This window comes from Cryobacterium sp. Hb1 (assembly GCF_004403585.1).
Classification (GTDB): domain Bacteria; phylum Actinomycetota; class Actinomycetes; order Actinomycetales; family Microbacteriaceae; genus Cryobacterium; species Cryobacterium lyxosi.
Map to the genome: position 1 here is coordinate 1 of NZ_SOHI01000028.1, position 395,716 is coordinate 395,716.

The window sequence follows — 395,716 nt, forward strand, 5'->3', positions numbered from 1 at the left end:
GCGAGGCGATCACGAGGGAGAACACGTTGTAGATGGTGTCGTACTGGGTCTGGGTTAGGGAGTCAGGTATCAAGATGTCCTCTACTGTCCACGAGCATTCGTTGAAATTACGGGGAACGAAACGAAAAAATGACTATCCAGGTTGCGCAGCATAACTTACTCCGCCTACGCCAGTTTCCCGGCCAACGCCGCACGGACAATTCGGAGCTTGTCCTTCCGACCGTGTCAGGCCTCGACGTTTCCGCGCCACCCGCCTGGGTCGGTTCCCTTCGCCTCGATGAATTCCTTAAAGTTGGCGAGGTCCTTCTTGATGGCGTGATTGTCCACACCAAGAATGGCTCCGGCCTTCTCAAGCAGCCCGGTGGCCTCCCAGTCGAGCTGAACCGTCACGCGAGTCTCGTTCACGGCCAACTTGTGGAACGTGACAACCCCCGCATGGTCGACCTCGCCGCCGGTGCTGTTCCAGGCAACGCGCTCGTCGGGGTGCTGCTCGGTTATCCGAGCCTCAAATGTGCGCTCCACGCCACCGATTTTCACCTTCCACTCGGTGAGCGTGTCGGTCACCTGCGTGATGGATTCCACGAAAGTCAGGAACTTTGGAAATTCCTCGAATTTCGTCCACTGGTTGTAAGCGACACTAACGGGAACATTGACGTCGACGGTCTCGATGGCGTTCGGCACGATAACCTCCTGAAAAGAATGGAACTGAAGAAGTATTTTCTGCAAGTTCCGTTCACAGTACTCAAGGCTGGCGGGAGGTCAACCCGGTGAGAGCATGAAAGTGCCAGTACGCGAAAGCTCAGCAGTGCGCACCTGCGGTCGTTGGCGATCAAAACAGGGAGGGGCGATGCGACGACGAGCGACATCCGCGAAACCGTCTAAGGCCGATCACAACCAAGGATGCTGCAGCCGTTGAGCACCAGTGCTCTGTACCCCGCTAAGAAACCAGGTCTTGGGCGCACGCCCGAAGCCGACACCTCTCATTTGCGAGGTGTCGGCATCGAGTTGCGGGTGCTGCTGTATTACTTCTTTTGCGGTGGACGCGTCATGCTCAGTACGTCGAGCGCGGTGTCGAGCTCGGCGAGCGTCAGGTCGCCGCGTTCGACGTGGCCGAGGGCGATAACGGACTCACGCACGGTGAGGCCCTCAGCGACGGCCTTCTTGGCAACCTTCGCGGCGGCTTCATAGCCGATGACGCGGTTGAGCGGGGTGACGATCGACGGCGATTTCTCGGCCAGGGCGCGAGCGTGCTCAAGGTTGGCGACGAGGCCGTCGACGGTCTTGTCGGCGAGTACGCGGGTTGCGTTGGTCAGCAGCCGGATGGACTCGAGCAGGGCGGTGCCCATGACCGGGATACCGACGTTGAGCTCGAACGAGCCCGAGGCACCCGACCAGGCGATGGTGGCATCGTTACCGATGACGCGGGAGCAGACCATGAGAACGGCCTCCGGAATGACCGGGTTGACTTTGCCGGGCATGATCGATGAGCCAGGCTGCAGGTCGGGGATGCTGATCTCGCCGAACCCGGTGTTGGGGCCGGATCCCATCCAGCGCAGGTCGTTGCAGATCTTGGTCAGCGAGACGGCGATGGTGCGCAGGGCGCCGGAAGCGTCGACCAGCCCGTCGCGGTTGGCTTGGGCTTCGAAATGATCACGCGCTTCGGTGATCGGCAGCTCGGTTTCCTGCACGAGCAATTCGATGACGAGCTGCGGGAAGCCGTACGGAGTATTGATGCCGGTGCCGACCGCGGTGCCGCCGAGGGGAACTTCGGCGACGCGGGGGAGTGCCGTGCGGATGCGCTCGATGCCGAGGCGCATTTGGCGGGCGTAGCCGCCGAACTCCTGGCCGAGGGTGACCGGGGTGGCATCCATCAGGTGGGTGCGGCCGGCCTTGACGGCCTCTTTCCACAGTTCCGCTTTGGCCTCGAAAGAGACAGCGAGGTGGTCGAGCGAGGGGATGAGTTCGTCGATCAGGGCGCTCGTCACAGCGATGTGCACCGAAGTGGGGAACACGTCGTTCGAGGACTGGCTCGCGTTGACATGGTCGTTCGGATGCACCGAGCGGCCGAGGGCGCGGGTCGCGAGGGTTGCGAGGACCTCGTTCATGTTCATGTTCGAGGAGGTGCCGCTGCCGGTCTGGTACACATCGATCGGAAATTCGGTGTCGAACTGCCCGGTGATGACCTCGTCAGCGGCCGAGGCGATCGCGTCGGCGATGTCCGCATCGAGCACGCCGAGCTGGGCATTGGCGAGAGCCGCTGACTTCTTGATCCGGGCGAGAGCGGCGATCTGCGCGGACTCGAGTGTGGAGCCGGAGATTGGAAAGTTCTCGACGGCTCGCTGGGTTTGGGCACCGTAGAGAGCATCCGTTGGAACGCGGACCTCACCCATCGTGTCATGTTCGATCCGGTAGCCGGTTTGTGCGGAGGTGTCCACCACTGTGTGCATTCCCTTTCGGTGCTGTATGAGAGTCGTGCTGTGCGTAACGGGTACGCGGGTGGTCTGGTCTAAATGACGCCAACCACGATGTTGGGGTCGGCGTGTCCCTCGCGAAGAACGTAGTTCGCACCGACGATAGCCAATGTACCTTCTGCGATGGCCGCGCTGATCACCTCGGACTGTTCGAGCAGCTCGGTGACGGTGTCTTTGAGATGTTCCCGGCCCACGTTGCCGGCATCGATTTGGGTGGGGTCTATGAAAGCGGATATTGGCTGCCCGCTCACCCGACGCACTGCCGGCACGATCTTTTCGATAACGTGCGTGATGTGTGCGGGAAGGGCCGGGGCATCCTCTGCCTGAGAGTCGATGGCGGCGCGCACCGCACCGCACTCGTCGTGGCCGAGCACGAGGATCAGCGGAACGTGCAGCACGGCCACGGCATATTCCAGGGAGCCGAGTACTGACTCTGAGATGATCTGGCCGGCATTGCGTACGACGAAGAGGTCACCGAGGCCCTGGTCGAAGATGATTTCGGCGGCGAGGCGGGAGTCGCTGCAGCCGAACAGGGCGGCATGCGGGGTCTGCTGGCCAACCAGTTCGGCCCGCCGGTCGACGTCCTGGCGGTGCCGTGGGGAGCCAGCGACGAAGCGCACGTTGCCTTCGCGCATTTCGTTCCAGGCCTCAGCCGGAGATGGGGTAGCCATAGATGCGGGGTTCATGGGGCTCCATTCTTTGCCACATTGGCAGCTAACGCGGTGGCGAGGGTTTCGAAGTCGCCGGTGGGTGCCGTACCGATGAGTAGATAGGTGCTCGTGCCAGCGGTCGTCACAAGCGCGTAATCGAAATTGCCCCGATCGGCGGCGGGGGCACTGTTGCGGTAGACGTCCCAGGTGACGCCCGCGATACTGGCGGTGTCAACGACGGGGGAGTCGGGCAGTTTCTGGGCCAGCCAGGTGGGGTTCGCGTCGAAGGCCTGGTTGAAACCGATGAACTGGTTGTCAGGCGTGAGTAATCCGATATACCAGGACGGTACCTGGCCGTTGGTGCCGGCCTGCCACTCAGCGTCGTTGGCGCTCCAGCCATCCGGCAGGTCGGGGCTGGCGAGGGGATGATCAACGACCGGCTGTACCTGGGCGGCGATGCTCGCGTAGTCGACGTCGCGAGTGATCGGGTTGTCGTTGCGCGGCACCAGAAGTACGAGTACGAGCACAGCGCCCACCGTCACGAGCAGCGAGAGCACGAGATTGTTCACGGTCTTGTGCGAGCGATACTTGCGTGAATTCTCGGCGAGCCGGTCGGTGGTCTCCTGCGGAGTCTCCGGCCGACCGAGCTCGGCGACGATGCGCGGCGGTTTGGGAGCGCGGCTCATCTGGTGGGCGCGGCGTCTTCGGTCGTGGGCGCTGTGGCCGCGAGGCGGGCCGCGTCGAGTCTGGCTTTGGCGCCGATCAGCCATTCTTCGCAGCGGCGGGCGAGGGCTTCTCCGCGTTCCCACAGCGCCAGCGACTGCTCCAGGGTGCTCGAGCCTTGCTCGAGCTCGTTCACCACACGAATGAGCTCATCGCGGGCCTGTTCGTAGCTGAGATCACTGATGGCGGGGGCAGGCGAGGTCATGACATCTAGTCTAATTATTTCGACGCAGCGCTGGGGACGCCCGCAATGGCGGCGACGGTTCCGTGGGCCAGGGTGAGCAACAGCTCGGTTCCGGCCGGGGAATCATCGGCGCGGCGCAGTACTCGGCCGTCAGGCAGTTGGGCGATCGCGTAACCACGGTCAAGGGTGCCCTGGGGCGACAGGGCGCGCAGCTGGGAGCGCAGTTCCACCACGGCGGCCTCGGCGCGCTCGAGAATGCGCCCGGTCAGTTCGGCGCCGCGCGCAACGTAGCGGGTGAGGTCTTCGCTGCGGGAGTCGATGATCCAGCGCGGGTCGACGAGCACCGGCCGACTGCGCAACTGCGAGATTCGGTCGATTTCCGACGAGAGGATGCCGGTGAGCCGGCTGCTGAGACGTGCCCGGGCCTGCTGTACCCGGTTCAGCTCGTCGCTAACGTCGGGAACGACGCGCTTGGCGGCATCCGTCGGGGTGGATGCTCGCAGGTCGGCCACGTCGTCGAGCAGCGGACGGTCGGCCTCGTGCCCGATCGCGCTGACCAGCGGCGTCACACAAGCGGCCGCGGCGCGCACCAGGCTCTCATCGCTGAAGGTGAGCAGGTTCTGAAAGTCGCCGCCGCCGCGCGCGACGATGATCACGTCGACCTCGGGATCAGCATCGAGACGCGCGATGGCACTGGTGACCTCGCCAACGGCACGATCACCCTGCACTGCTGCGTGAGCAACCCGAAAGTTGACGGCCGGCCAGCGCAGCTGGGCGTTGCGAATGACGTCTTTCTCGGCGTCGGAATCTTTTCCGGTCACGAGGCCGATGCAGTGCGGCAGAAACGGCAGGCGCTTTTTGCGGGAGGCATCGAACAGGCCCTCGCCGGCGAGCTGTTTGCGCAGCCGTTCCAGCCGCTCGAGCAGGTCACCGAGCCCGACGTGGCGCATTTCGAAGGCCTGCATGGTGAGTGTGCCACCCTTGACCCAGAAGTTGGGCTTGACCAGCGCGACGACGCGGTCACCCGCTTTGAAGTCGGCGGTGAGTTTGGCACGCACCGACGACCAGATGGTGAAACTCACGGTGGCGTCTTCGGAGAGGTCCTTGAGCTTGCCGTAGACGTTGCCGCCGCTCGCGCCCCACTGGGTGATCTCACCCTCGACCCAGACCATCCCGAGACGTTCGATGTAACCGCGAATCTTGCCCGAAAGCAGGGCGACCGGCCACGGTGCTTCCACGGTGGCGGGGGCGTCCGTCATGCGGTGGTCCTGGGTGTTGTGGTGGCTGTGGGCACAGTCGGATCCTCCCAGATTTCTTCGGTCGTGCGTGCGTAGACTGAGGCGGTGAACACCAGCGCGCACACTACAAGCAAGCCTCCCGTTATCGGCCTGGGTATGCCGCGCATTCCCAGTGCTCGCAACAGACTCAAGGATACCCCGGTGGTCGGACAGAAGCGCGTGCTTCTCGCCGCCCCGCGCGGATACTGTGCCGGGGTCGACCGTGCGGTCATTGCGGTCGAGAAGGCGCTCGAGCACTACGGCGCCCCGGTTTACGTGCGCAAGCAGATCGTGCACAACATCCACGTGGTCTCCGAGCTCGAAAATCTGGGTGCGATCTTCGTCGACGAGGTCGATGAAGTGCCGCACGGCGCGCACATCGTCTTCAGCGCCCACGGCGTCTCACCGGCCGTCGTCAACGCGGCCGCCGCGCGCGGCCTGCAGGCCATCGACGCCACGTGCCCGCTCGTGACCAAGGTGCACCGCGAAGCCGTGCGCTTCGCCCGCGACGATTTTCAGATTTTGCTGATCGGCCACGAAGGCCACGAAGAGGTCGAGGGCACCGCCGGAGAGGCCCCCGAGCACACCACGCTGGTCGGCAGCCCGGAGGAAGCCGACACGGTCGTTGTGCGCGACCCGGACCGCGTCGTCTGGCTGTCGCAGACCACGCTGAGCGTCGACGAGACCATGGAGACCGTACGCCGGTTGCGGGCGCGTTTTCCCAACCTGCAGGATCCGCCGAGCGACGACATCTGCTACGCCACCCAGAACCGTCAGGTCGCCATCAAGAAGGTCGCCCGCGACTCCGACCTGGTGATCGTGGTCGGTTCCGCGAACTCGTCCAACTCGGTGCGCCTGGTCGAGGTGGCCCTGGAATACGGTGCCAAGGCGGCGTATCGCGTCGACTTCGCAAGCGAGGTCAAACAGGAGTGGCTCGATAATGCGGCGACCGTGGGGGTGACGAGTGGGGCATCCGTTCCCGAAGAACTAGTTGACGAACTGCTCGAAGCGCTCGCCGATGCCGGTTACCGCGACGTCGAGCAGGTCAAGACCGCCCAGGAAGACCTCATCTTCTCGCTGCCCAAAGAACTGCGTAAAGACCTCTCCGGCGAGATGGATACCCGTGCCTTCGGCGGTCGCGCCGCCCCGGCCGAGTAGGCGACCGAGGCGCGCGAGCTACTGCTGGCTCAGGAAGTCGATGAGCGTCTGGTCGCCGAGCATAGCGGCGAGCATGAAGGAGAACAGCACAACGGTCGAGACGGCGCCCCCGATGATCGGCACGTAGAACGCTCGGCGGTGTCTGAGGAGCAGGCCAATCGACACCGCCGTGGTTGCCAGCCAGACGAAGACTACGGTGATGGCCCCGACCGTGGTCAACGGGCCGATGTTGGCGGTGGGCGTGTAGGTGCCGAGCCCCTGCTGGGTGTAGATCAACTGCATGGCTTCGGGGAGCGCGCCGAGTGAAAACGCGCCGTACAGGGTGGCCAGCAGTCCGAACGCCAGCAGCCCGATAGTCAACGGCCGGTCCCAGCGTGGCGCGGTGCGCTTGGCCGGCCAGGATGGCTGGCCTCGCTGGTACTGCTGTTCCGGTTCTGGCGGAGCCGTCGGAATGACCGGCTGGTTCGCGCGTGGCGGCCCGCCTGCTCCCGCCCCGACAATGGGGGCGGGAGCAGGTTCAACCCCGACTTCTTCTTGCGGCGGCTGCCAGGACCAGCCCTCAGGGGCGAGTTCGCCGTACTGGGGCCGTGGGCGTGGGTCTTTCGCGGGGGGTGGAACGAAGTCCGGGTTCTCTGACATTGCTCTAACTGCGTGCTCTAACTGTTTGAGTGCCCGGCTGAGCCGAGCTGGCGGGTGGCATCGACAACGCGAGCGGCCATGGCCGACTCGGCCACCTTGCCCCACGCGCGCGGGTCGTAAACTTTCTTGTTGCCGACTTCGCCGTCGACCTTGATCACGCTGTCGTAGTTCTTGAGCATGTAGTCGGCGATCGAGCGGGTGAAGGCGTACTGGGTGTCGGTGTCGATGTTCATCTTCACGACACCATTGGCGACGGCTTCGGCGATTTCCGCATCGGTCGAGCCGGAGCCGCCGTGAAAGACGAGGTCGAGCGGCAGGGCGGCGAGCCCGAACTTGGCGGAGAGACCGGTCTGGATCTCCTTGAGCAGTTCCGGGCGCAGCTTCACGTTGCCAGTCTTGTAGACACCATGCACGTTGCCGAAGGTAAGGGCGGCCATGTAGCGGCCCTGCTCGCCGAGGCCGAGAGCCTCGACCATTTTGATTGCGTCGTCGAGGGTCGTGTACAGGTTCTCGTTCACGTCGGCCTGAACGCCGTCTTCTTCGCCGCCGACGGCGCCGATCTCAACTTCGAGGATGGCGTTGATCGCGCGGGTGCGCTTCAGAATGTCCGTGGCGATGTCAAGGTTCTTGTCGAGGGCGATGGCGGAACCGTCCCACATGTGCGACTGGAAGATGGGTTTGCCGCCATCGGCGACCGCAGACTCCGAAGCTTCGATGAGCGGGATGACGAAGTCGCCGAGAGCGCTCTCTGGACAGTGATCGGTGTGCAGCGCGACGGTGATCGGGTAGTTGTCAGCGACCGAGTGCGCAAAGCGGGCGAACGCGAGTGCGCCAGAGGCCCGGTTCTTCACGGTGTGCCCGGCGAAGTAATCGGCTCCACCAGTGGTGACCTGAATGATGCCGTCGGATCCGGCCTCGGTCAGGCCCTGGAGAACGGCGTTGATGCTCTGAGATGAGGACACGTTGAACGCCGGGTAGGCGAACCCGCCGGTCTTCGCTGTGTCGAGCATTGCGGCGTACTGGTCGGGGGTTGCGATAGGCATTGCTTCTCCTCGAAAATGTGCGGGGGTGTGAACCGAGTCTAGCGATGCCCGGTTCGGCGTGGTCCCTCGCGATAGGGTGACTCGGGCGGACAATCAGCGCGACCCGCCGCGCATCCGTCGTAATCGAAGTCGAACTTACGTCCGGGAGGACCTTTTGAACAGCACCGAGACCGCCACTCTGTTTCAACACCCCGACCGTAACCTCGCTATGGAGCTCGTGCGCGCTACCGAGGCCGCAGCAATCCGTGCCGTACCCTTCATCGGCCGCGGCGACAAGAACGCCGCCGACAAGGCTGCCGTCGACGCTATGCGCGTCTTCTTGGGCACCGTCAACTTCGACGGCCTCATTGTTATCGGTGAGGGTGAAAAAGACGAAGCCCCCATGCTCTTCAACGGGGAGCACGTCGGGAACGGCCGTGGCCCCGCCTGCGATATCGCGGTGGACCCGATTGACGGCACGAGCCTCACGGCCGCCGGCCGCCAGAACGCGGTCTCCGTCATCGCAGTGTCGGACCGTGGCACCATGCTCGACGCCTCATCGATCTTTTACATGGACAAGATCGTCACCGGTGCGGCCGGTCGCGGCGTCGTCAGCCTGGACCAGCCGATCGCCGATAACATTCGCGATCTGGCGCAGGCTATGAAAAAGCCAGTCGGTGAAATGACGATCGCCGTGCTCGACCGTCCGCGCCACGCTGGCTTGATCGAAGCCATTCGCAGTGCCGGTGCTGGCACACGTCTCATGCTCGACGGCGATGTCGCAGGCGGAATCAATGCCGCCCGCTACGAGACCCGCATCGACATGTGCGTCGGTATCGGCGGAAGCCCGGAAGGCATCACCACGGCCTGCGCACTGAAGGCGCTCGGCGGTTATATGCAGGGTCGTCTCGCCCCGAAGGACGACGCTGAGCGTGCCCGTGGCGTCGCGGCCGGGCTCGACATCGACAAGTTGCTGGAGATCGAGGACATGGTCAGCGGTGACAATACGTTCTTCGTGGCGACCGGTGTGACCGACGGCGGACTGGTCGACGGCGTGCGTCGTAAAGGCCCGATGATTCGCACCGAAAGCATCGTGCTGCGCTCGCGTTCCGGTACGGCTCGTCGCGTCATCGCCGAGCACCTCGCCGAGAAGTGGCTGTAAGCACTTCAACCGGCTTCTCGGGCCCAACCGAAACTGCACGCCTCGGATCTGTTCTTTCAGATGCGAGGCGTGCAGTTTCGTGAGTCGCCTGCACGGCGCATGGCAGTGCGGAAACCGACCTACGCGGGTACCTCGGAATCAGATTCGTCGACACCAGCGAGACGGCGGTCGATCACGCTGTGTTTTGCCTCGTTCAAGTCAGCGCCGTTCAAGTCAGCGCCGTCCAATCGCGATGGAAGGTCCAGCGTGTCGCGTTCGGATGCTGGCGCCTCTAACTCGGGCGCGGTCAGTTTGCGCGGGGAATCGTGGATGACGGTGGGTTCGGTGAGCAGCCCGATCTTGGTCTGGTCGATCCCGGGAAACTGCCGGGCGGTCACGAGCACCCGGGATTCGAGCGAGTTGGCGAACTTGTTGTAGCTGTCCACCGTGCGCTCGAGCGCTTTGCGCAGCGACTCGGCATGGCCTGACAACGCACCGAGCCGCTGGTACAGGGCATTGCCAAGGTCGAAGAGTTTCTGCGCCTCGTCGGTCACCGCCTGTTGCTGCCAGGTGAAAGCCACCGTCTTCAGCACCGCCCACAGATTCACCGGCGACGCCAGGGCCACTCGTTTACTGAACGAGTAATCCAGAATTGACGGGTCGGCCTCGAGCGCCGCCGACAGCAGGGACTCGCTGGGTATAAATGCGATCACGAACTCTGGGCTGGCATCGAAACCTTCCCAGTAGGTCTTCTTGGCAAGCGCGTCGATGTGCATGCGCACAGCTTTCACATGCTTGTCGATCAGCAACTTGCGGCGGGCGCCTTCCTCGCCGGTGGCCGTGTAGGGAATGGTGCTCGCCTCGATGTAGTGCTCGAGGGGAACCTTGGCGTCGATGGCGATCGACTTGTTGCCGGGCAGGCGCACGACCATGTCGGGCCGGCCCAGCCCGGCATCTGTCGAGATGTTGGTCTGCGTGTTGAAATCCACATACTGGGCGAGGCCGGCGGCTTCGACCACGCGCCGCAGCTGGGTCTCTCCCCACACACCGCGGGTGCTGTTGGAACGCAGTGCGCTCGCGAGCGATTCGGTGGTCACCCGCAACTGTTGGTCAGAAATCTGGGCTTGCTTGAGTTGCTCCGAGAGCGATCCGTACTGTTCACTGCGCTGGGTTTCGAGCTCGGTGACCTTTTCCTGCATGGTGCGCAGGGTCTCGCGCACGGGGCTCAGGGCTTCGAGTACAAGGTGTTCGCGCTTCTCCCGCTCGGACTGCAACTGCTGGTCAGAGCGTTGCCGTTCGACGGTCTCGCGCGCCCGCGCACGGTCATGGTCGATCTGCGCGGTGAGACCGTCGACCGTCGCGAGCGCGGCCGATAACTCACTCTGCAGGGCGGCGCGAACGGTGGCCTCACTCGCCCGAGCCTCGGCGAGGGCCACCTGATGGCGTGCCTCAAGCACAGCGGGGTCGTCAACGAGCGAGTCGTGGCCGGGAGCGCCCGCGCCGCGACGTTGTACGAGCACCAGCGTGAGCAGGGCGCCTAACGCGGCGCCGATGACGAGACCGACAATCAAACTCAGCATTGGTTCCATGCTTTAAGTCTGCCAGTGTCCACCGACATCGCCGAAATGACACTCGGATCAGGCGAATTGCTGGCTTGCTCTGACTAGCTGAGCGCCATCGGACCGTGCGTTGACGCGTGCTCCCGGGTGGCCACCGGCCCAATAACGCCGACCTTGACCCGGGTCACGTGGGCGAGCTGCTCAAGTGTGTCAACTTCGTGGCGCCCAGCCGCGTGAATCATGATGGCCGCACATGCCTCGGCGTCGGCGAGCGCATTGTGGTGCGAGAAGTCCTCAAAACCGGCCGCCATGGCCGCCACCGGTAGCCGATACGACTCCAGATGATAGGTGCGGCGGGCCACCTGCAGGCTGCAGACATAGCGAAAGTCGGGCACCGGCTGGCCTGTCACGATCGACGCCGTCTTGATCACGCCGAGGTCGAACCCGGCGTTGTGGGCCACGAGGTCGTCGCCGTCGACGAAGGCGACCAGCTGCGGAAGCTGCTCGGCCCAGGTGGCTGCACCCACGACATCCGCTGCGGTGATGCCGTGAATACGAGTGTTCCACTCGGAGAATTCATCGTGACCGGGAGGTGGGGCAATGAGCCAGTAAGCCGAATCGACGACCACGCCGTGACGAACTTTCACCATCCCGACGGAGCACGCCGAGGCGCCAGAGGAGTTGGCGGTTTCGAAATCGATCGCGGTAAAATTCAGCACCCCTTATGTTCTCACGGGCCACCGACAGAGCCCGCGTCCCGAGCTGCCGGTAGAATAATCTCTCGTGGCTCTTACTATTGCAATCGTCGGACTCCCCAATGTGGGCAAGTCCACCCTCTTCAACGCCCTGACCAAGAACAACGTGCTCGCTGCGAACTACCCGTTCGCAACCATTGAGCCCAACGTTGGAATCGTGAACCTGCCCGATTCGCGCCTGGCCGACCTGGCAACCATTTATGGCAGCAAGGCCCTGTTGCCGGCACCGGTGTCGTTCGTTGACATCGCCGGCATCGTTCGTGGCGCGAGCGAGGGGGAGGGCCTCGGCAACAAGTTCCTCGCCAACATTCGCGAAGCGGATGCCATCGCCCAGGTTATCCGCGGATTCGCCGACCCCGACGTGGTGCACGTCGACGGCAAAGTCAACCCGGCCGGCGATATGGAAACCATCAACACCGAGCTGATCCTCGCCGACCTGCAGACCCTCGAGAAGGCCGTGCTGCGCTTCGAGAAAGAGGTCAAGGGCCGCAAGATGGTGCCGCTCGTTCTGGAAACCGCGCTCAAGGCGCAGGCAATCCTCGACGGTGGCCAGCCGCTGTCCTCGGCGACGCTCGATATCGAGCCGATTCGCGAGCTTGGCCTGCTGACCGCGAAGCCGTTCATCTACGTCTTCAACGTCGATGAGGCCGTGCTGCAGGACCAGGCCAGGCTCGACACCCTCGCCGCGCTCGTCGCTCCCGCGAACGCCGTCTTCCTCGACGCCAAGCTCGAGAGTGAGCTGAGCGAACTTGATGCTGAAGACGCCGCCGAGATGCTTGCCTCGACCGGTCAGGCCGAGAGCGGCCTCGACCAGCTCGCCCGCATCGGCTTCGACACACTCGGCCTGCAGACCTACCTCACGGCCGGCCCCAAAGAGTGCCGCGCCTGGACCATCCACAAGGGCTGGACCGCGCCGCAGGCCGCTGGCGTCATCCACACCGACTTCCAGAAGGGTTTCATCAAGGCGGAGATCTTCTCCTTCGAAGACCTCATGGCGGCCGGTTCGATTGCCGAAGCCCGTTCCAAGGGCAAGGCACGCATTGAGGGCAAGGAATACGTCATGCAGGACGGCGACGTAGTGGAGTTCCGCTTTTCAAACTAACCTCTGCAGCGCCGCGCGCGTACACGCCGGGCTACTCGCTGCACTCGGAATTAAACCGGCGATGTGATGGACAAGTGATTTGGCTGGGCACCGATGTTCCGCGCCAGGACTGGGCAAATGAATTTCGTGAACTACCCGCACTCCTGATGTTCTTGGAACTGGATGAATCTGTTCCAAGAACCCCGCCCAAAACGGATGGCCTCCGAGATTTTGGAGGCCATTCGTTGTTTTCGTGCTGTTTTCGATGTGCGGACGGGCGGTTTCCCTTGGATGTGCTCGGGACTATGGGGTGAATGGAAATTCGCGACCCTGATCCCTAGTTGACCCGTTTGCGGCGCGACGGATGGTCCGGGCTTGCACTGGTTTGACGGGTGAGACGGAGCCTTGCGGCTAGGTTTGCAAGGGTTTTGAGAGGCTTGCGCCGTCGGGGGATCGGGGAATATCTTGAGCGGCGAATTCGCTGCGTGGTCGGAATGGCCTTCGCGGTCCCTGCGGCGCGTAACTGGGCGGTTTATACCGAATGTCGCCTCGTCTCCGAAGGTCATCGTCCCGAGAGCCTACGTCGAAATGACGGCTCCACTGTTTCCAAGACTGCGATAACGCATGTGGTTTCCTCCTCGCATATTTGGAACACCGTGCGGCCGGAATTTCCACACTCGGTCTACTTCACAATGCTCTATTCGCCGGTTCTGCGCGATGACATCGTCGAGGGTGGACGAAAGCTGAAACGGCTTCTGCTGAGGCACGCTCGGTCCGATCCCCAACACCACCCACTGCGAGGGTCTTGTACGACTCCATGGGTCCGTTGACGGCGGATTCTTTCACGCGTACCCTGAGCAGCAGAATTTTCAAATAGAAGGGGTCGTCACTATGCCGCAGTTCATGGATGTTCACCACAACATGGCGGGGTTGACTGAGGAAGGTTTGAAGGCGGCGCACGACGCTGACCTGGCGATACAGGGTGATGAGAATGTGATCTTCAAACATGCGTGGGCTGACCCGGAAGCTGGAGTTGTCTACTGTTTATCGGAGGCGCCGTCTCAAGAGGCGGTTCAGCGCATTCATGAGCGCGCGGGTCACCCCGCCGATGAGATCCACGCGGTGCCGTTCGTCGTCTAAGCCCCTGTCCCCTGGTCAGCGTGGCTGAGCGGGGTCACCGGCGTGTGATCTGCGGTATCTGGTGGTGGCCATGGCGGTGCGGTCGGCCTTGCTGCCGGTGGTGTTCCCCGTGTGGTTGCGCTGTTGGGCTGGGTGGTCGAATGGTGGCCGTTTTTGGCGGGCCGCAGGGCGCCGCCAACAGGGCTGTTCAGCCGGTTTCCGAGGGCCAGCTGGCCGGGAGGTGCAGGAAGTGTTTCCGGGCCGAGATCGAGATGCGGGCCGGAATCTGAATCAGTGTGCGGCGGATCGTGTCGAAGCGCGCCTTACCGAGGGTGCTGCCGGTGAGGGTGCCGGCAGCGCGGGCGAGGTTGAATGCGCTTTCAACGGTTCCTCACCCGAGCTTCGGCTTCAAGAGCGGCCTCTGACAGACCCAATTGTGCTTCAGGATCATCTCACGCGGATTCGAGACGGGCTTGTTGCTGATCCCGCTGCCACGATCTCTTCGTGCAAGAGCCTGTGGAGAGCCTGTTCAAGATCGTCTTGGACCAGAGTTTTGTCGACTCCCCAAGGACGGATGACGTACCCCAGCTGCATCGAATGGTCGCTGACCTTCTCGCATTGAGCGCGGAGTCGGTTCCAGCTTCCGCCCGCGGGAGCGAGGCATCACAGAGGTCTCGCGCACTCTTGTGGTTACGGTTGGAACGCTTGCCGAGCTGCGCAATGAGCTCGGCATTGATCACGGCAAGTCTGAGCGGAGCGCTGCCCTGGCTCGCCATGCCAGGTTGGCACTCAATGTCAATGTCACAGTCACCGTCGCCGAATTCATTCTTGGAACCTGGCAGGATCGACTCGACTCAGGCCAGTTGAACGATCACGCTCGATAGAACTAAGGGCAGGGATCGCCAGGGGCGACATGGAATCAACCGAAGTTGTGCGTCGACTGGACCGATGAGAAAGACGCTGATGAGCTAGCCAGTTGACCATCGACGAACACGACACAGCCACGACTTAGGCCCGACTCGCTTGGGAACTGAAACTGGATGGGCTTGGTGTGAGCGGTCAGGCGTTCGAGAACGGGCATGCTCGACTGAAAGTCGATCAGGTCAGTGCAGATGTGCGCTAGCGAGGCTCATCACGGTCTGACTTGGGCAGCGATGGCTCTAAGTATCGTTCGCTGGCGTATTGTCGTTTTGATATTAGTGATCGTTGATGTCGCCGTACTTGACGTTAATCGGCTACGGAACGCGGTGGAGTTCCGCTTCAACGTGTGAGCTCGTACTGGGCCGGCGTATACAGTTTGACTCCCTGCGAGGAGTGACATGCGCAGATAGCTGATCGTCGTCCCGTTCCTGCGTGACCGCGACGCGAACGTCGGTCGCGAGAGGAGAACAAGGCCATGGTTTCTGGATCGGGACAGTCCATCTCGCGTGATGCGCAGAGGGAATGGATGCAGTCGCTGCGAGCCAGAATTGCCCATATAGAACTGGTCTTCAACAACGGTGACGACGGTCACCCGCTGGTCGCGCAACTGGCGCACCTGGAATCGACGAGAACTGTCGGTGTTAAGCCTGGGAACGGCTACGCGCGACAGCGCCTCACCGCGGTGAAGCGTAGGTTCGCCTACGACCGCGAAATCATTCAGGCGCTCGACGGTCTGGGAGGCTTCTTCCCTGATGTTGCGAGCACGGAGCCCTGGACCGAGCTGGGTGATGTTGATGTGGTGTTCCTCGATAAGCACGGCGAGGTGCTCGGAGCGACAGTGACGCATGAAGGAATGGTCATCACACCGGACGATGACGAGCGCCTCGATCGCCAGGCGTGAGGTTGCTTTGTCACGGAATCCGGTCGAATTTAGGTTTAACGTCTAATCAGGCCGGCCAAGGCCGCTTCTTGCAGGTCGAGGAAGTCCGCCAGAGCCTTTTCTGATGGTCGAGGAGGCCCGCGAGGGCCGTCTCGAGCGCGGTGTCCGTCGGTGTGCCGCCTCGCCGCATCAACGAGGTCGTGCACGGCCAGCGTCGAATCACCGCGAACACGGCTCTCCGCCTGGCCAGGTACTTCGGCACCTCGGCGCAATTCTGGTTGACGTTGCAGGACCGGCATGACCGCGATGTTGCCGAGGATCGCATGGCTGAGCAGATTGCGGCAATCACTCCGCGCCGCCCGCGGGACAAAGACCCTTCTTTCGAGGCACGGCGAACCTGGTGGGCGGAGAGCGGACTAGCATTCGGTTATGCTGACGGTCGACTCGCTCAGGAACCTCCTCGCAACGGGCCGTTCGGGTGACCTTGCGGCCCGACTCGCTTCCGTTGAGCCGTACGAGCGCCGCGCGGCGTGCAAGCCCCTGGTTGGTCAGGCCAAGGCCATCCTGTGCGCGAGTTCAGCATCGACGGTGACTTCGTGGCTTCGCGATCTGCGAGCAGACTATCCCGGGGGGTACGCGCAATTCGTTGACGCCTGGACAGGGCCATTGGAACTAGGGCACTGGGATGCGGCGACCACCGTCCTGCTGGCCTCCAAAGTGCCCGCTCAGGCCGCTAAAGTCTGGCCGATACCAGAGGACCGTTCGTTTGCGCAGTGGGTGTACCCGGCCTTGTTCCCCAACGACCTCATCGCGTTCGTCGATCAATGGTCTTCGGATTTCGCAGCGAATCCCAAGAACTGGGACCGTAACCGGGGTCGGGCCGTGATGTATGAGTGGATTGAAGAAGGTCTCGTCGAGGCACCACATCATGATGGAGCTGTCTTGATGCTGATCAGCGGTTGGGCTGACAGGCCGGGGAAGCCGCTTTTGTACTGGCTGCTTGCGAGACCGAAAGTCACCAGGGTGCTCTTCGCTCGTCTCTTCACGACGCGTGGCATCAAAGGTGCTTCTTTGAGGCAGAGCGACCGGAGTGATGTCAACGATCCACTTCGAACAGTGGTCGTGCCCGGGCTCGTGGAGGCTGGAGTGTGGAGTCGGAGCTTCGTCGTTCAAGGCGTCGAGTCAGCCTTGAGAAGTGATCTGCCCGCCTACCAGCGCCGCTGGTTCGTTCAGCTCGGTGCAGACCTGGGTCTGCCGGCGGCGGGGACGACCGCACTCGCTCGCTCACCCGGTTCAGGGGTTGTTCTGTAACGTAACGTGGTGGAGTTCCGCTTCAACGTGTAGAGGGCACGCCTGTCGCGGCAAGAAAGATACGGTCGGGGTACCGATTCTGATTGTGGTGCCGCATCCCCTCCAAACGACGTGGTAGGTGTCAGAGTGAAGACGGGTCCGCGTGGTCGGGCCGGGATCGAGTCGATTCTGACGCAGAGCGGAGTTCCCGTCGGGGTAGCGGCGTTCATCGGCCGTGACCGCGCCAAGGTGGCGGGACTGCCACCTTTGGGTTCGTGACCTAAACGCTGGGGATGTGCGTCTGCAGGCGGTGGTCACCGATCGATGCGCACCACCGAATAGGGAGTGTCGGGCGTCGGGGGAGTGCCGAAGCGGGCGTTCGGGAGGTAGAGCCCGTTGCCAAACCTCGCGATCGTCGTGGGCACCTGGAAGTCGGGGTCCGTGTACCGGTCGATGAGTTCGCCGCTGGTCCCGGCTGCATTGAGGCGGATCACGGCGACGGTGTTCAACTGGTTCTGCACGACGTACAGGGTGCGCCCGACGACGAGCAGCCCGTCTCCGTTGGGGAGCAGGCCCCCACCCAGATCAACGACCGCGGCGGCGCCGGTCTCGGGGTCGACGCGGAACAGAATGCCCGTGGACGACTGGATGACCAGAAGCGCTTGATGGTTGGGGGTCTCCGCGATACCGTTCGCGTTGAAGCCCGGCTGCTGCATCCAGCTGCCCGACAGAGGGACGACTTCGATCGCATCCGCCCTAGGGAGCGCGCCGCCCGGTCCGAGGGGGAGCTTGTAGAGCTGCGCCTGCTGGCTGTCGGTGAACCATGCGGCGTCGCGAGTCAGAACGACGTCGTTCACGAACGTTGGCGCATTGGTGAGGGCATAGCTCTGCAGGAGGTCGCCCGTGGCGGCATCCACGACCCGCGCCTGGCCGGTGGGTCCGCCCGCGATGAAAAGCCGACCGCGGTTGTCGATCTTCAGGCCGACCGACGGAGTGCCCGGGCCCTCGAGGGTTCTGATCTTCTCGCCGGTGCGCACGTCGAAGACGTAGACGTCGCCGTCGGCGAGTGAGCCGACGTAGGCAGTGCCGCGCGGACCGATCGCGATTCCTTCGGGCTGGAATCCGTTGGGAAGCGCGATAACCTGCTCGAAATGACCGTGCTGTGGCTGCGCTGCGGCGTGGACTGCTGGTATCCCTGAAACGAGGAAGAGAGCACCCAATGCGGCGGCGGACAGTGTGCGTGCGACGATGCGACTGATCATGGCGATAACAATAGACCGGCTCGGGCGCTGCCAATAGCCCTGATCGGCCTCGGACGGAAAATTACCGGGCCGGTCGTTCTCTCTTCAATTGTCGAATCGTGCTGTCACAGGAGACCACCGTCGCGCCTGATCGTTCGTATCGATGAGAGGATGGAACAATCGCAGCATAGGAAGAGTGGTTTATCGATCCGGAACCAGATCGCGTTCCAGAGTGATGTCGCTCATTCTCGTTCCGCCTCCGTTTGGGCCCAAAATCGACGCAATTTCACCGGCCGTGGCTGAAGGCTACCGTGCCGCTGAGGCCATGGCTGTGCCTCGGCAAGCGATTTCTGTCGCCACGTTGCCTGGTGACGCAATGCGGTGGAGTTCCGCTTTAACGTCTAGCGTTATTGACGCGATGCGTTATACACTGATTATGTGATCAAGTCGTTCGGCAACGCTGCGACTGAGCGGTTGTGGCGTCGTGAGCGTGTGCCGTCGCTGGATCCACGGATTGAACGGGTGGCGCTCAGAAAGCTGAGGCAGTTGGGTGCGGCAGAAGTGCTCGACGACTTGCGCGTACCACCGGGCAACCGGCTTGAGCGGCTCAAGGGTGACCGAGCCGGCCAACACAGCATCAGGATCAACGACCAGTGGCGGATCTGCTTCGTGTGGACCGACGCTGGCCCAGAGGAGGTAGAGATCATTGACTATCACTGACAAGAATGACAAGCTCGCGCCGATTCACCCAGGCGAGGTTCTCATGGAGGACTTCATTGAGGCGCTCGGCATCACCCAGAACAAGCTTTCCGTATCGATTTGTGTTCCGCCGCGACGGATCAACGAGATCGTCCACGGAAAGCGCGGTATCTCGGCCGATACTGCCCTGCGCTTGGCCAAGTACTTCGGGACATCAGCGCAGTTCTGGCTCAACCTGCAGTCGCAGTTCGACCTCGATGTCGCTGAAGACCGTGGGGCAGAAGAAATCAACGCCATCACCCCGCTCCGCGTCGCATAACCTGTCGCATTACGCTGCAGCGGCGCAATCGCTCGCGCACGCCATAAATTTGAGGGTCACATGCTCCAGGCACCGGCGATGTTTAGATGTCTGTAGACGAGTGAATCCCGTGGACTATAGATTCAACGTTTAGACTGGATCCTTTCGCGTTAATCATCACAGCAGCATCAATCGAAGGAGACCATCGTGCCTGTCATCGCCATCATCGGAGCCGGACCGGGACTCGGAGCAGCAGTTGCGCGCAGGTTCGGGAACGAAGGCTATTCAATTGCGCTGATCGCCAGAAACCAGTCGAAACTAGACGCTATGGCTGCCGAGCTCACCACTGCCGGCTTCACCGCGAGTGCTTACGCTGCGGATGTCCGCACGCCGGCGTCGCTCGAAGCGGCTCTTGGGAACGCCGCGGCAGAGCTCGGGCCCATCACCGCGCTGCAATATAGCCCGCTTCCGTCACGCGATTACCTGAAGCCGGTGCTTGAGATGACGCCCGAGCTGGCCTTAGAGGCACTGCAGTTCTCGGCTCTCGGGCTCATCCACGCGGCGCGAGCAGTGCTTCCAGCGATGCGGCAGGCAGGCAGCGGCAGCATCATCATGATCAACGGCGGAACCTCGGTCAAGGCACGCGCCGGCTACGCCGGCACATCGGTCGCTTTCCCGGCTGAGAGCGCCTACGGCGAGATGCTCCACGAAGCCCTCGAGGATGAGGGTATCCGGGTCAACCAACTGGTGATTCCCGGCGGCATCCCACAGCTTCAGCTTGCCAACGGCATCGACGGGGTCGCCGATCGCATCTGGGACCTCCACACCGTGGCCGGTCCGTTCCGCACCATGCTCATCCCGCTTGAGGACGGTCGGGAGTAGGGCGGAGGCTGCCCTCGTTCTCAACTGGACTGTAGGGCGAGAGCACAGTCAGTTATCTGACGTTGATCGGTGACGAAACGTGGTGGAGCGACGCTTCGACGTCTGGCTTTATTGACGCTGAACGTTATGTAGTACTTTCGTGGCCAGGTCCTTCGGTAGCAAGGACGCTGAAGGGACCTGGCACGAGCAGTACGTCACGGGTGTCGACCGCGCAGTCCCGCGCATGATCCTGCGGTAACTCGAGCTGGTTAACGCGGCCACGGATGTTGATGATCTGTGGATTCCTCCGGGAAATCGTTTGGAGCGGCTGGTCGGTGACCGTCGAGGTCAGTACAGCATCCGTTGGAACGCCCAGTGGCGCATCTGCTCCGTCTGGAGAGAAGGAGGAGCGGACAATGTCGAACTTGTCGACGACCGCTGGGAATGACCTGGTCCATTCGGGAGAGATCCTGTTGGAAGACTTCATCGATGGAGTCGGCATCACGCAGAACAAGCTCGCGGTCAGCATTAGGGTGCCGCCGCACCGGATCAATAAGATCGTGCACGGCAAGCGGGGCATCACGGCCGACACGGCGATCTGCCTGGCGCGGTACTTCGGAACATCGGAAGGGTTCTGGATGAAGCTGCAGTGCAATTATGAGCTGCATCGTGAGCGCCGGGCGCTGCGGGACAAGGTTGCATCGATCACACCGCTGAAGGCCGCGTGAAAGATCCCTCGATCGAAGTAATTGCGCACAATGCGTTGGGAGCGCGAGACCTCGATCAGCTGGGGCGGCTGTTCGACCGCGGGTATTTCTATGATTAAGGCGAGCACTGCGCCCGTTATCGCCATCAGCGGAGCCGGACCGAAACTCGGCGCAGCAGTTGCGTAGCGGCGTTCCGGACAATGACTCGGCGACGTAGACGACCGGCATGGTGTGGCGTCCTGAAGAACAGATCGATTCGGGTCGGCTAGAGGTGTCGAGCGGCGATTGGAATCAACACCTGTAATCTTGGTGTCTTCTGATGAGGCTCCGGATCCAGATCCGGCTCCGGGGCGGTGAAAGGTGAAGAACAGATGGCGGTAAATGGCATGTATGTCGTGATTCAGGTCGTGCTCAAGGAGAAGTTTATGGGCACTGGCTCCGGCAATCTCACGGAGCTGGAGAACGCGATTAATTCGCAGGCCGCGCTCGGCTACCGACTGCACACCATTACAACTGCAGCGTCGGGCAGTAAGGGCTTCGGAGGCGGCGATCGTGTCCAAGCGACGATGGTGTTCGAGCGAATCGTGTGAGTCGGGCGCGAGCGATCATCTAGACCACGTCCCGTAAATTGACTGCATTTTGCGCTCCGCGGCATGGTCGGCATTCTGCACAGCTCTCGGCGAAGCTGGGGACGGCGACGTGGTGGAATGACGCTTGGACGTTTAGTCCAACGGCAATGCTGATGTCGGCGTGCCGCCGAAAAGCAGGGCGGTGCGCAGCACCCCGATACGCATCCGCTTTGCCGCGGTTGGACCGAACTGAAGCTACAACCTCAACTGCTCGACCGCATCGAGATTGAAAACACTGATTCCGGCCGATACGCCAGCCGTGGCTGCACCTCGATTTTCGTTCATAATCAAGATTCCCCCTTCACATTTGCCCGGTATCGGGCCCCACGCATTCCCGTCCCCCAGTATTGCGTGCGACGCAGACGACACCCCCAGGCCGACCGCGGTGGAGTGCTGACCTCACGGCGGAGCGGTGGCACAATGGGCGAATGACCACCCTGCACCTCACCGGCGACGCCGCCGCCGACGCCCTCCTCAGTGAGAATTCGTTCGCCCTGCTCGTGGGCATGCTGCTCGACCAGCAGATCGCCATGGAAACCGCCTTCGCCGGCCCGGCCAAAATTCGTGACCGCATCGGCGCGCTCGACCCCGCCGCGATCGCTGGCTACGACGCGGACGCCTTCGTCCTGGTGTTTCGCCAGTCGCCGGCCGTGCACCGTTTTCCGGGCTCGATGGCCAAACGCGTACAGGAAGTCGCCGCGGTCATTGTGAGGGATTGGAACGGCGACACGGCGTCGATCTGGACCGCTGAGCACCCGACCGGCCCCGAGGTCCTGCGCCGGCTCAAGGCGCTGCCCGGGTTTGGCGAGCAGAAAGCGAAGATCTTCCTCGCACTCCTCGGCAAACGACTCGGGATCGACGCGGACGGCTGGCGTGACGCATCCGCTCCCTACGGCGAAGACGGCGCGTACCGGTCGGTGGCAGACATCGTCGATCCCGAGTCAGTGACCCGGGTGCGCGCGACCAAGCGGGCCGCGAAAGCCGCAGCGAAAGCGTAGCCTCGCGTGGTGAGCCCTCATCCCAGTGGATAGACATTCGACAGTCTCGATGAACTCGAGCATCGCAACGAACGCGAATGGTTTCAGGAACACCAACCGATCTACGAGGTCGAGTTGACAGAGCGGATGCTTGCCGTCATCGCAGCGCTCAACGTGGCCATCGCTGCCCCGCTCGAGCAGAAAGCAGCCACTGGCCGGCGGCGCTCGGCCTGAGTCACCAGTACCGCATTCGTGCCGGTCGCGTTCTTCGCGACCGCCATCATCTGGTTTAGACCAGTTTCGAAATGCGACTCAGCACCCGCTCCGGAACTGCCTGGCGCGGCACCTCGCCCACCAGAAAATCACCGACCGGCAGGGTGTCGGTGTCGTTCGACCAGAAATCCGTGCCGATCACCGCTCCGTGGAGCGCACTTTTGTGCAGCTCGACCCGATCGTCGTGCCGCTGGCCGAGCGCCCACTGGTAGTGGTCGGTCACGTTGGTGATCGGAGAGTACGTCGACAGCGGTATCGGTTCGCTGCCGAGAGAGGGTTCGCGGTCATCGAGCAACACCGCGATCAACGGCAGCGCGGCGAATCCGCGCAGCCAGTCGGCGACATACATGGATGCGTTTTCGGCAGTGTCGGCGTCGAGCCCCGACACGTCGGCCGACCCCGAAAACGGATGCGTTCGCGCCAGCCACTGCATAGGTGACGGAATCTGCAGCACGACCGGCACCCGCTGAGTCTGGCTCAGCACGGTGACCAGTTCGATCACGGATGCCGTCGTTTCGGCATCACCCAGCAGGGTGCGGAGGGCGTAACCGGTGCGGGACTTGGCGCCCATGGCGGCTTGCAGAGCGGGATCAGATGCGACCCGGTGTGCATAGAACCGGTCGAGACTGACCAGCGCCAGATCGGACTTGAGAACGCCCTGAACCTGGCCGAAGAAATTCGCGTACGCCATGGGTTCCTGCCACGGCACGGGTTTACCCTGCAAAAAAACGGATTGGGCATAATCGTGACTGTCCAACACCACAGCCCGACTGCGGCCCGAGGGTGGCTCGGCCAGAAGCTCATGTAGCGAAAGTGTCATGGTGTCTCCCTGTGATCGATTAAAAGGGTGACCCGTGGCTGCGAGGCCGCCAGGAGACGACCCCGCAGCCACGGGTCAGAAAGGACAGGTCAGGATTTGTGCACGGTCTCTTCGCCGTATTTCTGCTCGAGTTCACGTACCCGCGCCTCGAGCTTGCTGATTTTCAGTACTCGGCGGTCAGGAACCATGATGAGTGGCAGATCTTTGATCTTGCCCTTGACTCGCTCGGGCTCGATTTTGCCCCAGTGCGTCGCCAGCAGTTCCTCGTTGTTGTCCTGTCCCCACGAACCGTAATAGAGCAGGTCCTTGGGCGGCTCTTCTTGAACGAATTCCGCAACGAACTCCTTGTACGGCTTTCCGCGGCTGATCCGATCCTGGCGCATCTGTGCCCGCAGCAGGGTCGTTTTTTCTTCGTGCACCACGAAGGTGTCTGCTTCCCAGACCACGCCGTAGATGTTCGTGGCGACGTGGGCCGAGATCCGGTCCAGTTCCAGGTCAGTCACGACGAGTTCGGGGTCGCGCTCCAGCACGTCGCCGTAGCCGCCGCCGGCGCCCTGGGCGATCATGTACAGCTCGCCCTCCTTCGCCACGTCGAACTGCAGTCCCATGTGACCGGACTGGTAGTCGCCGCCCGCAAAAGGCTGCTCGTTCATGACACGTTCCATCGACAGGTTGAACTGCGAGGGGTCTTTCTTGATGATGTCGTAGATGTTGATGTTTTTGACCATGGCCAGGGGGTACGTCGGGCATCCGTACCCTCCGAACATGCCCGGAACCGAGGAGAACTTCGATCCAGAGGTGACGGTCATGAAACCCCAGCTCGGTGTGCCGCGTGAGGCCACCATCATCTCGTAGCCCATACCGCCGCGAAACTTTCCGAAGCCCTGGTTGTCGCGCACCAGCCGTTTGCTGACCAACTGCAGAAACGGAACCTCCTCTTCCATGACTTCCTGCTCGCCGAGGTCGGCCATGGCGCAGAATAACGGCGCTACGGCATTTTCACCGTCGCGGAATGCTTTCGCGCCGCCGCCCATGCCGTTGAGGTCAGCGCACAGGTTGCCCACTTGTTCACCGTTCTGCGTGGTGCCGCCCCAGAGAAAATCGTTGATCTGGTTGAACCACGGCGCGACGACGTTCGAGTATTTCTGCGGCGATGAGAACTGCATCTTGGCGAAGGCCGACTGCAGGGCGGAGAAGCCGCGGAAGGATGCCTGCAGCGACTGGCCGACGGGCGCGTCGTACCCGGCATCCGCCCAGGTATGTTCCTCCGTGATGATTTCAATCGGCGACAACGCTCCGGTGCTGCGAGGCAGGTCGGGCCACCAGTACGAGAGAACTGCCTGGGACATGAACGATTTCGTTGACGCGAGCGGTGAGTTGAGGGCGCGATTGAGAATCTCGGGGCCGGTACCGGTGAGGTCGATGATCATTCGTTCGCCCTCAACGGTGATCTTGCAGGCGAACTTGATCAGAATGTTCTCCTTGAGCGTGGAGTCCACGAACTGATTGAAGGTGACGGTGCCGTCGGGCAACTCGGCGATGCGGCGGCGCACCTCAGTCTCGACGTCCTCGACGGTGACGCGAAGGGACGCGACGAAGGTCTCCTGTCCCACCTCGTCGATGAGCCGGTCGACGGTGTCCATGATGCGCCGGGTAGCGCCCATCTTTACCTTGATGTCGGCGAGCATGAGCTTCGGGTCGCGCGTGGAGTGCTGCAAGAACGTGAGCAGGTCACGACGCAGATGGCCCTTCTCCACGATCTTGATCGGCGAGGCCCGCAGACCGTCATCGAATGGTGACTCCGAACCCGACGGCATGCCACCCGGTTCACACGCTCCGTTCTCGCCTTCGTGGATGGTCGCACCCACCCAGGCGATGATGATTCCGTCGCGCATGACCGGCACAAGCATCGACTGGTCGGTGTTGTGCACCATGCCGAAGCGGGAGTCGTTGTGGAAGAAACCGTCACCCGGGTTGATGCCGACTGTGGGCTCATCCTTCCAGTTCTTCATGATGTAGCGGATGGGGTGGTGCAGCACCGCGGAGAAGGCGATCACGCCGCGGTTGGAGAGATACGTGACATCGCCCTCGGCGGTGTAGACCGCGCAGGAGAGGTCGGCCCACTTCGCTCCGGGCGCTGCGCCCATGCTCTCGCACATCTCGAAGGCCTCATCAAGTGCACCGGCCAGGCGCTTGCGAATCCGGTCGACCTCGAGCGGGTCGATGCCCTGCGCGATGCACTCCTCCTCATAAGCGGTGCGCGGCATGATCTCATGAGTACGCATGATGGCTGGATCTGGTCCGAGAAAAAGAGTGGTCTCGTCCATGAACTTGTCGACCCACTGCTGTTCCTGGTCGGTGAGTAGCTGGGACGCGTCGTCGTTTCCGCTGGTGGGCACGAACTTGTCAGTTGTCAATGTCATGGTTCAAGCTCCTTTGCTTATTTGAGGTGTTGCGAGGATGAGAAAAACAGTCAGTCGCTCAGTAGCCATACCGCACCCTGACTGGTCGGTTCCAGCCGCCAGCCGGGCTCGACCAGGTAGGTGGTGTTCTCGGTCGTGACGATCGCCGGTCCGTGGATCACGTATTCGTGTTTGAGCGCCTCGGCGTCGTAGACGGGGGTGTCGACCGCGCCGGCGATACTCGTGAAATGCACCGACCGATGCGAGACCGGTTCCGGCTTGATCTTCTCCCCGCCGGTGTGAATCGACTCGAATGCAATGACTTCGCCCTCGATATAGGACGCTACGCGAATGGTCTGCGCACGGACGCCCGCCTCCGGCGCCTGGGTGCCCTCGCCGTAGCGTTCGCCAAAGAGATCGGAGAACGTCTTGATCAGGTGCAGCACGTCGGCGACTCCATTGACCCGGTTGATGGTGAAGGCGACGGCCGTGGTGACGAGCTGGTTGCCGTAGCGCATGTCCATTTCGAGGCGGTAGCGCACGTCGGCGCGGTCGTAGCCCTGGCGTACGAGGTCTTCGGCGCCCTTCGCTTCGAGCTCCTCGATGTACCCGTTGAGCGCCTCGTACTGGGCGTAGAGGTTGCGCTTGATCGGTTCGTAGAGCACGACGTAGGCGCTGCGTTCGTGAATGTGCAGCGGACGCATGTTGCCGGCTCCGAGCGCGGAGAACACCGAGGCGAACGGCGGAAACAAGATACGGCTGATGCCGGCGCTCGCCGCGATACCGCAGGCATGCAGCGGGCCGTTACCGCCGTAGGCGAGCATCGTGTAGTCCTCGATCAGCCCGCCGCGCGAGCGCAGCTCCTTTTCGATGCCGATCGCCATCTGTTCGTCGACAGTCTTCTTGATCACCTTGGCAACCTCGACCGCGTCCAGGTCGAGCTCGTCGCTGAGCGTCTCATCGATGACATAGATCGAACGCTTCTTGTTGAGAGTGATGTGCCCGTTGGCGTAGTTGTCCGGGTCGAGATAGCCGAGTACCAGGTCGGCGTCGGTAACCGTTGGGCGCAGGCCACCGCGGTCGTAGCAGGCCGGGCCTGGGTCGCTTCCGGCTGACTCCGGCCCGATCTGGAGGGCATGGTGAATGCGGTTGTAGGCGGCGATAGATCCGCCGCCGGCGCCGAGCGTGTTGAGGTGGATCATCGGCGCGGAAACCATCCAGCGACCAATGGTGGGCTGGAAGTCGTAGTGCCGTACCCCGCCCTCTGGCACCAGACCGATGTCGAACGAGGTGCCACCCATATCCATTGACACTACGTCGCCGAGGCCGGTCGACTCCGCGAGGTGCTGGGCCGCCCCGACACCGGCGATCGGTCCGGAGTGGATCGTCTGCAGGGCATCCGTTGAATTGGGCTGCGCCATACCGCCCGAGTTATGGATGACCAGCATCGGCTTCTCATAGCCGGAGTCGCGCAGGTTGTTGGAGAGCTGGTTGAGCGCATGGAACATGGTCTGGTGCAGAAAAGCGTCGACGATGGTGGCCATGGCCCGCACATATTCACCCTTGCGCCCCGATACCTGGCTGCTGAGTAGCACCGGAATGGACCCGAGCTCGTGCGCGGGGTACTCATCGAGAATGATTTCCAGAATGCGATCCTCGTGCACCGAGTTCTCGGTGGCGTTGGTCAGGGCAATGACGATGGCCTCGGCGCCGTTGTCGACGAGTTCGCGCACCTGCGTGCGCACGTCGTCGTACATGATCGGCACGAGCACCTCCCCAACCGAATCAATGCGTTCCTTCACCGAGCGGATGAGCTGGCGTGGCACGAGCGGTTCGGGACGTTGGGCGTCGGGCATGTCGCCCTGCTTGGCCCCGTCGAGTCCTTCGCCATAGCCGCGGCCGCGGGAGAGTGGGATGGTGTCTTCGAAGCCGTGGGTGACGATTGCCGCGACCCGTGGGCCCTTGCCCTCGATCAGGGCGTTGGTGCCCAGCGTCGTGGCGTAGCGCACCGAGTCGACCTCTTTGAGTGCTGTCTCGCGGCTGATACCAGCCCGCTCGCAGGCCCGAACCAGGGCTTCGTTGAAACCGAGTGCCAGGTTGTGGTGCGTGGTGAGCGCCTTGGATTCGATGTAAACGTCATCCCAGACGAAGAAACAATCGCTGAACGTGCCGCCGATGTCTACCGAGATTCGTTTCACGGTCAGTGTCCTTCGTTTTGGCGCGAGTGGGCGTGGGGTGCCACGGAGTCGAACCGCGCGCTGAGGTCGGCCTCGGCGTTTTCGCCAGGACCATAGTTGACGACCTCTTCGGGGTTGCCCCCGTGCACATTCCACTTTTCGCGCAGCGAGTCAATGTCCCACAGCATGTCTACGGTCGGTGGATGCCCCGGCGGCAGATATTCGGCTTCGATCTGGGTTCCGCAGGTGGGGCAGTAATACTCCAGGATGCGGCAGAAGGTGGGATCGGGAGAGAATGTGAATTCGTATTTCTCCGGGTCGATCACGGGAGGATGAATCTCTTGGGGGTCTCGGTCGTAGACCAGGGTGCCCTCTTTATAATTGCCACGAGCATCGCCGAAGTCGTGGGCGCAGACGCGGCAGATCCATCGTTCCGTGTCGAGGTCGATGAGCAGGTATTCGGTCATGGGAACGCGCATTTTGTTTGTACCTTCCTTGGGAAACAAAGTGGGTTGAGGTATCGGGTCAGAGCGTGTCGGCAAGTTGCAGGTCGCCGGCGGTCGAAACCGTGAGAGTCCAGCCGAGCGGCACCCGCGCGGTGAAGAACGGGCCCTCGACGATGGCCGGTCCGGCTGCCGTCGCACCGGCCCTCTGCTCGTCGAGGTGGTAGACGGGCACGGTGTCAATCTGGGTGGGAGTAGAGCGCACCTGTCGGGTTCCGGCGGCGACGGCGACGCTCGCTGAAGCGGGCGCTCCGCTGGCAATTTCCGGGTGCGGCAGCCGGAAGGTGGCCTTGAGGGCGAGGATCTCTTCGCCATCTTCGACCCGGGTCGACCAGTCGAGTTGGCACTCGCTCAGGTCGTGTCCTTCCTGGAACATGTCCTTGCCGGCATCCGCTTGCAGTGCGGTGCGTACCGCACCGATCTCGGCCGGTGAGAAGCTGGTGACGTTGGCTTCGTAGGACTGCGCGATGTCGGAGAAGCTGATGCCGTAGGCGGAGAACACTGCTGCGAGTCGCGGTACGAGTACCTGGTGCACGCGGGCTATGCGCGCGGCACTGCAGGCGTTCATCGGTCCGCCGCCGCCGAACGCGGCGACCGTGGTGTCACCGGTTGCACTCACGAGGTCGGCGAAGGAGCGCGCCAGGTGGCTGGAGTAGCTCGCTTCCATGAGAATCAGAGCCTCCTCGAGACTGATCCCGAGCGGGTCGGCGACGGTCTTGATAATGACCGCGCGCGACCGCTCGGCATCCAGTGCCATCTCGCCGTTCAGGTAAGTGGCAGGGTCGAGCACACCGAGCAGCAGGTTGACGTCGGTGATCGTGGCCGAGGTGCCGCCGAAACCGAAGCAGGCCGGTCCGGGCGCTGCGCCCACGCTTTCCGGGCCGACGGTGATCTCGCCGTCGTGGACGGCGATGATCGAACTGCCGCCGACTCCGGTGGAACGCACGTTGCTCATCTCATAGGAGATGTCGACGCCCTGGATCGATCCGCGCCGGTCGACGGCGATCGTGGAGTTGGCGACGGCGCCGACATCCGTTGTCGTGCCGCCGACATCGATCATGAGCACGTTGTCGAGACCGTAGGCCTCGGCGAGGGCACGCGTACCCTCGAGCCCGCCGCGCGGTCCGGAGGAGTAGGTCTTGAGTGCGACCGACTTGGCGACGCGGGAGGAGGCGCCGTCGTTACGGTAGATCAACAGCGGGTTCTTGACCTTGTAGGCGCGCAGCCGGTGTTCGGCACTGTAGAGAAAACGCTCGACCGTTGGATGCAGGAAAGAGTTCAGAATGCCCGACCAGACCTGGCGCTGCCTGGAGGTGTCTGTGGCGAACTCGCGGGAGAACAGGATCGGGACCGATCCGAGCAGGTGCCGCGGAAAATTCTTCAGCATTGTTCGTTTGAACAGGTGCTCGCGTTCGGCGCTCTGGCCGGCGACGACGAGACGTTCGGCCCCGGCGGTGGTCAGCCGGTTGATCTCGGCGACGAGCTGCTGAGCCAGGTTCTCCGGGGTCCCGGCGGCGGCGATGATGCCGACGCGGGCGCCGATCAGATCGTTGAAGAGCCCGGCCGTCTCTTCCGAGGTACCGAGCGAGTCTGGCAGAGTGGGATCGTCGGTGATCAGGCCGATCAGCGGGCCCTTGCGCTGCACAAGCGCGTTGGTGCCCTGCGTCGATGAATAGCGGATGTGCTGGGTCGAGTGCAGCAGACCGGCAAGGTTGGCGTCACCATAGATCTGCGCCGACGCTTTCGTCATGGCGTCGAAGAGACACTGGGACAGGTCGACCGGGGTGGTGAGGGTTTTGGTGAACGTGAAATCCGTGCCGCTGGCGACGACAATGTCGGTGAGGGTTCCACCATTGTCAATGTTGATCAAACGTTCCATGAGCGCTCCTTTGCGTTGCAGTTGTGAGTGACCGAGGCTCCCGAGGAAACCGCTCCCGTAAGAATGACCCCGCGTTCCCGCGGTGGCGTGTCCCACATTGGGACACCGTGCGGCTGGCGTTCGCCGGTCGCAGGGGGCATGCTTGCAGAGTCCACAAGGGAGTAGATATGCACAGAGTCGCCGAACGGCGAAGCAGGATTGCCGCCGCGCGCGCCGATTTTCTTCGCTTCGGCCACGCCGAAACCCAGTCGGTTCCCGGATTGGTAGCGGCTTCCTGGCAGCGATCCTTTTTAGCCGGCGTCGATGCCGTGGCGTCGCAGGCGGTGTTTCATAGCGACCTGGATCTCACCGGTCGGCTGATGCGGTGCTCCGAACCGGTCATCGCCCGACTGAGCGACGAGATGGCCCAGATGCCGCTGTCGATCGTTCTGACCGACTACAAGGCGCGAATTCTCAGTCGCTCCGAAACCGACACGACGATCGGAACCCTGCTCGACGAGGTGTCGCTCGCGCCGGGCTTCAACTATGCCGAAACAAACGTGGGAACCAACGGCATCGGCACCGTACTCGAGTCGGGCCAGTCGCTGTATATCGTGGGACCCGAACATTTTTTGGAGCACCTGCAGCCCTTCGCGTGCGCCGGGAGCCCCATTCGTGACCCGCTCACCGGCCGGGTGGAGGGGGTGCTCGACATTAGCTGCCTGAGCGAGGATGCCAGCCCCCTCATGCATTCCCTGGTGCAGTCGGCCGCCCATGAAATAGAGCGCAACCTGCTCATCGACCGCAGCCAGCGGCAACAGGCTCTGTTTGACGCGTATGTGCGGGTGGATTCTCGCACCCGCGGCGCGGTCATGGCGATCGGCGGTACCGTCGTGATGGGCAACACCGTTGCGCAGAGCCAGTTCTCTCCCGATGAACAGTGGACCATCCACCAACACGCCCGCTACCTGATGATCTCACCGGGGCAGCCGGTCGATGAGATCGAACTGTCGTCGGGCAAGATCGTGCAGATTCGGGGCAAGCGCGTCGTCGTCGGCTCCGACATCGTTGGTATCGTCGTGGTCGTCGAGATCAAGTCCGAACGGGCACGCCTCCCGGTCCGGGAGTCAGGTCTGACCCTGTCACAAGGGCGCGGGCGGCGGGTGCGTGAACCCGAGCGAAGCTCGGCAGCGGCAGCGGCCATCGTCCACGATGTGTCATCCCTGCTCGGCAAACGCGCCTCGAGCAGCCTGGTCACCGCGCTGACTGCGGGGGCGGCCCTGCTCGTGTGGGGGGAGGCCGGCGGCGGTAAGGTTTCGCTCCTCGCCGAACTCTATCGCCAGATCGTCCCGCTGGGGCGCAGTGTCGTGTTCGGCGCTGAAGCGCTCAACGAGAACGGTCTGCAATCCCTGTTGGAGAACGACCTGGTCAGCGTCGGGGTTCCGCCCACGCTGTACATTTTTCGCAATTTCGATCGGTTGAGTACGGCGGTCACCGAAGAAGTAGAGGCATTTTTCGTCGCCCGGGAGACTCGCGCCGACTCTGCCGGCATCGCCGTGACCGTGTCTCAACCCGATCTCCAGGCCGATCTCGCCGTCAATCGCGCGTATACGAGCCTGCTGCACCATTTTGAAACCTCCGTCACCGTGGCGCCCCTGCGGCATCGCATCGACGACCTGCCCGACATCGTCACCCAGGTCCTCGCCCGACGAGCCGGATTGCGCCCCGCCACCGTCAGCGCCGGCGCTATGCGGGTGATTTCCCGCTACCCCTGGCCGGGCAACATTCGGCAGCTCGAAGAAGCGCTCGATATCGCCCTGCTCACGCGCCCGGTTGGTGCCATCCAGGCGGAAGACCTGCCCGCCTATTGCCACGGCGTTGCGCCCCGGCTGCTGACGGCGCTGGAAGCAGGGGAGCGCGACCTCATTGTCGGCGCGCTACACAAAGCCGAAGGCAACCGGATGCGCGCGGCGGAGTCCCTGGGAATCGCTCGGTCGTCGCTCTATCGCAAACTGAAAAGCTTCGGCATCACGGTCACCGACTCGTAGTCGCTATGCGCAGCCGACCGATGGACCAGAACACCACAATCGCAACCAGGGGCATGGCAGCGATGCCGAGCCCGGAGTAGCCGGCCAGCGCCAAAATCGGACCGGCGAGCGCGCCGCCGAGCGCGCCGGCCGCGTTCATGGCGAGGTCAGAGAAACCCTGCAACGACGCGCGCTCCTCGATCTGCACGGCTTCGGACACGAGCGCCGAACCGGCCACAACGGATGCCGACCAGCCCAGTCCCAGAAAGATCAGGCTGAGCGTCATCGTGCTTTGTGATCCGTCGCTGAGCGAGGCGACGGTGAGGGCGACGAGCATCAGGGTCTGTCCTCCGAGAATGACCGGGACACGACCCACTCGGTCGGCGAGTGCGCCGAAGACAGGGGAGAGGGCGTACATTCCGGCCACGTGCAGGCTGATAGTCAGCCCAACGACGGCGAGGGTGGCGCCGTGGTCACGCAGGTGCACCGGAGCCATCGACATCAAGGCCACCATGGTGGCGTGGCTGAGCGCGATGACCATGACGGCGTACCGGGCCGCCACGTTGCCGCGCAGAATTGACAGACCGCCATTGGCCCGGCGGATGCCCGCGCTCGCCGGACGCGCGGCCAGCGCGGTCAATAGGGGGTCGGGGAGCAGCCCGAGCGCGTAGACGAAGGCGGCGGCGACCGTGGCAGCGAGGGAAAACGCGAAAGCGCCCGTCATCGCCGGCAGGCCGAGCGCTGCGCCGAGCACTTCGCCCGGTCCGAACAGGTTCGGGCCGAGTACGGCGCCAATCGTGGTCGACCAGACCACGATTGAGAGGTCGCGGGCCCGAAAGCGGGGGATGGCGAGGTCAGTGGCCGCGAAGCGAGCCTGAAGATTGGTGGCCGAGCCGGCACCGAGCAGCATGAGGGAGAAAAGCAGCAGGGCAAAGCTGTCGACCGACACCGAGGTGATGGCGAGTATCGCACCCGTGCCTGCGGCGAGCGAGCCGGTCGCGAGCGATACCCGACGTCCGTGGGCCTGCGCCAGCCGAGCGAGGGGTATGGCCACGATCGCGGCGCCCAGGGTGCTCATAGTCGCAGCCATGCCCGACCAGGCACTCGACCCCGACAACTGCGCAGCCAGCAGCGCGCCGAGGGACAGGGTCGCGCCCATGCCGATTCCTCCGAGGATCTGCCCGGCGATGAGTACCCGCACCACGCGCTTCTGCAGCGCTGTGTGCATCAGCGGCGTCTGCGGCAAAGTCATCGGGTCGAAGCTGTGATTGTTGTCGTTCATCGTCTCGATTCCCCCGGTTACAGCCTCAGCAGACCCCTGCTGCACGGCCGAGGCTCACTCTACCGAGTAGCAGGCACAGGGACGGTGCAGTCAATGAGATTATGGAGTAATGACCGGAACACTCGTGGCCAGGGGCCTGGCCGGTGGCTACGCGCACCGCACCCTTTTTGAATCGCTCGATCTCACGGTCGCCCCCGGCGACGTCATCGGCGTGGTCGGTGCCAACGGGGCCGGTAAATCCACCCTCTTGAATCTGCTGTCCGGGCGTGGCGAGCCGCAGGCCGGCACTATTACCCTCAGCCCGGCGGATGCCTTCGTCGGCGCGCTCCCGCAGGAACACGAACGAGTTATCGGCGAGACCATCACCGCATACATCGCCCGGCGCACGGGCTGTGCTGCGGCGACGCGTGAACTGGATGCCGCGGCATCCGCTCTCGGGGATACCCAGCCGCGTACCGACGGAACCGATGCGGCCGACACCTATTCGACCGCGCTCGAACGCTGGCTGGCCAGCGGAGCCGCCGACCTCGACGAACGGCTGCCCATCGTTCTCGCCGACCTCGGCCTCGCGCTCGGCACCACACTCACCGCCGACAGCATGATGACGGCGCTCTCCGGAGGCCAGGCAGCGCGCGTCGGGCTTGCCGCCCTGCTGCTGTCCCGCTTTGACATCGTGCTGCTCGATGAGCCCACCAACGATCTCGATCTCGACGGGCTGGAACGCCTCGAAGCTTTCGTCAAGGGCCTCCGCGGCGCAGTCGTGCTGGTCAGCCATGACCGCGAATTTCTGGCCCGCTGCGTCACCCGCGTGCTCGAACTCGATCTCGCCCAGGGCGCGAACCGGGTGTTCGGCGGCGGCTACGATTCGTACCTTGAGGAACGCGAAACAGCGCGTAGGCACAACCGCGAGAATTACGACGAGTTCGCCGCCAAGAAGGCCGACCTCGTCGGCCGGGCCAGGACTCAGCGGGAATGGTCGAGCCAGGGCGTGCGCAACGCCATCAAGAAGGCGCCGGACAACGACAAGATCCGCCGTAAGGCCTCGGTCGAGTCGAGCGAGAAGCAGGGCCAAAAAGTGCGCCAGATGGAGAGCCGCATTGCGCGCCTCGACGAGGTCGAGGAGCCCCGCAAGGAGTGGCAGCTCGAGTTCACCATCGGTTCGGCCCCGCGCTCGAGCGCCGTCGTGGCTACCCTGAACAACGCCGAGTTCCACCAGGGAGATTTCGTGCTCGGCCCCGTGACGTTGCAGGTCAACGGCGGTGAACGCATCGGCATCACCGGCCCGAACGGTGCCGGCAAGTCCACGCTGCTGCGCGCCCTGCTCGGCCGTCAGAAAGCGGATGCCGGCAGCGCCCACCTCGGACCCAGCGTCTCGATTGGTGAAATCGACCAGGCTCGGGCCCATCTAGCCGGTGCCCGGCCTCTCGCGGTGAGCTTCGAGTCGCTCGTGCCCGAACTCTCGCCCGCCGAAGTGCGCACGTTGCTGGCCAAGTTCGGGCTCAAAGCCGACCACGTGAACCGGCCCGTTGACGAGTTATCACCGGGAGAGCGCACCCGCGCCGGCCTCGCACTGCTGCAGGCGCGCGGCGTCAACCTGCTCGTTCTCGACGAGCCGACCAACCACCTCGACCTCGCCGCGATCGAACAGCTCGAACAGGCGCTTGACAGCTATGAAGGAACACTGCTGCTCGTCACGCACGACCGCCGAATGCTCGACAACGTGCACACCGACCGGCACTGGCACGTCGAGGCTGGGCAGGTCACCGAGCTCTGATTTCGACCGATTCTCGCGTTTCACAGGCCACCGCGCGCTTGGCGTGGGGGCACCCTTCGCAGTCGTGTGCCAGGAACGCAGGGACTACCGCGACTGGCGTTTCTTGCCGAGCTTGGGTTGGCCCTTCACCGCGGGCGCGCGACCCCTGCCCTTACTGGCCTTGGCCTTGCCGCCGCCCGATCCGCCACCTGAACCACCGGCTGCGCCGGGCTGGGAGCCGCGACCGGCGGCGTGTGCGAGCTCGAGGCGCGCGTCGGCAAGAAAAGCGATCCCGATCTCGGTGAGCATCGTGCTCTCGGCGGAACGATCGAACAGTGCGTAGCCCAGTTCGGCCTCAACCTGCTTCACTGAGGCGCTGAGGGTGTCGCGCGAGACGCCGAGTGCCTGGGCGGCACGGGCGAAATCGGGAGCCTCGGCGGCGGCCACGAAGTGCCCAAGCAGGGTGATGTCCACGAACAGCCTTTCGTCGTTTGCGCGGGTGCGCGGTAGACCCTCTAGGCTACGCGTCGAATGCAGCCCATTCCAATCCGTCGCGCATAGGGCTTGGCGCAAGGCCGATGACGTGGTTCGCTGGGGGCATGACGACCCTGCCGATGTTTCCCCTGGGATCCGTGCTGTTTCCCTACATGCCGCTGCAACTGCGCGTGTTCGAGGAGCGCTACCTCGTCATGCTGGCCCGGGTGCTTGATTCCGAGCCGGCCGAGTTCGGCATCGTGCTGATCGAACGCGGGCAGGAAGTCGGCGGCGGCGAACGTCGCTTCAGCATCGGCACCGTCGCCCGGGTCACCCAGCTCGAAGCGCCAGAGGGCTACCTGGGGCTGGTCGTTCAGGGTGAGCGCAGAATCGAGGTGACCGAGTGGATGCCGGAGGACCCGCATCCGCTCGCCACCGTTCGCGCGGTGCCCGACTTGACATGGGACGATGCGCTGCAGCCGCGCCGGGAACAAGCCGAACAGATCGTGCGCCGCACCCTGTCGCTCGCGAGCGAGTTCTCCGACCAGGAGTGGTCGCCCGATGTGGCGCTCTCGCACGATCCGACCGCCGCTGCCTGGCAGCTCGCCGCGATCGCCCCGGTTGGACCACTCGACCAGATCGCGCTCCTGCGCTCCGACACGATGTCAGCACTGCTGGACAACATCATCGAGCTGACCGAGGCTGCAGCCGAGTCTTTGTCCTGGTGAATGGCCCCACACTCGCGGCTTGGCGACGGCCGTCTGCGGGGCCGGTGTCTAATGGTTCGTATGGAACAATTACCAGCCCCCGGGGTGATCGTCGGCCCCGATGGGCTCGCCCGCCCCGCCTGGGCCTCGGTCGACCCGATGTTACGCGATTACTACGACACGGAGTGGGGCGTGCCCGTGCGCGACGAGCACGGGCTGTACGAACGTATCAGCCTCGAGGCGTTCCAATCCGGGTTGTCCTGGGCGATCATTCTGCGCAAGCGCCCCGGGTTCCGAGCAGCATTCGCCGACTTTGACCCCGAGCGGGTCGCCGCCTTCGACGAAAATGACGTTATGCGGCTGCTGAACGATGAGAAAATCGTACGCAACCGCCTCAAGATCCACGCCACTATTACGAACGCGCGGGCCACGGTCGCCCTTCGCGACAGCGGTGGCCTGGTGGATTTTGTCTGGTCGTTCCAACCCGATGCCACGCCAGCGCCGCTGACGCAGTCCGACGTGCCCACCCGCTCCGATGCATCCGTCGCACTCTCGAAAGCACTCAAGAAAATCGGCTTCGTCTTCGTTGGACCGACCACGATGTTCGCCCTCATGGAAGCGATCGGCATCATCGATACCCACCTCGTCGACAGTCATCGGCGTGGCAGCAGCGGGGTGTGGGGCTAGGCTGGCTCCAAGTCACATCACAACTAAACATCGGGTCATATGGACGATGCGGGAGAGTTCGGCGCGAAGGCGTGCGAACACCGAAGGAGCAATCCTCCCCGACAATCTCTCAGGTACTCGTACCGCATCGAACTGGCCACTCTGAAAAGTAGATTGAACGCGCTCTGCGTGTTTCACAATCTCGCCCACGGTGAAAGTCAGCGCGTCCGCGCTGGTGAAGCTCTCAGGCACGAGCGACAGAGGGGGAGTTCCCACGAGGCTCAACCGAGCCTCGCACACATGCGGCCGCGCCAATTCGGCCCTGTCACCCGGAGAACTCATGACCTCGGCTGATTCCAGCACCCCCGCCAGCACCGAGCGGTTCTCGCCGCTGCACCAGGCGCACGTCGACGCCGGTGCGAGCTTCACCGACTTCGCCGGCTGGCAGATGCCGGTGCGCTACTCGAGCGATCTCGCTGAGCACCACGCCGTGCGCACCGAAGCCGGCCTGTTCGACCTGTCGCATATGGCCGAAATTCTGGTCGAGGGCCCAGATGCCGCCGCCTACCTCGACTATGCGCTCGCCGGCAAACTCTCGGTCATCGAGCTGTGGCAGGCCAAGTACAGCCTGCTCCTCGCGAAGAACGGCGGCATCATCGACGACCTCGTCGTCTACCGCCTGGGCGACACCAGGTTTCTCATCGTTGCCAACGCCGGCAATCGTTTCGCCGCTTTCGATGCGCTGCGCGCCCGTGCCGACGGCTTCACCGTGAGCGTCGTCGACCAGAGCGACGACTACGCCCTCATCGCTGTGCAGGGCCCCAACGCCCTCGCCATTCTTAATGCCACCGAGGGCGTCACCGACCTCGGCACCGACCTGCACTTCATGAAGTATTACCGCATCACGGATGCTTCCTTCCGCGGCCAGCCACTTCTGGTGGCTCGCACCGGCTACACCGGTGAAGACGGCTTCGAGCTCTACCTCGCGGCCGCGCGAGCCCGAGAGCTGTGGGATGCACTCATGAGCGCCGGCGCCGAGAAAGGGCTCGTTCCGGCCGGGCTCGCCAGTCGTGACACCCTTCGGCTCGAAGCCGGCATGCCGCTCTACGGTCACGAGCTCACCCGGAACACCTTCCCAGCGCAGGCGGGCCTTGGCCGGGTGGTCAACCTGGGCAAGGAGAACGACTTCGTCGGCCGCGCCGCGATCGAAAGAGGGCCGGAGGTGGGGGTATCCGTTTTGGTGGGTCTGATTGCCGCCGGCAAGCGTGCCGGGCGCGCTGACTACGAGATTTTCCGCAGCCTCGACGCCGAGACTTGCGACGGCGTCATCACGAGCGGCGCGCTCTCACCAACCCTCGGCTACCCGATCGCCATGGCCTACGTCACACCCGACCTCGCCCGCCTCGGTACCGAGGTGTACGTCGACGTGCGTGGCACCCGCCTTCCCGCCACTGTTACCTCGCTTCCGTTCTATAAGCGCGTCAAATAGCTCCGCCCTGTTGAAATAGCCCTGAATCCGTGCACCCTGCGAAAGGCAACACCATGACAGACACATCCCAACTGCAGTACACCGCTGAGCATGAGTGGGTTTTGATCGACGGCAGCATTGCGACCGTCGGCATCACCGCCTATGCCGCCGAGAAGCTCGGCGACGTGGTTTTCGTCGAACTGCCCGAGGTGGGCAGCACGGTCGCCGGCGGCACGGTCATCGGCGAAATCGAGTCGACCAAGTCGGTCGGGGAATTGTTCGCACCGGTCAACGGCACCGTCACCGCCACCAACGATGCCGTGGTCGAGAGCCCCGAGCTGGTCAATAGCGATCCGTTCGGCGCAGGTTGGCTGATCAAGGTTGAGTTCGACACGCTGCCCACCCTGCTCAGCCCGGCCGAATATTCGGCCCTCATCGGCGAGTAGCTCATGGAAACGCAGGTTCGGCAGCAGATGCCCACGGCCTTCACCCAGCGCCACATCGGAACGACTGCAGGCGCCCAGTCCCACATGCTCGCCACACTCGGCTATACCTCGGTGGACGACCTCGTTTCCGCCGCCATGCCCGCGTCGATTCACGCAGATCTGTTTCGGCAGGATGCAGGTAGCGCCCTCCCGCCCGCCGCGACCGAGAACGAGGCCGTCGCCGAACTGCGCGCCCTGGCCGATCGCAATACGGTCAAACGCTCCCTGATCGGTCTCGGCTATTACGACACGTTCACGCCCGCTGTGATCAAGCGCAACGTGTTCGAGAACCCCAGCTGGTACACGGCCTACACGCCCTACCAGCCCGAGATCTCGCAGGGCCGGCTCGAAGCCCTCATCAACTTTCAGACCATGATTGCCGATCTCACCGGTCTGACCACCGCCAACGCGTCGATGCTCGACGAGTCGACGGCGGTCGTCGAGGGCATGCTGCTCGCCCTGCGCGCCTCCAAATCCACCTCACGCCGATTCATCGTTGACACGGATGCTTTTCCCCAGACCCACGCGCTGCTCGCCAACCGCGCCGCAGCCCTCGGCATCGAACTCGCCCAGGTCCCGCTCAGCGAGCAGACCACGGCCGAGGACCTCGGCGACTATTTCGGCGTCTTCGTGCAGTACCCGTCGGCATCTGGTCGCATCTGGAACCCGCAAGCGGTCATCGATCTTGCGCATGAAAGCAAAGCGCTCGCCGTGGTAGCCGCCGACCTGCTGGCTCTCACCCTGCTCAAGTCGCCCGGCGACCTCGGCGCCGATGTCGCCGTCGGCACGAGCCAGCGCTTCGGCGTGCCGATGGGCTTCGGCGGACCGCACGCCGGCTACATGGCCGTGCGCAAGGGTCTCGAACGCCAGCTGCCCGGCCGCCTCGTCGGCGTCAGCGTCGATGCCACCGGACACCCCGCCTACCGCCTCGCCCTGCAGGTGCGCGAACAGCACATCCGCCGCGACAAGGCCACCTCGAACATCTGCACCGCCCAGGTGCTGCTCGCTGTCATGGCCGGAATGTACGCGGTCTACCACGGGCCACAGGGTCTCACCGCGATCGCCGAGCAGGTGCACGAGCGAGCTGGCGCCCTCGTCGCCGCCTTGCGCGCCATCGACGTCGACGTGCAAAGCGACACGTTCTTTGATACCGTCCGGGTCCTCGTGCCGAGCGCGGCCGAGGTCGTTGCAAAGGCGGCGGCGAGTGGCTACAACCTGTATCAGGTCGACGAGACCACCATCAGTGTGTCGGTCGACGAGACCACCACGCTCGCCGATCTGTCTTATGTCGTCGGCGCGTTCGGCGGCCGCGATGCGTTCGGCCACGTCGACTTCGACGCCGTGGCGCATGGGCTGCCGAGCGAGTTGGGTCGCGAGAGCGAATTCCTCACCCACCCGGTGTTCAACACGCACGCTTCCGAGACCAGCATGATGCGCTACCTCAAGCGCCTCGCCGACTACGACTATGCGCTTGACCGGGGCATGATCCCGCTCGGCTCCTGCACCATGAAGCTCAACGCGGCGAGCGAAATGGAGGCCGTCAGCTGGCCCGAATTCGCCGGGATCCACCCCTTCGCCCCGAGAGCGGATGTCGAGGGTTACCTGCACCTCGTGCGGCAACTCGAAACGTGGCTCGCCGATGTCACCGGGTACGACTCCGTGTCGTTGCAGCCGAACGCCGGCAGCCAGGGCGAACTCGCCGGCCTGCTGGCCATCCGCGGGTACCACCAGTCCAACGGGCAGATCGATCGCACGGTCTGCCTGATCCCGTCGAGCGCGCACGGCACCAACGCGGCATCCGCTGTGCTGGCGGGCATGCGCGTTGTCGTCGTGGCCTGCGACGAGCTCGGTAACGTCGACCTTGCCGACCTGCACGCCAAGATCGCCGAGCATGCCGATAGCCTCGCCGCCCTCATGATCACCTACCCCTCGACGCACGGCGTCTACGAGCACGAGGTCGCCACCATTTGTTCGGCGGTGCACGCGGCCGGCGGCCAGGTCTACGTCGACGGCGCCAACCTCAACGCGCTGCTCGGTTTCGCCCGCTACGGCGATTTCGGCGGCGACGTCTCCCACCTGAACCTGCACAAGACCTTCTGCATCCCGCACGGGGGCGGCGGACCGGGCGTCGGCCCGGTTGCGGCCAAGGCGCACCTCGCGTCGTTCCTCCCGGGGCATCCGCTTGCCCAGAGCGACGAGCACTACCTGCTGGGAAGCGGGGGAGCCAGCACCACCGTCGTGCATGCCGGTGGGCCGGTCTCGGCGGCGCCCTATGGCAGCCCGAGCATCCTGCCCATCTCGTGGGCGTACGTGCGCATGATGGGCATCGACGGCCTCAAGCAGGCCACCGGCGCAGCCGTGCTCGCCGCCAATTACGTCGCGAAACGCCTCGAAAATAGCTACCCGTTGCTCTACTCGGGCGAGAGCGGCTTGGTCGCGCACGAGTGCATCCTCGACCTGCGACCGCTCACTGCGGCCACCGGTGTGACCGTCGATGACGTGGCTAAACGCCTCGTCGACTACGGCTTCCACTCGCCGACGATGAGCTTTCCGGTAGCCGGAACGCTCATGGTCGAACCCACCGAGAGCGAAGACCTCGGCGAAATCGACCGTTTCATCGACGCCATGATCGCGATCAAGGTCGAAGCGGATGCCGTAGCCGCCGGCCGCTGGCCCGCCGACGACAACCCGTTGCACAACGCGCCGCACACTGCGCAGTCGGTGATCGAGGGGGAGTGGGAGCATCCGTACGACCGGGGCACCGCGGTGTATCCACTCGCGAGCCTGGTGCGGGGCAAGTACTGGCCGCCGGTGCGGCGCATCGACAACGCCTATGGTGACCGCAACCTGGTCTGCGCCTGCCCGCCGCCCGAGGCGTTCGAGTAGAAGTTAGCTGGCCGGGGCGAGCAGCCCCGGCCACCAGGCCAGCGCGAGCGGGTAGCCGACGAACGAGAGAATGTCGAGCAGCCAGTGGGTCACCACGAGCGGCATGGTGCGCCCCCAGCGGGTGTAGCACCAACCGAACACGACGCCCATGGCGACGTTGCCGAAGAACGGCCCAACGCCCTGGTACAGGTGATAGCTGCCGCGCAGTGTGGCCGAGCTCAAAATGATGGTCCAGGGTGACCAACCGAGTTCACGCAGCCGGGTGAACAGGTAGCCGACCACGATGATTTCCTCGACCAGCGCAGCCTTCAGGGCCGCGAAGACCAGTATGGGTATGGTCCACCAGAAAGTGTCGAGCGGCGAGGGCACCACGGCCACGGTGAACCCCAACGCGCGCCCGGCCAGGTACAGCGCGAGGCCCGGGATTCCGATGACCAGCAGCAGTCCAAACCCGCCCAGCACATCCCTGCCCGGACGGGTCAGGTCGAAGCCGAGCCGGGTGAACGGATTCTGCCCGGGACGCCAGAGCAGAAACATCACCAGGGCTACCGCTCCGAGCCCGAACGCGATACCCAGAAACTGGTACGTGAAGTCGAGCCACTCACGCGGCGACTGCGAGCCGTTCAGCGTCGCCGACTGGTCGGCGAGGGGGGTCGTGTCGCTCAACCGGGCCACGATCGACACGATCGAGTACACCGCCGATGCCCCGAGCGACAGCGCGAGAACAATGCCGATCTCCCAATAGTTCCGGGAACGGTCGAGCCGGGAACTCGGCAACAGGGATGCTTGCGGCATGGCCCTATCCTGCCACCCCGCCATCCCAGGTACCCGCTTCACGATCACAGGAGCTGTACCTCCCCTTTGGGGCTACCTCGCAACATATGTGCAAAAGCGCACTGTTTTACGCTCAATAGTTGCCGAAAGGGTTGCGCGTCGATAACATTCTTCGCCCTATTACTCATTCTGGGCGAATAACAAACTAGGCTCGAAACAACCCCCCAATCTTGAGTTCGCTCTTCTGCGACCAAAATTGGGTTGACTCTACTGGCGCTCGACACGATCAAGAGCCGTGTCGGGCCCCCATTTGTGCATTGGAGCAAAAATTGAAAATCAAGAGAATGGGCATTGTCGCCATTGCTCTCGCGTCGACCGGAGCGCTCATGCTCGCTGGCTGCGCTGGTGGCGGAGCGACCACCGGTGACGACAGCGCAATCATCACGACGAACGGCAGCGAGCCGCAGATGTCGCTGATCCCGACCAACACCACCGAGGCGGGCGGCGGCAAGATCGTCACGTCGATTTTTGCCGGCCTGGTCTCCTACTCGGAGGCCGGGGGGATTGAGAACGAGGTCGCCGAATCGATCGAGTCTGACGACGCCACGACGTGGACTGTCTCGCTCAAGGATGGTTGGACCTTCAGCAACGACGAGCCGGTCACGGCTTCGTCCTTTGTCGACGCCTGGAACTACGGCGCCCTCGTTACCAACGCGCAGGGGTCCTCCTACTTCTTCGACAACATCGTCGGCTACTCCGATGTCTCCAACACCAAGGATGATCCCACCGGGGCCACTGACGATGCCGGTCAAGTTCTTCAGGTTCCCGACCCGCTCGCCGAGACCATGTCCGGCCTGAAGGTTGTCGATGACACGACGTTCACCGTAGAGCTCGCCGGCACCGAGGCCGACTGGCCGCTGCGCCTCGGCTACTCGGCCTTCTCGCCGCTGCCTGCCGTGGCCTTCGAAGACATGGACGCCTTCGGCCAAAACCCGGTTGGCAACGGCCCGTATATGCTTGCCGGCGAGGACGCCTGGCAGCACGACGTGCAGATCGAGCTCGTCACGAACCCGGACTACTCGGGGGTTCGCACCCCGAAGAACGACGGGTTGACCATCGTCTTTTTTGCCTCCTTCGACGCTGGCTACGCGGCCGTACAGGGCGGCGACCTCGACGTGCTCGACCAGATCCCCGAAGCTGCCCTCGCGACCTACGAATCCGACTTTCCGGACTCTTTCGTGAATGAGCCCGCCGCAGTGTTCCAGGCCTTCAACATGCCGTACTACCTCGAGCACTGGTCCGGTGAGGAGGGTAAGCTGCGCCGCGCCGCTCTCTCTATGGCCATCGACCGTGCCGAGATCACCGACGTCGTCTTCCAGGGCACCCGTACCCCGGCCACCGACTTCACTTCTCCAGTCATCGACGGCTATTCTGACTCGCTCGAGGGTTCCGAAGTGCTTGATTTCAACCCCGAAGAGGCTGTCGCGCTCTGGGCCCAGGCCGATGCCATCTCCCCGTACACGGGTACGTTCGACATCGCGTACAACGCCGACGGACCGCACCAGGTCTGGGTCGACGCCGTCGTCAACAGTGTCAAGAACACTCTCGGCATCAACGCGGTCGGCAAACCGTACCCGACCTTTGCTGCCTCCATCGATGACCGTGAAGCCCAGACGTTGACCGGCGGTACCCGCTCTGGCTGGCTGGCCGATTACCCCTCGCTCTACAACTTCCTCGCGCCGTTGTACCAGACCGGTGCCGGCTCGAACTACGAGGGTTACAGCAGCGAAGAGTTCGACACGCTTCTTAAAGGCGGCGCCGCGGCGTCGAGTGTTGAGGATGCCACTGCCAAGTACGTCGAGGCTCAGGAAGTTCTGCTGCAGGACCTCCCGACCATCCCGCTCTGGTACCAGAACACCTCCGGTGTCTGGTCCGACAGCGTGAGCAACGTCGAGTTCGGCTGGGATTCCGTGCCGCTCTACTACGCAATCACCAGGAACTAACAGTTCGCTCCTAGTACGTCGTTGCGAGAGGCCCGGGGGTCATTCCCCGGGCCTCTCGAGTTTCACTTAATGATTGCGATTTTCCATGCACCTGATTTCCGCCGTGTCGTCCAGCACCGTGTCGACCAGCACCGTGTCGTCAAGAACCGTATCGACCAGCACCGTGTCGACCAAGCCCCTGGGTACCTGATGCTCTGGTACACCGGCAAGCGCCTGCTCCAGATGATTCCCGTGTTCTTCGGCGCCACGTTTTTGATCTACTTCATGGTGTTCTCCCTTCCGGGAGACCCCGTCGCTGCCCTCTACGGCGACCGGCCGCCGTCGGCCGCCGTTCTCTCGCAGATCCGGGCCGAGTACAACCTCGACAAGCCGTTCATCGTGCAGTATCTGCTCTACATCGGTAACTTTTTCCAAGGCGACCTCGGTACCACTTACTCCGGTCGTTCTGTGTCCGACGTCATGGCCTCGGCCTTTCCGATCACGGCACGGCTCGCCATGCTCGCCCTCGCCTTCGAGGCGTTTTTCGGAATTTTCGTCGGTCTCATTGCCGGTCTCCGCAAGGGCAAACTGTTCGATGCGAGCGCCCTCGTCGTGAGCCTGTTGCTGATCAGCGTGCCCACGTTCGTCATCGGTTTCGTGCTGCAATTCGTGTTCGGTGTGCAACTCGGCTGGGCCCGCACCACGGTCAGTGGTGCAGCACCGCTCGACGAACTGATTCTGCCAGCGCTGGTCCTGGCATCCGTTTCATTTGCCTACATTGTGCGCCTGACCCGGGCTAGTGTGTCCGACAATCTCAACGCCGACTTCGTGCGCACCGCGACGGCCAAGGGCCTATCCCGCCCCCGTGTCGTGACCGTGCACGTGCTGCGCAATTCCCTCGTTCCCGTGATCACCTTTCTCGGTGTCGACATTGGCTCGCTTATGGTCGGTGCCATCGTCACCGAGGGCATCTTCAATATCAACGGGGTCGGTGGCACCGTTTTCAAGGCCATTCGCCTGGGCGAAGGACCAACCGTTGTCTCGTTCATTGCCGTGATGGTCGTGATCTTCGTACTCGCCAACCTGCTCGTCGATCTGCTGTACGCAGCTCTGGACCCAAGGATCCGTTATGCCAAATAAGAATCCGGGCGTGCAGCCGCACTTCGTTGCCGCGCTCGAAGACACCCCGCTCGTCGCCATCGATCGCCTCGACGAGACCGCGAAAGCTCGCAGCACCTGGGCGGATGCCTGGGAGGCGATGCGACGTCGCCCCACGTTCTGGATCTCCTCGGGACTCATCCTGCTGATCGTGCTGGTGGCGCTGTTCCCCACCTGGTTCGCTTCGGTATCGCCGACCCAGTGCCAGCTGTCGGACAGCAACGGGGTTCCGCAGTCAGGGCACCCGCTGGGATTCACCTTCCAGGGCTGCGACGTCTATGCCCGAATCATCTTCGGCACGAGTGCCTCGGTGACCGTGGGAATACTGGCTGCGGTAATCGTGACCTTGTTCGGTCTCATCGTCGGCGCCCTCGCCGGCTACTACGGCGGATTCCTCGACGGCGTCGTCTCACGGATCGGCGACATCTTCTTCGCTGTTCCCACCGTGCTCGGCGCCATCGTGTTGCTCTCGGTGCTGCCGGACCGCACTCCGGTGGTGATCGCCCTGGTCATCTCGATCTTCGCCTGGCCGCAAGTCGCCCGCATTATGCGCGGCGCAGTACTCACCGCCCGCAACTCGGACTATGTCGTGGCTTCGGTCGCGCTCGGTGTGTCGAAGTTCAAAATTTTGGTGCGGCACGTGATGCCTAATGCCATCGCCCCCGTGATCGTTATCGCGACGGTGTCACTTGGAACGTTCATCGTTGCCGAAGCGACGCTGTCGTTCTTGGGCATCGGCCTCGGTCCCGGCACGATGTCGTGGGGACGCGATATCGGTGAAGCGCAGACATCCATTCGCACGAGCCCGCAGGTGCTGTTGTACCCCTCGATCGCGCTTTCCTTGACCGTGCTGGCGTTCCTCATGCTCGGGGACGTTCTGCGCGATGCGCTCGACCCCCAGACGAGGGCACGCCGATGACCCAGTTAGCGACCGAAACCGTGAAGCAGATCCCGTCCACCGACTCCGCACCGCTGCTTGAAATTCGTAACCTCGAGGTCGGCTTCCGTACCCAGCGTGGTCTCGTGCCCGCCGTTCGCGGTGTGAACCTCATGCTCTACCCTGGCCAGACCCTTGCGATCGTGGGGGAGTCCGGTTCGGGTAAGACCACGACCGCCCAGGCGATCATCAAGCTGCTGGCCGGTACCGGCCACGTGACCGGCGGGCAGATCCTGTTCGAGGGCCGCGACCTGACCGCCCTGACCGCCGCCGAAATGCAGGCCGTGCGCGGCCGTGAGATCGGCTACGTTCCGCAGGACCCGATGAGCAACCTCAACCCGGTGTGGAACATCGGTTTTCAGGTGTCCGAAGCGATCAGGGTCAATAGTGGTCTCCGGGGCAAGGCATTGAAACAGCGCACCATCGAAGTGCTGCAGGACGCGGGGCTGGCGGATGCCGCCGACCGGCTCAAGCAGTACCCGCACCAGTTCTCCGGTGGAATGCGCCAGCGCGTGCTCATCGGCATCGGGCTGTCTGCCCGGCCGAAGTTGCTTATCGCCGATGAGCCCACGAGCGCGCTCGATGTCACCGTGCAGCGTCAGATTCTCGATCACCTCGCCACCCTCACTCGGGACTACGGCACGAGCGTTCTGTTCATCACGCACGACCTCGGCCTCGCTGCCGAACGGGCCGAACAGCTTGTGGTGATGTATAAAGGCAAGGTTGTCGAGTCCGGGCCGTCGCAGGAAATCCTGGCCAACCCGCAGCATCCATACACGCAGCGCCTCGTAGCGGCCGCTCCGAGCCTCGCGTCGCGGCGCATCCAGGCCAAAAAGAATCAGGAGCCCGCCGCCACCGAGATCTTCTCGATGGGCGGCATCGACACCGCGTTGATCACGCGCGCCACCGAACGCGAACTGGCGGCGTCGGGCAAGGACCTCATCTCGGTCGAGGGCATCAGCAAGATGTACCGCATTCGCAAATCCGGCCTGAAGTACGACGAACTCCTCGCCGTAAACGACGTGTCGTTTGGCGTGAAGAAGGGCACGACCACGGCGATCGTGGGGGAGTCCGGTTCCGGCAAATCGACGGTGGCCAAGCTTATTTTGCAGTTGGAGAGCCTCACCAGCGGGCGGATTGACTTCGAGGGGCGCGACGTCGCTGGGTTGAAGGGCCGGGAACTGCTGAACTTTCGTCGGCGCGTGCAGCCCGTGTTCCAAGACCCGTATGGCTCACTCGACCCGCAGTACAACGTGGGCAACACCATCGCTGAACCCCTGCTCGCGCACAAAGTGGGAACCCGAAAGGAACGGCAGAAGCGGGTATTGGAGCTGCTCGATCAGGTGTCGCTGCCGGCTGCGACGCAGTTTCGTTATCCGAGCGAGCTGTCCGGCGGCCAACGGCAGCGCATCGCGATTGCACGCGCCCTGGCGCTGAAGCCCGATGTCCTCGTGCTCGACGAGGCTGTGTCTGCGCTCGATGTGCTCGTGCAGGGTCAAATTTTGAACCTGCTCACCGAGTTGCAGACGGAACTGGGTCTGACGTACCTGTTCATCACCCATGATCTTGCGGTGGTGCGATTGGTCGCCGACAACGTCTGTGTCATGCAGAAGGGGCGTATCGTCGAGGCGGCATCCACCGACGACGTGTTCGACAACCCTCGGGAGCTCTACACGCAGGAGCTCCTCGGCGCCATCCCCGGTGGCGATTTCGAGTTCGGTCGCTAACCGCTCGATTCGTCCCAGACAGGCCTGACCGGCATTGCCGGTCAGGCCTGTCTGGCGTTCACTGCCGCTGAGGACCGCGGACCAGCTGTGCGGCCCTGCGGCCCTGTGGCGCTTTCCGCGGTTTGGTCGGTAAAAACGGGACAAATTCCGCGCACGGGCAGACCAGACGCAATTTTTGTGCAGAATGCCCGACTTGAACGAAAAAGAATGGACCTATTTGATAACAGTTCGACAATTTGATTGGCAAGCTGGGGATTTCTCTCTATGGTCGTAGCTAACCACGATCGACTCGCGGCCCCTCGCCGGTGTCGACGATCACTTCGCCCAGGAGGAATCTTGTCCATCAGAGGAAAACTGTTCAGGAAGAGCCTCAGCGGGGTCGCCGTTCTCGGCGTCGCTGCCCTTGCCTTGACCGCATGCACCACAGCCGGCAGCACCGCCCCGAATACAGATGCCGCGGCCAGCGGCGGCACGGTCACGGTCGCGGTGGTCAACGACTTCACGTCGTTCAATAACCAGACGCCGCAGTCCAATCTCGACACCAACGGCCAGGTCGGTTACCTCATGGGTAGCTACGGTTCGGCCTTCTCCTACATTGATAAAGACTTCAAGATCGTGCATGAAAAAAAGTTCGGCACCTTCGAGAAAACCAGTGACGACCCGCAGACCGTCACATACACGCTGAATCCCGAGAACAAGTGGTCAGACGGAGAGCCTGTGACCGCCGATGACATGGTGCTTTCCTGGGCAACCCAGGCCGGCTATTACAACAGTTCCACTACCGATGAGGCCACCGGTGAGGTGACCACCGGTACGACCTACTTCGAGATTGCGGCGAGCACTGCCGGCCTCGACACGACAGCTTTTCCCACGGTCAGCGACGACAACCTGTCGATGACGTTGGTCTACGGCACCCCCTATGTGGATTGGGAGCTGGTCAACCCGATCGGCCAGCCCGCACACATCGTTGCCAAGAAGGCCGGGCTGAGCTCTGCCGCTGATCTGACCGCCTTGCTCAAGGGGCTGCCAAAAGGCGACCCGGCCAACCCGGCGGCTCCCGACCCCACGCTCAAAGCTGCTGCGGACTTCGTAAACACCGGCTACGACGTGACCGCCTTCCCAACCGACCCCGACCTACTGGTTTCCAGTGGTCCGATGGTGCCGACCGGCTGGACCCCCGGCCAGTCGTTCACGATGGAGCGCAACAAGTACTACGTCGGCGGCATGATTCCCAAAATCGACAAGATTGTGCTGCGCGTCATCCCCGACGCGAACGCGCAGGTCACCGCGCTGCAAAACGGTGAAGTGGACATCATCAACCCGCAGGCATCCGCTGACACACTGACCGCACTGGAGAACACCGGCGCTGACGTGCTCACCGGCGACCAGGTCTCGTACGACCACCTCGACCTCAACTTCGGAGCCCCGGTCTTCGCCGACCTGAGTGTTCGCCAAGCGTTCCTAAAGACTATTCCGCGGCAGCAGATCCTTGACTCCATCGTGACCCCGGTCAACCCGGACGCCAAGGTTCTGAACTCGCAAATCTGGGTTCCGGCCAACGAACCGTACGCGGACTCGGTTGCGAACAACGGATCCAGCGACTACGCAGAGGTCGACATCGAAGGCGCCAAGAAACTCCTCGCCGGAGCAACACCAACGATCAGCATCCTCTACAACACCAAGAACCCAAACCGCGTCGATGAGTTCCAGGCCATTCAGGAATCGGCTACCAAAGCCGGGTTCAACATTGTGGACAAGGGCTCACCCGACTGGGCCTCCCTTTTGGCCGGTGGCGACTATGACGCGTCGATCTTTGGTTGGATCAGCCCGGGTGTCGGCTCTGCCGGCATTTCGCAGATCTTCTCAACCGACGGCGGTGGAAACTACAGCCGTTACACGGGAACCAATGCTGATGCCATCGCGACCCAGACCACTCTGGATCCCGATGAACTCGTCAAGATCGAGAAGCGCATGGACAAGCAGATGTTCACGGATGCCTACGGCCTTCCGATGTTCCAACTGCCCGGTGTGTTCGGTGTCGCCAAGCGCGTAAGCGGTGTGGAGTACATGGGCAACCAAACCGGCCCGTTCTGGAACTTCTGGGAGTGGTCCGTCAGTAAATAGCACGACCGAGATATACAGCTCGATCGCGCCGTTGGGCTCCTGGGCACGCCCGGGAGCCCAACTCGTGAGTCTGGCGGCATCCGTTTTTTCGCCTATTTCAGAAGTGCGAACCAACCCCTACAGCGAGGTAGCCCACACATGGTGACCTTCATCCTGAGACGTGTTCTCGTTTCCGTGCTCATCCTGGTCGCTGCATCATTTCTGATGTACGTCATGGTGGGTTATTCGGCCGACCCGCTTCAAGACCTCCGAAGCAGCAATTCGCCCAATAAGCAGCAACTGATCAACGCCCGCGTCTCGCTCCTCGACCTTGACGTTCCGCCGCCGTTGCGCTGGGTGCTCTGGATCGGAGGTGTGGCGAAATGTGCGATTCCGTTCGCCAACGCTTGCGACCTGGGCTCGACTATCTCGAATGCTCGAGTGGTCGACATCCTGCCCAACGCCCTTGCCGCGACGGTGCAGCTCGTCACCTTCGCGCTTGTGCTGGCCATTCTGCTCGGCGTGACGATCGGCATCATTACCGCCCTCCGCCAGTACAGCGGCCTGGACAATACGGTCACCTTCGTCAGTTTCTTTCTGTACTCGCTGCCCGCCTTCCTCGTTGCCGTGCTGCTGAAAGAATTCATCGCCATCGGTTTCAACGACTTTCTGCGCGACCCCGTGATCGGAGGCATAGCCTTGCTGGTCATCGGCCTCATCGTCGGGGCCATCTGGCAGTCGCTCCTCGGTGGTGACAGGCGGCGCAGACTGGTCGTCTTCCTCGTGTCGGGGCTGGCGACATCGGGTGTTCTGCTGCTGGTGAGTGCGACGGGCTGGTTCATGCGCCCGGGCCTCGGCGCGATCCCGATCATTCTGCTGGTCGCTGGGATCGCCCTCGGCTCGGCCACCCTGCTGGCCGGCCTGCGCAACCGTCGGGCACTCATCACGGCGACAATCAACGCGGTGATTGCCATTGCGGCGTACTTCACCCTGCAACCACTGTTCGACGTGTCGAGCGCGGGCACCCTGTTCATTCTCGCCCTCGCCACCATCGCCGTTGGGCTGGTCAGCGGCTTTCTGGCCGGGGGCTACGACCGGGGCCAGAACATGCGGGTCGGTCTCGTCACTGCCCTGTTTTCCGGCGGTGTCGTTCTGCTGGACCGTTTCATGCAGTCCTGGGGCGATTTGCTGTCCGCTACGAACGGACGACCGATCGCGACGGTGGGCTCGCAGACACCGGGGCTGTCCGGCGATGTGTGGCTTTCGGGCCTCGACGCCTTCGTACACCTGACCCTGCCGACAATCACGCTGCTGCTCATCTCCTTCGCCGGGTACACCCGATACTCCCGCGCCGGCATGCTCGAAGTTCTCAGTCTGGACTTCATCAGGACGGCTCGCGCCAAGGGACTACCCGAACGCACCGTGATCATGCGCCACGCCTTTCGCAACATGCTCATTCCCCTGACAACCCTCGTCGCTTTCGACGTAGGCGCCTTGCTCGGTGGCGCGATCATCACAGAATATGTCTTCGCTATCCCCGGCATGGGCAGCCTGTTCAATGCGGGCCTCGAGCGCGGTGACGTCAATCCGGTCATGGGATACTTCCTGATCGTGGCCGCGATGGCCATCACCTTCAACTTTCTGGCCGATATGGCCTATGCCGGGCTCGACCCGAGAGTGAGGATTCGCTAAATGTCCACACCGATTGGTTCGGGGCAGACCCCGCCCACCGAAATTCCGGCCGACGAACTCGCCGCCGCCAGCGCTACCCCCGAGAGCCAGGGACGTTTGATTTGGCGACGGTTCATCGGCAATAAGGTCGCCGTTGCTTCGATCATCGTCATCGCCTTAATCGTCATTTTTTCCTTCTCCGCCATCGGCGTCGGCGCCATTCCCGGCTGGTGGAAATACGACTTCAAATCACTCAATCCACAGGTGAATCAGGGTGACCCGACCCTGTCGCTCCTGCCCCAATTCCTCGGCGGCAACGGAATCTCGCTGGGCGAACATCCGTTTGGCCAGGACCGTATCGGCAAGGACTACTTCGCCATGACCATGCGCGGAATTCAAAATTCCGCGCTCGTCATGGTGGTTCTCGGCCTGATTGCCACCGTTGTCGGAGTGGTGATCGGGGCGGTCGCCGGCTACTACCGCGGCATGGTCGATGCCGTATTGATGCGAATCACGGACGTCTTCATCGTGATTCCCGCGCTCGTCATCGGCTCGGTCGTCGGCCACTGGTTCGGCAGCCTCGGCGCCCCGGTGTTGGCGGTCATGCTGGGGTTCTTCTCCTGGATGGGCATCGCCCGGCTGGTGCGCAGCGAGTTCCTGTCGCTACGCGAACGCGAGTTCGTCGAGGCCGCCCGGGTCGCCGGGGCCTCGGACGCGCGCATCATCTTCAAACACATCCTGCCCAACGCCATGGGAGTAGTCATCGTGTCGGCCACGCTCATCATGGCGTCTGCCATTTTGCTCGAGACAGCGTTGAGCTTTCTCGGCTACGGCATCCGCTCTCCCGACGTGTCGCTGGGCCTGCTGATCAGCTCCAACCAGTCGGCGTTCCAGACCCGACCGTGGCTGTTCTGGTGGCCCGGCGCCTTCATCGTGTCACTGGCGCTGCTGGTCAACTTTGTCGGCGACGGCCTCCGCGATGCCTTCGACCCGCGCCACCGCCGGTTCAACCTCAGCAAAATGCGCGAAACCCGGCCGGAGCCGGAGCTGGAGACCCAGCCGTGACGTCGCGCAGCGCCGTAGAGCTACGCCAGCAGAATGGCCACAACGGATGCCGCAGCACCCGCCGCCAGCACGCCAGCGCGACCCCAGGCCCAGACCACCGCAACGGGCGTCTGTGCCGCGAGGCCGCCATCAACCCGACCGGTCTTCTGGAGCAGGTCCCAGCGTGCGCGCACCAGTTGCGCCGCCTCCCCGGACTCACTTCCCGGCAAATCGCCGGGCCGCGGGAAGCCGCTGACGTAGGGCACCGGGTCGGTGCTCTTGCGGCGTCCGGAGCTGGTCAGGCTGCGGCCAGGCGCTGGGGCGCAAAATACCGCGAACTTACGACCCGGCGTGTAGAGGGTGAGGGCGAACTTGGTGTCCACGTGCACGAGCGCCGCCCACGGCACGACTATGGTGCGCAGCGGATTGCGAATGGTGACGGCATCATCGCTCACTCGCAGGTCGGGCCGCCAGAGCATTTCCCAGACGAACAGCATCACGAACAGGGCCGGGATGACCAGCCAACGGTTCGACGCTGTCGGGAGCAGAAACAGACTCAGCGCGCTGAGTGCGGCGACCGCGCAGAAGACCGCGGCGATGATGCGATTGAACCGCGAGTAGAAAACATTCGGAACGGCAGCGACGGGCATGCAGCCATGCTGCCAGATTTTGGCGGCAACCGCCGAAGCAGCAGCATTGACGAAAGCAGGACTTCATGACCGACCAGGTGACGACCACATTCTCCGGCCCGGTGCTGCAGGTCACTGATCTCACGGTGCATTTCGGCGTCGACAACGTCTGGGTGCCGGCCGCGCTCAACCTGAATTATTCGATCGAGCGGGGCAAAGTGCTCGCGATCGTCGGCGAGTCCGGCTCGGGTAAGAGCGCCAGCTCGATGGCCATTCTCGACCTGCTCCCCGAGAACAGCCGCATCTCCGGCAGCGTCAAGCTCAACGGCCGGGAGCTCATGGGGCTGAAGCCCGCCCAGATGCATAAGGTGCGCGGTGGCCAGATCGCCATGATCTTTCAGGAGCCGATGACGGCACTCAACCCGGTCTACACGATCGGGTTCCAGATCATCGAGACTCTGCGCGCCCATTTCGGCATGTCACCCTCACAGGCCAAGGCGCGCGCCCTGGAGCTGCTCGACCTGGTCGAGCTGCCCGATCCGCTCAAAGCCTTCGACTCCTACCCGCACCAGCTGAGCGGCGGACAACGCCAGCGCGCCATGATCGCCCAGTCCATCTCCTGCGACCCGCAGCTCCTCATCGCCGACGAACCGACGACAGCCCTTGACGTGACGGTGCAGGCCGAGATCCTCGACCTGCTGCGTAGCCTGCGCGACCGACTCGACAGCGCCATCCTGCTGATCACGCACGACATGGGTGTCGTTGCCGACCTTGCCGATGACATCGCCGTGATGCGACGGGGGGTCATCGTCGAACGCGGCACGGTCGATCAGATCTTCAACGAACCCACCCACCCGTACACCATCGCCCTGCTCCAAGCCGTTCCGCACCTCGGCCAGCGCGGTGACCAGGCGATCGACATGACGGCCGCGCTCGCCATCGGCACCGACATCGTGGTGGACGCCGTGCTCGCCGCTCGCATCGAGGTCAACGAGCGTCTGGCGAATGAGGCCGCCGCTGCAGCCCAGCGCGATAGCCGCGAAGTGGTCGTGAAGTTTGACGACGTCGTCATCGAATACCCCAAGCATGGTCGCGTCGCGGCGTTCCGCGCCGTCGACAAGGTCAACCTGTTCGTGCGCCAGGGAGAGGTTCTCGGACTCGTGGGGGAGTCGGGTTCCGGTAAAACCACCCTCGGACGTGCGGCCATCGGTCTACTCCCGATAACAGAGGGAACGCTGCACGTTGCCGGTCAGGATATCTCGAAGGCCAGCCGTGACGAGATCCATCGATTGCATAAAAGCGTCGGCATCGTTTTTCAAGACCCCTCCTCCTCGCTCAATCCGCGGATGCCCATTGGCGACAGTATCGGGGAACCCCTCAAGCTCGGCAAGGGTTTGAAGGGCGCGGCCCTGAGCGCCGAGGTGGAACGGCTGCTCGATAGCGTTGAGCTGCCTCGGTCCTATCGCAGCCGCTTTCCGCACGAACTCTCCGGTGGGCAGAAGCAGCGTGTCGGCATTGCCCGTGCGCTCTCGCTTGAACCGAAGGTGCTCATCGCCGATGAGCCGACCAGCGCGCTGGACGTATCGGTGCAGGCCCGCGTGCTGCAGCTGATCCAGGCGTTGCAGCAGCAGATGAATTTCGCCTGCCTGTTCATCACCCACGACCTCGCCGTCATCGACGTGCTGGCCGATCGCATCGCGGTCATGCACCACGGCCGCATCGTGGAAACCGGCACGCGGGATGAGATTCTGCGCTACCCGAAAGACCCTTATACCCAGCGTCTGCTGGCCGCCGTTCCGATCCCCGATCCGACCGAACAGCGTGCCCGCCGCGAACTGCGCCGCGAGCTGCTGGCCGGCGGCTCCGACAACTAGGGCCAGCACTCACCGCCTTCGTATTGGGGCCCTTCATCGTGCCTGCCGTAGCACGCTACCAACTTCGCAAAGGTCACAGACCCACAACGATTAATGGTGAATAATTCGATTTAATCAAGGTTAGACGCGGATTTGTGCGATTTCGTCGCTTTTTGTACGTAGAAGCTCTCGAGAACCCTAGGCTCTGATCAAAGCACTACAAAGCAAGGATGCTTTGCACCTGTACACATGCATTTCCTGCAAGGAGATGCAAAGGAGGATCACCGTGGTTTCGACACGTTTAAAGTTGGCTGTTGTTCGCCTAACGGATCACGAGTGTGGGTACTAGAGGCAGCGAAAAAGCTCCCACGTGGTTTTCTACATCGTTCGTCGATTCCTCAACTACTTTGTTCTCTCTGCAATTGCAACCTGTCTGGCCTACGTAGTCGCCAGTGTCGCGCTCGACCCCGCGGCGAAGTATCTCGGCCGTAACCCTCGGCCGAGCGACAGCACCATCACGAGCATTCTCGACGGGCTCGGCGTGAATCCCGACGTACCGGTACTCTCGCGGCTGTGGGAGTGGATCGTCAACCTCGTTGCGCACGGGTCGCTGGGAAATACGGTCGGCGGAACGCCGGTCGTGCAGGAAATCATCGCGCGATCGGGGGTGAGCCTGCGTCTGCTGCTGATTGGGTCGGTCATCGGAGCCATCCTCGGTGTGGTTTTCGGAGTGTGGGGTGCCGTGCGGCAATACCGTGCGAGCGACCAAATCGTCACGTACAGCTCCTACCTCATCTTCGCCACCCCAACCTTTGTCGTGGGCGTGCTGCTCATGATCGGCGCGACGGCCATGAACGGTGCGGTCGGCAAACAACTCATCAACTTCACCGGGGAATACTCCGCGGGTCTTTCCGGCCCATGGTGGGTGCTCGCGGCTGACCGGGCGGTGCACCTGCTGCTGCCCACCCTCGCCCTGGTGCTCATGGGAGCGGCCAGCTATTCGCGGTACCAGCGCAGCGTCATGCTCGATGTGCTCGCCGCCGACTATATTCGCACGGCCCGTTCAAAGGGCCGCTCGCGAAATTCCGCCCTGGTGCGCCACGGCGTGCGGGTCGCCCTCATTCCCATGTCGACATTTTTCGCCTACAGCTTCGGCACGCTCATCTCGGGCTCGATCATGCTCGAGATTGTCTTCTCATTCCATGGCATGGGCGAGTTTGCGCTGCAATCGATCACCCAGAGCGATATCAACGGTGTCGCCGGTACGACCTTGTTTCTTGCGATTCTCGTGTTGTTCTCGTCCACGCTTTCCGAGGTACTGTACGCAGCCCTCGACCCACGAGTGAGGTACTGATATGGCTGATATCGACATTAGGCCGATACCGGACACTGCGACCGCGCTGCAGAGCGAGGGGGCAGCCGACCTGGCCGGCGGCATCCGCTCTTCTAAGGCACGATCCCGCGGACGGCTCATCTGGCACCGTCTCGTCCACACACCGCGGTTCTGGGTGGGCGCGATCGCGATAACACTCATCGCTCTCTGGGCGATTCTTGGTCCGGTCTTCTACCCCTATAACGCCACGGGACGCGATTCGCTCAATATGGGTATCGGTCCCACCCAGCTTCATTGGTTCGGTACAAACGGCATCGGGCAGGATCTTTACGCACAGACACTTGTGGGGCTGCAGAAGTCCCTGGTGATCGGGCTTATCGCAGGACCGCTTGGAACCGCCATCGCAGCAATTGCCGGTTCGGTGGCCGGTTATATGGGCGGCATCGTCGACAAAGTGATCGTGTGGTGTATCAATCTTCTGCTCGTTCTGCCATCGTTCATCCTTCTTGTCATCCTGAGCCCGCTTTTCAAGGGACTCTCGTGGGTATTCCTGACCATTTTCTTAGCGGCATTTAGCTGGATGATCATGGCGCAAGTGATCCGGTCGCAAACCCGTTCGCTGCGAAATCAGGACTTCGTGAAAGCGGCGCGATACATGGGAGTGCCGATGCCGAAAATTCTCGGCCGTCACATCATTCCCAACGTCGCCTCGCTGCTCATCATCGACGCGACGCTCGGTGTCGTCGGGGCGATCATGGCTGAGACGAGCCTGAGCTATTTCGGCTTTGGTGTACGGGCGCCGGACGTGTCGCTCGGAACGCTCTTGTCCGAGGGCACCAGCGCGGCAATCACCCGGCCCTGGTTGTTCGTTTTCCCGGCCGGCGTTCTCGTGGCAACCCTTTTCGCCGTCAGCCTCGTGGGTGATGCCCTGCGGGATGCTGTCGATCCAACCTCGGGAGTAAACCGTGAGTAATTCAGTAACAGAAATCGTTGCGGCCTCGCGGCAGGTCAGCGCGCGATCGATCGCCCGCCCGCCCCTGCTCGAGGTGAAAAACTTGTCGGTGACTTTCCCGCAACGAGGTGGCCCGAGTGTGCAGGCCGTTCGGGGGATCAGCTATCAGGTGCACGAGGGAGAATTCCTCGGTATCGTCGGCGAATCCGGCTCGGGAAAATCAGTCTCATCGCTGGCCCTCATGGGACTCCTTCCGAGCGCGGCCGTGGTGCAGGGCAGCATCACGTTCGACGGCCGACCGCTCCTCGACCTCAATGACCGGGAGTTGTCGAAGATACGTGGCAAGGACATCGCCATGATCTTCCAGGACCCACTCTCGGCCATGACGCCGGTGTACACGGTGGGTGACCAGATTGCCGAGGCGCTCCTGCTGCACGATGCGGCGCTCAGCAAGAAGGCCGCGCGTGCGCGAGCGGTGGAATTGCTCACCGTCGTCGGTATCCCCGACCCACGACGACGTGCGAAGGCCTTCCCCCACGAGTACTCGGGTGGCATGCGTCAGCGTGCCATGATCGCGATGTCCATCGCGAACGACCCTCGGCTGATCGTCGCGGACGAACCGACCACGGCCCTCGATGTGACCATTCAGGCGCAGATCCTGGACGTGCTCGAAACAGCCAAGGAACTTACCGGGGCAGCCGTGGTTCTCATCACCCACGACCTGGGTGTCGTGGCCGGCCATGCAGATCGCATTGCGGTGATGTATGCCGGAAAGCTCATAGAGAACGGCTTGACGGCTGATGTTTTCGCCGACCCCCACATGCCGTACACGGTGGGGCTGCTGCGGTCCGTTCCCAACATGCAGACAGCAGGAACGCAACGGCTCGTTCCCCTCGAGGGCCGACCGCCGTCGTTGACGGCTTTGCCGAATGGATGCCCGTTCGCTGCGCGCTGCCCGATTGCGATCGATACCTGCCGTGACACGGAGCCGGAGTTGCTTCGACACCGCGCTGCGGCATCCAAGATCGTCCTGACCGGCGAGCACGACGTGACCCATGTGGCGGCCTGCCATCGCTCTGATGAGATCGCATCGGGTTCGTTGGCCAAGGGCGATATTTTTCCTCGGCCGGAACCGCTCGTCGTCAGTCAGCCCTCACAACGGCCGGGGGAGGCGCCTGTTCTCACGGTGTCGAACCTAGTGCGCCACTTTCCCCTGACTAAGGGCGGAGTGTTTTCTCGGCGTATCGGAACCGTGCGGGCGGTCGACGGAGTCTCATTCTCAGTCTTACCTGGGCAAACCCTCGGTCTGGTCGGGGAGTCGGGGTGCGGTAAATCAACCACGATTCTCGAAGTTCTCGAGATGACCAAGCCCCAGGGCGGCCAGATTCTGATCGACGGAACTGACGTGGCGAAGCTTAATCGCGTCGACAAGCTGCGCCTGCGTCGTGACGTGCAGATCGTCTTTCAAGACCCCATGGCGGCTATTGATCCCCGGCTTCCGATCGGCGACATCATTGGCGAACCGCTGACCGTGCACGGTGTGAAGACCGAAGCCCGGCGGGAGCGAGTGCGCGAGCTACTGGACCTCGTGGGCCTAGACCCGCTCATGGCCGACCGTTACCCGCACGAATTCTCGGGGGGGCAACGCCAACGCATTGGTATCGCCCGTGCCTTGGCGACCAATCCTCGCCTGGTCGTGCTCGATGAGCCGGTATCAGCACTGGACGTGTCGATCCAGGCCGGTGTGATCAACCTGCTCGAAGATCTCAAGGAGCAGCTCGGTCTCTCCTACCTGTTCGTGGCTCACGACCTGGCCATTGTGCGACAGATCGCTGACACCGTGGCCGTCATGTACCTGGGCCGCATCGTGGAATACGGGCCGGTGGCCGATGTATTTGCGCATCCGCGGCATCCGTACACTCAGGCACTGATTTCCGCAGCCCCGATTCCTGACCCGGTCATCGAGCGTAGCCGCCAGCGTGTGCTGCTCGCGGGTGACCTGCCGAGCCCCACCGAGCAGATCGACGGGTGCAATTTTCGCAGCCGCTGCCCGCTGTTCACGACCCTCGGCCCTGCGGCGCAGTCGCTTTGCGCCGAATCCGACCCACAACTGACCCCTGACGGCACGGTTGAAGCAGCTTGCCATCACATGGGCGTTACCAAAACTTATCTGACCGCACAGTCCAGCAATGTACAGAAATAGTCCCACCAAGAATCAAAGGAGAATCCCTATGAGACGGAAAAGTACTGCGTTCGCAGCAGTTGCCGTTCTGAGTGCGTCTGCCCTGTTCCTCACGGCATGCGCGCCCGGCAATACCGCAGAAAATGGTGCCGCCGACACCCCGAGTGGTGCGGTGCCGTCTACGGCCTGGGACAGCGCCACGGCCGACCAGATCACCGATGGGGGAACGCTCAACCTGGCCATCAACGCTATGCCGGCAAACTGGAACCTCGCCCACGTCGATGGCAACGAGGTCGATACGAAGACCACCATCTCGCCCACTGCTGGCAGCATTTACTCCATCGGCGAAGACGGAACACCGGAGCTCAACCCCGACTATGCAACGTCGGTCGAGCTCATCAGCGAAGATCCCCAGGTCGTCGAGATCAAGCTCAACCCGGACGCCGTCTGGCAAGACGGCACTCCCATCACCTACAAGGACTACGAGTCCACCTGGGGTGCCATGAGCGGTGCCGATGAGGCCTACCAGCCGGCCTCGAGCGCGATCTGGGAAGAGATCGAATCGATAGAGCCGATCGAGGGGGACTTCGACTTCACGGTGACGTTCAGCAGTGTCAACGCGGACTGGCAGTCCGTCTTTGCGGACCTGCCTGCTATTCTTCCGGTTGCTGCCACCTCCACGTCGGAGGCCTTCAACACCGGCTACATCACGTCGCCGATACCGTCCAGCGGACCGTTCATGATTTCGGACATTGACACGACCGGCCAGGTCGTCACGCTCACCCGCAACCCGGTGTGGTGGGGTCAGACTCCCAAGCTGGAGACCATTTACGTAAAGGTCGTCAGCGGCGACGCGCAGGCGGCAGCATTCGGCAACTCCGAAACGGACGTGCTCTACATTTCGTCCAACGCCGACGCCTACCAGACCGCCCAGGGACGAACGGATGCCCAGATCCAGTCTTCCGGTGGCCTCACCTGGACGCACGTGACCTTCAACGGTTCCAAGGGGCCGCTCGCCGATGTGAAGATGCGTACAGCGCTTGGTCACGCCATCAACCGGTCCGTTATTTCCGAATCAGCCAACACCCCGGTGGGCGTTCCTGCCACCGAGCAGGGAAGCTACATCTTCATGCCCGGTCAGAAGGGGTTCGTAGACAACGTCGGTGACGCGATCGGCTTCGACGTCGACAAGTCCAAGGCACTTCTCGATGAACTCGGTTACACGGAAGGTGACAACGGCGTGCGTGAGAAGGATGGCACCCCTCTCGTTCTCACCATGACGATCCCAGCCGAGACGGCCACGAACAAGCAGCGTGCCGTTCAGGTGCAGGCTGACCTCAAGGATGTCGGCGTGACTGTTGAACTGAACGAGGTTCCCGCGGCTGGATTCTTCTCCGACTACGTCATCACGGGCGACTTTGAAATGACGGGCTTCTCCTGGGCCGGTACCGCCTTCCCGATTTCGTCGTCGGAGGCGTTGTTCTCCCCGGTCGGTTCCGAGTCGAACTTCACCGGGATCACCGATGACTCGCTCACCGGTCTCTTCGACGAAGCAAACACCGAGCTCGATCCCGAGAAGCGCCTGGTGATCGCCGACAAGATCGACAAGGTGCTGGCCGCCTACGTGCCCATCATTCCGATCGCACCGCTCCCCAACGTGTACGCGGTCAAGGACGGTCTCGTGAATTACGGAGCCACCCAGTTCGAAACCGTCGACTGGACCCTCGTCGGTTGGAAGAGCTAACCGACTCGCAGTACTGATACGCGGGGTGAGGCCATCCGGTCTCGCCCCGCTTGTGAGTTCCTCCGGGCTCGCCGTCCGCCGGAGCGTAAAAATCATACGGTAGGATACTACTTTGGGTCACACTATGACCCTTGGTATCCATTCTTCGTCGCGCGCGAGACTCTGCGGCACTCATTCTTCGTAAGGATTTATTTTTATGGCGATTGCTACACGCAATAACCTCCGAAATGTTGCAATCGTTGCTCACGTTGACCACGGTAAAACGACGCTGGTCGACGCGATGCTCAAGCAGACCGACTCTTTCGCGGACCACTCTCACGTTGAAGAGCGCGCGATGGACTCGAACGAGCTCGAGCGCGAAAAGGGCATCACGATTCTCGCCAAGAACACGGCGGTTTCGTACAAGGGCATCCACGCCACTGAGGGTCCCATCACGATCAACGTGATCGACACCCCGGGCCACGCCGACTTCGGTGGCGAGGTCGAGCGCGGACTGTCCATGGTCGACGGCGTTGTGCTCCTCGTCGATGCTTCAGAGGGCCCGCTGCCGCAGACCCGTTTCGTACTCCGCAAGGCGCTCGAAGCCAAGCTTCCCGTTATCCTGCTGGTCAACAAGACCGACCGTCCCGACGCCCGCATCGACGAGGTCGTGGCCGAGAGCCAGGACCTCCTCATCGGCCTCGCGAGCGATATGGCCGACGACTTTCCCGACCTCGACCTTGACGCCGTCCTCGACGTACCCGTCGTCTACGCGTCGGGCCGTAACGGTGCCGCCAGCTGGAACAAGCCCGAAGACGGCACCCTGCCGGACAACGACGACCTCGAGCCCTTGTTCGATGCGATCCTCAAGCACATCCCGGCACCGACCTACGACGACACGCACCCGCTACAGGCGCACGTCACCAACCTCGACGCATCGCCGTTCCTTGGCCGTCTCGCACTGCTGCGCATCTTCCAGGGCACGATCAAGAAGGGCCAGACCGTGGCCTGGGTGCAGCAGGACGGCACCGTCAGCAATGTGAAGATCACCGAGCTGCTCATCACCAAGGCGCTCGACCGCTACCCGACCGAGAGCGCCGGCCCCGGCGACATCGTCGCCGTAGCCGGTATCGAGAACATCACCATTGGTGAGACCCTCGCCGACCCCGACGACGTGCGCCCCCTGCCGACCATCACGGTCGACGACCCGGCCATCTCGATGACCATCGGCACCAACACGTCGCCGCTCATGGGCAAGGTCAAGGGCCACAAACTCACCGCCCGCATGGTCAAGGACCGCCTTGACCGCGAACTCGTCGGTAACGTCTCGCTCAAGGTCGTTGACATTGGACGCCCGGACGCGTGGGAGGTTCAGGGCCGTGGTGAACTGGCCCTCGCCATCCTGGTCGAGCAGATGCGTCGCGAAGGCTTCGAACTCACCGTTGGCAAGCCGCAGGTGGTTGTCCGGCGCGTTGACGGCAAGATCCACGAGCCTTACGAGCACCTCACCATTGATGCGCCCGAAGAATACCTCGGTGCCATCACGCAGCTGCTCGCAGCCCGCAAGGGTCGCATGGAGAACATGGCCAACCACGGCACTGGCTGGGTTCGCATGGAATTCATCGTTCCGTCACGTGGATTGATCGGCTTCCGCACCCAGTTCCTCACGGACACGCGTGGTACCGGTATCGCCAACGCGATTCTGCACGGCTACGAGCCTTGGGCCGGCACCATCAACACCCGCACAAACGGTTCCATCGTGGCCGACCGCTCCGGTGCTGTCACGCCGTTCGCGATCATCAACCTGCAGGAGCGCATGTCGTTCTTCGTGCAGCCGACCAGTGAGGTTTATGAAGGCATGGTCATCGGCGAGAACTCGCGCGCCGACGACATGGACGTGAACATCACCAAGGAAAAGAAACTGACCAACATGCGTCAGTCCAGTTCCGACACGTTCGAGTCGATGACGCCGCCCAAGGTGCTTTCGCTCGAGCAGTGCCTCGAATTCGCTCGCGAAGACGAGTGCGTCGAGGTCACCCCTGCTGCCGTGCGTATTCGCAAGGTGGAGCTGACAGCATCCGCTCGCTCACGCCAGGTTTCACGCGTCAAGAAGATGGACGCGAACTAGCCAGTTTCGCTCCCGAGATCGTAAAGAGTGCCGCTTTGACCAGGTCAAAGCGGCACTTTGTGCATCCTCGCGGTATACACATTCGCATAACGTGAAAGGTTTTTTCATGACAACCAGCAGACCAATACGGCGAGTTGTTCTCGCTCTTGTAGTCGCTGCAGCCGGGTTACCGCTCCTGGCGGGCTGCTCCGTGGGCGAGTCCGTGCGCGATAGCGTCAATGGCGCCGTCAACGGGGCTGTTCAGGACGCGACGGGCGGTGACGTCAGCCTCGGTGGGCAGCTTCCCGCCGACTGGCCGACCGAAATTCCTGTGCTCGACGGAGAGGTTCTCTTCGCGACCGGTGGCCTGGGCGAGAGTGGGGTCGGTGTCTGGGTCGTGACCGTCAGTACCACGTCGACGGCTCCCCTGGACGACGCGCGGGCCCAGCTGTTGGCGGCGGGCTTCACCGAAGTTGTGGCCGGAGTCGACGCTGAGGTGGTCACAATGGCGAACGCGGCTTACGGCGTCGTCGTCGCTGGCAATTCCGATGGTGTTCTCTACACCGTCACTCCGGTGCCGGCGCTCGGTTAGGCGACCAGGGCTGCGCCGACGTAACTCTGGTCGGAGATGCCTCCGGGAACGGCGAAAAGGGCGCTGCTGACGTGCCGAATGTACTCGTTGAGCGCATCGTGCTTGGCCAGGTTCAGCTGCGACGCAGTAATTTGGCACCGTTGTTCTGGGCTGGATGCGCCAGCCGCACGTGTGCAGCAGCACCGATGAGTGGATGGTCTGCCCGGCCGGCCAGGGCGGAGTTGGGCTCGGTGAACTCGGTGCTGCCGAAGAGCGGAGACCCTGACCCCATGGTGATCCCGAACACAGCCTCTTGCTCGCTGTGAATCGAGAGGTCCCAGGTCTCGATGGTCACGCGGATGCGCCGCGCCACCAGGTAGAAGCCGCCCACCAGCCAGGCCGGGCCGTCGGACGCCGACACCCAGACCTGATCGGTGACGACCTCGTCGAGCAGGCCGATGGCACCATTGGACTGCTGCGACAGGGTGAAACTCACACCCTGCACCTTTGTGTGCAGGGTGTCGGTGTCGGTGTCGGTGTCGGTGATGAGTTGCTGCGTGAAGGCTGCGCGCTTCTCGGCGCTGTAGGGCTCGAAACTGGTTTCAGCCTCGGCTGGCCAGAGATCCTTCTCGATCGCGTGCCAGGCGGTCCGGTCCTGGCCCTCTTCGAGGTCGGCCTCGCGCAGGTCGAGCTTGGGGTCAAGGTCGCCGAACGAGTCGGTGCCCGTGACGAACTGGTCGATCTAATTAGAGACGTATGAGGCGTAGTCGGAGTTGGCGGTGTCGATCTGGGCGGCGCGGTCGACGTTGACGGTGGCGGCGGCATCCGTTTTGGTGGCGGTGAATTCGGCCTTGCCGACGCTGTCGCCGGCCATCCCCGGCTTACAAGCGGTGAAGTAGCTGCCGGCGTCGAGTTGCACGACGAGGTCGCGACTGAGACCGGGGCCGATGTTCTCGGCCTCGCTGACGATGCGCAGGCCGTCGGCGGCTAGCAGGTAGAACTCGGTCACCTGATCACCGGAATTGGTGACCGAGAAGCGAATGCTGCCAGCCGGCGCCTCGTTGGCTGATACTGCGCAATTCGTCGCGCTGCTGTCTACGGCGAGGGCAGTGTGCGAGGCGGCCGGGTTGTTTGCGACGCAGCCGCTGAGCAGAGTGACACCGAGAACACCGACGCCGAGTAGGCGGGCATAACGTAAGACACGAGGCATGAAGATCCTTTGGCAGAGAGATGAGAAGTCAGTGCGCGGCAACCGGAACGGGCGCCGGCGTCTGGGGTGCGGTCTGAACCGGGTGGGTGTTCGTGCGGCCATGGCGGCTTTTTTTGATGAAGAGGCTCAGTGTCGGCACGGCGTAGGCCAGCCAGGCGAACATCTCCAGCCAGGTAGTGGCGGGAGAGAAGTTCAGGGTGCCCTTGAGTAGCGTGCCATACCAGCTGTCCGGCGGCACGGCGGCGCTCACGTTGAAGGCCAGGGCATGCAGGCCGGGCAGGAATCCGGCTTCCTGCAGGTCGTGCACGCCGTAGGAGAGTACGCCCGCAGCGACGATGATAAGAATCGCGCCGGTATAGGTGAAGAACTTGGACAGGTTGATCTTGAGCATGCCGGCGTAGATCAATGCGCCGAGGCCGATCGCCGTCGCGATGCCGAGCGCCGCGCCGAGCAGCGGCATGGTCGTCGCCCCGGTGGCCTGCACGGCGGCCCAGAGGAACAGGGCGGTCTCGATACCCTCACGACCGACCGCGAGAAAGGCGACGAGAACGAGGCCGAGACCGGTGCCGACAAGGTGCTTGTCGATGTTGCCCTGCAGGTGCCCCTTGAGGTCGCGTGCGGTGCGCAGCATCCAGAACACCATCCAGGTCACCAGGCCGGTCGCGACGATCGACAACACGCCCCCGATGGTCTCCTGTGCGGTGAACGAGAGACCATAGGTGCCATAGGTGAGCAAGGCGCCGATGCCGAGGGCGAGGAGCACGGCCAGGCTCACGCCGATCCAGATGCGCGGCAGCACGTCACGACGGTTGATTTTCACGATGTAGGCGATGAGAATCGTCACGATCAGCGCGGCCTCAAGGCCTTCGCGCAGGCCGATCAGGTAGTTTGCGAGCACAGGGTCCCTCGAATAGTTCGGGCAAGTTTCGGGTGAAAGCTTTGGTAAGGCTATCCTTACCGAATCCGACTCTAGTCGGAACGCCGCGAACGTGTCTAGTTATAATTTGACTCGGGCACGGGTATTACCCAGCAAGATGAATAGCCAGCAGAACAGAAACGGTGCGTACGCCCATGGTCATGTCCGGCAGCGGCGAGCGAATCCTGTTCGTGCATGCCCGGCCCGGCGACGAATCCGCACTTACCGGCGGCACGATTGCCCGGCTGCGCGCCGATGGGTCACGGGTGGTTGTGCTCTACGCCGGTGCTCTCATCGAAGCGGACGCCGCGATCTTTGCGGCGTTGGCCGAGCTGGGGGCGCGCAGCTGGCACCGCTTGCCCCAGGTCTCCGCGCTCGAATTGGTCTCGACTTTTCGAGAGGCCATTGACGCACTCGGGGCAACCGCAGTGGTCGTTGGCGCCGTCGATGACGGTCTGCGTGTGGTCGCGACGACCGCCGCGCACGACGCCGGCCTGCCGGTGTTCCTGGCCTGCACGGTGCGGCAGGCAGCCGGCCAGCGTCTCATCGCCATCGACGTCGGCGCTCACCTCGACCAGAAACTGCGCGCACTCTCGCACTTCCCTGCGCGCTGGATGCTGACCGAGCACACCCGCGTCCTGGTGGACGGGGCCATCGATGTCATCACCGACACCGAAACGTTCCTGAGAGCGGATGCCCCGCGCACAGCGCTGCCCGCGCCCACCCGACGGCCCGCGCGCCCGACCCTGGCGAACCGTTCGTTGGGCGGTCTCGGCGGACTGGTTCTGGGCATCCTCTTCGGTGTGCTGGGAACCATCGCTCACCAGGCCACCCTGACCCTGTTCGGGGTGGCGCTGCCGATTGGCCTGACAATCGCGTTCGTCGGCATCGGAGCGCTGCTGATCGGGCTGCGCCTTGTCGTGGGGGACAGGTTCGTGGTCGGCCTCGCCGCGACGGGATTGCTCCTGACCATTTTTGTGCTGTCACTGCGCGGTTCCGGGGGGTCGGTGCTTGTGCCGGCGGGCCTGCCCGGGACCCTGTGGACTGTTGTTCCGGCGCTGATCGCGGCTTTCGTGCTGGCTTGGCCGAAACTGCCGCCGCGCCGACGTTAGCCGGCTGCGCGTAATACGGAAAGAGGCCTGACCGAGGGGGCGTACAATCAGGTGTCCGCTCTCGAAGGGAACCCCCAGCCTGTGACGTATGTGATCGCTCTTCCGTGCGTTGATGTCAAAGATCGTGCCTGCATCGATGAATGCCCGGTGGACTGCATTTATGAGGGCGAACGCTCCCTCTATATCCATCCGGACGAGTGCGTCGACTGCGGCGCCTGCGAACCGGTCTGCCCGGTTGAGGCCATCTACTACGAAGATGACCTGCCCGAACAGTGGTCCGACTACTACAAAGCCAACGTCGAATTCTTCGACGACATCGGCTCCCCCGGCGGAGCCGCCAAAATCGGCGTCCTCGCCAAGGACCACCCCGTCATCTCCGCACTGCCACCACAGGTTCAGCACTAAGCGATTTTCGTGCTGAAGCCGCTTCCGGACTACCCCTGGGACCAGATGGTTCCGTTCGCCGAACAGGCTCGGCAGCATCCAGGCGGGATCGTCGACCTGTCGATCGGTTCACCGGTCGATGCCACGCCCGACGTCGTGCAGCAAGCGCTGCGCACCGCAACGGATGCCCACGCTTATCCGCAAACGGTCGGCACGCCCGCCCTGCAGCAGGCGATCAGCGCCTGGTATGCCCGGCGCCGCGGTGTCACTGGGCTGGAGCCCAAGAACGTGTTGCCCACGATTGGTTCCAAGGAGCTCGTGGCGCTCATGCCGTTCATGCTCGGCCTCGGCGATGGCGACACGATCGTGCACCCGCGGGCGGCCTATCCGACCTACGCGATCGGCGCCGCTATTGCCGGTGCTAAGGCCGTGGCCTCTGATGATCCGGCCGAGTGGCCCGAATCGACCAAGCTGATCTGGCTGAACAGCCCCGGAAACCCGGACGGCCGAGTCTTGTCGGTCGACGACCTGCGCGCTGCCGTTGCGCGCGCCCGCGAACTCGACGCCGTGATCGTGAGCGACGAGTGTTACGCCGAGCTTGGCTGGGACGCGCCGTGGAATGCCGAGGCCATCCCGAGCATCCTTGACCACCGAGTTATTGACGGCGACCGACGCAAAATCGTCGCTATCTACTCGCTCAGCAAGCAGTCCAATATGGCCGGCTATCGGGCGGCCTTCGCGGCCGGCTGTAGCGGCGTACTCGAGCGCCTGCTGACCGTGCGTAAACACGCCGGCCTCATGCTTCCGGCGCCGCTGCAGGCGGCAATGATCGCCGCTCTCGGCGACGACGAGCACGTGAGCGTTCAGAAAGAGCGCTATCGCGCACGCCGCGCTGTGCTGCTTCCCGCGCTGGAGCAGGCCGGCTTTCGCATCGATCGCAGCGAGGCGGGGCTCTACCTGTGGGCGACCGAGGGACGACCCGCATGGCAATCCATCGAACGGATGGCCGCCCTCGGCATTCTGGCCGGTCCCGGTCCGTTCTATGGCGATGTCTACCCTGAGCACGTGCGATTTTCGCTCACCGCGACCGACGAGCGTATTGCCGCAGCAGCAGCACGCCTGGTGGTCTGAAGCAGCGTTTGTCTGGGCTTGGGGCTTGTGGACTTCTGCCAACGAATCGACCGAAGTCTTAGCTGATGCAACAGCGGGTGGTCAGGCCGATTAGGCTGTAGTCGCGACGGAGTCGACCACAGCATCTTGATCACTGGCCGATTCAGTGACGCGTCGTCACATTTCATCCGGCAGTGATACCCGAGGAGGCTCCGTGACCGACGTCGCGCAGCACACAACATCCGGCGAACCGATCAGCGCTGACCCGAATAAGGTCACCATCACTTTTCCTGGGGGGAGTGCAGAGTTCCCGATCCTGACCAGTGTGGACGGCGTGTCGAGCATCGACATCTCCACCCTGACCAAGAAGACCGGCCTCACCACGCTGGACTACGGTTTCGTGAATACTGCGGCAACTCGCTCCGCGATCACCTATATCGACGGTGACGCCGGTATCCTGCGCTATCGCGGGTATCCGATCGAACAGATCGCTCAGAACTCGAACTTTCTCGAGACGGCTTGGCTGTTGATCTACGGTGATCTGCCCAGCGCGAGTGAACTGGCTAACTTTGACGATCGCATCCGCCATCACACGCTGTTGCACGAAGACATGCGTCGGTTCTTTGATTCCCTGCCGCACAAGGCGCACCCGATGAGTGTGCTCGCCTCGGGCGTCTCGGCCCTGTCTACGTTCTACCAGGACTCGCTCGACCCGAGGGACCCGGAACAGGTCGAGATTTCGACCATTCGCCTTCTGGCCAAGCTGCCGGTAATGGCCGCCTACGCGCACAAGAAGAGCGTCGGTCAAGCCTTTCTCTACCCCGACAACTCCCTGAGCTTCGTCGACAACTTCCTCAAGCTCAACTTCGGCAACATGGCCGAGCCCTACGAGATCAACCCGGTCGTCAGTAAGGCCCTTGAACGCCTACTCATGCTTCACGAAGATCACGAGCAGAACGCGTCGACCTCGACGGTTCGCCTGGTCGGCTCGACGGAGGCCAACCTATTCGCGTCGGTCTCCTCCGGCATCAACGCGCTGTTCGGGCCGCTGCACGGCGGCGCCAATGAAGCCGTATTATCGATGCTCGGTGAGATCCAGGCATCTGGCCAGGGCGTCGAAAAGTACGTCGAACGCGTCAAGAATAAGGAGCAGGGCGTTAAGCTCATGGGCTTCGGGCACCGGGTCTACAAGAACTACGACCCGCGCGCCACTCTGGTCAAGGAGAGCGCCCATGAGGTATTGGCCGCCCTCGGCGTGCAGGACGACCTGCTCGACATTGCGCAGGAACTTGAGCACATTGCGCTCAATGACGATTACTTCAAGGAACGTCGCCTGTACCCCAATGTCGACTTCTACACCGGCGTCATCTACAAGGCGATGGGCTTTCCGACGCGCATGTTCACCGTGCTCTTCGCGATCGGTCGTCTGCCCGGCTGGGTTGCGCACTGGCGTGAGATGAACGAGGATCCGGCCACCAAGATCGGCCGCCCGCAGCAGCTCTACGTGGGCTCCCCGGCCCGCGACTACCCGCGCAAATAGCATCGCTGCAGCACTCTTCCTGCGCTAATGACTCAGTACTGAAGACCCCGCTCGCTGGGAACAGGGCGCAATCATGGGTCGATAGCGCGGTCGCGCGAGCTACTGGTGGGTGCCTGAAGAGCAATAGCTTTGATGTGCTCTGGTGACTGGTGACTGGTGACTGGTGACTGGTTACTGGTTACTGGTGACTGGTGTGACGCGCGCTGACGCGGTGGCCTGCGTCGGCCGACGGCGCAGTAATTATTTGTGGGTACTTCCGCACGGTCGAGCGTGCGGACCGACGCCCCGAATCACTCGGACGACGGCTGTCCCGCGTTGAGCGCGCCTTCCGCCGTCTGCCCTCCGCTTCTAGCTTTTCGCTTTTGGCCGGAGCTGGCATGGACCTCCGGAACGTATTCGTGGGGCGGAATATGCACGGGAATAGTCTGTGAAAGGGCGCCCAGCCGTGGTGTCCGTCACTGAAAGGTTCGCCCATGACTCTGCTCCAGATGACTGCGTCCGTGATACTTGAGACGGCCACATCCACGACTCCGCGCCCAACGCAGGCGCTGCCGACCATCATTCAGGGCGGCATGGGCGTTGCCGTGTCATCGTGGCAACTCGCCCGCGCGGTGTCCAAGGCGGGGCAGCTCGGTGTCGTCAGCGGTACCGCTCTCGACACGGTCATCGCAAGGCGCTTGCAGGACGGCGACGCGGGTGGCCACGTGCGCCGCGCGTTGGCTCACTTCCCGGTGCCGGCCCTGGCCGACCGCGTACTGCGGAAATACTTTCGGGCCGGTGGCCGTCGCTCTGGAATTCCGTACCTTCCCATCGCGAAGGTCAGCCAGCATCCGCTCGTGAAATCGCTAGAGCTGAGTGTCGTCGCGAACTTCGTTGAAGTCTGGCTGGCCAAGGAGGGCCACGATGGTTTGGTCGGCATCAATTTTCTTGAGAAGGTGCAATTGGCCACCCCGAGCGCGGCCTACGGAGCAATGTTGGCTGGCGTCGACTATGTGCTGATGGGAGCTGGAATCCCGGCCGAGATACCTGCGTTGCTCACCGGACTGGCCCGGCACGAGACCCGGGCGCTCGACCTGCACGTCGAGAACTCCACCACCAGATACTCCGTCGAGTTCGATCCGGAAGCCCTTACCGGTGGAGGACTGCCGCCGTTACACCGCCCCCGTTTTCTGGCAATCGTCGCTGCCCATGTGCTCGCTGTGTACCTGACCCGGGAGGAGTCGACGCGTCCCGACGGCTTCATCATCGAAGGGCCGCGAGCCGGCGGGCATAATGCGCCGCCGCGCGGACGCGGTTCCCTCGATAACGACGGCCAACCCGTCTACGGCCCCCGGGATGATGCCGATCTGGCGAAGGTCGCAGCGGTCGGCCTACCGTTTTGGGTCGCCGGCGGTTACGGTACCCCCGAGCGGGTCAGCGAAGCGCTCGCGATTGGTGCTGCTGGCGTTCAGGTGGGGACTCTGTTCGCCCTCTCGGTCGAATCCGGCCTCGACGATACCCTGCGGGAGCAGCTGCTCCGCCAAATCGACGGCCAGGGGCTGGAGATTCGTACCGATCCGCTGGCCTCTTCGACAGGATTCCCGTTCAAAGTCGCGACGCTGCCGGGAACCCTGTCGGACGCCACCCTGTATGAAGAGCGCCCACGCCTATGCGATCTCGGTTATCTCCGGGTGCCGTACGAACGTTCCCCCGGAGTGCTCGGCTACCGGTGCCCAGCCGAACCGGTCGCGACGTTTGTGCGCAAGGGCGGTTCCAGCGCGGAGTCCGCCGGCCGCAAATGCCTGTGCAACGCCCTCACGGCCAACGTCGGACTCAGCCAGACCCGACGAGACGGATACGAGGAGTTGCCGCTGGTCACTCTCGGTACTGACCTCGACGGGGTCACCGCCTTGCGTGCCGCGCACCCCCAGGGCTGGTCCGCCACCGAAGCCGTAGCCTATCTCGAGTCTAAATCTCGATGGCAGCCCACGGACTGAACCGGCGCAGTGCGGGTTTCAGGCGTGCGGGTACACCCGGAAAACTGAGCAGGGGAGAGTCTTATCGGTCGGGTTATGGCCGAGGTAGCGGTATCGGTGATTTGAGGCCGGGACGTTGTCGCCACGACGAGCGCGCACATGGAGTTGCGGTGAATCTCTCGATGTCGAGCGTGTGGTGGTTGTGTCGTTCAGCAGCCGGGTCCGCGGGGGTTGGTGTTGCAGTCTTGGGCGACGAGCACGGTGGATTCGTTGGCGGCGATAACGGTGAAGGGGGCTGACGGCACGGTGACGATGCCTTCGACGGGTCGCCAGCCTTGGTCGCCGAAGCTGTAGTCGGCACGGTAGTCGACGGTGAGGACGACCGTGTGGGTGCCTTTTGTTGTGTAGGTGTGGCTGGTGGTGGTGTTGGAGAATTCGGCGAGGTTGAGGTTTTTCCAGTTTGAGCCGTTTGTTGGGGTTGAGGTGGTGTTGCTGTCTCCGTAGTTCCAGTGGTAGCCGATTGGGGTGAACATGACTTGGGCGGGTTGGCCGAGGAGTAGTCCTTCTTGGATTTGAGCGGATGCGTCGGCCCAGAAATTTGTGGGCAGTCCGACGATGGTCCAGCCGTTGGGTTCCATGTTTGTGGGGGCGGCGTAGGCGGGGAAGTTTTGCAAGTCGGAGACGTGCACGATGGTGGAGGGGGAGCATGCGGTGCAGGGAGTTGTGGGGGTGTTGGGGCGGGCGAGGGGTAGGAAGGAGCCATTGCCGCAGGGGATGGTCTTGATGCCCGGCTTCGCAGGGTCGCCGTTTGCGCAGACCGTCGGTGCCGCTGGCGTGCCCGACCCGCCGCGTCCTCGTCGTGGGTGACTTCCGTTTCCGGTTCCGGTTCCGGTGCCGCTGGAGCCCGTCGTCGTATCTGCCGTCAGGTCAATGCCCGGACCAACCACGATTGCTTGAGCACGCGGCTCCGATGATGGGCAATCGTCGGCAGACTGTCCCAGTTGCGTGCAGCCGAAGGCACTAGACGCACCGATCGAGCAGAATGCGATCGACACGATTGTCAGCGTCACCCACAAAAATTTTGACCGGTCCATGTGTCTTCCTTATCGACTAGAAGTTTCGATGCGTCCGTATCACTTGAAATTAATGCAACCTGGGTTGGTGTGCGTTCGGAGCGGTTTGCCGGGGTGACATCTGCCCCTGCTTTGTCAACGATTCGGAGGCCGGAAACGTCCGCGCACAAATAGAGGCTGACTTCAACATGTCCTGGTGAGGGTTCGGAGAAGCTCATGAGTGAAACAGTGTCAAACGAAATTGCGCCTCGCCCGACGTGACCCGACTCGGCAAAGCTGTCCACTGATGCCGTTACCTCGGGAAGATATCGTTTGCTGACCAACCCGCTGAAGGTATCGAAACCATTCCCAGCTTGGGGTGATGCTGCGAATTCGTTGGAGCCCAGCGTGTATGCGGCATATGCGGCCCGCGCGGCCGCCAACGCCTCGTCGTTCGAGGCGAAGACCGGTGGAGTTTTGGTGGGCGCGGCGGTCGCATCGGCGCCAGCCACCGCAGACTCGCTGGGTGCTGGCTCGAGGGCAGCCGTGCACCCGCTGAGCGTGGCGCTAGCGATCGACAAAATAAAGGCAGCGAGCACAACTTTGTGCGCGCGATAACAACGCGGCGAATTTCGCATGCGGTCACCCTAGACCGGATTGCCGCAATCCCATTTAAGTTATGCACAACCTGGTGAAACGGTGCGAATCGGTCTAGGAGTGTGACCCATCCTCACGCGACCAATCGTCTGTCGCAGCGTGCCGACTGGTCGCGCGTCGAGTTACGGGCCTTACGTGGCATTGTTGTGGTCGTTCTGGCTTTCTGTTCGCTGACTGGCACGTGAGAAGTGGGCCTCACGTGACGCTGCTTGACCGGGTGTGACGGGACCGAGTTAAGTGGGACTGAGTAGCCGGCGCGGATCGAAGTCGCCTTAAATCGGTCGACGTACGAGCAGAAACATTTTTTTGGGTATTCTTTGTCGGATTTGACCGATTTAGTGTTTATATAAGTGATTTTTCCTCGGGAATGTCGGTGGTCGGGTGTTGGGTTGAATCATGACCAACATGGCGATGGAGCTCACCCGGGTGGCGGCCGATGTCGCCGCGCTCGGCGGCTCCAGTGCCGAATTCGCCACTTTGAGTGATGCGGAGGTGCTCGCAGCGCGTGGTCCCATTGCGGATCTGCTGCGGCTGAGCAACACGGTGGCAGCGTTGCTGGCGGGCACCATCGCGGAGCGGTCCCGGCCGCAGCTGGGCCAGTCGGGTTTGGCGGCGCGGCACGGGTTTGGCAATCCGACACTGATGGTGCAGCACGCCACCGGCCTCAGCCGCATCGAATCTGGTCGGCTGCTCGCCGTCGGCATGCTGATGAGCGAGACCGAGAAGGCTGAACGCAGCGCAGCCGAGGTGCGGGAGGCCGAGCGGGCGGCAGCTTCCGCGACGGAAGCGGCGGAGGCCGCCGCAAGGGAAGCTGCCGCTGACACGGCGGCCGACGCGCAACGGGAGATGGAGTGGCAAGCGGCCCAGTGGGAGGCGCGGGAGGCAGATCGGGCCGCCGCTTGGGCTGAGTTGAACCCCGATCTGCCGCTCCTTGACGCCCCACCCCGCCCGTTTGCCCTGGTTGACGCAGCGGTCCCGATCGTGCCGATCGTGCTGGTCCCACCACCACCGGCGGTGGTGCTGCTGCCGGTGGTGATTCCCTGGCAGGCGCCGATCATGCACGCCGTCGCTGCCGGTACCTTCTCACCCGGCGTCGGCGACGCCCTGCTTCGTGGCCTAGGCACCCTCGACCAGGCCGTGACCGCCGACAGACTTGCCGCCGCCCTGCGCGTGCTGCTCGTCGATGCACCCGGAATGAATACCGAGCAGGCCTATAAACGAGCCCGGCGCTTGCGTGACGAGCTGGATGCGGCGGGTATTCTGGCTCGGGAGAAGCAGGCCCGCGACGACACGACGTGGTCGCTCTGGCGCCGCGCCGACGGTATGGTGACTCTGCACGCGCTGCTGCCGGCGGAGCAAGGCGAAATGTGGATCGCAACCTATGACGCCCTGACCAGTCCGCGGCGTGGCGGGGTGCGGTTCGTCGATCCGAAACGGGCAGCGTGGGCGCAGAGCGTGAAAGACGACCCGCGCACCGTCGATCAGATCGCTGCGGATTCCTTCACCCAACTTCTCAAACTCGGCGCCGATGCCGACCCGAACACTCTCTTTGGAGGCCGTCGCCCGGTGGTGCGCGTCATTGTCACCGAACACGATCGCCCCACCACCATCCAAGCTCCGACTGCCGCGGCGAGTGCAGCAACCCAGAGTGGCGCGAGCAATGAGGCGGGTCAGACCAGCGAGACAACCGAGAACGCCCCGCTCATCGGGGCCGCGAGGAGCGGTGAAAACGCGAAGCCCTCACGAACCGCCGAGACGGATGACGCCAGCGGGAGAACACCAAGGGTCACGCTCAAGGGAAGCGAAAAGAGCAGCGAAACGGGCGTTGTGACGGTCATCGAAACGGGCATCGAAACGAGCAGTGAAACGGGCAAAGAAACGAACAACGAGCCGGGGCCGGCGACGGACGGGATGTCTCGTGGTGAATCTGGTGGACGGGTCGGTGGAAACGCCGGGGCGGCCCAGACCCGGAAGACGTTCGGATATTTCGAAGGCAACCCGGCGGCGGTCTCGGGTGAGACGATTTCCCGCCACCTGTGCGATACGGGCTACCTCGGTATCCTGTTCAGTCAGACTGGGCAGCCCCTCAATGTTGGACGAGAGCAACGTCTTTTCAACCGTGAGCAACGTCGGGCCCTCGCCGTGCGCGACGGTGGATGCCGCTGGCCCGGCTGTGAGCAACCGCCGTCGTGGACCGAGGCGCACCACATCGAAAACTGGGTTGATCTAGGACTTTCCAATATTGATCAGGCCATACTGCTTTGCGCTCACCATCATCTGTTGCTGCACAATCGGCACTGGAAGGTGCTTGTTCTCAACGGCCAATATTGGCTGCAACCGCCGGTCGAGATCGACCCAAAGCAAACGCTGATTGCCCTGCCGAGCAAGAACCCGCTCATGGACGTACCGATCCAGCTCGACGTGCCGAGGTCGACGAGATGAGCGGCCGACACCGCAGGCGTTGGCGAGGCACAAGTTGGCAGTCTCGTCCGACTTGACCACCCTGTCGGGGGCTTTTCCCCGCGACCGGGTCACTCGCTCGACGACGACCAGCACTAGACGACCCACCGGTGCTTCCATGGCTGGCACGGCGGATTGCGGCGGGTTTCGGGATGGCGGTCTCGAGCAGCGTGACCAACGAAAATTGAGCTCGGGGCTCGGGGCTCGGGGCTCGGTGCGAGGTGCGAGCTTGGCACCAGCCAGGGTCTTGACCAGCCACAGCGTTGACCAGCTCGATCGACGCATATGGAATGGCCACAGGCATGTGGCGGTCCCGAGAGTCCGATGTCACCACATATGACCTCCGAATTGGCAGCGTCCCGGCCGATTGTCGTGCCCGAATTGATTTATGGGCGCGCGGGGAGGTTTGGCTGGGCCGTCGCCGACCGGTCAGCAGCCGGGTCCGCGGGGGTTGGTGTTGCAGTCTTGGGCGACGAGCACGGTGGATTCGTTGGCGGCGATAACGGTGAAGGGGGCTGACGGCACGGTGACGATGCCTTCGACGGGGCGCCAGCCTTGGTCGCCGAAGCTGTAGTCGGCGCGGTAGTCGATGGTGAGGGCGACGGTGTCGGTGCCTTTCGCGGTGTACTTGTGGCTGGTGGTGGTGTTGGAGAATTCGGTGAGGTTGAGGGTTGTCCAGTTTGAGCCGCTTGTTGGGGTTGAGGTGGTGTTGTTGTCTCCGTAGTTCCAGTGGTAGCCGATTGGGGTGAACATGACGTGGGCGGGTTGGCCGAGGAGTAGTCCTTCTTGAATTTGTGCGGATGCGTCGGCCCAGAAATTTGTGGGCAGTCCGACGATGGTCCAGCCGTTTGGTTCCATGTTTGTGGGGGCGGCGTAGGCGGGGAAGTTTTGCAGGTCGGAGACGCTCACGATGGTGGAGGGGGAGCATGCGGTGCAGGGAGTTGTGGGTGTGTTGGGGCGGGCGAGGGGTAGGAAGGAGCCATTGCCGCAGGGGATGGTCTTGATGCCCGGCTTCGCCGGGTCGCCGTTTGCGCAGACCGTCGGTGCCGCTGGCGTGTCCGATGCGCTGCGTCCTCGCCGTGGGTGACTTCCGGTTCCGGTGCCGCTGGAGCCCGTGGTGGTATCTGCTGTCACGTCAACACTGCCGCCCTTAGCTTTCCCGCCCGTTTCCGGACCATCCGGGCAGAGTCCCATTTTTCGATTTTCAGCCGTGCAGGCTGAAATGTCGGCGCGAGAAGGTGATGAGGGGACGACGCTAAACGTCATCGCGGCAACCACGCCGATTACGAGCAGAAGTTTGAACCGGACCATATTGGAGACTCCGAAATCAGCAGTTGTCGGGAATTCTTATCGGGGGCAACAAGAACGACCACCATCGGTGATCGCACTTGACGATCTGATTTGACGACAGACTCACCCGCCTTGTTGACCGTGTCGGTGGAGCTGAGATCTAGGCAGAGATAGGCTCGAATCTCCCAAGTGGAATCTGGCAGGGCTCGAGACGATTGGATGGTCATCGAATCAAACCGGGTGACCCCGGTAAACGCCCAACCATTTTCTTCCATCAGCTCTCTTCCGCGTATGAGCCCCTCTCGTTCAACCCCAGTCGTCAGGTCTAGGTACCCATCCCAGGATTCGGAGCGCATGGAAGGGACAGAATCGCCCAGCGAAAGATAGTTTCCATACGCTGCCTTCGCGGCAGCCAGAGCTTCGACGTTCGAGGCGAAGACCGGGGGAGTCTCGGTTGGCGCGCTCGTCGCCTCGGCGATGCGCGCGGCCGTGTCGCTGGGAACAGCAACCGGAGCGCTCATGCATCCGCTGAGCGTGCCTAGGGCGAACGGCAACACAATAGCAGCGAGCACAACTCTGTGCACGCGGCGGCGACGTGGTGGATTTCGCATGCGGTTACCATAGACCGGATTACTGCGATCCCATTTAACTTATGCACAGGCTGGTGTCCCGCCCCAAATGAGGCTAGAGGAGCTCCTACCTAAGACGCGGGCCCGAGAGTTAGGGTGTTGGCCGCGTTGCCGTTGATGGCAGCGGGGGTGAACAGCCAGGGGCGGGTTTCGTGGTCGCGCCAGAGCGGCGCCTGGTCGGTGTAGTTGGGGTGGAAAGCGTGTCCGGATGCCCCGGTGAGGTTGATCCAGCTGGAGTCGTCGAAGTTCTCCAGGCTGACGACCTGTCGCATCGACGGTACCCAGTCCACTTGGTAGCCCAAGGTGGCATCCCAGCCGACCGCGTTGACGACGGCTGACCCTCCGGCGAGCTTGTACGGGCCTCGGTTGAACAACCATTCCAGCGGGGCAATCCCGGACTTGCCGAAGCTCTGGTTGGTGAGCTCAAGGGTGTGGATGTTGCCCCACTGCCAGTCCGTCGGGTTCGATCCCATGAGGTCGGCAGCCTCCACTGCGGCATTCGTCATTACTCGGCGCAGCATGCTGTCTTGCCCGATGGTTCCGTAGGCGGCGTTGGACCACCACGGGGAGTTCGGCTCAGCGAGCAGGCTTGTGACCACGGAGAAGGCACGATCACCGCCGGTGAGGGCAGCGCCGGCGTCGATCTTGCCGGTAAATATGTCGTGCACAAGCGTGCGCCAGATCACGTTGAAGTACGCGGCGGCGGCACTGTCGGCGTCCATTTGGTAGTCCCAGCCGTCGAGCAACTTCTGTGCTTCGGTGGCGTCACCGGTGAGTCGCACCTGCTGCAGGGCCGGCACCAGTGCCGCCGCGATGGCGCTGTAGTTGTCACCCTGAATCTCGCTCATCAGCTCTGCGGTCAGCGGGGTTTTCGCGGCAATGAGTTGCTGCAGCCGGGCCGTGATCTGGTTTGCCCGATAGCCCAGGTCCCAATCGGCGGTGAGTAGGTAGGGGTAGCTCTGGTCGGTGGCCGCGTTATTGGCCGTGACGATGTATCCGCTCGGCGGATTGAACGTGCTGGGCAGGGCGTCAAAGGGGATGTATCCGGTCCAGCCATACTGACTGGTATAGCCCGGCACCGGCAGGGTACCGTTGCCGCTGGCCCGAATGGGGATAAGCCCGGGCGCTTGATAGCCGATATTTCCGTCGACGTCGGCATAGGTCAGGTTCTGCGCCGGCACCTCGAACAGGGCGGCCGCGGCGCGAAAACTGGTCCAGTCGGCCGCTTGGTTCAGGGCGAATATAGCGGATGCTGTATGCCCCGGCGTGAGCGCCGTCCACTGTAACGACAGCTCATACGTGGTTGGGTCAGCGCCGGTCTGGTCAGCACCCGCCTCGGCGGTCGGAGTTGGAGGCAGACCTGCCGCCTCCGGAAAATCACTGGCGATCTGGGGGTAGGCCGTGCCCTCGAAACCGCTCAGCAGCGGACCGTGTCCGGTCGAGCGGATCTCGATCTTGACGTCGTCACCGCCGGCGACGGAGATCTTTTCGTCGCGTAGCAGCAGGGGCCTGAGAACGCCGTCCACCTCGTAGCTGTCGCCGGTGACCTTCTCGATATAGAGATCAGCGACGTCAGGGCCGAGGTTCGTGAAGCCCCAGGCGATGCGCTCGTTGTGCCCGATGATCACGCCGGGCATTCCCGAAAAGCTGTACCCGGCAACGTCGAACGGGCAGTCGACCGTGATCGACTGGCAGCGTAACCCCACTTGGTACCAGACCGAGGGCAGCGCCGGGCCGAGGTGCGGATCGTTGGCGAGCAGAGGGTTGCCGGTGTCGGTGAGGGCCCCGGCGACGACCCAGGAATTGGAACCGATCTCCCCGCCGGCCGGTCCGAGTAATTCAGGCACCGTTCCGAGGTGCGAGCGCAACTCGGCGAGAGCCCGCGCGTACGAACCGACGGAACTGGAACCGGCACCAGAACCGGCACCGGGTGCGTCGGGCTCGGTGCCCGGGGTGGCGCCGCGGTCGGCGGCGGGGATATCCGTTGAATCAACGTTCGGCCGAGCGGCCAGCGCCCCGGGTGACGGCTTGGTGACGGCCTGGCTGCCGGTGATGGTGGGGTGCCGGTCGGACGGAAAGTCCGGGTGCAGTCGGCTCACCTCGGTGGGGGTGAGCGTCGTTGACAGCAGGGCGCGGTCGATCTCGTCGTCGAGGTTGGAACGCAGGTCCCAGGCCATGGCTTTCAGCCACGCGACGGAGTCGGCCGGGGTCCACGGTTCCACCTCGTATCCGGGGTTCTGGAGGCCCAAGACGGCATACTCGAGCGACAGGTCGGCTCCGTCATGGGTACCCAGGTAGGCATTCACGCCATCGGCGTAGGCCTGGTAGTAGCCGAGGTTGACCGGGTCGAGAAGGGCAACCTCCTGCTCGGCGACGGCTCGCCAGCCGAGCGTGCGCACGAATGTGTCGGTGCCGACCTGGCTTTCTCCGAACAGTTCCGACAGCCGCCCGCTCGTGATGTGCCGGCGAAAATCCATCTCCCAGAACCGGTCCTGCGCATGCACGTAGCCCTCGGCGAGAAACAGGTCGGCAGCGGTCTTCGCGGTGATCTGGGGAATTCCGGCGTCATCGCGGGTGACCGTGACCGTGTCGGTGAGCCCCGGAACGTCGATGGTGCCAGCCAGCGTCGGAAACGACCGCGTGACCGTCCAGACCCCGAGACCCGCGGTGACCACAACCAGGCTGACCACGATACCGAGCGCGATCAACGCACGCCGAACGCGACGGTGCCCCCTGCTGCGCGGTGCGTCGGTGCCCACATCACTCCCTCGTGAATCGAGCGATCCCCACCCGAGCGGATGCCGCTACCCGGATGCTAGCGGAACCCGCCGACATCCGCTTGGCGGCCGCCGTCTAGGCGTGCAACGCGGCGTTCAGCGTGATGCCGCTGCCACTGCGAGCGAGCACCTCGACGGCGCCGGAGATGGAGTTGCGGCGAAACAACAGGTTCGGCATGCCGGAAAGCTCGACCGCTTTCACCGTGGACGGGGTGCCCTTTGCTGTTACCGCTTCGCCGACCAGGACAACCTTGGTGCCGGCTGTGACGTAGAGCCCGGCCTCCACAACGGTGTCGTCTCCGATGGCGATACCGACGCCGGAGTTAGCGCCGAGCAGGGCGCGGGCGCCGATCGAGATGCGCTGCGTTCCACCGCCGGACAGGGTTCCCATGATGGATGCCCCGCCACCGATGTCGGCGCCGTCACCGACCACGACACCCTGCGAGATACGGCCCTCGACCATGGAGGAGCCGAGGGTTCCGGCATTGAAATTCACGAAGCCCTCGTGCATCACGGTCGTGCCGGGGGCGAGGTGGGCGCCGAGCCGCACGCGGGAGGCATCCGCTATTCTCACGCCGACCGGCACGACGTAGTCGAGCAGCGGCGGAAATTTGTCGACGCCGCTGGCCTGGATGCCGGCGCGTTGCAGGGTAGGGCGAAGCCGGGCGAAGTCGACCGGCAGCATCGGGCCGGCATTGGTCCAGACCACCGTGGGCAGGTGCGCGAAGATGCCGTCGAGGTTGATGGTGTTGGGCCGAACGAGCAGGTGCGAGAGTAGGTGCAGCCGGAGATAGGCATCCGAGGTGCTTGCCGGCGGCGCATCGAGAGTGATTTCCACCGTGATGGCCTCGAGACGCACCGCGCGGCGCGCGTCGTCACCGGCGGCTTCGCACAGTTCGGCCGGAACGATCCAGCGGTCGCGGCCGGTCGGTAATGCTCCCAGTGTCGGGGACGGAAACCAGGTGTCGAGCACGGTGCCATCCGAGGCGACGGTGGCGAGACCATACCCCCAGGCCTGAGTCGGTGCGGATGTGGCGTTTTCGGTGACAACAGAGGGCATACCTCTAGATTAGTAGGGTGACTTCTTTGACTCCGGCCCCGGCCGCTCCCGCCAGCGCCGCCGCACGGCCGGCACAGCTCACCGTGCTCGACCTAACGGCGACCTCGATTGCCCTGACCCGGCAAATCTGCGACATGGACTCGGTGTCGGGCAACGAGACCGCCCTCGCTGACGCGATCGTGGCTGCCCTCGCCGGTTTCGATCACCTCGAGATCATTCGCGACGGCGACACCGTCGTCGCCCGCACCAACCTCGGCCGCGCGCAGCGCGTCGTCATCGCCGGCCACATCGATACGGTTCCGCTCAACGATAACCTGCCCACCCGTTACGAGACCATCGACGGCACCGAGTATCTTTGGGGTCGGGGCACCGTCGACATGAAGGCCGGCGTGGCCGTGCAGCTCAAGCTCGCCGCCGAACTGACCGACCCCGCAGTGGACGTGACCTGGATGTGGTACGACCACGAAGAGGTCTCCGATGAGCTCAACGGCCTCGGACGCCTCGCCCGCAACCGTCCCGACCTCTTCGCCGGTGACTTCGCCATCCTTGGCGAGCCGACCCGGAGTCAGGTCGAGGGTGGCTGCAACGGCAACCTGCGCGTGGAGATTCGCACCTTCGGGCTGCGCTCGCACTCAGCGCGCAGCTGGGTCGGCGAGAACGCCATTCACAAAGCCGCTCCTATTCTCAACATCCTGGCCGGGTACGAGGCCCGCGAGGTCGAGGTCGAGGGCCTCGTCTACCGCGAAGGCCTCAACGCGGTCGGCATCACCGGCGGCGTCGCCGGCAATATCATCCCCGACGAGTGCATGGTGCATGTCAACTATCGCTTTGCGCCGAGCCGCAGCGGCGACGAAGCCGTCGCCCATCTGCGCGAGCTCTTCGCTGGCTACGATCTCACCGTCGTCGACCGGGCCGAGGGTGCCCGCCCCGGTCTCGACGCCCCGCTCGCCCGCGAATTCCTCGCCGCTGTCGGTGGCGTGGCCACCCCGAAATATGGCTGGACCGATGTCGCGCGCTTCTCGGCCCTCGGAGTTCCGGCCGTCAACTACGGGCCCGGTGACCCGCTCAAGGCTCATGCCGACGACGAACGCGTCGCCGTGGCCGAGATCACGGCCTGCGAGAAGGGTCTGCGCGACTGGCTGAGCGCATCCGTTCGGTAGCGCAGCGACAGCACAATGACTGAACGGATGCTCGGCCCCCGCAACCCGGCCGCCCGCAGTCAGCGCGCCCATAGTCAGCGCGCCCGCCGGCTGCCAACGGTCTGGTACGTCCGCTACCGGCTGACCCCGTGGTGGGGCAAAGTGTTCGTGGTTTGGGCGCTATCGCGACTGGTCACAACGAGCCTCATCCTCGTGCTGGCGAGCGTTCAGGGCCCCAACGCCTGGACCGGTGCCAGCCCGAAATACACCGACTTCGCGACTATGTGGGACGGGCGCTGGTACAACATCGTCGCGATGCTCGGCTACCCGAGCGTGCTGCCGATCACCGACACCGGCGAGGTGGGCGAAAATGCCTGGGCATTCATGCCTGGCTATCCGGTCGTTGCCCGGCTGCTCATGGAGCTGACTAACTTTCCGTGGGCGCCCGTGGCCGTGTTCGTGTCGGTGGTGTTCAGCCTGGGTACCGCCCTGCTGTTCTACCGCCTGATGGCAAGGGTGCAGCCGCCGAACACGGCACTGTTCGCGGTCGTGCTGTTCTGCGCCGCCCCGCTATCGCCGATTCTGCAGTTTGCCTACGCCGAGTCGATGTACCTGTTTTTTCTGACCCTCGCCCTCTACCTGCTGCTGGAGCGCCGCTACTGGTTGCTCTACCCCGTCATCGCGGTCATGGCCCTGACCCGGCCGAGCGGGCTCGCCTTCGCCCTCGCCCTCGGCCTGCATGTCATCTACCGCTTCGTCACCCGTGTCCGCGACCCGTTTCCCCGTCACGAGTGGATGTTGGCGGCATCCGTGGCCCTGTTCAGCGCGCTGATGGGATTGGCCTGGCCGATCACGGCCTGGGCAGCCACCGGCGACCTGATGGCCTACACCGACACCGAACTGGCCTGGCGAGCGCCGTACATCGGCTATGTGGAGCTGGTCCCGTTCACTGCGTGGTTCCAGGGCGGGATCTGGTGGCTCGGCAACCCGTGGGGCACTGTCGTGGTGACCGCCCTTATTCTGACCTTCGCCGTGCTGCTGTTCACTCCCGCCGTCCGGCGTCTTGGTGTGGATTTGAGGCTCTGGCTGGCCAGTTACGGCCTCTACCTGCTCGCGGTGTTCTTTCCGCAGTCGAGCACGTTTCGGCTGCTCATGCCGATGCTTCCCCTACTCGGGGCGGCCGCGTTGCCGCGCAGCCGGGCCTACCGCGTGGCCGTGGTTGTACTGTTCGTGGCCGGCCAGTGGGGGTGGCTGCTGATCTGCTGGGGCGTCGACGGGTACGATTGGACACCGCCCTGACGGGCGGGTGCAACCCTCGAATCTGATACTGCGTCCGACCCGAATTTACGTCTCAGGCTGAGATAGTCGATAATGGTGGTACACAGACGAATGGAAGGGGAGTTCATGGCGGCCATGAAGCCACGGACCGGAGACGGGCCAATGGAGGCTGTAAAAGAGGGACGCCTGATCATCGTGCGTGTGCCGCTCGAAGGTGGGGGGCGGCTCGTCGTATCAGTCAACGACGCCGAGGCCAAGGAACTTCACGATGCACTCGCCGGGGTTGTCGCAGCGGCGAAGTAGCCTCGTGTTCCTGTAGGTGACACACCAGAACGGCCGCGCAGTAACTGCGCGGCCGTTCTGGTGTTTTCGGGCGCGTCAGGCGCGCAGCTTGGTGATCTGCAGCAGGCCGTCGCCGACGGGGGAGAGCGCACTGATGACAGCGCTCGACGCGGCAATCTCGGTCAGCAATGTGCGAAAGCCGGTCGCGACATCGTCGCGCTGGGCTGGGTCGGCCACCCGGCCGCGCCAGAGAGCGTGCGCGACGAGCACGGTGCCACCCGGACGAGCCAGACGCAGTCCGTGTTCGACGTATTCGATGACCGATTGCGGGTCGGCGTCAATGAACACAATGTCGTAAGAATTCTCGTTCATGCGCGGCAAAACTTCGCTGGCCTTGCCCGTGATCAGGCGCACCCGGTTGGCGGGAACCTTCGCCTCGGCGAAATTCGCCTTGGCGTGCTGCAGATGGTCGACCTCGGTGTCGATCGACGTGAGAGTGGCGCCAGGAGCCCCAGTCAGCAGCCAGATTCCCGAAACTCCGGCCCCCGTACCGACCTCGAGGATACTGCGCGCCCCGGTCGCAGCGGCCAGAACGGCCGATTGCGCCCCGACCGCAGGCGTTATCGCGTCGATTCCCAGCTCGAGGGATTGCTGGCGCGCTCGGATGATGGCTTCGGATTCCACGACACAGTCGTCGGAGAATTTCCAGTTCAGTTCAATGTCAGACACAAATAACTCCAGTAGATGATTAGGTCAAGACTAGGGCCGTGGCGCGTGTGGTCTGTGGATGCCTCGCCGGGCGCTACTCTAAGGACATGTTTGGGCTGACGTTCGAGAAGATTCTGCTGATCGGGATCATCGCTGTTTTCTTGCTTGGCCCCGATAAATTACCGCACTATGCCGCCCAGCTGGGTCGTCTCGTGCGGCAGCTCCGCGACATGGCCAACGGTGCCAAAGATCGTATGCGCGATGAAATGGGCCCGGAGTTCGACGATCTGGACTGGAAAAAACTGGACCCGCGCCAGTATGACCCGCGCCGGATCATCCGGGAAGCCCTCGCCGACGAAGACCCGTTCAAAGGACAGTCTGCAACGATTTCTCGCGCCGAGCCCAACCCTGAAGGCGCCTACCTGAAACGTAAGCGTGCCAGAGATGCTGCCCAAACCGCGCTCGGGCCGGCCCCGTTCGATTCCGAATCCACGTAGATAGCATGCGTTTGCGAGTAGTGCAGAGCGGAAAGAGAGGTTGATGTCTGCTGTCAAGAAACCCAAACGCGTAACAAAGACCGTCTATGAGGCCGAGCTCGCCCGCCTGCAGGCCGAATTGGTCACGATGCAGCAATGGGTGAAGTCATCCGGCGCCCGGGTCGTAGTGATCTTCGAGGGCCGCGACGCCGCTGGCAAAGGGTCGGCGATCAAGCGCATCACCCAGTATCTCAATCCGCGTGTTGCGCGCGTTGTGGCCCTGCCGATGCCCACCGAACGCCAGCGCGGCCAGTGGTATTTTCAGCGCTACATCGAGCACCTGCCGTCGACCGGTGAGATCGTGCTGATGGACCGCTCGTGGTACAACCGGGCCGGTGTTGAGCGGGTCATGGGCTATTGCACCAGTGATGAATACCGTCGGTTTCTGCATCAGGCCCCCCTGTTCGAACGGATGCTGGTCGAAGATGGAATTTTGCTGGTCAAGTATTGGTTTTCGGTGTCTGACCTGGAGCAGGAACGACGTTTTCGTTCGCGTCTGAAAGATCCCATGCGTCGGTGGAAGCTGTCCGAGACCGATGTGCTGTCGATTACCAAGTGGGTGGATTACTCCAAGGCGAAAGATGAGATGTTCGTGCACACCGACATTGCCGAAGCGCCCTGGTGGGTGGTGGAGAGTGAAGACAAGCGAGCTAGCCGGCTGAACGCGATCAGCCATCTGCTCTCGCTCGTGCCCTACGAGAAGACCGACCCACCCAAGGTGCACATTCCGCCGCGCCCGCCGGCTTCCGACTATGAGCGGCCGCCGCGTGAGAGTAACCACCAGGTTCCCGACCACGCGGCGACGCTGGTCAAGCCCGAGGAGTAGGCGTCAGCGGGGCGTGAGCCTCAGGCTGAGCCCAGCCAGGCTTCGAGTACGCGTCTTCATAGTGTGGGCGAGCGCGAGAATAGCGCGGGCTGAGGGGTCATCCGGTGCGCCGAGTACGACCGGCAGTCCGGCATCCCCGCCGGTGCGAAGCGCCAGGCTCAGCGGAACCTGCGCCAGCACCGGCACCGGTGCCGTCTGGCCGGCGGAGAGTCGCCTGGCCACTTCGGCGCCCCCGCCCGAACCGAACAGTTCGAGCAGGCTACCGTCGGGCTGCACCATCGCCGACATGTTCTCGATCACGCCGTAGACGCTTTGTCCGGTCTGCCGGGCCACGATTCCGCTGCGCTCGGCCACATCGGCCGCGGCGGCCTGAGGTGTGGTCACGACGATGACCTCGGCGTGTGGCAAAAGCTGGCCCACCGTGATGGCAACGTCTCCGGTACCGGGCGGCAGGTCGAGCAGCAGAACATCGAGGTCGCCGAAATACACGTCGGTGAGAAACTGTTTGATCGTGCGGTGCAGCATCGGGCCGCGCCAGGCGACCGCCGCCGACGCATCGTCGATGAACATGCCGATCGAGATGACCTTCACGTTGTGCGCGATCGGCGGCAGGATCATGTCGCCCACCTGGGTCGGTTTGACCGCGAGACCGTCGTGCACGAGGCCGAGCAGGCCGGGAATGCTGAAGCCGTGTACATCGGCGTCGACGATACCCACCCGCAGTCCTTCTCCGGCCAGGGCCACGGCCAGGTTGGCAGTGACGGTGGATTTGCCGACGCCGCCCTTGCCACTCGTGATCGCGTAGACCCGGGTGAGTGACTCCGGGCCGAACTGCACGCTGCGCTCCGCCTGGCCGCCGCGCAGTTTCTCGGTGAGCGCGGTGCGTTGTTCGCGAGTCATGACGGCGACCTCGACGCTCGCCCGGCCCTTCCCTGACACCGACTCGGCGGCCGCGAGAACGTCGCTCTCGATGCGTGCAGCGGCCGGACAACCGGCAATGGTCAAGCGGATGCCGACGCTCACCCGCCCGGTGTCGCTCACCGTCACCCCCGATACCATGTCGAGATCGGTGATGGGCTTGCGAATCTCCGGGTCGGTCACCCCGGCCAGGGCGGTGAGAACACGGGAGCGGATGGTGTCGGGGGCAGAATTCATGCGGTAGGGCGGCTTTCCGTGGTGCTGTTTGGGGCAGGAGGTTCATCTACGGGATTGCGCTCGTCCGCGCGACTGCGCTCATCCAGGTGCTCGAGCAACGTGCGCAGTTCCGCGCGAATGAAATCCTTCGAGGCCATGTCCTTGATCGCGATGCGCAGGGCCACGACCTCCCGAGCCAGGTATTCGGTATCGGCGAGGGTGCGTTCTGCGCGCTGCCGGTCTTGTTCGAACTGCACCCGGTCGCGATCGTCCTGCCGGTTCTGGGCGAGCAGGATCATCGGAGCGGCATACGATGCCTGCATCGACAAGACGAGGGTCAGCGCGATGAACCCGAGCGCAACCGAGTCGAACCGCCACGCCTCCGGGGCGAGGGTGTTCCAGGAGATCCAGGCGACGGCGAACAGGGTGAGCCCGAGCAAAAACCAGGGGGTCCCCATGCCGCGGGCGATGGCCTCGGTGAAGCGGCCGAAGCTGTCCCGGCTGTGACCAGTGCGGCCAAGACCTACGAGGTTGCCGGTGCGCAGGCCCTTGGGCGCATCCAGGCGCAGGTCAGCGCGGTTATTGCGGGCCACGAGGTGTCCTCTGCGCTCCGGGCAGCGGAATGCTGCCGGTTCTCAATTCGCTGCGGGCAGCGGCCCGGCGGCCCACATCGTCGTTGCCGTCGTGGCTGCGCCAGTCGTCGGGCAGTAGATAGTCGAGCACGTCATCAATCGTCACCACCCCGACCAGTCGGTAATTCTCATCGACCACCGGCACCGAAACCAGGTCATAGCTCGCCAGAATTCGGCTGACTTCAGCGGCCGAAGTGTCGGCGGTCACCGGGTCGAGGCCGGCGTCGAGCAGCGTGCCGAGACGTTCGTGGGGCGGGTAGCGCAGCATCCGCTGAAAATGCACCATGCCCAGAAAACGACCGGTAGGAGCTTCGTAGGGGGGCAGGGTCACGCAGATCGCCGCGCCGAGTGCTGGGGCCAGGTCGTGACGACGGATGCGGGCGAGCCCCTCGGCGACGGTGGCGTCCGCCGAGACGATGATCGGCTCGGTCGTCATGAGCCCACCGGCGGTGTCGGGGGCGTAGGAGAGCAGAAAACGTACATCTTCGGCTTCTTCGGGTTCCATCAGGTCGAGCAGTTGCTCGCCGCGCTCTTCTGGCAGTTGGGCGATGAGGTCGGCCGCGTCGTCTGGCTGCATCTGGTCGAGCACATCGGCGGCGCGCGCATCGCCGAGGCTGGTCAGAATACCGACCTGGTCGGTTTCGGGCATCTCCTCGAGTACATCGGCGAGGCGATCGTCTGGCAGTTCGCCCGCCACCTCGAACATGCGCTCCCGCGGCAGGTCCAGCAGGGTATTGGCGAGGTCGGCGGGCTTGAGATCGGAGTAGGTCGCGATGAGGTGCTCGGCGGATTGCGCCTGGCCCTTGGTCTCTTTTTCGCGCACTTCGGCCCAGGTCGCGAATGACGTGACGCCCTTGACGAAAGGCGAGGCGCTGGTCTTGGGGCGGCGCACGAACAGTTGGCTGATGGCCCAGTCGGCCTCCGTGCCTTCTTTGATCGCGACGTCTTCAATGGTCGCTTCGCCGGAACCGTCGGTAAAGAGCACTTTGCGCCCGAGCAATTCGGCGATAACGCGCACTTCGCCGCCACGCTGCTCGTAGCGGCGCACGTTGATCAGGCCGGTCGTGATGATCTGGCCGCTGCCGATGCTGGTGACCCGATTGATCGACACGAACACGCGCCGTTTGCCGGGGATCTCCACGATCAGGCCGACGACGCTGGGCGGGTCGTTTTTTCGATACACCACGAGAACATCGCGCACCTTGCCCACGCGGTCGCCCGCGGGGTCGAAAACGGTGCACCCGGCCAGTCGGGCAACAAAAACTCTGGTGGCACTCACATGACAAATCTAGGCCACCCGCGCGGTAATACGGCCACTCTCAGTGGCCCAGCGAAAATGTCAGAGTGCGATCCGACATCGAACATCGCTGATCAGGCACATTTCACGATCAGCACGGCGTGGAAGAATGGCGTGATGAGTAACCAGAGCCTTTTCTCCCGACGCCGCCCGGTGCTTCCTCCCGTGTTGCCCCGCGGGGAGGTGCTATCCACCTACGGCACCTATGCCGATGCGCAAGCCGCGGTCGATACGCTCGCAAAGGCCGACTTTCCGGTGAAACAGCTTTCGATCGTGGGCAACGACCTCAAGAGTGTCGAGCGGGTGACCGGCAAACTCACCTACGGCCGGGTCGCACTCGCGGGGGCGGCATCCGGTGCCTGGCTCGGAATCTTCTTCGGCATTCTGTTCTTTCTGTTCTCGCCCACCGGGTCGAGCCTGCCGTTCGTTTTCGCCGCACTCATCATGGGTGCCGGTTTTGGCATGCTGCTGGGCATCGCGAGCTATGCCATCAACCGGCGTCGACGCGACTTCACCTCGACCATGCAGGTCATTGCGACCAGCTATCAGATTATTGTCGACGTCGAATTGGTCAACCGGGCGCGAAACTTACTTGGTGGCAGTTCGACTGAACCGGCAGCTGCTGCACGCTCGGAAGACCCTGTTGACCCGGCAGCCCCCGTGGAGCACGAGTAAAAATTCGCGATAAAGCGAAAGAGCACCGGGCCAGCTGCGCTGAACGGGTGCTCTTGTCGCTTTCGCGATGAAGTTAGCGCTGTGCGGCGGCGATCCAGGCTTCGACCTCTGTCGCGGTGCGGGGGATGGCAGCTGAGAGGTTCTCGGCACCGGTGGGAGTCACCAGGATATCGTCCTCGATCCGCACGCCGATACCTCTGAACTCCGCCGGAACGGTGAGGTCGTCTGCCTGAAAGTACAGTCCGGGTTCGATGGTGAAGACCATGCCCGGTTCGAGCACGCCATCCAGGTACATGTCGCGGCGCGCCTGCGCGCAGTCGTGCACGTCGATGCCGAGGTGGTGGCTGGTGCCGTGCACCATGTAACGGCGGTGGTGGCCGTTCTCCGGCTGCAGGGCTTCGTCGGCGGTGACCGGCAGCATGCCCCACTCGGCGGTGCGCCGGGCGATCACGGCCATCGCTGCGCCGTGTATGTCACGAAACACAGCGCCGGGGCGAACGACGGCGAAGGCGGCATCCGCTGCCTCACGTACGGTCTCGTACACCAGGCGCTGTACGTCGGTGTACACGCCGTTGACCGGCAGGGTGCGGGTGATGTCGGCGGTGTAGTAGCTGTCGAGTTCAACGCCGGCGTCGATCAGGATGAGATCGCCGGGGGCGACGACGCCATCGTTGCGGGTCCAGTGCAGGATGCACGCGTGCGGTCCGGAGGCTGCGATGGTGTCATAGCCGACCGTATTGCCGTCGGTGCGGGCGCGGGTATTGAAGACGCCCTCCACCAGCCGCTCGCCGCGGGCGTGCTGGCTCGACCGGGGCAGATCGGCGATGACATCGTCGAAGCCGCGGGCTGTTGCAGCGACGGCGAGGCGCATCTGCGCGATTTCAAAGGCGTCCTTCACTAGGCGCAGCTCGGAGAGGTCGCGGGTGAGACCGGCGTCAGGCTCGTGCGCGGCGTTTATTTCGATGCTGAACGGTGAGTCAGTGGCGTTGCTGCCGAGTACGCGCTCGGCGGCGAAACGCAGGCGGGCTTCATCGACCTGCTCGGTGAAGGTCGGGTCTGCCTCACGGAGTACGAGCGTTTCGCTGTCGACGGCGCTCAGCACGCCAGTGAACTCGGCGATGCCGCGCACGTGGAGGGCGAGGTCGCTCGCGACCTGGGCGACCGATGGGCGCGGACCGATCCAGAATTCACCGATGTCGGGATTGGCGTAGAACTCGTCGGAGTCGCGGCCGGCTCGTTCTCGAAAGTACAGGGTTGCGTCGTGGCCGCTGGCCGCTGTCGGTTCGAGCACGAGTACGGCGCCGGGTTCGCTGTCACTGCCCCAACCGGTCAGGTAGGCGAAGGCTGAATGCGCGCGGAACGCGTAGTCGGTGTCGTTGGAGCGCGGTTTCAACCGGCCAGCCGGAATGATCAGGCGCTGCCCCGGGTACTGAGCCGAGAGGCGTGCGCGGCGCGCGGCGGCGAAGGGTGCCTGCTCGCGGGCACCCGGCAGCGCATCCGTATGATCGGCCCAGCCGCTCGCGATGAACGATTTGAAACCGGTGGATCCGGGAGTCGTCGAACGGTTCTCGTTCGAGCGCGCAGCGGGAATGACAGGAGGAGCAGTGGTATCAGCCATCTCACCAGTCTGGCACCGGACTCTGGGCGGTGGCCGATCATAATGGTGCGGATGCTGCGCCAAGCGGATGCCGGACCCGGCAGAAACTATCTGGCCGGTGTGAGAGTGGCGACGATCGGGCGGTGATCGCTGCCGGCGTCGTCGAGCGACTCGATCACCTGCAGCCGGGTCACCTGCCAGTTCACAGTCGCCATAACATGATCGATCGGGCTGCCGAGGAGCGCCGGAATGCTTGTGGGCCAGGTGCCGACGGCTGCCGCACCGGCCGAAAGTGCGGAATCCGCGCAGTTGCCGAGAACAGCAGTCACGCCATCGTTGGCCCGGCCGGCCATGTGGTCGAGCGTTGAGTTGAAATCGCCCGCCAGGATCACGTTGTCGCCCTGGCACTGGGTGGCGAGCCAGTCGAGGTCGCTGCGCCAATTCGACATCTCGTACTGAATCGGGGCGACGGCGTGCACGGCAACAATAGTCGGCCCGCTCCCGTCGACCGGTTCGGCCACGACGGTGGGCAGTACGTTGGTGTTGCCGGGCGGGCCGGAACCCGCAGCGTTGGTCACGGCGTAGTCACCGAGGTCGGGGCTGATCAGCAGCGTCGTTGACCGAGCCTTGGAGATCAGATCGAACGAGAGCGTGTGCACCCACATGGGGCGGCCGGCGTCGCGCATCATTTCGGCGATCTGAATCCCGGTCGCCTCCGTTGTCTCGGGCAGGGTCAGGACGTCGGCGTTCTGGGCGAGCGCCAGTTCTGCGATGACCGCAGCGCCGGAAGCATCGCCGAGCGTGTTCCAGCTGAGCACCGTGACGGTGGCGGCATCCGTTTTGGCGTCGGCTGGACCCGTGTTTTCCCGGGCGGTAGTGGCGGTGAAACCGCGAGATGCGAGAATGCCGGCATTGGCCACGGCGAATAGCACCAGCAGCACCATGGCCATGCTGAGGATTGGGCGCAGTGGCCGCATGAATCGGAGCAATCCAAGCACAATGAGGCCAACGATCGCGCCGATGACGGCGATGGCACGAAACGAGACGAGATGCGCAACGACCCAGGTGGTGTGCAGGCCGAATGCCTGCGGCCAGGTCAGGACCAGCAGAAAAACGGCGGCGGCAAGGAGAATCAGTGCCCGGAGGAGTCGCGTGAACATTATTCTGAACCCTAGATCAGAATTCTGGGGAATCCCCAGCCCTGTGCAGCGGGGAAGAGGCGGGGGCGTCCAACTAGCATGGGGTTATGGCAGTCGTGCGACAATTTCAGGGTCCGATTGATCTGCACGCGCACTCGAGCGTGTCAGACGGCACCGAAACGCCGGCCGAACTGGTTCGTGCGGCGGCCGGTGCGGGGCTCGGAACGGTTGCCCTGACCGACCACGACTCTACCGCGGGCTGGGCTGCGGCATCCACTGCCGCGCGCGCCGTGCGAATCACGCTTATTCCCGGAATGGAATTCAGTACGCGGGTGCAGTACGCCAGTGTTCATCTTTTGGCATATCTTTTCGATCCGGCCGATTCTGCGCTACTGGCCGAAGTGACGCGGGTGCGGGCCGCTCGTCTGAGCCGAGCGGAGCAGATGGTGGCCCGCATCGGTATGGACTACGACCTCAGCTGGGACGATGTACTCGCCCAGACCACGCCCGGTGCTACTGTCGGCCGGCCGCACATCGCCGACGCGCTCGTCGCGCGCGGTCACGCGCTCAACCGCAGTGCGGCTTTCGCCGACATTTTGCATTGGAAGGCCGGCTACTTTCAACCGCACTACGCGCCAGATCCGTTACACGCGATCGAACTCGTGCGTGCCGCCGGGGGAGTGCCGGTTATCGCCCATCCAGCCACGCGGGGTATCGCCGACGTGGTCTCGGAATCCCGGCTGAAGACGATGGTGGGAGCGGGGCTGTTCGGCCTCGAACTCGAACATCGCGAGAACAACCCGGAACCTACAGCGCGCCTGTACGAACTCGCCACCAAATTCGGGCTGTATGTCACCGGTTCGAGTGACTACCACGGCACCGGCAAACCCAATCGGTTCGGCGAGAACACGACCGCCCCCGAGGTGCTCGACCGCATCATCGCTGAGGGCCACGGCTCCGAGCCCGTCTACGGCTGACCTTCTCAGTGAGTGCCGTGGCCGCGCGCGACAAAACCCGGCACGAAAGCTGCCACGGCCTAAACGGTGGCAGCCCGCATGCCGGGCGTTGACAGAGCTGATCAGGGACTAGATGGTGTTGCCGGTCTGCGGCGAGCGACGACGCGTGCGGCTGCGGCGCAGCGGTGCGTTGTTGCCGTCGTGGTGCTCGGTTCCGCCGCCGTCGTGTGTGCCGGCTGCCGGGGTTGCGGCGGGGGCGTCGGGGTTGGTGCTGGAACCTACTCGGGTACGTGACCGCGTCGGTCGACCCGTGTCGTCCCCGCCGTCGCGTACCGGGCTCGTTGCCGGTCGGTCGGAGCCGCGCGGTGAATCGCCACGCCGGTCGCTGTGGGTACCTTCGGAGCGAGCGCCTTCAGAGCGACCGCCTGAAGAGCGGCCGCCGCGTACCGCACCGGAGCGACCAGTGTCTGAGCGGCTGCCGGCTCCGGAGCGTGCACCTCCGGAGCGACCGGCGCCGCCGGTGCGAGCCTCGCCAGCAGTGATGTCCTTCACCGGAGTCGCGCGCAGGCGTCCTTTGGATCCGGCCGGAATATTGAGGTCGGTGTAGAGGTGTGGCGACGACGAGTAGGTTTCCATCGGTTCCGGCTGACCGAAGTCCAGTGCCTTGTTGATGAGGGACCACTTGTGCAGGTCATCCCAGTCGACAAAGGTCACCGCGATGCCGGTTTTACCGGCGCGCCCGGTGCGACCCACCCGGTGCAGGTACGCCTTCTCGTCCTCGGGAATGGTGTGGTTGATGACGTGGGTGACATCCTCGACGTCGATGCCGCGAGCAGCGACATCCGTTGCGATCAGGATTTCTTTCTTGCCGCTTTTGAAGCTGGCCATGGCGCGTTCGCGCTGTTCCTGGTTCAGGTCGCCGTGCACGGCCGTGGCGTTGAAGCCGCGGTCGCCGAGTTCTTCAACGAGCTTCGCGGCGGCGCGCTTGGTACGGGTGAAGATGATGGTCTTGCCGCGGCCCTGCGCCATGAGGATGCGGCCGATGACCTCGTCCTTGTCCATGTTGTGCGCACGGTAGACGAGGTGCTCGATGTTGGCCTGCATCAGGCCCTCATCGGGGTCGGTCGCGCGAATGTGAATCGGGCGGTTCATGAAGCGCCGGGCCAGGGCCACGATCGGTCCGGGCATCGTCGCCGAGAACAGCATGGTGTGGCGGGTCGACGGGGTCTGCGCGAACAGTTTCTCGATGTCGGAAAGAAAACCGAGGTCGAGCATCTTGTCGGCTTCGTCGAGCACCATTTCGCGCACGTTGGCGAGGGTGAGCAGGCGCTGGCTGGCCAGGTCGAGCAGGCGGCCGGGGGTTCCGACCACGATCTGTGCGCCGGCCTTGAGTTGTTCGATCTGACCTTCATAGGCTTTGCCGCCGTAGATGGAGACGATCTTGGTATTACGGCCGGTTGCGGCGAGCTCGAGATCTTCCGAGACCTGCACGCACAGTTCACGCGTCGGAACGACGATGAGGGCCTGCACGCCGGGCTCGGGATCGAGCCCGAGGCGTTGAATGACCGGAAGGCCGAAGCCGAAGGTTTTGCCGGTGCCGGTCTTGGCCTGACCGATGATGTCCTGGCCGGCGAGCGCCAACGGAATGGTCTGGTTCTGAATGGGGAACGGTTCGAGGATGCCCTTGGCGGCAAGGGAGTCGACCATGTCCTGGTCAATATTAAGTTCGGAGAAAGTCACGAATGTTTGCCTGTCATTAACTGGAAGCGAAGTGCGCCCGTTTTTGCGTCTCGGGCAGCGGCCGCCGATCCTTGTCGACGACGTAATTCCAGCTTACTGCCCCGTCTGTACCGCGGCCACAGGCGCGCTGTCCTAAGCTGAGCCAGTGGTCACGTGGTTCGGTCGGCGCCCGCAGCGCAATGAAGCCCCGCGGCTTTCCGCCCGCGGGGCGCTCCAGCCGACCGAAAAAGTGGACATCAGTTCGCTGGCCCCCGGTGTGCAGCATTTTCTGGGCCAAGCCGCCTACTGCGAGCTCGGGGGGTTCGAAAGTCTGGCCCGCGCCGTGGCCACCGCGCCGAATCTTGCCGTGAAGGAAGGCCTCAGCGCCGCCGCAGGTCGAACCTTGAGCAAGCATCACGGTCTGGTCACCGAGATTCGACGCCGCGGGCACGATCCGGCCACCGAGATGGCCCCGTTTGTCGCGAGTCTCGACGAGTTTCGCCGCAACACCAGCGGCGCCGACTGGCATGAGCTGCTCCTGAGCTGCTATCTCGCGGGCGGCCTCCTCGAGGACTTCTTCATCCGGCTATCGGACGGCCTGCCGCGCGATATCGGACCGAGGGTGGCGCAGCTCCTCGGCGAAAATTCCGGCACCGACGTGCTCGTGCACGAACTGCAGACCGCCATTGAAACCGACGTCGAGCTCGGCTCCCGGCTCGCCATGTGGGGCCGTCGGCTCGTCGGCGATACCCTGCTTGTGGCTCGCTCGGCGATGCCGGCAACGGGCCCAGGCACCGACTCGGCCGCTGGCCCTGGCGCCGTGGCTGAGGCGCGAATCGAACCGGTCTTCACCGAACTCATTGCCGCGCACACCCGCCGCATGGACGGTCTCGGCCTGACCGCCTGACACCTGGGGTATCGGTCAGTCGCCTGGGTAGGCGGCCAACCAGTTTTTTTGATATTTCCGTACGACCAATCATCATGTCCCCTCATGCGCCGAGGCGGGCCGGACGGCTAGAGGGGTCGCGAGGGATTTACGCGGTGGCGGCGGACCCGGTGTTGGCGAGGCGTTGCAGCAGCCGATGGTCGGCATGAATGCGTTGCCGACTGATCACCAGATTCAGCACGACGGATGACACGGCGGCGGCGCCAAGGGACATCCACCAGATCCAGCCACCGGACCAGTTCCAGCCGAGCCAGGTCAGCGCGACCCAGACAGCAGATGCAGCAGCCGTTCCGATCGCTGGAACCAGCACCGAACCCTGCGTCGACCGACCGGGCAGAAAATACCGCGCGCCGAGACCGATGAGAGCTCCGAACAGTGCGACGAACAGGAGTTCCATGGTGCTTTAGGCGACGAAACCGACGCGACGCGATTCTTCGCTGCCGAGTTCGACGTAGGCCAGGCCGACGGTCGGAACGATATAGACGCGACCCTTGCTGTCGCTGAGCTTCAGATAGCCGGTCTGACCGGAAAGAGCCGCCGCAACGGTCTCCTCAATCTCGGTCGCTGGCTGCGATGTCTCGAAACCGATCTCCCGGGGGGAGTTGAAAATACCAATGCGAATGTCCATAGAACTGCCTTTCGTAGCCTTGCGCCCAGAGTACGACAGAACGCGTCACCGTCCGGACAGAGTTCACTGTCGGCGCAACCCGTTACCGTTGAAATGTGACCAACCACACCCTTGATTCCGCCCAGACGGCCGTTCTCGACCTCCCCGACGGGGTCAGTGCCGCGGTGATCGGCGCGCCCGGCTCGGGCAAGACGACCACGCTCGTCGAACTCGTCGCCGACAGGGTGCTCAACCGGGGGTATTCTCCGAGCGAGGTATTGGTACTGGTACCGACCCGCGCCGGAGCCACGGAGCTGCGCGACCGGCTCGCGCTGCGCCTTGGCGTACCGACGAACGGCCCGCTGGCTCGCAGCGCCAACTCGGTGGCCTTCCAGATTGTGCGTTCGGCGGTCGCGCAGGCCGGCGGTCCGACTCCCACTCTGCTCACCGGTGGTGAGCAAGACCAGATCATTGCCGAGCTGTTGCAGGGCCACATTGACGATGAGACCGGCCCGGCCTGGCCGACTACCCTCGGTCCCGATGTGCGCCGCTTACGGGGCTTTCGCACCGAACTTCGCGATCTCATGATGCGCGCGGTCGAATACGGTGTCTCGCCGGGGCAGCTCGAGCGTTTCGCACTCGGACGTGCGGAGTGGGCGGCGGCGGCCGAGTTCATTCGCGGTTATGAAGAGGCCAAAGACCAGGCCCGCCCGGGCCAATACGACTCGACCGAGCTGGCTCGCTATGCTGCCGCTGTCGTCGCGGGCGCCCAGGCCGGACCGGCCGGCGTTGCAACGCTCGGCTCCCTCGCCGACCTGCGCCTGATCGTGCTTGACGATGCCCAGGAAGTCACACAGGCCACGATCACGCTGTTGGCCCAGTTTCAGACGCGCGGGGTGGCGATCATCGCCGTCGGAGACCCCGACATCAGCACCGGCTCGTTTCACGGTGCGCATCCGGATGCCCTCGGTCGCCTCGGCTCGTATCTCAGCGAGGGCCGGGCCGTACCGGAAGGCCGTGTGGCCGCGCCGATCGTGCTGCAGACGGTGTATCGGCACGGCGCGAACATCCGTCGCGTCGTTGCGCAGGTCACCGGCCGGATTGGCGCTGCCGCGGCTGGCACCCAGCGTGCTGCGGCCGGGCACGATTCGACAGAAGCGAGCGACCGTTCGGTGCAGACCGTGGTTGCGACCAGCCCGGCCGATCAGCTCGCGGTGATCGCCCGGCTGCTGCGCGAACGCCACGTGATCGATGCAATGCCCTGGTCGCGTATGGCCGTGATCGTGCGCACCGGATCGCTCGTGCCGTCGATTTCCAAGGGGCTCGCCGCACTCGAGGTGCCGACGCAGATCTCTACCGCGAGCACAGCCCTGCGTGACGAATACGCGGTGAGGGCGTTCATCCTGGCGCTCGAGGTGACCCTGGGGCGCAAACCGCTCGACCCCGAGGCGGCGATCCAATTGCTGCGCGGCCCGCTCGGTGGGCTCGACCCGATCACCCTGCGCCGGCTTCGTGCTGCGTTGCGCCAGCACGAGCTGGCCACTGACACCCCCACACCGCGCAGCGCTGACGAGCTGCTCGTCGTCGCACTGCAGACCCCCGATCTGCTCGCCACCATCGATAACCGCACCGCTCGCCGCGCAGCCGGCTGCGGAGCGAGCCTGCGCGACGCGAAAATCGAATATGAAGCCGGTGCCACCATCGAGGAACTGCTCTGGGGTCTCTGGCAGCGCAGCGGACTTGATCGCGAGTGGAAAGAGCAGTCCACCGGCACCGGAATCGTCGCCGACGAAGCCAATCACAATCTTGACGCCGTCGTCGCCCTGTTCTCGGCGGCGCAGCGCTACGTCGAACGCACCCCGTCGGCCCCGCCGGTACTTTTTCTGGAACACCTCGTCGACACCGATGTGCCCGAAGATACGCTCGCGCCGCGTGCCCTGGGCGCGGCCGTCACCGTGTCTACCCCAAGCGGCACCATCGGGCGCGATTTCGACATTGTCGTGGTGGCCGGCGTGCAGGCCAATGTCTGGCCCGACCTGCGTATCCGTGGCTCCCTGCTCGGCGCTGGCGACCTGGCCGTGGTCGCCACGGGCCAGGGCGGCACCGGGAACGACGCTGCCGGCACCGACGCGCGCACCGCGGTTCTCCACGACGAATTGCGCATGTTCGCCCAGGCCGTCAGTCGTGCCACGACTGAACTGCTCGTCACCGCCGTGAGCAATGAAGAAAACGAGCCGTCGGTCTTCCTTCGTCTGCTACCAGACCCCGAGCCTGAGCGGGCTGTCGACGATTTTGCTCGTTACCCCCTGTCGTTGCGCGGCCTGGCCGGGCGGATGCGCCGTGACCTGACCCGGGCTATCCGCTCACCCGCCCGCATCGACTCCGAGACGGCCGCCCGCGCAGCGGATGCCGCGGCCACACTGTCCCGCCTGGCCAGCGAAAACGTGCCCGGCGCCGCACCGGATCAGTGGTACGGCCTGACCGACCCGAGTACCGTGCGCCCGCTCAACGACTCCGCGACCGGTGATGATCCGGTGCGTGTCTCGCCGTCGCGAATGGCCGCATTCGAAACCTGTCCGTTGCACTGGCTGATCGGGCAGGTCGGCGGCGGCAGCTCGAATACCGCCGCCAACCTCGGCACGATCATTCACAAGGTCATGGAAGACTGCGTCGACCGTCGGCCAGAGGCACTCTGGCAGGGCGTGGAGTCCCGCTGGAACGAACTCGACTTCGACGCCGACTGGCAGTCACGCGTGCAGAAAGTTGCCGCCAGAGCGCTCACCGACCGGCTCGCCTCGTACCTGCTCGATTTCGAGAACGGGGGCGGTGAGCTGCTGAGCGCCGAGGGGACCTTTCAACTGGAAGTGAGCGGTGCCGTGCTGTCGGGCACCATCGACCGAGTGGAACGCCAGGCCGACGGACGGGCCGTGATCGTCGACCTGAAAACCGGCAAGGGCGACGCGACAAGCGATGTAGGCGTCGCGGAGCATCCACAGCTCGGCGCCTACCAGCTGGCGTTTCAGGAGGGCGTCATCGAGGGCGTTTCCGGCGACATGGCGCTGGCCGGTGCCCGCCTGGTCATCATCTCCTCCGGCACGGTCAAACAGAACTACCGCAATCCCACCCAGCCCACCTTCACCCCGGAGCAAGTCGATGCTTTTCGCACCCGGGTAAGCGACGACGCGGCAGGCATGGGCGGCAGCACTTTCATCGCCGAAATAACCGCGCACTGCCTCGACCCGCGAAGCCACGGGTCCTGCCGCATCCACATCATCAAGCAGGTCAGCTCATGAGTCTCACGACAACGGTCACCACATCAGTCACCACGGTCTCCGCCCTCGACATTGCCTCAGAACTCAGGCTTCCTCCGCCCACCGATGAGCAGCAGGAGGTCATCGAGGCGCCGCTCAGGCCGACCCTGGTGGTCGCCGGCGCCGGAAGCGGCAAGACCGAGACGATGGCCAACCGGGTGCTTTGGCTGCTGGCCAACGGCCACGTTCGCCCCGACCAGATTCTCGGCCTCACCTTCACTCGCAAGGCCGCCGGCGAGCTGAGCGATCGCATCAATAAGCGCATCGCCGACCTCGATGCCGCCGGACTGATGCCGATCATCGCCAACTCAGACGCCAGCTCAGACGCCGGGTCGGGCGCCGGGTCGGCGGCTGAGTCTTCCGACCTCTTCAACACGTCGAGCGTCTCCACTTACAATTCCTTTGCCAGCCGGTTGTTCACCGACAATGCCCTGCTGCTCGGCCGGGAGCCGGAATCTGTCCTGCTCAGTGAAACGAGCGCCTGGCTGCTCGCTCGGCGCGTGGTCATCGATCACGGCGACGGTCGCCTGGTGCCCTACGGCAAGAGCGTCGACCAGGTCACCGACGCCGTGCTGCAACTCAGTCGTGCCGTTGCTGAGAACCCGCCGCCCTGGCACAACGGCGCGCCGGGAACCCCGCACGACCTTGCCGGCCTGGCCGAAAGTTTCGTTTACTTGAGTGATTTGCCCTACGGCAACCCGCGTAAGAAAAAGCCGTACGACTCGGTAATCGATGCCTTGGCCGCAGTAGCGCCATTGCCGGTGCTTGCCGAACTCGCTGCGCAGTACAGCAGTGAGAAGCGCCGCCTCGGCCTCATCGAATTCTCCGACCAAGTGGCCCTCGCGCTTCAGGTCTGCCAGAAAGTCGATGCGGTCGTCGACCGCTATCGCGAGCAGTACCGTGTCGTGCTGCTCGACGAATACCAGGACACCTCCGTACTGCAGACCGAGCTATTGCATACGCTCTTTCACAACCACCCGGTAATGGCCGTCGGTGACCCGCACCAGTCGATTTACGGATGGCGCGGCGCCAGCTCGGCAAATTTGCTCGGCTTCGAGCGGGACTTCAACACCAGCGACGCCAGTCCGGTGGCCGCAGCGCCGACCATGTCGCTGTCCTTCACCTGGCGGAACCCCTCCCTCGTTCTCGACGCTGCGAATGCCGTCGTCGATCCGCTGAGTCAAACGCTGCGCGCCCAACCTGGTGGAATTCAGGTTGAAACACTCAAGGTGCCAGCCGGCACCAGGGCCGGTGGCATTGACGCGCTCATGGCGGAGACCATTGCCGATGAGGCCGATGCGGTAGCCGACTGGTTCGCCGCCCGGCTCGTTGGTGATCACACCGGTGCCATGCTTTTTCGGGCGCGCCGGGAGATGGACTACTTCGCCGAGGTGCTGCGCTCCCATGGCGTGCGCGCGCACGTGCTGGGCCTTGGCGGATTGCTTTCCACACCGGAGGTCGCCGACGTCGTGAGCGTTCTGCGGGTGGTGCACGATCCTGCTGCCGGCAGCGAGCTCGTGCGCCTCCTCAGCGGCGCTCGCTACCGCGTCGGCGCACGCGACCTGCAGGCTCTCGCCAATGTGGCACGCTGGCTGGCCCGGCACGATTGGGCCCAGAAAGCAATTTCGGCCGATCTGCGGGGCAAGCTGCGGGCATCCGTCGCCGGTGATGAGGGCAGCTCCCTGGTTGATGCGCTCGACTTTCTGGGCACAGCCCCTGACTCTCACGGCCAATTCGCGGAGTTCAGCGAGTTGGGGCGTGCCCGCGTGCAGTCGGCCGGCCGGCAACTGGCGTGGCTGCGTTCCCGCGCCAGCCTGCCGCTGCTCGACTTCGTGCGGCTGATCGAACAGGAATTTCGGCTCGACATCGAACTGACCGCGAACGAGGACAACGACCTCGGACTCGCCAACCTGTACTCCTTCCACGACACGGTGGCCGCATTCCTCGACAGCGACGAGCAGGGCACCCTGGCCAGTTTTCTGCGCTGGCTGAAGCGGGCAGAGCTGCAAGACGACCTCGGCCCGCGCGCTGAAATGTCGGAACAGGGCACCGTGCAGTTGCTGACGATTCACGGTGCCAAGGGCCTCGAATGGGATTTTGTCGCCATTCCAAACCTCACCGAGAAAAGCCTGCCCGCGTTAGCTCACGATTCCAGCGGGTGGCTGCGCTTCGGCGAGCTGCCCTACGGCTTTCGGGGCGATCGCTCCGAGCTACCCGAGCTCGAAGTCGCCGGTCACGACACCCAGCTCGATTATGACCTGGCTTTCCAGACCTACAAGGAGCAGTTGGCGACGCGGCACGACGACGAAGAACGCCGGCTCATCTATGTCGCCATCACCCGTGCCAGGCAAGATCTCCTGCTGACCGGCTCCTTCTGGGGCCCGGGACTGACGGTTCGAAAGCCCAGCCGCTACCTGGTAGAACTCGCCGATGCCGGGCTCATCCGGGCCATCCCCGACACGAGCGCCGAGGTCGACAAACCTGGCTCCGCCTCCAGCGGCACGGAGCTGTGGCCGTTCGACCCGCTTGGCACCCGCCGCGCTCTCGTCGAAGCCGCCGCGACCCGCGTCTTGAGCAGCACTGCGGATGCTCCCACTCGCTGGTCCCACGCGGTTACCCTGCTGCTGGAAGAACGTGCCCTGCGGTTGGCCGGCGGCGCTGTCACCCCCGTTCCCACCCGCATCCCCGCATCCCGGTTCAAAGACTACGTCGACGACCCTGCTGGAGTTGCTGCCGAACTGCGCCGCCCCATGCCGCAGCGCCCCTACCGCGCCACACGGCTCGGCACCCTGTTTCACTCCTGGGTGGAGCGACGTGCCGGCGGCGCGACCGGCACCGATCGCGTCGATGCCGCGCTGAACGAACTGGACTTCGGCGATGACGATGCGGGCGACGACGGTTCTGGCGACGACGGCGGTACCGGCGCACTGAATGACCTCGCCGTGCCCGAGCAGGAACAGTTTGCGGTTCTGCAGGCCACCTTTGAACGGTCCGAGTGGGCCGATCGAGCGCCGGTCGACGTCGAGATTGAAATTCACCACGTGCTCGCGGGCCAGGTCTTCGTCTGCAAGCTCGACGCCGTCTATCGCACCGAAGCGGGGTATCAGGTCGTCGACTGGAAAACCGGGCGGGCTCCCAAGAATGCCGCTGACCTCGAACTGAAGCAAACCCAACTCGCGCTCTACCGGTTGGCCTACGCCCGGTGGAAGGGAATCGATCCGAGCATTGTCGACGCCGTGTTCTATTTCGTCGCCGACGACACCGTCATCGCCCCCGAGCGCCTCTACTCGGAGGCGGACCTTCTTGCTGCCTGGTCGGGGGCGATGACCCCGGTGCGCGAGTCGCCGGACACAGAGTCTCCAGTGGACCCATTATCGGAATCGGAATCGGAATCGGAGTCGGATTCGGAGTCGGATTCGGCGTCCACGCAGAGCCCCGAGAAGTTGTAGCTGTCGGTGTGCATGGCCGCATGCTGATCGTAGTCGCGGGCGGCGCGGGGCATATGGTCGAGCATGTTCTCCACGTCACCAACAGTCATGATCGGGCCGGTTTCGGGGGAAAGCGGTTGCTGGGTGTGGCTGTGCACCGTGTCGACGAGGCCGTCGAGCATCGCGACGGCGTCATCCACTATGGACTGGTCGTGGCTGCTGACGCCGTGCAGCAACCAGCGGGCCAGTTCGAGCTCGGCGTAGAGCATGGCACGCTGGGTGATATGACTGTCGCTGCCCTGACGAGCGGTCGAGTACGTGGTGATGGCCAGTTCAGCGGCATGTCCGCGCGCGGCGAGCAACCAGTGGAGGTCGCGGGCCGGGTCTCCGACGGCCAGGCCAGACCAGCCGAGAATACCCGATACGGCGTCGTCGGTGATCAAAATGGAATCGGACGACATCGACCCGTGCACCACCGCCGGCGCGAACTGCCACAGGGCCTCGTCGTCGGTGGCCTGTTCCCAGCGGCGCAGCAGTGCCGCGGGCAGGTAGCCGGTATTGGCGGCACGGTCGATTAGGTCGATGGCATCCTTGCGGCACTGTTCGGCGCTCTGCTGGGAAAGTCCGGCTGTGCCGATGAAAGCGCTCGGGAGTGAGTGGATCGCGGCGATGGCCCGGCCGATTGACCCCGAGACGCCCTCGTGTCCGGTGAGGGCATCCGCATCGAAACTGTCGCCGGCCAGCAGCTCGTAGACGACAGCGCGGGTTCCCTGAATCGGCGTTTGACCGACATATTCGGGCACGTCGAACGGAAGCCGGCTGCGATTGCCGGTGGTGAGCGCGCGCAGCGCCACGAGGTCGGCGGACTGTTCGGTTTCGGCTGACTGGCTGGTGGGAACGCGAATGATCAGCGCCCGCCCGTCGGTGTCGATGACGAGCGCTGAGTCGAACAGTCCGTGCGCGCCGGCACTGTGCTTGCGGGCGTAGGCCACGTCGAGCCCCGGAACTGCGGAGGTGGCTAACGCGGCTAGAGTGAGTTGAGTTCTGGCCATGCTTACTAGGTTAGATCGACTTCCGGTTGCGGGGCTGTTCGCCACGCCTCCACACCCACGTTCTCGCAGAGCTCGGAGATTACCATGTCGTTCACTTTCACGACGCGGTTGCCGCTGTCTCGCCACGCGGTTGACCGCGACCACCTGAGCCGCGCAATTCCCGGGCTGTTCGACCAGCTCTGGGCGGATGCCGCCACCCGCGTTCTGCTGGTTTGGCACGGCAAGATACTGCTCGCGCCAAACGACTCGACCAGCGCCGCACACCTGGCCCTGCTGCCTCCGACGAGCGTGGCGATGAGTCGAGAGAATCCCGGCTTGCGCGTCTACCTCGGCCGGTCCCTGCCGACCGACCTGCCCGAGCCGACCGGCACCCGAATTGTCGCCGCGCAACTCGACGACGACGCTGCGGCCCGGCTGGAGCCCGACGAGAGCCGTTGGGTGAACCTTCGAATGGTCGCGACCGTGCTCAATGACCGTGACGCCGGTCTGTTCACCGAGGCCCTCGGTGTGCTCAACTGGCACGCCTCGCACGCGCACTGCCCGCGCTGCGGCGCCGCAACCGTGGTCGAGGAGGCCGGTTGGGTGCGTCGTTGCCCGGTGGACAACAGCCAGGTGTTCCCACGTACCGACCCCGCCGTGATCGTGCTCATCACCGACGCCGACGACCGCATCCTGCTCGGCTCCAATGCTATGTGGGAGAACAACCGCTACTCGCTGCTTGCCGGATTCGTCGAACCCGGCGAAAGTCTTGAAGCGGCCGTGATTCGCGAAATGTTCGAGGAATCCGGCCTGCGGGTGACCGATCCGGCCTACGTCGGCTCTCAGCCGTGGCCGTTCCCGGCCTCGGTCATGTGTGGATTCACCGCTCGCCTCGCCGACGGCCAGCGGGCCCGTGATCTGCTGCCCGACGGTGCTGAGATTCTGGCGCTGCGCTGGTTCACCCGGCAAGAGCTGGTCGATGCGGGCGAGTGGATGCTGCTGCCCGGCCCCTCGTCAATAGCGCACGCCATGATCGAACGCTGGCTCGGCGCTCCGTTGCCGGCCTCGACGGAACTGATTCGCCCGTGACGGTGACCGCCGACTCGCTGCTGAAGGGCCTCGATGAACAACAGCGCATTGCCGCCGAAGCGCTGATCGGCCCGGTCTGCATGCTCGCCGGCGCCGGCACCGGCAAGACCCGCGCCATCACGCACCGCATCGCCCTCGGCGTGTTGACCGGCGCGTACGCCCCCAACCGGGTCATGGCGCTCACGTTCACGAGCAGGTCGGCAGCGGAACTGCGTGGGCGACTGCGGCAGCTCGGTGCCGGGGGAGTGGCCGCGCGCACGTTCCACGCTGCAGCGTTATCTCAACTGAACTACTTCTGGCCACACGTGGTCGGCGGGCAGGCACCGCGCATCCTCGACGGAAAGGGTCGCATCCTCGGGCACGCCGCCGAGGCCCTGCACCTCAAAATCGATACGGCCACCCTGCGTGACCTTGCGGCCGAGGTGGAGTGGCGCAAGACCAGCGGCCTGAGCATCGAGCAGTATGCGGCCGGCATCGCCCGCCGCAGCCTGCCAGGACGGCTCGACATCGACCAGGTCGTGGCCCTGCAACAGACCTATGAGAAGCTCAAAGACGATCGCAAGCAGATCGACTTTGAAGACGTGCTGCTCGCCATGGCCGGCATGATCGAGGCCGAACCATCGGTGGCACTGCAGGTGCGTGAGCAGTACCGGTTCTTCGTCGTCGACGAATATCAGGATGTCTCGCCACTGCAGCACGACCTGCTCGCGCTGTGGCTCGGTGACCGCCGCGATCTCTGCGTCGTCGGCGACGCCAGCCAGACCATCTACTCCTTCGCCGGTGCCCGCAGCGACTACCTGCTCGACTTTCCCAAACACTACGAGGATGCCACCGTGGTGCGGCTCGAGCAGAACTACCGGTCGACCGCGCCCATCGTTGCTACCGCGAACCAGCTCATGCGCGGCCGTTCCGGCGCACTGACCCTGCACGCCGCACAATCCGACACCGGCTCCGATCCGAACGTGCGCGGCTACGCCTCGGATATGGCCGAGGCGCGCGGTGTCGCGGAGCAGATTCTGCAGCTCATCGGTACCGGTACCAAACCCGAAGACATAGCCGTATTGTTCCGGGTCAACGTGCAGGCGGCACTGCTTGAAACAGCGCTGACCGAGGTCGGGGTGAGCTACCAGATTCGCGGCGCCAAACGGTTCTTCGACCTGCCCGAAGTGAAACAGGCGGTGATGAGCCTGCGCGCGGCATCTGTTTCGATCATCGGAGAACCGCTGTTCAAGTCGGTCAGCGACGTGCTGCGGTCCCTCGGCTGGAGCCAGACCGCCCCGGAGACGCGCGGCGCAGTTCAAGGTCGGTGGGAATCGCTCAATGCCCTGATGGGTCTGGTTGACCAGGCCGCCGTCGGTACCACCTTTCGCCAGTTCACCGACGACCTGATGGAACGCCAGGCCGGCCAGCACGAACCGACCGTCTCGGCGGTGACACTCGCCACCATGCATTCGGCCAAGGGCCTCGAGTGGGATGTCGTGTTCGTGGTCGGTTTGAGCGAAGGACTGGTCCCGATCAGCTATGCAAGTACCTTCGAGCAGATAGACGAGGAGCGCCGACTGCTCTACGTTGGCATCACGCGGGCCCGTAGGCGGCTCGCGCTGAGCTGGTCGTCCTCCGGAGTGCAGGCTCGCGCGCCTCGGGAACGATCTCGTTTTCTGCAAGAGCTTGACAGCCGCACCGCTCGTGGAGTCGGTGCACGCTCCGCGTAACGGTGCCGGAGACGGCGTCAATGCGCAACGACCGGGCGAACACCGCTGACCGTCCGGTCTCGAGGCGATCCTGTACGAGCCCGGCTACCCGGGCGGCGACCTCAAAGCTCAGCCGGGGTGTTTCGCTCGGAGCCTGCCGCGGGGCCAGCTGGCAGGCCATGGCCGGCCAGGCGGGATCGTCATCGACGTGCGCGAGTTCGAGACAGGTCAGGCAGGGCCCAAGGCCCGGTTCGACCAGCGGTCCGACCCGGGCGGCGCTGTCGCTGAACACCACCGGCAAGTGGGGAATGTCGCGGCGTAGCCAGCGCCCGTGACGCTCCGGTGAGAAGACGTACTGTCCGACCAACACTGCCAGTTCTGGTTCAGTGCCGGGTAGCGGCTCCTCGATTCCGAGGTTGGCCAACAGGGTACGCACGCGAAAAGCGGTTGTTCCAATACCATCAACGAGCACGGTGCGGGGCAACGGCGTGATCGGAGGTTCCGCATCGTCTGATACGTACAGCAGCGCCGGCCCGAGCAGTTCGAGCAGATGCGTCACCTCGGCAGCGGATGCTCCAGCCAGCGTTCCCAGCAGCATCGCACCTGATCGATGCACCCCAGCGACGAGGGCTGACAGCACGGCCTCGTGGGCGACAGTGAGTCCATCGATCCGAACAACGGCGTGGTCGATGCCGAGTTGTACGCAATCCGGTGTGCGCCACACCAGGGGGTATCGAGGATTCAGTCGAAGGGCCATGCCGACATGATGACGCACATGGCCCCGGCTAAATGAGTTCTCCACAGGCTGGTTATCAAGGGGTGCGGGCGGTCACGCTCGAATATTGGGATTCGACGGTAACGCCGCCCGCACCGGATATCAGTAGCGGATGACCACGCGACCGTCAATCTTGCCGTGCTTCATCTCGTCGAGCACTTCATTGACTTCGTCGAGGCGACGCTCGGAGACCGTGGGGTGAATCTGGCCGCGAGCGTAGAACTGCAGGGCTTCTTCCATGTCCTGACGGGTACCCACGATGGAGCCGCGGATGGTGAGGCCCTTCAGCACGATGTCGAAGATCGGGGCGGGAAAGTCTCCGGGCGGCAGGCCATTGAAGACGATGGTGCCGCCTCGACGGGTCATGCCGATGGCCTGGCCGAAGGCGGCCGGGTGCACCGCGGTCACGAGTACGCCGTGCACTCCGCCGGTGGCTTTCTGTATGGCGGCAACCGGGTCGCCGTCGAGGGCGTTGATCACAAGCTCGGCGCCGTGCTGGCGCGCCAGGGCGAGCTTGTCGTCGGCGATGTCGACGGCGGCAACCCGCAGGCCCATCGCCTTGGCATACTGCACGGCAATGTGGCCGAGGCCGCCGATACCGGAGATGGCAACCCACTGGCCAGGACGGGCCTCGGTCATTTTCAGGCCCTTGTAGACGGTGACGCCGGCGCAGAGCACAGGAGCGATTTCGATCGGGTCGGCTCCGTGCGGAATGCGCACAGCGAAGCGGGAGTCGACGAGCATGTACTGCCCGAACGAACCGTCAACGCTGTAGCCGCCGTTCTGTTGCGCTTCGCACAGGGTTTCCCAGCCGGTGCGGCAGTATTGGCAGCTTCCGCAGGCGCTCCAGAGCCAGGCGTTTCCGACGAGGTCGCCGATGGCGAGGTCATCGACGTCGGCGCCGAGGGCGACAATCTCGCCGACACCCTCGTGGCCTGGAATGAACGGCGGGCTCGGCTTCACCGGCCAGTCGCCTTCCATGGCGTGCAAGTCGGTGTGGCAGACGCCGCTGCTGATCAGCTTGACGAGGGCCTGACCCGGGCCGGGTGTCGGTACGGGAACCTCATCGATTGTGAGGTTCTCGCCGAACTCGTGCACGACGGCCGCGTGCATGGTCGTCGGCACCCGGGTGGATGTCTTCGTGTTGCTCTCGGTTACTGTCATTGCCAAACTCCTTCGTTTGGGACATTTCGTCCGTTAAACGACGGTATCTCAGCAAAGGTTGCGGCAACGTTGCGCGTCTCTAGGCCTCGTGTGGGCGTTCGGCACCGTCATCGCGCAGCAGATCTTCGAGGGCCTGATCGACGTCGTCGAGCACCTCGGGCTCGCCGCGTGCCGCGCTCGTCAGGCGGGCGATCAACTGCTGGGGATCGTCGATGTCCTGCTCAGTGGGCAGCAGGTCAGGGTGCGACCAGAGGGCGTCGCGCGCTTCGTTGCCAACGGCATCCGTCACGGCTTGCCACATCGCTGCGGCCTCCCGCAGTCGGCGCGGGCGCAGTTCGAGACCGACGAGGGTCGCGAAAGCGGATTCGGCCGGACCGCCGGAAGCCCGGCGGCGTTTGACGGTCTCGGCGATGGCATCGGCTTTGGGCAGCCGAATCGTGGCGCGGGCGGTGACGACATCAACCCAGCCTTCGACCAGAGCGAGCATCGTTTCGAGGCGCGACAGCGCTAGAAGTTGCGACTCGGACTTCTGTTGGATGAGCGAACCGTCCACCATGGCCTGACGTAGGTCTTCCGGGTTGGAGGGGTCGAAGCTTCCGGCGAGTTCTTCAAGACGGCTGGAGTCGATGCTGATTCCGCGCGCATATGCCGTGACTGAGCTGGTCAGGTGCAGGCGCAGCCAGCGGGCGTGCCGAAACAGTCGGGCGTGGGCAATCTCACGCACGGCCAAATAGATCTGCACCTGGTCGGTGGGAACGTCGAGGCCGGCGCCGAAATCGGAAACGTTCTGGGGGAGCAGGGCAGCCTGCTGCTCGCCGAGCAGCGGGATGCCGACGTCGCCGCCGCTGACGACCTCGCTGGCCAGCTGGCCGACGACTTGGCCGAGCTGCATTGCAAAGAGGGTGCCGCCGATACTGCGTACGAGCTGGCTCGCGTTGGCCACCATGCCCTGCATCTCTTCGGGCACCTGTTCGGCGAAGACCCGGGTGAGCGAATCGGAGATACTCGTTGCCACGGGTTCGGCCAGCTGGGTCCACAGCGGCATGGTCGCAGTAACCCACTCGCGACGGGTCATCATCCGGGGTTCAACGGTCAGTTCGGCCACGGAGATGACGTCGTCGAGCCAGAGGGCCGCGATGTGAAAAGCCTGGCGCAGCTGGGTCTGCTGCTCGTCGGTCGCCGTGAGCTGGCCGTTAGCCGCTCGCTGCTGGCCCTGGGTGAGCGCAATCTGCCAGTCCACACCGGTGCCTTGGGAGTTCATAGCGCCCTGGAGCTGTTGCATAAGAGCCGCCACACTGGCCGGGTCGCTGGGCAGGCCGGCCGCGTTGGCGAGCTGGCCCGGGTCGATACCGCTCTTGCCGCTCAGAATGTCGCGCAGCATGTCACGGAACTCGTCACTGGGCGTGTTATCGCCGGGCTCGCCCGGGTTCTGGTCGTTCGGGGGTAGGGAGTCGTCGGCCACTTCAGGCCCCTCTCAGTTGCATACTTCTACGCTAGTGCGAGTAGCCCGTTCGGGGCTGGGAAATATCCTAGGCTGAAGGGCTTGCAGTGCGCCCGTCGCGAACACGACCGGGAACCTGGCAGGAACCAATACGGAAGGAGCACGGTGGCTCTCTTCACCGATGACTCACCGGCACCCCAGGGTGCACGGCGTCGCCGCCCCTCGATCGGCTGGACGGCGTTGTTGATCGCCCTCGTTGCCGGAGTGATTCTCGGCGTCATGCCGGCCCCCTACGTCATCGAAAAGCCCGGACCGGTCTATAACACTCTCGGCTCCGCCACCGATGCCGACGACGTCGAGACCGCCCTCATCACCATCCCGGGTGAGACGGTCTACCCGACTAATGGCACGCTCGACCTGCTCACGGTGTCCCTGCTCGGCAACCGGGAGAACCGCCCGAGCTGGCTCAGTGTCGCCGGAGCATGGCTTGATCCGAGTGAGGCCGTCCTCCCCATCGACCAGGTGTTTCCCGCCAACGTCAGCACCGAACAACGGGATGCGCGCTCCAGTGCCGACATGATCAATTCCCAACAGGATGCCATCGCCGCGGCCCTCACTCATCTCGGCTACGACTACCCAACGACAGTCACGGTGGTCAGCTTGCCCGATGGCTCCCCGGCGACGGGCGTGATCGAACCCGAGGATCAGATCTCCGCGGTGAACGGGACGCCGGTTGTCAACGTCGCGGAACTGCGTGCCGCGTTGCAGACCAACGGCGCCGAGACGGCGGCCAGCCTCGACATCGTGCGAGGCGGCGTAGCGCGCACCGTCGAGGTCACCCCGATCGACAGCGCCGGCACGGTCGTGGCCGGGGTCAACGTCTCAGTAACTTACGACTTTCCGTTCGAGGTGCAGATTCAACTCGACAAGGTCGGCGGACCGAGCGCCGGCATGATGTTCGCGCTCGGAATCATCGACAAGCTCACCCCCGGAGAGCTGCAAGGCGGTGAGAACGTGGCCGGTACCGGCACGATCGACCAGTCCGGTGTGGTCGGCCCGATCGGCGGCATCCAGCAGAAGCTGTACGGCGCCGTCGAGAATGACGCGAGCTGGTTTCTGGCTCCGGCAGGCAACTGCGACGAAGTGACCGGCAATATCCCCGACGGTCTGAGCGTGTTCTCCGTTGCTACCCTCGATGAGGCACTGGCCGCCCTTGACGCGATCAAAACCGGCGACACGAACGGGGTCCCGACCTGTCCAACGAGCTAGCGTCGCAGGAAAAACTTCGGACAGCTCGGCAATGGTGACTCTCTCAGGGGTGCTTAAGTAAGATAGACGTGACCCTGATCACGCGGTTAATGATCACCCTGTACCTAATGACTGAGCGCAAGAGGCCAATTCGTGAGTTCATCAGCAGCCGACAACGCCCCCCGGCGCGGCCGAGCCCCGCTAGCAATTTCCGCAGCAATTATCGCGGGGTTGGTGATCCTGTTCTTTATTTTCGCCGGACTATATACCGATGTCTTGTGGTTCGACCAACTCGGATTCCTCAATGTGCTGACCACCCAGTGGATCGCCGGCACCGTGCTGTTCCTGATCGGGTTCGTCGCCATGGCTGTGCCGGTCTGGGTGAGCATCCAGCTGGCCTACCGCCTGCGCCCGGTATATGCGAAGCTCAACTCGCAGCTTGACCGCTACCAGCAGGTCATCGAGCCGCTGCGTCGCCTCGCGATGTTCGGCATCCCTGCGCTCCTGGGCCTGTTCGCCGGTGTGGCCGCCGCCACCCGCTGGCAGACCGTGCTCATGTGGCTCAACCGCACCGAGACTGGGCGCGTTGACCCGCAGTTCGGCTTTGACATTTCCTTCTACCTGATGGATCTGCCGTTGTATCAGGCCGTGCTCGCCTTCGCATCCGCCGTCGTGCTCATCTCGGCCCTGGTCTCGGTCGCTACCAGCTACCTGTACGGGTCCATCCGGGTGTCCGGCCGTGAGGTGCTCATCTCCAAGGCGGCCCGTGTACAGATCGCCGTCACGGCGGCCGTGTATCTGCTGCTACAGGCCGTGAGTATCTGGTTCGACCAGTACTCCACCCTGACCAACCAGGGCACACTCATCACCGGCGCCGGCTACACCGACGTCAACGCCACCATCCCCGGCCGCGCCATCCTTGCCGGCATCGCTGCAGTGGTCGCCCTGCTCTTCATCCTCACGGCCATCATCGGCCGCTGGCGTCTGCCGGTCATCGGCACCGCGCTGCTGATCGTGTCGAGCCTGCTGATCGGATCGCTCTACCCCTGGGTCGTGGAGCGCTTCCAGGTGGAGCCGAGCGCTAAGTCGCTTGAGGCACAGTACATCGAGCGCAATATCAATCTCACCCGGGATGCCTACAACGTCGCCGGCATCGAGGAGATTCCCTACAACGCGAAGACCACCGCCGAGCCCGGCGCCCTGCGCGCGGACGCCGCAACCACCGCCAACATTCGTATTCTCGACCCGGCGCTGGTCAGCGACTCGTTCGCCCAGCTGGAGCAGTTCCGCCAGTACTACCAGTTCCCCGGCAACCTCGACGTTGACCGCTACATGATCGACGGTACCTCGCAGGACACCGTCGTCGCCGTGCGTGACCTCAACATCGACGGCCTGAACACCGGTAATACCTGGGTCAACTCGAAGACCGTCTATACCCACGGTTATGGTGTGGTCGCCGCCTACGGCAACCAGCGCTCGGTCGACGGGCAGCCGGTGTTCCTTGAATCAGGCATTCCCACCAGTGGTGCGCTCGGTGACTTCGAGCCGCGCATCTACTTCGGTGAGACCTCGCCGGAGTACTCCATCGTCGGTGCCGAAGAGGGTGCCAACCCGATCGAACTCGATTATCCGTCGGGCGAAGAGGGTGCGGGCCAGACCTACACGACCTTCTCCGGAGATGGTGGACCAAAACTGGACAACGCGTTCAAGAAGCTCATCTACGCGCTCAAGTTCCAATCAGAGCAGATCTTCCTGGCGGCCTCGGTCAACGACAAGTCGGAGATCCTCTACGACCGTGACCCGGTCACCCGCGTACAGAAGGTCGCGCCGTACCTCACGCTCGACTCCGATGCCTACCCCTCGGTCGTTGATGGTCGGGTGAAGTGGATCATCGATGGCTACACGACGTCGGCGAATTACCCGTACTCCACTCCGGTCAGCTTGAGCGATGCCATCGCCGACACTGAGACACCACCGCAGCCGTACGCCCTCGACAGCATCAATTACATGCGAAACTCGGTCAAAGCCACCGTCGACGCCTACAGCGGCGAAGTCACCCTCTACGCCTGGGACGACAAAGAGCCGTTACTGCAGACCTGGCAGAAGATCTTCCCGTCGACGCTCAAACCCATGAGCGAGATGAGCGGCGACCTGATGAGTCACGTTCGCTACCCGGCCGACCTGTTCAAGGTTCAGCGCTCGATTCTCGGGCAGTACCACGTGACCGACCCGGGATCGTTCTACTCCAAGGACGACGCGTGGATCTCACCGAACGACCCGGACTCTCCGGCGACGAACCCCACCTTGCAGCCGCCGTACTACCTCACCATGCAGGTACCGGGAGCGGATGCCCCGTCCTTCTCGCTATACACGACCTTTCAGCCGGAAGCAACGGGTGAATCCAGCCGAAACGTGCTCTACGGCTATCTCGCCGTTGACGCCGACGCCGGATCGGAAGACGGTGTGCGCGCCGAGGGGTACGGTCAGCTGCGACTGCTCAATCTGCCCAAGGACGGCACTGTCCCAGGCCCCGGCCAGGTGCAGAACGTCTTCAACGCCGATCCGGCCGTGTCGACCGAACTCAACCTGCTGCGCCAGGGTTCCTCGACCGTGCTGAACGGAAACCTGCTGACCCTGCCGGTCGGTGGCGGACTGCTCTACGTGCAGCCGGTCTATGTGCAGTCCACGGGTGAGACGAGCTACCCGCTGCTGCAGAAGGTTCTCGTGGCCTTCGGCGACCAGATCGCGTTCGAGGACACCCTCGACGGTGCTCTCGATGTGCTGTTCGGCGGCGATTCGGGTGCGACGGCCGGTGATACGGCCGTGCCGGACCCGGCTGCCACGGACGGAGCAACGGGCGGCACGACCGGTGGTGCTACCGGCGGCACGGACGTGCCGACCGAGTCGACCGGCGATGCGGCAACAGATGCCCAACTCAAGTCGCTTCTCGCTGTCGCCAAGACGGCGCTCGCCGACAAGGCAACCGCACTCGCCGCCGGCAACTTCGCCGACTACGGCACCGCTGACGCCAAGCTTGCCGAGACGATCGCGAGTATGCTCGCCCTGCTCGGCGAATAGTCCCACCGCAAGACCGGTCGCAAGCCCTCACCCGTCTCGGGTGGGGGCTTGCGCTCGTTGAGCCGATGGTATTCGATACCAGATAAGGCAAAATTTCAGTAGTTTTTTGCGATACCAACCCAAAGTGGTCAACCGCGCTTTGAGGGTGTGCTAAATTTGTACTTGTAGCGCGGGGTGGAGCAGTTCGGTAGCTCGCTGGGCTCATAACCCAGAGGTCGTAGGTTCAAATCCTGCCCCCGCAACAGATGCCCCCGGAACCCCTGGTTCCGGGGGCTTTTTCGTGCCCGAATTCAGTCAGGCAACGAGGAGCCGATCAGGAATTCTCCTCGCTCATCTCGCCGGCGCTCTAGGGGATGACCGGTGCCACGAACTCGAAGGTTCGTCCAAGCAGCCAGACCAGAAGCAATACCACCGGCAGGTGGAACATGAACTGCAGGAACGTGAATCCCACGAGATCTCGTGCTTTGAGGCCAAGGACCGCGAGTAGGGGCAGCATGAAAAACGGGTTGATGAGATTGGGCAATGCCTCGGCAACGTTGTAAACCTGCACCGTCCAGCCCAGGTTCATCTGAACATCGGTGGCCGATTGCATGACATACGGTGCCTCCACCAACCATTTACCACCGCCCGAAGGAACGAAGATTCCCAGGATGACCGTGTATAGCGCGACAATCACTGTGAAACCGCCGCCACCGCCCACGCTGGTAAAGAATTCGGCCAGGTGCTCCGAGACGGTCATGCCCCCATTTCCGATTGCCCGGGTCAGAATTGCAGCCATGGCCGCGTAGAGCGGAAACTGAACCAAGATTCCGGCAGTGGCAGGAACGGCCTTGGACACAGCCTGCAGAAACTTGCGCGGTGTTCCGTGGAGCACGAGCCCGAGAATCAGGAAAACCAGAAGGTACCCATTCAGGCTGCTGACCACCGACAAGACGGGACTCGTCACGAACTGCGAGACCAGCCAACCCAGTGTCAAGAGCGCGATCAGGACGGGAAGGATGCGACTGTACTCGAGCCATTCACCGGGTCGTGAGCGTGGCGCTGCTGGCTCCGGCTCGTCATTGAGGTCCACGCCAAGATCCTGTGCAGTTCGAATGGCGTCGCCACGCGGAGCGGAGAAATGCGCGATCAGAACTGTCAGGGCAATGATGATCGCGCACATGGTGAGCGACTGCCAGGTGAAAATCGTCGTACCGAAGTCGAGTACGCCGGTGACCTGCAGAAGGGCCGGCGGCAGGGACGTTGCCGTGGCTTGAAGTTGCGCGGCGGATGATGACATGCCCAGCGCCCAGACTGCTCCCAAGCCCATGAATGCGGCGGCCCCGAGCGCGCGGTAGTCCACACGAAGATCGGTTCGGCGGGCAATGGCTCGCGCCAACAGGCCGCCGAAGACCAGGCTCAGGCCCCAATTGACAAAAGAAACGGACATAGACAGGAACGCGACGAAGCTCACCGCCGTTGCGGCTGACTGGGGCACAGCCGCAAGCGTATCGATCAGCCGAGCCACGGGTCGGGATGTCGCCACGACGTACCCGGTCAAGACGACCATAGCCATTTGCAGGGTGAAAGCCGTCAGGTCCCAAAAGCCGTTGCCGAAAGAATCGACGATGATCTGCGGGCTTGAACCATTAGCCAAGGCGGCGACGGCGACGAGGAGTACACCGACCAGGGCGAAGATATACGCATCCGGAAACCATTTCTGAGTCCAGCCTGCGAGAGACTGGGCCACACGCGCCAGCCCCTTCTCCGTGCGAATTTGTGGGGCGGTAGCCGTCACGGTGGTCTCTCTTCTTTGAGGCGAGTGTGCACGCGCGCTGGCGCGATCGGGGGATGGCCGCACCCCGATGGGGATGAACAGCCATTTGCAGGCTAGGCGCGGCGCGATGGGCATGTCAATGTGGTCAGATTCGGCGCACCGTCAAGCCAGAAGGCGTTATGACCTGCTCACACCGGCTTGAAAAACTTTTTGTCAATATGTCATGACATTAAGCACAGAGGGCGCTACTGTGGAGGGACGGCGGTAAGCCGACCACTCCTAGTACAGAAAGTTGTACATCGACGTATGACGACTTCACCGCGAACCCCCCACGATGTGCTGACGATAGGCCGCGTCGGCGTCGATATTTATCCGTTGCAGGATGGTGTCGGCCTCGAAGACGTGTCAACGTTCGGCAAGTATCTCGGTGGCAGCGCGACCAACGTTGCCGTCGCCGCTGCACGCCACGGATTGAACTCGGCAGTCATCACCCGCACCGGTAACGACCCCTTCGGCAACTACGTGCACCAGGAGCTCGTGCGCCTGGGCGTCAGCGACGAATTCGTCTCGGGAGTTGCCAACCTCAACACCCCCGTCGTGTTCTGCGAGATATTTCCGCCCGACGACTTTCCCCTGTACTTCTATCGAGCGCCCCAAGCGCCCGACCTGGTCATCCATGCCGACGAGCTCGACCTGGCCGCCATCGCAAACGCCCGCATCTACTGGTCGACCGTGACCGGCCTCAGCGAAGAACCCAGTCGATCCGCTCATTTCGCAGCCTGGGAAGCCCGTGGCCGGACCCCGTTGACCATTCTCGACCTCGACTATCGGCCCATGTTCTGGGGCGTGCCCGAGGAGGCGAGTGCCCAGGTAGCACTCGCCCTCGGCCAGGCCACGGTCGCTGTCGGCAACAGGGAGGAGTGTGAGGTCGCCGTCGGCGAGACCGAACCGCTGCGGGCCGCTGATGCCCTCCTGGAACGCGGTATCGAACTGGCCATCGTCAAACAAGGTCCGAAGGGCGTGCTCGCGAAGACTCGTACCGAAACCGTTGAGGTGCCGCCGTACTTCGTTGACGTCGTCAACGGCCTCGGCGCCGGCGATAGTTTCGGTGGGGCCCTCTGCTACGGACTGCTGCAGGACTGGCCGCTGCGCCGTATTCTGCAATTCGCCAATGTGGCCGGCGCCATTGTCGCCAGCCGCCGGGAATGTTCAACCGCCATGCCCACGACCACTGAGGTTGAAGAAATCTTGAAGGGATTGCCAGCATGACCAGGCTTGACTTCGACGCGCTGCGGCATGCCCGCGCGGCGCACCCTGAGCGCATCGGCGAGATTCTAGCGAGCCGCGCCCGGCGCGACCTGATTCAGGGCGATGGTCGACTGTTCATCGTGGCCGCCGATCATCGTGCCCGGGGCGCCCTCGGCGTGCGTAAAGATGCCACCGCCATGGCCAACCGTTATGCGCTGCTCGAAAGCCTCGCGATCGCGCTCTCCCGTCCGGGCGTTGACGGTGTGCTGGGTACCCCCGACATCATCGACGACCTTGCCCTGCTCGGTCTGCTCGACGATAAGATCGTGGTCGGGTCGATGAACCGCGGTGGATTGTGGGGTTCGTCCTTCGAGATGGATGACCGCTACACTGCCTACGACATCGACAACATCAAGCGCGACCGCCTCGATTTCGCGAAGAATCTCGTGCGCATCAACCTCGAAGATGCCGGCTCGCTCGCCACCCTCGAGGCCACAGCTCTCGCCGTGAGCGAAGCGGCTGCGGCCGGCATCCCGATCATGCTGGAGCCGTTCATGAGCTCCTGGGTCGACGGTCGCGTCAAGAACGACCTCACGGCGGATGCCGTCATCCTCTCGATTGCCATCGCCGAAGGCCTCGGCAACTCCAGCGCCTACTCGTGGCTGAAGCTGCCGGTCGTTGCCGACATGGCGCGCGTGATGGCGGCGACCACCCTGCCGACCCTGCTCCTCGGCGGTGACCCGGTGGACGACCAGGACGAAACCTTCGAATCCTGGCGCAACGCCCTCGAGCTTCCCGGCGTGCGCGGCCTCGTCGTGGGTCGCAGCTTGCTCTACCCGAGCGACGGCAACGTCGAAGCAGCCATCGACACCGCCGCCGAACTCGTGCACGGCGCCTAAAAACTCTCATCCACTCTCGTACAGAAGGAAGCACCCATGCCCGCAATAGTCACGGATTTAGCCCTCGTCGCGCACTGGATCGACGGAAAGGAACAGCCGGGAACCTCCGGCCGCACCGCGCCGGTCTACGACCCCGCCCTCGGCACGGTCAGCAAGAACGTGTCGCTCGCCGACCAGGCCGAGATCGCGGCCGCCATCGCCAGCGCCAAGGCCGCCTTTCCAGCTTGGCGCGACCTGTCCATGGCCAAGCGCCAGCAGGTTCTGTTCAGCTTTCGCGAGTTGCTGAATGCCCGCAAGGGTGAAATGGCCGAGATCATCACGAGCGAGCACGGTAAAGTACTCTCCGACGCGCTCGGTGAGATCTCCCGCGGCCAGGAAGTCGTGGAATTCGCCTGCGGCATTCCGCACCTGCTCAAGGGCGACTACTCCGAAAACGTCTCGACTGGCGTCGACGTGTATTCCACCCGCCAGGCTCTCGGCGTCGTTGCCGTGATCAGCCCCTTCAACTTCCCGGCCATGGTGCCGATGTGGTTCTTTCCGCTCGCTCTCGCGGCCGGCAACTCGGTGATCCTCAAGCCGAGCGAGAAAGACCCAAGCGCAGCTATCTGGATGGCCAAGCTGCTCAAGGAGGCCGGCCTCCCCGATGGCGTGTTCACCGTGCTGCAGGGTGACAAGGAATCCGTCGATGGCCTGCTCGAGCACCCCGACGTGAAGGCGATCTCCTTCGTGGGCTCGACCCCGATCGCCCAGTACGTCTACGAAACCGGCACCCGCCACGGCAAACGCATTCAGGCTCTCGGCGGCGCCAAGAACCACATGCTGGTGCTGCCCGACGCGGACCTCGACCTCGTCGCCGACTCCGCTATCAACGCGGGCTTCGGCAGCGCGGGGGAGCGTTGCATGGCTATTAGCGTGATCGTCGCGGTCGAGCCCGTCGCCGGCGTGCTGATCGAGAAGATCGTCACCCGCATGAATACCCTCACCGTGGGCGACGGTCGTCGTTCCTGCGACATGGGCCCGCTCGTTACCGAGGTGCACCGAGACAAGGTTGCCAGCTACATCGAGATCGCGAAGGAAGACGGCGCCAACATCGTCGTCGACGGCCGCGGCATCGAGGTCGACGGTGACCCGAATGGGTTCTGGCTCGGCCCGACCTTAATCGATGCCCTGCCGGTGACGTCGAAAGCGTACACCGAAGAGATCTTCGGGCCGGTACTGTCGGTGGTACGCGTGGCGAGCTACGAAGAGGGCGTTGACCTGATCAACTCCGGTGCTTTCGGCAACGGAACGGCCATCTTCACCAACGACGGCGGCGCGGCCCGCCGCTTCCAGAACGAGATCGAGGTGGGCATGATCGGCATCAACGTGCCCATCCCGGTGCCCGTCTCCTACTTCTCGTTCGGCGGTTGGAAGAACTCGCTGTTCGGCGACACCAAGGCGCACGGCGTCGAGGGCGTGCACTTCTTCACCCGCGGCAAGGCCATCACCAGCCGCTGGCTCGACCCGAGTCACGGCGGCATCAACCTCGGCTTCCCGCAGAACGGTTAAAGCACAATAATGACAATGCCATCCGCTGACTGGTTCTATGCCCAGGGCTCCCTTGAGCGTGACGGCTGGGAATCCGTCGTCGATAAGTCCATCAGCGGATGGCGCTACACCGGTATCCGCGTCGCCGCCCTCGCCGCAGGAGACTCCGTGTCGCTGGCCGCAGAAGCCGTCGAACGCATCGTGGTTCCCCTGGCCGGGTCGTTCACGGTGCGCTACACGCTCGCGGGGGAGACCGAGGCGCGCGTGCAGGCGCTCGCGGGGCGAGCATCCGTTTTTCACGGCCCCACTGACACGCTGTACCTGCCCACCGGCACCGCGCTCTCGATCGAAGGTGCTGGCCGGGTGGCTGTGGCTGAAGCGCCGACCGACCAGGCACTTCCAGTGGCTTACATTCCGAAAGCGGATGTCCCGATCGAGCTGCGCGGAGCTGGTCGCTCCAGCCGCCAGGTGCACAACTTCGGTACCCCGGGCAGCCTCGCGGCCGACCGGCTGATCGTGTGTGAGGTGATCACCCCGGCGGAGAATTGGTCGAGTTACCCGCCGCACAAGCATGACGAGTACACACCCGGCGTGGAGTCGAGCCTCGAGGAGATCTACTACTTCGAGACCGCCGTCACCCGCGGCCAGGTCGCGCCGGAGACGGCGAGTCCGTTCGGCCTCATGCGCACGTATTCCTCCGAGGCCGGAGACATCGACATCATGGCGGAGGTGCACACCGGCGACGTCGCCCTCGTGCCATTCGGCTGGCACGGCCCCTGCGTCGCGGCCCCCGGCTATGACCTCTACTACCTCAACGTGATGGCAGGGCCGGATCCCGACCGCTCGTGGCGCATCAGCGATGATCCGGCGCACGGCTGGATCCGCGATACCTGGGTCGGCCAGAAATTCGATTCCAGGCTTCCGTACACGTCATAATCCGATTTTTTCCGGCAGCGACCGGCAGTACCCGAAAGGACACAACGTAGTGACTACTCGTCGTATGACAGTCAGCCAGGCACTCATCGAGTTTCTCGCGCACCAGTACACGGTCGACGGCGACGTGCGCGAACGCACCATCGTGGGAACCTTCGGCATCTTCGGCCACGGAAACGTTGCCGGCATCGGTCAGGCCCTCAAGCAGCTCTCCGTCGAGGACCCCACGCTGATGCCATATCATCAGGCGCGCAACGAGCAGGGGATGGTGCATGAATCTGTGGCTTTCGCCAGGATGCGTCGGCGTCGTTCGACCTTCGCTTGCACTGCCTCGGTGGGGCCGGGTGCCACCAACATGCTCACCGGTGCCGCCCTCGCGACAATTAACCGTTTGCCCGTTCTGCTTCTTCCCTCCGACACGTTCGCTACCCGGGCGGCTGACCCGGTGCTGCAGCAGCTCGAGCTTCCGAACGACGCGAGCGTCAGCGTGAACGATGCCTTCAAGCCCCTGTCGCGGTTCTTCGACCGGGTGCAGCGCCCCGAACAGCTGTTTTCGGCGGCCATCGGCGCCCTGCGGGTGCTCACTGATCCGGTCGAAACCGGCGCGGTCACGCTGTGCCTTCCCGAGGACGTGCAGGCGCAAGCGTTGGACGTGCCGGTGGAGTTTCTCGCCGACCGCGAGTGGCCGATCCGTCGCCCCCGGCCGGATCGCGGCATCATCGACCAGGTCGTGCGCGCCATTCACGAGGCCAAACGCCCCATGATCGTCGCCGGCGGCGGCGTCATCTACTCCGATGCGGCTGCGGCGCTTGCGGCGTTCGTCGAGCTGACCGGCATTCCTGTCGGAACCTCGCAGGCTGGCGTCGGATCCCTGGTTTGGGACCACCCACAGTGCCTCGGCGCGGTGGGGGCTACCGGCACCACCGCCGCCAACCGCATCGCCCGTGACGCCGACCTAGTCATCGGGATCGGCACGCGGTACAGCGACTTCACGACCGCCAGCCGCACCGCCTTCCAGCACGCCGGCGTGCGCTTCGTCAACATCAACGTAGCGTCCTTCGACGCGATCAAGCATGGCGCGGCAATTTCGGTGGTAGCGGATGCCCGGGAAGCACTCCATGAACTCACCGCGGGTCTCGATCGGTACCGGGTCGACGCTGAATTCGCCGATCGCATCCGCTTGGAGAAGGCGGAGTGGAATACGGTCGTCGATGCGGCCATCGCCCCGAGTAGGCGGCCGTTGCCGGCCCAGTCCGAGATCATTGGTGCGGTGCAACAGGCCTCCGACCCGCGCGATGTCGTCGTGTGCGCGGCCGGTTCGCTGCCTGGCGACCTGCACAAGCTCTGGCGGGTACGCGACGAACTCGGCTACCACGTGGAATACGGCTTCTCCTGCATGGGGTACGAGATCGCCGGAGGTATCGGTGTGCGGCGGGCTGCCCCGGATCGCGACTCGATCGTTATGGTTGGCGACGGTTCTTATCTCATGATGCACACGGAGATCGTGTCGGCTGTGGCGGAGGGCCTAAAATTCATTATCGTGCTCGTGCAAAATCACGGCTACGCGTCCATCGGCCATCTGAGCGACACAGTCGGCTCGCAGCGCTATGGCACGCAATACCGTTTTCAGGACAAGTCCCACAACAATTTCGAAACGGATGTGACGCTGCCGATCGACCTGGCTGCCAACGCGGCAAGTCTCGGGATAGCCGTGATCAGGGTGGAGCCCGGGCCAAACGCCATCGCTGAACTGGCCGCGGCCGTGGCAACGGCGAAGGCTTCCACAACGGCGACCCTGATTCATATCAATAGCGACCCCCTCCTGTTTTCGCCCGATACGGAGAGTTGGTGGGACGTGCCGGTGGCCGAAGCCTCTGCCCTCGAGAGCACGACACGAGCACGCGCGGAATACGTCGCGCAGCGTGAAAATCAGCGCCCCTATCTAGGGGCCTAGCCCATGTCGAAAAGATTTGTTCGAATGTTAAGACAAACACTTGACGGCGGTTTCGCAACCGTATACCGTGGTCAAAAGCGACAACATTAGGACAATAAAACAAATTTGATGTGGAGGCAATAAAGTGCGATTCGTAGTTCTGGGTGCCGGCAGGATCGGGCTCTCCCACGTCGGCACGTTGAAGGCACAGTCCGGTGTCACCGACCTCCTGATCGCCGACCTCGATCCGGCCCGCGCCGCTGCCGCTGCCGTTTCGGTCGGCTCAGCATCCGCCACGATCGACGATGCATTCGCCTCGAAGCCGGACGGCATTGTGATTGCCGCCCCGACCTCGGCCCACGCCGAGCTCATCGTGCGGGCCGTGCGCGCCGGTATCCCCACCTTTTGTGAGAAGCCGCTCGCCGAAAACATCGCTTCGAGCATCGCGCTCGTCGAAGAGGTCGAGCGTCACGACGTTCCGGTGCAGATCGGATTCCAGCGCCGGTTCGACGCTGGTTATGTGGAAGCCAAGCGTGCCCTGCAGTCGGGTGACATCGGCGAATTGCGTCGGATGCATCTGTTGACCTGCGACCCGACGCCACCGCCGGCGGAGTACATTCCCAACAGCGGTGGAATCTACCGCGACTGCCACATTCATGACTTCGACATTCTGCGCTGGGTCACCGGCCGCGAGGTCGCTGCGGTATTCGCGACCGGCGCCAACCGCGGTGCCTCCTTCTTCGCCGACGCCGGCGACGTCGACGAGTCCGCCGCCCTGCTCACCCTTGACGATGGCACGCTGGTCACGGTGCAGGGCTCGCGCTACAACGGCGCTGGCTACGACGTGCGCATGGAACTCGCCGGAAGCCTCGGAAACCGATCGGTTGGACTCGACGAGCGCGTTCCACTGACCAGCGCTGAGCCGGGCGTTAGCTTTCCCAATGAGTCCGCCTGGCCGAACTTTCAGGAACGATTCGCTCCCGCCTACGCAGCAGAGCTCGCAAGATTCGTCGCCGTCGTTGCGGGTGAAACCGCAAGTCCGTGCACCCCGCGAGACGCCCTCGAAGCGCTCTATATCGCCGAGGCCGCCGAGCAGTCCCGTGCCGAAGGTCGCCCGGTGCGCCTCGACGAAGTCAGGCGCTGAACGTGGTCGAGGCATCCGCTAATCTCTTGAGCCGCATCGCCGCCGCACCGATTTCCTGGGGCGTGTGCGAAGTTCCTGGTTGGGGATTTCAGCTCACCCCCGAGCGCGTTCTTGGCGAGATGCGAGAACTCGGTGTCGTAGCCACGGAATTCGGCCCCGAAGGATTTCTTCCGGACAGTCCCAGCGACAAATCGGCGACTCTCTCCGATGCCGGGCTGAAGGCCGTCGGCGGATTCGTGCCGATTGTGCTGCACGACGTGGATATCGATCCCGTTCCGGCTATCGAAGCTGAACTCGACACGTTCGTCGCGGCCGGGGCAACCCGGCTCGTTCTCTCGGCCGACACCGGCCAGGTCGGTTACGACTCGAGGCCGACGCTGAGCGAGCAGGAATGGGTCACGCTGCTCGTCAACCTCGATCGTCTGGTGCAAACGGCGGCCTCACGTGGCGTGGTGGCATCGATCCACCCGCACGTCGGAACGATGATCGAATCGAGCGACGATGTTGCGCGGGTGTTGAACGGCTCCCAGATCGGGCTCTGCCTCGACACCGGACACCTTCTCATCGGTGGTACCGACCCGGTTGAACTGGCTCGCAGCAACGCCGCCAGGATCAGCCACGTACACCTCAAGGACGTGCGCCGGGAACTGGCCGAGCGGGTACAGCGCAAGGACCTGAGCTACACCGACGCGGTGCGCCTGGGCCTGTACACGCCGCTCGGATCCGGCGATATCGACATCGCATCGATCGTTCGTTCGCTGGAGGCGGCCGGTTATGCGGGCTACTACGTGCTCGAGCAGGACACCATCCTGACCGAAAACCCACCCATCGGCCAGGGCCCGCTCTCCGATGTGCGCACCAGCATCGACTTTATCGCCGGTTTGGCGACTCCCTAAAACATCTCAGTCCCGACGGCACCACCCGCACCACACACAGCACTGTTCACATGTATCCAATGGAGGATTCACTCATGAAGCTCAAATATCGCTGGATGACGGCGCTCGTCGTCCTGCCCCTCGCCCTCACCGGTTGCACGGCCACCACCAACACTGCGGACACCACGACCACCGACGCCGCAGCATCCGGCGACAAGGTCACGATCGCGGTCGTCACCCACGGCTCCCCAGGAGATACCTTCTGGGACGTGGTTAAGAGCGGTGCGGAGCAGGCCGGCACCGATTTGGGGGTCACCGTCACGTACCAAGGCGATGGCGACCCGGTAAAGCAGAGCCAGCTGATCGACGCAGCTATCGCCGCGAAGCCGGACGGTCTCATCGTCTCGATGGCCAACCCCGACGGTGTCCAGAACGCGGTTGAAAAGGCCATCGCCGCCGGAATACCGGTGATCACGATCAACTCCGGCCTCGACCAGTCCAAGGAATTCGGTGCACAGACCCACATCGGTCAGAGTGAGTTCATCGCCGGCCAGGGCGCGGGGGAGCAGCTGGCCGAAGGCGGCGTCAGCAATGTCATCTGCATCATTCATGAGGCAGGCAACACCGGACTGGAAGAACGCTGCAATGGTGCAGCGGACACCCTCGGCGGCACGGTCACGAACGTTCAGGTCGACGTCGCGAACGTCGCGGACGCTCAGAACACCATTAAGAGCAGCCTTCTGGCGGACTCGTCCATCGATGGCGTGCTCACCCTGAACCCGGGCATCGCCGTCGCGGCCAGCCAGGCGATTGAGGAAGCCGCCAGCACAGCCGTACTGGCGACCTTCGATGTGTCCTCCGACGTCACCCAGTTGATCCTCGACGACAAGATCCTGTTCGCCGTCGACCAGCAGCCCTACTCCCAGGGCTACCTCCCCGTGACGTTCCTCACCCTGCAGGCGCGCAACGGCGACGTTGTCGGTGGCGGTCTGCCGGTCTACTCCGGCCCAGGCTTCGTTACCAAGGAGAACGCAAATCAGGTCGCGAAGTTCGCGAAGAATGGAACGCGATGACCCTCACCGCACCTGCGGTGACCGATGAACGGATCAAGCCCGCCGGCCTGATCATCACGCTGCTGCGCCGACCCGAGGTCGGCGCAGCGGTTGCCGCCCTCGCCATTTTCATCTTCTTCTCGGTCTCAACGCAGGCGTTTCTGACACCGGCGGGCGTGGCCACCTGGCTCTACTCCGCATCCCTGTTCGGCATCATGGCCGTCGCGGTGGCCCTGCTCATGATCGGCGGAGAGTTCGACCTTTCCGCCGGTGCCATGGTCGGTACAACGGGACTGATCGTTGGGATCGTCACGACCGAATGGGGCGTCAATATCTGGCTCGCCCTGGTCATGGCCCTGGCTATTGCCCTCGCCATCGGTGCTGCGAACGCCTTCGTGGTCATGAAGACGGGACTGCCGAGCTTCATCGTGACGCTCGCCACCTTTTTCATTCTGCAGGGAGTGAACCTCGCCGTCACGAAGATCATCACCGGCACCGTATCGATTCAGGGCATGAGCGCCGTGCCCGGCTTCGATGCCGTCAAGGTGTTCTTTGGCTCATCCTTCAGCCTGTTCGGCATGGACGTAAAGATCTCCATCGTCTGGTGGCTCGCTATTACCGCCCTCGCCACCTGGATTCTGCTGCGTACCCGCGCAGGCAACTGGATCTTCGCGGTCGGTGGACAGATCACCAGCTCCCGCCAGGTCGGCGTGCCGGTCATGAAGGTCAAAATGGGCCTGTTCATGACCACGGCCGGTGCCGGGTGGCTGGTCGGAATGCTGCAGCTGTTCGATGTATCGACCGTGCAGGCCACCACCGGCATCGGCCAGGAGTTCATTTACATCATCTGTGCCGTGGTCGGCGGCTGCCTGCTGACCGGCGGCTACGGTTCGGCCATCGGTGCGGCCCTCGGTGCCCTCATCTACGGCATGACCCTGCAGGGCATCGTGTTCGCCCAGTGGGACAACAACTGGCTCAAGGCTTTCCTCGGTGGGATGCTGCTGCTGGCCGTGCTCGTCAACCTCTATGTACGCCGCCAGGCAGGAGTTCGCTCATGACGCACGCAGAAGCATCCGCTGCCGCGCCCATTCTCGAAGTTCAAGACATCGGCAAGACCTACGGTTCCATTTTGGCGCTGCAGGGTGTGTCGGCCTCGGTCGGGGTCGGTGAAGTCCTCTGTGTGCTGGGGGACAACGGTGCCGGCAAGTCGACGTTCATCAAGATTCTGTCCGGTGCGCACGCCCACACCCAGGGCAAACTGCTCGCCTACGGGATCGAGCGCACCTTCGGCAGCCCGCGTGAGGCCCTGGATCTGGGGATCGCGACGGTCTACCAGGATCTCGCCGTGGTTCCGCTGATGCCGGTCTGGCGAAACTTCTTTCTGGGCTCGGAAGTGACTCGTGGGTTCGGCCCGTTCAGCCAGCTGGACGTCAAGGGCATGCGCCGGATCACCAAAGAAGAGCTCGCCAAGATGGGCATCGACCTGCGCGATGTCGACCAGCCGATCGGCACCCTGTCGGGCGGTGAACGCCAGTCGGTGGCCATCGCACGCGCCGTGTATTTCGGCGCAAAGGTCGTCATCCTCGACGAGCCGACCTCCGCTCTGGGGGTCAAGCAGGCCGGTGTGGTGCTCAAATACATCGCGCAGGCCCGCGACCGCGGCCTCGGGGTAGTTTTCATCACGCACAACCCGCACCACGCCTATCCCGTCGGCGACCGGTTCCTGCTGCTCAAGCGCGGAACCAGCCTCGGCGATTTCAAGAAGAGCGAGATCACCATCGAGGAAATGACCAAGCTCATGGCGGGCGGAGCAGAACTCGACGCGCTGGCGCACGAGCTCGCTCGCTCCTAGCTCGCCTCAGGAAAAGATCTGGCCGGCTGACCCTGTGGGGGTTCAGGCGGCCAGACGTCGTTGCGCTACTTCTCGACCAGCGTCACTTCGAAGGAGTACAAGTCGGGGCGGTAGCAGTGCTGACCGAACTCGATAGCGCGACCTGAGTTGTCGAATGCTGTGCGGTCCATCGTAAGCAGGGCCGAGTTCTTCTCGATCTCCAGCAGGGCGGATTCTTCGTTGGTAGACTTGCGGGCACCAATGTGCTGGCGGGCCACGCGCATCGTCACGCCGCGGGATCGCAGAACTTGATAGAGGCCGTGCGCGACGAGGTCCTCGGGTTCGATGCCGATGAACTCCTCGGGCAGCCAATTTTCCATGACGGCCACTGGCACGTCGTCGGCCAAGCGCACCCGGCGCAAGTGGAGCGTGGGCGTGCCTTCCTCGATTCCGAGGCGCTCGGCTGTTTTCGCATCCGCTGCCTGCGATTCGAGGGTCAGCAGGTGGGTCGAGGGCGCCTTGTGCGTGCTGGTGAGGTCGTCGTAGAGGCTGGTCAACTCGACCTTGCGCGTCACCTGGCCGTGCACGACCTGGGTGCCGATGCCGCGACGGCGGACCAGCAGGCCCTTGTCAACGATTTCCTGGATGGCGCGGCGCACGGTTGGGCGGCTGAGGCCCAGGCGCTGGCCGAGGGCGACCTCGTTCTCGAGGCGTGAACCGGCGGGCAGCTCACCGCTGAGAATGGCCTTTTCGATGCGCTGGGAAACCTGAAAGTACAGCGGAATCGGCCCGGACCGTTCCAGATCCATGAACATTCCCATGGGTAGGGTGTTTTCTTCCTTCGCGCTCACCTGATACCTCGCTGACAAGCCAACCGGTTTGGCTAATTGTCCTGACAATATCAGGTCATGCTGTCGATCGTCAGTAATTCAGGCGCCGAGCCGGGCCACCGCGGCGACAGCGGCGCGAACGGATGCCGCGGCCGCGGCCGCTTCCGCCGCCGTCGTACCAGCGCCCAGCGTGAACCGCACCGCCGTCTGAGCCACGTCGGCCGACAGGCCCATCGCCGTGAGCACGTGTGAGGGCTCGCTGCTCCCGGCCGCGCAGGCGGACCCACTCGAACACACGATGCCGCGTTGTTCGAGCTCGAGCAGCACCGCCTCGCCGCTCGTGCCCGGAAACACGAACGACGCGGTGCCCGGCAGACGTTCGGTGGGATGGCCGGTGAGGCGGGCCGACGGGGTCTCGCCCAGCACGGTGGCGATAAATTCATCGCGCAGAGCGCCGGTTCCACTGGCGACCAGAGTGCGTTCCGCGACGGCCAGGCGTAGCGCCACGGCCAGAGCCACCGCCCCGGCGACGTTCTCGGTACCGCTGCGTTTGCCGCGTTCCTGCCCGCCACCGTGCAGCAGCGGTTCGATCGCCAGACGCCCGCGCAGAAAGACGGCACCGATGCCGGGGGGAGCGCCGAGTTTGTGGCCGGACAGGCTCAGCGCATCCACGCCGAGCCTCGTCACATCGAGGTCGAGCCAGCCGCCGGCTTGCACCGCATCGGTGTGGAACGAAACTCCAGCGGCCTGAGCTACACCGGCCAGCTCGGCCAGGGGCTGCACTGTGCCGACCTCGTTGTTGGCATAGTGCACGGAGATCAGGGTCGTGTCGGGGCGAAGCGCGCGGGCCAGGCCAGCGGGGTCGACGCGGCCGACGGCATCCACCGGCAGCAGCGTGATCTCGAAACCGTGCAGGCGGTGCAGGTAGTCGCAGGATTCCAGTACGGCTTCGTGCTCGATCGCGGTGGTGACCACGTGGCGGCCGCGCGGGGTGCCCAGCGCTATGCCTTTGATTGCGAGGTTGTCGCTTTCGGTGCCGCCGCTCGTGAACACGACCTCGCCGGGGCGGCACCCGAGCGACTGCGCCACGCTGCGCCGTGCCTCCAGCAGTGCGGCCGCCGCAGCTTCGCCGACCTGATGGTGGCTCGACGGGTTGCCGAAACTGCCGGTCAGATGCGGCCACAGGGCCTCGAGTGCTTCGCGGCGCACCGGGGTCGTCGCGGCGTTGTCCAGGTAGATCATGGGTCTAAAGCGCGAACCCGGCCGGCGTGTTCACCCGAATGGCGATATCGAGGCCGAGGTCGAGAGAGTGCACGCTGTGCGTGAGCGCACCCACCGAGATGACATCGACACCGGATGCCGCGATCTCGCGCACCGTCGCCAGCGACACACCGCCGCTCGCCTCGACGATCGCGCGCCCGGCGACCTGAGCGACGCCCTCGAGCAGGTCGTCGGGGCTGAAATTGTCGAGCATGATCGTGTCGATGCCGGCGGCGATTACGTCTTCGATCTGGTCGAGGCGGTCGACCTCCACCTCGAAGTGGGTGGTGTGCGAGAGGCGGGCGCGCACGGCCAGCAGCGCCTCGGTCAGGCCGAGTGGCCCGGCCGCGAGCACGGCGAGGTGGTTGTCCTTGGCCATGACGGTGTCGGAGAGGCTGAACCGGTGGTTGTGGCCGCCGCCATCGCGCACGGCCTGCCGCTCCAGGGCGCGCAGTCCGGGGGTGGTCTTGCGGGTGTCCACGATGCGGGCCTGGGTGCCAGCCGCCTCGGCCACGTACCGGGCGGTCAGGGTGGCGATTCCGCTCATGCGCTGCACGAAGTTCAGGCCGATGCGCTCCGCCTGCAGAATGCCGCGGGCCGGGCCGGTCACCTCGGCGAGCGTCGCACCCGCAGCGAACGGGTCGCCGTCGGCGACGAACTGGCGTACTTCGATGCGGGCGTCGGTCAGGGCGAAGGCGGCGGCGAACACGGCGCCTCCGCTGAATACGCCCGGTTCGCGCGCTTCGAGCCGGGCCGTCGCGACGGCGTCTTCGGGAATGAGCACGGCCGAGGTGAGATCGCCCCACGGGGCGTCCTCGTCGAGGGCGGCCTGCACAACAACGGTGATGGAATGGTCGGTCAGCATGCGATGGCCTCCTGGGCCGCAACGAGTGGGAGTGGTTGTTCGTGTCGTGCTTGCGAGACTGAGCGGGCCAGTTCGGGTCGGGGTTCGGGAAAGTCCGAGCGGTAGTGCGCGCCGCGGGACTCTTCGCGGGCCAAAGCGGCGGCCACGAGCAACCGGCCGAGACCGAGCAGGTTGCGGTCTTCGAGGGCGGCGACCGAGGTGCTGGTGTGTTCCGGTGCGGTCCACTCGGCGAGGATGGCGGCGGCGGTAGCCAGGCCGCCACCCGAACGGTGCACCCCGGCGAGGTCCCAGAGGAGCTGTTGGAGCGCGGGGCGATCAACCAGCGTGCTGGCGTCAGCCGACGGTAATTTTACGGCGGTCTCGTCGGGCAAACCATGAATCGAGCTGGTCGAGAGTTCAACCGGCGGATGGGGGCGATTTGTGGTGCGGGTCGCGCCGGTCGGCCACGGCTGGCCGAGCGCGCGCACTGCACGGTCGGCGAAAACCGCCGCTTCGAGCAAAGAATTGGAGGCGAGCCGGTTGGCGCCGTGCGCTCCGGTGCGAGCGACCTCGCCGACGGCGAAGAGCCCGGGCAGGCTGGTGCGGGCCCAGGTGTCCGTTGCGACGCCGCCCATCCAGTAGTGCGCGGCCGGCGCCACCGGGATGGCTTCGATCGCCCAGTCGAGACCTGCCGCCCGGCAGGCTGTCGTGATGGTGGGGAACCGGGTTTCGAGCAGCTCGCGTCCGAGCGCGGTCGCGTCGAGCGCTACCGGGGCGCCGCCCTGTCGTTCCATCTGGCGGGCGATGGCACGTGCGACGACATCGCGTGGCGCGAGTTCGGCGTCGGGGTGTTCATCGAGCATGAAGCGATCGGCGAGGAGACTGCGCAGAACGGCGCCTTCACCCCGCACCGCCTCGGACACGAGCGGGGTGCCGGGCACGGCCAGGGCGGTCGGGTGAAACTGGTAGAACTCCAGATCGGCAACGTCTGCGCCGGCACGGTACGCCGCCGCTACCCCGTCACCGGTCGCGACCGAGGGATTGGTGGTGTGAGTGTAGAGGGCGCCGGCACCGCCGGTGGCGAGGATCACGGCGTCGGCTTCGACGCTTCGCTGTATGTTGTCCGGGCCGAGAACGCGGGCGCCGCCCACGACACCGCCGTCGACCAACAGGTCGACGAGCATCGTATGTTCGCGTACGTCGATCGAGGCCCGGCGTCGCACGGTCGCCACGAGGGCAGCCTCGACGGCGGCCCCGGTCGCGTCGCCGCCGGCGTGCACGACCCGCGAGCGTGAGTGTGCCGCTTCCAGTCCGCGGGCCACGCCCGACTCGTCCCGGTCGAAGTCCACGCCGAAGCGGATGAGGTCGCGTACCCGGGCCGGACCTTCTTCGCAGAGCACCCGTACCGCGGCCGGCTCGCACAGTCCGGCACCGGCGCGCAGGGTATCGAGCACGTGCGCGTCGACCGAGTCGTCCCGAAACAGGGCAGCGGCAATGCCACCCTGTGCGTAGCGGGTATTGCTCTCTGGCAGTACCGACTTGGTGACGAGGACCACGTGGTGTCCGGCATCCGCTGCGCGCACGGCGGCCAGCAAGCCGCCGAGGCCGCTGCCGATGACGAGGATCGACGCCATGTCAGGCGCCGACCAGAACCGGTGGTCGGGCTGCGAGCATCCGCTCGAGGGCAAGCCGGGCGTGACCGGCAACATCGGCCGCGACCGTGATCTGGTTGAGAACCTGACCTGGCGCTTCGCCACCGCCGACGAGTGCCTCGAGCACCCAGGCCAGGTAGCCGGCGTGGATGCGGTACATGGTCGAGCAGGGGCAGATCACCGGGTCGAGGCAGAAGATCTCATGCTCGGGATGCTCGGCGGCGAGACGGTTCACGAGGTTGATCTCGGTTCCGATCGCAAAGGTCGTGCCGGCTGGAGCGGCGGCGATCGTCTTGGCGATGAAGTCGGTGGATCCGGCTGAGTCGGCGGCGTCAACGACCTCCATCGGGCATTCCGGGTGCACCAAGACCCGCACGCCCGGGTGTTCAGCGCGGGCGGCCTGGATCTGCGGCACGGTGAAGCGGCGGTGCACGCTGCAGAAGCCGTGCCAGAGCACGACCCGGGCGTCATCGAGTTGGGCAGCCGTATTGCCGCCGAGGGGCTTGGTCGGGTTCCACATCGGCATCTGCGCCAGCGGAACGCCCATGGCTTTGGCGGTGTTGCGGCCGAGGTGCTGGTCGGGAAAGAACAGAACCCGCTGGCCACGTTCGAACGCCCACTCGAGCACGGCCTGGGCGTTCGAGGAGGTGCAGACGATGCCGCCGTGCTCGCCGCAAAAGCCTTTGAGCGCTGCGGAGGAGTTCATGTAGGTGACGGGGATCACCGGAACCCGGCCGGAAGCATCCGGAGCCGTGCCGTAGAGTTCCTCGAGCTGCTCCCAGCACTCGGTGACGGAGTCGATGTCGGCCATGTCGGCCATGGAACAGCCGGCGGCGAGGTTGGGCAGAATCACGGCCTGGTCGCCGCCGGAGAGCAGATCGGCGGTTTCTGCCATGAAGTGCACACCGCAGAACACGATCGCGGCTGCGTCGGGACGGCTCTGCGTGGCCTGGGCCAGCTGAAACGAATCGCCGACGAAATCCGCGTGGCGCAGCACCTCATCGCGCTGATAGAAGTGACCGAGGACGACCACCGAATCGCCGAGCACGTTTTTAGCTTCGACGATACGTGCGCTGAGTTCCTCCGGTGAGGCGGTGCGGTAGCGCTCCGGCAGCGCGCCCTGACGGGGCGACCCGGCCGGTATCACGTCGCCCATCGACGAACCGGGTCCGTAGCCGGGCGTGCCGGCATCGAACTCCCACGGAGGGGTCGCCAGGTCGGTGCTGCACGTGCTGCCGGCGACTTTGCCGGTGCTGATGAGACGAATGGTGGTTTCGACCGAGGGAATATTTATGGCCGTGCTCCTTGAAAGTGGTGGGGTGGAAAGTGCGACACAGCGGTTCAGACAGTCGGTCCGGGTGGGTCGTGCGCGGCGGCCCGATCGTCGTAGCGGTAGAGCCGTGCTGGGCGATGCCGCGCCCCGGCCACATATTGGTCGGTGCTGATCAGGCTGCCGCTCGCCTCGATCGACCGGCGAAAATTTGCCGGGTCGAGTGCTTTCTGCAGCACGGCCTCGTGTACCCCCCGCAGTTGGGCGAGGGTGAACGTGTCGCCGAGGAAGGCGTGGGCGATGCGGGCATATTCCACCTTGGTACGTAGCCGCCAGAGCGCGTATTCCACGATGCGGTTGTGGTCGAAGGCGAGTGGAGGAAGTCTGTCCGCCGCGAACCAGCGCACGTTCTCTCCAACGGATGCCCGCTCCGCGACTTCGGAACGCACGAGCGCCCAGTAGACGACGGAGACCACGCGCAGCCCGGGGGAGCGGTCTATATCACCGAAGGTGTACAACTGCTCGAGGTACCGTGGCGAGAGATCGGTTGTCTCACGCAGGGTGCGGGCAGCGGCCGCGGCGAGCTCCTCGTCGGCCGGCAGCCAGCCACCGGGCAGCGCCCAGAGGCCGAGATGTGGCTCGCGGGTGCGGCGCACGAGGGGCAGCCACAAAGTCTTGCGTCCCGACGTGTCGTCCCGGCGCAGGGTGAAGATCACCGTCGAGACGGCCAGGGTTGCTCGGGCGCTTCCATGCTCGAGCGGGCTCTGCTCGGTCAGATGATGCTCCAGCACGGGGATCCAGTCGTAAAGGTCGAAGTGACTTTAACTGCTGGGACCATCATATAGTCAAATCGACCCAAACACCGAAATACGTTAAATTCAGGCTTGACGTGCGGCCGCAGCGGCCTCGCGTGCGCCAGTTCGGCTGATACCCATACCCATCACGCCCCACAGCGTTACGCGGGCCATCGCCTCCACGGCGATGCGTGGACTCATCTTCGACGCTCCCCGTACCCGCTCGACGAATGTGATCGGTACCTCGACCACGCGCAGGTCGGCCCGCACGGCGTGCAGAAGCATTTCGATCTGAAAGCAATAGCCGAGGCTGTCCACGCTGGAAAGGTCCATCCGTTCGAGGGCCTGGGCCGAGTAAACCCGGTAGCCACCGGTAGCGTCTCGTTGCGGCAGTCGTAACAGCAACCGGGAATAGAACGACCCTCCGCGGGAGAGCGCACGCCGGTGCCAGGGCCAATTCTCAATGGCCCCGCCGGGCACCCAGCGTGACCCCATCACGACGTCGGCCGTGTCGGCCGCCGCCAGCAGACTCGTGAGCTGCTCTGGCAGGTGGGAGCCGTCGGCATCGATCTGCACCAGTTGGGTATAACCGCGGGAAAGGCCCCAGCCGAAGCCGTCGAGATACGCTGCACCGAGCCCGGTCTTTTCGGTGCGATGCAGTACATGAACGCTCGGATCCCGGGCCGCCAGGCCGTCGGCGAGTGCGCCCGTGCCATCGGGGGACGAATCATCGACGACCAGGATGTGCACGTCGGGCACACTGCAACGCAGCCGATCCACGATCGAGGCAATATTTTCTGCCTCGTTGTAGGTCGGTACAAGTACCAGGGTGGTGGGCACAGAGTTGTTAGGCACGACGTTACCTCGTCATTTCAATGATGCGGGTGCGGTTTACCAGTGTCGACTGGGCGACGTGGAATCCTTGAACGGTGAGCGTGCGGACATCCGTTCCTCTTTGCGAATCTCCACTTCCCGAGTATTGCAGGAGCCAGATGCGGTCGAGGGCTGTTACGGCCGGCAGCGCGTCGGTCAGTGGTTCCACCTCGTCCCACAGCCAGGTCGTGGCGTCGTAGGGGCGGGTGAGGGTCACATCACGCAGGCCGGCGAAGGCCTCGGGGTAGAGATGCATGGCCAGCCGCGGGACGCGTGACGGGCGCACGCTTTGGTCGAAGACAACGCCATCACCGGGCGTCGCTTCGGTGGCGATGATGTCGGCGGCTTGGCGCCAGTCGCTTCCCTCGTTTTTGCCGAAGTCACCGCGTTGCGCGGCGTAAGCAGGCACGATCACGGCCACCAGTGCCATTACGCTCGCTGCCCGCAACCAGTTGTTGGCGAGCGCTGCAACGCCGACGGCAATGACGATGCCCACCGCCGGGGCACAGAGCGACAGGTAGCGCAACGAATACATCGGTACCAGTTGGGTGCCGATGAGCAGAATGGCACTGGGTATCACCATCCACGCCACAAAAATTGCCAGTCCAGCGCGTCCGGGCAATCCGGTGGACCGATGGGTGACGGGACCGCGCAGGAACACCGCGAGCACTGCCACGAGGATGAGCGCCCATGCCACGATCGCCACCGGAATAGTGTCGAACCACTGCATCACCGCTGCCTCTGAGACCGTCACCTGTGGCCGTCGGCCGATGAAGGCGATCTGTTCCCGCTGCGCGGAACCCGCCAGAAATATTGGGGTGGCCAGTAGCAGCCCGAGCGCGCTCGCGCTCACCCAGACGACGACGCTTCGCCACAGAAGATGCGCTCGCGCCAGCACCAGAACCACCACCGCGTGCACCGGCAGTAGCAAAGCCAAAAATAGAAAGACGTAGATGCCGAGCGCGAGCAGCAGGGAATATCCGCCCCACAGCAGGATCTGGTGGCTTCGACGCGCGCCTTCGCTGCGCACCGCGTGCACGAGCAGCACGGTGAGCCAGACCCCGATAGCCGTCGCGATAGCGGTGGATCGTGCTTCGGAGCCCATATAGGTGACCCGGGGAATCAGAGCGAAGACCAAGCCACCGCCGATCGCCACTCGCGACCCCATGAAGAACCGAGCGAGAACGACAGTCCCCGACGCGGCAACACCGATCGCGATCGCGCTCGGCAGCCGGGTGGAGAGCTCTGAAGTGCCGAAGAGATCGATCCAGCCGTGTAGAAACAGGTAATACACGCCGTGCACGGCATCCACGTTGTCGAGCATGCCAAACAGCGAGGTCAGCGATCGTTCAGCCGACATAATGCTCGCAGCCTCATCGCCCCAATACGACGGCTGCCAGGACCAGGCGAACGAGATTAGACAAGCCACAAGGCCTACGAGACCTGCCGACCAGCCGGGTGCGCGCCGCATCCACAGGGATCGTCCGGGTAGCGGGGACGCCGTGAGGCGCGATGCGAGAACGGAAGTCACCCTATGAACCTACCCAGCAATTGTTAACGAAAGCCTTCGAAACCCCCCGAGTTGCCTGCCAAGAGCAATCCTTTCACTGGTCGGCCTCGGCAGGGGTGCCGGTGTTGCGCCAACAGCTAGGCTTTCGCCATGACTTCAGGCGCCGCAAGTGATCAGGCCAGCACCGCCGAAGCGAGCATGGTCGGCGTGGCTGTCGCCCAGTTCGCGCCGGGGCCCGATCGGGCGCACAATCGCGCCGTGCTGCGACAGCTCGCTACCACGGCCGCCGGGCGCGGCGCCCACCTCGTGGTCTTTCCCGAGTACTCCGCCTTCTTTGAGCCGAAACTCGGGCCGTCGTTTGTGGCGGCAGCCGAACCACTCGATGGAGAATTCGTTACGTCGTTGGCCGCGCTCGCCGCAGAGCTGAGCGTTCATATTGTGGCTGGCATGCTCGAAACGACCGCAGACCCGGCCCGGTTTTCCAACACCCTCGTCGCTGTCGACCCAACCGGACGCCTCGTGGCGACCTACCGCAAACTGCACCTATACGACGCGTTCGGCGATCGCGAATCACAGTGGGTGCTGCCGGGCACAGTGACTGATCCGGAGATCTTTGACGTCGGCGGGCTGCGAGTGGCCCTGCAAACCTGCTACGACGTGCGTTTTCCCGAGGTCACGCGTCGGCTCGTCGATGCTGGGGCCACCCTCGTACTCGTGCCGTCTGAGTGGGTGCGGGGCCCGCTCAAAGAACACCACTGGCGCACCCTGCTCACGGCCCGGGCACTGGAGAACACCGTTTTTCTGGCCGCTGCCGATCACACACCGCCGACCGGCGTCGGCACAAGCCTCATCATCGACCCGATGGGCGTTGCCCTGGTCAGTCTTGGTGAAAGCGCGGATGTCGCCGTCGCGTTCGTGGCGCCAGAGCGTGTCGCCGCCGTACGGGCGATCAATCCGGCCCTCGCACTGCGTCGCTTCGCCGTCGTTCCGCGCTGAATACTCAGCGTTTGGTGACGCTGGCCTTGGTTGCACGGGTCTGTGCGGCCACTCGAATGCCGATGGACGGTTCGATCTTGGCCGCCGCGTCGGTGTCGACGGCGGCGCTTTCTTCGGCGGTGACGACTAGTCCTTGCGCGCTGTTGGCCGAACGGGTCAGCTGGCCAATCCACTTCGGGTTGATAGTCGGTGCGTGGCCGCCGGCAAACTTAAAGTATAGCGGAATCGCCGGGTGCAGCCAGGCTGAGCTGCGGCCGTCACCGACCACAGCGGCGTCCCGCCAGGACAGCAGAAAGCTCTCGCCGCGGCGCAGCTTTTGGATGATCACAAGCTGTAGGTGTGCCAGCATTCGGTCTTCGAATTCCACGACGACACGGTCATACGTGAGGGAGCCCACGAGCGCCACTTCCACTTCGATTATCGGTTACGCGTTGCTCGGTTGCGCTGACCGGGAGCGAATGTAAGCGCAGCCTACCCGTTAGCGAGGAACCGAGTACTACGTCTACTGTCCTCCATTCGGGGGGTAAATTCAAGGTTTAGAGAAAGTGTTCGGCTGACTCGCGGGTGCCGGGATCGACCGGGGATCGGCGAATTCGAGCCGGAGCAAGACCTCGAGCGGGCGTTCGATCTGGCCGAAATGCCCGGCTCCTGCAATGGTGCTGATCACGCAGTTCGGTACCGCAGCGCGCAGTCGCTCGTCATCGTCAGCCGTCACGAACACATCGTGGTCACCGTGCACTGAACGCACCGGGCAGCAGATATGCGCCCACCGGGCGGCTGTGTCGTAGGCGCTGGCCCTCACGGCCGCGCGAACGAAACGGGCTGGCCTGACCTCGGTGCCGAGCGCAGCGACGACCGTCGAGGCGACAGCCCGCGGACGGCTGAACAACGGGGCTACGAGGGCGCGTAGCAGACCGAGGCGCGCGACAGCCCGCACCAGGCCGCGGCCGAGGGGGCCGGCGAGTTGCAGCATCCGCATGGTCAGGAGCAGTGCCGTGAACGCAGGCAGCATCGAAAACTGGCGTATCGGGTGACGAACGCTGTCCTGGATCGAGAATGTGGTGGCCGAGACCAGTCCAACGGATGTCGTCGCGCGCTTTTCGCTTGCCGCCAGCTGCAGCGCGATAAAGCCACCCATGGAGTGACCGACAACGTTCCAGCGTTCGTAGCCGAGGGAGCGGGCTGCGTCGGCGACCAGCTCGGCCATCGACTCGACGCCAGATGGCGACTCGTCGGTGGCCACGGGAGAGTCACCCCACCCTGGCAGGTCGGGAATGATGAGATCGATCAGGTCGCGGCCTGTCGCATCGGCAGCCTGCAGCAGTGGCGTCCACGTCGTCCACGAGCCGGCGGCGCCGTGCAGCAGAACGGTTGCCGTGTCGCTCGCGGTGCGGCGTCCGTGCCGAACCACGACCGTTCCGCCCCGAAGACGCATGGTACTCGTGGTGAGGCCGAAGTGATGAGCATCGGCGTCGAGGGGAAAGGGACTATACCCCAACGCTGTGGCCGGCGGGGCTGGCTGTGGTCGAATGGGCACCTGTGGGCCGGACGCGGGAGCATCCATGCTACCGAGCGGTGCCACGGGGCGGTTGCGGGTCGCTGGTCGGTGCATCAAGGTGCTCATGGAGGTAGTTCGGTGCCGCAGTCAAACCGGATTGCCGATTCGAATGATTCGGGAACCCGAATTTACAGTTGATTGGCAGGCAGGAATATCGCGCCGCTGCGTTCCGTTCTGCCTACGGATGCACAGGACTTCCCTGGAGCCTCCCAGAAGAACATGTCCGGTCTGACTGACCGGATGATTTAGAAAGAAGTGTCCGTGAAACTCTTTTCTCCGCTGAACGTTGGCGACCTCGAACTTCCCAACCGTCTCGTCATGGCGCCGCTGACCCGCATCCGCTCCGGCCAGTCGGGTGTTCCCGGTGAACTCGTTGCCCGGTACTACACGCAGCGCGCCACCCTCGGCCTGATCGTGAGCGAAGGTACCTACCCGAGCCACGCGGGCCAGGGTTTCCCCGGCCAGCCAGGGCTCGTCGAACCGGAACAGCTTGCCGGCTGGAAAGCGGTCACCGACTCAGTGCACGCTGCTGGAGGCCGTATCGTCGCCCAGGTCATGCACGCCGGCCGGGTCACCCACGAAGCGACCACCGGTGGCTACCCGGTCGTCGCGCCGAGTGCCATCGCCGTCAACGGCCTTACACGCACCTATGACGGCAAGAAGGACTACCCGGTGCCGCACGCCCTGACTATCGACGAGCTGGGCGGCATCCTGGACGAATTCGTGCTGGCCTCGAAGAACGCCATCGCGGCCGGATTCGACGGCGTCGAACTGCACGGCGCCAACGGTTACCTGCTGCATGAGTTCCTGTCGCCGGCCTCCAACGTGCGTGACGATTCCTTTGGCGGCTCGCCCGAAAAGCGCGCCCAGTTCGTCATCGACGTGGTCACCGCCGTCGCTCAGGCGATCGGCGCTGACCGGGTGGGCCTGCGTATCTCACCCGAACACAACATTCAAGACGCGCTCGAAACGGATGCCGCCGACGTCACGGCCACCTACGGTGTTCTCCTCGACGGGATCGCCTCGCTCGACTTGGCGTACCTGAGCGTGCTTCATGCCGACCCGCGCGGTGAATTCGTACAGAATCTGCGGTCCCGTTTCGGCGGTGTCTTCCTGATCAACAGTGGATTTGGCACCATCACCGAGCGCGACGAGGCTCTGGCCATCGTTCACGACGGTGTCGCCGACGCCGTCGTCGTTGGTCGTGCGGCCATCGCCAATCCTGACCTCGTGCGCCGCTGGCGTGACGACCTGCCGGTGAACGAGCCCAACCCGCTCACGTACTATGCCGACGGCGCAGAGGGTTACACCGACTACCCCGCCCTCGCTTCCTAGCCCCTCGCGGAGCCCAACTCACTCCGGTCGGGTGCATAACTCCTGCAATCCGTGGGCCGTCGGCGAGAATTCCGCGTCATTTCGGGGTTCAGAACGCGCTGCCACAGAAATTGCAGGAGTTATGCACGCGGGGGTGTGCGGTTAGCGTTGGGTTGCAGGAGTTACGCACGCGGGGGTGTGCGGTTAGCGTCGCGACAGGTCCGCGAGCTGCTTCGACGCCTGCTCCAGAAGTTCTATCTTCTTGCAGTAGGCAAACCGAACAAGCGGCGCATAATCGGCCCGGTTCGCCGGGGAGCAGAACGCGGTGATCGGCACCGCGACCACACCAACCAGCTCCGGCAGGCGTCGGCACAGCTCTGCGCCATCCGTGAACCCGAGCGGTGTCGCATCCGCGACGATGAAGTATGAGCCCTGCGGCAGCGTGATTTCGAAGCCGGCCGCGCGCAGCCCGGTAGCAAGCACATCGCGTTTGTGCTTCAACTCGGCGGCAATGTGGGTGAAGTACGAATCGGGAAGGTCGAGCCCCGCTGCGATCGCGGGTTGGAACGGCGCCGCACTCACGTAGGTGAGAAACTGTTTGACCGCGAGGATTGCCGTGATGATGAAAGAAGGGGCAGAGACCCAGCCCACCTTCCACCCGGTGAGGCTGAACGTCTTGCCGCCCGAAGAAATGGTGACCGTTCGATCCCACGCTCCCGGCAGGGTGGCGATCGGAATGTGGGGCGCCTGGAACGTGAGGTGCTCATACACCTCGTCGGTGACGATGATCGCGTCGTGCCGTTGCGCGAGCTCGACGATCAACTCCAGCGTGTGCCGGGCGAAAACCGCGCCCGTGGGATTGTGCGGATCGTTCACGATAATCAGCCGGGTGCGGTCGGTGACGGTTGCCCGCAGCGCGTCGAGGTCTGGTTGATAGTCGGGTGCCCGCAGCGGCACCGGTCGATGGATGCCGCCACCGAGGCCGATCAGACCGCCGTAGGCGTCGTAGAACGGCTCAAAGGTGACGACTTCGTCACCCGGCTCGATCAACGCCAGAATGGTGGCCGCGAGAGCTTCTGTGGCCCCCGCAGTGACGAGAATTTCGCTGCCCGGGTCGAGGTCCAACGCGTAGAACCGGTGCTGGTGCCGGGCGATCGCCTCCAGCAGCACCGGCTGGCCCCGGCCGGGTGGATACTGGTTGACTCCGTCGCTGATGGCTTGGCGGGCCGCCTCGAGCACTATGGCTGGCCCGTCTTCATCGGGAAAACCCTGCCCGAGGTTGATCGCACCGGTACGCATCGCGAGTGCGCTCATCTCGGCGAAGATGCTCGCTGCAACGGTACCGTCAGCGGCGAGAAGTCCGGCCCCGCGCGCCGTGCGTCGCCACGCGCCGGACATGGTCATCGCTGGCTTGCCTGAGGGAAGTTCTGCATGGTTTCCAAACTATCGCTTGGGCAACGTCTGGGCCTGATCATTGACTGCTCTCAGCTTGTACATATTGAACGTTCAGGTTTGGGCGCAAAGCTTGCAACGCTTGGAAGGAGCACCCGATGACCGACAACACCAAGGATTTTGGCACCACCCCTGATCCTGCTGATGACACCGCCGCTTTTGCTGTGAATGAGTCCGGCGAGGCTACCCCACCCACTGCCCCACCGTCGACCCCACCCACCGATGCCCCGGCCGTGCCCACGTCCCCGGCCGTGCCCACGTCCCCGGCCGTGCCGCCGGCGAGTGTCGAGCCCGCTGTCCCGGTCGTCAACGCACCGACCCTGCCGACTCACGATGTCCCCGACACCGCCCAAACCGTCGCCTACCCGACGGATGCTTTCGGTCGCGCGGTCGAGACCGCGGCAGCCTCGAGCTCCACTAACGCCTCGAGTTCCACTAACGCTCCGAGCTTCACTGGCGCTCCGAGCGCTTCGTCGCAGGCGTATGCGACCGCTGATTCTTATCCCACGGACGCTTTCCCCGGCCAGCCCTGCGCGTCAAATAAGACGAAGGAACCCGGTCGCCGCAAGGGCAGCGTCGCGTTGATCGCAGCGCTCGCCATTGGTGCTCTCGTCGGTGGATCGTCCGGTGCCGGGATTACCGCGCTCATAATGAATGGCCAAAACAACGGCGTACCGGTCAGCCAGGTCTCCGGCCCCAGCAATGTCGTGGTGAACGACACCAAGAGCGTCAACCAGATCACCGCCGTCGCGGCCAAAGCCTCGCCGAGTGTCGTGACCATCGATGTGTCCAGCAGTTCCTCGGGCGGAACCGGATCCGGCGTGATCCTCACCGACGATGGCTACGTGCTCACCAACACCCACGTCGTCACCCTCGACGGGGCCGCCTCCGACGTGAAAGTCGAAGTGAAAAGCAACGATGGCAAGCTGTACGCCGCCACGCTCGTGGGTACCGACCCGATCTCCGACCTCGCCGTGATCAAACTGACCGACGCCAGCGGACTCACCCCGATTACCTGGGGCGATTCCTCCGAGCTCAACGTCGGTGACAGCGCCATCGCCATTGGTGCCCCCCTCGGCCTCGCCGGCACGGTCACTGACGGCATCGTCAGTGCCCTCAACCGCAGCATTACCGTCGCGAGTTCGGCAGCGCCGAGTTCACCCGACACCACAGCGCCCGACGAAGGACAGAGCCAGAACCCCTTCTTCTTCGACTTTCCGAACCAGGACGGCACGCCGTCGAAGGGAACCCAGGCCGCCACGGCGAACATTGCCCTCCCAGTGATTCAAACGGATGCCGCCATCAACCCGGGCAACTCCGGAGGCGCCCTGCTCAACGGCAGCGGCGAACTGATCGGCATCAACGTGGCCATCGCCAGCGCCGGCAGCACCACCTCGTCGTCCGCTGCCGGCAGCATCGGCGTCGGATTCTCCATTCCGTCGAACTTTGCCAAGCGCATCTCCGAGGAGATCATCGCCAACGGAACGGCCACACACGGCCTGCTCGGTGCGGGCGTCAAGGATGCGTCCAGTTCGACCAGTAGCACTGTGGGCGCCCTCATGAGCAAGCTGACCTCGGGCGGTGCCGCCGACAAGGCCGGTCTGGCCGAGGGCGACGTCGTCACCAACTTCAACGGCGTGCCGATCACAGACTCGATCGACCTCACCGCCCAAGTGCGGGTGCTCCCCGCTGGTGGAACCGCCGACCTCACCTACGTGCGAGACGGCAAGTCGACCACCGTCTCGGTCACGGTGGGCGAGTACACCAGCTAACCGCACTCTGCTCCTCCCTCCTCATCGCGTCGCCGGCTAGCCGGCGACGCGATGACGGTGAGCGGTGCTGTTTGACACCTTCCGCGGTGATTGGCATTTCGTGGGCTGGTAGGCTCTATCGTCTTACTCATCAACCGGAAAGCTGGCCAGCCAGGTGCACCAACGTGGTGAAGGATTTCTTCCCGGGGTGTCGTACGTGATGCCGGTGCTCAACGAGGCGACGCACGTGCGAGCCGCCGTCGAGAGTCTGCTGGCACAAGACTTCGAGGGCCCGTTTGAGGTCACCCTGGCGCTCGGACCGAGCATCGACGGCACGACCGAACTGGTCGAAGAAATGGCCGCGGTCGACTCGCGAATTCGGGTCGTGCCCAACGACATCGGCTCGACTCCGGCGGGCCTGAACATCGCCATCCGTGCGTCGCAGTACGCGGTGGTCATTCGCGTCGACGCGCACTCGGTGCTACCACCCGAGTACGCCCGCATCGCCGTGGAGACGCTTGAGCGCACCGGTGCCGACAACGTCGGTGGCATCATGGATGCCCGGGGTATCAGCGCGTTCGAGCGCGCAGTGGCCCGCGCATACGGTACCCGCATCGGCCTCGGTGGTACCCCGCACCATGTTGGCGGGGCTGAGGGCGCCGCCGAAACCGTCTACCTCGGTTGTTTTCGCACCGCGAGCATACTGGCTGTCGGATTGTTCGACGAGGGCGTCAAACGCGGTCAGGACTGGGACCTCAATCGGCGCCTCCGTGAAGCTGGCGGACTTGTCTGGTTCACCCCCAAACTGCGCGTGCTGTATCGTCCGCGGCCGACCCTGCCCCAACTCGCCCGGCAGATGCTCTCGACCGGGCTCTGGCGCGGCGAACTGGCGCGTCGGTATCCGGCGGCCAACGGCATCCGCTATTTTGTGCCACCGGCCATGGTGCTGGCGGCAGCTCTCGGGCTGCTCCTCGGAGTGGGCGGAATCGTGCAGGTGGCCTTCGGCGCGACGCCGTGGTTGTTCCTCGGTCTCATAGTTCCCGTCGGGTATCTGGTCATCGTGGTGGCCGCGACCCTCACGGTGGCCAGGCCGGACGGAATTCGTACCTCCCTGAATTTTCTCGTAGTCTTGCCCTGCATTCACTTCTGCTGGGGGGTCGGGTTTGTGTTCGGGTATCTCAAACTCACCAGTAACATCACGGCACACACGGGAAGGTGAGCAGATGACCAGTTCGCCCGAGACCTCACATCGGCGCTTAACCCGACCGGAATCGATCGCTCAGCTGCGCGCGGTGGCCCAGCCGCCCGAAGTGCGCCTGCGTGCCAACGCCGAGCACTGGACGGCGAGCCTGTACCTGCGCGACCTGTCGCCGTACCTGACCTGGGTGCTGCTGAAGACCCGCATCTCCGCCAACGGCGTGACCGCGCTGATGATCCTCGCCGGCTGGTCGACTGCCGCCGCCCTGCTGATCCCCGGAATCTGGGGGGCACTGCTCGCCCTCGCGTTCAGCCAGGTGCAGATGCTCATCGACTGCTGCGACGGCGAAGTGGCGCGATGGCGCGGCACGTCCTCGCCCGCCGGCGTGTTCCTTGACAAGGTCGGACACTATTCCACCGAGTCACTCATTCCCATCGCCCTCGGAATTCGGGCGGCTGCATACCCATTCGACTCACCCGACGACTTTTTGTGGAGCAGCCTGGCACTGCTGCTCGCCCTGATCATCGTGCTGAACAAGGCGCTCAACGACATGGTGCACGTTGCACGGGCGAATGCCGGATTGACGAAGCTCGCCGACACCCACGGCGAGAAGACTCCGACCTCGAGCGTGATCGCCCGGGTGCGCCGACTCGCCCGTTTCGTACCCTTCCATCGCCTGTACCACTCGGTTGAACTGACCATGGTCATCTTCGCTGCCGCCGTCGTCGGACTGTTTCTCGAGCAGCCGCTCGTTGACCGGACCGTGCTGATCGTACTGGTACCGCTCGCGTTCCTATCGCTCATCGGTCATTTCGTGGCCATCATGGCGTCCAAGCGTGTCCGTTCCTGACGCAGCTGCCGGCGCTGCACCGGCCGGCGCTGTGACGGTCGGTGTGGTGGTGCTCACTCAGGGCACCCGTCCGGCTGATCTCGAGCGGGGTATCCGCTCGGTGCTGGCCCAGCAGGGAGTGACCCTCGACGTGGTCTGCGTCGGCAACGGTTGGCAACCGACCGGCCTGCCGGTCGGCGTGCACTCCCTCGGACTGCCGACCAACCTGGGCATTCCAGCCGGCCGTAACCGCGGCGTGTCGCGTGTCACCGGGGAATACCTGTTCTTCCTCGACGACGATGCCAGCATTCCCGACCCGAATTTTTTGATCGACGCGATCGGCAAGATGCGCGCCGATCCGACAATCGGGCTGCTTCAGCCTCGGGTCGAAGACCCGGCGGGAATCGAATCGCCGCGTCGGTGGATTCCCCGAATCCGCAAGGGCGAGGCCAGTACGCCCGGACCGGTGTTCTCCGTCTGGGAGGGCGCCGTTCTGCTGCCGCGCAGCGTCTTCGACGCGACCGGAGGCTGGGCCGAACCATTCTTCTACGCGCACGAAGGCATCGAACTGGCGTGGCGGGTCTGGGATCAGGACCGGGTCGTCTGGTATGCCGGCGACCTCGTGGCCAACCATCCGGTCATCCTGCCCACCCGGCACGCCGACTACTACCGGCTGAACGCTCGCAACCGGGTGTGGCTGGCTCGGCGCAACCTGCCAATGCTCTTGGTGCCGCTGTACGTGGGCGCCTGGACGGCGATTCAGGTGCTGCGCTTTGCCCCGAGCAACCGGCCGGCACTGCACGCCTGGTTCGACGGCTGGCGCGAAGGGTGGCGTCATGACCCGGGACCACGGCATCCGCTTCGAGCACGCACGGTCTGGCGGATGACCCGCGCAGGGCGCCCTCCGATCATCTAACGAAAGGTAGTCTTAGCCGGTGGCAATTCGGGAAGACGTCAGGCGTGCAGTCAAGCTGGTCAGGGATGTTATGGCCTCCCGCAAGGCCCAACACGAGCTGCGTGGGCCGCTGCAAGAACGGGAGCTGCGCGAAGACAATCATTTCAAGATTGCCGTGTACTTTGCTGACGGACCCGTCAACATGTACCAAATACGGCAGTGGTATCAGCCGCTCGCAACGCTCGCCAAGACGTGGCCGGTACTCGTGATCAGTCGTACCGGCGGCGGCACCCTCAAGCTGATGGACGAGGCGCCCATTCCCATCGCCTATGCTCGCACGGTGCCTCAGCTCGAGCAGATTGTTGCCGAGCAGGATATTCGTATCGTGTTTTACGTCAACCAGAATCCGCGCAACTTTCAGATGATGCGCTACGGGCGATGCTGGCACGTTTTCATCAACCACGGTGAGAGCGACAAGATGTACATGATCACTAACCAGTTCAAGGCCTACGACTACTCGTTCGTTGCCGGGGACGCTGCACTCGCCCGGCTCGACCGGGTGCTCTGGGACTACGACTTCGATAAGCGCGCCATCAAGATCGGGCGCCCCCAGGCCGACTATTTCAGCGGTCAACTGCCTTACCTGCCCGATGAACGCCAGGTCGTGCTCTATGCGCCCACCTGGGAGGGGGACAGGGCCGCCGCGGCCTACGGCTCTGTCGCTACCCACGGTGTTGCGCTCGTCACTGCTCTGTTGGCCACCGGTACCCACCGCGTCATCTATCGACCACACCCGCGCAGCGGCGTCGTCGACCATAGCTACGGGGCCGCCAACAAGGCCATCATCGGCGCCATTGCCGCGGCCAACGATCGTGACCCGCGCGCGCAGCACGTCTACGACTCGGGTCCTGATCTCGGCTGGCAACTGGCCGCGGCGGATATCGCCATCGTCGACATCTCCGCCATGGTCTACGATCGGCTCGCCACCGGTAAGCCGATCATCATCACCCGGCCCGTCAACCCAACGGCCGTGATCGACACGAGTGGCTATCTCTCCGACTGTGAGTGGCTCCCTGCCGATCACGCCGCCGATATTGTGATCGCCGTCGACCGACTCACGCACGATGATGCGGCGGTCGATCGCCTGCAGGGCTGGGTGCACCGCTATTTCGGTGACACCGCCCCTGGCGTCGCGACGGGCCTCTTCCACGGGGCCGTGCAGCACCTGATGGATGAGTGGGACCGATTCGCGGCTGTGCACGATGCCGATCGTGCGATCGTGCCCGATTCTGCACAGAGTCCAGACATGGAGTAGTACACCGACGCTACGTCGCTCCGGGCGTGGTCGGCCACGAAGCGGATGCCGCCGGCTCGGCCGATACGGCCGCCACCGACTTACCGCGTCGCTTTTCGCGAACCGTGATGGCACGCATTTGCGGGTCCAGATCCGGCCGAAAACCGGCGGGGGCCGGACCGAATGCGAGGCGTGACGCGCGCATCACCTTGGTGCCCAGAATGTGGTTTCCCGTACCGCCGATCACCGCTCCGATGCCAAACGGCAGGGCCTTGCCGAGCAGGCTCGCCCCGCCGCGGGTGGCGAACTGGCGCAGAAATGTGCTTTTGAGTCGGTCGGTGAGTGGGCCGAGAACGGCGCGGGGAAGACTGTTGGTGATGAGTTCACCCCAGTAGGTGTTTCTCGCGGTTCCCGAGCCGGTCACCTGACCGGCGAGTTGTCGCACCAGATCGCTGCCCTCTCGGCCGAGCATCATCGTCATGACGAGGGCGCGGGCGCGATCGGGGTCTTCCACCGCGATTCCATGTACCTCGCTCACCGATTGGGTGAACAAAGCCGTCGCCTCGAGAAAACCGGCGGTTTCCACTCCCGATAGTGCGAGGGTGATTCCGGTGCCGACACCGGGAATAACCGCGGTAGCGCCCACCGCGGCACCGCCGGTCGTGACCGCCGCGAGATAGCGTTTTTCCAGAATGCGCACGATTTGTTCGGGGTTGGCTTGGGGATGGCGCCGTCGGATGCTGCGAATATGTGCAAGCACGACGGGGCGGTGTATGGCCAGCACCCGATCAAAGCCCTTGACAAATCCGGTAGGCAGTGCCCCTCCTTGGGGAGTGCCGCCGGTCGATGACAGCATCGGTATGCTCTTCCTCGCCATGGCTCGCCTTTCTCGGTGCCCTTGGTCGAGTGTACGGGGTACACCGGGACGCGCGCTGGGTTACCTGGGCGCACCCGGATACAAATACTGTCTTTCGTCAAAAGTCCACCCGCTAGTCAAGACTCCGCTGTGCCGCTACAACTGAAGAATGCTTGAGCCCAAATCAGAAGCCTCGCGACTGCTCGGCCTACGCCTGCGAGAGCGCCGTCTGGCGCTCGGGTTCAATCAGGAGTCTGTTGCGCTGCTCGCCGGACTCAATGTCTCGAATTACGCCCGCATCGACCGGGGGCACGGAAACCCAACGATGTACACGCTCATTCGTCTGGCGGCCGTGCTGCAACTCGAGTTGAGTGAACTCGTGACCGGTCTCGCTCTCGAGCAGCTACCGCCGACTCGTGACTCGTACATAGCGATCGATTTTCGACGTTCCCAGAACGCCACGGCGAATCGGCGGCCAGGCTTGGGTCAGGCTGCTGGTTTGACGCCGTAGTCGGTGTTGTACCGTGCAAGCACGTCCGTGATCGGCCCGTCGAGCACCAGGTCGCCCTTGTCGAGATACAGACCGCGGGTGCAGAAGCGTCGCAGATCGCGCTCATTGTGCGAGACGATAAACAGGGTACGCCCGCCCGCCAGGAGTTCCTCGATGCGGCGATAGCACTTTTCCCGGAAAGCTTTATCGCCCACGGCCAAAACCTCATCGACCAGCAGAATCGGCTCCTCCAGCCGGGATATCACCGCAAAGGCGATTCGTACTTTCATACCGCTCGACAGGTGTTTGTATGGCGTGTCAATGAAGTCGGCGATGTCGGCGAATTCGATGATCTCGTCGAAGCGTTCCGTGATCTGCTTGCGTGTCATACCGTGCAGACCGGCCGTCAGATAGACGTTGTCGCGCACACTGAGGTCATCCACGAATCCGCCGGTGATCTCGATCAGTGGCGCCACGCCCTCCGTGACGCGTACCGACCCCTCGTCGGGCAGCACGACTCCGGTCACGAGTTTGAGCAGGGTCGACTTGCCTTGACCATTGCGCCCGACGACACCGATGGCTTCGCCCGGTTGGACGGTGAAGGATACGTGCTGCAGGGCCCAGAACTCACTTGGCCGACTGCGCCGTTTATTGGCACCAAAAAGATCCTTGAAATTTCGACGCCCACGCCGATTTCGGCGAAAGCGGATGCCGACGTTCTGCAGCGAGATCACGGGCGTTCCCGTGGTGGACGCTCTCACCTCGGCCACTAGATCTCCTTCAGAACGGCACGTTCGGTGCGGCGAAAGACCAGCAATCCGAGCCCGAGGAAGACGAAGGACATGACCGCGCTGATCACGACCGTGAACCAGTCGAGCTGCTCGGGAAAGAAAGCCGAGCGATAGAGACTGAAAATGCCGGTCAGCGGGTTGAAAGCAGCCCAGAAGTGCAATTCGGGCGGTAAGTCGGTGGTGCCGTAGATGATAGGGGAGGCGTAGAACAGAAATCGCAGGATGAGTTTGACGGCCCGTTCCAGGTCGCGGAAGAACACCACGAGCGGAGCCACGAGCAGTCCGACGCCGGCGGTCAACATTGCCTGGATCACTATGGCGAGGGGGAAGAACAGCGCGTCGATGCTGAGTTCGGCGCCATACACGACTGCGAACAGCACCAGCACGGGCAGGGATGCCAGAAACTCGATGCCCTTGGACAGCACCAGACGGTTCACCCAGATGGTGCGGGGGATGCGCGTTGAACGGATGAGTTTCGCCTCGCGCAGAAATGCGCGGGTGCAATCCGAGACAGCACCGTTGAACCACATCCAGGGCAGCAGGGCAGCCAGGAGAAACACGATGTACGGGGTGTCGCCGACGCTGCGGTCGAAGACCTGGGTGAAGACGAACCAGTAGATGCCGGCCATCACGAGCGGATCGAGAATGGACCAAAAGTAGCCGAGCGCTGAGGTCGAGTAGCGCACGCGCAGATCGCGCTCCGTCAGCAACCACAGCGAATGCCGATACCGGGCGAGCGGCGTGCGCTGTTCGGGGCGCACCTGGGCGTAACTACTCACGCGGTCTATCGTATGGGAGCGCGGGCGGCGTTTCGTGCCAGTCGTGGCTGGTTCCTTCTGCGCGGGGCTGGTTCCCGATGCAGCGACAACGAAACCCCCACGCCGAGGCGCCGGGGTTTCGGATGGTGCAAGTGCATTGGTTAGACGAACAGGTTGGCGCGCTCAAGGTCCTCGGCGAAGTCCACTTCGACGGCATAGAAGTCGGAAATATTCACCGGCTCGACCAGCATGCGGTTCTGTTCGATAGCCAACTCGATGCCGCGTTCAAAGTAGTCCTGGTCGGCGACCTTGGCCAGCTGGCGGATCAGGGTTGCTTTGTCCGTGCTCGACACGTAGTTGATGCCGACGGCTTCGCCGAGGCCGTCCCTAACGGTCTTCGACAGTTCCTTGATAAAGCCTTCGGCGCTCGTGGTGTACTTGACTTCTTCATCGGACACCTTGTCAGTGTTGACGGTGACGAAGGACTGGTCACGGGCCATCATGGCGGCAGCGCGGTCGAGAATGGCCGGGTCGAAGACCACATCGCCGTTCATCCAGAGTACGCCGCCGGACTTCGAAGCCTGCAGGGCACGCAGCAGACTCTTTGAGGTGTTGGTCTGGTCATACTCTTCGTTGTACACGAAAGATGCCTGTGGGAACGCTTCGATGATGTGCTCAAGCTTGTATCCAACGACGATCGTGACCTGGGCAGCGTTGCCGAAGGCATGGTCGATGTTGTCGAACTGCTGCTGCATGATCGTCCGGCCGTCGCTCAGCTCGGTGAGGGGCTTCGGCAATGAGCGCCCGAGACGGCTGCCCATACCGGCCGCCAGAATGACCACTTGCGTCCTAATTGCGTGCGTCTTAGCCGACTGCGTCGTCACGATTATCTCCTCAAGAATGGTTGGGGTTACGCCGCAAAACCCGCTCTCATTGCGAAGAGTTTGCTTAGGATTCACCCACATGTTCACGTAAAGACACACCGTTATGTCATTCTCACCATAACCTGTTGCCTCAATATGAGGAAAGAATTCGCTCAGCACGTGTCCATTTCGTGACCCGGCACGGAGCCTACTCACAGGTTGCAAGGGCCACTGCCGACCTTGCCGCGCCCTCCTGTCGGTGGTCCTTGGTAGATTGGCGGAGTGACATTTGTGCCGCCCCACCCTGAACGCGACGACGAGCCTGTCGTGGACCGTTCCGCCGACCCGATGGCACCGCTCGCCACGGAGTCGGCAGGCAGCAAGCCGGCGGCCAGCAAAGCCGCGGCCAATAAGCCGGCAGTGCGTAAGCCGGCAGTGCGTAAGCCAGCTGTGCGTAAGCCAGCGGCGGTCAAGTCGGCTGACACTCAGCCAGTTCCGGACGAAGGCGGAGGTACGCCAGCCGTGCGTACGCCAGCTGCGCGTAAGCCGGCTGTGCCTAAGCCAGCGGCGGTCAAGTCGGCTGACACTCAGGCAGTTCCGGACGAAGGCGGAGGTAAGCCAGCTGCGCGTAAGCCAGCCGTGCGTAAGCCAGCTGTGCCTAAGCCGGCTGTGCGTAAGCCAGCGGCGGTCAAGTCGGCTGACACTCAGGCAGTTCCGGACGAAGGCGCAGGTAAGCCAGCCGTGCGTACGCCAGCCGTGCGTACGCCAGCCGTGCGTAAGCCAGCAGTGCGCACGTCGACGACGCCGAGAAAGCTGACGGCGCCAAAATTACCGGACGTAGCCAAGTCGGTCCGGTCGACTGAACAGACACTCGCCGAGAACGCAACCGACGAAACCACGCGCCCTTACGCGACCCGCGATGCGCTCGTCGCGATCGAAACGGAACAGCCACTGGGAACGACCGTCGCGCCGCTGCCCGAACCGAGCATGGATCCGCGTCCACAGGAAACGCCCGGAACGACCGCACCCCGCACCATCTCAGAGCCAGCCGCGAAGGCCGTCATTTCTCCGGCGGCGAAGTCGGCAAAGAAGCCCGCTGTCGTTGAAGCTCCAATAGTCATTGCAGCCCGGGGACTCGTGAAGAGATTCGGTCACAATGTTGCGGTCTCCGATCTCGACCTGACCGTGCGAGCCGGTTCGTTCTATGGCATTGTCGGGCCGAACGGGGCCGGCAAGACCACGACCCTGTCGATGATCACCGGCCTGTTGCGGCCGAGCGCCGGGAACGTCACGGTGCACGGCATTGACGTCTGGGCTCGGCCGAACGAGGCCAAGCGTGTGATGGGCGTTCTGCCCGACCGGCTTCGACTCTTCGACCGCCTCACCGGCGCACAACTTCTTTACTACGCTGGCACCCTGCGCGGCCTCGACAACGACACCGTGCGCAGCAGGTCGGCGGACCTCGCTGTGGCTTTCGGCCTCGAGGATGCCCTCAACCGTCTCGTTGCGGACTACTCCGCCGGCATGACGAAGAAGATCGCCCTGGCCTGTGCAATGATTCACTCCCCACGAGTGCTCGTGCTCGATGAGCCGTTCGAGTCCGTCGACCCGGTTTCTGCGGTCAACGTGACCGAGATTTTGCAGAAGTATGTGGCCGCTGGTGGCACTGTCGTGCTGTCCAGCCACGGCATGGACCTGATCCAGCGCGTCTGCGATCATGTCGCCATCATCGTGCAGGGCCGTGTCCTGGCAGCGGGAACCATCGACGAGGTCCGTGGCCCGAAGTCGCTGGAAGACCGGTTCGTCGAGCTCGCCGGTGGGCGTAAGGTCGCGGAGGGCATGGAATGGTTGCACAATTTTTCGGACTGAAACTCCGGTTGCTCGCCAACCTGTTTCGCCGTAGCCCGTGGCAGGTTGTCGGCCTGGTTGTGGGACTGCTCTATGGTCTGAGCGTCTCCATCACAATTCTCGTTGCACTGATAACCCTGCGGTTCGTCGGTGACCCCACACTGATTCGCGATTCGCTCACTGTGGCCGGATCGGCCGTGGCGCTGGGCTTTCTGATCATCCCGATCGTGGTCGGCATCGATGACAGCATGGACCCCCGTAAGTTTGCCTTCCTCGGAATTCCGAACCGTTCGTTGTCGCTTGGCCTGGCTGGTTCGGCGCTCATCGGTGTTCCGGCGTTCACCCTGACGATCGTGCTCCTCGGCACCGTGGTCACGTGGTCGCGCGGCATCGGGCAGACTCTGCTCGCTCTCATCTCCGCCGCGCTGATCCTCGCGACCTGCATTCTGCTCTCTCGAGTGAGCGCATCCCTCGCGGCCTTTCTCCTGTCGACCAGACGCTCCCGCGAGTTCACCGGGCTGATCGGTGTCGTTTTGCTGGTCTTGATTTCTCCGCTCGTCGTGGTGCTGTTCAGCACGGACTGGGACCGACATGGCCGCACCCTGTTGGCCACTCTCGCCACGATTCTGGGCTGGACGCCGTTCGGGGCAGCGTGGGCCGTTCCCGGCGACGCCTCCACCGGCGCCTGGGGTGAGGCCATCCTCAAACTGCTTATTGCCGTGGGATCCACCTACGCGCTCTGGCTGATCTGGCAGTTCGTCGTGGCTCGCATGCTGGTATCGCCCGGCCGTGAAGCGACGGCGAAACAGTATTCCGGGCTGGGCTGGTTCGACCGGCTGCCGCACGGTTCCGTTGGCGCTATCGCGGCCCGTACCTTCACTTACTGGGCGCGCGACTCACGGTACTGGGTGTCGCTGATCATGATTCCGATCGTGCCCATCATCGCCATCCTGCCATTGAGTGTCGTCGGCGTGCCGCTGCATTACCTCGCGCTCGTGCCGGTGCCCCTCATGTGCATTTTTCTCGGGTGGACCATGCACAATGACGTTGCCTACGACAGCACCGCAATCTGGCTGCACGTGGCTTCGGGAACGCACGGCCTGGCCGACCGTATCGGCCGGCTCCTTCCCGCGCTCGTCATGGGCATACCGCTCATCGGCATTGGCTCGGTCATCAGTATTTCGTTCTACGGTGACTGGTCAGTGCTGTTGTCGATGCTGGGCGTGAGCACGTGCATCCTTTTGGCTGGTTTGGGCTTCTCGAGCTACACATCCACTCGTTTTCCCTACCCGGTCACCAAACCCGGTGACAGCCCGTTCGCCCAGCCGCAAGCTACAGAGACCGCCGCAGGACTGGTGCAGTCGCTCACCTTCACGGGCTCAATCATCGTGGCGCTACCCGCGCTCATCTTCGCCTATCTCGGAATCGTTGAGGATCCGGCCTGGCATCTGCTCGCGCTTGCCACCGGCGTCGGTCTCGGACTCGTGGCTGTGGTCGTGGGAATCTGGGTCGGTTCGCGTGCCTTCGACCGGCGCGGTCCTGAGATGCTGGCTTCTGCTCAACGGGCCTGACCCGTCGCGGGCAGAGTGTTTAGACTGATGCTATGACTGAATTTCGTGTGAGCATTGCAGAACCCGGCCAGCCCGGCGGCGGAACGTCCACGCTTGATCGTGAGCTCGAGGAACTTCTGAACCAGGAGCAGATCGAGCCCGGCGATCACGAACGTTTTTCGCACTATGTTCCCAAAGACAAGATTCTCGAGTCGGCCATTTCGGGCAAACCGGTCAAGGCCCTGTGCGGCAAGAAGTGGCTGCCGGGACGCGACCCGGAAAAATTTCCGGTGTGCCCAACGTGCAAGGCCATCTACGAGAAGATGAAAGCCAAGTAGCGCCTAATCTGCCCGGGGTTATCGATACGAGGTCGGAATAACGGGCTCGCCGCGCCCTAAACGAAAAGCCTCGATTGGCAGTTCCTGCATGACGGATGCGTTGTGCGCGCGGGCGCGCAGCGTTCCGATCGGTCCCACGTAACGTTCGTCGACGGTGCCGTCGCTGATCAGCGGAACCAGAAGTGCGCGTTCGAGGCCGCTGCGGGAATCGAAACTGCCGCCGGGTCCGTCACCGAGCAGAATGATCTCTTCCTGGGCGGTGCCGGCGGCATCCACTCGACGAAGCGCACTCTTGCGGCCACCGATAGACAGCTTCGCGGTCGACGTTTTGGCGACGGAGATCCAGTCGTTGCCGTGGCCCTTATGCGCGACGAGCTTGTAGACCAGGCCGGCGGCCGGCTCTCCCGAACCGGTGACCACCGAGGTGCCGATGCCGAAAGCGTCGACCGGGCTGGCCGACAGAGCCGCGATGGCGAACTCGTCGAGGTCGCTCGTGACGGTGATTTTCGTGTTGACGGCGCCGAGGGAATCGAGTTGCGCTCGGGCCGCCGCGACGACAATGGGTAGATCGCCGGAGTCGATGCGAATCGAGCCGAGCTCGGGCCCGGCGATCTTGACCGCCAGTGCGATGCCGGCCGGCACATCGTAGGTGTCCACGAGAAGTGTTGTGGCGGTACCGAAGGCATCCACTTGCGCCTGGAACGCTTCTTCCTCGCTGTCGTGCAGCAAAATGAACGAGTGGGCAGCTGTCCCCATAGTGGGAAGGCCCCATTGGCGGCCGGCTTCGAGATTGCTCGTTGATGCAAAGCCGGCGATAAATGCAGCGCGGGCGGCGGCGACCGCCGAGTGCTCGTTGGTGCGGCGTGATCCCATCTCGGCGATCGGGCGGCCGAGGCTCACGGAGACCATGCGGGCGGCGGCGCTGGCGACCGAGATGTCGTAGTTGAGCACGCTGAGGATGAGGGTCTCCAGAATGACACCCTCGGCGAAGGTGCTCTCGACCAGCAGCAGGGGGGATCCGGGAAAGTACGCTTCGCCCTCCTGGTAGCCCCAGACGTTGCCGGTGAAGGAATAGTCGGCCAGGTAGTCGAGGGTGGGAGTGCGCACGACGGCGTTCTCGGCAAGCCAGGTCAGTTCCTCGGTGGTGAAGCGGAATTGGCGAATCAGCTCGAGCAGGCGGCCGGTACCGGCTACGATTCCGTAGCGCCGGCCGGTGGGCAGCCGTCGGGCGAACGCTTCGAACATGCACTCACGGTCGGCGGTCCCGCTCTGGATAGCGGCGTCGACCATCGTGAGCTCGTACCGATCGGTGCGTAAAGCCGGGGTGCGGGCGGCTGGGCCGCCGTGCGCTGGCACGGGGTACGTGGGGGACAGGGTCACCCGGCACAGCTTATCCGCTTGTCGGGCTAGGCTTGGTCTCCGTGACGGATGCACCGATTGGTATTTTTGATTCCGGAGTCGGCGGCCTGACCGTCGCCCGAGCGATCAAGGACCAGTTACCCAACGAGTCCATTCTCTACATCGGCGATACGGCCCACTCGCCGTACGGGCCCAAGAAAATAGCGGACGTACGGGGGTTCGCCCTGGACGTACTCGATGATCTCGTGGCGCAAGACGTGAAACTGCTTGTGATCGCGTGTAACACGGCTTCGGCGGCGATGCTGCGCGACGCCCGTGAACGCTACAGCGTGCCCGTGATCGAGGTCATTCAGCCGGCCGTGCGCCGCGCCGTCGCAACCACGCGCAACCAGCGAGTGGGAGTCATCGGTACCCTCGGGACTGTCAACTCGCGTGCCTACAACGACGCCTTCGCCGCCGCACCCCAGATCACGCTGTTCAGCAAAGCCTGCCCGCGGTTCGTTGAGTTCGTCGAAGCCGGCGTCACGACCGGCGCCGAGGTGCTCGCCGTCGCCGAGGAGTACCTTGCGCCGCTGCGCGCTGCAGGCGTCGACACCCTCGTGCTCGGCTGCACCCACTATCCCTTTTTGCGCGGTGCCATCTCGTATGTGATGGGAGAGAACGTCACCCTGGTCTCCAGTGATACCGAAACAGCCAATGACGTCTACCGGGTGCTGGTGAGTCAGGGCCTGGAACGCCCACGCACGAGCCCGCCCAGCTACCGTTACGAGGCGACCGGCGACAGCGCCGAGGATTTTCTGGCCCTGGCCCATCGTCTGATCGGACCCGAGGTCAGCCGCGTCGACCTGATCGAGACCGGCACACTCAACCTTGCCGAACTGGCAGCATCCAGTCGAAGCGGACCCCCTAATTCCCCCTCCACCCGAATCACTAGGAGCACACCGTGACCGAGACCCTGCGCGCCGATGGGCGCACCAACGACGAACTTCGCCCGATCACGATCGAGCGCGGCTGGAGCGACCAGGCCGAAGGCTCGGCCCTGATCTCGTACGGCCGCACCAGGGTGCTCTGCACGGCATCGTTCACTAACGGCGTTCCGCGTTGGATGAGCGGCAAGGGTAAGGGCTGGGTCACCGCCGAATATTCGATGCTGCCGCGCTCGACCAACAGCCGCATGGACCGTGAATCGGTCAAGGGCAAGATCGGCGGTCGCACCCACGAGATCAGCCGCTTGATCGGGCGCAGCCTGCGCGCGGTGGTCGATATGAAGGCGCTTGGTGAGAACACGCTCGTGCTCGACTGCGACGTGCTGCAGGCCGACGGAGGAACACGCACCGCGGCCATCACCGGCGCGTACGTCGCCCTCGCCGATGCGCTCGAGTGGGGGCGCACCAAGAAGTTCATCTCGCAGAAGGCGCAGCCACTCATCGACAGCGTCTCGGCCGTGTCTGTCGGCATCATCGGCGGAGTGCCCATGCTCGACCTCGCCTATACCGAAGACGTGCGCGCTGACACCGACATGAACGTCGTCGTGACCGGGCGCGGCAAGTTCGTCGAGGTGCAGGGCACCGCCGAAGCTGCACCGTTCGACCGCAGCGAGCTTGACGTTCTGCTCGACCTCGCCTTGAAGGGCGCCATCACCTTGACCGAATTTCAGACCAGCGCACTGGAGCGTTGAGCGGTGCAGATCGTTCTCGCAACGCACAACGCCCACAAGGTTGAGGAGTTGCGGCGCATCCTGGCCGCGCAGCTGCCTGGCATCGAGGTGCTCGCCTATGACGGCCCCGAACCGGTCGAAGACGGTGTCACTTTTACCGAGAATGCACTGATCAAGGCGCGCGCCGCTGCCGCGCACACCGGGCTCCCGGCAATCGCAGACGACTCGGGAATCTGCGTCGACATTCTTGGCGGGGCACCGGGAATCTTCTCGGCGCGTTGGTCAGGACCGGCCAAGGATGCCGGTGAGAACCTGCGTCTGCTGCTTTGGCAGCTCAGCGACGTTCCCGAGGAGCACCGCGACGCCCACTTCACGTGTGTGGCCGCTCTCGCCCTGCCCGACGGCACCGAGCGGGCCGTGACCGGCGAATGGCCGGGGCAGCTTCTGTTCCAACCGGCTGGCGTCAACGGTTTTGGATATGACCCGATCTTTCTGCCCGAAGGCTATGCCATTTCGGCGGCCGAGCTTTCGGCCCACGTGAAGAACCAGGTCAGCCATCGGGCGATCGCGTTCGAGGGTCTCGTTCCGGTGCTGCGCGAGGTGCTCGGTGCCCCATGACGCCGCGTCGGATCGAGCAGCACCCGGATGCTGAGAACGGCATTCATTCCCATCTAGCCTGCGGGCTGGCGAGCGGGTGTGCGCGGCTCTAACGTTGAGCCATGGGCCACGATCACGCGCACGGCACCGACTCGAACCGGAGGCGACTGACCCTCGTCATTGGCATTGTGTCCGTCGTGCTGCTGCTCGAGGTGATCGGTGCCTGGCTGACCGGATCGCTCGCTCTACTGGCCGATGCGGGGCACATGCTGTCCGACCTGCTTGGGCTCATCGTTGCCCTGACGGCCACCGTCATGGCGTCACGCCCGGCGACGGACCGGGCCACCTTCGGTTTTCAGCGCACCGAGGTGTTCGGCGCGCTGATCAACGGGTTGATCCTGCTTGGCGTGGCCGGCGTCGTTTCGGTCGCTGCGGTCGCTCGACTGATGGCCCCGAGCGAGAGCGCTGTGCTGCCAGCTCCCATGCTCATCGTGGCCATCATCGGTCTGGCAGCGAACATCGCCGGAATGCTACTGCTTCGTCCGGCGGCTGCCGGGTCGATCAACATGCGCGGCGCCTACCTCGAGGTGTTCGGCGACGCCCTGGGATCTGTTGCCGTGATCGTGGCCGCCATCAGTATTCTGATAACCGGTTTTGCCCAAGCGGATGCCGTCGCCTCGCTCGTCATTGCCGCCATGATCGTTCCGCGCGCTTTCGTGCTGTTACGTGACGTCGTGCGCGTGTTCAGCCAGTCCACGCCGGCCGACACCGATATTTCCGAGATTCGGCGCCATCTGCTCGGCACGGATGGCGTGGTCGACGTGCACGATGTGCACGTCTGGGCCATCACCAGCGGTGCGCACGTGTTCACCGCGCATATCGTCGTGGAGGCGACCGTGCTCGCACACGGCACCGACGCTTTGCTCGATGAGCTGTCGGGATGCCTCAGCAAGCATTTCGACGTCGCGCACTCAACCTTTCAGCTGGAACCGACCGAGCACGCCGAGCATGAAGGCCACCAGCACCGCTGAACGAATCAGATGGGGAATGCCTCAGCTCTCGTGGCGGCCGGTGTGGTTGGTCTTGAACGTTTGGGGGTCGAGTAGGTGACTGCCCGTGGCTGTGGTGGGTTGGCCGCGCAGTCGGCGGGCTTTCACGATTGACTGCACGTAGTGGTACACCGTGGGAATGAGGGTGATGACCACCGCGCTGAGCAAGATCAGGTCGATGTACGTCGTGACGAATTCGGCCACCGGCGGAATATAGCCGAGAAAGTACCCGCCGAAGGTCAGGCCGGCCCCCCAGAGCAGCGCGCCGATCAGGTTGTACAGCGTGTACTTGCGGTAGTCCATGTGGCCGACGCCCGCCGCGACCGGTGCGAAGGTACGCACGATCGGCACGAACCGGGCGACGATGACGGCGACACCGCCGAATCGCACGAAGAACGCATTCGTGCGGTCGACGTTCTTAATGCTGAATAGGCCGGACTCCTTGCGTTCAAAGACGCGCGGACCGAACTTATGTCCGATGAGGTAGCCGATTTCACCGCCTAGGAACGCGGCAAATCCTATGGCCAGGGCGACCCACCAGATGTCAATCCGGATGACCCCGGCGGCGGGGAACGCGAGCAGGCCGGTGATGATCAGCAGGGTATCGCCCGGAAGGAGGAACCCGACCAGCAGCCCGGTCTCGGCAAAGACGATCGCGCAGACGACGAGCAAAGCCCAGGGACCGGCCGACTCAATGATGTGCGTCGGGTCGAGCCAGGGAATAAGGGCGGTGTGAATCACGCGGGGAGCTCCAGTCGGCGGAGGGCAGACGTTCGGGTAGCGACGGCGGGTGCCGAGACACAGGGTAGCGTCCAATGGTGAGAGAACGCCGGACCGCCGACCCCTGAAACAGGGGGCCGTCAGATAGTCGTAGGGCTGGTCGAGGTCGCGGGCTGTGGCATCCGCGCAGGATGCCCGTGCTGAACGCACCTGGAAAAAGCGCCGTTACGACAAAAGACAAGCCCTCACACGACCCAAGAAGTCAACGGTACCCCTATGGGGGAGCGTGCTGTCTAGGGCTGAAGGGGGAACCATGTGCGGGAGAGGGGACTTGAACCCCCACGCTCGAAAGCACAGGATCCTAAATCCTGCGTGTCTGCCAATTCCACCACTCCCGCTGGTGCCCTTCTAGTGTAGTTGTCCAGCTGCGCGCCTGGGTCTAGTTGGCTATGTCCGTTCCTGTGATGACGTTACGGCCGAGCAGTGCCGGCGCATAGGACTCCATTTGCGCGCGGAGCGCCGCGACGAGCGCCGCGACGGCCGGCAGCCGCAATGACTCGGTGCGCAAAACCATCCAATACGGCAGTCGTTCCTGAAAATCTTCAGGAAGAAGGCGCACCAGGTCTGCATGCTGATCAGCCATGAAGCAGGGCAGGAATCCGATTCCGGCGCCGGCCCGGGTTCCCTCGACATGCACGAACACGTTGGTGGAGCTGAGCGACTCCCGCATCTGCGGCACGAGCCGCCGGGGGGCATCGAGGTCGTCGACCTGAAGCATGGAATCCACGAAATACACGAGGGGATGCTCGGTCAGCTCGGCAATGGTGGTCGGTGTGCCCTGGGCCTTGAGGTAGCGCCGTGAGGCGTACATTCCGAGGCTGTAATAACCGAGCAGAATCGACTCCGCCCGGTGCACCTGTGGTTCACCCACGACGACTTCGATGTCCAGTCCCGAACGGTGCTGCAAGGCCCGCCGGGTGACGGTGACGATTTCGACGCGCAGGAGCGGATGCCGGCGCTGCAGTACGGCCACGGCCGGGGCCGCGATATAGGCGCTGAAGCCGTCCGTCGCCGACATGCGCACCACCCCGGAGATCTGTTGGGCTTCGGCGTCGGAACCCCGCAGGAGGCTGACCGCGGATTCCACCCCCTCCGCCGCGGTGCGGGCGCGTTCTCCGAGCTCGGTCAGCTCCCAGCCGCCCACGGCGCGGGCCAGGAGACGGCCGTCGAGGGCCTTTTCGAGGGCGGTGATGCGCCGGGACACCGTGGTGTGGTTCAGGCCCAGGCTCTCAGCCGCGGTGGTGAATCGGCCGGTGCGGGCGACCGCGAGAAAGATGAGGAGATCATCGGGAGTGGGAGCGGTGCCAGCCGGCGGAAAGGTCATACGCCATTATGCCTAGGCTCCCGGCTGCCGGCAGATCTCGGCGCGCAGCACCGCGGCGAGCGCGGCCCATCGGGGTCGGAAGGCATAGAGGCAGCCCAGACGAAACCAAGCCGCAGCTTCGTATGCGTTCACGCGTTCGGGAGCGACGTGAAGTTCGTCGGCGACCGAATCGATCAGGCGTGCGGCGTGCGTGTGGCGTTCGGAGCTGAGAAGCCCCTGCCGCTCGCGAAGCGCCAGGTGCGCGCGCAAATTGCCCAGGTCCAGAGCAGGCTCCGCATTCGCCGCGGTGTCGAAGTCGATCAGACCGCTACCATGCGTGGAATCCCACAAAATCTGCTTGTCGTGCAGGTCTCGATGGGCAGGGCGCAATGCATCGGTTGTTCCCGCGACCAGCCCGGCGGCAACTCGATCTGCGACCTGCACGAGGCGAGACGACGCGGGTGACGGGTTGAAATTGGTCAGTTTCGCCGCCCATGACCGTACGATGGCCGCCTCGGCGAACGCATCGTGCGCGGGAAGTGACGGATCTGCCGGCGCGGAGCCGATCGAATCCACCCACGCGCCGCGCCAGGCGTGCCAGGCGCGACCCCATTCGAGGCCAGCGGCCGGATCCGCTCCGAGATCATGCAGTGAGCGCCCGGGAACGGTGGTGCAGGTGACGACATCTCTCGTCACCGCCACGATGCGCGGCTGTAGGAAAGCGGATGCCAGCCCCTCGACGTTTTGCATTGCCGCCACTGCAGCGGCCGCGCGACCCGGCCGAAAGACCTTCGCGTAATTCGAGCCATCTGCAGAACGCACGACGGCGCGACGGCCGGGGCGGTGCACCACAATCCAACCCGATCGGGCGGTAGCGGCGAGGTCGGGGAGCTGATCGTCGTGGCCGAAGCGGCCGAGGACGGCGCCGCTTGACGGTGTCCAACGGCCACCGCGTACCTGACCGTCGTGTCCGGCCCGCGCCTCGAAAGTCGCTCCGCTATGACGATCGGGCCAGGCGCGTTCAATCTGCCAGGTGGTTCCGTCGTCGTCGGCGCTGGGGGGCAGGGAGAACATCATCGTTCCAGCACCTGTTCGGCGGCGGTGAGAATGCGTTCGACGTCATCGACCCAGTCCGGGGCCCGGTACCGGAACGGATCGATGGCGCGGCAAAGGAGCGCGTGAGCGAGCCAGTCGTTGATCGCATCCGGGCGCAGTTCGCCGCCCGCGCCGGCGTAGCCGTCAAACAGGGCCACGGCGAGGTCCGGGCTCCTGAGGATGATGGCGGCCGCGGCGAACGAACCGAGGTCGCGTTCCGGATCCGACCAGCTGACCCGATCGAAATCGATCAGGCGGATCTCGCCGGGTCTGACGAGCACCTGATCGGGCGAGAAGTCACCGTGGGTGAGAACTGGATCGCTGGGCCGGTCCAATGCTGCACGGCGATCGTTGATGGCCTGGGCCAGTCGGTGCGCGCGTTGGGCAAATTCGGGCAGGACGACCGCAATGGCGCCCGCCGCACGCGTGGATTCGGATTCGGCCAAGGCCGAATCGGCGTTGCGGGCACCGATCGCAAACTGGCCGCGTGCCAGGCGGAGGGAATGCAGCGCTGCCAGCGCCTGCCCGGCTGCACCCGCCGCATCCGTGCTTTGGACGGCGGCGAGGTCACCGGTACCCCACCACTGACCGGCGACGACATCACGCAGGCCTCCGGGGTGCCATAACCGAACGACCGGGATCCCCTCGGAAGTCAGGTGATCGAGAAATTCGACCTGACGGAATTGTTGGTCGGCACTTGCGCGGTGGGTGCGCGGCGTGACCTTGACGACGAGATCGGTCGCCCCCGACGTGCGCAGGAGCAACCGCCGGTGCGGGTTGTGCCGGAGCAAGGTCGATGTTTCGGTCAGTTGAGGGCATGCCTGATCGAGCCGGGCGAGAGTGCCGGTGAGCCTGCGGTCAGCCGATGCCGTGCCGTACACGGTTCCCCGGATGCCCTCCACTCGTGCGGCAGTGGCGTTGCCGCGTCGCGCGTTCAGCAGACTCTTACTCACCTTGCTGTCGTCGATATAGCTGGCGAGCCAGCCGTGGTCACCCCACCGGTCGTGCGGTTCGGCGAAACGGTCGCTGGAGTACGTGATCACCACGCTTGATGCCGGCTTGTAGCGGATGCGGGTGACGTGTGCTGGGCGGTTGAGTGCAGCGGACAGCTCCTCGTCGTCGTTGAAAACCAGTCGGAGCGCCGCCACGCGGGGATCCCGAGAGATCAGATCCTGCTCAGCGGCGTGAGACCTCGCCGTGACGCGGCCGTTTGGCGGCGGGCTAGTGTCGGCCGCGATCGTCATGACCGGATCCGAACGGTCGTCTCCTGCTCGGCCAGCCAGTTTGACAGCCGACTGCCGGGTGACTTGAGAAGTTCTGCCGGGGACCCATCTTCAACGATCTGACCGTCTTCAAGCCACAGCACCCGGTCCGCGCGATGCACGGCGTGGGAAGCGTGGGTGATCGTAATGACCGTTCGACCCCGAGTAAGGGTTTCCATCGAGGCTTCGACGACGCTGCGACCGCTGGGGTCGAGACCGGTCGTTGCCTCGTCGAGGATGACGATGGGGGCATCGCGCAGGACTGCACGAGCGATGGCGATGCGTTGGCGTTGGCCGCCTGACAAGGTATTGCCACGACCGCCGAGTATCGTCTCAAAGCCGCTCGGCAGGGCGGTAATGAATTCTTCGGCATTCGCAATCCGGGCCGCATCCTCGACATCGGCGTCGGTCGCGTCCAGGCGACCGTAGCGGATGTTCTCCCGCACGGTCGTGGCGAACAGCACGGAGTCCTGCAGCAGGATCGACACCTGCCCGCGTAGGCTGCGCAGCGTCACGTCCCGTACGTCGGTGCCGTCAATGCGCACGCTGCCGGAAGACGGGTCGACCATGCGCAGGATCAGACCGACCAGGGTGGATTTGCCCGAGCCGGACGGACCGAGCAGGCACACGTTCTGCCCGGCCGGAATCTCGAGCGACAGCCCGGCGAACAACGGCCGGCCGTAGCCGTCCGGGGCGTGCACATCATGGAACGTCAACCGCCCCATGCTGCGGTCGAGTGGCCGAGCGGTCGGCGAATCGAATACCTCGATGGGTTCGTCGAGGAGTTCGGCGATGCGTTCGCCTGAGGCGGTGGCCCGCGCGATACGCCCGGTGTACTTGGCCAGGTCGCGCAGCGGTTTCATGGCGATCTTGAGATACATCATGAACATGACCAGTTCGCCGAGAGTCATCTGGCCGTCGATGACGCGCCATCCGCCTCCGGCGAGCACGAGCGCGGTCGCGACTCCGACGATGATGTCGGTTCGGCGTTCGAGCCCGGCAGCCAGACGGCGACTTTTGATCCCCTCGCGCAGCGCGGTCTCATTGCCGCTGCGGAAGGCTCCGGAGACGGTGTGCTCTAGACCGTATGCCTGCACCACCCGGATAGCATCGAGCGTTTCGGCCGCGGTATTAGCGAGTGATCCTTCGCCCTTCCTGGTGGTGCGGGAAGCGGAGGTGATGGCACGTGAACTGCGTCGCGACGACAACAGGTACGCTACGGCCGCGCCCACAACGACGAGGGCGAGGAGCGGATCCAACACAAGCATGACGATCGCGAGGACGAAGAATGTCAACACGTTGCCGAAAAGCGGAAGCCCGGCCGTGACGGCGACTTCCTGCAACCGGCCGATGTCTCCGACCAGGCGTTGCACCGTATCACCGGACCTGGCGGCGGCGTGGTAGCGCAGGGAGAGTACCTGAACGTGGGTGAACACCCGCGTCCGCAGGTCGGTCGCAACACGAGACCCGACGAGGGCGAACGCCACCGTGCTCAGATAGCTGCACGCGGCGCGCCCTGCCGTCAGTGCGACCAGAAGTGCCCCGCAGACGAGCAGCAGCCCAATGGTCGCCTGCGGCGTATTTGAGCCGGGCGGAAGGGTGGCGCCGAGACTGGCCGTGACCGAATCGATCACGAATTTCACCGGCCACGGTTCGAGAACGCACAGCGCGACCTCGATCAGCAGCGCGATGAGGCCGCCGGTGACCAGTTTCCAGTGCCGTCCGATATGGGGGCGGACGATGTGCAGGCTTTGGCGCAGGGCACTGGGCTCGCGTGAGCGCGTCATCGTCGGCCGCCGATCAGCAGCGCGGGTTGCGGCGCGAACGAGTCGGCGGCCCCGGCCTTCAGCTGCGCCTGATCGGCCGCGCTGAGGTGGTCGAGGATCCGGCCCACTACAGCCCGCCAGTCATGCCGCTCGACGGCGAGTGCGCGTGCGGCGCGGCCCAGTCGCACTCGCAGGGCACGATCTTCGTTCACCCGGCCGAGTGCATCCGCGAGGGCCACCTCATCGCCGGGCGGTACGAGCAGCCCGGTGCAGTCGTCGACGATGACGGTGGGAATCTGGCCCACCGCCGAAGCGACCACGGGGAGTCCCGCGGAGAGGTACTCGTAGAGTTTGAGCGGGGAGAAGTACTGATCCTGGCCGGCCGGATACGGTGCGGCGGCCACGTCGAAGCCGGCCAGCAGCTCGGGCACCCGTTCCGGCGCCACGGCCCCGGTGAACTCCACGTCGAGTGGGTAATTCGAAGCCAGCTGGCGCAGCGCCGCCCGTTCTGGCCCATCGCCCACGATGCGCAGGCGCCACGGCGGTTCGGCGGCGAGCCGACCGGAATTCGCGCGTGCGGTAGATTCAGCCCGGGCGGTGGCGCGGATCAGTACATCGACGCCGTGCCACGGTTTCAAGGTGCCGATGAAGCCGACGGTGAACCCGGTCGTCACCGACGAGTGCGCTGGGGGCACGATACGCCGGGTGTTCACGCCATTCGCAACGACCGTGATACGACGAGGCGATGTCGTGAAGGGTCGGACCCAGGCGGCGACGGGTTCGGAGACGCACACGACCACGGCTGCGGCCGTAACCACCCGCCTGGTGTCGGCACGGGCGCCGGCCTCGTCGACGAGAGTACGATGCGTGCGCTGTTCATCGATGAGCGGGGCGTTGACTTCGAGGATCACGGGGGACCCCGTCGCGCGGGCGATGACGGCCGAGGCTGTGCTGAACAAGGAGTAGCGCTCGTAGACGAGGTCGCATCCGTCTTCGATCGCGGCGTCGGCAAGGCTCTGTGCGGCGCTGGCGATGGCGCGTTCCCGTTCGGCTGGTGACTCGGTGGCCGCTACTGTACGCACGACGACGGGGAGGTCGTGCAGGTCAGCCGGTACGTCGCTGCCACGCCGGGTGCAGTACACGGTCACGGGCATATCGCGTTCCCGGAAGGCGCGCACCACTTCCTGCACGTGCACCGAGGAGCCCTTCGTGCCGAAGACGGGAACACCCGGGTCGACACACAGATAGGCGACGCGCATCAGGCCACCGCCATCGGTTCGAGTGACGCCGGTTGATTCGCCGGGTGGCTCGCATCGGAGTCGGTGTGGGCACACAACTCGCCCAGTACTCGGGCCTGACGGGCAGAATCGAACGATTCCTCGACCACCCGGCGGGCGTTTCGGGCGAGCCGACCGAGGTTCGCGGCGGGATCAGCGGCTCCGCGCATGGCAGCTACCAGGTCGTCAAGACTGCCGGAGCGGCATAGGATTCCGGTCTCTCCCGCGCGGACGATCTCGGGGATACCCGTCACATCCGTTGAAATGCAGGGAACGCCGAGGGCCATCGCCTCAAGGATGGAGGTGGGGAGCCCATCGGCGTTGCCATCGCTACCGACGATGCAGGGCGCTACGAACAGGTCAGCGGCGGCCAGCCGCAGGGCCACCTCGGTCTGCGACACCGGGCCGAGCAGTCGCACGGTACCGAACAGTCCGAGACGATGGATCTGTTCGCTCAAAGCCCCGGTCAGTTCGCCCCCGCCCACGATGTCCACGGTCAGCGCGACACCGCTGTGGTGCAGTGCGTGCGCCGCATCGACCAGCAGGCTGAAACCCTTTTTCTCGACCAGGCGACCAACAGCGACCACCGCGAGAGGCCCACTGGGTGCTCGGTGCTCGGTGAATGGAAAACGGGCGAGTTCCAGTCCGTTGTAAACCCGGTGCAGTCTCAAGGTCTCGGCCGGGAACCGGCGACGCAGATAATCGAAGTTGTACTCGCTCACCGTTACGGCATGATGGGCCCCGGCCAGTTTCACAGCCAGGTCCGCCGGGTCCACTGACTCGTGGAAGAGGTCTTTGGCGTGAGCCGTGAATGAGTACGGCACCCCCGTGAGCAGCGACGCCAGGCGGGCCACCGTTGTGGCGACCGAGGCGAAGTGGGCGTGCAGATGGGTGATGCCGTATTCCCTGACGGCGCGGGCCAGGCTGACCGCCTGCACCGCGTCGTCGACATCGGCCAGCAGCAGCTCGTCGAGACAGGCGGACATTGCCGATCCGACGCCGGACTTGGCCGTGGACTGGAATTCCGCCCAGAGCAGCGAGGTTTTCCACGGCCGGTCGATATAGACAACCGGCGCGGCCACGCGGGCCAGTTCCGCATGGAAGCGAGAATCGACCGGCGGCCGCAGGGAGAAGATGACCAGATTCTCACCGGCGGCTTCGCGGGCGAGGATCTCGGACACGACGAACGTCTCCGAGAGCCGGGGATACATTTTGAGCACATAGCCGATCCGAGGGGATCCGGAATGGTCAGACAGCATGTTGCACCTCCGCGGGTTCGCGAACCCGCTGTTTGGAATTGAGTAGTGCCGCCGCGAGAACGGCGACTGTCTCCAGGCCGTCGAGGTTCACTGTGCTGCGCGGAACGACCCGGCCGACGTTCGCTGCGAACCAGGCCGATAGGAAGGCCGGAGTCGCGGTGTCTGCCGTCACGGTCTCGACGAGTCCGCGGCGGGCGAGTGCTGCGGCGCGAATCGACTGCTCCTGCCGTCGGGCCTCGCGCGGTACGACCAGGGTGGGCGCAGCGGTCGTCATCGCTTCGCTGATCGAGTTGTACCCGCCCATACACACGACGGCGGCTGCCCGGCGGAGCAAGGCGAGGGCATCGGGAACCGAGCGCAGGATGCTCGTGCCCTCGCGTGCCACGGACGCGATCTCGGCATGATGGGCGTCGGGCATCTGAGGGCCCGTCACGACCAAATGTCGGTACCCGGGTGGCGCGATCGCACGGGCCGCAGCCGAGGCGAGACGATGACCGTCGGAACCGCCGCCAACGGTGGTGAGTATGAAGGGCTCGCTGTCGCTCGTTACGTGCCCGATCGGCCGTCCGTTGGCGAGGTAGCCGGTATGCACCGCGAGGTTGAGTAGCGAGGACGGGATTTCCCCGGTCTCGAATGCATTGTGCACGCGCGGGTCGCCGTATACCCAGAGCGCGTCGAACAACCGCCGGATGGCGGTGGCGCCGCCGATAGCCCGCCACTCGGCGAGGGCCACAGCGGGACGGTCGAGAACCTCACGAAGACCAAGCACGATGGCGCATTCGGGCCGGGTTGAGCGCAGGCTCACCAGGGCACTTTCGAGTTCTCGGCGAGCGCCGAGTGCGTGCCGATCAACGATCAACAGGTCAGGGGCGAACTCGCGCAGGGCGACGCGCAGAATGCCTGCGCGAATCGACGTCATCGTGTCGATTCCCAGTGTGAGATGACGCGGGCGGTAGCCGTCGACACCGGTGGTGATGCCGGGCAGCACCAACCAGTCCCAACCGGCGGGAGTGGGGAAGGACGTTGCGGCACTCTGTCCGGTGACCAGAAGTCCGCTCACCGGTTCGTGGATGATGGACGGAAGGTACAACGACAGTGCGTGCGCGATGGCGAGGTTCCGCCGTACGTGTCCCAGCCCGATCGAATCGTGCGAGTACAAAACAATCCTGGTGACCATGGCGTTCCTCCCGGGTGTCGACCCTCGTGGTCGTGAGATCAGAGTCCGGCCTGCGCGTGAGGTACGGATGAGTAAACAGTGAGTGAATTCTTAGGAATCGCATATGAACTGGCCGTGCAGCGCCTGAGCAAATTCGGGACGGGCACCCCGCCGAGCCATGATCTGCGATTATGCACATCGACTCTGTCTTTTTGGTTCTTGTCACCCGCCCGTTGTGCGTGAATACTCAGACACGTCGTACTTTTGTGAAGGCGACCGATTCCTTACCGCACGCCGCTGCGGCCAAGTACGTGTCATCGACGACACAAAGGAGACAGACAATGAGTGTCAATCAACGCGTGGGGGCTGCCGGTTCCGGTCGGGCTGCTCGCCCAGCTGGCAGCGAAACCGAAAAATCCGGCCTCAAGAAGATCGTCGCCGCCTCCATGGTCGGAACGGTCGTGGAGTGGTACGAGTTCTTCTTATACGCCACCGCCGCGAGCCTGGTCTTTGGTACGGTCTTCTTTCCGAACGCCGGCAGCGAACTCGACGGCATCATCGCCGCCTTCCTCACCTATGCCGTGGGATTCATCGCCCGGCCGCTCGGTGGCATCGTGTTCGGCCAGATCGGCGACAAACTCGGACGCAAGCACACCCTGCAGGTGACGATCATCATGGTGGGTGCCGCCACCTTCCTTATGGGTTGTCTGCCCGGCTTCGACACCATCGGCTATTGGGCACCCGCCCTGCTCGTGGCCCTCCGCTTCATTCAGGGGTTTGCTGTCGGTGGCGAATGGGGCGGCGCCGTTCTGCTCGTCGCCGAGCACAGCCCGAACCAGTCCCGTGGCTTCTGGTCGAGCTGGCCGCAGGCCGCCGTACCGATGGGCAACCTGCTCGCCACGGTGGTGTTGCTCACCATGACGTGGCTCCTTTCGCCCGAGCAGTTCCTCAGCTGGGGCTGGCGTGTGGCCTTCTGGCTCTCCGCGATCATCGTCGTGATCGGCTACTACATTCGCACCCACGTCAGTGAAGCTCCGATCTTTCTCGAGGCCCGCGCGCAGGTCGAAGCCGAGAAAGCCGTCAACTACGGCGTGCTCGAGGTCGTACGCAAGTACCCCAAGGGAATCCTCGGAGCCATGGGCCTGCGGTTCGCCGAAAACATCTTGTACTACATCATCGTGAGCTTCACGATCGTCTACCTGAAGACCGTGCACGAATACGACACCGGCCAGTTGCTGATCGCCCTGCTCATCGCGCACGTCGTACACTTCATCGTCATTCCCCAGGTTGGTCGTCTCTCCGACCAAGTGGGCCGCAAGCCCGTCTATCTGGCCGGCGCCGTGCTCGGTGCTTCCTGGGCGTTCTTCGCTTTCCCCCTGTTCGACACCCTCAACCCGGTGCTGATCATTCTGGCCGTCACTGTCGGGCTCTGCTTCCACGCCCTCATGTATGCGGGCCAGCCCGCCATCATGAGCGAAATGTTCCCGACCCGGATGCGCTACTCCGGGGTGTCCCTCGGTTACCAGGTCACCTCGATTCTGGCCGGCTCGATGGCGCCGATCATTGCCTCCGCGCTTTTGCAGCAATACAATAGCTGGGTTCCGGTCGCGATCTACATCATGATCGCCTGCGCTATCACGGTGGTCGCCGTGGTCACGCTCAAGGAGACCGCCGGAGCGTCGTTGCGCGAGGTCGACGCTGTCGACGCCCGCAAACACGGGCTCGAGCCGGTCACCACCGGCAACTGACCCGGCCCGAACAATTGGGTTAGCAAACAACTGGGTCAGGAAGCAACTGGGTTGCCTCGCCTCCCGAAGACCTGCCCATGCAGTGATCGTGCAGTGATCGCGCAACCAAAGGAACATCATGACTGATCTCACCGACGCTGACATCGACGCCGATGCCGACCGCGTCAATGCCGCTCCCGTTCGCACCAGTGCGCAGCCCCTCGCCGGGCGTCGCGCTCTCGTCACGGGTGGTGCGAGCGGCATCGGCGCCGCCGTCGTTCGGGCGCTCGCTGCCCGCGGCGCGCACGTCGTCGTCGCCGACATCGACACCGCCGGTGCCACCGCCCTGGCCGAGGAGGTCGGCGGGTCAATCTGGATCGTCAACCTCATGGATACCGCCGCCCTCACCGATGACGCGCTCGCGTCTGCGCTCGCGGGGGTCGACATCTTGGTCAACAATGCTGGCATTCAACGGATCAACCCGATCCAGGACTTCAAGCCGGCCGATTTTCACAACATCCTGGCCCTCATGCTGGAGGCGCCGTTCCTGCTGATTCGGGCCGTGCTGCCGCAGATGTATGCGGCGAACTTCGGGCGCATCATCAATGTGTCGTCGGTGCACGGCATTCGCGCCTCGCCATACAAGAGTGCGTATGTATCAGCCAAACACGGGCTCGAAGGCCTGTCCAAGGTGACCGCGCTCGAGGGCGGCGCGCACGGAGTGACGAGCAATTGCGTTGCTCCCGGCTATGTGCGCACGCCCTTGGTCGAGAAGCAGATCACCGACCAGGCACTCGTGCACGGCATTCCGGCGTCCGAGGTGCTCAGCACGATCATGCTCACCGAGAGCGCGATCAAGCGGCTGGTGGAACCGGCCGAGGTCGGCTCGCTCGTGGCCTGGCTCGCCTCTGACGACGCCGCCATGGTCACCGGGGCGAGCTACACGATGGACGGCGGCTGGTCGGCCCGCTAAAGCGGGGTGGATCATTTATTGCTGTTCAGGGGAGAAAAAAACAAGCCCTGTGGAGAATCTGCACGAAGAAGTGCAAAAGAGGCCATCATGCGGGGATGACCGAAGCCGTTCGTATCATCACAGACCAAGTGCGCCAGCGAGTGCGCAGCGAGGGCGTTGACCTCGCGGCCAACAACGCGTTGGTGGAGCAGTACGTGCGCGATGAACTGCGCCGCTACAGCGAGCGGGCGCTCGGCGGGCTCGCACCGATGATCGCCGATGAGCACCAAGCCACTCGCGAGGTCGTGGCCGCGCTCACCGGGTTCGGTGTGCTGCAGCCGTTTCTCGACGATCCGGAGATCGAAGAAATCTGGATCAACGGCCCGGCCCGAGTGTTCGTAGCCCGAGACGGGGTACCCGAACTGACCTCACTGTCACTCGGCGAGCGAGACGTGCGTGACCTGGTCGAGCGGATGCTGCAGGCCTCCGGTCGCCGGGTCGACCTCTCGTCGCCGTTCGTCGATGCCTCGCTGCCCGACGGTTCACGGCTGCACGTGGTGATTCCAGATATTACGCGCAAGCACTGGGCGGTGAACATTCGCAAGTTCACCCGGCGCATCCGCGATCTCAACCAGCTGGTCGGCCTTGGCGCGCTCACCCAGCAGGCAGCCGATTTTCTTCGGATCTGCGTGCTGGGCGGGCAGAATATTCTGGTCTCCGGCGCCACCCAGACCGGCAAAACCACAATGCTGAACGCCCTGCTCTCCTCGACCCGGCCGGGCGAACGCATCGTGACCGTGGAGGAGACCTTCGAACTAGACCTGTCGGCCCGCGACGTGGTCGCGATGCAGTGCCGGCAGCCGAGCCTGGAAGGAACCGGGGAGATCACCCTGCGCCGGTTGATCAAGGAGTCGCTGCGGATGCGGCCCGACCGGCTGGTGGTGGGCGAGGTGCGGGAGGCGGAAAGTCTCGACCTGCTGATTGCGCTGAATAGTGGACTGCCCGGCATGTGTTCGATTCATGCCAACAGCGCCAGGGACGCGCTCGCGAAACTCTCGACTCTGCCGTTGCTGGCCGGCCGCAATATTGACTCGTCGTTCGTGCTGCCGACCGTGGCGGGCTGCATCGACATCGTGGTGCACTGCGAGATCGATCGCCACGGCCGCAGGCGGGTCACCGAGATCATCGCCCCGAGCGGCCAGTTAGCCGGCGCAACCATCGAGGCCAGCCCTCTCTTCCTTTCTCTGCATGGCCAACTCGAGCCGACCGGTTCGCATCCCACCAAGCTCGCCAAGTTTCGCGCAGCGGGCGTCGACCCGGCGCAGGTATTGCGGCAGGGGGCCGCATGACTCTCGTACTGGGGTGCCTGCTCGGGAGCGGTCTCGTATTGGTTTTCGCACCGTTACTGTGGCCGGCCGGGTCCACGCCCCAGCGGGCCCAAGTGGGCGAGCGGATGCGGGTGCGCCTGGTTCAAAGCGGGCTGCGGTCCGTTCCGGTGCCGGCATTCCTGACGCTGTCGGTGATCGTGGGTGTGGCATCCGCTGCCCTGGTGCACGGAACCTTCGCGGTGCTCGCGCTCAGTGCTGTCGCCGGTCTGGCTGGGCTGTTACTGCCCTGGTCGATCGTGTCGTGGCGTGCGGCAGCCAGGCGCCGGGCCAATCATACGGTGTGGCCTGACGTCGTCGATCATCTGGTGTCGGCACTCCGTTCCGGGCTGGCGTTGCCAGACAGCGTGAGCAGCCTCGCCCAGGCCGGTCCGGTTGCGACCCGCATCGCCTTCGCCCAATTCGAGCGTGAATATCGCGCCACCGGCAATTTCAGCTACTGCGTTGACGAGCTCAAACGTTCCCTCGCCGACCCGGTTGCCGACCGTATTCTCGAGACGCTGCGGATGGCTCGCGAAGTCGGTGGCAGCGACCTCACGGTCGTATTGCGCAGCCTCTCCGCCTGGCTGCGCCAGGATGCCGCGGTGCGGCTCGAGGTGGAAGCCCGCCAGTCGTGGGTCGTGAACGCCGCCCGTCTGGGCGTTGCGGCACCGTGGATCATTCTTATTCTGCTCGCCTCCCGCCCCGAAGCGGCCATTGCCTACAACTCGCCGGCCGGAATCGTCGTGATCGCGAGCGGCCTCGCCCTATCGGTCATCGCGTATCGAGTGATGATCGCTCTCGGTCGACTTCCGGAGGAACGCCGATGGTTCTCGTAGTCGGTGGGTGCCGATGAGCGCCGCACTCGGCTGGGCCGTGTTGTGTGGAACGGGTCTCGGTGTGGGGTTGTGGTCGCTCGTGAGCTTGACGCCGCGGCTGACCAGGCCCCGCCTGATCGACCGCGTGGTGCCCTACATTCTTGATATTTCTCCGGAAGCGCGCCGCATCGTCGCCCGGCGAACGGTGAACCCGATTCCCGTGCTGGGAAGCCTGTTCGCACCGCTGTTCGGCGCGCTGTCACGGGGGTTGTCGAGTCTTCTCGGCGGCAGCGAGTCCGTCGCGCGCCGACTGCACCAATCCGGGTCGGTGAAGACGGTCGAGGAGTTTCGTTCCGTGCAACTCGTCTGGGCCTTGCTGGCGTTCGCTGTCGGAACCGTGATCACCATCGTTGTGCTGCCCGAGCTGCTATTGGCCGCTCGTCTCTCGCTGCCGTTCGTGGCAGCAATCGGCGGAGTCGTGTTGCGGGACTGGCTGCTCCACCGGGCCGCCACCGCACGACTGGCTCGTATGCTCAGCGAACTGCCGACCATTCTTGAATTTCTCACCCTGTCGCTATCGGCTGGAGAAGGCATTCTGGATTCGATTCGACGGGTGTCGCTCACGAGCACTGGGGAACTGTCTCGCGAATTCGCGGGCGTGGTCGCCGACGTTCATACCGGGATCCCCATCGGTTCGGCATTGCAGTCGCTCTCGCGCAGTATCCAGTTGCCGGAGGTGACCCGGTTTGTCGACCAGGTCACCGGCGCGCTGGACCGTGGGTCGCCGCTGGCCGAGGTGTTGCGGGCGCAGGCGCAGGATTCCCGCGACCAGACCAAGCGCACGCTGCTCGAGCTGGCAGGCAAGAAAGAAGTTGCGATGCTCGTGCCGCTGGTCTTTCTGATTCTTCCGATGACTGTTCTGTTCGCTGTTTTTCCCGGACTCGTCGTGCTGCAGGCCGGGTTCTGACGCTCCACTGCACCATCCACCCCCCGAGAAAAGAGAATGCCATGACCCGAATCACGCTCCGCTTCAACAGCCTGCTCCGCGATGAAACAGGAGACGTGCCCGGCTGGGTGCTGATCACCCTGATGACCGCCGGCCTGGTTTTGATCATCTGGGGGCTGGCCGGCCCGGCTCTCAGCGGAGTGTTCCAGCAGGCCATGGATCGCGTGAGCAGCTTCTGACCGGTCGAGATGCTCAAATTCGGTGAGCGGATGCGACGCCTCGCCTCGCTGCGCCGCACCACGTTGCGAGATGAGGCGGGTTCTGCCGTGGCCGAATTCGTCATGGTGGTGTCATTGCTGACCTTTCTCACGCTCATGGTCATGCAGCTGGCCCTCGCGCTGCACATTCGCAACACAGTGCTCGACGCCGCGGCTGAAGGCGCCCGCTACGCCGCGCTCGCCGACAGCAGTCTGCCTGCGGGCGCCCAACGCACCCGCGATCTGATTACGACAGCTATTGGAGCGACCTATGCCACCGATGTCGTGGTGCAGTACAAAGTGAGTGCCGGATATCCCACTGTCGAAGTTCGGGTGGTCGCACCGCTGCCCCTCATGGGACTGCTCGGTGTCCCGCATGGATTGGAAGTGGTTGCTCATGCTGCGGTCGAATCGTTGCGGTAGGGGGTCGGAGGCGGGTTCGGCTTCGCTCGAATTCATCACGGCGGGCATGATCCTGCTGGTGCCCCTGGTCTATCTGGTGCTTGCGCTGTCCGCCTTGCAGGGAGGGGCGCTCGCCGTCGAGGGAGCAGCCCGGCAGGCGGCCCGAGTGTATGTGCAGGCCCCCGACGAGGTCACCGCCACCGAACGGGCCCGTCGAGCCGTTGCCTTCGCGCTCGAGGATCACGGGCTCGACCCGGGCGACGCCGAAGTGCAGATCGAGTGCGCTGGGGGAACGAGCCGCTGCTTGACCAGCCAAGGTCTCGTGACGGTCACCGTGCGAATCGGCATTGCGCTGCCGTTGGTGCCCGACATGATCGCACTGAACCAGAGCGCGAGGGTGCCAATGACCGCGGCGTCGACGCAGATGGTGTCCCGATTTGGCGGACTCGGATGACCAGGCACCGGTCGCCCACGTCGAACGAAGATGGATCGACCCTGTTGCTCACTATTTTCTATGGCTTTCTGGCCCTGAGCCTCGTGCTCGTGGCTCTGTCGGCGACGTCGCTTTACCTCGAGCACAAGCGGCTGCTCAGCCTCGCTGACGGTGCAGCGCTGGCCGGGTCTGAGGCGTTCACCCTCGACACGGTGCAGGTGGGTGTGGTCGGGCCGCGGCCGCAGCTAAGGTCGGACGACGTGTCGGCTGCGGTCGGTGAGTATCTGCGCCTCGTTCCGCACGACTCATTCGAGGCGCTCACCGTGATGAGCGCGGCATCCGCTGATGGGCAGAGCGCGTCGGTGACGCTGCGCTCCTGGTGGCGTCCACCCGTGCTGACCCTCGTGGTGCCAGACGGGGTGCCACTAATGGTGACGGTGGTATCCCGGGCGGTGTTTCATTAACGGGGGGCGCACACAGTGGCACTGGTAATTTCAGGATAGAAGCGTACGCTGCACAGATACGTTGTCGACATGGCAGCCTCCTACCTTGTCGGAGGTTTCAGGTTTTGTACCGCAGTCGACACCGTGCCAGCCCCGGTCCCCGGTTGGTAGTGCCGGCGATCTTGAGTCGTCGTTCAACCGGGTTGGTCGCCGCCGGTTGACGTGGCCCAACCCGGCGGCTGTGCAACACCGAGATCGGCTGTGAAATCATGGATGCATTACTGGACGAACACGTCGTGGACGAGCTCGACTTCGATGCACTCCTCCCCTGCGAGGGCGTGCACCACGATCGCGGACTCAGTGGTCACGAACCGGCCGAATCGGGGGGCTACATGGTGATTTCACCGTGCTGTGGCCCCAAGGTGATCCAGTGTGCGTCGCGGGTCGACGCCATGCGCGTATCCGGCGTGCTCTATTGCGGGTCGTGCCGGCACGAGCACCTCACCAGCGAATACCAGTTCATTCCGTTGCAGGTATAGCCGGCGGTTCGCGCCCCTATTTTCCGAGCGGATGCCGCGAGCGGTACGGTCGGTAGGTGCCCTGAAGGCGCCGACAGGAGCAGCGTGCGTACCAGGCGGGACAAACTGAGCGGTGCGGGAGCTCAGCTCGCCACCGAGGTCAGCATCAACTTCGGCTCAGCAGTGGCCGGACTCCTCATTCCCGTCGTCGGTTCGCCCATCGTGGTCGCGGCCCGCCAGATCGTCATGGTCGTCGTCGTACTGCCGCTCGCCCGGCCCAAGTTGAAAAACCTGACCTGGGCCCGAATCTGGCCGGCGCTGGCCCTCGGCGTCGTGCTCGCCGTCATGAATCTCACCTTCTACCAGGCCGTGAGTATTCTCGGACTCGGCATCGCAGCGACGATTGAATTCCTGGGACCCTTCGCCTTGGCTTTGATCACGAGCCGGCGCATCCTGGACTTCGTGTGCGCTGCGGCCGCAGCCGGGGGAGTCTTCCTGCTGACCTGGTCGGATGGCACGCTCGACCTGCTTGGAATTGCGCTGGCGCTCACCGCAGCGGCCTCGTGGTTCTTCTACATCCTGCTCACCCGTCGGGTGGCGACCGAATTCGCGGGACTGGAAGGCATTTCAGTTGCGAGCATGGTCAGCCTGGTGATCGTGGTACCGATCGCACTGTTCACCCTCGATCTGTCGGCCTTCACCTGGGGCGTCGTCGGACTGCTCCTGCTCGTGGGCGTGGTCTCCTCGGCCTTTCCGTATACGCTCGACACCTACATTTTGCGGCGGATCAGCCCGCGCCTGTACGCGATCATCACAAGCTTCGGCCCGGTGATCGCTGCAGGTTTTGGCGCGCTCGTGCTGGGCGAGACCTTCACACTGCTGCAGCAGATCGCCATCGTCGTCGTCTGCGTGGCGGCCGGCGCGGCAATTGCGACCCAGCGCGATCGGCCAATGTACGACCTGGAGCTGACCGCGACCGCCATTCCCTAGGGCTGATAAATCTGCGGAGCCAGACCGTGGCATCCACTCATCGAACGGCGCTACTCGACACGCAGGCCGGGGTAAGCGGCCAACAGCGGCGCCAGCAGGCTCAGTTAAGCGTCGTCGATCGTCGCTCCGCGCAGTCCCTCAAGGCCCGTGCACGGCCGAGAAATCACTCGAGCGCAGGTCGACATCTGTGAGCTGAGCGCCACCGATCTCGAAAGTGCCGATACGGCAGTTCTGCAACTCGAGTCGCTGCACGGTGGCGCTGCCGAGGTCGAGCTCCTCGATGATGCAGCTACTGAGGAGCACGTCGGTCAGGGTGGCGTTGCGCAGGTTCACGAAATCGAGCTTCGAGCCGTCGATGTGCACGGAACGCATCGTCGCCTCGTAGGTTTCGACCGAGCCGAGCAGGGCGTGCTCGATGCGTACGTCACGCCAGCTGGAGCGCGGCGCGCTGAACACCGGCGTATGCAGGTCGGTCGCGATGCACTCCGAAAAGGATGCCCCGCGCAATGCGGTTTCGTGCAGGGACGCCCGGCTGAATTCGCACTCTTCGAAGGTGATGCCGTTGAGGTCGCGGCCATCCAAGTCAATACCGGTATACCGCTCGGCTTCACGGGCGTCGCCGGAACGCAACAGCACACCATCGTCGTCAACAAAGTCAGGCAGGATGATGCGGTCGATCACCGCCTTGCGGGTGGTTGTTTTCGCCACTTTTATTGGATGGGTTCGAGCACGAAGACGGGAATCTCGCGATCGGTCTTGATTTGGTAGTCGGCGTAGTCGGGGAATGCCGCCACGGCGCGCCCCCACCAGGTGGCTTTTTCGTCGCCGGTGACCTCGCGGGCGCGCATGTCCCACTTCTGGGTGCCGTCCTGCAGCTCGACCTCGGGGTGCGCAACGACATTCGCGTACCAGACCGGATTCTTGGGACTGCCGCCGAGCGAGGCGACGGCAGCATACTGGCCGTCGTGCTCGACCCGCATAAGCGGGGCCTTGCGCAGCTTGCCACTCTTCACGCCGAGGGTGGTCAGCACGATGACGGGCATGCCGCGCAGGGTCGTGCCCTCGGTACCGCCGGACTTCTCATATAGGTCTACCTGATCGCGCACCCACTGGGCGGTGCTTGGCTCGTATTCTCCGATGAGGGGCATGCGTGGGCCAACGCCCGAGCTTCCAAGATCATTCCAAGGAGAGTCGGCGCATAACTCCTGCAATTTGGGACCCGCCAGAAGCGGATGCCCGCAAACTCGCGGCAAAATTTTCGGCCGCGAAGAAATTGCAGGAGTTACGCACGGGGAAAGAAGGGGAAGACGGGGAGAGGGGGAAGACGGGAGCGTACCCGGGATGACTAGAGCAGGCTGCGGGGGCGGTGGGGAGCGAAGCGGGGAATGTAGCGGCTGAGCAGCACGGCGCCGAACAGGCCGAAGACCCCGACGATGCCGCTCGCGATCGACAGCGAAGCGAGCGCGGTGATGCCGGCCAGGCCGAGTGGCGCGGCGGCGCTGCCAAAGTCGGCGGTGAATCGCCAGGCTCCGAGAAACGGTGCCGGATACCGCTGCGGCGCGAGGTCAGCGCCGAGCGTCATGAGCAGGCCGCTGCCGATGCCGTTGGCCAGGGAGAGAAACATCGCGATGCCGATGAACCAGCCGACGTTGCTCGGCAGATCGTGCGTGAAGGCGAGTGCGACATGGCCGACGCCGAGGCCGATCATCGAGGGTACCGCGCTCCAGATGCGACCGAAGCGGTCCATGATCTGGCCGCTCGCGTAGAACAATACGAAGTCAATGCCGCCGGCGATACCGATGATGAGCGCCGTGTCGGGCGCACTGATGCCGATGCTGACCGCCCAGAGGGGCAGCATGACGGTTCGGCTGGCGCGCATCGCGCCCACGAGGGCGGCGCCGGTGCCGAGCCGCACGAGCACTCCCCGGTGGGCTCGGATGGTCTGAAAGAGGCCCCGTGCGGCGAGTGCTGCGGCATCCGTTTCGGCGGCCCCGGGCGGTGTGACGTCGGCCCGTGACGCGGATGCTGGCCCTTCCGGTACAGCCTGTTCCGGTGCACCGCGCTCGGGCACGGCCTGGTCCGGTACAGCGCGTTCCGGCACTGCCTGTTCCGGCACTGCCTGTTCCGGCACAGGGGGTTCCGGTATAGCCTGATCCGGCACTGCCTGTTCCGGTGCAGCGCGCTCGGGCACGGCCTGGTCCGGTACAGCGCGTTCCGGTGCAGCGCGTTCCGGTGCAGCGCGCTCCGGCACCGCGCGTTCCGACGCGTCGAGGTCACGGGTGGGGTCCGGGAGAATCACCAGCATCGCGACGGCGAGCACGCAGCAGACGATGAAAACCCAGAACGCGGCCTGGGTGCTGCCGGTGAGGTGGATCAGCGCGGCGGACAGGAACGGTCCCACGAACCAGCCGGCCCGAAACACGCCGCCGAGCGTCGACAGCGCACGGGCCCGGTAGACGAGGGGCACATAACTGGTCATGAAGGCGTGCCGGGCCAGGGCGAACACGGCCGTCGCGATGCCGATCAAAAAGATTCCCAGGCCGAGTACGAGCGGGTTGGGTGCTGTGAGGCAGATGATCACCGCGCCGATAGTGATGACGGAGGCCCAGATCATCGAGTTGCGTTCGCCGATGCGGGAGACGACCCAGCCGCTGGGAATGTCGCCGACCAGTTCGCCGAGCATGACCATGGCGGCGATCACCCCGGCGATGGCGAGCGTGGCGCCCAGGTCATTGGCGACCAGCGGAATGAGCGGAATGATCGCGCCCTCACCCACCGAGAACAGCAGAGTGGGTAAGAACGCCGTCAGGGCGATGGATCGCAGGTTGAGGGGGCGCTGGGCATTGCTCATCAGAACCGATGCTACGCCAGCCCGGTAGGCTGGGCGGAACATGATTGACTTGGATTTCTCAGTACAAATCGCCGCGCTGCGGACCACGTTTGGCGACATCCGTTCGGTGATCGACATTGATCGACTGCGCGCGGACATCGACGACCTCAGCGGTGAGGCCGGAATGCCCGATTTATGGGACGACACCGAGCACGCGCAGAAGGTGACGAGCGACCTCAGCCACCGGCAGGCGCAGCTGGCGCGCATCGAGAGCATCACGACGCGACTCGATGATCTCGAGACTCTCGTGGAGATGGCCAACGACGGCCAGGGCGACCAGGAACTGGCTGATGAAGCCACCGTCGAACTCGCCAGCCTGCAGAAACTGCTCGGTGATCTCGAGGTGCAGACCCTGCTCAACGGCGAATTCGATGAACGTAACGCCGTCATCACCATTCGCGCGGGTGCTGGAGGAGTGGACGCCGCCGACTTCGCCGAGATGCTGCTGCGCATGTACCTGCGCTACGCCGAACAGCACGACTTTCGCACCACCGTGCTCGACATCAGCTACGCCGAAGAGGCCGGCATCAAGAGCGCCACCTTCGAGGTCGACGCCGCCTACGCCTTTGGCACGCTCAGCGTCGAGGCCGGCACACACCGCCTGGTGCGCATGAGCCCGTTCAACTCGGCCGGCAAACGCCAGACCTCCTTCGCCGCGGTCGAGGTCGTGCCGCTGATCGAACAAACCGAGTCGATCGACGTGCCCGACGGCGACATCCGCGTCGACGTCTTCCGTTCCAGTGGCCCCGGCGGCCAGTCCGTCAACACCACCGACTCCGCCGTGCGCATCACCCACCTGCCCACTGGCACGGTGGTGAGCTGCCAGAACGAGAAAAGCCAGATTCAGAACCGCGCGGCCGCCATGCGCGTATTGCAGTCGCGACTGTTGGTGCTCGAGCGCGAGAAAGAAGCGGCCACCAAGAAAGAACTGGCCGGCAACATCACGGCCAGCTGGGGTGACCAGATGCGCAGCTACGTGCTCGCGCCCTACCAAATGGTCAAGGACCTGCGCACCGAGTATGAGGTGAACAACCCGGGCAACGTCTTCGACGGTGACCTGGACGGATTCATTTCGGCCGGCATCCGCTGGCGCAAGAAGGCTCCTGAAGACTAAACGGATGCTGAGGCTTCGCCGCTGGCGGGTATGTCGCTGTTGGGAAAACGCCCGCGGATGCCTAGGCTCTAAGAGCTATGATCCGTTTTGATCACATAACCAAGAAGTACCCCGGCACCACTCGGCCGGCACTGAACTCGATCGACGTCGAGATTTTGCGAGGCGAATTCGTCTTTCTGGTCGGCGCCTCCGGATCGGGCAAATCGAGCTGCCTGCGGCTCGTGCTCAAGGAGGAAAAGCCGACCAGCGGCAGCATCCACGTGCTCGGCCAGGACTTGCGGTCGATCTCGAACCGCAAGGTGCCTTACTTTCGCCGCAACATGGGTGTGGTTTTTCAGGACTTTCGTCTGCTGCCGAACAAGACCGTCTTCGACAACGTCGCCTTCAGCCTGCAGGTCATCGGCAAGAGCCGCGGTTTCATTCAGGAAGCCGTGCCCGATACGCTCAAGATGGTCGGCCTGGCCGAAAAATCCCAGCGCCTCCCGCACGAACTTTCCGGTGGTGAGCAGCAGCGAGTGGCTATCGCCCGCGCCATCGTGAACAAGCCGCAGATTCTGCTGGCCGATGAGCCCACCGGAAACCTCGACCCCACCACGAGTGCCGAGATCATGTCGTTGCTCGCGAGCATCAATGCCAGTGGCACCACCGTCATCATGGCCACCCACGAAGCTGGCATCGTCGACCAGATGCAGCGCCGAGTGATCGAGCTCGTGCACGGTGAGATCGTGCGTGACGAGCGCCAGGGCGGCTACGCCACCGCCTCCATTCCCACCATCGTGCAGGCGTCAACGGCGGATGCCCCCACCAGCGAGCCGGCGCCCGTCGCCTACGCCCGGCCCGCCGCTGCGCCGGAACCCTCGTTGACGCATCCTTCTGCGCCGGTTCCCGAAACCTCCGTGTCGTTGCACCAGGCCGCGGCGGCGGCTGTTGCCGCAGCGTCGGCCGTGGCGCCAGCGCCGATCGCTGCACCTCCCGTCCAAGCCCCAACTGTCGATGCTCCTGCTGTCGATGCCCCCGCTGTCGACGGCGTCCTCGCTACACCGGTGCCGCCGATGACACGCCCGGTGCTGCCGGTCGCCCAAAACGATGACCCGGAGCAACTCACTCTCGCCGAGAAACTCGGGCTGCGGGCGCCGGGGGAGAAACCCGATCAAACGGGCGAACAGAACGTGGGGCCGACCCGATGAGGCTCGGTCTGGTGCTGTCCGAGGCCGCGAATGGTCTTCGGCGCAATGCGTCCATGGTCGTCTCCGTCGTGCTCGTGACCTTCATCTCGCTCACCTTCGTCGGCGCGGCCATTCTCATGCAGATGCAGATCGGCCAGATGAAGAACTTCTGGTACGACAAGGCGCAGGTCGGCATCTACATGTGCTCCGATATTTCGCCGGGTGAAACCTGCACCGGCGGCGACGCGTCACCGGAGCAGATCGCCGCCGTCGAAGCCCAGCTGACCTCACCGACCCTGACGTCCTTCATCGACAATTATTACTTCGAGACGCACGAGCAGGCCTTCGAGAACTTCAAGAAGCAGTTCGCCGGCAACCCGGTCGCCGACTATGTCACGGCCGACCAGCTCAACCAGACGTTCTGGGTGAACCTGAAAGACCCGTCCCAGTCCGCGGTGCTGGTGGAGAGCCTGTCGGGGGTCGCCGGCGTTGAGAATGTCGCTGACCAGCGCAAATACCTCGACCAGATCTTCTCCGTGCTCAATGTGGCGAGCTACACGGCCATCGGCATCGCCGGGTTGATGCTGATTGCGGCGGCGCTTCTGATCGCCACCACCATCCGTTTGTCGGCGTTCTCCAGGCGACGGGAACTGGGCATCATGCGATTGGTGGGCGCGAGCAACCGGTTCATCCAGACGCCGTTCATTCTGGAAGGCGTCTTCGCGGCGCTGCTCGGCTCGCTGCTGGCCGGCGGCGCGATCGTTGCGCTCGTGTACTTCTTCGTGCAGGGCTACCTCGGCGCGAGGCTCACCGGATTCGCCCTGATCGGCATGGACGATGCCCTCGTTGTGGTGCCCATTTTGCTCGTGGTCGGTGCGGTGCTCGCCGCGTTCTCCGCCAACTTCGCCATCACTCGCTACCTCAAGGTCTAACCCATAAGCGGATGCCGGGCACGGCAGGGTTCCGCTAGACTGGTGGGCTGTCTGCCGAACGGCCGACGGCATCCGCTTGAAGAAAAGAATCGAGGTGAACACATGCCCAGGGAACGTGGAGAGAAGGTCGTGGCGACCAACCGCAAGGCCCGACATGACTACCTCATCAGTGACACCTACGAGGCCGGGATGGTCTTGAGCGGCACCGAGGTCAAGTCGCTCCGCGCCGGTCGGGCGACCCTGGTCGACGGCTATGCCTTCATCGAGGGCGGCGAGGCCTGGCTTGATGCGGTGCATATTCCGGAATACTCCGGTGGATCGTGGACCAACCACCCCCCGCGTCGCAAGCGCAAACTCCTGCTGCATAAGAAGGAGATCGTGAAGATCAGCCACAAGACCAAAGAGGGCGGCTACACGCTCATTCCGCTGCGCATCTATTTTGCGGACGGTCGGGCGAAGGTCGAAATTGCGGTGGCCAAGGGCAAAAAAGAGTACGACAAGCGCCAGACGTTGCGGGAACGCACCGACAAGCGCGAATCGGATCGCGCGATGTCGGCGCAGCGCCACCTCGGCGATTAGCCAGCTTCTGTAGTAGTATGGGAGGCTGCACCGAAGCGTGCAGATTGGTAATTCAACAGCGTGTGACACGAACCCATCGCCGGCCACGGTGTTGATTAAGACACCGGGCGCGATGCGTATGGGGATGATCGGTTTCGACATTGTTTGCGCAATTGTGAGAAGCGGGTCGAGGATGCAGGGTTATCTCGTAAACGATCTCTGCAAAACAATAAGTGCCAAATCAAACCGCACTGACTTCGCTCTCGCTGCCTAAGCGAAAGCACTAAAGAAGTCCGCCAGACCGGGAATGCTCTCTACCCGGATCCTGACGCCATTTAGAGAGCTTGCTTCTACATTGAGCCACGGGGCGTAGAGGGACTTAAACGAAGGCTGGGCCTGTCGGAGTAGATGCCAGTGGCAAATTCCGGGGCCGAGAAAGCGACTTCACTGGATACACCCGTAGAAGGCATATGACCACAGCAGTGGACCGGGGTTCAATTCCCCGCATCTCCACCATCGGTTCTGTCACACGCTGTTGAGTTTTTTCTCACACCTGGCCGCCCCACTGGGCGGCTAGTTGTGGTTAACCGGATGCGGCTGTCAGCGCAGGCGCAGGCCGATCGCGGTGCGGATGGCGTCGCGCTGGCCGCCGGAGTGCACGATGTCGTCTCCGTGAACAGTGAGCTGGCTGGCATGAAAGCGCAGGGCAGCCACGAGATTGGCGTGCTCGGCGTCGAGGTCGAACCACTCGGCATCCGCTGCGGGGGCATCGAGAATCTCGGCGTAGCGGACCGCGAGGCTGCGGCTGGCGGCGAGGGCGGCGTCGTGGACGCGCACGTGGTCGGGATGACCGTAGCCGCCGGTCGCGTCGTAGCTGATGACGAGGCTCGGTCGCACGTATTGCAGCACGGCCACGAGGTCGTTGATGACCTCGGCGAGCGGCGCACGAGCGAGCGCATCCGCTTCGGAATCTGCGGCTGGACCGGCCAGGCCGGGGCGGATCCACTCCATGCCGGAGTCCCGGTAGCGGCGCGCGGGCAGCCCGGGCGCGCGGGCCGGTATTTCACCGAGCCAGAAGCCCTCGTCGACGCCGAGGGCGCGGGCGGCGCGCTCGAGTTCCCGCTCGCGCTCCTTAGCCAGGGCGGGGGTTCCGGCGAGCACTGAGAGCGGTCCAGCGACGACCTCTCCGCGCTCACCGCGCGTTGCAGTGACCAGGCTGACTCGGATGTTGCGGCTCGCGAGATGGGCGATGAGACTGCCCGTGCTGATGGTCTCGTCGTCGGGGTGCGCGTGCACGAACAGCACGGAGGTGACGGAGTCGAGCAGGCTCATGCCTCGATCAACTTCTGGCCGCCGGGGGCTGATTGATCGGCCGGCGGGTCGGGGTCGACGAGGTCGTCGTGGTGGATGGAATCGATGAGGGTATGCAGCGGCTTCCCGCTGCCGCCCCACTGCAGCGAGATGATCTCGGCGGCGATCGAGACCGCGGTCTCCTCGGGGGTGCGCGAGCCGAGGTCGAGGCCGATCGGGCTGCGCAGCCGGGCCAGCTCGGCATCGGTCACCCCCACCGCGCGCAGGCGCTCCAGGCGGTCAGCATGGGTACGCCGCGACCCCATCGCGCCGATGTAGGCCACCGGTGGGCCGTGCAGGGCCGCTTCGAGCAAGGGAACGTCGAATTTGGGGTCGTGGGTCAGTACGCAGATCACCGTGCGGGGATCGATGAATCCACCGGCGATCTGTTCGCGCAGGTAGCGGTCGGGCCAGCTCACCACGACCTCGTCGACGCCGGGAAACCGGGCGGCCGTCGCGAACACGCCGCGAGCATCGCAGACCGTGACCCGGTAACCGAGAAAAGTGCCGAGCCGGGCCAGGGCGGTGGCGAAGTCGATCGCCCCGAAGACCAGCAAGCGCGGCCGGGGTGCATAGCTTGCGAAGAACACACGCAGGCCCTCGCCCCGCCTTTCGCCGTCTGGACCGTAGGTCAGGGTGGTGTTGCGACCGGCGGCGAGCAGACCCTGGGTGTCGTCACCGATGGCGTGGTTGGCGCGGTCAGAGCCCAGGTCGCCCGCAAATCCGTGCGGCCGCACCACGAGGTGGCGGCCGATCCAGCCGGCATCCGGATGTTCGATCACGGTGGCCACGCCTACCGGGCGCCCGGCAGCCATGTCGTTGTGCACGCCATCGAGCAAGGCAAAGGTGGCGCGGGAGACGGGTTCGATGAAGACGTCGAGGATGCCTCCGCACGTGAGCCCCACGGCGAAGGCGTCGTCGTCGCTGATGCCGTAGCGCACGAGCACCGGCACGCCGTCCTTGGCCACCTGGGTGGCCAGTTCATAGACGGCTCCCTCGACGCAGCCGCCCGAGACCGATCCGGCCACGGTACCGTCGGCGCTGACCAGCATCGAGGCGCCGGGCGGGCGCGGCGCGGACTGGAAGGTTCGCACGACCGTGGCGAGGCCCGCGGTGGCACCGCTCTGCCAGCCGGTGAGGAGGGTATCCAAAACCTCGCGCATGTCGGTATCCCTTCGGTCGGTGAGTCAGTGGCCGGACGCGCGCCGACCAATTCGGTATGCGATAAACGCTACCGTGGCCAGCAGGCCCACGAGTTTCACCGGGTCACTGAGCTGGTCGGTGATGACGCCCCTGACCAGGCTCATCGCGTCGAGGCTCGGCGCGGCGGTAGGTACAGACCGGTGCGGCGCGGTCTGAAGCTCGCCGGAGGGCGCGACGCGCGGCGGGACCGGGCTCGCCGACGGGGTCGCCCGCTCGGGGGCATCCGCTGCAACGTTGGGGAGCCTGTCGGCAGCCGGGTCGTCGACGTTCTTGCCAAGACCAGACACAGCATCGGGGCCACCATCTGTGATCAAATCTTGCAGGTTGCCGGCGAACAGGGTCATCATCTGCTCGGTGACGCTGCTGATGACGCCCTTGCCCATGGCAGCCGCCTTACCCGACAGCGACAGATCGGCGCTGACCGTGCCCCGGGTGACGCCGTCGGTTTCGACCAGTACGAGCGTGACCGTGGCCTGGGCGGTACCCTGACCGCGGGTCTCCTGCGCCTTGCCGGAGAAGACAGCGCGGAGGCCCTCGGCGTCGCGTTCGTCGACGTTCATCTGGCCGCGGTACTGCATGGTCACCGGGCCGAGCTTGACCTTCATGCCGACCTGGTAATTGTCGTCGGAGAGCTTGTTCAGAATCTGCGCGCCCGGCACACAGCCGGCGACGCGTTCGAAGTCCATCAGGGTGTTCCACACCGTGTCGACGGGGGCGATGACGGTGAAGGTACTGTCGAGTTGCATCAGGGTGTCCTCTGCTGGATGGTTACGGATGGTCGAGCGGATGCCGACGGGTCGCCGCGAATGGCGGCCGCCACCTCGACGAGGGCCGCGTAGTTGTGCCCGCTGACAAACGCGTCGCAGTAGGGCAGGGCGGCGGCCATACCGCCGACGAGCGGCCGGAAGTCGGCGGCGGCTTTGCGCGGATTCACCCAGACAATGCGATGCGCGAGCCGGCGCAGTCGTGCCATCTGGGCGTCGACGTCGGCCGGGTCGTCCTGTGCCCATCCGTCGGAGAACAGCACGACCACCGCGCCGCGAGCCAGGCCGCGCCGCCCGAAGTCGTCGATGAACCGGCGGATACTGGCCGCCAGCCGGGTGCCGCCGGCCCAGTCGGTCACGGTGGCGGACGCCTGCGCGAGCGCCTGGTCCGGGTCGCGTACGGCCAGCTGGCGGGTCAGCCGGGTGAGACGCGTTGAGAACACGAACGCTTCGGCCCGGGCGCCGGACGCCGCACCCTGCAGCAGCGACAGGAAGACCCTCGTGTACGGTTCCATCGAGCCCGACACGTCGCAGAGCAGCACCAGCCGGCGCGGCTTCGGGCGGCGGCGGGCGTAGTGCAGGGTGATCGGGTCGCCGCCGGTGCCCTGCGCGGCCCGCACGGTGCGGGCCACATCGAGCCGGTCGCGGCTGTGCGGCGACGGATGGGTCCGGCGGCTCAGCCGCGTCGGCGTCGACAGTACGATGCGGGCGACGAGCCGGCGCAGGCGGGCCAGTTCCTCGGGGTCGAGGTCGGCGAACGCGATCTCGTGCAAGTGCTCGTCGTTGGCGGCCATGGCAAGGATCGCGTCGCGCTCGGGACCGTCGCCGTCGCCCGAGTCGTCGAAACCGGGCAACGGAGCCGGCGGGCGAGCTTCTGGCTGCAATTGGGGGGCAGTGACCGGGCGGTTGGTTGGCGGGGCAGCTTTCGTGCGCATCTCGGAGCCGATCGCCGGGGGAGCGTTCGGGTCACCGCGTGCTTCGGCCGGGTCGAGCCGGCCGTCGAACACGGCGCTGAACACCGCGTCGAAGCGGGCAAGATGCTGGTGCCGGGAGACGAACACGATCCGGCACGCCCAGTACAGGGCGGCCCGGTCGGTCGGCGGGACCAGCCGCAGCGCCTCGGCCAGTCGGGCCGCGCGGTCCGGCGATACCGGCAGACCGGCCCGGTGCAGGGCCGTGCTGAAGCCGGCGGCGAGGGCGGCCGCTTCGATCGGTCGATAAAGACCGCGGTCATCCATGCGCGGCCTCCGCCACCCAGCCACCGCCGCGGGCAGCAGCGAGATCCAGGTCGTCCCGGTTCTTGAGCACGGAGCCCCAGGTCTGCTCGACCGCGTGGCCGCTGATCTGCGCGATGCCGAGCACTCCGAGGGCGCTGACCCAGTCGATGGCCTCGGCGATACCCGGCGGCTTCACGAGGTCGAGCGATCGCAACCGGGTGATCGCCGCCGCGGCCTCGGTCGCGAGTGCCTGCGAGCTGCTCGGCACCCGGCGGCGCACGATCTGCGCGATCCGCTCCGGTTCCGGGTAGTCGATCCAGTGATACAGGCAGCGCCGGGTGAGGGCGTCGTGCAGGTCGCGGGTGCGATTGCTCGTCAGAATCACGATCGGCGGATGCTCCGCCGTGACGGTTCCGAGCTCGGGAATGGTGACCGCCGCCTCGGCCAGCAGCTCAAAGGTGAAGGCTTCGAATTCGGCGTCGGCCCGGTCGATCTCGTCGAGCAACAGAACGGCCGGACGCGGGCCGGCGTGTTCGATGGCCCGCAACAGCGGGCGACGCAGCAGATAGTCGCGCCCGAACAGCTCCGTTTCGGCCAGTTCCACCCCACGCGCTTCGGCCAGGCGAATGCCGAGCAGTTGCCGCGGATAGTTCCACTCGTAGAGTGCCTCTCCAGCGCTGATTCCCTCGTAGCACTGCAATCGAAACAGTTCGGTATCGAGCAGCCGTGCGAGCGCCTTGGCGATCTCGGTCTTGCCCACCCCGGGTTCACCCTCGAGCAGGAGCGGCTGCTGCATGCGCACGGCTAGGAATACGGCGGTCGCGAGGCCCTCATCGGCGAGGTAGTCCTCGGCATCGAGGGCACGCTGCAGCGCGCCGACGGACGGCACCAACTCGGGCACGGTCACCATCACCATCGCCGGCACCGGGCAACCGGGCCCCTAGCGCGCGGTTGCATACTGCTCCGGATGTCCGACAAACGCCGTGCGGCAGCCCGCCGCGCAGAAGTACACGGTCGTGCCGTTGTGCTGCACCTGCAGCGACGTGGGCAGCGCGGCCACCGTCATGCCGCAGACGGGGTCGATCGCGATCGCGTCCACTGCCGTCGCCGTCTCAACCACCTCCGCGGCTTGCGGTTGCCCGTGCCCGGCCCGGTCCTGCACCAGCTGCGCGAAAATCGACACCGCGATCTCCCCGGGGGTGCGCGCCCCGAGGTCGAGGCCCGCTGGGCTGAACACACACGCGCGCTGCTCGGGCGACACGTCAAGCGAGGCGAGCACGGCAGCGCCGCGCTTGGGGCTCGCCACGAGCGCCACATAGGGCACTCCGGCGGCGAGGGCGGCGAGCAGGGCGGGCTCCTCATCCCGGCCGTGCGAGGCGACGATCAGGGCGGCGTCGCCGACCTGCGGGGCGGCGGAGGCGCCATCCGTTTGGATGAGGTCGAAGCCGACGAGCGGTGCCAGGGCGGCGAGAGCCTCGGCATCGGGCGTCGAGCCGACGATGATCATTCGGGGCAGCGGAAGGTGCGGCTCAAGAAAGATCTCGATCGCCCCGCCACTCACACAGGGGTTGGAGACCTCGACCGCGCCGTCTCGCACGGTGCTCGACGGCACGCCGGCGACGACCTTGAGCAGCAGCGGCTGCCGGCTCGCGAGTACCTGCAGGCTGTACAGGCGAACGGATGCCTCCACGCACGTTCCTCCGACAAAACCCTCGATCTCGCCGGTCGCACGAACGAGCGCCGTGTCTCCGGCGTGCGCGCTCGTCGGGCGCTGGGCGCGCACGACGGTCGCGTGCACGAACGCTTCGCGGCGCTCGATGAGCTCTTGCGCGCGGGTCGGGTGGGCAACGGGCATGCTACACCGGCGGTCTCGTGCGGCCTTGCATGGCCTCCCACACCCGGGCGGGGGTGCAGGGCATATCCATGTGCACGACCCCGAACGGGGCGAGGGCATCGACGACGGCGTTGACGACGGCCGGCGGTGACCCGACCGTGGCAGATTCGCCCACGCCCTTCGCCCCGATCGGGTGGTGCGGCGACGGGGTCACGGTGAAGCCGGTCTCCCAGTCGGGCACCTCCATGGCGGTGGGGATGAGGTAGTCCATGAACGAGCCGCCGAGGCAGTTGCCCTCGTCGTCGAACTCGATGATCTCCATGAGTGCCATGCCGACACCGTCGGTGAGGCCACCATGAATCTGGCCCTCGATGATCATCGGGTTGATGCGGGTGCCGCAGTCGTCGACGGCGATGAAGCGGCGCACCGTGACATGACCGGTACCCGGGTCGATGTCGACGACGCAGATATAGGCGCCGAACGGAAACGTCAGGTTGGGCGGATCATAGGTGACCTCGGCGTCGAGATTGCCGTCGATACCCTCGGGCAGCGCGACCGTGCCGTGGGCGCCCATCGCGATCTCGGCCATGGTCTTGCCCACGCTCGGATCGCCCTTGACGAACCAGCGGCCCTTCTCCCACTCGAGGTCTTCCGGCCGGGTCTCGAGCATGGCCGCGGCGATGAACCGGGCCTTCTCCCGCACCTTGCGGGCGACGAGCGCCACGGCGGCGCCGCTGACCGGAGTGGACCGGCTGCCATAGGTACCGAGGCCGAACGGCGTCTGGTCGGTGTCTCCGTGCACCACATCGATGTCTTCCGGCGGGATGCCGATCTCCTCCGCCACGATCTGCGCGAACGTCGTTTCGTGGCCCTGACCCTGGCTTTGCACCGAGATGCGCACGACGGCCTTGCCGGTGGGGTGGATGCGCAGTTCGGCGCCGTCCGCCATCCCGAGGCCGAGTATGTCCATGTCCTTGCGCGGGCCGGCACCGACCGTTTCGGTGAAGAACGAGATGCCGATGCCCATGAGCTCACCGCGTTCGCGTTTCTCTTTCTGTTCGCGGCGCAGTTCGTCGTAGCCGGCCATCTTCATCGACAGCCGCATGGTGGGTTCGTAATCACCCGAGTCGTACTCCCAGCCGGTCTTGTTGGCGTAGGGAAACTGCTCCTTCTTGATGAAATTCTTCAGGCGCAACTCGGCTGGGTCCATGTCGAGCTTGCGGGCCAGGATGTCGACCATCCGCTCCACCAGATAGACCGCCTCGGTGACCCGGAAGGAACACGCATAGGCCACCCCGCCCGGGGCCTTGTTGGTGTACACGCCCGTGACGGTGCAGTGCGCTGCGGCGAGGTCGTAGCTGCCGGTGAAGATGTGGAAGAACCCGGCTGGATATTTGGTGGGCTGGGCAGTGGCGTTGAACGCGCCGTGGTCGGCGAGTACGTTGGTGCGCAGGGCCAGGATCTTGCCGTCCTTGGTCGCCGCGATCTCGCCCTGCATGATGTAGTCGCGGGCGAACGAGGTGCTCATGAGGTTCTCGGAGCGGTCCTCGACCCATTTCACCGGTTTGCCGGTGACGATGGAGCCGACGACGGCGAGGATATAGCCCGGGTAGATTCCGACTTTGTTACCGAACCCGCCGCCGATGTCGGGGGAGACCACCCGAATCTTGTGCTCGGGAATGCCGGAGACCATCGCGAACAGGGTGCGGTGGGCGTGCGGCGCCTGCGTCGTCTCGTACAGGGTGAGACGGCCGTCGATGGGGTCGAAGTCGGCGACGGCGCCACAGGTTTCCATCGGCGCCGGGTGCACGCGCGGGTAGACGATCTCCTGCTTCACCACGACGTCGGCGCTCGCGAAGACGGCATCCGTTTCGGCTTTGTCGCCGGCTTCCCAGTCGAAGATGTGGTTGTCGGTGCGGCCCTCGAGGTCGTCGCGAATGACGGGAGCACCCGGATCCATCGCCTTGCGGGCGTCGACGACGGGCGGTAGCACGTCGTACTCGACCTGGATCAGTTCGAGGGCATCTCGGGCGGCGTAGCGGTCTTCGGCGACGACGAAAGCGACTTCCTGGCCCTGGAAGCGCACCTTGTCGGTGACCAGCACGGCCTGCACGTCCATCGAGAGGGTCGGAGCCCACGCCAAGCCGAGGGCCTGCAGGTCGGTACCGGTGATCACGGCGAGCACCTTGGGGTGCGCGAGCGCCTCGGTCGTATCGATCGAGACCAGCCGGGCGTGGGCGACGGGAGCGCGCAGAATGGCGCCGTGCAGCATGCCGGGTAGCACGATGTCGTCGACATAACGGCCCTTGCCGCGCACGAAACGCGGGTCTTCCTTGCGCTGCATGCGGCCGTGGCCGATGGGCCGATCGTGGTCGCCGGCGGCCGGGTTCGACGGGCGGTGCTCGAGAATGGTCATGCGTGCACCTCGTGCTCGGTTGATTCGGACGTGGTCGTTTCCGGGGCCGCACCGGCGGGATGCTCGGCGGCCCACTGGATCGACCGCACAATGGTGGCGTAGCCGGTGCAGCGGCAGATCTGCCCGGAGATGGCCTCGCGAATCTCCAGTGGTTCGGGGTGCGGGTTGTAGTCGAGCAGGGCGCGGGCGGTGAGCATCATGCCGGGAGTGCAGAAACCGCACTGCAGGCCGTGCTCCTCCATGAAGCCCTGCTGCACCGGGTCGAGGGTGGTGCCGTTGGCGAGCCCTTCCACGGTCGTGATGGTGTGCCCGTCAGCCATGGCAGCAAGCACGGTGCAGGATTTCACCGGCTGGCCGTCCATCAGTACCACGCAGGTGCCACAGTTGCTGGTGTCGCAGCCCCAGTGCGTTCCGGTGAGCCGCAGGTCGTCGCGAATGAAGTGTACGAGCAGCACGCGCGGTTCGATTTCGCGGGTGACGTCGGTGCCGTTTATGGTCATGCTGATCTGCATCGGGCTCAACTCCTAAATCGTGATGTCGGAAACGGATGCCGCGGCGCGGCTGCACGCGACCCGCAGCACACGGCGGGTCAGTTCGTCGGCGAGGTGCCGCTTGTAATCGATCGGTCCGCGTTGGTCGGCGAGGGGGTCGCAGGCGAGTGCCGCCAGACGCCCCGCTTCGACGAAGAGCGTTTCAGCGGGTGTCTGTCCGACGAGTACCGCTTCAACCTCGGTCACGTTACGCTCGAGTCCGACCGCGGTGAGGCCGACGGCCACCTCGCTGATGGTGCCGTCGGCGCCGAGCGTCACGCTCGCGCCGGCCGCGGTGACAGCCCAGTCTCCGACGCGCCGCTCGACCTTTTCGTAGGCGCTGCTGGAGCCGGCCCGAATGGGAACGCGCACCTCGATGAGCAGTTCGTTCTGGGCGACGGCGGTCTCGTACGGGCCGCGGTGGAACTCGGCCATCGACAGCATCCGCTCCCCGGCCGGTCCGCGCACGACGGCCACCGCTTCGAGAACGTGGCACACCGTGGAGAGGTCTTCGGCCGGGTCGGCTTGGCAGAGCGAGCCGCCGATGGTGCCGCGGTTGCGCACGATCGGGTCGGCGATGACGCGTTCGGCGTCACAGATGATGGGGAACAGGCGCCGCACGTCGCCGGATTGGAGCAGGGTCGTGTGCCTGGTCATCGCGCCGATGCGTAGTACCGGACCATCGACCAGCAGGTAGTCCAGCTCGTAGAGGTCGTTGATGTCGATGAGCCAGTCGGGCCGGGCCAGGCGCAGCTTCATCATGGGAAGCAGGCTGTGTCCGCCGGCGACCACCCGGGATTCGGCCCCGTGGCGATCAAGCAGGGCGAGGGCATTGTCAACCGAACTGGCACGAACGTAATCGAACGGAGCCGGAATCTGCACGGGCTTCTCCTCACTGAGAAGTTTCCACGGCACCGCGCGTCGTTGCGCGACACTGTCGTGCCTCAGCTTGCTCCCCGCGACCGTGGCTGTCAACGTCGACCAGAGCACAAGCAGGAGTTGGGCGCCGCCACTTTCGTATTTCGCGCGGTGCATGAGCGAGTCCTGCACCATGATGGTTTCGGGAGAGGAAAGGCATGGCTGCGAAGTGGCTGCGGAGGTGGGTGCCGGGGATCGACACGGCGCTTGGCTACCGGCGTTCCTGGCTACTGCCCGACCTGCGTGCGGGCGTCGTTCTGACTGCTCTGCTCATACCGGTCGGCATCGGCTACGCCGAGGTGGCGGGGCTACCGCCGGCATCGGGCCTGTACGCCACGATCATTCCCCTGGCCGCTTACGCCGTCTTCGGGCCGTCGCGCATTCTCGTGCTTGGCCCCGACTCGGCACTGGCGCCGATCATCGCAGCCGCGATCGTGCCTCTCGCCCTTGGTGATGATACGCGCGCGGTCGCCCTCGCCGGGCTCCTGGCCATCATGGTCGGATTGATTCTCGCGCTTGGTGGAATTCTGCGCCTCGGTTTCGTGACCGACCTGCTCTCCAAACCTATCCGCGTCGGCTACCTCAACGCTCTCGCCCTGCTGGTCATCGTGTCGCAGCTGCCCACCCTTTTCGGTTTCTCCATCGAAGCGGACTCGGCGCTGCGCGATGCGATCGGGATCTTCGCCGGAATCACCGGCGGGCAGGTGAACCTGACTGCGACGCTCTTCGGCCTTGGTTCGCTGGCCGTCATTATCGTCCTGTCGTGGCGCAGGACCCGGATTCCGGGTGTGCTCGCGGCCGTCGTACTCGCGACGGCAGTGACCGCAGTCTTCGGGCTGAAGGATGCCCTGCCTGTTGTCGGTGCGCTTCCCCAGGGGCTCCCCGCACCCGCGCTCGGCGGGTTGCAGTGGGCGGATGCGGCGGCTTTAGTGGCTCCGGCACTGGGTATCGCGCTCATCGCCTTTGCCGACACCGCCGTGCTTTCGCGATCGTTTGCTGCCCGCCGCGGAGAGAATGTCAACGGTAGCCAGGAAATGAGGGCGATCGGCGCGTCGAACATCGCGAGCGGACTGCTCGGTGGATTCCCCGTCTCGGGGTCGTCCTCGCGCACCCCCGTCGCCGAGAAGGCGGGGGCTCGCTCCCAGCTCACCGGAGTCGTTGGTGCTGCCCTCGTTCTGGCCTTCATGCTATTCGCGCCCGGTCTCACGGATTTTCTGCCCTCGGCGGCGATCGCTGCGGTCGTCATCGTCGCCGCGGCCGGGCTCGTCGATGTGAACGGGTTCATCGCGCTCGTGCGCATGAACAAAATCGATGCAACGCTCTCACTCGCGGCCTTTCTCGGGGTGCTGGTGGTCGGCGTGATCGAGGGTATCGTCGTGGCAATCGTTCTCTCGCTCGGCGCATTCGTCAGCCAGGCCTGGCGGCCCTACCGGGCCGAGCTCGGTCGGATCCGCGGTCTGCGCGGCTACCACGACCTGTCGCGGCATCCGGAGGGCGAACGGCTGCCCGGCCTCGTCATCGTTCGCTTCGATGCGCCACTCTTCTTCGCCAACGGGGGGATCTTCGACGACTATGTGCGAGCCACGGTCGCGGCTGCCGGTAGCGGCATACACACGGTCATCCTCGCGGCGGAGCCCATCACCGATATCGACACGACCGCTGTGGAGGAACTGCTCGAACTCGACGATTTTCTGGCTTCTCGCGGCATCACGCTGGTCTTTGCCGAGATGAAAGGCCCGGTGAAAGACCACCTGCGTGATTACGGATTGAGCGGGCGGTTTCCTCCAGAGCGGTTCGCGGTCACCGTCGGGGAGGCGGTCGATGCGGCTACCGGAACACTCCGCGGCGATCTCGACAGCACCGAGTGGGACACGGACGTCTGACGAGGACGTCCCGACCCCCCAGCCACCACAGCCGTGTCGCCCCCGGTGCATCATGCAGCGTAGCGTAGCGTAGCCCGGCGCGGCCCCCAGGTATACGCGGCACGCTGGAGCTGAACTGTCAGGGGCGGTTTGTCCAGGCCTTCCAGAAGAGGGCCTCGGCATCGGCTGCTTTCTGCTGTTCCTGGGCGTGCAGGCGGCCGTAACTGAAGGTGTTCTCGCCGCGAAGGTAGGCGTCGACCCCGCCGCGGCGCAGCAGGCGCTCACGGGCGATGACGCTGTCGTGCTGGTCACCGAGCATGGTCTGCAGTTTCTGGGCGAATCTGCTCACCCGCGCGGCACGCTTCGGGTTGAGCGGATGCGCCGTCTCGGCCGCGTAGCGCAGCCTCTTGGCGCGCTTGCGCACCTCGTGCAGAGCGAGGTCACGTTCTTGCCCCGGCACGGTCTCGGCTGCGCGGCGCACGGCGCGGCGCAGTCTCTTCCACTCCTTCGCGACCAGGGCGGGCGCGACCACGCGGGCATCTTGGTCGGCCGTAGCCGTGAACGGCGGCGTGGCGACGAGGGCATCGAGGGCGTCGAGCAACCGAAAGTAGCGGTGGGTATTGAGGGCGGTGACGAGCGTGTGCCCGGCGGTATCGGCATCCGTTTCAGAGCGAGTCTCGAGGCGCGCCCGAATCGGGCCGAGGAGCAGAACCGGGGGCTCGCGGTCGAGTAGGCCGGTGAGGCGGCGTTGCAGCACCTCTTCGTCGCGGGATCCGCCGAGCACGGCAGCGAGCCAGCCGAGTTCGGTGCGGAGGTGTTGCACGACGGTCGGATCGACGAGGGATCGGTAGGTGGCCAACACCGAACGCAGCCGGCGCAAGGCGACGCGCATCGCGTGCACAGAGCTGGTCGCGTGCTGGCGAACCTGCGGGTCCTGCGCGCGAATGACGCTGATCTGCTCGCTTAGGCTGGCCACTAAGACGTTCCCGGCCGGTCCGGTGGGCGTCGGGCCCCGCCGATCCTGGGGCGGTTCTGCCGGCAACCGGTCGCCGAGCGTACGCCCTAGTTTCGACGCGTGCCGTGACACGAGGATGCCGGCGGCCGCGAGCACAGCCTGCCCCGCGTCGAGCATGTCCTCCGGTCCGTCGACAAGTTCGATCTCCCATTCGCGCCACGCCGCGTTGGCCGGTTGGTCGATAAGTCGATCGGCGCGCACCCGATCGTCGCACAGCACGGCGAGGGTTTCGCCGCCCGCACCGATCAGGGCATGCACGTCGCGGGTGGTGCGAAGGCGTGCAACGGGAACGAGCGGTGCGTCCCGCACGTAGAACCGCACGAGTTGCGTGAGCGACTCGGGTACGACATCCGCTTTGCTCTGCCCCTCCCCGCCGAGGGGCGCGTGAATCTCGCGGCGACGGCCAGCGGCCTCTGGCAGTTTCAGGTGCCATCCGGCGTCGTCGCCGCCGGTACGCCGGCGCAGCGTGATGTGCGCGGCGCTGAGTACGAGATCGTTCGTATCGAAATAGACGGCCTCGAGATCGAAGGTCACCGGTTTCGCGACGGCCTGCACGCCGGGCAGATCGTCCAGCCGCGGCAACGGGGTCAGTTCGTCGACGTCAAATTTGCGTTCAATCTCGATACCACCGTTAGCGTCCACGATTCAGCCTAGCGCGGGCGTGCCGGGCCAAGCCGAACCGTGCTGCGCCCGGGAAGCCGGGTCAGGCGTTGGCAAGCCACAGGTCAGGGCCGAAGATCTCGTAGTGGATGCGATCGGCCGGCACGCCGGACTGCAGCGCCTGCGCGCGCAGGCTGCGCATGAAGGGGAGCGGACCGCAGAGATAGACCGAAGCATCCTCCGGGATCGTCACGTTCTCCAGCGACATGAAGCCCTCGTGGTGGCCCGCGCTCGGGATCTCCAGCCAGAGCTCGAGTTCGGCGGCCTCCAGTAGGGCGACGTCTTCGTTCATCTGGTCGCGCAGCGCCCAGCGTTCGAGGTTGCTCTCGGCGTGGAGTACGAGCACCTCACGCTTTGAGCCCGTGTCCACCAGGGAACGCAGGATGGAAGCGCTGGGCGTGCAGCCGATTCCGGCCGAGGCCAGGATCAGCGGGCCGGTGCCCGCATCGAGGGTGATATCGCCACAGGGCACAGAGAGGATGAGCGTGTCGCCGACCTGCACGTCGCGGTGCAGCACGGGGGAGACCTCGCCGTCGGCGTCGAGCTTGGTGGTGAAGACTCGCGTTGTGGCCGTGCCGGCCGAGAGGGAGTACTGGCGCACTTGGCGGATGCCGTCGGGCATGGTGGCGGTGACACTGACGTACTGGCCGGGCAGGGCGGGCGTCACGGGGGTGTCGTCGGCCGGTTCGAGGGTGAACGTGACGGCGTCCGTTCCAGCCGCTTCCTTCTTCACGACGGTCCAGGGGGCAAGTGGCTTGTCGCTGGCAAGTCCCGCGTAGAGGCCCTTCTCCATCTTGATCAGCGCGTGGGCCATCAGCCAGTAGACCTCGGTCCAGGCGGCGGCGATCTCGGCCGTGATGACGTCGCTGAGTTCGTCGGCGATGCCCTCGAACAGGTACTTGTAGACGATGTCATACTGCTCGGGCTGAATATCGAGGGAGACGTGCTTGTGGGCGATGCGGGAGAGCATGGCCTCCGGAGTGATGTCGGGGTTTTGCACCATGTGGGTTGCGAAGACAGCGATGCTGCCGGCAAGGGCCTGCTGCTGCGTGCCGTTCTTCTGGTTCGAGCGGCTGAACAACCCGTCGAACAATTCGGGGTGAGCGGTGAGCATGCGCTTGTAGAAGTTTCTCGCGATCTGGGGCATCCGCTCGCCGACCAGCGGCAGGGTGGCTTCGATGAGGGGGAGGGACTGGGCCGAAAGCATGAATACTCCTTCTATATGACCGACTCCCGTTTGTGGGCGTCTCCTACAAAAGTAGCATTTGATATGCCAATTAAACGGATGCTTTCTACAAGTCGTAGAAAGAAGGGACTTTAGTCCTACCGCAGCAATCCGAGTTCGACCAAAACCGGCCCGGCAGGTTTTCCGTGCGGGAGGCTGGCGATGACGAGGTCATCCAGCTCGCGGTAGAAGGCATCCCGAGCCCGGCGGAGGGCGGCGCGCAGGCCGCATCCGCTCAATAAGGGGCAGGGTCCGTCGGGCGAGTCGCAGGCGGCCAGGTCGGTGCGCGTATCGAGCTGGCGCAGCAGTGCCCCGACGGTGACCTCTCGGCCGAGCGGGCTGATGCGCACGCCGCCGCTTCGCCCTCGAATGGCCTCGACCAGGCCGAGCTCGCGCAGGCGCAACAGCGCCTTGGCCACGTGGTTGTAGGGGGTGTCGACCTCGGCGGCGACCACTCGCGAGGTGAAGGTCACAGTCTTCGGCGCCGCGCAGAGCAGCATGACGACGCGCAGGCACACGTCCGAAAAAGCGTTGATCCTCATGCCTTAACTGTAGATGCGCCCGTCCCTTTCGCCGAGATGAGAGAGAATGGGGCAAGTGAACACTGAGTCGGAGACACTGTTTGAGGTAATCCGCTTCGTGGACCTGGCCGGCGTGCTCGCCAACGCCATTCTCGGCGGGGTCGCCGCACGCACGGCCCGCCTCGACATCGTCGGTTTCGTGGTGCTGGCGATCATGAGCGGGCTTGGCGGCGGCATGATCCGCGACACCCTGCTGCAGCAGGGCAGCCCGGCGGCACTGCTCGACCCGGCCTATCTGATCTTTGCCATCCTCGGCGGGGTCATCGCCTTCTTCGTCACGTTCAACGGCCGGTGGACCCGACGGGTGCTGTTGCTGCTTGACGCGCTCGCCGTGGGGTGCTGGGCGGCGGTGGGTGTGCAGAAAGCGCTTGATGCCGGTCTCGGCTGGCTTTCGGCCATCCTGCTCGGCATGATCACCGCGGTCGGCGGCGGTATGGTGCGCGACATCATGCTGCTCAAGGTGCCGACGATCTTCGGCGGCAATACGCTCTATGCCACGAGCGCCCTGCTGGCGAGCGTCGAGATGGTGATTCTGAGCAAGCTCGGGTTCGTGGCGGTCGGTACCGGCGTGGCCATTCTCAGCGGCGCCGCGCTGTCGCTGCTGGCCAAACGCTACGGGTGGATTCTGCCGACCGGCTACGCGCTGCGTATTCCGGGGCCGATTCTGCTTCTGAACCCCCGGGTCTGGCGCCAGCGTCGGCTCGACGCGCGCAGGGCCCGCAACGGCATCTTCCCCGACGATCCGGGCGCGTCGGCCTGACCGTCACGGTGTCTGTGAGGGTGCCTGCTCCGGGTTCAGCACCGCGAGCGTCGCCGCGTGCAGCAGTGTGTTGGTGGCCAGGGCGCTGCCGTGCCAGGGGCCGGGCTGGCCATCGACCGAGGTGAACGTGCCGCCGGCCTCCTGCACGATCGGCGCGAGCGCGGCCATGTCGTAGGGCTGCAGGTCGAATTCCCCAGCCACGTCGAGGTGGCCTTCGGCGAGCAGCATGTACGACCACATGTCGCCGTAGGCGCGGGTGCGCCAGACCTGGCGGGACAGCGTGACGAGCTCGTCAAGGTGCCCGGCTTGATCCCACTGCTGGAGACTGCCGTAGCTGATGGATGCCTCGGCGAGGGTCTCGATGCCGGAGACGCGCAGGCGGGTGGGTGCGGCATCCGCCTGCCTCGTGTCGACGGACCAGGCGCCACTACCCGCTGCCGCCCACCAGCGTTTGCCGAGTGCCGGGGCGCTGACCACGCCGAGCACGGGAACGCCGTCGATGGCGAGGGCGATGAGGGTGGCCCAGATCGGGATACCGCGCAGGAACCCGGCGGTGCCGTCGATGGGGTCGATGATCCACTGGCGGGTGGTGGACCCGGCGGTACCGAACTCTTCGCCGAGGATGCCGTCGTCGGGGCGACGTTCGGCGAGCAGGTCGCGGATGGCGCGTTCGACCGCCTGGTCGGCATCCGTTACCGGTGTGCGGTCGGGTTTGGTCGTCACGACCAGGTCGAGCGCGGTGAAGCGGGCGCTGGAGATGGCGTCGGCGGCTTTAGCGAGGTCCAGCCCGAGCTGGAGGTCATCGGAGAGGGCGTAGATTCGCGGTTCGGTCACCCTCCCAAGGATAGTAATTTCGTGAGCGGATGCCGGTCACCGCCCCTGTTCGGCCTCGATTGGCATCGAGGCCTCTTGGGGTGTTAGGGTTACACGTTGCCGCGGGTCGTTTCGCTGCCGCACATGCACCTCTAGCTCAATTGGCAGAGCAACTGACTCTTAATCAGTGGGTTCCCGGTTCAAGTCCGGGGGGGTGCACACGTTTCAAGTAACGCCCGGTCAGACGTCAAATCTGACCGGGCGTTTTCTTGAATTCAGCTTGTTCGCCAGCGCTTCACCAGCGGTTTCGTTTCGGCGTGCCGGGGTTGTAATAGCTGACAGCGACCAGAGCCGCGATGCTCGCCTATTCGAGCGCTGCGCGCTGCACCGACGCGTCATGTTCGGTGTGTGCCGCATGAAGAAGTTCCATCAGTCCAGCCTTGTCTTTGGCCAACTTCTGATACTTCGGCCGGAGTGCGCGCAGGGATTCTTCCTCTTGAACCAGGGCCGAGTACACGCGGATGCGCTCGGTGTGGTCCTCGGTGTAGTCGAGGTCCAAATAATTGATTGCGTGGCGTCGGGCGTTGGCGATAACGGTCTGCGCCCGGCCGGCCGGGCTGAGCAGCGACGCGAGTACCGTGACCACGAGCACGCCGATGATGACGGTCAAAGAGAGAGGTGTACTGATTTCGAACACCGGTACCGGTTCACCGCCGTTGATGAATGGCAGGTTGTTCTCGTGCAGAGCATGGAGGATGAGCTTCACGCCAATAAAGGCGAGGATTGACGCAAGTCCGAAGGAGAGGTAGATCAGTCGGTCCAGCAGCCCGTCGAGCAGGAAGTACAGCTGTCGAAGGCCGAGAAGTGAGAATGCGGTCGCCGTGAACACAATGTAGACGTTCTGAGTCAGGCCGAAGATGGCGGGGATCGAATCGAGAGCGAACAATAGGTCGGTTCCAGCGATCGCGACCATGACGAGGAGCATCGGGGTCAGCGCTCGTTTGCCCTCGTGCACGGTGAAGAGCTTGTCTCCGTCGTAGTCCGGACTGGTGTGAAAAATTTTGCGCGCGATTCGCACCATGAAGTTTTCAGACGATCGGGACTCTGAACTCTCCGGTTTGAGCATGTTGCCCGCAGTCATCAACAGGATGATGCCGAAGAAATAGAACACCCAGGCGAATGAATTGATCAGCGCTGCGCCCAGGAAGATGAATCCGGTACGGGCGATAAGCGAAAAGGTGATGCCGAACAGCAATACCTTTTGTTGGTCTTCGCGCGGGACTCGAAAACTCGTCATGATGATGAGAAAGACAAAGAGATTGTCGACCGACAGCGCTTTTTCGGTGATGTAGCCAGCGAAATACTCCGCACCCGGGGTGGCACCGCCCACGATGAGAACGCCCAGCCCGAAGATGATGGCAATCCCCACGTACAGCGAGGACCAGATCGCTGCTTCCTTCAGGGTCGGCGCATGCGCCTTGCGTACGTGAAAGACGTAGTCGAAAGCAAGGAGCGCGACGATAGCCGCGACGGTCAAGATCCAAGCGAGGGGCGAAACATCCATTTTTGCTGCTTTCAGTCAATAACGGGCCGCATTCGGACGTCCAGGGAAGACGTTCTCTTCTCTGACGGTGGTACAGAGACTACGTGAGCCGGTCACTCAGGGCGACAGTTCGGGGAGGTCGTGTCGGGATTCATGCCGGGCGTCATCGACCGTTTCTTGAGGGGGCTGCCTGACGGGCGATTCGCTTCCTGGTTGTTCTTATGCGGAAGAACGGAGCCCGGCATCAGTTTCTCGAAAGCTCGCAGACCAGTAAATTCACGTCGATAGACTGGCTCACGTTCACCACTACTCAACCGCATCGACGCGGAAAGGTCTTCTATGCCCCGCACGGATTCGATCAACAGCATCTCGGGCGAGAGCACGAGAGTAGAGCCGGGTGTTGGCGCGGCCGCACCCCCTGATTGCGACGGAGAAGTGCTGCTGCAGCGCGATGGATCGCTCGCCCGCATCATCCTGAACCGGCCGCAGGCGCTCAACGCGCTGACGCACGGCATGATCCGCGCTATCGCCAAAGCCCTCACGGAGTGGGCCGACGATCCCGCCGTGCACACCGTTCTGCTTACCGGAAGCGGAGATCGTGCACTCTGCGCCGGCGGCGACATCGTCTCGATCTACCGTGACGCCCGCACCGCTTTCGGCGGTGACCCCGACGAGAACGCTCGATTCTGGGCAGACGAGTACACGCTCAACGCGCAGATCAAGCGGTACCCCAAACCATTCGTCGCCCTGATGGACCGCATCGTGCTCGGCGGGGGAGTCGGGCTCTCCGGTCACGCCTCCTACCGCGTCGTGACCGAACGCACCCGACTCGGTATGCCCGAGACCACCATCGGTTTCGTGCCCGACGTCGGCGGAAGCTACCTCTACTCGCGCATACCCGGTGAACTCGGCACCCACCTCGCCCTCACCGCTGCGACCATGACCGGCGCCGATGCGATCACGCTTGGCCTCGCCGACAGCTTCGTCGACTCGGCCCGGCTCGATTGTCTGGTCGACGCCCTCAAACGGATGTCCGCTGCCGACGCCATCGCCGAGCACGCCGCGACGGTCGTGCCCCCGGGGCCGCTCCTGGGCGAGAGACCTTGGATCGACGAGTGCTACGCCGGTGACGACCTGTCCGTGATTATCGACCGGTTGCAGAAATCATCCGTTGCGGCTGGCCGCGCAGCAGCCACCGCGATTCTGGCCAAGTCGCCGACCGCCGTCACGGTCACTCTGGAGTCGCTCCGCCGCGCGCGGAACCTCGGCACCCTTGAAGAGGTGCTCGAACAGGAATACCGGGTGTCCCTGCGCATGGTGGCCGGGCACGACGTGATCGAGGGGATTCGTGCGCAGGTCATCGACAAGGACCGCGCTCCCCGGTGGCAGCCGAGCACCCTTGACGCTGTCAGCGACACTGACGTGCACGCGCACTTTGCGCCGCTTGGTGACCGCGAGCTGCGCTTGCCGCGCCCGAGCGACTTCGAACCCACACCGACCACCGAACGAAAGGCCACCACGTGAGCGATAGCACCCCAACCACTGCACAATCGGATACCTACGACAACATCCTGCTCGAGCGCCACGGCCGCGTCGGCGTCATCACCCTGAACCGTCCGAAGGCGCTCAACGCCCTCGACTTCGCCACCATGCAAGACGTCGTCGGTGCCGCCACCCGGCTCGATACCGACCCCGAGATCGGTGCGATCATCATCACCGGTTCGGAACGCGCCTTCGCAGCCGGCGCCGACATCAAGGAGATGTCGACGATGACCTATATGGATATGTACCTCGCGGACTGGTTCGCCGGCTGGGACCGACTTGCGGCCGTGCGCACGCCGGTTATCGCTGCCGTCTCCGGCCACGCCCTCGGCGGCGGCTGCGAACTGGCCCTGATCTGCGACTTCATCATCGCCTCCGACACGGCCACCTTCGGCCAGCCCGAGATCAAGCTCGGCGTCATCCCGGGTATGGGCGGGTCCCAGCGTCTCACCCGCGCGGTCGGCAAAGCCAAGGCGATGGAGATGATCCTCACCGGGCGCACCATCGGCGCGGTCGAAGCCGAACGCGCCGGCCTCGTCGCCCGCATCGTGCCGGTTGCCGACCTCATGACCGACGCACTCGCCACCGCCACCGACATCGCCGCGAAATCGGCGCCGATCGCCATGCTCGCCAAGGAAGTCGTCAACGCGGCATACGAGTCGCTGCTCAGCGGCGGCATCCACTTGGAACGTCGCCTGTTCCACTCGGTGTTCGCCACCGATGACCAGAGCGAGGGCATGGCCGCCTTCGTCGAGAAGCGGCCTGCGGTCTTCACGAACCGCTGAATGCCCGCTAACGACCCGGCTTCCAGCTGTACTCGTTCTCGGGCCGTCCCGGCGTGCCGTAACGGGGAGCGCGCAGCACCAGGCCGGAGTCAGCGAGATACTCCAGGTAGCGCCGTGCCGTCACGCGCGAGAGTCCGAGCGGCTCCATCAGCTCACTCGCCGACACGGGCATGGCCTGCGCCTGCAGGTACCTGACCACCGGGTTCAGGGTCGATTGCGCCAGCCCCTTGGGCCGGGGGATATCGGTCGGCGCGCGCAGGCTCGCAAAGGCGTGATCGACTGCCGACTGCGTCACGACGGATGCCTGCCCGTGCAGTTCCGAACGAAAGTCCCGGTAACTGGACAATTTCGCAGCGAAGGTCGAATAGGTGAACGGCTTGATCAGGTACTGCACGACGCCGGCTGCGATGGCTCCGCGCACGTTGTCAAGGTCGCGCACCGCGGTGATGGCGATAATGTCTGTGGCCAGGCCGGCTGAACGGATGCGCCGACTCACGTCGAGCCCGTGGCCGTCGGGCAGGTTCATGTCCATGAGCACAAGGTCGATCGGGGTTCCGGCCGAGGCAGCCGCTGCGACGTGACGAAACGCATCCTGCCCGGTGCTTGCCGTGCCGGCCAGCTCGAAGCCGGCCAATCGACCCACATAGACGGCATGAGCCTCGGCGGCGAGCGGCTCGTCTTCGACGACGAGCACGCGAATGACCGGGAGCGCGGCCTCAGCCATGATCGACCTCCATTCGGGTCAGGCCTAAACGCGTTTCGGCCGGAATCGTCACGGTGAAGACGGCGCCCTCGCGCCGCCCGATGGTGAGCGTGCCGCCGAGGCGGGTCACCGCCTGCCGCACTAAAGCCAGTCCGAGACCACGGCCGCCGCTCGATCGGCTCGGCGCCGTGATGCTCGTTTCGTGACCGCCTGCAGCCGCGAGGTCCGCTTGCGTGAGGCCGGAATCTTTGGTGCTGAAACCGAGTCGAAGCACATCGTCGATAATGTCGGGACTCACGCCATCGCCGCTGTCGGCGACCTCGATCACGACGGCCTGCTCGGTAGATGACACCGTGACAGAGACACGACGAGGGTCCGGGCCGGCGGCCGCCGCGTCGAGAGCATTGTCGACCAGGTTGCCGAGCACGGTCACCAGGTCCTGAATCGACAGCCCGGACCGGGTGAGGGTGCCGGATGCCGTGACGGTCAGGGCGATTCCCAACTCATTGGCCTGCGCCGATTTGCCCATGATCAGGGCACTGATCACCGGTTCGTCCACCGAACCGACCATCTCATCGGCGAGCTGCTGGCTCAACTCGAGATCTTTTGTGGCGAATTCGAGGGCCTGATCGGTGCGGCCGAGCTCCATCAGGGAGACGATCGTGTGCAATCGATTGGAATGCTCGTGGGTCTGCGCCCGCAGCGCGTCCGAGAGTGTGCGCATCGACTGCAACTCGCTGCCGAGGTTTTGCAGGTCGGTGTGGTCGCGAATCGTCGCCACGAATCCCATCGGGGTTGCCCGGGGCCCAGTCGCCGAGGTTGATGAGGCTATGGCGGGTTCCTGGCTGACCACGAGCACCCGTGTGCCGGTGACATGAATCTCATCGAGCGCGGTGCGGCCGCTGCGCAGCAACTCGCCGAGGCTCGGCGGCAGACTCAATTCGGTAAGGGTTGGCGGCCGCTCGTCGCTGCCCGCAGCCGGTCGCGGCGGAATGCCGAGCAGGCGCGCGGCCTGATCGTTGTACAGAACGAGATCGCCGCGCAGGTCGACCAGCACAAGCCCTTCACGCACCGAGTGCAGTACCGAATCGTAATAGACGAATAGTTGCGCGAGACGTTCCGGTCCCCAGCCCAGGGTCACCCGGCGTAAGTAGCGCCCGAGCAGCCAGGTGACCACTGACCCCGACGCGAGCAGCCCGAGCGCCAGACCCAGCACAGAGGGCAACCGGGCGTTCAGGGCGATCGTGATGTTGCTCGTGGTGGTGCCCACCGCGACGAGCGAGCGCACGGCGCCGTCGGCATCCGTTACCGGCACCACGGCACGAACGGATGGCCCGAGCGTTCCCGTACTGATTTCGGTGAAGGAGGTTCCGGACAGAGCCGGCTCGATGGCGCCGATGTAGTCCCGGCCGATCTCTGTGTCGGTGGGGTGGGTCCAGCGAGTGCGGTTTGGAGCCATGATCGTGATGAAATCGAGCCCCGCGTCGGCGCTCAGCTCGAGCGCGTAGGGCTGCAACGACGCGCTCGGGTCGGCCGACTCACTGGCCGCGAGCACGAGCGGACTGTCGGCGATGGCGGTGGCGACTGCGAGCATCCGGTTGCCGGTCTCGATGTAGCCGCGATCACGCGTGTCGACGAAGAAGGCCGTTCCGACGAAGACCGTGAGCACGACGATGAACAGTGCGTGCGCGAAAAAGAGCCGTCGAGCGATGCTCCATTCCTTACGCACAGCCTGCCTCTTTCGTGACCTCGTGAACAATATGACCGCAACCGTGCGCGAGCGGGCTGCGTCGACCAGTGTGGAACGAATTGCACCGACCGGAGCCCCTGGTGGACCAGGTTAAGCCTAGACATAGGAGTCTGACATGGCATCGACGCCATCAACCCGAACCAAACTTAACAAATCCGGCAAGCCGAAGAAGAGAATCGACTCATCCCACTACCTCTACATGGCCGTCATCGTCGCGGTTATTCTGGGTATCGTCGTCGGATTGGTCTGGGGCGGACCCGAGGGCTTCGCGGTCTCGCTCAAGCCGCTTGGTGATCTGTTCATCGCCCTGATCAAGATGATGATCGCCCCGATCATCTTCTGCACGATCATTCTCGGCATCGGCTCCATCGCCAAGGCCGCCACCGTCGGCAAGATCGGTGGCCTGGCCCTCGGCTACTTTCTGATCATGTCGACCTTTGCACTCGGAATCGGTCTGGTCGTGGGTAACATGATCCACCCGGGCGAGGGCATCAATTTGTCGGATGCCACCTTCGAGGCGACCGAATCGGCCGACACCAAATCGTTCCTGCTCGGGATCGTGCCCGCTACCCTGTTCTCATCGCTGACCAGCGGCAACATTCTGCAGACGCTGCTCGTGGCACTCATCGCCGGCTTCGCGCTGCAGCGCATGGGCCCGGCCGGTAAGCCGATTCTCGAGGGAATCGCACACGTGCAAGCCCTGGTCTTCCGCATTCTGATCATGGTCATGTGGCTTGCCCCGATCGGTGCGTTCGGTGCGATCGCCGCGGTCGTCGGTGCCACCGGCATCCAGGCCGTGATCAGCTTGTTCACGCTCATGGCCGCGTTCTACATCACCTGCATCATCTTCATCGTGGTCATCCTGGGCGGCCTGCTCAAACTGGTCACGGGTGTGAACCTGTTCAAGCTCATGCGCTACCTCGGCCGGGAATACCTGCTGATCGTGTCGACCTCGTCGTCCGAAGCTGCCCTGCCGCGACTGATTGCCAAGATGGAACACCTCGGCGTCTCCAAGCCCGTCGTCGGTGTCACCGTGCCCACCGGTTACTCATTCAACCTCGACGGCACCGCGATCTACCTCACCATGGCGTCGCTGTTCATCGCCAACGCACTCGGCCAGCCCCTCGCCCTCGGCGAACAGATCGGGCTGCTCGCCTTCATGATCATCGCCAGCAAGGGCGCCGCCGGAGTCTCCGGCGCCGGCCTCGCCACCCTGGCCGCCGGCCTGCAGGCCCACGCCCCGCAACTCGTCGGCGGTGTCGGCTTCATCGTCGGCATCGACCGCTTCATGTCTGAAGCTCGCGCGCTGACCAACTTCACCGGCAATGCCGTGGCGACCGTCATGATTGGCTCCTGGACCAAGGAACTCGACCGGGTGCAGGTTGACCGTGTGCTCGACAAGCTCGAACCGTTCGACGAGCGCACCATGCTCACGCACGGTCACGTGAGCGCGGCGGAGAGCCAGCGCACCGCCGAGCAGGCCGCGCAGTCCAAGGTTTTGGAACGCGCTTAAGCACAAATCGCGAGTATTCGACTCGCGCTACGGGTGTCGTCCGGAGAAGCCCTCCCGGGCGACACCTTTCTTTTATGCATTCTTTCGGTGCACCGAAAAGTCGGTATGTTAAGCTCATGTACGGTCTTACAACCCTTCACCAGGACGCGCACGCGTAGCCACCATTTGAGATGGAACGGTCGCATGCGTATGGTGAGGCGCCGACGGACGTGATCCCATGATCGCTCCAGCCCACGCTGATTCTCGCGTCCGGGCCGCTCGGTGCCTACCCGTCCGACACGAGAGCACAGCGCTGCGTAGACCGTGAGATCGGCTACGGGGGCGTGCACCGGAGAACGCGTGACCGACAGTCCAGAAACCATAGCCGTCAAGGCAGATCACCTCTATAAAGCCTTCGGGCGTCGTCCGCATGAGATCGTCAAGAAGCTCAAGGCCGGCAAGAGCCGCGCTGAAATCTCGTCCCTCGGAGTTGCCGCCGTCATCGACGCCTCCTTCGAGGTCAAGAAGGGCGAAATCTTTGTCGTCATGGGCCTGTCGGGCTCGGGCAAGTCCACCCTCATCCGCATGCTCAACGGCCTGTGGGACACCACCTCCGGCACTGTGACCGTCGGCGGCACCGACATCACCGACGTGTCCGCCAAGGAATTGCGCGATGTGCGCCGCAAGAGCATTTCCATGGTGTTCCAGCACTTCGCCTTGTTGCCGCACCGCACCGTGATCGACAACGTCGCCTACGGCCTTGAAATCCAGGGTATGGGTCGCACGGAACGCCTCGCCAAGGCCCAAACGATCATCGACCTGGTTGGCCTCGCCGGCTGGGCCGACAACCTGCCCTCCGAGTTGTCCGGTGGAATGCAGCAGCGGGTGGGCCTCGGCCGTGCCCTCGCGGCCGACACCGACGTGCTGCTCATGGACGAGGCCTTCTCGGCCCTCGACCCGCTCATTCGCCGCGAAATGCAGGAGCAGCTCATCGAGCTGCAGGCCGCCCTCGGCAAGACGATCATCTTCATCACGCACGACCTCAACGAAGCCATGTTCCTCGGTGATCGCATCGCCGTCATGCGCGACGGTCGCATCGTGCAGATCGGCACCCCCGAGGAGATCCTCACCGACCCGGCGAACGACTACGTCGCCCAGTTCGTGCAGGACGTCGACCGGGCACGAGTGCTCACCGCCGCGAGTGTCATGGAACCGGTACGTGCTGTCGTTACCAAGACGGCAGGCCCCCGCGCCGCGCTGCGCACGATGCGGGACCTGCAGACATCCGTCGTCTTCGTGCTGGGCCGCGACCGCAGTTTCGCCGGCATCGTGCGCGACCACGACGTCCTCAAAATGGTGAAGGCCGGGGACGCGGACCTCCGCATCATCATCCGGGACGATGCCACAACGGTCGCACCCGACACCGCTCTCGTCGACCTCGTTGAGCCCTCCGTCGGGAGCGACTTGCCCATCGCCGTCGTTGACTCGAAAAACCGCCTGCTCGGCGTCATTCCGCGCGTAACCCTGCTCGCAGCAATCGGCAACGTCAACACGAGCACCGGTGAACTACCGGTGATCCATCCGCCCGCAACTATTTCGGACAACGTCATCACCGATATTTTGCGCGACACCGCGCTGCAAGGAGGCAAAGCGTGAATGACTTTCGTATTCCCTTAGGCACCTGGATCGAATCCTTTATCGATTACATCACGGTCACCTTCAGGTTCCTTTTCGACTTCATTCGTCTGGTCGTCGACGGCGCCTTCGAGGGCGTAGCCTTTCTGCTCGTCGCACCGCCGTTCTATGTCATCATCGCCATCGCTGCGGCCATCGGCGTCGCCACCCGGGGCTGGAAATTTGCCGTCGGAATCGTGATTGGCCTTGGGCTCATTCTCGGCGTGAACCAGTGGGAGAATGCGATGGATACCCTCGCGCTCGTGCTCGTGGCCAGCATCATCGCCATTGGACTGAGCATTCCGCTCGGTGTTCTCGCGGCCAAATCGTCACTCGCGTCGAGCGTCATCCGACCGATTCTGGACTTTCTGCAGACCATGCCGGCGTTCGTCTATCTGGTTCCGGCCTTGATTCTGTTTCGGGTCGGTGAGGTTCCTGGCATCGTGGCGACCATCATATTCGCCATGGCGCCCGGCGTACGGCTCACCGAACTCGGCATCCGCGGTGTCGACAAGGAGGTCGTCGAAGCCGGTCAGGCTTTCGGCGCCAGCCCATGGCGCATTCTGCGGCAGATTCAGTTGCCGCTCGCGACGCCGACGATCATGGCCGGCATCAACCAGGTCATCATGCTGTCGCTCTCGATGGTTGTGATCGCCGGAATGGTCGGCGCGGGTGCGCTCGGCGGGGAGATCGTGGCGAGCCTGTCCCGCCTCGACGTCGGCCTCGGCTTCGAGGCGGGGTTCGCCGTGGTGATCTTGGCGATCTTCCTGGACCGCGTCACGGCCGCGCTTGGCAACGGGGATACCCCGCTAGGCCGCATTCTCGCTGCGCGTAGGGCCAGTCGCCAAGCCGCAGATTCGGACGCCCAGCCGGCAACTATGCCAAAACCGACTCTCGTCTGACCTGGTCATTCCGAGCCCCTCCTCCCAACGGATGCCCCGCGTCCGTTCCATGTGCGCTCAAACGCACGCACCACGAGTCAATCCACAGTCACCCGCAGCGGGTGGCACGAAAGGTAGACGCATGAAAATTCGTTCAACACCCCTCATTGCACTGGGAGCGGTTACGCTCCTCGCCCTCTCGGGCTGTGCCGCCGAAACTGAGGTTGCGACGGTTGGAAACGGCAACGACGACCAGAAGAACGTCACCCTCGCCGTGTTCAACGGCTGGGACGAAGGCGTCGCGGTTTCCGAACTGTGGAAGGCCATTCTCGACGAGAAGGGCTACAACGTCGAGCTCGAGTACGCCGCCGTGGCTCCCGTCTACGAAGGCCTTTCCACCGGTGACTATGACCTCACCATGGACGTCTGGCTGCCAGATACCCACGGCGAGTACCTCAAAAAGTACGGTGCTGAGATCACCGACCTCGGCGCGTGGAACAACGAGTCCAAGCTCACCATCGCGGTGAACGCGGACGCCCCGATCGACTCGCTCGCCGAGCTGGCCGAAAACTCCGACCTGTTCGGCAACCAGATCGTGGGTATCGAGGCCGGAGCTGGCTTGACGGCCGCGACCGAAGATCGCGTCATTCCGACCTACGGCCTCGAAGGCATGGAATTCACGACTTCGTCGACGGCGGCCATGCTGACCGAGCTCAAGGCAGCCACGGATGCGGGCGAGAACGTCGTCGTAACCCTCTGGGAGCCGCACTGGGCCTACGGTTCGTTCCCCATTAAGAACCTCAAAGACCCGGAGGGCACCCTGGAATCAGTCGAGAGCCTGCACTCCTTCGGCAGCGCCGACTTCTCCGAGAACTTCCCCGAAGCCAGCGGCTGGATTGAAGACTTCGAGATGGACCTCGAGACTCTGTACACCCTCGAAGAGGCCATGTTCGTAGATTATGACGGCTCGGACTACGCACCGATCGTTGCCCAGTGGATCGAAGACAACCAGGAGTACGTGGACGGCCTCACCAGCTAGTCGGCGTTTTTGCACGACGAACGGCCCGCGTCGAAGGACGCGGGCCGTTCTGTTTGTTGTCGCGGCGGAGTAGAACTTGCCAATGGATACAGTGTGTTGCTATTACGTCGCCGTGACCAGTCACCAGGTTGCCATCGAGTTAATCGGCGCGACCACCGGCACCACCGAGGCGGTGTACGCCATGCCGGGCGTGGCATCCCCGACATTGCCGATCAAGCCGAGTCGCGCCAGATGATAGGGGTCTCGAGCAGGATGCCGTCGGCCGGTTGCTCCTCACCGCGCAGCTGGCCGAGCACGCATTCGGCTGCTCGCTCGCCCAGGCCGAAGGCTGGCTGGTGCACGGTCGACAGGTGTGGCTGGGTGCGCAGCGCCCAGGAACTGTCGTCAAATCCGACGATGCCGACGTCACCGGGCACGCTGCGCCCGGCCTGGCGGAGCGCGTCGAGGGCTCCGGCAGCCACGGCGTCAGAAGCCGCGAACACCCCGTCAATCAGTGGGTCGCGTTCGAGCAGCGCGCACATGCCCTCCGCCCCGTCGCTGAAGGTGTAGAGCGGTACTCGGGCAACGAGGGCCGGGTCGAAACGGTCGCCCAGGGCATCCGTGAAGCCGGCCAGGCGGTCCGCGCCGGAATCGCGATCGAGTGCGGCGGCAACCATGCCGATGCGCTGGCGTCCGGTCTGCATGAGGCGTTCGGTGATCGCGCGCGCCGATGCCCGGTTGTCGATTCCTACGAACGGCAGAGGGCTCTGCTCTGGCGGATGTCCAACGAAAGCGGCAGGAAGGCGCAGCTTCTCGATGACTCGGGTGATGGGATCTTCTTGGCGGGCGGAGACGATGATGACCCCGTCGACGAAACCACCGCTGAGGTAGCGGGCGACGCGGTCGGTGTCGCGCTGGGAGTCGATGACGAGGCTGACCATCTGGTAGTCCGAGCGGGAGAGCACGGTGTTGGCCCCGAGCAGGATGCCGCCGATGTTGGGGTCATCCAGAAATAGCGAGTGTGGCTCGTGCACGATGAAGCCGACCGCTTCCGAGCGCTGCATGACCAGGCTGCGCGCGGCGTTGTTCGGTACATAGCCGACCTTCTCGATGGCGGCTTCGATGGCGGTCCGGGATGAAGCCGAAACGTAGGGCTCATTGTTCACGACCCGGCTGACCGTGCCGCGGGACACGCCGGCCTCCACGGCGACATCGTGGATCGTCGCGCGTTTGCGTCGAGACGGGATTGTCACCATTTGATAACCATAACGTTCCCGAACGAACGCCGCGCTTGACAGGAGCGGCGGGACGTACCTAGTCTGTGTACGTTCACAGAAAACCCAATGGTGAGTTTTTCTCCTGACTCTGTGCACGTTCACAGAGTTGTCAGCATGGTGTCGCCAATATGGCGGACACACCACGGTCAGGGAGCACATGAATTCGCGAACAGCCTCTTCGAACGGTTCGGCTCCGGTGACCCCATTCGTTCACGAGGGGTTCGCCTACGGCTGCGATTACAACCCGCAGCAGTGGGGTCCCGACGTCTGGATCGAAGACGTGCGCCTCATGCACGAGGCTGGCGTCGACCTGGTGGCCATCAACATCTTCGGCTGGTGCGACATCGAGCCGCACCCCGGGGAGTATGACTTCGACACCCTCGATACGATCATCGAACTCCTGCACAGCAACGGCATCCGGGTCAACCTCGGTACCGGAACCTCGTCCCCTCCGCCGTGGTTGACCACGCTGCACCCCGAGATCCTCCCGGTGAGTGATGACGGCACCACACGATTCCCAGGCGGGCGGCAGGCTTGGTGCCCGAGTTCGGCCGTGTTCCGCGAGCACGCGCTCGCCCTGGTGGAGAAGGTCGCCAAGCGTTACGGCCACCACCCGGCCGTCGCCCTCTGGCATGTGTCCAACGAACTCGGCTGCCACAACGCGCTGTGCTACTGCGATGACACCGCGGTTGCGTTCCGCCTCTGGCTGCAAGCGCGCTACGGCACGATCGACGCCCTCAACGCAGCCTGGGGTACCTCGTTCTGGAGCCAGCGCTACGGCCAGTGGTCCGAGATCCTCACCCCGCGGCTCACGCGCTCCAGCCGGAACCCCGGCCAGGTGCTCGACTTCCACCGGTTCAGTTCGGCCGAGCTGCTCGACTACTACCGCCGCGAGACCGCGGTGCTGCGCCGCCACACCAACGTGGCCGTGACCACCAATTTCATGGTCACGGCGCACATCCGCAACCTCGATTACTGGTCCTGGGCCGGCGACATGGACATCATCGCCAACGATCACTACCTCGACCACCGCCTCGCCGACCCGGCCATCGAACTCGCCTTCGCCGCCGACCTCACCCGTGGGCTCGCCCAGGGGGAGCCCTGGCTGCTCATGGAACAGGCCACCGGCGCCGTCAACTGGCAGCCGCACAACCTGGCTAAGGCAGCAGGCGAGATGACCCGCAACTCCCTCGCCCACGTTGCCCGTGGCGCCGATGGTATCTGCTTCTTCCAATGGCGTGCCTCCCTGCAGGGGTCGGAGAAGTTCCACTCCGCCCTGGTGCCCCACGCCGGCACCGACACCGTGCTCTGGCGCGAGGTCGTGGCCCTGGGGGCGACCCTTGATCGTCTCGCCGAGGTCGCCGGCAGCCGGGTCGTCGCGGATGCCGCGATCATCTTCAGCTGGGAGGCCTGGTGGGCCGGCGACGGAGAATCCCGTCCCTCCCATGCGGTGCGCTATCTCGACCAGGTGCACGCCGCCTACACGGCCCTGCACCAACTCGGCGTCACGGTCGACATCGTCTCGCCAGACGCCGACTTCTCCGCTTACCGCCTCGTCGTCGCCCCGTGCCTCTACCTGGTCTCTGACGCGCAGGCCCAGAACCTGGGTTCCTATGTCGCGGCCGGCGGCCACGCCCTGATCACTTTTTTCAGCGGCATCGTCGACGAAGACGACCGGGTGCGCACCGGTGGCTATCCCGGCGCGTTCCGCGAGATCCTCGGCATCACTGTGGAAGAATTTGCCCCGCTGCTGCCCGGCGACGTTTTAACCCTTGACTCCGGCGCGTGCGCGAGCCTCTGGAGCGAACGCCTGCGGGTCGACTCCGCAGAGGTGATGGCGCGCTATCTTGACGGGCCGCTGCCCGGCATCCCCGCCATCACGCGTAATGAGCACGGAGACGGCACCGCTTGGTATGTTGCGACCGCGCTGGCGGCCGGTGCCCTGAGGGACCTCGTGCGCACGATTGCCGAGGAGGCACGCGTTACCGCGGTTGGCCCGGAGAGCGCGGGAACCATCGAGGTTGTTCGCCGAGTGAAGTCCACCGGCAGCTACCTGTTCATCATCAATCACGGTCACGGCGACGTTGAGCTTCCGGCCTGCGGCCACGAACTCGTCACCGACGCACCCGTCGGTCGAATCGTGCACGTGCCGGCCGGAGCCGTCCGCGTGATCAGAGAGGACCCCGCATCATGAGCGCACCTGCCGTTCCTTTGACGGATGCCCCGGGCAGCGCCGCCCGGACGCCCCGTGCCGCCAGGCCAGCCAAGGCCGCCGGAGCGAAGCCCCGCGTGCAACACAAGAGAGCGATCCTGACGTTCGTGCTCCCGTTCGGCGCACTGTTCGCCCTGTTCTACCTGGTACCGATCGGCTATGCGATCTACCAGTCACTGCTCGTGATCGAGCGTGAGGGCACCTTCGGCCAGGCCACCCAGGTCTTCGGCGGACTTACCCAGTACATCCTGGTCTTCCAGAACGGGCCGTTCTGGGCGTCGATTGGCCGGGTGCTCGCCTTCGGCGCCGTGCAGGTGCCGATCATGCTCGGTCTCGCTTTGGTATTCGCCCTGCTGCTGGACTCGCCGCTCGTGCGCGGCAAGAAGTTCTTTCGCCTCGCGTTCTTTGTGCCCTACGCGGTGCCCGGCGTCATCGCCGCGATCATGTGGGGCTACCTCTACTCTCCCAACCTGTCACCGTTCAGTGCCGTCACCGAGAACATCAACTTCCTCTCGGCGGACCTCGTGCTCTGGGCCATCGCCAACGTCGTCACCTGGGTATTCGTGGGCTACAACATGCTCATCATCTACTCGGCGCTGCTGGCAATCCCGGCTGAACTCTACGAAGCCGCCCGCCTCGACGGCGCCGGCCAGCTCCGCATCGCCTGGTCGGTGAAAATCCCGCTGATCATGCCGGCCATCATCCTGACCGCGATCTTCTCGATCATCGGCACCCTGCAACTGCTGGCCGAACCCCAGGTGTTCCGCAGCTTCAGCTCAGCGGTGACGAGCACGTTCACGCCGAACCTGACGGTCTACTCCACCTCATCGATCCCGAACTTCAACCTGGCCGCGGCGTTCTCCGTTGTCCTGGCCCTCGCGACGTTCATCCTGTCGTTTACATTCCTGAAGTTCACGCAACGGAAGGAAGCCAAGTGAGCACCCTGAGCACCGTGACCTCCACCACTGTCGGCAAGTCGGTACGCGGCATCCGTTCCCGGCCGGGCAAGATGCCGCGCGCGCAGCGAGAGAGCCCGTTCGCCCGGGTCAGCGCCATGGTCGTCATGGGCGTGTTCACGCTCTACTTTCTGGTTCCGATCTGGTGGCTGCTGGTCGCGGCCTCGAAGAACCGCTCGCAGTTCAACAGCACGAACCCGCTCTGGTTCGCCGACTTCTCCCTGTTCGAGAACATGGCAAACCTGGTGGCCTACCGTGACGGCGTCTACCTCAAGTGGATGCTCAACAGCGCGCTGTACGCCGGTGGCGGCGCCCTCGTTGGTACGCTCATCGCCGGTATGTGCGGGTACGCCCTGGCCAAGTACAATTTTCCGGGCCGTGAACTGATCTTCAACGTCGTGCTCGGCGGGGTTCTCGTGCCCGCGACGGCGCTGGCGTTGCCGCTGTTCCTGATCTTCAGCCAGATCAGCCTGACGAACACGTTCTGGTCGGTGTTCCTGCCCAGCCTGGTCAGCCCGTTCGGGGTCTACCTCGCCCGCATCTACGCTTCGGCCAGCGTGCCCGACGAACTGATCGAGGCCGCCCGCCTCGACGGCGCCGGCGAATTGCGTACCTTTTTCACCGTCTCGGTGCGGATGATGGTGCCCGCCTTGGTCACGGTCTTCCTCTTCCAGTTCGTCGCCATCTGGAACAACTTCTTCCTGCCGCTGATCATGCTGCGCGACGAAACCCTGTTCCCGGTCACGCTCGGCCTCTATGCCTGGAACTCGCAGGTCAATCAGATCCCTGTGCTGCGCGACTACGTGCTGATCGGCGCGCTGCTGTCGATCATCCCGCTGATCATCATCTTCCTGCTGCTCCAGCGCTTTTGGCGTAACGGCCTGAGCGCCGGTTCCGTGAAATAACCACCCCAGCCGCACCACCCCGGCCGGATATTCCAGTCGGCTCATTCCCTCCACCAAGAGAAAAGAAGGACAATGCGTATCACGAAGAGAGCAGCCACCGTCGCTTTGCTCACCGCAGCCACGGTCGTGCTGGCCGGCTGCGCGTCAGGCTCGACCACACAGGACGGCGGCGACGCCGCAGCCTGTGCACCCTCGGACGGCAAGGTCGACCTGACCTTTACGACCTGGATACCTGGGATCGAGGAAGTCGTCAAGATCTGGAACGATGAAAACCCCGACATTCAGGTGAAGGTGCAGACCGGCCCGAACGGAAACGGTGGCACCTACCAGAACTTTTTCAACCAGCTCAAGGCCGGCAACGCGCCCGACCTCGGCCAGATCGAATACGACGCCCTCCCCAACTTCCGCGTGCAGGACGGCCTGACAAACCTCGCTTCCTGCGCGGGTGTACTCGCCGCCCAGGACGACTTCGTGGACTGGACCTGGGGTCAAGTCAACTTCGGCGAAGAGGACGCCGTCTATGCGGTGCCGCAGGATGCCGGCCCCATGGCGATGTTCTACCGCGCCGATCTCTTCGCGGCCAACAACATTGCGATCCCCACCACGTGGGAAGAGTTCGCCGTTGCAGCGGAGGCCGTGCGCGCCACCGGCGGGTACATCACCAACTTCTCGCAGAGCGACATCAACCAGTTTGCCGGATTCGTCTGGCAGGCCGGCGGAACCTGGTTCGAGAACGACGGTGACAACTGGACCATCGACCTGACCAGCCCGGAGTCCGTCAAGGTTGCCAACTACTGGCAGGACCTGATCGACCGCGATCTCGTTTCGACCAACCCGCCGTGGACCGATGAGTGGAATAACGCCTACAACACCGGATCCGACTGGACCTGGAACTCGGCGGCCTGGGGGGCGAACTCCATCGCCAGCGGTGCTCCAGACACCGCCGGCAACTGGTCCGTCGCACTCTCCCCGCAATGGGCCGATGGCGAGAGCGCCGCTGGCAACTGGGGTGGCTCGTCCACCGCGGTGTTCAAAGGCTCCGAGCACCCCTACGAGGCTGCACAGTTCGCGCTCTGGCTGAACACCTCTGATGAGGCGCTCACGATGCTGAACAAATCGGCCAACCTGTACCCGGCCGCCAAGAGTGGCCTGGAACTGCCGGTTTTGAAGGAAGGCGTCGAATTCTATGGCGGCCAGGCGATCTACGATGTGTTCGCCGAGGCGTCCGCTCAGGTATCGCCCGACTTCATCTGGGGCCCGACCATGACGCAGGTCTATAACGACACCTCCGACGGTTTCAAGGGTGCAGTCACCGGCAACGGCACGCTGGTGAGTGCTCTCACGAGCGCCCAGCAGAGCACGATCGACGCCCTCCAGGCACAGTCGATCCCGGTCAACAAGTAGCATCAGCTCCACTGTGTCGATTCCCTACCTCCGTGCCGCGGGCACCAGCCTGGTGCTGGATGCCCGCGGCACGGGCGTACCCGTCATCGTGCACTGGGGTGCCGACCTTGGCGATTTGACCGACGCCATGCTGATCACGTTGGCCGACGCATCCGTGCCGTCGATCGCGCCAAGCTCGATTGACGTACCCCTGCGGCTCACCCTGTTGCCCACCCTCGCGCAGGGGTGGAGCGGGCGACCGGGAATCAGCGGTTTCCGGCCAGGCCGGGGCGGCTCGGCCATTGATCTGCGCCTGGTGGGCGTTCGGTCGGGCGAGCGCCCCACGGGGCGCTTCGCGTTGCCAGGAACCCAGACCCTGACGCTTCTGCTGGCGGATGCCGCGGCCCAGATTTCTGTGCGCACCGACCTTGAAATCTCGGTTCAGGGGGTGCTTCGGCTGCGTCATACCGTGACCAACACGAGTAGCATCGCCGGCGCTGGAGCCTTCGAACTGGGTTCGCTCGACGTCATACTGCCGGTACCCGGTCGGGCCGGGGAACTGCTTGACTTCACCGGGCTGTGGACTCACGAGCGTCGGCCGCAGCGCAGCACGCTCGGCCACGGCGTGTGGAGCCGCGAGTCTCGACACGGCCGCCCCGGGCATGACGACTCTTATCTCATGGTGGCCGGTACGCCCGGATTCGGTTTTCGTTCGGGTGAAGTGTGGTGCACTCACCTTGCCTGGAGCGGTGACAAGCGCGCCTGGGCTGAGAACAGCCCCCTGGGCTTTTCGGTGCTCGGAAGCGGTGAACTGCTGGCTCCCGGCGAGCTGGGTGTGGCCGCCGGTGCAAGCTACAGCACCCCGTGGACCGTGGCCGTGTACTCGGATGCCGGGCTCGACGGGCTGTCGGCGCGCCTGCATCCGTGGATCCGCTCGTGGTCGACCATTCGGACGCCGCGCCCGGTCGTGCTGAACACTTGGGAGGCCGTGTATTTCGAGCATGACCTGCCTACCCTGGCGCGCCTTGCGGATGCCGGGGCGCAGACCGGCGTGGAACGTTTCGTCCTCGATGACGGCTGGTTCACGGGCCGCAGGGATGATCGCCGTGCCCTCGGCGACTGGTTCGTCGACCCCGTGACGTGGCCCAGTGGCCTGCATCCTCTGATCGAACACGTGCACGCGGCCGGCCTGGATTTCGGCCTCTGGGTCGAACCAGAGATGGTGAGTCTCGACTCAGAGGTGGCCCGTGCGCACCCGGAGTGGGTGCTCGGCGGCGTCCCGGAACCCTCGGCCACCGAAGCACCGGCGCTGACCTGGCGGTTCCAGCGTGTGCTCGATCTGAGCCACCCGGAAGCTTTTGCCTGGGTATTCGCCCGCCTCACCGCTTTGCTCACGGAGTACCCGATCGCGTACCTGAAGTGGGACCACAATCGCGACCTGCTGGCTGGCTCCGCCCACCGGCAGACGGCGGCGTTATACAGTCTGATCGATGCGGTGCGCGCGGCACACCCGCGCATCGAGATCGAGTCCTGCGCGTCGGGGGGAGCCCGGATCGACCTGGGAATCCTCGAGCGCGTCGACCGGGTCTGGACCAGCGATACCAACGACCCGCTCGAGCGACAGCAGATCCAACGATATACGGGCGTGCTCGTGCCGCCGGAATACCTCGGCGGGCATCTCGGCGCGGCCACGGCGCACACCACCGGACGCACCTCTGAGCTCAGTTTTCGGCTGGCGACGGCGCTGTTCGGTGCGGCCGGCATTGAGTGGAATCTCGTCGGTGCGAGCGCCGAGGAGCTCGGGCAGATTACCGAGTGGATCACGCACTACAAACGGCTACGCCCTTTGCTGCACTCCGGTGTTGTCGTGCGGGCCGACCCGAGCGACCCCGCTCTTGTGCTGCACGGCGTCGTCTCGCGCGACCAGGATTCGGCCCTCTTCGCCCAAGTGGCCCTCGCAGCCCCGCGTGACGCCGTTCCGGAGCGGATGCGATTTCCCGGCCTCGCGCCCGAGCGGTGCTATCGAGTGACGCCCCTGCTACTCGGCGGCTCTCCGCGCACAATCCAGGACACACCGCCAGCGTGGCATGCCGCGTTGGGAGGCCTGACTGCAGCTTCCACCACCGTCGCCGATGCTCCGAGTGGCGGTGGTTCGGTGACGCTGATCGGGGCGGTGCTCGCTCTCGTGGGGCTACCCGCGCCGCTGCTTGCCCCGGAGCAGGCCGCGCTCTTCGCGGTCGACGCGGTCGACTGAGCGATTTTAACCCCTGGGAGCTACGCGGCTTGGAGCTCGCGTACCTGCCGCAGCCAGCCGTCGAACAGGTCGCTGTCGAAGTCGTCGACGCTTTTCAGCTTGAACTCGCTCATCTCCGCCGAACCGCTTGCGTTGAGCTTGCCCGAGTCATCGGTGATGGCCTGGCCGCGCCAGAACAACACGGTCACAAAGGTCGGGTAGGCCTTGAATCCGGCTACCGGCACGTTGTCGTCGAGCCAGACCGGATGTCCGTGCCACAGTTCCGTTGCGGTTTCCGGTAGTCCCAGATCGAACGTGGTCCGCAGCAGGTCAACAACGCTGGCGAGCGGCTCGGCGGGAACGGCAACGTACTCGTCAATATTCGACGGCTTGACCGATGGCTTGATCGTGATAATGGGGGCGGGTGTGGATGTCAGGTGGATAGCCTCTTTCGATGGGATAGATCACGCCCGACACGCTGCCGGGCAGTTGGATCCGTATCTCCACACTCTCACGTCAACCCCCCGGCGAGGCTGGGTAGACACTCAGGAACGGCTCGTCAGTAGACGAAAAAACGCCGCCCACCAACCGAAAGGTCGATGGGCGGCGCGCCGGGCGTCTGCGTTAGGCGGCGGGAGTTGCTGCAGTGCCCACAATGTCGACGACGAACACGAGGGTATCTGTTCCGCTGATACCAGCCTGATCGTTGCCCGCTTCGCCATAGCCTTCGGCCGGTGGCAAGACCGCCAGCACCTGGGATCCGACGGTCTGGCCGACGAGCGCGGCGCCGAAGCCTGGAACGACCCGGTTGGTGGCAAAGGTTGCCGGTCCGACCGTGGTCCACGAGGAGTCGAAGGTTTTGCCGCTGGCCCAGATCACACCGGTGTATTCGACCGATACGGTGTCGCCATCGGCGACCACGGCTCCGTCACCCAGCTTCAAGGGTGCGATCTTCAGTTCGGTCGGCGCTTCTGCGTCGGGGATGGTGATGGTTGGGGCGCCATCCTTGGCGAGTGTGACGGTGGGAAGACCGTCGACGGCGGGCTGGTCGACACCGTCGGCACGGTCGGCGAGGTTGGTAACCGAGATGACGTCGATGACGAAGACAACCGAGTCACCCGCTGCGATTCCGATCTCGGATGCGCCCGTGGTGCCGAAGGCGTCTTCGGTCGTACTGACCGTCACGATGCGGTCGCCTTCAACGGCACAGTTGACGGCCCGCACGAGTCCCGGCAGGAAGGTATCACCGACGGTGATGGTTTCACTGGACCCGTCGGTCGGGTACTTCGTTTCCTGCACCACGGCGCCGGTGGTTCCGTTGTACACCGAGAGTGAGGCAGCTACCAAGGAACCGCCGCCCGCCTCGGTGGTGCCGGTTCCCTTGATCGCCACCGTGCGCTGGGTGGACGAGGGGTCAAGCGGCTCCGCGAAGTCTACGGTGGGAATGCCGCCGAAGTCGCCGGTCACATCGACGGTGTCCGAGATCTTGCCCGGGGAGGTGCATTCGGCAAAGGCAGCATCGGCCGCGGGAGCGGCATCCGTTGGCTGGGGAGTATCGCTGCTTCCGCAAGCGGTCAGCGCGAGAGTCAGGCCAACGATGGCGAGCAGGGCGGGAATCTTCGACACGGGGCCTCTTTCGAGAACGTAGCTGCAGACAGGCAGGCACGGATCGGGTGAATGTCTGGGTGGCGCGAACGCCCAAATCCCTACTCTGCCACGCTTCGCCTCAGAACGGGCTGAGTGGATGCCTCGGCGTGGCGACCGGGCAGGCGAGAGTCAGTCGTCGAGACCGCGGGCGATCAGGGCCTCACCCAGGGCATCCGCTGCGTAGAGCGAGCGCACCACCACCGGAACGGCGATCGATAGGAGCGAGCCCCGCGTACCGCGCGCCGTGCGGGCCTCGAGCACCTCGCGCACGATGTCGCTCACCAACGGAATGCAGCGAATGGTGAGCGCGACGAGCAACCCCACCCGGTCGGCGTCGATGAACCGGCGGAACGGTCGCAGCAGGGCCTGGAACGCTTCGAGCACGGCGGTGACCGTCGTGGTCATCGTGAACAGGGCGGCGAGGGCCACGGCCACGAGCAGACGGCCTGCCATCACGGCGGCGACCATCCAGCCGGAAAGCAATCCCTGGATTGGTACCGCGACCAGCAGGATCAGCAGAATCGGAGCGATCTGGGCTATGGCCGCTCGCACCGGGACCTGCGCCATCACAAACAAGAGCACGACGCCGGCCGCCGCGCCGCCGACGACCCACGGATTGGGCGAGATTCCGATCAGAACGACGCAGAGTGAGAGCAGAAACAGCTTGAGCAGGGTGGGCGCCCGGTGAATGAGCGAGGTGCCGGGGCTGTACAGGCCGATCATGTGCCGCTGCTCACTGCAGCAGGGCGCGGTACGCCGCCAGGGACTGCTCGGGCGCGCCGTCAGCGACGACCGTACCGTCTTCGATCACGATCACGCGGTCGAATTCTTCGACCAGGTGCAGGTGGTGGGTGACGACGATGACCTGCTGGGGAAGCGTATGCAGTAGCTCTCCGATGCGCCGGGCATTTCGGGCATCGAGCAGCGTCGTCGGTTCGTCGGCAACGACCGTGGCCGGACGTGCCACCAAAACGGCGGCGAGGGCGAGCAGTTGCTTCTGCCCGCCGGAGAGGCGGTGCGCTGGTTGCTCGGCCTGCTCGCTCAAACCGAACTGTTCCAGGGCGGCCGCCGTGCGCTCGGCAATCTCGGCGGGGGAGAGACCGCGTCGACGCAGGGTGAACGCCACGTCTTCCTGCACGGTGGGCATCACGATCTGGTTGTCGGGATTCGTGAAAATGAACCCCACCTTGCGGCGCACGTCGCGAGCATGGCGGGCCACGTCGAGCCCGTCCACCGTCACGGTGCCGCTCGTTGGAGTGACGAGCCCATTGATCATGCGCACGAGCGTGGATTTACCCGAGCCGTTCGCGCCGACGATGCCGATGCGGTGCTCGGTCAGGCTGAGATTCACGTTGCGCAGCACCCTGCGCTCACCGAATGACTGCCCGACCTGGTCGAAGCGTATGACGCTCACGCTACCGTCCGGCGACCCTTCGCGATGAGGCCAGGGTAGGCCTTGTGCACCTGGCGGGCGACCAGCACGGTCACAATGACCTTGATCAGGTCTCCGGGTATGAACGCGAGGTTCAGGCCGATCGTGGTCACGAGCGGCAGGCCGAGGTTGAGGGCCATGACGGGAATACCAACCAGGTAGACGGCGACGATACCGCCGAGAATCGTGGCGCCGAGAGCGGGCCAAAACGGGTATTTCGGCAGCAGGCGGGCGGTGAGGTATCCGGTGACGAAGGCACCGAGCAGCCAGCCGTACAGGTAGCCAGCGGCCGGACTGACTGTGAAGACGCCGATGCCGCCGCGAGCGCCGGCGAGCAGGGGGAGACCCACCGCTGTCAGAACGAGAAACAGCAGCACGGCGAGGGTTCCCTTGCGCGGGCCGAGAATCGCCCCGGCGAGCATCACGCCGAGGGTCTGCATGGTGATCGGCACCGGCCCGATGTTGAGGGGTCCCGGCAGGCCGAGCGCCGCGATGAGGGCGGCGAAGATAGCGATCTGGGCAAGATCACGGGCGGGCATAATGCGCCTTGTCGGGGCGCTCGAACGTGCAGTGTCGGTCATGGTTTTAAATCTAGAATTCGGCGCCGACCCGCCGCTGAAGAATATCTACAACAAAACACCGCGAACTGTAGAGGTCGTGATCGGGATCAAGAGCCAGCAGCCTCAATCGCATCCGCTGCCCGCACCAGGGCCAGATGTGAGAGCGCTTGCGGGGTGTTGCCCATCTGGTGCCCGCTGGTCACGTCGTACTCCTCGGAGAGCAGCCCGACATCGTTCACGAAGCCGAGCAGTCGATTCATGAGCGCATTGGCGTCATCACATCTTCCCGACTTGGCGTATTGCTCGACCAGCCAGAAGGAACAGGCCAGAAACGGATGCTCACCCGGCGGCAATCCGTCCACCGCGGCGTGGGTGCGGTAGCGCAGCAGCAGCCCATCTCGCATGAGGTCTGCCTCGATCGCAGCCACAGTGCCGAGCATGCGTGGATCGGTGGGCGCACAAAAGCCGACCTGTGGGAGTACGAGGAGCGAGGCATCCACTTCGGTGCTGCCGCAGTACTGCACATAGCTATTTCGATTCGCGTCAAAAGCGCGAGTCTCGATGTCGGTGCGCACCTCGTCGCGCAGGGTCCTCCAACGGTCGAGCGGACCGTCGAGGCCGCACTCTTCGATGCCGCGCACGGCGCGGTCAAAGGCGGCCCAGACCATCACCCGGGAGTGGGTGAATTCGCGGGCTTGGCCGCGTACTTCCCAGATGCCCTGGTCGGCGCGGCGCCAGTTCTTCTCGAGAAAGCTCATGAGGGCGCGCTGCAGCGGCCAGGAGAACTCGTTCTCGCGCACGCCCGCGGCGCGGGCTGCATGCAGGGCCACCATGACCTCGCCGATCACGTCGGATTGGAACTGGTCGACCGCGCTGTTGCCCACGCGCGCGGGGGAGGAGCCCTGGTAGCCGGGCAGGGCGGTCAGTTCGTGTTCGGGCAGGTAGCGCTCGCCGGAGAGCCCGTACATGATCTGCACGTCGCCCGGGTCGCCGGCAATGGCGCGAAGCAGCCAGGCCCGCCAGCCGCCGGCCTCCACCTCGTAGCCGTGGCTGAGTAAAACCTCGAGCGTGAGCGAGGCATCGCGGAGCCAGACATAGCGATAGTCCCAGTTGCGGGTGCCCCCGATCTGCTCGGGCAGCGAGGTAGTCGCGGCCGCCACAATGCCGCCGGTTCGCTCATGCGTCAGCGCCCGCAGCACGAGCAAGGAACGAACCACCTGGGCGCGTAAGGGGCCCTCGTGGCTGCAACTCGACGCCCATTTCTGCCACCAGGCGCAGGTCGCGGCGTGGACGGCATCGATGTCGATGGCGGGTGGAGTATCGCGGTGCGAGGGATACCAGGTCAGATGGGCGTCGACCGTGTCGCCAGCGGTGACGTCGAAATGGGACACGTGGCGGTGGTCTGAGGCGCGCAGGGCAGGGCCGCGCACTACAATGGCGTCGGGCCCGGCGATCGCCACGAGGCCGTGCACCGACTCGCCCTTGAGCTGGCGCACCCACGGGATCGTCGTGGCATAGCCAAAGCGGATGCGCAGATCCTGGGTCATGTGCACCGTGCCGCTGATGCCGCGCACCCGGCGCACCAGATCGGCCCGGCCGTTGCCGTGCGGCATGAAGTCGAGTACCTCGACCTGGCCTGTTTTCGTGGTCCACACGGTCGACAGCACGAAGGTGTCACCCTGATAGCTGCGGGTGGCGGTGGCTCCCTTGTCGGCCGGTGCCAGCAGCCAACGGCCGTGGTTCTCGTCGCCGAGTAGGGCTCCGAACATCGAAGCGGAATCATAGCGTGGCAGGCATAGCCAGTCGATGCTGCCGTCCCGACCTACGAGGGCCGCCGAATGGCAATCGCTGATGAGCGCGTAGTCCTCGATATTGAGTGCCATCAGGCCATCCTGTCAGCAACAGGGTGAGAATTCGCCGACGATCGGGCATCGTCGATTGTTGCTGATGCGGTTAGACGACGAGGCGGGCCGATGCGAGCGTTGCGGAGGCCTTGTCAATCCAGGCAGCGGAAGCCGCAGCCAGGTCGTCGTCGTTCGGTTCAACCGACGTGGCCTCGGCGAGCAGGGCGTCCACCGAGGCAGTGTCGGCGAAGGCAGTGTCGGCGAAGGCAGTGTCGGCGAAGGCAGTGTTGACCGAGGCCGCGTTGGCCAGGGCAGCGTTGATTGGTTCAGCGTTGATTGGTGCAGCGCCCCGTGCTGGGGCCTCGCTCGCGGCTGGTTCGCTCCAGGTCGTGATTGGCGCGGGAAACCAGGTCAGAGCGGTCGGCTCACCGCTGCTCTCGCCGCGCAGAGCGGCTTGTTGGGTGGTGATCGCGTCGGTCAGCTCGGTCGCGATCTCTCTGGCTTTCAACCCGTGAAAAATGACCTCGGTGTCGTCCGCGCTGCGGGCCACCAGCGTCCAGGCGCCGTGCTCACCGACCAACGCCGTGAGCTTGTCGTGCAGCAGTTCGAAAATCTGTTCGTCGCGCAGCACCGGGGTGGAGGCGACGCTCAGCGCCGCACTTGCGGCCAAACGTCGGCGTCGACGACCAAACATGACAAGCCCCTTTCCGGTACGCGTATGCAGCTCAACTCAGCTGCTTTATATTTTGGGTGGAAAGTCGTCGATTCACCGGGGGACACGCCGCCGAACACCCCGATTGGGAGCTGAATTCAGCTCTCGACCTGACGTTTATTCGCGTCTTCGATGACCGTGCCGATGGCGACGGCGGCGCTCAGACCCCAACCGAGCCACAGCATCACGAGACGCCAGTCCCGTGGGCCGTGCCGCGTAGCCTGGACGGTGTTCCAACCACCGGCGATAACGCCGATCATTGCACTGCTGAACAAGAATTTTCGCATGTGTTCCTCCGGCATCAGGTTACCCGGGAATAGGCGTGGTCCGACTGGTAACCTTAGGGCTGCAACAGAGGTGTGCACTTCGGGTGTGCCCGGAACGGATGATCCATCACAACTTCAGCCGAGCTCACACGGTCCCTGGTCGACCCGCCCCCCGTAGCGCCGGCGCCTGCCCCCGCCGGCACGTACACTTTCGTCGTCGTCTCCAACCGACTACCGGTAGATTACGAAGAGGCCGAGGATGGCGCCATCACCTGGCGCACGTCGCCCGGCGGGCTGGTCACCGCGCTTGAACCGCTGATGCGTTCCTCGCATGGGGCCTGGGTCGGCTGGCCGGGTGTCGCCGCCCGCGATTTCGAACCGTTCGAAAATGACGGGATCTCGCTCGTGCCGGTGCGGCTCGATGAAGCCGACATCGAAGATTACTACGAGGGCTTTTCCAACGACACGCTCTGGCCGCTGTACCACGACGTTATCGCTCCGCCGAGCTTTCACCGCGAAACGTGGGAAGCGTACATTACCGTCAACCGCCGATTCGCAGCGGCGGCTGCTGCAGTCGCTGCCCCGGGTGCAACGGTCTGGGTGCACGACTACCAGCTGCAGCTTGTGCCGCGCATGCTGCGCGAAGCCCGCCCTGACCTCGTCATCGGTTTCTTCAATCACATTCCCTTTCCGCCATATGGAATCTATGCGCAGCTGCCCTGGCGCAAACAGATTCTGCACGGGCTGCTCGGCGCTGACGTGATCGGCTTCCAGCGCAGTGCCGACGCCGGTAACTTCTCCCAAGCGGTACGTCGTCTTTACGGCTACCCCACCCGCGGCGTCGTCATCGACGTGCCGACCAGCGAGACCGGCCAGAATGGGGACTCCCGCCGCGTCATCGCCAAACACTTTCCCATCTCGATCGACTCGGCCGGCTACGAAGAACTAGCCCGGCGCCCCGACATTCAAGCCAGGGCTCGCCAAATTCGCGAAGACCTCGGCAACCCCAAAACACTGATGCTCGGCGTCGACCGGCTCGACTACACCAAGGGCATCGGCCACCGCATCAAGGCCTTTGGTGAGCTGCTCGCCGACGGCCGGTTGAGCGTTGAAGACGTCACCCTGGTGCAGGTTGCCAGCCCCTCACGTGAACGTGTCAGTACCTATATGGCCTTGCGCGACGAGATCGAGCTCGCTGTCGGCCGGCTCAACGGCGATTTCTCCACTATCAGTCACATCGCTATCAGCTACCACCACCACAGTTACCCGCGCGAAGAGATGGTCGCGATGTACCTCGCCGCCGATGTCATGCTCGTCACCGCCTTGCGCGACGGTATGAACCTGGTCGCCAAAGAGTATGTGGCCGCGCGTTTCGACGTTGACGGAGTGCTTGTGTTGAGCGAGTTCGCCGGCGCCGCCGATGAACTCAAACAGGCGATTCTCATCAATCCGCACGACATTGACGGTACCAAGGATGCCATCGTGCGGGCGATCGAGATGCCCAAACGGGAGCGTACGCGCCGCATGCGGTCGTTGCGACGCAAAGTCGCCGAGAACGATGTCGCCGTCTGGTCGGCTTCCTTCTTAAGAGCGCTCACCGGCGGCGCCGCCGTGCCCGCCGGAATCCCCGACGACCTCGACCTGGCACTGCAGAGCATTGCCGGCGCCGAGAACCTGCTCATCGCCCTCGACTTCGACGGCACCCTGGCGCCCCACGTCGACCATCCCGAAGACGCCCGTGCCATCGCCGGCAACCGGGAAGCCGTGCAGGCCCTGCTCGACCTGCCGGGCGTGCGAGTCGCCCTCGTCTCCGGACGAGCCCTGGTGAGCCTGCAACACGTTGCCCAGCCACAGAGTTCGGTGCTGCTCACTGGCTCGCACGGCATCGAGGTACAGCTGGACACCCCCGAGATTGAGCTCAACCTGCTTTCCACCGAGCTCGAGCAACTCGATACCCTCGCCCGGGTGCTCGAGAGCATCTCCGGCGGGATCGCCGGCACCACAATCGAGCGCAAGCCCGCTGGCATGGCCCTGCACACTCGCCTCGCAACCGAGGAAGACGGCGAGAGAGCCGAACGTCAGGCCCGCGAGCAATTGGGCGATCAGCTGCCCGGGCTGACCGTTCGAGAAGGTAAGAACGTGCTGGAATTCTCGGTTCGGTCGAGCACCAAGGGCGACGCCCTGAAGAAGCTGCGCGACTACACCGGTGCCGACCGTGTGTTCTACGCCGGTGATGACGTGACCGACGAGGATGCCTTCGGGGCTTTGCGTGACGACGACCTTGGGCTCAAAATCGGGCAGGGTGCCACCCTCGCGAATTACCGGGTGCGCAGCCCGCACGAGGTTACCCAGGTGCTGGTGCGTATCGCGGAGCTTCGGGCTGCCCAGGCGGGTTAACCCGGCTCGGCAAGGTTCTAGACTCGGAAGTATGTCTGAGATCGATGTGAAACCCCGTAGCCGCGACGTCACCGATGGGATCGAGGCCACCACATCTCGTGGAATGCTCCGTGCAGTCGGTATGGGCGATGCGGACTGGGACAAGCCCCAGATCGGTATCGCGAGCTCGTGGAACGAGATCACACCGTGCAACCTGTCGCTCGACCGCCTGGCGCAGGCGGCAAAGGAGGGCGTGCACTCCGGCGGCGGCTACCCGCTGCAGTTCGGTACCATCTCGGTCTCCGACGGCATATCGATGGGCCACGAAGGCATGCACTTCTCCCTCGTCTCCCGGGAAGTCATCGCTGACTCGGTCGAGGTCGTCATGCAGGCCGAACGTCTCGATGGCAGCGTGCTGCTCGCCGGCTGCGACAAGTCGCTGCCGGGCATGCTCATGGCCGCCGCTCGACTCGACCTCGCGAGCGTGTTCCTCTACGCCGGATCGATTGCGCCGGGCTGGGTCAAACTCTCCGATGGCACCGAAAAAGACATCACCATCATCGACTCGTTTGAAGCGGTCGGCGCGGTGAAAGCGGGACGCATGAGCGAAGCGGATGCCAAGCGCATCGAGTGTGCGTTTGCTCCCGGCGAGGGTGCCTGCGGCGGCATGTACACCGCGAACACCATGGCCAGCGTCGCGGAAGCCCTCGGGATGAGCCTGCCCGGCTCGGCGAGCCCGGCATCCGCTGATCGTCGCCGCGACTATTTCGCCCGCCGCTCGGGCGAAGCCGTCGTCAACATGCTGCGCCTCGGCATCACCGCCCGCGACATTCTCACCCGCAAGGCGTTTGAGAACGCCATCGCCGTGGCCATGGCCTTCGGTGGCTCGACCAACGTCGTGCTGCACCTGCTCGCCATCGCCCGCGAGGCCGAGGTCGAACTCACCCTCGACGACTTCAACCGCATCGGCGACCAGGTTCCGCACATTGGCGACCTCAAGCCTTTCGGCAAGTACGTCATGAACGATGTCGACCGTCAGGGCGGCGTTCCCGTCGTCATGCGGGCGCTACTCGAAGCCGGCCTCATTCACGGCGACGCGCTCACCGTGACCGGCAAGACCGTGGCCGAGAACCTCGCCGAGATCGACCCGCCCGACCTCGACGGGGAGGTGTTGCGAACGCTCGACAACCCCATTCACAAAAGCGGTGGCATCACCATCCTCAAGGGTACCTTTGCGCCAGAGGGTGCCGTCGTGAAGACCGCTGGATTCGACGCCGCCGTCTTCGAGGGACCGGCACGGGTCTTCGAGCGAGAACGTGCGGCCATGGATGCCCTGACCGAAGGCAAGATCTACAAGGGTGACGTTGTCATCATCCGCTATGAAGGCCCCAAGGGCGGGCCGGGAATGCGCGAGATGCTCTCGATCACCGCCGCCATCAAGGGCGCAGGGCTCGGCTCCGATGTACTACTATTAACGGACGGTCGATTCTCAGGCGGCACAACCGGACTGTGCATCGGCCACATAGCACCCGAAGCGGTGGACGCAGGTCCAATCGCCTTCGTGCGCGATGGGGATCTGATACGGGTCGATATCGCAGCTCGCACGCTTGACCTACTGGTCGCACCTGCTGAGTTGGCCGCCCGCCGAGAAGGCTGGGCGCCGCTTCCCCCGCGTTATACCCGTGGCGTCCTCGCCAAGTACGCCAAGCTCGTGCACTCAGCCGCCGAAGGCGCCATCACTGGGTGATCTCGCGCACGGGTAAGCCCAAACCCATCGATTCGAAGTAGGGACTCAACGACCATGACCACGGAAACCACTCCCGTGCCTTCAGCTCCGGCGTCTGCGGAGCCGGAGATGCTCACCGGCTCGGGTGCAATCATTCGCACTCTCGAGCTGCTCGGCGTCACCGACGTCTTCGGCATCCCCGGCGGCGCCGTCATTCCGCTCTACGACGAGCTCATGACGCAAACCAAGATTCGCCACATTCTGGTACGCCACGAACAGGGAGCCGGCCACGCGGCCGAGGGCTACGCCTCCGCGACCGGACGCGTCGGCGTCGCTATTGCCACCAGCGGCCCGGGTGCCACCAACCTCGTCACCGCCATAGCGGACGCCTACATGGACTCGGTTCCGTTGCTCGCGATCACCGGCCAGGTGTTCTCCACCTCGATGGGAACGGACGCCTTCCAGGAAGCGGACATCATCGGTATCACCATGCCGATCACGAAGCATTCCTTTCTCGCTCGCCGCGCCGAAGAGATCCCGGCCGCGATCGCGTCGGCGTACCACATCGCTTCCACCGGCCGGCCCGGCCCGGTGCTCGTGGACATCACCAAGGACGCGCAGCAGAACCTGGCGCCGTTCATCTGGCCGCCCAAGCTCGACCTGCCCGGCTACCGTCCGATCGTCAAGGCCCATGGCAAGCAGGTGCAGGCCGCGGCCCAGCTGCTGCTGGCCGCGAAGAAGCCCGTGCTGTATGTGGGCGGCGGTGTTATTCGCGCCCACGCATCCGCTGAACTGCTCGCCCTGGCCGAGGCGACCGGTGCGCCGGTCGTGACCACGCTGATGGCTCGTGGCGCCTTTCCCGACTCGCACCCGCAGCACCTCGGCATGCCGGGCATGCACGGCACGGTTTCGGCCGTGCTCGCGCTGCAGGAGAGCGACCTCATCATCTCACTCGGAGCTCGCTTCGACGACCGGGTGACCGGAAAGATCAGCGAATTCGCGCCCAACGCGAAGATCGTGCACGTCGACGTCGACCCGGCCGAGATCTCCAAGATTCGCTTCGCCGACGTACCCATCGTCGGTGACGCCAAGGACGTCATTGCCGACCTGATCATCGCGTGGACGGAAGTCGCCCAGGCTGGCGCGTCCGACACAGCCGAGTGGTGGACCTACCTGCACGGACTGAAGGAGGAGTTTCCGCTCGGTTTCACCGAGCCGACCGATGGGCTGCTGGCTCCGCAGTATGTGATCCAGCGCATCGGTGAACTCACCGGACCCGAAGCGGTCTACGCGGCCGGCGTCGGCCAGCACCAGATGTGGGCGGCCCAGTTCATCAAGTACGAACGCCCCAACTCGTGGCTCAACTCCGGCGGCGCCGGCACCATGGGCTACTCCGTTCCGGCCGCCATGGGTGCCAAGGTCGCCGAACCCGACCGGGTCGTCTGGTCGATCGACGGCGACGGCTGCTTCCAGATGACCAATCAGGAACTCGCCACCTGCACGATCAACAAGATCCCGATCAAGGTCGCGATCATCAACAACTCCTCGCTCGGCATGGTGCGCCAGTGGCAGTCGCTGTTCTACGACGGACGCCACTCGTTCACAGACCTCAACACCGGTCACGGTACCGCCATGGTTCCCGACTTCGTCAAGATGGCGGACGCCTATGGCGCGCTCGGAATTCGGGTAACCAGCAAGGACCAGGTGGATGACGCCATCAAACTGGCCCTCGCCACCAACGACCGCCCGGTCGTGATCGACTTCATCGTGAGCCCCGGCGCCATGGTCTGGCCGATGGTTCCGCAGGGAGTCAGCAACAGTTTCGTTCAATACGCCAAAGACCACGCACCAACCTGGGGAGACGAATAACCGTGACGAGCCACGTTCTGAGTTTGCTCGTCGAGGATAAGCCCGGCCTGCTCACGCGCGTCGCCGGCCTGTTCGCGCGTCGCGGGTTCAACATTGAGAGCCTCGCCGTGGGCCACAGCGAGATCCCCGGCCTGTCCCGCATCACGATCCTGGTCGATGTCGACGACGTGCCGCTCGAGCAGGTGACCAAACAGCTCAACAAGCTCATCAACGTCATCAAGATCGTCGAGCTCGACGTGTCGCAGTCGGTGCAGCGCGAACACCTGCTGATCAAGGTCAAGGTCGACAGCACGACTCGATCGCAGGTGCTCGAAGCGGTCAACCTGTTCCGTGCCCGCGTCGTCGACGTGGCCACCGACGCCGTCGTGATCGAGGTCACCGGCGACAACGGCAAGACCCAGGCGCTGCTGCGGGTGCTCGAACCGTTCGGCATTCGGGAACTTGCGCAGTCGGGTCTGCTGGCCATCGGGCGCGGATCGAAGTCGATCACCGAGCGCGTCTTCAGAAACTAACGTTTTCAGTTTTCCAACCATCAATTCACGAGGAGAGAAACATATTGTCTGAGATTTTCTACGACAAAGACGCCGACCTGACGATCATCCAGGGCAAGAAGGTGGCCGTCATCGGCTACGGCTCGCAGGGTCACGCCCATGCGCAGAACCTGCGCGACTCCGGAGTTGAGGTCCAGATCGGCCTGAAAGCTGGCTCCAAGAGCACGGCCAAGGCCGAAGAAGCCGGCTTCACCGTGCTGTCCACAGCGGATGCCGCGGCCTGGGCCGACGTCATCGTCATCCTCGCTCCCGACCAGGTGCAGCGTCACCTGTATAAGGACGACGTGCTGCCGAACCTCGCCGCCGGCAAGGTCCTCGTCTTCGGACACGGCTTCAACATCCGCTTCGGCTACATCACCGCTCCGGACGGCGTCGACGTCGTCATGGTCGCTCCCAAGGGACCCGGCCACACCGTGCGCCGCGAATTCGAAGCCGGCCGTGGCGTTCCCGTGATCGTCGCCGTTGAGAAGGACGCCTCGGGTAACGCGTGGCCGATCACCCTCAGCTACGCCAAGGCGATCGGTGGCCTGCGCGCCGCCGGCATCAAGACCACCTTCACCGAAGAGACCGAAACCGACCTGTTCGGTGAGCAGGCCGTGCTCTGCGGTGGTACCTCACAGCTCATCCAGTACGGCTTCGAGGTTCTCACCGAGGCCGGCTACCAGCCGCAGGTTGCCTACTTCGAGGTGCTGCACGAGCTCAAGCTCATCGTCGACCTCATGTGGGAAGGCGGCATCGCGAAGCAGCGTTGGAGCGTCTCCGACACCGCGGAATACGGCGACTACGTCTCGGGTCCGCGCGTCATCGACCCGAGCGTCAAGGAGAACATGAAGGCCGTTCTCGCCGACATCCAGAGCGGCGCGTTCGCCGAGCGTTTCATCGCCGATCAAGACAACGGCGGAGTCGAGTTCCTCGCCCTGCGCAAGAAGGGCGAAGAGCACCCGATCGAGGCCACCGGCCGCAGCCTGCGCAAGCTTTTCGCGTGGAACGCGTCGACCGACGACGACTACGTCGACGGCGAAGCCGCCCGCTAGATCCCCGCTCGCCCCACCCACCCCGCCCGTCCCCTCCGCGAAACTGCAATTGCGGGGCTGCAGAACGCGGTTTAAACCCGACAACTGCAGTTTCGCGGGGGGTGGGGGCGGGGCGTGATTGGAAGGGGGACCGTGGGCCTTCGGCGCGTGAGCGCGTCCGCGGCGATGCTCGGCGTGCTCGGCTATGTCGCCGTCGACGTCGTGCTGCAGCTGTTGCCGCCGCACTACAGCCCGATCAGCGAGGCCGAAAGCAACCTCGCTGTCGGTCCCTTCGGCTGGGTCATGAACGTCAACTTCCTTGGCCGGGCTGTCACCACGCTGTGTGCGATGGTCGCGATCGGGCAGCTGGGCACGGTATCTGCGCTGCACCGAATCGGCCTGCTCCTGCTCGGGGTCGCCGGGCTCTGCTCGGGGGTGCTCGCCTTCTTTCCGACCGATATCCCCGCCGCGGGAGCCGGGCTCGTTGCCGAAACTGCCGCGGGACTCGTGCACCTGGTCTTCGCAACCCTCGGCTTTCTCACGGCCTTCGCCGCGATCGTGCTCCTGACCCGTAGCTTGCACCGAAACGCGCTACTCCCGGAAAGCCTCCGGGCAGCCCTGATTTTCACCGCCATCGCCATGGCGGGGTTGCTGTTTCTGCTGCTCACGGTGACCGTGGCCCCCGGCCTGCTGGGCCTTGCCGAGCGGATATGCCTGCTGGGCATCCTCGGCTGGGTCTTCTTCGTCTGTGCCGGCATGCTCCGGCTGGACGCGCCGGTCCCCGCCCCGAGCCCGCCGTGAACAGTGCGTGAACATCCCGCTCTCGGTCGTGGCGTCAGCTCGCCCGCGCCGCAAGCTGGAGGGATGACAACTCTTTCTCGACGTGAATTGTTCTCCGCCGGCGTCTTCGTGGTCGCCGGTGCCGCCGCCGCGACCGTCGGCGGCGAACCTGCCCAGGCAGCCGCCCCCAAGGGAGCCCTCCCGGGCACGACCTTCGCACACGGCGTGGCCTCGGGAGACCCGCTGCCCGACGGTATCCTGCTCTGGACCCGGGTCACCCCCGTGAAAACCGCCGTGCCCGGCTCCGGCCTCGGCGCAGACGTCTCCGTGACCTGGGAGCTCGCCGAAGACTCCGGCTTTCGGCGGGTGGCCGCGAAGGGCACCGTCGTCACCGGGGCCGCCCGCGACCACACGGTCAAGGCCGCCCCCAGCGGGCTGCGCGCGGGCACGGCCTATTGGTACCGCTTCAGTTCCGGCGGCGTCACCTCGCCTGTCGGGCGTACGAAAACGGCCCCGGCGGCCGGAGAGGCCCTCGACCGGCTGCGCCTCGGGGTGGTGTCCTGCGCGAACCTGCAGGCCGGCTACTTCACCGCCTATCGCCACCTCGCCGACCGCGGTGATCTCGACGTCGTACTGCACCTTGGTGACTACCTCTACGAATACGGTGTCGGCGAGTACCAGGCCCGCGATGTGGTCGTGCGTCCGCACGATCCAACCACAGAAATGACCACCCTCGAGCACTACCGCCGCCGGCACGCCCAATACAAGACCGACGTCGACCTGCAGGCCCTGCACGCGGTCGTGCCCTTTATCGTCACCTGGGACGACCATGAATCCGCCAACGATGCCTGGTCCGGCGGCGCCGAGAACCACACCGAGGGCTCCGAGGGCACGTGGAACGTGCGCAAGTCCGCCTCCAAGCAGGCGTACGCCGAGTGGATGCCGGTGCGGTATAATGCGGGCGGTCAGCTCTACCGTCGCTTCAGCTTCGGCGACCTCGCGAGCCTGTCGATGCTCGACCTGCGCAGCTACCGCAGCCAGCAGGCGTCCACCATCGTCAGCCCGGAGATCTCCAGCCCCGAGCGCACCCTCACCGGGGCCGCGCAGATGAACTGGCTGCTCGACGGCTTGACGCAGGCCAGCACCCAGTGGAAACTCATCGGCAACCCAGTGATGATCGCCCCGGTACGGTTCCCCTCCACCCTCTCCACCGCCGAGATCGGGGGAGTGCAGACCCTGCTCGGGTCCTCGACGATCGACGGCGTGCCCTACAACGTCGACCAGTGGGACGGCTACACCGCCGATCGCAGCCGCGTAATCAGTCATCTGCGCGACAATGCGATCACGGATGCCGTCTTCCTCACCGGCGACATCCACTCCGGTTGGGCCTGCGACGTGCCCGCCGACCCGCTCACCTACCCAAGCACCGGGACATCCGTTGCCGCGGAGCTCGTCTGTACCTCGGTCACGAGCGACAACCTCGACGACATTCTCGGAGTGCCGCCGCGCAGCGGTTCGATCGCCGTCGAAGATGCCTTCAAGGCGGCGAACCCGCACGTGAAATACCTCGACTTCGACTCACACGGCTTCTCGGTGCTCGAGGTGACCCCCGCGGCGGTGCGGATGGACTGGTACGTGCTCTCCGACCGCACCAGCCCCACCTCCACGAGCTCGCGGTCGGTGTCCTACCAAGTCGCCGCCGGCACTCATAAGGTCACGGCCCTCGCATGAACGGCCCCGCCTCGATCGCCGCAGACCGCCGCCAGTTCCTGAAGATCGCCGTCGGCGCCAGCGCCACCGTCGTGCTCTCGGCCGCACCCGGAACGGCGTGGGCCAAGCCCCCGAGCATCGCGGTGCCGCCCGCCGCCCGCACCCGCGTCTACGTGCTCGTGGTCGACGGATGCCGCCCCGACGAGATCACCGCGCAGCTCACCCCCCGGCTGCACGCCCTGCGCAGCCAGGGCGTCAACTTTCCGACGGCCCGGTCGCTTCCGGTCATGGAAACCATCCCCAACCACGTGATGATGATGACCGGCGTGCGGCCCGACCGCTCCGGCGTTCCCGCGAATTCGATCTACGACCGGGCCGAAGCCGTGGTCCGCGACCTCGACCGACCGAGCGACCTGCGCTTTCCGACCCTGCTCGAGCGGCTGCAGGAGAAAAAGCTGACCACCGGCTCGGTGCTGAGCAAGGAGTACCTGTTCGGAATCTTCGGTGAGCGGGCGACCTACCGGTGGGAGCCGGCGCCGCTGGTACCCCTCACTAACCACGCGCCGGACCGGTTCACCATGGACGCGCTCATCGCCATGGTCACGACCTCCGACCCTGACCTGATCTTCGCCAATTTCGGTGACATTGACCGGGTCGGGCACTCCGACGAGACCGGTACCTCGATCAAAGCTGCTCGCACCGCAGCGCTCGCCTCGAGCGACTTCCAGATCGGCCGTTTCGTCGACCACCTCGTCTCGGCCGGACTCTGGGAGACCAGCGTGCTCGTGGTGCTGGCCGACCACTCGATGGACTGGTCGATCCCCTCCAACGTCATCTCGGTGGACCTGATCCTCCGTGACCACCCGGCGCTGCGCGAGCAGATCGTCATCGGCCAAAACGGCGGCGCCGACCTGCTCTACTGGGTGGGCAGCGTCGCCGGTCGCACCGCCGGACTCGCCGAGATACGCGCGCTCGTGACCGCCCATGAGGGCGTGCTCTCGGTGTTCGAACCGGCCGCACTCCGCCTCGGCGCCGAGGCCGGCGACCTCGTCGCCTTCTGCCGGGCCGGCTGGCGCTTCTCCGACCCGACGATCGCGTCCAATCCGATTCCCGGCAACCACGGGCATCCGACGACCGAACCGATTCCCTTCTTCATTTCCGGCGGCAGCCCGCGCGTTCGCCGGGAAATCACCCTGTCGGACCCCGCCCGAACCGTGGACGTCGCGCCCACGATCGGCGCACTGTTGGGCCTGCCGGCGCCAGCCGGCGGCTACGACGGCACGGCGAGAAGCGCGGCGTTCACCGCGTAGCCCGCGACCTGCCCGATGCCCTCACCTTGATCATCTCCTTCTTCGTGCCCTGACACGTCAGCGCCCAAATGGAAAATCGTCGGCCCCGGTCTCGTCGTCATTGCCGTCCCCAACGTTCCCGCCATAGTCGCGGCCTCGTGCCGATTATTCCCGAGGGCGGAGTGCTACACCCTCGCTCTAACCGGCATCGTCGGCCGCAACCGGATACTCTATAAAAATGAACCCGAGACGTGACGACGACGCACTGAACTGGGCCGGTGACGACGACCCAACGCTGCAAGACGGGAGCACCGATCGGGCGAGGCCGGCGTCTGGTGGTTTGCCCGAAGGGTGGAGCATCCCTCGGGTTTCAGCGGACTCCGAGGCCGCTGCCGACACTACGACGGAGGCTGATAACCCTGAACCGAGCGGTGCCCAGCCACCCGACAACACCCAGCCTTCCGCCTCAGCACCGAGCTCTGTTGCCCTGATCGGCATGGGCATCCTGGCCGGCATGTACCTGCTGTACACGATCGGCTGGTTCATCGGTGTCGCGCGGATCGAAAATTCCATCACCGATCCGGTCACCGAATTCATGTTCTCGCTCGGCGCCTGGCTGGCGGTAGCCGCGCCACTCGCGTGGTTCGGTGTGACCTATTGGCTCACCATGAGCCGACCGCGTGCGCGGCTGATCTGGCTGCTGATCGGCGTCGTCGTGCTCGCCCCCTTGCCCTTCATTATCGGTTCGGGAGCGGGCTCATGAGCGTCGCAGATGGCAATATCTCGGACGACACCACCGCCAGCCGTCGACGTCCACCACGGTGGGCTTTGCTGAGCATTGCAATATTCTTCGGATTGTTCTATGCCTACGACGTGTGGGAAGCCGTCGGCAACCTGGTCGGGCTGAACCTTCAGGCGCAGTCACTCGCGACCCAGCTGAGCGGCTTCGGCTGGGCCGTGCTCATCTTCGCGGTGCTGCTGCCGGTGTTGGTCTACGCCCTGGCCTATTGGCTGGGACGCAACCGGGCTTTCGGAGTGCAGGCCCTGACCCTTCTCGTGGGGCTGTGTGCGGTGGCCGCCGTGTCGCTTGACATTGCCGCTGTGTTCAGCCTGGGTCGATTGATCGTCTAGCTAAAGCACCGCGACAATGATGAGGGCCATCAATATGAGCTGCGCGATGAGCCGGGGAACCAAGGGGATCGCCACCCGCCCAAACCGCTTCGGGTGCCGCGCAGCATAGGCATTGGCCGGAAATACCGCCGCCAGAAACACCGCGAGCGCGACGGCTGCGACCACCATGGTCGGTGGATAAAGCAATCCCAGCCCGCCAGCAATCTCGCACACCCCGGTGAACAACACCAGGTTCACCGGGTTGGCCAGACCGCTCCGCCGCAGCCGCGGCGGAATCATCGCCGCCATCGTGCGCTGCACCGCCGGCTGAAAATGAGTGATCCCGGCGCCAACGAAAACCAGGGCCAGAAGCACGCGCAGAACCAGTTGGAGACCGTCTATTACGTCGCTGCTCATTCGTCTATTGTGCAGCCGGTAGGGTTGGAATCCGAGTAGCGCCCCTTGTCGCGCCACCGACAAAGCAATCTAAGGATCCGATTTTATTGTCGAAGCCCGTCGTCCTGATCGCCGAAGAACTTTCCCCCGCCACCGTCGATGCCCTCGGGCCCGACTTTGACATTCACCACGTCGACGGCACCGATCGCTCCGCCCTGTTCGCTGAGCTCGCCACGGCGCAGGCCGTCTTGGTGCGGTCCGCCACCAAAATGGATGCCGAAGCCATCAAGGCCGCGCCGCTGTTGAAGGTCATCGCCCGTGCAGGCGTCGGCCTCGACAACGTCGACATCAAGGCCGCCACCGCGGCCGGAGTCATGGTCGTCAATGCCCCCACTTCCAACATCATCTCGGCCGCCGAGCTGACCGTCGGGCACATCCTGAGCCTGGCCCGTCACATTCCGGCCGCCTCCGGCGCCCTCGCCGACGGGCAGTGGAAGCGCTCCAAGTACACCGGTGTCGAGCTCTACGAAAAGACCATCGGCATCATCGGCCTCGGCCGGATCGGCGCGCTCATCACCGCCCGCCTGCAGGCGTTCGGCACCAACGTCATCGCATACGACCCGTACATCACGTCGGCGCGTGCACAGCAGCTCGGCGTGACCCCGGTCACCCTCGACGAACTGCTCGCGCAGTCCGACTTCGTCACTATTCACATGCCGAAGACCCCCGAGACCACCGGCATGATCGGTGCAGCCCAGCTCAAGCTGATGAAGCCGACCGCGTTCGTCGTGAACGTCGCCCGCGGCGGACTCATTGACGAAGAGGCGCTGCACGAGGCCCTCCTCGCCGGCACCATCGCCGGCGCCGGCCTCGACGTGTTCGTCAGCGAACCGCCCACCGGCTCTCCGTTGCTCGGACTCGACAACATCATCACCACCCCGCACCTCGGCGCCTCGACCGACGAAGCCCAGGAAAAGGCGGGCGTCTCCGTTGCCAAGTCCGTGCGCCTCGCGCTTTCCGGCGAGCTCGTGCCCGACGCGGTCAACGTAGCCGGCGGCGTCATCGATCCGTACGTGCGCCCCGGCATCCCGCTGGTTGAAAAACTCGGCCAGGTATTCTCCGGCCTCGCCGCGCACAGCCCGCTCACCAGCGTGGACATCGAGGTGCGTGGTGAACTCGTCGAATACGACGTCAGCGTGCTCAAACTCGCCGCACTCAAGGGCATCTTCACCAACGTGGTCAGCGAAACCGTGTCCTACGTCAACGCGCCGCTGTTAGCCGAGCAGCGCGGTGTCACCGTGCGGCTGCTCACCGACGCCGAATCGCCCGAGTATCGCAATGTCATCACCCTGCGCGGCGCCCTCGCCGACGGTTCGCAGGTCTCCGTCTCTGGCACCCTCACCGGCACCAAGCAGATCGAGAAGATCGTCGAAATCAACGGCTACGACGTTGAGGTTCCGTTCGCCAAGAACCTTATTGTGATGCTCTACGCCGACCGCCCCGGAATCGTCGCCGTTTACGGCCGCGAATTCGGCGAGGCCAACATCAACATTGCAGGCATGCAGATCGCCCGCCACGTGGCCGGCGGCAAGGCGCTGAGCGTACTGACCGTCGACTCCGAGGTTCCGGCCGGGCTGCTCACCGCGGTGCGAACGGCGATCGACGCCGAGATCATGGTGGAGATCGACCTCACCGAGTAGCGCCCTTCGCCCGTGAATGGGGGCGGTAGAACGGATACGAGTGGGCGCCTGCCCGGTGGGCGCCCACTTTCTGTCCCGAGGTTCGGCTCGGAGGTATCCGGCCTGGATGACTACTTGGCGTGCGGCAGTAGCCGGCCGATCAGGGTGATCAGCCGCGTCATGGATTCGTCGGTGTGGCTCGGTGGTGTGAGTTCGTACGCGGCAAGCGACGAGTTGACGTAAAGTCCGTCGCTGATCAGCATGATCGCCTGGGCTGTATCCGGGTCATGTACGGCGTCTTCAATGACCGAGAGCCAGCGTCGACGAATCTCGCTGAGCACCTGCATGGCCCGGGGATCGCGGCCTTGGGCGAGGCGGGAACCGGCGATGTAAGCGCGGTCAAGCGGACTGCCGGTGTGCACCGAGGTGCGAATGAGGTAGTCGACGGGTCCGGCCGGGGCGGTGCGGATGTTATCGGCGTCCTCGCGCGCGAGCGCGTCGAGGCGGGCCAACAGGCCGTCGACAAGGGCGTCCTTCGAGGCGAAGTGATAGAGCAAGCCACCCTTGGACACCGCGGCTGCCGCCGCCACAGAGTCGAGTGTGGCGGAGCGTTCGCCGCCCTCGACCAGTAGCTCCTCAAAGGCGTCGAGCAGCCGATCCCGCGTGGGAGCGGACGGCGCGGGGGCATTTTTTGACATAGGGGCCATGGTAACGAACACGCAGACTGTCGGTTGGACACAAGTAACGGACTAGACAACTATACCGTCTAGCCGGTACAGTCGAAGGTGATGTTCCGCCGATAACGGTCGAAAAAAGTACACAGAAAGTGAACGAGATCGTGTCTGCCCCCGCTGGTCCCACCAATCCCACCGTGCTGCCCACCGAGGCCCGCGTCGCCGAGACTCGGGCTGTTGAGGGCAGCGGTGTTGAGGGCAGCGTGTCCCGAACCCGTGACGCCGATGACACAGCCCTCACAGTCAGCGCCGGGGCCCCCGGGGGAGCGGCATCCGCTCTGCCCGTGCGGCACGACCGTCGCCGCTGGTGGGCGCTGGCCGTGCTGATGTTGCCGGTGCTGCTCGTGTCGATCGACAACACCGTGCTGAATTTTGCGTTGCCGGCGATCTCCACGGCCACGCTGCCGACCGGTGTGCAGCTGCTCTGGATGGTCGATATCTACCCGCTCGTGCTCGCCGGGCTGCTCGTGGCCATGGGGAGCCTGGGTGACCGCATCGGGCGACGTCACTTGCTGCTCATCGGCTCTGCCGGGTTTGGCGTGGTCTCGGTGTTCGCGGCGTTCGCCCCGAGCATCGAAGGCCTGATCATTGCCCGGGCAGCGCTCGGATTCTTCGGCGCGATGCTCATGCCCTCAACCCTGTCCCTGCTGCGAAGCACCTTTGTGGACCGTGACCAACGCCGCCTCGCCATCGCCATCTGGGCTACGGGCTTCGCGGCCGGTAGCGCGCTCGGTCCGGTCATCGGTGGCATCCTGCTCGAGCACTTCGCCTGGGGATCAGTGTTCTTGATCGCCGTTCCCGTGCTGCTGCCGCTGTTCGTGCTGGCACCGATCCTGGTGACCGAATCGCGCGACCCGAACCCCGGGCGCATCGATTTTCTCAGCATCACCCTGTCGCTTGGCACCATGCTGCCGATCGTTTATGGCATCAAAACCATCGCTGAGCACGGGGCGACCTGGTTCACGTTCGCTCCGATTGCGCTCGGACTATTGCTCGGCGTGTGGTTCGTGCGTCGCCAGTTGCGCCTGCCGAACCCCATGCTCGACATGGGCCTGTTTCGGCGCGGCGCGTTCAGCGGCGCCGTCGGCGTCAACCTGCTCAGCGTCACAGCGCTCGTCGGCTGCCTGTTCTTCATCTCGCAGCACCTGCAACTCGTGCTCGGACTCTCACCGCTCTCGGCCGGCCTTGTGCTGGTGCCCGGCCTGGCCGCGATGATCGCGGCTGGACTGCTGATCGTGCCGATCGCCCGCCGGGTACGCCCGTCGCGAGTGGTGCCGGTGGCACTGCTGGTGTCGGTCGCCGGGTTCGCGTCGATCGCGTTGCGTGGCGGGCAGATTGATGCTTTCTCCATCGGCGTGGCTTTCGTGCTGCTCGGCATCGGAATCGGAGCGGCCGAGACCGTGTCGAACGAGCTGATCGTGGCCACGGCGCCGGCCGATAAAGCGGGGGCGGCATCCGCCGTGTCCGAAACCGCCTACGAGCTGGGAGCGGTGCTCGGCACAGCGGTGCTCGGCACCATTCTGACCATGTCGTATCGCGCGGCAGTGCTGTTGCCCGAAGGCCTGAGTGCGGCTGAACGGGTTGCCGCCGGCGAAACGCTTGGCGGAGCCGTGGCCGTGGCCGGGCAGCTACCCGCCGGGGTGGCGCAGCAGCTGCTCGATTCAGCTCGGCACGCTTTCGACAGCGGTGTCGGCCTCACCGCCTGGATCGGTGTTGCGCTCGTGCTCGGTGCGGCCGTCGTCGCGCTTGTCGCGCTGCGCAGGGCGCGCTAGCTATAGATCGTCGATCGAGTTCTCGCGGCGTGTGACCTGCTCGCCGTTCGCCGGGTCGGCGATGGTTCGGGTGGTGCTCACGCTGTTGCGGCGACGCGTCATCAGCACGATGCCGAGGATCGTCACGAGCACGCCGGCCGCGAGCAAAATGTAGCCGACAAGCTGCAGGTCGATTCCGGTGACGGTCACGTCGAGGGCCCACACCAGTATGGCGCCGACGACCAGCAGAAAAATTCCTAGTCCGATACTCATGATTACCCACTTTCAATTGGTAGTGCGCTTCGCTCCAGCCTAGGCACTTCGGCGAGAAAGGTAAGGTTTGACTAGAAGCAATTCAGGTGAACGTTGACCGGTTCGGAGCCGCATGTCTCGTACTATCAAACTCGCTGTCATTCCTGGAGACGGGATTGGACCGGAAGTTGTCGCCGAGGCCGTCAAGGTGCTCGGCGCTGTCACCGCCCGCGACGACGTCACGATTGACACGAGCATGTTCCACCTGGGCGCAGCGCGGTTCCTCGAAACCGGTGATGTGCTCACCGACGCCGACCTCGCATCCATCCAGGAGCACGACGCCATTCTTCTCGGCGCGGTCGGCGGCGTTCCCGGTGACCCGCGCCTGAAAGATGCCAATATCGAGCGCGGACTGCTGCTCGGCCTGCGCTTTGCCCTCGACCACTATGTCAACCTGAGGCCCTGCACGATCTACCCCGGCGTCACAAGCCCGCTCACCGCCCCCGGCGTGGTCGACTTCGTTGTTGTGCGCGAGGGCACCGAGGGCCCCTATGTCGGCAACGGGGGCGCGATCCGCCGCGGCACAGCGCAGGAGGTCGCCAACGAGGTCTCCGTGAACACCGCCTACGGGGTTGAACGCGTCGTGCGGTACGCCTTCGAAGTGGCCGAGAGCCGCGAGCGCAAGCACCTCACCCTCGTGCACAAGACCAACGTGCTCGTCTTCGCCGGCAGCTTATGGCAGCGCATCGTGAACGAGGTGGCCGTCGAGTACCCCCGCGTTGCGGTCGATTATCTGCACGTCGACGCGGCGACGATCTTCTTCGTCACGAATCCGAGTAGATTTGATGTGCTCGTCACCGACAACCTCTTTGGCGATATCCTCACCGACCTGGCAGCGGCAATCAGCGGCGGCATCGGCCTGGCAGCTTCCGGCAATATCAACCCGACGGGCCGCTTTCCCAGCATGTTCGAGCCGGTCCACGGCTCGGCTCCCGATATCGCCGGCCAACAACTCGCCGACCCGACCGCAGCCATCCTGTCGGTAGCGCTTCTGCTCGACCACCTCGGTCTACCGGATGCCGCGGCTCGCGTGAACGAGGCGGTGGCCGACGACCTATGGCGGCGCAACACGCTGGAGCGACGCAGCACCGCTGAGGTGGGAGATGCCATCGTGACCCTTTTGACAGACAAGGTACTTAAATGAGCAAGACCGCAATCCTTCCCATGATTTTCGCCCTCACGCCGTCGACGAATGCGCGCCCCGAGGCCGAGCGCGAAGAGATTCTTGCCGATCCGGGCTTCGGCAAACACTTCACCGACCACATGGTCACCATCGATTGGTCGATCGAGGCCGGTTGGCACGACGCCCGCGTCACACCCTATGGTCCGTTAATGCTCGATCCCGCCTCGTCGGTGCTGCACTACGGCCAGGAGATCTTCGAGGGCCTCAAGGCTTACCGGCACGCCGACAACTCGATCTGGACCTTCCGGCCCGAGAAGAACGCCGAGCGGCTGCAACGCTCGGCGCAGCGCCTCGCGCTGCCCGAACTCTCGACCCCGGACTTCATCGAGTCGGTCAGGCAGATGATCTCGATCGACGGCGACTGGGTGCCGTCCGCGCCCGAGACCAGCCTGTACCTGCGCCCGTTCATGATCGCCAACGAGAGCTTTCTCGGGGTGCGCGCCGCCCACAAGGTAAGTTTCTACGTGATCGCCAGCCCCGCCGGTGCCTACTTCGCCGACGGCGTGGCCCCGGTGAAGATCTGGCTGTCGACCGAGTACTCCCGCGCCGGTCGCGGTGGTACCGGCGCCGCCAAGTGCGGCGGCAACTACGCCGCCTCGCTGCTGCCCCAGATGGAGGCGTACGAGAACGGCTGCGCCCAGGTGCTCTTTCTCGACGGGGAGACCGGAACGAACGTCGATGAACTCGGCGGCATGAACGTGTTCTTCGTGCACGGCACCGACACGATTGTCACGCCTCGCCTGACCGGATCCATTCTCGAAGGCGTCACCCGCGACAGCATCATGCAGCTGGCCCGCGACCGCGGTATGACCGTGGAAGAGCGCGCGGTGACGCTGGCGGAGTGGCGCGACGGCGTCGCATCCGGTGCCATCACCGAGGTTTTCGCCTGTGGAACCGCCGCCGTCGTCACCCCGATCGGCCAGCTCAAAGCCAAGGACTTCACGATCGGCGAAGCGGATGCCCCGGCTGGCGAGGTCACCCTGTCGCTGCGTCAGGAACTCACCGACATTCAGTACGGGCGCGTGCCTGACCGGCACGGTTGGCTCACCCGCCTCGACTAAACTGAACCTTTTGAGCGGAAACGAGACACGTGAAGATCGCACGCTACAGCTACCAGGGCGCCATCGCGTTCGGTATCGTTGACGACGACGAACTGGTCGTGCTCACGAGCGACCCGATGTTCGCCGGATTCGACACGACCGGGGATCGGGTGGCCCTGGCCGACGTGAAGCTGCTCGCGCCGGTGATTCCGCGCTCGAAGATCGTCGCGGTGGTGTCTTCCGAGGCGTTCGTACTGCGGCCGAATACCGCTGTCGTCGGCCCCGGCGACGCTATTGTACTGCCCGCCGCCTCCGATCGGGTTGAGGTCGACGGCCAGCTCGCCATCATCATTGGCAAGATCGCCAAGAACGTCTCGGTGGCGGATGCCCCCGGCCGCGTTTTCGGCTACACCGTAGCGACGGTCGTCACCGCGGCCGACCTTACGGAGATGTCGGCCACCCGCGCCGGAGCTTTCGACACGTTTCTCCCGCTCGGACCGATCATTGAGACGGAGTTCGACGAGGCAGCCACGCCGTTGCGCGGATTGATCAATGATGAGGAGTTTCAGTCGGTCGATCTCGGCGACGACGATCGGATCACCGAGGAGACCGTATCTGCGCTCGTGGCATTCGCCTCGAGCGTGTTCACGCTGCTGCCCGGCGACGTGATCCTGGCCGGACCACTCGACACGCCGGCGGCCGTTGTCGACGGCGAGACGGTCACGGTGTCGATCGCTGGCATCGGAGCACTCGTGAACCCCGTGGTGCGCCCGGCCTGACGCTCTGCGCTCGGTGACGGCGTCGCCCCGGTTGAGCTGCGCGCCCTCGCCGACGAGAACTGGGTGGCCGGCGTCCGCGCCGAAGGGGTGTCGGCCCTGGCTGCCGCGCTGCGCGCGTTCGTCGCCATTTCTTCGCCGGGGCCCACCCTATGAACACAGGCCCGGTTGAGAAACCGGGCCGATTTCTTGGGCCTGGACTCGACGTGAGGCAGTAGGGCTCGCGCAACTAGAATCATGAGTAATGTCTGATACCACTGCACACCCGTTTTCTACCGCCACCGGAACCGACGTTCGCGTGCGGTTCTGCCCCTCGCCAACCGGAACGCCCCACGTGGGCCTGGTTCGCACCGCCATGTTCAACTGGGCCTACGCGCGGCACACTGGCGGAAAAATGATCTTCCGCATCGAAGACACTGACGCCGCCCGCGACAGTGAAGAGAGCTTTCTGCAGCTCGTCGAGGCCATGCGCTGGCTCAAGCTGGACTGGGACGAAGGCGTCGATGTCGGTGGGCCCCAGGCGCCGTATCGTCAAAGCGAGCGCTACGACATCTACCGCGGAGTCATCGAGCAGCTCAAAACCAGCGGTCACATCTACGAGAGCTTCGTCACCGGCGAAGAGATCGAGGCGCGGAACCGCGACCTCGGCCGCGACCCGAAAATGGGCTACGACAACTTCGAGCGTGACTTAACCTCGGAGCAGAAGGCTGCCTATCGTGCCGAGGGTCGGTCGCCGGCGCTGCGCCTGCGCGTGCCAGACACCGAGCTCTCCTTTGACGACCTCGTGCGCGGCGAGATCACGTTCCCGGCCGGCTCGTTCAGCGACTTTGTCGTGGTGCGCCCCAACGGGCATCCGCTCTACCCCTTCGTGAACCCGGTCGATGACGCGCTCATGGGCGTCACCCACGTGCTGCGCGGCGAAGACCTGCTCTCGTCGACGCCCCGTCAGATCGCGCTCTACCACGCGCTCATCGACATTGGCGTGACCACCTTCGTGCCCCGTTTCGGCCACCTGCCCTACGTCATGGGAGACAAGAACAAGAAGCTCTCCAAACGCGACGCCGAAGCAAACCTGTTTCTGCACCGCGACCACGGGTTCATTCCCGAAGGACTGCTCAACTACCTCGCGCTTCTTGGCTGGTCACTCACCCACGACCGCGATGTGTTCTCGATCGATGAGTTCACGGCCGCGTTCGATGTCGTGAACGTCAACCCCAACCCGGCCCGCTTCGACTTGAAGAAAGCTGAGTCGATCAACGGCGACCACATTCGCCAGCTTGAGGCGTCAGACTTCGCCGCCCGGCTAGTGCCCTACCTGGTGACTGCCGGAGTGCTCGGCCAGACCCCGACCGAAGCCGACCTGGCCCTGCTTGCCCAGGGAGCGCCCCTCATTCAGGAGCGCATCGCACTTCTCGGCGAAGCGCCAGCCATGCTCGGTTTTCTGTTTGTGACCGGCGCCGACCTGATCCTCGAAGCGGATGCCCTCGCCTCGCTCCCACAGAACGCCGCCGACATCCTCGGCGCGTCTCGCACCGCGCTGCACAGTATTCCTTCAGCGGAATGGACCACCGAGCGGGTGCATGAACTGCTCGCCGAAACTCTTATCGAGGGGCTGGGCCTCAAGCCGCGCGTGGCCTTCGGACCGCTGCGCGTCGCGCTATCGGGCCGTAAGATCTCGCCGCCGCTCTTTGAGTCGATGGAAATTCTCGGTCAGGCGGAAACCCTCGGCCGCCTGGATCGGGCCCTCACGGTGACGACGACGGCCTGACCCCGGGCTGGCGAGGCTTCGACTCGCCGGGGGACACCCCGGTTTGGCCTCTCCAGCCCGAGTGGGCTAGGCTACTACTCGGCCCGGTCTTCGGATTAGGCATTGGGGTATGGTGTAATTGGCAACACGGATGATTCTGGTTCATTTGTTCTTGGTTCGAGTCCAGGTACCCCAGCACTAACAGGCGCAGGATTCCGCGGCGAAATCACATATCGTCCATTCGTCTGGAGGCCGCAGTAGCCGGCTGAAAAACGCCCGTGCTCGACACTTCGGTTCTCTATGAGTTCCGCGACAGTTCCCCAGCCCGAAACCGGATGCATCTGAAGAGGCCCAGCGAGCCGTGATCGGAGCCGCGGCAGTGCGCACGACTTCTGGCCCAGACGCACGACGAAGGTCGTGAACGACGCCTTCCGCTCCGTACGAATGACATCGGCGTTCCACGCTTCCGTCCGATGACGCGTTCGCACGACAGCGGGCACTGCGGCACCCCGTGGAATCTGCCGCACCTCCTGCTCGAGCGCGGTCGACGGTGCAGCGGCACGACGACCGACTCGACGGCGAGGCCAGCGTCTTGGCGGGTGACCGACTAATAGTGAGTGAGCAACGCTAGGGGCCAACAGCTCCGAGCCCGACGAATTGAGTACCGGCTACGGATCGTCGGCGAGAGTGGGCGATGTTGATGAAGCGGATGCGCCGGGCGAGCTTTTGGCATACCCCCGTGACCGCCGCTGCGGATATGCGTCGACCGTGCCGCGGCAATGGAAGACCACGAGCGCAGCAACGACGGGTGATTCAAATGGAGCCAAGCCTGATCTGGGGTTTGATCGGACCGTCTGGGATATCCCACGAGTAGGCGACCCGGTCCATCCCGCCACAATCGCGCTCGAAGTGCATCCGCAAAGTGGCTTTGCGCAAACTGGAGCACCGTGAGATGGTTGATCGCGCAGTGTTCACCATTGTGTCCGTGCCTGCGGAATGGGGGCGTTCGGTAAGATCGCGAACACAACGCTCGTCCGTCGTCGTGCTGGGGCCTAGGCAGGACCGGTCGGTTCACAGCAGCTGGTATATTGACCAACCTTGAGGAGTCCACCATGAATGCAGCCATGCCGGTGATAGTTTTTGATGTCAATGAAACCCTCTCTGACATGTCTCCGATGGAGGATCGCTTCGTAGAAGTCGGTGCTCCTGGCTACCTGGCCCGCATTTGGTTTGCATCCGTGCTGCGGGATGGGTTCGCCCTTGCCGCGTCTGGGGGCAGCGTGAAATTTTCCGTGGCGGGCGCGGAGATCCTGCGAACTTTGTTCCGCGATGTGGCCCTGACCAGCACCATTGACGAGGCAATAAACCACGTCCTGGAAGGCCTCGGAGCATTGAAGCTGCACCCGGACGTCGCAGACGGAGTGCGAGCGCTCAAGGATGCCGGATGTCGCCTCGCAACCCTCTCCAACGGGTCCGCGCAGCTGGCCCAGAACATGCTGACCACGGCGGCGATTCGGACTGATTTCGAGGCCCTTCTCACAGTCGAGGATGCCCCGCACTGGAAACCAGTCGGTTCCGCCTACCGGTACGCGGCGGAGGTTCTCGGAGTTCGACCAGCCGACATGCTCCTGGTCGCCGTGCACCCCTGGGACATCCATGGGGCAGCCCAGGCGGGCCTGCGCACCGCCTGGCTGAACCGAACCAACGCACTGTATCCAAACTACTTTGCGACACCGGATTACACCGTTCCAAATCTTCGCGAGCTCGCCGAGCGCCTTCAGGCTTAGAGCTCTGCGCTCGGTGGGCGAATTCGACTGTGTCTGGACACGACGACGTACATCCTCCACGTTCTCGCCGAGCGGGAGAGCAGGGTATCGACGTGGATCAACACACGGCGTACATCGATCGAGAACGGGTGAGTTACGCCGCGATTTTTTTGACCTTCGGGGCGTGCCCAGCCCCGGTCGGGTAGGAAAAGCCGTCGTCGTACTCACCGCGTCGTCGTCGCGCTCAAGCCAGGATGGGGATTCTGGTTATGAACAGCACGGAATGTAGGCACAATGAACTATGGACTCAAAGCAGGAAAAGAATGCGGTCGACGATATGGTTCGCCGGCTTGAGGTCAGGTACGCCGATCTACCACCGGATCGGGTGAAAGCGGTCGTGACAGCGTGCCACGCTTCCCTCTCTGACAAACCCATCCGGGACTTCATCCCGGTGCTGGTTGAACACGCAGCCCGGTCTCAGCTGCGCGCGGAGCGGAACGCCCCTCCACGAGCGGCATAGCGTTGATTCGCTCTAGCGCGACGTCTTACCCACGTCGCGCGCCCACCTTGACTTTTGACGAGGATCGAACGTACGCCCAGAGCTGCGCGAATACCTGAGCGGCCTCCGTGCCCGGTGCGTATGTTCCGATCGGGGCGCGTTCGGTGCCCATCCGTTCGATCACGACGGTCGCGGGAACGACGAGGTCGATCACCTCTGGGTGTTCGCGCGGCAACGCCTCTGCGGTAAAGCGGTGCACAAGTTTGCGGCGGTCCACCATCGAAAGAAATGCGAACACTTTGGGCGGCCGGTCCGATGCCGCGATGATCTCGTTGACTTGGGCCAGTGAACGTAGTGAAAGCGGTGACGGTACAAGGGGGACCACGGCAAGGTCGGCCGCGTGGAGTGCGTTCTCCGCCACGAGGGACGCCCCGGGCGGGCAATCGAGAATCACGACATCGTATTGGTTCGAGACCGACTCCAGCACCTTGGCGATACGCTGCGTCGACTTTTTGGCTGAGTCGAGGAACAGGTCCAGATTTCGGTAGGTGTCATCCGCCGGGAGTACATCGAGGTTTTTGTACGCGGTCGGCCGGATGACAGCATCCACGTGGCTTTTGCCCCGAATGAGAGAATCCACGCCGCCTTTGACCTTTGCTTTGACGTTAAGGAGATACGTCGCGGCGCCCTGCGGGTCGAGGTCCCACAGCAGCACTCGGCACTCGTGGGACGCCTCCCAGGCGAGATTGACCGCTGTCGTTGTCTTACCGACCCCACCCTTGGTGCTGTATATCGCGACCGTCTTCATGACCCCATCATAGAAGTCAACCTCGCAGCGTCGTGGGCCAGCGCAGACTCGACACCGTGCCGCGTTGGAGGCGCTTATAGCGGCCAGGTACATGTGGTGATTTCAGCAGTCTACGAATCCAAGACTCTCCGTGTTCCCGGTCTGGAGCTTCGACAGAGCCGGTGAGAGACATCTTTGATCTGCAATAAGCTGATAATTGCCATCAATTTCTCATGAAATACACAGGTGATGTTCACCCTATGTCGGCAAATGTCAATCTTGGGGCGATCACGACATTCATGTCGCTTGAAAACACGCCGCCGACCACGCCACCGAATCCATTTCAGGCGGGATCGATACCGACTGCACCAGACCAGCCCATAGTGAATTCAGCGTCTGCGCAGCCCGGACACGCGCGGGCCAACCCGTATGTTGATCAGGCCGGGCAGCCGCTCGGGCAGCCGCTCGCTCAGCGGCCGAGCGGGCCGAACGCGTTTTCCACGATCGCGCCCACCGCGTGGCGGGGAGCCGTCGCATCCGCTGGAATCGGGTACGGGGCAGCGTTTGTTGTCGCGCTCCTGACCGTTGCCCTGACCGGGCTTCTCAGCGGCTGGGAAATGTTCCGTGCTGGCCGCGGTGCTCCCAGTGCAGCTCCACGATCTGCAGTGGGACATTCCCGTCGGCTCAACTTCCGCGGCATCCGTCGGTTCGTTCTTCGGCGCGCTCATCCTTGGATTCGCCGTCTCCTACGTGGCCCGGCTGCAGGCCACGGACGGATGGGCGCGTCTTCTCGTTCGCGCAACCTGGCTACCGGGGGGCACCGCGCGCATCGCGGGCCTGCACCTCGGCGCGTTCATCGCCGTGCTAGCGGTCGTGCTCGCTATTCTGACCCCGCTGTCCGCGGCCGACGAATATGTCGGAGTGCTTCCCATATTTTTGCTTACCCTCGCCATCAACGCTGTCGTGATCGGCATGTTGGGCGCCTTCTCCGCCGATCTCGGCGACCTGGATCGGGTGCTGGCCAACCTGGGCGGCGCATCCAACGAGCAGGCACAGCAAAACCTCACCGTATTCAGCGACGGAATCACCGGCTATATCTGGCTCATCGTGCTGCTCGCCCTGATTCTGGCGGTCGTCGCCTCGCTACTGCTGGCCGTTCGTCGCAATCGAGTGCGCCCGGCGCCGTTATCGTGGCTGGCCACCATCGCTACGTACATGGTCTTCGGTTTAGTGCTGCAGCTTCTTGGCAACGCTCTATTCACGGCGTCGATAACTGCACCCGAGAATGCCTCGACGTCGGGAATGTTCGGACCCGCTGCGTGGACCTTTCTGATCTTCGCAATCTGGGGTGCTGCTATCGAGGCACTGACGCGCTTTGTCGCACCGGTTATCTTGGCCTATGCGACGCCTGGGGTAATCGGCGCCCTCGTCAAGCTATCGGGTCAGGAACGCCAGTTGCCCGTTGTGCCGACGGCACCGCTCATGCCGGTTGGCACCGTCGCAGCCGGCCTGGCCGTTCCTGCGGCAGGGACGGTTTACACCGTCGATCCCGCCACTGCCTATCCGGTTACTGCCTATCCGGTTGCTGCCTATCCCGTCACTGCCGATCTCACCGCGGCCGGCCAACCGGGTGTGACACCCCTTCCGTTCGCAGCCAGGACCTTGTCTCCGGCCACCGCGAAGCGAGTGAAGATCGGCGCCATCGTCGTCGGTGCCGCTGCGTTGCTCATTATCGCGGCAAGTGTGGCTGGCGGTATCGTGCGTTCCTCGGTCTTTGGCCCGCAGAATGTTGCGAACGCCTACCTCGACGCGTTGGAAAAGGGCAACGCCACGACGGCTCTGAAACTGCTCGGGTCCTCAGCGGATGCCGGTGACGGCATGCTCTCCAACGACATTTTCGGGCTGGCAACGGATCGCATCGAAGACGCTGCTATTTCAGATGTCACCATCACCGAGAATGTCGCCCAGATCGAGGTGCACTTTAAACAGGGCGGCGTTTCTGATTCTTCCGTGCTGAAGCTCACCCGCACGAGCACCGACTGGCTGATTGCCGATAACTGGTCCATTCTGAACGCCGAGCCTGGCCAGATCGACGTCTACACACCGGCCGGACTGGATGATGTGTCGCTCGAGGCGAACGGTATGTCAGTCGGTACAACGAAGAACGACGGGCTGACCCTTCCGGCCTTTCCCGGCACCTACGAAGTGACCATTCCAGCCACGGACTACTTCGAAGAATCATCGGTGACCTATGTCGTGAGCGGGCTGCTCGGGGGGTATGGAGAGTTCGAATCGAGCGATGACGCGATTACGGCCACCCCAACGGCGAAGTACGAAGCCGCTGCCCTGGCAGCCGTGAACACGCTCATCACGACCTGCCTTGCCGCAGGAGATGCCGCATCTGACGACTGCCCGAACATGGGGTACATCTCTTCGTACTACTCCAACGTGGTTTACACCCTCGTTACAGCGCCGGACCTCACCGTGGATTTGTCGTACCAGGATGGTGGCTTGACGGTCTCCACCGACACTTACGGTGTCGTGACTATGGAGTACGACGTGAACTACGGTTTTTCTACCGAGGTCCGCCATGAGACCACTGAGAATTACCTCACGATCACTGCTGAAGTCAACGTCGTCGACGGCAAGGTCGTGGTGACCTCGATCTACTAACCGGGCATCAGGGCATTCGACGTTCGGGTTCGGCTTGCGCCGAACCCGAACTTTTTTGTCCGCGGCGGGCATTTTCGACCACCCCCAATCAGGGGACATATGAGGGTGTCTCATGATATAGATTTAATTCAAGCGAATTCCCGGTCGGCTCGCAGCATTCAAGCGCGGCGAACAAGCCGACCGCGTGTTGCTAGACCGAACTGCAAGCTGATTCACTGCACTAATCGCACCTGGCGAAGCGATAGATCACAGAGGGCGTGACCGACATGACAAAACCCCGCAGTGAGGACGACTCCCGAACGTCAAGTCACGACGGAATGAGCGCTGAAGAGCCGACTCTGACCAGCGACGACTATTCGGATGCGCAGAAGGATGTCGCCGACAAGAACATGCTGGAACAAACGGTGAGCCTGCAGCATGCCATCTTCAACAGCGCTAATTTTGCGTGCGTCGCTACCGACGCCAAGGGAGTCATCCAAATCTTCAACGTGGGCGCGCAACGCATGCTCGGTTACGCGCCCGAAGACATAGTGAACACGGGCGTGCCGGGAGACATGCACGACCCAGACGAGATCATCGCTCGTGCTGCGCAGTTGAGCGCCGAATTCAGCACCACCATCCAACCTGGCTTTGAAGCCTTGGTCTATAAGGCCAGCCGGGGAATCGAAGATATCTATGAGCTGACAACGATTCGAGAAGATGGCAGTCGCTTTCCGACCACGGTGTCGGTTACCGCGTTACGTGACGGCGACGCGGAGATCATCGGATATCTGTTGATCAGTACCGACGACACAGCGCGCAACCAGGCATCGATGGCCCAATCTCTCCTTGACCAACGACTGCGCGATCAACAGTTCTACACTCGGTCGCTCATCGAATCGAATATCGACGCGCTTATGATGACCGACACCAGGGGGGTTATCTCTGACGTGAACCAGCAGATGATCAAGCTCACTGGGCGCACCAGGGACGAACTCATCGGAGCCCCGTGCCGCAATTTCTTCACGGATCCGTGTCGGGCGGACGCGGCCATCAAACGTGCTCTAACCGAGAGCAAGGTGAGCGATTACGAACTGACGGTGCGCTCCATAGACGGCGATGAGACTGATGTGTCGTACAACGCCGCGACGTTCTACGACCGGGACCGAGTGGTGCAGGGTGTTTTTGCGTCGGCCCGTGATGTGACAGAGCGCAAGCGCTTCGAGCGAGCGCTGCAGAAAACGAACATCGAGTTGGAACACGCCAGCCGCATGAAAACGGAGTTCCTGGCAACGATGTCTCACGAACTGCGCACTCCCTTGAACGCCATCATCGGCTTTTCGGAGGCTCTCAAGGACGGACTCATCGGAGAGATCACCGCAACTCAGCGTGAGTACATCGGAGACATTTATTCCAGCGGACACCACCTTCTGTCGCTGATCAATGACATCCTCGATTTGTCCAAAGTCGAAGCGGGGGTAATGGATATTGAGCTGGAATCGGTCGATGTGCAGTCGCTGTTGGAGCAAAGCCTGTTGATCGTGCGAGAAGACGCTCTGGTTCATGGACTGCACCTGGTATTCGACGGGGCGGAGGATCTAGGGATGCCATTGCTCGACCGACGCAAAACCAAGCAAATCGTCTACAACCTGCTGTCCAACGCCGTCAAGTTCACGCCTGACCTTGGTGCGGTCACACTCACAGCGAGAAGGGTGCCGCGCAGCGTGGCGGGTAAAATCGCCGGTACCCGACCGGTGCATGATTTTCCGCTTCCCAAGAGTGACGTCGATGATTTTCTGGAAATTCGCGTCGACGATACGGGCATGGGCATCTCACGTGAAGATCTGTCCAAACTCTTTCTCGCTTTCAGCCAGATCGATAGCACCCTGGCGCGCAAGTTCGGAGGGACCGGACTCGGCCTCGCCACGGTCAAGCAGATGGTGGAGTTGCAGGGAGGCACGGTTGCTGTAGCCAGCGAGACCGGCGAGGGATCCAGTTTTGCCATCTGGCTTCCCCTGGGCGCGACCGATGACCAGGCGCCGGCTTGGCCAAGCGGGGAGCAGAAAAAAACGAGTTCCAACGGAATGTCGGAAGCATCGGAAACGTCGGAACCGGCTGCCGGCCCGGACGTCCAGTCCATAGCTTCGGCGTACCGCGACCCCGGTGGCACGGTGAGTGCGGGGGGAAACGAAAGGTTACCTACTGTCGGCGAATTGGTGGAAGCGGCGCCGGAAGGGGCCCTCCACGTTGAAGACGGCGAAAACGAGGGCGACGAGGTCGCGTCCACGGGGCGGCTCACAAGCGACTCTGCGGTCGAATCCCCGGATATGCCCACAGAGACTCTTCCCGCTGTGGCCGAGAGCCTTCAGCAAGTGCGCGCGGGCGAGGCGCATACCGACACGCACGTTGTTCTCGTTATCGAGGACGACGCCAAGGGGGCCGAGGTTCTTCGGCTTTTGTTGGAGGCCGAAAAGTTTCGGGTGATCATCGCAAGGAGCGGTGAAGAGGGGTTGGACCTGGCCCCGAAACAGCGTCTGAGTCTCATAACCCTCGACATTCGACTGCCGGGAATGGACGGTTGGGGTTTTTTGATTCGCCTTCACGAGTTCTCGGATCTTGCCGCCGTTCCGATTGTGATCATTGCGGGCGACACCGATGTGAGCCTGGCCTTGACGCACGGCGCGGCCGCCGTACTGGAGAAGCCGATCAGCCGACAGGCGCTGCAGGAGTCGTTGAAAGCGCTCGGCCTCAGCCCTGACGCCCGGCGCACCCGATGCGTTCTGGTTGCCGACGACGACCCCGAAACTGTCGATGTGATCGCACGCTTTCTAACCCGCCCGGATTATGTAGTTGAGCGCGCGTTCACAAAAGACGCGGCCATCGAGATGGCGCAACGTTTGCATCCTGACCTGGTGTTGCTCAATCTCATGATGGAAGGGTTTAGCGGCTACGAGGTTGTGTTGGCGTTGCAGAGCGATGAGAGTACCGAACATATCCCCGTGTTGATCGTGTCTGGCAAGCCACTCACCAAGCGGGAATCGGCGGCGGTCGACAGCGATCCGAGCCAGCCGGTGCGCGTGCTCGGCACGGAGAACTTCAACCGAACGTCCTTCATCGCCGAGGTAAAACGCGCTTTGCAGTCGGGCGAACTTCGCGACGACCCGACTGGTAGGTAGCGACGTGGCCAGAATTCTCATTATTGAAGACAACCACATCAACATGAAGCTCGCGGCGCTGCTGGTGCGCCGGGCTGGCCACTCGACGTTTGAGGCCGTCGATGCTGAGAGCGGTTTGTTGCTCGCTCGGGTTGAACTGCCAGATCTGATTCTGATGGATATCCAGCTACCGGGAATGGACGGGTTCGCCGCTACTGCTCTGCTGAAGAGCGATCCCGTCACCGCCGAAATTCCGGTGATCGCCCTGACAGCGATGGCCATGTCTCGGGATCAGGACCGGGCGCGTCAGGCTGCTTGTGACGCTTACATCACTAAGCCGCTGCACTATCAGGAACTTCAGGACGCGATCAACTGGCTTTTGCCGCGGGCTGACGATGAGGACGCGTCTGAGGAAATACCTTCAATAATAGGCCTCGTTTCGAGGCCAAAGGAGTCGTCTTCCGGCTTCTCGGCGCGAGACTGGTCAACAGTTGAGGATTTTCCCGCAGGGACACGATCGACGACACTTCGCGCCCCGGATGCCACTCGTATTCTTGTGGCTGGAGGTAATCCGACCAATCAAAAACTTATTTTGTGGCAGCTGAATCTGCTCGGATACGAGGCTGACCTGAGGGATAACGGCGCTCTAGCCCTCGCACTGTGGACAGCGGGAGATTACCACCTGGTGATCACTGACCTCCAAATGCCACAGATGAACGGTTTCGAATTGGCCACGGCCATTCGAGCGGCAGAGGGGCCGGATGTACATGTGCCGATCCTGGCTATGACAGCCAGCGCGGTGCGCGGCGATGCCGACCACACCCGCGCGGTCGGGATGAACGATTACCTCATACGCCCGCTGCACCTAGCCAAGCTGCGGGTGGCTCTATTGAAGTGGTTGCCCCGGGAATCCGACCACGAGCAGTGACCCCTGCATCGGGCCGCACCGCCAGGCTGGGCAGGACCAGCGTGCGGCGGTGCAGCGGTGCGGCGGAGCAGCTCGACGGTTCGGTTGAGCGACTCGGCCAGGGTAAGAGCCACTTGTCGGTCAGCCGTGCTCGGGCTGGCCTCGGCTTCGAACTCAGGTTCAGCGTCTGTTGCAGACGCGCCCCGGCAGGCCTGAGCGGGAATCGATTGCATGGCCATGAAACGTGCGACGCCCACCATGGCATGCGTGAGCAGTTCGGCCTGCCCGTGTCAAAAAGCCCGGACAACATCATTCTCGGCTCATCGATGGTGGGCGATTCAGTACCGATGATGGCAGCGTTCTTAGTGTTGAAATAGTTGAAGAAGATGCGCTGGGAAATGCCACTCCGGCTGCAGATCATATCCACGGTGACGTTGTCGAAACCGTGTTCCAGAACGAGGCTGACGGCACTTTGTTCCACTCGCAGCTTCGTCTCATGATGCTTGCCTTCACGAGTTCGCGAGCGCAGGACCACCTGGGTGCGTGGCGTGGGGGTGTCGGTCATGCCTCGTCCCGTTGCTTGGTATGGCGTTACTCGTACCGCAGGGACTCGATCGGGTTCTGCTTTGCCGCCCGCTGAGCCGGCAGGGTGCCGGAGAGGAAGGCGATCGCCATGACCAGCAAAATGACGAAGGCCACAGATGCCGGCTCAAACAAGAGAATGTTCAATCCCGGCAACCCCGAGAGCAGCCCCTGCGACAGGACGGCGCTCAAGGCGGAGCCGAGCCCGATCGCCACACCGGCACCGATGGCGCTGCCGAGGAATCCGATGACGACCGCTTCGAGGCTGAACAGGGTGTAGACCTTGCCGCCGCTCATGCCCATGGCCTTCATCAGGCCGATCTCACGGGTGCGCTCCTGCACGCTCATCAGCAGGGTGTTGATAATTCCGAATGCCGCCGCGATCAAGGCAATGACGGCGAAAGCGTTGAGCACCCCCACGATGCCGTTGATCACCGTCTGCACGGCGCCCAGCTGGTCTGCGATGGTGCGCGCGGCGTAGTTCTGCGTGGCGAGGTCAGCCTTGAGGGCGGTGACAGCATCCGCTGACAGGGTTGTGTCGAAGTGAGCCACGGCCACGCCGTAACTCGTGACGGCGGTGGCGATGCCGCCGGACTGCGCGTCGGCCAGCTCGGCTATCAGCGCGTCGTTGGCTCCGGCGCCCGCAGCAAGCAGGCTCTCGAGCGATACGCCGACGACGGTGGCCTGCACGGTGTGCTTCGCGCCGAGAATGTCGGTGATGCCAATCGACACGGATGCCCCCACCGCGTCGTCCGCCGACGCGAACCCGAGCGGGGTCACGAAGGTGTCAGGCAGCACGAGTTGAGCGTTACTGGCGCCGCCGTCGAGTTGCGCACCAGCAGTAAGGTTGGCCGTGGTGACGGCGGAGGTGGCGTTGATGCTGAACTCGTACTGCGAACCAGTGCCGTACTCAATGTAGTCGGGCTGAACAGCGCGGATCGGATCGACCGACACAATGCCCGCGGTCTCGCCAATCTTGGTGAGGTCGGAGTCTGTCAGCGCCTTGGTTGTCGTGCCGGGCGGACCCTGTTGACTGGAGACAGACGCTGAACTCTTCGGGTCGTACTTGACTGGGCCGTCGCCGGCCGTCGTGGCGTCAGTCGCTTGCGTGATGATGAACACGTCGGGGGAGCCAAGGGCGCCCACCTGAGCGTCGACATACTGGCTGACGCCGGCGCCGACGGCGTTGGTGAGTGTGAGAGTGAAAGCTCCGACGAAGATGGCCAGAACGGTCAGCGTCGTGCGAAGCTTGCTGCGAAAAGTGTTGGAGATCGCGGTGGTGACGAGGTCTTTGGCCCTCATGCTGCGCCTCCGGCGGTGGTCAGTGCTTCGGGGGTGTGCAGCGCGTGCGCCCCGGTGTGCGTCGGACCGGCGTGAGATACGACCAGTCCGTCGCGAATATAGATCTGGCGGTCACATCGAGCGGCGAGTTCCTCGTCGTGGGTGACGATGACGAGCGTGATGCCCTGGCTGCGATTGAGCTCGAACAGGATGTCTTCGACCACGGCACCGGTGGCGGTGTCAAGGTTTCCGGTGGGTTCGTCGGCGAAGATCACCCGCGGTGCATTCACCAGGGCGCGACCGATCACGACGCGCTGCTTTTGCCCGCCCGACAGGGTCGTGGCCTTGTTACCGGCTTTGTCGGCCAGTTCGAGCTGCTCGAGAACCTCCATGCCGCGGCGGCGACGTTCCTTGACGCCCATGCCGGCGATCTTGAGCGGCAGAATGACGTTGTCGAGCACGCTCACGTTGGGGGTGAGGAAGAACTGCTGAAAGACGAAACCGAACTCTTTATTGCGCAGCTCGTTGACCGCGCGCTTGGAAAGCGACTTGGCGTCTGTGCCGGCAACCTGCAGCGATCCCTTATCGGGCTCGTCGAGCAGGGCGAGCAGGTGCATGAGGGTCGACTTGCCGGACCCGCTCTTTCCGACGATCGCCACGGTCTCCCCGGGCGCGATCTGAACGGATACCCCTTTCAGCGCGTCGAACCGGCTTGTACCCGAGCCATAGGATTTTTCCAGGCCTTGTGCATCAATTACCCACTCGGAGTCCATCGCGCATCCCTCGCTCCTGGTGACCTCACAGGTCACATATGCAGTTAATGCACTCTAAATTGCAGTTACTGCACGTTTACTGACAGCGGGCCGTTTCCACGAGGATGCTGCGCCCCTGGTCGGTCTACAGGTCAAGACTGTCGCCCGGTTCGAGGGGAAAGAACTCACCACCGCTGAGTTGGGTGACATCCTGGAATCTCGCATTGGACAGGTCTTTCCCCGCGCGAGAGAGCAGCATCTCATGGGTGGGAAAGCTGCGCTTGGGCTTGATCGCGAAAATGTAGTCCATCGCCTCGCTGATTTTCATCCACGGTGCCGCGGCCGGAACGGCGAGCGTGCCGACCTCGACCCCCTCGGGAATGGTGAAAGCGTCGCCGGCGTAGTAGAGCTCCTCATTGACGAGAACTCCGACGTTGTCGATAACCGGGATCGATTCATGGATCACCGCGTGGGTGGTTCCGAAGAAACGCAGGGTGAACGGGGCGACTTCGATCACGTCACCGGCCTGCACCGTCGTGACTTCGAGATCAGCGTTGAAGGCGGCAATGGCGCGCGTAACGCCGGCCGGCGCGAAGATGCGCAGTTCGGAGTTCATTTCGATGATGCGGCCGAGTTGTTCCGGGGTCCAGTGGTCGGCGTGTTCGTGGGTGATGACTACGGCCACGGTGCCGGCCGTGTGCGAAAGTGCAGTGGTGAACGAACCTGGGTCGATGTAGAGCTTCTTGCCGGTGAGTTCGATGATCAGGGCAGCATGCTCCAGCTTGGTCAGTTTCATGCCCTGAGCTAACCCCGATTCGAGTCGTGGCGCAACAGTATCCACTTTCTTGAGTGATCGGCAGCCGTTACGGCGCGCCGCGTGCGCTCAGTTTGGAAGAGCACTCCTTCATGTGGCATACTCGGAAAGTTGCAAAAACGGCCCCATCGTTTAGCGGCCTAGGACATCGCCCTCTCACGGCGGTAACGCGGGTTCGAATCCCGCTGGGGTCACCATTGCCCGGTCGCCTATTCTTCACAGGTGCCGGGCCTTTCTGGTTCACGGCGTCAGTGCTCCTGTATAGGCTCGTAGGCATGGCCACAGTCATTCTTGTGCGGCACGGTCGCACCACAGCAAATGCCACCGGTATGTTAGCCGGACGAACCCCAGGGGTCGGGCTCGACCAAGTGGGGCGTGAGCAAGCCGCCCGCACCGGGGAGCGGCTTGCTGCGGTTCCACTGGTTGGTTTAGTCTCGAGTCCGCTGGAACGATGCCAGCAGACCTCGGCCCTGATCCTGCAGCATCAGACGGGTTCCCCGGTGACGACCGAGGATGCGGACATCACGGAGTGCGATTACGGGCAGTGGCAAGGCCGATCGCTCACCGAGCTTGCCCTGGAGAAACTGTGGCCGGTCGTGCAGGCGCAACCGTCGGCCGTCGTCTTTCCCGGCGGAGAATCGATGGCGACCATGCAAGCCCGGTCGGTCGCCGCCATTCGGCGCCACGACGCACGGATCGAGGCGGAATTCGGGCCGGACGCCGTGTGGGTGGCGGTTAGCCACGGCGACATCATCAAGTCGATTCTGGCCGATGCGCTCGGCATGCACCTGGACCTGTTTCAGCGCATTTCTGTCGGTCCGGCCTCGGTGTCGATCGTGCGCTACGGTCCCCATCGTCCGAACGTGTTTGCCACCAATACCGACTCCGGAGACCTGTCCTGGCTGCGCTCAAGTGCCCAGGGGGCCGACGCGCCGGTGGGCGGTGGGTCCGGCCACGCTGCGCCACAGGCCGTGCGCTCATAAAATGTTGATATGCCCATAATCGTTCACGAATTCGACTGGCCAGATCGTGTTGTCATCGGCACCGTTGGCGTGCCCGGATCACGCACGTTTTACCTGCAGGTGCGGAGCGGCGTTCAAATCGTCAGCATTGCCCTGGAAAAACAACAATCCGCTCTGCTCGCGGAGAAGATCGACGAAATGCTCGAGCAGCTCATGACGCACGACGGCAACCCCTTTAGCGTGCCGACGGCAACGCCTATCGAACTGGTCGACAACGACCCCCTGGAGCAGCCGTTTGATGAGCAGTTCCGCACCGGCACGATGACCCTCGGCTGGGATCCGCGCAGTGCGCAGGTGGTGATCGAGGCTTTTTCGCTGATAGACAGTGGGGTCGCCGACGAGGACTTCGACGCGGTCAGCCTGGAGTCGACGGAGACGCTGCTTGTGCGTATCCCGGTGGGTACCGCCCAAGCTTTTGCGATGCGCACCCGGGAGATCGTGGGGGCCGGTCGACCCATTTGCGCCTTGTGCGGTATGCCCATCGATGCGGACGGACACGTCTGCACCCTGCCGGATGACCGCTGATTCCGATGGAGCCCGACCTCGATTAGTGCCCAGCGCGGGCTCCCCGGCAGCTCTGGGACTTTTCAGGTGGTGCTGCAGAGCTGTTGACAATCGCAGACCCGAGCGTTGAGCGCGGGGTTTAGCTGGCGCAGAGGCGCCAGAGAGAGGTGACCTCGTTCGCTCGCACCGCGTGCAGCGGGTCGTTCGTGTCGCTCGCTCTCAAGTGTCTGGCGGGCGCTTCGAGGGTACCGATCACGCGCAGGCCGGCCGCATCGATCACGTTCAGAAGGTCGCCGCGGGAGCGCAGCCCCACCAGCTCAGCGAAATCGGAAAGTACCAACCAGACCTCACCGTTCGGCTCCAGATGGTCGAGCACGCCGGCCAGAAATCCCTTGAGCATGCGAGATCCAGGGTCGTAGACGGCCGCATCGAGCAGCGAGTGTGCGGTCGCCGGAATCCACGGTGGGTTGCAGACAATGAGATCGGCCTTCCCCTCAGGAAAGAGACTGGTCAGTTGAACCTCAACCTGCCCGTCGAGTTTGAGAACCGATACCGTTTCTCGAGCGGATGCGACCGCACGCGGCTCGATATCTGTCGCGACCACATGCGGCACGCCCCGGGTTGCGAGTACCGCTGCGAGCACCCCGGTGCCGGTCCCGATGTCGAAGGCAAGCTGTGGCGCGGCCAGGGGAGCGCTCGCCACGAGATCGACGTACTCGCTGCGCACCGGGAAGAATGTGCCGTAATGCGGATAGATGTTGGCGTTCAACGCGGCAACGGGAATGCCTGTGGTCCGCCACTGATGGGCGCCGATCGTACCGAGCACCTCGTGCAGCGACACAACGGATGCCTCGGTGATGCTGCCGTAGGCGGCGACCGTGGCAGCGTGAACGTCCGGCGCGCGGCGCAGCCCGATCGTGTTGCCGACAGCAAGAGGAACGAGAAGCAGTCCGAGAATCCGGGCCCGGTGCGACCTGTTCTGCCGATAGCGGTAGAACAGGTCGGCGGTGGTGCGCTCGGTGTGATCCGGGCGAGGCCTGGTGCGGTGTTCCAGAGCCGTCAGAATTTGGCGGGCGTTCTGAAAGTCTCCGTTCCAGAGCATTGCGACGCCCTGCGAGGCCAGCCGGTAGGCCGCATCCGCTGTGATCGTGTCGTCGACCGGTTCGACTCGTTTCGGGGCCGGTGCGCCGTTAGCTGATCTCCAGAGGGCGGTGACCGGTCGACCAACGTCAGACCAGTTGATGTAGTCGGCGGCCGTCATCGAACCCGGTGCATAGTCATAACCGCCAAGCATAGGCCGGGTTGGGTCCGGCGCGGGGCCGCCGCACTGATAGGATTTTGCGAGCGAAGGGGAGTATCCCTCTGGGCCCGATCGGGTTCTATGTCGCGATCGTCAATACGGGCCGCACTGGCGGGGCCCCGGTCGCGGTGGTATCGATTGGCTCCGTTTGGGCCCTATCGGTGCGGGAGAGACTTTCGGGTTCTGCCATCCCGATTCCCGTTATTTTCTTGAAAGGCCCCCGTGGAACTCGCCCTCCCTCTCTGGTTCGAAGCTGGATCATTGGTCGTTTTGACCCTTATTCTGGTCGCTGACCTGCTCATCGTCTACAAGCGCCCGCACGTTCCGAGCATGCGCGAGGCTGGCCTCTGGGTCGCGTTCTACGTTGGGCTCGCGCTCATTTTCGCGCTCTTGATGCTCGTTCTCGGTGACGCTGAACATGCCGGTCAATTTCTCGCCGGCTGGCTGACCGAGTACAGCCTGTCGATCGATAACCTGTTTGTCTTCGTAATCATCATGGCCCGGTTCTCCGTGCCGCGAAAATACCAGCAGGAAGTGCTGATGGTGGGAATCATCATCGCTCTCGTACTGCGCGGAATCTTCATTCTGCTCGGCGCCCAGCTGATCGAAAGCTATGCCTGGATCTTCTACATCTTCGGCGCGTTCCTGTTCTACACCGCAGTGAAGCAAGCGTTCTCCTCGGAATCAGAAACGGAAGAAAAAGAGAACGGCGTCATTCGGCTGCTCCGCCGCCGCATTCGTATCTCATCAGAATTCGACGGCTCCAAGGTTCGCACGCTGGTCGACGGCAAGAAGATCTTCACGCCGATGCTGATCGTGTTCATCGCGATCGGCACCACCGACCTCATCTTCGCCCTCGATTCCATTCCAGCGATCTTCGGCATCACGACGAGCCCGTTCATTGTGTTCACGGCCAATATCTTCGCCCTTATGGGCCTGCGCCAGCTGTACTTTCTCCTCGGCGGACTGCTCGAACGTCTCGAATACCTCAAGTACGGCATCGCCGTCATCCTCGGCTTCATCGGCGTCAAGCTCGTGCTGCACGCGATGCACACCAACGAGGTCTTCTTCATCAATAATGGCGATCCCATCTTGTGGGCGCCCGAGATCGGCACCTGGACCTCGCTCGGCGTGATCATCGGCAGCATGGCCGTGGCCACCGTGGCGAGCCTGATCAAGGCTGGTCACGATGCCAAAAAGCGTGGCCATACGCTGGTCGAAGAGATTTCGGTAAACGCCAACGAATGACTGATCGAGACCGGGCGACGGCGAACGGGGAGCTCTCATGACTGTGCACCGGCAGAGCATGATCGAGCTTTCCAGCGCTGTCGCCCGTTTCTCTTTCAGCGAGCGCACCGATGTCGGCAGTGTGCGCAAGGTCAACGAGGACAGCGTGCTCGCGCAGTCCCCAGTGTTCCTCGTGGCCGACGGTATGGGCGGCCACGCCCGGGGTGAGGTCGCCAGCCAGACCGTACTTCGGGTGTTCGATGAGCACATCGCCCGCGATTCGCCCTCGACGCCGGAACGCATCCTCGACGCCATCCACTCTTCGAATGACGCCGTACGCGATCTGAGCACAGCCGATGACTACGGCACCGCAGTGTCGGGCACCACCCTAGCGGGCATCGCCTTCGTCGACGCCGGTGATGACGTCGGCTACCACTGGATGGCCTTCAACGTCGGCGATTCCCGCGTCTACACCTGGACCGACGGTGTTTTGGCCCAATTGTCCATCGACCACTCCGTAGTGCAGGAGATGGTCGACGCTGGCCTGATTTCGGTCGACGACGCCGAGAAACACCCCGAGCGCAACGTCATCACCCGGGCGATCGGCGCCGACGAGTTTGTCGATGCCGACGTCTGGCTGCTGCCGGCCCTCGGACAGCAATCCTTTTTGATCTGCTCCGACGGGCTAACCAAAGAACTTGATGATGCGGCGATCGCGGAGGTCTTGGCCATGGACATCGGCCTGGATGCCGCGGGGCGCAGTGTCGCTGACATTCTCGTCGACGAAGCCATCGAGCACGGCGGACGCGATAACGTCAGCGTCGTCTACGTGGAATCAACGTTCGACTGACCGGTCGCGCAAGCGTTCGCGAGCTGAGCGGCTGGGCGAGGTGTTACCCTGAAGCCATGGTGCTGAGCCGACTCCTTCTGTGCCGCGACGAGTCCCTGTCCTGAGGCCTCCCTCGTCGCGGCGCTCAGCGTGGCTGCCATCGATTCGTGAGGAAGACGCTCAAAATGACCAACGTTATATCCACTTCGCAAAAACACTCCGGCACCGGCCTTCGTACCCTGGCCGAGAAGGTCTGGGACAAGCACCTCGTCACCAAGGGTGAGGATGGCGCGCCCGACCTGATCTATATCGACCTGCATTTGCTGCACGAGGTCACCAGCCCGCAGGCCTTCGACGGCCTGCGCCTGTCCAATCGAATGCTGCGTCGGCCCGATCTGACCATCGCGACCGAGGACCACAACACGCCAACGCTCGCCATCGACAAGCCGATCGCGGATCTCACCAGCCGTACGCAGATCGAGACTCTGCGCCGCAACTGCGCCGAATACGGTGTGCGCCTGCACTCACTCGGTGACATCGAACAGGGCATCGTGCACGTTGTCGGCCCGCAGCTCGGCCTGACCCAGCCGGGAATCACCGTGGTGTGCGGCGACTCGCACACGTCCACCCACGGTGCCTTCGGTGCCATGGCGCTTGGTATCGGTACGAGCGAGGTCGAGCACGTCATGGCCACCCAAACTCTGCCGTTGAACCCCTTCAAGACCATGGCCATCACCGTCAACGGCACGTTGCGCACCGGGGTCACCGCAAAAGACATCATCCTGGCCGTGATTGCCCGGATCGGCACCGGCGGGGGGGCCGGTTACGTGCTCGAATACCGTGGTGAGGCCATTCGAGCCCTCTCCATGGAGGGGCGCATGACTATCTGCAACATGTCGATCGAAGCCGGCGCCCGCGCCGGTATGGTCGCCCCCGATCAGGTCACCTATGACTACCTTGACGGGCGTGCCCACGCGCCCCGCGGTGCCGACTGGGACACTGCCGTGGCCTACTGGGAGACCCTGGCCACCGACGAGGGTGCGACCTATGACGCCGAGGTCATCATCGATGCGCACGATCTCGAACCGTTCGTCACCTGGGGTACCAATCCCGGCCAGGGCGTGTCCCTGAGTGGATCTGTGCCGAATCCCGCCGAAATCGTCGATGCCAACGAGCGCTCGGCGGCTGAGCGGGCTTTGGAATACATGGATCTCGCAGCGGGCACCCCGATGAAGGACATCCGGGTTGATACCGTTTTTCTCGGCTCCTGCACCAACAGCCGGGTCGAAGACCTGCGCGCCGCCGCTGAAATCATCAAGGGCAAGACCAAGGCCGAAGGACTGCGCATGATGGTCGTTCCCGGTTCTGCCCGGGTACGCATCGAGGCCGAAGCCGAGGGGCTCGACCAGATCTTCCTCGACTTCGGTGCCGAATGGCGTTTCGCCGGGTGTTCGATGTGCCTCGGCATGAACCCAGACCAGCTTGAACCCGGCGAACGCTGCGCGTCGACCAGTAACCGCAACTTTGAAGGACGACAGGGAAAGGGCGGGCGCACCCATCTGGTGTCGCCGCTCGTCGCCGCCGCCACGGCCATTCGCGGCACGCTCAGTAGCCCGTGGGATCTCGACCAAGCTGGAGACCAGTAACCATGCAGAAATTCACCACCATCACCGGAATCGCGGTGCCGCTGCGCCGTTCCAATGTCGATACCGACCAGATCATTCCAGCCGTGTACCTCAAGCGAGTCACGCGCACCGGCTTTGAAGACGCATTGTTCGCGGCGTGGCGCCTCGACCCCGACTTCGTCATCAATAAGAAGGAGTACCAGGGCGGTCGCGTACTCATCGCCGGGGCCGACTTCGGAATTGGCTCATCGCGCGAACACGCCGTCTGGGCGCTGCGGGACTACGGCTTCGACGTGGTGCTGAGCCCCCGGTTCGGCGACATTTTTCGCGGAAACTCCGGCAAGCAGGGCTTGCTCGCCGGCCAGGTCAGCGAAGCGGATGCCGAAACCCTGTGGAATCTGGTCGAGTGCGCCCCCGGGGTGGAGTTGACCGTGGATCTGGTGAGTAAAACAGTGCGTGTCGGGGACCTGACCGTGAATTTCGAAATCGACGATTACACTAGATGGCGGCTGCTCGAAGGTCTCGATGACATCGGGCTGACCCTGCGTGACGAAGCGCGGATCAAGGAATTTGAGGGGACGCGAGAGTCGTGGTTGCCCCGCACTCTTCCGGCGCTCTCCGCGGATTCGGCCCGCGCCAATTTGCAGTAATTTGTATTGCATCAATTTGCACTAGGACAGGTATTTTGTGAGCACTCTCAGCGAAGCCCGGCGTGATCAAGAGGCGAAGAATCTAAACGAAGCCAGGCAGCACGACGACGCGAACGAGCGGGGGAGTGCTCAGAACCACGGGGCATCCGTTGGCCTCACCGCCGATAAAATCACCATCCGCGGCGGCATCCCGTTGGTCGGTCGCATCGAGGTGAAGGGGGCGAAGAACCTCGTCACCAAGGCCATGGTCGCCGCCCTCCTCGGTGAAACCCCCAGCGTTCTCAAGGACGTTCCGAACATCAGTGATGTTCGGATCGTTCGCGGCCTGCTCGAGGTGCATGGCGTCAATGTGACCGAGGGTGATGAGCCCGGAACCCTCGTGCTTGACCCGGCAAACGTGGAAAGCGCGCACTTCGCCGCGATCGATGCCCACGCGGGTTCCTCGCGCATCCCGATTCTGTTCTGCGGTCCACTGTTGCACCGGCTCGGCGAAGCCTTCATCCCCGACCTCGGCGGCTGCCGCATCGGCGACCGGCCGATCGACTTTCACCTCGAGGTGCTGCGCAAGTTTGGTGCTGTCGTGGAAAAGCAGCCCAACGGCATCCGTATGTCGGCGCCGAACGGTCTCAAGGGCGCCAAGCTCGAACTGCCGTACCCGAGCGTAGGTGCCACCGAGCAGGTGCTGCTCACCGCGGTGAGGGCCGAAGGTCTCACCGAGCTCAAGGGCGCGGCAATCGAGCCTGAAATCATGGATCTCATCAACATTTTGCAGAAGATGGGCGCCATCATCACGGTCGATACTGACCGGGTGATCCGCATCGAGGGCGTCGAGCGCCTGATGGGATACAATCACCGCGCCCTGTTCGACCGCAACGAGGCTGCCAGCTGGGCGGCCGCAGCACTCGCCACCGACGGCGATATCTTCGTCGGTGGCGCCCGGCAGGCTGAAATGCTCACGTTCCTCAACGTCTTCCGCAAGGTCGGTGGCGCTTTCGACATCTGCGACGACGGCATCCGCTTTTATCACCCCGGCGGCGACCTCAAGCCCGTCATTATCGAAACGGGCGTCCACCCCGGCTTCATGACGGACTGGCAGCAACCGCTCGTTATCGCACTGACCAAGGCACACGGAACGTCGATCGTGCACGAAACGGTGTACGAGCAGCGGTTCGGCTTCGTCGACGCGCTCGTCGAGATGGGCGCGACAATTCAAATTCACAAAGAATGCCTCGGTGGGCACACGTGTCGGTTTGGCCAGCGCAATTTCAATCACTCGGCCGTCATTACCGGCCCGGCGAAGCTGCACGGCGCCGACGTCGTCGTGCCCGACCTGCGCGGCGGCTTCAGTCACCTGATCGCGGCGCTTTCGGCCGAGGGCACATCAACGGTCAGCAACGTGGGAATCATCAGCCGCGGGTACGAGAACTTCATCGGCAAGCTGCGGCTTTTGGGGGCGGACTTCGATCTCGAAGGATAATAGGCGCGTGCCTGAAAATAACGACGTGCCCGTAGCTTCCGGGTCATCCGTACCGCCGACTCGAATTCGTTCGGAGAAGAGCAGGCCCAGCGCGTTCTGGATCCTCGCCGGGCTGATCCTGCCGGTCATGAACCTCGCCGCCCGGTATGAGATCATCGACGCTCACAAGTTTCCGCGCAGTGGCGCGTTCGTGCTCTCTCCCAACCACTACAGCGAGATCGACCCCGTGGTCATGGGAGTCGTAGCGTGGAAATTGGGGCGGCTGCCTCGATTCCTGGCGAAGGCATCTGTTTTCAAAATTCCCGTTTTGGGCGCGGTGCTACGCAGGTCCGGGCAGATTCCGGTGCAGCGCGGCGGTTCGGTGCGCGGCAGCGAACCGGTCAAGGCCGCCCAGCGTCTGGCCGAGAAGGGCCAGATCGTCGTGGTGTACCCGGAAGGGTCACTGACTCGTGACCCTGACTTGTGGCCGATGCGCGGCAAGACCGGAGCCGTTCGCATCGCGCTTGAACAGGGGATTCCCATCGTGCCGGCCGCCCACTGGGGCGCCCAGCACCTGATGGAACGATATTCCAAGAAAATCAGCCTGTTTCCGCGTAAAACCATCACCGTGAAGATCGGTGACCCGATCGACCTCTCCCAGTTTCGCGGGCGGAGCCTCGATACGGCGACGCTCAACGAGGCGACCGCAGTCGTGATGCTGGCCATCACCGCGCTGCTGGAAGACCTGCGCGGCGAGAAGGCCCCGGCCAAGCGGTGGAACCCGGCGGAGCACAATCAGAGAGAGACCGGTCGTTTTGAAGCCTAGAACCTCCCAGTTGCCGAAGATTCAGCCAGGCACCCGGGTGGCCGTTCTCGGCGCGGGCAGTTGGGGAACGACTTTCGCCAAAATTCTCACGGATGGCGGTGCCGACGTCGTTCTGTGGGCTCGCCGCCCCGAACTGGCCCGGGAAATCTCTGAGGCTCGCCGTAACAGCGATTATTTGCCGGGGGTGAACCTACCGGTGGGCTTGCGCGCCACGAGCCGTCTCGACCTGGCCCTGGCCGGCGCCGAAATGGTTTTCGTCTCGGTTCCGAGCCAGTCGCTGCGCGAAAATCTCAAGCAGGTCGAGCCGTATCTGGTTGCGAACCCGATAGTGATCTCGCTCATGAAGGGTGTCGAACGCTCCAGCGGCATGCGCATGAGCACAGTGATCGAAGAAACGCTGCGCATTGACCCCGATCGCATTGCCGCGATCAGCGGTCCGAACCTCGCGCTCGAAATCGCCAAGGAACAGCCCACCGGCGCTGTCGTCTCCTCGGTGAGCCTCGAAACGGCGCAGGCTGTGGCCAAGCTGGCTACCAATCGCTATTTTCGCTCCTACGTCAATACCGACGTCATCGGCACCGAGTTCGGTGGGGTGCTGAAGAACCTGATCGCGGTCGCCATCGGCATCGTCGACGGTGTCGGCTATGGCGAGAACACCAAGGCGTCGATCATCACCCGCGGCCTGGTCGAAATGACCGACTTCGCGGTCGCCTACGGCGCTCAACCCGAGACGTTGGCAGGCCTGGCCGGCCTCGGCGACCTCATCGCCACCTGCCAGTCGCCGCTGTCTCGCAACAACACGGCCGGGCGGTTGCTCGGCCAGGGTTACAGCATCAACGACGTCGTCAAACAAATGCAGCAGACTACCGAAGGCCTCGCTTCGGTGAAGCCGGTTCTCGAACTGGCCCGTGCCAAGGGCGTCGAGATGCCGATTGTCGAGCAGGTTCGTCAAGTGCTCGACGGCACACTCAATCCCCGCGACATTGCGCCGCACCTCACGACTGACTCCGGCGAACCGCAGGGCGAAAGGACACTTGACGATGCACAAGCTCACGGTGGTGCTTCTCTTTGGAGGGCGTTCCAGCGAACACTCGATCAGCTGCGCCACGGCGGGGGGAGTGCTGGCAGCCCTCGACCCTGAGCGCTACACCGTCATCCCGGTCGGAATCACCCGGGACGGTGCGTACGTACTCGAAGACAACGACCCAGCCAAATTCGCCCTCAACGCGCAGGCATTGCCCGTCGTCGCAGACAATGGCACCCGGGTGCGCTGGCCGCAGAGCGCATCGAGCCGGGAAATGACCGTTGTCGATGCGTCCGGTGAGCGTTCGCTCGGCTCTGTCGACCTTATATTCCCAATTTTGCATGGACCTTTCGGCGAGGACGGCACCATTCAGGGCATGCTCGACCTGCTCGACCTTCCGTATGTCGGGTCAGGAGTTCTCGCATCCGCTCTGGGGATGGACAAGCACTTTGCCAAGACCGTCTTTCAGCAAGCCGCCCTGCCGGTGGCGCCGTGGCGCACCCTGATAGCGGATGACTGGGCGCGGGATCCTGCCCTGGGTGACGCTGCCCTCGAACAACTCGGCTTGCCCGTCTTCGTGAAACCGGCCCGGGCCGGGTCGAGCGTCGGCGTCAGCCGGGTAGCGGCACGGGACCAGCTGGCCGAGGCCATGACGGTCGGTCTCGCCGAAGACAACAAGGTACTCATTGAATCCGGGCTCGTCGGACGTGAACTCGAGATCGCCGTGCTGCAGGGACGTCCGGGGGAACCGACCCGCGCCTCCGTGGCCGGCGAGGTTGTCGTGACGGGCCGTGACTTCTACGACTTTGCCGCGAAGTACCTGGATGCGCCGGGAGTCGAGCTGGTCTGCCCCGCGCCGTTATCAGCGGCAGAACTGGCTGAGGTACAGCGGCTGGCCATTGCCGCTTTCGAGGCGATCGGCGCCGCTGGCCTGGCTCGGGTTGACTTCTTCCTGACGGAAACCGGCTGGGTCATCAACGAGATCAATACCATGCCCGGGTTCACGAGCATCTCGATGTTTCCCACCTGCTGGCTGGCCAGCGGCTACACCTACCCGGAGCTGGTCGACGAACTCATCTCTGTGGCTATCGCCCACGCCCACCACGGTTCCTGACCGACCTGCCGAGGGATCTAGCGCATCACCGGCGGGTCACAGACGGGTCGTGAACCAGGGGATCACGGCGCGGTTGTGGCCCCTGTTGTGGGCAGCTGCACGTCTTCGGCGCCGACACAGGAACCGGTCGCCGGCACATACGCGACCGCATTGGCGACGTCGACGAGCGCCGTCGAGCCGCTCACCGCTTCGGAGTCGATCACGATTTCGATGGCCGGGTCGCGCCCATAGGTCGTGTAGCGGTAGGTCGGGGCGGCGGCGTCATCTTCGATCCAGTCGATGCCGTTGATATTCAGGCATGGCAGCGTCGTGGGCGCCGGCACTGGAACGCCACAGTGCAGCAACACAGCGGCCGGGTCGCCCCAAGCGCCTGTTGCCTGGGCGTTCGTCTCCCGGGACGCCTGATCGGCGACGGTGGATGGCAGGTGCACGATCACGTCGGCGCAGGCCACGTTGGTGGCGTCGGCGGCCGGGGTCAGGGGTACGGCAGTGGCGCAGCCGGCCAGCAACAGTGAGGTCGCCAGCACGGTGGCGGCGGTGACGAAACGAAGGGGAGCGGTGCGCAGGAGCAGGAATGGGTGAGACATCGTATTCAGGCTACCGTTTCTAACATGACCACTGCTGCGGATGCCCCGCTTTCACCTCCGCACTCCGCTGCCACCGAAACTCTCGCCGACCTCAGCGAGGGGGCCGTGCTGGCGCGGATCTTTCCCCGTCTACCGACGGCTTCGGCCCAACTTCTCGGCCCGGGCGACGATGCGGCGGTCATCTCGGCGCCTGATGGGCGGTTCGTGGTGACGACCGACATGATGATTCAGGGACCCGATTTTCGCCTCGCGTGGTCGTCACCGCACGATCTTGGCTGGAAGGCCGCCGCCACTAATCTTTCCGACGTGGCCGCGATGGGCGCTCGCCCGACAGCTTTGGTCGTGGCCATCGCCGCCCCGCCGTCGACGCCCGTTTCGGTGCTTGAGGGCCTGGCCGACGGGCTGCGCGACTGCTGCGAGGCTCTTGCCCCCGGCTGTGGGGTAGTCGGCGGTGACCTGTCAGCGTCAGACGCCCTCACCCTGGTTGTGACGGCCTTCGGTGACCTCGAGGGCCGAGCTCCCGTTCTTCGCTCGGGAGCGCGGCCGGGGGATACAGTGGCGCTGTCCGGCCGGCTTGGCGACGCTGGAATCGGCCTCGAACTATTGTTCCGTCTGGGCGTTGATTCCAACGGAGTACCCGACCTGGCCAGGGCCAACGCACTCAAACTCACGCATCCCACCGAAGTGGCCGCCCAGCTCACCCCCGTACCGCCGATTGCAAGCGGCCCGATTGCAGCGCTCGGCGGAGCCACGGCCATGCTTGACGTCTCCGACGGACTTGCCATCGATGCCGGACGCATCGCGCGGGCCAGCGGAGTGGGTATCGACTTCGACTCCAGCTGTCTGGGGGAGCGGATCGAGGTCGCGCTCGGAGGCGGGGAAGACCACGGACTTCTCGCCACCTTTGCACCCGACCGTGTTCTGCCGCCCGACTTTCGCCGCCTCGGCACGGTCGTCGCGGTATCCGCTTCGAATTGGGGCGCCATCACCGTCGACGGTGATCCACACGACCAGGGCGGCTGGGACCCGTACCGAGGCTGGGACGGTGCAGCCGGCTAACTGAACCGGATGATGCACGAACAGTGACGGTGACGGTAGTACTACGGCGCCGGCTGCAGGGTGGAATCGGCATACCAGACGGTCGTGTCGCCGTAGTCCTTGCGACGGTCGAGTGCGAGCCCCGGGCCCCATTTTGGCTCGGGCGAGCGGGAGCTGCGCTCGAGCACCACGAGCGCGTCGGTGGCCAGCAGGGGAGCCAGTGCACTCAAATTGTGCCCGAGTTCAATCTCGCTGAGATCGTAGGGCGGGTCGATGAACACCACATCGAAGCCCTCTTTGGTAGCGGCCAAGAACGACTGAACCGCCTGGGCGGAGACAGCAATCTTCAGGTCAGTGCCTTTCGGCGCTGACCGTTGCACGGCCTCGGCGTTCCTGCGACACATGGCCGCCGCGCCGTAGCTGTTCTCGACGAGCGTCACTACGCGGGCGCCGCGACTGGCGGCCTCAAGCCCCAAAGCTCCCGATCCCGCATACAGGTCCAACACGCGCATGCCGAACAGAGCATCCCGTGAGTCGAGCGCCGAAAAGATGGCCTCGCGCACCCGATCACTGGTTGGCCGTGTACCCGACTTCGGAACAGCCAGGGAGAGAGAGCCGGCAAACCCGGTGATAATTCGCGTCATAACCCTCCCGAGCCTAGCCGCCCCGCAAAGAACGCTCCGCAAGGAACGCCCCGCAAAGAACGCTCCGCAAGGAACGCTCCGCAAGGAACGCTCCGCAAGGAACGCTCCGCGCAGATAAACCTGCGGCGGAGGCGTGGGTTGTGTCGGCTCAGTCACAACACCATGTCAGTGGCCCGGTTTACGATGAGTGCATGACCGGTTCGAGCGCTGCCAGTGGGCCCGGATTCGATGGCGTCGCGCTTCCGCCACCCCGCCTCGAGCCGCTGACGCTCGACACCCCGTTGAAGAAGGCCCTCAGCCCCGCCCAGGCGACAGCGCTCGGGAAAGCCTTCGGATTTCAGACCGTCAATGATCTGCTCAGCCATTACCCGCGCGACTACGCCGACCGCGAAGTACTCCGGCCCCTGAACCAGCTCACTCCCGGCGCCAACATCACTGTCATCGCCGACATCATTTCCGCGCACGAAAAACGCATGTCCTCCCGCCCGGGCACGATCGTAGAGGTGGTCATCTCCGACGGCGGAGGTCAGTTCACCCTTACATTCTTTGGCAAGAACAGCCAGCAGTGGCGTCTTGACCAGCTGCGACCCGGCCTGCGCGGCAGTTTCTCCGGCAAGGTGCGCATGTACCAGGGTCAGAGCCAACTGGCGAACCCGTCGTACAAGACCTTCGAAAGCGAAGAAGAAGAGGCGCGCGACGACCCGGCCCTGAAGTTGAAGCACAAGCCGCTCATCCCCATTTATGCCGCTACGGCCGCCGAGACCAGTTGGAACCTGCAGACGATGATCGACCAGGTTCTCCGGCGCCTCGGCACCCTGCCCGACCCTGTTCCCGACGACCTGCGGGTCGAACACAGCCTGCTCGACCACACCCAGGCCATCCGCTGGATTCATAGCCCTGACGATCCAGAACAGTGGATGGCCGCGCAAGACACGCTGCGGTTCACCGAGGCCTGGGTACTGCAGTGCGCCCTCATGCAGCGGCACAGCCTCGCGCGGGAACGCCGTACCCAACCCCGAGTGCCAACGCCCGGCGGCTACCTCGAACGCTTTGATGCAGCGCTGCCCTTCGTGCTGACGGTCGATCAAGAAATTTGCGCGGTCGAAATCGCCGCCGACATGGCCCGGTCCGGCCCGATGAATCGGCTGTTGCAGGGCGAGGTCGGCTCGGGCAAGACCGTGGTTGCCCTGCGGGCCATGCTCGCCGTGGCGGACAGTGGCGGCCAGGCCGCGTTGCTGGCACCGACTGAGGTGCTCGCCGGGCAACACCTGCGGTCGATCACGACCCTGCTCGGCCCGAATCTGGCGGCCGAACTGATGCCGACCTTGTTGACCGGAAAACTGCCGGTGGCGCAGAAACGCAAGGCCCTGCTGCGCACGGTCTCTGGCCAATCGCGCATTGTGATCGGCACGCACGCCTTGCTCAGCGATACCGTGACCTTTTTCGACCTCGGCCTGATCGTGATCGATGAGCAGCACCGGTTCGGCGTCGACCAGCGCGAAACACTGCGGCTCAAGGGGGCGGAGCCTCCCCACGTTCTCGTCATGACGGCAACGCCGATTCCGCGCACCATCGCTATGACCGTGTTCGGCGACCTCGACGTGAGCACCATTCGTATGCTGCCGGCCGGGCGCCAGGGAATTCGCAGTGTTGTCGTTCCCATGGGTGAGAACGGGGCACTGTTCGGGCGCGTCTGGGCGAGTTTGGCGCAGGAACTTGCCCTGGGGCGTCAAGGTTTTGTCGTGTGTCCGGCGATTTCTCCGGCAGAAATCGAAGACGAAGCCGATTTCGCGCCGCCGCCGGGAGACGATCCGCGCCCGCTGTTCAACGTTGAAGAAGTCCTTGAGGGTATGCGCGGAGTCGCGTCCCTGGCGCCGTATCGTCTCGAGGCACTGCACGGGCGCATGACGAGCGAGGAGAAAGACCGCATCATGCGCTCTTTTGCCGCCGGTGAGATCGATATTCTCGTCGCCACCACCGTCATCGAGGTCGGTGTCGACGTTCCGAACGCCTCCGCCATGGTCGTGCTCGACGCAGACCGATTCGGTGTCTCCCAGCTGCACCAGTTGCGCGGCCGGGTCGGGCGTGGTGGAGTGCCAGGGCTGTGCCTGCTGGTAACTAACTCCCGCGCGGGGTCCCCGGCCCGCCAGCGCATCGGTGATGTCGCCGCAACGCTCGATGGCTTCGTGCTCGCTGAACTCGACCTCGCCCTGCGCGGGGAGGGCAACGTGCTCGGTGACATGCAGTCCGGTGACGGCTCGAAACTGCGCTTTCTGCGGGTGGCGGTCGACGGCGACATGATCGCCGAAGCTCGACAAGCGGCCTACCACCTGGTCACGGGGGATCCGGGCATCCGCACCAACCCGGCGCTGCGTGATGCGATCGCGCGCCGCCTGAATGATTCCGAACGCACTTGGCTCAATAAAGGCTGACTATGTCAACGCAAAGCGGATACATCGGGCAGCGTTCCGTCAGTGTGTGGCAGTAGGGTGTGACCATGCGCAGGATCGCCGTTGTCCCTGGATCATTCGACCCCGTCACTCTGGGCCACCTGGACGTGATCGATCGCGCGGCCGGCCTGTTCGACGAGCTTCACGTTCTCGTCGTGCACAACCCTGACAAATCGGCGCTGTTGCCGATCAATCAGCGGGTATCACTGCTGGAGCAGGCCATAAGAGAGGCTGGGCTGCCGACCAATATCGTGGTCGCCAGCTGGAGCATGGGATTGCTCGTGGACTATTGCATGGATGTCGGTGCGAGCGTTCTGGTCAAGGGCATCCGCTCACAGGTCGATGTGGCCTACGAGACGCCGATGGCGATCGTCAATCGCAACCTGGCCGCCGTCGAGACAGTCTTTCTACTGCCCGATCCGGCCAATGCCCATGTCTCCAGCTCTTTGGTGCGCCAAGTGGCAGGCCTGGGCGGTGACGTCTCACCGTATGTGCCGCGAGCCGTTGCGCAGTATCTGGAGCGGTCGCGGGTATGAACCTCAAACCGACTCGCTCTGCCGCGCCGACACAGGGAGTGTCGGCCGGCAACCTGCGCGAGTTGCACGATGCGGGGCGCGCGATCATGCGCAACGTCGAGACGGTCATTGACGGCAAGCACGAGGCCGTGCAGATCGCGCTGACCGTTCTGCTGGCCGAGGGGCACCTGCTCATCGAGGACGTTCCCGGTGTGGGCAAGACCATGCTGGCCAAGGCGCTCGCCCGCTCCGTAGACTGCACGGTCGGGCGAATTCAGTTCACCCCCGACCTGCTGCCCTCCGACGTGACCGGGGTGTCCGTGTTCAATCAGGCCGAACGCCGGTTCGAGTTCAAACCGGGCCCGGTCTTCGCCAACATCGTCATCGGTGACGAGATCAACCGGGCGAGTCCGAAAACCCAGTCGGCACTGCTGGAATCAATGGAGGAACGCCAGGTCACCGTTGACGGCACAACCTACCCGCTGGCCCTGCCGTTCACCGTTATCGCGACTCAAAACCCGATCGAGATGGAGGGAACGTACGCCCTTCCGGAGGCGCAACGGGACCGGTTCATGGCCCGCATCTCCATGGGCTACCCCGACTCCGACTCGGAGCTCGCGATGCTCGATTCGCGCGACACCAACAGTCCGCTCGCTCTGATCTCGGCCGTGGTGTCGGAGGAGGCCCTGCGCGACATGATGCACACGGCACGAGCAGTCTTCGCCTCCGCGGCGGTCAAGGAATACGCGGTTAATTTGGTGCGCGCCACCCGCGACGATCGCGACCTGCGTCTCGGTGCCAGCCCGAGAGCAACGCTCCAACTCATCCGTGCCGCAAAAGCCCAGGCGGCGTTGAACGGTCGGGACTACGTGCTGCCCGACGATATCGACGCGCTCGCCGTGGCCGTTCTCGGCCATCGGCTGGTTCCCACCAGCCGGGCGTTGGGTCACCATCACCAGGACAGCGGCCCGGTGATCGACGACATCGTGCGTCGAATCCTCGCTGACACGCCGGTGCCGGTTGGTGTCGCGGCATCCGATCAGGTTCCAGCGCACCCGTTCAAAGCGGCGGCGTCCTCATCGTTGCCGCCCGTGCCCGCCGCTTCGATGCGGCCCCTTGGTTCTACCGGGCAGTCGTAGTCATGGCGCCTGGGGTGAGAGATATCGGGCCGGCGAATGCCGACTGGTACACGCGGCTGGCGGCCCGATTCGCCACGCGTCTCACCCGGCGAGGCTGGGTCATTCTGGCCGCCGGAGTTGTGTTGTCCGCCAACGCTGTGCTGGTGAACAGCCGTGACATGGTGTTCGTGGCCAGCCTGTTGATCATGGCACCGCTCGTGGCAGCCGGTTACGTTTCGCTCCGCCCCGCCCGAGTCGAAGTCAGCAGGGTCTTTCGGCCGCCGATCGTGTCGGTCGGCGGCGAGAGTGTGATTTCACTGCAGTTGCGCAACCTTTCGGCGACACCGCTCAGCGGTGCCTCGTGGGCCGACACCCCGTCACCCGGCGTTGAGGCGCCGGCTGCGGCCATCCTTCCCCTCGTGAGCCGGAACGGCGCGACCGGTGACACAGTGCGCTTGGAATACTCCGTCGTGCCACGCAACCGCGGCGTCTATGATCTCGGCCCGCTCCGGGTGTCACGTCAAGACCCGTTCGGCCTCGCGCACAGCGACCGACAGGCTGGTTCGCCCCACGACTTGACAGTGACACCACGCGTGACGCCGCTGCCAGGCAGCGGCGTCGCCCAGTCCAGCAACGACGGCTCGATTCGAGAGCTGTTGCGTCAGGCCACCCCCACCTCCGACGAACTCATCGCCCGCGAATACCGCCCCGGTGATGCCTTGCGCCGCGTGAACTGGCCAGCCACCGCCCGGCACGGGCAAATCATGGTGCGGCAAGAAGAGCAACGCAGCAATCCGGAGGCCCGCATCGTGCTCGACACGACCCTGGCCGGCGCGGCGGGGCTCGGCGCCGGGCACGTTCCACCGCATCTCGTGACCGGTTTTGAACTCGCGATCGAGCTGGCGGCATCCGTTGGTGTGCATTTGCTCGACGCCGGCTACCGTCTCGAGGTGATCGAGCTGGGCGCCAGCCAATTGCTGCCGGGCAACCAACAGACCCTGGGCGGGATGCACGGCGACGTGCCCGCCACTTTTCGTGCTCCCGGCGGCGACCGCGCACTGCTGGAAGCCCTCGCCGGCGTGGTGCCGGTACCGTGGCCTACCCGCAGCGCTCGACTGTCCGCCGAGCGCCGCGCACCGGTGCGTGCCGCCCTGCGTAACGCAGAGCTATCACTTCCGACATTCGCGATGCTCGTGACCGTGTCCGATGCGGATGTCGAAGACCTCGTCGCCCTCGTACGTCACTGCGCGCCCGCCATAGCGTTGGTGCAGCGCACCGTGGGAGGGCAAGCCCGCGAACGCCTGCAGGCCGCTGGCTGGCGCTGTGTGGAGCTTTCTGGCGCCGACGACCTGGCAGACGTATGGAACGACGTGAGCGGGGAGCGAGGGGCCGGGCATGACTAGTCTGGCCACCAAAGCGACGACGAATTCGGATCTCCTCCCCCAGGCGCGCCCGGGGCGCCCGCCTGGGAGGCTCCGCGGTCGCCGCGGCGGGCGCAGGGTCGCGCCTTGGTCGCTCGCACTCAGCCTGCTGTTGCTTCTGCTCGTCTCCTGTGCGGCGCTCGCACCTCTGCTGCGCGGCAACGCCTGGTGGTGGGTCTGTGCGGCAGTCGGGTGCGCTGTCTTGCTCGGCGCGGCTGTATTTCGCCGTCTTGGAGTGCCACGCCCGTTGGTTCCGGTGGCGAACAGCGCTGTGCTGATCGTCACGATGACACTAATGTTCGGCGGTGGGACTGGCCTGTTCTGGCTCATTCCGACACCGCAAACCGTCAGTACTTTCGCCGGGCTGATCGACGCCGGAGGGGCCTCGATCGCGCAGCAGAGCACGCCGGCCGAGGTGACCCTGGGCATCCTCTTTCTGCTGGCCGGCGGCACCGGACTGATCGCGATTCTCATGGATTTGCTAGCGGTGACCCTGCGCTGGCCCGCCATCGGTGCAGCGGGTGCACTCGTGCCATTGTTCGTGCCGGGCTTCATCATCGACGATGGGGCTGATATTGCCGCGCTTGTGGCGGCGGCAGTTGCATTTCTGCTGCTGCTGCGGGTCGACGTTTCTGGTCGTCGTGCCCAGGCGACGACGCATCGTGCGACCGGGCCGCGCGTGCCTCGAACGTACCGGTCGGAGCGGCCGCGCGGCCGCGGGCCGCACGGCGGCGCACTCCTGGTGGGATCCCTGACTATCGTGGGTGCCTTGATTTTGAGCACGGTCGCCCCGGCTTTCACTGCCGGCGGGCTCGTGACGGCCAGGCCCGGTGGATTGTTGTTCGGCAGCGGGGTGAGTCCCATGATCAATCTCGGACAGGACCTGCGTCGCCCCAAGGCCGGGCCGGCATTTCACTACACCTCTACCGGCACCGAGCAGCCGTATTTCACCCTACTCACCCTTGACGAGGTCATCGGGTTGACCTGGACGGCACGCGTCGATGAGGCAGACGTGCGCAATACCGTCGACGCTATTCAGAAGCCATTCGGGCTCGATGCCAATGTGGAGACGGTGGAAGCGTCGACATCGGTCGTCATCGACGGCGTCAACAGCCATTGGCTGCCCGCGCCGGCCCGTGCAAGCAGCATCGAGGGTCTGACCGGTCGCTGGTATTGGGACAGCCGTACCCGGGCGATCGCGAGCGTCTCGGCGAACACTCTCGGTCAGGAATACACGGTGTCGTCATTGGAATTGAAACCCACCGCCGAGCAACTGCGACAGTCGAGCAGCGACTATCCCGCGAGCGTCGTGGGTAATCTTCAACTTCCGGTCGAAGCGCCGCCGATCATCGGGGAGACAGCACGAGAGGTGACGGCGAACACGACGTCGAACTATGACGCTGCTGTCGCAATTCAGAACTATTTACGCAGCAGTGTTTTCAGCTACGACACCGACGCGCCCGTTGAAGCCGGTTACGACGGTGGCGGAGTTGGGGTGATTGGAATGTTCCTCCAGGAAAAACGCGGCTACTGTGTGCATTTCGCCTCCGCCATGGCCGCGATGGCACGCACCCTCGGTATCCCCTCGCGGGTTTCCCTCGGCTATCTGCCCGGCGTTAAATCGCAGGATCTCGAGCAGGGACTGGGGCAGTACAACGTGGATTCCCACGACCTGCACGCCTGGCCGGAGTTGTACTTCGTCGGCGTCGGCTGGGTGAAATTCGAGCCTACGCCCGGCCGCGGCATCGTACCCAACTACGAGCAGGCCGTCGTTGCCGGCACACCGATCACAACACCCGATGAGGCCCGCGCCACGAACGGTCCCGCCCTCAGCCCGGACCGGTTAGCGAACGATTCCGCTCTGGAACGCGGAGCCACAATGCAGAGTGTCGAGTCCAGCAAACTGCTCGGAATCCTTGGACTCAGCACGCTGGGACTGCTCGTGTTACTCCTTCCGGCGGCAGCCAGACGGATGCTGCGTGGTTCGCGGGTGCGCCGTATCCGCTCCGGACGAGCCGGTGCAGGCCTCGCCTGGACCGAGCTGCAGCACACCTGCCTCGATCACGGCATATCGGTGCCGGTCACCGAGACCCCCCGGGCCTTCGCGGGCCGCCTGGAACGCCTTCGAGCCGTCGACCCTGCGCAGACGGAAGCACTCGCACGGGTGCTTCTGGCTCTCGAACGCTCGCGGTTCGACCGGTCGCAGGCGTCGTCAGCAACCCTCGCCGACGACCTGACCCTGGCTCTCCGCGCGGTGCACGATGGTGCGAGTGTCGGCATCCGTTTTCGGGCAATATTCGGTCCTACCTCGCTGTTCGCCACTCTGGCTGCGGTGCTGCGCGGAGAGCGACGGGCCCGCACGATAGCCCCCTGAACACAGCGTCCACCCAGAGCGCGTAGAATTTATGACCGTGACTAAGTTCAAGAAGACTCCGTACACGGTCGACGTGCGTGACCTCATCAACCGCCCGGGTACCATGCACGAACGCCACCTCGACATTGAGGTTCCCGACGACCTGGGTGCTGGCCTCGTAGTGGTGAAAGCCGGTTCGATTCTGTCGACCGAGCTGCGGCTCGAGGCGATGCACGAGGGAATCCTGGTCAGCACCGAGGTGTACGCGCGGGCACTCGGCGAGTGCGGCCGGTGCCTGAAAGACATCGACCTGCCGGTTCGAGTTCAGTTTGCCGAGCTTTTCGGTTATCCTCAGGAGGAAGCCTTCGAGTTTGAGATTCTAGACGACCATGTCGATTTGGAATCTTTGATTCGGGACGCGGTAGTGTTAGCACTTCCGTTCCAGCCGGTATGTCGGCGGGATTGCCCAGGTCTTGACAGTGAGACCGGTCAGCCGCTTGACGAATTGCCCGAACTCGTTTCCGACGATGCGCTCGATCCCCGGTGGTCAGCGCTGGCGGGGTTCACGGCTTCCACAGACAAAGACATGGGTGCGAACATCCATGTTTCAGACAGCAGAGAAGAGAAGTAGTCATGGCAGTTCCGAAGCGCAAGATGTCGCGTTCCAACACCCACTCGCGTCGCGCGCAGTGGAAGGCCACGCCTCCCACCCTCGTGAAGTCCATGGAGGGTGGCAAGGTCGTCTACAGCCTGCCGCACCGCGCCAAGGTTGTCACCGACTCCACCGGCACCCCGTTGTTCATGGAATACAAGGGCCGTAAAGTCGCTGACATCTAAGTCACTCCTTTTGAAGAGACCGGAACTCGGTCGATGAAGGTGTACAGATGAAAAGCGTGCGTACCGAGCGGTCGCCCCTGTTGGCGACCCTCGGAGTGCAGATTGAGCCGGTGATTCTGGAGCTTGCTCTGACTCACCGGTCATTTGCGTACGAGAACGGCGGTATTCCCACAAACGAGCGTCTTGAATTTCTTGGCGACTCGATTCTGGGCCAAGCCGTCACGGTGATGCTGTACCGCACCTACCCCGACCTCGACGAAGGTCATCTGGCCAAACGCCGGGCCAGCCTGGTATCCACGGCCGCCCTCGCCCGGATCGCCCGAGGTCTCGGACTGGGCGATTACATTCGCTTGGGTCGCGGTGAGATTCTCACCGGTGGGCGCGATAAAGCGTCGATTTTGGCCGACACCGTTGAGGCGCTCATCGGGGCCACTTTTTTGGATGCCGGTGGCGAAGTCGCCACCGCGTTCGTGCTGCGCCTGATCGAACCCCTGTTGGCTGAGCCTGGTCACTTCGGTGTGTCGATGGACCCGAAAACGAGCCTGCAAGAGCTCGCCGCCAGCGCCGGCGTGGGCATTCCCGTCTACACGCTCGAATCGAGCGGTCCTGATCACTCGAAGATTTTTGTCGCGACCGTAGCCATCGGTTCCGCCGTGACCGCCCAGGGAATAGGTCCGAGCAAGAAGTTTGCGGAAATGGCCGCGGCGCGGGGCGCCATCGACCAACTGAACGCGCTTTAAAGTCTTACCAAATGCCGGAACTTCCCGAGGTCGAGGTCGTGCGTCGTGGTCTTCAGCCGGCGGTCACCAACGCTGTGGTCACCGGGGTCGAGGTCTTCGATGAACGTTCTCTGCGCCGACACGCTCCCGCGGGCGGGGCGTTCGCCAAGCAGCTCGTTGGGCGGCGAATTCTCGCAGCGGTGCGTCGCGGCAAGTTTCTGTGGCTGCCACTTGAGAGCGGTCGGGCACTCGTCATTCACCTCGGTATGAGCGGCCAGGTGCTGCTGCGGGCCCCGGGGGCGGCCGATGATCGCATGTTGCGCATCCGCTTGACGCTGGAGCACCCGAGCCGCGGAGAACTGTGGGTCAATTTCGTCGACCAGCGCATTTTCGGAAGCATGGCCGTCGACACCATGGTCGCCACCAGGGACGGGCTTCCCGGCGGCTATTCCGGTGTGGCCACAGCACATGCCGTCTGGCAGAACCACATTCCCGGACAGGTTGCGCACATCGCTCGCGACCCGATCGACCCATCGTTCGCCCCCCGCGCCTTCTTCACTGCGCTCGCACAGAAGAAAACCGGCATTAAGCGGGCGCTGCTCGATCAAAACCTGATCAGCGGCATCGGCAATATTTACGCGGACGAAGCGCTGTTCGCCGCGCGGATCCACTATGAGCAGCCCGCTGCGTCGCTGTCGCGCGCCAAGGCGACGACGCTGCTGGAGGCCGTGCGCACCATTTTGCACCGCGCTCTGGCCGAGGGCGGCACCAGCTTCGACGCCCAGTATGTGAACGTGAACGGGCAGGCCGGCTACTTTGCACACAGCCTCGAAGCGTACGGACGACAGGGCCACCCGTGTTCGCGCTGCGGCACGCTGATCGTGCGCGAACAGTTCATGAACCGCGGCTCGCACTTCTGCCCGCACTGCCAGCGGTTGTCTCGGCCGCGCCCAGGCAGCGAAGGCCCGCCACTCTGAGCTGGGGCTACGCCAGCACGCGGGTTTGGAGTCTAGCCCGACGTCCGAATAGTGGGACTCGATCATTCCGAATCCCTTCGCGGGGACGACGTCACGTAGCGCGGCCATCGCCTCAGGGTCGAGCCAGCTGGGCGGTAGTCCCAAGCGAAATGACGAGTTCGGCGATCGACAAGCCCCGCATTCTGCGCCACAGTAATCCGAGCGACCGAAGTGTTCACGCCACACTGTGCGATCAGCGGATGTCCCGGCCCGTGTCGGTGGGTCACGGTAGCGTTGGATCAACGCCGAGACGAGTATTCGCGGCCGACAACCGAAAGGGTTTCTGTTGTATTTGAAGAGCCTCACCCTCAAGGGCTTCAAATCGTTCGCGCAGCCGACGACGTTCGCTTTCGAACCCGGCGTCACCTGCGTTGTAGGCCCGAACGGCTCGGGCAAGTCCAACGTCGTCGACGCGCTGGCCTGGGTAATGGGCGAGCAGGGCGTGAAAACCCTGCGCGGTGGAAAGATGGAGGACGTCATCTTCGCAGGCACGTCCACCCGCGGTCCGCTCGGCCGGGCCGAGGTCATCCTCACCATCGACAACACCGACGGCGCCCTGCCGATCGACTACTCCGAAGTCACTATTTCGCGCACACTGTTTCGCAACGGCGCAAGCGAGTACGCCATCAACGGGCGTACCTGCCGGCTGCTCGACGTGCAAGAACTGCTCAGTGACTCTGGCCTGGGCCGGGAGATGCACGTCATCGTCGGGCAGGGACAGCTCGACGCTGTGCTGCGCGCGAGCCCGGAGGAACGCCGAGGTTTTATCGAGGAGGCCGCCGGTATTCTCAAGCACCGGCGCCGCAAGGAGAAGACCCTGCGCAAGCTTGATGCGATGCAGACCAACCTCACGAGGCTGAGCGACCTTGCCGGAGAGATTCGGCGCCAGCTCAAGCCGCTCGGACACCAGGCCGAAATCGCCCGGGAAGCGCAGACCATCGCTGCCATCGTCCGCGACGCGCGCGCCCGCCTGCTCGCCGACGACGTCGTGGCGCTGCGCACCGCACTCGACATCCATGACCGCACCGAGAGTGAACGGCACACCGAGCGGATCGTGCTCCAGGAACAGCTCTCGCAGAAACAGGACCGAGCGCAGCGGCTTGAGCTCACTCAAATCGGTGATGCCGTCGACCGGGCTCGCCGCACCAGTCACGGACTCGAGTCGGTGCAGGAACGCCTGCGTGGATTGTTCACCCTCGCCAATCAGCGACTGGCCCTGCTGGGATCGCAGGCGGAGTCGACCGGACTCGTATCGAGTGTCACCCCGACCATGCTGGCGGAGGCCGCCGATGAGGTTGAGCAGTTGCGTGCGGGCATTGGGACAGCCCAAATCGCCTCAGACACCGCGCGCGAGCAGAGTGCGGCGGCCCGGTCGCGGCTCGACGCGGTCGACGAAGACATCGCGGCGCAGGCAGCACTCGTCTCTCGGCACGACCTCGAAATCTCGCACCTGACCGGCCAATCGGAGGCGGCGGCGTCGCGGCTCACTGCCGTGCGCGGTGAGCAGTTGCGGCAGCAGAATGCTCAGGGCGACGCGATGGACCGCAGCCGAAAAGCACAGCAGCAGCTCGATGAACTGCCAGCGGACGTGCCCGCCGGAGAACCCGACTCGGGCGACCTGTCCGAGGCTTTTGAACTGGCACAAACCGCGGTGCAGCACGTTGAGGCCGAGGTGGAGCGCCTTCGCGATGACCTCCACCGGCACGAGCGGGAACGCGACGCCCAGGCAGCCCGACAGGGTGCGTTTTCCCTCGCCCTCGATCAGAAAGATGGCTCATCGGCGGTGCTCGCCGCGCAGCTAGCAGGCATTCGCGGCCTCGTGGCCGACCACGTGCGGGTGCAGCCGGGGTTCGAAGCGGCGATCGCTGCCGCGCTCGGTTCCCTCGCCGACGCCGTGCTTGCCGATAACCGCGACGCCGCACTCGCCGCGATCATGCAGGCCGAACGCGACGACTATGGGCGGATCGAACTGATCGTGGCCGATGCAGATGCCAACGACCCTGCCAGCGCCGATTCCGATGACCCTTCAGCGCCAGTTGATGAACTGGGCGCGCGGGTGGGCATCCGCTGGGCGAACTCGGTCATCGACGGCCCGGCCGGCGTACGTGGGCTGCTCGCCCAGACCGTCATCGCCGACGATCTCGCCGTCGCCAGCGCCGCACAGCTGCCGAACGGCATCACCCTCATCACCCTCTCCGGAGAGGTGCTGAGCCCGTGGGTCGTGCGCGGAGGGTCCGGCGCCAGGCAGAGCAGGCTCGAACTCGTCGCCGAACGCGATAGCGCCGCCGAGAAACTCGCGGCCGTCACCTCGCAGATCGAACGCGCGCGGTTCGACTTCACCGAACAGCGCACACTGCTGCAGGCGCACAAAGAGCAGTCCGTCAGTGCACGGGCGGCCCTGCGCGCCTGTGAAACGCGGCTCGCCACCGTGACCGAACGACGTGGGCGACTCTTGGTGCAAGCGGACGCCACCACCGCCGACGTCGATCGGGTCTCTGCCGCGTTGCAGCTCGCAAGTAGCGCCGTCACCGAAGCGGAGGCCGTCGCCGCACGGGCAGCAGCTGCCCTCGACACCGCCCGGTCACGGCCACGGCCCATCCTTGACGTGACCCTGCGCGACGCGTTGTACACCGAACTTGAAGCCGCCCGCGAGACCGAGATCGAGACTCGGCTGCAGGGGGAAACCGCCCGCGAGCGGGTGCGCACTGGCGAAGCGCACGCCACGACCCTCGCCCATCGTCTCGAGGCCGACCGCAGCGCCGCCGCCGTCGCGGCTCGCCGCGCCGTCGTTCGTCGGCGCCAAGTGGATGCCGCGTCCCGGGTCGCCACGGCACTTCCGGCTGTGCTCGCCGCGGCGGATCGCTCCGCCGCTGAGGCGAGGCTTCAACTGGCGAGCGCCGAAACCGAACGGGCCAGCCAGAACACTGAACTTCAGCAGCTGCGTCGTGACGAGAACGCCCTGCGCGAGCGGCTCGCGTCGATCACCGAGAAGGTGCACGGCCTCGAACTCGAGATCTACGAGAAGAAACTGCAACTCTCGGCCCTGCTCGAACGCGCCGGAAGCGAACTGGGGCTCACCGAAGACGTGCTCGTCACCGAATATGGGCCGGACCAGGTCATTCCGCCTGATGGTGCGGGTATCGGTGCAAGCGCCCGGGACAGTGTTCGGGACGAAAGCCATACCAGCGAACACCACACCAGCGAAGACGGTGCCAGCGAAGACGGTGCCAGCGAAGACGGTGCCAGCGAAGACGGCGCCAGCGCCCATGACGGCCCCAGTGACGGTATTCGCTTCGATCGGGCCGAACAACTGAAACGGTTCGCGGCTGCTGAACGCAAGCTCGGTCAGCTCGGCCGGGTCAACCCGCTCGCCCTTGAAGAATTCGCGGCACTCGAGCAACGGCACCGGTTTCTCACGGAACAACTCACCGACCTCACCGAGACCCGCAGCGACCTGCTGACCATCATCGCCGACATCGACGAAAAGATGCAGACCATCTTCTCCTCCGCATTCGATGACACCCAGGCGGCCTTTGCCGAGGTATTCCCGGTGCTGTTTCCCGGCGGCAGCGGCAGCATCTGGCTCACCAACCCCGATGACGTGCTCACGACCGGCATCGAGGTGTCGGTGAAGCCGGCCGGTAAAAAGATCGAACGACTCTCCCTGCTCTCGGGTGGCGAACGCTCGCTCGCCGCCGTGGCGCTCCTGATCGCCATTTTCAAGGCCCGCCCGAGCCCCTTCTACATCATGGACGAGGTCGAAGCGGCCCTTGATGATGCCAACCTCGGCCGGCTGCTGACCATCTTTGAAGACCTGCGCGAAACCAGCCAACTCATCGTGATCACGCACCAGAAACGCACCATGGAGATAGCGGATGCCCTCTACGGTGTCAGCATGCGGCAAGACGGGGTCAGCGCCGTCGTGGGCCAGCGCGTCGGCGCCCGTGCCGACCAGCGGGAGCGTGCCGCGGCGTCCTGACCGCTCGGTGTGTGCTGGGAGTTCGGTGTTCGTGGACTGATCGGTGTTCGTGGACTGATCGGTGCTCGTGGACTGATCGTTGTTTCCGAACTTCTCAGTGGTGGACGAGCTGCGGTCGCCAGAGCTCATTGCTTGAGTGTGAACTGGTTTCGTGTTGTCTGCTGACCTAAACTCGAAATCATGCGCATTATTCGATATGCCGCTCTTCGGCCCGTACCCTGGCAAAACGGCGGCGGCACCAGCCGCGAGGTGGCATCTTTCCCCGACGGCGCGGTGGACTTCGACTGGCGCATCAGCATCGCTGACGTGACCGCGGCCGGCGACTTTTCTACTTTTCCAGGGGTGGACCGCATCCTCACGGTGATCGAAGGCGAGCTGATGGTCGTGACCGTCGATGGTGAAGAGCACGCCATGGAACAGTACCGGCCATTCCGGTTTTCCGGTGACAGCGTTACCAGCTCCGCCTTGCCGGTCGGCGATACAAAAGATTTGAACGTGATGGCGAGGCGGGGAGCGTACAAGGGCTTTCTGTCGATCGTCGAGCTGTCGAAGAAACGTCCCCACCCGGTGTTCAGCGATCAATTCGCCCTGCTGCTGAAGGGCAATGCCGTCGTGACCGCCAATGGTGAGGAGGCCAACTTGAGTATCCTCGACACCGTGCGCGGCGACGATCCGGCCCCGGAGGTACTCGGCCGGGGATTCCTCGCCGTCATCACGCTGGAAGCGGTTCTGGCCTGACAGGCTGCTCAGTATCCGTGACGTGAAGATCAGCAGTTGCGAGGCTACAGCGTTTCCCGATATCGATGATTCTGGTGCCACGGACAGCAACGGTGTCGACTAGATCTTAACCGGCCCGTGCCATGGAGGTTTTTGCGACCAACGTGCGGTTCGTCACGATGAGCAGCACATTCGACGGATCGATACGTCGTAGTGAAGAACCCGGTGCAAGGTGATCATCGCCGGGAGAACATGACCGTGCGCGCTCGCACGGTCATGTCCGGCATGTCGTCGATTTCGCGTGTTGACTGGCACGCGTGACTACCCAGTCCGAGCTACTCGGCCCCCTGTGGTGGCAGTGCGGAGATGACGGGGTGGTCCTTGGCGAGGACGCCGATTTTGGCGGCTCCGCCGGGGGAGCCGATGTCGTCGAAGAATTCGACGTTGGCTTTGTAGTAGTCGGACCACTGTTCGGGCAGGTCATCTTCGTAGTAGATGGCTTCGACCGGGCAGACCGGTTCGCAGGCGCCGCAGTCGACGCACTCGTCCGGATGGATATAGAGGGAGCGTTCGCCCTCATAAATGCAGTCCACCGGGCATTCATCGATGCAGGCACGATCTTTGACATCAACGCACGGAAGAGCGATCACATACGTCACAGGGCCGACAACGCTTCCACACGAGAAATGGCGACCTGTTCGGCCCGGGAAACGACCTTGATCCGCTCCCGGCCGGGGGTGACCAGATCCTGGCTGCCGAGCAACTGCTCGTGCGCGTCGAGGGCGCGCCATCCAGCCCAGGTGGTGTACTCCACGCCGCGGTCCGTGAGCAGCGCCAGAATCATATCTGTGCCCTGATCGACCGTTGCACGGGATACGAGCACGGGCAGGTCGGCCACAAGCCGGGTCACGGTCTCGAGGGCATCGCCCTTGGTATGACCGATGAGGCCGACCGGGCCGCGCTTGATCCACCCGGTGGCGTACAGTCCCGCGATCGCGTCGCCGGCTGCGTCGAGCACCCGCCCGCCGTCGTTGGGAATGACACCGCGAACGACGTCGAACGGTACCTCGGTGAGCGCGCTTCCCCGGTAGCCGACCGCGCGATAGACGGCCTGTACCGGGTAGTCGACGACCTGCCCGGTCGCCCGCACCCCGCCGTCTCCGGTGTGTTCGGTGCGTTCAAAACGGATTCCTTCTACCCGACCGTCTCCGTACACTTCGACCGGCGCGTGCAGAAAATGCAGGTGCAGGCGACGCGAGGCGCCCAGGGGAGCCTTGGTGAGCCATCCGTTCAGCGTGCGGGTCATGATCTTGACCTGGTTGTTGCTGGCGACGAGCTGTTCGCTGTGTGAGTCGGGCGTGAAATCCTCGGCATAGACCACGAGGTCGACATCGGGAATGTCAGCGAGTTCACGCAGTTCGATCGGGGTGAATTTGACCTGTGACGGTCCGCGACGACCGAATACGTGCACGTCGGTGACCGGAGACCCGGCAAGGCCGGCGTAGACCGACGCGGGAATGTCGGTCGTGAGCAGGTCGTCGGCGTGCTTGGCGAGAATGCGAGCCACATCCAGGGCGACGTTGCCGTTGCCGATGACCGCCACGTCGGTTGCGTCGAGTGGCCATTCCAGCGGTACGTCGGGGTGCCCGTCGTACCAGGAGACGAAGTCGGCGGCGCCGAACGAGCCGGGCAGGTCGATGCCGGGAATGACGAGTGGGGCATCGAGAATGGCGCCGGTCGCGAAAATGACCGCATGGTAGTGCTCGCGCAGATCGGCGAGGTTCAGGTCGGTGCCGTACGTGACGTTGCCGATGAAGCGAGTCGTGCCTGCGTCGAGCATCTCCTGCAACGACTTGACGATGCCCTTGATGCGCGGGTGGTCGGGGGCGACGCCGTAGCGAATCAGCCCGTATGGTGCGGGCAGCGCATCGAACAAGTCGATGGCCACGGTGTGGCCCGCCTCGACCACGAGCCGATTCAGAATGTTGCCGGCGTAGATGCCGGCTGGGCCGGCGCCGATGATGGCAACACGCAGGGCAGAAGAAGCGGGGGTCATAACGGGCCTTTCACAAGAGAACAGGGGAGAAAAGTGGATGCGCGCGGTTCAACGCAAGCCGGCGGCCATGAGCCCGCGGCGGCGCAACAGGCGACGCTCGATCGGAGCGAAAAACACCAGTTCGACCAGTATCCCGACGAACAGAATCACCAGGATCGTTGCGAGCACGCCCGCGAGGTCGGCCAGTTCGCGGCTCTGGTTAAGCATTGTACCGAGGCCGAATCCGATCGTACCGCCGGTCGTGATGATCTCCGCGGCCATCAACGAACGCCACGCGAAAGCCCAGCCCTGCTTGAGGCCGGAGAAATAACCGGGCAGCGCGGCCGGAAGCACGACGAGGGTCGCCATTTCGAACCGGGAGGCGCCGAGTACGGTGCCGACGCGGCGAAGCTGCGGCGGAATCTGGTCGACACCGGACACGAGTCCGTTGGCGATCGAGGGGACGGCGCCCATCAGGATGACGAAGTACACCGTGGCATCGGTGAGGCCGAACCAGATGATCGCGGCCGGCACCCACGCGACCGAGGGCAGCACCTGCAGACCAGACAACAGTGGGCCGACGGCCCGTCGTACCGGGCGGCATTCAGCCAGCAGCAGCCCGATCGGGGTGCCGATAGCGACGGCGATCAGAAAGCCGAGGCCGCCGCGTTCGAGGCTCGTCGCGACCGCGAGCTGCAGGCGCTCACTCGACCATGCGCTGGCCAGGGCGCCGAACACGTCGAACGGCCCGGGGATCAGGTCCGGCCGCGGTTTGGCGATAAGTATGTAGACCTGCCAGGCCGCGACGAGGGCGATGAGCAGCAGAATCGGTGGCAGGACACCGTCGACGGTGCGGCGGAAAGCTCCGCGGGGCGTTTCGGGGACGGCCTGCAACGAATCCAGGCCAGCTTCGAGGCGACGAAATTCGTCGTGGCCGGGATCGGGTGTGTGCGGTGCGGCAGGGGTGGTGTCAATTCGAGCGTCAAGCGGCATTTCGGCGGATCTCCTCTCGCAGCTGACCGGTGATCTCGTCGCCCAGACGAGCTACCTCGGGGGATTCGATTCGGCGGGAGCCGGTATCGGTGATGGTCCACTCGTTGACGATGCGGCCGGGGCGCGACGACATCAGCAGAATTCGTTCGCCTAACCGGGCCGCTTCCCGCACGTTGTGGGTGACGAAGACGATGGTGCGGCCGGTCTGGCGCCACACCCGTTCGAGCTCTTCGTGCAGCAGGTCCCGGGTGATGGCGTCGAGGGCGGCGAACGGTTCGTCCATGAGCAGCACCTTGCGGTCCTGCGCCAGCGAACGAGCCAGCGCGACCCGCTGCCGCATGCCGCCGGAGAGCTCGTGCGGGCGCTTGTCGGCGGCATCGGCCAGGTTGACCAGATCAAGCAGTTCGAGTGCCGCTGCTCCCCGCGCTTTGCGCGGCACCCCGCGCAGTTTCAGGGCGAGCTCCACGTTGCGGCCGGCGGTCAGCCAGGGAAACAGAGCGGCGTCCTGGAACATGACGGCGGCTTTACCGCTCGCCACGGTCACTGCGCCCTCCGTCGGCTTCTCGAGGCCGGCGATGATGTTGAGCAGGGTGGACTTGCCGCATCCGCTCGCACCGAGCAGGCAGACGAACTGGCCGGCCTCGATCGAGAGGTTGATATCGTCGAGCACGAGTGGGCCGGTGCCGTAGCGCTTACCGAGGGACTCGATCGCGATTGCGGCTCGCCCAGGGGCGACGGCCGGTTCAGTGGTCTGCACGGGTGCTGTCACGACTGACGTGCGTGCGGGGGAGGTCACGGCGACACGTCCGACCCGGCGCCCGAGCCATCGCCGGCCCGGGTGGGCTCGCCCGGCGCGGTGACGATACCGGCGGCGAGGGTTGCGCCGTCCTGCGGGTGAATCACGAGAAAAGCGCCCGAACGGCGGTTCTGCACGTAGCGTTCCACGGGCAGATCGCGCGATAAGCGGATGCTGGCCTGCCCGATATCGTTCACGGCCAGGTTTGTCGCCGGTTCGACGCCGAGCGTCGTCAGGTCGAGCCGACCGGTGACCTCACTGACCAGGGCCTGCACCACGGTCGTGCCGAACTTCACCAGAACTCGGGCGCCCGGAGCGAGCGGGCGCGGGTCGAGCCAGAACAGGTCGGCTTCGAGCGTGCGGGTAAGAGGCGGCAGGGTGTCCAGCGCTGCGATGATGGCGCCGCGGGCAATGTCGAGATTGTCGGCCAGCTGCAGGGCGACCGACTGCGGCGCGAAGGCTTCGTCGAGAAATACCCCGGCGAAGTCGATGCTGGTGACGGTGCTGGTGCCGCCGCCGGGTTCAACGCTGACGGTGTCACCCACCTTGATGCTGCCGCTCGCGACCTGGCCAGCATAGGCCCGATAGTCGCGGTAGGAGTCGGCGAGCTCGGGGGCCACGACGACAGCGCCCTGCGGGCGCAGTACGAGCTGCACGGGCAGCCGGAATGCCTCGGAGGTCCGCCCAGATGCGTCGAGGTCATCGATCACGCTGAGCGTCTCCAGCAGTTCAAGCAGGCTCGGCCCGGCGTACCAGGGCGTGCGCTCTGAGCGGTCGACGACGTTGTCGCCGACCAGTGCCGACACTGGAATCACGAGAACCTCAGCGATTCCGAGTTCGGCGGTGACGAGACGAACGGATGCCTCCACCTCTCGGTAGGCGGCCTCGTCGTAGTCCAGCAGATCGATCTTGTTGACCGCGACGATCACGTGCGGTACCCGCAGCAGCGCGACGACGCTGAGGTGCCGGCGCGTCTGCTCGAGCACCCCCTTGCGGGCGTCGATGAGCATGATGACGGCATCCGCTGTGGTGGCGCCGGTGACCATGTTGCGGGTGTACTGCACGTGGCCGGGGCAGTCCGCGAGGATGAAGGACCGCGCGGGCGTTGCGAAGTAGCGGTAGGCCACGTCAATGGTGATGCCCTGTTCACGTTCGGCGCGCAAGCCGTCGGTCAGGAGGGCGAAGTCGATGCCGCCGCTCTCGCCGCCGAAGCCGCGTTCGGTGGAGGTGCGGGTGACCGCTTCGAGCTGGTCGGCCAGGATCGCCTTCGAGTCGTGCAGCAGTCGGCCCACCAGGGTGGACTTGCCGTCGTCGACGGAACCAGCCGTTGCGAAGCGAAAGAGGGTGCCTTCGGGAGCGGCGACAATGTCGTTTTCGGTGCTGGCCTGGGGGTCAATGGTGAGGGTCATCTGTTATTCCGTTCCCAATCCGCCGGCCGAGACCGGTCCTTCAGAGCGTTCGGCCAGTACGGCGTTGAGCAGCGTCACGTTGAACAGGCCGTTCAGGTCGCCGTCCTTGGCGGTGCCGACCTTGACCGCCTCGCTCAGCGACACTGGAAAGGTCGTGGCGAGCGGGTCGACAGTGAATTTCACTTCGGTCAGGGCGCGAGCCAGAACATCGTCGGCGAGAGCCTTGCCGGTGTCGGCCGTGAGCTGAGCGTTGATGACGGCCGGGGCGTCGGCCGGGTTCTGGGTGAGCCAGTCCACGGCGGTGACGTGCCCGTCGAGCAGGGACCTCACCGTGTCCGGGTGTTCCTCGAGAAAGGCCTTGCGCACCAGCAGTACGGTGGTGGGAAAATCGCCGTTGTCCCAGAGGTCGGCTTCATTGACCAGAACGTGGCCGCCGCCTTCGAGCACAAGCCGGGAGACCCAGGGTTCAGGCAGCCAGGCGCCGTCGATCTTGCCGCTCTGGAACAGGGTGAGAGTCTGCGCGTTATCGGTGGGGGACACCGTGACGTCGCCGCCGCCGGTTGTGCTGGTTTCGTAACCCTTGTCGCCGAGCCAGGATCGCAGGGCGACATCCTGGGTGTTGCCCAACTGCGGAGTGGCGAGGATCGTGCCGGCCAGGTCGGCCGGGCTGTCGATGCCGTCTCGCACCACGAGCGCAGCCCCGCCGCTCGTGGCTCCGGCCACGATAACGGCCGACTGGCCGGCGCTTTGAATGAACGTGTTCACGGCGGGGCTCGGGCCGATGTACGCGGCGTCGATGGCGCCGGCGCTGAGTGCCTCAACGGCCGCCGGGCCAGCGCTGAAAATCTGGGTGCTCAGTTTCGTGTCGCCGAGGGCATCCGCGAAGTAGCCCTTCTGCAGCCCGACGAGCGCCGCGGCGTGGGTGACGTTGTCGAAGTAGCCGAGGCGAAGTTCGGCGGCGGGACCCTGGTCGGTTGCGGGCTCGGTGCTGGCCGTGGCGGCGCATCCACTGAGCAGAAGTGACGTTCCCAGCATGAGGGCGCCCAAACGGAGCGAATTCTTCATTAGAAATATCCTTCCTTTTTGCGGTCTTCCATGGCGGCCTCGGAGATGCGGTCGTCGGCGCGGGTCGCGCCGCGTTCGGTGATGGTGCTCACTCCCACCTCGCGCACGACGTCGGAGACGGATACTGCTGCCGAGTCGACCGCGCCGGTGCAGCTCATATCGCCCACCGTGCGGTAGCGCACGGTGCGAACTTCGACGGTCTCGTCGACTCGTGCCGGGCTGACCGGGCCGACGGCACGCCACATGTCGTCGCGGCGGTACACCTCACGCTCGTGGGCGTAGTAGAGCGGGGGTAGTTCGATGTTCTCGCGTTCGATGTAGCGCCAGACGTTGAGTTCGGTCCAGTTACTGATCGGAAAGGCGCGAACGTGCTGGCCCACGGTGTGGCGGCCGTTGTAGAGGTTCCACAGTTCGGGGCGTTGGTTGCGCGGGTCCCACTGCCCGAACTCATCGCGTAGCGAGAGGATGCGCTCCTTCGCGCGCGCTTTATCTTCGTCGCGACGGGCGCCGCCGAAGACCGCGTCGTGCCGACCGGCTGCAATGGCGTCGAGCAGCGGGAGGGTCTGCAGGGGGTTGCGGGTGCCGTCGGCGCGTTCCGCCAGGCGGCCGTCGGCGATGTAATCCTCGACCTTGGCGACGGTCAAACGTACGCCGTGCGCGGCGACGGTCTTGTCGCGAAACTCGAGCACTTCGGGAAAGTTGTGGCCGGTGTCCACATGCAGCAACGAGAACGGAATCTTGCCAGGCCAGAACGCCTTCGCGGCGAGGTGCAGTACGACGACGGAGTCCTTGCCGCCGCTGAACAGCAGTACGGGGCGTTCGAACTCGGCGACGACCTCGCGAATAATGTGGATCGCTTCGCTCTCGAGCACGTCAAGTTCGGAGAGGCGGTGTGAAGTTGCGATCGTCATAGGTGGAGCCCGCATTCTGTCTTCTCGAGGGTGGCCCAGCGGCCGGAACGGGGGTCAGCACCAGCCGCGACGGGCTGGGTGCACGGGGCGCAACCAATGGAGGGATAGCCCTGGGAGAGCAATATGTTCACGGGAACTTGGTGTTCGGTGGCGTAGTCCATGAGCTCGTCATAGCTCCAGGCGGCAACCGGGTTCACCTTCACCAAGCCGTTGCGTTCGTCCCAGGTCACCAGCGGCGTGTTGGCGCGGGTGGGTGCTTCGTCCCGGCGCACACCGGTGAACCACAGCTCGTAGCCGCTGAGCGACCTCTGTAGCGGTTCGACCTTGCGCATCGCGCAGCAGGCGTTCGCGTCGCGGGCAAAGAGTTCGGCGCCGTGCAGGGCATCCTGCTCCGGCACCGTCGTCAGCGGCAACACGTCGACAATCGTTACCGGCAGGGCGGCAGCTACCGCGTCGCGGGTCGCATAGGTCTCGGCGAAGTGATACCCGGTGTCGAGAAAGAGCACGTCGACGCCGGGCAGCTGCTGCGACACGATCTCGGGCAGCACCGCGTCGGCCATGGAGCAGGCCACGGCGACAGAGCCGACGCCGAAATTGCGGGCGACCCAGGCCACGACCTCGGCGGCGGTGGCCTCACGGTTGTTGGCGGCAGCGGCCGCTGCGAGTTCAATGGAGCCGGCTTCGGCGAGGGCCTGAAGCTCGACGCCCGATCGACGCGGCGGCAGGTCGCGGGCGGGATACGTGGCGGCGCGGGTCTGGCGTATCGTGGCGTTCAGGTTGACAGCGCTCATTTGAGGTCCTCTTCATCGGCGCGGTGTGCCCACTGCGCAAAAGTTTCGTCGGCGCTGCGGGCGGCCAGAAAGCGCAGCACGAGGCGTTCGACGTAGTCGGTGAGGTTCTCGGCGGTGACCTTGAGGCCACGCACGGTGCGGCCGAGGCCGGCTTCTTCGCGATCGACCGAGGCGAGACCGCCGCCCAGGTGCACCTGGAAGCCCGGAGTGGAACCGCCGTTGCCATCCGGCAGCAACTGGCCTTTCAACCCGATATCCGCTGTCTGAATGCGGGCGCAGGAGTTGGGGCAGCCGTTGACGTGCAGGGTGATCGGGTGCGGGGCCTCGATCGTGGCGAGGCGTTGTTCGAGCTCGAGGATGGCATCCGTTGCCGTCTGTTTGGTTTCGACGATGGCCAGCTTGCAGAATTCGATGCCGGTGCAGGCGACGGTGGAGCGGCGGAACAGGCTGGGGCGGGCCGACAGCCCGATCTCGTCGAGGGCCGCGATGAGCGGCTCCACGTGCTCCTCTGCCACGTCGAGCACCACGATCTTCTGGTGCGGGGTCGTGCGCAGCCTCCTCGAGCCGTAGGTTTCGAGCAGGTCGGCGAGGCGGATGAGGGTTTGGCCGGAGACTCGGCCGACGAAGGGGGCCACACCGATGTAGAAGCGGCCGTCCTTCTGTTTGTGCACACCGATGTGGTCACCCTGCGTCTTCGGGCGCGGCGCAGCGGGCCCGTCTGGCAGGGGGTAGCCGAGGTATTCGTCTTCGAGAATGCGACGGAATTTCTCGGTGCCCCATTCGGCGAGTAGAAACTTCAGGCGTGCTTTGCCGCGGAGGCGACGGTAGCCGTAGTCCCGAAAGATCGAGGTGACGCCGCGCCACACCTCGGATACTCGGTCTTCCGCTACGAAGGCACCGAGCCGTTCGGCGAAGCGCGGAGTGGTGCTGAGGGCGCCGCCTACCCACAGGTCATAGCCGATGCCGAGCTCGGGGTGGTCGACGGCTACGAGACCGATGTCATTGATCTCGTGCACGACATCCTGGCTCGGGTGGCCGGTGATGGCCGTCTTGAATTTGCGGGGCAGGTTGGCGAATTCGTCGGTGCCGAGGTACTTACGGGCGATTTCGGCGATGGCTTCGGTGGGGTCGATGAGTTCGTCGGCAGCGATTCCGGCCACGGGGGAGCCGAGGAAGACGCGGGGTACGTCGCCGCAGGCCTGGGTGGTTTCCAGGCCGACGGCTTCGAGACGGCGCCAGATTTCGGGCATGTCCTCGATCTGGATCCAGTGCAGCTGAATATTCTGGCGGTCGGTGATGTCGGCTGTGTCGCGGCCGAAGTCGCGGGAGACCTCACCGATCACGCGGGTCTGTTCGGTGGTGAGCTGGCCGCCGTCGATGCGCACCCGCAGCATGAAGTAGCGGTCTTCGAGTTCTTCCGGCTCGAGGGTGGCAGTCCTGCCACCGTCGATGCCGGGCTTGCGCTGGGTGTAGAGGCCCCACCAGCGAAAACGGCCGTGCAGGTCGGTGCCGTCAATGGAATCGAACCCCTGCTTGGAATAGATTTCTTCGATACGGCCACGTACAGCGAGGCCGTTGTCGATCTGCTTCCAGACCTCGTTGCCGTTGAGCGGTTCGGTGCCGTCTATCTTCCACTGGCCGTTCGGGCGGGTTGAAGGCCGCGGCGGACGGGCTGCGGGCAGCTTGGTCGCGACCGGTGCATTCGCGGCCACGGCCGTTTCGCTGTGCACCGTCTCGGATTCGTTCGGCACGTGGGCTCCCTCGGTTTGCGGCGCTGCCCCGGGGTTCACGAACCGAAGCAACGACTCTCACGCTACTGCGCCGCACGAATGGGGGCGCGGTGAGCTGGTCATGCGCTGTCACACACTGTCACGCGGCGTCACACAGGTTGCGCGGAACCGCTTGAGTGTTCGGTCGGCAGCTGGCATGCTGCGGACTGGTCGCGTCCCTCGCCGCGCAGAAGGCGGCGGCGTCCCCGTAGGCTAGGCACATGGCTGAACGAACCCCCTGGTCCCTCTCTGGCGCACTGCGCGGAATGTTCGCAAAGAAGACCATCGACGCCGACACCTGGGACGACCTCGAGGACGCCCTGCTGAAAGCCGATTTCGGCCCGAATGTCACCGAAGCGGTCATCGCCGACCTGCGTGCCAAGGTCGCCAAATACAACACGACCGACCCGACTGACCTTCAGCGGATGCTGCGCGAAGGCATCGAAGAGCGGCTCTCGGTTCTCGACTCCACCCTCACGCTCTCCGATCGGCCGGCCGTCGTGCTCGTCGTCGGCGTCAACGGCGTCGGCAAGACCACGACGATCGGCAAGTTCGCAAAGTTTCTCCATACCTACGGTCGCAGCGTTGTCATCGGCGCTGCTGACACATTCCGGGCCGGCGCTGTCGAACAGCTGGCGACCTGGGCCGAGCGCGCCGAGGCGCAGATCGTGAAACCGCAGATGACCGGCCAGGATCCGGCATCCGTCGCTTTTCAGACCGTGGAGAAGGCGAAGAACGAGGGCATTGAAATCGTGCTCATCGACACCGCCGGGCGGCTTCAGACCAAGGGCGGCCTGATGGACGAGCTCACGAAGATTCGGCGGGTGGTGGAGAAGCAGGGGCCGATCGCCGAGGTGCTGCTCGTACTCGACGCGACGACCGGCCAGAACGGGCTGGCCCAGGCCGAAGCGTTCATCGAGCACGCCGGGGTGACCGGGCTCGTGCTGACCAAGCTAGACGGCTCAGCCCGTGGCGGCTTCGTGCTGGCGGTCCAGGAGAAGACCGGCATTCCGATCAAACTGGTTGGACAGGGTGAAGGCATCAACGACCTCACCGGTTTCACCCCGCACGTGTTCGCCCAGAAACTCGTCGGCTGATCGACTATTACATTCAAGAGACAGTGAGACCAGCATGAGCATTGAACACGATTTCTTTGGAATTCTCGGCGACGAAGACGAAGGAGAGGTGTACTGGTCGGACGCCGCCGAGCTCGGCGACCAGAGCGTCGAAGTCGATCTCAGTTCGCCCGATGAAGATTCGGTGACCACCGAGGCGCTCGACATTGCTGCTGCGATGATCGGCTCGATGGAGGACCTCGACTCCCAGGTGCGCGAATCCCTCGTGGCCGACCTGTCGGCCGAGGTGTCGGTGACGAGCCAGTACATCGGTGAGCAGCTCGACGAGATGGACCAGGAAGCGATCGAAAACGCCATCATCTGGGATTCCGGCGACCAGCAGATTGACTTCCTGCGCTCGCTGCGCCTGCAGCGCATCAGCTTTCACCCGCATCACGCCGGCAGCGAGGCGCACTTCGCGGTGCTCGAATATGCCATCAGTCCCGACGATTCCGACGGACTGCTCGTCGTGACGATCGACGTGCATGGCGACACCGTCCTGGTTGCCCTGGACAGCTGATTGAACGGGGCCCGGGCCCCGTCCGCGGGCCCAGTTTATAAACTGGGCCCGCGTTCATAAGGTGGGCCGCGAGCGTGCGCGGGCCGCCTGCCGTGCTACCCCAGGTGCACAGCGGGCTCCGTGCCGAGCAGATCGTCCCTGTGCGGGCGTACCAGGAAGAATGCAATGGGCGCCGCCGCAAAGATGATGATGGCCGCCCACAGAAACGCGGACTGGTAGCCGCTCACGAGCGCGCCGAACTGTGCGGCCGGTGAGGGCACCTTGCCGACCAGATAGGAACTCACGGCGGCCGTATAGAGCGCGGTGAACAGCGCGGTTCCGAGCGAGCCGCCGATCTGCTGCATGGCCGTCACGGCGGCGCTTGCCGCGCCGGCGTCGTGTTCGGCAATTCCGGACAGGGCCACGTTTTGAAGAGGCACGAAGATCAGGGCGAGGCCGGTTCCGAGCAGAATGAGCCCGGGCAGCACCTCCAGCGCATAGTTTCCGCCCACCGTGATGCCGGTCAGCCAGAGCAGGCCGGCTGCTCCGACGACCGGGCCGACAGTCATTGGAATGCGTACGCCGGTGCTGGCCAGAAACTTTGACAGCACCCCCGCACCGATCATGATCGTCGCCGTCATCGGCAGGGAAGCGAGACCGGACTGGATCGGGGTGTATCCCAGCACGATCTGAAAATACAGCGTGAGAAAAAGCAGTCCGCCAAGAAGCGCAGCGCCGGAAAGCAAAGCGGTGAGAAAGGCTCCGCCGCGCACCTTGTCGACGATAATGCGCAACGGCAGAAGCGGATGATTGGACCGGCTCTCCACAAACACGAACAGTGCCAGCAGCACCAGTCCGAGCGGGAGGCAGAGGAGCACGGGCCAGCTGCCCCAGCCATTCTCGGCCTGTGCGAAGCCGAAGACGAGGGATCCGAGACCGAACGCCACGAGAACGGCCCCCGGCACGTCATACCGGGTGTTGCCGAGCGCCTTACTTTCCCGGATCACCGGAAGGGCGGCCGCAATCGCGACGATCGCGATCGGCACGTTCACGAACAGGCACCAGCGCCAGCTCGCATACTCGGTGAGCACGCCGCCGAGAATGAGGCCAACGGCCGCGCCACCGCCGGCGATTGCGCCGTAGAGGGCAAAGGCCTTGATGCGGTCCTTGCCGCCGGGAAAATTCACGGTGAGTAGGGCGAGCGAGGCGGGAGCGAGTAAGGCTGCGAACAGCCCCTGCAGACCACGAGCAGCCAGTAGCTCCCCGGTGTTCTGCGCAGCACCGCCGATGGCCGAAGCGATGGCGAACCCGGCCATGCCCACGATGAAGGAGCGTTTGCGGCCCCAGAAGTCGGCGATGCGCCCGCCGAGCAGCAGCAGCGCGCCGAACACCAGCGAGTAGAGAGTGACGACCCAGGTACGGTCGCCGTCACTCATGCCGAGCGTGATCTGGGCTTGGGGAAGCGCGATGTTCACAATGGTGCCGTCCAGCACGACGGTGAGCTGGGCGAGCGCCACAATGGCGAGTAGCCACCACCGGCGGGGGTTGGCGGCTGGCGGATCAGTGGAAGCGGATGACGCGGCGGCCAGCGAGGCCGGGGCGGTACTGGGTGGATCGGTGCGAAATCGTGGGGTCGGCATAGGGGTCATTATACCGAACGAACTAGTTCGTTTTATAAATTATTGGTTATAGTCAAGGGTATGGCACGAGGCGGAGTAGACCCACAGACCCGGATTCTCGAGGCTGCGCGCGCGGAATTCGCCGCTCACGGCCTCGCCGGAGCGCGCATCGACCGCATCGCCAAGACTGCGTCGGCCAGCAAGGAACGCCTCTACGCGTACTACTCCGACAAGAAACAACTCTTCCTCGAGGTTCTGGAGCTTAATCTGCGCGAGTTTTCGAGTGACGCTGTGCTGACTGACAATGATGTCCCGGCCTTCGCGGGAGCGCTGTTCGACCACGCGATGCTCCACGGCGACCATCTGCGCATGATCGATTGGGCGCGCCTCGAAACCGACGGTACCTGGCTGCCGGCCCTGGAAGTCATGCTCGGCTACCGAGACGAACAGGTGCGCCGCATCCGTTTGGCCCAGGCCGCCGGACGGGTCGATGCATCGTGGGAGCCGGCGCAGCTCATGACTCTCGTCTTCGGTATCGCCTCGGCCTGGGTGCACGAGCCCGGCGCGATGCTGACGCACGGCGGCGGTTTCGACTCGGTGGCCATAGCAGTCCGGCGCGCCAACGTCATCCGTGCGGTCGAACGGCTGATCGCACCGAGCGCAACGCCTGCGATAAACTGACGCCACTATGGCAACTTTTGGAAACCTCTCAGATCGTCTTGCCGAGACGTTCAAAAACCTCCGCACCAAGGGCAAGCTCAGCGCAGCGGATGTCGACGGCACTGTTCGGGAGATTCGCCGCGCACTGCTCGACGCCGACGTCGCCCTCGAGGTCGTCAAGGATTTCACCGGCAAGGTTCGGGAGCGCGCCTTAGGCGACGAGGTCAGTAAGGCGCTGAACCCGGCCCAGCAGGTCGTACAGATCGTCAACGACGAACTCATCACGATTCTCGGCGGCCAACAGCGTCGGTTGGAATTCGCCAAGAAACCGCCGACCATCATCATGCTCGCCGGCCTGCAGGGCGCCGGTAAGACCACCCTCGCCGGCAAGCTCGCCAAGTGGCTCGCCAAAGACGGCCACACCCCCCTACTGGTGGCTGCCGACCTGCAGCGCCCCAACGCGGTCACCCAGCTTGAGGTCGTCGCCCGGCAAGCCGGCGTCGCCGTGTACGCGCCTGAGCCCGGTAACGGCGTCGGCGACCCGGTCAAGGTTGCCCGCGACGGCGTGAAGTACGCCCTGCAGAAGGTGCACGACGTCGTCATCGTCGACACCGCTGGCCGGCTCGGCGTCGATGCCGAGCTCATGAAGCAAGCGGCCAACATCCGCAAGGCGATCGATCCCGACGAGGTGCTCTTCGTCATCGATGCCATGATCGGCCAGGACGCGGTCGCAACGGCGAAGGCGTTCCAGGATGGCGTCGACTTCACCGGCGTCGTGCTCACCAAGCTCGACGGCGACGCCCGCGGTGGCGCGGCCCTTTCGGTCGCGAGCCTTACCGGCCGCCCGATCATGTTCGCCTCCACCGGTGAAGGGCTCGACGACTTCGAGCCGTTCCACCCCGACCGTATGGCCGGCCGCATCCTCGACCTCGGTGACATCCTCACCCTGATCGAGCAGGCGCAGGGCGCGTTCGACGAGGATGAGGCCCGCAAGGTTGCCGAGAAATTCGCGACCGACACCTTCACCCTTGACGACTTCCTCGGCCAGATGCAGCAACTGCGCAACATGGGCTCGATCAAGAAGATGATGAGCATGTTGCCCGGCGCCGGCGCTATGAAGGCCCAGCTCGAGAACTTCGACGAGCGCGAGATCGTGCGCACCGAGGCCATCATCCAGTCGATGACCAAGCTCGAACGCACCACTCCGAAGCTGCTCAACGGCTCCCGCCGCCTGCGTATCGCCCGGGGCTCGGGCTCGAGTGTCACCGAGGTCAACCAGCTCGTGCAGCGCTTCGAGCAGGCCGCCAAGATGATGAAGACCGTCGCCAAGGGCGGAATGCCCAACATTCCCGGCATGGGACCGATCCCCGGCGCCGGCTACGGCGGTAAGCCCAAGGTGGCGCAGAAGAAGAAGGGGTCAAAATCGGGCAACCCCGCCAAGCGTGCCGCCGAGAACGCCGCGATTGCCTCGGGAGTCAAGCCGGCCAGTGAGACTGCTTCAGCGGATGCCGCCGGATCCGGCTTCGGTCTCGGCTCCGGCGCCCAGCCCGGCAAGGGCAAGGCCGGCGGCCCCACCGAAGAGGAAATGGCCGCGCTGCAGAAAATGCTCGGCCGGTAGTCCGCGCGCCCCCTGCACGCGCCTCTCTCTGGACGGGGCCTGGGCCCCGTCCCCGGGCCCAGTTTGTAAACTGGGCCCGGGTTCATAAGGTGGGCCCGAACCCAGTTCGAGCGCCGGACCGCCGCATGAGCCGCGGCGTGGGTGTCCGGCGGTGACCTGTGGACTGGGCCCGGGCCCCGTCCACGGGCCCAGTTTGTAAACTGGGCCCAGGTGCACACGGTGGGCCCGAAGCGCATGCTGCGCGATCTGGATGCGTCCAGTCCCGGGTCACGGCCCGGGCGCGGCCCTAGGCTGGACACGTGACTTCAACGACGAACCGACAGGTGCGCATCGGCGTGCAGATCGCCCCTCAACACGCAGAGTACTCAAAGATTCGGGACACGCTCACGGATGTCGAGACGCGCGGGTTCGATATCGCTTTCAACTGGGACCACTTCTTTCCGCTCAGCGGTGAGCCAGGCGGCCTGCACTTCGAGTCCTGGACCATCCTTGCCGCCTGGGCCGAGCAGACCACGACCCTTGAATTCGGCGCCCTGGTGAACTGCAACAGCTACCGCAACGCTGATCTGCAGGCCGACATGGCGCGCACGATCGACCACATCAGCGGCGGACGCTTCATCTTCGGCACCGGCGCCGGCTGGTTCGAGCGCGACTATCAGGAGTACGGCTATGAATTCGGCACGCCCGGCACCCGGTTGAACGCACTCGACGACAGCCTCAATCGCATCGAGGCCCGCTGGGCCAAAATCAACCCGCCGCCGACCCGCGACATCCCCGTGCTCATCGGCGGCGGCGGCGAGAAGAAAACCCTGCGCATCGTCGCCCAGCACGCCGACATCTGGCATTCCTTCTCCAACCCCGAGGTCCTCGAACACAAGCTCGGCGTGCTCAGCGCCTGGTGCGACGAAGTCGGCCGGGATATCACCGAAATTGAATTATCCACCGAGCTGAGCGGGCGTACCATCGCTGACGCGGACGCACTTTTCGACCTCGGCACGCGCTTGTTCACGGTGGGAATCTCCGGCCCCGTCTACGACCTGGTGCCCGCCACCGACTGGCTGGCCTGGCGCGACTCCAAGAACGCCTGAGCACGCACGCCCTGACCGATTCAGCACGTGGATGCCGCCATCGTCAACGGACGCCTGTACGCGAACCGCGTGTTTTCCTGAGGGCTGCTGAACTCGCTGCAGCGCTCGGCGGGGAGGACCGTCATTGACATTGTCACGCGGGGCGCCGCGCTGCTCGAGATCATGCTTGGAGGCCACGTCACGCACAGGTGGAGTGCTGCTTGCCGATATGACGCGGCCGGTGCTCCGAACCGGCCGTCGCGCGATGGCTGCCTAGCGTTCACCTGAATGGCCTGCGGTAAAGACCTGCTGACCGAGAGTATTAAAGCAATCCGATGAATCGATGTCTTCTGATTCACGGTCGATCCGAGGAGTCTCGATGACACGTTTGCCCCCCGCCCTGCTACTGATTGGTGCACTTGTCGTTGCGGCGACTCATCTGACGGCCACTCCGGCGTTCGCCTCCCCGCCGGACCCGCCGGCGCTCAGCACCATCAACAGCGAGCTCGCCACGATCGCCATCAAGGCCGAGACGGGTTCGGCCGGGTACTCCCGAGATTTATTCCCGCACTGGTCCACGCAGTCCGGTAGCTGCGACACACGAGAGATAGTGCTCCAGCGCGATGGCGTCGACGTCGTGACCAGCTCGACCTGTTCAGCGACCTCGGGAAGCTGGTACTCCGTCTATGACGGTGCCTGGAACTATGCGTCATCGGATGTCGACATCGACCACGTCGTGGCATTGTCTGAGGCTTGGGGGTCCGGAGCGTCGACCTGGACAACGAGCAAGCGTCAGCAGTTCGCCAACAGCCTGAGCGACGGTCAGCTCATCGCCGTCACCGACAACGTCAACGCGTCTAAGTCCGATAGGGACGCGGCGGAGTGGCAGCCGCCGCTGGCGTCGTACCACTGCACCTACGCCAAGCATGTTGTGCACGTAAAGTACGGGTGGGGGCTGTCCATGGACTCCGCTGAAAAGGCGGCGATCAAGTCCATGCTGGCAACCTGCTGACGGCCCAGACGATGTCAACGAACACGACGGTGGCAACGGCGATGGCGAGGGCGTAAATCGCGACGACACCATAGCGCTGCACCAAGAATCTCGATCAGGCGACGCACGTCATCCGTCACGAGACATTCGGCGCCGGCCGCATCCAGGATGATCAACGCCTGAGTACATCCGGCTCCGAAGCCGAATCAACGCTGAGGATGCCGGCGACCGGTTGCGTAGTAGGTTCGCCACCAGGAGAACGGTCAGGGCGCGAGAGTGACACCGGACGACCCGTGCGGGTGGGAAGTGTATGCCCTCGTCGAACGTTACCGTCTAGGTCATCCATTGAAAGGAACATACCCATGAGCAAGACTTGGTTCATTACGGGCGCGTCCAAGGGCTTTGGCCGCGAGTGGACGGAAGCTGCGCTCGAGCGTGGCGACAGCGTCGCAGGCACCGCACGAAAACTGGAAACTCTGGATGCTCTCGTTGAGAAGTACCCGGATACTTTTTTGCCGATCCGGCTCGACGTCACGGACCGGGATGCGGATTTCGCGGCCGTGCAGAAGGCAGCTGAGCACTTCGGCCAGCTCGATATCGTCATCAACAACGCTGGCTACGGTCATTTCGGCATGGTCGAGGAGTTGACCGAAGACGAGGCCCGAGCACAAATCGAGACAAACCTGTTCGGCGCGCTCTGGATCACACAGGCAGCGGTGCCGGTCATGCGCAAGCAGGGTTCGGGTCACATCATCCAGGTGTCAAGCATCGGCGGTATCAGCGCGTTTCCCACCGTCGGTATCTACCATGCGTCGAAGTGGGCACTCGAGGGCTTCTCGCAGTCACTCTCCCAGGAGGTCGCGGGCTTCGGTATCAACGTGACTCTGGTGGAACCTGGCGGTTTCTCAACCGACTGGTCGGGCCCATCCGCCTCGCGTAGCGATGAGATGGCGGAGTACGCCGATGTGCGACAGGCAGCGGCGAGTCGTCCCTCTGCGAACGATCCCGGTGACCCGAAGGCCACCCGCGGCGCGATCCTCAAGGTCGTCGATGCCCAGAAGCCGCCACTGCGCATCTTTTTCGGCAAGGCACCCTTGGGCATCGCGACCAAGGACTACGAGTCCCGATTGGCGACGTGGAACGAATGGCAGCCGGTTTCGATCGAGGCACACGGCAACTGAGTAGTCAGGCCAGCCCCCGCGATAAACGGTGAACGGCGCCTGCCCGTTGAAACTGCACTAGCTGCCGAGCCCCTGCGCGAGTTCGTGGCTGAGCGCCGTAACGACAGCGGGCAGGCTGCCCTCGTTGGCGGCAGCCACGGCGAGCTGTCGTTGATAGCTGCCGCCGTCGTCGATGATGCGGTGGAGACCCTGCAGCTCCGGCAGGCAGTCGAGCCGCTCGGCCACGGGGGAGAGAATCTCGATGAGGTGACGTACGTCATCGGTTACAAGACGCTCGGTGCCGGCCGCATCGAGGATGATCTCAGCGTCGAGTCCATAGCGGGCCGCACGCCACTTGTTCTCGCGCACGAACCACGGTTGCATGCGCGGTACGTCTTCTCCCGCGTCGAGGCGGGTGGACATCCATTCGACCAGGCACTGGATGAACGCGGCGATTGCGCCGAGCTCCTCGGTGGTCGAGACACCGTCGCAGACGCGAATCTCGATCGTGCCCCAGCGCGGTGACGGGCGAATGTCCCAGCGCACCTCGGTCACATCGTCGATAATACCGGTCACCGCCATGTCGTCGACATAGCGTTCCCAAGCCTCCCAGTCGGGCAGGTCCCATGGCAGGCCCGCCGTCGGTAGCTGCTGGAACATGAGCGAACGGTTGCTGGCATAGCCCGTGTCAACGCCAGCCCAAAACGGGCTCGACGCGCTCAGCGCCTGCAGGTGCGGGACATACGTCAGCAGGCCGTTCATGATCGGAATGACCTTGGCCTTGTCGTCGATGCCCACGTGCACGTGGATGCCCCAGATCATCATGTTGCGCCCCCACCACTGGGTGCGGTCGATGAGCTTGTGATAGCGCGCCTTGTCGGTGATGGTCTGATCGAACCACTGCGCAAACGGATGCGATCCGCTACAGATCACGTCAACCTCGCGGCCGTCGAGAGCACGACGCACCTCGCGGAGTTGGCCGGCGACATCCGCTACGGCGTGGCGGACGGTGTCGTGTACGCCGGAAACCAGCTCGACCGTATTGAGCAGAAGCTCGCCGGTGATCGTCGGGTGCGCCGAGCCGTCCGGGCCGCAGAGGGCGTCGAGTACCTCATCGGCGATCGGCACCAGATCGCCGGTGTTGCGGTCGACGAGGGCGACCTCCCACTCGATGCCCACGGTGGAGCGGGCGGAGCGGGCGAATTCAAGTGGCACGGGTGCTCCTTGGGTGGGCTGGTGAAAGCCGTTGAGGTTCGATTATCACAATGTGAGCAATCTCTGACAGAATGATTAGTCGCGATCCGTTGCGCCCGACCCTCTATCTCGGTGCAACGTGATCCTATAGAGCTTATGCCGAGTGTGCCCCCACGCTCACGGCCCAAGGTTCGCCAAACACCGAATCAACACTGGAGAATTGTGGCTGTCAAAATCCGTCTGAAGCGCATGGGTAAGATCCGTGCACCGTACTACCGCATCGTCGTCGCCGACGCGCGCACCAAGCGCGACGGTCGTGTCATCGAAGAAATCGGCATCTACCACCCCACGGAGGAGCCCTCGGTCATCGAGGTCAAGTCTGAGCGTGCGCAGTACTGGCTCAGCGTCGGCGCTCAGCCGACCGAGCAGGTTGCTGCACTCCTCAAGCTCACCGGCGACTGGGGAATCTTCAAGGGCGACAAGAACGCCAAGAGCACCGTCAAGGTGAAGGAACCGAAGGCTGCTTTCGTCGCTGACGAGAAGAAGAAGCCGGTTCTCAAGCCCAAGGCCGACAAGCCGGTCGCCAAGGTAGAAGAGGTTGCTGTCGAAGCAACCGAAGAGGCGTAACTGTTGCTTGCTCCCGCGCTCGAACATCTCGTCAAGGGGATCGTTGATCACCCGGACGATGTGCACGTTGCAGAAAAGAACTCTGCAAGAGGCGATGTGCTCGAGGTTCGGGTGAACCCCGAGGATCTCGGCCGGGTCATTGGCCGTGCTGGTCGCACCGCGAAAGCCCTGCGCACCCTCGTTGCAGCTCTGGCTGATGGTCGACGCGTTCGCGTCGACGTCGTCGACACCGATTTCTAGTTCAGTGAACGACGCGACAGTGGACGATAGTGAAAAGGACCGCACCCAGCAATTACGGGTGGGGCGCCTGACTAAGGCTCACGGCCTCAAGGGAGCAATCAAGCTCGAACTGTTCACGGATGACCCGGGACGACGTTTTGTCCCGGGTGCCGTGTTCACGCTGCAGGTTCCGACCGGTTCGGCTTGGCACGGCAAGACGATCGAACTCGTCGAGCTGCGCTGGTACAACCAGCACGCCGTCGGTTTTTTCAAGGATGTTGTCGACCGCAGCGCGGCAGAAACGCTCGCGAAGGCGATCCTCTGGATCGACGCGGACGTTGCAGAACAGTCGGATGAAGAAGACGCCTGGTACGACCACCAGCTGGTCGGCCTCGCCGTCATGCGCGATGGGGTACGCATCGGCACCATCGGTCGCCTCGAGCACATGCCGGCCCAAGACCTGTTGATCGTGAAGACGCCCACCGGCGACGTCATGATCCCGTTCGTCAAGGCCATCGTGCCGACCGTCGACGTGAAAAACGGCCTGGTCACGATCACGCCGCCGCCCGGCCTTCTCGAAGAGTTGCCAGAGGACGCGGCCGATGGTGCCGCCGCTGGCGCTGTACCGGAAACGGATTCAGAAGGCGACTCTGAACCGGATACTGCGGCATCCGCTCATACAACCGACGAACCGTAACGCTCAACCGTACCGTTGCCGGTGCGCACCCAACTGGCCGAACAACGGCCGAAGGGTGCGCACCGGCATTTGTATGCCGAAGAACGGCCGACGTTAGTGCACCGGCATTTGTATGCCGAACAACGGCCGAAGGGAGCGCACCGACATGTGTGTACCGGGCGGCTACACGTTGAGGCGGTAGCCGCGCTTGACCACGGTCGCGACCAACCCGGGAATGCCGAGCGTCTGCCGGAGTCGGCTGAGCGAAACCTCCATAGCGTGATCGTCGGAGTCGCCGGCCAGGGAGAGCGTGAGGTCTTCGCGGGAGACAACCGCACCGCGTGCCCGAACGAGCGCCCGCAGGATAGCGAGGGCTGTGGGCGGCAGTTGGGTGCGTTCCGCGCCGACCTGCACGATCGAACCGCGCAGCTGCACGAGTCCGTTCTGCGTCTCGACCCGTTCGATCATGTTCTGTTCCAGATGCTCGCAGACCAGCCGAATCAGCGCGCCCATCCGAAACCGAGACGGCTGGATCGGAACGATCCCGGCCGCGATCAGCGGAGCACTCGTCACCGGTCCGACAGCGGCCGCGCACACCTGCGTCTGCAGAGCCGCGATGAGTTCCGGATAGACCTCCATGCCTTCCGCCGCGGTGAAGAGGGCGTGCACGGCCGGGGCACTCGTGAAAGTCACGCAGTCCAGCTGACGGGAACAAATCGCCTCGACGAGCTTGTAGACCCGTTCGTCGCTGTCATCGACGGCGATCCAGCGGTAGGGCGCAACGACGAGCACTTGCTGGTGCACCGCGCGCAACCGGTCGAGTTGCACCTCGTCGGTGGCGCCATGAACCTGAATACCGACAACGAGTCCCGGCGGATACTCGGCCAATACCTTGTCGACGAGCGAGGCGGTCGTCTCTGATTCGCTCATGCCCGAGTCGTTCAGCCCGGTGGCGCGAATGCCACCGCGTGCTTTCGGTCCGCGTACCAGAATCGTGGTGTCGGCGAATGCATCGGTGAGGGCGGACCCGATGCCGTCGGCCTCTGCCACTTCAAACCAGCGTCGCACTCCGTAGCCGGTGGTCGCGAGTAGAATATCGGGTCGCGCGATGATCAGGGTTCTGGTGTCATCGAGCAGTGGGCCGTCCTGCTGGGAGTGGGCGATGCGCAGCGTCGGCGCGTGCATGACTTTGGCACCGCGCCGTTCGAAGGCGTCGATCAAGTCGCTCGAGCGGCGATCGCTGGTCACGCCGATGCGAAACCCGTCCAGTTGGTTCGGCCTCAGAACGGGGGCCGCCACCTCAATCGGCTCGGTCGCGCCCGGCATCGGCTGTGCGGGCAGCTGTGCAGCGGATGCTCCCCGCTCGCCGTCCCAAACCGGTTCGTTCCCGGTGTTCATCAGGCGGTCACCGTAAACTCGGCGGCCCGGGCCACGAGGTCGTTCGCGGCCGTGTCGCCGCTGAAAGCGAGGCGTACGACCTCACCGATGACGAGCACGGCGGGGCTGCGCACGCCGGCGGCTGCGGCATCCGATAGCACGGCGGCCAGCGTGCTCACCGTGGTGCGCTGGGTGGCACTGAAGCCGCGTTCGATAATGGCCACTGGCAGGTCGGCTGGCATGCCGTGGCGCAACAGGCCCTGGCTCAGGGTCGGCAACGTGCCAACGCCCATCAGCACGACGATGGTACTTCCCAGCAGCGTGAGGCCCTCGAGTTCGTTGTCGGTGAGCGGTGCGTGGCCGCTGATCACGGTGAATGCGTGGCTGATCCCGCGGTGCGTCAGCGGGATTCCCGCCGCCGCCGGCACGGCGATCGCACTCGTGACACCGGAAATAACCGTGACGGCAATGCCGTTGCGGTGGCAGGCGAGCACTTCTTCGCTTCCGCGTCCGAACACATAAGGGTCGCCGCCCTTCAGCCGCACCACGCGCTTGCCCGCGAGGGCATGCTCGACCATCAGGTCTTCGATCCCCGCCTGTGAGACCGGATGGCTGCCGGCGCGTTTGCCGACGTCGACGAGGGTCGCGCGAGGTGCGAGCAGGGCTAGTTCGTCGTTGGGGGCGAGACGGTCGAACAACACGACATCCGCTTGGGCCAGAGCCGTCACTGCGGCGACGGTCAGCAACCCCGCGGCGCCGGGTCCGCCGCCGACCAGGGTGACTTGCCCTACCGTGACCTGCTCGGCACTGACCGACCCAGTCGTACCGAAATTCCGGGCTGTCATCTTCTTACTCTTTTCGAACGGGAATGCGGCTTCCACTTAGTAGAACAGTACTCGACGAGGCTCGCTCGGCCGGGGTCGCGGGTCGGATTTGGTCACGCTCCGTAACGAGAGCGATGCTCGGGTCTGGCTCGGTGGGCGCGTTCACGAAGGATCGGAATCGGCGTAGGCGCTCGGGGTCGGCGAGCGTAGCTGCCCACTCGTCTTCATAGTTGTCGACGTGGGCGAGCATGGCCTGCTCGAGTTCCTCGGCCAGTCCGAGTGAGTCGTTGATGACGACGTCGCGCACATGCTCGAGTCCGCCGCTCAGGTCTTCCATCCAGCGCGCCGTACGCTGCATGCGATCGGCCGTTCGAATGTAGTACATCATATAGCGGTCGATGTACTTGATCAGGGTTTCCTCGTCGAGGTCGGTCGCCAGCAGCTGCCCGTGCGCGGGCTGAAAACCACCGTTGCCGCCAACGTACATGTTCCAGCCGTTATCGCTGGCGATGATGCCCACGTCTTTGGCGCGTGCTTCGGCGCACTCGCGCGCGCAGCCGGACACCCCGAACTTGAATTTGTGCGGGGCGCGCAGGCCGCGATAGCGCAATTCCAGCCGAATCGCGAGCCCCACGGCATCCTGCACCCCGAACCGGCACCAGGTGGACCCGACACAGGACTTCACGTTGCGCAGCGACTTGCCGTAGGCCTGGCCGGACTCGAAGCCGGCGTCGACCAGGATGCGCCAGATGTCGGGCAGCTGCTCCAGCCGGGCTCCGAACAGGTCGATCCGTTGCCCGCCGGTAATCTTGGTATACAGGTCGAAGTCCAGCGCGACCTGCGCGATGACGGCGAGTTTGGTGGGCGTGATCTCGCCGCCCGGAATGCGCGGAACGACCGAATAGGTGCCGTCCTTTTGCATGTTGGCCATGGCCCGGTCGTTGGTGTCCTGGAGAGTACCGCGGCCGGCATCGAGAATGTAGGAGGTGTTCTGGCTGGCCAGGATCGAGCCGACAGCGGGCTTGCAGACATCGCAGCCGCGACCGGTGCCGAAACGGGAAAAGATCTCGTCGCTCGATACGAGCCCGAGCACCCGCACAGAATCGAACAGTTCCTGCCGGCTCAGCTCGAAGTGCTCGCACAGGGCGTGCGAGATCGTTTGACCTGATGCCGTCAGCTCGGCCTCAAGGATCTTCTTGACCAGTGGCACGCACGAACCGCACTGGGTTCCGGCCCGCGTGCAGACCTTGAGAGAGCCGAGTTCGGTACAGGCATCGTTGTGCTCGTCGCCGAGCACGGCGCTTCGCACAGCACCGGCCGAGACCATATTGCACGAGCAGACCAGGGCGTCGTCGGGTAGTTCGCCGCCGCCGGGAACCTCGGCACCGGCTGCGGAGAGGTACGCGGCGGGCTCGCTGCTGAGTTCGCGGCCGATCATCGGTCGCAGGACCGAGTAGGGCGTGGCGTCGCCGACGAAGATGCCGCCGAGCAGGGTTTTGGCGTCGTCGGTCATGACGAGCTTCTGGTACAGCCCGCGGGCCGGGTCGGCGTAGACGATTTCGAGCGAGCCCGGCGTGCTGGCGAGGGCGTCACCAAAGCTGGCTACGTCGACACCGGAGAGTTTGAGCTTGGTGGCGTCGTCGACGGTCGTGAACTCGGCGCTGCCGCCGAGCAGACGGTCGGCGACGACCTCGGCCATAGCGTTGGCCGGTGCGACGAGGCCGACACAGCGGTCATTCCAGCTGGCAACCTCGCCGATCGCCCAGATGCTGGGGTCGCTCGTTCGGCAGTCGTTTCCGATCGTGATGCCGCCGCGCGCACCAACGGTCAGTCCGGCGGCGCGCGCCAGCTCGTCACGCGGCGAGATGCCGATTGCGTAGACGACCATGTCGGCGGCAATGTCGCGACCGTTGCCGAGCTGCAGGCCGATCACCGCGTTGTCGTCGTCGCAGAGGATGGTTCGGGCCCTGGTACCGAGGTGGAGCTCGATGCCTTGAGCGACGATGAGCCGACCGAGTGCCTGTCCACCACCCTCGTCGAGCTGGGCCGACATGAGCCAGCCGCCGGAATGCACGATGGCGGATTCCGGGCCGAGCTTGTGCAGTCCGCCGGCCGCTTCGAGGCCGAGCAGACCGCCGCCGGCCACGACGACTTTGGGGGTGCGGCCGAGGGAGACGGTGAGGGCGGCGAGTTCAGCGACGAGGGCGTCGACGTCGTCGAGGGTGCGGTAGACCCGAATGTGTTCGCGACCCGGCATCTCGGGTACAGGAGCACTGGATCCGGTGGCGAGCACGAGGTCGTCGTAGTCGAGCACGGCCCCGGTCGACGTAGTGACGGTGTGTGCAACCCGATCGATGCTGGTAGCCCGCTCGTTGATGCGCAGCGCGATGCGCTCACTGTCCCACGGTGCTGTGGGCGCAAGGGTGAGGTCGGTCATTCCGGTGAGTCGCTGGCTCAGCGCAACCCGGTCGTATGGCCGGTGGTTCTCCTCGGCCAGCACGACGATCGAGAGGGCGTGCTCAGTGTCGCGGGAGTGCAGGGCATCGGTGAGGCGGTGTGCGGCGGGACCGCCACCGATCACGATGACGCGGCGCATAGTCTCCGATTCGACAATGGCGGCATCCGCCGGGCTCACTGTTGTGACGGCGTGTGTCGCGTCCCTAGCGGATGCGGAGGTGTCTGGGACAGAATACGCGGAGGCGGTTTCACGAGAAGCTGGCATCAGCATCCTTTCAAAGCGGGGCAATTGTGAGCGTAGTTCGGGGCAGTTTCCCCCTCGTGTCGCTCGTGTGTCCCGGACTGGTCGAAAGCCCCACACCGAAGCGCACCTCGTGTGAGGCGGGTTTCATCCCGGGGAAACATGGCGGGCGATCGGTTGAAATATTGCTCGCCTACCGTGGGAGCGACGCACAAACGCGACAACCCCAAAAACCAAACCCCTGGGAGCGCACGATGACACTGGCCGACACCCGCCGTACCGCTGCAGTGACCCGCCCCGCCCTGATCTGGGAGCGTGCCTGTGCCGTAGCCGATCTGGAACCCAGCTGGGGTGAAGCTGCCCTCATTCGCATGAAACAGATCGCACTGTTCCTGCTCTCGCCCACCGAGATCTACGCCGTCGATCACCGTGACCCGCACACCGAAGCCAACGTCATGGCCCGCGGCATCGTCGGTTCCAAGGGCGACCGCCCGACCATCGCCTCGCCACTGCACAAAGAGGTCTACGACCTCGGTACCGGGGAATGCTTCACCAACCCGACACTCGTGCTGAACACCTACGAAACCCGCGTTGTCGGCGGCTATATCGAGGTCGCGGTCGAGTCTGGACTGCGCGAGGCGGCATGACCGTACTCGGCGAACGGGCGCGTGCAGCACAGCACAGCATCGAGTGGCACCGCACCTGTGGGCGCGGTGCCGAGCGGAGCGGTGACGAGCGCGCAACGCCGGCACCCGCTGCGCTCGTCGCCATCTCGCACGGCACCAACTCGGCTGACGGCCAGGCCGCCATCGCTGCCCTCGTCGACGCCGTTGCCCTCGCTCATCCCGAACTTGCCGTCAGCGGCGGTTTCGTCGACGTGCAACAGCCGGATGTCGCGGCGAGCCTCGGTGCGGTGCCCCCGGATTCCGCCGCGGTCGTGGTGCCCCTGTTGCTCTCTGCCGGTTACCACGTGCACGTCGACCTAAAACGAGAGACCAGCGCGCATGACCGCGTGACGACCGTGTCGCGGGCGCTCGGCCCGGACGACCGACTCATCGACGTACTCGAACATCGTCTGCGTGCCGACGGGTTCGACACACGGGTCCGCGGGCAGGAGATCGTGCTCGCCGCCGCCGGCTCGAGCGACGCCCGCGCGGTGCACGACTGCCGCACGGTCGGCGCCCTGCTGGAAGAGCGCCTCGGTGTTCGCGTCACCGTCGGCTTTCTCTCTGCGGCCACGCCCCGGCTGGCCTGTGCCGTCACCGGTGCCAGACTGCGCAGTGAACACGTGACCGTGAGCACCTATCTCATGGCACCCGGATTCTTCTTCGACTTGACGCGCGTCCAGAGCGTGGGCGCCGAACTGGTGACGGCTCCGCTGCTGCTGCCGGGCGAAACGGCCCCCGCTGCTCTGGTTGACGTGGTCGTCGACCGGTACCGCGAGGCGAAAGAGCAGGCCCAGATCTTCTAGAATTTGACCATGCGCATCGATATCGTCACCATTTTTCCCGAATTCTTCGATGTGCTCGATCTGTCGCTACTCGGCAAGGCCCGCCAAAGCGGCTTGATCGAGTTGGGCGTGCACAACCTGCGCGACCACACCCACGACCGGCACCATTCCGTCGACGACACCCCGTATGGTGGCGGCGCCGGCATGGTCATGAAGCCGGAGCCCTGGGGTGACGCCCTCGATGCCATCCTCGGCACTGAGCCTGCACCGGTCGACGACGGCCCCATCGTCATCTTTCCTTCGCCGGCGGGGGACCAGTTCACCCAGCGGATGGCCCGTGAGCTATCGCTCGAGCAACACCTCGTGTTCGGATGCGGTCGCTACGAGGGCATCGACCAGCGGGTCGTCGATCACTACTCAAAGCGCGGCCGGGTACGGCTTGTGAGCCTCGGCGACTATGTGCTCAACGGGGGAGAGGTCGCCGTCATGGCAATGATCGAAGCGATCGGCCGGCTCATTCCCGGCGTTGTCGGCAACCCGGAAAGCCTCGTCGAAGAATCCCACGAAGACGGCCTGCTCGAATACCCCAGCTACACCAAGCCCGCCAGTTGGCGCGGCCTCGACGTTCCGCCGGTGTTACGAAGCGGCAACCATGGCGCCATCAGTACCTGGCGCCACCAGCAGCAAATCGAACGCACCGAACGGGTGCGTCCCGACCTTCTGCCGCGCACAATCTCGTGACTTCAGCCTCCAGCGAACGCCAAGGTCAGTGTCAGCCCCCATCGATAGGCTGATCCTGTGATCATCCGCCGCGCCTTTTACCACTGGCAATTCATTGCCGCCGGAGCCCTGCCGCTCTGGCTTCTCGTCGGGTCCGCGATTTTTGGATCGGGCGCGTGGGCGGTACTGGGCATCTTCTTCGGAGCCGTTCTTATCGGCCTCGGGCTGTTGCTCGTCGCCCTCGTCATTTACGCACGTAAAGACGTGCGCGAGACCCGGGCGCTCTCCTACGCCGACGTCGGCGTGCTGACCCTCTGGCACGCGCTCATCATCGCCATTCCCTTTTCAACGGATGCCGCCGGCTGGCTCAGCGTACTCGTCATCATCGGGGGCCTCGCCGTATTCTGGTTCGTTGTCTGGGAGTTGTTCGACGCCGCCCGACGCCGAGTCCTGGCGATGGTCGACCTGGTGGAGCAGCAGGCGCACGGGCAATCTGCCACGGCCACGGCCACGGCCCCGCACCCGCTGCCGAACAGGTCACGCCCCCAAGAGACCAAAACAGCACCGACCTTTGGCCGAAGCGCCAAGCCACAGGTCATCGTCATCGAAGAAAAGCGCGATCAAACTTGACTCGTCGGGGCCCGCTTTGCAACGGGTGCGACTTCATGGCAGAATAAGCCCTTGTGCCGCTGCAGGACTCTGCCACAGGGGAACCTGCTCGTTGCGGCGCACATCCTCATACTGATTGCTTCGATTGAAGCACCTAGCGTAGTCGACCTGTGGCGGGTACAGAGAGCGAAACAACATGCATATTCTCGACGCGGTAGACGCCCCATCGCTGAAGAAGGATCTTCCTGACTTCCGTGCCGGCGACACCGTCAAGGTTCACGTCAACATCATTGAGGGAACCCGCTCTCGTATCCAGGTCTTCCAGGGAGTCGTCATCGGCCGCTCCGGCGAAGGCGTGCGCGAAACGTTCTGCGTTCGCAAGGTCAGCTTTCAGATCGGTGTCGAGCGTACCTTCCCGGTGCACTCCCCGGTCATCGACCACATCGAGATCGTGACCCGCGGCGATGTTCGTCGCGCGAAGCTGTACTACCTGCGCGACCTGCGTGGCAAGAAGGCCAAGATCAAGGAAAAGCGCTAACTTTCGCGCTTCCCCACGATCCACGCGGATTCTTCTGAGCTCCCCATCACCTAAACTGATGGGGAGCTCAGGCGGTTAAATGACAGATGAAGTGCTCGCCTCCAGGTCCGATCGTCGGGTATCAGGGTCGAAGAAATCTCGAAGCACGACGGCGCCCAGCAAAAAGCGCAGCGTCTTGCTGTTCATCCGCGACCTCCTCATCATTTTCGTGGTGGCATTGCTCATCTCGTTTTTGATCAAGACATTCCTGATCCGGTCGTTCTACATCCCCTCCGGGTCGATGATGAACACCCTGCAGGTCGATGACCGCATCATCGTGAATCAGCTCGAACCCGAGTTGATCCCGATCTCCCGTGGCGACGTCATCGTGTTCAAAGACCCGGGCGGATGGCTGCTCCCGCAGGCGGAGATCGTGCAAAATCCGATCGTCGCCGGCGCTGACTGGCTCCTGTCTGTCGTGGGCCTGTCCGCGCCCGACAGCAACGACCACCTGATCAAACGGGTGATCGGACTACCCGGCGACCACGTCGTCTGCTGCAACGCCCTCGGCCAGATGAGCATCAACGATGTTCCGCTGGACGAATCGGCCTATGTGCTGTTGCCGGCCGGTGAAACCAAGGTCTCCAAGGATGACTTCGATGTCACCATCCCGGGGGGCTCACTCTGGATGATGGGCGACAACCGTTACAACTCCAAAGACTCCCGCTACAACGGTGACACGGTCGGTAAGGGGTACGTCCCGGTCGACAACGTCGTCGGTCGCGCGCTCGTCGTGAGCTGGCCGCTGGCGCACTGGGCGTGGCTCGACGACTACCCCGACGTGTTCCGTGAGGTGGAGCAAGCCGACAAAGGCTCCGAGTAGTGGCAGTGTCCGACCCCACCCTCGAGGTGGAGTTCGACCTGCTGCGCACCGGCGCACGCTTTGTGATCGGCTGTGACGAAGTGGGTCGCGGCGCCCTCGCCGGACCGGTGGCTGTCGGATTCGCCGCGGTGAACGCATCCGTTCTGACCATGCCCGCGGGACTTCGCGACTCGAAGATGCTCAGCGAACCACGCCGGGAACTGCTCGCACCGCTCGCCGTTGCCTGGGCGATACACTCGGCCGTGGGGCTCGCCTCGGCGGCCGAGGTCGATGAGTTGGGAATCATCGCTTGCCTCGGGCTGGCCGGTAAGCGTGCGTTGGCCGAGCTGTATACGCAGGGTGTCGATGTGGCCGGCAGCATCGTCTTGCTCGACGGCAGCGACGACTGGCTGAACAAGGCGCTGGCCACCCCGTTGAGCGTCGTGACGCGGATCAAAGCCGACCGGGACTGCGGGTCTGTGGCGGCGGCATCCGTTATCGCCAAGGTGCACCGCGACCGCCTCATGATCGCCGCGCATGACGACGCGCCCGGGTATGGCTGGGCCTCGAACAAAGGTTATGGCAGCGCCGCGCACATGAGCGCGATCGAGATGCTCGGGCCGAGCCCCTTACACCGCAAATCGTGGCTCAAAATCTCAGCGTAAGATGAGGTCACCATGGAAGAAGACGAAATCGAGGACTACGACCGCGAGGTCGAGTTGGCCCTGTACCGGGAATATCGAGACGTGGTTGGCCAATTCCAGTACGTCGTCGAAACCGAACGCCGCTTCTATCTCGCCAACGAGGTCGACTTGGTTCGCCGGGACACGGAACACGATTTCTACTTCGAACTGACCATGAAGGATGTCTGGGTCTGGGACGTCTACCGCTCGGATCGATTCGTGAAATCGGTGCGTGTGCTGACTTTCAAAGACGTCAACGTGGAAGAACTCGCGTCGAAAGACTTTGAACTTCCCAAGGAACTTGCACTCGACGAATAAGCAATGACTCCGGGGCCTCGGGTGGCCGGACTAACTAACCAACGATGGTTTAGGAAGGCAACCCTGTGATCCAGGACGCTGATCGTGCCCGTGCAACGTGGAGTAATCGCGAAGCTCTCGCTGAGGCGATGATTCCCCTGATCGGGCGCCTCTACCGGGACCACACCGTCGTGACGAGCGTCTACGGTCGCGGCCTGGTCAACAAGTCGGTCGTGGGCCTGCTCAAGGCACACCGGTTCGCCCGCCATATAGCGGATGTCGAGCTTCCGCTCGAAGAGACCCTGCCGATTCTGCAGACTATCGACGGCCTCAACCTCGGAGCAGCGTCGATCGACCTCGCCCGGCTCGCCCTCGGCTTTCGGCAACAAAATGGGCGCGTCACCCTGGAGGAATACCTGCGCGGTGAACTCGCCGACGTCGTCGGCCAGCACGGACTCGATGATCGCACCAGTACCGACGTCGTGCTCTACGGCTTCGGTCGCATCGGCCGGCTGCTGGCCCGCATCCTGATCGAACATGGCGGCGGCGGCCAGGGCTTGCGCCTGCGTGCGATCGTCGTGCGCCGTGGTTCCGCCAACGACCTGGTGAAACGTGCCAGTCTGCTGCGCCGCGACTCGGTGCACGGCCCGTTCGAGGGAACGATCACCATCGATGAGGAGAATGACACCATCCTCGCCAATGGCACGCTCATCCAGGTGATCTACTCCGCTGACCCGGCCAGTGTCGATTACACGCGGTACGGCATCCACGACGCCATCGTTGTCGACAACACGGGAAAATGGCGCGACGAAGAAGGCCTGTCGCAGCACCTCACGTGCCCCGGCATTGCCCGGGTTCTCTTGACCGCGCCGGGCAAGGGCGCGCTGAAGAACATCGTGCACGGCATCAACCACACCGACATTTTGGCCAGCGACCGGATTATTACCGCAGCGTCCTGCACCACGAACGCGATCACTCCGGTGCTCAAAGCCATCAACGACCGCTACGGCATCATCGACGGTCACGTCGAAACGGTGCACTCGTTCACCAACGATCAGAACCTCATCGATAATTTCCATTCCGGCGATCGCCGCGGCCGCTCTGCCGCGCTCAATATGGTCATCACCGAGACCGGAGCGGCCAAGGCCGTTGCCAAGGCCCTGCCCGAACTCGCCGGCAAGCTCACCGGCAACGCTATCCGCGTACCCACCCCCGACGTATCGATGGCCATCCTCAACCTCAACCTCACCCTCGCGACCGATAAGGACGAGCTCAACTCGTACCTCCGCACCATGTCGCTGCACTCCTCGCTGCACCGCCAGATCGATTACATCGACTCGCCCGAGGTGGTCTCGACCGACTTCCTCGGCTCCCGTCGTGCCGGGATCGTCGACGGGCTGGCCACCATCGTCACCGACCAGAAGGCCGTGCTGTACGTGTGGTACGACAACGAATACGGCTACAGCTGCCAGGTCATCCGGGTGCTCGAAGAGATGTCCGGCGTGCACGCGCCCGCTTTCCCGGCTATCCTCGCCGCCGAAACCCTCGAGACGGTCGCCGAACCGGTGTGATCTGGACGGGGCCCGGGCCCCGTCCGCGGGCCCAGTCTATAAACTGGGCCCGTGTTCCGGGCCCGGGCCCCGTCCGCGATTAAACGCGTGGTTCGCAGATGACCACGGGGATATCGCGGTCGGTTTTGCCTTGGTAGGCACCGTAACCGGGGTAGGCCGCCACGATGCGCGGCCACAGCTCGGCTTTCTCAGCGGATGACGCGGTGCGAGCCCGAAACGGGCGCGTCACGCCCCGAATGGTCAGGTCCACGGCGGGCTCGGCGACGAGGTTGAGGTACCAGAACGGATGCCGGTGGTCACCGCCCTTCGACGCGACGAGCACGTACTTTCCGTCCTCGTGCACGGGCGCCGTCAGCAGCGTCGACCGACGCTGCCCGCTACTTCGGCCGGTCGTGTGCAGTTCGACCGTCTGCATGGTGCCGATGGTCCAGCCGAGGCGTCCGCCCGACAGGCTCAGCACCATGCGGTGCACACCGTTCATCGTTCGCATGCCGAGGTCGGTCACCCGGTCGCGCATAGTCATACGCCCAGCGTATGCCTTGGTGGGCGTTAGGTTGGAAGAATGATTCCAGCAACGATGCTCAGCGCGATCCTTCGCGAATCCGGTTCTACGCGCCCCTACGCCGACAGCCGCCCGCTCACGCTCGAGCAGATTCCGGTGCCTGCTCCGCGCGCCGGTGAGGTGCTGGTGCGCATCGAGCGGGCCAGTCTTTGCCACTCCGACCTCTCGGTCATTGACGGCTCACGCATTAGGCCCCTGCCGATGGCGCTCGGACACGAGGCTGCCGGCACAGTGAGCGCCCTCGGTGACGGCGTCGACGATCTGGCCGTCGGCGACCGGGTCGTGCTCGTCTTCGTGCCGAGCTGCGGCAACTGCCGAGCCTGTCTGGCTGGACGTCCCGCACTCTGCCACCGCGGCGCCGAGGCCAACGGAAGCGGCGACCTGCTGCACGGCTCGGCCGTGCTGGCGAGCGGCGACGGGGAACGGATCAACCACCACCTCGGCGTCTCCGCTTTCTCCCAGTACGCCGTCGTGGCCCGCGAATCCGTCGTCGCCATCGACTCGGATGTCCCCTTCGACATCGCCGCCATGTTCGGCTGCGCGGCCCTCACCGGCATCGGCGCCGTGCTCAACACCGGCGCCCTCGCTCCCGGCCAGTCGGTGATCGTGTTCGGACTCGGCGCGGTTGGTCTGATGGCCGTCATGGCCGCCGCCCAGATGGCTGGCACCACCGTCATTGCGATCGATCCGCTGCCCGATAAACGGGCGCTGGCCCTCCGCTGCGGTGCCCACCACGCCGGGTCGCCCGACCAGGCGGCCGAGCTCGTGCGCCAACACGCGGGCGACGGCGTCGACCTCGCCATCGAAGCGGTCGGCAGCGCCCGGGTGATGGAGGCAAGCCTCGCCCTGCTCACCCGGGGCGGCGCCCTCGTCTCGGTCGGTCTGCCACACCCCGAACAGACCCTCACCACGCCGGCGCTGCAGTTCGCTGGGATGGGCCGGCGGCTGCTCGGCTCCTACATGGGTGACTCGGTTCCAAGCCGCGATATTCCGGCCTACCTGCAGCTGTGGCGCGACGGCCGGCTGCCCGTCGAGCTGCTGCACACCGACACCCGACCGCTCAGCGACCTCAATGAGAGCCTCGACGCCCTCGTGGCCGGCGAGGTCGTGCGTCGCCTGTTCGTCATGCACGCCGAGTAGCGTCCTCCGCAGAGTTCCTTACAGCGTCCTCCACAGCCGCCGGGGGCGCGCCGTTGTCCACCAATGCGGCGACGGTCCGGCCGGGGCGTGGCCGACCGGCCACTCTGGTTCTCGGAGGCACTCGTGGCGCGCAAAGACGAACTCGGCAAACTCGGCGAAGATCAAGCCGCACGCTTTCTGCAGGGCGCCGGCTACACGATCCTGACCCGCAATTGGCGCTGCTCAGAGGGGGAGATCGACCTCGTCGTGCAACAGGGCGCTGCCGTTGTGTTCGTCGAGGTGAAGACGCGCAGCAGTGTGAGCTTCGGACATCCGTTTGAGGCCATCACTGTCAAAAAACTGGCCCGGATGCGCCGCCTTGCCGCCGCCTGGTGCGTACAGGCCGAGCGCTGGCCGCGCCAGATCCGGCTCGACGTCATCGCGGTGATCGCCCCGGTCGGCCGCGAACCGGTCATCGAACACCTCGAGGGCGTGTTCTGATGGGCATCGCCCGCACCCACGCCGTAGCGCTGCTTGGACTGACCGGGGCGCTCGTCGAGGTCGAGGCCGACATCTCGGCGCAACTGCCCGGCATGATCTTGATCGGGCTGCCCGATGCGGCACTCGCACAGGCTACCCAGCGGGTGCGTGCTGCGGCCACCAACAGCGGATGCCCACTCACCGTCCACCGCCTCACCATCAATCTGTCGCCTGCCGCGTTGCCCAAGCATGGCGCCGGCTTCGACCTCGCGATTGCCCTGGCTTGCCTCGCCGCCGACAGCACCGTTTCCGCAAAATCGGTCGGTCAGGTCGTGCACTTCGGCGAGCTCGCCCTCGACGGGAGGCTCCGGCCGACGCTGGGCATTCTTCCGGGTGTGATGACCGCGGCTCGCCTCGGTCACACAACGGTGATGGTGCCGATCGGCAACGAGGCTGAAGCACGACTCGTGCCCAATATTCATGTCATCGGTGTCGCATCATTGCGTGACGCGGCGATCTTCCACGGCGCCACACTGCCGCCCATACCGGTTGAGCCCATCCTGGCAGCGACCGTGCCGGCCAGCCTGGCCGCCGAACCCGATCTGGCAGACGTGATCGGCAACGACGACGCCATTCTGGCCCTGCAGATAGCCGCTGCGGGCGGGCACCACGTGTTTCTGCTCGGCCCGCCCGGAGCCGGAAAAACCATGCTCGCGGCCCGGCTGCCCGGCCTGCTACCCGACCTCGACCCAGCGAGCTCCCTCGAGGTCAGTTCCCTCCGCTCGCTCAGCGGCCTCGGATTGGGCGGAGCCCTGATCACCCGACCGCCGTGGGAGGCGCCACATCACACGGCGACCGCTGCGGCCATGGTCGGCGGTGGCAATGGACAGATTCGGCCGGGTGCCGCGTCGCAGGCCTCGCACGGCGTTCTTTTTCTCGACGAGGCCCCCGAGTTCGCTTCCCCGGTGCTCGACGCCCTGCGCCAGCCCCTGGAATCCGGCTGGATCAGCATTCACCGCGCCAACGCCGTCGCGCATTTTCCGGCCCGGTTTCAACTGGTGATGGCAGCAAACCCCTGCCCCTGCGGGCAGTACGGCGCGGGAGACCTCAGTTGCACGTGCCCGCCCAACACACGCCGCCGTTACCTTGCTCGCATCTCCGGGCCACTGCTGGACCGCATCGACATTCAGCTCAATGTCAAGCGCATCACCGCCGCACAGCTGCGCGTCGCCACCGGTACGCAGCGGATGACGAGCGTCACCGCCCGAAAGCGTGTGGTGGCCGCCCGTGCGGCGGCGGCCGAACGGCTCGGCAGCACCCCCTGGACCCTGAACTCCCAGGTTCCGGGCCCGTGGCTGCGCGGCGCATCGACTCGACTGGCTGCGAGCACCACCGCGGGTCTCGACCGGGCGCTCGAACGCGGCGGAATCACCATGCGCGGCTACGACCGGGTTCTGCGCGTCGCCTGGACCCTGGCCGACTACGACGGCCTCACCATTCCCGGCCCCGACCAAATTGGCCACGCCCTCTACCTACGCAAAGGAATGACATCATGACGCTGTTCGGCCTCGACGAGATCCGGGTAAGCGAGCTCACCGCAGGCGTGCGCGGCGGTATTTCGGTCGACACCGCAGCAACGCCCGGCGAGGTATTCGCCCGCGCTGCCTGGTCGGGAATCGCCGAACCTGGCGATGGCACGGCCGGCCTGCTCGTGGCCAGCCTCGGCGCGAGTGTGGCCTTGACAGCCATCCTCGAGGCATGGAGCGCCGTGCGCATCGGTGCGCTCGTGCGCGATGTGCTGGCCGATGAGCCGGGCGCGCCTGATGTCGTCTTCGCCACCAGTCCCAGCTCCGATACCTCCGAAGTGGATGCCGACACGAGCGCCGAACTGGAACAGGCCCTCGACGCCGGGCTCCAACGCTGGCGGCCGCGGCTCAACTCGGGGGATGTCATCCGTTCGCTGCAGCAGGCGGCCCGTATCGACGCCCGGCTACTGCTGGCCACGGACACCCTCTGGCCCGCGGCGATCGATGACCTGGAGCAGCATGCGCCACTGGCGCTGTGGTGGCGAGGGGTACCCGGCGCCCTGGCCGCGCTGCCCAACTCGATCGCTCTGGTCGGGGCCCGGGCAGCCACCGGCTATGGCGAGCACATCGCCATGGAGGCCTCGGCCGGGCTCGTCGACCGTGGTTTCGCCGTGGTGTCCGGGGCCGCCTACGGCATCGACGGAATGGCCCACCGCGCAGCACTGGCCAGTGACGGCATTACCGTGGCCTTTCTTGCCGGGGGAGTCGACCGGTTCTACCCGAGTGGCCACGACTCCCTGCTCACCCGCATCGTGGCTGCCGGGGCCGTTCTCTCCGAGCTGCCCTGCGGCGCGGCCCCCACGAAATGGCGCTTTCTGCAAAGAAACAGATTGATCGCCGCGGCGAGTGCAGCAACGATCGTGTTGGAAGCCGGCTGGCGGTCGGGCTCGCTCAACACCGCCGGGCATGCGTCGGCGCTGGGTCGGCCGCTCGGCGCCGTGCCCGGGCCGATCACGAGCCCCACGTCGGCTGGCTGCCATCGCCTCATTCGCGAATTCGCCGCGGTCTGCGTAACCAACCCGACCGAGATGGCCGAGCTGGTTGGTGAGCAGTCGATCCAGGTGCCCCTGGATTTTTCCGATACTGATGCTGGCCCGGGCCCGATACCCCGCACGAGCGATCAGGTGCGCGTGTTCGACGCCCTGAGCGGTCGCTCGCCCCGCACGGTTGCCGATTTATCACGCCGAGCCGGGCTCTCGACGTCGGCCGTGCGCGGCGCCCTCGGCGGTCTCGATCTCGACGGGGCCGCCCAGGAGCGGGCGGCCGGCTGGGTACGCCGGGCGTAGGGAGAGCAGAAAACAACCGACATCCGCTCTCGGCGAAGACCCGAACCGGCCAAGTAGCCGGGACCGGGCGATCTCCTCGACGAGTGTGCGGCGGGAGTGAAACGCATCGATGACGTCGACCGCACCGAACGCGTCAGGGCATCGGAGCAGGCGTTCCGCTGGGCAGCCAGGTTGCCCCGATAGCCCACTAATCTGCCCTTGTCGCCGGGGAACGATGGGATTACTGTAACCCGCAGTATCGGCAATTGCCCTACCTCTTCGAGTGTTTGAATTTTCAGAGAAGTGGATGTCATGAGCGCACCAGTACCCGGCCAACGCAGCAGCCTCGGCTTCGCTCTCACCGTTCTCACCGTCGGAGCGATGGTATTGACTGTAGCTCCAGCGGCGCTCGCGGCTCCCGCGACGGGTGCGCTGAGCGCTGCGAATGTGAGTCAGCCTGCAGTGATGGAACGAAATGCGGTTCAGTCCACCGCGCGCACATTCACCGCCACCCCGGTTCCAACGATCACCGGCGTGCCACGGGCAGGCCGGCGACTGACGGCAGTTCCGGGTACCTGGAAACCGGTTCCGGTGGTGCTGTCCTACCGCTGGGCTGTGAACGGTGTATCGGTGTCCGGTGCCACGGCATCCACTTTCACACCCTCGAACTCCCAGGTGGGAAAGCGCGTGACCGTGACCGTGACCGGCACGAAAGCCGGATATCGGACGGTCTCGAAGACGAGCGCGCCGACCAGGCTGGTCGCACCCCGCACCATTGCTGTCGGTACTAATCCCCGCGACCTGGTCGTGACCAAAGATGGTCGCTGGGCGTACGTCGCCAATACCGGTTCACGAACTGTCTCCGTGATCGCCATCACGACTGGAAAAGTCGTCGCGACCGTTCCGCTGGGCGGTACCCCACTCGCGCTTGCGGTGTCGGCCAACCAGAAACAGGTATTCGTGAGCACCTGCAGCGATAAAAAGATCTATGCGCTGAACATCGCCTCCAACACGGTCGCCTACTCTTTCACTGTTGGCGCTTGCGGTGATCTGGTAGCCACTCCCGACGGCAAGTCCCTGTACATCGGTGGTTCACCCACACTGTTCGACATCACGGTAGCCACGATCGCGACCCGTTCCCTCGCCGAACCGATCTTCACCGGTGCCCCGGTCGGTGAACTCACCCCCAGTGCTGACCGAAAAAAGGTCTATCTGAGCAATGGCGACGACTACGGTTTGTTCATTATCGATACTGCGGCCCCTCAGGCGCCACAGGAGCGGTTCAACACCTCACACCCGCCGATCGCATCGGCACCGTCGCCCGACGGCACAACGGTGTACGCCAGCCTCGGACGCGACCTGATCACCGGGCCATCCAACGCCGTGGAGGTCATCGACACTGCAACGAACCGGGTACGGGCCAGTATTGCCATCACCGCACCTGGTGCTCTGGCGGTCAGCCCTGACGGGTCAAGGCTCTACGTATTGTCCACGGATAACAACACCATCGCGACGGTCAGTACGGTTACCAACCGAGTACTCAGTCGCATACCACTCGGGCGTGCCCCGTCGAGTCTCGCCGTCACGCCGGATGGCAGCAAGGTGGGTATCACCAATTCCAACGACGGCACGGTATCGGTGCTCCCAGTGTTCTGAGCCGGTTCGTGATGGGGTCATCCCGGCCGTTCCCCTCGTCGAGTCAATCGCCGGGGGGAACGACCATTTCACGGGTGGGGTCAGGGCGGTCCGTCTGCTGGCGCCTCAACGAAATGTGTGTCGGTGGGTGCCCGTAGTCTGAAGATCCGACGAGAGGTGAAACATGGCAGTCGTGCAGCTGGGCCAGTACGCGCCCGCTGAGCAGATTTTGGTGCACGTGAGTGACACCCATTTTCTAGCGGATGGCGCGGCGCTCTACGGTGCGGTCGATACCGACCACACCGTGCACCGCGCCCTCGAGCAGCTGCACCGCTCAGGGATCCGGCCCGATGCCCTCATTCTCACCGGCGATGTGGCCGATCGGGGCGAAGCGGATGCCTATCGCCGCATTCGCGGCATCGTGGAGGCCGCCGCAGCCCAGTGGGATGCCGCCATAATCTGGGTGATGGGCAACCATGACCAGCGCAAATCGTTTCGTTCCGAACTCCTCGGCGAGGCACCCGACGATCAACAGAGCGTCGACCAGAACCCTGTCGACCAGCTGCACGACCTCGACGGCCTGCGAATCATTGCGCTCGACACGAGTGTTCCCGGCTATCACCACGGTGAGGTGGCCGATGCCCAGCTGGAGTGGCTGCGCCAGGTTCTGAGCACGCCCGCGCGGCGCGGGTCGATCCTGGCACTGCACCACCCACCGATTCCCACACCGCTGCCGCTGATGAGCGTGCTCGAGCTGCAGGACCAGCCGCGATTGGCTGCCGTTCTGGCCGGCAGCGATGTGCGGGCAATTCTCGCCGGGCACCTGCACTATTCCACCCAGGGCGTATTCGCCGGCATCCCCGTGTCGGTGGCGGCGGCTACCTGTTACACAATGGATTTGAGCGCCCCCGACCGTGAAATGACCGGGATGAACGGCGGTCAGACACTGAACCTTGTGCACGTCTATGACGACCAGATCACGCATTCGCAGCTGCCGATCGGCGATTACGCCGCTGTCACGCAGTTTTCCGCCGACTATGTCAGTGAACTGGCTGCCCTCTCACCCGAAGACCGCCGGCACGCCTTTTCGCGGCAGTCATGACGGCGGCGCGACACCATGAGCAAGAACAACTGAACCCATGCATCTGAGCGACGACATCGACGAGTTTCTGCGTTACCTCAGCGCCGAGCGTGGCTATTCAGCACACACGGTGCGTGCCTATCGCACCGACCTGAACCAACTGGCCGGCTTTGCCGGCGACCGGGGGGTGACGGCATCCGCTGAGTTGAGCCTCGAACTCCTGCGGGAATGGCTCTGGGTCGCAACCCAGGCCCGCCTGGCCCGGGCCACGCTGGCTCGCCGGTCGGCGTCGGCGCGCAGCTTCACTGCCTGGCTCGCGCGCAGTGACGATTTCGTTACGGACCCGGCGGCCCGCCTGCGCTCGCCGAAACCGGGGCGAACGTTGCCACGCGTTATCGCCCAGACCCAGATGAGCGAACTGCTCGAACTGCTGGCGGCCCGCGCAGCCGGGGGAGAGGCACTCGCGCTGCGTGACCTCGCCATCGTCGAGCTGCTCTACGCCTCGGCGCTGCGAGTCTCCGAGCTCGTCGGCCTTGATCTCGCCGACGTAGACCTGGAACGGTTGACCGTGCGGGTCACCGGTAAGGGGGCGAAGGAACGCGTGGTTCCGTTCGGCGTTCCGGCCAAGCGCGCCGTCGTCGACTACCTGCGTCAGGGGCGGAACCTAGGCGCCGTTGTCCCGGCAGACGCCGTGAAAACCGGGCCAGCGCCAGCAGCTCGATCGAACCTCGCAGCGCCCGACCTCGCAGCGCCCGACCTCGTAGCGCCCGACCTCGTAGCGCCCGACCTCGCAGCGCCAGTCACCAACGCGTCGAACGACACCACGGCGCTGTTCCTCGGCCGCCGGGGCCGGCGCCTTGGCGTGCGCGGCGTCTACCGCCTCGTAGCCGCGTTGCTCGCCGCGGTCCCCGGCACAGGTCCGGCCGGACCGCACGCCCTGCGCCACACCGCGGCCACCCATTTGCTCGACGGGGGAGCCGACCTGCGCGCCGTGCAGGAACTTCTCGGGCATGTCAGTCTCGGTACCACCCAGATCTATACCCATGTGTCGGCGGAACGCCTGAAAACCAGCTACGGGCTCGCCCACCCCCGCGCTTGACCCGGTCGAGAAAGATCGCGTTTCGTGCAGGGTTCACGGCCTCATCACGGCAATGCCGGTAACAAAATCGCGCGCGGCACGGTCCCGAGAAAGAGTAGGGGCGATATGTAAAGCCCGTGCAGTCGCACGCCCAAATGCACACAGCCGACAGGGCAATGACCGCCGCTGGCCACTGCGCCGATCACCTGTCCGGCGCGCACCCGGTCTCCCGCCGCGACAGTGGCGATCACGGGCTCGACCGTCGAGATCAGATCACCCGGCTGCGTGATCGACAGCACAGGCCGGTCAACGACACGACCCGCAAACGACACCACCCCGTCATGCGGCGCAAACACCGCGTCATTCGTCTGCGCAGCCAGGTCGATGCCGCGATGACCGCCCGAATATAAAGACTCCGGCGCTTCGAACGCCCGGGTCACTCGGTGCGGCGCCGCGACCGGCCACACCCAGGCAGCTGCCTCCGTCGGCGCTGTACCCACCGTCCGCTCCAACGCGGCACCCGATCCAGCGACCACGAGCACGAGCACGATGATGAGAGCGGATGCAGCCAGTGCGCGTAGGTTCTGCATGCCCCTATCCTGCCGCTCGGCGTCGAACTCGCCAGGGCACCGGGCACATCCGTGTCGGTATCCGACGTTATCGTTCCTGTGCAGGAGTCGGTCGCAGTAGTACGCCCGGCGGTGATACGCTGTTCCCAGCAGCGCTTTGTGCGCTGACTACGCGTGCCCATTTGGCCGCCATGTCCAATCGGTCCCGTCTCACGAGAACATTCGCGAGCAGGGCGGACGTGTGCCGGGCACCAGGAGTGATGATCGTCCGATCATCGCACAAACCGATGGTGCGGCTTTTTGAACCCGCACCAGAACAGGAGTCGGCACATGGCCGTCGTAACCATCCGCCAGCTGCTTGACAGCGGCGTGCACTTCGGGCACCAGACCCGCCGTTGGAACCCGAAGATGAAGCGCTTCATCTTCACCGAGCGTTCCGGCATCTACATCATCGACCTGCAGCAGTCGCTCGGGTTCGTTGATAAGGCCTATGACTTCGTCAAGGAGACGGTTGCCCACGGCGGCACCATCCTCTTCGTCGGTACCAAGAAGCAGGCTCAGGAATCCATCTCCGAGCAGGCGCAGCGCGTAGGCCAGCCCTATGTCAACCAGCGCTGGCTCGGTGGCCTCCTCACCAACTTCCAGACCGTTTCCAAGCGCCTGGCTCGCATGAAAGAACTCGAAGAGCTCGACTTCGAAGACACCGCCAAGAGCGGTTTCACGAAGAAGGAAATGCTCATCAAGAAGCGCGAGCTCGTCAAGCTGCACAAGAGCCTCGGCGGAATCCGCAACCTCACGAAGACCCCGTCTGCACTGTGGGTTGTTGACACCAACAAGGAGCACCTCGCCATTGATGAGGCGCGCAAGCTCGGCATCCCTGTCATCGCTATCCTCGACACCAACTGCGACCCCGATGACGTGCAGTACCCGATCCCGGGCAACGACGACGCTATTCGCTCCGTTGGCCTGCTGACCCGCATCATCGCGGACGCTGCAGCCGAGGGCCTCATCCAGCGCCACGCCAAGCCGGAGGCCGAAGTTGAGCCCCTCGCCGCGTGGGAAGCTGAACTGCTCCAGGCGTCCGACGCCGACACCACCCCCGCGCAGGCTTCTGCCGAGACCGAGAAGGTCGCCGACGCAACCGTCGTCGCCGACGAGGCCGTCGTTGCAGAGCCCACCATCGCTGACGCTGTCGCTGACAGCGACGTTGCGGCCGTACTGGCTGCCGCCGCCGACGAAACCAAGTAGGGAACCCGGTATGGCAAACTTCACACTAGAAAACGTCAAGGCTCTTCGCGAGAACCTCGGCACCGGAATGGTCGACACCAAGAACGCCCTCGTTGAAGCCGACGGCGACATGGACAAAGCCATCGAGATCCTGCGTCTCAAGGGTGCTAAGGGTAACGCCAAGCGCGCTGACCGTTCCACCTCTGAGGGACTCGTTGCTGCCAAGGAAATCGGCACGACCGCGTACATGATCGAACTTGCCTGCGAAACCGACTTCGTTGCCAAGGGCGACAAGTTCGTCGTTCTGGCCGACAAGGTTCTTGATGCGATCGCCGCCGCCGGCGCGACCACGGTCGAGGCCGGACTGGCCGCTACGGCCGGCACGCAGACCGTTGCCGAGCTCATTGACGGCGAAGCGGCAATCATCGGCGAGAAGTTCGAACTTCGCCGCGTTGCCGCCGTCACCGGCGAGTCGTTCTCGATCTATCTGCACAAGACCAGCAAAGACCTGCCCCCGCAGGTCGGCGTTGTTCTCGGCTTCTCCGGTGCCGACGTGGAGACCGCTCGCAGCGTCGCCCAGCACATTTCGTTCGCCAACCCCGAGTACCTCGCGGCGAGCGATGTTCCTGCTGACCTGGTGGAGACCGAGCGCAAGATCGTCACCGAGATCTCGAAAAACGAAGGCAAGCCGGAAGCGGCACTGCCCAAGATCGTTGAGGGACGCGTCAAGGCATATCTCAAGCAGGTCGCACTGCTCGAGCAGGACTATGCCAAGGACAACAAGTTGTCCGTCGCCAAGGTTCTTGACGATGCAAAACTGACCGTGTCGGGCTTCGCCCGGTTCAAGGTCGGCGCCTAACAAAAAATAACGGAGGTCGGATTGCGAAAGCAATCCGGCCTCCGTTTTGTGTGCCCCGTGTGGGGTACGCGCCCGCACTTGGTAGTTTGATTGCACCCCCTCTCGGAAAGGCCCCGCACGACATGACTGACACGGCCAGCACACCCATGACCCAGACCAGCCCGCTGCATCCCACCACGGTCGTAAAGAAGCGACGGGTGCTCCTCAAACTGTCCGGTGAGGCCTTCGGCGGCGGCGCCGTGGGGGTAAACCCTGATGTGGTCAGCTCGCTGGCCAGGGAGATCGCTGAGGCCGCCCAGCAGGTCGAAGTGGCCATCGTCGTCGGCGGCGGAAACTTCTTTCGTGGCGCCGAACTCTCCCAGCGCGGCATGGACCGCGGACGCGCCGACTACATGGGAATGCTCGGTACCGTCATGAACGCCCTCGCCCTTCAGGACTTTCTCGAGCAGGCCGGGGCGGAAACCCGCGTGCAGTCCGCCATCTCAATGACTCAGGTCGCCGAGCAGTACATTCCACGGCGCGCCGAACGGCACCTGGAAAAAGGTCGCGTCGTTATCTTCGGTGCCGGAGCCGGACTGCCGTACTTCTCAACCGATACCGTAGCCGCGCAGCGCGCCCTCGAAATTGACGCCGACGTTGTGCTCTTGGCCAAGAACGGCGTGGACGGCGTCTATTCCGACGACCCCCGTACGAATCCCGACGCCCAGAAGATCCACCACATCACCTATCAAGAAGCGCTCCAGCGGGGCCTCAAAGTGGTCGACTCCACCGCGTTCAGCCTGTGCATGGACAACCACATGCCCATGCAGGTCTTCGGCATGGCACCAGAAGGCAACGTCACCGCGGCCATTCTGGGCGCCGATCTGGGCACTCGCGTCTCCAACTAGAATTATTCCACCACCAATAAAGGAGTCACCGTGATCGCGGATGTTCTTTCCGATGCCACTGCGCGCATGAACCGGGCCCTCGAGGCCGCCAAAGACGACTTCGGCACTGTGCGTACCGGGCGCGCCAACCCGCAAATGTTCGCGAAAATTCTGGTGAGTTACTACGGCACTCTGACACCGCTGGAACAACTCGCGTCGCTGCAAAACCAGGAAGCGCGCACGATGCTGATCGGTCCCTACGACAAAGCGGCGCTGCGCGACATTGAGATCGCCATCCGCGACACTCCGAATCTGGGCGCCAACGTCGGCAACGACGGAACCACCATTCGAGCTACGCTGCCCGAACTCACCACGGAACGCCGCAAGGAATTCGTGAAGATCGTCAAGGCCAAGGCAGAGGACGCCCGCATTTCAGTGCGCAACATTCGCCGCAAGGCCAAAGACGAGCTCGATGCGCTCAAGAGCGAGGTCGGCGACGACGAGGTCGCTCGCGCCGAGAAAGAGCTCGAGTTGATGACCAAGAGCCACGTGGACGGCATTGACGACGCCTTCAAGCGCAAGGAAGCCGAACTTCTCGAGATCTAGGAAGCGTTCAGATGACCGAGAAACCGGAGAACGGCCAGCCGCACAGACGCGGTAACGGTGTCAGTCGCGCCGAGTTCCGAGCGCAGGTGAAAACGACGCGAGCTGATTTCGAACGTCAGGTGCAAACGACCAAGGCCGATTTTGAACGTCAGGTGCAGGCCACGCGGGCGCAACTCGATGCGACCAACGAACGTATCGCAGCGCGCACCGGGCGCAACCTCATTCTGGCCATCCTGATTGGACTTGTGCTCGGCGGCTCAATGTTGGTCAGTCTCATCATCATCAAACAGCTCTTCATGATCTTCGCGGTCGTCATTGTCGGCTTCTGCGCGTTCGAACTGGCACAGGCCCTGCGGCGTGCCGGACGCAACGTGCCGCGCATCCCCGTGATCATCTCTGCGGTCGCCATCGTTCCGGCTGCATTCTACGGTGGGGCAACCGGCCAATGGTTCGTCATGCTCGGCGGCATCGTATTAATCGGGTTGTGGCGCCTGGCCTTACTCGTGATGGCGTCGCACCGCGCCACTGCCCGTTCCATCCTCGGCGACGTGGGCGGTGGCGTCCTGATTCAGGTCTACGTCGTCTTTCTCGCGAGTTTTGCAGTGCTGCTTGTCGCCCAGGACCACGGACAGTGGTGGACGCTCGCCTTCCTGATTTTGGTCATTTCCGCCGACACCGGTGCGTACGTCAGCGGCCTGAACTTCGGCAAGCATCCGATGGCGCCCTCGATCAGCCCGAAGAAAACGTGGGAGGGCTTTGTTGGCGCCGGATTGATCTGCATGATCGCTGGTGTGCTGCTCTCGATCTTCATGCTCGACCAGCCGTGGTGGTTCGGATTGGTCTTCGGAGCGGTCATCCTGCTGACTGCGACCTTTGGTGACCTGGCCGAATCGCTGATCAAACGCGACCTCGGCATCAAGGACATGAGTTCGTGGCTCCCCGGCCACGGCGGCTTTCTGGACCGGCTTGACTCGATTCTGCCATCGGCCGCTGCCGCCTACGCCCTCTATCTGGTCTTTGCGTGAGCGCGACCGATTTTTCCCCCGCGAACCTGGTACGAGACAATGAGGGTATGAGCACCATATTTTCGCGAGTGGACAAGAAGTCTCTCGGCTACAACGTCACCCAGGTCGATGCGTTTCTGGCTGCGGCGCGGCGCGCATACGACCAGCCTGACCTGCACGACGACGAACTCGATGCTGATACCGGTGCTCTGGAATCCGTTGACGAGATCGCCGCCGGTACCGAGAGCGCGACTACCCTGCCGGCGACCACCCTGCCGGCGACCACGGACGACGAGCCGGGCGCCGCCAATGGAGCCGAGGCCCTGCACCCGCTTATCGTGAAACAACCTGAGGCAGACGAGACCGGCACCGGTATCAGGTTGACGGCCGAGGGGATCCGCCACACGGCCTTCGCAATGCACAAAGGCGGATACTCACCCGACCAGGTCGATGCGGCACTGGAACGACTTGAAGACGCTTTCGCCGCTCGAGAACGCGATCAGGCGACCCGGGCCGGGGGAGAACAGGCGTGGATGGCAGAAGCCGAGGCCGCCGTCGAGGTGATCGTCGGCCGGCTCAGCCGCCCCCCCGGTGCCCGGTTCACGCGCACGAGCGTTTTGGCGGTCGGCTACAAGCGAGTGGACGTCGACCGTCTGGCCAACAAATTGGTGAAGTATTTTCGCGACGGTCGTGAGCTCACGGTCGCGGAGGTGCGAACGGCCGTTTTTCGCCCCGAACGGGGAGGATACCGGGAAGCGCAGGTGGATCTGGTGTTGGACAGCGTGGTGGACGTCATGCTCGCGGTGCGCTGATTTGGTCACCGTTACTTGGATGTCATCAAATTTGTCCGCTAGGGTCGTTTAGTAATGGGCAGGCATCTGAAAGCAATCGACACCGTTCCGGCTGCGGCCAAGCCGATCAATCGTCGAACGCGGCCCCGGGTCAAGCCGACGCACTTTCTGTTCGGGTTCACAGCAGCCTGTGCGTTCGTGCTTGTCACCGTGGTTGATCCCTACTCGGGCGCTACGGCCTCGCCATACTTTCAGATAGCTGGCAGTACGACCGATAACGGGCCCGCCCAAGCTGTTCTCGTTGCCGGCAGCTACACCAATACCATCACGCGTGACGGCTATGCCGTCACCGAAAAGCCCAAACCGGTGCCCATCGTGGTGGCGGTTGAAAAAAAGACCCAGAGCTTCACCGCTCCGCCGGCTGCCGTACCCGATCCGGGCTCGGCGAAGGCGTATGCCTACGACGCCGTTGCCGGTCGCGGCTGGGGCGAAGACCAATACAACTGTCTGGTCTCGCTCTGGCAGAAAGAGTCGGGTTGGCGCGTCAACGCCCAGAACGGGTCGAGCGGCGCCTACGGAATCCCACAATCACTCCCCGGCTCCAAGATGGCGTCGGCTGGCGACGACTGGGCCACGAACGCTGGAACCCAAATTGAGTGGGGTCTCGGGTATATCACGGCCCGCTACGGCACTCCGTGTGGCGCCTGGGGTAAGTCCCAGGCTTCAGGCTGGTACTAGGCGCAAACTGGTGCGCCGGGCCCGCTGGTGTTCGGCACCGAGCCCGCACTTTAGACTGGGATCATGGCGCGTAGCAATCGACCCCGAGGCCGCAAGGCCCAACGGTCGGGCGACGACGACGCAGACGTTGGCCTGACTCATCTGCTCGCGGGATGGCGTCGCAGCGAAGTCCGGCGTGACGGCCTGTGGCACGTTCAGCCGGTTCCCGCCAAACAGGCGGTCAAGGCCTACCTGTGTCCCGGATGCACCCAGAGCATCGCCCCCGGTACCGCTCACATCGTCACGTGGCGCGGTGACGGGGTGCTCGGTGACGTTGCCGACCTCGCCAACCGGCGGCACTGGCACACCCATTGTTGGAAGATCAAGTGACCAACGGCCCCGAGAGCCCAGAAGGAGCAGCGACCGTGCCGGTTGACATTCGTGGCGGCATTGAACTGCCGGCCACCATCGAACGCGTCGAGCTGCACACGAGCGACGGTCTGACCCTGGTGGGCGAACTGGCCTCCCCGGTCGGCAGGGCACCGGTGGCCACGCTCGTCACCCTGCATCCGCTGCCCACCGCCGGCGGTTTCATGGACTCGCATATTCTTCGCAAGGCGGCGAACCGGCTGCCCGCCCTGGCAGACCTAGCCGTGCTGCGGTTCAACACCCGCGGTACATCATCACCGCGCGGTACAAGTGATGGAAATTTCGGTCACGGACTGACCGAACGAGCCGATGTCGCCGCGGCGATGGCCTTCGTCGCTAAACGCCACCTGCCCAACCCGTGGCTGGTCGGCTGGTCATTCGGCACTGAACTCGCCCTGAAATACGGCCTGGAGCACCCCATTTGCGGCGCCATCCTGCTGTCACCCCCGCTGCACCGCACGACCAGCGAAGAGTTGGCGGCGTGGGCCGGGAACGAACGTGAATTGGTAGCTGTGATTCCCGAATTCGACGACTACCTCAGGCCGGATGCCGCCCGCTCGCGGTTTGCCACTGTACCCGGCCTGCGTTTGGTCGCCGTTGAAGGCGGCAAACACTTGTGGGTTGGCGAGACCCTGACCCGCCGTGTTCTCAGCGAGATCGTCGCCACAGTCAACCCGGGCGCCCTGCCCCTCCCGACGGAGTGGACCACCGGGCTACCCGACGCGTCGTGAGCGCGCTGTCGACAAAAGCCTCAGAGTTCGTTCTGGCGGGGGATGACGACCTGTTTGACGATCATAATGACGGACGCCGCGACCGGAATGGCGATCAGGGCGCCGAGAATACCGAGCAGACTGCCTCCGGCCAGGGCAGCGATCACGACGACAGCACCCGGCACGGAGACGGCCCGACTCATGATGTTCGGACTGAGGATGTATGCCTCGACCTGCATATAGATGAGGTAGTAGATCGCCGCGGCCAGAGCCGTCTGGGGTGAACTGCCGATTTCAGGAATCAGGCAGGTCAGCACGATGATGATCGAGCCGGAGATAGTACCGACCAGCGGGATCAAGGACAGCAGGAAGGCGATGAAGGCGAGGAGCGCCGGAAATGGCGCTCCGATGATCGACAAAAAGATGAAGCTCAGCACACCGTTCACGGATGCTAACGCGGCCTGGCCCACGATGTACCGACCGACGGCCGTAGTGATCTGCTCGCTCAGGTCGGTGAAGCGTGCTCGCTTGGATGCGGGAACCAGCTGGTAGGTGGCTCGCTTCATGGCGTTCAATGAGGCCGTGAAATACAGCGTGAGGATCAAGATGATCAGCGCACCAAACAATCCGCTCACAAACGCCAGACCGGACTGGACGATCGTCGTGGTGATATTCGATAGATTACCGCCCAGAAAATCAGTGATCGTCTTGGTGATTCTCGACACGTCCAGCCCGGGGAACTGTCGTTGGAGATCGGCCAGGAAGGTCGACGAGTTCACGCCCCGCACCAATTCGGGAAAGATTCTGGAAAGTTTGGACACCTGGTCGACGATGATCGGCACGATTGCGAATACGACGCCGGTCAGAACACCGAGCACCGCTGCGACCACGGTCAGAATCGCAGCCCAGCGGGGGAACTTCTTCTTCTCCAGCCAGGAGACGGCCGGGTCGAGGCCGAGCGCGATGAACAGCGCCGCCCCGACGTAGATGATGATCGTCTGCAGGGTGATCACCGAGGTGATGATCAGTAAGCCCAGCCCAACGCCCAACGTTCCGACGAGTCCAAACCGGAAGGCATTTTGTATTTTCACGTGTCGACTCCAGGGATGGGGAATTACTCGGCTGCGACCCGTTCTGCCTGCGTCAAAACGCTGCGCAGACTTTCAAAGTACCCGGCCACGGCGTCGCGCTCAATTCTAATCTGGGACAGCCGATCTTCGGCGTCCGCCACGAGGGTGCGTGAGCGTGTTGTGGCGTCGGTCACGAGAGTGGTCGCAGCGGCGTGCGCGTCCCTGAGAATGCCCGCGGCGTTCTCTTCGGCGAGTTCCTTGTTCGCCTTGGCTTCCTCGCGGGCGCCGGCATCGAGTTGCTCGTTGAGGGTGCGCAGCTCGGCCGTGCGCTCACTCGTCTCGGTAAGCTGCCTGGCGGCATCCGCCTGAAACTTCTGAGTCTGCGCCACGGCCTCCTGATGCCGGGCGAGGTGCTCCTGCTCGGCCTCGTCACGGCGGGCTTTCAGCTCGACATCGAAGTCGGCTCGTGCCTGATCGATCTCCCGGGCCAGGCGGCTCGCCTCGTGCTCGCCCTTCTTGCGCGTGGCGGTGAGCTGGTTCTCCAAATCGATGCGGGCCTGCTCGGCTTCGGCCTCGGCGTCGATTCCGGCTTGCTGGTTCTCCCGAGCCAGGTCGGCGGCGGCCTGTTCAACCTCGGCGGCAAGGGCTGCGCGGCCTTGCTCGATCTCACGGGCCAAACCGGCGCGTTTGCGATCGAGCTCTCGAGCGAGATCGGTCTGGGCCTGCTCGCGTTCGACCTCTGTCACCGCGTGTGCCTGTTCGATCTCGCGGGCCAGATCGATTCGCCCTTGCTCGACCTCGGCGGCGAGCAGGGTGCGGGCCTGATCTGCCTCGTGTGCACCGTCCAGCCGCGCCTGCTCGGAATCCTTGGCCAGATCGACCCGGGCCTGCTCCGTCTCGGCGGTCAGGTCGACGCGGGCCTGTTCGGTTTCGCGTTGCAGGTCAGCACGCTGCTGGTCGAGTTCCAAGGCCACTTCGGCGCGGGTGAGTTCGGTTTCGTGGGTAAGGCCGGCCGCGATCTCACGAGCCTCGGTAGCTTCCCGCTGGGCCACTACGCGCACTTCTGCTGCTTCCCGATCGGCTTCAGAGCGGATGGCCGAAACCTCACGCTTGACCGTTGCACGCGCTTCGGCGGCCTCGGTGGCGACAGCGCCCCGAATCAGGGAGGCATCGCGAACGGCATCCTGGACCACCTGTGCCTGATCGTCCTGGGCGCGGGCGCGCACGTCATCAGCTTCAACCCGCACGTCATCGAGAACCCGACGTGCCTTCACTGCGGCATCGGACAGGGTGCGTTCGGCTTGCTCGAGAGCATTGTGGCGGAGCAGCTGAACCTCGTCGGTCGTCGCGGCGCGCAGCTTTTCGGCGTCGATATCGGCCTGGGCGATGACTCGGGTGGACTGCTCCTCGGCGACGCGAAGGGTATTCTCCAGTTTGGTTCCGAGGCCGGAAAAGGTGGGGCTGCCCACCTCTTCGATTTCAGCGTTGAGATCGTCAATGCGCGCCGCCAACCGTTTGACTTCGCGGCCGGCCTCGGCGTTTTGAGTGTTGGCCTGAATCAGTTCGCGACGTAGAGACTGGATGGCCTTGGCGACCTCATCCTTGTCGTAGCCGCGAAATACCTGGGTGAAATCAGCTTCGTCGTCAGACACTTTTTACTCCTTACAAATGGGGCCCCGGCCCAAGATGGATCATGCATGACGGGGAACACCCCCAATTTTAGTGTGCTGGCGCCGCCGCGAGTACCCGCCCATTCGACGGTGGGGCGCCGGCGCTATTAGGCACCTTTCAGGAGAAGGCAGTATCGTAGAAGGTCTGTGTCTGAGCGTTTTCAGGCGCAGGAGTCAGCCAAAGTGACTGAATAATACCAACCAGCACACAAGCTGAAGGGTGATCCGTGCGTTTTGTTCTTGCCATCGTGGCCTTCGTGCTTGCTGCCGTGATGATCGTTCTCGGCATCGCACAGCGAACAATCTTTCTTGAGCCCGCTTTCACTTCCCTCGCTTCTTCTGTCACGGGCGACACGAAGTACACCGTGATAGATCCGAGCGCGCTGGCAGCGTCGACGGGCAGCCAGACCATCAACGTGCGCGGAGATGGCGCTATCTTCCTCGCGTACGGCCGTTCGGAAGACGTCGCCGCGTGGATTGCGGACGACGCGTACGCCACTGTCGGCCTCAGCGAGAAAACAGGCGAACTCACCTCCACCGTCACCGACGCCGTCACCGCCGACAATGCCGAGGGCACGTCGGGTGACGCCGCCACAGCGGATGTCGCCGCCGCGATCGTGAATCCAGCCGGGTCGGACTTGTGGCTCGAGGAGTACACCGGCACGAAGTCCGTGACAACCACGCTGACCCTGCCGGAGGGTATCTCTGTGCTCGTCGCGTCGGACGGGATCGCACCGGCACCGTCCAGCATCCGTTTGTCGTGGGCGTCCGATAATTCCACCCCGTGGGCCGGCCCGCTACTCGCTGGTGGTGCCGTGCTGCTGTTGGCCGGACTGGTGTTGTACGTCCTGGCCCTGCTGCACCTGCGGCGCTCTCGCAGGCCGCGTCGCAATGTGCCCCGCGGTCCCCGAATGCCGCGTTTGCCGCGCGCACCGCGTCCGAAGGCGATCAAAGCCAGTCAGATCACGACTTCGCGGCGGGGAATCGCCCGCCGGGTGGCCATCCTTCCCATGATCGTGGTCTCCGGCCTGGCGCTGAGTGGCTGTTCGGCCGATCTGTGGCCTGATTTCAGCACGACCAGCACGGCCACTGCGACGCCAACGCCGACGCCTCAGCCCACCGATTCTGTCGAAGCCGCCGCCGAGCTGCCGCCGCCCGCCGTCACTGTCTCCCAGTTGGAAACGATCATGAGCGAGATTTCTCTGCTCAGCGCGGACGCCGATACGAACCTGAATACAGAGACTATTGCGACGCGATTCACCGGCCCGGCCCTGGAACAACGACTGGCCAACTACAAGATCCGGGCCGTCGATCCGGCAGTAGCCCCGCTTGTTGCCCTGGCGGGTGCACCGCTCACGTTCACGCTGCCGCAGCAGACGAACTCCTGGCCTCGTGTCGTCATGACCGTAATCCAGGACAAAAACAATCCCAGCATCCCGACCATAGCGGTCATCCTCAAGCAGGAATCGCCCCGCACAAATTATCATGTGCAGTATCTGTTCGCGCTGGAGCAGTCGGCGCACGTTCCGAAGGTGGCGCCCGCCATCGTCGGCGCTCCCGCCATCGCCCCCGACAACAAGTTGTTGTTGCTGCCGCCGAACGAATTGGCCGCCGCCTATGCCGATATCCTGCTGCAGGGCGAGGCGAGCCCCTCATTCGGCCTGTTCGAGAGCGAGGGGGATAATTTTCGCGTGCAGGTCGCTGACCTGAACGCGGCCAAGGTCGCTGCCCTGCCGTCGACCGCTTCGATCGACTTCGCGGCTTCTGCGGGCACCGACGAGGCCGTAGCCCTCGCGACCAACGACTCTGGCAGCATCGTGGCGGTAAGTATGACGGAGACTGAAACGGTCAAACCGGTCGATGCCGGGGCCACGGTGGGCCCGGCCGCCGATGCCCTCGCCACGAAGGCACTGTCGGGCATCACCACTACGGCCAAGGGCTTTCAAAACACCTACCGCGACCAACTGCTGTTCTACGTACCTACGGCTGGTTCTAGCGACAAAATCGTGCTTCTGGGCTTTGCCCAGGGCCTCATCACATCGGCGGAGCTTCCATGACGAATATGCCCCCTTTCGGATCGAACCTGCGCGGAGCGGTCGACCTCTCCTCGCTCGTGAACCGTGCCCCGGCGGGAACGACCCCGGCGGCCGACGCTGGCGCATCCATCGCCGGCGGCGCTGCGGCACCCTCCGGTACCGTCACCCTTCCGAGCCTTGTTCTCGAGGGTACCGACGCCAATTTTGGCGAACTGCTCGACTTGTCTTCCCGCGTTCCCGTGGTCGTCGGGCTGTGGGCATCCCGGAGCGAACCCTCGACACAGCTCATGGTCGTGTTGGAGAAGATCGTTCTGGGCTTTGCCGGCAAGTTCGTACTGGCCCGCGTCGATATCGACTCGAATCCGCAGCTCGCACAGGCATTCCAGGCCCAGTCCGTGCCTACGGTCGCCGCCGTGATCACCGGTCAGCCGGTACAGCTTTTCAACGGTGCACTCGGTGAGGAGCAGATCACCGAGGTGCTCGGTCGCGTTCTGGAGCTCGCGGCGCAGCAGGGTGTGACAGGCACTGCCCAGGCCCAGGCCTCAGATGCAGACGCGGACGCCGAACCGGTTGCCGCCACCCCGGAGCCTCTGCCGCCGCACCACCTGGAGGCGTACACGGCCATCGAGGCCGGCGACTACGCCACCGCCCAGAGTGAGTACCGCACCGCACTGGCACAGAACCCGAACGACACGATGGCCGTTGCCGGTCTGGCGCAGGTGAGTCTTCTCGCCCGGCTGCAGGGTAAGACCATCGATCAGATTCGCAATGGCGCGGCATCGACCCCCGACGATCTCGACGCGCAATTGCTCGTGGCCGACCTCGACTTATCCGGAGGTCACATCGAGGACGCCTTCGATCGCCTGCTGGGACTCTTTCCGGCACAGCCCGCAGCCGGCCGCAACACGATCCGCGAGCGCCTTCTCGAGCTGTTCGAGGTCGTCGGTCAAGACGACCCACGGGTTCCCCCCACCCGTTCGCGTCTGACCGCCCTCCTGTACTGATTTCCCGAGTGCGCCGAGTGCGCCCAGTGCGCCGAGTGTGCCGAGTGGCCGGCTGACTCAGTCGTACGGGCCGGGCGCGCTCGAGCGGAATGCGCCTAACGGCGAAGGCGTAACCATAAGCCAGCGAGGGGAGGCAGGGTCAGGGTTGCCGATGCCGGGCGACCGGCCCACGGCTCGTTGTAAGCCTCGACGGCGCCCTGGTTTCCCACGCCGGACCCACCGAAGTCGCCGGCATCCGTGTTGAGAATCTCTTCCCACTGCCCGGCGAATGGCAGGCCGACTCGGTAGTCGGTATGCGGATGCCCGGCAAAGTTGAAGAAGCAGGCGACTGGAACGCCGTGGTTGTCCCAACGCAGAAACGACACGACGTTCTGGCCCGCGGCCCCGCCGTCGAGCAGCTCGAAGCCGCCCGGGTCGTTGTCTCGGCTCCACAGGCTGGCATTATCGCGGTAGACCCGGTTGAGCTGGGCAACGAGGTTGAACAGGCCGCGGTGCGCCGGCTGGTCGAGCATCCACCAGTCCAGTCCGCGCTCCTCGCTCCACTCCGAGCGCTGACCGAACTCGCTTCCCATGAACAAAAGTTGCTTGCCCGGGTGCGCCCACATGAAAGCAAGGTAGGCGCGCACGTTGGCGAGCTGCTGCCAGGAATCACCGGGCATCTTCGAGACCAGGGCGCCCTTGCCGTGCACGACCTCGTCGTGGCTGATCGGCAGCAGAAAATTCTCGCTGAAGGCGTAGATGAACGAGAACGTGATGTCATTGTGGTGGTACGAGCGGTACATCGGGTCGACCTGCATATACTCGAGCGAGTCGTGCATCCAGCCCATGTTCCACTTGAAGCCGAAGCCGAGCCCGCCGCCGCTGGTCTGCGCGGTCACCCCGCCCCAGTTCGTGGATTCTTCGGCGATCATGATCGTGCCCGGGTTGCGCTTGTACGCCGTGGCAGTGATCTCCTGCAGCAGGCTGATCGCCTCGAGGTTCTCGTTGCCACCGTACTTATTCGGCTCCCACTGCCCGGCCTCGCGCGAATAGTCGAGGTAGAGCATCGAGGCGACGGCGTCGACACGCAGCGCATCGATGTGGAATTCCTCGAGCCAGTACAGCGCATTGGCGACGAGAAAGTTGCGTACCTGCATCTGGCCGAAATCGAAGATGTAGGTGCCCCAGTCCAGCTGCTCCCCGCGGCGCGGGTCCGGGTGTTCGTAGAGGGCCTGGCCGTCGAAGCGGGCCAGGGCGAAATCGTCCTTGGGAAAGTGGCCGGGTACCCAGTCCATGATCACACCGATGCCGGCCTGGTGTAGCCGGTCGATCAGGTAGCGCAGGTCGTCGGGGGAACCGAACCGGCTGGTCGGTGCATAGTAGCCGCTCACCTGATAGCCCCAGGAACCGCCAAACGGGTGCTCAGCCAGCGGCATGAATTCCACGTGCGTGAAACTGAGTTCCAGCAGGTACCCGACCAGCTCATCGGCTAACTCGCGGTACCCGAGGCCAGGGCGCCAGGAGCCGACGTGCATCTCGTACACACTCATAGCCTGGTTGTGGGGATCGTTGGCCGTGCGATTAGCGAGCCAGGCGTCATCCGACCACTCGTAGTGCGATTCGGTGACGATTGACGCGGTCTGCGGCGGTACCTCGGCGAGCCGGGCCATCGGGTCGGCCTTCTCGACCCAGTCGCCGGTCTGCGCGAGGAGCTGGAACTTGTAGTTGGCGCCGAGCGCGAGGCCCGGAATGAACAGCTCCCAGACGCCGGTGCTGCCCATATTGCGCATGGCGTGGGTGACGCCGTTCCAGCCGTTGAAGTCGCCGATCACCCGGGCGGCACGGGCGTGCGGTGCCCACACCGCGAAGGAGGTACCGGTGGATGACGCCGTGACCCCCTGGTGCTGGCGGTGGTGGGCCCCGAGCACGTCCCAGAGTCGTTCGTGGCGACCCTCACCGATGAGGTGCAGGTCGAGTTCGCCGAGCGTCGGGATGAACCGGTACGGGTCATCACAAATCCAGGGCGGGGCGTTCTCGTAGCGGGCCTCGACCTCGTAGTCGCTGAGCCCGACGATGCCCTCGCCCTGCCAGATGCCGTGCGCGAGGTGGGTCAGCTCGACGTGCGATCCGTTAGCGAGAATGGCGAACACCTCGGTCGCGAGGGGACGTAGTGCCCGCATGATGACGACCGGGTCTGACACACCGTCTTTCACGCCGAGGTGTTGGCCCAGAACTTCGTGCGGGTTGTAATAGCGGCCGGCAGCGACGGCCTCGAGCACGTGGTCGGGCACCGGTTCGATCGGGGCCGCATGCTTCTGGATCTTCTTGGGCCCGGATTTGGGGGACTGTGCCTTCTTGCCGTCGATGTTCTTTCCCTGACCCTTCGTGCTCGTCGTGTCGTGTTTCTTATGCTTTGCGTTTTTGTCCTTGCCGCCACTCATGCGAGTGCCCGGGCTGGATCGTGTGGCGTGACGTGCAGAATATGTACCGGTTCGGTGAAAGCGTCCAGACGCACGAAGTTATCGGACGACCAGGTCCAGGTGACGCCGGAGACGAGGTCGTGCACGTCGAAGGTGTCGCCGCGGGCAATACCGAACCGGGTCACGTCGAGGTGCACCACCGTTTGGCGCACCGAGTGCGGGTCGACGTTGGCGACGATGATGAGGGCATCCGCTTGACCCGTTCCGGTGAAGGCAGCGCCCAGGAATTTGCTGTAGACGAGGATCGAGTCATCGTCGCTCGAGTGGATGTCGAGGTTGCGCAGCTGGCCCAGCGCGGGATGCTCGGAGCGGATGCGGTTGAGCAGCGTGATGTACGGCGCGAGGGATTTTCCGAGCTCCTCGGCCGTGTTCCAGTCGCGCGGCCGGTACTCGTACTTCTCGTTGTCGATGCTCTCTTCCGCGCCCGGCCGAGCGACGTTTTCGAACAGGTCGAAACCGGCATAGACCCCCCAGCTCGGTGCGGCCGTGGCCGCGAGCGCCGCCCGAATCTTGAACGCCGCCGGGCCGCCGAATTGCAGGTACTCGGTGAGGATATCGGGGGTGTTCACGAACAGGTTCGGACGCAGAAAGTCGGGGGTGTCGGTGGCGAGGCCGTCGAAGAACTCCTCGAGCTCGCTCTTCGTGTTGCGCCAGGTGAAATAGGTGTACGACTGCTGAAAGCCGACCTTGCCGAGGGCCTGCATGAGGGCTGGACGGGTGAATGCCTCGGCCAGAAACACCACGTCGGGGTCAGTGGCATTGACCTCGGCGATAAGCCACTCCCAGAAGTCGAGCGGCTTGGTGTGCGGGTTGTCCACGCGAAAGATGCGCACGCCGAGGCTGATCCAGTGGCGCAGCAGTCGCAGCGCCTCGGCGCGGATGCCGGCGGGATCGTTGTCGAAATTGATCGGGTAGATGTCCTGGTATTTTTTCGGCGGGTTCTCGGCGAAGGCAATGGTGTTGTTGGGCAGGGTCGTGAACCACTCCGGGTGCTCTGTTACCCAGGGATGATCGGGGGAGGCCTGCAAGGCGAAGTCGAGAGCGAGTTCGATGCCGAGGGAGGCGGCCTTCTTCAGAAAAAAGCTGAAGTCGGCGACGGTTCCGAGGTCCGGGTGGATGGCGTCGTGGCCGCCGTCAGACGAGCCGATGGCCCAGGGCGACCCCGGGTCGCCGGGGGAAACGGTGAGCGAATTGTTCGGGCCCTTGCGGAAGGCCTGCCCGATGGGGTGGATCGGGGGCAGGTAGAGCACGTCGAAGCCCATGGCGGCCACGGCGGGCAGGCGTTTGGCTGCGGTGCGAAAGGTTCCGCTCTTCCAGCTGCCGTCGGCGCGGCGAACGGCGCCCTCAGAGCGTGGGAAGAATTCGTACCAGGAACCGACACCGGCTCTTTCGCGTTCGACGATGATCGTGCGTTCGGCCGAGAAGGAGACCAGGCCAGCGAGGGGGCGAGCAGCGATGGCCTGCCGCAGCGCGGCATCCGCTACCGCGAGAAAACGCTCAGTGGCCGATTTGCCGGTGTCGGCGAGCGATGTGGCAGCGGCCTGGAACAAACGACGGGCGGCGATTGGGCGGCCCGTGTCGCGGCCGGCCTGTGCCAGGAGAACCCCGCCGATGGTGAACATGAGCTCGACGTCGATGCCCGCCGGTATCTTGATCGCCGCGTTGTGTTCCCAGGTCGCGAAGTCGTCGGCGTACGCGCGCACCCGATATTGCCAGTGACCCGGGACGCCGAGCTGCGCCTCGATGCTGTAGCGGTCGGTACCGTCGGCCTGCAGCACCATTGGATGCCGCGTCGTGCTGCCGTCCGGCGCCGTGAGTTGCAGGTCGACACCGATGAGGTCGTGTCCCTCGCGAAAAGCGGTCGCGCCAAACGGCACGACTTCACCGACGAAGGCACGGACCGGCCAGCGATTGTCGTCCAGCTGAGGGGACAGGTCAAGAACCGGGATGCGACCCATGGAAGCGGTGAAACCGCTCTCCGCCGCGGCATCCGCGGACACGGTCGTGCGAGCAGTGCTCGATATTGCCGGCTGGATCGTCTTTTTCGCTGCTGTCTTGGCCACACCATGACCGTAGCGTGAACAGCGGCTGTGGCGCTCCCCTCCCGTCGGGCGTGCTCGTGCGCGTCGATCGAGGTGTCACAGATTAGTCACCCGGCACCCCTAAGGTTGACCTCGTGAAGGCCATCCGCAAATTTACTGTCCGTGCCGTTCTCCCCGGGCCCCTCGCGGCTCTCGAGGAGCTTGCCGGCAATCTCCGCTGGTCGTGGCATGAACCCACCCGGCAGCTGTTCGAGCGCATCGCCCCTGAGCTGTGGCGCGAGATCGGTGCCGATCCGGTCGCCCTGCTCGGCGCCGTCGACCCACGTCGCCTCGACGAGCTGGCGCAGGACCACGACTACGTGGCGCAGGTTGATTCCACCAGAGACGGCTTGCGCGATTATCTCGATCGACCACGCTGGTACCAGGGGCTCGAGGGCGAAAAACCGGCTGCGATCGCGTATTTCTCACCGGAGTTCGGCATTGCGGCTGCCCTGCCGCAGTATTCAGGGGGCCTGGGCATTCTGGCCGGTGACCACCTCAAGAGCGCGTCCGACCTCGGCCTGCCGCTGGTGGGCGTGGGGCTGTTCTATCGTGCCGGTTACTTCAGCCAGGCCATCTCGCCTGACGGCTGGCAGATGGAGAGCTACCCGCTGCTCGACCCCGACGGGCTGCCGCTCGCCGTGCTGCGCCGGGCCGACGGTTCGGCCGTGCAGGTGTCCCTCGCCCTGCCCGACGACCGCACCCTGCATGCCCGCGTCTGGCAGGCCAAGGTGGGTCGGGTTCGCCTGCTGCTGCTCGACGCCGACATTCCCGAGAATGCTGACGACCTGCGCCTGGTCACCGACCGCCTGTACGGCGGCGGCGGCGAACATCGGTTGCTCCAGGAACTCCTGCTGGGCATCGGCGGTGCCCGCGCCGTGAAGCTGTGGAGCTCGCTGCACGGACTGCCAGAGCCCGAGGTGTTCCACACCAATGAGGGCCATGCCGGATTCCTCGGCCTTGAGCGCATCTCCAGCCTGATCGGCGAGGGCCTGAACTTTCAGGAAGCCCTGCAGGTGGCCCGTGCCGGAACCGTGTTCACCACCCACACTCCGGTCGCCGCTGGCATCGACCGCTTCGAGCGTTCCCTGGTGCGGCGCTACTTCGGCACCGATCTGCTGCCCGGCGTCGACGTGGAAGACCTGCTCGCGCTCGGAGCGGAGAGTTACTCCGGGGGCTCCTCGGAGGTGTTCAACATGGCCGTCATGGGATTACGCCTCGGCCAGCACGCCAACGGCGTTTCGACCCTGCACGGCGAGGTCAGTCGCAGAATGTTCAACGGGCTCTGGCCTGGTTTTGATTCAGCGGATGTACCGATTACGTCCATCACGAACGGAGTCCACGCTCAGAGCTGGACCGACCCGGCGCTGAAGAGCCTCGCCAACGCCAAGCTCGGCACGAGCGACACCTCGACGGCGAACTGGGCCTCCCCTGATGTGTCCGACCAGGACCTGTGGTCGGTGCGGGGGCAGATGCGCCTGCAGTTCGTCGAGGATGCCCGCCGCCGTCTGCATAATGCCTGGCGCGACCAGAACCCGGGCGGGATCCCCCCGGCCTGGATGGGCAGGGTGTTCGACCCGAACGTACTGACCATCGGATTCGCCCGCCGCGTTCCTACTTACAAGCGCCTGACCCTGATGCTGCACGACCCTGAACGTCTGCGCGCCCTGCTGCTGCACCCGGAGCATCCGATTCAGATCGTCATCGCCGGCAAATCACATCCCGCCGATGAAGAGGGCAAACGACTGATCCAGAAGATCGTGCAGTTCGCGGCGGATCCGGCCCTGCGCACGTGCATCGCTTTTCTCCCCGACTACAACATTGCGATGGCCCAGCTGATGTATCCGGGAACGGATGTCTGGCTCAACAATCCACTCCGCCCGCTCGAGGCCTGCGGCACGAGCGGCATGAAGGCGGCCTTGAACGGCGCCCTCAACCTGTCGATTCTCGACGGCTGGTGGCCGGAATATTATGACGGCAAGAACGGATGGGCAATTCCGACGGCCGATTCGGCCGGTGACTCCGCCGAACGGGACCGGCTCGAAGCCGAGGCGCTGTACGACCTGATCGAACACCAGGTCGCCCCGACGTTCTATGAACGCAACGGCGACGACGTACCCGAACGATGGGTGTCAAATATCCGGCACACCCTCAGTACCCTGTCGCCCGCACTTTCCGCTGACCGCATGGTCAGTGAGTATGTGCAACGTCTGTATCGCCCGGCCGGGCACTACGAAGCGCTCATGTCGGCGAACAACTACCGCGCGGCCCGCGAACTGGCGGCCTGGAAAGGGAGGATCGTCTCGGCCTGGCCGCAGGTCGCGGTGACCCACGTCGAATCGGGCGGCGTTTCGTCGGTGCCAGAAGTGGGTGATGAGCTGCACCTGCGCGCGCACGTGCAGCTCGGCGGACTCGTCGCTGAAGACGTGACCGTCGAGGTTGTCTACGGTAAAAGCGTCGGCACCGATGAACTGCGCGATGTGGTGACTCAGGCGCTCGAACCGGCACTGGTGAAAGAAGCACCCGCCGGCGGCGCCACCCTGTTCACGGGAACGGTTGAACTCGACCGGGCCGGAACGTTCGGTTATACCGTGCGCGTCGTTCCGAAGAATGACCTGCTCATCAGCCCAGCCGAAATGGGCCTGGTCGCCGTCGCAAGTTAGCTGGCTCAGGCAAGGGGCGTGCGGCGCGGCACGAGCGCGCCGTGAGCGCGCATGAGTTGCATCGAGGCACCCGGAACGAACAGGGAAGTGCCCGGTGCATGCTCGATGACCGAGTCACGCAGGTCGTCGTGACTGGAATCCCAGAGCAACGTATACGCATCCACTCCCTCATGCCTGGGCAGTGTGACCGTCTCGTCCTGCTCTCGCGCGTTGATCACGAGCAGGATGCGATTGAACGCTTCATGCTCGGGGGTCGACGCCGCCATGTACTGCAGAGTGCGTTCGGTCGGCGAGTTCCAGGCGTCGCCGGTGAGCGCCTCGCCGTCGATGTTGTACCAGTCAAGCTGGCTGGCACTCGGCGTGGTCTCACCGAACCGCCCGAAGTGCACCGGACGCAACGCCGGGTTTTCTCGGCGCAGCTGCAGCAGGCGGCGAGTGACCCGGTGCAGGTCCTGCTGCCAGTCGTCGAAATCCCAGTTCAGCCAGGTCAGCTCGCTGTCCTGGCAGTAGGCGTTGTTGTTGCCCCGCTGGCTGCGCCCGAACTCGTCGCCGGCGGTGAGCATGGGGATGCCGGCCGACAGGAGCAGGGTGCCGAGCAGGTTGCGCATGGCCTTGCGACGGGTGGCCAGGATGGCCACGTCGCGAGTCGGCCCCTCCACCCCGTGGTTGTACGAGCTGTTGTTGTCGGTGCCGTCACGGTTCGACTCGCCGTTGCCGAGGTTGTGTTTCACGTCGTACGCGGTCAGGTCGGCGAGGGTGAACCCGTCGTGGGCGGTAATGAAGTTGAGCGATGCGAGTGGGCCGCGCTTCTCGGAGAAAGTGTTCGAGGAACCGGCGACCCGCGTCGCAAATCGTCCGATCCCGCTGCCGGCTGAGCCACTCAAGCGCAGGCTCTTCATATCCGAAAGCCAGAAGTCCCGCATGCGGTCGCGGTAGCGGTCGTTCCACTCGGTCCAGCCGGGCGGAAAATTGCCGGTCTGCCAGCCGCCCTGGCCGACATCCCAGGGCTCCGCGATGAGCTTCACGCCGGCCAGCTCCGGGTCGTCGCGAATCTCGGTGAGCAGCGGATGCTCCGGGTCGTAGACGACACCGCTGTCGCGGCCGAGCGTCGCCGCCAGGTCGAAGCGAAACCCGTCGATCTGCAGGTCGTTGGCCCAGTAGCGCAGGGAATCGAGCACGAGCCGTTTCGGCACGTCGTGGCTGAAATTGACCGTATTGCCACAGCCGGTTACGTCGATGTAGGCACCGGACTCGTCCTGCCGGTAGTAGCCCGCATTGTCGATGCCGCGCAGACTCGTGACCGGGCCGTTGCGGCCCTCCTCGGCGGTGTGGTTGTAGACGACGTCGAGGATGACCTCGAGTCCCGCCTCGTGCAGCAGCTTGACCATACCCTTGAACTCGCGCAGCACCGCTGCCGGCCCGGCGGACTGGGCTGCCTGAGTGGCGTAGTCGGCGTGCGGGGAGAAGAAATTGAGGGTGTTGTAGCCCCAGTAGTTGATCAGGCCTTGTTTGATCAAGCGCTGCTCCGACACGAACGCCTGCACCGGCAAGAGTTCAACCGCGGTCACGCCGAGGTCCTTCAGGTAGGCGATGGTGGATTCGTGGGCAAGACCGGCGTAGGTGCCTCGCAGCGCGGCCGGAACCAGCGGGTTCAGCCGGCTGAGGCCGCGCACGTGCGCCTCGTAGACCACGGTGTGATCGAGGGCCGTGCCCGGCTTCTTGGCGCCGTTCCAATCGAAATAATCGTCGACCACCGAGGACTGCCACAGTCCGGCGCCGACCCGAACCAGACCACGTGAATACGGTTCGATCAGGGTCTTCTCGGGGTGAAAGGAATTCTGTGCGCTGGCCGGGCCCGACACACGGATGCCGTATCGGCGCCCCGGTGACAGCGTGCGCGATTTGCCCGACCACACGCCGTGCGCATCCTGTGCCATCGGTACGCTTTTGATGATCCAGTTCGGGTCGATCTCGTCGAACAGACACAGGTCCATGGCGTCGGCATGTTCGGCCCAGACGCGGAGTTCACCGCCGGCGCTGGTTAGTCGCACACCGAGGTTGCGCAGGGGGTCGGTGGAACTCATGGATTCAAGAGTAATCAGTGTGGGCGAGCGTGACGACCACCGGCATCCGCTCGACTGTAAAATGGCAGGCATGGTTGTCTATCTGGATCACGCGGCGACCACGCCGATGCTTCCCGCCGCTATTGCCGCCTACGCCGAAGCGATGAGCGTCGTCGGCAACCCTGCCTCGGTGCACAGCCAGGGCCAGAATGCCAAACGGATGCTCGAAGAATCGCGCGAGATCGTGGCCACCAGTCTCGCCTGCGATCCGATCGAAGTCGTCTTCACCGGAAGCGGCACCGAGGCGATCAACCTCGGCATCAAGGGCTTGTTTTGGGCCCGCGCCCCGCGCCGGCGCATCCTGGTACCAGGCGGCGAACACCACGCGACCCTCGATACGGTGGAGTGGCTCGCGCAGCACGACGGGGCCATCGTCGAGTGGATTCCGCTCGATCATGAGGGACGCATCGACCTCGGCGCGCTGGCGGATGCCATTGCGCGTGACCCCCTGGACGTTGCGCTGGTGAGTGTGATCATGGCCAATAATGAGGTCGGTACCCTCGAGCCCGTCGCCGAGGTGGCGGCGCTCGCCGCCGCCAACGGCATTCCGGTGCACGTCGACGCTGTCGCCGCCTACGGTTACGTTCCGGTCGACTTTCGCACGCTCGCCGCTGCCGGTGTGTCGGCGCTGAGCGTATCGGCGCACAAGGTCGGCGGCCCGGTCGGCATCGGCGCGCTCGTACTCGGCCGGGCGACGACCGTCGAGCCGCTCATCCACGGCGGCGGCCAGCAGCGCAAAGTGCGTAGCGGCACCCAGGATGTCGCGGCGGCGGTCTCGTTCGCGGTGGCGGCATCCGCCATCACCGTTGAGCAGCGGGCGGCCCGGCAGCCAGAAGGGGCGGGAGGCACCGAAACCGTTCGCCTGGCGGCGCTGCGCGACCGGGTGATTGCCGGTGTGGCGCGGGTCGCTCCCGGTGCCGTACTCAACGGCGACCCGACCACCCGGCTGCCGGGCAACGCGCACTTCAGCTTTCCCGGCTGCGAGGGCGACTCGCTGTTGTTCCTGCTCGACGCGGCCGGGGTGTCCGTGTCGACCGGATCAGCCTGTCAGGCCGGGGTGCCGGAACCCTCGCACGTGCTGCGGGCGATGGGACGCAGCGAGGTCGAGTCCCGCGGTGCCCTGCGCATCACCCTCGGCCATACGTCGACCGACGCCGACGTCGACGCGCTGCTCGCGGCTCTGCCCGCAGCCCACGCCCAGGCTCTCATTGCCGGTCTGGCCGATCGGGTGCCCGGGCACTGACGGGCTGACGTTTGCTCAAACGGGCACTCCGCGTACACTCGTTGAGTGAAGGTTTTAGCAGCAATGAGTGGCGGTGTTGATTCCGCCGTCGCAGCCGCGCGCGCGGTCGAAGCTGGACACGAGGTGGTTGGCGTGCATCTGGCGCTGAGCCGGATGCCGGGCACACTGCGTACCGGCAGCCGCGGCTGCTGCACCGTGGAAGATTCGATGGATGCCCAGCGCGCGGCCAACATCATGGGCATTCCCTACTACGTCTGGGACTTCTCGGAACGGTTCAAACTCGACGTCGTCGACGACTTCATCGCCGAGTACGCCGCCGGTCGCACGCCGAACCCGTGCATGCGCTGCAACGAAAAGATCAAGTTTGCCGCCCTGCTCGAAAAGGCCATGGCGCTCGGCTTCGACGCCGTCTGCACCGGCCACTACGCGAGCATTTTGACGGATGCCGATGGCAACAAGCAACTACACCGCGCGGCCGCCTGGGCGAAAGACCAGTCCTACGTGCTCGGTGTGCTCACCGCCGACCAGATCAACCATTCCATGTTTCCGCTCGGCGCCACGCCGACCAAGGCCGAGGTGCGCGCCGAAGCGGCCGAGCGCGGCTTCTCGGTGGCCAACAAGCCCGATTCCTACGACATCTGCTTCATCCCCGACGGCGACACCAAGGGCTGGCTCGGCGAACGCGTCGCCCCGGTGACCGGCAACATCCTCGACCGGGAAGGCAACACCCTCGGCCAGCACGACGGCGCCGTCGCGTTCACCGTCGGCCAGCGCAAGGGGCTGTCAATCGGCACTCCGGCCGCCGACGGCAAGCCGCGCTTCGTGCTCGAGGTACGTCCGATCACCAACACGGTCGTCGTCGGTCCGAAGGAGGCTCTCGCCATCAAGGAGATCGCCGGCAACAAATACACCTGGGCGGGGCTTGCCCCCGAACATCCAGATGTCGCGTTCCCCTGCCACGTGCAGATCCGCGCCCATGCCGACCCGGTACCCGCGGTGGCCCAGGTCGTCTCGACCACCGCAGTGACCGGAGTCCGCGGCTCGGTCGAATTGCGCATCATTCCGAACGAGCCGCTGGCTGGCGTCGCCCCCGGGCAGACCGCCGTGGTGTACGTCGGAACCCGGGTGCTCGGCCAATGCACCATCGACCGCACCGTCAGCGCCGTTCCGGCTTCTGTCACCGCTACTGCCCCCACCGACTCTGTCCCCACCGCTTCTGTCCCCACCGCTTCTGTCCCCACCGCTTCGGCCAGCCCCGTCCCGGTCAATGCCTGAGTCCGTTGCTGCCACCACACCCGACGCGCTGAGCGCCGCAGCCGCCGAGGCTGCCGATATCACTACCCGCGTGCTCGCTGCCCGTGACGCCTATTACGAGCGCGATACCGTCGTCATCTCTGACGCCGAATACGACCGGCTGGTTCAGCACCTCGGCGAACTCGAGCGATTGCATCCCGAGTTGGCGAGCCAGGACAGCCCCACCCAAACGGTTGGTGGTCGGGCCGAAGTCACCCTGTTCGACCCGGTGACACACGCCGAACGCATGCTCAGCCTCGACAACGTTTTCTCCCTCGAAGAATTCGAGGCCTGGGCTCGCAAAGCCGCGGAGAACTCCGGCCGGGCGGTGCACTACCTGTGCGAGCTCAAGATCGACGGCCTCGCCATCAACCTGCGGTACGCCAATGGAGTGCTCGTCTCCGCCGCGACCCGCGGCGACGGGGTCGTTGGCGAAGACGTGACCGAGAACATCGACCTCGTACCCGGCATCCCGAGTCGCCTGGCTGGCACCGGGCATCCGTTACTCATGGAGGTGCGCGGAGAGGTGTTCTTTCCTACGGTCGCGTTCGACGAACTGAACGCGGCGCAGTCCGCGGCCGGCGAGCGGATGTTCGCCAACGCCCGCAACGCTGCGGCCGGGTCGTTGCGGCAGAAAGCCTCCGGCAAAAATGCGGACCAGCTGCGCCTCATGAAGGCGCGCCTGGGTCGGCTGCGCATGCTGGTTCACGGTATCGGCGCCTGGGAGAACCCGCCCGTGCAGACCCAGTCCGAGGTCTACGGCCTGCTCCACGGTTGGGGGCTGCCGACCAGCAGCTACTTTCGCGTGGTCCCGTCGGTCGCCGAGGCGGCTGAGTTCATCGAGTATTACGGAGCGCACCGCGGCAGCGTCGTACACGAACTCGACGGCATCGTGATCAAGATCGATGAACTGGCCCTGCACGCCGAGCTTGGCGCCACCAATCGGGCGCCGCGCTGGGCAATCGCCTACAAATACCCGCCCGAGCAGGTCAACACGAAACTGCTCGACATCGTCGTGAGTGTTGGCCGCACCGGCCGCGCCACCCCCTTCGCGGTCATGCAAAAAGTACTCGTGGCCGGCAGCGAGGTACGCCAGGCGACACTGCACAACCAGGACGTCGTTAAGGCCAAGGGGGTCCTGATCGGCGACACGATCGTGCTGCGCAAGGCCGGCGACGTCATTCCCGAGGTGCTGGGCCCGGTCGTCGAACTGCGCGACGGCACCGAACGCGAATTCGTCATGCCCCAGAACTGCCCGGAATGCGGCACCCCGCTGGCCCCGGCCAAAGAGGGCGACATCGACCTGCGCTGCCCGAACGCGCGCAGCTGCCCCGCGCAGGTGCGCGGCCGGGTCGAACACATCGGCAGCCGCGGGGGGCTCGACATCGAGGTGCTCGGCGAGGTCGCGGCTTCTGCGCTCACCCAGCCGACCGTGCCGGCCGACCCGCCGCTGTCGACCGAGGCCGGCCTGTTCGCCCTGAAACTTGCCGACCTGTTGCCAATCCAGGTGATCGTGCGCGACGCCGAAACGGGCTTGCCGAAGGAAGAGGACGGGGTTGCGAAAATTCGTATGCCGTTCTGTCGCAATCCGAGTCCGGCCGAGAAGAAGCAGGGTCTGACCGGCCTGCAGCCGTCCTCCAACGCGCTCAAGCTCCTGGCCGAGATCGAGAAGGCCAAGACGAAGCCGCTGTGGCGCATTCTGGTGAGCCTGAACATCCGTCATGTCGGCCCGGTCGCCGCCCGGGCACTGGCCAACCACTTCGGCTCACTCGACGCCGTTCGTGCGGCGACCCGCGAAGAACTCGCCGGGGTCGACGGGGTTGGCGGCATCATCGCCGACGCAGTGCTCGCCTGGTTCGTGGTGGACTGGCACGTAGATATCGTCACCCAGTGGGCCGCGGCCGGCGTGCAGTTCGCCACACCGGGACACCCCGGTCCGGGCGCGGCCGAGGCCGCCGGGGGAGTGCTCGCGGGGCTGACCGTCGTGGCCACCGGATCACTCGAGGGCTTCACCCGGGAGGGCGCGCAGGAGGCGATCATCGCCGCTGGCGGTAAAAGCGCATCGAGCGTGTCCAAGAACACCGACTTCGTGGCAGCCGGGCCGGGCGCCGGATCGAAACTCGGCAAGGCCGAAACCCTCGGCATCCGAATCCTCGACGCCGACGAATTTCGAACCCTGCTCACGGAAGGGCCGGCCGGGTTGGCGACCGCGCCAGCATCCACATAGGCTGCCACGCCGGCCACTTGCGTTCCCGGAGGATTTCTCCCGCCCGCACGTGGCTCACGGCGATGTTATTGTCGCTATCCCGTGGGGCCTGGGCCGGCACGGGTGGCTCCTCTGATCAGGGCACCGCGCTGAACGCGGGGCGGCACTCGCAAGTGCCGCCCCGCCGAAGGTCGCGCCCATGTTGGAGCTTGTGCTGGGTGCGCTATCGGTGTGGATCATTGAACGAACTCGAGTTCACGCCCTCACTCGTCGAGTCTGAGAGTTGATCGCGCTGCGGCGAGTTCGTTCGACGATGCCCTATTCGGGCTTGAGGATGACTTTGGTCCACCCGTTGTTGCGGTCGCCGAAGTTCTTGTAGGCATCCGCGGCTTTGCTGAGCGGGACCTCGTGCGAAACGATCCACGACGGCTTGGCCTTACCGACGGCGATCAGGTCGCGCAGTTGTCGATTGTATTTCTTCACCGGGCATTGGCCGCTGCCCATACTCTGGCCTTTAAGCCACTGCAGGCCGTAGTCAATGGCAAGCTTGCCCTGTTTGGCGTTCTCGTCGAAGCCGCCAGGATCTGCCGGCAGGAAGACACCGACTACGCCGATGCCGCCGGTGATGCGCACGGACTGGATCAGCCGGTTCAGAGTCATGGCAGGATCCTCGGTGCCCTGGGGGTCGTGGGCTTGATAGCCCACGCATTCACATCCCCGGTCCGCGCCGATACCCTTGGTCTGGTCCAATACGAATTGAACCGGGTCCGTCTTTGAGTCATCAACGGCGATCGCGCCGATCTGCTCGGCGAGGGCCAGCCGGTCGGGGCGTCGGTCCACAACCCAGACTTTACTGGCGCCCTTGATCAGGGCAGACAGGGCAGCCATGAGCCCGACCGGACCAGCACCGTAGACCACGACCGTGTCACCGGGGATAACGCCGGCCATCTCGGTAGCGTGGTAGCCGGTAGGGAAGATGTCCGAGAGCATCACGTAATCGTTTTGCTTTTCTACGGCGTCTTCACCCAAGCGCAGGCAGTTGTTGTCGCCGTAGGGCACTCGCAGCATTTGTGCCTGCCCGCCGGGGTATGGACCCATGCCAGCGAAGCCGTAGGCGGCGCCCGCGCCGACCGGGTCTGGTTGAGTGGTCATGCAGTAGTTGGTGAAACCGCGTTCGCAATTCTTGCAAAACCCGCAAGAAATATTGAACGGCAACACGACGTGCTCGCCGACCTTGACCGCATCGACGCCGTTACCGACCTCGATGACCTCGCCCATGTTCTCGTGGCCAAACGTGCGTCCAGTCTCGAAATTGGTGCGTCCCTCATACATGTGCAAGTCTGATCCGCAAATATTTGTCGCCGTGATGCGCACGAGAACGTCAGTGGGACGTTCGATCTTGGCATCCGGAACTTCTTCGACGTTGACCTCATTGGGGCCCTTATAAACGACTGCTTTCATTTTTTTCACTCCCTGAACTTGTGACCGTGTCAGACGGAGGATCCGTCTTCACTTTCGGAGGTATTGAATGGATGAATGCCCGACAGCCTCAGGCTGTGCAGAAAATGAGCATGTCTCAGTAGTATCACGATCAGACGTGACCTGCCACTGTGCCCCAGCAGGGGTGGCTGGAAGGGCGGTGACCACATTCAACGCACTCCGCATGGCCGGAGTGCGCTTCGGAAAAAAAGTGGACGGCGTCACAGAATATCGAGCGGTTGTTTGCTGCGGGGCACCGGAAATGCGCTATCCAGCGACAGACAATCCTCGGCGTCGAGAACAACCGCGCCCGCGCCGACATTCTGCTGCACGTGCTCGAGCGACGAAGCCTTGGGGATCGCTATGACGCCCGGTTGCCGGATGACCCAGGCCAGCGCGATCTGGGCACCGTTCACTCCGTGCCGCTCTCCGATTTCGGCCAGCAGCGGATGCTCGAGCAGGGCCGGTCCCTGACCGAGTGGCGAATAGGCCATGAGCGGCATGCCCGCGCGTTGTTGCCAGGGCAGGAGATCAAATTCGATGCCCCGACTGCCGAGGTTGTAGAGCACCTGATTGGTGGCGCATCCGTCGGGCGCCCGCTTCAGATCATCCCGGTCGAAATTCGATAACCCCCAGCTCCGAATCTTGCCCGCCGCACGGAGGTGTTCGAACCCGTCGACGGTCTCGGACAGTGGAAAACTGCCGGACCAATGCAGTAGGTAGACATCGAGCCGATCGGTTCCGAGCCGGCGCAGGCTGCGCTCGCACGCCGCCACGACGCCGCTCCGGCTCGCGTTGTGTGGGTAGACCTTGCTAACCAGCACGACGTCATCACGTCGATCGCGGATGGCCTCGCCGACCAGTTCTTCCGAGGCGCCATCGCCATACATTTCGGCGGTGTCGATCACGGTCAGGCCGGCATCGATCCCCGCGCAGAGGGCCGACACCTCGGTCTTTCGCTTCGCGGCGTCCTCACCGAGATGCCAGGTTCCCTGGCCGATGACGGGCACCTGGACGCCGTTGAAGAATTCGGTTTCGCGCATGTAGTTCCTTACCTAGTGTGCATTTGCAGACGGTCTGGCTCACGTATTGAGAAGACTCAAAACGATCTTGCCCAGGTGCGAGTTCGCGGCCATGAGATCCTGCGCTTGTTGGACTTCGGTCCAGGGCAGGATCCGATCAATCGATGGGCGCAGTGCTTCGAAAGCCGGATCGACGTCGGACAGCAGCGCGGCGACGATGGCGGCTTTTTCCGCAGCGTCACGGGTACGAAAGGTGACCCCGATGATGCTTATTCGTTTGAAGGCCAGTGCTTCCAGATCAAGATCACCGTGGGCACCGCCGAGGCGCCCCACACCGACTACGCGTCCCCGGAGCGCGGCGCAGCGAATATTATCCGCGAGATAGGGGCCCCCAACATGGTCGACGATGACGTCCACCCCGCGGCCATCCGTCAGTTCCAGAACTCGATCCGCAAAACCGGCCTCGCCAACCTCGATTACGTGATCGGCACCCGAAGAACGGAGCAGGTCCGTCGCCCGGTCCGTGCGAACGGTGGCAATGATCAGTCCAGCGCCCAGGTATTTTGCCAGCTGTACGCACTGAAGCCCCACCGTTGAGGCAGCCGCATGAACCAGCACCGTGTCGCCCGGCTTGAGTTCACCCGCGGTGCGGAGTGCGTTGTGCTCAGTCATCAAGCCGAGGATCGCAGCAGCACCCTCCGCGTAGGTCCACGCCGGCGGAATCGGTATAACCAGCGCAGCGTCGACAACGACTTCCTCGCTCAAACCTCCACCGACGATGGCCATGACGCGGTCCCCGACGTGAACGCCTGTCACCTCGCTTCCCACCGTGACAACGTCGCCCGCGGCGTCGAGCCCCACGACGACCGGAGCGCTGCCCGGGCTGACCGGCTGGTGGGTTCCCGCGCGCTGGCCCAGGTCGGCACGGTTCACCGACGCAGTTTGCACACGGATCTTCACCTGACGCGGGCCCGGTTCAGGGCTCGGGAGATCCCGCATCGACAACACGGATCCGCCCGGTTTCTGCTCGACAACAATTGCTCTCATATCTTCCAGTGTGCTCCTAAACGGTTACGTCCCGGTGAAATTCTGGCTTCGTGCAGGGTCTTTTCTCGTCGTCGGCGAGATGAAACTCCACTCGATCAACGCCAAAAATGGCCCCCGGTGCCGGTGTCGGTTCGGTGCCTTCAGCGGACCCGGACTGCAACAGGGGCGGGGGTACGGATCTGGTGCGGTTGGCGGATCGGGCTTGCGGCGGCTGGCGAATAGGATTGGAGTACCCACCCCAATGCGTATCGGAGCACCATGTCTGAAATCACGGCTGAGCAGGTTGCCCATTTGGCATACCTTGCTCGGATCGACCTCAGCCCCCTCGAGATCACCAGTCTCACCCGTGACCTCGGCCAGATCGTCGACTCGATCGCCAAAGTGTCTGAGGTTGCCACAGCCGATACACCGGCCACGAGCCACCCGATGCCGTTGACCAACGTGTTCCGCGACGACGTCGTCGTGCCCTCGCTGACGGTGGAGCAGGCCCTGTCCGGTGCGCCAGACCGCGCCGGGGACAAATTCCGCGTGCCCGCCATCCTGGACGAGGAGTAAGCATGACCTATCTCACCAAGCTCTCCGCCGCTGCTCTCAGTGAACTGTTGGTCAGCAAGCAGGTCAGCGCCGTCGAAGCGACCCGCGCCCACCTCGACCACATCACGGCAGTCGACACCGACCTGCATGCTTTTCTGCACGTCGCCGGCGACGCCGCCCTTGACGCCGCCGCGAAGATCGATGCCCGCCGCGCTGCAGGTGAAGTGTTGAACCCGCTCGCCGGTGTTCCGATCGCGATCAAAGACGTGCTCGCCACCCAGGACATGCCCACCACCGCCGGGTCGAAAATTCTCGAGGGCTGGGTGCCGCCGTACGATGCGACCGTCGTCGCGCGCTTGCGTGCGGCCGGGTTGATTCCGCTCGGCAAGACCAACATGGACGAATTCGCCATGGGGTCCTCTACCGAGCACTCCGCCTATGGCGTCACCCGCAACCCCTGGGACCGCGACCGCATCCCCGGCGGCTCCGGCGGCGGTTCGGCCGCGGCCGTCGCTTCCTTTCAGGCGCCGCTCGCCCTCGGCAGCGACACCGGCGGATCGATTCGCCAGCCGGCCGCCGTGACCGGCTCGGTCGGCGTCAAGCCGACCTACGGCGGAGTCTCACGCTATGGGGCTATCGCCCTCGCGTCGAGCCTCGACCAGGTCGGCCCGGTCTCCCGCACGGTCTACGACGCCGCCCTGCTGCACGACGTCATCGGTGGGCACGACCCGTTGGATTCCACGTCGCTGACCGACAGCTGGCCCTCGATGGCCGCCGCGGCCCAAGCCGGCCTCACAGACGGCGCCCTCAAGGGCGTGCGCGTGGGCGTCATCAAGGAACTCGCCGGCGACGGATTCCAGGCCGGTGTCACCCAGCGCTTCACGGAGACCCTTGCCCTGCTCGTCGCCGCCGGCGCCGAGATCACCGAGGTCTCCGCCCCAAACTTCGAGTATGCCGTCGCGGCCTACTATCTGATTCTGCCCGCCGAAGCCTCGAGCAACCTGGCCCGCTTCGACTCGGTGCGCTTCGGCATCCGGGTCAACCCCGACAGCGGCTCGCTCACGAGCGAGCACGTCATGAGCGCCACCCGTGAGGCGGGTTTCGGCGACGAGGTCAAGCGCCGCATCATCCTCGGCACCTACGCCCTGAGCGCTGGCTACTACGACGCGTACTACGGCAGCGCGCAGAAGGTGCGCACGCTCATTCAGCGTGACTTCGCCGCCGCGTTCAGCCAGGTCGACGTGCTCGTCTCGCCGAGTGCTCCGACCACCGCATTCAAGTTCGGTGAGAAGCTCGCCGACCCGATGGCCATGTATATCAATGACGTGACCACCATTCCGGCCAACCTCGCCGGCATACCCGGCATGAGTATCCCGATCGGTCTGGCGCCCGAAGACGGCCTGCCGGTTGGCCTGCAGATCATGGCTCCCGCCAAAGCGGATGCCCGCCTCTACACCGTCGGTGCCGCCATCGAGCAGCTGCTCGAAGCGCGCTGGGGACACACCATGCTCAGCCAGGCACCAGCCCTGACCCCGACCGAAATGTTTGCCAGTAAAGAGGGAGCCGTCTGATGCCCAACGCAGAAATGAAGAACCGGGCCGAATTGATGGACTTCGACAAAGCACTCGAACTGTTCGAGCCGGTGCTCGGCTTCGAGGTGCACGTCGAACTCAACACCAAAACCAAAATGTTCTGCGGTTGCGCCAACGAGTTCGGCTCCGGCGCCAACACGAACACCTGTCCCACCTGCCTCGGCCTGCCCGGCGGGCTGCCGCAGGTGAACAAGAAGGCGATCGAATCCAGTATCCGCTTGGGGCTGGCTTTGGGGTGTGAGATCGCGGAACACTCACGGTTCGCCCGCAAGAACTACTTCTACCCCGACACGGCGAAGAACTTTCAAACCAGCCAGTACGACGACCCGATCTGCCACGACGGTTCGATCACGATCGAACTTGAAAGCGGCCGTCTGGTCACCGTCGAGATCGAACGCGCCCACATGGAGGACGACGCGGGCAAGCTCACCCACATGGGTGGCGCCACCGGACGCATCCAGGGCGCCGACTACTCTCTTGTCGATTACAACCGCGGCGGAGTGCCGTTGGTGGAGATCGTCACCCAGATGATCGAGGGCGCCGAACACGACGCCCCCGAGATCGGCAAGACCTACGTCGCGGCCATTCGCGAGATCGCCAAGGCGCTCGGCGTCTCCAACGCCCGCATGGAAGAGGGCAATGTGCGCTGCGACGCGAACGTCTCCCTGCGTCCGCGCGGGTCGAACGTGCTCGGCACCCGCACCGAAACCAAGAACGTCAACTCGCTGCGCTCGGTGGAACGCGCCGTGCGCTATGAGATCCAGCGCCAGGCCGCCGTGCTGGCCGGCGGTGGCACCATCACGCAGGAGACCCGGCACTGGCACGAAGACACCGGAATCACGAGTGCTGGTCGGCCCAAGAGCGACGCCGATGACTACCGTTACTTTCCCGAGCCCGACCTGCTGCCGATGGCGCCGTCGCGCGAATGGGTCGAAGAACTGCGCCTGACCCTGCCCGAGCCGCCCGCGGCCCGCCGCAAGCGCCTGCAGGCAGCGTGGGGTTTTGCGAACCTCGAGTTTCAGGACGTCGTCAACTCCGATCTGCTCGACGCGGTCGAAGCGACCGTCGCTGCCGGGGCATCCGCTCAAGCCGCACGCAAGTGGTGGACCGGCGAAATCGCCCGGCTCGCCAACGCGGCCGGGGTCGCCGCCGACTCGCTCGTGACACCGGCGCAGCTCGCTGCGCTGATCGAACTCGTCGAGGCTGGAACCCTCACCGACCGTCTGGCCCGCCAGGTACTCGAGGGTGTCATTGCCGGGGAGGGCACCCCGGCCGAGGTCGTCGACAGCCGCGGCCTCGCCGTCGTCTCCGACGATGGTGCGCTCATCGCGGCCATCGACGCCGCGCTGCTCGGCCAGCCCGACGTGCTCGCTAAGATTCGTGGCGGCAAGCAGCAAGCCGCCGGAGCGGTGATCGGCGCGGTCATGAAGGCCATGCGTGGGCAAGCGGATGCCGCGCGCGTGCGCGAACTCGTGCTCGAACGAGCCCAGGCGATCGAGTAACGCATGAGTGGTCAGAGCGCTGTCTTCGGAGTAGGCGTGCAGGTCATCGTTCGGCTCGATCGCACCCGGTTTCCCGAGTCCCTCCTTGACGACCCGATCGGCGTGATCGTGGCGGCGGGGGAGTCGGAGGGCTCCGGGCTCTACGCTCCGACCGTCGTGCGGGAAAAATTCTGGGTCGTTCGATTCGAGGAACCATTCTTCGGCCTCGACGGCTCCGGCCCGCACGATTCCGCGCGCATCCCGCAGAGCTTTCTGGAAGCAGCGCCGGAAGCGTGAACGCGATCACTCCAGGGCCGGGCGAGCGCACCCCGTCGACCCGCGACATCCGTCGGTGGCGGCAGTACCTGGCTGACGAACAGGCCGAAGCCGCCGTGTATCGCGACCTCGCGAACCGTCGTGCGGGCGAGGAGCGCCAGATTTTGCTTGCCCTCGCCGATGCCGAAGGACGCCACGAAGAACACTGGCGTCAACTGCTCGGCAGCAATATCGGCTCACCGAGGCGCGGCGCGCTGCGCACCCGTTTTTTGGCGCTGCTCGCTCGACGGTTCGGGTCGGTGTTCGTGCTCGCCCTCGCTCAACGGGCCGAGGGCCGCTCGCCCTACAACGCGGATGCGGACGCGACCAACGCCATGGCTGCCGATGAGACCGTGCACGAAGAGGTCGTGCGTGGCCTCGCCGCCCGGGGCCGCAAACGCTTGTCGGGTACCTTTCGGGCCGCCGTGTTCGGTGTCAACGACGGGCTGGTGAGCAACCTCGCCCTCGTGCTTGGCATCGGGGCGACCGGGGTCCCGGCCGCGACGATTCTGTTCACCGGCATCGCCGGACTACTGGCCGGGGCGCTCTCGATGGGTGCAGGCGAGTACGTCTCGGTGCGCTCCCAGCGAGAACTGCTCGAAGCTTCCACCCCCGCCGCGCCGGCCAAGAGCGTGCTCTCCCACCTGGATCTCGCTGCCAACGAGCTGACCCTCGTCTACCGGGCCAGGGGCATGTCTGAAGACGAGGCGGAGGCGCACGCCCGCGGGGTACTCGCTACCGCCTACGCGGCGACCGGACCGATCTCCGCGGTCAGCCCGCAAGCGCCCACGCATGACGAGCACGAGGCCATCGGCACCGGCACCGGAGCGGCCCTGTCGAGTTTCTGCTTCTTCGCCTCGGGGGCGCTGCTGCCAGTGCTGCCCTACCTGTTCGGCATGAGCGGCTACGCGGCAATCATCGTCGCCACCATTCTTGTGGGCGTCGCCCTGTTGGCCACCGGCGCAGTCGTCGGCCTGCTCTCTGGCGGTCCGCCGCTGAAGCGTGCGCTGCGACAACTCGTGATCGGCCTGGGCGCGGCCGCAGTCACCTACCTGCTCGGGCTGGTTTTCGGAACGACGCTCGCCTAGCTGCTCGATAAAACGTGTCGTCCCGTCGCATAACTCCTGCAGATTGCGTGACGTGACGTACGGCTCCCGCGAAAAGACGCGGTCCCGACATTTTTCAGCAGTGAATTGCAGGAGTTATGCCGTGGAATTGTATTTTCCCTCTGTCGGTAGTGCATATGAGCCGGATCGGGTTAGGGTTTTTCGGTGGGCAGACAGGATGGCAGCGGGCGGCAGATTTCGGCGGACGACGTCGACGACCGCTCGGCGACGGTGCTGCACGTTGATCTGGACGCGTTCTTTGTCTCGGTCGAGTTGCTCTCTCACCCTGAATTCGCGCACCTGCCGGTAATCGTCGGCCACCGCGGCGGCCGTTCGGTCGTCACGGCGGCCAACTACATCGCCCGAAAATACGGTGTGAACTCGGCCATGCCGATGTCGCTCGCGTTGCGGCAATGCCCGAACGCGATCGTACTCGAGCCGCACATGGGACAGTATCGAGACTTTTCCACCCGAGTGATGAGTATCTTCGACGACGTCACGCCACTGGTGGAACGGCTGGGCATCGACGAAGCGTTTCTTGACGTTGCCGGCGCGACTAATTTGTTCGGTTCACCGGCTGTGATCGGCGAGCTCATTCGCGCCCGCGTGTTCGCCGAAACCGGCCTCGTCTGCTCCGTCGGCGCGGCGTCGACCAAGTTCGTCGCCAAACTTGCCTCCGGCCTGGCCAAACCCAACGGTCTGCTCGTCGTGCCGGCCGAAAAGACGGTGGAGTTTTTGCATCCGTTGCCCGTGACCGCACTCTGGGGCGTGGGGTCCGCTACCGAGCAGATGCTGACGCGCCTCGGCCTGAAACTCATCGGCGATATTGCCCGCACGCCCTTGGACGTGCTGAAAAAAACGCTGGGGGAGGCCTCCGGTGTGAAACTGTTCGAGCTGTCCTGGGGGCGTGACCCACGCTCGGTGACGCTCGAGCGGGAAGAGAAGAGCGTCGGCCACGAGGTGACCTTTGAACACGACGTGACTGACATCGACCGATTGCACAGTGAATTGCTGCGGCAGTGCGACCTTGTGGCCGCTCGGCTGCGGCGCAGCGATCTCGTGGCACGGCGCGTGGCACTCAAGCTGCGCTACACAGACTTCAGTACCGTTACCAGGTCGCGCACCCTCGCTGAACCGAGCAATGTCGGCCGGCGAATCTATGAGGAAGCAGTCGCAGCGTTCGACCTGTTGGCCGCGTCGGGTATTCGGGTGAGACTGATCGGGGTGCGGGCTGAGCAGCTCGGTACAGCGTCGGGATCGGTTGGCTTATGGGATCCCGACGAGGACTGGCGCGGCGCCGAGCTGGCGGTCGATTCCGTGACTGAGCGATTCGGGGCGGGAACAGTGCGTTCGGCCTCCTTCTTCAAGCCTCGCCCATAAGACACGAGTCGACTACCCTGTTGGAATGACCAGCCTCCCGGAAAAACTCGCAGAAGCCTTCCGTTCCGCCGGTGTGAAATCGGCTTACGGTGATCCCGTGCAAATTGACGGCGTCACCCTCATACCGGTGGCGCTCAGCTACTACGGTTTCGGTGGCGGTGATGCCGGCGAAGGCGGTGCTGTCGGATCCGGTGGGGGCGGCGGTGGCGTATCGCTGCCGATCGGTGCCTATGTCAAGTCGGGCGGCACCGCTCGGTTTGAGCCGAACGTCATCGCCCTGCTCGCCGTCGGTGTGCCATTCCTTCTGGTCGCCGGGCGCGCCCTGGCCCGAATAATCCGAGCCCTCAAGAAGTAGCTCTGCTCTCTAGGCGGGGCCGGGGCCCGAGCCGCTGGCCCAGTCTATAAACTCGGCCCGGTTCCCCCAGGTGGGCCCGGGCGCGCGCGGCGGGGGCGACGAGCAGAACGGATGCGGCGGGGCCGGCGCGGCCGGCGCGCGAACCGACGGCGCGCCCACCGTGGCACCCGGAGCCGCAGCCAGGGCGGAAAGTGCCACGGGCTGCTTACCGGCAATCCCCGGGCGATGCGCCGACGCCGCATCAGGAACCGACGCATCAGCAGGAGATACAGCGCCGCCAACACGAGCAGGATGCTGATACTCATGTCGTCATTCCCATGCCGCAAGTCTAGGCGGGGCGCTAGAATTGGCGGTATCACGGGAGTCCGGTACACCGGGCTGAGAGGAAGCTGACCAAGCTTCGACCGTCGAACCTGATCTGGATCATGCCAGCGCAGGGAGGCTTCTCGATCCCGTGCCCCTGTATTCACCTACGGAAAGGGCACGAACAGTGCACGCTACAACGAGTTCACTCCGTCAGTCCACTCGCCAGACTTCGAGGGCGAAGAAGCCCCGCAACTTTCGCTGGCGCGTGGTCGACATCGTCGTCGCGAGTGTCATCGGCGTTGCGAGCGGCGTCATCTTCTGGGCCTGGGGCCTGGCCTGGTCCCCGCTCAGCGCCATCCTCGCGTTCACGCCCGGTCTCGAGGGTCTCCTCGCCGGTGGCTGGCTGTTCGCCGGAGTGCTCGGCGGTCTCATCATCCGAAAGCCAGGCGCAGCCGTGTACACCGAAGTCGTCGCCGCCGTCGTGTCGATGCTGATCGGTACCCAGTGGGGCTTCTCCACGCTCATCTGGGGCGTCGTCGAAGGCCTCGGCGCCGAAATCATTCTCGCGCTGTTCCTCTATAGCAACTGGCGACTCGGCGTCGCCCTTCTCGCTGGCGCTGGCGCCGGCGTGGCAGTAGGTCTGCTCGACACGACCTTCACGAGCTATGCGGCATTGGATTTCGGCTACAGGGTCGTCTATTTCGTATCCGCTGTCGTGTCGGGCACCGTGCTGGCCGGCCTGCTGTCCTGGCTGGCCGTGCGCGGCCTGGCCCGCACCGGTGCGCTGAGCCGGTTTGCTGCTGGTCGGGAAGGGTCGCGAGCACCCTCCGCCGCGATCAGCTAGCGGATGTTGGACACCCCGCCGTTCCCGGCCGGTCACGGCGCGCAGATCCGCGCCGTACAGATTCGAGCCCGCGACTGGGGCTGGCGCCACGCCGGGCGCCACAATCAGGCGGTGTCCGGGCTTGACCTGCAGGTCACGCCCGGCGAGCGGGTTTTGCTGCTCGGTGCCAGCGGTGCCGGCAAGAGTACTCTCATGCACGCGTTGGCCGGCGTGCTCGGCGATGCCGAAGACGGCGACGAGACCGGCAGCCTGCTCATCGACGGCCGCCGCGCGGCCGAGGCGCGCGGGCGGGTCGGACTCGTGCTGCAGGATCCGGACTCTCAGGTTGTGCTGGCCAGGGTCGGAGATGACGTCGCATTCGGCTGCGAGAACCTCGCCGTTCCGCGCGCCGAAATCTGGCCGCGGGTGCGCCAGGCTCTCACTGAGGTCGGCCTGGACCTGCCCCTCGACCACCCGACCTCGAGCCTGAGCGGCGGGCAGAAGCAACGCCTGGCGCTGGCGGGCGTGCTCGCTATGCGGCCGGGGCTGTTGCTGCTCGACGAGCCGACCGCGAACCTCGACCCCACCGGTGTCATCGAGGTGCGCGACGCCGTTGTGCGCTCCCTCGATCATTCCGGGGCCACCTTTGTGGTCATCGAGCATCGGGTCGAGGTCTGGCAGGACGTCGTTGACCGCGTCATCGTGCTCGACCCGGCCGGGGGCGTGCTGGCCGACGGCCCCACCCGCGAAATCCTGTCGGGGCAAGGTGAGCGGTTGGCGCAGGCCGGCGTCTGGGTGCCGGCCCTGCCCCCCCGGTTTCCGACGCGCTCTCCGATCACCCCGGCGCAGACCCTGTTGCGGGCCGAGGGGCTCGCGGTGGGTCGTGTTCCGTTTGGCCGGCGCGCGGCATCCGTTGTCGCCGCTGGCATCACCCTCAACCTGCGGGCCGGCACCGCCACCGTTGTGACCGGCCCCAACGGCGCCGGAAAATCCACCCTCGCCCTCACGCTGGCCGGATTGTTGAAGCCGGCCGGGGGAACGCTGCAGGCAAGTGACACCCTTGCGGCCGGTATCGTTTCCGAGCCGCACCGCTGGCGTTCCCAGCAGCTGCTGACCCGCATTGGAACCGTCTTTCAAGACCCGGAACACCAATTCCTGGCCGCGACGGTGCGGGCCGACCTGCAGATCGGCCCGCGCGCCCTCGGGCTCAGCCAGGCCGAACAGACCAGCCGCGTCGACGAGCTGTTGCACCGGCTGCGACTCGACCATCTCGCCGACGCCAACCCGTTCACCCTGTCGGGTGGCGAGAAGAGGCGGATGTCCGTCGCCACCGTTCTCGCGACCCGTCCCCGCCTGCTCGTGCTCGATGAGCCGACCTTCGGGCAGGATTCCCGTACCTGGCAGGAACTCGTGACCCTTCTGGCCGAGCTGCTCGATGAGGGCATCGCGCTCGTCGCGGTCACCCACGACGCCCAGTTCGTCAACGCTCTCGCGGACGAGGAATACCGGCTTGGTATGCCTGACCCGATCCGGCTCGGGACGGGAGCGCCATGAGCCTGCTGACCCCGACGATCCGCCCGAGCGTCGTCGCCCGACTCAACCCGGTCGCCAAGCTTGCAGTTGCCCTGATCGTGAGCTGTGCGCTGCTGCTCTCGATCGACTGGGTCTCGGCTGGAGTCGCCCTGCTGCTCGAGGCCGGACTTTTGCTCTGGTGCGGCCTGAGCGCCCGACAATTTTGGCTGCGAACGGCACCGGTCTGGATTGCAGCCCCGATGGCTATGATCACGACGGTGCTCTATGGCGAAGACTCCGGCGCGCTGCTGTGGCAGTTCGGATTCATCTCGGTGACCGAAGGCTCAGCCCAGCTCGGCCTGGCCATCGGGCTGCGGGTGCTCGCCATCGGTCTGCCCGGTATCGTGCTGCTCGCCACGACGGATCCGACAGACCTCGCCGATGGCCTCGCCCAGGTGCTGCGGCTGCCCGCGCGGTTTGTGCTCGGTGGTTTGGCTGGTCTGCGACTCGTGGGTATGTTCATCGAAGACTGGCACTCGCTTACGCTTGCCCGTCGGGCCCGCGGGGTCGGCGATGGCGGTGGACTGCGCGGTGCCGCTCGCCGGTTCTTCGGCCCGGCCTTTTCCCTGCTCGTCATTTCGGTGCGTCGGGGCAGTAAACTCGCCACGGCCATGGAGGCGCGCGGATTCGGCAGCGACGAGCCCCGTACCTGGGCACGACCGTCGCGGGTCCGAGCGGCCGACGCGGTCCTGGTCGGCATCGGATTCGCCATTGCCGGTATCGCCATTGGCGTTGCGGTGTGGGCTGGAACCTGGAGCTTCATTCTTGCCTGACACCGATAGAAGAAAGGCCGCACAAGACGATATGGTCCTGCTGGCGCCGTTACTGCAGGCCGTGGCTGCTGCTGGCCCGAACCCCGTGGTGCTCATTGACGGTCCTAGCGGTGCGGGCAAGAGCACCCTCGCCGACACACTGAGAAAGCACTGGCCTGGCCCGCACAGCCCACAACTGGTGCGGATGGACGACATCTATCCCGGCTGGGACGGCCTCGACGCGGCCGTCAGCCACCTGCACCGTTACGTTCTCCAGCCACGGCACCGAGGCCTGCCGGCGGCATGGCAGCGCTACGACTGGACTGCGAGTCAGGCGGCGGAGTGGAATCCGCTCGACGCAGCCCTCCCCTTGATTGTGGAGGGCTGCGGAACTCTCGCGGCCGCGCACGAGCCGCTCAGTCAGGTGCGGGTCTGGCTCGCGGCCGACGACGCTCTGCGTAAACAACGTGCGCTCGATCGCGACGGAGAAGCATTTCGCAGTCACTGGGACCAGTGGCAGCAGGAGTGGGCGACCTATCTCAAACAGGAGGGGCCTGAACCTCGCGCGACCGTTCGATTACGGGCGGGCAGCTCCGGCCGCAGAGGACTAGATTGTTTGCCATGAGCAATACTGACAGCGCAACCCCCACCCTGTACGTTGCCGAGTTCATCGATGGCCCGCTCGAGGGTCAGATCGATTCCCGGTCCCTCGTGCGCGGCAAACACGAGGCACGCATCAGCATGGTGGCCGCCGTCGCCGGACTGGAATCGGTGTTCTGGTACGACGAGGTCGACCAACGAGACGTGAGCGGGCAACTGCGCGTGCGCTACGCCTTCGACGAGGGCGAAAGCGATCCCGTTGACGCCGAGGTCGATCCGATCTAGTTACTGGTCGAGCAATGCCGAGATCATCATGACCGGATGGAGCAGCCGCCAGCCGACTCCAGGGTCGTTGATGGCCTGGTCGAGTTTCAAGGCGGCCGAGAGCTTCTCCCCGGCCACGCTGAGCTGTACCTGGCCGATGTTCGCGCCGGTGCGGGCCGTGGTGAAATCCTTGAGCGTGACCGTTGCGGCCTCCGGGCTGGCGGCCTGCCACGCATAGCGCGTGCGCGAGACGCCGACCACGGCTGAGGCGTCATCACCCCATGCGGATTCAAACGTCGCGTATGCGTCACCGGCGGCCAGTACAGGTAACGGGCCAACTCCAGTTCGCGCGCTCGCCATGAGCGCGGTCAGATCCGCAGTGAGCGCATCATAGGAAGGTTCGCCGATGTAGGCACCCGAGAACGTGAAGCTCGAGGCACCGTCACTGATCTCGGCGGTGAACAGAAAACAGACGCCGGCCGCATCCGTGTAGCTGCGTGAAATGCCCGTGATGCCTTCTTCGGGCAGGTACGACGTCGTGTTCTGCACACCACGGCGGTTTGCCAAAGCGGATGCGGGACTCTCCAGCATTGCCGAAACGATCGGATCGATTGCGGCGAGGCCGGCCAGGCGGGCCAGGTCGGTGGCGGTGCCGGCGCTGGCGTCGTGCAGCCCGGTCGCATCGACGACGGCGGTATCCGCTAGCCCGTTGTGCGCCAGCCAGGCGTTGGCGGCGACCACGTAGGCGTCGACCGACCCGAACGCCCAGCGGGCCAAACTGTCGGCGTGGTTGTTGCTCGACCCGAGCAATAAGCCCTGCAACAATTCGAGCTCGGTCCACTGTTCGTCAGCGAACACAGTCACTGAGCGGGCACCGGCCTTGTCGTAGTCGAGATAGCTTTGAAAGTCGGCGGCTGTGAGCGTCACAACCGGGCCGCTCTCGCCCGTCACGATCGGTTTTTCATCAAGAACGACCAGGGCGGTCACGACTTTGGCAATGGATGCCATGGGGAGCGCCTGAGCGGTTCCCGCGACCGCGAGGGGCTCGGGAATCGCCGTGCTGGTTGTAGCCGCGCTGGTTGTAGTAGCGCTTGTTGAGGCCGTGCCGGTGGAGATCGTGCCGGATGCGTCGCTGGTCGTCGCAGCGAGTACGGCGATGGCGCTTGCGCCGTTGGCGGACAGAACGGGGGGAGTAGGCGCTGCGGTTGTCGAGGCAGGGATGACGGTGGTGGCAGTGACGCGCGGAAGGGGGCCCAGCAAAGTGGCGGGGCCGTAAATGCCGAGGCTGAGGATGACCACCGTTCCGACCGAAATGCCGACAAGGCGGCCGGGACGGAAGGAACTCATGACCCAAGGTTAGACCTCTGGAGGCTAGCCCCAGCCGAGCTCGTGCAGCCTGTCGTCATCTATGCCATAGAAATGAGCGATTTCATGAACCAGGGTGATGTGAATTTCATCGTGTAGGTCGTCCAGGGTGTCGCAGATCGCCAGTAACGGTTCCCGATACAGCACAATGCGATCTGGCATCTCGCCAAAGCCGTACTGACCGCGCTCGGTGAGCGCGACCCCGTCATACAGGCCCAGAATATCCAGGGTGCCGTCTTCGGGACGATCTTCGACCACGAAGATTATGTTATCCAATCCGTCGACCATGTCGTCTGGCAGCAGATCCAGTTCATCAACCACGAGGCGTTCAAATGCGACCGCGTCGAGTTCTACCATGCGGCTTCGATCATCGCGGCCTGCTTTCACCAACACTGCGTTGGTCAGAGACCGATTTGCAGTGTTTCATTGGGGTGAGTAACGGGGATTGAACCCGCGACCTCCTGGACCACAACCAGGCGCTCTGCCAACTGAGCTATACCCACCATGCGTCCCACGTCTACAACGCAGGGCAACTCCGCAATCCTATTACACCTCAGAGGAGAATAAGTTCACAACTTCGGCGGCGTGCAACTTGGCCTCGTCGCTGGTCGGACCGGGGTCGGCCACGAACACTGTCTGGCGGTAGTAAGCGAGCTCGCGAATCGATTCGAGAATGTCGGCGAGGGCGCGGTGACCGCCGTCCTTGGCGGGGGCGTTGAAATACACCCGCGGGTACCAGCGTCTGGCCAGTTCCTTGATCGACGACACGTCGACATTGCGGTAGTGCAGCTGGTTGTCGAGGCGCGGCATGTAGCGGGTGAGGAATGCGCGGTCGGTACCGATGGAGTTTCCGGCGAGCGGAGCCTTCTGATCGGCCGGGACATACTTCAACACGTATTCGAGAACCTGAAACTCGGCTTCGGCGGCGCTGACACCATTCGGAATCTCGGTGATGAGGCCCGATGAGGTGTGCATGGTACGCACGAAGTCGCCCATGTTCTCGAGGGCCGAGTCGTTGGGCTTGATGATGATGTCGAGGCCCGGACCCTGCACATTGAGGTCATAGTCGGTGATAACGACGGCGATCTCGACGAGTTCGTCACGATCCAGGTCGAGTCCGGTCATTTCGCAGTCGATCCAAACCAGGCGGTCGGGACTCTTCGACGTCGGGGAAGGCGCGGGGGAGGTCGTCGGTACTGTTTCCGTCGTGCTATTCGTCATTCTTCCAGTCTACCGGTGGGCTCAGACACGGCCTGTAAACTTACGGCCTACTGATCATTCACGCGCGACCTGCGAGGCCCTGATGGAATTCACACTGTATTCGTCGTCATTCTGCGAGCCGTGCGTGCAAACGCGAGCGGTGCTCGCCGAGGCTAAGCGATTGGTCCCCGGGGCGACCGTGCGCGAAATCGATGTTGCTGGTGAGCCGGAGCAGGCCGAGGCGCTCCTCATTCGCAACACTCCCACGGTCATCATCACCAATGGTGCCGGCACGGAGGTTTTTCGTGCAGCCGGCGTTCCGACCCTGTCGCAGGTTCTCGTAGCAGCGGCCAAGGCGCTCTGACCGGGGGGTCTGTCACGGGTTCTCGTCGCATGTCGATCAGAGCGCTGCGAGCGCCAAGCCGCAGATCAGTATGCGCAGATCTGTATGCGCAGATCTGCCCTGTATTTTCCGCAGCACTTCTGGTCGGTCTTCGTCGGACCGGCCGAACCACAGGGGCACACACATGAGGTCACCCACCCGGCGCAACATGTTCGTCAGCATTGCGACGGTCATGGCCGCGTCGATGGCCCTGGTCGGTTGTTCCACCGGCTCGGGCACGACCGACGGGGAAGGTGGCACGGCGTTGACTGTTGGCCTGCTGGCCACGCCCGGAAACCTCGACTACACCACGACCGCCGGTGCGGCGATTCCGCAGGCCCTGCTCTACAACGTCTACGAGGGGCTGGTGAAACTCGACAACGACGGCACCATCATTCCCCTGCTCGCCAAATCCTGGACCGTCAGCGACGACGGACTGGTCTACGACTTTCTGCTGCGCGATGGAGTGACCTTCTCCGACGGTTCGCCATTCACTGCCGAGAGCGTCAAATTCAGCCTCGAACGCGTCAAGGACAACTGGACCGCCAACGGGCCCACCTACCTTGATCCGATCGCGAGTATTGAAGCCGTCAGCGATACCGAGTCACGCATCACCCTTTCGAAGTCGAGCAACAGCTGGCTCTTCAACATGAGCGGTCCGGTCGGCACGATGTTCACCGAATCCGGTATCGCTGACCTCGCCACCGCTCCGATTGGCACCGGACCGTACACGGTCAGCTCGTTCAAAGCCGGCGACAGCCTCGTGCTCGCCGCCAACGCCGACTATTGGGGCGAGGCGCCCTATATGAGCGACGTCACCCTGCGTTACTTCACGGATGCGACGGCGCAGACCAACGCGTTGTTCAGCGGCGATATCAACCTCATTTCAGGCATCTCGCAGTTTCAGCTCGTCGATCAGTTCAAGGCCAATTCCGACTTCCAGGTGCTTGAAGGCGCCAGTACCGGCGAGGTCACGCTGTCGATGAACAATGCCAGCGATGCGTTCAGCGACATTCGGGTTCGACAGGCGGTCATGTACGCCATCGACCGCCAAGCCATCATGGACACGGCGAACAGTGGTTACGGCCTGCTGATCGGATCCATGGTGCCACCGACCGACCCCTGGTATGACGAGAGCCTGGCCGATCTCTACCCGTACGACCCCGACACGGCCATCGAACTTCTCGACGAGGCTGGGGCAAGCGACCTGACCGTTGACTTCAAAATTCCCAACCTCCCCTACGCCGTGGCCGGCGCCCAGGTGGTGAAAGACCAGCTCGCCAAGGTGGGCATCACCGCCGACGTGACGACGCTTGAATTTCCCGCCATCTGGCTGGACGAGGTCTTCTCCGGCCACGACTACGACATGTCGCTCATCATGCACAGCGAACCGCGCGACGTGAGCGTCTTCGCCGCCGCCACCTATTACGCGGGCTACGACTCGCCCGCGGTGATGGCCAAATTCGTTGAAGCGGATGCCGCCGACCCGACCAGCTACACCGAACTGATGAAGGAAGCCACGCGGACCATGGCGGAGGAAGCCGCCGCCGATTGGCTCTACCTGCAACCGGCCATCTCGATCGCAGACGCCGATCTGCTCGGTGTACCGAGGAACACGCCGAGCCTCGCGTTGGACTTGTCGACGATCGCACGATAGGGCGGGAATAGCCGGAACGCGTACGGTTGTCGTTTGAACGATTGCGCGGCGCTCGTCAGTGTCGTGCCAACCGCGAATGTGTCAGAGGCGTGAATCAGTCAGAGGAAAGTGTCGCTATGGTCCTTGTGGTTCTGCGGCGCATTCTGGTGTTCGCCACCACCGTTGTCGTGGCGTCGATCGCAACGTTCCTGATGCTGTCGATTTTGCCCGGCAATGCCGCCCGCATCGCCCTGGGTGTGCAGGCAACCGAAGCGGATGTCGCGGCGCAGGCCACGGCCATGGGGCTCGACCGCCCCGCGGTCGTACGCTACCTGGACTGGTTCGGGCACGTACTCATCGGCGACTTCGGTGACTCTACGGTGTCGCGTCAGCCCATCGGCCCCGAAATAACGGATGCCCTCGGCATCACAGTGACCCTCGTGCTCACCAGCGTGGTGCTGGCACTGCTCTTCGCGATCCCGTTTGGAATCCTGACTGCAATGCGGCAGCGCAGACCCGACGGCGCCATTTTGTCGGGCATCAGCCTTATCGGCGTTGCCGTGCCCGGCTTTCTGGCCGGGATGCTGCTCGTCACGGTGTTCGCAGTGACGTTGCGCTGGCTGCCAGCGGGCGGCTGGGTCGACCCGGGCGAGGACTTCGGTGGATTCCTGGAACACCTGATTTTGCCGGCGATCGCCCTCGGGAGTGTGCAGGGCGCCGTACTCAGCCGCTACGTGCGCTCCTCGGTTTTGGAAGTGATGCGGGAAGACTTCATCCGAACCGCGAGGGCCAAGGGCCTCGGCGCGGGGCGGGCCCTGCTCCGTCACGGGCTGCGTAACGCGGCCGTTCCGGTGATGACCGTGCTCGGCCTGCAGATTGCCACTCTTCTGGTCGGTGCGGTCGTGATCGAGCGGGTCTTCAGCATTCCCGGCCTCGGCAGCTTGCTGCTCGACAAGGTCGCTCTTCGAGACTTGCCCGCCGTGCAGGGAATCGTGCTCGTGCTGGTCGTCTTCGTGCTGGTGCTGAACTTTCTCGTCGATCTCGCCTTCACGGTGATCGATCCCCGACTCCGGAGGGCTGGATGACCACCATCGATCCGCGGGTCGGCGCCCTCACCGGGCCACGCCCAGCACCGCGCCGCAGGAACGGCGGCGGCACGCTCTGGGCCGGCTGCGTGCTCATTGGACTCGTCGTGCTGGCCGCCGTCTTGTCGGCATTCTGGACCCCGTTCGACCCGGAGGGGGTCTTCCCGGATTCGATCCTGCGTTCACCGGATGCTGCGCATCTGCTGGGTACCGACAGCTTCGGGCGTGATGTGCTCAGTTCCATCCTGCGTGGCGCCCAGATCTCACTGCTCGTGGGCACGGTCGCGGTCGGGATCGCCGCGGTGCTCGGCGTGCCCTTCGGTATCGTGGCTGGCATGAATCCGGGCCGGCTCGACCAGTTCATGATGCGCGGCAATGACATTGCCCTCGCCTTTCCCGCCCTGCTGCTCGCGATCATTTTCGGCGCCATTTTCGGAGCCGGCACCGTCAGTGCGATGGTCGCGCTCGGTATCGGCACGGCACCCGCGTTCGCCCTCATCGCTCGCAGCGGAACCATGCAGATCATGAGCCGCGAGTACGTGCAGGCGGCCCGCGCCGCCGGCAAGAGCGGACTCTTCATCGGGGTGCGACACGTACTGCCCAATATCAGCGGCATGCTCATCGTGCAGGCGTCACTCTCCTTCGGCATCGCGGTTCTGGCCGAGGCAGCACTTTCCTATTTGGGGCTCGGCACGCCGCCACCCACACCGTCTTGGGGGCGCATGTTGCAGGATGCCCAGGGGTACCTGTTCATCGAGCCGTTGCTCATCGTCTGGCCGGGAATCGCCATCGCCATCGCTGTGCTCGGGTTCAACCTGCTCGGTGACGGCCTCCGCGATCGTTTCGACCCCAGAATGCAGGTGCAACGATGACCATGAGTGCGCCAACACCCACTCTCAGCGTGCGAGGCCTGCGGGTCGGTTCGCCCGTCACTGAGCTGCTGCACGGCATCAGTTTCGACATCGCGGCCGGTGAACGCGTCGGTCTGATCGGAGAGTCAGGGTCGGGAAAGTCGCTGACCGCGACAAGCGTCATGGGGCTGCTTCCGGAAACCCTGACCGCCACCGGCACTGTGCACCTGAACGGGGTCGCCGCCAACCTGCTCACCGCACCCGAACGCCGCCTGAACCAGTTGCGTGGCAACACCATGGCGATGGTGTTTCAGGAACCGATGACCGCCCTGAACCCGCTGATGCAGGTCGGAGCGCAGGTAGCCGAGATCATGACGGCGCACCATACCGAAAACGGTCGACGCCGTGCCCGGCAACGCGCCGTCGAACTTCTGGCCCTCGTCAAATTATCGAACCCCGCCGAGACTGCCCTCGCCCTTCCACATCAACTCTCCGGCGGACAGCGTCAACGGGTCATGCTGGCCATGGCCATGGCCAACGACCCCGAGCTACTGCTCTGCGACGAACCGACCACGGCGCTCGATGTGACGGTGCAAGCCGAGGTGCTGAAACTCATCGGCAACCTTGTCGCGGACCGTGGTACTGCGTTGCTGCTGATCACCCACGACATCGCGGTGGTCGCCGAGGTATGCCAGCGGGTTCTCGTGATGTACCAGGGCGAGATCGTCGAGGACGGGCCGGTCGGGCGCGTGCTGACCGCGCCGCAGCATCCGTATACGCAAAAACTGATCGCGGCCTCGGATCTCTCCTCGGTCGACGACCGGGGCCGGCTGCACACCATGCCCGTCATCGGCGCCCCGCGTGTGGCAGATTCCCGGCTCAGCCGCGTGCACACGGATGTCGCAGCCGTGCCGATCCTGCCGCCCCACCGCGCCGCTCACCAGCGTCTCGAATTGGGCGGCCCCCGGGTCATCTTCAACGAGGTGGCCGGGGCGCCCACCATTTCGGTACGTGACCTCAGCCGGCAGTATCGGCGACACAGCGGCGGCTTGTTCGCCCCGGCGCCGACCGTGCACGGTTTGCGTGACGTTTCCTTCGATATCGCCGCGGGGCAACGGTTTGGCATCGTGGGGGAGTCCGGTTCCGGCAAATCCACCCTCATGCGCATTCTCTGCGCCCTTGACCGGCCGACATCCGGTACGGTCGACGTGCTCGGCCAGCCGATCGGGGGAGCGTCCGAACGACAACTGCGCGACTTTCGCAGCCGGGTGCAGATCGTGTTCCAAGACCCGATGGGGTCGCTGGATCCGCGCATGCGCGTGCGCGACATCATCGCCGAACCTTTGCGCCACGTTGGTCGGGCCGAGGCGCTGGCCCGGGTGGAAGCCCAACTGGCGGCGGTCGGGCTCGACGCCGACGTGATGCACCGGTATCCGCACCAATTCTCCGGTGGTCAGCGGCAACGCATTTCCATTGCGCGGGCGCTCATCACGAGGCCGCGGGTTCTGGTGGCAGACGAGGCGGTCAGTGCACTGGATGTGTCGGTGCGTGCCCAGGTCTTGAACCTGCTCGCCGACCTGGTCGACGAGTACCAGCTCACCCTCGTGTTCGTCTCGCACGACCTCGCCGTCATTCGTCATGTCTGTGACACCGTGGCCGTCATCTCCGACGGACGCATCGTCGAATGCGGGCCGACCGCCGACGTCTACGACAGCCCGCTGCACCCGTATACGCAGCAGCTGGTCAGCGCGACGCCGTCGATGGACATGTTGGCCCGCCGCAGTGTCACGTCATCTTCGTCCGCATCACGTGCCCCATCAAAGAAGCCATGACCGACACCGCACCCATCGAATCATTGCCGGCCACCGAACTCATGGCGTGTCCCGGATTTTCGATCGTGGAGGCAGGCGCCGTTCCGCGCTGACACTCGAGCTGTAAGCGGTGGTGACCGGATCGCTGCCAGCGGCCTGTAACCTTGAATGGTCCCGCCCCCGTAGCTCAGTGGATAGAGCACCGGCCTTCTAATCCGATTGTCGTAGGTTCGATTCCTACCGGGGGCACCGAAAAAACCGTCTGACCACGGTTTCTTGTCCTCACCGAAGGGGCAAGACTTGATTCACTCAACGTTAAACCGAAGACGAATTCAACCGGTCGTCGCACCCCCCGCCATTTGTGAGGTGTTGTCCGTGTGGTCGAAGTATGAGTTGATGAAGGAACAGGCGCGGTTCTGGGTGAAGATGGCCCAAGGCTCGACGCTGACTGCAGCGTGTGATGCTGTGGGGGTGAATCGACGAACTGGACGGCGTTGGCGTCAAGCAACGGGTGGGCGGATCCCCCTTCCCGAGGCAGAGCGGTCGGGGCGGTTCTTGTCCTTGGAGGAGCGACTACGTCGCGCGGCATGCGGCTCTCCGCGACTCAAAACGCAATCCAATAGACACCGAGCGAACCCACTGCGAAGCGGGCGACCAGGAGCAAGACGATGACCGCTATTGCGATTGTCAGCCAGAGCCACCATCGGCGGCCGGTATTCGCGATGGCCAACGCGATGAGGATGGGAACGGAGAGATACATCACGGACACGACCAACAGGGGAGCGGTGAATCCAAGGGCAGATACGCCACTTACTGAGGCGATGACGGCCACGGCAGGGATCAAGGAAATGGCTGTGGTGATGGTTCCAATTACTCCGACCGCCCAAGCGAGCACGAATTGGATAGTGCGTGTGAGTCGCGGTTTCTCGGCGATCATGCGAGTTCGGATACAAGCAGTCGCGTGATCTCGGCTATCACTTCGTTGTTACCTTCCGCATGCGGGTTGTTGGTTCGAGTAAGGATGCACAGAATGAGGGGTTCAGCGTCCACTTGCCAGAGAATGCCAGCGTCGTTAACGATGCCAAAACTTCCTGCACCGGTCTTATCCGGGAGCTCGTATGCGCCGGTCAGCCCCGCGCGTGTACGGGTGGCGCAAGGGGGCACTTCAGTGCATTTCGGCCCGTTGCCGCAACCAGTCCATGGCCAAAGTGCTTGCGTTCAGAATTGAGACGTGGCCGTCTCGTGGTCGGGTCCAGAGTTCGGCCTTGGCAAGGTGCTCGAGGAGCCACTGGGAGTGGGAGGGTGGGACGATGCGGTCATCGCCACCGTGTGCGAGGAGTACGGGTGTCTGGATGCGTGACAGATCAACTCCCCATGGTTTCACGAAGGCGAGGTCGTCAGCGATCAGCCCCTCAGGGCCAGCTTCCATCGCGGCCCCGGCGTCGACTTTGAGTGATGTCCATTGGGTTTTTAGCGCGGCGTAGTCTCGCGAATTGAAACTGTCTTCATCAAAGTCGGAAGTTTGTTCAAACAGCACGCGAGCATCGTGTCCGCGTTGCGCCGCACGCAGGGACGGCCCGCCGCCGGCCATTCCGGCGAACCAGTTGAAGTCTGTCGTGAAGGGCGCGAGACTCGCAAACGTTGCTACGGCCCACACCCTGTCACCCAGAATCGCTGCGCAGGCGAGGGCGTGTGGCCCGCCCCCGGAAGCGCCCATGACGGCAATCTGGTCGATGCCCATCGCATTGATGAGTTGCTCGACGTCGGTTGCGGCGTTGGTGACGGTGCGACCGGGTTGAGCTGACGAGTCTCCGTAGCTTGGGCGTGCGTATGAGATCCAGCGGATGCCGCGCAGCGCCGCGGCTCGCAGGTGCGGTTCGAGGGCTGCTCCGGTTTGTGGCGAGCCGTGGTGCCAGACAACGGTTAGGGGAGCGTGAACACCGTTGCTGCTGTCGTGAACGTGCAGTGTTCGCCCGTCGGTCAGGGTGATCTGCATCAGCGTCTCGTTTCTGCCAGGCGTTTGCCCAGGTAGCGTTTCTCGGCCTCTGATGGGGCTAGTTGAAGTGCTTTCTCGTATTCGGTGGCGGCTTCGGTCCCTCGACCCATCCTGCGCAGCAGGTCGGCGCGTGTCGCCGGGAGTAGGTAGTAGTCCTCCATACCCCGAGAGGTTACGAGCGCGTCGATAAGGCATAGGCCGACTTCTGGTCCTTGGGACATGGCCACTGCGACCGCGCGATTGAGTTCCACGACCGGTGTGGGATCGATGAAGGCGAGAGCGTCGTACAGTTCAGCGATGCGCGCGAAGTTAGTGCTTGCAGCATCCGAAGCCTCGAGGTGGCAGGCAGCAATGCGGGCCTGCAGCTCATACCTACCTGCTCGCGGTACCAGCAACCGAAGGATGGTGAGGGCCTCGGTGATGGCATCCCGGTCCCACAGCGATCTGTCCTGCTCTTCGAGGGTGACGACGTCTCCGACAGCGTCGGTGCGAGCTGCGGTACGCGCATGATGCAGCAACATCAGGGCAAGGAGCGCGCGAACTTCACCGTCGTCGGGCATCAGCTCAACGAGCAGCCGGGTGAGCCGGATTGCTTCACGAAGGAGAGGAACTCGGATGAGATCCCCCCCGCCAGTAGCGGAGTACCCCTCGGTGAACAACAAGTACAGCACCGCCAGCACACCGTCTCGCCGTTCCGGCATGAGGTCGGGCGGTGGCACACGGTAAGGGATACCGGCGTGCCTGATCTTTGCCCTGGCACGCACGAGTCTTTTATCCATCGCCGGTTCGGTCACGAGAAAGGCACGCGCGATCTGCGCGGGAGTGAGGCCCGCTACCGTTCGTAGCGTCAGGGCAACGCGGGCATCGAGCGGAAGTGCGGGGTGGCAGCAGGTGAAAATGAGACGGAGCCGATCGTCGATATCTGCATTACTGTTTGGATCGGGCTCGACCGGTTCGTCTGCTTCGACGGCAACCCGCCGAAGCGCGCGGTCTTCGGCGCCAGCATGCCGAAGCAGGTCGATCGCCCGCCTCTTGGCTACCGTGGTCAGCCACGCGCCAGGATTGTCCGGAATGCCACCTTTGCGCCAGTCAGAAAGCGCCCTCACGAACGCATCCTGTGCACAATCCTCGGCAAGAGCGAAGTCGCCGGTCATCCGAATCACAGTGGAGACGATGCGCGCAGTTTCCTCGGCAGAGGCACGAGCGATAGCATCCGCTACTCGATCGGCCACATCGGCCTAATCTCGATCTGACCGAACTGGGCCATGGGATGCTTCGCCGCGATCTCAATCGCCGCGTCGAGGTCGCCGCACTCGATCACGTCGTATCCAGCGATCCACTCCGTCGTTTCAGCGAACGGCCCAGCAGTGACGCTGAGCCGTCCGCCACGCAGTTTTACCGTGGTCGCATCGTTCGCCGGTCGCAGTCGGTCGCCGTGACGTCTGGTGCCCTCATCAGTGGTTTCGGCTACCCATTCTTCGATGGTGTGGACTGGTGGTTCGGTCGTCGGCGCCGTCGAGTCTGTGCAGATGAATAGCATGTATTCCATAAGTTGGTCCTTTGCTTGTCGTTGTGTGAATTCGACGTACGGGATGAGCACCTCAGGACAGCGCGGCAAAACGCGGTGTCCTCATAGTCTTTCGCTATACGTCGCAGTAAGAAATACATCACTGAAGGAGTTCCTCTTGAAGTACATGATTTTGATCCACACGAGTGCAGCTAGCGAACTTGCCATCCGAAGCGAAGCCCTCGCTGAGTTCGAAGCCGCCCACGGCGCCGTAATCGGCGAGCTCTCCACCACCGGCGAGTTGATCGACACGCACGAGCTGGCAGTCCCCGGCGCGAAAGTGGTTCGCACTAACGGCGGTCTTTCTGTAACCGATGGACCATTCGCGGAAACCACCGAATGGGTGGGCGGGTACTACATCGTCGACGTCGCAAGCGAAGATCGCGCGATCGAGATTGCTGCACGTTTCGTTGAAGCCCGCTACGCGGCGGTCGAAGTGCGCGCCTTCGCTTTGCCGCCGCTGTAGCGACTTAAAATCGTTCAGTAGGAAGTCATCAAATCAGCCGGCCAGCGTGCGGACGTTGGCGAACATGCCGGCGGAGGTGATGGTCATCGCCTGTGGAGAGACCCTTTGGTTTCTCGTCTGGAAGTGGGAAGCCTCCGTGTTTAAAAGCAAGCAAACAAGAGCTTTCATCAGGTCCCACGCGCGCTGTAGCGGTCCTTGCGATCGGGGACAGCTCGTTAGGTCGTCGAATGAAATGTCATGAGGAACCTTGTCGATGAAACCAAGGATGATGGGCGCGGAACCCGGGAGGTGCGTCACGCGAGGTGGTTGTCCAGAGCCTCGAGCAGGCCCTGGGTGCCTTCCTTTCGGCCCGGCCCATCGGCCCAGAACTGGTCGAAGAAGACGCCGTCCCTATCGTGCAAAGTTAACGTGGATCGTGCCACTCTCGGCCACTTCCGTTGTTACCTTGTGGGTGAGGTCGAGGCTGGGCAGGTCGTCCCACAGTCGAGTGCCCCGGCCGAGGAGGATCGGGGCGACCATGAGATGCAAGTGATCGACCACGCTGGCGCGCAGGAAGTCGCGCGCGGTGCCGACTCCACCGCCGACGCGCACGTCCAGGCCGCCGGCAGCCTCGGTCGCCTCCGCGAGCACGTCCTCGATTGCGGCGTTGCGGAAGTGGAACGTTGTTCCGCCCTCCATCGGGATCGACGGACGCGGTGCGGTGTGGGTGAGGACGTAGACCGGGGTGCCGAACGGCGGCTGGCCACCCCACCAGCCTTTCCAGTGCGGATCGTCGGGAAACGAGTGCAGGCCGAACATGGTCGCGCCCATGATCTCGGCGCCGACGCCCTCGAAGAACGCGGCGGCGTAGGAGTCGTCGATGCCGGTCGTGCCGTTGCCGCTGGTGTCGTCGAAGACGCGCTCGTGGAAAGTGCGGGTCGCGGCGTAGGCCGCAGTGAGGCGCCCCCAGTCCTCACCCATCGGATTTTCGGGGGCGTGGTCGGTCGTCGAGGTGTAGCCGTCCAGCGAGATAAACAGGTCGATGCGAACGCGGGTCATGTCAGGTTTCCTTCGGGGTGGTGCGGGTCATGTGGATGCCGAGTCGGTCGGCTTGGTGTTCGGCGGGGGTTCGTTGCTCGCCGAGCCACAGGTGTAGGACGTCGAGGGCGCCCGGTCGCAGGCTCACGGTGCGGACTCGCCCATGCTTCTGTGACGTGACCAGTCCCGCGTTCTCGAGGACGCACAGGTTCTGCATGAGCGACGGCAACGCCATCGAGAACGGTGCCGCGAGTTCGGACACGACTGCTGGGGACTTCGCCAACCGTTCCACGACGGTCCGGCGCGTCGGATCCGCGAGAGCACGGAGCACGGCATCAAGCTCGTCGTGATACTTAGGCACATACCTGATTATTTTTGAAGGGCAGGGATTCGTCAACCGGCTGACGCCAGGAACGTGTCTGGCGTTTGAAGCTTCTCCGGAATTGATCGTTTAGCACCAGTGTCATTTTCCGTACTCGCCTGCACAAATCATCCACATCGACGTCGACCCTTGCTGCCGTCCTGTATGGGGAACGTTGAAGGGGACTTTCAGGAAATCACTGTGCGGAGCACCCGCACGCGTCCAAAGGAGTTTGCTGGTCGCCGCGACAAAATCAAATAGTTGAAGTCGCTAGTCTGATTGCGGCGAATGCTTGCAAGGGCCCCCGACAGGTGACCCTTTTGATGACCACCCGTTTCGGAGGCCAGTTAGCCGTGACAACGACAGATGTAGAGGCGCTGTACGCCGCTGAGCGCGACCGATTCGCGGAGGAACTCGCCGGTCTCGATGACGCATCCTGGCAGACGCCGACCCTGTGCCGAGGGTGGACAGTGCGCGACTTGTGTGTGCATTTGCTCATGCCCTACGAGCTAGGATTTGGCAGCTTCATTGTCGGTCTCGCGCAAGCGCGCTTCAGCTTCGACAAGTTCGCTTATCGCTGGGCCAGAACGGACCGACGAACTGGCGCCGAGCTGACGCGCTTGATCACGAAGACCAGTGTTGCCGGCTTCGCGGTTCCCGGCGCGGGAGAACTCGCCCCACTGGCACACCTGGCTATTCACTCCGGAGACGTTCGTCGGCCGCTCGGCCTTGCTGGTCGGATTTCCCCTGAAGCGGGCTGGATGGTGCTCCATGACCTGACGAGCGGCAGGCACTCGGTCGGTGACGATCTCCTTCGTGGACTGCGCTTCCAAGCCACGGATGCCGACTGGTCGCTGGGTGGAGGACCCGAAGTCAGTGGCGATGTCGCTACTCTCCTCAGCGCACTCAACGGCCGTCGTGCGGCCGCGGCTGACTTGGGGGGCGCCGGTGCAGACGAGTTCCGGTCCCGCTTGGGAAGGGTGAGTGGACGCTGATGCACGTCGAGCGAATCGGAATCCTGCACAAATGTTTGTTCGCGAGCGCCGGGATCAGCACGGAGGAAGTTTGGTCGTTGAGTTGATGGGCGATGTCGCACAGTATCGTGGCTTGATTTCGAACGTGGTCGATCAGGTTGGCCCTACCTGAGTGGGCGGCGATGATCCGGTCCAGGTTGCAGGAATCGAGAGAAATCCGGTTGTCGAAGCTGGGACGCGAGCCCGCAACGACTCCGAGCGCAACCGCCGCGATGGCGGCATCCACACTGAGGAGATGAGCCAATATCTGATCGGCGTTCCAACCCCCGTCACCATCTTCGCCGAGGTGCGCGAGTAGTACAACCGCTACTACAAGGCCCACCGTGACGAGGTAAACGCCCGTGCCGTCGCCGGGCGGGACGCGTACCCCGACCGCACGAAGCGGATCACTCGGCAGTGGGCTGAGCTCAACAAAGGGCGCCGGGCCGAGCTGCAGCGTAACCGGCGCAGCGATCCGGAGACGTATCAGTCCGAACTGGAGGCCAATGCTGCAGCGAGGCGGCTGAAGCGCAGCCTGAGCCGGGTCGGCCTGCCGCCGAAGCTTCTGCACGCGACGACCGCGGCCGAGCGCCGTGGCAACGAGCGTGAAGCGGATGCGTACTTCGGTGATCCGGAGCTGCCCGAGCACCTGCGCCAATTCACCGTATTGGCCGAATCGCTGACCGCGCACATGCGCAAGAACGGTGTTCGCATGCGCGAGTTCGCCGAAGCCTACGGGGAAGCTAGAGCACGCATGGGGCTCCCTCCGGTTTCGGTGGAGACCATCGTCTATGCCCGCGCGGTCGAATTCGTCACAGAGCGGATGCGCCGGGTCGACCTACTGACCGGCCGCGACGTCGCAGCGGCCGGTCGCGCCACGAAGGCCATGGTTCAGCGCGAGGAGCGGCAGCAGCAGTTCGAGCGACTCATAAGAACAGTCGTGACCCATGCGCACCGCAACAGTGCACGGTTTCGCGTCGACGCGGAGATGGATAACCAGGCTAGGGCTCATCGGGGAAAGCCTCGTGTGCCCGTCGAGTCACTTGCGGATGCTCAGTCTTGTGCTCACCATGTGTGGCACGGTTCGGCTAGTTGCGCCAGGGTGGTTCGGGGCTGGGGGTGTTGGCGCGGTGGGTGTGGGCG

At 64.4% G+C, this 395,716-nt stretch carries 352 protein-coding genes, 7 tRNA genes, 1 other RNA gene, 4 pseudogenes and 3 riboswitches; of the genes and pseudogenes, 222 read left to right on the top strand and 142 right to left on the bottom strand.

Annotation, left to right across the window (positions count from 1 at the left end):
- Nucleotides 1-225: 225 nt before the first annotated feature.
- The 6 genes from E3T38_RS11150 to xseA all read right to left on the bottom strand — a co-directional run bounded on the left by E3T38_RS11150 (nucleotide 226) and on the right by xseA (nucleotide 5,287).
- Complete coding sequence (locus E3T38_RS11150; RefSeq protein ID WP_134548283.1) at nucleotides 226-681, bottom strand: SRPBCC family protein; 456 nt, start codon at nucleotides 679-681, stop codon at nucleotides 226-228.
- A gap of 341 nt (nucleotides 682-1,022) precedes the next feature.
- Complete coding sequence (locus tag E3T38_RS11155) at nucleotides 1,023-2,447, bottom strand: aspartate ammonia-lyase (protein WP_104197482.1); 1,425 nt, start codon at nucleotides 2,445-2,447, stop codon at nucleotides 1,023-1,025.
- Between the two features lie 59 nt (nucleotides 2,448-2,506).
- A complete protein-coding gene (locus E3T38_RS11160; RefSeq protein WP_304563264.1) occupies nucleotides 2,507-3,157 on the bottom strand; it encodes a carbonic anhydrase in 651 nt (216 codons plus the stop codon).
- Nucleotides 3,154-3,807 carry a DUF4245 domain-containing protein gene (locus E3T38_RS11165; RefSeq protein WP_166805501.1) on the bottom strand — a complete coding sequence of 218 codons (654 nt, stop codon included), beginning with the start codon at nucleotides 3,805-3,807 and terminating at the stop codon, nucleotides 3,154-3,156. The genes E3T38_RS11160 and E3T38_RS11165 overlap by 4 nt, the downstream gene beginning before the upstream one ends.
- Nucleotides 3,804-4,049: an exodeoxyribonuclease VII small subunit gene (locus E3T38_RS11170; protein ID WP_104197485.1), complete on the bottom strand. Its 246-nt coding sequence runs from the start codon at nucleotides 4,047-4,049 to the stop codon at nucleotides 3,804-3,806. Before E3T38_RS11170 ends, E3T38_RS11165 begins: the two co-directional genes overlap by 4 nt.
- A 14-nt stretch (nucleotides 4,050-4,063) precedes the next feature.
- Entirely contained in the window at nucleotides 4,064-5,287 is a 1,224-nt protein-coding gene (xseA, locus tag E3T38_RS11175) for an exodeoxyribonuclease VII large subunit (RefSeq protein ID WP_134548285.1), read from the bottom strand.
- Between the two features lie 135 nt (nucleotides 5,288-5,422).
- Between xseA and E3T38_RS11180 the strand changes: the two genes are divergently transcribed.
- Nucleotides 5,423-6,463, top strand: coding sequence for a 4-hydroxy-3-methylbut-2-enyl diphosphate reductase (locus E3T38_RS11180; RefSeq protein WP_134548528.1), 1,041 nt, complete (start codon nucleotides 5,423-5,425; stop codon nucleotides 6,461-6,463).
- 18 nt (nucleotides 6,464-6,481) lie between these two features.
- Here E3T38_RS11180 and E3T38_RS11185 read toward each other — a convergent pair whose 3' ends face one another.
- Together E3T38_RS11185 and fbaA are read right to left on the bottom strand one after the other, a co-directional pair.
- Complete coding sequence (locus tag E3T38_RS11185) at nucleotides 6,482-7,102, bottom strand: DUF6264 family protein (protein ID WP_134548286.1); 621 nt, start codon at nucleotides 7,100-7,102, stop codon at nucleotides 6,482-6,484.
- Nucleotides 7,103-7,119: 17 nt separating this feature from the next.
- On the bottom strand, nucleotides 7,120-8,145 hold the full coding sequence (gene fbaA / locus E3T38_RS11190; RefSeq protein ID WP_134548287.1) for a class II fructose-bisphosphate aldolase: 1,026 nt from the start codon (nucleotides 8,143-8,145) through the stop codon (nucleotides 7,120-7,122).
- A 208-nt stretch (nucleotides 8,146-8,353) separates the two neighbouring features.
- Here fbaA and glpX point away from each other — a divergent pair, with 208 nt between their 5' ends.
- The gene (glpX, locus tag E3T38_RS11195) at nucleotides 8,354-9,286 is read left to right on the top strand and encodes a class II fructose-bisphosphatase (RefSeq protein ID WP_104197748.1); all 933 of its coding nucleotides are present in this window, start codon (nucleotides 8,354-8,356) and stop codon (nucleotides 9,284-9,286) included.
- A gap of 119 nt (nucleotides 9,287-9,405) precedes the next feature.
- Here the strand turns inward: glpX and rmuC are convergent, their stop codons facing one another.
- Entirely contained in the window at nucleotides 9,406-10,854 is a 1,449-nt protein-coding gene (gene rmuC / locus E3T38_RS11200; protein ID WP_134548288.1) for a DNA recombination protein RmuC, read from the bottom strand.
- Nucleotides 10,855-10,928: 74 nt separating this feature from the next.
- The gene (locus E3T38_RS11205; protein ID WP_134548289.1) at nucleotides 10,929-11,543 is read right to left on the bottom strand and encodes an exonuclease domain-containing protein; all 615 of its coding nucleotides are present in this window, start codon (nucleotides 11,541-11,543) and stop codon (nucleotides 10,929-10,931) included.
- A gap of 64 nt (nucleotides 11,544-11,607) precedes the next feature.
- On the opposite strand from E3T38_RS11205, the gene ychF reads away from it, so the two are divergent.
- Together ychF and E3T38_RS11215 are read left to right on the top strand one after the other, a co-directional pair.
- On the top strand, nucleotides 11,608-12,681 hold the full coding sequence (gene ychF, locus E3T38_RS11210; protein WP_134548290.1) for a redox-regulated ATPase YchF: 1,074 nt from the start codon (nucleotides 11,608-11,610) through the stop codon (nucleotides 12,679-12,681).
- Nucleotides 12,682-13,551: 870 nt separating this feature from the next.
- Complete coding sequence (locus E3T38_RS11215; RefSeq protein WP_134548291.1) at nucleotides 13,552-13,800, top strand: SCO4226 family nickel-binding protein; 249 nt, start codon at nucleotides 13,552-13,554, stop codon at nucleotides 13,798-13,800.
- Between the two features lie 187 nt (nucleotides 13,801-13,987).
- On the opposite strand, the pseudogene E3T38_RS17140 reads toward E3T38_RS11215, so the two are convergent.
- A pseudogene (locus E3T38_RS17140) lies at nucleotides 13,988-14,155 on the bottom strand (IS1380 family transposase); the annotation flags it as partial.
- A 241-nt stretch (nucleotides 14,156-14,396) separates the two neighbouring features.
- Here E3T38_RS17140 and E3T38_RS11220 point away from each other — a divergent pair.
- The 4 genes and pseudogenes from E3T38_RS11220 (at nucleotide 14,397) to E3T38_RS11235 (ending at nucleotide 16,891) form a co-directional block, all read left to right on the top strand.
- A complete protein-coding gene (locus E3T38_RS11220; protein WP_134548529.1) occupies nucleotides 14,397-14,663 on the top strand; it encodes an abortive infection family protein in 267 nt (88 codons plus the stop codon).
- Nucleotides 14,664-15,175: 512 nt separating this feature from the next.
- Nucleotides 15,176-15,601: a hypothetical protein gene (locus E3T38_RS11225; RefSeq protein WP_134548292.1), complete on the top strand. Its 426-nt coding sequence runs from the start codon at nucleotides 15,176-15,178 to the stop codon at nucleotides 15,599-15,601.
- Nucleotides 15,602-15,741: 140 nt separating this feature from the next.
- Nucleotides 15,742-15,933, top strand: a pseudogene (locus tag E3T38_RS17145) (HigA family addiction module antitoxin); the annotation flags it as partial.
- Between the two features lie 76 nt (nucleotides 15,934-16,009).
- Nucleotides 16,010-16,891 carry a hypothetical protein gene (locus tag E3T38_RS11235; protein ID WP_092450349.1) on the top strand — a complete coding sequence of 294 codons (882 nt, stop codon included), beginning with the start codon at nucleotides 16,010-16,012 and terminating at the stop codon, nucleotides 16,889-16,891.
- 293 nt (nucleotides 16,892-17,184) lie between these two features.
- Here the strand turns inward: E3T38_RS11235 and E3T38_RS11240 are convergent, their stop codons facing one another.
- Complete coding sequence (locus E3T38_RS11240; protein ID WP_134548294.1) at nucleotides 17,185-18,132, bottom strand: SMP-30/gluconolactonase/LRE family protein; 948 nt, start codon at nucleotides 18,130-18,132, stop codon at nucleotides 17,185-17,187.
- A gap of 417 nt (nucleotides 18,133-18,549) precedes the next feature.
- Between E3T38_RS11240 and E3T38_RS11245 the strand changes: the two genes are divergently transcribed.
- The 8 genes and pseudogenes from E3T38_RS11245 to E3T38_RS17525 all read left to right on the top strand — a co-directional run.
- Nucleotides 18,550-18,831 carry a type II toxin-antitoxin system RelE/ParE family toxin gene (locus E3T38_RS11245; protein WP_134548295.1) on the top strand — a complete coding sequence of 94 codons (282 nt, stop codon included), beginning with the start codon at nucleotides 18,550-18,552 and terminating at the stop codon, nucleotides 18,829-18,831.
- Nucleotides 18,818-19,129 (top strand): HigA family addiction module antitoxin, encoded by a 312-nt coding sequence (locus tag E3T38_RS11250; protein WP_134548296.1) that lies wholly within the window; start codon nucleotides 18,818-18,820, stop codon nucleotides 19,127-19,129. Before E3T38_RS11245 ends, E3T38_RS11250 begins: the two co-directional genes overlap by 14 nt.
- A 186-nt stretch (nucleotides 19,130-19,315) precedes the next feature.
- Complete coding sequence (locus E3T38_RS11255; protein ID WP_134548297.1) at nucleotides 19,316-19,990, top strand: SDR family oxidoreductase; 675 nt, start codon at nucleotides 19,316-19,318, stop codon at nucleotides 19,988-19,990.
- A gap of 298 nt (nucleotides 19,991-20,288) precedes the next feature.
- Nucleotides 20,289-20,417, top strand: a complete 129-nt coding sequence (locus tag E3T38_RS17150) for an addiction module toxin RelE (RefSeq protein WP_241984428.1) — start codon at nucleotides 20,289-20,291, stop codon at nucleotides 20,415-20,417.
- On the top strand, nucleotides 20,386-20,697 hold the full coding sequence (locus E3T38_RS11265; RefSeq protein WP_134548298.1) for a HigA family addiction module antitoxin: 312 nt from the start codon (nucleotides 20,386-20,388) through the stop codon (nucleotides 20,695-20,697). The genes E3T38_RS17150 and E3T38_RS11265 overlap by 32 nt, the downstream gene beginning before the upstream one ends.
- 350 nt (nucleotides 20,698-21,047) lie before the next feature.
- Complete coding sequence (locus E3T38_RS11270; RefSeq protein ID WP_174775234.1) at nucleotides 21,048-21,266, top strand: DUF4177 domain-containing protein; 219 nt, start codon at nucleotides 21,048-21,050, stop codon at nucleotides 21,264-21,266.
- Between the two features lie 467 nt (nucleotides 21,267-21,733).
- Nucleotides 21,734-22,303: an HhH-GPD-type base excision DNA repair protein gene (locus E3T38_RS11275; protein WP_134548299.1), complete on the top strand. Its 570-nt coding sequence runs from the start codon at nucleotides 21,734-21,736 to the stop codon at nucleotides 22,301-22,303.
- Nucleotides 22,304-22,348: 45 nt separating this feature from the next.
- Nucleotides 22,349-22,516 (top strand): annotated as a pseudogene (locus E3T38_RS17525) (DUF2461 family protein); the annotation flags it as partial.
- A gap of 55 nt (nucleotides 22,517-22,571) precedes the next feature.
- Here the strand turns inward: E3T38_RS17525 and E3T38_RS11285 are convergent.
- The 5 genes from E3T38_RS11285 to E3T38_RS11305 form a co-directional block, all read right to left on the bottom strand.
- Complete coding sequence (locus tag E3T38_RS11285; protein WP_134548300.1) at nucleotides 22,572-23,375, bottom strand: hypothetical protein; 804 nt, start codon at nucleotides 23,373-23,375, stop codon at nucleotides 22,572-22,574.
- Between the two features lie 89 nt (nucleotides 23,376-23,464).
- The gene (locus tag E3T38_RS11290) at nucleotides 23,465-25,798 is read right to left on the bottom strand and encodes a hydantoinase B/oxoprolinase family protein (RefSeq protein WP_134548301.1); all 2,334 of its coding nucleotides are present in this window, start codon (nucleotides 25,796-25,798) and stop codon (nucleotides 23,465-23,467) included.
- Nucleotides 25,799-25,848: 50 nt separating this feature from the next.
- Complete coding sequence (locus E3T38_RS11295) at nucleotides 25,849-27,975, bottom strand: hydantoinase/oxoprolinase family protein (RefSeq protein WP_134548302.1); 2,127 nt, start codon at nucleotides 27,973-27,975, stop codon at nucleotides 25,849-25,851.
- A gap of 2 nt (nucleotides 27,976-27,977) precedes the next feature.
- On the bottom strand, nucleotides 27,978-28,433 hold the full coding sequence (locus E3T38_RS11300) for an acetone carboxylase subunit gamma (protein ID WP_104197504.1): 456 nt from the start codon (nucleotides 28,431-28,433) through the stop codon (nucleotides 27,978-27,980).
- A 46-nt stretch (nucleotides 28,434-28,479) separates the two neighbouring features.
- Nucleotides 28,480-30,336 carry a hydantoinase/oxoprolinase family protein gene (locus tag E3T38_RS11305; protein ID WP_134548303.1) on the bottom strand — a complete coding sequence of 619 codons (1,857 nt, stop codon included), beginning with the start codon at nucleotides 30,334-30,336 and terminating at the stop codon, nucleotides 28,480-28,482.
- 167 nt (nucleotides 30,337-30,503) lie between these two features.
- Here E3T38_RS11305 and E3T38_RS11310 point away from each other — a divergent pair, with 167 nt between their 5' ends.
- Complete coding sequence (locus tag E3T38_RS11310; RefSeq protein ID WP_134548304.1) at nucleotides 30,504-32,363, top strand: sigma-54-dependent Fis family transcriptional regulator; 1,860 nt, start codon at nucleotides 30,504-30,506, stop codon at nucleotides 32,361-32,363.
- Here the strand turns inward: E3T38_RS11310 and E3T38_RS11315 are convergent.
- Nucleotides 32,350-33,624 carry an MFS transporter gene (locus E3T38_RS11315; RefSeq protein ID WP_370449026.1) on the bottom strand — a complete coding sequence of 425 codons (1,275 nt, stop codon included), beginning with the start codon at nucleotides 33,622-33,624 and terminating at the stop codon, nucleotides 32,350-32,352. The two genes, E3T38_RS11310 and E3T38_RS11315, sit on opposite strands and share 14 nt — an antisense overlap.
- Nucleotides 33,625-33,733: 109 nt before the next feature.
- On the opposite strand from E3T38_RS11315, the gene abc-f reads away from it, so the two are divergent.
- Complete coding sequence (abc-f, locus tag E3T38_RS11320) at nucleotides 33,734-35,398, top strand: ribosomal protection-like ABC-F family protein (protein ID WP_134548305.1); 1,665 nt, start codon at nucleotides 33,734-33,736, stop codon at nucleotides 35,396-35,398.
- Between the two features lie 84 nt (nucleotides 35,399-35,482).
- Here the strand turns inward: abc-f and E3T38_RS11325 are convergent, their stop codons facing one another.
- Nucleotides 35,483-35,851, bottom strand: coding sequence for a LysR family transcriptional regulator (locus E3T38_RS11325; protein WP_134548306.1), 369 nt, complete (start codon nucleotides 35,849-35,851; stop codon nucleotides 35,483-35,485).
- A 125-nt stretch (nucleotides 35,852-35,976) separates the two neighbouring features.
- On the opposite strand from E3T38_RS11325, the gene E3T38_RS11330 reads away from it, so the two are divergent.
- The 5 genes from E3T38_RS11330 to gcvP all read left to right on the top strand — a co-directional run bounded on the left by E3T38_RS11330 (nucleotide 35,977) and on the right by gcvP (nucleotide 42,063).
- Nucleotides 35,977-36,579, top strand: a complete 603-nt coding sequence (locus E3T38_RS11330) for an LON peptidase substrate-binding domain-containing protein (RefSeq protein ID WP_104197750.1) — start codon at nucleotides 35,977-35,979, stop codon at nucleotides 36,577-36,579.
- Between the two features lie 60 nt (nucleotides 36,580-36,639).
- Nucleotides 36,640-37,245, top strand: a complete 606-nt coding sequence (locus tag E3T38_RS11335) for a DNA-3-methyladenine glycosylase I (protein ID WP_134548307.1) — start codon at nucleotides 36,640-36,642, stop codon at nucleotides 37,243-37,245.
- A 39-nt stretch (nucleotides 37,246-37,284) separates the two neighbouring features.
- Nucleotides 37,285-37,380, top strand: a riboswitch (glycine riboswitch).
- Nucleotides 37,381-37,495, top strand: a riboswitch (glycine riboswitch).
- A 69-nt stretch (nucleotides 37,496-37,564) separates the two neighbouring features.
- Entirely contained in the window at nucleotides 37,565-38,713 is a 1,149-nt protein-coding gene (gene gcvT, locus E3T38_RS11340; RefSeq protein WP_134548308.1) for a glycine cleavage system aminomethyltransferase GcvT, read from the top strand.
- A 53-nt stretch (nucleotides 38,714-38,766) separates the two neighbouring features.
- Nucleotides 38,767-39,138 (top strand): glycine cleavage system protein GcvH, encoded by a 372-nt coding sequence (gene gcvH / locus E3T38_RS11345; protein WP_134548309.1) that lies wholly within the window; start codon nucleotides 38,767-38,769, stop codon nucleotides 39,136-39,138.
- A 27-nt stretch (nucleotides 39,139-39,165) separates the two neighbouring features.
- Nucleotides 39,166-42,063, top strand: a complete 2,898-nt coding sequence (gene gcvP / locus E3T38_RS11350) for an aminomethyl-transferring glycine dehydrogenase (protein WP_241984460.1) — start codon at nucleotides 39,166-39,168, stop codon at nucleotides 42,061-42,063.
- 3 nt (nucleotides 42,064-42,066) lie between these two features.
- On the opposite strand, the gene E3T38_RS11355 is transcribed toward gcvP, so the two are convergent.
- Entirely contained in the window at nucleotides 42,067-42,858 is a 792-nt protein-coding gene (locus E3T38_RS11355) for a CPBP family intramembrane glutamic endopeptidase (RefSeq protein WP_241984429.1), read from the bottom strand.
- Between the two features lie 308 nt (nucleotides 42,859-43,166).
- Here E3T38_RS11355 and E3T38_RS11360 point away from each other — a divergent pair, with 308 nt between their 5' ends.
- The 7 genes from E3T38_RS11360 to E3T38_RS11390 all read left to right on the top strand — a co-directional run bounded on the left by E3T38_RS11360 (nucleotide 43,167) and on the right by E3T38_RS11390 (nucleotide 53,480).
- On the top strand, nucleotides 43,167-44,840 hold the full coding sequence (locus E3T38_RS11360) for an ABC transporter substrate-binding protein (RefSeq protein WP_134548312.1): 1,674 nt from the start codon (nucleotides 43,167-43,169) through the stop codon (nucleotides 44,838-44,840).
- Nucleotides 44,841-45,029: 189 nt separating this feature from the next.
- On the top strand, nucleotides 45,030-45,959 hold the full coding sequence (locus E3T38_RS11365) for an ABC transporter permease (RefSeq protein ID WP_134548532.1): 930 nt from the start codon (nucleotides 45,030-45,032) through the stop codon (nucleotides 45,957-45,959).
- A complete protein-coding gene (locus E3T38_RS11370; protein WP_134548313.1) occupies nucleotides 45,949-46,896 on the top strand; it encodes an ABC transporter permease in 948 nt (315 codons plus the stop codon). Before E3T38_RS11365 ends, E3T38_RS11370 begins: the two co-directional genes overlap by 11 nt.
- On the top strand, nucleotides 46,893-48,641 hold the full coding sequence (locus tag E3T38_RS11375) for an ABC transporter ATP-binding protein (RefSeq protein ID WP_134548314.1): 1,749 nt from the start codon (nucleotides 46,893-46,895) through the stop codon (nucleotides 48,639-48,641). Before E3T38_RS11370 ends, E3T38_RS11375 begins: the two co-directional genes overlap by 4 nt.
- Nucleotides 48,642-48,977: 336 nt before the next feature.
- Complete coding sequence (locus E3T38_RS11380; protein WP_134548315.1) at nucleotides 48,978-50,765, top strand: ABC transporter family substrate-binding protein; 1,788 nt, start codon at nucleotides 48,978-48,980, stop codon at nucleotides 50,763-50,765.
- A gap of 138 nt (nucleotides 50,766-50,903) precedes the next feature.
- Nucleotides 50,904-52,436, top strand: coding sequence for an ABC transporter permease (locus E3T38_RS11385; RefSeq protein WP_134548316.1), 1,533 nt, complete (start codon nucleotides 50,904-50,906; stop codon nucleotides 52,434-52,436).
- Entirely contained in the window at nucleotides 52,437-53,480 is a 1,044-nt protein-coding gene (locus E3T38_RS11390; protein WP_134548317.1) for an ABC transporter permease, read from the top strand. It begins immediately after the preceding gene.
- Nucleotides 53,481-53,500: 20 nt separating this feature from the next.
- On the opposite strand, the gene E3T38_RS11395 is transcribed toward E3T38_RS11390, so the two are convergent.
- Nucleotides 53,501-54,109: a PH domain-containing protein gene (locus tag E3T38_RS11395; RefSeq protein WP_134548318.1), complete on the bottom strand. Its 609-nt coding sequence runs from the start codon at nucleotides 54,107-54,109 to the stop codon at nucleotides 53,501-53,503.
- A gap of 65 nt (nucleotides 54,110-54,174) precedes the next feature.
- On the opposite strand from E3T38_RS11395, the gene E3T38_RS11400 reads away from it, so the two are divergent.
- From E3T38_RS11400 to E3T38_RS11430, 7 genes are all read left to right on the top strand, one after another.
- Entirely contained in the window at nucleotides 54,175-55,962 is a 1,788-nt protein-coding gene (locus E3T38_RS11400; protein WP_134548319.1) for an ABC transporter ATP-binding protein, read from the top strand.
- Between the two features lie 349 nt (nucleotides 55,963-56,311).
- Nucleotides 56,312-57,295, top strand: a complete 984-nt coding sequence (locus tag E3T38_RS11405; RefSeq protein WP_134548320.1) for an ABC transporter permease — start codon at nucleotides 56,312-56,314, stop codon at nucleotides 57,293-57,295.
- A gap of 1 nt (nucleotide 57,296) precedes the next feature.
- The gene (locus E3T38_RS11410; RefSeq protein ID WP_134548321.1) at nucleotides 57,297-58,247 is read left to right on the top strand and encodes an ABC transporter permease; all 951 of its coding nucleotides are present in this window, start codon (nucleotides 57,297-57,299) and stop codon (nucleotides 58,245-58,247) included.
- A 13-nt stretch (nucleotides 58,248-58,260) separates the two neighbouring features.
- A complete protein-coding gene (locus E3T38_RS11415; RefSeq protein ID WP_174775239.1) occupies nucleotides 58,261-60,429 on the top strand; it encodes a dipeptide ABC transporter ATP-binding protein in 2,169 nt (722 codons plus the stop codon).
- A gap of 28 nt (nucleotides 60,430-60,457) precedes the next feature.
- A complete protein-coding gene (locus E3T38_RS11420; RefSeq protein ID WP_134548322.1) occupies nucleotides 60,458-62,152 on the top strand; it encodes an ABC transporter family substrate-binding protein in 1,695 nt (564 codons plus the stop codon).
- A 196-nt stretch (nucleotides 62,153-62,348) separates the two neighbouring features.
- Nucleotides 62,349-64,259, top strand: a complete 1,911-nt coding sequence (typA, locus tag E3T38_RS11425; RefSeq protein WP_104197525.1) for a translational GTPase TypA — start codon at nucleotides 62,349-62,351, stop codon at nucleotides 64,257-64,259.
- A gap of 106 nt (nucleotides 64,260-64,365) precedes the next feature.
- On the top strand, nucleotides 64,366-64,830 hold the full coding sequence (locus E3T38_RS11430) for a hypothetical protein (RefSeq protein ID WP_134548323.1): 465 nt from the start codon (nucleotides 64,366-64,368) through the stop codon (nucleotides 64,828-64,830).
- A gap of 112 nt (nucleotides 64,831-64,942) precedes the next feature.
- Here E3T38_RS11430 and E3T38_RS17155 read toward each other — a convergent pair whose 3' ends face one another.
- Genes E3T38_RS17155 through efeU form a run of 3 tightly spaced genes read right to left on the bottom strand, consistent with a single transcriptional unit; the run spans nucleotide 64,943 to nucleotide 66,917 of the window.
- Nucleotides 64,943-65,551 (bottom strand): imelysin family protein, encoded by a 609-nt coding sequence (locus tag E3T38_RS17155; protein WP_370449032.1) that lies wholly within the window; start codon nucleotides 65,549-65,551, stop codon nucleotides 64,943-64,945.
- Nucleotides 65,552-66,019 (bottom strand): cupredoxin domain-containing protein, encoded by a 468-nt coding sequence (locus E3T38_RS17160; RefSeq protein ID WP_174775235.1) that lies wholly within the window; start codon nucleotides 66,017-66,019, stop codon nucleotides 65,552-65,554.
- Between the two features lie 28 nt (nucleotides 66,020-66,047).
- Entirely contained in the window at nucleotides 66,048-66,917 is an 870-nt protein-coding gene (gene efeU / locus E3T38_RS11440) for an iron uptake transporter permease EfeU (RefSeq protein WP_134548324.1), read from the bottom strand.
- Nucleotides 66,918-67,078: 161 nt separating this feature from the next.
- Here efeU and E3T38_RS11445 point away from each other — a divergent pair, with 161 nt between their 5' ends.
- From E3T38_RS11445 to E3T38_RS11465, 5 genes are all read left to right on the top strand, one after another.
- On the top strand, nucleotides 67,079-68,047 hold the full coding sequence (locus E3T38_RS11445) for a PIG-L deacetylase family protein (RefSeq protein WP_134548325.1): 969 nt from the start codon (nucleotides 67,079-67,081) through the stop codon (nucleotides 68,045-68,047).
- A gap of 81 nt (nucleotides 68,048-68,128) precedes the next feature.
- Complete coding sequence (gene fdxA, locus E3T38_RS11450; protein ID WP_104128115.1) at nucleotides 68,129-68,452, top strand: ferredoxin; 324 nt, start codon at nucleotides 68,129-68,131, stop codon at nucleotides 68,450-68,452.
- A gap of 9 nt (nucleotides 68,453-68,461) precedes the next feature.
- Nucleotides 68,462-69,562, top strand: coding sequence for a succinyldiaminopimelate transaminase (gene dapC, locus E3T38_RS11455; RefSeq protein ID WP_304563270.1), 1,101 nt, complete (start codon nucleotides 68,462-68,464; stop codon nucleotides 69,560-69,562).
- A 232-nt stretch (nucleotides 69,563-69,794) separates the two neighbouring features.
- Nucleotides 69,795-71,081, top strand: a complete 1,287-nt coding sequence (locus E3T38_RS11460) for a citrate synthase (RefSeq protein WP_104201178.1) — start codon at nucleotides 69,795-69,797, stop codon at nucleotides 71,079-71,081.
- Nucleotides 71,082-71,554: 473 nt separating this feature from the next.
- On the top strand, nucleotides 71,555-73,057 hold the full coding sequence (locus E3T38_RS11465) for a nitronate monooxygenase (RefSeq protein ID WP_241984430.1): 1,503 nt from the start codon (nucleotides 71,555-71,557) through the stop codon (nucleotides 73,055-73,057).
- 188 nt (nucleotides 73,058-73,245) lie between these two features.
- Here E3T38_RS11465 and E3T38_RS11470 read toward each other — a convergent pair whose 3' ends face one another.
- Both E3T38_RS11470 and E3T38_RS11475 read right to left on the bottom strand, forming a co-directional pair.
- On the bottom strand, nucleotides 73,246-74,130 hold the full coding sequence (locus E3T38_RS11470; RefSeq protein ID WP_134548326.1) for a hypothetical protein: 885 nt from the start codon (nucleotides 74,128-74,130) through the stop codon (nucleotides 73,246-73,248).
- A complete protein-coding gene (locus E3T38_RS11475; protein WP_134548327.1) occupies nucleotides 74,103-74,726 on the bottom strand; it encodes a hypothetical protein in 624 nt (207 codons plus the stop codon). Before E3T38_RS11475 ends, E3T38_RS11470 begins: the two co-directional genes overlap by 28 nt.
- Nucleotides 74,727-75,141: 415 nt before the next feature.
- Here E3T38_RS11475 and E3T38_RS11480 point away from each other — a divergent pair, with 415 nt between their 5' ends.
- A complete protein-coding gene (locus E3T38_RS11480) occupies nucleotides 75,142-77,187 on the top strand; it encodes a DUF222 domain-containing protein (RefSeq protein ID WP_134548328.1) in 2,046 nt (681 codons plus the stop codon).
- 447 nt (nucleotides 77,188-77,634) lie between these two features.
- Here the strand turns inward: E3T38_RS11480 and E3T38_RS11485 are convergent, their stop codons facing one another.
- From E3T38_RS11485 to dapD, 4 genes are all read right to left on the bottom strand, one after another.
- The gene (locus E3T38_RS11485) at nucleotides 77,635-78,339 is read right to left on the bottom strand and encodes a hypothetical protein (RefSeq protein WP_134548329.1); all 705 of its coding nucleotides are present in this window, start codon (nucleotides 78,337-78,339) and stop codon (nucleotides 77,635-77,637) included.
- 149 nt (nucleotides 78,340-78,488) lie between these two features.
- Nucleotides 78,489-79,106 carry a hypothetical protein gene (locus E3T38_RS11490; RefSeq protein WP_134548330.1) on the bottom strand — a complete coding sequence of 206 codons (618 nt, stop codon included), beginning with the start codon at nucleotides 79,104-79,106 and terminating at the stop codon, nucleotides 78,489-78,491.
- 89 nt (nucleotides 79,107-79,195) lie between these two features.
- Entirely contained in the window at nucleotides 79,196-81,883 is a 2,688-nt protein-coding gene (locus tag E3T38_RS11495) for a penicillin acylase family protein (protein WP_134548331.1), read from the bottom strand.
- A gap of 94 nt (nucleotides 81,884-81,977) precedes the next feature.
- Entirely contained in the window at nucleotides 81,978-82,961 is a 984-nt protein-coding gene (gene dapD / locus E3T38_RS11500; RefSeq protein WP_134548332.1) for a 2,3,4,5-tetrahydropyridine-2,6-dicarboxylate N-succinyltransferase, read from the bottom strand.
- Nucleotides 82,962-82,987: 26 nt separating this feature from the next.
- Between dapD and dapE the strand changes: the two genes are divergently transcribed.
- From dapE to E3T38_RS11515, 3 genes are all read left to right on the top strand, one after another.
- Nucleotides 82,988-84,121, top strand: a complete 1,134-nt coding sequence (dapE, locus tag E3T38_RS11505) for a succinyl-diaminopimelate desuccinylase (protein WP_174775240.1) — start codon at nucleotides 82,988-82,990, stop codon at nucleotides 84,119-84,121.
- Nucleotides 84,122-84,136: 15 nt separating this feature from the next.
- Complete coding sequence (locus E3T38_RS11510) at nucleotides 84,137-85,399, top strand: hypothetical protein (protein WP_241984431.1); 1,263 nt, start codon at nucleotides 84,137-84,139, stop codon at nucleotides 85,397-85,399.
- Between the two features lie 105 nt (nucleotides 85,400-85,504).
- A complete protein-coding gene (locus E3T38_RS11515) occupies nucleotides 85,505-85,681 on the top strand; it encodes a DUF3117 domain-containing protein (protein ID WP_092108645.1) in 177 nt (58 codons plus the stop codon).
- A gap of 75 nt (nucleotides 85,682-85,756) precedes the next feature.
- Here E3T38_RS11515 and E3T38_RS11520 read toward each other — a convergent pair whose 3' ends face one another.
- Nucleotides 85,757-86,389, bottom strand: a complete 633-nt coding sequence (locus tag E3T38_RS11520; protein ID WP_104192976.1) for an O-methyltransferase — start codon at nucleotides 86,387-86,389, stop codon at nucleotides 85,757-85,759.
- A gap of 86 nt (nucleotides 86,390-86,475) precedes the next feature.
- On the opposite strand from E3T38_RS11520, the gene E3T38_RS11525 reads away from it, so the two are divergent.
- Nucleotides 86,476-86,865, top strand: a complete 390-nt coding sequence (locus E3T38_RS11525) for a twin-arginine translocase TatA/TatE family subunit (protein ID WP_134548538.1) — start codon at nucleotides 86,476-86,478, stop codon at nucleotides 86,863-86,865.
- A gap of 43 nt (nucleotides 86,866-86,908) precedes the next feature.
- Nucleotides 86,909-87,730 carry a polyphosphate kinase 2 gene (ppk2, locus tag E3T38_RS11530; RefSeq protein ID WP_104197536.1) on the top strand — a complete coding sequence of 274 codons (822 nt, stop codon included), beginning with the start codon at nucleotides 86,909-86,911 and terminating at the stop codon, nucleotides 87,728-87,730.
- A 3-nt stretch (nucleotides 87,731-87,733) separates the two neighbouring features.
- On the opposite strand, the gene E3T38_RS11535 is transcribed toward ppk2, so the two are convergent.
- From E3T38_RS11535 to E3T38_RS11545, 3 genes are read right to left on the bottom strand one after another with little or no spacing between them, the layout of a single operon-like run.
- The gene (locus E3T38_RS11535) at nucleotides 87,734-88,885 is read right to left on the bottom strand and encodes an Mrp/NBP35 family ATP-binding protein (RefSeq protein ID WP_134548333.1); all 1,152 of its coding nucleotides are present in this window, start codon (nucleotides 88,883-88,885) and stop codon (nucleotides 87,734-87,736) included.
- Nucleotides 88,882-89,457 carry a DUF1003 domain-containing protein gene (locus E3T38_RS11540; protein ID WP_104197538.1) on the bottom strand — a complete coding sequence of 192 codons (576 nt, stop codon included), beginning with the start codon at nucleotides 89,455-89,457 and terminating at the stop codon, nucleotides 88,882-88,884. The genes E3T38_RS11535 and E3T38_RS11540 overlap by 4 nt, the downstream gene beginning before the upstream one ends.
- Nucleotides 89,444-90,775, bottom strand: coding sequence for a magnesium transporter MgtE N-terminal domain-containing protein (locus E3T38_RS11545; protein ID WP_134548334.1), 1,332 nt, complete (start codon nucleotides 90,773-90,775; stop codon nucleotides 89,444-89,446). The genes E3T38_RS11540 and E3T38_RS11545 overlap by 14 nt, the downstream gene beginning before the upstream one ends.
- A gap of 135 nt (nucleotides 90,776-90,910) precedes the next feature.
- Between E3T38_RS11545 and E3T38_RS11550 the strand changes: the two genes are divergently transcribed.
- Nucleotides 90,911-91,468, top strand: a complete 558-nt coding sequence (locus E3T38_RS11550) for a general stress protein (protein ID WP_241984432.1) — start codon at nucleotides 90,911-90,913, stop codon at nucleotides 91,466-91,468.
- Between the two features lie 73 nt (nucleotides 91,469-91,541).
- Here E3T38_RS11550 and E3T38_RS11555 read toward each other — a convergent pair whose 3' ends face one another.
- The gene (locus E3T38_RS11555; RefSeq protein WP_134548335.1) at nucleotides 91,542-93,086 is read right to left on the bottom strand and encodes an aminopeptidase P family protein; all 1,545 of its coding nucleotides are present in this window, start codon (nucleotides 93,084-93,086) and stop codon (nucleotides 91,542-91,544) included.
- A gap of 86 nt (nucleotides 93,087-93,172) precedes the next feature.
- Nucleotides 93,173-94,225, bottom strand: coding sequence for an endonuclease/exonuclease/phosphatase family protein (locus tag E3T38_RS11560; protein WP_134548336.1), 1,053 nt, complete (start codon nucleotides 94,223-94,225; stop codon nucleotides 93,173-93,175).
- An 86-nt stretch (nucleotides 94,226-94,311) separates the two neighbouring features.
- Here E3T38_RS11560 and E3T38_RS11565 point away from each other — a divergent pair, with 86 nt between their 5' ends.
- On the top strand, nucleotides 94,312-95,181 hold the full coding sequence (locus E3T38_RS11565; RefSeq protein WP_134548337.1) for a PHP domain-containing protein: 870 nt from the start codon (nucleotides 94,312-94,314) through the stop codon (nucleotides 95,179-95,181).
- A 108-nt stretch (nucleotides 95,182-95,289) separates the two neighbouring features.
- Here the strand turns inward: E3T38_RS11565 and E3T38_RS11570 are convergent, their stop codons facing one another.
- Nucleotides 95,290-96,900, bottom strand: coding sequence for a DEAD/DEAH box helicase (locus E3T38_RS11570; protein WP_134548338.1), 1,611 nt, complete (start codon nucleotides 96,898-96,900; stop codon nucleotides 95,290-95,292).
- Nucleotides 96,901-97,045: 145 nt separating this feature from the next.
- Between E3T38_RS11570 and E3T38_RS11575 the strand changes: the two genes are divergently transcribed.
- The gene (locus E3T38_RS11575; RefSeq protein WP_134548339.1) at nucleotides 97,046-97,786 is read left to right on the top strand and encodes a ferritin-like fold-containing protein; all 741 of its coding nucleotides are present in this window, start codon (nucleotides 97,046-97,048) and stop codon (nucleotides 97,784-97,786) included.
- Between the two features lie 127 nt (nucleotides 97,787-97,913).
- Here the strand turns inward: E3T38_RS11575 and E3T38_RS11580 are convergent, their stop codons facing one another.
- A complete protein-coding gene (locus E3T38_RS11580; RefSeq protein WP_134548340.1) occupies nucleotides 97,914-98,222 on the bottom strand; it encodes a hypothetical protein in 309 nt (102 codons plus the stop codon).
- 6 nt (nucleotides 98,223-98,228) lie between these two features.
- A complete protein-coding gene (locus E3T38_RS11585) occupies nucleotides 98,229-98,453 on the bottom strand; it encodes a DUF3107 domain-containing protein (protein WP_092108379.1) in 225 nt (74 codons plus the stop codon).
- Nucleotides 98,454-98,548: 95 nt separating this feature from the next.
- On the opposite strand from E3T38_RS11585, the gene E3T38_RS11590 reads away from it, so the two are divergent.
- Nucleotides 98,549-101,725 (top strand): ATP-dependent DNA helicase, encoded by a 3,177-nt coding sequence (locus E3T38_RS11590; protein ID WP_134548341.1) that lies wholly within the window; start codon nucleotides 98,549-98,551, stop codon nucleotides 101,723-101,725.
- Nucleotides 101,722-104,973: pseudogene (locus E3T38_RS11595) on the top strand (UvrD-helicase domain-containing protein); the annotation flags it as partial. The gene E3T38_RS11590 and the pseudogene E3T38_RS11595, both read left to right, overlap by 4 nt.
- Before the next feature lie 53 nt (nucleotides 104,974-105,026).
- On the opposite strand, the gene E3T38_RS17530 reads toward E3T38_RS11595, so the two are convergent.
- On the bottom strand, nucleotides 105,027-106,223 hold the full coding sequence (locus E3T38_RS17530) for a phosphotransferase (protein ID WP_134548343.1): 1,197 nt from the start codon (nucleotides 106,221-106,223) through the stop codon (nucleotides 105,027-105,029).
- A gap of 84 nt (nucleotides 106,224-106,307) precedes the next feature.
- Here E3T38_RS17530 and nudC point away from each other — a divergent pair, with 84 nt between their 5' ends.
- Nucleotides 106,308-107,291 carry an NAD(+) diphosphatase gene (gene nudC, locus E3T38_RS11605; RefSeq protein WP_134548344.1) on the top strand — a complete coding sequence of 328 codons (984 nt, stop codon included), beginning with the start codon at nucleotides 106,308-106,310 and terminating at the stop codon, nucleotides 107,289-107,291.
- 2 nt (nucleotides 107,292-107,293) lie between these two features.
- Nucleotides 107,294-109,003: an ATP-dependent helicase gene (locus E3T38_RS11610; protein WP_198417349.1), complete on the top strand. Its 1,710-nt coding sequence runs from the start codon at nucleotides 107,294-107,296 to the stop codon at nucleotides 109,001-109,003.
- An 856-nt stretch (nucleotides 109,004-109,859) separates the two neighbouring features.
- On the opposite strand, the gene adhP is transcribed toward E3T38_RS11610, so the two are convergent.
- Nucleotides 109,860-110,870 (bottom strand): alcohol dehydrogenase AdhP, encoded by a 1,011-nt coding sequence (gene adhP / locus E3T38_RS11615; RefSeq protein ID WP_134548539.1) that lies wholly within the window; start codon nucleotides 110,868-110,870, stop codon nucleotides 109,860-109,862.
- A 130-nt stretch (nucleotides 110,871-111,000) separates the two neighbouring features.
- Nucleotides 111,001-112,302, bottom strand: a complete 1,302-nt coding sequence (locus E3T38_RS11620) for a zinc-dependent metalloprotease (protein ID WP_134548540.1) — start codon at nucleotides 112,300-112,302, stop codon at nucleotides 111,001-111,003.
- A 225-nt stretch (nucleotides 112,303-112,527) separates the two neighbouring features.
- Between E3T38_RS11620 and E3T38_RS11625 the strand changes: the two genes are divergently transcribed.
- From E3T38_RS11625 to E3T38_RS11635, 3 genes are all read left to right on the top strand, one after another.
- On the top strand, nucleotides 112,528-113,631 hold the full coding sequence (locus E3T38_RS11625; protein WP_134548346.1) for a PDZ domain-containing protein: 1,104 nt from the start codon (nucleotides 112,528-112,530) through the stop codon (nucleotides 113,629-113,631).
- 132 nt (nucleotides 113,632-113,763) lie between these two features.
- Complete coding sequence (locus E3T38_RS11630; protein WP_233197821.1) at nucleotides 113,764-116,688, top strand: UPF0182 family protein; 2,925 nt, start codon at nucleotides 113,764-113,766, stop codon at nucleotides 116,686-116,688.
- Nucleotides 116,689-116,856: 168 nt separating this feature from the next.
- Nucleotides 116,857-116,930 (top strand) — tRNA-Met (locus E3T38_RS11635).
- A 104-nt stretch (nucleotides 116,931-117,034) separates the two neighbouring features.
- Here the strand turns inward: E3T38_RS11635 and E3T38_RS11640 are convergent.
- A complete protein-coding gene (locus tag E3T38_RS11640; protein WP_134548347.1) occupies nucleotides 117,035-118,465 on the bottom strand; it encodes a short-chain fatty acid transporter in 1,431 nt (476 codons plus the stop codon).
- Between the two features lie 285 nt (nucleotides 118,466-118,750).
- Between E3T38_RS11640 and iolC the strand changes: the two genes are divergently transcribed.
- The 10 genes from iolC to E3T38_RS11690 all read left to right on the top strand — a co-directional run bounded on the left by iolC (nucleotide 118,751) and on the right by E3T38_RS11690 (nucleotide 129,907).
- Nucleotides 118,751-119,713, top strand: coding sequence for a 5-dehydro-2-deoxygluconokinase (iolC, locus tag E3T38_RS11645; RefSeq protein ID WP_134548348.1), 963 nt, complete (start codon nucleotides 118,751-118,753; stop codon nucleotides 119,711-119,713).
- A complete protein-coding gene (locus E3T38_RS11650) occupies nucleotides 119,710-120,591 on the top strand; it encodes a deoxyribose-phosphate aldolase (RefSeq protein WP_134548349.1) in 882 nt (293 codons plus the stop codon). The genes iolC and E3T38_RS11650 overlap by 4 nt, the downstream gene beginning before the upstream one ends.
- A gap of 36 nt (nucleotides 120,592-120,627) precedes the next feature.
- Nucleotides 120,628-122,139: a CoA-acylating methylmalonate-semialdehyde dehydrogenase gene (locus tag E3T38_RS11655; RefSeq protein ID WP_134548350.1), complete on the top strand. Its 1,512-nt coding sequence runs from the start codon at nucleotides 120,628-120,630 to the stop codon at nucleotides 122,137-122,139.
- Nucleotides 122,140-122,148: 9 nt separating this feature from the next.
- Nucleotides 122,149-123,054, top strand: coding sequence for a 5-deoxy-glucuronate isomerase (iolB, locus tag E3T38_RS11660; RefSeq protein WP_166805503.1), 906 nt, complete (start codon nucleotides 122,149-122,151; stop codon nucleotides 123,052-123,054).
- 64 nt (nucleotides 123,055-123,118) lie between these two features.
- Nucleotides 123,119-125,005, top strand: a complete 1,887-nt coding sequence (gene iolD / locus E3T38_RS11665) for a 3D-(3,5/4)-trihydroxycyclohexane-1,2-dione acylhydrolase (decyclizing) (protein ID WP_134548541.1) — start codon at nucleotides 123,119-123,121, stop codon at nucleotides 125,003-125,005.
- Nucleotides 125,006-125,129: 124 nt separating this feature from the next.
- Nucleotides 125,130-126,128 carry a Gfo/Idh/MocA family oxidoreductase gene (locus E3T38_RS11670; protein WP_134548352.1) on the top strand — a complete coding sequence of 333 codons (999 nt, stop codon included), beginning with the start codon at nucleotides 125,130-125,132 and terminating at the stop codon, nucleotides 126,126-126,128.
- Nucleotides 126,129-126,130: 2 nt separating this feature from the next.
- Nucleotides 126,131-127,024: a TIM barrel protein gene (locus E3T38_RS11675; RefSeq protein ID WP_241984433.1), complete on the top strand. Its 894-nt coding sequence runs from the start codon at nucleotides 126,131-126,133 to the stop codon at nucleotides 127,022-127,024.
- Nucleotides 127,025-127,098: 74 nt separating this feature from the next.
- Nucleotides 127,099-128,076, top strand: a complete 978-nt coding sequence (locus tag E3T38_RS11680) for a sugar ABC transporter substrate-binding protein (protein ID WP_134548353.1) — start codon at nucleotides 127,099-127,101, stop codon at nucleotides 128,074-128,076.
- Nucleotides 128,073-129,113, top strand: coding sequence for an ABC transporter permease (locus E3T38_RS11685; protein ID WP_134548354.1), 1,041 nt, complete (start codon nucleotides 128,073-128,075; stop codon nucleotides 129,111-129,113). The genes E3T38_RS11680 and E3T38_RS11685 overlap by 4 nt, the downstream gene beginning before the upstream one ends.
- Nucleotides 129,110-129,907 carry an ATP-binding cassette domain-containing protein gene (locus E3T38_RS11690; RefSeq protein ID WP_134548355.1) on the top strand — a complete coding sequence of 266 codons (798 nt, stop codon included), beginning with the start codon at nucleotides 129,110-129,112 and terminating at the stop codon, nucleotides 129,905-129,907. The genes E3T38_RS11685 and E3T38_RS11690 overlap by 4 nt, the downstream gene beginning before the upstream one ends.
- Before the next feature lie 65 nt (nucleotides 129,908-129,972).
- On the opposite strand, the gene E3T38_RS11695 is transcribed toward E3T38_RS11690, so the two are convergent.
- The 8 genes from E3T38_RS11695 to E3T38_RS11730 all read right to left on the bottom strand — a co-directional run bounded on the left by E3T38_RS11695 (nucleotide 129,973) and on the right by E3T38_RS11730 (nucleotide 138,940).
- Nucleotides 129,973-130,707 (bottom strand): GntR family transcriptional regulator, encoded by a 735-nt coding sequence (locus tag E3T38_RS11695; protein WP_134548543.1) that lies wholly within the window; start codon nucleotides 130,705-130,707, stop codon nucleotides 129,973-129,975.
- A gap of 108 nt (nucleotides 130,708-130,815) precedes the next feature.
- Entirely contained in the window at nucleotides 130,816-131,958 is a 1,143-nt protein-coding gene (locus E3T38_RS11700; protein ID WP_134548356.1) for a cysteine desulfurase family protein, read from the bottom strand.
- 4 nt (nucleotides 131,959-131,962) lie between these two features.
- Nucleotides 131,963-132,841 (bottom strand): carboxylating nicotinate-nucleotide diphosphorylase, encoded by an 879-nt coding sequence (nadC, locus tag E3T38_RS11705; protein WP_134548357.1) that lies wholly within the window; start codon nucleotides 132,839-132,841, stop codon nucleotides 131,963-131,965.
- Nucleotides 132,835-134,454 (bottom strand): L-aspartate oxidase, encoded by a 1,620-nt coding sequence (nadB, locus tag E3T38_RS11710; RefSeq protein ID WP_134548358.1) that lies wholly within the window; start codon nucleotides 134,452-134,454, stop codon nucleotides 132,835-132,837. The genes nadC and nadB overlap by 7 nt, the downstream gene beginning before the upstream one ends.
- A 1-nt stretch (nucleotide 134,455) precedes the next feature.
- Nucleotides 134,456-135,760: a quinolinate synthase NadA gene (gene nadA, locus E3T38_RS11715; RefSeq protein WP_134548359.1), complete on the bottom strand. Its 1,305-nt coding sequence runs from the start codon at nucleotides 135,758-135,760 to the stop codon at nucleotides 134,456-134,458.
- Between the two features lie 53 nt (nucleotides 135,761-135,813).
- Entirely contained in the window at nucleotides 135,814-136,533 is a 720-nt protein-coding gene (locus tag E3T38_RS11720) for an NUDIX domain-containing protein (protein WP_241984434.1), read from the bottom strand.
- Between the two features lie 87 nt (nucleotides 136,534-136,620).
- Nucleotides 136,621-137,391 (bottom strand): polyprenol monophosphomannose synthase, encoded by a 771-nt coding sequence (locus E3T38_RS11725; RefSeq protein ID WP_241984435.1) that lies wholly within the window; start codon nucleotides 137,389-137,391, stop codon nucleotides 136,621-136,623.
- 4 nt (nucleotides 137,392-137,395) lie between these two features.
- Nucleotides 137,396-138,940, bottom strand: a complete 1,545-nt coding sequence (locus E3T38_RS11730; protein ID WP_134548360.1) for a glycosyltransferase family 39 protein — start codon at nucleotides 138,938-138,940, stop codon at nucleotides 137,396-137,398.
- A gap of 129 nt (nucleotides 138,941-139,069) precedes the next feature.
- On the opposite strand from E3T38_RS11730, the gene E3T38_RS11735 reads away from it, so the two are divergent.
- A complete protein-coding gene (locus tag E3T38_RS11735) occupies nucleotides 139,070-139,915 on the top strand; it encodes a carbon-nitrogen hydrolase family protein (RefSeq protein ID WP_198417346.1) in 846 nt (281 codons plus the stop codon).
- Nucleotides 139,916-139,919: 4 nt separating this feature from the next.
- Here E3T38_RS11735 and E3T38_RS11740 read toward each other — a convergent pair whose 3' ends face one another.
- Together E3T38_RS11740 and E3T38_RS11745 are read right to left on the bottom strand one after the other, a co-directional pair.
- A complete protein-coding gene (locus tag E3T38_RS11740) occupies nucleotides 139,920-140,312 on the bottom strand; it encodes an ATP-dependent DNA ligase (protein WP_241984436.1) in 393 nt (130 codons plus the stop codon).
- 132 nt (nucleotides 140,313-140,444) lie between these two features.
- Nucleotides 140,445-141,539 carry an alpha/beta fold hydrolase gene (locus E3T38_RS11745; protein WP_134548361.1) on the bottom strand — a complete coding sequence of 365 codons (1,095 nt, stop codon included), beginning with the start codon at nucleotides 141,537-141,539 and terminating at the stop codon, nucleotides 140,445-140,447.
- Between the two features lie 195 nt (nucleotides 141,540-141,734).
- Between E3T38_RS11745 and E3T38_RS11750 the strand changes: the two genes are divergently transcribed.
- Nucleotides 141,735-142,808: an alkene reductase gene (locus E3T38_RS11750; protein WP_134548362.1), complete on the top strand. Its 1,074-nt coding sequence runs from the start codon at nucleotides 141,735-141,737 to the stop codon at nucleotides 142,806-142,808.
- Nucleotides 142,809-142,991: 183 nt separating this feature from the next.
- Here the strand turns inward: E3T38_RS11750 and E3T38_RS11755 are convergent, their stop codons facing one another.
- Nucleotides 142,992-144,191: an aminotransferase class I/II-fold pyridoxal phosphate-dependent enzyme gene (locus tag E3T38_RS11755; RefSeq protein WP_134548363.1), complete on the bottom strand. Its 1,200-nt coding sequence runs from the start codon at nucleotides 144,189-144,191 to the stop codon at nucleotides 142,992-142,994.
- Nucleotides 144,192-144,337: 146 nt separating this feature from the next.
- Between E3T38_RS11755 and E3T38_RS11760 the strand changes: the two genes are divergently transcribed.
- From E3T38_RS11760 to E3T38_RS11780, 5 genes are all read left to right on the top strand, one after another.
- Nucleotides 144,338-146,011, top strand: coding sequence for a trypsin-like peptidase domain-containing protein (locus E3T38_RS11760; protein ID WP_134548364.1), 1,674 nt, complete (start codon nucleotides 144,338-144,340; stop codon nucleotides 146,009-146,011).
- A 187-nt stretch (nucleotides 146,012-146,198) separates the two neighbouring features.
- The gene (locus E3T38_RS11765) at nucleotides 146,199-147,209 is read left to right on the top strand and encodes a glycosyltransferase family 2 protein (protein ID WP_255452742.1); all 1,011 of its coding nucleotides are present in this window, start codon (nucleotides 146,199-146,201) and stop codon (nucleotides 147,207-147,209) included.
- 4 nt (nucleotides 147,210-147,213) lie between these two features.
- Entirely contained in the window at nucleotides 147,214-148,038 is an 825-nt protein-coding gene (locus tag E3T38_RS11770) for a CDP-alcohol phosphatidyltransferase family protein (RefSeq protein ID WP_134548366.1), read from the top strand.
- Nucleotides 148,025-148,933: a glycosyltransferase family 2 protein gene (locus E3T38_RS11775; protein ID WP_241984437.1), complete on the top strand. Its 909-nt coding sequence runs from the start codon at nucleotides 148,025-148,027 to the stop codon at nucleotides 148,931-148,933. Before E3T38_RS11770 ends, E3T38_RS11775 begins: the two co-directional genes overlap by 14 nt.
- 19 nt (nucleotides 148,934-148,952) lie before the next feature.
- The gene (locus tag E3T38_RS11780; protein WP_241984438.1) at nucleotides 148,953-150,227 is read left to right on the top strand and encodes a CDP-glycerol glycerophosphotransferase family protein; all 1,275 of its coding nucleotides are present in this window, start codon (nucleotides 148,953-148,955) and stop codon (nucleotides 150,225-150,227) included.
- Nucleotides 150,228-150,237: 10 nt separating this feature from the next.
- On the opposite strand, the gene E3T38_RS11785 is transcribed toward E3T38_RS11780, so the two are convergent.
- Nucleotides 150,238-151,083, bottom strand: a complete 846-nt coding sequence (locus E3T38_RS11785) for a hypothetical protein (RefSeq protein WP_370449027.1) — start codon at nucleotides 151,081-151,083, stop codon at nucleotides 150,238-150,240.
- A gap of 148 nt (nucleotides 151,084-151,231) precedes the next feature.
- On the opposite strand from E3T38_RS11785, the gene E3T38_RS11790 reads away from it, so the two are divergent.
- Nucleotides 151,232-151,573 (top strand): helix-turn-helix domain-containing protein, encoded by a 342-nt coding sequence (locus E3T38_RS11790; protein WP_134548367.1) that lies wholly within the window; start codon nucleotides 151,232-151,234, stop codon nucleotides 151,571-151,573.
- Here E3T38_RS11790 and E3T38_RS11795 read toward each other — a convergent pair.
- From E3T38_RS11795 to E3T38_RS11805, 3 genes are all read right to left on the bottom strand, one after another.
- The gene (locus tag E3T38_RS11795; protein ID WP_241984440.1) at nucleotides 151,549-152,322 is read right to left on the bottom strand and encodes an ABC transporter ATP-binding protein; all 774 of its coding nucleotides are present in this window, start codon (nucleotides 152,320-152,322) and stop codon (nucleotides 151,549-151,551) included. The two genes, E3T38_RS11790 and E3T38_RS11795, sit on opposite strands and share 25 nt — an antisense overlap.
- Complete coding sequence (locus tag E3T38_RS11800; protein WP_241984441.1) at nucleotides 152,322-153,122, bottom strand: ABC transporter permease; 801 nt, start codon at nucleotides 153,120-153,122, stop codon at nucleotides 152,322-152,324. The genes E3T38_RS11795 and E3T38_RS11800 overlap by 1 nt, the downstream gene beginning before the upstream one ends.
- 140 nt (nucleotides 153,123-153,262) lie before the next feature.
- On the bottom strand, nucleotides 153,263-153,955 hold the full coding sequence (locus E3T38_RS11805; protein ID WP_104197766.1) for an NTP transferase domain-containing protein: 693 nt from the start codon (nucleotides 153,953-153,955) through the stop codon (nucleotides 153,263-153,265).
- 750 nt (nucleotides 153,956-154,705) lie between these two features.
- Between E3T38_RS11805 and E3T38_RS11810 the strand changes: the two genes are divergently transcribed.
- The 3 genes from E3T38_RS11810 to E3T38_RS11820 are packed head-to-tail and all read left to right on the top strand — an operon-like array spanning nucleotide 154,706 to nucleotide 157,700.
- On the top strand, nucleotides 154,706-155,833 hold the full coding sequence (locus E3T38_RS11810; RefSeq protein ID WP_241984442.1) for an ABC transporter ATP-binding protein: 1,128 nt from the start codon (nucleotides 154,706-154,708) through the stop codon (nucleotides 155,831-155,833).
- Nucleotides 155,809-157,383, top strand: coding sequence for a hypothetical protein (locus E3T38_RS11815; protein WP_134548368.1), 1,575 nt, complete (start codon nucleotides 155,809-155,811; stop codon nucleotides 157,381-157,383). Before E3T38_RS11810 ends, E3T38_RS11815 begins: the two co-directional genes overlap by 25 nt.
- A gap of 32 nt (nucleotides 157,384-157,415) precedes the next feature.
- A complete protein-coding gene (locus E3T38_RS11820) occupies nucleotides 157,416-157,700 on the top strand; it encodes a DUF3039 domain-containing protein (RefSeq protein WP_104128156.1) in 285 nt (94 codons plus the stop codon).
- An 18-nt stretch (nucleotides 157,701-157,718) separates the two neighbouring features.
- On the opposite strand, the gene E3T38_RS11825 is transcribed toward E3T38_RS11820, so the two are convergent.
- Nucleotides 157,719-159,080 carry a nicotinate phosphoribosyltransferase gene (locus tag E3T38_RS11825; RefSeq protein ID WP_255452743.1) on the bottom strand — a complete coding sequence of 454 codons (1,362 nt, stop codon included), beginning with the start codon at nucleotides 159,078-159,080 and terminating at the stop codon, nucleotides 157,719-157,721.
- 41 nt (nucleotides 159,081-159,121) lie between these two features.
- Here E3T38_RS11825 and murI point away from each other — a divergent pair, with 41 nt between their 5' ends.
- The 4 genes from murI to E3T38_RS11845 all read left to right on the top strand — a co-directional run bounded on the left by murI (nucleotide 159,122) and on the right by E3T38_RS11845 (nucleotide 162,344).
- Nucleotides 159,122-160,006 (top strand): glutamate racemase, encoded by an 885-nt coding sequence (gene murI / locus E3T38_RS11830; RefSeq protein WP_134548370.1) that lies wholly within the window; start codon nucleotides 159,122-159,124, stop codon nucleotides 160,004-160,006.
- The gene (gene rph, locus E3T38_RS11835) at nucleotides 160,003-160,737 is read left to right on the top strand and encodes a ribonuclease PH (protein WP_104201040.1); all 735 of its coding nucleotides are present in this window, start codon (nucleotides 160,003-160,005) and stop codon (nucleotides 160,735-160,737) included. The genes murI and rph overlap by 4 nt, the downstream gene beginning before the upstream one ends.
- Before the next feature lie 3 nt (nucleotides 160,738-160,740).
- Complete coding sequence (gene rdgB / locus E3T38_RS11840) at nucleotides 160,741-161,334, top strand: RdgB/HAM1 family non-canonical purine NTP pyrophosphatase (protein WP_104197580.1); 594 nt, start codon at nucleotides 160,741-160,743, stop codon at nucleotides 161,332-161,334.
- A gap of 101 nt (nucleotides 161,335-161,435) precedes the next feature.
- The gene (locus E3T38_RS11845) at nucleotides 161,436-162,344 is read left to right on the top strand and encodes a cation diffusion facilitator family transporter (RefSeq protein ID WP_134548371.1); all 909 of its coding nucleotides are present in this window, start codon (nucleotides 161,436-161,438) and stop codon (nucleotides 162,342-162,344) included.
- A 21-nt stretch (nucleotides 162,345-162,365) separates the two neighbouring features.
- Here the strand turns inward: E3T38_RS11845 and E3T38_RS11850 are convergent, their stop codons facing one another.
- The 9 genes from E3T38_RS11850 to E3T38_RS11890 form a co-directional block, all read right to left on the bottom strand.
- A complete protein-coding gene (locus E3T38_RS11850; RefSeq protein WP_134548372.1) occupies nucleotides 162,366-163,103 on the bottom strand; it encodes a DedA family protein in 738 nt (245 codons plus the stop codon).
- 295 nt (nucleotides 163,104-163,398) lie between these two features.
- Nucleotides 163,399-163,480 (bottom strand) — tRNA-Leu (locus E3T38_RS11855).
- 41 nt (nucleotides 163,481-163,521) lie between these two features.
- Complete coding sequence (locus tag E3T38_RS11860) at nucleotides 163,522-164,466, bottom strand: LysR family transcriptional regulator (RefSeq protein WP_134548373.1); 945 nt, start codon at nucleotides 164,464-164,466, stop codon at nucleotides 163,522-163,524.
- 12 nt (nucleotides 164,467-164,478) lie between these two features.
- Nucleotides 164,479-165,522 (bottom strand): phosphotransferase, encoded by a 1,044-nt coding sequence (locus E3T38_RS11865; protein WP_134548374.1) that lies wholly within the window; start codon nucleotides 165,520-165,522, stop codon nucleotides 164,479-164,481.
- The gene (locus tag E3T38_RS11870) at nucleotides 165,519-166,688 is read right to left on the bottom strand and encodes an aminoglycoside phosphotransferase family protein (RefSeq protein WP_166805504.1); all 1,170 of its coding nucleotides are present in this window, start codon (nucleotides 166,686-166,688) and stop codon (nucleotides 165,519-165,521) included. Before E3T38_RS11870 ends, E3T38_RS11865 begins: the two co-directional genes overlap by 4 nt.
- A gap of 92 nt (nucleotides 166,689-166,780) precedes the next feature.
- Nucleotides 166,781-168,589 carry an ABC transporter ATP-binding protein gene (locus tag E3T38_RS11875; protein ID WP_134548376.1) on the bottom strand — a complete coding sequence of 603 codons (1,809 nt, stop codon included), beginning with the start codon at nucleotides 168,587-168,589 and terminating at the stop codon, nucleotides 166,781-166,783.
- Nucleotides 168,586-169,827, bottom strand: a complete 1,242-nt coding sequence (locus E3T38_RS11880; RefSeq protein ID WP_134548377.1) for a glycosyltransferase family 4 protein — start codon at nucleotides 169,825-169,827, stop codon at nucleotides 168,586-168,588. Before E3T38_RS11880 ends, E3T38_RS11875 begins: the two co-directional genes overlap by 4 nt.
- Nucleotides 169,827-171,104, bottom strand: coding sequence for a glycosyltransferase family 4 protein (locus E3T38_RS11885; RefSeq protein WP_134548378.1), 1,278 nt, complete (start codon nucleotides 171,102-171,104; stop codon nucleotides 169,827-169,829). Before E3T38_RS11885 ends, E3T38_RS11880 begins: the two co-directional genes overlap by 1 nt.
- Nucleotides 171,094-172,281: a glycosyltransferase family protein gene (locus tag E3T38_RS11890; protein ID WP_134548379.1), complete on the bottom strand. Its 1,188-nt coding sequence runs from the start codon at nucleotides 172,279-172,281 to the stop codon at nucleotides 171,094-171,096. Before E3T38_RS11890 ends, E3T38_RS11885 begins: the two co-directional genes overlap by 11 nt.
- A 320-nt stretch (nucleotides 172,282-172,601) precedes the next feature.
- On the opposite strand from E3T38_RS11890, the gene E3T38_RS11895 reads away from it, so the two are divergent.
- The 11 genes from E3T38_RS11895 to E3T38_RS11940 all read left to right on the top strand — a co-directional run bounded on the left by E3T38_RS11895 (nucleotide 172,602) and on the right by E3T38_RS11940 (nucleotide 181,110).
- Nucleotides 172,602-174,008: an MFS transporter gene (locus E3T38_RS11895; protein ID WP_134548380.1), complete on the top strand. Its 1,407-nt coding sequence runs from the start codon at nucleotides 172,602-172,604 to the stop codon at nucleotides 174,006-174,008.
- Between the two features lie 118 nt (nucleotides 174,009-174,126).
- Nucleotides 174,127-174,960, top strand: a complete 834-nt coding sequence (locus tag E3T38_RS11900; RefSeq protein ID WP_134548381.1) for a 3-hydroxybutyrate dehydrogenase — start codon at nucleotides 174,127-174,129, stop codon at nucleotides 174,958-174,960.
- A gap of 95 nt (nucleotides 174,961-175,055) precedes the next feature.
- Nucleotides 175,056-176,288, top strand: a complete 1,233-nt coding sequence (locus tag E3T38_RS11905; protein WP_134548382.1) for a CpaF family protein — start codon at nucleotides 175,056-175,058, stop codon at nucleotides 176,286-176,288.
- Nucleotides 176,285-177,142 carry a type II secretion system F family protein gene (locus tag E3T38_RS11910; RefSeq protein ID WP_134548383.1) on the top strand — a complete coding sequence of 286 codons (858 nt, stop codon included), beginning with the start codon at nucleotides 176,285-176,287 and terminating at the stop codon, nucleotides 177,140-177,142. The genes E3T38_RS11905 and E3T38_RS11910 overlap by 4 nt, the downstream gene beginning before the upstream one ends.
- A gap of 13 nt (nucleotides 177,143-177,155) precedes the next feature.
- On the top strand, nucleotides 177,156-178,088 hold the full coding sequence (locus E3T38_RS11915) for a type II secretion system F family protein (RefSeq protein WP_134548384.1): 933 nt from the start codon (nucleotides 177,156-177,158) through the stop codon (nucleotides 178,086-178,088).
- Between the two features lie 41 nt (nucleotides 178,089-178,129).
- The gene (locus E3T38_RS16760; RefSeq protein ID WP_166805505.1) at nucleotides 178,130-178,306 is read left to right on the top strand and encodes a hypothetical protein; all 177 of its coding nucleotides are present in this window, start codon (nucleotides 178,130-178,132) and stop codon (nucleotides 178,304-178,306) included.
- A 9-nt stretch (nucleotides 178,307-178,315) separates the two neighbouring features.
- A complete protein-coding gene (locus E3T38_RS11920) occupies nucleotides 178,316-178,747 on the top strand; it encodes a TadE/TadG family type IV pilus assembly protein (RefSeq protein WP_241984443.1) in 432 nt (143 codons plus the stop codon).
- Nucleotides 178,748-178,793: 46 nt separating this feature from the next.
- Complete coding sequence (locus E3T38_RS11925; RefSeq protein WP_241984444.1) at nucleotides 178,794-179,180, top strand: hypothetical protein; 387 nt, start codon at nucleotides 178,794-178,796, stop codon at nucleotides 179,178-179,180.
- Nucleotides 179,177-179,623, top strand: coding sequence for a pilus assembly protein TadG-related protein (locus E3T38_RS11930; RefSeq protein ID WP_134548385.1), 447 nt, complete (start codon nucleotides 179,177-179,179; stop codon nucleotides 179,621-179,623). Before E3T38_RS11925 ends, E3T38_RS11930 begins: the two co-directional genes overlap by 4 nt.
- Before the next feature lie 248 nt (nucleotides 179,624-179,871).
- The gene (locus E3T38_RS11935; RefSeq protein WP_104197597.1) at nucleotides 179,872-180,141 is read left to right on the top strand and encodes a hypothetical protein; all 270 of its coding nucleotides are present in this window, start codon (nucleotides 179,872-179,874) and stop codon (nucleotides 180,139-180,141) included.
- Nucleotides 180,142-180,225: 84 nt separating this feature from the next.
- Nucleotides 180,226-181,110: a DMT family transporter gene (locus E3T38_RS11940; RefSeq protein WP_134548386.1), complete on the top strand. Its 885-nt coding sequence runs from the start codon at nucleotides 180,226-180,228 to the stop codon at nucleotides 181,108-181,110.
- A gap of 138 nt (nucleotides 181,111-181,248) precedes the next feature.
- Here the strand turns inward: E3T38_RS11940 and E3T38_RS11945 are convergent, their stop codons facing one another.
- The 3 genes from E3T38_RS11945 to E3T38_RS11955 all read right to left on the bottom strand — a co-directional run bounded on the left by E3T38_RS11945 (nucleotide 181,249) and on the right by E3T38_RS11955 (nucleotide 183,961).
- Complete coding sequence (locus tag E3T38_RS11945) at nucleotides 181,249-181,818, bottom strand: pentapeptide repeat-containing protein (protein ID WP_166805506.1); 570 nt, start codon at nucleotides 181,816-181,818, stop codon at nucleotides 181,249-181,251.
- A 2-nt stretch (nucleotides 181,819-181,820) separates the two neighbouring features.
- Nucleotides 181,821-182,258: a nitroreductase family deazaflavin-dependent oxidoreductase gene (locus tag E3T38_RS11950; RefSeq protein WP_134548388.1), complete on the bottom strand. Its 438-nt coding sequence runs from the start codon at nucleotides 182,256-182,258 to the stop codon at nucleotides 181,821-181,823.
- Nucleotides 182,259-182,455: 197 nt separating this feature from the next.
- Nucleotides 182,456-183,961, bottom strand: a complete 1,506-nt coding sequence (locus E3T38_RS11955) for an MFS transporter (RefSeq protein ID WP_134548389.1) — start codon at nucleotides 183,959-183,961, stop codon at nucleotides 182,456-182,458.
- A 40-nt stretch (nucleotides 183,962-184,001) separates the two neighbouring features.
- On the opposite strand from E3T38_RS11955, the gene prfB reads away from it, so the two are divergent.
- From prfB to ssrA, 5 genes are all read left to right on the top strand, one after another.
- Nucleotides 184,002-185,114, top strand: a complete 1,113-nt coding sequence (gene prfB, locus E3T38_RS11960; RefSeq protein ID WP_134548390.1) for a peptide chain release factor 2 — start codon at nucleotides 184,002-184,004, stop codon at nucleotides 185,112-185,114.
- Between the two features lie 77 nt (nucleotides 185,115-185,191).
- Nucleotides 185,192-186,301, top strand: coding sequence for a cell division ATP-binding protein FtsE (gene ftsE, locus E3T38_RS11965; protein WP_134548391.1), 1,110 nt, complete (start codon nucleotides 185,192-185,194; stop codon nucleotides 186,299-186,301).
- Nucleotides 186,298-187,212 (top strand): permease-like cell division protein FtsX, encoded by a 915-nt coding sequence (gene ftsX, locus E3T38_RS11970; protein ID WP_104197603.1) that lies wholly within the window; start codon nucleotides 186,298-186,300, stop codon nucleotides 187,210-187,212. Before ftsE ends, ftsX begins: the two co-directional genes overlap by 4 nt.
- A gap of 102 nt (nucleotides 187,213-187,314) precedes the next feature.
- Nucleotides 187,315-187,791, top strand: a complete 477-nt coding sequence (gene smpB / locus E3T38_RS11975; RefSeq protein ID WP_092108491.1) for an SsrA-binding protein SmpB — start codon at nucleotides 187,315-187,317, stop codon at nucleotides 187,789-187,791.
- A 120-nt stretch (nucleotides 187,792-187,911) separates the two neighbouring features.
- Nucleotides 187,912-188,286, top strand: a transfer-messenger RNA (tmRNA) gene (ssrA, locus tag E3T38_RS11980).
- 84 nt (nucleotides 188,287-188,370) lie between these two features.
- Here ssrA and E3T38_RS11985 read toward each other — a convergent pair.
- From E3T38_RS11985 to E3T38_RS12025, 9 genes are read right to left on the bottom strand one after another with little or no spacing between them, the layout of a single operon-like run.
- A complete protein-coding gene (locus E3T38_RS11985; RefSeq protein ID WP_134548392.1) occupies nucleotides 188,371-189,102 on the bottom strand; it encodes a PIG-L family deacetylase in 732 nt (243 codons plus the stop codon).
- Nucleotides 189,099-190,283, bottom strand: coding sequence for an XdhC family protein (locus tag E3T38_RS11990; protein WP_134548393.1), 1,185 nt, complete (start codon nucleotides 190,281-190,283; stop codon nucleotides 189,099-189,101). The genes E3T38_RS11985 and E3T38_RS11990 overlap by 4 nt, the downstream gene beginning before the upstream one ends.
- Nucleotides 190,284-190,307: 24 nt before the next feature.
- Nucleotides 190,308-191,069 carry an SRPBCC family protein gene (locus E3T38_RS11995; protein ID WP_134548394.1) on the bottom strand — a complete coding sequence of 254 codons (762 nt, stop codon included), beginning with the start codon at nucleotides 191,067-191,069 and terminating at the stop codon, nucleotides 190,308-190,310.
- Entirely contained in the window at nucleotides 191,069-192,349 is a 1,281-nt protein-coding gene (locus tag E3T38_RS12000; protein ID WP_241984445.1) for a VWA domain-containing protein, read from the bottom strand. The genes E3T38_RS11995 and E3T38_RS12000 overlap by 1 nt, the downstream gene beginning before the upstream one ends.
- Nucleotides 192,318-193,220 (bottom strand): MoxR family ATPase, encoded by a 903-nt coding sequence (locus tag E3T38_RS12005; protein ID WP_233193412.1) that lies wholly within the window; start codon nucleotides 193,218-193,220, stop codon nucleotides 192,318-192,320. The genes E3T38_RS12000 and E3T38_RS12005 overlap by 32 nt, the downstream gene beginning before the upstream one ends.
- A gap of 24 nt (nucleotides 193,221-193,244) precedes the next feature.
- Nucleotides 193,245-194,159, bottom strand: a complete 915-nt coding sequence (locus E3T38_RS12010) for an XdhC family protein (protein WP_134548395.1) — start codon at nucleotides 194,157-194,159, stop codon at nucleotides 193,245-193,247.
- A 1-nt stretch (nucleotide 194,160) separates the two neighbouring features.
- On the bottom strand, nucleotides 194,161-196,554 hold the full coding sequence (locus tag E3T38_RS12015; protein WP_134548396.1) for an aerobic carbon-monoxide dehydrogenase large subunit: 2,394 nt from the start codon (nucleotides 196,552-196,554) through the stop codon (nucleotides 194,161-194,163).
- Nucleotides 196,551-197,066, bottom strand: a complete 516-nt coding sequence (locus tag E3T38_RS12020; RefSeq protein ID WP_104201003.1) for a (2Fe-2S)-binding protein — start codon at nucleotides 197,064-197,066, stop codon at nucleotides 196,551-196,553. The genes E3T38_RS12015 and E3T38_RS12020 overlap by 4 nt, the downstream gene beginning before the upstream one ends.
- Nucleotides 197,067-197,078: 12 nt before the next feature.
- A complete protein-coding gene (locus tag E3T38_RS12025) occupies nucleotides 197,079-198,119 on the bottom strand; it encodes a xanthine dehydrogenase family protein subunit M (protein WP_241984446.1) in 1,041 nt (346 codons plus the stop codon).
- Nucleotides 198,120-198,160: 41 nt separating this feature from the next.
- Here E3T38_RS12025 and E3T38_RS12030 point away from each other — a divergent pair, with 41 nt between their 5' ends.
- On the top strand, nucleotides 198,161-199,885 hold the full coding sequence (locus tag E3T38_RS12030) for a SulP family inorganic anion transporter (RefSeq protein WP_134548397.1): 1,725 nt from the start codon (nucleotides 198,161-198,163) through the stop codon (nucleotides 199,883-199,885).
- Between the two features lie 118 nt (nucleotides 199,886-200,003).
- On the opposite strand, the gene E3T38_RS12035 is transcribed toward E3T38_RS12030, so the two are convergent.
- From E3T38_RS12035 to E3T38_RS12045, 3 genes are all read right to left on the bottom strand, one after another.
- A complete protein-coding gene (locus E3T38_RS12035) occupies nucleotides 200,004-201,521 on the bottom strand; it encodes a CYTH and CHAD domain-containing protein (protein ID WP_134548398.1) in 1,518 nt (505 codons plus the stop codon).
- Between the two features lie 61 nt (nucleotides 201,522-201,582).
- Entirely contained in the window at nucleotides 201,583-202,746 is a 1,164-nt protein-coding gene (locus E3T38_RS12040) for a globin domain-containing protein (protein ID WP_134548399.1), read from the bottom strand.
- A gap of 116 nt (nucleotides 202,747-202,862) precedes the next feature.
- Nucleotides 202,863-203,306, bottom strand: a complete 444-nt coding sequence (locus E3T38_RS12045; RefSeq protein ID WP_134548400.1) for an Rrf2 family transcriptional regulator — start codon at nucleotides 203,304-203,306, stop codon at nucleotides 202,863-202,865.
- A gap of 55 nt (nucleotides 203,307-203,361) precedes the next feature.
- On the opposite strand from E3T38_RS12045, the gene E3T38_RS12050 reads away from it, so the two are divergent.
- On the top strand, nucleotides 203,362-204,105 hold the full coding sequence (locus tag E3T38_RS12050; protein ID WP_134548401.1) for a trimeric intracellular cation channel family protein: 744 nt from the start codon (nucleotides 203,362-203,364) through the stop codon (nucleotides 204,103-204,105).
- Between the two features lie 3 nt (nucleotides 204,106-204,108).
- Here E3T38_RS12050 and E3T38_RS12055 read toward each other — a convergent pair whose 3' ends face one another.
- Entirely contained in the window at nucleotides 204,109-204,939 is an 831-nt protein-coding gene (locus E3T38_RS12055) for an inositol monophosphatase family protein (protein ID WP_134548402.1), read from the bottom strand.
- 125 nt (nucleotides 204,940-205,064) lie between these two features.
- Between E3T38_RS12055 and E3T38_RS12060 the strand changes: the two genes are divergently transcribed.
- A tRNA-Lys gene (locus E3T38_RS12060) sits at nucleotides 205,065-205,137 on the top strand.
- 145 nt (nucleotides 205,138-205,282) lie between these two features.
- Here the strand turns inward: E3T38_RS12060 and E3T38_RS12065 are convergent.
- Complete coding sequence (locus E3T38_RS12065) at nucleotides 205,283-206,482, bottom strand: TerC family protein (protein ID WP_134548403.1); 1,200 nt, start codon at nucleotides 206,480-206,482, stop codon at nucleotides 205,283-205,285.
- A gap of 318 nt (nucleotides 206,483-206,800) precedes the next feature.
- Here E3T38_RS12065 and E3T38_RS12070 point away from each other — a divergent pair, with 318 nt between their 5' ends.
- Nucleotides 206,801-207,985, top strand: coding sequence for an enoyl-CoA hydratase/isomerase family protein (locus E3T38_RS12070; protein WP_134548404.1), 1,185 nt, complete (start codon nucleotides 206,801-206,803; stop codon nucleotides 207,983-207,985).
- Nucleotides 207,982-208,788: an enoyl-CoA hydratase gene (locus E3T38_RS12075; RefSeq protein WP_134548405.1), complete on the top strand. Its 807-nt coding sequence runs from the start codon at nucleotides 207,982-207,984 to the stop codon at nucleotides 208,786-208,788. Before E3T38_RS12070 ends, E3T38_RS12075 begins: the two co-directional genes overlap by 4 nt.
- Nucleotides 208,789-208,795: 7 nt before the next feature.
- On the opposite strand, the gene E3T38_RS12080 is transcribed toward E3T38_RS12075, so the two are convergent.
- The gene (locus tag E3T38_RS12080; protein ID WP_134548406.1) at nucleotides 208,796-209,512 is read right to left on the bottom strand and encodes a response regulator; all 717 of its coding nucleotides are present in this window, start codon (nucleotides 209,510-209,512) and stop codon (nucleotides 208,796-208,798) included.
- Nucleotides 209,505-211,220 carry a sensor histidine kinase gene (locus tag E3T38_RS12085; RefSeq protein WP_134548407.1) on the bottom strand — a complete coding sequence of 572 codons (1,716 nt, stop codon included), beginning with the start codon at nucleotides 211,218-211,220 and terminating at the stop codon, nucleotides 209,505-209,507. Before E3T38_RS12085 ends, E3T38_RS12080 begins: the two co-directional genes overlap by 8 nt.
- Before the next feature lie 136 nt (nucleotides 211,221-211,356).
- On the opposite strand from E3T38_RS12085, the gene E3T38_RS12090 reads away from it, so the two are divergent.
- From E3T38_RS12090 to E3T38_RS16765, 5 genes are all read left to right on the top strand, one after another.
- Nucleotides 211,357-212,754 carry a cation:dicarboxylate symporter family transporter gene (locus E3T38_RS12090; RefSeq protein ID WP_104128256.1) on the top strand — a complete coding sequence of 466 codons (1,398 nt, stop codon included), beginning with the start codon at nucleotides 211,357-211,359 and terminating at the stop codon, nucleotides 212,752-212,754.
- 339 nt (nucleotides 212,755-213,093) lie between these two features.
- Nucleotides 213,094-214,389 (top strand): glycine betaine/L-proline ABC transporter ATP-binding protein, encoded by a 1,296-nt coding sequence (locus tag E3T38_RS12095; RefSeq protein WP_134548408.1) that lies wholly within the window; start codon nucleotides 213,094-213,096, stop codon nucleotides 214,387-214,389.
- Nucleotides 214,386-215,309: a proline/glycine betaine ABC transporter permease gene (locus E3T38_RS12100; protein ID WP_134548409.1), complete on the top strand. Its 924-nt coding sequence runs from the start codon at nucleotides 214,386-214,388 to the stop codon at nucleotides 215,307-215,309. The genes E3T38_RS12095 and E3T38_RS12100 overlap by 4 nt, the downstream gene beginning before the upstream one ends.
- A 121-nt stretch (nucleotides 215,310-215,430) precedes the next feature.
- Nucleotides 215,431-216,327 carry a glycine betaine ABC transporter substrate-binding protein gene (locus E3T38_RS12105; RefSeq protein WP_134548410.1) on the top strand — a complete coding sequence of 299 codons (897 nt, stop codon included), beginning with the start codon at nucleotides 215,431-215,433 and terminating at the stop codon, nucleotides 216,325-216,327.
- A gap of 82 nt (nucleotides 216,328-216,409) precedes the next feature.
- Complete coding sequence (locus E3T38_RS16765) at nucleotides 216,410-216,562, top strand: hypothetical protein (protein ID WP_166805507.1); 153 nt, start codon at nucleotides 216,410-216,412, stop codon at nucleotides 216,560-216,562.
- On the opposite strand, the gene E3T38_RS12110 is transcribed toward E3T38_RS16765, so the two are convergent.
- Nucleotides 216,540-217,562: a LacI family DNA-binding transcriptional regulator gene (locus tag E3T38_RS12110; protein ID WP_134548411.1), complete on the bottom strand. Its 1,023-nt coding sequence runs from the start codon at nucleotides 217,560-217,562 to the stop codon at nucleotides 216,540-216,542. The two genes, E3T38_RS16765 and E3T38_RS12110, sit on opposite strands and share 23 nt — an antisense overlap.
- A 178-nt stretch (nucleotides 217,563-217,740) precedes the next feature.
- On the opposite strand from E3T38_RS12110, the gene E3T38_RS12115 reads away from it, so the two are divergent.
- The 5 genes from E3T38_RS12115 to E3T38_RS12135 all read left to right on the top strand — a co-directional run bounded on the left by E3T38_RS12115 (nucleotide 217,741) and on the right by E3T38_RS12135 (nucleotide 225,293).
- Nucleotides 217,741-219,777, top strand: a complete 2,037-nt coding sequence (locus tag E3T38_RS12115) for a beta-galactosidase (RefSeq protein ID WP_134548412.1) — start codon at nucleotides 217,741-217,743, stop codon at nucleotides 219,775-219,777.
- Nucleotides 219,774-220,733, top strand: a complete 960-nt coding sequence (locus E3T38_RS12120; protein WP_134548413.1) for a carbohydrate ABC transporter permease — start codon at nucleotides 219,774-219,776, stop codon at nucleotides 220,731-220,733. Before E3T38_RS12115 ends, E3T38_RS12120 begins: the two co-directional genes overlap by 4 nt.
- A gap of 71 nt (nucleotides 220,734-220,804) precedes the next feature.
- Entirely contained in the window at nucleotides 220,805-221,656 is an 852-nt protein-coding gene (locus tag E3T38_RS12125) for a carbohydrate ABC transporter permease (protein ID WP_198417352.1), read from the top strand.
- A gap of 72 nt (nucleotides 221,657-221,728) precedes the next feature.
- Entirely contained in the window at nucleotides 221,729-223,060 is a 1,332-nt protein-coding gene (locus E3T38_RS12130; protein ID WP_134548414.1) for an ABC transporter substrate-binding protein, read from the top strand.
- A 13-nt stretch (nucleotides 223,061-223,073) separates the two neighbouring features.
- A complete protein-coding gene (locus E3T38_RS12135) occupies nucleotides 223,074-225,293 on the top strand; it encodes an alpha-galactosidase (protein WP_134548415.1) in 2,220 nt (739 codons plus the stop codon).
- Nucleotides 225,294-225,313: 20 nt separating this feature from the next.
- Here the strand turns inward: E3T38_RS12135 and E3T38_RS17170 are convergent, their stop codons facing one another.
- The 8 genes from E3T38_RS17170 to E3T38_RS12175 all read right to left on the bottom strand — a co-directional run bounded on the left by E3T38_RS17170 (nucleotide 225,314) and on the right by E3T38_RS12175 (nucleotide 231,754).
- Nucleotides 225,314-225,733, bottom strand: a complete 420-nt coding sequence (locus E3T38_RS17170) for a DUF1801 domain-containing protein (RefSeq protein WP_134548416.1) — start codon at nucleotides 225,731-225,733, stop codon at nucleotides 225,314-225,316.
- Between the two features lie 163 nt (nucleotides 225,734-225,896).
- Nucleotides 225,897-226,898 (bottom strand): FKBP-type peptidyl-prolyl cis-trans isomerase, encoded by a 1,002-nt coding sequence (locus tag E3T38_RS12145; protein ID WP_134548417.1) that lies wholly within the window; start codon nucleotides 226,896-226,898, stop codon nucleotides 225,897-225,899.
- Nucleotides 226,899-227,048: 150 nt separating this feature from the next.
- Entirely contained in the window at nucleotides 227,049-227,642 is a 594-nt protein-coding gene (locus E3T38_RS12150; protein WP_134548418.1) for an energy-coupling factor transporter transmembrane protein EcfT, read from the bottom strand.
- Nucleotides 227,643-227,652: 10 nt separating this feature from the next.
- The gene (locus tag E3T38_RS12155; RefSeq protein ID WP_134548419.1) at nucleotides 227,653-228,333 is read right to left on the bottom strand and encodes an energy-coupling factor ABC transporter ATP-binding protein; all 681 of its coding nucleotides are present in this window, start codon (nucleotides 228,331-228,333) and stop codon (nucleotides 227,653-227,655) included.
- Nucleotides 228,330-228,932, bottom strand: a complete 603-nt coding sequence (locus tag E3T38_RS12160; protein WP_134548420.1) for a biotin transporter BioY — start codon at nucleotides 228,930-228,932, stop codon at nucleotides 228,330-228,332. Before E3T38_RS12160 ends, E3T38_RS12155 begins: the two co-directional genes overlap by 4 nt.
- 86 nt (nucleotides 228,933-229,018) lie before the next feature.
- Complete coding sequence (locus E3T38_RS12165) at nucleotides 229,019-230,794, bottom strand: glycoside hydrolase family 15 protein (RefSeq protein WP_134548421.1); 1,776 nt, start codon at nucleotides 230,792-230,794, stop codon at nucleotides 229,019-229,021.
- A gap of 70 nt (nucleotides 230,795-230,864) precedes the next feature.
- The gene (locus E3T38_RS12170; RefSeq protein ID WP_134548422.1) at nucleotides 230,865-231,449 is read right to left on the bottom strand and encodes a hypothetical protein; all 585 of its coding nucleotides are present in this window, start codon (nucleotides 231,447-231,449) and stop codon (nucleotides 230,865-230,867) included.
- A gap of 116 nt (nucleotides 231,450-231,565) precedes the next feature.
- Nucleotides 231,566-231,754 carry a hypothetical protein gene (locus E3T38_RS12175; protein ID WP_104128266.1) on the bottom strand — a complete coding sequence of 63 codons (189 nt, stop codon included), beginning with the start codon at nucleotides 231,752-231,754 and terminating at the stop codon, nucleotides 231,566-231,568.
- A 105-nt stretch (nucleotides 231,755-231,859) separates the two neighbouring features.
- Between E3T38_RS12175 and E3T38_RS12180 the strand changes: the two genes are divergently transcribed.
- From E3T38_RS12180 to E3T38_RS12225, 10 genes are all read left to right on the top strand, one after another.
- Nucleotides 231,860-234,130: a bifunctional alpha,alpha-trehalose-phosphate synthase (UDP-forming)/trehalose-phosphatase gene (locus E3T38_RS12180; protein ID WP_134548423.1), complete on the top strand. Its 2,271-nt coding sequence runs from the start codon at nucleotides 231,860-231,862 to the stop codon at nucleotides 234,128-234,130.
- A gap of 31 nt (nucleotides 234,131-234,161) precedes the next feature.
- Nucleotides 234,162-235,856 (top strand): dihydroxy-acid dehydratase, encoded by a 1,695-nt coding sequence (gene ilvD, locus E3T38_RS12185; RefSeq protein WP_104197633.1) that lies wholly within the window; start codon nucleotides 234,162-234,164, stop codon nucleotides 235,854-235,856.
- 54 nt (nucleotides 235,857-235,910) lie between these two features.
- Nucleotides 235,911-237,704 (top strand): acetolactate synthase large subunit, encoded by a 1,794-nt coding sequence (locus E3T38_RS12190; protein WP_134548424.1) that lies wholly within the window; start codon nucleotides 235,911-235,913, stop codon nucleotides 237,702-237,704.
- Between the two features lie 2 nt (nucleotides 237,705-237,706).
- On the top strand, nucleotides 237,707-238,216 hold the full coding sequence (ilvN, locus tag E3T38_RS12195) for an acetolactate synthase small subunit (protein WP_174722183.1): 510 nt from the start codon (nucleotides 237,707-237,709) through the stop codon (nucleotides 238,214-238,216).
- Nucleotides 238,217-238,260: 44 nt separating this feature from the next.
- Nucleotides 238,261-239,289, top strand: a complete 1,029-nt coding sequence (ilvC, locus tag E3T38_RS12200; protein ID WP_134548425.1) for a ketol-acid reductoisomerase — start codon at nucleotides 238,261-238,263, stop codon at nucleotides 239,287-239,289.
- A 147-nt stretch (nucleotides 239,290-239,436) separates the two neighbouring features.
- Nucleotides 239,437-240,069 (top strand): DUF998 domain-containing protein, encoded by a 633-nt coding sequence (locus tag E3T38_RS12205; RefSeq protein WP_166805508.1) that lies wholly within the window; start codon nucleotides 239,437-239,439, stop codon nucleotides 240,067-240,069.
- 63 nt (nucleotides 240,070-240,132) lie between these two features.
- Nucleotides 240,133-241,779, top strand: coding sequence for an alkaline phosphatase (locus E3T38_RS12210; RefSeq protein ID WP_134548427.1), 1,647 nt, complete (start codon nucleotides 240,133-240,135; stop codon nucleotides 241,777-241,779).
- The gene (locus E3T38_RS12215; protein ID WP_134548428.1) at nucleotides 241,776-243,068 is read left to right on the top strand and encodes an alkaline phosphatase family protein; all 1,293 of its coding nucleotides are present in this window, start codon (nucleotides 241,776-241,778) and stop codon (nucleotides 243,066-243,068) included. Before E3T38_RS12210 ends, E3T38_RS12215 begins: the two co-directional genes overlap by 4 nt.
- Nucleotides 243,069-243,285: 217 nt before the next feature.
- The gene (locus tag E3T38_RS12220; protein ID WP_134548429.1) at nucleotides 243,286-243,810 is read left to right on the top strand and encodes a hypothetical protein; all 525 of its coding nucleotides are present in this window, start codon (nucleotides 243,286-243,288) and stop codon (nucleotides 243,808-243,810) included.
- Nucleotides 243,807-244,178, top strand: a complete 372-nt coding sequence (locus E3T38_RS12225; protein WP_134548430.1) for a hypothetical protein — start codon at nucleotides 243,807-243,809, stop codon at nucleotides 244,176-244,178. The genes E3T38_RS12220 and E3T38_RS12225 overlap by 4 nt, the downstream gene beginning before the upstream one ends.
- Here the strand turns inward: E3T38_RS12225 and E3T38_RS12230 are convergent, their stop codons facing one another.
- A complete protein-coding gene (locus tag E3T38_RS12230) occupies nucleotides 244,179-244,574 on the bottom strand; it encodes a DoxX family membrane protein (protein WP_134548431.1) in 396 nt (131 codons plus the stop codon). It lies immediately after the preceding gene.
- 86 nt (nucleotides 244,575-244,660) lie between these two features.
- Between E3T38_RS12230 and serA the strand changes: the two genes are divergently transcribed.
- The gene (gene serA, locus E3T38_RS12235) at nucleotides 244,661-246,253 is read left to right on the top strand and encodes a phosphoglycerate dehydrogenase (RefSeq protein ID WP_104200968.1); all 1,593 of its coding nucleotides are present in this window, start codon (nucleotides 244,661-244,663) and stop codon (nucleotides 246,251-246,253) included.
- A gap of 110 nt (nucleotides 246,254-246,363) precedes the next feature.
- On the opposite strand, the gene E3T38_RS17360 is transcribed toward serA, so the two are convergent.
- Nucleotides 246,364-246,930 carry a TetR/AcrR family transcriptional regulator gene (locus E3T38_RS17360; protein ID WP_134548432.1) on the bottom strand — a complete coding sequence of 189 codons (567 nt, stop codon included), beginning with the start codon at nucleotides 246,928-246,930 and terminating at the stop codon, nucleotides 246,364-246,366.
- A 320-nt stretch (nucleotides 246,931-247,250) separates the two neighbouring features.
- Here E3T38_RS17360 and E3T38_RS12245 point away from each other — a divergent pair, with 320 nt between their 5' ends.
- Nucleotides 247,251-248,738, top strand: a complete 1,488-nt coding sequence (locus E3T38_RS12245) for an MFS transporter (RefSeq protein WP_241984469.1) — start codon at nucleotides 247,251-247,253, stop codon at nucleotides 248,736-248,738.
- On the opposite strand, the gene E3T38_RS12250 is transcribed toward E3T38_RS12245, so the two are convergent.
- Complete coding sequence (locus tag E3T38_RS12250) at nucleotides 248,739-248,990, bottom strand: DUF6458 family protein (protein ID WP_104128277.1); 252 nt, start codon at nucleotides 248,988-248,990, stop codon at nucleotides 248,739-248,741.
- A gap of 112 nt (nucleotides 248,991-249,102) precedes the next feature.
- Between E3T38_RS12250 and E3T38_RS12255 the strand changes: the two genes are divergently transcribed.
- The 7 genes from E3T38_RS12255 to E3T38_RS17535 all read left to right on the top strand — a co-directional run bounded on the left by E3T38_RS12255 (nucleotide 249,103) and on the right by E3T38_RS17535 (nucleotide 256,061).
- Nucleotides 249,103-250,173 carry a 3-isopropylmalate dehydrogenase gene (locus E3T38_RS12255; RefSeq protein WP_104128278.1) on the top strand — a complete coding sequence of 357 codons (1,071 nt, stop codon included), beginning with the start codon at nucleotides 249,103-249,105 and terminating at the stop codon, nucleotides 250,171-250,173.
- Complete coding sequence (locus tag E3T38_RS12260; protein WP_166805509.1) at nucleotides 250,170-251,273, top strand: branched-chain amino acid aminotransferase; 1,104 nt, start codon at nucleotides 250,170-250,172, stop codon at nucleotides 251,271-251,273. Before E3T38_RS12255 ends, E3T38_RS12260 begins: the two co-directional genes overlap by 4 nt.
- Nucleotides 251,274-251,302: 29 nt before the next feature.
- A complete protein-coding gene (locus tag E3T38_RS12265) occupies nucleotides 251,303-252,031 on the top strand; it encodes a fumarylacetoacetate hydrolase family protein (RefSeq protein ID WP_134548433.1) in 729 nt (242 codons plus the stop codon).
- A 241-nt stretch (nucleotides 252,032-252,272) separates the two neighbouring features.
- Nucleotides 252,273-253,796 carry a glutamate--tRNA ligase gene (gene gltX, locus E3T38_RS12270; RefSeq protein ID WP_134548434.1) on the top strand — a complete coding sequence of 508 codons (1,524 nt, stop codon included), beginning with the start codon at nucleotides 252,273-252,275 and terminating at the stop codon, nucleotides 253,794-253,796.
- A gap of 103 nt (nucleotides 253,797-253,899) precedes the next feature.
- Nucleotides 253,900-253,971: transfer RNA gene (locus E3T38_RS12275), tRNA-Gln, on the top strand.
- Nucleotides 253,972-254,887: 916 nt separating this feature from the next.
- Nucleotides 254,888-255,562, top strand: coding sequence for a haloacid dehalogenase type II (locus tag E3T38_RS12280; RefSeq protein ID WP_134548435.1), 675 nt, complete (start codon nucleotides 254,888-254,890; stop codon nucleotides 255,560-255,562).
- A gap of 280 nt (nucleotides 255,563-255,842) precedes the next feature.
- Nucleotides 255,843-256,061 (top strand): three-helix bundle dimerization domain-containing protein, encoded by a 219-nt coding sequence (locus tag E3T38_RS17535; RefSeq protein ID WP_370449029.1) that lies wholly within the window; start codon nucleotides 255,843-255,845, stop codon nucleotides 256,059-256,061.
- A gap of 25 nt (nucleotides 256,062-256,086) precedes the next feature.
- Here E3T38_RS17535 and E3T38_RS12285 read toward each other — a convergent pair whose 3' ends face one another.
- Nucleotides 256,087-256,848 carry a ParA family protein gene (locus E3T38_RS12285; protein ID WP_134548436.1) on the bottom strand — a complete coding sequence of 254 codons (762 nt, stop codon included), beginning with the start codon at nucleotides 256,846-256,848 and terminating at the stop codon, nucleotides 256,087-256,089.
- 624 nt (nucleotides 256,849-257,472) lie between these two features.
- Between E3T38_RS12285 and E3T38_RS12290 the strand changes: the two genes are divergently transcribed.
- The 3 genes from E3T38_RS12290 to E3T38_RS16770 all read left to right on the top strand — a co-directional run bounded on the left by E3T38_RS12290 (nucleotide 257,473) and on the right by E3T38_RS16770 (nucleotide 263,562).
- Nucleotides 257,473-259,500, top strand: coding sequence for a hypothetical protein (locus E3T38_RS12290; protein ID WP_134548437.1), 2,028 nt, complete (start codon nucleotides 257,473-257,475; stop codon nucleotides 259,498-259,500).
- A 317-nt stretch (nucleotides 259,501-259,817) separates the two neighbouring features.
- Nucleotides 259,818-262,655 carry a response regulator gene (locus E3T38_RS12295; RefSeq protein ID WP_134548438.1) on the top strand — a complete coding sequence of 946 codons (2,838 nt, stop codon included), beginning with the start codon at nucleotides 259,818-259,820 and terminating at the stop codon, nucleotides 262,653-262,655.
- Nucleotides 262,656-262,659: 4 nt separating this feature from the next.
- Complete coding sequence (locus tag E3T38_RS16770) at nucleotides 262,660-263,562, top strand: response regulator (RefSeq protein ID WP_166805510.1); 903 nt, start codon at nucleotides 262,660-262,662, stop codon at nucleotides 263,560-263,562.
- Here the strand turns inward: E3T38_RS16770 and E3T38_RS17540 are convergent.
- The 4 genes from E3T38_RS17540 to E3T38_RS12320 all read right to left on the bottom strand — a co-directional run bounded on the left by E3T38_RS17540 (nucleotide 263,483) and on the right by E3T38_RS12320 (nucleotide 266,952).
- Nucleotides 263,483-264,106 (bottom strand): TetR/AcrR family transcriptional regulator, encoded by a 624-nt coding sequence (locus E3T38_RS17540; RefSeq protein WP_134548439.1) that lies wholly within the window; start codon nucleotides 264,104-264,106, stop codon nucleotides 263,483-263,485. The genes E3T38_RS16770 and E3T38_RS17540 overlap by 80 nt on opposite strands.
- Nucleotides 264,107-264,132: 26 nt before the next feature.
- The gene (locus E3T38_RS12310; protein ID WP_134548440.1) at nucleotides 264,133-265,425 is read right to left on the bottom strand and encodes an ABC transporter permease; all 1,293 of its coding nucleotides are present in this window, start codon (nucleotides 265,423-265,425) and stop codon (nucleotides 264,133-264,135) included.
- Entirely contained in the window at nucleotides 265,422-266,177 is a 756-nt protein-coding gene (locus E3T38_RS12315; protein WP_134548441.1) for an ABC transporter ATP-binding protein, read from the bottom strand. The genes E3T38_RS12310 and E3T38_RS12315 overlap by 4 nt, the downstream gene beginning before the upstream one ends.
- 124 nt (nucleotides 266,178-266,301) lie before the next feature.
- Nucleotides 266,302-266,952 (bottom strand): MBL fold metallo-hydrolase, encoded by a 651-nt coding sequence (locus E3T38_RS12320; protein ID WP_134548442.1) that lies wholly within the window; start codon nucleotides 266,950-266,952, stop codon nucleotides 266,302-266,304.
- Between the two features lie 139 nt (nucleotides 266,953-267,091).
- Between E3T38_RS12320 and E3T38_RS12325 the strand changes: the two genes are divergently transcribed.
- The 3 genes from E3T38_RS12325 (at nucleotide 267,092) to E3T38_RS12335 (ending at nucleotide 268,517) form a co-directional block, all read left to right on the top strand.
- A tRNA-Glu gene (locus tag E3T38_RS12325) sits at nucleotides 267,092-267,167 on the top strand.
- 78 nt (nucleotides 267,168-267,245) lie between these two features.
- Nucleotides 267,246-267,953, top strand: a complete 708-nt coding sequence (locus E3T38_RS12330) for a histidine phosphatase family protein (RefSeq protein ID WP_134548443.1) — start codon at nucleotides 267,246-267,248, stop codon at nucleotides 267,951-267,953.
- Nucleotides 267,954-267,962: 9 nt separating this feature from the next.
- Nucleotides 267,963-268,517, top strand: coding sequence for a DUF3090 domain-containing protein (locus tag E3T38_RS12335; protein ID WP_134548444.1), 555 nt, complete (start codon nucleotides 267,963-267,965; stop codon nucleotides 268,515-268,517).
- Nucleotides 268,518-268,635: 118 nt separating this feature from the next.
- Here E3T38_RS12335 and E3T38_RS12340 read toward each other — a convergent pair whose 3' ends face one another.
- Entirely contained in the window at nucleotides 268,636-269,790 is a 1,155-nt protein-coding gene (locus E3T38_RS12340; protein ID WP_241984447.1) for a class I SAM-dependent methyltransferase, read from the bottom strand.
- A 228-nt stretch (nucleotides 269,791-270,018) separates the two neighbouring features.
- On the opposite strand from E3T38_RS12340, the gene E3T38_RS12345 reads away from it, so the two are divergent.
- The 8 genes from E3T38_RS12345 to E3T38_RS12380 all read left to right on the top strand — a co-directional run bounded on the left by E3T38_RS12345 (nucleotide 270,019) and on the right by E3T38_RS12380 (nucleotide 278,547).
- On the top strand, nucleotides 270,019-271,044 hold the full coding sequence (locus tag E3T38_RS12345) for a TerC/Alx family metal homeostasis membrane protein (protein ID WP_104126951.1): 1,026 nt from the start codon (nucleotides 270,019-270,021) through the stop codon (nucleotides 271,042-271,044).
- Nucleotides 271,045-271,081: 37 nt separating this feature from the next.
- Nucleotides 271,082-271,873: a PP2C family serine/threonine-protein phosphatase gene (locus tag E3T38_RS12350; RefSeq protein WP_241984448.1), complete on the top strand. Its 792-nt coding sequence runs from the start codon at nucleotides 271,082-271,084 to the stop codon at nucleotides 271,871-271,873.
- Nucleotides 271,874-272,037: 164 nt separating this feature from the next.
- On the top strand, nucleotides 272,038-273,498 hold the full coding sequence (leuC, locus tag E3T38_RS12355) for a 3-isopropylmalate dehydratase large subunit (protein ID WP_134548445.1): 1,461 nt from the start codon (nucleotides 272,038-272,040) through the stop codon (nucleotides 273,496-273,498).
- A 2-nt stretch (nucleotides 273,499-273,500) separates the two neighbouring features.
- Nucleotides 273,501-274,127: a 3-isopropylmalate dehydratase small subunit gene (leuD, locus tag E3T38_RS12360; RefSeq protein ID WP_134548446.1), complete on the top strand. Its 627-nt coding sequence runs from the start codon at nucleotides 273,501-273,503 to the stop codon at nucleotides 274,125-274,127.
- A gap of 169 nt (nucleotides 274,128-274,296) precedes the next feature.
- On the top strand, nucleotides 274,297-275,604 hold the full coding sequence (gene murA / locus E3T38_RS12365; RefSeq protein WP_134548560.1) for a UDP-N-acetylglucosamine 1-carboxyvinyltransferase: 1,308 nt from the start codon (nucleotides 274,297-274,299) through the stop codon (nucleotides 275,602-275,604).
- Nucleotides 275,605-275,611: 7 nt separating this feature from the next.
- The gene (locus E3T38_RS12370) at nucleotides 275,612-276,409 is read left to right on the top strand and encodes a 1-acyl-sn-glycerol-3-phosphate acyltransferase (RefSeq protein ID WP_241984449.1); all 798 of its coding nucleotides are present in this window, start codon (nucleotides 275,612-275,614) and stop codon (nucleotides 276,407-276,409) included.
- 10 nt (nucleotides 276,410-276,419) lie between these two features.
- The gene (locus E3T38_RS12375; RefSeq protein ID WP_241984450.1) at nucleotides 276,420-277,550 is read left to right on the top strand and encodes an NAD(P)H-dependent glycerol-3-phosphate dehydrogenase; all 1,131 of its coding nucleotides are present in this window, start codon (nucleotides 276,420-276,422) and stop codon (nucleotides 277,548-277,550) included.
- On the top strand, nucleotides 277,450-278,547 hold the full coding sequence (locus E3T38_RS12380; RefSeq protein WP_134548447.1) for a D-alanine--D-alanine ligase family protein: 1,098 nt from the start codon (nucleotides 277,450-277,452) through the stop codon (nucleotides 278,545-278,547). The genes E3T38_RS12375 and E3T38_RS12380 overlap by 101 nt, the downstream gene beginning before the upstream one ends.
- A gap of 62 nt (nucleotides 278,548-278,609) precedes the next feature.
- On the opposite strand, the gene E3T38_RS12385 is transcribed toward E3T38_RS12380, so the two are convergent.
- A complete protein-coding gene (locus E3T38_RS12385) occupies nucleotides 278,610-279,134 on the bottom strand; it encodes a DUF3515 family protein (RefSeq protein ID WP_134548448.1) in 525 nt (174 codons plus the stop codon).
- Nucleotides 279,135-279,158: 24 nt separating this feature from the next.
- Here E3T38_RS12385 and thiL point away from each other — a divergent pair, with 24 nt between their 5' ends.
- Nucleotides 279,159-280,193, top strand: a complete 1,035-nt coding sequence (gene thiL / locus E3T38_RS12390) for a thiamine-phosphate kinase (protein WP_134548449.1) — start codon at nucleotides 279,159-279,161, stop codon at nucleotides 280,191-280,193.
- A 41-nt stretch (nucleotides 280,194-280,234) separates the two neighbouring features.
- Here the strand turns inward: thiL and rsmD are convergent, their stop codons facing one another.
- Nucleotides 280,235-280,816 (bottom strand): 16S rRNA (guanine(966)-N(2))-methyltransferase RsmD, encoded by a 582-nt coding sequence (gene rsmD / locus E3T38_RS12395; RefSeq protein ID WP_134548450.1) that lies wholly within the window; start codon nucleotides 280,814-280,816, stop codon nucleotides 280,235-280,237.
- A 191-nt stretch (nucleotides 280,817-281,007) separates the two neighbouring features.
- On the opposite strand from rsmD, the gene E3T38_RS12400 reads away from it, so the two are divergent.
- From E3T38_RS12400 to E3T38_RS12450, 11 genes are all read left to right on the top strand, one after another.
- Nucleotides 281,008-283,248 (top strand): ATP-dependent DNA helicase RecG, encoded by a 2,241-nt coding sequence (locus E3T38_RS12400; protein WP_134548451.1) that lies wholly within the window; start codon nucleotides 281,008-281,010, stop codon nucleotides 283,246-283,248.
- Nucleotides 283,249-283,313: 65 nt separating this feature from the next.
- Entirely contained in the window at nucleotides 283,314-283,802 is a 489-nt protein-coding gene (coaD, locus tag E3T38_RS12405; RefSeq protein ID WP_104197780.1) for a pantetheine-phosphate adenylyltransferase, read from the top strand.
- Nucleotides 283,799-284,920 carry a MoxR family ATPase gene (locus E3T38_RS12410; RefSeq protein ID WP_134548452.1) on the top strand — a complete coding sequence of 374 codons (1,122 nt, stop codon included), beginning with the start codon at nucleotides 283,799-283,801 and terminating at the stop codon, nucleotides 284,918-284,920. The genes coaD and E3T38_RS12410 overlap by 4 nt, the downstream gene beginning before the upstream one ends.
- A gap of 14 nt (nucleotides 284,921-284,934) precedes the next feature.
- Entirely contained in the window at nucleotides 284,935-286,302 is a 1,368-nt protein-coding gene (locus tag E3T38_RS12415) for a DUF58 domain-containing protein (protein WP_166805511.1), read from the top strand.
- Nucleotides 286,295-288,694 carry a DUF3488 and transglutaminase-like domain-containing protein gene (locus E3T38_RS12420; protein WP_134548454.1) on the top strand — a complete coding sequence of 800 codons (2,400 nt, stop codon included), beginning with the start codon at nucleotides 286,295-286,297 and terminating at the stop codon, nucleotides 288,692-288,694. The genes E3T38_RS12415 and E3T38_RS12420 overlap by 8 nt, the downstream gene beginning before the upstream one ends.
- A gap of 37 nt (nucleotides 288,695-288,731) precedes the next feature.
- The gene (locus E3T38_RS12425) at nucleotides 288,732-289,304 is read left to right on the top strand and encodes a DUF177 domain-containing protein (RefSeq protein ID WP_370449030.1); all 573 of its coding nucleotides are present in this window, start codon (nucleotides 288,732-288,734) and stop codon (nucleotides 289,302-289,304) included.
- Between the two features lie 2 nt (nucleotides 289,305-289,306).
- Nucleotides 289,307-289,510 (top strand): 50S ribosomal protein L32, encoded by a 204-nt coding sequence (gene rpmF, locus E3T38_RS12430; RefSeq protein WP_104126937.1) that lies wholly within the window; start codon nucleotides 289,307-289,309, stop codon nucleotides 289,508-289,510.
- 47 nt (nucleotides 289,511-289,557) lie between these two features.
- Nucleotides 289,558-290,250: a ribonuclease III gene (rnc, locus tag E3T38_RS12435; RefSeq protein WP_134548456.1), complete on the top strand. Its 693-nt coding sequence runs from the start codon at nucleotides 289,558-289,560 to the stop codon at nucleotides 290,248-290,250.
- 11 nt (nucleotides 290,251-290,261) lie between these two features.
- Nucleotides 290,262-291,206 (top strand): bifunctional DNA-formamidopyrimidine glycosylase/DNA-(apurinic or apyrimidinic site) lyase, encoded by a 945-nt coding sequence (mutM, locus tag E3T38_RS12440; RefSeq protein ID WP_134548457.1) that lies wholly within the window; start codon nucleotides 290,262-290,264, stop codon nucleotides 291,204-291,206.
- Nucleotides 291,207-291,531: 325 nt separating this feature from the next.
- Nucleotides 291,532-295,224 carry an AAA family ATPase gene (locus E3T38_RS12445; RefSeq protein WP_134548458.1) on the top strand — a complete coding sequence of 1,231 codons (3,693 nt, stop codon included), beginning with the start codon at nucleotides 291,532-291,534 and terminating at the stop codon, nucleotides 295,222-295,224.
- Between the two features lie 180 nt (nucleotides 295,225-295,404).
- Nucleotides 295,405-295,962, top strand: a complete 558-nt coding sequence (locus E3T38_RS12450) for a HutD family protein (RefSeq protein WP_134548459.1) — start codon at nucleotides 295,405-295,407, stop codon at nucleotides 295,960-295,962.
- A 314-nt stretch (nucleotides 295,963-296,276) separates the two neighbouring features.
- On the opposite strand, the gene fdxA (E3T38_RS12455) is transcribed toward E3T38_RS12450, so the two are convergent.
- From fdxA (E3T38_RS12455) to E3T38_RS12495, 9 genes are read right to left on the bottom strand one after another with little or no spacing between them, the layout of a single operon-like run.
- On the bottom strand, nucleotides 296,277-296,600 hold the full coding sequence (gene fdxA, locus E3T38_RS12455; protein WP_104126929.1) for a ferredoxin: 324 nt from the start codon (nucleotides 296,598-296,600) through the stop codon (nucleotides 296,277-296,279).
- Nucleotides 296,597-297,997 (bottom strand): FAD-dependent oxidoreductase, encoded by a 1,401-nt coding sequence (locus E3T38_RS12460; protein ID WP_134548460.1) that lies wholly within the window; start codon nucleotides 297,995-297,997, stop codon nucleotides 296,597-296,599. The genes fdxA (E3T38_RS12455) and E3T38_RS12460 overlap by 4 nt, the downstream gene beginning before the upstream one ends.
- Before the next feature lie 48 nt (nucleotides 297,998-298,045).
- Nucleotides 298,046-298,969, bottom strand: coding sequence for an ABC transporter permease (locus tag E3T38_RS12465; RefSeq protein ID WP_134548461.1), 924 nt, complete (start codon nucleotides 298,967-298,969; stop codon nucleotides 298,046-298,048).
- The gene (locus E3T38_RS12470; protein ID WP_241984451.1) at nucleotides 298,959-299,726 is read right to left on the bottom strand and encodes an ABC transporter ATP-binding protein; all 768 of its coding nucleotides are present in this window, start codon (nucleotides 299,724-299,726) and stop codon (nucleotides 298,959-298,961) included. The genes E3T38_RS12465 and E3T38_RS12470 overlap by 11 nt, the downstream gene beginning before the upstream one ends.
- A 35-nt stretch (nucleotides 299,727-299,761) precedes the next feature.
- Entirely contained in the window at nucleotides 299,762-301,174 is a 1,413-nt protein-coding gene (locus E3T38_RS12475; RefSeq protein ID WP_134548463.1) for a sulfate adenylyltransferase subunit 1, read from the bottom strand.
- A 3-nt stretch (nucleotides 301,175-301,177) separates the two neighbouring features.
- The gene (locus tag E3T38_RS12480; protein ID WP_134548464.1) at nucleotides 301,178-302,239 is read right to left on the bottom strand and encodes an ABC transporter substrate-binding protein; all 1,062 of its coding nucleotides are present in this window, start codon (nucleotides 302,237-302,239) and stop codon (nucleotides 301,178-301,180) included.
- Nucleotides 302,239-303,150: a sulfate adenylyltransferase subunit CysD gene (gene cysD / locus E3T38_RS12485; protein WP_174775237.1), complete on the bottom strand. Its 912-nt coding sequence runs from the start codon at nucleotides 303,148-303,150 to the stop codon at nucleotides 302,239-302,241. The genes E3T38_RS12480 and cysD overlap by 1 nt, the downstream gene beginning before the upstream one ends.
- A complete protein-coding gene (locus tag E3T38_RS12490) occupies nucleotides 303,147-303,941 on the bottom strand; it encodes a phosphoadenylyl-sulfate reductase (RefSeq protein ID WP_134548466.1) in 795 nt (264 codons plus the stop codon). Before E3T38_RS12490 ends, cysD begins: the two co-directional genes overlap by 4 nt.
- The gene (locus tag E3T38_RS12495; RefSeq protein WP_174775243.1) at nucleotides 303,938-305,653 is read right to left on the bottom strand and encodes a nitrite/sulfite reductase; all 1,716 of its coding nucleotides are present in this window, start codon (nucleotides 305,651-305,653) and stop codon (nucleotides 303,938-303,940) included. The genes E3T38_RS12490 and E3T38_RS12495 overlap by 4 nt, the downstream gene beginning before the upstream one ends.
- Nucleotides 305,654-305,931: 278 nt before the next feature.
- Here E3T38_RS12495 and ftsY point away from each other — a divergent pair, with 278 nt between their 5' ends.
- On the top strand, nucleotides 305,932-306,807 hold the full coding sequence (gene ftsY / locus E3T38_RS12500) for a signal recognition particle-docking protein FtsY (RefSeq protein WP_104126922.1): 876 nt from the start codon (nucleotides 305,932-305,934) through the stop codon (nucleotides 306,805-306,807).
- Between the two features lie 34 nt (nucleotides 306,808-306,841).
- The gene (locus tag E3T38_RS12505; RefSeq protein ID WP_134548467.1) at nucleotides 306,842-307,345 is read left to right on the top strand and encodes a DUF2004 domain-containing protein; all 504 of its coding nucleotides are present in this window, start codon (nucleotides 306,842-306,844) and stop codon (nucleotides 307,343-307,345) included.
- Nucleotides 307,346-307,440: 95 nt separating this feature from the next.
- Here E3T38_RS12505 and E3T38_RS12510 read toward each other — a convergent pair whose 3' ends face one another.
- A complete protein-coding gene (locus tag E3T38_RS12510) occupies nucleotides 307,441-308,964 on the bottom strand; it encodes an MFS transporter (RefSeq protein ID WP_174775238.1) in 1,524 nt (507 codons plus the stop codon).
- Between the two features lie 60 nt (nucleotides 308,965-309,024).
- Between E3T38_RS12510 and E3T38_RS12515 the strand changes: the two genes are divergently transcribed.
- The 5 genes from E3T38_RS12515 (at nucleotide 309,025) to E3T38_RS12535 (ending at nucleotide 314,460) form a co-directional block, all read left to right on the top strand.
- Complete coding sequence (locus tag E3T38_RS12515) at nucleotides 309,025-309,624, top strand: TetR family transcriptional regulator (RefSeq protein ID WP_134548469.1); 600 nt, start codon at nucleotides 309,025-309,027, stop codon at nucleotides 309,622-309,624.
- A 7-nt stretch (nucleotides 309,625-309,631) separates the two neighbouring features.
- Nucleotides 309,632-311,221, top strand: a complete 1,590-nt coding sequence (gene ffh / locus E3T38_RS12520) for a signal recognition particle protein (RefSeq protein WP_134548470.1) — start codon at nucleotides 309,632-309,634, stop codon at nucleotides 311,219-311,221.
- Between the two features lie 299 nt (nucleotides 311,222-311,520).
- Nucleotides 311,521-312,309, top strand: coding sequence for an LLM class F420-dependent oxidoreductase (locus E3T38_RS12525; protein WP_134548471.1), 789 nt, complete (start codon nucleotides 311,521-311,523; stop codon nucleotides 312,307-312,309).
- 358 nt (nucleotides 312,310-312,667) lie between these two features.
- Nucleotides 312,668-313,300 (top strand): HNH endonuclease family protein, encoded by a 633-nt coding sequence (locus E3T38_RS12530; protein ID WP_134548472.1) that lies wholly within the window; start codon nucleotides 312,668-312,670, stop codon nucleotides 313,298-313,300.
- Between the two features lie 341 nt (nucleotides 313,301-313,641).
- The gene (locus E3T38_RS12535) at nucleotides 313,642-314,460 is read left to right on the top strand and encodes an SDR family oxidoreductase (protein WP_134548473.1); all 819 of its coding nucleotides are present in this window, start codon (nucleotides 313,642-313,644) and stop codon (nucleotides 314,458-314,460) included.
- Nucleotides 314,461-314,517: 57 nt separating this feature from the next.
- Here the strand turns inward: E3T38_RS12535 and E3T38_RS12540 are convergent, their stop codons facing one another.
- Nucleotides 314,518-315,654, bottom strand: coding sequence for a glutamate--cysteine ligase (locus tag E3T38_RS12540; protein WP_134548474.1), 1,137 nt, complete (start codon nucleotides 315,652-315,654; stop codon nucleotides 314,518-314,520).
- A 201-nt stretch (nucleotides 315,655-315,855) separates the two neighbouring features.
- Between E3T38_RS12540 and rpsP the strand changes: the two genes are divergently transcribed.
- The 3 genes from rpsP to rimM are packed head-to-tail and all read left to right on the top strand — an operon-like array spanning nucleotide 315,856 to nucleotide 317,176.
- Nucleotides 315,856-316,260: a 30S ribosomal protein S16 gene (gene rpsP / locus E3T38_RS12545; RefSeq protein WP_104197691.1), complete on the top strand. Its 405-nt coding sequence runs from the start codon at nucleotides 315,856-315,858 to the stop codon at nucleotides 316,258-316,260.
- 3 nt (nucleotides 316,261-316,263) lie between these two features.
- Nucleotides 316,264-316,500 (top strand): RNA-binding protein, encoded by a 237-nt coding sequence (locus tag E3T38_RS12550; protein WP_104084343.1) that lies wholly within the window; start codon nucleotides 316,264-316,266, stop codon nucleotides 316,498-316,500.
- Nucleotides 316,501-316,519: 19 nt separating this feature from the next.
- Nucleotides 316,520-317,176, top strand: a complete 657-nt coding sequence (gene rimM, locus E3T38_RS12555) for a ribosome maturation factor RimM (RefSeq protein WP_241984452.1) — start codon at nucleotides 316,520-316,522, stop codon at nucleotides 317,174-317,176.
- 162 nt (nucleotides 317,177-317,338) lie between these two features.
- On the opposite strand, the gene E3T38_RS12560 is transcribed toward rimM, so the two are convergent.
- The 3 genes from E3T38_RS12560 to nirB all read right to left on the bottom strand — a co-directional run bounded on the left by E3T38_RS12560 (nucleotide 317,339) and on the right by nirB (nucleotide 321,952).
- Nucleotides 317,339-318,481 (bottom strand): uroporphyrinogen-III synthase, encoded by a 1,143-nt coding sequence (locus E3T38_RS12560; protein ID WP_134548564.1) that lies wholly within the window; start codon nucleotides 318,479-318,481, stop codon nucleotides 317,339-317,341.
- 71 nt (nucleotides 318,482-318,552) lie between these two features.
- Nucleotides 318,553-319,377, bottom strand: a complete 825-nt coding sequence (cobA, locus tag E3T38_RS12565) for a uroporphyrinogen-III C-methyltransferase (RefSeq protein ID WP_134548476.1) — start codon at nucleotides 319,375-319,377, stop codon at nucleotides 318,553-318,555.
- 4 nt (nucleotides 319,378-319,381) lie between these two features.
- Nucleotides 319,382-321,952 (bottom strand): nitrite reductase large subunit NirB, encoded by a 2,571-nt coding sequence (nirB, locus tag E3T38_RS12570; protein ID WP_174775244.1) that lies wholly within the window; start codon nucleotides 321,950-321,952, stop codon nucleotides 319,382-319,384.
- 356 nt (nucleotides 321,953-322,308) lie between these two features.
- Between nirB and nirD the strand changes: the two genes are divergently transcribed.
- The 9 genes from nirD (at nucleotide 322,309) to E3T38_RS12615 (ending at nucleotide 328,763) form a co-directional block, all read left to right on the top strand.
- Nucleotides 322,309-322,701 (top strand): nitrite reductase small subunit NirD, encoded by a 393-nt coding sequence (gene nirD, locus E3T38_RS12575; protein ID WP_134548478.1) that lies wholly within the window; start codon nucleotides 322,309-322,311, stop codon nucleotides 322,699-322,701.
- Nucleotides 322,698-323,525 (top strand): sirohydrochlorin chelatase, encoded by an 828-nt coding sequence (locus E3T38_RS12580; protein WP_134548479.1) that lies wholly within the window; start codon nucleotides 322,698-322,700, stop codon nucleotides 323,523-323,525. Before nirD ends, E3T38_RS12580 begins: the two co-directional genes overlap by 4 nt.
- Nucleotides 323,526-323,534: 9 nt before the next feature.
- On the top strand, nucleotides 323,535-324,245 hold the full coding sequence (trmD, locus tag E3T38_RS12585) for a tRNA (guanosine(37)-N1)-methyltransferase TrmD (RefSeq protein ID WP_134548480.1): 711 nt from the start codon (nucleotides 323,535-323,537) through the stop codon (nucleotides 324,243-324,245).
- Nucleotides 324,246-324,302: 57 nt separating this feature from the next.
- The gene (locus E3T38_RS12590) at nucleotides 324,303-324,854 is read left to right on the top strand and encodes an MFS transporter (protein WP_134548481.1); all 552 of its coding nucleotides are present in this window, start codon (nucleotides 324,303-324,305) and stop codon (nucleotides 324,852-324,854) included.
- Between the two features lie 175 nt (nucleotides 324,855-325,029).
- Complete coding sequence (gene rplS / locus E3T38_RS12595) at nucleotides 325,030-325,371, top strand: 50S ribosomal protein L19 (protein WP_092108884.1); 342 nt, start codon at nucleotides 325,030-325,032, stop codon at nucleotides 325,369-325,371.
- Nucleotides 325,372-325,450: 79 nt separating this feature from the next.
- Nucleotides 325,451-326,233, top strand: a complete 783-nt coding sequence (gene lepB / locus E3T38_RS12600; protein ID WP_134548482.1) for a signal peptidase I — start codon at nucleotides 325,451-325,453, stop codon at nucleotides 326,231-326,233.
- Entirely contained in the window at nucleotides 326,233-326,877 is a 645-nt protein-coding gene (locus E3T38_RS12605; RefSeq protein WP_134548483.1) for a ribonuclease HII, read from the top strand. The genes lepB and E3T38_RS12605 overlap by 1 nt, the downstream gene beginning before the upstream one ends.
- A gap of 12 nt (nucleotides 326,878-326,889) precedes the next feature.
- Nucleotides 326,890-327,213, top strand: coding sequence for a DUF2469 domain-containing protein (locus E3T38_RS12610; protein ID WP_104197699.1), 324 nt, complete (start codon nucleotides 326,890-326,892; stop codon nucleotides 327,211-327,213).
- Between the two features lie 65 nt (nucleotides 327,214-327,278).
- Nucleotides 327,279-328,763 carry a glyceraldehyde-3-phosphate dehydrogenase gene (locus E3T38_RS12615; protein WP_134548484.1) on the top strand — a complete coding sequence of 495 codons (1,485 nt, stop codon included), beginning with the start codon at nucleotides 327,279-327,281 and terminating at the stop codon, nucleotides 328,761-328,763.
- 79 nt (nucleotides 328,764-328,842) lie between these two features.
- On the opposite strand, the gene E3T38_RS12620 is transcribed toward E3T38_RS12615, so the two are convergent.
- Nucleotides 328,843-329,286 carry a nitroreductase family deazaflavin-dependent oxidoreductase gene (locus E3T38_RS12620; RefSeq protein ID WP_134548485.1) on the bottom strand — a complete coding sequence of 148 codons (444 nt, stop codon included), beginning with the start codon at nucleotides 329,284-329,286 and terminating at the stop codon, nucleotides 328,843-328,845.
- Nucleotides 329,287-329,325: 39 nt separating this feature from the next.
- On the opposite strand from E3T38_RS12620, the gene E3T38_RS12625 reads away from it, so the two are divergent.
- From E3T38_RS12625 to E3T38_RS12655, 7 genes are all read left to right on the top strand, one after another.
- A complete protein-coding gene (locus E3T38_RS12625) occupies nucleotides 329,326-330,465 on the top strand; it encodes an alcohol dehydrogenase catalytic domain-containing protein (protein WP_369831165.1) in 1,140 nt (379 codons plus the stop codon).
- A gap of 123 nt (nucleotides 330,466-330,588) precedes the next feature.
- A complete protein-coding gene (locus tag E3T38_RS12630) occupies nucleotides 330,589-330,945 on the top strand; it encodes a YraN family protein (RefSeq protein WP_104197787.1) in 357 nt (118 codons plus the stop codon).
- A complete protein-coding gene (locus E3T38_RS12635) occupies nucleotides 330,945-332,480 on the top strand; it encodes a YifB family Mg chelatase-like AAA ATPase (protein WP_134548486.1) in 1,536 nt (511 codons plus the stop codon). Before E3T38_RS12630 ends, E3T38_RS12635 begins: the two co-directional genes overlap by 1 nt.
- Entirely contained in the window at nucleotides 332,477-333,796 is a 1,320-nt protein-coding gene (gene dprA, locus E3T38_RS12640) for a DNA-processing protein DprA (protein WP_134548487.1), read from the top strand. Before E3T38_RS12635 ends, dprA begins: the two co-directional genes overlap by 4 nt.
- A 291-nt stretch (nucleotides 333,797-334,087) precedes the next feature.
- Nucleotides 334,088-335,431: a YncE family protein gene (locus tag E3T38_RS12645; RefSeq protein WP_134548488.1), complete on the top strand. Its 1,344-nt coding sequence runs from the start codon at nucleotides 334,088-334,090 to the stop codon at nucleotides 335,429-335,431.
- Nucleotides 335,432-335,594: 163 nt separating this feature from the next.
- Nucleotides 335,595-336,512: a phosphodiesterase gene (locus E3T38_RS12650; protein WP_134548489.1), complete on the top strand. Its 918-nt coding sequence runs from the start codon at nucleotides 335,595-335,597 to the stop codon at nucleotides 336,510-336,512.
- A gap of 37 nt (nucleotides 336,513-336,549) precedes the next feature.
- Nucleotides 336,550-337,590, top strand: a complete 1,041-nt coding sequence (locus E3T38_RS12655) for a tyrosine-type recombinase/integrase (protein ID WP_134548490.1) — start codon at nucleotides 336,550-336,552, stop codon at nucleotides 337,588-337,590.
- A gap of 44 nt (nucleotides 337,591-337,634) precedes the next feature.
- Here E3T38_RS12655 and E3T38_RS12660 read toward each other — a convergent pair whose 3' ends face one another.
- The gene (locus E3T38_RS12660) at nucleotides 337,635-338,159 is read right to left on the bottom strand and encodes a M23 family metallopeptidase (protein ID WP_134548491.1); all 525 of its coding nucleotides are present in this window, start codon (nucleotides 338,157-338,159) and stop codon (nucleotides 337,635-337,637) included.
- A gap of 309 nt (nucleotides 338,160-338,468) precedes the next feature.
- Between E3T38_RS12660 and rpsB the strand changes: the two genes are divergently transcribed.
- The 9 genes from rpsB (at nucleotide 338,469) to E3T38_RS12705 (ending at nucleotide 345,368) form a co-directional block, all read left to right on the top strand.
- A complete protein-coding gene (rpsB, locus tag E3T38_RS12665) occupies nucleotides 338,469-339,386 on the top strand; it encodes a 30S ribosomal protein S2 (RefSeq protein WP_134548492.1) in 918 nt (305 codons plus the stop codon).
- Between the two features lie 10 nt (nucleotides 339,387-339,396).
- Nucleotides 339,397-340,224 (top strand): translation elongation factor Ts, encoded by an 828-nt coding sequence (gene tsf / locus E3T38_RS12670; protein WP_134442789.1) that lies wholly within the window; start codon nucleotides 339,397-339,399, stop codon nucleotides 340,222-340,224.
- Between the two features lie 146 nt (nucleotides 340,225-340,370).
- Nucleotides 340,371-341,111 carry a UMP kinase gene (pyrH, locus tag E3T38_RS12675; protein ID WP_134548565.1) on the top strand — a complete coding sequence of 247 codons (741 nt, stop codon included), beginning with the start codon at nucleotides 340,371-340,373 and terminating at the stop codon, nucleotides 341,109-341,111.
- 30 nt (nucleotides 341,112-341,141) lie between these two features.
- Nucleotides 341,142-341,696, top strand: coding sequence for a ribosome recycling factor (gene frr / locus E3T38_RS12680; RefSeq protein ID WP_104126888.1), 555 nt, complete (start codon nucleotides 341,142-341,144; stop codon nucleotides 341,694-341,696).
- An 11-nt stretch (nucleotides 341,697-341,707) separates the two neighbouring features.
- Nucleotides 341,708-342,721, top strand: a complete 1,014-nt coding sequence (locus tag E3T38_RS12685; protein WP_134548493.1) for a phosphatidate cytidylyltransferase — start codon at nucleotides 341,708-341,710, stop codon at nucleotides 342,719-342,721.
- Nucleotides 342,722-342,768: 47 nt separating this feature from the next.
- Entirely contained in the window at nucleotides 342,769-343,512 is a 744-nt protein-coding gene (locus E3T38_RS12690) for a DivIVA domain-containing protein (RefSeq protein WP_134548494.1), read from the top strand.
- A 54-nt stretch (nucleotides 343,513-343,566) separates the two neighbouring features.
- Nucleotides 343,567-344,229 carry a lytic transglycosylase domain-containing protein gene (locus E3T38_RS17185; RefSeq protein WP_241984454.1) on the top strand — a complete coding sequence of 221 codons (663 nt, stop codon included), beginning with the start codon at nucleotides 343,567-343,569 and terminating at the stop codon, nucleotides 344,227-344,229.
- Nucleotides 344,230-344,292: 63 nt separating this feature from the next.
- Nucleotides 344,293-344,598, top strand: coding sequence for a hypothetical protein (locus tag E3T38_RS12700; RefSeq protein ID WP_134548495.1), 306 nt, complete (start codon nucleotides 344,293-344,295; stop codon nucleotides 344,596-344,598).
- Nucleotides 344,595-345,368, top strand: coding sequence for an alpha/beta hydrolase (locus E3T38_RS12705; protein WP_370449031.1), 774 nt, complete (start codon nucleotides 344,595-344,597; stop codon nucleotides 345,366-345,368). Before E3T38_RS12700 ends, E3T38_RS12705 begins: the two co-directional genes overlap by 4 nt.
- A 20-nt stretch (nucleotides 345,369-345,388) precedes the next feature.
- On the opposite strand, the gene E3T38_RS12710 is transcribed toward E3T38_RS12705, so the two are convergent.
- Together E3T38_RS12710 and E3T38_RS12715 are read right to left on the bottom strand one after the other, a co-directional pair.
- The gene (locus tag E3T38_RS12710; protein ID WP_134548496.1) at nucleotides 345,389-346,438 is read right to left on the bottom strand and encodes an AI-2E family transporter; all 1,050 of its coding nucleotides are present in this window, start codon (nucleotides 346,436-346,438) and stop codon (nucleotides 345,389-345,391) included.
- A gap of 23 nt (nucleotides 346,439-346,461) precedes the next feature.
- Nucleotides 346,462-348,069 (bottom strand): hypothetical protein, encoded by a 1,608-nt coding sequence (locus tag E3T38_RS12715; protein ID WP_134548497.1) that lies wholly within the window; start codon nucleotides 348,067-348,069, stop codon nucleotides 346,462-346,464.
- A 245-nt stretch (nucleotides 348,070-348,314) separates the two neighbouring features.
- On the opposite strand from E3T38_RS12715, the gene E3T38_RS12720 reads away from it, so the two are divergent.
- Nucleotides 348,315-350,144 carry a hypothetical protein gene (locus tag E3T38_RS12720; RefSeq protein ID WP_134548498.1) on the top strand — a complete coding sequence of 610 codons (1,830 nt, stop codon included), beginning with the start codon at nucleotides 348,315-348,317 and terminating at the stop codon, nucleotides 350,142-350,144.
- Nucleotides 350,141-351,127 (top strand): tetratricopeptide repeat protein, encoded by a 987-nt coding sequence (locus E3T38_RS12725; RefSeq protein ID WP_134548499.1) that lies wholly within the window; start codon nucleotides 350,141-350,143, stop codon nucleotides 351,125-351,127. The genes E3T38_RS12720 and E3T38_RS12725 overlap by 4 nt, the downstream gene beginning before the upstream one ends.
- Nucleotides 351,128-351,222: 95 nt before the next feature.
- Here E3T38_RS12725 and glgB read toward each other — a convergent pair whose 3' ends face one another.
- Both glgB and E3T38_RS12735 read right to left on the bottom strand, forming a co-directional pair.
- Nucleotides 351,223-353,547 (bottom strand): 1,4-alpha-glucan branching protein GlgB, encoded by a 2,325-nt coding sequence (glgB, locus tag E3T38_RS12730; RefSeq protein WP_134548500.1) that lies wholly within the window; start codon nucleotides 353,545-353,547, stop codon nucleotides 351,223-351,225.
- The gene (locus tag E3T38_RS12735; RefSeq protein ID WP_134548567.1) at nucleotides 353,544-355,544 is read right to left on the bottom strand and encodes an alpha-1,4-glucan--maltose-1-phosphate maltosyltransferase; all 2,001 of its coding nucleotides are present in this window, start codon (nucleotides 355,542-355,544) and stop codon (nucleotides 353,544-353,546) included. Before E3T38_RS12735 ends, glgB begins: the two co-directional genes overlap by 4 nt.
- A 218-nt stretch (nucleotides 355,545-355,762) precedes the next feature.
- On the opposite strand from E3T38_RS12735, the gene glgP reads away from it, so the two are divergent.
- Nucleotides 355,763-358,330, top strand: coding sequence for an alpha-glucan family phosphorylase (gene glgP / locus E3T38_RS12740; protein WP_134548501.1), 2,568 nt, complete (start codon nucleotides 355,763-355,765; stop codon nucleotides 358,328-358,330).
- Nucleotides 358,331-358,335: 5 nt separating this feature from the next.
- Here the strand turns inward: glgP and glgX are convergent, their stop codons facing one another.
- Complete coding sequence (glgX, locus tag E3T38_RS12745; RefSeq protein WP_134548502.1) at nucleotides 358,336-360,414, bottom strand: glycogen debranching protein GlgX; 2,079 nt, start codon at nucleotides 360,412-360,414, stop codon at nucleotides 358,336-358,338.
- A 70-nt stretch (nucleotides 360,415-360,484) separates the two neighbouring features.
- Between glgX and E3T38_RS12750 the strand changes: the two genes are divergently transcribed.
- From E3T38_RS12750 to ligA, 3 genes are all read left to right on the top strand, one after another.
- Entirely contained in the window at nucleotides 360,485-361,696 is a 1,212-nt protein-coding gene (locus E3T38_RS12750; protein WP_134548503.1) for a cysteine desulfurase family protein, read from the top strand.
- A gap of 63 nt (nucleotides 361,697-361,759) precedes the next feature.
- Nucleotides 361,760-362,971 carry a tRNA 2-thiouridine(34) synthase MnmA gene (gene mnmA, locus E3T38_RS12755; protein WP_134548568.1) on the top strand — a complete coding sequence of 404 codons (1,212 nt, stop codon included), beginning with the start codon at nucleotides 361,760-361,762 and terminating at the stop codon, nucleotides 362,969-362,971.
- On the top strand, nucleotides 362,964-365,216 hold the full coding sequence (ligA, locus tag E3T38_RS12760) for an NAD-dependent DNA ligase LigA (RefSeq protein ID WP_134548504.1): 2,253 nt from the start codon (nucleotides 362,964-362,966) through the stop codon (nucleotides 365,214-365,216). Before mnmA ends, ligA begins: the two co-directional genes overlap by 8 nt.
- Before the next feature lie 297 nt (nucleotides 365,217-365,513).
- Here the strand turns inward: ligA and E3T38_RS12765 are convergent, their stop codons facing one another.
- The 3 genes from E3T38_RS12765 to E3T38_RS12775 all read right to left on the bottom strand — a co-directional run bounded on the left by E3T38_RS12765 (nucleotide 365,514) and on the right by E3T38_RS12775 (nucleotide 368,743).
- Nucleotides 365,514-366,656, bottom strand: a complete 1,143-nt coding sequence (locus tag E3T38_RS12765) for a glutathione-independent formaldehyde dehydrogenase (RefSeq protein ID WP_104200878.1) — start codon at nucleotides 366,654-366,656, stop codon at nucleotides 365,514-365,516.
- A 239-nt stretch (nucleotides 366,657-366,895) separates the two neighbouring features.
- Nucleotides 366,896-367,717: an aldo/keto reductase gene (locus tag E3T38_RS12770; protein ID WP_134548505.1), complete on the bottom strand. Its 822-nt coding sequence runs from the start codon at nucleotides 367,715-367,717 to the stop codon at nucleotides 366,896-366,898.
- Between the two features lie 39 nt (nucleotides 367,718-367,756).
- The gene (locus E3T38_RS12775) at nucleotides 367,757-368,743 is read right to left on the bottom strand and encodes a zinc-binding dehydrogenase (RefSeq protein ID WP_134548506.1); all 987 of its coding nucleotides are present in this window, start codon (nucleotides 368,741-368,743) and stop codon (nucleotides 367,757-367,759) included.
- Nucleotides 368,744-369,001: 258 nt separating this feature from the next.
- Between E3T38_RS12775 and gatC the strand changes: the two genes are divergently transcribed.
- From gatC to E3T38_RS12835, 12 genes are all read left to right on the top strand, one after another.
- Nucleotides 369,002-369,298: an Asp-tRNA(Asn)/Glu-tRNA(Gln) amidotransferase subunit GatC gene (gatC, locus tag E3T38_RS12780; protein ID WP_104126006.1), complete on the top strand. Its 297-nt coding sequence runs from the start codon at nucleotides 369,002-369,004 to the stop codon at nucleotides 369,296-369,298.
- Nucleotides 369,299-369,300: 2 nt separating this feature from the next.
- On the top strand, nucleotides 369,301-370,848 hold the full coding sequence (gatA, locus tag E3T38_RS12785; protein ID WP_134548507.1) for an Asp-tRNA(Asn)/Glu-tRNA(Gln) amidotransferase subunit GatA: 1,548 nt from the start codon (nucleotides 369,301-369,303) through the stop codon (nucleotides 370,846-370,848).
- Entirely contained in the window at nucleotides 370,848-372,371 is a 1,524-nt protein-coding gene (gatB, locus tag E3T38_RS12790; protein ID WP_241984455.1) for an Asp-tRNA(Asn)/Glu-tRNA(Gln) amidotransferase subunit GatB, read from the top strand. Before gatA ends, gatB begins: the two co-directional genes overlap by 1 nt.
- A 3-nt stretch (nucleotides 372,372-372,374) precedes the next feature.
- A complete protein-coding gene (locus tag E3T38_RS12795; RefSeq protein ID WP_104197734.1) occupies nucleotides 372,375-372,647 on the top strand; it encodes a hypothetical protein in 273 nt (90 codons plus the stop codon).
- Complete coding sequence (locus tag E3T38_RS12800) at nucleotides 372,644-373,753, top strand: VIT1/CCC1 transporter family protein (RefSeq protein ID WP_241984456.1); 1,110 nt, start codon at nucleotides 372,644-372,646, stop codon at nucleotides 373,751-373,753. The genes E3T38_RS12795 and E3T38_RS12800 overlap by 4 nt, the downstream gene beginning before the upstream one ends.
- A 183-nt stretch (nucleotides 373,754-373,936) precedes the next feature.
- Nucleotides 373,937-375,151, top strand: coding sequence for a DNA polymerase IV (gene dinB, locus E3T38_RS12805; protein ID WP_134548508.1), 1,215 nt, complete (start codon nucleotides 373,937-373,939; stop codon nucleotides 375,149-375,151).
- A gap of 25 nt (nucleotides 375,152-375,176) precedes the next feature.
- Nucleotides 375,177-375,506, top strand: a complete 330-nt coding sequence (locus tag E3T38_RS12810) for a hypothetical protein (protein WP_134548509.1) — start codon at nucleotides 375,177-375,179, stop codon at nucleotides 375,504-375,506.
- A gap of 347 nt (nucleotides 375,507-375,853) precedes the next feature.
- A riboswitch (TPP riboswitch) is annotated at nucleotides 375,854-375,964 on the top strand.
- A gap of 32 nt (nucleotides 375,965-375,996) precedes the next feature.
- Nucleotides 375,997-376,656 carry an ECF transporter S component gene (locus E3T38_RS12815; protein ID WP_134548510.1) on the top strand — a complete coding sequence of 220 codons (660 nt, stop codon included), beginning with the start codon at nucleotides 375,997-375,999 and terminating at the stop codon, nucleotides 376,654-376,656.
- A gap of 3 nt (nucleotides 376,657-376,659) precedes the next feature.
- Nucleotides 376,660-378,189 carry an ABC transporter ATP-binding protein gene (locus E3T38_RS12820; protein WP_134548511.1) on the top strand — a complete coding sequence of 510 codons (1,530 nt, stop codon included), beginning with the start codon at nucleotides 376,660-376,662 and terminating at the stop codon, nucleotides 378,187-378,189.
- A complete protein-coding gene (locus E3T38_RS12825; protein WP_134548512.1) occupies nucleotides 378,186-378,980 on the top strand; it encodes an energy-coupling factor transporter transmembrane protein EcfT in 795 nt (264 codons plus the stop codon). Before E3T38_RS12820 ends, E3T38_RS12825 begins: the two co-directional genes overlap by 4 nt.
- Nucleotides 378,973-379,584 (top strand): AAA family ATPase, encoded by a 612-nt coding sequence (locus E3T38_RS12830; protein WP_241984457.1) that lies wholly within the window; start codon nucleotides 378,973-378,975, stop codon nucleotides 379,582-379,584. The genes E3T38_RS12825 and E3T38_RS12830 overlap by 8 nt, the downstream gene beginning before the upstream one ends.
- The gene (locus tag E3T38_RS12835; RefSeq protein ID WP_134548513.1) at nucleotides 379,581-379,844 is read left to right on the top strand and encodes a hypothetical protein; all 264 of its coding nucleotides are present in this window, start codon (nucleotides 379,581-379,583) and stop codon (nucleotides 379,842-379,844) included. The genes E3T38_RS12830 and E3T38_RS12835 overlap by 4 nt, the downstream gene beginning before the upstream one ends.
- Here E3T38_RS12835 and E3T38_RS12840 read toward each other — a convergent pair whose 3' ends face one another.
- From E3T38_RS12840 to orn, 4 genes are all read right to left on the bottom strand, one after another.
- Nucleotides 379,845-381,170, bottom strand: a complete 1,326-nt coding sequence (locus E3T38_RS12840) for a hypothetical protein (protein WP_134548514.1) — start codon at nucleotides 381,168-381,170, stop codon at nucleotides 379,845-379,847.
- 24 nt (nucleotides 381,171-381,194) lie between these two features.
- Complete coding sequence (locus E3T38_RS12845; RefSeq protein ID WP_104197742.1) at nucleotides 381,195-381,545, bottom strand: metallopeptidase family protein; 351 nt, start codon at nucleotides 381,543-381,545, stop codon at nucleotides 381,195-381,197.
- A 70-nt stretch (nucleotides 381,546-381,615) separates the two neighbouring features.
- Nucleotides 381,616-381,691, bottom strand: a tRNA-His gene (locus E3T38_RS12850).
- 43 nt (nucleotides 381,692-381,734) lie between these two features.
- A complete protein-coding gene (orn, locus tag E3T38_RS12855; protein ID WP_134548515.1) occupies nucleotides 381,735-382,409 on the bottom strand; it encodes an oligoribonuclease in 675 nt (224 codons plus the stop codon).
- Nucleotides 382,410-382,491: 82 nt separating this feature from the next.
- Here orn and E3T38_RS12860 point away from each other — a divergent pair, with 82 nt between their 5' ends.
- The 7 genes from E3T38_RS12860 (at nucleotide 382,492) to E3T38_RS17545 (ending at nucleotide 388,825) form a co-directional block, all read left to right on the top strand.
- Entirely contained in the window at nucleotides 382,492-382,752 is a 261-nt protein-coding gene (locus E3T38_RS12860) for a thioredoxin family protein (protein WP_134548516.1), read from the top strand.
- Between the two features lie 163 nt (nucleotides 382,753-382,915).
- Complete coding sequence (locus tag E3T38_RS12865) at nucleotides 382,916-384,427, top strand: ABC transporter substrate-binding protein (RefSeq protein ID WP_198417348.1); 1,512 nt, start codon at nucleotides 382,916-382,918, stop codon at nucleotides 384,425-384,427.
- Between the two features lie 116 nt (nucleotides 384,428-384,543).
- The gene (locus E3T38_RS12870) at nucleotides 384,544-385,491 is read left to right on the top strand and encodes an ABC transporter permease (RefSeq protein ID WP_134548517.1); all 948 of its coding nucleotides are present in this window, start codon (nucleotides 384,544-384,546) and stop codon (nucleotides 385,489-385,491) included.
- Nucleotides 385,488-386,363, top strand: coding sequence for an ABC transporter permease (locus tag E3T38_RS12875; protein ID WP_134548518.1), 876 nt, complete (start codon nucleotides 385,488-385,490; stop codon nucleotides 386,361-386,363). The genes E3T38_RS12870 and E3T38_RS12875 overlap by 4 nt, the downstream gene beginning before the upstream one ends.
- Before the next feature lie 2 nt (nucleotides 386,364-386,365).
- Nucleotides 386,366-388,174 carry an ABC transporter ATP-binding protein gene (locus E3T38_RS12880; protein WP_166805512.1) on the top strand — a complete coding sequence of 603 codons (1,809 nt, stop codon included), beginning with the start codon at nucleotides 386,366-386,368 and terminating at the stop codon, nucleotides 388,172-388,174.
- Nucleotides 388,175-388,329: 155 nt separating this feature from the next.
- Nucleotides 388,330-388,402, top strand: a tRNA-Arg gene (locus tag E3T38_RS12885).
- A gap of 177 nt (nucleotides 388,403-388,579) precedes the next feature.
- Nucleotides 388,580-388,825, top strand: coding sequence for a helix-turn-helix domain-containing protein (locus E3T38_RS17545; protein ID WP_370449033.1), 246 nt, complete (start codon nucleotides 388,580-388,582; stop codon nucleotides 388,823-388,825).
- Here the strand turns inward: E3T38_RS17545 and E3T38_RS12890 are convergent.
- From E3T38_RS12890 to E3T38_RS12905, 4 genes are all read right to left on the bottom strand, one after another.
- Entirely contained in the window at nucleotides 388,758-389,048 is a 291-nt protein-coding gene (locus tag E3T38_RS12890; RefSeq protein ID WP_166805513.1) for a hypothetical protein, read from the bottom strand. The two genes, E3T38_RS17545 and E3T38_RS12890, sit on opposite strands and share 68 nt — an antisense overlap.
- Nucleotides 389,049-389,318: 270 nt before the next feature.
- A complete protein-coding gene (locus tag E3T38_RS12895; RefSeq protein WP_134548521.1) occupies nucleotides 389,319-390,149 on the bottom strand; it encodes an alpha/beta fold hydrolase in 831 nt (276 codons plus the stop codon).
- Complete coding sequence (locus E3T38_RS12900) at nucleotides 390,149-391,381, bottom strand: RNA polymerase sigma factor (RefSeq protein WP_241984458.1); 1,233 nt, start codon at nucleotides 391,379-391,381, stop codon at nucleotides 390,149-390,151. The genes E3T38_RS12895 and E3T38_RS12900 overlap by 1 nt, the downstream gene beginning before the upstream one ends.
- Nucleotides 391,366-391,698 (bottom strand): YciI family protein, encoded by a 333-nt coding sequence (locus E3T38_RS12905; RefSeq protein ID WP_134548522.1) that lies wholly within the window; start codon nucleotides 391,696-391,698, stop codon nucleotides 391,366-391,368. Before E3T38_RS12905 ends, E3T38_RS12900 begins: the two co-directional genes overlap by 16 nt.
- 145 nt (nucleotides 391,699-391,843) lie before the next feature.
- Here E3T38_RS12905 and E3T38_RS16775 point away from each other — a divergent pair, with 145 nt between their 5' ends.
- Nucleotides 391,844-392,182: a YciI family protein gene (locus E3T38_RS16775; RefSeq protein ID WP_241984474.1), complete on the top strand. Its 339-nt coding sequence runs from the start codon at nucleotides 391,844-391,846 to the stop codon at nucleotides 392,180-392,182.
- A gap of 390 nt (nucleotides 392,183-392,572) precedes the next feature.
- Here E3T38_RS16775 and E3T38_RS12920 read toward each other — a convergent pair whose 3' ends face one another.
- Both E3T38_RS12920 and E3T38_RS12925 read right to left on the bottom strand, forming a co-directional pair.
- Nucleotides 392,573-393,220 (bottom strand): dihydrofolate reductase family protein, encoded by a 648-nt coding sequence (locus E3T38_RS12920; RefSeq protein ID WP_134548524.1) that lies wholly within the window; start codon nucleotides 393,218-393,220, stop codon nucleotides 392,573-392,575.
- A 1-nt stretch (nucleotide 393,221) separates the two neighbouring features.
- Entirely contained in the window at nucleotides 393,222-393,560 is a 339-nt protein-coding gene (locus tag E3T38_RS12925) for a helix-turn-helix transcriptional regulator (protein ID WP_134548525.1), read from the bottom strand.
- A 353-nt stretch (nucleotides 393,561-393,913) separates the two neighbouring features.
- On the opposite strand from E3T38_RS12925, the gene E3T38_RS12930 reads away from it, so the two are divergent.
- Together E3T38_RS12930 and E3T38_RS12935 are read left to right on the top strand one after the other, a co-directional pair.
- Nucleotides 393,914-394,555, top strand: a complete 642-nt coding sequence (locus E3T38_RS12930) for a maleylpyruvate isomerase family mycothiol-dependent enzyme (RefSeq protein WP_166805515.1) — start codon at nucleotides 393,914-393,916, stop codon at nucleotides 394,553-394,555.
- A 151-nt stretch (nucleotides 394,556-394,706) separates the two neighbouring features.
- Entirely contained in the window at nucleotides 394,707-394,892 is a 186-nt protein-coding gene (locus tag E3T38_RS12935; RefSeq protein ID WP_134548527.1) for a hypothetical protein, read from the top strand.
- Between the two features lie 519 nt (nucleotides 394,893-395,411).
- On the opposite strand, the gene E3T38_RS16780 is transcribed toward E3T38_RS12935, so the two are convergent.
- A complete protein-coding gene (locus tag E3T38_RS16780) occupies nucleotides 395,412-395,585 on the bottom strand; it encodes a hypothetical protein (protein WP_166805516.1) in 174 nt (57 codons plus the stop codon).
- Nucleotides 395,586-395,716: the final 131 nt, after the last annotated feature.

Bases quoted from the DNA above. Each gene is read 5' to 3' on its own strand.
- E3T38_RS11910 (WP_134548383.1), top strand. From the start codon at position 176,285: ATGACTCTCGTACTGGGGTGCCTGCTCGGGAGCGGTCTCGTATTGGTT.
- E3T38_RS12385 (WP_134548448.1), bottom strand. From the start codon at position 279,134: ATGTCTCACCCATTCCTGCTCCTGCGCACCGCTCCCCTTCGTTTCGTC.
- adhP (WP_134548539.1), bottom strand. From the start codon at position 110,870: ATGCACGCGGCCGTCGTGCACGAGTTCGGCGAGAACCTCACAATCGAT.
- E3T38_RS12190 (WP_134548424.1), top strand. From the start codon at position 235,911: ATGACCACGGAAACCACTCCCGTGCCTTCAGCTCCGGCGTCTGCGGAG.
- E3T38_RS11180 (WP_134548528.1), top strand. From the start codon at position 5,423: ATGCCGCGCATTCCCAGTGCTCGCAACAGACTCAAGGATACCCCGGTG.
- prfB (WP_134548390.1), top strand. From the start codon at position 184,002: ATGATTGACTTGGATTTCTCAGTACAAATCGCCGCGCTGCGGACCACG.
- E3T38_RS12030 (WP_134548397.1), top strand. From the start codon at position 198,161: ATGGCTGCGAAGTGGCTGCGGAGGTGGGTGCCGGGGATCGACACGGCG.
- E3T38_RS12685 (WP_134548493.1), top strand. From the start codon at position 341,708: ATGACCGAGAAACCGGAGAACGGCCAGCCGCACAGACGCGGTAACGGT.
- E3T38_RS11845 (WP_134548371.1), top strand. From the start codon at position 161,436: ATGGGCCACGATCACGCGCACGGCACCGACTCGAACCGGAGGCGACTG.
- E3T38_RS17535 (WP_370449029.1), top strand. From the start codon at position 255,843: ATGGACTCAAAGCAGGAAAAGAATGCGGTCGACGATATGGTTCGCCGG.
- E3T38_RS12260 (WP_166805509.1), top strand. From the start codon at position 250,170: ATGAGCAAGACCGCAATCCTTCCCATGATTTTCGCCCTCACGCCGTCG.
- E3T38_RS12150 (WP_134548418.1), bottom strand. From the start codon at position 227,642: ATGATCGGCCTGTACAGCCCCGGCACCTCGCTCATTCACCGGGCGCCC.
- E3T38_RS11690 (WP_134548355.1), top strand. From the start codon at position 129,110: ATGACGCACGCAGAAGCATCCGCTGCCGCGCCCATTCTCGAAGTTCAA.
- E3T38_RS12310 (WP_134548440.1), bottom strand. From the start codon at position 265,425: ATGAGGGCCAAAGACCTCGTCACCACCGCGATCTCCAACACTTTTCGC.
- E3T38_RS12350 (WP_241984448.1), top strand. From the start codon at position 271,082: ATGACTGTGCACCGGCAGAGCATGATCGAGCTTTCCAGCGCTGTCGCC.
- glgX (WP_134548502.1), bottom strand. From the start codon at position 360,414: ATGAGTTCCACCGACCCCCTGCGCAACCTCGGTGTGCGACTAACCAGC.
- E3T38_RS12880 (WP_166805512.1), top strand. From the start codon at position 386,366: ATGAGTGCGCCAACACCCACTCTCAGCGTGCGAGGCCTGCGGGTCGGT.
- E3T38_RS12125 (WP_198417352.1), top strand. From the start codon at position 220,805: ATGCCGCGCGCGCAGCGAGAGAGCCCGTTCGCCCGGGTCAGCGCCATG.
- E3T38_RS11480 (WP_134548328.1), top strand. From the start codon at position 75,142: ATGACCAACATGGCGATGGAGCTCACCCGGGTGGCGGCCGATGTCGCC.
- E3T38_RS12860 (WP_134548516.1), top strand. From the start codon at position 382,492: ATGGAATTCACACTGTATTCGTCGTCATTCTGCGAGCCGTGCGTGCAA.
- xseA (WP_134548285.1), bottom strand. From the start codon at position 5,287: ATGACGGACGCCCCCGCCACCGTGGAAGCACCGTGGCCGGTCGCCCTG.
- E3T38_RS12510 (WP_174775238.1), bottom strand. From the start codon at position 308,964: ATGCCGACCCCACGATTTCGCACCGATCCACCCAGTACCGCCCCGGCC.
- E3T38_RS12735 (WP_134548567.1), bottom strand. From the start codon at position 355,544: ATGGGTCGCATCCCGGTTCTTGACCTGTCCCCTCAGCTGGACGACAAT.
- E3T38_RS12220 (WP_134548429.1), top strand. From the start codon at position 243,286: ATGAACCCGAGACGTGACGACGACGCACTGAACTGGGCCGGTGACGAC.
- rmuC (WP_134548288.1), bottom strand. From the start codon at position 10,854: ATGGAACCAATGCTGAGTTTGATTGTCGGTCTCGTCATCGGCGCCGCG.
- E3T38_RS11165 (WP_166805501.1), bottom strand. From the start codon at position 3,807: ATGAGCCGCGCTCCCAAACCGCCGCGCATCGTCGCCGAGCTCGGTCGG.
- thiL (WP_134548449.1), top strand. From the start codon at position 279,159: ATGACCACTGCTGCGGATGCCCCGCTTTCACCTCCGCACTCCGCTGCC.
- E3T38_RS11410 (WP_134548321.1), top strand. From the start codon at position 57,297: ATGGCTGATATCGACATTAGGCCGATACCGGACACTGCGACCGCGCTG.
- E3T38_RS16780 (WP_166805516.1), bottom strand. From the start codon at position 395,585: ATGAGCCCTAGCCTGGTTATCCATCTCCGCGTCGACGCGAAACCGTGC.
- E3T38_RS12505 (WP_134548467.1), top strand. From the start codon at position 306,842: ATGAGCATTGAACACGATTTCTTTGGAATTCTCGGCGACGAAGACGAA.
- trmD (WP_134548480.1), top strand. From the start codon at position 323,535: ATGCGCATCGATATCGTCACCATTTTTCCCGAATTCTTCGATGTGCTC.
- E3T38_RS11785 (WP_370449027.1), bottom strand. From the start codon at position 151,083: ATGGCGAGGAAGAGCATACCGATGCTGTCATCGACCGGCGGCACTCCC.
- E3T38_RS11390 (WP_134548317.1), top strand. From the start codon at position 52,437: ATGTCCACACCGATTGGTTCGGGGCAGACCCCGCCCACCGAAATTCCG.
- E3T38_RS11170 (WP_104197485.1), bottom strand. From the start codon at position 4,049: ATGACCTCGCCTGCCCCCGCCATCAGTGATCTCAGCTACGAACAGGCC.
- rpmF (WP_104126937.1), top strand. From the start codon at position 289,307: ATGGCAGTTCCGAAGCGCAAGATGTCGCGTTCCAACACCCACTCGCGT.
- ftsY (WP_104126922.1), top strand. From the start codon at position 305,932: ATGGCTGAACGAACCCCCTGGTCCCTCTCTGGCGCACTGCGCGGAATG.
- E3T38_RS12295 (WP_134548438.1), top strand. From the start codon at position 259,818: ATGAGCGCTGAAGAGCCGACTCTGACCAGCGACGACTATTCGGATGCG.
- iolB (WP_166805503.1), top strand. From the start codon at position 122,149: ATGACAATGCCATCCGCTGACTGGTTCTATGCCCAGGGCTCCCTTGAG.
- E3T38_RS12620 (WP_134548485.1), bottom strand. From the start codon at position 329,286: ATGACTATGCGCGACCGGGTGACCGACCTCGGCATGCGAACGATGAAC.
- ftsX (WP_104197603.1), top strand. From the start codon at position 186,298: ATGAGGCTCGGTCTGGTGCTGTCCGAGGCCGCGAATGGTCTTCGGCGC.
- E3T38_RS12315 (WP_134548441.1), bottom strand. From the start codon at position 266,177: ATGGACTCCGAGTGGGTAATTGATGCACAAGGCCTGGAAAAATCCTAT.
- E3T38_RS12660 (WP_134548491.1), bottom strand. From the start codon at position 338,159: ATGCAGAACCTACGCGCACTGGCTGCATCCGCTCTCATCATCGTGCTC.
- E3T38_RS12105 (WP_134548410.1), top strand. From the start codon at position 215,431: ATGAAAATTCGTTCAACACCCCTCATTGCACTGGGAGCGGTTACGCTC.
- E3T38_RS12230 (WP_134548431.1), bottom strand. From the start codon at position 244,574: ATGAGCAGCGACGTAATAGACGGTCTCCAACTGGTTCTGCGCGTGCTT.
- E3T38_RS11330 (WP_104197750.1), top strand. From the start codon at position 35,977: ATGACGACCCTGCCGATGTTTCCCCTGGGATCCGTGCTGTTTCCCTAC.
- E3T38_RS11700 (WP_134548356.1), bottom strand. From the start codon at position 131,958: ATGATCTACCTGGACAACGCCGCGACGACCCCGGTGCGCCGCGAAGCA.
- E3T38_RS12065 (WP_134548403.1), bottom strand. From the start codon at position 206,482: ATGGATGTTTCGCCCCTCGCTTGGATCTTGACCGTCGCGGCTATCGTC.
- ffh (WP_134548470.1), top strand. From the start codon at position 309,632: ATGGCAACTTTTGGAAACCTCTCAGATCGTCTTGCCGAGACGTTCAAA.
- E3T38_RS11905 (WP_134548382.1), top strand. From the start codon at position 175,056: ATGACCGAAGCCGTTCGTATCATCACAGACCAAGTGCGCCAGCGAGTG.
- gcvH (WP_134548309.1), top strand. From the start codon at position 38,767: ATGACAGACACATCCCAACTGCAGTACACCGCTGAGCATGAGTGGGTT.
- E3T38_RS11550 (WP_241984432.1), top strand. From the start codon at position 90,911: ATGAGTAACCAGAGCCTTTTCTCCCGACGCCGCCCGGTGCTTCCTCCC.
- fbaA (WP_134548287.1), bottom strand. From the start codon at position 8,145: ATGCCTATCGCAACCCCCGACCAGTACGCCGCAATGCTCGACACAGCG.
- typA (WP_104197525.1), top strand. From the start codon at position 62,349: ATGGCGATTGCTACACGCAATAACCTCCGAAATGTTGCAATCGTTGCT.
- E3T38_RS11215 (WP_134548291.1), top strand. From the start codon at position 13,552: ATGCCGCAGTTCATGGATGTTCACCACAACATGGCGGGGTTGACTGAG.
- gltX (WP_134548434.1), top strand. From the start codon at position 252,273: ATGTCTGATACCACTGCACACCCGTTTTCTACCGCCACCGGAACCGAC.
- E3T38_RS12450 (WP_134548459.1), top strand. From the start codon at position 295,405: ATGCGCATTATTCGATATGCCGCTCTTCGGCCCGTACCCTGGCAAAAC.
- E3T38_RS11985 (WP_134548392.1), bottom strand. From the start codon at position 189,102: ATGAGCCTGCTCGACTCCGTCACCTCCGTGCTGTTCGTGCACGCGCAC.
- E3T38_RS12165 (WP_134548421.1), bottom strand. From the start codon at position 230,794: ATGGCACTCAATATCGAGGACTACGCGCTCATCAGCGATTGCCATTCG.
- E3T38_RS11650 (WP_134548349.1), top strand. From the start codon at position 119,710: ATGACCAGGCTTGACTTCGACGCGCTGCGGCATGCCCGCGCGGCGCAC.
- E3T38_RS11265 (WP_134548298.1), top strand. From the start codon at position 20,386: ATGTCGAACTTGTCGACGACCGCTGGGAATGACCTGGTCCATTCGGGA.
- E3T38_RS12690 (WP_134548494.1), top strand. From the start codon at position 342,769: ATGAGCACCATATTTTCGCGAGTGGACAAGAAGTCTCTCGGCTACAAC.
- E3T38_RS11900 (WP_134548381.1), top strand. From the start codon at position 174,127: ATGACTGATCTCACCGACGCTGACATCGACGCCGATGCCGACCGCGTC.
- E3T38_RS11695 (WP_134548543.1), bottom strand. From the start codon at position 130,707: ATGGGAATGTTCATGGATCTGGAACGGTCCGGGCCGATTCCGCTGTAC.
- E3T38_RS11370 (WP_134548313.1), top strand. From the start codon at position 45,949: ATGCCAAATAAGAATCCGGGCGTGCAGCCGCACTTCGTTGCCGCGCTC.
- leuC (WP_134548445.1), top strand. From the start codon at position 272,038: ATGACCAACGTTATATCCACTTCGCAAAAACACTCCGGCACCGGCCTT.
- E3T38_RS12255 (WP_104128278.1), top strand. From the start codon at position 249,103: ATGTCTCGTACTATCAAACTCGCTGTCATTCCTGGAGACGGGATTGGA.
- E3T38_RS11240 (WP_134548294.1), bottom strand. From the start codon at position 18,132: ATGATCAGTCGCATCGTCGCACGCACACTGTCCGCCGCCGCATTGGGT.
- E3T38_RS11770 (WP_134548366.1), top strand. From the start codon at position 147,214: ATGACCAGTTCGCCCGAGACCTCACATCGGCGCTTAACCCGACCGGAA.
- E3T38_RS11680 (WP_134548353.1), top strand. From the start codon at position 127,099: ATGAAGCTCAAATATCGCTGGATGACGGCGCTCGTCGTCCTGCCCCTC.
- E3T38_RS12650 (WP_134548489.1), top strand. From the start codon at position 335,595: ATGGCAGTCGTGCAGCTGGGCCAGTACGCGCCCGCTGAGCAGATTTTG.
- E3T38_RS11185 (WP_134548286.1), bottom strand. From the start codon at position 7,102: ATGTCAGAGAACCCGGACTTCGTTCCACCCCCCGCGAAAGACCCACGC.
- leuD (WP_134548446.1), top strand. From the start codon at position 273,501: ATGCAGAAATTCACCACCATCACCGGAATCGCGGTGCCGCTGCGCCGT.
- E3T38_RS12010 (WP_134548395.1), bottom strand. From the start codon at position 194,159: ATGCCCGTTGCCCACCCGACCCGCGCGCAAGAGCTCATCGAGCGCCGC.
- E3T38_RS12825 (WP_134548512.1), top strand. From the start codon at position 378,186: ATGAGCCTGCTGACCCCGACGATCCGCCCGAGCGTCGTCGCCCGACTC.
- E3T38_RS12895 (WP_134548521.1), bottom strand. From the start codon at position 390,149: ATGCAGATCACCCTGACCGACGGGCGAACACTGCACGTTCACGACAGC.
- gcvT (WP_134548308.1), top strand. From the start codon at position 37,565: ATGACCTCGGCTGATTCCAGCACCCCCGCCAGCACCGAGCGGTTCTCG.
- E3T38_RS11430 (WP_134548323.1), top strand. From the start codon at position 64,366: ATGACAACCAGCAGACCAATACGGCGAGTTGTTCTCGCTCTTGTAGTC.
- E3T38_RS11235 (WP_092450349.1), top strand. From the start codon at position 16,010: ATGCTGACGGTCGACTCGCTCAGGAACCTCCTCGCAACGGGCCGTTCG.
- E3T38_RS11755 (WP_134548363.1), bottom strand. From the start codon at position 144,191: ATGACCATGTCCGGCGCGTGGCGACGCACGGCGCGCGGGGCCGGACTT.
- iolD (WP_134548541.1), top strand. From the start codon at position 123,119: ATGACAGTCAGCCAGGCACTCATCGAGTTTCTCGCGCACCAGTACACG.
- E3T38_RS12040 (WP_134548399.1), bottom strand. From the start codon at position 202,746: ATGCTTTCGGCCCAGTCCCTCCCCCTCATCGAAGCCACCCTGCCGCTG.
- E3T38_RS12875 (WP_134548518.1), top strand. From the start codon at position 385,488: ATGACCACCATCGATCCGCGGGTCGGCGCCCTCACCGGGCCACGCCCA.
- E3T38_RS12045 (WP_134548400.1), bottom strand. From the start codon at position 203,306: ATGAGGATCAACGCTTTTTCGGACGTGTGCCTGCGCGTCGTCATGCTG.
- coaD (WP_104197780.1), top strand. From the start codon at position 283,314: ATGCGCAGGATCGCCGTTGTCCCTGGATCATTCGACCCCGTCACTCTG.
- nadC (WP_134548357.1), bottom strand. From the start codon at position 132,841: ATGCTGACCGACCATTCCATCACCGTTGTTGTGCAGGCCGCCCTCGAC.
- E3T38_RS12250 (WP_104128277.1), bottom strand. From the start codon at position 248,990: ATGAGTATCGGACTAGGAATTTTTCTGCTGGTCGTCGGCGCCATACTG.
- E3T38_RS12215 (WP_134548428.1), top strand. From the start codon at position 241,776: ATGAACGGCCCCGCCTCGATCGCCGCAGACCGCCGCCAGTTCCTGAAG.
- E3T38_RS12795 (WP_104197734.1), top strand. From the start codon at position 372,375: ATGAGTGGTCAGAGCGCTGTCTTCGGAGTAGGCGTGCAGGTCATCGTT.
- E3T38_RS11475 (WP_134548327.1), bottom strand. From the start codon at position 74,726: ATGCGAAATTCGCCGCGTTGTTATCGCGCGCACAAAGTTGTGCTCGCT.
- E3T38_RS12400 (WP_134548451.1), top strand. From the start codon at position 281,008: ATGACCGGTTCGAGCGCTGCCAGTGGGCCCGGATTCGATGGCGTCGCG.
- E3T38_RS12080 (WP_134548406.1), bottom strand. From the start codon at position 209,512: ATGGCTGAGGCCGCGCTCCCGGTCATTCGCGTGCTCGTCGTCGAAGAC.
- iolC (WP_134548348.1), top strand. From the start codon at position 118,751: ATGACGACTTCACCGCGAACCCCCCACGATGTGCTGACGATAGGCCGC.
- E3T38_RS11920 (WP_241984443.1), top strand. From the start codon at position 178,316: ATGCTCAAATTCGGTGAGCGGATGCGACGCCTCGCCTCGCTGCGCCGC.
- E3T38_RS11875 (WP_134548376.1), bottom strand. From the start codon at position 168,589: ATGACGCGCTCACGCGAGCCCAGTGCCCTGCGCCAAAGCCTGCACATC.
- dprA (WP_134548487.1), top strand. From the start codon at position 332,477: ATGACGCTGTTCGGCCTCGACGAGATCCGGGTAAGCGAGCTCACCGCA.
- E3T38_RS12865 (WP_198417348.1), top strand. From the start codon at position 382,916: ATGAGGTCACCCACCCGGCGCAACATGTTCGTCAGCATTGCGACGGTC.
- E3T38_RS12025 (WP_241984446.1), bottom strand. From the start codon at position 198,119: ATGCACCGCGCGAAATACGAAAGTGGCGGCGCCCAACTCCTGCTTGTG.
- gatB (WP_241984455.1), top strand. From the start codon at position 370,848: ATGCCCAACGCAGAAATGAAGAACCGGGCCGAATTGATGGACTTCGAC.
- E3T38_RS12845 (WP_104197742.1), bottom strand. From the start codon at position 381,545: ATGGTAGAACTCGACGCGGTCGCATTTGAACGCCTCGTGGTTGATGAA.
- E3T38_RS11880 (WP_134548377.1), bottom strand. From the start codon at position 169,827: ATGCGCGTCGCCTATCTGTGTGTCGACCCGGGTGTTCCCGTCTTCGGC.
- E3T38_RS12750 (WP_134548503.1), top strand. From the start codon at position 360,485: ATGGTTGTCTATCTGGATCACGCGGCGACCACGCCGATGCTTCCCGCC.
- gcvP (WP_241984460.1), top strand. From the start codon at position 39,166: ATGCCCACGGCCTTCACCCAGCGCCACATCGGAACGACTGCAGGCGCC.
- E3T38_RS11365 (WP_134548532.1), top strand. From the start codon at position 45,030: ATGCTCTGGTACACCGGCAAGCGCCTGCTCCAGATGATTCCCGTGTTC.
- E3T38_RS12835 (WP_134548513.1), top strand. From the start codon at position 379,581: ATGAGCAATACTGACAGCGCAACCCCCACCCTGTACGTTGCCGAGTTC.
- E3T38_RS12480 (WP_134548464.1), bottom strand. From the start codon at position 302,239: ATGAAGAATTCGCTCCGTTTGGGCGCCCTCATGCTGGGAACGTCACTT.
- gatC (WP_104126006.1), top strand. From the start codon at position 369,002: ATGTCTGAAATCACGGCTGAGCAGGTTGCCCATTTGGCATACCTTGCT.
- E3T38_RS17545 (WP_370449033.1), top strand. From the start codon at position 388,580: ATGGCCCAAGGCTCGACGCTGACTGCAGCGTGTGATGCTGTGGGGGTG.
- nudC (WP_134548344.1), top strand. From the start codon at position 106,308: ATGTCGTTCACTTTCACGACGCGGTTGCCGCTGTCTCGCCACGCGGTT.
- E3T38_RS12840 (WP_134548514.1), bottom strand. From the start codon at position 381,170: ATGAGTTCCTTCCGTCCCGGCCGCCTTGTCGGCATTTCGGTCGGAACG.
- nirB (WP_174775244.1), bottom strand. From the start codon at position 321,952: ATGCGCCGCGTCATCGTGATCGGTGGCGGTCCCGCCGCACACCGCCTC.
- E3T38_RS11565 (WP_134548337.1), top strand. From the start codon at position 94,312: ATGGCAGTCGTGCGACAATTTCAGGGTCCGATTGATCTGCACGCGCAC.
- E3T38_RS12130 (WP_134548414.1), top strand. From the start codon at position 221,729: ATGCGTATCACGAAGAGAGCAGCCACCGTCGCTTTGCTCACCGCAGCC.
- E3T38_RS12725 (WP_134548499.1), top strand. From the start codon at position 350,141: ATGACGAATATGCCCCCTTTCGGATCGAACCTGCGCGGAGCGGTCGAC.
- E3T38_RS12340 (WP_241984447.1), bottom strand. From the start codon at position 269,790: ATGCTTGGCGGTTATGACTATGCACCGGGTTCGATGACGGCCGCCGAC.
- nadB (WP_134548358.1), bottom strand. From the start codon at position 134,454: ATGGCGTCGATCCTCGTCATCGGCAGCGGCCTCGGCGGCTTGCTGGCC.
- E3T38_RS11735 (WP_198417346.1), top strand. From the start codon at position 139,070: ATGACTTCAGGCGCCGCAAGTGATCAGGCCAGCACCGCCGAAGCGAGC.
- E3T38_RS11470 (WP_134548326.1), bottom strand. From the start codon at position 74,130: ATGGACCGGTCAAAATTTTTGTGGGTGACGCTGACAATCGTGTCGATC.
- E3T38_RS17540 (WP_134548439.1), bottom strand. From the start codon at position 264,106: ATGACCGACACCCCCACGCCACGCACCCAGGTGGTCCTGCGCTCGCGA.
- ligA (WP_134548504.1), top strand. From the start codon at position 362,964: ATGCCTGAGTCCGTTGCTGCCACCACACCCGACGCGCTGAGCGCCGCA.
- E3T38_RS11580 (WP_134548340.1), bottom strand. From the start codon at position 98,222: ATGGAACTCCTGTTCGTCGCACTGTTCGGAGCTCTCATCGGTCTCGGC.
- E3T38_RS12020 (WP_104201003.1), bottom strand. From the start codon at position 197,066: ATGCAGATCAGCATGACCATAAACGGCACCGACGTCACCCGCGAAATC.
- glgB (WP_134548500.1), bottom strand. From the start codon at position 353,547: ATGAGTGGCGGCAAGGACAAAAACGCAAAGCATAAGAAACACGACACG.
- E3T38_RS12015 (WP_134548396.1), bottom strand. From the start codon at position 196,554: ATGACCATTCTCGAGCACCGCCCGTCGAACCCGGCCGCCGGCGACCAC.
- E3T38_RS17530 (WP_134548343.1), bottom strand. From the start codon at position 106,223: ATGGCCAGAACTCAACTCACTCTAGCCGCGTTAGCCACCTCCGCAGTT.
- E3T38_RS11400 (WP_134548319.1), top strand. From the start codon at position 54,175: ATGACCGACCAGGTGACGACCACATTCTCCGGCCCGGTGCTGCAGGTC.
- E3T38_RS12490 (WP_134548466.1), bottom strand. From the start codon at position 303,941: ATGAGCGCTGTCAACCTGAACGCCACGATACGCCAGACCCGCGCCGCC.
- E3T38_RS11685 (WP_134548354.1), top strand. From the start codon at position 128,073: ATGACCCTCACCGCACCTGCGGTGACCGATGAACGGATCAAGCCCGCC.
- E3T38_RS12160 (WP_134548420.1), bottom strand. From the start codon at position 228,932: ATGACCGACACTGCACGTTCGAGCGCCCCGACAAGGCGCATTATGCCC.
- E3T38_RS11305 (WP_134548303.1), bottom strand. From the start codon at position 30,336: ATGGAACGTTTGATCAACATTGACAATGGTGGAACCCTCACCGACATT.
- E3T38_RS11515 (WP_092108645.1), top strand. From the start codon at position 85,505: ATGGCGGCCATGAAGCCACGGACCGGAGACGGGCCAATGGAGGCTGTA.
- E3T38_RS17160 (WP_174775235.1), bottom strand. From the start codon at position 66,019: ATGCCTCGTGTCTTACGTTATGCCCGCCTACTCGGCGTCGGTGTTCTC.
- E3T38_RS12475 (WP_134548463.1), bottom strand. From the start codon at position 301,174: ATGACCCTCACCATTGACCCCCAGGCCAGCACCGAAAACGACATTGTC.
- glpX (WP_104197748.1), top strand. From the start codon at position 8,354: ATGGAGCTCGTGCGCGCTACCGAGGCCGCAGCAATCCGTGCCGTACCC.
- E3T38_RS11915 (WP_134548384.1), top strand. From the start codon at position 177,156: ATGAGCGCCGCACTCGGCTGGGCCGTGTTGTGTGGAACGGGTCTCGGT.
- E3T38_RS12115 (WP_134548412.1), top strand. From the start codon at position 217,741: ATGAATTCGCGAACAGCCTCTTCGAACGGTTCGGCTCCGGTGACCCCA.
- E3T38_RS12225 (WP_134548430.1), top strand. From the start codon at position 243,807: ATGAGCGTCGCAGATGGCAATATCTCGGACGACACCACCGCCAGCCGT.
- E3T38_RS11930 (WP_134548385.1), top strand. From the start codon at position 179,177: ATGACCAGGCACCGGTCGCCCACGTCGAACGAAGATGGATCGACCCTG.
- E3T38_RS11820 (WP_104128156.1), top strand. From the start codon at position 157,416: ATGACTGAATTTCGTGTGAGCATTGCAGAACCCGGCCAGCCCGGCGGC.
- ftsE (WP_134548391.1), top strand. From the start codon at position 185,192: ATGATCCGTTTTGATCACATAACCAAGAAGTACCCCGGCACCACTCGG.
- E3T38_RS12610 (WP_104197699.1), top strand. From the start codon at position 326,890: ATGGAAGAAGACGAAATCGAGGACTACGACCGCGAGGTCGAGTTGGCC.
- dapD (WP_134548332.1), bottom strand. From the start codon at position 82,961: ATGCCCTCTGTTGTCACCGAAAACGCCACATCCGCACCGACTCAGGCC.
- E3T38_RS16760 (WP_166805505.1), top strand. From the start codon at position 178,130: ATGACCCGAATCACGCTCCGCTTCAACAGCCTGCTCCGCGATGAAACA.
- E3T38_RS12820 (WP_134548511.1), top strand. From the start codon at position 376,660: ATGTTGGACACCCCGCCGTTCCCGGCCGGTCACGGCGCGCAGATCCGC.
- E3T38_RS11510 (WP_241984431.1), top strand. From the start codon at position 84,137: ATGACTGAACGGATGCTCGGCCCCCGCAACCCGGCCGCCCGCAGTCAG.
- orn (WP_134548515.1), bottom strand. From the start codon at position 382,409: ATGACGAATAGCACGACGGAAACAGTACCGACGACCTCCCCCGCGCCT.
- rpsB (WP_134548492.1), top strand. From the start codon at position 338,469: ATGGCCGTCGTAACCATCCGCCAGCTGCTTGACAGCGGCGTGCACTTC.
- E3T38_RS11375 (WP_134548314.1), top strand. From the start codon at position 46,893: ATGACCCAGTTAGCGACCGAAACCGTGAAGCAGATCCCGTCCACCGAC.
- E3T38_RS11925 (WP_241984444.1), top strand. From the start codon at position 178,794: ATGATCCTGCTGGTGCCCCTGGTCTATCTGGTGCTTGCGCTGTCCGCC.
- E3T38_RS12810 (WP_134548509.1), top strand. From the start codon at position 375,177: ATGACCAGCCTCCCGGAAAAACTCGCAGAAGCCTTCCGTTCCGCCGGT.
- E3T38_RS11270 (WP_174775234.1), top strand. From the start codon at position 21,048: ATGGCGGTAAATGGCATGTATGTCGTGATTCAGGTCGTGCTCAAGGAG.
- E3T38_RS11300 (WP_104197504.1), bottom strand. From the start codon at position 28,433: ATGCGCGTTCCCATGACCGAATACCTGCTCATCGACCTCGACACGGAA.
- E3T38_RS12625 (WP_369831165.1), top strand. From the start codon at position 329,326: ATGATTCCAGCAACGATGCTCAGCGCGATCCTTCGCGAATCCGGTTCT.
- E3T38_RS11290 (WP_134548301.1), bottom strand. From the start codon at position 25,798: ATGACATTGACAACTGACAAGTTCGTGCCCACCAGCGGAAACGACGAC.
- E3T38_RS12110 (WP_134548411.1), bottom strand. From the start codon at position 217,562: ATGGTGACAATCCCGTCTCGACGCAAACGCGCGACGATCCACGATGTC.
- E3T38_RS11885 (WP_134548378.1), bottom strand. From the start codon at position 171,104: ATGCTGTCTGACCATTCCGGATCCCCTCGGATCGGCTATGTGCTCAAA.
- E3T38_RS11935 (WP_104197597.1), top strand. From the start codon at position 179,872: ATGGATGCATTACTGGACGAACACGTCGTGGACGAGCTCGACTTCGAT.
- E3T38_RS11990 (WP_134548393.1), bottom strand. From the start codon at position 190,283: ATGCGCGAGGTTTTGGATACCCTCCTCACCGGCTGGCAGAGCGGTGCC.
- E3T38_RS11465 (WP_241984430.1), top strand. From the start codon at position 71,555: ATGACTCTGCTCCAGATGACTGCGTCCGTGATACTTGAGACGGCCACA.
- E3T38_RS12380 (WP_134548447.1), top strand. From the start codon at position 277,450: ATGCACAAGCTCACGGTGGTGCTTCTCTTTGGAGGGCGTTCCAGCGAA.
- E3T38_RS11310 (WP_134548304.1), top strand. From the start codon at position 30,504: ATGCACAGAGTCGCCGAACGGCGAAGCAGGATTGCCGCCGCGCGCGCC.
- E3T38_RS12330 (WP_134548443.1), top strand. From the start codon at position 267,246: ATGGCCACAGTCATTCTTGTGCGGCACGGTCGCACCACAGCAAATGCC.
- E3T38_RS12770 (WP_134548505.1), bottom strand. From the start codon at position 367,717: ATGCGCGAAACCGAATTCTTCAACGGCGTCCAGGTGCCCGTCATCGGC.
- E3T38_RS12635 (WP_134548486.1), top strand. From the start codon at position 330,945: ATGGGCATCGCCCGCACCCACGCCGTAGCGCTGCTTGGACTGACCGGG.
- E3T38_RS12170 (WP_134548422.1), bottom strand. From the start codon at position 231,449: ATGTTTGGTCGTCGACGCCGACGTTTGGCCGCAAGTGCGGCGCTGAGC.
- E3T38_RS12645 (WP_134548488.1), top strand. From the start codon at position 334,088: ATGAGCGCACCAGTACCCGGCCAACGCAGCAGCCTCGGCTTCGCTCTC.
- E3T38_RS11155 (WP_104197482.1), bottom strand. From the start codon at position 2,447: ATGCACACAGTGGTGGACACCTCCGCACAAACCGGCTACCGGATCGAA.
- ilvD (WP_104197633.1), top strand. From the start codon at position 234,162: ATGTCTGAGATCGATGTGAAACCCCGTAGCCGCGACGTCACCGATGGG.
- E3T38_RS12410 (WP_134548452.1), top strand. From the start codon at position 283,799: ATGAACCTCAAACCGACTCGCTCTGCCGCGCCGACACAGGGAGTGTCG.
- E3T38_RS12285 (WP_134548436.1), bottom strand. From the start codon at position 256,848: ATGAAGACGGTCGCGATATACAGCACCAAGGGTGGGGTCGGTAAGACA.
- E3T38_RS17185 (WP_241984454.1), top strand. From the start codon at position 343,567: ATGGGCAGGCATCTGAAAGCAATCGACACCGTTCCGGCTGCGGCCAAG.
- E3T38_RS12765 (WP_104200878.1), bottom strand. From the start codon at position 366,656: ATGAAAGCAGTCGTTTATAAGGGCCCCAATGAGGTCAACGTCGAAGAA.
- E3T38_RS12465 (WP_134548461.1), bottom strand. From the start codon at position 298,969: ATGCCGCTTGACGCTCGAATTGACACCACCCCTGCCGCACCGCACACA.
- E3T38_RS12120 (WP_134548413.1), top strand. From the start codon at position 219,774: ATGAGCGCACCTGCCGTTCCTTTGACGGATGCCCCGGGCAGCGCCGCC.
- E3T38_RS12920 (WP_134548524.1), bottom strand. From the start codon at position 393,220: ATGACCCGCGTTCGCATCGACCTGTTTATCTCGCTGGACGGCTACACC.
- E3T38_RS11395 (WP_134548318.1), bottom strand. From the start codon at position 54,109: ATGCCCGTCGCTGCCGTTCCGAATGTTTTCTACTCGCGGTTCAATCGC.
- E3T38_RS16775 (WP_241984474.1), top strand. From the start codon at position 391,844: ATGATTTTGATCCACACGAGTGCAGCTAGCGAACTTGCCATCCGAAGC.
- E3T38_RS12870 (WP_134548517.1), top strand. From the start codon at position 384,544: ATGGTCCTTGTGGTTCTGCGGCGCATTCTGGTGTTCGCCACCACCGTT.
- E3T38_RS11865 (WP_134548374.1), bottom strand. From the start codon at position 165,522: ATGATGTTCTCCCTGCCCCCCAGCGCCGACGACGACGGAACCACCTGG.
- E3T38_RS12460 (WP_134548460.1), bottom strand. From the start codon at position 297,997: ATGACCCCCGCTTCTTCTGCCCTGCGTGTTGCCATCATCGGCGCCGGC.
- mutM (WP_134548457.1), top strand. From the start codon at position 290,262: ATGCCGGAACTTCCCGAGGTCGAGGTCGTGCGTCGTGGTCTTCAGCCG.
- E3T38_RS11995 (WP_134548394.1), bottom strand. From the start codon at position 191,069: ATGCAACTCGACAGTACCTTCACCGTCATCGCCCCCGTCGACACGGTG.
- pyrH (WP_134548565.1), top strand. From the start codon at position 340,371: ATGACCCAGACCAGCCCGCTGCATCCCACCACGGTCGTAAAGAAGCGA.
- mnmA (WP_134548568.1), top strand. From the start codon at position 361,760: ATGAGTGGCGGTGTTGATTCCGCCGTCGCAGCCGCGCGCGCGGTCGAA.
- lepB (WP_134548482.1), top strand. From the start codon at position 325,451: ATGACAGATGAAGTGCTCGCCTCCAGGTCCGATCGTCGGGTATCAGGG.
- E3T38_RS11655 (WP_134548350.1), top strand. From the start codon at position 120,628: ATGCCCGCAATAGTCACGGATTTAGCCCTCGTCGCGCACTGGATCGAC.
- E3T38_RS11790 (WP_134548367.1), top strand. From the start codon at position 151,232: ATGCTTGAGCCCAAATCAGAAGCCTCGCGACTGCTCGGCCTACGCCTG.
- E3T38_RS11385 (WP_134548316.1), top strand. From the start codon at position 50,904: ATGGTGACCTTCATCCTGAGACGTGTTCTCGTTTCCGTGCTCATCCTG.
- E3T38_RS12515 (WP_134548469.1), top strand. From the start codon at position 309,025: ATGGCACGAGGCGGAGTAGACCCACAGACCCGGATTCTCGAGGCTGCG.
- E3T38_RS17360 (WP_134548432.1), bottom strand. From the start codon at position 246,930: ATGTCAAAAAATGCCCCCGCGCCGTCCGCTCCCACGCGGGATCGGCTG.
- E3T38_RS12655 (WP_134548490.1), top strand. From the start codon at position 336,550: ATGCATCTGAGCGACGACATCGACGAGTTTCTGCGTTACCTCAGCGCC.
- E3T38_RS12905 (WP_134548522.1), bottom strand. From the start codon at position 391,698: ATGGAATACATGCTATTCATCTGCACAGACTCGACGGCGCCGACGACC.
- E3T38_RS12530 (WP_134548472.1), top strand. From the start codon at position 312,668: ATGACACGTTTGCCCCCCGCCCTGCTACTGATTGGTGCACTTGTCGTT.
- E3T38_RS12535 (WP_134548473.1), top strand. From the start codon at position 313,642: ATGAGCAAGACTTGGTTCATTACGGGCGCGTCCAAGGGCTTTGGCCGC.
- rplS (WP_092108884.1), top strand. From the start codon at position 325,030: ATGCATATTCTCGACGCGGTAGACGCCCCATCGCTGAAGAAGGATCTT.
- E3T38_RS11490 (WP_134548330.1), bottom strand. From the start codon at position 79,106: ATGCGAAATCCACCACGTCGCCGCCGCGTGCACAGAGTTGTGCTCGCT.
- E3T38_RS12070 (WP_134548404.1), top strand. From the start codon at position 206,801: ATGCCCCGCACGGATTCGATCAACAGCATCTCGGGCGAGAGCACGAGA.
- E3T38_RS12580 (WP_134548479.1), top strand. From the start codon at position 322,698: ATGACCGTACTCGGCGAACGGGCGCGTGCAGCACAGCACAGCATCGAG.
- E3T38_RS12090 (WP_104128256.1), top strand. From the start codon at position 211,357: ATGGCATCGACGCCATCAACCCGAACCAAACTTAACAAATCCGGCAAG.
- E3T38_RS16765 (WP_166805507.1), top strand. From the start codon at position 216,410: ATGGATACAGTGTGTTGCTATTACGTCGCCGTGACCAGTCACCAGGTT.
- E3T38_RS12175 (WP_104128266.1), bottom strand. From the start codon at position 231,754: ATGCGAAAATTCTTGTTCAGCAGTGCAATGATCGGCGTTATCGCCGGT.
- E3T38_RS12335 (WP_134548444.1), top strand. From the start codon at position 267,963: ATGCCCATAATCGTTCACGAATTCGACTGGCCAGATCGTGTTGTCATC.
- E3T38_RS11890 (WP_134548379.1), bottom strand. From the start codon at position 172,281: ATGGTCACCAGGATTGTTTTGTACTCGCACGATTCGATCGGGCTGGGA.
- E3T38_RS12775 (WP_134548506.1), bottom strand. From the start codon at position 368,743: ATGAGAGCAATTGTTGTCGAGCAGAAACCGGGCGGATCCGTGTTGTCG.
- abc-f (WP_134548305.1), top strand. From the start codon at position 33,734: ATGACCGGAACACTCGTGGCCAGGGGCCTGGCCGGTGGCTACGCGCAC.
- E3T38_RS11950 (WP_134548388.1), bottom strand. From the start codon at position 182,258: ATGCCCCTCATCGGAGAATACGAGCCAAGCACCGCCCAGTGGGTGCGC.
- E3T38_RS11335 (WP_134548307.1), top strand. From the start codon at position 36,640: ATGGAACAATTACCAGCCCCCGGGGTGATCGTCGGCCCCGATGGGCTC.
- E3T38_RS11275 (WP_134548299.1), top strand. From the start codon at position 21,734: ATGACCACCCTGCACCTCACCGGCGACGCCGCCGCCGACGCCCTCCTC.
- E3T38_RS11760 (WP_134548364.1), top strand. From the start codon at position 144,338: ATGACCGACAACACCAAGGATTTTGGCACCACCCCTGATCCTGCTGAT.
- E3T38_RS12420 (WP_134548454.1), top strand. From the start codon at position 286,295: ATGACTAGTCTGGCCACCAAAGCGACGACGAATTCGGATCTCCTCCCC.
- rsmD (WP_134548450.1), bottom strand. From the start codon at position 280,816: ATGACGCGAATTATCACCGGGTTTGCCGGCTCTCTCTCCCTGGCTGTT.
- E3T38_RS12005 (WP_233193412.1), bottom strand. From the start codon at position 193,220: ATGGTGATGGTGACCGTGCCCGAGTTGGTGCCGTCCGTCGGCGCGCTG.
- E3T38_RS11620 (WP_134548540.1), bottom strand. From the start codon at position 112,302: ATGCTGCGCGACATTCTGAGCGGCAAGAGCGGTATCGACCCGGGCCAG.
- E3T38_RS11315 (WP_370449026.1), bottom strand. From the start codon at position 33,624: ATGAACGACAACAATCACAGCTTCGACCCGATGACTTTGCCGCAGACG.
- gatA (WP_134548507.1), top strand. From the start codon at position 369,301: ATGACCTATCTCACCAAGCTCTCCGCCGCTGCTCTCAGTGAACTGTTG.
- E3T38_RS12210 (WP_134548427.1), top strand. From the start codon at position 240,133: ATGACAACTCTTTCTCGACGTGAATTGTTCTCCGCCGGCGTCTTCGTG.
- E3T38_RS11955 (WP_134548389.1), bottom strand. From the start codon at position 183,961: ATGAGCAATGCCCAGCGCCCCCTCAACCTGCGATCCATCGCCCTGACG.
- E3T38_RS11355 (WP_241984429.1), bottom strand. From the start codon at position 42,858: ATGCCGCAAGCATCCCTGTTGCCGAGTTCCCGGCTCGACCGTTCCCGG.
- rnc (WP_134548456.1), top strand. From the start codon at position 289,558: ATGAAAAGCGTGCGTACCGAGCGGTCGCCCCTGTTGGCGACCCTCGGA.
- E3T38_RS11160 (WP_304563264.1), bottom strand. From the start codon at position 3,157: ATGAACCCCGCATCTATGGCTACCCCATCTCCGGCTGAGGCCTGGAAC.
- E3T38_RS11225 (WP_134548292.1), top strand. From the start codon at position 15,176: ATGGTTTCTGGATCGGGACAGTCCATCTCGCGTGATGCGCAGAGGGAA.
- E3T38_RS11285 (WP_134548300.1), bottom strand. From the start codon at position 23,375: ATGACACTTTCGCTACATGAGCTTCTGGCCGAGCCACCCTCGGGCCGC.
- E3T38_RS11560 (WP_134548336.1), bottom strand. From the start codon at position 94,225: ATGTTCACGCGACTCCTCCGGGCACTGATTCTCCTTGCCGCCGCCGTT.
- E3T38_RS12280 (WP_134548435.1), top strand. From the start codon at position 254,888: ATGAATGCAGCCATGCCGGTGATAGTTTTTGATGTCAATGAAACCCTC.
- E3T38_RS11555 (WP_134548335.1), bottom strand. From the start codon at position 93,086: ATGGCTGATACCACTGCTCCTCCTGTCATTCCCGCTGCGCGCTCGAAC.
- E3T38_RS11525 (WP_134548538.1), top strand. From the start codon at position 86,476: ATGTTTGGGCTGACGTTCGAGAAGATTCTGCTGATCGGGATCATCGCT.
- cysD (WP_174775237.1), bottom strand. From the start codon at position 303,150: ATGACGATCGCAACTTCACACCGCCTCTCCGAACTTGACGTGCTCGAG.
- E3T38_RS12320 (WP_134548442.1), bottom strand. From the start codon at position 266,952: ATGAAACTGACCAAGCTGGAGCATGCTGCCCTGATCATCGAACTCACC.
- smpB (WP_092108491.1), top strand. From the start codon at position 187,315: ATGCCCAGGGAACGTGGAGAGAAGGTCGTGGCGACCAACCGCAAGGCC.
- E3T38_RS12560 (WP_134548564.1), bottom strand. From the start codon at position 318,481: ATGCCGGGCGCGACCGAGCCGATTGAGGTGGCGGCCCCCGTTCTGAGG.
- cobA (WP_134548476.1), bottom strand. From the start codon at position 319,377: ATGACAGCCCGGAATTTCGGTACGACTGGGTCGGTCAGTGCCGAGCAG.
- E3T38_RS11585 (WP_092108379.1), bottom strand. From the start codon at position 98,453: ATGGACATTCGCATTGGTATTTTCAACTCCCCCCGGGAGATCGGTTTC.
- E3T38_RS11815 (WP_134548368.1), top strand. From the start codon at position 155,809: ATGGTTGCACAATTTTTCGGACTGAAACTCCGGTTGCTCGCCAACCTG.
- E3T38_RS11745 (WP_134548361.1), bottom strand. From the start codon at position 141,539: ATGAGCACCTTGATGCACCGACCAGCGACCCGCAACCGCCCCGTGGCA.
- E3T38_RS11420 (WP_134548322.1), top strand. From the start codon at position 60,458: ATGAGACGGAAAAGTACTGCGTTCGCAGCAGTTGCCGTTCTGAGTGCG.
- E3T38_RS12700 (WP_134548495.1), top strand. From the start codon at position 344,293: ATGGCGCGTAGCAATCGACCCCGAGGCCGCAAGGCCCAACGGTCGGGC.
- E3T38_RS11860 (WP_134548373.1), bottom strand. From the start codon at position 164,466: ATGACCTTTCCGCCGGCTGGCACCGCTCCCACTCCCGATGATCTCCTC.
- tsf (WP_134442789.1), top strand. From the start codon at position 339,397: ATGGCAAACTTCACACTAGAAAACGTCAAGGCTCTTCGCGAGAACCTC.
- ppk2 (WP_104197536.1), top strand. From the start codon at position 86,909: ATGTCTGCTGTCAAGAAACCCAAACGCGTAACAAAGACCGTCTATGAG.
- E3T38_RS11535 (WP_134548333.1), bottom strand. From the start codon at position 88,885: ATGAATTCTGCCCCCGACACCATCCGCTCCCGTGTTCTCACCGCCCTG.
- nirD (WP_134548478.1), top strand. From the start codon at position 322,309: ATGACACTGGCCGACACCCGCCGTACCGCTGCAGTGACCCGCCCCGCC.
- E3T38_RS11895 (WP_134548380.1), top strand. From the start codon at position 172,602: ATGAGTGTCAATCAACGCGTGGGGGCTGCCGGTTCCGGTCGGGCTGCT.